At 56.5% G+C, this 461,373-nt stretch carries 403 protein-coding genes, 10 tRNA genes, 3 rRNA genes, 7 pseudogenes, 1 riboswitch and 1 other annotated feature (2 of these 425 running past the window's edge); of the genes and pseudogenes, 181 read left to right on the top strand and 242 right to left on the bottom strand.

Features of this window, described 5'->3' with window-relative positions:
- Window positions 1-445, top strand: partial view of a DUF2076 domain-containing protein gene (locus AC6I8I_RS04170; RefSeq protein ID WP_497819681.1) — the 3' portion only. 230 nt of this gene lie to the left of the window's left edge; 445 of the gene's 675 nt are visible here — the last part of the coding sequence; its start codon lies off the left edge, out of view; the stop codon is at window positions 443-445.
- Window positions 446-447: 2 nt separating this feature from the next.
- On the opposite strand, the gene AC6I8I_RS04165 is transcribed toward AC6I8I_RS04170, so the two are convergent.
- Window positions 448-897: a YaiI/YqxD family protein gene (locus AC6I8I_RS04165; RefSeq protein ID WP_031377593.1), complete on the bottom strand. Its 450-nt coding sequence runs from the start codon at window positions 895-897 to the stop codon at window positions 448-450.
- A gap of 168 nt (window positions 898-1,065) precedes the next feature.
- Between AC6I8I_RS04165 and proC the strand changes: the two genes are divergently transcribed.
- The gene (gene proC, locus AC6I8I_RS04160; RefSeq protein ID WP_312056855.1) at window positions 1,066-1,878 is read left to right on the top strand and encodes a pyrroline-5-carboxylate reductase; all 813 of its coding nucleotides are present in this window, start codon (window positions 1,066-1,068) and stop codon (window positions 1,876-1,878) included.
- Between the two features lie 66 nt (window positions 1,879-1,944).
- Here the strand turns inward: proC and AC6I8I_RS04155 are convergent, their stop codons facing one another.
- From AC6I8I_RS04155 to AC6I8I_RS04140, 4 genes are all read right to left on the bottom strand, one after another.
- Window positions 1,945-3,471 carry an FAD-dependent oxidoreductase gene (locus AC6I8I_RS04155; protein WP_497828353.1) on the bottom strand — a complete coding sequence of 509 codons (1,527 nt, stop codon included), beginning with the start codon at window positions 3,469-3,471 and terminating at the stop codon, window positions 1,945-1,947.
- A 204-nt stretch (window positions 3,472-3,675) separates the two neighbouring features.
- Window positions 3,676-3,978, bottom strand: coding sequence for a PsiF family protein (locus AC6I8I_RS04150; protein WP_312056859.1), 303 nt, complete (start codon window positions 3,976-3,978; stop codon window positions 3,676-3,678).
- 114 nt (window positions 3,979-4,092) lie between these two features.
- Window positions 4,093-4,344, bottom strand: coding sequence for an anti-adapter protein IraP (gene iraP / locus AC6I8I_RS04145; RefSeq protein WP_312056860.1), 252 nt, complete (start codon window positions 4,342-4,344; stop codon window positions 4,093-4,095).
- A 206-nt stretch (window positions 4,345-4,550) separates the two neighbouring features.
- Window positions 4,551-4,697, bottom strand: coding sequence for a hypothetical protein (locus AC6I8I_RS04140; RefSeq protein WP_312056862.1), 147 nt, complete (start codon window positions 4,695-4,697; stop codon window positions 4,551-4,553).
- Window positions 4,698-4,960: 263 nt separating this feature from the next.
- On the opposite strand from AC6I8I_RS04140, the gene AC6I8I_RS04135 reads away from it, so the two are divergent.
- Entirely contained in the window at window positions 4,961-8,092 is a 3,132-nt protein-coding gene (locus AC6I8I_RS04135; RefSeq protein ID WP_497828352.1) for a beta-galactosidase, read from the top strand.
- On the opposite strand, the gene AC6I8I_RS04130 is transcribed toward AC6I8I_RS04135, so the two are convergent.
- A complete protein-coding gene (locus AC6I8I_RS04130) occupies window positions 7,974-9,248 on the bottom strand; it encodes a multidrug efflux MFS transporter (protein WP_312056866.1) in 1,275 nt (424 codons plus the stop codon). The two genes, AC6I8I_RS04135 and AC6I8I_RS04130, sit on opposite strands and share 119 nt — an antisense overlap.
- Window positions 9,249-9,670: 422 nt before the next feature.
- On the opposite strand from AC6I8I_RS04130, the gene AC6I8I_RS04125 reads away from it, so the two are divergent.
- Window positions 9,671-9,922 carry a biofilm development regulator YmgB/AriR family protein gene (locus AC6I8I_RS04125; RefSeq protein WP_031377837.1) on the top strand — a complete coding sequence of 84 codons (252 nt, stop codon included), beginning with the start codon at window positions 9,671-9,673 and terminating at the stop codon, window positions 9,920-9,922.
- Window positions 9,923-9,926: 4 nt separating this feature from the next.
- Here the strand turns inward: AC6I8I_RS04125 and AC6I8I_RS04120 are convergent, their stop codons facing one another.
- The 3 genes from AC6I8I_RS04120 to AC6I8I_RS04110 form a co-directional block, all read right to left on the bottom strand.
- Window positions 9,927-10,247, bottom strand: a complete 321-nt coding sequence (locus AC6I8I_RS04120; protein WP_312758333.1) for a hypothetical protein — start codon at window positions 10,245-10,247, stop codon at window positions 9,927-9,929.
- A 162-nt stretch (window positions 10,248-10,409) separates the two neighbouring features.
- Window positions 10,410-10,706 carry an I78 family peptidase inhibitor gene (locus tag AC6I8I_RS04115; RefSeq protein WP_312758335.1) on the bottom strand — a complete coding sequence of 99 codons (297 nt, stop codon included), beginning with the start codon at window positions 10,704-10,706 and terminating at the stop codon, window positions 10,410-10,412.
- Window positions 10,707-10,984: 278 nt separating this feature from the next.
- On the bottom strand, window positions 10,985-13,588 hold the full coding sequence (locus tag AC6I8I_RS04110) for a bifunctional diguanylate cyclase/phosphodiesterase (protein ID WP_312056872.1): 2,604 nt from the start codon (window positions 13,586-13,588) through the stop codon (window positions 10,985-10,987).
- 218 nt (window positions 13,589-13,806) lie between these two features.
- Here AC6I8I_RS04110 and AC6I8I_RS04105 point away from each other — a divergent pair, with 218 nt between their 5' ends.
- The 3 genes from AC6I8I_RS04105 (at window position 13,807) to AC6I8I_RS04095 (ending at window position 15,130) form a co-directional block, all read left to right on the top strand.
- Window positions 13,807-14,457 carry a CPBP family intramembrane glutamic endopeptidase gene (locus tag AC6I8I_RS04105; protein WP_312056874.1) on the top strand — a complete coding sequence of 217 codons (651 nt, stop codon included), beginning with the start codon at window positions 13,807-13,809 and terminating at the stop codon, window positions 14,455-14,457.
- Between the two features lie 173 nt (window positions 14,458-14,630).
- Window positions 14,631-14,801: a hypothetical protein gene (locus AC6I8I_RS04100; RefSeq protein ID WP_089562355.1), complete on the top strand. Its 171-nt coding sequence runs from the start codon at window positions 14,631-14,633 to the stop codon at window positions 14,799-14,801.
- A gap of 98 nt (window positions 14,802-14,899) precedes the next feature.
- Window positions 14,900-15,130, top strand: a complete 231-nt coding sequence (locus AC6I8I_RS04095) for a hypothetical protein (protein ID WP_312056877.1) — start codon at window positions 14,900-14,902, stop codon at window positions 15,128-15,130.
- 194 nt (window positions 15,131-15,324) lie between these two features.
- Here the strand turns inward: AC6I8I_RS04095 and yniD are convergent, their stop codons facing one another.
- The 6 genes from yniD to AC6I8I_RS04065 form a co-directional block, all read right to left on the bottom strand.
- Entirely contained in the window at window positions 15,325-15,432 is a 108-nt protein-coding gene (gene yniD / locus AC6I8I_RS04090) for a small membrane protein YniD (protein WP_236566394.1), read from the bottom strand.
- A 122-nt stretch (window positions 15,433-15,554) separates the two neighbouring features.
- Complete coding sequence (locus AC6I8I_RS04085; protein WP_031377843.1) at window positions 15,555-15,983, bottom strand: OsmC family protein; 429 nt, start codon at window positions 15,981-15,983, stop codon at window positions 15,555-15,557.
- Window positions 15,984-16,040: 57 nt separating this feature from the next.
- Window positions 16,041-17,228 carry an FMN-dependent L-lactate dehydrogenase LldD gene (lldD, locus tag AC6I8I_RS04080; protein WP_046288496.1) on the bottom strand — a complete coding sequence of 396 codons (1,188 nt, stop codon included), beginning with the start codon at window positions 17,226-17,228 and terminating at the stop codon, window positions 16,041-16,043.
- Window positions 17,228-18,001: a transcriptional regulator LldR gene (gene lldR / locus AC6I8I_RS04075; protein ID WP_497828351.1), complete on the bottom strand. Its 774-nt coding sequence runs from the start codon at window positions 17,999-18,001 to the stop codon at window positions 17,228-17,230. The genes lldD and lldR overlap by 1 nt, the downstream gene beginning before the upstream one ends.
- The gene (lldP, locus tag AC6I8I_RS04070; RefSeq protein WP_497828350.1) at window positions 17,998-19,653 is read right to left on the bottom strand and encodes an L-lactate permease; all 1,656 of its coding nucleotides are present in this window, start codon (window positions 19,651-19,653) and stop codon (window positions 17,998-18,000) included. The genes lldR and lldP overlap by 4 nt, the downstream gene beginning before the upstream one ends.
- Before the next feature lie 217 nt (window positions 19,654-19,870).
- Complete coding sequence (locus tag AC6I8I_RS04065; RefSeq protein ID WP_497828349.1) at window positions 19,871-21,040, bottom strand: cyanate transporter; 1,170 nt, start codon at window positions 21,038-21,040, stop codon at window positions 19,871-19,873.
- 87 nt (window positions 21,041-21,127) lie between these two features.
- On the opposite strand from AC6I8I_RS04065, the gene AC6I8I_RS04060 reads away from it, so the two are divergent.
- On the top strand, window positions 21,128-21,988 hold the full coding sequence (locus AC6I8I_RS04060) for a LysR family transcriptional regulator (RefSeq protein WP_312056886.1): 861 nt from the start codon (window positions 21,128-21,130) through the stop codon (window positions 21,986-21,988).
- 90 nt (window positions 21,989-22,078) lie between these two features.
- On the top strand, window positions 22,079-23,461 hold the full coding sequence (locus tag AC6I8I_RS04055) for an amidohydrolase (protein WP_312056888.1): 1,383 nt from the start codon (window positions 22,079-22,081) through the stop codon (window positions 23,459-23,461).
- Between the two features lie 54 nt (window positions 23,462-23,515).
- Here AC6I8I_RS04055 and AC6I8I_RS04050 read toward each other — a convergent pair whose 3' ends face one another.
- Complete coding sequence (locus AC6I8I_RS04050; RefSeq protein WP_031375001.1) at window positions 23,516-23,734, bottom strand: hypothetical protein; 219 nt, start codon at window positions 23,732-23,734, stop codon at window positions 23,516-23,518.
- Window positions 23,735-24,147: 413 nt separating this feature from the next.
- On the opposite strand from AC6I8I_RS04050, the gene dbpA reads away from it, so the two are divergent.
- Entirely contained in the window at window positions 24,148-25,530 is a 1,383-nt protein-coding gene (gene dbpA / locus AC6I8I_RS04045) for an ATP-dependent RNA helicase DbpA (RefSeq protein WP_312056890.1), read from the top strand.
- A gap of 36 nt (window positions 25,531-25,566) precedes the next feature.
- Here the strand turns inward: dbpA and AC6I8I_RS04040 are convergent, their stop codons facing one another.
- Window positions 25,567-25,959: a YgiW/YdeI family stress tolerance OB fold protein gene (locus tag AC6I8I_RS04040; RefSeq protein WP_312056892.1), complete on the bottom strand. Its 393-nt coding sequence runs from the start codon at window positions 25,957-25,959 to the stop codon at window positions 25,567-25,569.
- A gap of 167 nt (window positions 25,960-26,126) precedes the next feature.
- Between AC6I8I_RS04040 and AC6I8I_RS04035 the strand changes: the two genes are divergently transcribed.
- From AC6I8I_RS04035 to AC6I8I_RS04025, 3 genes are all read left to right on the top strand, one after another.
- On the top strand, window positions 26,127-27,089 hold the full coding sequence (locus tag AC6I8I_RS04035; RefSeq protein ID WP_312056894.1) for a chemotaxis protein: 963 nt from the start codon (window positions 26,127-26,129) through the stop codon (window positions 27,087-27,089).
- An 88-nt stretch (window positions 27,090-27,177) separates the two neighbouring features.
- Window positions 27,178-27,309, top strand: a complete 132-nt coding sequence (locus tag AC6I8I_RS04030; RefSeq protein ID WP_312056896.1) for a hypothetical protein — start codon at window positions 27,178-27,180, stop codon at window positions 27,307-27,309.
- 307 nt (window positions 27,310-27,616) lie between these two features.
- Window positions 27,617-29,197, top strand: coding sequence for a methyl-accepting chemotaxis protein (locus AC6I8I_RS04025; RefSeq protein ID WP_312758348.1), 1,581 nt, complete (start codon window positions 27,617-27,619; stop codon window positions 29,195-29,197).
- Between the two features lie 349 nt (window positions 29,198-29,546).
- Here the strand turns inward: AC6I8I_RS04025 and ymcF are convergent, their stop codons facing one another.
- From ymcF to proB, 11 genes are all read right to left on the bottom strand, one after another.
- Window positions 29,547-29,717 carry a cold shock small protein YmcF gene (gene ymcF, locus AC6I8I_RS04020; RefSeq protein ID WP_122983606.1) on the bottom strand — a complete coding sequence of 57 codons (171 nt, stop codon included), beginning with the start codon at window positions 29,715-29,717 and terminating at the stop codon, window positions 29,547-29,549.
- 3 nt (window positions 29,718-29,720) lie between these two features.
- Window positions 29,721-29,933 (bottom strand): transcription antiterminator/RNA stability regulator CspE, encoded by a 213-nt coding sequence (cspE, locus tag AC6I8I_RS04015; protein ID WP_009091867.1) that lies wholly within the window; start codon window positions 29,931-29,933, stop codon window positions 29,721-29,723.
- A 382-nt stretch (window positions 29,934-30,315) separates the two neighbouring features.
- A tRNA-Thr gene (locus tag AC6I8I_RS04010) sits at window positions 30,316-30,391 on the bottom strand.
- Between the two features lie 169 nt (window positions 30,392-30,560).
- Window positions 30,561-32,306: a putative phage tail protein gene (locus AC6I8I_RS04005; protein ID WP_312057656.1), complete on the bottom strand. Its 1,746-nt coding sequence runs from the start codon at window positions 32,304-32,306 to the stop codon at window positions 30,561-30,563.
- Between the two features lie 204 nt (window positions 32,307-32,510).
- Window positions 32,511-32,804 carry a hypothetical protein gene (locus AC6I8I_RS04000; RefSeq protein ID WP_031374995.1) on the bottom strand — a complete coding sequence of 98 codons (294 nt, stop codon included), beginning with the start codon at window positions 32,802-32,804 and terminating at the stop codon, window positions 32,511-32,513.
- A complete protein-coding gene (locus AC6I8I_RS03995; protein ID WP_031374994.1) occupies window positions 32,801-33,148 on the bottom strand; it encodes a DUF7940 domain-containing protein in 348 nt (115 codons plus the stop codon). The genes AC6I8I_RS04000 and AC6I8I_RS03995 overlap by 4 nt, the downstream gene beginning before the upstream one ends.
- Window positions 33,145-33,612, bottom strand: coding sequence for a lysozyme family protein (locus AC6I8I_RS03990; protein WP_312057652.1), 468 nt, complete (start codon window positions 33,610-33,612; stop codon window positions 33,145-33,147). The genes AC6I8I_RS03995 and AC6I8I_RS03990 overlap by 4 nt, the downstream gene beginning before the upstream one ends.
- A gap of 204 nt (window positions 33,613-33,816) precedes the next feature.
- Window positions 33,817-34,095, bottom strand: a complete 279-nt coding sequence (locus AC6I8I_RS03985; protein WP_031374992.1) for a transcriptional antitermination N peptide — start codon at window positions 34,093-34,095, stop codon at window positions 33,817-33,819.
- Window positions 34,096-34,517: 422 nt separating this feature from the next.
- A complete protein-coding gene (locus tag AC6I8I_RS03980; protein WP_497828348.1) occupies window positions 34,518-35,249 on the bottom strand; it encodes a S24 family peptidase in 732 nt (243 codons plus the stop codon).
- Between the two features lie 361 nt (window positions 35,250-35,610).
- Window positions 35,611-36,864: a glutamate-5-semialdehyde dehydrogenase gene (proA, locus tag AC6I8I_RS03975; protein ID WP_312057695.1), complete on the bottom strand. Its 1,254-nt coding sequence runs from the start codon at window positions 36,862-36,864 to the stop codon at window positions 35,611-35,613.
- 10 nt (window positions 36,865-36,874) lie between these two features.
- Entirely contained in the window at window positions 36,875-37,978 is a 1,104-nt protein-coding gene (gene proB, locus AC6I8I_RS03970) for a glutamate 5-kinase (protein WP_312057532.1), read from the bottom strand.
- 238 nt (window positions 37,979-38,216) lie between these two features.
- Here proB and ompC point away from each other — a divergent pair, with 238 nt between their 5' ends.
- Complete coding sequence (ompC, locus tag AC6I8I_RS03965) at window positions 38,217-39,329, top strand: porin OmpC (RefSeq protein WP_497828347.1); 1,113 nt, start codon at window positions 38,217-38,219, stop codon at window positions 39,327-39,329.
- A 138-nt stretch (window positions 39,330-39,467) separates the two neighbouring features.
- Here ompC and crl read toward each other — a convergent pair whose 3' ends face one another.
- From crl to gpt, 3 genes are all read right to left on the bottom strand, one after another.
- Window positions 39,468-39,869 carry a sigma factor-binding protein Crl gene (gene crl / locus AC6I8I_RS03960; protein WP_031374988.1) on the bottom strand — a complete coding sequence of 134 codons (402 nt, stop codon included), beginning with the start codon at window positions 39,867-39,869 and terminating at the stop codon, window positions 39,468-39,470.
- A gap of 167 nt (window positions 39,870-40,036) precedes the next feature.
- The gene (gene frsA / locus AC6I8I_RS03955; protein ID WP_312057536.1) at window positions 40,037-41,284 is read right to left on the bottom strand and encodes an esterase FrsA; all 1,248 of its coding nucleotides are present in this window, start codon (window positions 41,282-41,284) and stop codon (window positions 40,037-40,039) included.
- 117 nt (window positions 41,285-41,401) lie between these two features.
- Window positions 41,402-41,860 (bottom strand): xanthine phosphoribosyltransferase, encoded by a 459-nt coding sequence (gene gpt, locus AC6I8I_RS03950; RefSeq protein WP_312057538.1) that lies wholly within the window; start codon window positions 41,858-41,860, stop codon window positions 41,402-41,404.
- A gap of 253 nt (window positions 41,861-42,113) precedes the next feature.
- Between gpt and pepD the strand changes: the two genes are divergently transcribed.
- The 4 genes from pepD to AC6I8I_RS03930 all read left to right on the top strand — a co-directional run bounded on the left by pepD (window position 42,114) and on the right by AC6I8I_RS03930 (window position 47,427).
- On the top strand, window positions 42,114-43,571 hold the full coding sequence (gene pepD, locus AC6I8I_RS03945; RefSeq protein WP_031374986.1) for a beta-Ala-His dipeptidase: 1,458 nt from the start codon (window positions 42,114-42,116) through the stop codon (window positions 43,569-43,571).
- Between the two features lie 259 nt (window positions 43,572-43,830).
- Complete coding sequence (locus AC6I8I_RS03940; RefSeq protein ID WP_497828346.1) at window positions 43,831-45,336, top strand: sugar ABC transporter ATP-binding protein; 1,506 nt, start codon at window positions 43,831-43,833, stop codon at window positions 45,334-45,336.
- Complete coding sequence (locus AC6I8I_RS03935; protein ID WP_312057541.1) at window positions 45,333-46,334, top strand: ABC transporter permease; 1,002 nt, start codon at window positions 45,333-45,335, stop codon at window positions 46,332-46,334. Before AC6I8I_RS03940 ends, AC6I8I_RS03935 begins: the two co-directional genes overlap by 4 nt.
- A gap of 25 nt (window positions 46,335-46,359) precedes the next feature.
- On the top strand, window positions 46,360-47,427 hold the full coding sequence (locus AC6I8I_RS03930) for a sugar ABC transporter substrate-binding protein (protein ID WP_312057542.1): 1,068 nt from the start codon (window positions 46,360-46,362) through the stop codon (window positions 47,425-47,427).
- A gap of 52 nt (window positions 47,428-47,479) precedes the next feature.
- Here the strand turns inward: AC6I8I_RS03930 and dinB are convergent, their stop codons facing one another.
- Entirely contained in the window at window positions 47,480-48,535 is a 1,056-nt protein-coding gene (gene dinB, locus AC6I8I_RS03925) for a DNA polymerase IV (protein ID WP_312057544.1), read from the bottom strand.
- Window positions 48,536-48,780: 245 nt separating this feature from the next.
- Between dinB and dpaA the strand changes: the two genes are divergently transcribed.
- Entirely contained in the window at window positions 48,781-49,521 is a 741-nt protein-coding gene (dpaA, locus tag AC6I8I_RS03920) for a peptidoglycan meso-diaminopimelic acid protein amidase (RefSeq protein WP_031374982.1), read from the top strand.
- On the opposite strand, the gene AC6I8I_RS03915 is transcribed toward dpaA, so the two are convergent.
- Together AC6I8I_RS03915 and lpcA are read right to left on the bottom strand one after the other, a co-directional pair.
- The gene (locus AC6I8I_RS03915; RefSeq protein WP_031374981.1) at window positions 49,492-50,259 is read right to left on the bottom strand and encodes a class II glutamine amidotransferase; all 768 of its coding nucleotides are present in this window, start codon (window positions 50,257-50,259) and stop codon (window positions 49,492-49,494) included. The two genes, dpaA and AC6I8I_RS03915, sit on opposite strands and share 30 nt — an antisense overlap.
- Before the next feature lie 50 nt (window positions 50,260-50,309).
- The gene (lpcA, locus tag AC6I8I_RS03910; RefSeq protein ID WP_031374980.1) at window positions 50,310-50,888 is read right to left on the bottom strand and encodes a D-sedoheptulose 7-phosphate isomerase; all 579 of its coding nucleotides are present in this window, start codon (window positions 50,886-50,888) and stop codon (window positions 50,310-50,312) included.
- Between the two features lie 253 nt (window positions 50,889-51,141).
- On the opposite strand from lpcA, the gene fadE reads away from it, so the two are divergent.
- On the top strand, window positions 51,142-53,595 hold the full coding sequence (gene fadE / locus AC6I8I_RS03905; RefSeq protein ID WP_312057072.1) for an acyl-CoA dehydrogenase FadE: 2,454 nt from the start codon (window positions 51,142-51,144) through the stop codon (window positions 53,593-53,595).
- A 191-nt stretch (window positions 53,596-53,786) separates the two neighbouring features.
- Here the strand turns inward: fadE and mtnK are convergent, their stop codons facing one another.
- Window positions 53,787-54,986 (bottom strand): S-methyl-5-thioribose kinase, encoded by a 1,200-nt coding sequence (gene mtnK / locus AC6I8I_RS03900; protein ID WP_312057074.1) that lies wholly within the window; start codon window positions 54,984-54,986, stop codon window positions 53,787-53,789.
- Between the two features lie 122 nt (window positions 54,987-55,108).
- Between mtnK and mtnA the strand changes: the two genes are divergently transcribed.
- A complete protein-coding gene (mtnA, locus tag AC6I8I_RS03895; RefSeq protein WP_497828345.1) occupies window positions 55,109-56,131 on the top strand; it encodes an S-methyl-5-thioribose-1-phosphate isomerase in 1,023 nt (340 codons plus the stop codon).
- Window positions 56,132-56,184: 53 nt separating this feature from the next.
- On the opposite strand, the gene AC6I8I_RS03890 is transcribed toward mtnA, so the two are convergent.
- The 3 genes from AC6I8I_RS03890 to AC6I8I_RS03880 are packed head-to-tail and all read right to left on the bottom strand — an operon-like array spanning window position 56,185 to window position 58,023.
- Complete coding sequence (locus AC6I8I_RS03890; RefSeq protein WP_046288502.1) at window positions 56,185-56,727, bottom strand: 1,2-dihydroxy-3-keto-5-methylthiopentene dioxygenase; 543 nt, start codon at window positions 56,725-56,727, stop codon at window positions 56,185-56,187.
- Between the two features lies 1 nt (window position 56,728).
- On the bottom strand, window positions 56,729-57,412 hold the full coding sequence (mtnC, locus tag AC6I8I_RS03885) for an acireductone synthase (RefSeq protein ID WP_497828344.1): 684 nt from the start codon (window positions 57,410-57,412) through the stop codon (window positions 56,729-56,731).
- Entirely contained in the window at window positions 57,409-58,023 is a 615-nt protein-coding gene (locus AC6I8I_RS03880) for a methylthioribulose 1-phosphate dehydratase (protein ID WP_312057083.1), read from the bottom strand. Before AC6I8I_RS03880 ends, mtnC begins: the two co-directional genes overlap by 4 nt.
- 734 nt (window positions 58,024-58,757) lie before the next feature.
- On the opposite strand from AC6I8I_RS03880, the gene AC6I8I_RS03875 reads away from it, so the two are divergent.
- A complete protein-coding gene (locus AC6I8I_RS03875; RefSeq protein WP_497828343.1) occupies window positions 58,758-59,918 on the top strand; it encodes a pyridoxal phosphate-dependent aminotransferase in 1,161 nt (386 codons plus the stop codon).
- A complete protein-coding gene (locus AC6I8I_RS03870) occupies window positions 59,906-60,673 on the top strand; it encodes an amidohydrolase (protein ID WP_089562370.1) in 768 nt (255 codons plus the stop codon). The genes AC6I8I_RS03875 and AC6I8I_RS03870 overlap by 13 nt, the downstream gene beginning before the upstream one ends.
- 28 nt (window positions 60,674-60,701) lie before the next feature.
- Here AC6I8I_RS03870 and uraH read toward each other — a convergent pair whose 3' ends face one another.
- The 9 genes from uraH to hpxU form a co-directional block, all read right to left on the bottom strand.
- On the bottom strand, window positions 60,702-61,037 hold the full coding sequence (gene uraH / locus AC6I8I_RS03865) for a hydroxyisourate hydrolase (RefSeq protein ID WP_031374972.1): 336 nt from the start codon (window positions 61,035-61,037) through the stop codon (window positions 60,702-60,704).
- Window positions 61,034-61,528: a 2-oxo-4-hydroxy-4-carboxy-5-ureidoimidazoline decarboxylase gene (uraD, locus tag AC6I8I_RS03860; protein WP_031374971.1), complete on the bottom strand. Its 495-nt coding sequence runs from the start codon at window positions 61,526-61,528 to the stop codon at window positions 61,034-61,036. Before uraD ends, uraH begins: the two co-directional genes overlap by 4 nt.
- Before the next feature lie 2 nt (window positions 61,529-61,530).
- The gene (gene hpxK / locus AC6I8I_RS03855; protein WP_497828342.1) at window positions 61,531-62,784 is read right to left on the bottom strand and encodes an allantoate amidohydrolase; all 1,254 of its coding nucleotides are present in this window, start codon (window positions 62,782-62,784) and stop codon (window positions 61,531-61,533) included.
- The gene (locus AC6I8I_RS03850) at window positions 62,781-64,016 is read right to left on the bottom strand and encodes a pyridoxal-phosphate-dependent aminotransferase family protein (protein WP_497828341.1); all 1,236 of its coding nucleotides are present in this window, start codon (window positions 64,014-64,016) and stop codon (window positions 62,781-62,783) included. The genes hpxK and AC6I8I_RS03850 overlap by 4 nt, the downstream gene beginning before the upstream one ends.
- A 21-nt stretch (window positions 64,017-64,037) precedes the next feature.
- Window positions 64,038-64,769, bottom strand: coding sequence for an amino acid ABC transporter ATP-binding protein (locus AC6I8I_RS03845; protein WP_312057096.1), 732 nt, complete (start codon window positions 64,767-64,769; stop codon window positions 64,038-64,040).
- Window positions 64,750-65,406 (bottom strand): amino acid ABC transporter permease, encoded by a 657-nt coding sequence (locus AC6I8I_RS03840; protein WP_312057116.1) that lies wholly within the window; start codon window positions 65,404-65,406, stop codon window positions 64,750-64,752. Before AC6I8I_RS03840 ends, AC6I8I_RS03845 begins: the two co-directional genes overlap by 20 nt.
- Window positions 65,406-66,071, bottom strand: coding sequence for an amino acid ABC transporter permease (locus tag AC6I8I_RS03835; RefSeq protein ID WP_497828340.1), 666 nt, complete (start codon window positions 66,069-66,071; stop codon window positions 65,406-65,408). Before AC6I8I_RS03835 ends, AC6I8I_RS03840 begins: the two co-directional genes overlap by 1 nt.
- Window positions 66,072-66,081: 10 nt before the next feature.
- The gene (locus AC6I8I_RS03830) at window positions 66,082-66,867 is read right to left on the bottom strand and encodes a transporter substrate-binding domain-containing protein (RefSeq protein WP_497828339.1); all 786 of its coding nucleotides are present in this window, start codon (window positions 66,865-66,867) and stop codon (window positions 66,082-66,084) included.
- Window positions 66,868-67,059: 192 nt separating this feature from the next.
- Window positions 67,060-67,899: a MurR/RpiR family transcriptional regulator HpxU gene (gene hpxU, locus AC6I8I_RS03825; RefSeq protein WP_031374964.1), complete on the bottom strand. Its 840-nt coding sequence runs from the start codon at window positions 67,897-67,899 to the stop codon at window positions 67,060-67,062.
- 143 nt (window positions 67,900-68,042) lie between these two features.
- Here hpxU and AC6I8I_RS03820 point away from each other — a divergent pair, with 143 nt between their 5' ends.
- The 4 genes from AC6I8I_RS03820 to hpxZ are packed head-to-tail and all read left to right on the top strand — an operon-like array spanning window position 68,043 to window position 71,601.
- The gene (locus AC6I8I_RS03820) at window positions 68,043-69,629 is read left to right on the top strand and encodes a gamma-glutamyltransferase family protein (RefSeq protein WP_497828338.1); all 1,587 of its coding nucleotides are present in this window, start codon (window positions 68,043-68,045) and stop codon (window positions 69,627-69,629) included.
- Between the two features lie 12 nt (window positions 69,630-69,641).
- Window positions 69,642-69,824, top strand: coding sequence for an oxalurate catabolism protein HpxX (gene hpxX, locus AC6I8I_RS03815; RefSeq protein WP_312057103.1), 183 nt, complete (start codon window positions 69,642-69,644; stop codon window positions 69,822-69,824).
- On the top strand, window positions 69,821-71,218 hold the full coding sequence (locus AC6I8I_RS03810) for an AtzE family amidohydrolase (protein WP_497828337.1): 1,398 nt from the start codon (window positions 69,821-69,823) through the stop codon (window positions 71,216-71,218). The genes hpxX and AC6I8I_RS03810 overlap by 4 nt, the downstream gene beginning before the upstream one ends.
- Window positions 71,218-71,601, top strand: a complete 384-nt coding sequence (hpxZ, locus tag AC6I8I_RS03805) for an oxalurate catabolism protein HpxZ (protein WP_497828336.1) — start codon at window positions 71,218-71,220, stop codon at window positions 71,599-71,601. The genes AC6I8I_RS03810 and hpxZ overlap by 1 nt, the downstream gene beginning before the upstream one ends.
- A 61-nt stretch (window positions 71,602-71,662) precedes the next feature.
- Here the strand turns inward: hpxZ and puuE are convergent, their stop codons facing one another.
- The 3 genes from puuE to AC6I8I_RS03790 are packed head-to-tail and all read right to left on the bottom strand — an operon-like array spanning window position 71,663 to window position 74,110.
- The gene (puuE, locus tag AC6I8I_RS03800; protein ID WP_312057108.1) at window positions 71,663-72,625 is read right to left on the bottom strand and encodes an allantoinase PuuE; all 963 of its coding nucleotides are present in this window, start codon (window positions 72,623-72,625) and stop codon (window positions 71,663-71,665) included.
- 34 nt (window positions 72,626-72,659) lie between these two features.
- Entirely contained in the window at window positions 72,660-73,391 is a 732-nt protein-coding gene (hpxA, locus tag AC6I8I_RS03795) for an allantoin racemase (protein WP_312758388.1), read from the bottom strand.
- Window positions 73,388-74,110, bottom strand: a complete 723-nt coding sequence (locus AC6I8I_RS03790) for a GntR family transcriptional regulator (protein WP_312057112.1) — start codon at window positions 74,108-74,110, stop codon at window positions 73,388-73,390. Before AC6I8I_RS03790 ends, hpxA begins: the two co-directional genes overlap by 4 nt.
- 144 nt (window positions 74,111-74,254) lie before the next feature.
- On the opposite strand from AC6I8I_RS03790, the gene AC6I8I_RS03785 reads away from it, so the two are divergent.
- A complete protein-coding gene (locus tag AC6I8I_RS03785; protein ID WP_312057114.1) occupies window positions 74,255-75,748 on the top strand; it encodes an NCS1 family nucleobase:cation symporter-1 in 1,494 nt (497 codons plus the stop codon).
- Window positions 75,749-75,820: 72 nt separating this feature from the next.
- Here AC6I8I_RS03785 and AC6I8I_RS03780 read toward each other — a convergent pair.
- Window positions 75,821-75,897 (bottom strand) — tRNA-Asp (locus AC6I8I_RS03780).
- Window positions 75,898-76,031: 134 nt separating this feature from the next.
- Window positions 76,032-76,712, bottom strand: coding sequence for a DNA polymerase III subunit epsilon (dnaQ, locus tag AC6I8I_RS03775; RefSeq protein WP_353848065.1), 681 nt, complete (start codon window positions 76,710-76,712; stop codon window positions 76,032-76,034).
- Between dnaQ and AC6I8I_RS03770 the strand changes: the two are divergent.
- Together AC6I8I_RS03770 and rnhA are read left to right on the top strand one after the other, a co-directional pair.
- Window positions 76,703-76,765, top strand: a pseudogene (locus tag AC6I8I_RS03770) (hypothetical protein); the annotation flags it as partial. The gene dnaQ and the pseudogene AC6I8I_RS03770 sit on opposite strands and share 10 nt — an antisense overlap.
- 49 nt (window positions 76,766-76,814) lie before the next feature.
- Window positions 76,815-77,282 (top strand): ribonuclease HI, encoded by a 468-nt coding sequence (gene rnhA / locus AC6I8I_RS03765; protein ID WP_031377455.1) that lies wholly within the window; start codon window positions 76,815-76,817, stop codon window positions 77,280-77,282.
- Here rnhA and AC6I8I_RS03760 read toward each other — a convergent pair.
- The gene (locus AC6I8I_RS03760; RefSeq protein ID WP_031377454.1) at window positions 77,264-78,001 is read right to left on the bottom strand and encodes a class I SAM-dependent methyltransferase; all 738 of its coding nucleotides are present in this window, start codon (window positions 77,999-78,001) and stop codon (window positions 77,264-77,266) included. The genes rnhA and AC6I8I_RS03760 overlap by 19 nt on opposite strands.
- Window positions 78,002-78,043: 42 nt before the next feature.
- On the opposite strand from AC6I8I_RS03760, the gene gloB reads away from it, so the two are divergent.
- Window positions 78,044-78,799: a hydroxyacylglutathione hydrolase gene (gloB, locus tag AC6I8I_RS03755; protein WP_312057642.1), complete on the top strand. Its 756-nt coding sequence runs from the start codon at window positions 78,044-78,046 to the stop codon at window positions 78,797-78,799.
- A 71-nt stretch (window positions 78,800-78,870) separates the two neighbouring features.
- The gene (gene mltD, locus AC6I8I_RS03750; protein WP_089562377.1) at window positions 78,871-80,247 is read left to right on the top strand and encodes a murein transglycosylase D; all 1,377 of its coding nucleotides are present in this window, start codon (window positions 78,871-78,873) and stop codon (window positions 80,245-80,247) included.
- A gap of 101 nt (window positions 80,248-80,348) precedes the next feature.
- Here mltD and AC6I8I_RS03745 read toward each other — a convergent pair whose 3' ends face one another.
- Window positions 80,349-81,140, bottom strand: a complete 792-nt coding sequence (locus AC6I8I_RS03745) for an endonuclease/exonuclease/phosphatase family protein (protein WP_312057639.1) — start codon at window positions 81,138-81,140, stop codon at window positions 80,349-80,351.
- 72 nt (window positions 81,141-81,212) lie between these two features.
- Between AC6I8I_RS03745 and AC6I8I_RS03740 the strand changes: the two genes are divergently transcribed.
- A complete protein-coding gene (locus AC6I8I_RS03740) occupies window positions 81,213-81,446 on the top strand; it encodes a hypothetical protein (protein ID WP_497819667.1) in 234 nt (77 codons plus the stop codon).
- Window positions 81,421-82,350 (top strand): DNA-binding transcriptional regulator YafC, encoded by a 930-nt coding sequence (gene yafC / locus AC6I8I_RS03735; RefSeq protein WP_497828335.1) that lies wholly within the window; start codon window positions 81,421-81,423, stop codon window positions 82,348-82,350. Before AC6I8I_RS03740 ends, yafC begins: the two co-directional genes overlap by 26 nt.
- Before the next feature lie 115 nt (window positions 82,351-82,465).
- Here yafC and AC6I8I_RS03730 read toward each other — a convergent pair.
- The 6 genes from AC6I8I_RS03730 to gmhB form a co-directional block, all read right to left on the bottom strand.
- Window positions 82,466-82,542, bottom strand: a tRNA-Asp gene (locus AC6I8I_RS03730).
- An 87-nt stretch (window positions 82,543-82,629) separates the two neighbouring features.
- Window positions 82,630-82,745, bottom strand: a 5S ribosomal RNA gene (rrf, locus tag AC6I8I_RS03725).
- A 129-nt stretch (window positions 82,746-82,874) separates the two neighbouring features.
- Window positions 82,875-85,780 (bottom strand): 23S ribosomal RNA (locus AC6I8I_RS03720).
- A gap of 230 nt (window positions 85,781-86,010) precedes the next feature.
- Window positions 86,011-86,085 (bottom strand) — tRNA-Glu (locus AC6I8I_RS03715).
- A gap of 88 nt (window positions 86,086-86,173) precedes the next feature.
- A 16S ribosomal RNA gene (locus AC6I8I_RS03710) occupies window positions 86,174-87,715 on the bottom strand.
- Together the 16S, 23S and 5S rRNA genes with 2 tRNA genes alongside form the textbook arrangement of a ribosomal RNA operon.
- 406 nt (window positions 87,716-88,121) lie before the next feature.
- A complete protein-coding gene (gene gmhB / locus AC6I8I_RS03705) occupies window positions 88,122-88,682 on the bottom strand; it encodes a D-glycero-beta-D-manno-heptose 1,7-bisphosphate 7-phosphatase (RefSeq protein ID WP_312759288.1) in 561 nt (186 codons plus the stop codon).
- 188 nt (window positions 88,683-88,870) lie between these two features.
- Here gmhB and metN point away from each other — a divergent pair, with 188 nt between their 5' ends.
- The 6 genes from metN to proS all read left to right on the top strand — a co-directional run bounded on the left by metN (window position 88,871) and on the right by proS (window position 94,432).
- Entirely contained in the window at window positions 88,871-89,902 is a 1,032-nt protein-coding gene (gene metN, locus AC6I8I_RS03700; protein ID WP_312056782.1) for a methionine ABC transporter ATP-binding protein MetN, read from the top strand.
- Entirely contained in the window at window positions 89,895-90,548 is a 654-nt protein-coding gene (locus AC6I8I_RS03695; RefSeq protein WP_031375299.1) for a methionine ABC transporter permease MetI, read from the top strand. The genes metN and AC6I8I_RS03695 overlap by 8 nt, the downstream gene beginning before the upstream one ends.
- A gap of 29 nt (window positions 90,549-90,577) precedes the next feature.
- A complete protein-coding gene (locus tag AC6I8I_RS03690; protein WP_031375298.1) occupies window positions 90,578-91,393 on the top strand; it encodes a MetQ/NlpA family lipoprotein in 816 nt (271 codons plus the stop codon).
- A gap of 128 nt (window positions 91,394-91,521) precedes the next feature.
- Window positions 91,522-91,920: an envelope stress sensor lipoprotein RcsF gene (gene rcsF / locus AC6I8I_RS03685; RefSeq protein WP_312056780.1), complete on the top strand. Its 399-nt coding sequence runs from the start codon at window positions 91,522-91,524 to the stop codon at window positions 91,918-91,920.
- Window positions 91,917-92,624, top strand: a complete 708-nt coding sequence (gene tsaA / locus AC6I8I_RS03680; protein WP_312056778.1) for a tRNA (N6-threonylcarbamoyladenosine(37)-N6)-methyltransferase TrmO — start codon at window positions 91,917-91,919, stop codon at window positions 92,622-92,624. The genes rcsF and tsaA overlap by 4 nt, the downstream gene beginning before the upstream one ends.
- 89 nt (window positions 92,625-92,713) lie before the next feature.
- Window positions 92,714-94,432 carry a proline--tRNA ligase gene (gene proS / locus AC6I8I_RS03675; RefSeq protein WP_312056776.1) on the top strand — a complete coding sequence of 573 codons (1,719 nt, stop codon included), beginning with the start codon at window positions 92,714-92,716 and terminating at the stop codon, window positions 94,430-94,432.
- A gap of 32 nt (window positions 94,433-94,464) precedes the next feature.
- On the opposite strand, the gene arfB is transcribed toward proS, so the two are convergent.
- A complete protein-coding gene (gene arfB / locus AC6I8I_RS03670) occupies window positions 94,465-94,875 on the bottom strand; it encodes an alternative ribosome rescue aminoacyl-tRNA hydrolase ArfB (RefSeq protein ID WP_312056774.1) in 411 nt (136 codons plus the stop codon).
- 217 nt (window positions 94,876-95,092) lie between these two features.
- Here arfB and AC6I8I_RS03665 point away from each other — a divergent pair, with 217 nt between their 5' ends.
- Window positions 95,093-95,293, top strand: a complete 201-nt coding sequence (locus AC6I8I_RS03665; RefSeq protein ID WP_312056773.1) for a YaeP family protein — start codon at window positions 95,093-95,095, stop codon at window positions 95,291-95,293.
- Entirely contained in the window at window positions 95,280-95,540 is a 261-nt protein-coding gene (gene rof / locus AC6I8I_RS03660; protein WP_312056772.1) for a Rho-binding antiterminator, read from the top strand. The genes AC6I8I_RS03665 and rof overlap by 14 nt, the downstream gene beginning before the upstream one ends.
- Window positions 95,541-95,579: 39 nt before the next feature.
- On the opposite strand, the gene AC6I8I_RS03655 is transcribed toward rof, so the two are convergent.
- From AC6I8I_RS03655 to rpsB, 21 genes are all read right to left on the bottom strand, one after another.
- The gene (locus AC6I8I_RS03655; protein ID WP_312056785.1) at window positions 95,580-95,888 is read right to left on the bottom strand and encodes a c-type cytochrome; all 309 of its coding nucleotides are present in this window, start codon (window positions 95,886-95,888) and stop codon (window positions 95,580-95,582) included.
- A gap of 18 nt (window positions 95,889-95,906) precedes the next feature.
- The gene (gene tilS, locus AC6I8I_RS03650; protein ID WP_497828334.1) at window positions 95,907-97,208 is read right to left on the bottom strand and encodes a tRNA lysidine(34) synthetase TilS; all 1,302 of its coding nucleotides are present in this window, start codon (window positions 97,206-97,208) and stop codon (window positions 95,907-95,909) included.
- A gap of 52 nt (window positions 97,209-97,260) precedes the next feature.
- The gene (locus AC6I8I_RS03645) at window positions 97,261-97,650 is read right to left on the bottom strand and encodes a VOC family protein (RefSeq protein ID WP_312759301.1); all 390 of its coding nucleotides are present in this window, start codon (window positions 97,648-97,650) and stop codon (window positions 97,261-97,263) included.
- A gap of 70 nt (window positions 97,651-97,720) precedes the next feature.
- On the bottom strand, window positions 97,721-99,871 hold the full coding sequence (locus AC6I8I_RS03640) for a lysine decarboxylase LdcC (RefSeq protein ID WP_312056769.1): 2,151 nt from the start codon (window positions 99,869-99,871) through the stop codon (window positions 97,721-97,723).
- Between the two features lie 182 nt (window positions 99,872-100,053).
- Window positions 100,054-101,010, bottom strand: coding sequence for an acetyl-CoA carboxylase carboxyl transferase subunit alpha (gene accA, locus AC6I8I_RS03635; protein WP_312056767.1), 957 nt, complete (start codon window positions 101,008-101,010; stop codon window positions 100,054-100,056).
- 12 nt (window positions 101,011-101,022) lie between these two features.
- Window positions 101,023-104,505 carry a DNA polymerase III subunit alpha gene (gene dnaE / locus AC6I8I_RS03630; RefSeq protein ID WP_046289208.1) on the bottom strand — a complete coding sequence of 1,161 codons (3,483 nt, stop codon included), beginning with the start codon at window positions 104,503-104,505 and terminating at the stop codon, window positions 101,023-101,025.
- Window positions 104,506-104,536: 31 nt separating this feature from the next.
- Window positions 104,537-105,163 (bottom strand): ribonuclease HII, encoded by a 627-nt coding sequence (gene rnhB, locus AC6I8I_RS03625; RefSeq protein ID WP_312056766.1) that lies wholly within the window; start codon window positions 105,161-105,163, stop codon window positions 104,537-104,539.
- Complete coding sequence (gene lpxB, locus AC6I8I_RS03620; protein WP_312056764.1) at window positions 105,156-106,304, bottom strand: lipid-A-disaccharide synthase; 1,149 nt, start codon at window positions 106,302-106,304, stop codon at window positions 105,156-105,158. The genes rnhB and lpxB overlap by 8 nt, the downstream gene beginning before the upstream one ends.
- 3 nt (window positions 106,305-106,307) lie before the next feature.
- Window positions 106,308-107,096 carry an acyl-ACP--UDP-N-acetylglucosamine O-acyltransferase gene (gene lpxA, locus AC6I8I_RS03615; RefSeq protein ID WP_312056763.1) on the bottom strand — a complete coding sequence of 263 codons (789 nt, stop codon included), beginning with the start codon at window positions 107,094-107,096 and terminating at the stop codon, window positions 106,308-106,310.
- A gap of 3 nt (window positions 107,097-107,099) precedes the next feature.
- Window positions 107,100-107,555: a 3-hydroxyacyl-ACP dehydratase FabZ gene (fabZ, locus tag AC6I8I_RS03610; protein WP_031375286.1), complete on the bottom strand. Its 456-nt coding sequence runs from the start codon at window positions 107,553-107,555 to the stop codon at window positions 107,100-107,102.
- Window positions 107,556-107,707: 152 nt separating this feature from the next.
- A complete protein-coding gene (gene lpxD, locus AC6I8I_RS03605; RefSeq protein ID WP_031375285.1) occupies window positions 107,708-108,733 on the bottom strand; it encodes a UDP-3-O-(3-hydroxymyristoyl)glucosamine N-acyltransferase in 1,026 nt (341 codons plus the stop codon).
- Between the two features lie 3 nt (window positions 108,734-108,736).
- A complete protein-coding gene (skp, locus tag AC6I8I_RS03600) occupies window positions 108,737-109,234 on the bottom strand; it encodes a molecular chaperone Skp (protein ID WP_003852644.1) in 498 nt (165 codons plus the stop codon).
- A 109-nt stretch (window positions 109,235-109,343) separates the two neighbouring features.
- Window positions 109,344-111,755, bottom strand: a complete 2,412-nt coding sequence (gene bamA, locus AC6I8I_RS03595) for an outer membrane protein assembly factor BamA (RefSeq protein WP_312056760.1) — start codon at window positions 111,753-111,755, stop codon at window positions 109,344-109,346.
- Window positions 111,756-111,806: 51 nt separating this feature from the next.
- Window positions 111,807-113,156 carry a sigma E protease regulator RseP gene (gene rseP / locus AC6I8I_RS03590; protein WP_312056759.1) on the bottom strand — a complete coding sequence of 450 codons (1,350 nt, stop codon included), beginning with the start codon at window positions 113,154-113,156 and terminating at the stop codon, window positions 111,807-111,809.
- A 12-nt stretch (window positions 113,157-113,168) separates the two neighbouring features.
- Window positions 113,169-114,026 carry a phosphatidate cytidylyltransferase gene (gene cdsA, locus AC6I8I_RS03585; RefSeq protein ID WP_312056758.1) on the bottom strand — a complete coding sequence of 286 codons (858 nt, stop codon included), beginning with the start codon at window positions 114,024-114,026 and terminating at the stop codon, window positions 113,169-113,171.
- Between the two features lie 18 nt (window positions 114,027-114,044).
- Window positions 114,045-114,797, bottom strand: coding sequence for a (2E,6E)-farnesyl-diphosphate-specific ditrans,polycis-undecaprenyl-diphosphate synthase (gene ispU / locus AC6I8I_RS03580; protein WP_312056756.1), 753 nt, complete (start codon window positions 114,795-114,797; stop codon window positions 114,045-114,047).
- A gap of 177 nt (window positions 114,798-114,974) precedes the next feature.
- Window positions 114,975-116,171, bottom strand: coding sequence for a 1-deoxy-D-xylulose-5-phosphate reductoisomerase (gene ispC / locus AC6I8I_RS03575; RefSeq protein ID WP_312056755.1), 1,197 nt, complete (start codon window positions 116,169-116,171; stop codon window positions 114,975-114,977).
- A 115-nt stretch (window positions 116,172-116,286) separates the two neighbouring features.
- Window positions 116,287-116,844, bottom strand: a complete 558-nt coding sequence (gene frr, locus AC6I8I_RS03570; RefSeq protein WP_031375279.1) for a ribosome recycling factor — start codon at window positions 116,842-116,844, stop codon at window positions 116,287-116,289.
- 143 nt (window positions 116,845-116,987) lie between these two features.
- Window positions 116,988-117,713 carry a UMP kinase gene (gene pyrH / locus AC6I8I_RS03565; protein WP_031375278.1) on the bottom strand — a complete coding sequence of 242 codons (726 nt, stop codon included), beginning with the start codon at window positions 117,711-117,713 and terminating at the stop codon, window positions 116,988-116,990.
- A 157-nt stretch (window positions 117,714-117,870) separates the two neighbouring features.
- A complete protein-coding gene (tsf, locus tag AC6I8I_RS03560; RefSeq protein ID WP_031375277.1) occupies window positions 117,871-118,722 on the bottom strand; it encodes a translation elongation factor Ts in 852 nt (283 codons plus the stop codon).
- Between the two features lie 181 nt (window positions 118,723-118,903).
- The gene (rpsB, locus tag AC6I8I_RS03555; RefSeq protein WP_031375276.1) at window positions 118,904-119,629 is read right to left on the bottom strand and encodes a 30S ribosomal protein S2; all 726 of its coding nucleotides are present in this window, start codon (window positions 119,627-119,629) and stop codon (window positions 118,904-118,906) included.
- 316 nt (window positions 119,630-119,945) lie between these two features.
- Between rpsB and map the strand changes: the two genes are divergently transcribed.
- The 4 genes from map (at window position 119,946) to AC6I8I_RS03535 (ending at window position 124,988) form a co-directional block, all read left to right on the top strand.
- On the top strand, window positions 119,946-120,740 hold the full coding sequence (gene map / locus AC6I8I_RS03550) for a type I methionyl aminopeptidase (protein WP_312056752.1): 795 nt from the start codon (window positions 119,946-119,948) through the stop codon (window positions 120,738-120,740).
- A 67-nt stretch (window positions 120,741-120,807) separates the two neighbouring features.
- On the top strand, window positions 120,808-123,462 hold the full coding sequence (gene glnD / locus AC6I8I_RS03545) for a bifunctional uridylyltransferase/uridylyl-removing protein GlnD (RefSeq protein ID WP_497828333.1): 2,655 nt from the start codon (window positions 120,808-120,810) through the stop codon (window positions 123,460-123,462).
- 83 nt (window positions 123,463-123,545) lie between these two features.
- A complete protein-coding gene (dapD, locus tag AC6I8I_RS03540; protein ID WP_031375273.1) occupies window positions 123,546-124,370 on the top strand; it encodes a 2,3,4,5-tetrahydropyridine-2,6-dicarboxylate N-succinyltransferase in 825 nt (274 codons plus the stop codon).
- Between the two features lie 225 nt (window positions 124,371-124,595).
- Complete coding sequence (locus AC6I8I_RS03535) at window positions 124,596-124,988, top strand: DUF3461 family protein (protein ID WP_010254085.1); 393 nt, start codon at window positions 124,596-124,598, stop codon at window positions 124,986-124,988.
- A gap of 64 nt (window positions 124,989-125,052) precedes the next feature.
- Here AC6I8I_RS03535 and AC6I8I_RS03530 read toward each other — a convergent pair whose 3' ends face one another.
- The 3 genes from AC6I8I_RS03530 to dgt all read right to left on the bottom strand — a co-directional run bounded on the left by AC6I8I_RS03530 (window position 125,053) and on the right by dgt (window position 129,457).
- The gene (locus tag AC6I8I_RS03530) at window positions 125,053-126,210 is read right to left on the bottom strand and encodes a CdaR family transcriptional regulator (protein WP_312056748.1); all 1,158 of its coding nucleotides are present in this window, start codon (window positions 126,208-126,210) and stop codon (window positions 125,053-125,055) included.
- A gap of 184 nt (window positions 126,211-126,394) precedes the next feature.
- On the bottom strand, window positions 126,395-127,834 hold the full coding sequence (gene degP / locus AC6I8I_RS03525) for a serine endoprotease DegP (RefSeq protein WP_312056746.1): 1,440 nt from the start codon (window positions 127,832-127,834) through the stop codon (window positions 126,395-126,397).
- A 132-nt stretch (window positions 127,835-127,966) separates the two neighbouring features.
- Window positions 127,967-129,457, bottom strand: coding sequence for a dGTPase (gene dgt / locus AC6I8I_RS03520; RefSeq protein WP_312056745.1), 1,491 nt, complete (start codon window positions 129,455-129,457; stop codon window positions 127,967-127,969).
- A gap of 92 nt (window positions 129,458-129,549) precedes the next feature.
- On the opposite strand from dgt, the gene mtnN reads away from it, so the two are divergent.
- The 3 genes from mtnN to AC6I8I_RS03505 all read left to right on the top strand — a co-directional run bounded on the left by mtnN (window position 129,550) and on the right by AC6I8I_RS03505 (window position 131,411).
- Window positions 129,550-130,248, top strand: coding sequence for a 5'-methylthioadenosine/S-adenosylhomocysteine nucleosidase (gene mtnN, locus AC6I8I_RS03515; RefSeq protein ID WP_312056744.1), 699 nt, complete (start codon window positions 129,550-129,552; stop codon window positions 130,246-130,248).
- Window positions 130,241-131,044, top strand: a complete 804-nt coding sequence (gene btuF, locus AC6I8I_RS03510) for a vitamin B12 ABC transporter substrate-binding protein BtuF (RefSeq protein WP_497828332.1) — start codon at window positions 130,241-130,243, stop codon at window positions 131,042-131,044. The genes mtnN and btuF overlap by 8 nt, the downstream gene beginning before the upstream one ends.
- Before the next feature lie 115 nt (window positions 131,045-131,159).
- Window positions 131,160-131,411, top strand: a complete 252-nt coding sequence (locus AC6I8I_RS03505) for a hypothetical protein (RefSeq protein ID WP_312056741.1) — start codon at window positions 131,160-131,162, stop codon at window positions 131,409-131,411.
- A 40-nt stretch (window positions 131,412-131,451) separates the two neighbouring features.
- Here the strand turns inward: AC6I8I_RS03505 and erpA are convergent, their stop codons facing one another.
- Window positions 131,452-131,799 carry an iron-sulfur cluster insertion protein ErpA gene (erpA, locus tag AC6I8I_RS03500; protein WP_031375266.1) on the bottom strand — a complete coding sequence of 116 codons (348 nt, stop codon included), beginning with the start codon at window positions 131,797-131,799 and terminating at the stop codon, window positions 131,452-131,454.
- Between the two features lie 204 nt (window positions 131,800-132,003).
- Between erpA and hemL the strand changes: the two genes are divergently transcribed.
- The gene (gene hemL, locus AC6I8I_RS03495) at window positions 132,004-133,284 is read left to right on the top strand and encodes a glutamate-1-semialdehyde 2,1-aminomutase (RefSeq protein WP_312759318.1); all 1,281 of its coding nucleotides are present in this window, start codon (window positions 132,004-132,006) and stop codon (window positions 133,282-133,284) included.
- Between the two features lie 33 nt (window positions 133,285-133,317).
- Here the strand turns inward: hemL and fhuB are convergent, their stop codons facing one another.
- From fhuB to hrpB, 6 genes are all read right to left on the bottom strand, one after another.
- On the bottom strand, window positions 133,318-135,297 hold the full coding sequence (fhuB, locus tag AC6I8I_RS03490; RefSeq protein WP_497828331.1) for a Fe(3+)-hydroxamate ABC transporter permease FhuB: 1,980 nt from the start codon (window positions 135,295-135,297) through the stop codon (window positions 133,318-133,320).
- A complete protein-coding gene (gene fhuD / locus AC6I8I_RS03485) occupies window positions 135,297-136,175 on the bottom strand; it encodes a Fe(3+)-hydroxamate ABC transporter substrate-binding protein FhuD (protein WP_497828330.1) in 879 nt (292 codons plus the stop codon). The genes fhuB and fhuD overlap by 1 nt, the downstream gene beginning before the upstream one ends.
- Before the next feature lie 10 nt (window positions 136,176-136,185).
- Complete coding sequence (fhuC, locus tag AC6I8I_RS03480; protein WP_312057482.1) at window positions 136,186-136,980, bottom strand: Fe3+-hydroxamate ABC transporter ATP-binding protein FhuC; 795 nt, start codon at window positions 136,978-136,980, stop codon at window positions 136,186-136,188.
- Window positions 136,981-137,019: 39 nt separating this feature from the next.
- Window positions 137,020-139,239: a ferrichrome porin FhuA gene (fhuA, locus tag AC6I8I_RS03475; RefSeq protein ID WP_497819660.1), complete on the bottom strand. Its 2,220-nt coding sequence runs from the start codon at window positions 139,237-139,239 to the stop codon at window positions 137,020-137,022.
- 200 nt (window positions 139,240-139,439) lie between these two features.
- Window positions 139,440-141,977, bottom strand: coding sequence for a bifunctional glycosyl transferase/transpeptidase (gene mrcB / locus AC6I8I_RS03470; RefSeq protein ID WP_316553872.1), 2,538 nt, complete (start codon window positions 141,975-141,977; stop codon window positions 139,440-139,442).
- Between the two features lie 98 nt (window positions 141,978-142,075).
- Window positions 142,076-144,559 carry an ATP-dependent helicase HrpB gene (gene hrpB / locus AC6I8I_RS03465; protein ID WP_497828329.1) on the bottom strand — a complete coding sequence of 828 codons (2,484 nt, stop codon included), beginning with the start codon at window positions 144,557-144,559 and terminating at the stop codon, window positions 142,076-142,078.
- Between the two features lie 36 nt (window positions 144,560-144,595).
- On the opposite strand from hrpB, the gene thpR reads away from it, so the two are divergent.
- From thpR to panD, 9 genes are all read left to right on the top strand, one after another.
- Window positions 144,596-145,123 (top strand): RNA 2',3'-cyclic phosphodiesterase, encoded by a 528-nt coding sequence (gene thpR, locus AC6I8I_RS03460; RefSeq protein ID WP_409519792.1) that lies wholly within the window; start codon window positions 144,596-144,598, stop codon window positions 145,121-145,123.
- A gap of 11 nt (window positions 145,124-145,134) precedes the next feature.
- Window positions 145,135-145,839 (top strand): DNA/RNA nuclease SfsA, encoded by a 705-nt coding sequence (gene sfsA, locus AC6I8I_RS03455; RefSeq protein WP_497828328.1) that lies wholly within the window; start codon window positions 145,135-145,137, stop codon window positions 145,837-145,839.
- Window positions 145,840-146,087: 248 nt separating this feature from the next.
- The gene (gene dksA / locus AC6I8I_RS03450) at window positions 146,088-146,543 is read left to right on the top strand and encodes an RNA polymerase-binding protein DksA (RefSeq protein ID WP_031375735.1); all 456 of its coding nucleotides are present in this window, start codon (window positions 146,088-146,090) and stop codon (window positions 146,541-146,543) included.
- A gap of 73 nt (window positions 146,544-146,616) precedes the next feature.
- Window positions 146,617-147,543: a tRNA glutamyl-Q(34) synthetase GluQRS gene (gene gluQRS / locus AC6I8I_RS03445; RefSeq protein ID WP_312057485.1), complete on the top strand. Its 927-nt coding sequence runs from the start codon at window positions 146,617-146,619 to the stop codon at window positions 147,541-147,543.
- Between the two features lie 39 nt (window positions 147,544-147,582).
- Complete coding sequence (gene pcnB, locus AC6I8I_RS03440) at window positions 147,583-149,001, top strand: polynucleotide adenylyltransferase PcnB (RefSeq protein ID WP_312759446.1); 1,419 nt, start codon at window positions 147,583-147,585, stop codon at window positions 148,999-149,001.
- Window positions 148,998-149,483, top strand: coding sequence for a 2-amino-4-hydroxy-6-hydroxymethyldihydropteridine diphosphokinase (gene folK, locus AC6I8I_RS03435; protein ID WP_312057486.1), 486 nt, complete (start codon window positions 148,998-149,000; stop codon window positions 149,481-149,483). Before pcnB ends, folK begins: the two co-directional genes overlap by 4 nt.
- 83 nt (window positions 149,484-149,566) lie before the next feature.
- Window positions 149,567-150,361, top strand: a complete 795-nt coding sequence (gene panB / locus AC6I8I_RS03430; RefSeq protein WP_312057487.1) for a 3-methyl-2-oxobutanoate hydroxymethyltransferase — start codon at window positions 149,567-149,569, stop codon at window positions 150,359-150,361.
- A 15-nt stretch (window positions 150,362-150,376) separates the two neighbouring features.
- Window positions 150,377-151,231 carry a pantoate--beta-alanine ligase gene (panC, locus tag AC6I8I_RS03425; protein WP_497828327.1) on the top strand — a complete coding sequence of 285 codons (855 nt, stop codon included), beginning with the start codon at window positions 150,377-150,379 and terminating at the stop codon, window positions 151,229-151,231.
- Between the two features lie 51 nt (window positions 151,232-151,282).
- Window positions 151,283-151,663 carry an aspartate 1-decarboxylase gene (gene panD, locus AC6I8I_RS03420; protein WP_031375740.1) on the top strand — a complete coding sequence of 127 codons (381 nt, stop codon included), beginning with the start codon at window positions 151,283-151,285 and terminating at the stop codon, window positions 151,661-151,663.
- Between the two features lie 58 nt (window positions 151,664-151,721).
- Here panD and AC6I8I_RS03415 read toward each other — a convergent pair whose 3' ends face one another.
- From AC6I8I_RS03415 to AC6I8I_RS03405, 3 genes are all read right to left on the bottom strand, one after another.
- Window positions 151,722-152,735, bottom strand: coding sequence for an acyltransferase family protein (locus AC6I8I_RS03415; protein WP_312057489.1), 1,014 nt, complete (start codon window positions 152,733-152,735; stop codon window positions 151,722-151,724).
- A 435-nt stretch (window positions 152,736-153,170) separates the two neighbouring features.
- A complete protein-coding gene (locus AC6I8I_RS03410; RefSeq protein WP_312057491.1) occupies window positions 153,171-153,941 on the bottom strand; it encodes an ABC transporter permease in 771 nt (256 codons plus the stop codon).
- Window positions 153,938-154,864 carry an ABC transporter ATP-binding protein gene (locus tag AC6I8I_RS03405; RefSeq protein ID WP_031375742.1) on the bottom strand — a complete coding sequence of 309 codons (927 nt, stop codon included), beginning with the start codon at window positions 154,862-154,864 and terminating at the stop codon, window positions 153,938-153,940. The genes AC6I8I_RS03410 and AC6I8I_RS03405 overlap by 4 nt, the downstream gene beginning before the upstream one ends.
- 108 nt (window positions 154,865-154,972) lie before the next feature.
- Here AC6I8I_RS03405 and can point away from each other — a divergent pair, with 108 nt between their 5' ends.
- Window positions 154,973-155,626 carry a carbonate dehydratase gene (gene can, locus AC6I8I_RS03400; RefSeq protein ID WP_031375743.1) on the top strand — a complete coding sequence of 218 codons (654 nt, stop codon included), beginning with the start codon at window positions 154,973-154,975 and terminating at the stop codon, window positions 155,624-155,626.
- A 73-nt stretch (window positions 155,627-155,699) separates the two neighbouring features.
- On the opposite strand, the gene hpt is transcribed toward can, so the two are convergent.
- On the bottom strand, window positions 155,700-156,236 hold the full coding sequence (gene hpt, locus AC6I8I_RS03395) for a hypoxanthine phosphoribosyltransferase (RefSeq protein ID WP_046289198.1): 537 nt from the start codon (window positions 156,234-156,236) through the stop codon (window positions 155,700-155,702).
- A gap of 235 nt (window positions 156,237-156,471) precedes the next feature.
- On the opposite strand from hpt, the gene AC6I8I_RS03390 reads away from it, so the two are divergent.
- Entirely contained in the window at window positions 156,472-157,755 is a 1,284-nt protein-coding gene (locus AC6I8I_RS03390; RefSeq protein ID WP_312057492.1) for a cystathionine gamma-synthase family protein, read from the top strand.
- 1 nt (window position 157,756) lies between these two features.
- On the opposite strand, the gene cueO is transcribed toward AC6I8I_RS03390, so the two are convergent.
- Window positions 157,757-159,343, bottom strand: coding sequence for a multicopper oxidase CueO (cueO, locus tag AC6I8I_RS03385; protein WP_312057493.1), 1,587 nt, complete (start codon window positions 159,341-159,343; stop codon window positions 157,757-157,759).
- A gap of 180 nt (window positions 159,344-159,523) precedes the next feature.
- Here cueO and AC6I8I_RS03380 point away from each other — a divergent pair, with 180 nt between their 5' ends.
- The 3 genes from AC6I8I_RS03380 (at window position 159,524) to speD (ending at window position 161,680) form a co-directional block, all read left to right on the top strand.
- A complete protein-coding gene (locus AC6I8I_RS03380) occupies window positions 159,524-159,871 on the top strand; it encodes a YacC family pilotin-like protein (protein ID WP_009092068.1) in 348 nt (115 codons plus the stop codon).
- A 107-nt stretch (window positions 159,872-159,978) separates the two neighbouring features.
- Window positions 159,979-160,842: a polyamine aminopropyltransferase gene (speE, locus tag AC6I8I_RS03375; protein ID WP_312055409.1), complete on the top strand. Its 864-nt coding sequence runs from the start codon at window positions 159,979-159,981 to the stop codon at window positions 160,840-160,842.
- A gap of 28 nt (window positions 160,843-160,870) precedes the next feature.
- Window positions 160,871-161,680: an adenosylmethionine decarboxylase gene (speD, locus tag AC6I8I_RS03370; RefSeq protein ID WP_312055408.1), complete on the top strand. Its 810-nt coding sequence runs from the start codon at window positions 160,871-160,873 to the stop codon at window positions 161,678-161,680.
- Window positions 161,681-161,739: 59 nt separating this feature from the next.
- Here speD and AC6I8I_RS03365 read toward each other — a convergent pair whose 3' ends face one another.
- From AC6I8I_RS03365 to dtnK, 3 genes are read right to left on the bottom strand one after another with little or no spacing between them, the layout of a single operon-like run.
- The gene (locus AC6I8I_RS03365) at window positions 161,740-162,501 is read right to left on the bottom strand and encodes a DeoR/GlpR family DNA-binding transcription regulator (RefSeq protein ID WP_312055407.1); all 762 of its coding nucleotides are present in this window, start codon (window positions 162,499-162,501) and stop codon (window positions 161,740-161,742) included.
- A 6-nt stretch (window positions 162,502-162,507) separates the two neighbouring features.
- A complete protein-coding gene (locus AC6I8I_RS03360) occupies window positions 162,508-163,488 on the bottom strand; it encodes a D-threonate 4-phosphate dehydrogenase (RefSeq protein WP_497828326.1) in 981 nt (326 codons plus the stop codon).
- Window positions 163,481-164,803, bottom strand: a complete 1,323-nt coding sequence (gene dtnK / locus AC6I8I_RS03355) for a D-threonate kinase (RefSeq protein WP_312055405.1) — start codon at window positions 164,801-164,803, stop codon at window positions 163,481-163,483. Before dtnK ends, AC6I8I_RS03360 begins: the two co-directional genes overlap by 8 nt.
- 186 nt (window positions 164,804-164,989) lie before the next feature.
- Between dtnK and AC6I8I_RS03350 the strand changes: the two genes are divergently transcribed.
- From AC6I8I_RS03350 to AC6I8I_RS03330, 5 genes are all read left to right on the top strand, one after another.
- The gene (locus tag AC6I8I_RS03350) at window positions 164,990-166,141 is read left to right on the top strand and encodes an iron-containing alcohol dehydrogenase (RefSeq protein ID WP_312055404.1); all 1,152 of its coding nucleotides are present in this window, start codon (window positions 164,990-164,992) and stop codon (window positions 166,139-166,141) included.
- Window positions 166,142-166,149: 8 nt separating this feature from the next.
- The gene (locus AC6I8I_RS03345) at window positions 166,150-167,034 is read left to right on the top strand and encodes a dihydrodipicolinate synthase family protein (protein ID WP_312055403.1); all 885 of its coding nucleotides are present in this window, start codon (window positions 166,150-166,152) and stop codon (window positions 167,032-167,034) included.
- 213 nt (window positions 167,035-167,247) lie between these two features.
- Window positions 167,248-168,663 carry a sodium:solute symporter family protein gene (locus AC6I8I_RS03340; protein ID WP_312055415.1) on the top strand — a complete coding sequence of 472 codons (1,416 nt, stop codon included), beginning with the start codon at window positions 167,248-167,250 and terminating at the stop codon, window positions 168,661-168,663.
- A 1-nt stretch (window position 168,664) separates the two neighbouring features.
- Window positions 168,665-169,855, top strand: a complete 1,191-nt coding sequence (locus AC6I8I_RS03335; RefSeq protein ID WP_312055402.1) for a sialidase family protein — start codon at window positions 168,665-168,667, stop codon at window positions 169,853-169,855.
- Between the two features lie 8 nt (window positions 169,856-169,863).
- Window positions 169,864-170,535 carry an SDR family NAD(P)-dependent oxidoreductase gene (locus tag AC6I8I_RS03330; protein WP_409455990.1) on the top strand — a complete coding sequence of 224 codons (672 nt, stop codon included), beginning with the start codon at window positions 169,864-169,866 and terminating at the stop codon, window positions 170,533-170,535.
- 13 nt (window positions 170,536-170,548) lie between these two features.
- Here the strand turns inward: AC6I8I_RS03330 and yacL are convergent, their stop codons facing one another.
- From yacL to AC6I8I_RS03315, 3 genes are all read right to left on the bottom strand, one after another.
- On the bottom strand, window positions 170,549-170,932 hold the full coding sequence (gene yacL / locus AC6I8I_RS03325; RefSeq protein WP_031376684.1) for a protein YacL: 384 nt from the start codon (window positions 170,930-170,932) through the stop codon (window positions 170,549-170,551).
- A 186-nt stretch (window positions 170,933-171,118) separates the two neighbouring features.
- Window positions 171,119-173,716 carry a bifunctional aconitate hydratase 2/2-methylisocitrate dehydratase gene (gene acnB, locus AC6I8I_RS03320; RefSeq protein ID WP_312055400.1) on the bottom strand — a complete coding sequence of 866 codons (2,598 nt, stop codon included), beginning with the start codon at window positions 173,714-173,716 and terminating at the stop codon, window positions 171,119-171,121.
- Between the two features lie 461 nt (window positions 173,717-174,177).
- Window positions 174,178-174,690, bottom strand: a complete 513-nt coding sequence (locus AC6I8I_RS03315; protein WP_497820648.1) for a phenolic acid decarboxylase — start codon at window positions 174,688-174,690, stop codon at window positions 174,178-174,180.
- Between the two features lie 102 nt (window positions 174,691-174,792).
- Here AC6I8I_RS03315 and AC6I8I_RS03310 point away from each other — a divergent pair, with 102 nt between their 5' ends.
- Window positions 174,793-175,689 (top strand): LysR family transcriptional regulator, encoded by an 897-nt coding sequence (locus AC6I8I_RS03310; protein ID WP_497828325.1) that lies wholly within the window; start codon window positions 174,793-174,795, stop codon window positions 175,687-175,689.
- 264 nt (window positions 175,690-175,953) lie between these two features.
- Here the strand turns inward: AC6I8I_RS03310 and AC6I8I_RS03305 are convergent.
- From AC6I8I_RS03305 to pdhR, 6 genes and pseudogenes are all read right to left on the bottom strand, one after another.
- Window positions 175,954-176,052: pseudogene (locus AC6I8I_RS03305) on the bottom strand (nucleotidyl transferase AbiEii/AbiGii toxin family protein); the annotation flags it as partial.
- A 47-nt stretch (window positions 176,053-176,099) separates the two neighbouring features.
- Window positions 176,100-176,633: a type IV toxin-antitoxin system AbiEi family antitoxin gene (abiEi, locus tag AC6I8I_RS03300; RefSeq protein ID WP_312055398.1), complete on the bottom strand. Its 534-nt coding sequence runs from the start codon at window positions 176,631-176,633 to the stop codon at window positions 176,100-176,102.
- Between the two features lie 528 nt (window positions 176,634-177,161).
- Window positions 177,162-178,586, bottom strand: a complete 1,425-nt coding sequence (gene lpdA, locus AC6I8I_RS03295; protein WP_031376687.1) for a dihydrolipoyl dehydrogenase — start codon at window positions 178,584-178,586, stop codon at window positions 177,162-177,164.
- A 160-nt stretch (window positions 178,587-178,746) separates the two neighbouring features.
- Complete coding sequence (gene aceF / locus AC6I8I_RS03290) at window positions 178,747-180,651, bottom strand: pyruvate dehydrogenase complex dihydrolipoyllysine-residue acetyltransferase (RefSeq protein ID WP_312055397.1); 1,905 nt, start codon at window positions 180,649-180,651, stop codon at window positions 178,747-178,749.
- Between the two features lie 14 nt (window positions 180,652-180,665).
- Window positions 180,666-183,332, bottom strand: coding sequence for a pyruvate dehydrogenase (acetyl-transferring), homodimeric type (gene aceE / locus AC6I8I_RS03285; RefSeq protein ID WP_031376688.1), 2,667 nt, complete (start codon window positions 183,330-183,332; stop codon window positions 180,666-180,668).
- 103 nt (window positions 183,333-183,435) lie between these two features.
- The gene (gene pdhR / locus AC6I8I_RS03280) at window positions 183,436-184,200 is read right to left on the bottom strand and encodes a pyruvate dehydrogenase complex transcriptional repressor PdhR (RefSeq protein ID WP_031376689.1); all 765 of its coding nucleotides are present in this window, start codon (window positions 184,198-184,200) and stop codon (window positions 183,436-183,438) included.
- Window positions 184,201-184,382: 182 nt separating this feature from the next.
- Here pdhR and AC6I8I_RS03275 point away from each other — a divergent pair, with 182 nt between their 5' ends.
- From AC6I8I_RS03275 to AC6I8I_RS03260, 4 genes are all read left to right on the top strand, one after another.
- On the top strand, window positions 184,383-184,658 hold the full coding sequence (locus tag AC6I8I_RS03275) for a hypothetical protein (RefSeq protein WP_312055396.1): 276 nt from the start codon (window positions 184,383-184,385) through the stop codon (window positions 184,656-184,658).
- Window positions 184,659-184,716: 58 nt separating this feature from the next.
- Entirely contained in the window at window positions 184,717-186,072 is a 1,356-nt protein-coding gene (gene aroP / locus AC6I8I_RS03270; protein ID WP_031376690.1) for an aromatic amino acid transporter AroP, read from the top strand.
- A 199-nt stretch (window positions 186,073-186,271) separates the two neighbouring features.
- Window positions 186,272-187,684: a glycoside-pentoside-hexuronide (GPH):cation symporter gene (locus tag AC6I8I_RS03265; protein WP_312055395.1), complete on the top strand. Its 1,413-nt coding sequence runs from the start codon at window positions 186,272-186,274 to the stop codon at window positions 187,682-187,684.
- Window positions 187,681-188,640: a glycoside hydrolase family 43 protein gene (locus AC6I8I_RS03260; RefSeq protein ID WP_312055394.1), complete on the top strand. Its 960-nt coding sequence runs from the start codon at window positions 187,681-187,683 to the stop codon at window positions 188,638-188,640. Before AC6I8I_RS03265 ends, AC6I8I_RS03260 begins: the two co-directional genes overlap by 4 nt.
- Here AC6I8I_RS03260 and ampE read toward each other — a convergent pair.
- Window positions 188,622-189,476 carry a beta-lactamase regulator AmpE gene (ampE, locus tag AC6I8I_RS03255; RefSeq protein ID WP_312055393.1) on the bottom strand — a complete coding sequence of 285 codons (855 nt, stop codon included), beginning with the start codon at window positions 189,474-189,476 and terminating at the stop codon, window positions 188,622-188,624. The genes AC6I8I_RS03260 and ampE overlap by 19 nt on opposite strands.
- A 16-nt stretch (window positions 189,477-189,492) precedes the next feature.
- Window positions 189,493-190,044, bottom strand: coding sequence for a 1,6-anhydro-N-acetylmuramyl-L-alanine amidase AmpD (ampD, locus tag AC6I8I_RS03250; RefSeq protein ID WP_312055392.1), 552 nt, complete (start codon window positions 190,042-190,044; stop codon window positions 189,493-189,495).
- 199 nt (window positions 190,045-190,243) lie between these two features.
- Here ampD and nadC point away from each other — a divergent pair, with 199 nt between their 5' ends.
- From nadC to hofC, 4 genes are all read left to right on the top strand, one after another.
- Window positions 190,244-191,140 carry a carboxylating nicotinate-nucleotide diphosphorylase gene (gene nadC, locus AC6I8I_RS03245; protein WP_312055391.1) on the top strand — a complete coding sequence of 299 codons (897 nt, stop codon included), beginning with the start codon at window positions 190,244-190,246 and terminating at the stop codon, window positions 191,138-191,140.
- Window positions 191,141-191,315: 175 nt separating this feature from the next.
- A complete protein-coding gene (gene ppdD, locus AC6I8I_RS03240; protein WP_312055390.1) occupies window positions 191,316-191,771 on the top strand; it encodes a prepilin peptidase-dependent pilin in 456 nt (151 codons plus the stop codon).
- Window positions 191,758-193,143 (top strand): type II secretion system protein GspE, encoded by a 1,386-nt coding sequence (gspE, locus tag AC6I8I_RS03235; RefSeq protein ID WP_312055413.1) that lies wholly within the window; start codon window positions 191,758-191,760, stop codon window positions 193,141-193,143. Before ppdD ends, gspE begins: the two co-directional genes overlap by 14 nt.
- Window positions 193,136-194,335: a protein transport protein HofC gene (gene hofC / locus AC6I8I_RS03230; RefSeq protein ID WP_312055389.1), complete on the top strand. Its 1,200-nt coding sequence runs from the start codon at window positions 193,136-193,138 to the stop codon at window positions 194,333-194,335. Before gspE ends, hofC begins: the two co-directional genes overlap by 8 nt.
- Window positions 194,336-194,548: 213 nt before the next feature.
- Here hofC and AC6I8I_RS03225 read toward each other — a convergent pair whose 3' ends face one another.
- The gene (locus AC6I8I_RS03225; RefSeq protein WP_312055388.1) at window positions 194,549-195,589 is read right to left on the bottom strand and encodes a GMP reductase; all 1,041 of its coding nucleotides are present in this window, start codon (window positions 195,587-195,589) and stop codon (window positions 194,549-194,551) included.
- Between the two features lie 225 nt (window positions 195,590-195,814).
- On the opposite strand from AC6I8I_RS03225, the gene coaE reads away from it, so the two are divergent.
- From coaE to yacG, 3 genes are read left to right on the top strand one after another with little or no spacing between them, the layout of a single operon-like run.
- Entirely contained in the window at window positions 195,815-196,432 is a 618-nt protein-coding gene (gene coaE / locus AC6I8I_RS03220; protein WP_312055387.1) for a dephospho-CoA kinase, read from the top strand.
- A gap of 4 nt (window positions 196,433-196,436) precedes the next feature.
- Window positions 196,437-197,180, top strand: coding sequence for a cell division protein ZapD (zapD, locus tag AC6I8I_RS03215; RefSeq protein ID WP_312055386.1), 744 nt, complete (start codon window positions 196,437-196,439; stop codon window positions 197,178-197,180).
- An 8-nt stretch (window positions 197,181-197,188) separates the two neighbouring features.
- Entirely contained in the window at window positions 197,189-197,386 is a 198-nt protein-coding gene (yacG, locus tag AC6I8I_RS03210; protein ID WP_031376700.1) for a DNA gyrase inhibitor YacG, read from the top strand.
- 30 nt (window positions 197,387-197,416) lie between these two features.
- Here yacG and mutT read toward each other — a convergent pair whose 3' ends face one another.
- The 22 genes from mutT to ilvI form a co-directional block, all read right to left on the bottom strand.
- Window positions 197,417-197,812 carry an 8-oxo-dGTP diphosphatase MutT gene (gene mutT / locus AC6I8I_RS03205; protein WP_069728429.1) on the bottom strand — a complete coding sequence of 132 codons (396 nt, stop codon included), beginning with the start codon at window positions 197,810-197,812 and terminating at the stop codon, window positions 197,417-197,419.
- Window positions 197,813-197,977: 165 nt separating this feature from the next.
- Window positions 197,978-200,683, bottom strand: a complete 2,706-nt coding sequence (gene secA / locus AC6I8I_RS03200; protein ID WP_031376702.1) for a preprotein translocase subunit SecA — start codon at window positions 200,681-200,683, stop codon at window positions 197,978-197,980.
- Between the two features lie 74 nt (window positions 200,684-200,757).
- Window positions 200,758-201,264, bottom strand: a complete 507-nt coding sequence (secM, locus tag AC6I8I_RS03195; RefSeq protein WP_409455989.1) for a secA translation cis-regulator SecM — start codon at window positions 201,262-201,264, stop codon at window positions 200,758-200,760.
- Window positions 201,265-201,562: 298 nt separating this feature from the next.
- Window positions 201,563-202,480 carry a UDP-3-O-acyl-N-acetylglucosamine deacetylase gene (gene lpxC / locus AC6I8I_RS03190; RefSeq protein ID WP_031376704.1) on the bottom strand — a complete coding sequence of 306 codons (918 nt, stop codon included), beginning with the start codon at window positions 202,478-202,480 and terminating at the stop codon, window positions 201,563-201,565.
- Between the two features lie 101 nt (window positions 202,481-202,581).
- On the bottom strand, window positions 202,582-203,736 hold the full coding sequence (gene ftsZ, locus AC6I8I_RS03185) for a cell division protein FtsZ (protein WP_009092127.1): 1,155 nt from the start codon (window positions 203,734-203,736) through the stop codon (window positions 202,582-202,584).
- 71 nt (window positions 203,737-203,807) lie between these two features.
- The gene (ftsA, locus tag AC6I8I_RS03180; protein ID WP_003854739.1) at window positions 203,808-205,064 is read right to left on the bottom strand and encodes a cell division protein FtsA; all 1,257 of its coding nucleotides are present in this window, start codon (window positions 205,062-205,064) and stop codon (window positions 203,808-203,810) included.
- Window positions 205,061-205,900 carry a cell division protein FtsQ gene (gene ftsQ, locus AC6I8I_RS03175; RefSeq protein WP_031375972.1) on the bottom strand — a complete coding sequence of 280 codons (840 nt, stop codon included), beginning with the start codon at window positions 205,898-205,900 and terminating at the stop codon, window positions 205,061-205,063. The genes ftsA and ftsQ overlap by 4 nt, the downstream gene beginning before the upstream one ends.
- 1 nt (window position 205,901) lies before the next feature.
- Window positions 205,902-206,822, bottom strand: coding sequence for a D-alanine--D-alanine ligase (locus tag AC6I8I_RS03170; RefSeq protein ID WP_312055384.1), 921 nt, complete (start codon window positions 206,820-206,822; stop codon window positions 205,902-205,904).
- Window positions 206,815-208,290, bottom strand: coding sequence for a UDP-N-acetylmuramate--L-alanine ligase (gene murC / locus AC6I8I_RS03165; protein ID WP_312055383.1), 1,476 nt, complete (start codon window positions 208,288-208,290; stop codon window positions 206,815-206,817). The genes AC6I8I_RS03170 and murC overlap by 8 nt, the downstream gene beginning before the upstream one ends.
- Window positions 208,291-208,360: 70 nt before the next feature.
- Window positions 208,361-209,419: an undecaprenyldiphospho-muramoylpentapeptide beta-N-acetylglucosaminyltransferase gene (gene murG, locus AC6I8I_RS03160; RefSeq protein WP_312055382.1), complete on the bottom strand. Its 1,059-nt coding sequence runs from the start codon at window positions 209,417-209,419 to the stop codon at window positions 208,361-208,363.
- Entirely contained in the window at window positions 209,416-210,630 is a 1,215-nt protein-coding gene (ftsW, locus tag AC6I8I_RS03155) for a cell division protein FtsW (protein ID WP_312055381.1), read from the bottom strand. Before ftsW ends, murG begins: the two co-directional genes overlap by 4 nt.
- On the bottom strand, window positions 210,630-211,946 hold the full coding sequence (gene murD / locus AC6I8I_RS03150; protein ID WP_312055380.1) for a UDP-N-acetylmuramoyl-L-alanine--D-glutamate ligase: 1,317 nt from the start codon (window positions 211,944-211,946) through the stop codon (window positions 210,630-210,632). The genes ftsW and murD overlap by 1 nt, the downstream gene beginning before the upstream one ends.
- Window positions 211,947-211,948: 2 nt before the next feature.
- Window positions 211,949-213,031 (bottom strand): phospho-N-acetylmuramoyl-pentapeptide-transferase, encoded by a 1,083-nt coding sequence (gene mraY, locus AC6I8I_RS03145; RefSeq protein WP_031375978.1) that lies wholly within the window; start codon window positions 213,029-213,031, stop codon window positions 211,949-211,951.
- Entirely contained in the window at window positions 213,025-214,383 is a 1,359-nt protein-coding gene (gene murF / locus AC6I8I_RS03140) for a UDP-N-acetylmuramoyl-tripeptide--D-alanyl-D-alanine ligase (protein ID WP_312759373.1), read from the bottom strand. Before murF ends, mraY begins: the two co-directional genes overlap by 7 nt.
- The gene (murE, locus tag AC6I8I_RS03135) at window positions 214,380-215,867 is read right to left on the bottom strand and encodes a UDP-N-acetylmuramoyl-L-alanyl-D-glutamate--2,6-diaminopimelate ligase (RefSeq protein WP_312055378.1); all 1,488 of its coding nucleotides are present in this window, start codon (window positions 215,865-215,867) and stop codon (window positions 214,380-214,382) included. The genes murF and murE overlap by 4 nt, the downstream gene beginning before the upstream one ends.
- Window positions 215,854-217,620 (bottom strand): peptidoglycan glycosyltransferase FtsI, encoded by a 1,767-nt coding sequence (locus AC6I8I_RS03130; RefSeq protein ID WP_312055377.1) that lies wholly within the window; start codon window positions 217,618-217,620, stop codon window positions 215,854-215,856. The genes murE and AC6I8I_RS03130 overlap by 14 nt, the downstream gene beginning before the upstream one ends.
- Window positions 217,621-217,636: 16 nt before the next feature.
- Window positions 217,637-217,957 carry a cell division protein FtsL gene (gene ftsL, locus AC6I8I_RS03125; protein ID WP_031375982.1) on the bottom strand — a complete coding sequence of 107 codons (321 nt, stop codon included), beginning with the start codon at window positions 217,955-217,957 and terminating at the stop codon, window positions 217,637-217,639.
- Window positions 217,954-218,895 (bottom strand): 16S rRNA (cytosine(1402)-N(4))-methyltransferase RsmH, encoded by a 942-nt coding sequence (gene rsmH / locus AC6I8I_RS03120; protein WP_312759377.1) that lies wholly within the window; start codon window positions 218,893-218,895, stop codon window positions 217,954-217,956. Before rsmH ends, ftsL begins: the two co-directional genes overlap by 4 nt.
- Window positions 218,896-218,897: 2 nt before the next feature.
- Entirely contained in the window at window positions 218,898-219,356 is a 459-nt protein-coding gene (gene mraZ / locus AC6I8I_RS03115) for a division/cell wall cluster transcriptional repressor MraZ (RefSeq protein ID WP_069728434.1), read from the bottom strand.
- Window positions 219,357-219,854: 498 nt separating this feature from the next.
- Window positions 219,855-220,865, bottom strand: coding sequence for a catabolite repressor/activator (cra, locus tag AC6I8I_RS03110; protein WP_312055375.1), 1,011 nt, complete (start codon window positions 220,863-220,865; stop codon window positions 219,855-219,857).
- Between the two features lie 198 nt (window positions 220,866-221,063).
- Window positions 221,064-221,555, bottom strand: coding sequence for an acetolactate synthase small subunit (ilvN, locus tag AC6I8I_RS03105; RefSeq protein ID WP_312055374.1), 492 nt, complete (start codon window positions 221,553-221,555; stop codon window positions 221,064-221,066).
- Window positions 221,556-221,557: 2 nt separating this feature from the next.
- Window positions 221,558-223,282, bottom strand: coding sequence for an acetolactate synthase 3 large subunit (gene ilvI / locus AC6I8I_RS03100; protein ID WP_312055373.1), 1,725 nt, complete (start codon window positions 223,280-223,282; stop codon window positions 221,558-221,560).
- A gap of 717 nt (window positions 223,283-223,999) precedes the next feature.
- Between ilvI and leuL the strand changes: the two genes are divergently transcribed.
- From leuL to leuD, 5 genes are all read left to right on the top strand, one after another.
- A complete protein-coding gene (gene leuL / locus AC6I8I_RS03095; RefSeq protein ID WP_193387671.1) occupies window positions 224,000-224,098 on the top strand; it encodes a leu operon leader peptide in 99 nt (32 codons plus the stop codon).
- 88 nt (window positions 224,099-224,186) lie between these two features.
- Window positions 224,187-225,749 (top strand): 2-isopropylmalate synthase, encoded by a 1,563-nt coding sequence (gene leuA, locus AC6I8I_RS03090; RefSeq protein ID WP_312055372.1) that lies wholly within the window; start codon window positions 224,187-224,189, stop codon window positions 225,747-225,749.
- Window positions 225,750-225,751: 2 nt separating this feature from the next.
- Complete coding sequence (leuB, locus tag AC6I8I_RS03085; protein WP_312055371.1) at window positions 225,752-226,843, top strand: 3-isopropylmalate dehydrogenase; 1,092 nt, start codon at window positions 225,752-225,754, stop codon at window positions 226,841-226,843.
- 4 nt (window positions 226,844-226,847) lie between these two features.
- The gene (gene leuC, locus AC6I8I_RS03080; RefSeq protein ID WP_312055370.1) at window positions 226,848-228,254 is read left to right on the top strand and encodes a 3-isopropylmalate dehydratase large subunit; all 1,407 of its coding nucleotides are present in this window, start codon (window positions 226,848-226,850) and stop codon (window positions 228,252-228,254) included.
- A 3-nt stretch (window positions 228,255-228,257) separates the two neighbouring features.
- Window positions 228,258-228,863: a 3-isopropylmalate dehydratase small subunit gene (gene leuD / locus AC6I8I_RS03075; protein ID WP_069728437.1), complete on the top strand. Its 606-nt coding sequence runs from the start codon at window positions 228,258-228,260 to the stop codon at window positions 228,861-228,863.
- Between the two features lie 39 nt (window positions 228,864-228,902).
- Here leuD and AC6I8I_RS03070 read toward each other — a convergent pair whose 3' ends face one another.
- The gene (locus AC6I8I_RS03070; RefSeq protein ID WP_312055369.1) at window positions 228,903-230,081 is read right to left on the bottom strand and encodes an MFS transporter; all 1,179 of its coding nucleotides are present in this window, start codon (window positions 230,079-230,081) and stop codon (window positions 228,903-228,905) included.
- Between the two features lie 253 nt (window positions 230,082-230,334).
- Between AC6I8I_RS03070 and sgrR the strand changes: the two genes are divergently transcribed.
- The 4 genes from sgrR (at window position 230,335) to thiQ (ending at window position 235,437) form a co-directional block, all read left to right on the top strand.
- Window positions 230,335-231,996, top strand: coding sequence for an HTH-type transcriptional regulator SgrR (gene sgrR, locus AC6I8I_RS03065; RefSeq protein WP_312055368.1), 1,662 nt, complete (start codon window positions 230,335-230,337; stop codon window positions 231,994-231,996).
- 35 nt (window positions 231,997-232,031) lie between these two features.
- Window positions 232,032-232,134: riboswitch (TPP riboswitch) on the top strand.
- A 45-nt stretch (window positions 232,135-232,179) separates the two neighbouring features.
- Complete coding sequence (thiB, locus tag AC6I8I_RS03060; RefSeq protein WP_312055367.1) at window positions 232,180-233,166, top strand: thiamine ABC transporter substrate binding subunit; 987 nt, start codon at window positions 232,180-232,182, stop codon at window positions 233,164-233,166.
- On the top strand, window positions 233,142-234,752 hold the full coding sequence (gene thiP, locus AC6I8I_RS03055) for a thiamine/thiamine pyrophosphate ABC transporter permease ThiP (RefSeq protein WP_497819638.1): 1,611 nt from the start codon (window positions 233,142-233,144) through the stop codon (window positions 234,750-234,752). The genes thiB and thiP overlap by 25 nt, the downstream gene beginning before the upstream one ends.
- A complete protein-coding gene (gene thiQ, locus AC6I8I_RS03050; RefSeq protein ID WP_497828324.1) occupies window positions 234,736-235,437 on the top strand; it encodes a thiamine ABC transporter ATP-binding protein ThiQ in 702 nt (233 codons plus the stop codon). Before thiP ends, thiQ begins: the two co-directional genes overlap by 17 nt.
- Before the next feature lie 7 nt (window positions 235,438-235,444).
- On the opposite strand, the gene AC6I8I_RS03045 is transcribed toward thiQ, so the two are convergent.
- The gene (locus AC6I8I_RS03045) at window positions 235,445-236,209 is read right to left on the bottom strand and encodes a DedA family protein (protein ID WP_497828323.1); all 765 of its coding nucleotides are present in this window, start codon (window positions 236,207-236,209) and stop codon (window positions 235,445-235,447) included.
- Window positions 236,210-236,380: 171 nt separating this feature from the next.
- Here AC6I8I_RS03045 and polB point away from each other — a divergent pair, with 171 nt between their 5' ends.
- The 3 genes from polB (at window position 236,381) to rluA (ending at window position 242,680) form a co-directional block, all read left to right on the top strand.
- Entirely contained in the window at window positions 236,381-238,741 is a 2,361-nt protein-coding gene (gene polB, locus AC6I8I_RS03040) for a DNA polymerase II (RefSeq protein ID WP_312759388.1), read from the top strand.
- 156 nt (window positions 238,742-238,897) lie between these two features.
- Window positions 238,898-241,804, top strand: a complete 2,907-nt coding sequence (rapA, locus tag AC6I8I_RS03035; RefSeq protein ID WP_497828322.1) for an RNA polymerase-associated protein RapA — start codon at window positions 238,898-238,900, stop codon at window positions 241,802-241,804.
- Between the two features lie 222 nt (window positions 241,805-242,026).
- Window positions 242,027-242,680, top strand: a complete 654-nt coding sequence (rluA, locus tag AC6I8I_RS03030; protein ID WP_312759390.1) for a bifunctional tRNA pseudouridine(32) synthase/23S rRNA pseudouridine(746) synthase RluA — start codon at window positions 242,027-242,029, stop codon at window positions 242,678-242,680.
- A 63-nt stretch (window positions 242,681-242,743) separates the two neighbouring features.
- On the opposite strand, the gene djlA is transcribed toward rluA, so the two are convergent.
- Entirely contained in the window at window positions 242,744-243,553 is an 810-nt protein-coding gene (djlA, locus tag AC6I8I_RS03025) for a co-chaperone DjlA (protein ID WP_069728441.1), read from the bottom strand.
- A gap of 182 nt (window positions 243,554-243,735) precedes the next feature.
- On the opposite strand from djlA, the gene lptD reads away from it, so the two are divergent.
- The 6 genes from lptD to apaH are packed head-to-tail and all read left to right on the top strand — an operon-like array spanning window position 243,736 to window position 250,548.
- Entirely contained in the window at window positions 243,736-246,108 is a 2,373-nt protein-coding gene (gene lptD / locus AC6I8I_RS03020) for an LPS assembly protein LptD (RefSeq protein WP_497819637.1), read from the top strand.
- Between the two features lie 54 nt (window positions 246,109-246,162).
- Complete coding sequence (gene surA / locus AC6I8I_RS03015) at window positions 246,163-247,458, top strand: peptidylprolyl isomerase SurA (RefSeq protein WP_312055359.1); 1,296 nt, start codon at window positions 246,163-246,165, stop codon at window positions 247,456-247,458.
- Window positions 247,448-248,440, top strand: coding sequence for a 4-hydroxythreonine-4-phosphate dehydrogenase PdxA (gene pdxA / locus AC6I8I_RS03010; RefSeq protein ID WP_497828321.1), 993 nt, complete (start codon window positions 247,448-247,450; stop codon window positions 248,438-248,440). Before surA ends, pdxA begins: the two co-directional genes overlap by 11 nt.
- Entirely contained in the window at window positions 248,433-249,254 is an 822-nt protein-coding gene (gene rsmA / locus AC6I8I_RS03005; protein WP_031376000.1) for a 16S rRNA (adenine(1518)-N(6)/adenine(1519)-N(6))-dimethyltransferase RsmA, read from the top strand. The genes pdxA and rsmA overlap by 8 nt, the downstream gene beginning before the upstream one ends.
- 3 nt (window positions 249,255-249,257) lie before the next feature.
- Window positions 249,258-249,635 (top strand): Co2+/Mg2+ efflux facilitator ApaG/CorD, encoded by a 378-nt coding sequence (gene apaG, locus AC6I8I_RS03000; RefSeq protein WP_312055357.1) that lies wholly within the window; start codon window positions 249,258-249,260, stop codon window positions 249,633-249,635.
- A 55-nt stretch (window positions 249,636-249,690) separates the two neighbouring features.
- Window positions 249,691-250,548 carry a bis(5'-nucleosyl)-tetraphosphatase (symmetrical) ApaH gene (gene apaH / locus AC6I8I_RS02995; RefSeq protein WP_312055356.1) on the top strand — a complete coding sequence of 286 codons (858 nt, stop codon included), beginning with the start codon at window positions 249,691-249,693 and terminating at the stop codon, window positions 250,546-250,548.
- 55 nt (window positions 250,549-250,603) lie between these two features.
- Here the strand turns inward: apaH and folA are convergent, their stop codons facing one another.
- From folA to carA, 4 genes are all read right to left on the bottom strand, one after another.
- The gene (folA, locus tag AC6I8I_RS02990) at window positions 250,604-251,086 is read right to left on the bottom strand and encodes a type 3 dihydrofolate reductase (RefSeq protein ID WP_312055355.1); all 483 of its coding nucleotides are present in this window, start codon (window positions 251,084-251,086) and stop codon (window positions 250,604-250,606) included.
- 235 nt (window positions 251,087-251,321) lie between these two features.
- The gene (locus tag AC6I8I_RS02985; RefSeq protein WP_497820646.1) at window positions 251,322-252,455 is read right to left on the bottom strand and encodes a porin; all 1,134 of its coding nucleotides are present in this window, start codon (window positions 252,453-252,455) and stop codon (window positions 251,322-251,324) included.
- A gap of 237 nt (window positions 252,456-252,692) precedes the next feature.
- Entirely contained in the window at window positions 252,693-255,920 is a 3,228-nt protein-coding gene (carB, locus tag AC6I8I_RS02980) for a carbamoyl-phosphate synthase large subunit (protein ID WP_031376005.1), read from the bottom strand.
- Between the two features lie 13 nt (window positions 255,921-255,933).
- Complete coding sequence (carA, locus tag AC6I8I_RS02975) at window positions 255,934-257,082, bottom strand: glutamine-hydrolyzing carbamoyl-phosphate synthase small subunit (protein ID WP_312055353.1); 1,149 nt, start codon at window positions 257,080-257,082, stop codon at window positions 255,934-255,936.
- Window positions 257,083-257,197: 115 nt separating this feature from the next.
- On the opposite strand from carA, the gene AC6I8I_RS02970 reads away from it, so the two are divergent.
- Window positions 257,198-257,365 (top strand): hypothetical protein, encoded by a 168-nt coding sequence (locus tag AC6I8I_RS02970; protein ID WP_497828320.1) that lies wholly within the window; start codon window positions 257,198-257,200, stop codon window positions 257,363-257,365.
- A 185-nt stretch (window positions 257,366-257,550) separates the two neighbouring features.
- On the opposite strand, the gene dapB is transcribed toward AC6I8I_RS02970, so the two are convergent.
- The 6 genes from dapB to ribF form a co-directional block, all read right to left on the bottom strand.
- Window positions 257,551-258,366: a 4-hydroxy-tetrahydrodipicolinate reductase gene (dapB, locus tag AC6I8I_RS02965; protein WP_312759406.1), complete on the bottom strand. Its 816-nt coding sequence runs from the start codon at window positions 258,364-258,366 to the stop codon at window positions 257,551-257,553.
- A 223-nt stretch (window positions 258,367-258,589) separates the two neighbouring features.
- Window positions 258,590-259,543, bottom strand: a complete 954-nt coding sequence (gene ispH, locus AC6I8I_RS02960; RefSeq protein ID WP_312055351.1) for a 4-hydroxy-3-methylbut-2-enyl diphosphate reductase — start codon at window positions 259,541-259,543, stop codon at window positions 258,590-258,592.
- On the bottom strand, window positions 259,524-259,994 hold the full coding sequence (fkpB, locus tag AC6I8I_RS02955; RefSeq protein ID WP_312055350.1) for an FKBP-type peptidyl-prolyl cis-trans isomerase: 471 nt from the start codon (window positions 259,992-259,994) through the stop codon (window positions 259,524-259,526). The genes ispH and fkpB overlap by 20 nt, the downstream gene beginning before the upstream one ends.
- Window positions 259,995-259,997: 3 nt before the next feature.
- Window positions 259,998-260,504 carry a signal peptidase II gene (gene lspA / locus AC6I8I_RS02950; protein ID WP_312055349.1) on the bottom strand — a complete coding sequence of 169 codons (507 nt, stop codon included), beginning with the start codon at window positions 260,502-260,504 and terminating at the stop codon, window positions 259,998-260,000.
- Complete coding sequence (gene ileS / locus AC6I8I_RS02945; protein ID WP_497828319.1) at window positions 260,504-263,320, bottom strand: isoleucine--tRNA ligase; 2,817 nt, start codon at window positions 263,318-263,320, stop codon at window positions 260,504-260,506. The genes lspA and ileS overlap by 1 nt, the downstream gene beginning before the upstream one ends.
- 29 nt (window positions 263,321-263,349) lie before the next feature.
- Window positions 263,350-264,276: a bifunctional riboflavin kinase/FAD synthetase gene (gene ribF / locus AC6I8I_RS02940; RefSeq protein ID WP_312759409.1), complete on the bottom strand. Its 927-nt coding sequence runs from the start codon at window positions 264,274-264,276 to the stop codon at window positions 263,350-263,352.
- Between the two features lie 306 nt (window positions 264,277-264,582).
- Between ribF and rpsT the strand changes: the two genes are divergently transcribed.
- Entirely contained in the window at window positions 264,583-264,846 is a 264-nt protein-coding gene (gene rpsT, locus AC6I8I_RS02935) for a 30S ribosomal protein S20 (protein ID WP_006117633.1), read from the top strand.
- A 38-nt stretch (window positions 264,847-264,884) separates the two neighbouring features.
- Here rpsT and nhaR read toward each other — a convergent pair whose 3' ends face one another.
- The 4 genes from nhaR to dnaK form a co-directional block, all read right to left on the bottom strand.
- Complete coding sequence (gene nhaR, locus AC6I8I_RS02930) at window positions 264,885-265,802, bottom strand: transcriptional activator NhaR (protein WP_312055412.1); 918 nt, start codon at window positions 265,800-265,802, stop codon at window positions 264,885-264,887.
- 20 nt (window positions 265,803-265,822) lie between these two features.
- Window positions 265,823-266,995 carry a Na+/H+ antiporter NhaA gene (gene nhaA / locus AC6I8I_RS02925; RefSeq protein WP_312055346.1) on the bottom strand — a complete coding sequence of 391 codons (1,173 nt, stop codon included), beginning with the start codon at window positions 266,993-266,995 and terminating at the stop codon, window positions 265,823-265,825.
- A 163-nt stretch (window positions 266,996-267,158) separates the two neighbouring features.
- The gene (gene dnaJ, locus AC6I8I_RS02920) at window positions 267,159-268,304 is read right to left on the bottom strand and encodes a molecular chaperone DnaJ (RefSeq protein ID WP_312055345.1); all 1,146 of its coding nucleotides are present in this window, start codon (window positions 268,302-268,304) and stop codon (window positions 267,159-267,161) included.
- Between the two features lie 104 nt (window positions 268,305-268,408).
- Window positions 268,409-270,319 (bottom strand): molecular chaperone DnaK, encoded by a 1,911-nt coding sequence (dnaK, locus tag AC6I8I_RS02915; protein ID WP_031376016.1) that lies wholly within the window; start codon window positions 270,317-270,319, stop codon window positions 268,409-268,411.
- A gap of 303 nt (window positions 270,320-270,622) precedes the next feature.
- Between dnaK and satP the strand changes: the two genes are divergently transcribed.
- Window positions 270,623-271,192, top strand: a complete 570-nt coding sequence (gene satP / locus AC6I8I_RS02910; protein ID WP_312055344.1) for an acetate uptake transporter — start codon at window positions 270,623-270,625, stop codon at window positions 271,190-271,192.
- Between the two features lie 37 nt (window positions 271,193-271,229).
- On the opposite strand, the gene AC6I8I_RS02905 is transcribed toward satP, so the two are convergent.
- From AC6I8I_RS02905 to tal, 3 genes are all read right to left on the bottom strand, one after another.
- Entirely contained in the window at window positions 271,230-272,537 is a 1,308-nt protein-coding gene (locus AC6I8I_RS02905) for an MFS transporter (RefSeq protein WP_497828318.1), read from the bottom strand.
- A gap of 105 nt (window positions 272,538-272,642) precedes the next feature.
- Window positions 272,643-273,230: a molybdopterin adenylyltransferase gene (gene mog / locus AC6I8I_RS02900; RefSeq protein WP_312055342.1), complete on the bottom strand. Its 588-nt coding sequence runs from the start codon at window positions 273,228-273,230 to the stop codon at window positions 272,643-272,645.
- A 123-nt stretch (window positions 273,231-273,353) separates the two neighbouring features.
- Window positions 273,354-274,307, bottom strand: coding sequence for a transaldolase (gene tal / locus AC6I8I_RS02895; protein WP_069728450.1), 954 nt, complete (start codon window positions 274,305-274,307; stop codon window positions 273,354-273,356).
- Window positions 274,308-274,516: 209 nt separating this feature from the next.
- On the opposite strand from tal, the gene yaaA reads away from it, so the two are divergent.
- On the top strand, window positions 274,517-275,290 hold the full coding sequence (yaaA, locus tag AC6I8I_RS02890) for a peroxide stress protein YaaA (protein WP_312055341.1): 774 nt from the start codon (window positions 274,517-274,519) through the stop codon (window positions 275,288-275,290).
- Between the two features lie 59 nt (window positions 275,291-275,349).
- Here the strand turns inward: yaaA and thrC are convergent, their stop codons facing one another.
- The 5 genes from thrC to AC6I8I_RS02865 all read right to left on the bottom strand — a co-directional run bounded on the left by thrC (window position 275,350) and on the right by AC6I8I_RS02865 (window position 281,075).
- Window positions 275,350-276,633 carry a threonine synthase gene (thrC, locus tag AC6I8I_RS02885; RefSeq protein ID WP_312055340.1) on the bottom strand — a complete coding sequence of 428 codons (1,284 nt, stop codon included), beginning with the start codon at window positions 276,631-276,633 and terminating at the stop codon, window positions 275,350-275,352.
- A gap of 3 nt (window positions 276,634-276,636) precedes the next feature.
- The gene (gene thrB, locus AC6I8I_RS02880) at window positions 276,637-277,566 is read right to left on the bottom strand and encodes a homoserine kinase (RefSeq protein WP_031376023.1); all 930 of its coding nucleotides are present in this window, start codon (window positions 277,564-277,566) and stop codon (window positions 276,637-276,639) included.
- Between the two features lie 2 nt (window positions 277,567-277,568).
- Window positions 277,569-280,031 carry a bifunctional aspartate kinase/homoserine dehydrogenase I gene (gene thrA, locus AC6I8I_RS02875; RefSeq protein WP_497828317.1) on the bottom strand — a complete coding sequence of 821 codons (2,463 nt, stop codon included), beginning with the start codon at window positions 280,029-280,031 and terminating at the stop codon, window positions 277,569-277,571.
- 26 nt (window positions 280,032-280,057) lie between these two features.
- Window positions 280,058-280,176 (bottom strand) — a sequence feature (Thr leader region).
- Window positions 280,115-280,183: a thr operon leader peptide gene (gene thrL / locus AC6I8I_RS02870; protein WP_071591720.1), complete on the bottom strand. Its 69-nt coding sequence runs from the start codon at window positions 280,181-280,183 to the stop codon at window positions 280,115-280,117. (Overlaps the previous feature by 62 nt.)
- A 187-nt stretch (window positions 280,184-280,370) precedes the next feature.
- Complete coding sequence (locus AC6I8I_RS02865) at window positions 280,371-281,075, bottom strand: tRNA/rRNA methyltransferase (RefSeq protein ID WP_312055338.1); 705 nt, start codon at window positions 281,073-281,075, stop codon at window positions 280,371-280,373.
- Window positions 281,076-281,675: 600 nt separating this feature from the next.
- On the opposite strand from AC6I8I_RS02865, the gene arcA reads away from it, so the two are divergent.
- Window positions 281,676-282,392, top strand: coding sequence for a two-component system response regulator ArcA (gene arcA / locus AC6I8I_RS02860; protein ID WP_046289182.1), 717 nt, complete (start codon window positions 281,676-281,678; stop codon window positions 282,390-282,392).
- Between the two features lie 45 nt (window positions 282,393-282,437).
- On the opposite strand, the gene creA is transcribed toward arcA, so the two are convergent.
- The gene (creA, locus tag AC6I8I_RS02855) at window positions 282,438-282,911 is read right to left on the bottom strand and encodes a protein CreA (RefSeq protein WP_312055337.1); all 474 of its coding nucleotides are present in this window, start codon (window positions 282,909-282,911) and stop codon (window positions 282,438-282,440) included.
- A 195-nt stretch (window positions 282,912-283,106) separates the two neighbouring features.
- Here creA and robA point away from each other — a divergent pair, with 195 nt between their 5' ends.
- Window positions 283,107-283,988 carry an MDR efflux pump AcrAB transcriptional activator RobA gene (gene robA / locus AC6I8I_RS02850; protein WP_497819629.1) on the top strand — a complete coding sequence of 294 codons (882 nt, stop codon included), beginning with the start codon at window positions 283,107-283,109 and terminating at the stop codon, window positions 283,986-283,988.
- Window positions 283,989-284,031: 43 nt separating this feature from the next.
- Here robA and gpmB read toward each other — a convergent pair whose 3' ends face one another.
- Window positions 284,032-284,679: a 2,3-diphosphoglycerate-dependent phosphoglycerate mutase GpmB gene (gpmB, locus tag AC6I8I_RS02845; RefSeq protein ID WP_497828316.1), complete on the bottom strand. Its 648-nt coding sequence runs from the start codon at window positions 284,677-284,679 to the stop codon at window positions 284,032-284,034.
- A gap of 208 nt (window positions 284,680-284,887) precedes the next feature.
- Here gpmB and yjjX point away from each other — a divergent pair, with 208 nt between their 5' ends.
- Entirely contained in the window at window positions 284,888-285,406 is a 519-nt protein-coding gene (gene yjjX / locus AC6I8I_RS02840; RefSeq protein WP_312055334.1) for an inosine/xanthosine triphosphatase, read from the top strand.
- On the opposite strand, the gene trpR is transcribed toward yjjX, so the two are convergent.
- Window positions 285,407-285,712, bottom strand: coding sequence for a trp operon repressor (gene trpR, locus AC6I8I_RS02835; RefSeq protein ID WP_312055333.1), 306 nt, complete (start codon window positions 285,710-285,712; stop codon window positions 285,407-285,409).
- 45 nt (window positions 285,713-285,757) lie between these two features.
- Window positions 285,758-287,677 (bottom strand): murein transglycosylase, encoded by a 1,920-nt coding sequence (gene sltY / locus AC6I8I_RS02830; protein WP_312055332.1) that lies wholly within the window; start codon window positions 287,675-287,677, stop codon window positions 285,758-285,760.
- 269 nt (window positions 287,678-287,946) lie between these two features.
- Here sltY and atzF point away from each other — a divergent pair, with 269 nt between their 5' ends.
- The 8 genes from atzF to urtE all read left to right on the top strand — a co-directional run bounded on the left by atzF (window position 287,947) and on the right by urtE (window position 299,618).
- Complete coding sequence (gene atzF / locus AC6I8I_RS02825; RefSeq protein ID WP_497828315.1) at window positions 287,947-289,743, top strand: allophanate hydrolase; 1,797 nt, start codon at window positions 287,947-287,949, stop codon at window positions 289,741-289,743.
- Window positions 289,744-289,745: 2 nt separating this feature from the next.
- Entirely contained in the window at window positions 289,746-293,363 is a 3,618-nt protein-coding gene (uca, locus tag AC6I8I_RS02820) for an urea carboxylase (protein WP_497828314.1), read from the top strand.
- Window positions 293,364-293,372: 9 nt separating this feature from the next.
- Complete coding sequence (locus AC6I8I_RS02815) at window positions 293,373-294,074, top strand: GntR family transcriptional regulator (protein WP_497828313.1); 702 nt, start codon at window positions 293,373-293,375, stop codon at window positions 294,072-294,074.
- A 29-nt stretch (window positions 294,075-294,103) separates the two neighbouring features.
- The gene (urtA, locus tag AC6I8I_RS02810; protein WP_497828312.1) at window positions 294,104-295,372 is read left to right on the top strand and encodes an urea ABC transporter substrate-binding protein; all 1,269 of its coding nucleotides are present in this window, start codon (window positions 294,104-294,106) and stop codon (window positions 295,370-295,372) included.
- A 120-nt stretch (window positions 295,373-295,492) separates the two neighbouring features.
- Entirely contained in the window at window positions 295,493-297,058 is a 1,566-nt protein-coding gene (urtB, locus tag AC6I8I_RS02805; protein WP_312055329.1) for an urea ABC transporter permease subunit UrtB, read from the top strand.
- Entirely contained in the window at window positions 297,058-298,134 is a 1,077-nt protein-coding gene (urtC, locus tag AC6I8I_RS02800) for an urea ABC transporter permease subunit UrtC (protein WP_497828311.1), read from the top strand. Before urtB ends, urtC begins: the two co-directional genes overlap by 1 nt.
- A complete protein-coding gene (gene urtD / locus AC6I8I_RS02795) occupies window positions 298,127-298,918 on the top strand; it encodes an urea ABC transporter ATP-binding protein UrtD (RefSeq protein ID WP_497828310.1) in 792 nt (263 codons plus the stop codon). The genes urtC and urtD overlap by 8 nt, the downstream gene beginning before the upstream one ends.
- A gap of 1 nt (window position 298,919) precedes the next feature.
- Window positions 298,920-299,618, top strand: a complete 699-nt coding sequence (gene urtE / locus AC6I8I_RS02790; RefSeq protein WP_497820645.1) for an urea ABC transporter ATP-binding subunit UrtE — start codon at window positions 298,920-298,922, stop codon at window positions 299,616-299,618.
- 14 nt (window positions 299,619-299,632) lie between these two features.
- On the opposite strand, the gene AC6I8I_RS02785 is transcribed toward urtE, so the two are convergent.
- From AC6I8I_RS02785 to rbsK, 3 genes are read right to left on the bottom strand one after another with little or no spacing between them, the layout of a single operon-like run.
- Window positions 299,633-300,646 carry an aldose 1-epimerase family protein gene (locus AC6I8I_RS02785; RefSeq protein WP_312055325.1) on the bottom strand — a complete coding sequence of 338 codons (1,014 nt, stop codon included), beginning with the start codon at window positions 300,644-300,646 and terminating at the stop codon, window positions 299,633-299,635.
- On the bottom strand, window positions 300,643-301,968 hold the full coding sequence (fucP, locus tag AC6I8I_RS02780) for an L-fucose:H+ symporter permease (protein ID WP_312055324.1): 1,326 nt from the start codon (window positions 301,966-301,968) through the stop codon (window positions 300,643-300,645). The genes AC6I8I_RS02785 and fucP overlap by 4 nt, the downstream gene beginning before the upstream one ends.
- A gap of 9 nt (window positions 301,969-301,977) precedes the next feature.
- Window positions 301,978-302,895 (bottom strand): ribokinase, encoded by a 918-nt coding sequence (gene rbsK, locus AC6I8I_RS02775; protein WP_312055323.1) that lies wholly within the window; start codon window positions 302,893-302,895, stop codon window positions 301,978-301,980.
- Between the two features lie 386 nt (window positions 302,896-303,281).
- On the opposite strand from rbsK, the gene deoR reads away from it, so the two are divergent.
- Window positions 303,282-304,046 carry a DNA-binding transcriptional repressor DeoR gene (deoR, locus tag AC6I8I_RS02770; RefSeq protein ID WP_312055411.1) on the top strand — a complete coding sequence of 255 codons (765 nt, stop codon included), beginning with the start codon at window positions 303,282-303,284 and terminating at the stop codon, window positions 304,044-304,046.
- A 2-nt stretch (window positions 304,047-304,048) separates the two neighbouring features.
- Here the strand turns inward: deoR and AC6I8I_RS02765 are convergent, their stop codons facing one another.
- Window positions 304,049-304,996, bottom strand: coding sequence for a 2-hydroxyacid dehydrogenase (locus AC6I8I_RS02765; RefSeq protein WP_312055322.1), 948 nt, complete (start codon window positions 304,994-304,996; stop codon window positions 304,049-304,051).
- Between the two features lie 186 nt (window positions 304,997-305,182).
- On the opposite strand from AC6I8I_RS02765, the gene ettA reads away from it, so the two are divergent.
- Window positions 305,183-306,850 carry an energy-dependent translational throttle protein EttA gene (gene ettA, locus AC6I8I_RS02760; protein ID WP_072051008.1) on the top strand — a complete coding sequence of 556 codons (1,668 nt, stop codon included), beginning with the start codon at window positions 305,183-305,185 and terminating at the stop codon, window positions 306,848-306,850.
- 48 nt (window positions 306,851-306,898) lie between these two features.
- Here ettA and AC6I8I_RS02755 read toward each other — a convergent pair whose 3' ends face one another.
- The gene (locus tag AC6I8I_RS02755; RefSeq protein ID WP_312055321.1) at window positions 306,899-307,795 is read right to left on the bottom strand and encodes a LysR family transcriptional regulator; all 897 of its coding nucleotides are present in this window, start codon (window positions 307,793-307,795) and stop codon (window positions 306,899-306,901) included.
- Window positions 307,796-307,890: 95 nt separating this feature from the next.
- On the opposite strand from AC6I8I_RS02755, the gene AC6I8I_RS02750 reads away from it, so the two are divergent.
- Complete coding sequence (locus AC6I8I_RS02750; protein WP_497828309.1) at window positions 307,891-308,892, top strand: zinc-binding alcohol dehydrogenase family protein; 1,002 nt, start codon at window positions 307,891-307,893, stop codon at window positions 308,890-308,892.
- A gap of 40 nt (window positions 308,893-308,932) precedes the next feature.
- Here the strand turns inward: AC6I8I_RS02750 and nadR are convergent, their stop codons facing one another.
- The 3 genes from nadR to serB all read right to left on the bottom strand — a co-directional run bounded on the left by nadR (window position 308,933) and on the right by serB (window position 312,633).
- Window positions 308,933-310,174 (bottom strand): multifunctional transcriptional regulator/nicotinamide-nucleotide adenylyltransferase/ribosylnicotinamide kinase NadR, encoded by a 1,242-nt coding sequence (gene nadR / locus AC6I8I_RS02745; RefSeq protein WP_312055319.1) that lies wholly within the window; start codon window positions 310,172-310,174, stop codon window positions 308,933-308,935.
- 85 nt (window positions 310,175-310,259) lie between these two features.
- Entirely contained in the window at window positions 310,260-311,642 is a 1,383-nt protein-coding gene (gene radA, locus AC6I8I_RS02740; protein ID WP_031376046.1) for a DNA repair protein RadA, read from the bottom strand.
- Between the two features lie 13 nt (window positions 311,643-311,655).
- Window positions 311,656-312,633, bottom strand: a complete 978-nt coding sequence (gene serB / locus AC6I8I_RS02735) for a phosphoserine phosphatase (RefSeq protein ID WP_312055318.1) — start codon at window positions 312,631-312,633, stop codon at window positions 311,656-311,658.
- Window positions 312,634-312,740: 107 nt separating this feature from the next.
- Between serB and AC6I8I_RS02730 the strand changes: the two genes are divergently transcribed.
- A complete protein-coding gene (locus AC6I8I_RS02730; RefSeq protein WP_312055317.1) occupies window positions 312,741-313,391 on the top strand; it encodes a YtjB family periplasmic protein in 651 nt (216 codons plus the stop codon).
- A 99-nt stretch (window positions 313,392-313,490) separates the two neighbouring features.
- Here the strand turns inward: AC6I8I_RS02730 and yjjG are convergent, their stop codons facing one another.
- From yjjG to AC6I8I_RS02715, 3 genes are read right to left on the bottom strand one after another with little or no spacing between them, the layout of a single operon-like run.
- On the bottom strand, window positions 313,491-314,171 hold the full coding sequence (gene yjjG / locus AC6I8I_RS02725; RefSeq protein ID WP_497828308.1) for a pyrimidine 5'-nucleotidase: 681 nt from the start codon (window positions 314,169-314,171) through the stop codon (window positions 313,491-313,493).
- Window positions 314,172-314,189: 18 nt separating this feature from the next.
- Window positions 314,190-314,630: a ribosomal protein S18-alanine N-acetyltransferase gene (gene rimI, locus AC6I8I_RS02720; protein ID WP_497828307.1), complete on the bottom strand. Its 441-nt coding sequence runs from the start codon at window positions 314,628-314,630 to the stop codon at window positions 314,190-314,192.
- Window positions 314,602-315,012: a DNA polymerase III subunit psi gene (locus tag AC6I8I_RS02715; protein ID WP_497828306.1), complete on the bottom strand. Its 411-nt coding sequence runs from the start codon at window positions 315,010-315,012 to the stop codon at window positions 314,602-314,604. Before AC6I8I_RS02715 ends, rimI begins: the two co-directional genes overlap by 29 nt.
- A gap of 106 nt (window positions 315,013-315,118) precedes the next feature.
- On the opposite strand from AC6I8I_RS02715, the gene rsmC reads away from it, so the two are divergent.
- The 4 genes from rsmC to AC6I8I_RS02695 all read left to right on the top strand — a co-directional run bounded on the left by rsmC (window position 315,119) and on the right by AC6I8I_RS02695 (window position 316,620).
- Window positions 315,119-316,150, top strand: a complete 1,032-nt coding sequence (gene rsmC / locus AC6I8I_RS02710; RefSeq protein WP_497828305.1) for a 16S rRNA (guanine(1207)-N(2))-methyltransferase RsmC — start codon at window positions 315,119-315,121, stop codon at window positions 316,148-316,150.
- Window positions 316,151-316,301: 151 nt separating this feature from the next.
- Window positions 316,302-316,388: transfer RNA gene (locus tag AC6I8I_RS02705), tRNA-Leu, on the top strand.
- 30 nt (window positions 316,389-316,418) lie between these two features.
- Window positions 316,419-316,505: transfer RNA gene (locus AC6I8I_RS02700), tRNA-Leu, on the top strand.
- A gap of 28 nt (window positions 316,506-316,533) precedes the next feature.
- Window positions 316,534-316,620, top strand: a tRNA-Leu gene (locus AC6I8I_RS02695).
- A gap of 92 nt (window positions 316,621-316,712) precedes the next feature.
- On the opposite strand, the gene AC6I8I_RS02690 is transcribed toward AC6I8I_RS02695, so the two are convergent.
- On the bottom strand, window positions 316,713-316,997 hold the full coding sequence (locus AC6I8I_RS02690; RefSeq protein WP_497819620.1) for a DUF1435 domain-containing protein: 285 nt from the start codon (window positions 316,995-316,997) through the stop codon (window positions 316,713-316,715).
- Window positions 316,998-317,219: 222 nt separating this feature from the next.
- On the opposite strand from AC6I8I_RS02690, the gene AC6I8I_RS02685 reads away from it, so the two are divergent.
- The 3 genes from AC6I8I_RS02685 to AC6I8I_RS02675 all read left to right on the top strand — a co-directional run bounded on the left by AC6I8I_RS02685 (window position 317,220) and on the right by AC6I8I_RS02675 (window position 319,850).
- Entirely contained in the window at window positions 317,220-318,308 is a 1,089-nt protein-coding gene (locus tag AC6I8I_RS02685; RefSeq protein WP_312057228.1) for a GGDEF domain-containing protein, read from the top strand.
- A 189-nt stretch (window positions 318,309-318,497) separates the two neighbouring features.
- Window positions 318,498-319,289 carry a siderophore-iron reductase FhuF gene (gene fhuF, locus AC6I8I_RS02680; protein ID WP_497828304.1) on the top strand — a complete coding sequence of 264 codons (792 nt, stop codon included), beginning with the start codon at window positions 318,498-318,500 and terminating at the stop codon, window positions 319,287-319,289.
- Between the two features lie 96 nt (window positions 319,290-319,385).
- On the top strand, window positions 319,386-319,850 hold the full coding sequence (locus AC6I8I_RS02675; RefSeq protein ID WP_312759716.1) for a YbaK/EbsC family protein: 465 nt from the start codon (window positions 319,386-319,388) through the stop codon (window positions 319,848-319,850).
- Here the strand turns inward: AC6I8I_RS02675 and AC6I8I_RS02670 are convergent.
- The 4 genes from AC6I8I_RS02670 to AC6I8I_RS02655 all read right to left on the bottom strand — a co-directional run bounded on the left by AC6I8I_RS02670 (window position 319,847) and on the right by AC6I8I_RS02655 (window position 324,789).
- Entirely contained in the window at window positions 319,847-321,067 is a 1,221-nt protein-coding gene (locus tag AC6I8I_RS02670) for an MFS transporter (RefSeq protein WP_497828303.1), read from the bottom strand. The genes AC6I8I_RS02675 and AC6I8I_RS02670 overlap by 4 nt on opposite strands.
- A gap of 215 nt (window positions 321,068-321,282) precedes the next feature.
- On the bottom strand, window positions 321,283-322,296 hold the full coding sequence (locus tag AC6I8I_RS02665) for a nucleoside hydrolase (protein WP_497819618.1): 1,014 nt from the start codon (window positions 322,294-322,296) through the stop codon (window positions 321,283-321,285).
- 12 nt (window positions 322,297-322,308) lie between these two features.
- Entirely contained in the window at window positions 322,309-323,331 is a 1,023-nt protein-coding gene (locus AC6I8I_RS02660) for a LacI family DNA-binding transcriptional regulator (protein ID WP_497828302.1), read from the bottom strand.
- A gap of 66 nt (window positions 323,332-323,397) precedes the next feature.
- A complete protein-coding gene (locus tag AC6I8I_RS02655; protein WP_497828301.1) occupies window positions 323,398-324,789 on the bottom strand; it encodes an MFS transporter in 1,392 nt (463 codons plus the stop codon).
- Window positions 324,790-325,378: 589 nt separating this feature from the next.
- Between AC6I8I_RS02655 and AC6I8I_RS02650 the strand changes: the two genes are divergently transcribed.
- Window positions 325,379-325,933 carry a histidine phosphatase family protein gene (locus AC6I8I_RS02650; RefSeq protein ID WP_312057219.1) on the top strand — a complete coding sequence of 185 codons (555 nt, stop codon included), beginning with the start codon at window positions 325,379-325,381 and terminating at the stop codon, window positions 325,931-325,933.
- Here the strand turns inward: AC6I8I_RS02650 and AC6I8I_RS02645 are convergent.
- Window positions 325,915-326,880, bottom strand: coding sequence for a beta-propeller fold lactonase family protein (locus AC6I8I_RS02645; protein ID WP_312057218.1), 966 nt, complete (start codon window positions 326,878-326,880; stop codon window positions 325,915-325,917). The genes AC6I8I_RS02650 and AC6I8I_RS02645 overlap by 19 nt on opposite strands.
- 504 nt (window positions 326,881-327,384) lie before the next feature.
- Between AC6I8I_RS02645 and AC6I8I_RS02640 the strand changes: the two genes are divergently transcribed.
- Complete coding sequence (locus AC6I8I_RS02640; RefSeq protein WP_497828300.1) at window positions 327,385-328,398, top strand: glycosyltransferase family 32 protein; 1,014 nt, start codon at window positions 327,385-327,387, stop codon at window positions 328,396-328,398.
- On the opposite strand, the gene AC6I8I_RS02635 is transcribed toward AC6I8I_RS02640, so the two are convergent.
- Window positions 328,375-329,292 (bottom strand): LysR family transcriptional regulator, encoded by a 918-nt coding sequence (locus AC6I8I_RS02635; RefSeq protein ID WP_497828635.1) that lies wholly within the window; start codon window positions 329,290-329,292, stop codon window positions 328,375-328,377. The two genes, AC6I8I_RS02640 and AC6I8I_RS02635, sit on opposite strands and share 24 nt — an antisense overlap.
- A 112-nt stretch (window positions 329,293-329,404) precedes the next feature.
- Here AC6I8I_RS02635 and AC6I8I_RS02630 point away from each other — a divergent pair, with 112 nt between their 5' ends.
- From AC6I8I_RS02630 to AC6I8I_RS02620, 3 genes are all read left to right on the top strand, one after another.
- Window positions 329,405-329,794 (top strand): tautomerase family protein, encoded by a 390-nt coding sequence (locus AC6I8I_RS02630; RefSeq protein WP_312057233.1) that lies wholly within the window; start codon window positions 329,405-329,407, stop codon window positions 329,792-329,794.
- Between the two features lie 223 nt (window positions 329,795-330,017).
- A complete protein-coding gene (opgB, locus tag AC6I8I_RS02625; protein ID WP_069728472.1) occupies window positions 330,018-332,309 on the top strand; it encodes a phosphatidylglycerol--membrane-oligosaccharide glycerophosphotransferase in 2,292 nt (763 codons plus the stop codon).
- Between the two features lie 229 nt (window positions 332,310-332,538).
- Window positions 332,539-333,396 carry a tropomyosin gene (locus AC6I8I_RS02620; protein ID WP_497828299.1) on the top strand — a complete coding sequence of 286 codons (858 nt, stop codon included), beginning with the start codon at window positions 332,539-332,541 and terminating at the stop codon, window positions 333,394-333,396.
- A gap of 15 nt (window positions 333,397-333,411) precedes the next feature.
- Here the strand turns inward: AC6I8I_RS02620 and AC6I8I_RS02615 are convergent, their stop codons facing one another.
- Complete coding sequence (locus AC6I8I_RS02615; protein ID WP_312759727.1) at window positions 333,412-334,125, bottom strand: GNAT family N-acetyltransferase; 714 nt, start codon at window positions 334,123-334,125, stop codon at window positions 333,412-333,414.
- Window positions 334,126-334,225: 100 nt separating this feature from the next.
- On the opposite strand from AC6I8I_RS02615, the gene pdxR reads away from it, so the two are divergent.
- Window positions 334,226-335,674, top strand: coding sequence for a MocR-like pyridoxine biosynthesis transcription factor PdxR (gene pdxR / locus AC6I8I_RS02610; RefSeq protein WP_497828298.1), 1,449 nt, complete (start codon window positions 334,226-334,228; stop codon window positions 335,672-335,674).
- Here pdxR and AC6I8I_RS02605 read toward each other — a convergent pair.
- On the bottom strand, window positions 335,671-336,765 hold the full coding sequence (locus tag AC6I8I_RS02605; protein ID WP_497828297.1) for a LacI family DNA-binding transcriptional regulator: 1,095 nt from the start codon (window positions 336,763-336,765) through the stop codon (window positions 335,671-335,673). The two genes, pdxR and AC6I8I_RS02605, sit on opposite strands and share 4 nt — an antisense overlap.
- 229 nt (window positions 336,766-336,994) lie before the next feature.
- Between AC6I8I_RS02605 and AC6I8I_RS02600 the strand changes: the two genes are divergently transcribed.
- The 4 genes from AC6I8I_RS02600 to AC6I8I_RS02585 all read left to right on the top strand — a co-directional run bounded on the left by AC6I8I_RS02600 (window position 336,995) and on the right by AC6I8I_RS02585 (window position 340,555).
- The gene (locus AC6I8I_RS02600) at window positions 336,995-337,807 is read left to right on the top strand and encodes an ABC transporter substrate-binding protein (RefSeq protein WP_497828634.1); all 813 of its coding nucleotides are present in this window, start codon (window positions 336,995-336,997) and stop codon (window positions 337,805-337,807) included.
- 61 nt (window positions 337,808-337,868) lie between these two features.
- A complete protein-coding gene (locus AC6I8I_RS02595) occupies window positions 337,869-338,675 on the top strand; it encodes an amino acid ABC transporter permease (protein ID WP_497828296.1) in 807 nt (268 codons plus the stop codon).
- Window positions 338,668-339,423 (top strand): amino acid ABC transporter ATP-binding protein, encoded by a 756-nt coding sequence (locus tag AC6I8I_RS02590; protein ID WP_069728477.1) that lies wholly within the window; start codon window positions 338,668-338,670, stop codon window positions 339,421-339,423. The genes AC6I8I_RS02595 and AC6I8I_RS02590 overlap by 8 nt, the downstream gene beginning before the upstream one ends.
- 19 nt (window positions 339,424-339,442) lie before the next feature.
- Entirely contained in the window at window positions 339,443-340,555 is a 1,113-nt protein-coding gene (locus AC6I8I_RS02585) for an NAD(P)/FAD-dependent oxidoreductase (RefSeq protein ID WP_312057207.1), read from the top strand.
- Window positions 340,556-341,177: 622 nt separating this feature from the next.
- On the opposite strand, the gene AC6I8I_RS02580 is transcribed toward AC6I8I_RS02585, so the two are convergent.
- Together AC6I8I_RS02580 and AC6I8I_RS02575 are read right to left on the bottom strand one after the other, a co-directional pair.
- Window positions 341,178-341,717, bottom strand: coding sequence for an RcnB family protein (locus tag AC6I8I_RS02580; RefSeq protein ID WP_497828295.1), 540 nt, complete (start codon window positions 341,715-341,717; stop codon window positions 341,178-341,180).
- 131 nt (window positions 341,718-341,848) lie between these two features.
- Window positions 341,849-342,124: pseudogene (locus AC6I8I_RS02575) on the bottom strand (serine hydrolase domain-containing protein); the annotation flags it as partial.
- Window positions 342,125-342,560: 436 nt separating this feature from the next.
- On the opposite strand from AC6I8I_RS02575, the gene AC6I8I_RS02570 reads away from it, so the two are divergent.
- The 8 genes and pseudogenes from AC6I8I_RS02570 to AC6I8I_RS02535 all read left to right on the top strand — a co-directional run bounded on the left by AC6I8I_RS02570 (window position 342,561) and on the right by AC6I8I_RS02535 (window position 349,904).
- On the top strand, window positions 342,561-343,229 hold the full coding sequence (locus AC6I8I_RS02570; RefSeq protein ID WP_312055207.1) for a YecA/YgfB family protein: 669 nt from the start codon (window positions 342,561-342,563) through the stop codon (window positions 343,227-343,229).
- 223 nt (window positions 343,230-343,452) lie between these two features.
- Window positions 343,453-344,424: a hypothetical protein gene (locus tag AC6I8I_RS02565; RefSeq protein ID WP_312055208.1), complete on the top strand. Its 972-nt coding sequence runs from the start codon at window positions 343,453-343,455 to the stop codon at window positions 344,422-344,424.
- A 113-nt stretch (window positions 344,425-344,537) separates the two neighbouring features.
- Window positions 344,538-344,741: pseudogene (gene uhpT / locus AC6I8I_RS02560) on the top strand (hexose-6-phosphate:phosphate antiporter); the annotation flags it as partial.
- Window positions 344,742-345,127: 386 nt separating this feature from the next.
- Window positions 345,128-346,369, top strand: coding sequence for an MFS transporter (locus tag AC6I8I_RS02555; RefSeq protein WP_244175125.1), 1,242 nt, complete (start codon window positions 345,128-345,130; stop codon window positions 346,367-346,369).
- A gap of 17 nt (window positions 346,370-346,386) precedes the next feature.
- On the top strand, window positions 346,387-347,550 hold the full coding sequence (locus tag AC6I8I_RS02550; RefSeq protein ID WP_312055209.1) for a mandelate racemase/muconate lactonizing enzyme family protein: 1,164 nt from the start codon (window positions 346,387-346,389) through the stop codon (window positions 347,548-347,550).
- On the top strand, window positions 347,544-348,440 hold the full coding sequence (locus AC6I8I_RS02545; protein ID WP_497828294.1) for a dihydrodipicolinate synthase family protein: 897 nt from the start codon (window positions 347,544-347,546) through the stop codon (window positions 348,438-348,440). The genes AC6I8I_RS02550 and AC6I8I_RS02545 overlap by 7 nt, the downstream gene beginning before the upstream one ends.
- On the top strand, window positions 348,437-349,330 hold the full coding sequence (locus AC6I8I_RS02540) for a 2-dehydro-3-deoxygalactonokinase (protein WP_497828293.1): 894 nt from the start codon (window positions 348,437-348,439) through the stop codon (window positions 349,328-349,330). The genes AC6I8I_RS02545 and AC6I8I_RS02540 overlap by 4 nt, the downstream gene beginning before the upstream one ends.
- Window positions 349,320-349,904 carry a beta/alpha barrel domain-containing protein gene (locus AC6I8I_RS02535; protein ID WP_497828292.1) on the top strand — a complete coding sequence of 195 codons (585 nt, stop codon included), beginning with the start codon at window positions 349,320-349,322 and terminating at the stop codon, window positions 349,902-349,904. The genes AC6I8I_RS02540 and AC6I8I_RS02535 overlap by 11 nt, the downstream gene beginning before the upstream one ends.
- Here the strand turns inward: AC6I8I_RS02535 and AC6I8I_RS02530 are convergent.
- A complete protein-coding gene (locus tag AC6I8I_RS02530) occupies window positions 349,893-350,588 on the bottom strand; it encodes a helix-turn-helix domain-containing protein (protein ID WP_279810109.1) in 696 nt (231 codons plus the stop codon). The genes AC6I8I_RS02535 and AC6I8I_RS02530 overlap by 12 nt on opposite strands.
- A gap of 935 nt (window positions 350,589-351,523) precedes the next feature.
- Here AC6I8I_RS02530 and AC6I8I_RS02525 point away from each other — a divergent pair.
- Both AC6I8I_RS02525 and AC6I8I_RS02520 read left to right on the top strand, forming a co-directional pair.
- Entirely contained in the window at window positions 351,524-353,254 is a 1,731-nt protein-coding gene (locus AC6I8I_RS02525) for a sulfatase family protein (RefSeq protein WP_312055216.1), read from the top strand.
- A gap of 142 nt (window positions 353,255-353,396) precedes the next feature.
- Entirely contained in the window at window positions 353,397-354,620 is a 1,224-nt protein-coding gene (locus AC6I8I_RS02520; RefSeq protein WP_497828291.1) for an anaerobic sulfatase maturase, read from the top strand.
- A 261-nt stretch (window positions 354,621-354,881) separates the two neighbouring features.
- Here AC6I8I_RS02520 and AC6I8I_RS02515 read toward each other — a convergent pair whose 3' ends face one another.
- The 4 genes and pseudogenes from AC6I8I_RS02515 to AC6I8I_RS02500 all read right to left on the bottom strand — a co-directional run.
- Complete coding sequence (locus AC6I8I_RS02515) at window positions 354,882-355,073, bottom strand: hypothetical protein (RefSeq protein ID WP_497828677.1); 192 nt, start codon at window positions 355,071-355,073, stop codon at window positions 354,882-354,884.
- Entirely contained in the window at window positions 355,042-355,203 is a 162-nt protein-coding gene (locus AC6I8I_RS02510) for a hypothetical protein (protein ID WP_497828290.1), read from the bottom strand. Before AC6I8I_RS02510 ends, AC6I8I_RS02515 begins: the two co-directional genes overlap by 32 nt.
- A gap of 101 nt (window positions 355,204-355,304) precedes the next feature.
- A complete protein-coding gene (gene symE, locus AC6I8I_RS02505) occupies window positions 355,305-355,634 on the bottom strand; it encodes an endoribonuclease SymE (RefSeq protein ID WP_497828289.1) in 330 nt (109 codons plus the stop codon).
- A gap of 493 nt (window positions 355,635-356,127) precedes the next feature.
- Window positions 356,128-356,271 (bottom strand): annotated as a pseudogene (locus tag AC6I8I_RS02500) (helix-turn-helix domain-containing protein); the annotation flags it as partial.
- A gap of 53 nt (window positions 356,272-356,324) precedes the next feature.
- Between AC6I8I_RS02500 and AC6I8I_RS02495 the strand changes: the two are divergent.
- From AC6I8I_RS02495 to AC6I8I_RS02480, 4 genes are all read left to right on the top strand, one after another.
- On the top strand, window positions 356,325-356,729 hold the full coding sequence (locus AC6I8I_RS02495; protein WP_497828288.1) for a hypothetical protein: 405 nt from the start codon (window positions 356,325-356,327) through the stop codon (window positions 356,727-356,729).
- A gap of 129 nt (window positions 356,730-356,858) precedes the next feature.
- Window positions 356,859-360,272, top strand: coding sequence for a DEAD/DEAH box helicase family protein (locus tag AC6I8I_RS02490; RefSeq protein WP_497828287.1), 3,414 nt, complete (start codon window positions 356,859-356,861; stop codon window positions 360,270-360,272).
- Between the two features lie 63 nt (window positions 360,273-360,335).
- Entirely contained in the window at window positions 360,336-361,970 is a 1,635-nt protein-coding gene (locus AC6I8I_RS02485) for a type I restriction-modification system subunit M (protein ID WP_497828286.1), read from the top strand.
- Entirely contained in the window at window positions 361,967-363,067 is a 1,101-nt protein-coding gene (locus tag AC6I8I_RS02480) for a restriction endonuclease subunit S (protein ID WP_497828285.1), read from the top strand. Before AC6I8I_RS02485 ends, AC6I8I_RS02480 begins: the two co-directional genes overlap by 4 nt.
- Window positions 363,068-363,356: 289 nt before the next feature.
- Here the strand turns inward: AC6I8I_RS02480 and AC6I8I_RS02475 are convergent.
- The 6 genes and pseudogenes from AC6I8I_RS02475 to sid form a co-directional block, all read right to left on the bottom strand.
- Window positions 363,357-364,517 (bottom strand): annotated as a pseudogene (locus AC6I8I_RS02475) (IS3 family transposase).
- Window positions 364,518-364,583: 66 nt separating this feature from the next.
- Window positions 364,584-365,078, bottom strand: a pseudogene (locus AC6I8I_RS02470) (integrase arm-type DNA-binding domain-containing protein); the annotation flags it as partial.
- Between the two features lie 362 nt (window positions 365,079-365,440).
- Window positions 365,441-367,558: a DEAD/DEAH box helicase gene (locus tag AC6I8I_RS02465; RefSeq protein ID WP_497828284.1), complete on the bottom strand. Its 2,118-nt coding sequence runs from the start codon at window positions 367,556-367,558 to the stop codon at window positions 365,441-365,443.
- Entirely contained in the window at window positions 367,551-369,188 is a 1,638-nt protein-coding gene (locus AC6I8I_RS02460) for a dsDNA nuclease domain-containing protein (protein WP_497828283.1), read from the bottom strand. Before AC6I8I_RS02460 ends, AC6I8I_RS02465 begins: the two co-directional genes overlap by 8 nt.
- Before the next feature lie 426 nt (window positions 369,189-369,614).
- Window positions 369,615-369,866, bottom strand: a complete 252-nt coding sequence (locus AC6I8I_RS02455) for an ogr/Delta-like zinc finger family protein (protein WP_058957585.1) — start codon at window positions 369,864-369,866, stop codon at window positions 369,615-369,617.
- Window positions 369,863-370,579: a capsid size-determining scaffold Sid gene (sid, locus tag AC6I8I_RS02450; RefSeq protein WP_497828282.1), complete on the bottom strand. Its 717-nt coding sequence runs from the start codon at window positions 370,577-370,579 to the stop codon at window positions 369,863-369,865. The genes AC6I8I_RS02455 and sid overlap by 4 nt, the downstream gene beginning before the upstream one ends.
- Window positions 370,580-371,090: 511 nt before the next feature.
- Between sid and AC6I8I_RS02445 the strand changes: the two genes are divergently transcribed.
- The 5 genes from AC6I8I_RS02445 (at window position 371,091) to AC6I8I_RS02425 (ending at window position 375,042) form a co-directional block, all read left to right on the top strand.
- Window positions 371,091-371,348 (top strand): helix-turn-helix transcriptional regulator, encoded by a 258-nt coding sequence (locus AC6I8I_RS02445; RefSeq protein WP_425000382.1) that lies wholly within the window; start codon window positions 371,091-371,093, stop codon window positions 371,346-371,348.
- A 245-nt stretch (window positions 371,349-371,593) separates the two neighbouring features.
- Window positions 371,594-372,121, top strand: a complete 528-nt coding sequence (locus tag AC6I8I_RS02440; RefSeq protein ID WP_497828281.1) for a host cell division inhibitor Icd-like protein — start codon at window positions 371,594-371,596, stop codon at window positions 372,119-372,121.
- Complete coding sequence (locus AC6I8I_RS02435) at window positions 372,118-372,384, top strand: hypothetical protein (RefSeq protein ID WP_019106103.1); 267 nt, start codon at window positions 372,118-372,120, stop codon at window positions 372,382-372,384. The genes AC6I8I_RS02440 and AC6I8I_RS02435 overlap by 4 nt, the downstream gene beginning before the upstream one ends.
- Window positions 372,371-372,712, top strand: coding sequence for a DUF5375 family protein (locus AC6I8I_RS02430; RefSeq protein ID WP_285720155.1), 342 nt, complete (start codon window positions 372,371-372,373; stop codon window positions 372,710-372,712). The genes AC6I8I_RS02435 and AC6I8I_RS02430 overlap by 14 nt, the downstream gene beginning before the upstream one ends.
- A 14-nt stretch (window positions 372,713-372,726) precedes the next feature.
- Window positions 372,727-375,042 carry a primase-like DNA-binding domain-containing protein gene (locus AC6I8I_RS02425; RefSeq protein WP_497828633.1) on the top strand — a complete coding sequence of 772 codons (2,316 nt, stop codon included), beginning with the start codon at window positions 372,727-372,729 and terminating at the stop codon, window positions 375,040-375,042.
- Window positions 375,043-375,216: 174 nt separating this feature from the next.
- Here AC6I8I_RS02425 and AC6I8I_RS02420 read toward each other — a convergent pair whose 3' ends face one another.
- The 5 genes from AC6I8I_RS02420 to AC6I8I_RS02400 all read right to left on the bottom strand — a co-directional run bounded on the left by AC6I8I_RS02420 (window position 375,217) and on the right by AC6I8I_RS02400 (window position 380,910).
- A complete protein-coding gene (locus AC6I8I_RS02420) occupies window positions 375,217-376,476 on the bottom strand; it encodes a tyrosine-type recombinase/integrase (protein WP_497828280.1) in 1,260 nt (419 codons plus the stop codon).
- Between the two features lie 165 nt (window positions 376,477-376,641).
- Window positions 376,642-376,726, bottom strand: a tRNA-Leu gene (locus tag AC6I8I_RS02415).
- 537 nt (window positions 376,727-377,263) lie between these two features.
- A complete protein-coding gene (locus AC6I8I_RS02410; RefSeq protein WP_497828279.1) occupies window positions 377,264-378,862 on the bottom strand; it encodes a hypothetical protein in 1,599 nt (532 codons plus the stop codon).
- Window positions 378,863-378,884: 22 nt separating this feature from the next.
- On the bottom strand, window positions 378,885-379,682 hold the full coding sequence (locus AC6I8I_RS02405) for a nucleotidyltransferase domain-containing protein (RefSeq protein WP_312055232.1): 798 nt from the start codon (window positions 379,680-379,682) through the stop codon (window positions 378,885-378,887).
- A 4-nt stretch (window positions 379,683-379,686) separates the two neighbouring features.
- Entirely contained in the window at window positions 379,687-380,910 is a 1,224-nt protein-coding gene (locus tag AC6I8I_RS02400) for an RtcB family protein (protein ID WP_312759778.1), read from the bottom strand.
- 185 nt (window positions 380,911-381,095) lie between these two features.
- On the opposite strand from AC6I8I_RS02400, the gene rtcR reads away from it, so the two are divergent.
- On the top strand, window positions 381,096-382,676 hold the full coding sequence (gene rtcR, locus AC6I8I_RS02395; protein ID WP_497828278.1) for an RNA repair transcriptional activator RtcR: 1,581 nt from the start codon (window positions 381,096-381,098) through the stop codon (window positions 382,674-382,676).
- Window positions 382,677-382,681: 5 nt separating this feature from the next.
- Here the strand turns inward: rtcR and AC6I8I_RS02390 are convergent, their stop codons facing one another.
- Window positions 382,682-384,400, bottom strand: coding sequence for a DUF4153 domain-containing protein (locus AC6I8I_RS02390; RefSeq protein WP_497828277.1), 1,719 nt, complete (start codon window positions 384,398-384,400; stop codon window positions 382,682-382,684).
- Between the two features lie 94 nt (window positions 384,401-384,494).
- Window positions 384,495-384,737 carry a hypothetical protein gene (locus tag AC6I8I_RS02385; RefSeq protein ID WP_497828276.1) on the bottom strand — a complete coding sequence of 81 codons (243 nt, stop codon included), beginning with the start codon at window positions 384,735-384,737 and terminating at the stop codon, window positions 384,495-384,497.
- Between the two features lie 575 nt (window positions 384,738-385,312).
- Between AC6I8I_RS02385 and AC6I8I_RS02380 the strand changes: the two genes are divergently transcribed.
- Entirely contained in the window at window positions 385,313-386,326 is a 1,014-nt protein-coding gene (locus tag AC6I8I_RS02380; RefSeq protein WP_497828275.1) for an HNH endonuclease family protein, read from the top strand.
- The gene (locus tag AC6I8I_RS02375; RefSeq protein ID WP_497828632.1) at window positions 386,326-387,000 is read left to right on the top strand and encodes a class I SAM-dependent methyltransferase; all 675 of its coding nucleotides are present in this window, start codon (window positions 386,326-386,328) and stop codon (window positions 386,998-387,000) included. Before AC6I8I_RS02380 ends, AC6I8I_RS02375 begins: the two co-directional genes overlap by 1 nt.
- 383 nt (window positions 387,001-387,383) lie before the next feature.
- Here AC6I8I_RS02375 and AC6I8I_RS02370 read toward each other — a convergent pair whose 3' ends face one another.
- Both AC6I8I_RS02370 and AC6I8I_RS02365 read right to left on the bottom strand, forming a co-directional pair.
- Window positions 387,384-388,412: a YsnF/AvaK domain-containing protein gene (locus AC6I8I_RS02370; RefSeq protein WP_497828274.1), complete on the bottom strand. Its 1,029-nt coding sequence runs from the start codon at window positions 388,410-388,412 to the stop codon at window positions 387,384-387,386.
- 28 nt (window positions 388,413-388,440) lie between these two features.
- Entirely contained in the window at window positions 388,441-388,836 is a 396-nt protein-coding gene (locus AC6I8I_RS02365; protein ID WP_497828273.1) for a DUF2382 domain-containing protein, read from the bottom strand.
- Between the two features lie 561 nt (window positions 388,837-389,397).
- On the opposite strand from AC6I8I_RS02365, the gene AC6I8I_RS02360 reads away from it, so the two are divergent.
- The 3 genes from AC6I8I_RS02360 to AC6I8I_RS02350 all read left to right on the top strand — a co-directional run bounded on the left by AC6I8I_RS02360 (window position 389,398) and on the right by AC6I8I_RS02350 (window position 391,401).
- Window positions 389,398-389,919 carry a YjjA family protein gene (locus tag AC6I8I_RS02360; RefSeq protein ID WP_094121321.1) on the top strand — a complete coding sequence of 174 codons (522 nt, stop codon included), beginning with the start codon at window positions 389,398-389,400 and terminating at the stop codon, window positions 389,917-389,919.
- A gap of 156 nt (window positions 389,920-390,075) precedes the next feature.
- A complete protein-coding gene (locus tag AC6I8I_RS02355; RefSeq protein WP_312055239.1) occupies window positions 390,076-390,711 on the top strand; it encodes a hypothetical protein in 636 nt (211 codons plus the stop codon).
- 21 nt (window positions 390,712-390,732) lie between these two features.
- The gene (locus AC6I8I_RS02350) at window positions 390,733-391,401 is read left to right on the top strand and encodes a MarC family NAAT transporter (protein WP_312055240.1); all 669 of its coding nucleotides are present in this window, start codon (window positions 390,733-390,735) and stop codon (window positions 391,399-391,401) included.
- A gap of 56 nt (window positions 391,402-391,457) precedes the next feature.
- Here AC6I8I_RS02350 and AC6I8I_RS02345 read toward each other — a convergent pair whose 3' ends face one another.
- The 3 genes from AC6I8I_RS02345 to AC6I8I_RS02335 are packed head-to-tail and all read right to left on the bottom strand — an operon-like array spanning window position 391,458 to window position 395,260.
- Window positions 391,458-392,720, bottom strand: coding sequence for a c-type cytochrome (locus AC6I8I_RS02345; RefSeq protein WP_497828272.1), 1,263 nt, complete (start codon window positions 392,718-392,720; stop codon window positions 391,458-391,460).
- Window positions 392,721-392,724: 4 nt separating this feature from the next.
- On the bottom strand, window positions 392,725-394,494 hold the full coding sequence (locus tag AC6I8I_RS02340; protein ID WP_031375811.1) for a GMC family oxidoreductase: 1,770 nt from the start codon (window positions 394,492-394,494) through the stop codon (window positions 392,725-392,727).
- A gap of 37 nt (window positions 394,495-394,531) precedes the next feature.
- Entirely contained in the window at window positions 394,532-395,260 is a 729-nt protein-coding gene (locus tag AC6I8I_RS02335) for a gluconate 2-dehydrogenase subunit 3 family protein (protein WP_279809674.1), read from the bottom strand.
- A 703-nt stretch (window positions 395,261-395,963) separates the two neighbouring features.
- Between AC6I8I_RS02335 and AC6I8I_RS02330 the strand changes: the two genes are divergently transcribed.
- From AC6I8I_RS02330 to AC6I8I_RS02320, 3 genes are all read left to right on the top strand, one after another.
- A complete protein-coding gene (locus tag AC6I8I_RS02330) occupies window positions 395,964-397,535 on the top strand; it encodes an ABC transporter substrate-binding protein (RefSeq protein WP_497828271.1) in 1,572 nt (523 codons plus the stop codon).
- 114 nt (window positions 397,536-397,649) lie between these two features.
- Entirely contained in the window at window positions 397,650-399,152 is a 1,503-nt protein-coding gene (locus tag AC6I8I_RS02325; protein ID WP_497819586.1) for a helicase HerA-like C-terminal domain-containing protein, read from the top strand.
- 25 nt (window positions 399,153-399,177) lie between these two features.
- Window positions 399,178-400,476 (top strand): DUF445 domain-containing protein, encoded by a 1,299-nt coding sequence (locus AC6I8I_RS02320; protein WP_312055244.1) that lies wholly within the window; start codon window positions 399,178-399,180, stop codon window positions 400,474-400,476.
- Between the two features lie 129 nt (window positions 400,477-400,605).
- Here AC6I8I_RS02320 and lptG read toward each other — a convergent pair whose 3' ends face one another.
- A complete protein-coding gene (gene lptG, locus AC6I8I_RS02315) occupies window positions 400,606-401,682 on the bottom strand; it encodes an LPS export ABC transporter permease LptG (protein ID WP_312055245.1) in 1,077 nt (358 codons plus the stop codon).
- The gene (gene lptF, locus AC6I8I_RS02310; RefSeq protein ID WP_312055246.1) at window positions 401,682-402,782 is read right to left on the bottom strand and encodes an LPS export ABC transporter permease LptF; all 1,101 of its coding nucleotides are present in this window, start codon (window positions 402,780-402,782) and stop codon (window positions 401,682-401,684) included. The genes lptG and lptF overlap by 1 nt, the downstream gene beginning before the upstream one ends.
- 268 nt (window positions 402,783-403,050) lie before the next feature.
- Between lptF and pepA the strand changes: the two genes are divergently transcribed.
- From pepA to AC6I8I_RS02290, 4 genes are all read left to right on the top strand, one after another.
- On the top strand, window positions 403,051-404,562 hold the full coding sequence (gene pepA / locus AC6I8I_RS02305; protein ID WP_031375817.1) for a leucyl aminopeptidase: 1,512 nt from the start codon (window positions 403,051-403,053) through the stop codon (window positions 404,560-404,562).
- 64 nt (window positions 404,563-404,626) lie between these two features.
- Window positions 404,627-405,085 carry a DNA polymerase III subunit chi gene (locus tag AC6I8I_RS02300; RefSeq protein WP_031375818.1) on the top strand — a complete coding sequence of 153 codons (459 nt, stop codon included), beginning with the start codon at window positions 404,627-404,629 and terminating at the stop codon, window positions 405,083-405,085.
- Window positions 405,086-405,090: 5 nt separating this feature from the next.
- The gene (locus AC6I8I_RS02295; protein ID WP_497828270.1) at window positions 405,091-407,946 is read left to right on the top strand and encodes a valine--tRNA ligase; all 2,856 of its coding nucleotides are present in this window, start codon (window positions 405,091-405,093) and stop codon (window positions 407,944-407,946) included.
- A 76-nt stretch (window positions 407,947-408,022) separates the two neighbouring features.
- On the top strand, window positions 408,023-408,535 hold the full coding sequence (locus AC6I8I_RS02290) for a GNAT family N-acetyltransferase (RefSeq protein WP_409455986.1): 513 nt from the start codon (window positions 408,023-408,025) through the stop codon (window positions 408,533-408,535).
- Here AC6I8I_RS02290 and AC6I8I_RS02285 read toward each other — a convergent pair.
- From AC6I8I_RS02285 to rraB, 4 genes are all read right to left on the bottom strand, one after another.
- Window positions 408,530-409,318, bottom strand: coding sequence for a histidine phosphatase family protein (locus tag AC6I8I_RS02285; RefSeq protein WP_312055248.1), 789 nt, complete (start codon window positions 409,316-409,318; stop codon window positions 408,530-408,532). The two genes, AC6I8I_RS02290 and AC6I8I_RS02285, sit on opposite strands and share 6 nt — an antisense overlap.
- A 7-nt stretch (window positions 409,319-409,325) precedes the next feature.
- Window positions 409,326-410,648 (bottom strand): OprD family porin, encoded by a 1,323-nt coding sequence (locus AC6I8I_RS02280; protein WP_497828269.1) that lies wholly within the window; start codon window positions 410,646-410,648, stop codon window positions 409,326-409,328.
- 370 nt (window positions 410,649-411,018) lie between these two features.
- Window positions 411,019-411,780 (bottom strand): tRNA isopentenyl-2-thiomethyl-A-37 hydroxylase MiaE, encoded by a 762-nt coding sequence (miaE, locus tag AC6I8I_RS02275; RefSeq protein ID WP_497828268.1) that lies wholly within the window; start codon window positions 411,778-411,780, stop codon window positions 411,019-411,021.
- Between the two features lie 57 nt (window positions 411,781-411,837).
- Window positions 411,838-412,257 (bottom strand): ribonuclease E inhibitor RraB, encoded by a 420-nt coding sequence (gene rraB / locus AC6I8I_RS02270; RefSeq protein ID WP_069728807.1) that lies wholly within the window; start codon window positions 412,255-412,257, stop codon window positions 411,838-411,840.
- A 161-nt stretch (window positions 412,258-412,418) separates the two neighbouring features.
- Here rraB and argF point away from each other — a divergent pair, with 161 nt between their 5' ends.
- The 4 genes from argF to ridA all read left to right on the top strand — a co-directional run bounded on the left by argF (window position 412,419) and on the right by ridA (window position 415,600).
- Complete coding sequence (gene argF / locus AC6I8I_RS02265) at window positions 412,419-413,426, top strand: ornithine carbamoyltransferase (protein ID WP_312759813.1); 1,008 nt, start codon at window positions 412,419-412,421, stop codon at window positions 413,424-413,426.
- 302 nt (window positions 413,427-413,728) lie between these two features.
- Entirely contained in the window at window positions 413,729-414,664 is a 936-nt protein-coding gene (gene pyrB / locus AC6I8I_RS02260; RefSeq protein WP_497828267.1) for an aspartate carbamoyltransferase, read from the top strand.
- A gap of 12 nt (window positions 414,665-414,676) precedes the next feature.
- On the top strand, window positions 414,677-415,141 hold the full coding sequence (gene pyrI, locus AC6I8I_RS02255) for an aspartate carbamoyltransferase regulatory subunit (RefSeq protein ID WP_031375827.1): 465 nt from the start codon (window positions 414,677-414,679) through the stop codon (window positions 415,139-415,141).
- 72 nt (window positions 415,142-415,213) lie between these two features.
- Window positions 415,214-415,600: a 2-iminobutanoate/2-iminopropanoate deaminase gene (gene ridA, locus AC6I8I_RS02250; RefSeq protein WP_031375828.1), complete on the top strand. Its 387-nt coding sequence runs from the start codon at window positions 415,214-415,216 to the stop codon at window positions 415,598-415,600.
- A 58-nt stretch (window positions 415,601-415,658) separates the two neighbouring features.
- Here ridA and lplT read toward each other — a convergent pair whose 3' ends face one another.
- From lplT to AC6I8I_RS02220, 6 genes are all read right to left on the bottom strand, one after another.
- A complete protein-coding gene (lplT, locus tag AC6I8I_RS02245) occupies window positions 415,659-416,849 on the bottom strand; it encodes a lysophospholipid transporter LplT (RefSeq protein ID WP_312759817.1) in 1,191 nt (396 codons plus the stop codon).
- On the bottom strand, window positions 416,846-418,996 hold the full coding sequence (aas, locus tag AC6I8I_RS02240; RefSeq protein ID WP_497828266.1) for a bifunctional acyl-ACP--phospholipid O-acyltransferase/long-chain-fatty-acid--ACP ligase: 2,151 nt from the start codon (window positions 418,994-418,996) through the stop codon (window positions 416,846-416,848). The genes lplT and aas overlap by 4 nt, the downstream gene beginning before the upstream one ends.
- 81 nt (window positions 418,997-419,077) lie before the next feature.
- On the bottom strand, window positions 419,078-420,466 hold the full coding sequence (locus tag AC6I8I_RS02235; RefSeq protein ID WP_497828265.1) for an efflux transporter outer membrane subunit: 1,389 nt from the start codon (window positions 420,464-420,466) through the stop codon (window positions 419,078-419,080).
- A 3-nt stretch (window positions 420,467-420,469) separates the two neighbouring features.
- Window positions 420,470-423,571, bottom strand: coding sequence for a multidrug efflux RND transporter permease subunit (locus tag AC6I8I_RS02230; RefSeq protein ID WP_497828264.1), 3,102 nt, complete (start codon window positions 423,569-423,571; stop codon window positions 420,470-420,472).
- A complete protein-coding gene (locus AC6I8I_RS02225; RefSeq protein WP_497828263.1) occupies window positions 423,568-426,768 on the bottom strand; it encodes an efflux RND transporter permease subunit in 3,201 nt (1,066 codons plus the stop codon). The genes AC6I8I_RS02230 and AC6I8I_RS02225 overlap by 4 nt, the downstream gene beginning before the upstream one ends.
- Window positions 426,765-427,979, bottom strand: a complete 1,215-nt coding sequence (locus tag AC6I8I_RS02220; protein WP_497828262.1) for an efflux RND transporter periplasmic adaptor subunit — start codon at window positions 427,977-427,979, stop codon at window positions 426,765-426,767. Before AC6I8I_RS02220 ends, AC6I8I_RS02225 begins: the two co-directional genes overlap by 4 nt.
- Window positions 427,980-428,077: 98 nt before the next feature.
- On the opposite strand from AC6I8I_RS02220, the gene AC6I8I_RS02215 reads away from it, so the two are divergent.
- Window positions 428,078-428,275: a hypothetical protein gene (locus AC6I8I_RS02215; RefSeq protein WP_497828261.1), complete on the top strand. Its 198-nt coding sequence runs from the start codon at window positions 428,078-428,080 to the stop codon at window positions 428,273-428,275.
- A gap of 180 nt (window positions 428,276-428,455) precedes the next feature.
- On the opposite strand, the gene AC6I8I_RS02210 is transcribed toward AC6I8I_RS02215, so the two are convergent.
- On the bottom strand, window positions 428,456-430,183 hold the full coding sequence (locus AC6I8I_RS02210; protein WP_312055260.1) for a penicillin-binding transpeptidase domain-containing protein: 1,728 nt from the start codon (window positions 430,181-430,183) through the stop codon (window positions 428,456-428,458).
- Window positions 430,184-430,462: 279 nt separating this feature from the next.
- Window positions 430,463-432,736: a molybdopterin guanine dinucleotide-containing S/N-oxide reductase gene (locus AC6I8I_RS02205; RefSeq protein ID WP_497828260.1), complete on the bottom strand. Its 2,274-nt coding sequence runs from the start codon at window positions 432,734-432,736 to the stop codon at window positions 430,463-430,465.
- A 192-nt stretch (window positions 432,737-432,928) separates the two neighbouring features.
- On the opposite strand from AC6I8I_RS02205, the gene galR reads away from it, so the two are divergent.
- Window positions 432,929-433,933: an HTH-type transcriptional regulator GalR gene (gene galR / locus AC6I8I_RS02200; RefSeq protein WP_312055262.1), complete on the top strand. Its 1,005-nt coding sequence runs from the start codon at window positions 432,929-432,931 to the stop codon at window positions 433,931-433,933.
- Window positions 433,934-433,963: 30 nt separating this feature from the next.
- On the opposite strand, the gene AC6I8I_RS02195 is transcribed toward galR, so the two are convergent.
- The gene (locus AC6I8I_RS02195) at window positions 433,964-436,369 is read right to left on the bottom strand and encodes a beta-N-acetylhexosaminidase (RefSeq protein WP_497828259.1); all 2,406 of its coding nucleotides are present in this window, start codon (window positions 436,367-436,369) and stop codon (window positions 433,964-433,966) included.
- 249 nt (window positions 436,370-436,618) lie between these two features.
- Between AC6I8I_RS02195 and nrdD the strand changes: the two genes are divergently transcribed.
- Together nrdD and nrdG are read left to right on the top strand one after the other, a co-directional pair.
- Window positions 436,619-438,754: an anaerobic ribonucleoside-triphosphate reductase gene (nrdD, locus tag AC6I8I_RS02190; protein WP_312055264.1), complete on the top strand. Its 2,136-nt coding sequence runs from the start codon at window positions 436,619-436,621 to the stop codon at window positions 438,752-438,754.
- Window positions 438,751-439,218, top strand: coding sequence for an anaerobic ribonucleoside-triphosphate reductase-activating protein (gene nrdG, locus AC6I8I_RS02185; protein ID WP_312055265.1), 468 nt, complete (start codon window positions 438,751-438,753; stop codon window positions 439,216-439,218). Before nrdD ends, nrdG begins: the two co-directional genes overlap by 4 nt.
- Here the strand turns inward: nrdG and AC6I8I_RS02180 are convergent.
- A complete protein-coding gene (locus AC6I8I_RS02180; RefSeq protein ID WP_312055266.1) occupies window positions 439,210-439,845 on the bottom strand; it encodes an NAD-dependent epimerase/dehydratase family protein in 636 nt (211 codons plus the stop codon). The genes nrdG and AC6I8I_RS02180 overlap by 9 nt on opposite strands.
- Before the next feature lie 144 nt (window positions 439,846-439,989).
- Here AC6I8I_RS02180 and AC6I8I_RS02175 point away from each other — a divergent pair, with 144 nt between their 5' ends.
- Window positions 439,990-440,511, top strand: a complete 522-nt coding sequence (locus tag AC6I8I_RS02175) for a type 1 glutamine amidotransferase domain-containing protein (RefSeq protein ID WP_312055267.1) — start codon at window positions 439,990-439,992, stop codon at window positions 440,509-440,511.
- 34 nt (window positions 440,512-440,545) lie between these two features.
- Here the strand turns inward: AC6I8I_RS02175 and AC6I8I_RS02170 are convergent, their stop codons facing one another.
- A complete protein-coding gene (locus tag AC6I8I_RS02170) occupies window positions 440,546-440,986 on the bottom strand; it encodes a YhbP family protein (RefSeq protein WP_312759913.1) in 441 nt (146 codons plus the stop codon).
- 85 nt (window positions 440,987-441,071) lie between these two features.
- Here AC6I8I_RS02170 and AC6I8I_RS02165 point away from each other — a divergent pair, with 85 nt between their 5' ends.
- Window positions 441,072-441,371: a GIY-YIG nuclease family protein gene (locus AC6I8I_RS02165; RefSeq protein WP_312055314.1), complete on the top strand. Its 300-nt coding sequence runs from the start codon at window positions 441,072-441,074 to the stop codon at window positions 441,369-441,371.
- Here AC6I8I_RS02165 and AC6I8I_RS02160 read toward each other — a convergent pair.
- Together AC6I8I_RS02160 and ubiT are read right to left on the bottom strand one after the other, a co-directional pair.
- The gene (locus AC6I8I_RS02160) at window positions 441,355-441,861 is read right to left on the bottom strand and encodes a GNAT family N-acetyltransferase (protein ID WP_312055268.1); all 507 of its coding nucleotides are present in this window, start codon (window positions 441,859-441,861) and stop codon (window positions 441,355-441,357) included. The two genes, AC6I8I_RS02165 and AC6I8I_RS02160, sit on opposite strands and share 17 nt — an antisense overlap.
- Window positions 441,855-442,379: a ubiquinone anaerobic biosynthesis accessory factor UbiT gene (gene ubiT / locus AC6I8I_RS02155; RefSeq protein WP_312055315.1), complete on the bottom strand. Its 525-nt coding sequence runs from the start codon at window positions 442,377-442,379 to the stop codon at window positions 441,855-441,857. The genes AC6I8I_RS02160 and ubiT overlap by 7 nt, the downstream gene beginning before the upstream one ends.
- A 204-nt stretch (window positions 442,380-442,583) precedes the next feature.
- Between ubiT and ubiU the strand changes: the two genes are divergently transcribed.
- The 3 genes from ubiU (at window position 442,584) to AC6I8I_RS02140 (ending at window position 445,593) form a co-directional block, all read left to right on the top strand.
- Complete coding sequence (gene ubiU, locus AC6I8I_RS02150; protein ID WP_312055269.1) at window positions 442,584-443,579, top strand: ubiquinone anaerobic biosynthesis protein UbiU; 996 nt, start codon at window positions 442,584-442,586, stop codon at window positions 443,577-443,579.
- A 9-nt stretch (window positions 443,580-443,588) separates the two neighbouring features.
- Complete coding sequence (locus AC6I8I_RS02145; RefSeq protein WP_497828631.1) at window positions 443,589-444,467, top strand: U32 family peptidase; 879 nt, start codon at window positions 443,589-443,591, stop codon at window positions 444,465-444,467.
- A gap of 115 nt (window positions 444,468-444,582) precedes the next feature.
- A complete protein-coding gene (locus tag AC6I8I_RS02140; protein WP_312055270.1) occupies window positions 444,583-445,593 on the top strand; it encodes a luciferase-like monooxygenase in 1,011 nt (336 codons plus the stop codon).
- Here the strand turns inward: AC6I8I_RS02140 and AC6I8I_RS02135 are convergent.
- Complete coding sequence (locus AC6I8I_RS02135) at window positions 445,555-446,514, bottom strand: AraC family transcriptional regulator (protein ID WP_497828258.1); 960 nt, start codon at window positions 446,512-446,514, stop codon at window positions 445,555-445,557. The two genes, AC6I8I_RS02140 and AC6I8I_RS02135, sit on opposite strands and share 39 nt — an antisense overlap.
- Before the next feature lie 186 nt (window positions 446,515-446,700).
- Between AC6I8I_RS02135 and AC6I8I_RS02130 the strand changes: the two genes are divergently transcribed.
- Complete coding sequence (locus AC6I8I_RS02130) at window positions 446,701-447,447, top strand: SDR family NAD(P)-dependent oxidoreductase (RefSeq protein WP_312055272.1); 747 nt, start codon at window positions 446,701-446,703, stop codon at window positions 447,445-447,447.
- A 57-nt stretch (window positions 447,448-447,504) separates the two neighbouring features.
- On the opposite strand, the gene AC6I8I_RS02125 is transcribed toward AC6I8I_RS02130, so the two are convergent.
- The 14 genes from AC6I8I_RS02125 to glmM all read right to left on the bottom strand — a co-directional run.
- Entirely contained in the window at window positions 447,505-449,418 is a 1,914-nt protein-coding gene (locus AC6I8I_RS02125; protein WP_312055273.1) for a DEAD/DEAH family ATP-dependent RNA helicase, read from the bottom strand.
- A gap of 16 nt (window positions 449,419-449,434) precedes the next feature.
- Window positions 449,435-449,485, bottom strand: a complete 51-nt coding sequence (gene yrbN / locus AC6I8I_RS02120; protein ID WP_152689941.1) for a protein YrbN — start codon at window positions 449,483-449,485, stop codon at window positions 449,435-449,437.
- Between the two features lie 111 nt (window positions 449,486-449,596).
- Window positions 449,597-450,481: a lipoprotein NlpI gene (nlpI, locus tag AC6I8I_RS02115; RefSeq protein WP_031375407.1), complete on the bottom strand. Its 885-nt coding sequence runs from the start codon at window positions 450,479-450,481 to the stop codon at window positions 449,597-449,599.
- 129 nt (window positions 450,482-450,610) lie between these two features.
- On the bottom strand, window positions 450,611-452,746 hold the full coding sequence (gene pnp / locus AC6I8I_RS02110; protein ID WP_069728795.1) for a polyribonucleotide nucleotidyltransferase: 2,136 nt from the start codon (window positions 452,744-452,746) through the stop codon (window positions 450,611-450,613).
- A 311-nt stretch (window positions 452,747-453,057) separates the two neighbouring features.
- On the bottom strand, window positions 453,058-453,327 hold the full coding sequence (gene rpsO / locus AC6I8I_RS02105) for a 30S ribosomal protein S15 (protein WP_003851063.1): 270 nt from the start codon (window positions 453,325-453,327) through the stop codon (window positions 453,058-453,060).
- 131 nt (window positions 453,328-453,458) lie between these two features.
- Window positions 453,459-454,403 carry a tRNA pseudouridine(55) synthase TruB gene (gene truB / locus AC6I8I_RS02100; RefSeq protein WP_312759838.1) on the bottom strand — a complete coding sequence of 315 codons (945 nt, stop codon included), beginning with the start codon at window positions 454,401-454,403 and terminating at the stop codon, window positions 453,459-453,461.
- A complete protein-coding gene (gene rbfA, locus AC6I8I_RS02095) occupies window positions 454,403-454,810 on the bottom strand; it encodes a 30S ribosome-binding factor RbfA (protein ID WP_031375410.1) in 408 nt (135 codons plus the stop codon). The genes truB and rbfA overlap by 1 nt, the downstream gene beginning before the upstream one ends.
- A 65-nt stretch (window positions 454,811-454,875) precedes the next feature.
- Window positions 454,876-457,569 (bottom strand): translation initiation factor IF-2, encoded by a 2,694-nt coding sequence (infB, locus tag AC6I8I_RS02090; protein WP_233985456.1) that lies wholly within the window; start codon window positions 457,567-457,569, stop codon window positions 454,876-454,878.
- A 17-nt stretch (window positions 457,570-457,586) separates the two neighbouring features.
- Window positions 457,587-459,074 carry a transcription termination factor NusA gene (gene nusA / locus AC6I8I_RS02085; RefSeq protein ID WP_031375412.1) on the bottom strand — a complete coding sequence of 496 codons (1,488 nt, stop codon included), beginning with the start codon at window positions 459,072-459,074 and terminating at the stop codon, window positions 457,587-457,589.
- A gap of 24 nt (window positions 459,075-459,098) precedes the next feature.
- Window positions 459,099-459,551, bottom strand: a complete 453-nt coding sequence (rimP, locus tag AC6I8I_RS02080; protein ID WP_031375413.1) for a ribosome maturation factor RimP — start codon at window positions 459,549-459,551, stop codon at window positions 459,099-459,101.
- 211 nt (window positions 459,552-459,762) lie between these two features.
- Window positions 459,763-459,839, bottom strand: a tRNA-Met gene (locus AC6I8I_RS02075).
- 59 nt (window positions 459,840-459,898) lie between these two features.
- Window positions 459,899-459,985, bottom strand: a tRNA-Leu gene (locus AC6I8I_RS02070).
- 37 nt (window positions 459,986-460,022) lie between these two features.
- Complete coding sequence (secG, locus tag AC6I8I_RS02065) at window positions 460,023-460,361, bottom strand: preprotein translocase subunit SecG (RefSeq protein WP_159860389.1); 339 nt, start codon at window positions 460,359-460,361, stop codon at window positions 460,023-460,025.
- 217 nt (window positions 460,362-460,578) lie between these two features.
- Window positions 460,579-461,373, bottom strand: partial view of a phosphoglucosamine mutase gene (gene glmM, locus AC6I8I_RS02060; protein WP_312055276.1) — the 3' portion only. Its footprint extends 540 nt past the window's final position; 795 of the gene's 1,335 nt are visible here — the last part of the coding sequence; its start codon lies off the right edge, out of view; its stop codon occupies window positions 460,579-460,581.

Raw genomic sequence — 461,373 nt, 5'->3', positions numbered from 1 at the left:
GCAGCAGCAGCCAGCGCAGAGCAGCGGTGGATTTCTGTCGGGCTTATTTGGCAGCGGATCGCGCCAGCAGCCGCCTGCTCAGCAGCAGCCGGCGTGGAACAGTGCGCCTCAGCAGCCTGCCCAGCCACCGCAGTATGCTAATGCCCCGGCCCCACGCGGCACGGGCTTCCTTGGCGGTGCGCTGCAAACCGCAGTGGGCGTCGCGGGCGGTGTGGTGATGGCGGATATGCTGACCAGCATGTTCCATCATTCCCAGCCGGAAGAGATTGTGAACATCATTAATGAGCCACCGCTACCGGAGGTGAATGACAACCTCAACACCTTTAACGGCGGTGATGACAACAGCTTCCTCGATCAGAACGCCGGCTGGGATAACGGCTTCGCCGACAACGGCGATCTCAACGATTTTGGCGGCAACGATTATGACGACGACAGCTTCGTCTGATTTTAGCGTTTCTGCTGCCTGAGCCAGCTGTCCAGCTCATTAGCAAATTGCTGGCGGTCACGCGGATTCATCGCCGCGGGGCCGCCGGTCTGCACCCCACTAGCCCGCAGGGTATCCATAAAATCGCGCATCGTCAGCCGTTCACGAATGGTGGCCGGTGAGTAGCGTTCGCCGCGTGGATTAAGCGCCGCCGCCCCCTTTTCAATCACTTCCGCCGCCAGCGGGATATCCGCCGTGATCACCAGATCGCCCGGCTGTGCCCGTCGGACAATTTCATTATCCGCCACGTCAAACCCCGCCGGCACCTGCAGCGTGCGCAGATAGGGCGAAGACGGCACGCGCAGAAACTGGTTCGCGACAAAGGTCACGGTGGTCGCCGTGCGGTCCGCAGCGCGGTACAGCACCTCTTTGATCACATTCGGACAGGCGTCAGCATCGACCCAGATAGCCATCATGATTCCTTCTTATCGGAGATAAGCCCCGATCTTGCCGCACTCCTGCGCAATGGCAAATTTTATTTGCAGCTCGCTGACCGGCCTGAACGCGGCTGACTTGTTATTCAGGCTGGCTGAAGTAAGCTAACCCGCACAGAACAGCGAACAATGACTAAGGAGACGGCGATGCTGGCAAAGAAAATTGGATTTATCGGCGGTGGCAACATGGCAAAGGCCATTATTGGCGGACTGGTCAACAGTGGCAAAATCGCGCCGTCTGATATCTCGGTTTTCGATCGTAAACCCGAGACTAACCAGGCGCTGGCTGAGCAGTACGGCATTAACGCCGCCGAGAGCGCAGAGGCGATGGCACGCGAGGTCGATATCCTGTTTGGCGCGGTGAAACCCAACGTCATCCTCAAAATTCTCAAGGATCTGACCGGCAGCCTGAAAAAAGAGGCGCTGGTGGTTTCCATTGCCGCCGGAGTGACGCTGGATTCACTCTCGTCGGTGCTGGGTTACGATCGTAAAATTATCCGGGCGATGCCGAATACTCCGTCGCTGGTGAGTGAAGGCATGACCTCTGTCACCCCTAACGCGCTGGTTGAACAGAGTGAAACCGATGAGGTGGTGGCGATTTTTGAAAGCTTCGGCAAAGCCGCCGTGGTGGAAGAATACCTGATCCATTCGGTGGTCGGCGTCAGCGGTTCTGCCCCCGCCTACGTGTTTATGTTTATTGAAGCGATGGCCGATGCCGCAGTGGCCGGCGGGATGCCGCGTGCCCAGGCGTACCAGTTTGCGGCTCAGGCAGTGAAAGGTGCCGCGCAGATGGTGCTGACTACAGGTAAACATCCAGCTGAGCTGAAAGATATGGTCTGCTCGCCTGGCGGGACCACGATTGAAGCGGTAAAGGTGCTGGAAGAGAAAGGACTGCGCTCGGCGGTTATCGAAGCGATGCAGCAGTGCATGGCGAAATCAGAAAAGCTCAGCCGCAGTTAAGGCCGTAAGTTAACGCCATACCAACAGAGCAGGCCAGCGCCTGCTCTGCTCTTTTCGCACCTCAGATCACTTCTGCTGCGCCTGATAAAGCGCCACCGCCTGCGCCACCGTCATCGGCTGCTGCATACGTTCGATCAGTTCCGCGGTCAGGGTGTAGAGACCGCATGAGCAGACCGCGGCCAGTTGCCCCTGCTGCCCATAAAACGCGATAAACGTTTTATCCGCCGGCGAGCCAAGCAGTTGGTACTCATCCCATTCGGCGGCATGGCCCAGATATTCATAGCGCGTGCCATATTGGGTGGTCCAGAAGAACGGCACACGGTCATAGTGCACCGCCTGATCCAGCATATTGCGCGCCGCCGTCTGTCCCTGCTGGTGCGCCACACGGTAGTGCTCAATGCGTAACGGTCCCTGCGCGGCGGGCCAGGTGGCGATATCACCGGCAACCCAGATGTTTTCTGCCACCCGCAGCTGAGTATCCGCCTGCAGGCTGCCATCCTCAGCGAGCGGTAAGTCATGGATAAACGGCGTAGCCGGTTTTACGCCGGTGGCAAACAACACCACATCAGCCGCCAGCTGTTGCCCCCCTTTCAGCCGCACCGCGGTGACATGTTTGTCGCCCTGCAACGCCTCGATCTCGCCGTGAACCCATTTGACGCCATTTTCCTGATGTAGCTGTAAAAAATAGCGGCCAATCTGTTCACCGAACTGTTTCACAAACGGCAGCGGCTGGCGGGCAATCACCGTGACGTCGATATTTCGATTACGCAGCGCCGAAGCCATTTCGGTGCCGATGAAGCTGTTGCCGACGATCACGATTTGCTGGCTGGCATCCACCGCTTTCAATAGTGCGTCGGTCTGATCTTTACTGCGCAGCAAATATACGCCAGCCAGATCGCTGCCTGGCAGGTCAGGAAGCACCGGCGTCGCCCCGCTGGCGATCAATAATTTGTCGAACGACAGTGACTCGCCATTGTCGAAAATCAGCCGCTGCTGCTGGCTGTCGAGCCGGGTGACGGTGGCGGTGATGCGCTCAACGTGATCCATCACATCCTCTTTCAGCAGCTGCGGCACCTCGCTGATATCCATCTTGCCGGAGGGCACAAATTTGGTCAGCGCCGTCCGGTCGTATGGGGCATCCTGCTCGCGTTCGACCAGAACCAGCCGGCCCTTAAAGCCCTCATGACGCAGCCGCCACAGCGCGGCACTGCCGGCCGCCCCGCCGCCCAGCACCACGAAAACCGGCGCGCTTGCCCCGCTGCCAATCGGCGCAGCAGGCGACATCGCTTTAGGGTTCACCAGCACGTTGCCGTTTTCAATCCGCAGCGGATACTGCTTCAGATCGGCCAGCGCCAGCGGTTCACACATTCTGCCATCCGCCAGATCGAACGCCGCTTTATGCCACGGGCAGACCAGCCGATCGCCGCAGATAGCGCCCTGCTCAAGCGGTGCGCCAGCATGGGGACATTTCGCCTGGTAAGCACGCACACTCTCTCCGTCCCGGATCAGCAATATCTCCACCTCACCCAGTTTTTTTTTAACCGGCTGACGCTGTGGCAACTCGTTCAGGGCAACGGTAAATTGATAGTTCACGACATGGCTCCTTTTGCGTTCTGGTTATCGGATGCGCAGCAAAATATCCGCTGCTGCACAAACCCCTACAAACAGTAAGTGTGGCAAAGGAATCGCACGGCTCATGTCGGAATGTTAACGAGGCGGTTATCGAACTGATTTATCAGGAAATTTAATCACCGAAGGCGGCAAGCAAAAGGCGGCCACCCGGGTGGCCGGCAGGCGTCAGCTTTTTTTCAGGCACTGACTCATAAAGGTCTTTCGGGCATCGCCCGCAAGCTGTTTATTTCCGGCTTCGCTGTTGCAGGTTTTCATTTTCATCTGCTGAGGCGACATGCCCGACAGCTTGCTGTCTTTCTTCAGACAGTCACTCATAAAGCTTTTACGGGCATCGCCTTTGAGGTTTTGTGAGCTGGCATGCTGATTACACATCGACATCTTCTCCTGCTGCGGCGTTTTATCCGCCGCGCTGGCAACACCGCTGACCAGCAGGCCCGCCATCACCATCGCCGTTAAACCGATTTTCATCGCTTCTTCTCCATTGTGAGTTCGCCATTCTGATTCTGGCAGTGATTAAGCAAAGCGGGGGAATTTCAGGCGGAACTGCTGCCAGGATCGCAAATCAGGCCAGCGCACACGCAATCAGACGCGCGGGTGCCTGAGCAGCCTGTCAATGTGATTACGCAGCAGCACGGCGTTTTCATCACTGGCGTCGGCAGCATTGTCCATTGCCGTTTCAATGCTGGAGGTAATAGCCTGATGCTGCTGCGGATCCAGCTTGCGCACCAGCGCGGTGACCACGATTTCCAGCGCCTCAATCTGAGCGACCTGTTCTTTTGACGCCTCTTCTTTTTCAGCCAGTTTAACCAGTAGTTCAGCAATCAGGTTTTTCATGCTGCGATCTCAGCAGAGAAGAAAAGCAGAAATTAGCATTGGTGAAATAAAAAAAACAGAGGGTAATCCCTCTTTTGTCAGGCAGTTAACCTATGGCACGTGGCGTGCGCATTTCCCGTTGCGGGCTGTTGATGCAGGCGAAACGTTTTGCCAGCGAAAAGTGCCGTCGCGTAACGTTTCGCCCGCCTGAAACTGCCCGTTATGGGTTAACGCGGATCGACAAAACCGCGGCCTGGTCCACCGCCGTGTCCACCCCAGCCACCACCCCCACCGCCGCCCGGAGGAGGGAAAATACATCCGCTCAGCGCGGTAACCAATGCCACAACGGCAGTCAGCTTAATCAGTCGTACCATATCAACCTCAGGATGAAGAAACCGGGCTGAGTGTAGGGAGACGCCAACAGGCCGACAAGTGAGAATCCTCCGTATCGGGCGGCTATTCATCTTTGCTGACCAGGCTTAACGCTTTACAGCCAGTACGACGTCACAATCTCAACATCTGCCGGCCTTTCGGGCGCAGGGCGATCGGCTTATTTTGTTCAAAACGTTAAGGCGGACGCTTTACAGTCTGAAGATTTTTGCGCATTGTGAGCGCATTACAATTTAAGGAACTCATCATGTCCCAGGCTGCTTTTAATGACATTCTTTCCCGACGTGACTGGGAAAATCCGGTGATCACCGCGCTGCACCGGCTGGATGCGCATCCGCCGTTCGCCAGCTGGCGCGACGAGACCGCCGCGCGCGACGATTGCCCCTCGCCCTCACTAAAAAGCCTCAACGGGCAGTGGAATTTTAGCTATTTCACCCAGCCTGAAGCGGTTCCGGCCAGCTGGCTGCTGTCGGATCTGCCAGATGCCGCCACTCTTCCGGTACCGGCCAACTGGCAGATGCACGGCTACGACGCGCCGGTCTATACCAACGTGCAATACCCGATTCCGGTCAATCCACCCTATGTTCCGCAGGAAAATCCGACCGGCTGTTACTCGCTCACATTCATTACCGACGCGCAGTGGCAGGCAAGCGGCCAGACTCGCATTATCTTCGATGGGGTCAACTCGGCCTTTCATCTTTGGTGTAACGGCCAGTGGGTCGGCTACTCGCAGGATAGCCGTCTGCCGGCCGAATTCGATTTAACCGCCTGCCTGCGGCCCGGCAATAACCGGCTGGCGGTAATGGTGCTGCGCTGGAGTGATGGCAGCTATCTGGAAGATCAGGATATGTGGCGGATGAGCGGCATCTTCCGCGATGTCACCCTGCTGCATAAACCGACGGTCCAGCTGGCCGACGTTCAGCTGGAAACCCGGCTCAGCCCGGAATTTTCCAGCGCTGAGCTGCGGGCAGAGGTGAAGATAGCCTGGCCCGCCGCTGCCTGCGCCGATGTTCAGCTGCGCCTGACGCTGTGGCAGGGAGAGCAGCAGATAGCGCAGTGCCTGCAGGCCCCCGGCAGCGAGATTATTGACGAGCGCGGCCACTATCCGGAACGCGCCCTGCTGCGTTTGCGGGTGGAACAGCCCCAATTGTGGAGCGCCGAAACGCCGCATCTGTATCGCGCCACGCTGGCGCTGCTGGATAAGAATCAGCAGGTCATCGAAGTGGAAGCCTATGACGTTGGCTTCCGTCAGGTCACGATTGATAATGGCCTGCTGTGCCTGAACGGCAAACCGCTGTTAATCCGCGGCACCAACCGTCATGAGCACCATCCTGAGCGCGGTCAGGTGATGGATGAGGAGACGATGCGTCGCGATATTACGCTGATGAAACAGCACAATTTCAACGCCGTGCGCTGCTCGCACTACCCGAATCATCCGTTGTGGTACCGGCTGTGCGATCGCTACGGTCTGTATGTGGTGGATGAAGCCAATATTGAAACCCACGGCATGCAGCCGATGAACCGGCTTTCAGACGATCCGCGCTGGTTTGCTGCTTACAGCGAACGCGTCACCCGCATGGTGCAGCGCGATCGTAACCACTGCAGCATCATCATCTGGTCGCTGGGCAACGAGTCGGGACACGGCAGCACCCATGACGCGCTCTATCGCTGGGTAAAAAGCGCCGATCCGAGCCGCCCGGTCCAGTATGAAGGCGGCGGTGCCGACACCGCGGCCACCGACATTATTTGTCCGATGTACGCCCGGGTCGATCAGGATCAACCCTTCCCCGCCGTGCCGAAATGGTCGCTGAAGCAGTGGATTAGCCTGCCGGGTGAAACCCGTCCGCTGATCCTGTGTGAATACGCGCATGCGATGGGCAACAGCTTTGGTGGTTTCGCTAAATACTGGCAGGCCTTTCGTCAGTTTCCCCGCTTACAGGGCGGCTTTGTCTGGGACTGGGTCGATCAAAGCCTGACCCGCTATGACCAGCAGGGCCAGCCGTGGCAGGCTTACGGCGGCGATTTTGGTGATAAGCCTAACGACCGCCAGTTCTGTATGAACGGACTGGTGTTTGCCGATCGCACTCCGCACCCGGCACTGTTTGAAGCGCAGCGCGCTCAGCAGTTTTATCAGTTCGGGGCCGATGCGGCCGATCCGTTCAGCGTGACCGTCAGCAGTGAATACCTGTTCCGGCACAGCGACAATGAAGTGCTGCGCTGGTGCATTGAGCAGGCAGGCGAGCGGGTGGCGGAAGGTGAAGTGCGGCTGGACCTGGCGGCGCAGGGACGGCAACGCATTACGCTGCCGTCGCCCGCCGGGTTGCAGGGAGAATGCTGGCTCAATCTGGCGGTCCATCAGATTGAAGCCACTGACTGGAGCCCGGCAGACTGGTGCGTCGCCTGGCATCAATGGCCGCTGCCGTCGACGCTGGAGCTGCCATCACCGCCTGAAGTGGGTAATGCGCCGCGACTGCATGAGGAGGATGGCGACATTCACGTCACCCATCAGCAGCAGCGCTGGTGCTTTTCACGCCACAGCGGTGAACTGACGCAGTGGTACGTTAATCAGCAACCGTCGCTGCTGTCACCGCTGCGTGACTGCTTTATTCGGGCGCCGCTGGATAATGACATCGGCACCAGCGAAGCTGAGCGGGTCGATCCCAATGCCTGGGCAGAGCGCTGGAAAGCCGCCGGTTATGACCAGATGACCTGCAGCCTGGTGTCCATCGAAGCCAGCAGCCTGCCGCAGTCGGTGCAAATCGACACGCTGCACGGCTGGTACGCCAACGGCCAGCTGGCCTTTATCAGCCGCAAACGCTACCAGATTAGCGCCGGGGGCGAGATGCAGATCAGCCTGTCCGTTGAGCAGTCACGTGGCCTGCCGCCGCCCGCGCGTATCGGCCTGCGCTGTCAGCTGGTTACGATACCGCAGCAGGTCAGCTGGCTCGGACTGGGCCCACATGAAAACTACCCCGATCGCCAACTGGCTGCCCGGTTCTCACGCTGGCAACAGCCGTTGCAGCAGTTGACGACACCCTATGTTTTTCCGAGTGAAAACGGGTTGCGAGGCGGCACCCGCCAGCTCGACAGCGGCAGCTGGCAGGTCAGCGGAGATTTTGCCTTTTCGCTCAGCCGTTTCAGTCTGGAGCAGTTACGCGACACCTCACATCGCCATCTGTTGCAGCCCGAAGCGGGCTGCTGGCTGCATCTGGATCTGCATCATATGGGCGTGGGCGGCGATGATTCCTGGAGTCCGAGCGTCAGTCCTGAGTTTTTGCTGACTCAGCAGCGCTGGCAGGCGACGCTGACGATTTGCCAGCCGACGCCGGCAGAGACGTTTTCGGACGCCGATAAAAGCGCTTCAGAAACACCACGTTAATCAGCACCACCACGGCGGTGGCGAAGAAGACCCAGCGGAAGCCCGCCACCGCCGACACCGCTGCGCCGAGCAGCGGACCGGCGACGTTGCCCAGATACATGAACGACTGGTTATAGCCAAAGATACGGCCGGTGATGTTGTCGCGTGAATGGCGCACCAGCAGCGTCTGCACCGCCGGCATCATAGCGCCATCGGCAAATCCCAGCAGGAAACGCAGCACTCCAAGCTGAGTTGCGCTGGTGACAAATGACATGGCGACAAACAGCAGCAGCGAGATCACCATAGTGGCCAGCAGAATTCGCTGGGTACCGATGCGATCGCCTAACCGCCCCAGCCGGGGCGCGGCGAGCAGGGCTGACACGCCCGGCAACGCCGCGATTACGCCGCTGAGAAAGGCGATATTCTCTGCGGTGGGTGCCAGTTCACGCACAAACAGCGTCAGGATCGGGTTCACCGATCCGTTGCACATCTGAATCACCATGGTGGTGAAAAACAGACAGATCATCAGCTTCGGGTTATCCAGCGAACGGAACACCTCGCGCCCGCTGAGCTTATCTTTTTTGCTGACCGGGATGTAACCGGTCTCTTTAATCAGGAACAGCGTGACCAGGAAGCTGACCATCAGCAGCACCGCGGTGACGATAAACACGGTGCGTAATCCGACCCAGTCCGCCAGCAGGCCGCCCAGCATCGGGCCGAGGATCACCCCGCCAATCTGACCGGTGGAGACGCAGCTCAGCGCCCAGCCGCTGCGTTCACGCGGCACCTGCGCCGCCACCAGCGCCATGGCATTGGGAATATAGCCGGAGGTCAGCCCCATCAGCGCACGCAGCAACAGCAGTTGCCACGCCTCGGTGACAAACGCCTGCAGCAGGATCACCACCCCCATGCCAAAGGCGGCACGCAGCAGCATCAGTTTGCGGCCTTTTCGATCCGCCAGGCTGCCCCACAGCGGCGCGACGGCCGCCGAAATGACAAAGGTGATGCTGAAGGTCAGCCCCGACCACAGGCTGAGCGACTCGCCGCCGCTGACGCCAAGCTGTTCCAGGTAGAGCGGCAGAAACGGAATGATCTGGCTGATCGCCAGGCCGGTGAAAAAGCAGCCAAACCAGACCGAAATCAGGTTAATTTTCCAGGGTTCAATTACGCGTGGCATCAGCAGAAGGTTTGCAGCAAAGGGAAGCTTAAGTTTACCGCGCGCCTGACTTTGCCAACTGACAAAACATGGCACAGACGGTAAAACGCTGTTTTCCGCTTTGATTCAGCATACTGCCTGGCACAAATTTTCCTTCTGCCAGGATTTACAGCAGCTTCCGGTGGCAAAACCGGCCTGTAGCGCATCGGGCAATAATCAGTATGAAAAAATATTTCAGCCTGTTACTGACAATTATCCCCCCCGGTTCTATGTTTAAAAAACCGCCAGTCTGGTGCGGTGCGTCGATCATTCTGACTGACGCAGTAGCCTCACAATGATGGTGCCCGCCGTCAGTAAGATCTGAGGTGACCTGATTCAATGGAGAGAAACCCAGCCCTTGTGCCACGGCGTAAGGGGCGTTGTTGTTTTAGCGGAGGTAGGGAATGAGAGTGCAACCTAACAGCGCCAGCCGAGCTATCACCGACTATTTCAATAGCCCGGACTGGCGGATACCGCCTGAGTCTGACCTGCTGGCGGTCATACTGCGTGAACTGATGGAGGCGGGACAGCCCGCCACCAATAAGACCATCGTCGCGCGGGTGATCGACAAACTCGAGGTCGAAGGCGATGAGACGCGGCTACAGAATTACCGCACCCTGCTGGCGCAGCTGATGGAAACGCGGCCGGAAGAGTAGTCGTTTATTTCACCCAACGCAGCCGATCGGCTTCACTGACGCTGGCGCGCCCGCTGCTGCGCTGGAACAGACAAAGCTCCCGCCCACGCTTATTCCGCAGCTGTGGCTGCGGATAGCGGCCTTCCAGCAGCAGTACGCTGTATCCCACGCTATCGTCATAATCGATAATTTCGCCGAGGACTCTGGCCTTGCTCAGCGTGCTGGCGTTGATACAGGCCTGCGTCATCACCTGATGACTCTGCTGCCAGGCAGTGTCGGTTGAGGCGTAAGCCAGTGACGAACCGAGGAGTAACACGGGCAGGAACGCCCCGATGATCCGCTGCATTTTTGCTCCTTTATCGCACCGATGGCGATAAAAAAATTCCCGCCGGAGCGGTAATAAACAAGACGAGCATTGTCTATGGAGAGTGACGAGGAAGTCTCTTAAACGCCTCTCTATCTTCGCCTGCCGTTATGACAAGGCTATGACAAAACGCCCGATTCAGGCTTAACCGCAATAAACCTGGCTGATATTGCCGCTCTTATCGGCCAGGAAGTTCAGCCGGCTGAGGTTGAAATCCATGGTGACGGCAGAATTATACGGGATAGCCCGCACCTTCTGGTCAAAATGCTGCCCCTGCAGTGAGGTTAACGGTTTTCCGACATAATGCTGATACTGCGAGGCACCGCAGCGGTCCGCTTCCGGATCCTGCGGCGCGCTGGTGGTGTCGGGTTTGCTGGCAGATTGACAGGCCGCTAATGTAAACAAACCCACTACCAGCAGCGCTTTTCCATAATGTTTCACGTGTGATCTCCTGTTGGACGTGTAAAACCCTGCCCCAAGAGTAGCAAAGCGCGCCCGCTGAGCTGAACCCTAAAAAAGTAAAGTTATCCCCGCTGACGCCTCTTTCGCCAGGCTATCAGCGTTAATTTTTAAGATTAATCGCACTAACTGTGCAAAAAGACGGCAGTCAGCGGCTAAAATACTTAAGAATATTCTGAGGTCCAGAGAGGTGAAATCATGGAACTTATCATTTTTATCGTCTGTGCCATGCTGATGACCGCCGTGGCCGTTAAAGTCCGCTAAGTCTGCTCTGGCGGGCTTTGCGTGGTTCTTTCCAGAAGCGTGCTGAATGCGGCCAGCGGCATCGGTCGACCGAGGAAGTAGCCTTGCCCCTCTTCGCACGACAGCAGCTTAAGCTGATTCAGTTGCGCTTCTGTCTCAATTCCTTCTGCGGTAATGGTTAACGCAAAGGCGCGCGCCAGCGCAATAATCCCTGCCACCACCGACTGCGCCTGTTGCGACTCCGGAAAATCTTTCATCCATGAACGATCGATCTTCAGACCGTTGAACGGGAAGGTTTTCAGGTAACCCAGCGCAGCATAGCCAGTGCCAAAATCGTCAACCGTCAGCCGCACGCCCAGCGAACGCAAGCCCTGCATCACTTCCAGCGCGTGCTGGGGATGTTCAAAGGTGACATTTTCGGTAATTTCCAGCTCCAGCCGCGTCGCGGGCAGACCGGTTAGCGCCAGCGTATTCGCCACCCGCTGAACCAGGTCGCTGGTACGAAACTCCATCGGGGAAATATTGACCGACACGTAGCGATCGCCTCCCCACCCCAGCGCATCTTCACAGGCGCGCATCAGGACCCAGTCGCTGATGGTGGCTATCAGCCCACTCTCTTCCGCCAGCGGAATAAAACGATCCGGCGTGATCCATTGATCAGGGGCGATTTGCCAGCGGATCAACGCTTCTGCGCCGGCCAGTTGTCCGCTCAGCAGCTGATAGCGCGGCTGATAGTGCAGCCGGAATTCGTTGTTCTTTAGCGCTTTCTCAATACGCTGTGCCATGTCGCGCTTACTGTTGCGCTGGCTGGCCATCTCGTTGGCGTACCAGACCCACTGATTGCGTCCGGCTTCGCGCGCCTCATTCAGCGCAATGTCGGCCATCCGCAGCAGCGCTTCCGGGTGACTGGCATCCTGCGGGGCACAGGCGATACCGAGGCTGGCGGTGAGGTAGTGAACATGCTGGCCGGTGGTGATCGGCTGCTGAACGTCGTGTACCAGCTGGGCGCAGCGTTCATCAACCTTGTCACGACTGCCTTCACGCAGCACCAGCACAAACTCATCGCCGCCCAGCCGCGCCGCCAGCTCATGCGGCCCGATACAACTTTTCAGGCGCTGTGCCATCTGATTCAGCACGCCATCGCCCGCCGCATGGCCCCAGGTTTCGTTGATTGGCCGGAATTGATCGAGATCGAGGCTGATAATCATCAGCGGACTGGTTTCGTCGGCCAGTTCAAGATGGTGCGTCAGGAACTCCTGCAGCTGCACGCGGTTGGGCAAGCCGGTTAATACATCATGACGCGACAGGAACTGAATACGCGCTTCGGCCTCCATGCCCTGGGTAATGTCTGACACCGTACCGCGAAAACCGATGCAGCGCCGATCGTGCCAGACGGTTTTCGCCACCAGCTGACCAATTCGCCGCTCACCGTGCGCCGACATAAACTGGCAGCGCAGCGGCATCGGTTGCGGCTCCTGCTCCTGGCGCAGTAGCCAGGTGACCAGCGAATGGCTGGGGTGGGTCAGTAAGTGATCGATATGACGTCCCAGCCAGTGCGAGATTTCATGGCCGGTTACGGTGTGGAAACGCGCCGACAGGTAGATCAGGCGGCCCTGTTCATCGGTCTCCCAGATCCAGTCCGATGCGGCTTCAGCCAGATCGCGGAAGCGGGCCTCGCTGTTTGCCAGTTCCTGCTGACTGATGGCCAGCATAGCAAAGCGTCGATCGGAGAGTATGGCGTTGTACAGCGCGTGTCGGCTGACGCGACGGGTAATCATTCCGATAATAATCGCCATCATCACCAGCAGCGGCAGCAGGAACCAGATCAGCCCCATGCCCGGCATTTTCGGCGTCCAGCGCAGCACCATCGGCGGGCTGCCTGCAATCGGCTGCAGCATCCTCGGTTCGCGTTCAGCATCCATCGCGCTGCTGGCCAGCCGCGGTCCGCGCACGTCCAGCGCCGCACCCAGTTCGTTCAGCTTGGCGGGGGTAAACAGATTCACGAACACCATGACCGACGGCGGTCCCGATTTCAGCGGCAGCGCAACGACTTTACCGCGGCTGATCGGCGCGGCGACCACGATGGCTGCCTGGCGGTTAATGATGGCATTACGCACCAGAGCAGCGTTATTGAGCTGACGTGCCGCCGCAATCATCGCGCGGCTCTGACTGCCGAGCCAGGCCTCCAGCGGCGTATCAGAGAGCTGGCCATTAATCACGGCGTAGCGGGTGCGTCCGTCACCGTCGACCACGAACACGCCCTCGTAGTGATACTCCTCATACAGGCCCGGTCCAAAGTTCTCTTCGTCGTAGGCCCAGACGGTATTCACCGTCAGGTGCAGATTACGCCAGGCTTCGCTCCAGAACGCATAGTCGCGGATATCAGTGATCATCGCGTCCTGACGACTTTTCCACGCCTGCTGCATCAGCAACTGGTCGCGCGCCATCGACGCGCTATTCTGCCGCTGGGCGATGGTCAGCACCATCAGCATCGACAGTATCAGCACACCGAACAGCAGCAGCGAAAGCGTGCGCAGGCTGCGCCGCGTAAAGCGGACAGTGCGATCTTCCGATGCGTGCGCAAAGGAGGGTGACGGCGGTGCCGGAGGGTCAAAAGTCATTAAAAGTACTCACTACACGACATAAAGTCCGTTGGGGATATCAGGCCCGCCCGGTGAAGCGCCGAGCTGACACGATTTGTTTCCTCAGTTATCGGCCCATGCCGTCGGGTGTTTAGTCTGCGATTAAAATTTAGCGCTTAAATATTGTGTCATTGGCTGACTCGACAGCGATCAGGCGCATTGCTACTATGCGCTAACCTTCGCTGGCTGGGTCGCCTATGAATACCAATTCCGACAGAGTGACACTGACGCTGTTCTACGTCGGCAGCTTTGTGGTCTATTACCTTGTCACCATGCTGATCACGCTGTTCCCTAATTACGGCGTGCTGCGTAATGACGGTCTGCTGGTGCCGGTGCTCTGTTTGTTTGAATTTGCGGTGATCTATCCGCTCTACCGCTTTTACTGTCAGCGCCGCACCGATTTGCCGCTGGGTGAACTGCGTGCGCTGCAGACGCTGCTGTTTACCGGCGCGCTGTTTGTGCTGATGGCGGCACAGATGCAGTTTATGCAGCCGGAAGGCTGGCTGGTGATGCAGGCGCAGCAGGGACGTAACTCGTTGCTGATTCTGCTGCTGACGGCGGTGCTGCTGGCCCCGGTATTTGAAGAGGTGCTGTTTCGCGGTTTTCTGTTGCAGGCTTTCCTGCTGTGGGCACCCCGCAGTCGCTTCGCCTGTATGTTGCTCACCTCGCTGCTGTTCGCGGTGATGCATACCCAATACGTTCACTGGCAGACGATTATCGCACTGACGCTGTTTTCGCTGCTGCTGTGCTACGCGCGCTTACGCAGTAATAGCCTGGCGCTGCCGATTTTCCTCCACACCCTCAACAACCTGATCGCCCTGCTGCCTGCCTGGTATTTCGCGGGCTGAGGGTGCCCGGTTCTTTCGCCTGCCGTCCTGTATCGCTGTCAGCCTTCCGGCCTGCGGCTGGCTATAGCTCGGGCGGGTAATGCTGCCCCCGACGCGTTTGACTATACTGGATCAAAAAAAGGGATAAAAAGCACCACAGTCCGGACCACCAGACCGTGCAAAGGAGTCGATCTATGTTAATTGGATTTGTGTTATTAGTGAGCGCGTGCGGCTACGATGCCTGTGAGGCTTTGCCGGTTTCGGAGCACATCTTTCCGACCAAAAGCGCCTGTGAAACCATGGCGAACCGTATTCATAAAGTCAGGCCCAACGTGGTCCTGCTGTGCGGTGAAGTGCATCGTTAAAACAGGACCAACTGCAATAAACCGGCCTGTAACGTTGCAAGCTGACGCTTTAGCGTACAAAATATGAGCTGTTGTTGACTATTACCGTAGTGAATCCCATGAAAACATCACGTCCCCGTCGTCCAAACGGACGCTGGGTTTATTACATTTTGTATGATGGCATTCTGTGGCCCTGCCCGGTTCGCTGGGAATGGGAGAGCGGCTTCGGCGGCTGGTTGCCGTTTTACTATACGCCAACCTTTGAGTTTGTGGTCGGCGACCCACGCAAGGCGTATCGCATTGCGCGCAGCGACGTGCGTGCCCGGCGGCGGGAAGACGCCTGCGTTTAATCGGAATAGTTAGCGGTGTGGAAAAGCCTATCTTCAGGCGACAACATTGCCACCGCAGCGTGAAAAGGCTTACGCTCCTGCCAGGCTATTGCCACGGCAGCCAGGAGGCGGTCAGCAGGAAGTGAATCGCTTCAAGTACCAGTATCACCATCAATAATATGCCCAGCTTATGGCGGCAGATCCTGTTCATCCGGTCAGGCCCAAATCATCGCAGCCCAGCGTATCAGCAATAGCGCGCCACAGATGCAAAACAGAACCAGCACCATTTTCCAGTGCTTTTTTGCCGCCCGATACTTCGTCACATCGGTTTCCTCCCTGTCAGAAAGCGAAGATGCGCCACAAGGCGCATCTGATTCGGTCAGCTGCAGGACCGGTACTGCGTAGCATAACGCCCCGGCCGCAAAAAGGCGACCGGTGGACAGCATCAGTTATTCAGGGTGTAATCCAGCGTGATTTCCGCATTCAGCACCTGAGAAACCGGGCAACCCGCTTTGGCTTTATTGATGATTTCATCGAAAGTCGATTCATCAATGCCTGGCAGCGAAATAGTGCTGGTCAGCGCTATTTTGGTAATGGCGAAGCCGTCACCTTTCTTATCCAGCGAGACGTCCGCAGTGGTGTCGATACTTTCTGGCGGATGACCCGCCTGGCCCAGCATCAGCGATAACGCCATGGAGAAACAGGCCGCATGCGCCGCACCAATCAGCTCTTCCGGGTTGGTGCCCTTCTCGCCTTCAAAGCGGGTGTTGAAACCATAAGGTTGCTGGCTCAGCACGCCACTTTCGGTGCTGACGGTACCTTTGCCCTTGATATCGCCTTCCCAGTGCGCCGAACCTTTCTTATGAATGGTCATGTTATTCCTCCTGTTGGTAAAGAAGCTAAGTATAGACAACGCCTGCGTTTTCGCCGGTTAACTTACTGCGCGCGGCCGTGGCGGGGTGCTCTGCGGGTTCAGCACCGCCTCGGCCTGCACCAGCGACTCACGGGTGATCTCGCTGATTGACTTCGCCCCGGTCAGGGTCATCGCGACCCGCATCTCTTTCTCAATCAGATTGAGCAGGTTTTCCACGCCACGCTGGCCGTGGGTCGCCAGCGCATAGATAAAGGCCCGTCCCAGCAGGACGCTGTCTGCACCGAGCGCAATCATCCGCACCACATCCAGACCGTTGCGGATACCGCTGTCGGCCAGAATGGTGATATCGCCTTTCACCGCATCAGCAATGGCCGGCAGCGCACGTGCGGACGACAGCACGCCATCCAGCTGGCGTCCGCCATGATTGGAGACCACGATACCGTCAGCGCCAAAACGCACCGCATCACGCGCATCCTCCGGATCGAGGATCCCTTTGATCACCATCGGGCCATCCCAGAATTCACGGATCCACTCCAGGTCTTTCCAGCTGATCGAAGGATCGAAGTTGTTCGCCAGCCAGCCGATGTAATCTTCCAGCCCGGTCGGTTTACCCAGATAGGTTGAAATATTGCCCAGATCGTGTGGCCGTCCCTGCAATCCGACATCCAGCGCCCACTGCGGATGGGTGACCGCCTGCCAGTAGCGGCGCAGCGCCGCATGGTTACCGCTCATGCCAGAGTGCGCGTCACGGTAACGCGCCCCTGGCGTCGGCATATCAACGGTAAACACCAGCGTCGAGCAGCCGGCGGCTTTGGCGCGCTCCAGCGCATTACGCATAAACCCGCGGTCGCGCAGCACGTAGAGCTGGAACCACATCGGCCGGTTAATCTGCGGTGCGACCTCTTCAATCGGGCAGACGGATACCGTCGAGAGAGTAAACGGAATCCCTTTCAGCGCCGCCGCTCGCGCCGCCTGCACTTCACCCCGACGGGCATACATACCGCACAGGCCGACCGGTGCCAGCGCCACCGGCATTGACAGCGTCTCATTGAATAATTTCGTTTCCAGGCTCAGCTCTGACATGTTCTTCAGAATGCGCTGGCGCAGCGCCACGTCAGAGAGATCCTCGACATTCCGGCGCAGGGTGTGCTCGGCATATGCGCCGCCATCAAGATAGTGGAACAGGAAAGGCGGCAGGATGCGTTGCGCGGCGGCGCGATAGTCACTGGCAGCAGAGATAATCATCAATCAGATTCCTTACGGTTACGTAATTCAGTGTCCGGTAAGCGGGTGATGCGCGCCTGGCGCGCTTCATCCTCATGCAGATTTTTCATCGTGGTGTGTACAAACCCGAGGTGCTGCATCGCCGCCTGGCGTGCGCCCTCGGCATCCCCGGCGAGAATGGCGTCGAGCAGCGCCTGATGTTGCTCCGTCAGCCGGGCGAATATCGCCGGCTGGGTGTACATCCGCTGGCGGCTTTGCATCACCGAGGATTGCAGCAGTTCGAAGAAACCGCGCATGGTTTGCAGCAGCACCAGATTATGAGAGGCCTCGGCAATCGCCAGGTGAAAGCGTACGTCAGCCTGGGCGGCAAGGTCAGGATCGTCACTCTCTTTCAGCTTCAGCGTAGCGTCGAAGGCGTACTGCAGCCGCTCGCGATCCGCTTCGGTGGCGCGCAGCGCTGCGTGCCAGGCGGTGCTGGCTTCAATCGCATGTCGTGCCTCGAGAATGTCGTAACGATAGTCAGGATCGTCGCGTAACAACTGGCGAATCGGTTCAACGATGCGCTGTTCCGACCAGGGTTCCAGCTGTTGCCGCACCCAGGTGCCGCCGCCGCGCCGGCTGATCAGCATCCCGCTGCTGATCAGCTGCTGTAACGCTTCACGCAGCGATGAGCGCGACACCCCGAGTTCGGCCGAGAGTTGTCGCTCAGCAGGCAGACGCATGCCTGGTGTCAGTTGATGTTCAGTGATGTACGCCCGGAGGCGCGTCACCAGCGGCTCGGAAACATTATTCATGGAATCATCCACGGGAAGACGTAGGCCTGCAGCGTGGTAATCACGCCGACCATGCAGGTAAAAATCAGGCTGTGTTTAACAGTAAAGCGGAACAGGTCAGACTCTTTGCCAACCAGTCCGACCGCCGCACAGGCGATGGCGATCGACTGCGGCGAGATCATCTTGCCGGTGACGCCGCCGGTGGTGTTGGCCGCCACCAGCAGCACGTCCGACACGCCAATCTGCTGCGCGGTGGTGGCCTGCAGCGCGGCGAACAGCGCATTTGACGAGGTATCTGAGCCGGTCAGAAACACCCCGAGCCAGCCGAGGAACGGCGAGAAAAAGGTAAAAGCGTGACCGGTATGCGCCAGCGCTAACGCCAGCGTGGCTGACAGGCCGGAGTAGTTAGAGATAAAAGCAAAGGCCAGCACCATGCCAATCGAGTAGATCGGCAGCGCCAGCTCTTTCAGGGTTTCACCAAAGGTCTGCAGCGCAGCCCTGGGCTTCATCTTCAGGTAGAACACCGCGACGACCGCCGCAATTAAAATCGCGGTGCCGGTGGCGGAAAAGAGATCGAACTTAAAGATGGCCGGATAAGGGGTGGCGCTGCTTACCACCGGCGGCATGCGCGCGACGCCCTGGTGCAGCAACGGCACCGGCAGGTTCAGCACCCAGTCAGCCAGCGCGCCGCCTTTGGCGAACAGCGCTTTAAACGGTGGAATGCTCCACAGCGTGACGGTGGCGGTCAGAAACAGGAACGGCATCCAGGCGCGCACCACCTGCCCGAGCCGGTATTTTTGCTGCGGAACGGATGAGTCAACCGGTGATGCATCGCCATTCTCAAAGCGGAAAATACGCACCGGCTTCCAGACGCGCAGAAACAGCGTCAGCGAAATCAGCGAGGCCAGAGACGAGATGATATCCGGCAGTTCCGGCCCGAGGAAGTTGGAGCTGAGAAACTGGGCGATAGCAAACGAGCCGCCGGCCACCAGCACCGCCGGCCAGGTCTCTTTAACGCCGCGCCAGCCATCCATGATCGCCATTATCCAGAACAGCACGATCAGCGTCAGCAGCGGCAACTGCCGCCCGGCCATCTGCCCGATGGCGAAGCTGTCGAGTCCGGTCACCTGCCCGGCCACAATAATCGGAATGCCCATCGCGCCAAAGGCGACCGGCGCGGTATTCACAATCAGGCACAGCCCGGCAGCGTACAGCGGATTAAAACCCAGCCCGACCAGCAGCGCGGCGGTGATCGCCACCGGCGCACCAAAGCCGGCGGCTCCTTCAAGGAATGCGCCAAACGAGAAACCAACGATCAGCATCTGCAGACGTTGGTCAGGGGTAATCGACAGGATTGAGGCGCGGATAATATCGAACTGGCCGGTTTTGACCGAAATTTTGTAGACGAACACCGCCGCCACAATGATCCAGGCGATTGGCCACAGGCCATAGAGAAAGCCGTAAACCACCGACGCCAGCGCCTGCGCCACCGGCATCTGATAGAGAAACAGCGCCACCAGCAGCGCCAGCCCCACGGTGATGCTGGCGGCGAGGTAGCCTTTCAGCCTGAGCTTGATCAGCGCGAAGAAGAAAAACAGAATCGGAATCAGCGCCACCAGGCTTGAAAGCCAGATATTGCCCAACGGATCGTAGTTTTGTTGCCACAGCTGCATGCCGCTATCTCCAGAGGAAGAGGAAACGTGGTACGCGTACAGCAGCCTGCCGCGCACCATCAGCCCGATGCGATATTTGGTCTGACCAAAAATCACATCCTCAGGCCTTATGGCAACAGATAGTTAATGCATTGTTAATTCAAGGCAACAAAAGCGGCGTAAATTTTCCCGATGTGTGAAGCACAGAAAAATTTTGCCGCAATTGGTAGGACCAAAATCAGTGATGCTGCTCGGGAAAGGCCTGCGGATAGCTGCGCGGATGAAACCGCAGGTTAAGCACGATCAGCACCAGCGTGACTGTCGCCTGTAACAGCCAGACGCTGCTGAAATCATCGGTCAGCGTCCGCAGCTGGCCAGCGATAAACGGCATGCTGCCGGCAATCATAAAACCGATGCCCTGCATAAACGCCACCAGCCGCGCACCCGCCTGTGGCTGTGCCAGATGATCCAGCGCCAGAACCAGCGCCAGCGGGAACGCGCCGCCGAGCCCGACACCCGCGATCCCGGCCCAGAGCCACGGTGCCGCCTGCGGTGCCAGCAGAAAACCGAGCATGCCGCAAAGCTGCAGCGTCAGGGTCAGCAGCAGCAGCGGCCGGCGATCGTTACCGCGTGCCAGCAGCGGCAGCAGCAGTGCGCCTGTTACCTGACAACCAATCATCATGCCCAGCAGCGAGCCACCGGCCTGTGCGCTCCAGCCCAGCTGATGATAGAAGTCCGGCAGCCAGGCGACGCAGATAGCATAACCGCCGTTTACCAGCCCGAAGCTCAACGCCAGCGTCCAGGCACGGGTTTTTCGCCACAGTGCGGGCAGCGCGACCGTCGCCGCTTTTGCTGGCGCTGCGGTCGGAATAAACAGCCACAGCAGTAGCGCCAGCACCACCGGCAGCGTCCAGCTGCTCAGCGCGCCCGGCCAGCCGAAATGCGCATTCAGCCACGGTGTTAGCGCCGCGCCTATTCCGCCGCCCCCCATCAGCGCGCCTGCCCACAGGCCGGTCACCGGCGCGCTGCGACGGCTAAAGCGCTGACGAATCAGCCCAGGCATCGCCATCTGCACCACACCAATTCCCGCGCCGCCCGGTATCGTGCTCAGCACCAGCCAGCGTCCGTCGCTGATAAACAGCCGGCTCACCAGCGTCAGTAGTAACAGAAACAAGCCGCCCAGCAGCAGCTTACGTACTGAAAAGCGCTGCATCAGTCGGGCGCTGGTCAGGGCGATCGCTCCCATCATCATCATCGGCACGGCGGGCAGCAGCGACGCCGCCAGTGGCGTCAGGCCAATACTCTGTCGCAACTGTTCCAGCAGCGGACTGACCGAAGTCATCAGGGGGCGCATATTCAGCCCGGCCAGCACCAGTGCCGCCAGCAGCAGCTTATTTTCTCTGTTCATCGTAGGTCCGCAGATTTAAAAGTTGTCAGCCTGACAGCAGCCGGTACTATTTGGAAATAAAATATTACTCTGCCAGGTAGTGGAAAAATGAATCGTCAGCCGATGTTTACGCCACAGCAACTACTTAGCTTTGTGGCGGTGTGTGAAACGGCCAGCTTTACCCGCGCCGCTGACCGGGTGCACCTGTCGCAGTCAACCGTCAGTCAGCAGGTACGGCGGCTGGAGGAGATGGTGGGTAAAGATCTGCTGGTGCGCTCGTCGCATCAGGTTCAGATCACCGAAGAGGGCGAAAAATTGCTGGGCTACGCACGCCGGATTATCGCCCTCAACGGCGAAGCGCACGACGTGCTGAGCGATCAATGGCGCGATGGCGTGCTGCGTCTCGGCGTACCGGAAGATTTCGCCGCACCCACAGCGGGCCTGCTGGCCGATTTTAGTCGCGATCATCCACAGCTGCGACTGGATGTGATGAGCGGTATGCAGGTCGAGCTACGCCGGGCATGGCAGCGTGAAGAACTCGATATCATGCTGATCAAGCAGACCTATGGCGAGCGTCCGCTGGCGTCGCGGCCGGAACCGCTGCTGTGGCTCGACAGCGCGGCGTCGCCCTGTTTTGAACAGACGCCGGTGCCGCTGGTGCTGTTTCCGCAGCTGGGATTGTATCGTGATGAGGTCTGCCAGACGCTTGATACGCTGGGCCGCAGCTGGCGTATCAGCTACAGCAGCGCCAGTCTGGTGGCGCTTGCTGCCGCCAGTGCCGAGGGGCTGGGTTTGACCTTGCTGCCCGCCAGTTGCCGACTGCCGCAGCATCGGGTACTCGGCCGCGAACAGGGACTGCCGGTAATTGATAGCTTCGAGCTGGCGCTGTTCTGCCGTCAGCCACAGGAGCCGTTGCAGCGTGAGCTGGCTGAGGCGCTGGTGGCATTTGGTCAGTTACGCTGGCAGTGAAATTTCCACTAGCCAGCAGTGGAAAATAACGCAGCAAAGCAGCTGGCCATTTGTCAGATTAACCGCTTGCCCACTTTGCAGGAGTCTCTGATGCCTACTTCCCCTTCGCCAGGCCGGCGTGACTTTCTCAGCCAGAGCGTGCGCTGGACCGCGGCAGGCGGTCTGCTGGCCGCCGGCTTTAGCCAGGCCAGCGTTGCAGCCAGCGCCCCTTCAACAGCCACCGGGCAGCCGACCGCCCTGCCGCATCAGGATCGCTATCTGCTGCGCAACGTGCGGCTGGAAGAGGAATTTGAGCGCGAGGGCGACGAGATTATTGCCACCCGCACCGCGCTTTACGACCTCAGCGTGCGTGACGGAAAAATTGATCGACTGCAACCGGCAGGCCAGGGCGACCCTTCGCTGCCGGCATGGGATGCTCAGGGAGCGCTGCTGCTGCCCTCGACCCAGGATATGCATATCCACCTGGATAAGACCTTTTATGGTGGCCCGTGGCAGGCACCGCGCCCGCGTCAGGGCAAAACCATTATGGATATGATCGCCCGGGAACAGGTACTGATCCCGCAGCTGCTGCCGCATTCTCAGGCGCGGGCCGAAGGATTGATCGCGCTGCTGAACGCCAAAGGCACCACCCGCGCCCGCAGCCATTGCAATATCGATCCGGTCAGCGGCCTGCAAAGCCTCGATCACCTGCAGGCGGCACTGGCCAATCATCCCGCGTTCCCCTGTGAAATCGTAGCCTTTCCGCAGCACGGCCTGCTGCATTCTCAGGTTGATGGCCTGATGCGCGAGGCGATGCAGCGCGGCGTCCAGTACGTTGGCGGGCTCGATCCGACCAACGTGGATGGCGCGATGGAAAAATCACTGGATGCGATGTTCCGGATTGCGCTCGACTATCAGCGCGGGGTTGATATTCATCTGCATGAAACCTCAGCGGCTGGCGTGGCGGCGATTCAGTACATGATCGATACCGTGGCCAGCAACCCCGCCCTGAAAGGCAAAGTCACCCTGAGCCACGGCTTTGCGCTGGCGACGCTGGAGGGCAGCGCGCTGGAGAGGATGATTGAGGGGCTGGCGGAGCAGCAGTTCAGCGTCGCCTCTACTCTGCCGATCGGTAAACTCACCATGCCGATTCCGCAGTTACAGGCGGCCGGCATTAACGTAATGACCGGTACCGACAGCGTTATCGATCACTGGTCGCCGTTTGGCACCGGCAGCATGCTGGAAAAAGCCAATCTGTATGCGCAGCTTTATCGGGGATCGGATGAGTTTTCGCTGTCGCGGGCGCTGGCGATTGCTACCGGTAATCAGCTACCGCTGTCGGCCGAAGGCGAGCGTCAGTGGCCGAAATCGGGCGATGAAGCCAGTATGATGTTGGTGGCGGCGAGCTGTTCTGCAGAAGCGGTGGCGCGTATTTCACCGGTGGTGGCGACCTTTTCGCGCGGTAAAGCGGTATTTGCGCTGGCCTCCGCCTGAAATAACAGAGCCTCCGGTTCGGAGGCTCTGCATTTACCTGAATGGACTCACCTGTCAGGCGGTTTTAGCCCATTTATCATTCGACATCAATTCCATTGCCAGCGCATATAAGCGACGATCTTCCTGATCACAGGGCTCATCTTCCGCATAACAGCCGATCATTGAAGCGATCTTATCGGCTGATAAGCTCTCTCCATGAACGTGCAGTGTCAGTACGGCGCGGCCTACTATTTTAAGCACATTCTCATGTGGTCCCTGGATGCTATTACTCAATGAAAATACCCTCTACCGGTCGTTGTACCAGGAATATGGCGCGCTAAATATAAAGCAATTAGCGCCCGATTTTTATCGGCATTAAGGGTGATATTTTTTAATGATTAATTCTTTTACTGGAGTTATTTTTAAGGATTTATCTGATTAACAATCAAATAATTTTTTAAAAACGGCAGGTTATAAACTAATGACTGGTCTTGATGAATAAACGTAGCGGCAGTATTTTCTTTAACCACCGCTGAAGGATTAAAAAAAAACACCAATTCTGACTCTTCTTCGGTTAATTCTTATCCGATCTGCACCGAATTGTTTCATACTGCTAACCTCAAGGTTCCCGTTGCCGTCAGGCCGGCTTTCTGCCAGACTTGCGCGCGCAATAATGCCCTCCACTTTCAGCCTCAGAGGCCGCGCCCGTGACCGCTTTTTCAACCCTCAATACGCTTCCCGACAGCCAGCTCGATAACCTGCGCGAGATGGGCTATACCAGCATGACGCCGGTTCAGGCCGCCACGCTGCCCGCCATTCTGCAGGGTCGTGACGTGCGCGCGCAGGCGAAAACCGGCAGCGGCAAAACCGCCGCGTTTGGTATTGGCTTACTGCAACATATCGACAGTGCCCGGTTTCAGACCCAGGCGCTGATTCTCTGCCCGACCCGCGAACTGGCCGATCAGGTCGGTAACGTGCTGCGTCAGCTGGCACGCTTCACCCGCAATATTAAAGTTCTGACCCTGTGTGGCGGACAGCCGATGAGCGCCCAGCGTGATTCGCTGGTGCATCCACCGCATATCGTGGTCGGTACCCCGGGTCGTATTCTGGATCACATCAAACGCGAAAACCTGAAGCTGGAAAACCTGCGTACGCTGGTGCTGGATGAAGCTGACCGGATGCTGGAAATGGGCTTCCGGGACGATATGGAAACCATCATTGAGGCCACCCCCGCTTCACGCCAGACGCTGCTGTTCTCCGCCACCTGGCCAGAAGGCATTGCCGCCATCAGCAGCCGCTTTCAGCGTGATGCGCTGAGCGTGGTGACGGAAGAGGTCAGCGAACTGCCGTCGATTGAGCAGCAGTTTATTGAAGCCGGCCACGGTGAAAAGCTGTCACTGCTGATAGCCCTGCTGAGCGAACGCCAGCCTGCGTCATGCGTCGTGTTCTGTAACACCCGTCGTGAATGCGATGAGATTGCCGCGGCGCTGAACGCGCGTGATATCAGCGCACTGCCGCTGCATGGCGACCTTGAGCAGCGCGATCGTGAGCGGGTACTGATCCGCTTTGCCAACGGCAGTGGCCGGGTGCTGGTTGCCACCGATGTGGCGGCCCGTGGACTCGACATCAAATCGCTGGCAATGGTGGTGAACTATCAGCTGGCATGGGACCCGGAAGTGCATCTGCACCGTATTGGCCGCACCGCACGCGCCGGTGAGCACGGCGTCGCAGTCAGCCTGGTGGCGGCCGATGAAATGGCGCGCGCCCATGCGCTGGAAGATTTTCTGCAGCAGAAGCTGCCGTGGATTTCCGCCAGCACGCTGAAAAAAGGCAGCAGTAAACCGTTGCCAGCCGCGATGATGACCTTGTGCATTGATGGTGGCCGCAAAGCCAAAATCCGTCCGGGCGATATTCTCGGCGCACTGACCGGGGAAGCGGGTTATCGCGCCGACCAGATTGGCAAGATTGTGCTGACACCGACCCACGCTTACGTCGCGATTGACGCCGCCCAGGCGAAAGGGGCGCTGGTGAAACTGAAGCAGGGAAAAATCAAAGGCAAAGCGTGCCGGGCGATTTTGCTGAAGGATTAAATCACCACGGGCGAGGCTGAAGCCTCGCCCTGCTTATTACGGTTCGTCAATCTGGGTGACATGCAGCGTGGTTTGTTGCCCTTTGCCATGTACCTTGCCGCTGACGCGCACTTTGTCCTCAGCCGAGTAGGTTTTACCATCAAAGGTTTTCTGCGGCGCAATGATCGGTAAGGTGCCGGTATTATCGCGGAACTGGTAGGTATCGCCCTGCTCTTTCTTCACGATATAGCCTTCAAGCGTCACGTATCCGCCCTGACGGAAATCGCGAATCTGGTCGATGTGAGTCTGACCGGTATCTTCCGATCCTTTATAGCCTGCATCCTGCTTGTGCTGCGGCGGCGGCGCTTCACCGCCCTTGTATCCTCCCTCATCGGCATACACGCCAGCACTCATTACCACCAACAGCGACGCTAAAATTACTTTTTTCATTTCACACTCCTGTATTGGAAAGGTGTCCATGTCGAACCTTCACCGATAAGCCTGGCACAATAATTGGCGTCTGTTTTATTTCACCCTTCTGTTCTCACCTTTTTCCTTTTGCTGCCGATAACCTGTTCACACCCTATTTCACCAGCTGCGTTAATGCAGAGGCAACGATGGATAATTTTCAAAAAGAGATTGATGAGAGAGCGAATCTCGCGTTATCGAATAAATTCGAACTGCTGCTGTTTCGCTTAGGTTCCGATCAGCTGAAAGGCAAGTCAGAACTGTTTGGCATTAACGTGTTCAAGCTGCGTGAAATCGTACCGATGCCAGCCATTACCAAAGCTGCGGGCATGCGCTCACCGCTGCTGGGTATGGCAAGTATTCGCGGCCAGTTCATCCCGGTTATCGACCTGCCGGCGGTAGCAGGTTGCGTGCCGGAAACCGGCCTGAATCTGCTGCTGGTAACCGAATATGCGCGCAACACCCAGGCGTTCGCCGTCGAATCGGTGGAAAACATTGTGCGTCTCGACTGGAGCCAGGTGCACACCGCAGAAGCCGGTATCGGTGGCCGCAACATTACCAGCATCGCCTGTCTGGACAGTGACAAACAGAGCAACGAACTGGCGATGGTGCTGGACGTTGAGCAAATTCTGTATGACATCATTCCTTCAGTTCGCGGTGTGGAGCCTGAAGCCACCAAAGCGCGTGAATTCAACTATCGTCCTGGAGCCGTCGCCATTGTGGCGGAAGACTCCAAAGTAGCGCGCCAGCTGCTGGAACAGGGTCTGAAGAGCATGGGGATTCCATCGCTGATGTTTAATACCGGCCTGGAAGCGTGGGAAAAACTTAAGCTGATGAGCCAGCAGGCGCAGGCGGCAGGCGAGTCGATTCACGACAAAATCGCCTTTGTCCTCACTGACCTGGAAATGCCGGAGATGGATGGTTTTACCCTGACCCGCAACATCAAGCGTGACGAAATACTGAAACGTCTGCCGGTGGTGATCCACTCTTCACTGTCAGGCAGCGCCAATGAAGATCACGTCCGCAAAGTGGGTGCCGACGGTTATGTCGCCAAGTTCGAGTTAAACGAACTCTCCGACGTGATTTTTAACGTTCTCGAAGCAGCCCGCTAAGCGAATGCAGGCCGGCGCGCTGCCGTTCGGTCTGCCGCTCTGGCCTGTTTCGCACTGCGTCTTTACTCTTTAGCCAGGAATTTTACCCATGCACAGCGAAACCTTACCTGTTACTTCCCGTCAAAACGTGCTGCGTGGCCGTTTACGTCAGCTTGCCTGGATTAGCGCCCTGACCCTTAGCATCCTGTTCTGGGTGGGCCTCTACTTCCTGGTTTTCTGATCCCTTTCATTTCTGACGATTCAGGCTGCCAGCTTTGTGGCTGCCAGCCCAACCGATCTCCTTCGGCCTTGCTCTTTTATCCAGGCAGTTTTGTTAAACACGATTAATCCATGCGGTTAATGGTGCGCTTTCCCCTGCCTGTTACTTCAAAAATATTAAAGGTAAAGCTTAACGCTCCGATAACAGTGTGCGCGAGATCACCCTTTTTCGGCGGCACGACGCCGGGCACAGCAGGTGAATCGCGCACAGCAGCAAGGAACCTGATTGCTGATAACACAGTGATAAATAATAAAACGGGGAAAAAAGCATGGTCAGTATCAAGAATATGAAGGTGGGTATGCGGCTCGCCGCAGCCTTCGGTATTGTTGTGGCGTTACTGATTGTCATTGGTGTGACATCCATAACGAAAATTAACAGCATCAACAGCGCGATCGCCTCGATCGTGGACGATCGTTACGTAAAAGTGCGACTGGCATTTGATGTGCGCGATGGTGTCAACGATCAGATCAAATACCTGCGCGGCATCGTGATCGACACTAACCGGCCTGAAATGAACGTGAAACGTTACGGTCAGCTGGACGAAGCGACCCAGCGTACTAACGCCGCCATGAAAAAGATCGCCGACATTCAGGTTACGGCAGTCGGTAAGAAAAAAATTGCCGGTCTGCTGGCATCGGCCGAAGCCTTTGAGAAGGTGAAAACGGAGTTGGTTACGCTGGTGAAAAGCGGCAATTTCGATGCTGCCAGCACCTATGTGCTGAAGTCGATGACCGCCACCCAGAACAAGTTCCTTGATGATGCTGTCGCATTTGCTAACTCTCAGGATTCGCAACTGCGCGGCGAAGGACAGAGTATCGTGGCCAATGGTCAGTCAGCAATTAACATCACGTTGATTTTCTCTGCGCTGGCGATTCTGGCCTCAATTATGCTGGGCCTTTTCCTGACGCGTTCGATCGTGCGCCCGCTGGTGGCCGCGGTTGATGTTGCCGAGCGCGTTGCCGCCGGCGATCTGAGCTCAAAAATTCAGGTGACGTCACGCGATGAGACCGGCGTACTGATGCAGGCGCTGCAACGGATGAACGATAATCTGCTCTCCATCGTCACCGAGGTGCGTACCGGTTCCGATACCATTGCGGTGGCTTCAAACCAGATCTCCAGCGGCAACCTTGATCTCTCTACCCGTACCGAGCAGCAGGCCAGCTCGCTGGAAGAGACCGCCTCTGCGATGGAGCAGATGACCTCTACGGTTAAACACAACGCGGACAACGCCCGCGAAGCCAACCAGCTGGTCGCCAGCACCTCCAGCGTGGCACGCGAAGGCGGTGTGGTAATGGAGCAGGTGATTGAGAAGATGGAGGCGATCGCCCTGTCGTCGAAGAAGATTGTCGACATTATCAGCGTTATTGATTCCATTGCGTTTCAGACCAACATTCTGTCGCTGAACGCAGCCGTTGAAGCCGCACGTGCCGGTGAACAGGGACGCGGCTTTGCGGTGGTCGCTTCTGAAGTGCGTAATCTGGCCCAGCGCTCAGCGTCGGCTGCCAAAGAGATCAAAGTGCTGATTGAAGATTCGGTCGCGAAGGTGGACGAAGGCAGTAAGCTGGTTACCCATGCCGGTTCTACCATTGGCGAAGTGGTCAACAGCGTACAGAGCGTGGCAAACATCATGAGTGAAATCACCATCGCCAGCAGCGAGCAAAGCAGCGGCATCAGTGAGATCAACATGGCGATTACCCAGATGGAAGCGGTGACGCAGCAGAACGCCGCACTGGTGCAGGAAGCGTCCGCAGCTTCACAAGCCCTGCAGGATCAGGCTGAACGGATGGCGCAGGCGATGAGCGTGTTTAAGGTTGGGCAGCTCTCACTGAATGCAGCGCACAGTGCCTGATATCGTGGCTGATAAGTAGCGAAGTTTGTTTGTTCCAGCGGCCTGCTCCGGCGGGCCGTAACGTCGTTGTTCCAACAGTGTATGGCCGGATCAGCGCCTGAACCTGGCGTTAATTTCTGTTGAACAGGGAAGCGATGACGTCAGGCCGTGCGCCAGCAACAGGCGGAGCCAGGGATAAGCAACAGAATAGCGGAAACATCAGCGCAAGCTGAGACTCAGACAGAAGCAGAAGCAGAAGCAGAAGCAGAAGCAGAAGCAGAAGCAGAATGACAGAAACAAAAAAGGCTGCCAGTGGCAGCCTTTAATTACAGTAAATGCAACAACGCTATAAAGCTCAGTTAGCCTTTAATCAGAGAGCGCGAGGCTGGCTCTGAAGTGCAATCCTCGCCGCGTTCACCTGAACAACGACAGATTTGCAGAAAATGCATTTCGCTCCATGCGGATTGGCTCTTGTAACATCAAAGTGTGATGTACGAAACTGTGAGCCATTACAGTGAGGACATTTAAATGTAATTTTCAGTCCTTAGAGACCAACAACGTTCGCAGCAGCTGGGCCTTTGGCGCCATTTTCTACTGTAAACTCAACTTGTTGACCTTCATCTAATGAACGGAAATCAGTGCCCTGGATTGCAGAGAAGTGTACGAATACATCTTTGCTGCCGTCCTGAGGAGAGATGAAACCGAAGCCTTTCTCTGCGTTAAACCACTTAACGGTACCGCGAATTTTGTTAGACATGCTTAAATCCTTAATATATCGAGCCTTCCGGCATAATGGCCTGAGAACAGATTTTAATCAGAACGTAAGAGAAGACTCAAAAAGAAGGGATGTCTCGCGACAAACTTAGAGATGAGAACTGCTTTGGATACTTACTTTGATAGTGTCTGTTAATCAAACCGACGATTCATTAAGCCACACTTCTTTAAGTGATGCAAGCGGCAATTGAAATTAATCGTCACAAGCTGGTTTGCGTGGGTCGCGCGCCTCCTCTACTGAACTGGAAAGAGATTGGCACCACGCGCGTTAGCGATGTCGCCCTGAACTGTTATCGGTGAGCGCGGCAAAGGTGAACCAGCCAAACAGACGTAATAGAAGAAGAGAATCTGATAAAGAGAAAAACTGGTGCCGGTAAGAGGAGTCGAACCTCCGACCTTCGCATTACGAATGCGCTGCTCTGCCAACTGAGCTATACCGGCAAACGGGTAGGATTAGCGGGGAAATACGTTAGGAAAAAAGCGGAAATACGTCAAGAGAGGCGGTGCTTAACTGCGGATTTTCGCAGCAGATCATCTGACACCCCTGCCCGCGGCGCAGACGTAAGACAAAAAAAAGCGAGGCCGCAGCCTCGCCCAAAAGTGGTGATCATCAATCGTAGTAAGGGACCTTACGGTCAACGCCGTTGATATTGATCAGCACAAAACCGGTCGGCGCGGTTTTATTGGCCGGGGTTCCCGCCGCCGTTGCGAGTGTCACCACCCCTTTTTCATTGGCACCAATGCCGGCCAGTCCGTTATGCATGCCGAAGCGTGCGGCCGGTTTCAGCGTCCCTACTTTGGTAATGTCAGTCACCACCGACATATCAGACTGGAACAGCGAGCAGGAACCGGTATCGAAACGGGTCGGACCGGTGGTCTTCAGGTTGAACATGGTTTCGCCGCTGTTGGCCCGCAACTTGACCCAGACCACCGCATAGGTGGTCCCTACCCGGTTATAACGGATATCGAGCACTGAGGATTGACCCATGTGATGCGCATCCGCCCACACCGTCTCCAGGCGCTGCAGATTAATCAGCGTTCTGCCGGTCCCCGGCAGGTTGACCGGCGACCCCGCCGTGCCGGAGGGCGTAGTGGCATCCGCTTTCCCGATCAGTTCCATCACCCACGCCTGGTTAGGCGCCGGGAAGTAGAGCTGACCCAGTCGGTACCAGTTGTCGGTATCGGTGTTGTTCACCACCTTATATCCGCTGAAATAGCCAACGCGCATCGAACCGGTTGAATAGCTGCCGTGGTTTTCATCACGACGGTAACCATATTCAAAGGTCGATAACCACTTCCCGGCGGCCAGATCGTTAGTAATTTTCGCCCCAGCCTGCAGGTTAATCTGACGCATGATGACGCGGGCATTGTTGAGGTTGAGCGGCGTCCCGCAGTCTTCAATGTTCAGCGTATCAATGGTCCAGCCACCGTCCGACAGATCGCCCGGATTGCGGGTATGCTCAATCCAGACGTTACGCAGGATCCCCTGAGTCATACGCGGCATATAGAGCGTGGCGTCACCATAACCGGACTGGAAGTTGGCATTGCTTAACTCAATGGCAGTCGAGTGGTCCCAGACGCCATTGGGTGAGTTCGACCAGCCGACGTCAAACACCCGTGAAAAGGTGCTGGTGGTGTAGATCTGGTCGAACTTACTGTCGAGCGTATCCTGCAGCTTAAACACCGTGCCGCCAGTGCTTTGCGCCCGGAAGCAGCTGATATTGACGGTTTGCCCTTCGATACAGGTGTTTTCGAAGAACGGCTGATTGTTGCTGCACTGTTCGGGTAAAATAGTGACTTTGGCGCTGGTATCGGCGCTGGCCTGCCCGTTCCAGACGATGCCTTTGATGGCAGTACGGCGCGCCTTTACTTTAAACACCGTATTGGCGCTTTTATCGGAAATAATCGTGGTGCGCGGCAGTGAGCCGAGTTCCAGATCGTCCCCTAACAGGCCGAAGAACGGGATTTCGGTATCGCTGAGATCGATAGGCGAAATCAGGAAGCGGCCACCGGGAAAACGAACCGGCAGCGCTTTCACGTAGGTGTTATAGGTCTGCGTCCACGCCAGCATCCGCTTAAACGCGTCGGTATCATCAGTTACGCCATCCCCTTTCGCGCCAAAGTGCAGGATATTCACTTCAGTGGGATCGTTAATGGTGCGTTTCCAGTAAAAACCGTTGCCGATCGCAACCGTCCCGCCATCGTCTTTCAGTGGAGTCGTACTGAGGAAACCAACAAAGTCTGCGCCGCCACGGAAGCTCGAGTCTTTGTCGTAATAGCGTTTCAGGATCGCAACTTCACCTGATTTTGATGGGGGAGTCGTACGCAGCTCAGCAAAAGAGTTAACTTCGATCATAGTATCCTCCTCAGGATCACTTAGATAAATCGCTGATTATCAGCAGGTTACTTAGCAGAGGCCGGGTGGCCGCAGAGGGTGTCCCACATGTCGTTGTGGGTGTTAATAGCGCGCACGGTGCGAACGTCCATCTTTTGTGCGTCATCGCCGTAGGAATAAAGAGGGGAAAACAGAACGCAGGCTGAATCGGTTATCGCGACCGGCTCAGGGTTGGTGGTATTTCGACTGCTGCAGCTTGTCGCGAGCAGCAGCGTCATCAAGGTTGTGATTGTCAGTCGCCACACGGTTGGCCTCCTCACGGTTATGTTGTTGCTGCTGCGCGACCGCTTCGACGCGGGACGCCTGTTGTTGTGCGTTTTCGACGTCAGAGCGCGCTTTTTGCTGCACTTTGCCGATTTTTTTCCCGCCGAAATAGCTGGCCCCCAGCGCGGCAATGATGCCGGCCAGCGCCGCGATCCAGTGCCAGCCGCCGCCGAGTAACGTGGTTAACAGCGTCATGATTTGGTTACCTCCGCCCGCTGCTTCTCATTCAGCAGGTTTTTCTGACGAACAAATTGGGCAATCACCCCCATCGCCACCATGAAAGCGCCGACCAGCCCGAGGTAGTTGTGCGGCAGAATCGCTTTGACGTCTTCCGGCAGTACGCTCCAGGCATCGACGGCGGCGGAGGGAAAGGATTGCGCCCAGGCGCTGAGCATCGATCCCAGCGAGGCGAGCCAGACCGACCAGGTTTTGAATAACAGACGGGCGTGGGAGACAAATTGCAGGGTGGTAAAGCGCTGCAGCAGCAGCAGAATGATGATCGCCGTCAGCACGGCAATCAGGAACATCAGCCATCTCATAGCAGCCCCCTGTACACCGCATAGGTGCCGCTACGCATCACTTCAGCATGACGCCGGGCGCGGCCTGGCGTTTGCCGCGCCCACAGACTGTTCATCATCGCGTCCGCGGCTTCGTTGAAGTTCTCACTGACAATGGCGCTGAGCATGTTTTTAAACTGCATCACACCATCAACCCCCAGCTGATAGGCCATGCTCAGCAGTACGTCGGTGCGGGCGTCGTTGCACTTCGCCAGCGCATTACGCAGCAGCTCCCGACTCTGCATGTCCTGCACCTTGCCTTCCAGAATGCATTGCTTCCATACATCCCCGACGCGTCGCGGAACACGGAACGCATAGTTACTCAGCGATGCGCCTTTCGGACCGATACGGATCCCTCCCGCGACCGTCGGAAAGCCGAGCGTGTCGAGATAAGGCACGTCGGCATAGCCTTCTTCAAAATTCAGCATTGCAATTATCTGGCTCATAACGATTCCTCAATGACGGGTCAGAGCAACTCACCCTGTGAAAAAATACATAACGTTCGCTGATCAATACTCCTCACGCCGCCAGCCGCAGGCAGGGGTGAACCTCCAGTTAAACTGAACAGTAAATAACCGGATTGCGGCCAGTGAAAAATGGAGGTGACTGGAATTGAACAGGGAGTAAGAACGGGAGATTTCTGACGCTAATCAGCGCACTGCATAGAGATGCACGTGCGGCAGACAGCAATTGTCGAAGCTGGGCGTTTCCTGATTTTTGGCGCGTGGCGCGGTTATCGCACGATCAACACGCGGGGTGACCTGACGCTGGCAGATTTGCTCTGCACGTCGCAGGGTGGGTGTTTCGGGTGGGAAGTTCAGTGCCTGGTCGATGCTCTGTTTCAGGCTGCTGAGAGGTTGGCGCCGCCGATGGCGACGAGTACGTGCGTTGCCCATAAAAACGCTTTTGCCATAGTGAATTATCGCCATAACTCCTCCTGTGAATGAGTCTTTGGCGATGGGGTGGCAGGCGCGAGCTTTCGGCGAACCGAACGGGCCCGAATGTCGCGATTCACGCTCGCACACTCACCGCCCGGCTGCGTGAGCAGCCAGGTGGAAAGTAGGCGAAGGGGAATAAACGGCATCTGACGACGCTGCATTTTGCGCATCCACCCCATCCCAAAGTTCACTGACTTTTGGGTGGTTTGATTCGCGCTTGTGCAGCGCCTCAATTGTTTAAGAGCGGGTCATCCCTGAAAGAACTGCTTCGTTCATCCATGTTCAAATTATTAACAGGTTCTTATGCTTTATCAAACACTGTTGGTTAATTTTTTATTTACCGCTGGTTAAATTTTTGAATTTATGTCGATTATTTTTTTGCAGGCTGACGGTCTCGCCCGCTGACAGCGCGCTTAACCGAGGATCTGATAGTGTCGTGCCTGGCTCATGATGACTTTCGCCAGCACCTTCAGGCTGGCCACATCATCGTGGTTGAGATACCAGGTTTCATAGCGTTTATTGTCTGATATTACAGCGATTTTCTTGTGCTGTAGCTGCAGGCGCTTCAGGTAGAGCTGCTCATCGAGGGTGAAAATGTAGATGCCGTCACCGTCAAACATCCGCACGCTGATGTCGACAAACAGCTGGTCGCGCGGCGCAAAGGTGTCGGCCATCGAATCGCTGTTGATGGCGATCAGGCGGATATTTTCTGCCGGACGGCCGTTGAAAAGCACCCGCGCCTCATCCTGACCGTACTCGATGGCCTGGATGGTTTCGACAAACTCATCGCGCGCAGGCAGACCCGCCGCACTTTTCTGGCCTATATCGAGGCTATCAACGCGAAAAGCGTTTTTATGGCTGGTCAGTGCGCTTAACGTCACCGGTTCAGCAGGATGCTCCATTCCGTACTGCAGCCACTCTACCCTGACGCCAAGCAGCTGACTGAGGGCCAGCAGATTGCCGCCATCGGGCACTGACTGGGCGTTGAACCACTTCCACACTCCCGGCGTTGAAATCTTACAGCCCTGCTGTTGCAGGGCCTTAGCAACCTGTTTGTTTCGTCCATGTCCGACAATGCCGGCACTCTCACAGGCCGCAATCAGCCTGGCGGTGAAAGCTTGTCTTGTACTTTCTTTTTTAACCATTAGTTAATAATCAGCCATAGAGGAGGTACTGGATGTTATTTTCATTATTGCTACCAGTTCATTTTATATTACCGTCCGTTTACTACCTAACCGCTTTATCAAGCATTTCTAATTATCATTATCCCTTGCCGTTTGCAGCTGAACAAAAAATATTGCCTCAGGCCGCGCACAGCCCCGGCTTTCAGGAATCTTCCGTAACGAATTGCGTGAAATTCAGCCAGCTTTTTTAGCTGAAACGACCCGGCAGTGACGAAAAATTAACTTACAGGCGAGAAACTCCAGATTTAACTGGACCGAAACAGGTGGCTAAAAAAAAACGGGAGTCTGTAAAAGACTCCCGTTTTGTTAAAAAAAGGGGGGATTATGGCCGCAGCGTGTCGTCGCCCCAGGCAATCCATTTGTAGGTGGTTAGCGCCTCTAATCCCATCGGCCCGCGAGCGTGCAGCTTCTGGGTACTGACGGCGACTTCCGCCCCCAGACCGAACTGTCCGCCGTCGGTAAAACGGGTGCTGGCGTTAACGTAGACCGCAGACGAGTCAACCTGACGAACAAAGCGCGTGGCATTGCGGGTGCTGCGGGTCAGAATGGCATCGGAATGCTGGGTGCCGTGCGTCCGGATATGATCAATCGCCTGATCCATATCCGCCACTAGCTTCACGTTAAGATCGAGCGACAGCCATTCATCATCGTACTGCGGCAGACTGACTGGCATCACCTGCGCCGGACCCGCCTGCAGCTGCGCCAGCACGTTGCTGTCAGCATGCAGCACAATATTTTCCTGCGCCATTCGGGCGCTGAAGGCTGGCAGGAAGCGGTCGGCAATCGCCTGATCTACCAGCAGCGTCTCCAGCGAATTACAAGCGCTGGGGCGCTGCTTCTTGGCATTGACGATCACCTCAAGCGCCGGTTCAATCTCCATGGTTTCATCGATATAGATGTGGCATACGCCGATTCCGCCGGTGATCACCGGAATGGTGGAGTTTTCGCGGCACAGCTTATGCAGCGCCGCGCCGCCGCGCGGAATCAGCATATCGACATAGCGATCCAGCTTCAGCAGCTGATTCACCAGTTCACGATCGGGATTCTCGATCGCCTGGATGATAGCCGTCGGCAGGCCGTGCTGCTGTAAGGCGTTCTGGATGACCCGCACCGTGGCGGCATTGGTGCGCCACGTCTCTTTACCGCCGCGCAGAATCGCCGCATTACCGGTTTTCAGACACAGGCTGGCGACATCTACCGTCACATTGGGACGCGCTTCATAAATCACCGCCACCACCCCGAGCGGCACACGGCGGCGTTCGATACGCAGCCCGCTGTCGAGCTGGCCGCCATCAATCAACTGCCCGACCGGATCGGCCAGCTGACAAACCTGACGAACGTCACTGGCGATGCCGCTCAGCCGCTGTGGATTCAGCGTCAGCCGATCTAACAGCGCCGCGCTCATGCCGTTCTGACGCGCCTCGGCCAGGTCCTGTTCATTGGCGGCCAGAATGTCGGCGCTTTCGGCTTCCAGACGATCGGCAATGGTCATCAGGACCTGATTTTTCTCTGCGGTCGACAGATCGGCCACGCGATAGGCTGCCGCGCGGGCCGCTTTTCCCATCTCTTCAAGCATTGTCTGCTCCTTAACTGACGATCATGTCGTCGCGGTGAACCGCCACCGGGCCATATTCATAGCCGAGGATTTCACTGATCTGCTGGCTGTGGTGGCCGGCAATCATTCGCATCGCATCGCTGTTGTAACGCGACACGCCGTGAGCGATATCGCGCCCCTGCAGGCTGCGAATACGGATCACTTCTCCGCGGGAGAAGTTGCCCTGAATCGCGCGGATCCCTTTCGGCAGCAATGAACTGCCACGTTCAATAATCGCAGCCAGCGCGCCATCATCCACGGTGAGTTCACCGGCTGGCGGCGCGCCGAAAATCCAGCGCTTACGGTTTTCCAGCGGCGACTGCTGAGCATGAAACAGCGTGCCGACCGGCTTGCCGTCGATCACATCGCCGATCACCCCGCTGCGGCTGCCTGAAGCGATGATCACCTCAATGCCGGCACGGCAGGCGACATCGGCCGCCTGAAGCTTGGTTGACATGCCGCCGGTGCCTAGCCCGGAAACGCTGCCGCCGGCTAATGAGCGTAACGCATCATCAATCACATGCACGTCGCTGATCAGCTCAGCGTCGGGATTATTACGCGGATCGGCGGTAAACAGCCCCGGTTGATCGGTCAGCAGCAGCAGCTTGTCGGCCCCGCCGAGCATCGCGGCCAGCGCCGATAGGTTGTCATTGTCGCCCACTTTAATCTCGGCGGTCGCCACCGCGTCGTTCTCATTGATCACCGGTACGATGTGGTTATCCAGCAGCGCGCGCAGCGTGTCGCGGGCATTCAGAAAACGCTCGCGATCTTCCATATCGGCGCGGGTCAGCAACATCTGACCGATGTGGATGCCGTAGATAGAGAATAACTGTTCCCACAGCTGGATCAGACGGCTTTGCCCCACCGCAGCCAGCAGCTGCTTTGAGGCGATGGTCGGCGGCAGTTCGGGGTAGCCCAGATGTTCGCGTCCGGCCGCCATCGCGCCAGAGGTCACAATCACAATGCGGTGGCCTGCAGCATGTTGCTGCGCACACTGGCGAACCAGCTCCACCATATGCGCCCGATTCAGCCGGCGTGAACCGCCGGTGAGAACGCTGGTACCCAATTTGACCACTAAGGTCTGACTGCCACTCATATTTCCTGCCGTAGTGAAAAATTTTTACGAAAGGACGTTTTAACAGGAGTCGATAAGGAAGCCAACAGCCAGCGGGGGAAAAGCACGATTTTACGCGGACAAGGGCGTAGACCAAAAGTTCACGATTAACAAGAAATCACGAAAAGCGTCATAAAAAGTTCATCACCGCCCGGTAAAAAGTCGGTGCTTTACAAAAACTTTCACAACTTTTTGACGTACACATTGGGATTGATAGCAAATGAAGAAAAGCACACTGGCAATGATCATCTCTGCTCTGGCGCTGGCGTCGACCGCACAGGCCGCCGAAGTCTATAACAAAGATGGCAACAAACTGGACTTTTACGGCAAAGTTAAAGCTGAGCACTACTTCAGCGATAATGCCGGCTCAGATGGCGACAAATCCTACGTGCGTATCGGCTTCAAAGGCCAGACGCAGATTAACGATCTGATGTCCGGTTACGGTCAGTGGGAATATCAGTACAACGTCAACAACTCCGAAGGCAGCGATGCCAACAACGGCAACAAAACCCGTCTCGGTTTTGCCGGCCTGAAATTCTCACAGTATGGCTCGGTCGATTACGGTCGTAACTACGGCGTGCTGTATGACGTGGAGTCATGGACCGACGTGTTCCCGGAATTTGGGGGTGACGGCACCGCGCGTTCTGATAACTTTATGACCCAGCGCGCCACCGGCGTCGCAACCTACCGCAACAATAACTTCTTCGGCCTGGTGGATGGTCTGAAATTTGCGCTGCAGTATCAGGGCAAAAATGACGCCAGCAGCACCAATAGCCGTACCGATATCAACCGCCAGAACGGCGATGGCTACGGTGCATCACTCGGTTATACGCTGGGCGACACCGGCGTGAGCCTGATGAGTGCCATCACCTCATCTGACCGCACCAACCAGCAGCAGGCCCGCGCTTACGGCGGCGGCGATCGCGCGGATTCCTGGGGCGCAGGCGTCAAATATGATGCGAACAGCGTTTACCTGGCGGCGATTTATACCGACACCCGTAACATGACGCCAATCAGCGGTACCAACCGCAACACCGGTGCCGCAGTGGCCGGTGCTGCCAACAAAGCGCAGAACATCGAGCTGGTGGCGCAGTATCAGTTTGATTTCGGCCTGCGTCCTTCTATCGGCTATGTGCAGACCAAAGGCAAAGATATTGAAAACGGGATCGGCGATGCGGATCTGGTGAAATATATCGATGTGGGTGCCACCTACTACTTCAACAAAAATATGTCCGCCTTTGTGGATTACAAAATTAACCAGCTGGATGACGACAACGCGCTGTCAATCAACAATGATGACGTGGTTGCCGTGGGCATGACCTACCAGTTCTGATATCTGTCGGGCCGGCGCCGTCCCTGTTGATTGCTGTGGCGGCGGCGGGTCCGCAGTGCGTTACCCTCAATGTGAATGTGTCTGATAAAAAAAGGGCGAGTTTTTCAACTCGCCCTTTCTTATTGCTGAACGCTGTAATCAGGCACTCAGTTTCACCGGTTTCTCATCGAAGTCGCTGGCCGGAATCAGATCAAGCTCAAATTCGTGCAGCATCGCTTTCAGACGGGTATGAAAGTTACGTAAGGTCTCTTCGACTCGCGCCGTATTCTCTTTGCCTTTAACCGTCGCCACAGACCAGTCGCCCTCTTTATCGAACAGACCGATATGGTAGACATAGGTAAAGTGATCGGCCTGCGCTTCCAGCTCCATCCACCAGCCCCAGAATTCACGCAGTTCCGGTGCCGGTTTCACATTGACGCAGGCAGCCAGGCAGTCGAAAAAGAAACGGGTTTCACCACATTTCCCATCGCGGATATACGGTCCCAGCTCAGTGAAGCGCTTAAGCAGGCGACTGCGGGGGTGACCACTCGGTAACGTCATGCTAATTCTCCATAGGTTTTGACCGATATCGATCCTCAATCATCCGGACTGTTGCCGCCCGCTTCACGCCACATCACCGGCATAACCGCCCGGAGTCAGCGAAGCGCGCTGCAACAGCCCGCAATAATTCAGGTAGTAGTTGTAGCAAATACTGTAAATTTTGCCAGTTACCTTTTTAAACGCTTCTCCAGCCAGTCGCAAATTTCATTTAGCGCCCGATCAAAACTGACCATCATCGGTTTCACCGGAATCAGCAGCGCTTTGCCCTCCGCCGAGGAGTTAGCGATCAGTTTGCTCTCCTCTTCCGGGCTGAACAAATCGTTCTGCCAGTAGCCTGACAGCATCGGCGTCGGGGTACGCCGGCCCAGCAGCCCCTGGGTCTTCAGCGAATAGCGGTTAAGCTCGGTACGCAGCGCGCTGTCAGACGAGGAGGCCATGCCGAGCCGGCTTGCCAGCATATCCATGTACATATCCGGGATCTCATCCTGCAGCGCAGTCTGGGTCAGTAGCGCATGCACAATCGGGCCGAGACAGGCGACCGCCCGCAGCCGTGGCGACTCAAGGTAAGCCAGCCGCACCGCCACGTTGGCACCAAAGCGATAGCCAAACGCCGCCACGCGGGTGTGATCGACCCACGGCACCGTTTCCAGCTGACGCAGTACCTGCTGATGCAAAAAGCTGGTGTCCTGATTCAGCGTCCACTTCACCGAGTTGCCGACCGACGGCACATCAATGGTCAGCATCGCGATGCCGCGCGGCGCAAGATAGTCATGAAACAGGCGGTAATGGTCGCTTTGCAGCGAGTCGAGTGCGCCACAGAACAGGACGGTCGGATAAGGAGCGTCGACGCCTGCCGGCATATGCAGGAAACCGCTGACCGGACTGCCGCCGCTGATAGCGAAAGTCAGCGGCTTCAGCTCACCCGGCAGACGCTGCGTCGCCTCTTCATAGGCGCGGTTAGCCAGCGTCTGGGCCTGGTCGGCCAGCTCATCGCCTTTGATGTAGGGATAGGCGGCTACGCTGTAAAGATGGGCAGCATGCAGCCAGTATTCGCCCGCTTCGCTGTCATCGCTGCACTCCAGCGCTTTCTGCTGCCAGAAGCCCGCCTGGCGGCACCATTCGAAATTCCAGTTGCCGCCGCGAAAACCGATCACGGTGTCCAGCAGCGTCTCATCGGTATGCTCAACGTCGCTGATGGCGATGCGCGCCAGCACTTCGCTAATCTCCTGCGGCGTCAGGCCGCGCCAGGTCCACATCAGCTTATTCAGCATGCGATACCAGCCGCGCTGGCTGTCGCCATCAAGGGCGGAGTGCACGTCCGGGGTCGCGTGATGCTGGCGACGCACTAAAGAAGAGGTTTCAGGATGTTTAAAGCGTGGTTTGAACAACTCTTCGCTGAGATTTTTGCTCGACATACTCACTTCTCCTGCGGCATAAAACGGCGATGGCTTAGTGTACTGTACGCCAAATCAGGGTGCGAGGTGCAGAAAGCACAACGCCCGGAAAACCGGGCGTTGTTGAGGCAGGATTAATCAGTTTTTTACAATCGGCGGAATGTAGACCACGCCCATATCCCACGGCTGTTCAATCCAGGTGTTCTGTGGAATGTCGACGATGTAATCATCGACCAGCTGGCGGCCAGCAGGCTTGGCAAAAATGGTGCAGAAGCGGGCTTTCGGGTACATCTCGCGGATCGCCTGCGCTGTTCCGCCGGTATCCACCAGGTCGTCAATCACGATGAAGCCTTCGCCATCGCCTTCGGCGCGCTTCAGCACTTTCATTTCGCGCTGATGATCGTGATCGTAGCTGGAGATGCAAACGGTATCGACATAGCGAATCCCCAGTTCACGCGCCAGCAGCGAAGCCGGTACCAGACCGCCGCGGCTGACCGCGATAATGCCTGTCCACTGTTCAACAGGAAGCAGGCGCTGAGCCAGTTTACGGGCATGAATCTGTAGCATGTCCCAGGTAACGACGTATTTTTCGCTCATAGAATAGGAATCCCAGCCAACCGGAGTGGCTTAAAAATGTGCAACGGGGAAAAGGTTGCGCGAGATTATAAGGAGTTGACGCGCTAAAAACCAGCGCCCGTGCGTCGGTTGCGGCTTTTTAGCGCGTCTGAGTGCGCACCCGGGGAAAAACAGTGATATTCTCAGGCCATCTCGCCAGATTCGCTGGCGGCGATCTTTCACTGGAAACTCGCGATGTCCGGCTGGTCCGGCGCACTGACACAGGAGACTTGTCGTGTCTGAATTGTCTCAACTCTCTCCACAGCCACTGTGGGATATTTTCGCTAAGATTTGCTCTATTCCTCATCCCTCTTTTCATGAAGAAGCGCTGGCCAGTTACATCGTCGGCTGGGCCAAAGAGCAAGGCTTCTGGTGTGAGCGCGATCAGGTCGGCAATATCCTGATTCGTAAACCCGCCACCGCCGGGATGGAAAACCGCAAGCCGGTCGCGCTGCAGGCGCACCTCGATATGGTGCCGCAGAAGAATAACGATACCGTACACGACTTCACCAAAGATCCGATTCAGCCGTGGATTGACGGCGAATGGGTCAAAGCGCGCGGCACCACCCTGGGCGCGGACAACGGCATCGGTATGGCATCAGCGCTGGCGGTACTGGCTGACAGCAGCCTGACCCACGGTCCGCTGGAAGTGCTGCTGACCATGACCGAAGAAACCGGCATGGATGGCGCTTTTGGTCTGCAACCCAACTGGCTGCAGGCTGAAATCCTGATCAACACCGACTCGGAAGAAGAAGGTGAGATCTACATGGGATGCGCGGGCGGTATCGACTTCGTTACCACCCTGCCACTGACCCGTGAAGCGGTGCCTGCCAGCTTTGAAACCCTGAAGCTGACGCTGAAAGGGCTGCGCGGCGGCCACTCCGGTGCCGACATTCATATGGGCCTCGGCAACGCCAACAAGCTGCTGGCGCGTTTCCTGGCGGCGCACGCTGCCGAACTGGATCTGCGTCTGCTGGCGTTCAGCGGCGGTACGCTGCGTAACGCCATTCCGCGTGAAGCCTTTGCAACCGTTGCAGTCGACAGCCACCAGGCCGATGCGCTGAAATCGGCTGCGGCGCATTTCCTGACCGCCATCCAGAACGAGCACGGCATTAAAGAGCCGAACATCGCGCTGGTCACCGAACCGCTGGCGCATCAGGGTGAAGCATTAACCGCCGACAGCCGCGATCGCTTCCTTAATCTGTTGAACAGCACGCCGAACGGCGTAATCCGTAACTCAGACGTCGCCAAAGGCGTGGTCGAAACCTCGCTGAATATCGGCGTGGTGACGATGGAAGCGGATAAAGCAGAAATTAACTGCCTGATCCGTTCACTGATCGACACCGGACGCGATTATGTGGTGCAGATGCTGACCTCGCTGGGCCAGCTGGCAGGCGCGCAGACCAAAGCGAAAGGCGGCTACCCAGGCTGGCAGCCAGACGCGGACTCGCCGATCATGGCGCTGACCCGTCAGACCTATATCGCGCTGTTCGACAAAACGCCAAACATTCAGGTGATTCACGCCGGTCTGGAGTGCGGTCTGTTCAAAAAACCGTATCCGCAGATGGATATGGTGTCGATCGGTCCGACCATTACCGGCCCGCACTCACCGGATGAGCAGGTACATATTGAAAGCGTCGGCCTTTACTGGAAATTGCTGACCACCTTGCTGAATGTGGTGCCAGAAAAGTAATCTCACCGCAAAAAGTTTAACCAGGCTTCGGCCTGGTTTTTTTATGCCCGCCGCGCCGTAACAGCATAATTCACCACCCCGAACGCCCTTCCCCACCTGAATACGCCACGCTTTCACGCTTCGCTGGTTTTAGCCGCCGTTATGTCCAGATGTCTGGATGGCTAATACCGTTTCGTGCTAGCTTATGCGCTTTCGGTCGTTGCCGCGCCTGAAGCTTCAGGAAAAAATGCGGCCAGTGATTCTTCAGGAGAATGGTGACATGGCTGCGTTAAACCGCCTCGAGATGCGTAACATCTCCATCGCTTTTGGCGGATTTGCCGCACTCTCATCGGTAGATTTCGTCAGTGAAGGCCACTCTGTTCACGCGCTGACCGGCGCGAATGGCGCAGGAAAATCGACCCTGATGGCGGTGCTGTCCGGCGCTCACAGTCACTACAGCGGCGAGATCCTGCTGGATGGCGTTCCGGTCACCCTCCGCAGCCCGCGCGATGCGAAGCAGCTGGGGATTCATCTGGTGCAGCAGGAGGTTGATGTGGCGCTGGTGCAACAGCTTAGCGTGGCGGAAAACATTCTGCTGGATCGGCTGGCGGAACCGGGTCACCGCTACCGCTGGGGTGAGATACGTCGTCAGGCGCGAACCTTACTGGCGCAGCTGGAGGTGACGCTGGACGTCAATCGGCTGGTCGAGCGCTGCACCCTGGCTGAAAAGCAACAGATCCTGCTGGCGCGTGCGCTGTCGCATCATTGCCGCTTTCTGATTCTGGATGAACCCACCGCCCCGCTCGACCAGCATGAGAGCGAGCGGCTGTTCACCGTGGTGCGTCGCCTGCAGGCCAGCGGTATCGGGGTGATATTTATCTCTCACCGGATTCACGAACTGAAAGCGATTTGCGATCGCCTGACGGTGCTGCGCGACGGCCGGCTGATTGAGAGTGGCCCGATGGCAGCGCTAAGCGGCGAGCAGATTGTGGAAAAAATGCTTGGGCATCAGCTCACCGACATCTATCCCGCCCGGCGTGAACCACAGCCACAGCCGCTGCTGCTGGCGGTCGACGGACTGCATGATGAACACCTGTTGCAGGATATCTCGCTGCGGCTGCATCAGGGCGAAATTCTCGGCATCGCCGGACTGGCCGGTGCCGGCAAGACTGAACTGTGCAAAGCGCTGTTTGGTGCCAGTAAAAGCCGCGTCAGTCGGGGAGAGCTGCACGGCCAGCCGTGGCAGCCACGCTCCCCGCACGATTCGGTCAGCCGGCGCATGGCGCTTGTGCCGGAAGAGCGGCGTAAAGAGGGCATCTTTATTGATGAGTCGGTGGCGATGAATCTGAGCGTCAGCGCGGACGACAGTTTCTCGCGCTGGAGCCTGTTCGGCCATCGCCAGGCGTGGCGCTGGGCAGAGGACATCATTCAGCGACTTCAGGTGCGGACCACCGGTCCGGCCCAACCACTGCGCCGCCTCTCCGGGGGGAATCAGCAAAAAGTGGCGATTGGCAAATGGCTGCGTAACAACGCCGACGTGCTGATTTTCGATGAGCCGACCAAAGGCGTCGATATCAAAGCCAAAACCGAACTGTTCACTCTGATCGACGGTCTGGCGCGCGAAGGCAAAGGCATTATCTACGCGTCAGGTGAATTTTCTGAACTGGTCGGCTTATGCGACCGGATTTGTGTGCTCTGGGATGGACGCATTGTGGCTGAACTGGCCGCGCGCGATGTCACTGAAGAGACGCTTTTGCTTTATTCCACCGGAGGAACCCCTGCGTGAGCAGCAAAGAAACCAGCCTGAATCTGCCGTCATCTTCATGGCGTCATCAACTGTTCGACTTCCTCTATAAATGGGGCATGTTACTGACGGTGGTGATCCTGATCGCCGCCTTTGGCATGGCCTCAGACAGTTTTCTCGAACCCAACAACATCATCAATATTCTGCGATCGATTGCGATTGTTACGGTCATCGCGGTCGGCGTATCGATCTCACTGACCGTCGGCGGCTTCGATCTGTCGGTCGGCTCGACCGCTTCGCTGGCCAACGCGCTGGTGATTTCGCTGTTTGTCTGGTACGGCCTCGACACCACCGAAGCGATCGTGATTACCCTGGCGCTCTGCAGCCTGGTCGGGCTGTTTAACGCCTTTCTGATTGTCATCCTGCGGATCCCCGACATGCTGGCCACGCTGGCGACGCTGTTTGTGATTCAGGGCGTGGCGATGACCTACAGCTTTGGCGGCTCGATCACGGAAAACATGGTGTTGCCGAGCGGCGATATGGCGGAAGGCACAATCCCGGCGGCGTTTGGCCTGCTGGGTCAGGTGCCAACCATCGTCATCATTATGCTGGTGGTAACGGTCGTGGCTCAGCTGGCGCTGTCGCTGACCAAACATGGCCGCCGGATGTATGCCCTCGGCGGCAATCCCGAAGCGGCGCGCCTCTCCGGTATCCGCACTACCCGCTATCGCGTGCTGGCCTATGTGATCGCCTCGCTGCTGGCCGGGCTGGGCGGCATTCTGCTGGCCTCGCGTATTGGTTCATCACAGGTTAACGCCGGTAGCGGCTACCTGATGGATGCGGTGGCGGCGGCTTGGATTGGCTTCTCGCTGGCGGGATCGGGCAAACCGAATGCGCTCGGCACGCTGGTCGGCGCGGTGATCCTCGGGGTATTGCAGAACGGCCTGGTGATGCTCTCCGTCCCCTATTACGCCATGGACATTATTAAAGGGCTGGTGCTGGCTTTGGCACTGGCAATCACCTATATCCAGCGCCGCTGAGGCGCACTGACCGGAGTTGCTACTAATGCAAAAAATAACGCTCTCGCTGCTGGCCCTGAGCCTGCTGAACGCCAGCGCCGCTTTCGCGGAGACCGTCACCCCGGTGCCCGCGGCGATCGCCAGCCACGACGGCCCGATCCGCATCGCGGTGATCCGTAACCTCGGTTCTGACGACAACACCACCCAGTTTGTCGCCGGTGCGATTCAGCAGGGCCGTCAGCTCGGCTTTAAGGTCAGCACTTTCCTCAGCAACGGCGACGACGCGCGTTTTCAGGATTTCGTTAACCAGGCGATCAGCCAGAAGTATGACGGCATCGTGCTATCACACGGTAAAGCGCCCTACGCCAGCGGTCTGGTCAAACGCATCGCCGAGGCCGGCATTAAGCTGTCGGTGTTTGATACCCCGGTTGATAGCCCGATTGAAGGCGTGACCGTGACGGCGCAGGATGACGCCTCGCTGGCGCAGCTGTCGCTGGGTCAGTTAATCAGCGATTTCAACGGCAAAGCCAACATCGTCAAACTGTGGGTAGCCGGCTTCCCGCCAATGGAACGCCGTCAGGTGGTGTACGAGAAACTGCTGAAGGAGAATCCTGGCATCCATCAGCTGGAGTCGATTGGCGCGGTTTCTACCGATGTACAGGGCGATACTGCGAACAAGATTGGCGCGATTCTGGCGAAATACCCGAAAGGCAAGATTGACGCCATCTGGGGCGCGTGGGACGCCTTCAGCCAGGGCGCCTATAAAGCGCTGCAGGAGAATGGCCGAACCGAAATCAAGCTCTACAGCATCGATGTCTCAAACCAGGATTTGCAGCTGATGCGTGAGAAGAACAGCCCGTGGGTGCAAACCGTGGCGGTGGATCCGAAAACCATTGGCGCGGTGAACATGCGTCTGGTAGCGAAAAAGATTGCCGGTGAAGCGACGCCAGCCACCTATCAGTTTAAGGCTGCCTCGATCTCTCAGCAGCAGCTCAACAGCCAGTCCGGCGCGGTGAACGTTGCCTCGCTGAATAAAATCGTCCCCGGCTGGGGCGGTAATGACGATTTCGTCGCGCCGTGGTTCGCCACCCTGGCAGCCAAAAATCACAAGTAAGTGACGGCGCGTCAGCGCTGGCAGGCTGACGCGCACTTATCACCAGACCGCGCTACAACCCCAGCAACAGCTGTCGTTCCAGCTGCGGATCGAGCAGGGTGACGTGCAGCCCCACCAGCCTGACGCCCCGCCCGACCCGACGCTCATCCCAGGTTTTTTTGGCAATCGCGATCATGTCCTCTTTATTCAGCACCGGCCAGATGTGCTCCTGCGTAGTCTGCTGAAAGTCGCTGAACTTCAGTTTCACGCCCTGCCGCGCCACCTGCTTATCGGGACGGATCTGGCTCAGCCGGCGATCCAGTTCGGCATAGAGAAAATCGATGATCTCCAGGCAGGCGTCCCAGTCGTGAATGTCCTCGGCCAGCGTACGCTCAACCCCAAGTGATTTACGTTCCCGCTCAACCACCACGCCGCGCTCGTCAATGCCGTTGCTGCGCTCCCACAACACCCGGCCAAACTTACCAAAGCGCTTCAGCAGCTGGGCTAAATCCGCCTTCTGCACATCCCCGCAGGTCACCAGGCCCATCTCCTCCAGCTTTTTTGCCGACACCTTGCCCACGCCCGGAATTTTCGCCAGCGGCAGCGTCAGTAAAAAACCGGACATCTCCGCCGGCGTGATAACAAACTGTCCATCCGGCTTATTCATGTCGGAGGCGATTTTCGCCAGAAACTTAATCGGTGCGATGCCGGCCGAGGCGGTCAGCTGCGTTTCACGCAGGATAGTCGCGCGAATGTGCTGGGCGATCAGGGTGGCGGAACCGTGGCAATGCGGACTGTCGGTCACGTCCAGATAGGCTTCATCCAGCGACAGCGGTTCAATCAGCGGAGTGTAGCGGGAGAAGATCTCGCGGATCTGCGCCGAGGCCTCTTTATAGGCGTCAAAGCGGCCTGGCAGCAGCCGCAAATGGGGACATAGCTTGAGCGCCATCCCGGTCGGCATGGCGCTGCGCACGCCATATTTGCGCGCCGGGTAGTTAGCGGTACTGATGACACCGCGACGTTCGCGGCTGCCGCCGATGGCAATCGGGATGTCACGCAACAGGGGATTATCGCGCATCTCCACCGCAGCATAGAAGCAGTCCATATCGACATGAATGATTTTACGCATACCCCCTCCAGCACTGGATAAGTATACAGTTGGCGAAGGTAACTGCAATATTTGTCGCGGCCGGCATTAAAGTTTACAAATTTCTGGCCGTATTCTGTTCAGGAAATCGCGAATTTCTGGCGTGCTGTCTTGCTAAAAAAACAGACAATGTTTAATGTTGCGCTGCGGTAGCGGATAGTTCCGATAATGCAAGCAGAGACGCACGATTCGCGTTATTGTTCTCTTCACCTCAAGGTACACACAGCATGGGCAAAATCGCACTCCTGTTTGCGATGATTTTACTGCCAGCCCTCAGCATGGCAATGACCCCAGAACCCGCTCAGCAAGCGGCACCGGTCAGTAAAGAATTAAAGAAACAGTTACTCGGCACGCCGGTTTATATTCAGATTTTCAAGGAAGAGCGTACCCTCGAACTGTACGGCAAAATTGGTAACGAATACCGCCTGCTGGATACCTACCGCATCTGTAATTTTTCTGGCGGCCTCGGCCCGAAACGTCGTGAAGGCGATTTCAAAAGCCCGGAAGGATTTTATAACGTCAGGCTGAACCAGCTGAAACCGGATAGCCGGTTTTATCGCGCGATCAATATTGGCTTTCCGAATCAGTACGATCGCAATCAGGGCTACAGCGGTAACTACCTGATGATTCATGGCGACTGTAAGTCGATTGGCTGCTATGCCATGACGAACGCCTATATGGATGAGATCTTTACTTATGTGAATGCGGCGCTGCGTAACGGCCAGCAGGATATCAGCATCAGTATCTATCCGTTCCGCATGACCGACAGCAATATGCAGCGTCACCGTTACTCCACCTACGCCAGTTTCTGGCAGCAGTTGCAGCCGGGTTACGCTTATTTTGCGAAGTATCACCAGCCACCGACGGTTAACGTCGCCAGCGGAAAATATGTGATGAACAGCAGCCCGGTAGTGACCAATCCCGAAGCTGCTTCACGCTCATTCCTGGCGCTCTCCAAGGCAGAATAACGCCCACTCACCTGGCACAATCCGCTGCCAGGTTTCATTGGCCGTCAGCGGCTGCGTCGCAATCACCGTCACCACGTCATGCGGCGTGGTGTGCTGCTGAAAATCAACCTCTACATCCTGATCGAGCAGCTGCGCGCGGCCAAACGGCGCGCGCCGGGTGATCCAGAATAGGTTGGTGGAGCAGAAGGCCATCAGATAACGCCCGTCCGACAGTAGCATGTTAAACACCCCTTTCTGCCGCAGGCTGCCCGCCAGCTCGCCGATAAAGCGAAACACCGCTGGCCAGTTACCCGGCGTGCGGGGATAACGCGTCGCCAGCTGATGCAAAATCCAGCAGAACGCCTTTTCGCTGTCGGTCTCCCCGACCGGACGAAAGGTCCCGGTCTCCAGCTGCCGGTAGCCCTTTAGCTGCCCGTTATGGGCGTAGGTCCAGTTACGGCCCCACAGTTCGCGGGTAAACGGATGGGTGTTTTCCAGCGACACCTGACCGCGATTCGCCTGGCGGATGTGCGCCACCACCGAATGCGATTTGATCGGGTACTCCTGCACCAGCCGCGCTATTGGCGAATTGAAGCTCGGCAGGGGATCCTTAAAGGTGCGACAGCCTTTATCTTCGTAAAAGGTAATGCCCCAGCCATCTTTATGTGGGCCGGTTCCGCCACCACGCTGCACCAGGCCGGTAAAGCTGAAACAGATATCCGTGGGAACATTGGCGCTCATCCCGAGCAATTCGCACATAGTCACCACCTTAGCGTCAGACGCCTCCCGCCAGGCGAGAGGCCAGAGTGTTACTTCACCATCTCTTTTTCGATCAGCAACATCAGAATATGGATCACTTTAATGTGGATCTCCTGAATGCGATCGGCATAACCAAAGTGCGGCACCCGGATTTCAATGTCAGCACTGCCCGCCATCTTACCGCCATCTTTACCGGTCAGGGTGATCACTTTCATCCCCTGCGCCCGCGCCGCCTCAATCGCCTTAATGATGTTGGCCGAGTTGCCGGAGGTCGATAGCCCCAGCAGCACATCGCCCGGACGGCCTACCGCTTCAACATAACGCGAAAAGACGTAATCGTAGCCAAAGTCGTTACTGACGCAGGAGAGATGGCTGACGTCTGAAATGGCGATCGCCGGATAGCCAGGACGATTTTCACGATAGCGGCCGGTCAGCTCTTCGGCGAAATGCATCGCGTCGCAGTGTGACCCACCGTTGCCGCAGGAGAGCACCTTGCCGCCTGCCTTGAAACTGTCAGCCAGCAGCACCGCAGCCCGCTGGATCGCATGGATATTCGCGTCATCGCTGAGGAATTTATTCAGCGTATCGGCGGCTTCGTTGAGCTCAGAGCGGATGATGTCCTGGTACATAGGGAGGTCCTTTTTTAGCAGAGGTTAATCTGCAGCAAGTTTAACGGAATGCCTGAGCGGCGCAAAGCATCACGCCATTGCGGCCCGATCGCCGCTGGCATTATCTCTGCACAGCCGCCAGCGAAACGGGTCGGAAAATTGATTTTGTGAGTCAGGTTGTAATTGCGATGTAAACGAATTGATAAATAGAGCCAACTGCTCTAAACCTCTACTCAACAGGTCAGACCTCTTACTACTTACGGAGCGGTTCATTATGATGGTTGTTTCGATACTTGCCACGGTGGTGCTGATTGGCGCCCTGTTCTATCACCGCCTGTCGTTGCGGCTGAGCAGCCTGATTCTGCTGCTGTGGACCGCGGCGATGGCGGCCGCACACCTCTGGACGCCGTGGCTGCTGCTGCCACTGGCTATTATTCTGTTGCCGTTTAACCTGCCGTCGCTGCGCCGTAATCTGTTTTCAAAACCGATGCTGCAGCGTTTTCAGCAGGTGATGCCGCCCATGTCACGCACCGAGAAAGAAGCGATCGATGCCGGAACCACCTGGTGGGAGGGCGATCTGTTTCAGGGCAAACCGGACTGGCAGAAGCTGCATAACTATCCTCAGCCGCACCTGACGCCGGATGAGCAGGCCTTCCTGGAGGGGCCGGTTGAGGAAGCGTGCCGGCTGGCGAATGATTTCCAGATTACCCATGAAATGGCCGATCTGCCGCCGGAACTGTGGGCCTATCTGAAACAGCATCGCTTCTTCGCGATGATCATTAAAAAAGAGTATGGCGGGCTGGAGTTTTCCGCTTATGCCCAGGCGCGCGTGTTGCAGAAACTGGCTGGCGTATCGGGCATCCTGGCGATTACCGTCGGTGTACCGAACTCGCTCGGTCCGGGCGAACTGCTGCAGCATTACGGCACTGATGAACAGAAAAATCACTATTTACCGCGTCTGGCGCGTGGCGATGAGATCCCCTGCTTCGCCCTGACCAGCCCGGAAGCCGGCTCAGATGCCGGTGCGATTCCCGATACCGGCGTGGTGTGTATGGGTGAATGGCAGGGTCAGCAGGTGCTGGGTATGCGCCTGACCTGGAACAAACGCTACATCACGCTGGCGCCTATCGCGACCGTGCTGGGGCTGGCGTTTAAACTGTCCGATCCCGATCATCTGCTCAGCGATAACACCCATCCGGGCATTACCTGCGCGCTGATCCCGACCAACACCCCCGGCGTGGAAATCGGTCACCGTCACTTCCCACTTAACGTGCCGTTCCAGAACGGTCCGACCCGCGGTAAGGATATTTTCGTGCCGATCGATTACATCATCGGCGGACCGGAAATGGCCGGACAGGGCTGGCGTATGCTGGTCGAATGTCTGTCAGTGGGTCGCGGCATTACCCTGCCGTCCAATTCGACCGGCAGCCTGAAAAGCGTGGCGCTGGCAATTGGTGCCTATGCCCATATCCGCCGTCAGTTCAGGCTGTCGATCGGTAAAATGGAAGGGATTGAAGAGCCACTGGCACGCATTGCCGGTAACGCTTACGTGATGGATGCGGCAGCAACGCTAATCACCGCCGGTATTATGCAGGGTGAAAAACCGGCGGTGCTGTCGGCGATAGTGAAATATCACTGCACCCATCGCGGTCAGCGGGCGATCATTGACGCGATGGACATTGCCGGCGGTAAAGGCATTATGCTCGGTAACAGCAACTTCCTGGCGCGCGCCTATCAGGGAGCGCCGATCGCTATTACCGTTGAAGGGGCGAACATCTTAACCCGCAGCATGATCATCTTCGGCCAGGGGGCGATTCGTTGTCATCCTTATGTTCTGCAGGAGATGGCGGCCGCGGCCAGTAACGACGTTGACGCTTTTGATCGGGCGCTGTTCAGCCATATCGGCCACGTCGGCAGTAATCAGGTGCGCAGTCTGTGGCTCGGCCTGACCGGCGGACGCACCAGCGCCACCCCGACCCGTGATGCGACGCGTCGCTATTATCAGCATCTCAACCGCATCAGCGCCAACCTCGCGTTGCTGTCAGATGTCTCAATGGCGGTGCTGGGCGGCAGCCTGAAACGTCGTGAACGCATCTCGGCGCGACTGGGCGATGTCCTGAGCCAGCTTTATCTGGCCTCTGCTACGCTGAAGCGCTACGACGATGAAGGCCGTAACGAAGCCGATCTGCCACTGGTGCATTGGGGCGTTCAGGATGCGCTGCATCAGGCGGAAGTGGCTATCGATGAGCTGCTACGCAACTTCCCTAACCGGCTGGTGGCGGGCGCGTTACGGCTGGTGATTTTTGCCGGTGGCCATCACTGCCCGGCACCGTCCGATCGTCTTGATCATCAGCTGGCAAAAATGCTGCAACTGCCGTCGGCCACCCGCACACGTCTGGGACGCGGACAGTATCTGGCACCGGTTGATAACAATCCGGCCGGTCAGCTGGAACAGGCGTTGCAGGATGTAATGGCTGCGGAAGTGATTCACGACAGACTGAGCAAACAGAGCAAGCAGCACCTCTCCTTTACCCGGCTGGATGAGCTGGCAAAACGGGCGCTGGAGCAGGGCTGGATTGACGATAAAGAAGCCGAGGTATTGCGCCGCGCTGAAGCCAGTCGCCTGCGTTCTATCAATGTGGATGAGTTTGAAGCGGATGCACTGGCGGTACCGGTGCCAGAGAAAAAATCGCAATCCGCTTCGGCCCGCGCCAGCGAGGCGGCATAAGGCGGCGGGCCGATGTGATGTCGGCCCGTTAATTCAGCGCAGGTTCAGGGAACGTATGCCCTCCGTAAAGACACAACAACGCCATACATGGCTTTAGCATTTAATCTGACCGTGCTTCCTGCGCTGGCATCCCCCTCATCGCCAGCAAGATTTTTGTTTTATCCAGAGGCCGACATCACGTCGGCCTTTTTTTATCCGGCCTGTCGGATGCGGGCAATCAGCGCATCGACATCTTCAACGTGATCGGCTGCCAGTATCAGCGTGCGTCCGAGGTTTATCGCGTTACGGATGCAGTCGGTACGCATCGCCGGATCGGCAATCAGCTTCATATCCGCCACATGCGACATCCCTACCGTGCGCCGGATCAGTTCGGTTCCGCAGTAGCCGATGGTATCCGCCCATACTTTGCGCAGGAAGGCATCGACATAGCCGGGATAAGCCAGCGCCACGTCAGCGGTTTTCTCCGCCGCCAGCGCCTGGAAACGGCTGGAGAAGGTTGTCCAGACGCTATGCACATCGCTCAGGCGTTGCTCACGGGCATCGGCGGCTTCACGCGGCGGCAGCAGGCCGGGCAGGCCGCAATAGTTGATCAGCAGATTGCCGAGCGCAGTGCCGATATCAAAGCCCATCGGCCCGAAATAGCCAAATTCAGCATCAATCGCTTTCAGGCTACCGTCCGCGACAAAAATCGATCCGCTGTGGATATCGCCATGCAGCAAGGCTTCGGCGTGGGCAAAGAAGCGGTGCTTGAGACCAGCTACCGCAATACGCAGCGCATCATCGTGACGCAGGCTGGCCACTAACGGCTCCAGCGCCGCCGGATAGCTATTACGCGGATGATCGGTGTAGGGATCGTTAAAGAACAGATCTTCGGTGATCTCGCACATTTCCGGATTAATGAAGCGCGCCACTTCCGCTTTCTTCTGATGCGGATGCAGCACGAAATCGGAGGTGTTAAACAACGTCTGTGCCAGATACTCGCCCAGCTGCCGTGGTGCCTCAGGATAGTAAACGCCCTTCACCAGCTCGCTACGCCAGATACGGTGGCTGGAGAGATCTTCCATCACCATCACCGCCAGATCCGCGTCGTAATGGGTAATCTGCACCGTGTGCTGCGGACAATATTTGTAGTGCTCGACCAGCGTCTGCGCTTCAAGCCGCGCCCGATCCAGCGTCAGAGGCCATGACTCGCCGACGCAGCGCACATAAGGCAGCGCCTGCTTGACCACCACCCGGCTGTTGCCCTGATCGTCATAAATTTTAAACACCAGGTTAAGATTGCCGTCACCGATTTCTTCGGCACGGCTCAGGGCGGAAGGATTATCCAGACCGCCGAATTGTCGGGCATAGTCCACCGCATCAGCAGCGGTGAAGGTACGGTATTGCGACATTGCCTGTTCCTCATCATTCGAAGGCTGAATAAACCCGGTGCAAAAGCCGTTCAGACGTCTATACATCCGTCGAGCATGTTGGCACAATATCTGACATTAACGCAACAGGGATTTCACCCACCATGCAGACTCTCCAAACCACCAGCTTACAGGTTCGTGACAATCAGCTCTGGATCCTCGATCAGCAGGCGCTGCCGCAGCAAAAAAACTGGCTAGCGGCGCACAGCGTGGCGCAGCTGGTTGAACACATTCACGCGCTGCGGGTGCGCGGTGCGCCGCTGATTGGCCTTTCCGCCTCGTTATTGCTGGCGTTGCTGGCAGAACAGGGCCAGACGCAGAGGCAGCTGGCAGAGTCGCTGGCGATCCTGCGTGCCGCCCGCCCTACCGCAGTCAACCTGATGAATAACCTTGATCGGATGAAACAGGCGCTGGCGCAACCGGCGTTCGCTACCGCGCTGGCCGAGGAAGCCTGGCGACTGGTCGAAGAAGATAAACAGCTGTGTGAGGCAATTGCCAGCGCAGGCAGCGCGCTGGTAAAACCTGGCAGCCAGCTGCTGACCCACTGCAACACCGGCGGGCTGGCAACGGCGGGCGTCGGCACCGCGCTGGGGGTAATCATCCACGCTCATCAGCAGGGCCGGGTGAACAATGTCTGGGTCGATGAAACCCGTCCGCTGTTGCAGGGCGGCCGCTTAACGGCCTGGGAGCTGGGCGAACGGGCGGTTCCTTATACCCTGATTACCGACAGCATGGCCGCCAGCCTGATGGCCAGCAAACAGGTGGACGCGGTGTGGGTCGGCGCTGACCGGATTGCCGCCAACGGCGACGTCGCCAATAAGATTGGTACCTACAGCCTGGCGGTACTGGCACACTATCATCAGATCCCGTTTTATGTGGCCGCGCCGCACACCACGCTGGATCGCAGCTGCCCGAACGGTGCGGCGATTCCGATCGAGCAGCGCGCCGCCAGCGAAGTGACCGGCGTGGCCGGCAGTTTTGGCAGCGTGCAGTGGGCACCTGAAGCGGCGAACGTCTACAACCCGGCATTTGATGTGACGCCAGCCGACCTGATTAGCGGTTGGGTTCTGGATACCGGCGTGGTAACACCGGAGCAGGTCGCAGCGGGAATTTTCCAGCCGCAGTGAGTCAGACGGCCACCGCGTAATGTTCTGCGCGGTGGCCGAAGCGGCTCAGCCGATTACGCCAGTCGTGGATAAGCGTCGGCAATCCTGTCGCCGGTAAAGTTAGCGATCCATCCTTCCTGATTATCAAAAATCCGAATCGCGGTGAAATGCGGCGACGATCCCATATCAAACCAGTGTGGCGTACCGGCCGGCACCGAGATCAGATCGTTCTTTTCGCACAGGATCTGCAGGATCTCGCCATCCAGATGCAGGCAGAACAAACCCGCGCCCTCAACAAAGAAACGCACTTCATCTTCGCCGTGGGTGTGTTCGGAAAGAAACTTTTCGCGCAGCACCGTTTTCTGCGGATTGTCCGCCCGCATGCTGATCACGTCCCAGCTCTGATAGCCCTTCTCCGCCACCAGCCGGTCAATCGCATGCTGATAGGCGGTGATAACCGCTGCTGCGTCCGGGTTTTCCCCCAAATCGCGATCGGCTTCCCAGCGTTCAAAGCGGACGCCTTTAGTATTCAGCCGCTCAGCGATCGCCTGCGGGTCGGTGCTGTGCCATATCGGCTGGCTGGCTTCGCTGTCGGTAAAAATAGTCAGTGCACTCATTCTAAATCGACTCCAGGTTAATCTCAGAAAAATCAGTGACCTGACGGTGGCGGCTTGCGCCATCCGCCTCACCACGTATCAGCTGCAGGGTATGCCAGCCAGCCTGGGCAGCCGCATCCAGCTCCTGATGAATATCCGACAGGAACAGCAGTTGCTCCGCTGGCAGGCCAATCTGTGCGGCAATGGTGTGATACGCCGCGACTTCACGTTTAGCGCCGACGTGCGTATCGAAGTAGCCGCTGAATAAGCCAGTAATATCACCTTCGTCGCTGTAGCCAAATAACAATTTCTGCGCCGCAACCGAGCCTGAGGAATATATATAGAGTTTACGGCCCTGCGCCTGCCAGGCGGTCAGGGCCGGGAGCACATCGGGATAAAGATGGCCGGTGAAACTGCCGTTGAGATAGCCATCACGCCAGATCATCCCCTGCAGCGCTTTCAGTCCGGTAGATTTACGATCCTGATCCATAAAGCTGAACAGGATCTGCGTCAGGGTCGGCAGATCGGCCTGCGGCTGATCGACCTCAGCCCGCACCGCCTCAAGCGCAGCCTGCACCTCTGGCTGATGCCGCTGGTCACGCAGGAACGTCGCCAGATGCTGGCGCGCGTAAGGAAACAGGATGTTATGGACAAAGCGGATATCGCTGGTAGTGCCTTCAATATCGGTAACAATGGCGCGGATCATGCGTTCTCCAGCAGGCGACGTTGACGTTCACATTCAAATAAAAATTCCAGTCCTTCCAGCTGGCGACGCGCTTCGCTGACATCGCGACCCCAGCAGGTTAAGCCGTGACCGCGCAGCAGGAAGCCATAGCGCAGCGGAAACCGGGCGGCGTAATCTTCAATTTCCGATGCCAGCGCCGCAATGTCCTGGCTGTTATCGAACAGCGGTATGGCGACGGTATCCAGATGATTATGCTGACCGGTGAGCGTTTTCTGCATCTCATAACCGTGCAGCAGCAGCGCCGCGCCCTGCTCGACCCGCGATAACACCGTCGCATTCACGGTATGGGTGTGCAGCACCGCACCCGCCTCAGGAAAGAGCCGATAGATCAGCGTGTGCAGGCCGGTTTCCGCCGACGGCTTGCGGCCGGAGAGCGCCTGGCTGGTAGCAATATCGACCTGGATAAAGTCATCACGCGTCAGCGTGCCTTTATCTTTACCAGATTCGCTCAGCAGACAGATCTGCGCATCCTGACGCACAGACATATTACCGCCGGTCGCGGGTGCCCAGCCCTTCGCACCAATCCAGTGACAGGCGGCGACCAGCTGATCTAACGGGTGAATATCCGACATAGGGTTTCCTTGCAGTGGAATGGGATGGCTGGTAACTCAGATAACGGTAACGGCCCTAAAAATACAACAGGTTAAGTTTGCTACTTTGCCGGCAAAGCTCACGATGTCTTTTCAATGATTCCTGTATCAGCAAAGCTCACGCCCCCTGCCAAATGATCCGTGTGTCAGCAAAGCTCATAACCCCTGCCAAATGATCCGTGTGTCAGCAAGGCGGTAAGCGCGCTTATCCCCGTGAGCTGACATCAGTCAGTGACCGGGGTAAGCAAACGCAACCAACGCCGCTGCCGCGCGGAGCATGAAGGCAGGCAAGGCGGCAAGTGCGCGCATCCCCGGGAGCTGACATCAGTCAGTGACCGGGGTAAGCAAACGCAACCAACGCCGCTGCCGCGCGGAGCATGAAGGCAGGCAAGGCGGCAAGTGCGCGCATCCCCGTGAGCTGACATCAGTCAGTGACCGGGGTAAGCAAACGCAACCAACGCCGCTGAGATGCGGAGCATGACGCATTGTAAATGCTAAATGATCCGCATTTCAGCAAGGCGGCAAGTGCGCGCATCCCCGGGAGCTTACAAGAGTAAGTGACCGGGGTAAGCAATCGTAGCCAACGCCGCTGAGGTGCGGAGCATGACGCATTTAGCCGTCTAAGCGTCTCGATTGCCAAATACTATCATCCTGTTTATAGTGGCACAAACACCGGGTGACTCCGCATCGACATTCGCGCTTAAGGCCAGAAAACCATGACGCAGCACAACCTGATTCCTGACAGCAAACTTCCGGCGCTTGGGACGACCATTTTTAGCCAGATGAGTGCGCTGGCACAGCAGCACAACGCTATTAACCTTTCTCAGGGCTTTCCCGATTTTAACGGGCCGGACTATTTGCAGCAGCGGCTGGCGTATCACGTTAGTCAGGGTGCGAATCAGTATGCCCCGATGACCGGCGCTTTGCCGTTACGCGAGGCGATTGCGGAGAAAACCGCTGAGCTTTATGACTATCGTCCGGACGTCGAGCGCGAGATTACGGTTACTGCCGGGGCGACTGAGGCACTGTACGCGGCAATTACCGCGCTGGTCAGGCCGGGCGATGAGGTGATCTGTTTTGATCCCAGCTACGACAGCTATGCGCCGGCAGTTGAACTGTCGGGTGGGGTGCTGAAGCGCATCGCCCTGCAGCCACCGGCCTTTCACGTTGACTGGTCGGCCTTTGGCGCGCTGCTGAGTGAGAAAACCCGGCTGGTGATCCTGAATACTCCGCACAATCCGTCGGCCACCGTCTGGCGGCGCGAGGATTATGCCGCGCTGTGGCAGGCGATTGCCGGGCTACCGGTGTATGTGCTGAGCGACGAAGTGTATGAACACATCTGCTTTGATCCGGCGGGTCATGCCAGCGTACTGGCCCATCCGGAACTGCGTCAACGCGCCATTGCCGTCTCTTCGTTTGGCAAAACCTTCCACATGACCGGCTGGAAAGTGGGCTACTGCATTGCACCGGCGGCGATCAGCGCTGAAGTACGCAAGGTACATCAGTATCTGACCTTTTCGGTCAATACCCCGGCGCAGCTGGCGATTGCCGATATGCTGCGTTACCAGCCGGAACATTATCGCGAGCTGCCGGCGTTTTATCAGGCGCGTCGCGACCAGCTGATTGCGGCCTTGCAGCATAGCCGCTTCAGGGTTCTGCCGTGCGAAGGCACCTATTTTTTACTGGTGGACTACAGCGCAATCTCCGATCTGGACGATGTCAGTTTCTGCCAGTGGCTGACCAAAGAAGCAGGCGTGGCGGCGATACCGCTGTCGGTGTTCTGCGCCGATCCCTTCCCTCATAAACTGATTCGCCTCTGTTTTGCTAAACAGCAAGCGACGTTAGATGCCGCCGCGGAGCGCTTATGTCAGCTTTAAACCTCACCGTATTGCAGGAGACCCTGAGCTGGATGGATGGCGAGGCGAATCTGCGCCATTTCGATCAGCAACTGGCTGGCATTACCGGACGCGATTTAATTCTGCTGCCGGAAATGTTTACCACCGGCTTTGCGATGGAGGCGGCAAAAAGCTCGTTGCCTCAGACGCAGGTGGTGGAATGGCTGCAACATCATGCCCGGCAGACTGACGCCCTGATCGGCGGCAGTGCGGCGATCCAGACCGAAAACGGCGCGGTAAACCGCTTTTTACTGGTCGAGCCGGACGGAACGCTGCATCAGTACGACAAGCGGCATCTGTTTCGTATGGCGGATGAGCATCATCACTATCTGCCCGGCGAGCAGCGTCAGATAGTTGAATGGCGCGGCTGGCGCATTCTGCCGCAAATCTGTTATGACCTGCGTTTCCCGGTTTTTTCACGTAACCGCAATGATTACGATCTGGCGCTGTACGTCGCCAACTGGCCTGCGCCGCGTGCGTTGCACTGGCAGGCGCTGCTGTTAGCGCGCGCGATTGAGAATCAGGCTTACGTGGCGGGCTGTAACCGGGTCGGCAGTGATGGCAACCAGCATCAGTACCGTGGCGACAGCCAGATTATTTCGCCGCAGGGTGAGATCCTGCAGGCGGCCGAGCCGTTCCAGCGCGCCCGGCTGGATGCCGCGCTGTCGCTGGAGGCGCTCAATGCTTATCGTGAACGCTTCCCGGCCTGGCAGGATGCGGATCGGTTTACGCTGTAGTCTGTCGCGCAAGCCTGGCCGACAGCAATCAGCTGCCGCGATAGGTTGACCACGACCACGGCGAGATCAGGAACGGCAGATGAAAATGGCTGCCCGCTTCGGCAATGACAAAATCGATCTGGGCGCTGACATAAAGCGCATCCCGACCGGCGGCGGCAAAATAGTCGCCAATCTCCGCAGTTAAGCGGTAGTGACCCGGCGTCAGCGGCTCCGGGGTCAGGGTTTTCAGTCGGCCATCGCTGTCGGTTTCGCCCTGAGACAGCGGGAACCACCCTTCCGGGCTGTTCTGCTCCAGCGAAATCGCCACGCCGCTGGCCGGTTTGCCGATTGCGGTATCAAGAATATGGGTCGTGACAGTACTCATTCTATGCTCTCCTCCAGCCGTAACAGGGTAATTTCACGCAGCTGATCCAGCGCTTCCTGCTGCTCAGCCTGCTGATCATTCTGGAGCCGACGCTGCAATTCCGCCAGCATCTGCTCTGCGCTGCGTCCTTTGGCTCGGATTAAAAATACCCGGCCAAAGCGCGCCTCATAAGTCTGATTGCCCTGTTGCATCGCCTGTTGTAGCGACCGATCGGCCTGCTGCATAGCAGACTGTTCGCCGCGCGACAGCGTCGCCTGTTTGTCGCTTCCGCTGGCCCGTTCGCCGATACGTGGATGGGCAGCCAGCGCCGCCTGTAAAGCATCGCCCTGCCACTGTCGCGCCAGTGCATCGCCGGTGGCGAGCAGTGCCGCCAACGATGCATAGGGACGCGCCGCCACCAGCGCCTGCTGCCAGTGCGGGATCGCCACACAGTGGGCAATCGCCGCCAGTGCCTGCTCTTCCGGCAACTGATTAAAGGTGGTTAATTGCATGCTCAGCTCCGTTCAGCAATCAGACAAACCGCCTGCAGGTAGGCCTGCAGTGCCGGGGCAACATCATTCACCGCTACCGACTCCGCCGGATGGTGGCTGATACCGCGATGATTACGCACAAACAGCATGCCGACCGGCCAGCGTTCGGCAATCGCAATCGCATCATGGCCCGCACCGCTCGGCAGCGACAGGCTGCGCCCCTGCACCGTTTCCACCGCATGACTCAACGCCTGTTGCAGCGCGGAATCACAGGCGGTGGCCCCGATGCGGTAATATTCGTTCGCCTCAAAGCGCAATCCGCGACGCAGCGCGATCGCCTCCGCCTGAGTTAACAGGCTGGAGAGCAGCGCCTCCAGCGGATTGTCCAGCGGGCCGCGCACGTCCAGCGACAGTGCGATCTCGCCAGGGATCACATTCACCGCGCCGGGCGCGCAGCTCAGAGTGCCGACCGTCGCCACCAGCTGTGGATCCTGCTCGCGGGTGGTCTGCTCGATAAACACCATCCATTCGGCAGCGGCAGCCAGCGCATCTTTACGGTGGGTCATTGGTACCGTACCGGCATGTCCGGCTTCGCCGGTGAAGCGGCAGTTCAGCCGGCGCGCACCGTTGATCGCCGTCACCACGCCCAGGGGCAGATCTGCCTGTTCAAGACACGGCCCCTGCTCAATGTGCAACTCAAGGTAACCGACAATATCTTCTACCCGGCGCGCGGCGGTGGCGATTTGGCTGCTGTCGAGCCCGACATCTGCCATCGCCTGCGCCACGGTAATGCCGTTGCCGTCAGGATGGGTTACCCAGCTCTGCGGCCAGCTGCCGGTAATCCCGCGGCTGCCGAGCAGCGTAATGCCAAAACGGGTGCCCTCTTCGTCGCCGAAACCGATCACCTCAATTGCCAGCGGCAAACGTTGCTGGTGCTGATGCAGCCACTGCACGGTTTCGATAGCGCTTAGCACGCCCAGCATGCCGTCATAGCGACCGGCGTTACGTACCGTGTCGAGATGCGAACCGAGCAGTAAGGCGGGCGCCCCCGGTTCGGCTGCTTCGTAGCGGCCACAAATGTTGCCGACCGCATCCTGCCACACCTGCATTCCGGCGGCCTGCATCCACTCTCCGACACAGGCGTTGGCGCGCAGGTGCTCCGGCGACAGGTAGACGCGCGTCAGTCCCTGCGCCGTTTCGCTGATCGCTGCCAGCGCATCACAGCGCGCCATGACGCGCTGTGATGCGGCGTGGGCTTCGCTGGCGTTCATCATCATGCCTGGCTCCCGTAGTAGTCCCAGGCCGCCTGCGCAGCCGCGCCCTGCGGCGTGCGATAGCCCAGATAGGTCAGCACCGTTTCCAGCGCCGCCAGCGTCTGCATGACACAATCCTTGCGGGCATTGAAGCCCATGGTGCCGATGCGCCACACCTTGCCGTGCAGCGGACCAAACGAGGTGCCAATTTCAATGCCGAAATCATTCAGCATCAGTTGCCGCACCAGATCGCCATTGATGCCCGGCGGGATCACCACGCCCAGCACGTTATTCATTTTGTGTTGCAGGTCGCCAAAGGTCTCCAGTCCCATGCCCTGAATGCCTTTCAGCAGCGCTTCACCGTGCAGTTTGTGGCGGGCAATGCCGTTATCCAGACCTTCCTGCAGGATCAGACGGGCGCATTCGCGGGCGCCAAACAGCGCGCTGGTCGCTTCAGTGTGGTGATTCAGACGCTCCGGTCCCCAGTAATCCATGATCATGCCGAGATCAAAATAGTTGGAGTAGATCATCTCCTCTTCCCCATCCTGATGCGCGGCGGTTCGGATCCCCTGTTCGACGCACTTACGCTTGCGGATCACCGCTTCCATCTGTTCGCTCAGGGTGATCGGCGAGGTGCCGGACGGACCGCCGAGGCATTTCTGCATCCCGGCAGAGACCGCATCCAGCCCCCAGGCATCGGTTTCCAGCGCATTACCGGCCAGCGACGCGGTGGCATCGGTGTAGAACAGCACGCCATACTGTTTGCAGATTGCCCCCAGCTGCGCCAGCGGTTGCAGCATGGTGGTGGAGGTGTCGCCCTGTACCGTCAGCAGCAGCCGTGGCCGCACTTTTTTGATCGCATCTTCGATCTGATCGGGAGTAAAGACTTCGCCCCACGGCACCTCTATGGTATGAACCTCAGCGCGGCAGCGACGGGCGATTTCACACAGCAGATGCCCAAAGCGGCCAAACACCGGCACCAGCACTTTGTCGCCGGGCCGGATGGCAGAGAGCAGGATTGCTTCAATCCCGGCGCGCGAGGTGCCATCAATCAGCAGGGTCCAGCGGTTTTCGGTACGAAATACGCCGCGATAGAGCGCCATCACCTCGTTCATGTAGTGGGTCATGGCGGGATCGTACTGGCCAAGCAGCTGGCTCGACATGGCGCGCAGGACGCGCGGATCGGCGTTGATCGGCCCAGGCCCCATCAGCAGACGTTGCGGTGGATTGAGTTGTGGGTAGCGAGTGATATCCATGATGAATTCCTTGTTGAAGACTTACAGGCGGACCGAAGAGATAAACTGTTTCAGTTCAGGCGATTGCGGCTGCGCAAATAACGTTTTGCTGTCGCCCTGCTCCCAGACGCGCCCCTGATGCATAAAGACCACGCGATCGCCCACGTCGCGGGCGAAGCTCATTTCATGAGTGACGAGGATCAGCGTCATTCCTTCGGCCGCCAGCTGCTCCAGCACTTTGAGCACTTCGCCGACCAGCTCAGGATCGAGCGCCGAGGTGATCTCGTCACAGAGTAAAACTTTCGGCGTCATCGCCAGCGCACGGGCGATTGCAACCCGCTGCTGCTGACCGCCGGAGAGGCTGGCTGGATAGTAATCGAGCCGTTCGCCCAGCCCGACTTTCTCCAGCATCTGCGTCGCCAGCGCCCGGCACTCCGCCTCGCCCTTTTTCAATACCCGACGCGGTGCCAGCATGACATTTTCCAGCGCAGTCATGTGCGGGAACAGGTTGAAGCTCTGAAACACCATGCCGATTGAACGGCTGATCTCGCGGGCCTGTGAATCGCGGTCGGTAATGGTCATGCCGCCAAGCTTGATGCTGCCTTCCTGATAGCCTTCCAGCCCGTTAATGCAGCGCAGCAGCGTGCTTTTACCCGATCCACTGCGACCGATAATCGAGATCACCTCGCCCATGTCGATATCCAGATCCACGCCTTTCAACACATGGTTGTCGCCGTAATATTTTTGCACCTGATTAATGGTGATGAGCGGCATTGAATTTTTTCTCCAGATACTGGCTGTAGCGAGACAGCGGATAACACATCAGGAAGTAACCGAGCGCCACCAGCCCAAAGACTTTGAACGGCTGGTAGGTCACGTTGTTCAGAATGGTGCCGGCTTTGGTCAGCTCGATAAAACCGATAATCGACGCCAGCGCAGTGCCTTTGATCACCTGTACCGCAAAGCCGACCGTCGGGGCGATGGCGATGCGAATCGCCTGCGGCGCAACCACCCGCGCCAGGGTCTGGCTGAAACTCAGGCCGAGACAGCGTGACGCTTCCCACTGCCCTTTCGGCAACGCGCGAATACTGCCGTACCAGATATCGACCAGAAAGGCGCTGGTGTAGAATGTCAGCGCCAGCGAGGCCGCCGTCCAGGGCGCGACGTCAATTCCGAACAGCCCGACGCCAAAGAAGGCGAGAAACAGCTGCATCAGCAGCGGCGTACCCTGGAACAGCGCGGTATAGCCGCGAACCCAGCGCGTCAGCCATTTACGCTGCAACAGTCGCATAAACAGCAGCGGCAGCGTCACCAGCGTGCCGCCGACAAACGCCACCAGAGAGAGCAGCAGGGTCCAGCGCGCCGCCAGCAGCAGGTTGCGCACGATGTCCCAGTCGGTGAAGGTTGTCATCATGCCTGCACTCCAAACCATTTACGGCCAATCGCCAGCAGCAGCTGACGTATCGCAATCGACAACGCCAGGTAGATCAACGTGGTCACCAGATAGACCTCAAAGCTTAAAAAGGTGCGCGACTGAATCAGGTTAGCGGAGAAAGTCAGCTCCTCGTAGGAGACCTGCGACACCACCGACGAGCCGAGCATCACGATAATGCACTGACTCACCAGCGCCGGATAAATACGCTGCAGCGCGGGCGGCAGCACCACCCGCAGAAACGTCTGGCTGCGGGTCAGGCCCAGCACCCGGCCCGCTTCCCACTGCCCTTTTGGCGTCACCTGAATACCGGCGCGGATGATCTCAGTGCTGTAGGCACCAAGGTTGATCAGCATCGCCAGCAGCGCTGCTTCACCGGCGGTGAGTTTCAGCCCCAGGTTAGGCAGGCCAAACACGATAAAGAACAGTTGCACCACGAACGGCGTATTGCGGATCAGCTCGACGTAGACGCCCCACAGACGGCTCATCCAGCCCGGTTTACCGCTGCGCAGCGCGGCGCCGACGATGCCGAGGCTGACGCCGCCGACGGTGGCCAGCAGCGTTAACTGGATGGTGACCCACAGGCCGGAGAGCAGCTCCGGCCAGTAGGGCCACAGGGCGGGAAAGTTAAGTTGCCCGATCATTATCCGTTCCTCAGGCGCCGAGGCTGGCGGGCAGCGGGGCTTTCAGCCACTGTTCTGACAGGCTGTTCAGGGTGCCATCTTTGATGCCCTGCTCAATCAGCGCATTGATCTTCTGTTTCAGTGCCGGCTGGTCTTTCTTCAGGCCAATGAAGCAGGGTGAATCTTTCAGCATAAACTGGGCAACCGGTGCTTTAGCCGGATTCTGACGGGCGATAGCCGCCACCACCAGGTTGCCGGTCGCGACATATTCCACCTGACCGGAGAGGTAGGCTGACAGCGTGGTGTTGTTATCTTCGTAACGTTTCACCTGAGCGTCCTTCGGCGCGACCTCACTCAGCACCATGTCCTCTACTGCGCCACGGGTGACGCCAATCGACTTGCCGCTCAGTGCCGCCGCCGATTTGATCTCTTCGCCTTTCGGCCCAAAGACGCCGAGGAAGAACGGCGCATAGGCGCGGGTGAAATCGATCACTTTTTCACGCTCCGCGTTTTTGCCCATGCTGGAGATCACCAGATCGACTTTGTCGGTTTGCAGATAAGGCACCCGGTTGGCGCTGCTGACCGGCACCAGCTGTAACTTAAGTTTCATCTGCTTCGCCAGGTACTTCGCCATGTCGATGTCGTAACCCTGGGGTTGCAGATCGGTGCCGACTGAACCAAACGGCGGGAAATCCTGCGGCACCGCCACCCGGATCACGCCACGCTGCTGGATATCCTGCAACTGATCGGCCAGCGCGCTGCCCGCCTGAGTCATCAGTAATGCCGCTGCCGCAACCGCCATCAAAACTTTTTTCATTATGCACCCCGGTGAGATTGTGTGAAACAAAAGATTCTTTAGCATGCATTCTGCAACTAATGTGCCAATCAGCGCAGCGGCAAAAAAAGAGTTAACTGGCAATGAGATTGGGAAAAGAGCGGCCTGATAAGCCGCGAAAGGCTGGTGGAACAGGCTGTACTAAAATAGGGCAAGGCACCAAAACGGTGCCTGTTAGCGGTGCTCCAGTTCGTCAAACTGCTGGTAAAGATCGGCGATCTGATGAATACGCTGACGGCCCTGCGCCAGCATTTCATGCAGCAGCGCGTTGGCGATCAGGTTGATCAGGCTCATTGCCGAGGCGTAGCTGTCGAAAGCCGAGACGCTGTCGAGCGGCGCGCAGAGCTGCCAGCGTGCCAGCGCAATCACTGTTTGCGCCTGCGGCTCACACAGCGCCAGCAGCGGGATGCCGGCGGTTTGTAGCTGTTGCATCAGCGGACGAATCATCCGGGTACGGCGGCGGAACGCCATTACCACGACCATGTCGTCCGGCGTGATATCCACCAGCTCTTCGGCCAGCGTCTGGCCTGGCTGCGGCAGAATATGCACCTGTGGCCGCGCCTGCATCAGCTGCTGACGCAGGTGCAGTGCCACCGGATAGGCATTACGCATGCCGATAATAAAAACACGTTTCGCCTGCGCCAGCTGCTGGATTACCTCACCGAAATGCTGCGCATCCAGACTATTAACCCACTGCGTCAGGTTAGCCATCTCCTGCTTGTAGTGCCGTGACAGTAAGGTGTTGCCCTGCACCGCATCGCGGTTATCGGTTAGCGGCATGCCGCTCTGACGCAGGGTGCGCAGCTCATCACGCATCTCTTTGTACTTCTCATAGCCCAGACGTTTGAACAACCGGCTGACGGTGGCTTTCGAAACGCCGCTGAGCCGCGCCAGCTCGGCGCTGTTGTAGCTGATCAGGTCGTCAAAATGGTCAAAAACAAAGTCGGCAATCCGTTGCTCCTGCGGTGAGAGCTGGGAATAGTGGCTTCTGAGTCGTTCATCAAGCTGTTGCATAACAGGTCCTGTAACTTTTGTTTCAGCTGAAGCTAGCATAATTTGCGCCAGGTTAACGCGGCTGCAACCGCGGCCGGAATGAAAACTGGAACAGCTCTTGCTTTGTATACCGTTCTGTCACCCGATAACAGAATGAGAAAAGCATGATTCAAAGCAATATGGCCCCACAGGGGATGGCGGTGACGCCGCACCATCTGGCCAGCGAAAGTGCGCTGGCGGTGCTGCGTGACGGCGGCAACGCCATTGAAGCGATGGTGGCGGCGGCATCAACTATCGCCGTGGTCTATCCACACATGAATGGCCTCGGTGGCGATGGCTTCTGGCTGATTATGCCGCCAGGCGGCGATCCTGTCGCGATTGATGCCAGCGGTGCAGCCGGATCGCTGGCCCACTTCGATTTCTACGGCGATCATCAACAGATCCCGCACCGCGGCCCGAAAGCGGCGTTAACCGTCGCCGGTACGGTCAGCGGCTGGCAGGAGGCGTTGCAGCTGGGCGCGGAACTGGGAACTGCCCCGCTGCCGCTGGCACGTCTGCTGCGCGATGCCATTCGCTATGCGGCCGATGGCATTCCGGTGACCGCTTCACAGGCGGCCGCCACGGCGACCTTCCGCAACGAGTTACAGCATCAGCCCGGCTTTGCCGCCACCTTTATGCCTGATGGCGATGTGCCGCAGCCGGGCAGCCGCTTTACCCAGCCGGCGCTGGCGCAAACGCTGTGTCAGCTGACGGAGCAGGGGCTTGACAGCTTTTATCGCGGCCCGCTGGCGCGCCATCTGGCCAGCGAGATGTCAGCGCTGGGCATGCCGATCACCCTGGAGGATCTGCAACAGCAGCGCGCCCGCCGCTGTACTCCGCTGCATCTTTCACACAGCGAAGGCGATATCTGGAATATGACGCCGCCGACTCAGGGCATGGTGTCGCTGGCGATCCTTGGCATCACCGACGCGCTGGATATGGCTGACGCCAGTGAAGCGCAGACCGTACACCGTATCGTGGAAGCCACCAAAAAAGCCTTCGCGCTGCGCGACAAACACATCACCGATCCGCGCCACGTTACCGAAGATTTACAGGCGCTGCTCGACAGCGATCATCTCGCCACGCTCGCCAGTCAGATCGACGATCGCCAGGCGGCCCCCTGGGGAAACGGGCGGGGTCCGGGCGATACCGTCTGGATGGGCGTGATGGACAGCAGCGGCCTGGCCGTGTCGTTTATCCAGAGTATTTATCACGAATTTGGCAGCGGCGTGGTGCTGCCGGGCACCGGCATTACCTGGCAGAACCGCGGTGCGGCATTCAGTCTCGATCCCGATCACCTGCTGGCGCTGGCCCCCGGCAAGCAGCCGTTTCATACCCTTAATCCCGCTGCCGCGCGCCTGAAAGATGGCCGTACCCTGGTCTATGGATCGATGGGCGGCGATGGCCAGCCGCAAACCCAGGCGGCGATTTTTACCCGTCATGTGATTCAGGGCCTGCCGCTGCAACAGGCGGTCAGCGCACCGCGCTGGCTGCTGGGCCGCACCTGGGGTCAGTCTTCTGACTCGCTCAAACTGGAGAGCCGTCTCGCACCGGAAACGGTGGAGCAGCTGCGGCAGTGGGGACATCAGGTCGAGCTGCTGCCGGCCTTCAGTGAATTTGTCGGCCATGCGGGCGCGATCGTGCGCCACAGCAATGGCATGTTTGAAGGTGCCAGCGATCCGCGCAGCAACGGCAGCGCCGCCGGTTTTTAACAGGAGCCAACCATGAATCAAGCTGACTGGACCCCCTATGTTGCTCACATGGAGCAGATGCTACAACTGGAGCTGGACGAAGCCCGACGCGCAGAGCTGTTAATCCAGCTGACGCGTATCGCGCAGATGGCCGCGCCGCTGATGGCCTTTCCGCTGGACGATCGACTGGAAGTTGCAGGAGTGTATCAGGCATGAAACTGAGCGACGTTTCGATTCAGACGCTGCGTCTGGCGATCCACAATGGCGAGATCAGCGCCAGAGAGGTGGCTGAAACCACCCTGCAGGCGATTGAGCAGCACAATCCGCAGCTCAATGCATGGACGGAAGTCACCGGGCAGCGGATGCTGAAAGAGGCAGAGAGTATCGATACCAAGCGGCAGCGCGGTGAAGATCTGCCGCCGCTGGCGGGCATTCCTTACGCGGTAAAAAATCTGTTTGACGTTGCCGGCTACAGCACGCTGGCCGGAGCCAGCCTGTTCAGCCAGCGGCCCGCCGCGCGTGCGGATGCATTTGCCATCGATCGGCTACGACAGGCGGGCGCAACGCTGTCGGGCATGCTGAATATGGATGCCTACGCCTACGGCTTTACTACCGAAAACAGCCACTACGGCGCGACCCATAATCCGCGCGACCTGAGCCGCGTGGCCGGTGGCTCCTCGGGCGGCTCAGCCGCGGCGGTGGCGGCCGGTCTGGTTCATTTTTCACTTGGCACGGACACCAACGGCTCGATTCGGGTTCCCGCCTCGCTGTGCGGTACGTTTGGCCTGAAGCCGACCTTTGGCCGCCTGTCGCGTAGCGGCAGCCATCCGTTTGTCGCCAGCCTCGACCACATTGGCCCTTTCGCCCGCCGGGTCGACGATCTGGCGCTGGTCTATGACCAGCTACAGGGCGCAGACAGCAGCGATGCGTTTCAGTCCAGCCGTCCCGCGGCTGCGACGCTGCCGACCTTGTCCCGCGGTGTGGAAGGGTTACGCTGCGGCGTGCTGGGCGGTTTTTTTAATGACTGGTGTGACGAAGAGGCACGGGCTGCGGTGGCGGTTGTCGCCGCCGCGCTCGACGCGCAGCAGCAGGTGGTGATGCCGGAAGCCGAGCTGGCGCGCTCTGCTGCCTTTATCATGACGGCGGCGGAAGGCGGTAACCATTATCTGCCTGCGTTACGTCAGGTGCCGGAGCAGTTTGAACCCAACTCCCGCGAGCGTTTACTGGCGGGTGCGATGATGCCCGCCGCCTGGTATCTGCAGGCGCAGCGTTTCCGTCGCCATTTCCAGCAGCAGGTGCTGCCGCTGTTCAGCCAGTTTGACCTGCTGATTGCACCGGCGACGCCGTGCAGCGCGATTACCATTGGCCAGCAAACTATCACGATTAATGGGGAAGAACTGCCCGCCAAAGCCAGCATGGGTATGCTGACGCAGCCGATCTCTTTCCTCGGATTGCCGGTCTGCACCGTGCCGCTGGCGACCCGCAGCGGTTTGCCGATTGGCCTGCAGTTAATCGCCCGTCCCTTTAATGAAGCGGCCGTGTTGCGTGCCGCCTGGGCACTGGAACAACAAGGTATCACACTGGCACAAATCAACATGGCAGGAGCCTGATGGACATTCAACAGATCAATTTACCGCAGATAGTCAGTGAAGTGACGACCCAGTTTTACCGCTACGAGCAGGCGCTGGTCGGCAATGATATTGCCGAGCTGGATGCGCTGTTCTGGCATGATGCCCGCACCGTGCGGCTGGGGGCCGGTGAGAACTTATACGGCATTGATGAGATACGCGCGTTCCGTGCTGCCCGCCCTTCTGCCGGGCTGGAGCGAACGCTACTGAACACCGTGATCACCACTTTTGGCGAAGACCTTGCGGTGTGCAGCACCGAATTCACCCGCGCCGGCAGCGATAAAATCGGCCGGCAACAGCAAACCTGGGTGCGGTTGCCGCACGGCTGGTGCATTGTTGCGGCCCAGGTGAGCCTGATGAGTTAAGCGCCTGAACAGCAGGCGTTTCGTCCGGCCCGGTGGCTGAATGAAACGCCTTGCGCTGACCTCAGGGTGCGTCCGGAGCCGGATGCGTTTTGATCCAGTGTTCGGCAATCTGCTGACGGCTGCAAATCCAGACGTCATCATGCTGCTGGATATGATCGAGGAAGTTCTGCAACGCACGGAATTTTCCGGGACGCCCCAGCAGGCGGCAATGCATGCCGACCGACATCATCTTCGGCGCCGTTTCGCCCTCTTCATACAGCACATCAAAGGTATCGCGCAGATAGGTGAAGAACTGTTCGGCGGTATTGAAGCCCTGTGGCGAGGCAAAACGCATGTCGTTGCACTCCAGAGTGTAAGGGATAATCAGGTGCGGTCTGACCGTGCCATCCTGACAGGTGACCTGGGTCCAGAACGGCAGATCGTCGCCATAATAATCGCTGTCGTAGCTGAAACCGCCCTGCTCCACCACCAGACGGCGGGTGTTCGGGCTGTCACGGCCGGTGTACCAGCCGGTCGGCGCTTTACCAAACAGGTCGAGCAGCACATCCACCGCCTGCTGCATATGCTGGCGTTCGGTTTTGGCGTCCATCCCCTGATAGTGGATCCAGCGCCAGCCGTGGCTCACTACGTCGTAGTCCGCCTGTTTAATCGCCTCAACAATCTCCGGATGACGAGCCAGCGCCATCGCTACACCAAACACGGTGAGCGGCAGACCGCGTTTCTGGAATTCATTATGGATGCGCCAGAAGCCAGCGCGTGAGCCGTACTCATACAGCGACTCCATCGACATATGGCGATCGGGATAACTGGCCGCGCCAATGATGTCGGAGAGAAATTGCTCCGAGCCGGCGTCGCCGTGCAGCACGCTATTTTCCGCTCCTTCTTCGTAATTAAGGACAAACTGCACCGCCACGCGGGCGTTGTTGGGCCAGGCGGCGTGCGGCGGATTGGCGCCATAACCGATTAAATCGCGCGGATAGTTTTTGTTAAAGCTGTACTCTTTCTTCTCTGCAGCGTCAGTCATTACTCGCTTCCTGTCATCAATCGGGAGAGTTCCGTTAGTTTAGATGCTGAAACGCACCTGAGAGAGGTTTCTGCAAAGGCCAGGCCAGATCGCCATGTTTGCTGGTGCCAAAGCCAAGCGCCACCAGCGACTCGACCATTTTTACCGCTGCGCCGACGCCATCAATCACCGGCAGGCCGAGTTCCTGCGTCAGGGAAGCGGCCAGTGTCGCCATCCCGCCGCAGCCCAGCACAATCGCTCCGCTGCCATCTTCACGCTTCGCCTGGATGCAGCGCTGGCGGACTTTCTCCTGCGCCAGTCCGCTGCCATCTTCCAGTGCCAGTACCGGCAGATCGATGGCGTGTAGCGCCGCGCAGTGATGACTGAAGCCATACTGCTGCAGCAGATGGCGCGCAATCACCAGCGTGCGCGGCAGCGTGGTGACAATTGAGAAACGCGTCGCCAGCAGCGTCGCGGTGTGCATCGCCGCTTCCGCGATTCCCACCACCGGACCGCTGGCCAGCTCCCGCGCCGCCAGCAGACCCGGATCGCCAAAGCAGGCAATCACATGGCCGCTGACGCCCTGCGCTTTACCCAGCTTGATCTGCTCCAGCACACCGATAGCGGCTATCGCTTCGTCGAAATGGCCTTCAATCGACGGCACGCCGTGCGCCGGGCAAACGGCCAGAATTTCGGTGCCCGGAGCCGCCACGGCGCGGGCTGCCTGACCGATGGTTTCGGTCATGGCCAGGCTGGTATTCGGGTTGATGACCTGAATCAGGCTCATGATGCGCTTCCTTTATCCGTGCCAAACAGCCGGGCGAAATCGGGCAGGGTTTCACCGCTGCGTTCAAAGTGCAGGCCGGAGACAATGTGTTCGAAGTGGTGCTGCAGCGCCTGCGTCAGCGGTGTCAGCGCACGCTCGCGCAGCAGGCTGAGCAGCGTAGTGTGATCGTCACAGCGACAGCCGTGCTGCCAGGGTGCGCCATAGGCGGCAATCACCAGCGAGGAGCGCTGCGTCAGGCGGGTCACCATCCCGGTCAGCACCTGGTTACCGGAGATCGCCTGCAGCTGAATATGAAACGCAGCCGACAGCCGAATCGCGGCCGCACCATCATGGTCGGCGTGCGCCTGATTCTCCTGCGCGATCAACTGCGCCAGCGCCGCCAGATGCGGTGGCTGCAGATGCGCCAGCACCGCGGGCAGGTTGGCGCACTCAATTAAGCTGCGGGTACGAAAGATATCGCGCGCTTCGTCAACGCCCGGGGTGGCAACCTGTGCACCGCGTTTGGGCGTCAGCGTCACCATTTGCACTGCCGCGAGGCGTTGCAGCACTTTACGGATCCCGGTGCGACTGACGCCAAATACCGCAGAAAGGGCCTCTTCCGGTAATTTACTGCCGGGTGGCAGCTGATGTTCAACGATCGCGTTCATCAACGCCTGATAGATAGCCTCATCTTTATCATGCCGTTCGGCGGCCGTGATCTGGCCTGTTTCACTCTTCATTACCCGCTCCGGTAGGTGATTGTGCGCAGCATATCGTATACGTGAAGATTAATTTTTGTATACAAGAAAACAAATCTGGCCTGAATCCTGCAATACGCTTTCACGCAATTATTCATTCCACTCTCGGGTAGAGGAGCAGGTTTCATGCCAAATCATTCAACGGTGGCCAGCAAGGCCTCTGAAGCCAACGCCAGCTACAGCCCACGGCTGTGTAACGACGACCTGGCACCGACCCGCAACCAGAACTGGTCGTGGTACAACATTTTTTCATTCTGGATGTCGGATGTGCACAGCATGGGCGGCTACGTGGTGGCCGCCAGCTTCTTTACGCTGGGATTAGCCAGCTGGCAGGTGCTGCTGTGTCTGCTGGTGGGCATCTGTATCGTGCAGATCTGCGCCAACCTGGTGGCGAAACCAAGCCAGATGGCGGGCGTGCCTTATGCGGTAATCTGCCGTCAGGCGTTTGGGGTGTTTGGCGCTAACATACCAGCGGTGATCCGCGGACTGATCGCCTTTGCGTGGTATGGCATTCAGACCTATCTGGCCGCCAACGCGCTGATGCTGGTGCTGCTGAAGTTTGCGCCGTCGCTGTCGTCGCTGACCGAAACCAGCTGGCTGGGTCTGTCGCTGCTGGGCTGGTGCTGCTTTGGTACCATGTGGCTGCTGCAGGCGATGGTGTTCTGGCACGGCATGAGCGCCATCAAGCGTTTTATTGATGTCGCCGGGCCGGCAGTCTATGTGGTGATGGTGGCGCTGGCCGGCTGGATTGTATACAAGACCGGTTTTGATGGTATCTCTTTCACTCTCGCCAGCAAGTCGCTGTCAGCCGGGGAGCAGACATGGCAGATGATTACCGCCACCGCGTTAGTGGTTTCCTACTTCTCCGGCCCGCTGCTGAACTTTGGTGATTTCTCACGTTACGGCAAAAGCATGGCGGAGATCCGTCGCGGTAACCGTTGGGGCCTGCCGTTCAACTTTCTGCTGTTTTCGATTGTGACGGTGGTGATTGTCTCTGGCACCCAGTCGCTGTTCGGTAAAATGATCACCGACCCCATTGAAACCGTGAGCCGGGTCGGTAATGACCTCGCGGTAGCGATTGGCCTGCTGACCATGATTATCGCCACCATCGGCATCAACATCGTGGCTAACTTTGTCTCACCGGCGTTCGACTTCTCTAACTGCTCGCCGCAGAAAATCAGCTTCCGGACAGGCGGAATGATCGCCGCCGTGGGTTCGGTGCTGTTAACGCCGTGGAATCTGTTCCAGTCACCGGAGCTGATTCACTATACCCTTGACGTGCTGGGTTCCTTTATCGGCCCGCTGTTCGGCATTCTGCTGACGGATTTTTATCTGATTAAGCGTGGCCGTATTGATGTGAACGACCTGTTCAATGACACCCCGGCGGGCCGTTACTGGTATCGCGGCGGCTTTAATCCGAAAGCGATTGGCGCACTGCTGCCTTCGGTCGCGATCTGCCTGGTGATCAGCTTTATTCCGTCACTGCATGAGGTCGCGAACTTTAGCTGGTTTATCGGTGCGGGTCTGGCGGCAGGCTGTTATCGCTTTATCGCCCGCGAGGATCGTGAAACCGAAGAGGTGAACAGCTGGCGCAGTAACGTCGCGGTGCAGAAGGATTAAACACGCTGGCAGTGAGTGACGCGCAGACAGCAAAAAGCCGATTCATTACTGAATCGGCTTCTTTAAAGAGATTGGCGGAACGGACGGGGCTCGAACCCGCGACCCCCTGCGTGACAGGCAGGTATTCTAACCAACTGAACTACCGCTCCGCGCTTTGTTCCCCGTCGAGAACGAGGCGAATATTAATGGCAGGCTCCCACCACGTCAACGCTTTTTCCGGAGGAAAAAACCGTTTGCTGGTTTTTTCACCTTCACGCTGATTTTTCCCGCAAAATCACTGACTTCAGCCGCGCCACAGGCAGCTGCCGCCCTTCTTCATCACCAGATCGAGACGTGATTCATGCGCGACGATCTCCTCATCGCTGGCGGTCACCACCCGTAAAGCGGATGCCGGACGCACAATGCGCTGAATGCTCTCCCCCTGCGCCTGACGGGCGCTTTCACTCTCCGATAAAAATGAGAGTGAGGTCTGTCCGCCGGTCATGGTCAGGAATACGTCAGCGAGGATCTCGGCATCGAGCAGTGCGCCGTGCAGAGTTCGTTTGCTGTTGTCGATCTCATAGCGTGAGCAGAGCGCATCAAGGCTGTTGCGCTTGCCGGGGAACATCCGGCGCGCCAGGGCCAGACTGTCGGTAATCTTGCAGAAGGTTTCCGTTTTTTCGATGCCGCGCTGCAGTTTGGCGAATTCGTAGTCCATAAAGCCGATATCAAACGGCGCGTTATGGATGACCAGCTCAGCGCCGCGAATATAGTCGAGAAACTCATCGGCAATTTCGCTGAACGTAGGCTTGTCGGCGAGGAACTCATCTGCAATGCCGTGCACGCCAAACGCCTCCGGATCCACCAGCCGATCGGGCTTCAGATACATATGAAAATTGTTACCGGTCAGGCGACGGTTAATCACTTCGACCGCACCAATCTCAATGATGCGGTGACCCTCATAATGTACCCCGATCATGTTCATGCCGGTGGTTTCAGTATCGAGTACGATCTGGCGGTTATTTGCAGTGCTCATAAGACCCGTTTTATGTCAGACTTGGCGTTTTTGAGAGGAAGTCTACCAGAGATGCGCAAACAGGTAGAAATATTCACCGATGGATCCTGTCTTGGAAATCCCGGCCCCGGCGGTTACGGTGCCATTTTACGTTACGGCCAGCATGAGAAAACCTTCAGCGCTGGCTATCACCTCACCACCAATAACCGGATGGAGCTGATGGCGGCGATTGTCTCGCTTGAAGCGCTGAAACAGCCGTGCGATGTGGTGCTCAGCACCGACAGTCAGTATGTCCGTCAGGGAATTACCAGCTGGATCCACAACTGGAAGAAACGCGGCTGGAAAACGGCCGATAAAAAACCGGTAAAGAATGTCGATCTCTGGCAGCGTCTCGATCTCGCGCTCAGCACCCACCAGATTCAGTGGGAGTGGGTAAAAGGCCACGCCGGACATCCGGAAAATGAGCGCTGTGATGAACTGGCGCGCAGCGCTGCTGAGAATCCCGCCTTCGATGACATCGGTTATAAAACCGAATCCTGATCCTCTTTCTGCCGGAACTGGCGCGTGGCGTTGACCGTCTGACGAATCTTACTGGTACTCAGGCTTTTCTTCGCCCGGGTCGGAATCAGCGGGAAGGTCCGCTTGCGCGCCACCACAATATTCAGACAGCCCAGCGCCGGCAGGTGGGCACTGATCACTTTCCCGCCCTGCCGATGCCACGGCAGCACCTGAAAGCGGGTACGGAACACCACTTCATAATTGAGCAGCCCCAGCCAGTCGAGTAATCGCATCTGGCTGAACATCCTGCCGCTCCACGGCGCCTTACGCGGTAAGCCCGGCACGATTTTACTGACGCCGAGCAGGCTGAAAGGATTAAAGCCACTGATGATCATCCAGCCGTCGTCAATTAAGACCCGATCGACTTCGCGTAATACCCGATGCGGATCCTGGCTCCACGCCAGGGTATGCGCCAGTAGACAGGCATCAATTGATTTCGATTCAAACGGCAGCTGCATCGGATTTGCCAGCACCTGTAACAGCTCGCCTTCACTGCCGACATTGACCTGATGTGAAATAGCACAGTTTTCCGTGTTGATTTCTGCGCTCAGGTTGCCAAGCTTAAGCATATGAAAGCCATAAAGCTTTCCAAGGTAAGGCTGCAACTGCTGCGTCAGCGCGTCACGAAAATAGTCTCCCCATGGCATATCGCGCCATGAGAGCGGCGCATTCAGAATCTGGCGTGTTTTAGCGGGCTTCATGCTTTACCATCTTCCTTTTTCTACGACCTGCGAGAGGTGATGATGAATCTTACCAGTATTCCTGCGTTGCAGGATAACTACATCTGGACACTGACAAATGATGAAGGGAAATGCCTGATTGTCGATCCGGGGGAAGCGCAACCGGTGCTGGAAAAAGTGGCCGCCAACGGCTGGCAACCGGTCGCCATCCTGTTAACCCATCACCATAACGATCACACCGGTGGGGTAAAAGCGCTGTGTGAGCAGTTCCCGCAGCTTGAGGTTTTCGGTCCACAGGAAACCGCCAGTAAAGGGGCGAAGACCCTGGTACATGAAGGCGATCGGGTCGAGGTGATGGGTTTGACTTTCAAAGTGATCGCGACACCCGGACACACTTTAGGACATATCTCATATTACAGCTCACCTTATCTTTTCTGTGGCGATACGCTTTTTTCAGGCGGCTGCGGACGTCTTTTTGAAGGGACCGCGGAGCAAATGTATGATTCTTTTCAAAAGCTTAATCAGCTACCAGGCGATACACTGGTCTGCTGCGCACATGAATATACTTTATCCAATTTGAAGTTTGCTGCGGCTATTCTGCCTCATGACCCACAAATAACGGCCGAATATCAGAAAATTAAGGACTTACGTGCCGAAAATGGCATTAGTTTGCCAACAAAACTGGCGCACGAACGGACAATAAATTTATTTCTTCGTACCCAAGATGCTGATTTACAAAGGGCTTTAAGGGTTAACACGGCTACAGGACCGGTATGGCAAACATTTGCCGTTCTACGCGAGAAGAAAGACGCTTTTTGATTTTTCGGGTTGTGTTGTGAAAACGCGTCACGTATAGTTGCTCGTCTTTTAAGCGAACTATTGACACACACATGAAGGCTAAAGCGATATTACTCGCCTCGGTCTTGCTGGTGGGATGTCAGGCATCAAGGAATGACGCCAATATCCCCGAACAGCATGCCCAGAGTCTGTCTTCAGCTGGTCAAGGTGAAAATGGAAAGTACGGAGACGAGTTTTTGTCGCCGCGTTGGCAGGAAGATGGAACTGGCCTCGCAGCAGACGCAGATCTCTGGAGTTTCATTAGTGACGAGTTGAAGATGGGGATTCCGGAAAACCCGCGAATCCGCGAACAAAAAAGTAAATTTTTAAAAAATAAGAGCTATCTCCACGATGTAACATTACGGGCAGAGCCGTACATGTACTGGATAGTCGAGCAGATACAGAAACGTAAAATGCCGATGGAACTGGTACTGCTACCCATAGTGGAGAGCGCTTTTGACCCCCGCGCAACCTCATCCGCCAATGCCGCTGGTATCTGGCAGATTGTTGCGGCAACGGGTCGAAACTATGGTTTGAAACAGAACCAATATTACGATGGGCGACGTGATGTCGTTGCATCCACCAAAGTTGCGCTGGATATGATGCAGCGTCTCAACACCATGTTCGACGGTGACTGGTTACTGACCATTGCCGCCTACAACAGTGGTGAAGGACGGGTGCTAAAAGCGATTAAGCAGAATAAGGCGCGCGGTAAGCCGACTGACTTCTGGCACTTATCGCTGCCACGCGAAACCACGGTGTATGTGCCGAAAATGTTAGCCCTGAGTGAGTTGCTCAAAAATAACAAGCGTTACGGTATCAAACTGCCGACGCCTAACGAAAGCCGTGCTCTGGCACGTGTGGAAGTGGGTCAGCAGATAAAACTGACGCAGGCCGCAGAAATGGCGGGTATGTCGCTCACTAAGTTGAAGAGCTTCAATACCGGCTACAAAGGCGGTGCGACAGCGCCAAACGGACCGCACTACATTATGGTGCCTAAGTCCAACGTCGCTAAGTTGCGTAACTCACTGGCTTCCGGTGACATCGCAGCGGTACAACCGACCCAGCTCGCGAAAGCCAGCGCCAGTGGCGGTTATAAAGTGCGACGGGGTGATACTCTGTCAGGTATTGCCTCAAAACTTGGCGTTAGCGTGAGTACACTGAAGCAGGATAACAACCTGCGCGGTGCGGATATCCGACCGGGTCAGACGCTGACTATCGGTTCGAATGGCACCCGCCTGGCTGATAACGGCAACAGCATCACCTATCGTGTTCGTAAGGGTGATTCTCTTGCCAGTATTGCACGGCATCACGGCGTCAATATTAAAGACGTGATGCGCTGGAACAGTGTGCTGGACAATGCGAAAGATATTCAGCCCGGCGATAATTTAACGCTGTTCGTGAATAATAACGCCAATCCTGATACCTGATACGTTGAAAAGGCTGACAATTGTCAGCCTTTTTCTTTGATCTACCCAGCTTCTCCCCTGCCCTTTACCGCCAGCCGGGTCAACTCACCCAACCGCATCGATTAGCCTCTCGGATTAAACTCCACCAGTAACGGATTGTGGTCAGACGCGCGCGTGACCAGCACCGAGGCTTCACTGACGGCCAGATCGCGATAAAATACGAAGTCCAGCGGGCGGCCAAACGCTTTACGACGATGATCGGCGGTAAACATCACTTCCTCCAGTTTCATCCGGTGGGCAAAGCGATAGAGCGCATTAATACGCTGGCGGCTCCAGGCATTGAAATCTCCTGCCATGATCACCGGACCGCGATGGTGCATGATCTGCTCGCCAATCGGCCCCAACTGCTTGCTGTAAACGTCTATGCCTAAACTGAAGTTCACCGCATGGATGTTGACTACCATCAGCATATCGCCGGTCGGTAATGGGTAGGCGGTAACCAGTGCCGATTTTGCCAGCCTGAGAAGCGGCTCACGCTCGCGCAACGGACAACAATAGACTGGGTGAGCTGAAGCCAGCGTCATCACGCCTGAGGGGTGCTGAGGCAGCACAAAGGCGGGCACCTGATCGGCGGCCAGATAATTACTGGTGGCGAACTCAACCAGTTCCGGTGTGGTCTGCGCCTCCTGCAACAGCACCAGGTGCGCATCTTTACCGAAACCTTCCAGCACAGACATCCAGTCGGCACGTTGCTGCTTAAAGATATTCCATACCAGTACTTTGAGGTTAGGATGAGCGGGCAATGGCACGCCGGGCGGCAGTCCCTGACCGAGATGTAGCATCGCGCCCGGCGGAAAAATCTGTTCCGCTGGTTGTCCCGCAACATATCGCATTGCATAAGTTTTTTTGCGCACTTTCCCGCCTGACTGATGGTTCAAAAAACAGATAACACAGATCTGTTATAGGGATTTTAGTCCGGGGTTTCAATGGATGCAGATCAATGTCGGAATCCAGCCCCCTTTTCAGCGAAAAATCTGCTGCTTTGTCGGCTTGAAGAAACTGGTCGGGAAACAGACATCGCATTGATCAAGCTAAGGCTGATCTCCCCCTATAATGATGATAAAAATTGCACCCTGGCACAATATACCAGCCGGGTGCCGCATTCCGGGTCAGGTAACAATACGGAGAGCAGTAATGAAGGCGTCTTCCGACGAGCTTAAAGTGTTTGTCAGTGTAGTAGAAAGTGGAAGCTTCAGTCGCGCAGCTGAACAGATGCGGATGGCGAACTCTGCCGTCAGCCGGACGATTAAAAAACTGGAGGGCAAGCTGGGCGTCGCGCTGCTGACCCGCACCACACGTCAGCTGGCGCTGACCCAGGAGGGCGAGCGCTATTTCCGCCACGTACAACGTTTCCTGCAGCAGATGACGACAGCTGAAAGCGAGTTGATCGAAACCCTGCAGGCCCCGAAGGGGTTGCTACGGGTTGATGCCGCCACACCGGTGATCCTGCATTTATTGATGCCGATGATCAAACCGTTTCGGGAGCGTTATCCCGACATCACGCTCTCATTGATCTCGTCGGAGAGTTTTATCAATCTTATTGAGCGTAAAGTCGACGTAGCGATACGTGCCGGCAACCTGACAGACTCGACGTTGCGCGCACGGCTGTTGTTTAACAGTTTCCGCAAGCTGGTTGCGTCGCCAGCCTATCTGGCAGAGTACGGCACGCCGAAAACGGTAGCGGATCTGGCACAGCATCAGTGTCTCGGCTTCGTCGATCCGTCACGTCTTAACCGCTGGCCGGTCGCCCTGGATAATGGTGAACTTTATGACATTACCTGGGAAATTTCGTCTAATAGCGGTGAAACAATCAAACAACTGAGCCTGACTGGTAACGGTATTGCCTGCCTGTCTGACTATATGATCGATCGTGAAATTGCCGAGGGGAAACTGATAGAGGTGCTGGCGGAACAGCGTTTGCCGGTTGAGATGCCCTTTAACGCGGTCTACTACAGTGACATTGGCCTGAGCCAGCGGGTGCGTGCCTTTATCGATTTTCTCAGTGAGTGGACTGCCGATCAACCCTGGCAGATCGAGGATCGTTCGTCGACAGAGTTACCTTAACCGATCCCGCTCTGCTCGCGCTGGCGGGTTACCGCTGCGCTGACGTCATCTACGCTGGCTTAATTCGATGCAATGGAAAAAGCCCTGACCGTTAAGTCAGGGCTTACCCATTAAGTGGCGGAACGGACGGGGCTCGAACCCGCGACCCCCTGCGTGACAGGCAGGTATTCTAACCAACTGAACTACCGCTCCACCGATTCTTTCACAGCTATCAGCTACTGGCTGATACCCGTCTGTTCCTGCTGCTTTCCTTGTCAGGGGAAAAGGAACAAATTTGATGCCTGGCAGTTCCCTACTCTCGCATGGGGAGACCCCACACTACCATCGGCGCTACGGCGTTTCACTTCTGAGTTCGGCATGGGGTCAGGTGGGACCACCGCGCTACAGCCGCCAGGCAAATCTTGGTGCACGGAACGAATCTTTTGCGTCATGACCGTGCGCCATGCCGCAGAATCCTTCGTTCCCGCTAATTTTTATCCGTCACAAGCTGAAAATCTGTCCCTCAAAAACGCCTCTGGCGTTGTAAGGTTAAGCCTCACGGGTCATTAGTACCGGTTAGCTCAACGCATCGCTGCGCTTACACATCCGGCCTATCAACGTCGTCGTCTTCAACGTCCCTTCAGGACCCTTAAAGGGTCAGGGAGAACTCATCTCGGGGCAAGTTTCGTGCTTAGATGCTTTCAGCACTTATCTTTTCCGCACTTAGCTACCGGGCAATGCCATTGGCATGACAACCCGAACACCAGTGGTGCGTTCACTCCGGTCCTCTCGTACTAGGAGCAACCCCCCTCAATTCTCCAGCGCCCACGGCAGATAGGGACCGAACTGTCTCACGACGTTCTAAACCCAGCTCGCGTACCACTTTAAACGGCGAACAGCCGTACCCTTGGGACCTACTTCAGCCCCAGGATGTGATGAGCCGACATCGAGGTGCCAAACACCGCCGTCGATATGAACTCTTGGGCGGTATCAGCCTGTTATCCCCGGAGTACCTTTTATCCGTTGAGCGATGGCCCTTCCATTCAGAACCACCGGATCACTATGACCTGCTTTCGCACCTGCTCGAGCCGTCACTCTCGCAGTCAAGCCAGCTTATGCCATTGCACTAACCTCACGATGTCCGACCGTGATTAGCTGACCTTCGTGCTCCTCCGTTACGCTTTAGGAGGAGACCGCCCCAGTCAAACTACCCACCAGACACTGTCCGCACCCCGGATCACGGGGCCACGTTAGAACATCAAACATTAAAGGGTGGTATTTCAAGGTTGGCTCCACGCGGACTGGCGTCCGCGCTTCAAAGCCTCCCACCTATCCTACACATCAAGGCTCAATGTTCAGTGTCAAGCTGTAGTAAAGGTTCACGGGGTCTTTCCGTCTTGCCGCGGGTACACTGCATCTTCACAGCGAGTTCAATTTCACTGAGTCTCGGGTGGAGACAGCCTGGCCATCATTACGCCATTCGTGCAGGTCGGAACTTACCCGACAAGGAATTTCGCTACCTTAGGACCGTTATAGTTACGGCCGCCGTTTACCGGGGCTTCGATCAAGAGCTTCTCCTTGCGGATAACCCCATCAATTAACCTTCCGGCACCGGGCAGGCGTCACACCGTATACGTCCACTTTCGTGTTTGCACAGTGCTGTGTTTTTAATAAACAGTTGCAGCCAGCTGGTATCTTCGACTGGCTTCGGCTCGGGGAGCAAGTCCCTCCACCTACGCGCCAGCGTGCCTTCTCCCGAAGTTACGGCACCATTTTGCCTAGTTCCTTCACCCGAGTTCTCTCAAGCGCCTTGGTATTCTCTACCTGACCACCTGTGTCGGTTTGGGGTACGATTTTGTGTTACCTGATGCTTAGAGGCTTTTCCTGGAAGCAGGGCATTTATCACTTCAGCACCGTAGTGCCTCGTCGTCACGCCTCAGTGTAAAGTGAACCGGATTTGCCTGGAACACACACCTACACGCTTAAACCGGGACAACCGTCGCCCGGCTGATATAGCCTTCTCCGTCCCCCCTTCGCAGTAACACCAAGTACAGGAATATTAACCTGTTTCCCATCGACTACGCCTTTCGGCCTCGCCTTAGGGGTCGACTCACCCTGCTCCGATTAACGTTGAACAGGAACCCTTGGTCTTCCGGCGAGCGGGCTTTTCACCCGCTTTATCGTTACTTATGTCAGCATTCGCACTTCTGATACCTCCAGCATGCCTCACAGCACACCTTCGACGGCTTACAGAACGCTCCCCTACCCAACAACACATAGTGTCGCTGCCGCAGCTTCGGTGCATGGTTTAGCCCCGTTACATCTTCCGCGCAGGCCGACTCGACCAGTGAGCTATTACGCTTTCTTTAAATGATGGCTGCTTCTAAGCCAACATCCTGGCTGTCTGTGCCTTCCCACATCGTTTCCCACTTAACCATGACTTTGGGACCTTAGCTGGCGGTCTGGGTTGTTTCCCTCTTCACGACGGACGTTAGCACCCGCCGTGTGTCTCCCGTGATAACATTCTTCGGTATTCGCAGTTTGCATCGGGTTGGTAAGCCGGGATGGCCCCCTAGCCGAAACAGTGCTCTACCCCCGAAGATGAGTTCACGAGGCGCTACCTAAATAGCTTTCGGGGAGAACCAGCTATCTCCCGGTTTGATTGGCCTTTCACCCCCAGCCACAGGTCATCCGCTAATTTTTCAACATTAGTCGGTTCGGTCCTCCAGTTAGTGTTACCCAACCTTCAACCTGCCCATGGCTAGATCACCGGGTTTCGGGTCTATACCCTGCAACTTAACGCCCAGTTAAGACTCGGTTTCCCTGCGGCTCCCCTATACGGTTAACCTTGCTACAGAATATAAGTCGCTGACCCATTATACAAAAGGTACGCAGTCACCCCCATAAAGAAGGCTCCCACTGCTTGTACGTACACGGTTTCAGGTTCTGTTTCACTCCCCTCGCCGGGGTTCTTTTCGCCTTTCCCTCACGGTACTGGTTCACTATCGGTCAGTCAGGAGTATTTAGCCTTGGAGGATGGTCCCCCCATATTCAGACAGGATACCACGTGTCCCGCCTTACTCATCGAGCTCACAGCCTGTGTGTTTTTGTGTACGGGAGTATCACCCTGTACCCTGCGACTTTCCAGACGCTTCCACTAACACACAAGCTGATTCAGGCTCTGGGCTGCTCCCCGTTCGCTCGCCGCTACTGGGGGAATCTCGGTTGATTTCTTTTCCTCGGGGTACTTAGATGTTTCAGTTCCCCCGGTTCGCCTTGCAGCACTATGTATTCATGCTGCAATGATGCACTGAGTGCACCGGGTTTCCCCATTCGGACATCGACGGCTGTAGCGGTTCATATCACCTTACCGTCGCTTTACGCAGATTAGCACGTCCTTCATCGCCTCTGACTGCCAGGGCATCCACCGTGTACGCTTAGTCGCTTAACCTCACAACCCACAGGCGTTTTTCAACGCTGCGTGCTGCAAGCATTTGAGAGACTCGAACATGTCGTGGCTTTCATTCTTATTACGGAGAATGAAAACGACATGTCGTTTCAATTTTCAGCTTGTTCCGGATTGTTAAAGAGCAAATATCTCAAACGCGGCTCGGCTGCTCACGCAACTGAATCGGTTTTGAGATACTTCGTGGAGACACCTTTCACCTGTCACCAAGCAAGTGGCGTCCCCTAGGGGATTCGAACCCCTGTTGCCGCCGTGAAAGGGCGGAGTCCTAACCGCTAGACGAAGGGGACACAAAGGTGTCACGACTTCGCAGCCGTCTTGCTCATTACTTTTTATCAGACAATCTGTGTGGACACTGCGCGGGAAGGTATCTTCAGGTAAGGAGGTGATCCAACCGCAGGTTCCCCTACGGTTACCTTGTTACGACTTCACCCCAGTCATGAATCACAAAGTGGTAAGCGCCCTCCCGAAGGTTAAGCTACCTACTTCTTTTGCAACCCACTCCCATGGTGTGACGGGCGGTGTGTACAAGGCCCGGGAACGTATTCACCGTGGCATTCTGATCCACGATTACTAGCGATTCCGACTTCACGGAGTCGAGTTGCAGACTCCGATCCGGACTACGACGCACTTTGTGAGGTCCGCTTGCTCTCGCGAGGTCGCTTCTCTTTGTATGCGCCATTGTAGCACGTGTGTAGCCCTACTCGTAAGGGCCATGATGACTTGACGTCATCCCCACCTTCCTCCGGTTTATCACCGGCAGTCTCCTTTGAGTTCCCGACCGAATCGCTGGCAACAAAGGATAAGGGTTGCGCTCGTTGCGGGACTTAACCCAACATTTCACAACACGAGCTGACGACAGCCATGCAGCACCTGTCTCAGCGTTCCCGAAGGCACCAATCCATCTCTGGAAAGTTCGCTGGATGTCAAGAGTAGGTAAGGTTCTTCGCGTTGCATCGAATTAAACCACATGCTCCACCGCTTGTGCGGGCCCCCGTCAATTCATTTGAGTTTTAACCTTGCGGCCGTACTCCCCAGGCGGTCGACTTAACGCGTTAGCTCCGGAAGCCACTCCTCAAGGGAACAACCTCCAAGTCGACATCGTTTACGGCGTGGACTACCAGGGTATCTAATCCTGTTTGCTCCCCACGCTTTCGCACCTGAGCGTCAGTCTTCGTCCAGGGGGCCGCCTTCGCCACCGGTATTCCTCCAGATCTCTACGCATTTCACCGCTACACCTGGAATTCTACCCCCCTCTACGAGACTCAAGCCTGCCAGTTTCAAATGCAGTTCCCAGGTTAAGCCCGGGGATTTCACATCTGACTTAACAGACCGCCTGCGTGCGCTTTACGCCCAGTAATTCCGATTAACGCTTGCACCCTCCGTATTACCGCGGCTGCTGGCACGGAGTTAGCCGGTGCTTCTTCTGCGGGTAACGTCAATCGACGCGGTTATTAACCACATCGCCTTCCTCCCCGCTGAAAGTACTTTACAACCCGAAGGCCTTCTTCATACACGCGGCATGGCTGCATCAGGCTTGCGCCCATTGTGCAATATTCCCCACTGCTGCCTCCCGTAGGAGTCTGGACCGTGTCTCAGTTCCAGTGTGGCTGGTCATCCTCTCAGACCAGCTAGGGATCGTCGCCTAGGTGGGCCATTACCCCGCCTACTAGCTAATCCCATCTGGGTTCATCCGATAGTGAGAGGCCCGAAGGTCCCCCTCTTTGGTCTTGCGACGTTATGCGGTATTAGCCACCGTTTCCAGTGGTTATCCCCCTCTATCGGGCAGATCCCCAGACATTACTCACCCGTCCGCCACTCGTCACCCAAGGAGCAAGCTCCTCTGTGCTACCGTCCGACTTGCATGTGTTAGGCCTGCCGCCAGCGTTCAATCTGAGCCATGATCAAACTCTTCAATTTAAGTTTGATTTGCTTAAACAAGTTAAGCGGTGCTCATCTGTAAAACGTCATAATGAATTTCATTATGTGTTCACTCGTGAGACTTGATATTTTTTACGTCCGGAGACGCTGATATCAATCCTGCGAGTGCCCACACAGATTGTCTGATAAATTGTTAAAGAGCAGTGCGAGCAGCGGGTTAACCGTCTGTCGCGAGGTGGCGTATATTACGCTTTCCTCCTTCAGAGTCAACTTCTTTTTCAGAAGCTTTTCTCCGGCGGCGCAGTCTCCTGTGCCTGCTGACCCGTCTCTCCGTAAGCCGGTGTTCCGTGTCAGTGGAGGCGCATTATAGGGAACGCTTCAGATAGCGCAAGTGCAAATTTAAACTTTTTTGCTGTTCGTCTGAAATTTGCACAAAAGCGCCATTTTAGCCCTGTTTGATACGCGCCGGCAGCGCGGCAAGGTTATCAATTACCCAGTCTGCTGCGGCTTCGCCTTCGGCGGTGACCGGCTTACCGCTCCGCACCAGCACTTTCTTACCGACGCCCGCAGCCTGCCCCGCCAGCATATCCTCCAGCTTATCGCCCACCATATAAGACGCTGCCATATCAATATGCAGCTCCTGCTGGGCAGTTAATAGCATGCCCGGCTGCGGTTTGCGGCAATCACACTCCTGGCGGAACTCTTCGACTACGGCCTCTGGATGATGCGGACAGAAATAGATGCCATCCAGATCCACATCGCGATCGGCTAATGACCAGTCCATCCATTCGGTCAGGCGCATAAAGGTATCTTCAGTAAACATGCCGCGCGCAATGCCAGACTGATTGGTCACCACCACCAGCGCAAAACCCATCTTCTTCAGTTGCTGCAGCGCCTCAATAGTGCCGTCAATGAACTGGAAATCATCAATTTCATGGACATAGCCATGGTCGACGTTAAGGGTGCCATCGCGATCAAGAAAAATGGCTGGGACTTTATTCGCCACGTAGAAACTCCTGCTGTAAAAATTGCCGATCAGTATCGCATGATTGCTATAAAAGGGAGAATGCCAGATTGAATCACTTTCATTGATTTAGACGTCTGGATGCCTTACCATCCATCCAGCTTTGACAGCATATCAGGCTTGACCGCCTGCCACACCACGGACAACGCAACACGATAATAAATAACGTAATGATTAAATTAGAAAATATCACCAAGGTGTTTCAGCAAGGCAACCGTACCATTCAGGCGTTATCTGACGTCAGTCTGCACGTGCCTGCCGGACAAATTTATGGCGTCATCGGGGCTTCCGGTGCCGGCAAAAGTACATTGATTCGTTGCGTTAACCTGCTTGAACGCCCTACTTCGGGCCGGGTACTGGTGGATGGCGCTGACCTGACCGCGCTTAACGAACGCCAGTTAACCCAGGCGCGTCGTCAGATTGGCATGATCTTTCAGCACTTTAACCTGATGAATTCCCGCACCGTCGCCGGCAACGTTTCGCTGCCGCTCGAGCTGGGTAACCTGTCACGCGAGCAGATTAAGGCGCGGGTCGCTGAACTGCTGGAGCTGGTCGGCCTGTCCGATAAGCATGATGCCTGGCCCGCCAACCTTTCCGGCGGCCAGAAGCAACGCGTCGCGATTGCCCGCGCCTTGGCCAGTAATCCTAAGGTGCTGCTGTGTGATGAAGCCACCAGCGCCCTCGATCCGGCCACTACCCGCTCGATTCTGGAGCTGCTGAAAGATATTAACCGTCGGCTCGGCCTGACCATTCTGTTGATCACCCATGAGATGGATGTGGTGAAACGCATCTGTGACCAGGTCGCCGTCATCAGTCAGGGTGAACTGATTGAGAAAGACAGCGTCAGCGAAGTCTTCTCACATCCGAAAACGCCGCTGGCGCAGCAGTTCATTCAGTCGACGCTGCATCTGGATATCCCGGATGACTATCAACAACGCCTATCAGCCGCTGCCAGCCACGATAATGTGCCGCTGCTGCGTCTGGAGTTCACCGGTAAGTCGGTCGATGCGCCGCTGCTGTCGGAAGCGGCCCGCCGTTACAACGTTAATAACAACATTATCAGTGCCCAAATGGATTATGCCGGCGGTGTGAAATTCGGCATTATGCTGGCCGAAATGCACGGCACAGAAAGCGATACCCGTCAGGCCATCGCCTGGCTGCAGGAGAATCACGTGAAAGTAGAGGTGTTAGGTTATGTCTGAGGCGATGATGTGGTTGCTGGGGCGCGGCGTATGGGAAACGCTGATGATGACCTTTGTCTCGGGCTTCTTTGGCTTTGTGCTGGGTCTGCCGGTCGGCGTGTTGCTGTATGTCACCCGTCCGGGACAGATTCTGCAGAATCAGGGGCTCTACCGCGTGCTCTCGGCGCTGGTGAATATCTTCCGTTCGATTCCTTTTATTATCCTGCTGGTCTGGATGATTCCATTCACCCGCGTCATCGTCGGTACGTCGATTGGCTTACAGGCCGCGATTGTGCCGTTAACCGTCGGCGCCGCACCTTTTATTGCACGTATGGTGGAGAATGCTCTGCTGGAACTGCCCACCGGACTGATTGAAGCGTCACGCGCGATGGGCGCCACGCCAATGCAGATTATCCGCAAGGTACTGTTACCTGAAGCGATGCCAGGCCTGGTCAACGCGGCGACCATCACCCTGATTACGCTGGTCGGTTACTCCGCCATGGGCGGCGCAGTCGGCGCAGGCGGTCTGGGTCAGATCGGTTATCAGTACGGTTATATCGGCTACAACGCCACGGTGATGAATACGGTGTTGGTGTTGTTAGTGGTTTTGGTGTATCTCATTCAATTCTGTGGTGACCGCATCGTACGTGCGGTGTCCCATAAGTAAGCCAGCAATATCACTATTAAGGAAAGGATATGTCTTTCAGATTTAAAAAAATTGCCGCTGTGGGTGCACTGATTGGCGCAATTGCGCTGGCAGGATGCGATCAAAAAGAGAAAGATCCCAACCATATTAAAGTGGGCGTGATTGTCGGTGCTGAGCAGCAGGTTGCTGAAGCAGCGCAGAAAGTCGCGAAAGAGAAGTATGGCCTCGACGTTGAACTGGTAACGTTTAACGATTACGTGCTGCCTAACGAAGCGCTGAGCAAAGGCGACATCGACGCCAATGCTTTCCAGCACAAGCCGTATCTGGATCAGCAGATCAAGGATCGTGGCTACAAGCTGGTATCAGTCGGTAACTCCTTCGTCTACCCTATCGCCGGCTACTCGAAAAAGATTAAGTCGCTGGATGAGTTGCAGGATGGCGCTCAGGTCGCGATTCCTAACGATCCGACCAACCTGGGCCGTACCCTGCTGCTGCTGCAGAAAGTGGGTCTGATCAAGCTGAAAGATGGCGTGGGTCTGCTGCCGACCTCACTGGATATCACCGAGAACCCAAAACATCTGAAAATTGTTGAGCTGGAAGCGCCACAGCTGCCGCGCTCACTCGACGATCAGCAGATTGCGCTGGCGGTAATCAACACCACCTACGCCAGCCAGATTGGCCTGACGCCGGCTAAAGATGGCATCTTTGTCGAAGATAAAGATTCTCCTTACGTGAACCTGATTGTGGCGCGTGAAGATAATAAAGATGCGGAAAACGTGAAGAAATTCGTTCAGGCCTACCAGTCTGACGAAGTCAACGAAGCCGCAAACAAAGTCTTCAACGGCGGTGCCGTTAAAGGCTGGTAATTCGGTTACTCTTCTTTTAAAGGGCGGCGCTATGCCGCCCTTTCTGTTTTTGGGTGCCCTGCCCGACTTGTTATTTATTCTGGTCCTTGTTTCAATAACGCCACTTTTTGAAACTTGAGGATGTTGCCATGCGTTTTTTACCGCTCTGCTTGTTAGCATTGATGCTGACCGGGTGTGTTCACGAATATCACCCGATAAGCAGCGCACCTTCTCGTCCGCAGCAATCCAGCGAACCGTCCCGTAAGCCGACGCCACGTCCTGCACCGGTTAAGCTCTATACCGATGCGGCTGATCTGGTCAGCAAACCGTTCCGCGATCTCGGTGAAGTCTCTGCTGAAGATTGTCAGATCAGTAATCAGAACTCACCCGCTAACATCGCCACTGCCCGTAAACGCCTGCAGATCCGCGCCTCACAGATGAAAGCCAATGCGGTACTGCTGCATAAATGTGAAATCGTAACCGGTACGCCAGGCTGCTATCGCCAGGCGGTGTGCCAGGGTTCGGCGCTGAAAGTCAGTAATCAATGAGTGAATTCACCTTTGCGCAAATTGGGGTAATCCGCTCACCGTGGAAAGAGAAGTTTGCCGTACCGCGCCAGCCTGGTCTGGTGCAGGATGGCGGCGGCGAGCTGCACCTGCTGGCACCTTATAACCAGCCGGAAGCGGTGCGCGGGCTGGAGGCCTTCAGTCATCTGTGGCTGCTGTTCGTGTTCCATCAGACCATGGCGGGTGGCTGGCGACCAACGGTACGTCCGCCCCGTCTCGGCGGCAATGCGCGCATCGGGGTTTTCGCGACCCGCTCAACCTTCCGGCCTAATCCGATTGGTATGTCACTGGTTGAGCTTAAGGGCATCCATATCGATAAACAGCAGGTCATCCTGCAGCTCGGCAGTCTGGATCTGGTCGACGGGACGCCGGTGGTTGATATCAAACCTTACCTGCCGTTTGCAGAAGCCTTACCGCACGCCGGGGCCGGTTTTGCCCAGGCAGCCCCGGCCGCTGATATGCCGGTCCGCTTCTCGGATCAGGCGCAACAGCAATTGCAGCAGCTGCAGGCGCGCTACCCGCATTTGGCGCGCTTTATCACTGAAGTCCTGGCGCAGGATCCCCGTCCGGCTTACCGTAAAGGCGAAGTGGAGCAGCGGGAATATGCCGCCTGGCTGATCGATTTTAATGTGCGCTGGCGGATCGACGCGGCCGGAACGGAAGTGATCGCCATCGACCCGCGTTAAAACCCGCTTTTGAGCCGGTGATCTCACTGGTACACTAGCCGCCAGCAAAATTCTGTCTGTGACTTTCCGATCAACTGGAATCGTAATCAATGCGTACTACTCAATATCTGCTCTCTACTCAGAAAGAGACGCCTTCCGACGCTGAAGTGATCAGCCACCAGCTGATGCTGCGCGCCGGTATGATCCGCAAACTGGCTTCTGGCTTGTATACCTGGTTACCGACCGGGGTGCGCGTGCTGAAAAAAGTCGAAAACATCGTGCGTGAAGAGATGAACAACGCCGGCGCGATTGAGATTTCAATGCCGGTCGTGCAGCCTGCCGATTTATGGCAAGAGAGCGGTCGCTGGGAAGAGTATGGCCCGGAACTGTTACGTATTGCGGATCGCCACGATCGTCCGTTCGTGCTTGGCCCGACGCACGAGGAAGTGGTCACTGACCTGATCCGTAACGAGCTGAGCTCATACAAGCAGCTGCCGCTGAATCTGTATCAGATTCAGACCAAATTCCGCGATGAAGTGCGCCCGCGTTTTGGCGTGATGCGTTCCCGTGAATTCATCATGAAGGATGCTTACTCATTCCACGTTTCCCAGCAGTCGCTGCAGGAGACGTACGAGGCGATGTACCGCGCTTACAGTCAGAGCTTCACCCGGATGGGGCTGGATTTTCGTGCGGTGCAGGCGGATACCGGTTCGATCGGCGGCAGCGCATCCCATGAGTTCCAGGTGCTGGCGCAGAGCGGTGAAGATGACGTGATCTTCTCTACTGAATCGGATTATGCGGCAAATATCGAGCTGGCCGAAGCGGTTGCGCCGGCCGGGGAACGCGCTCAGCCGACGCAGGAAATGCGCCTGGTTGATACGCCAGATGCCAAAACCATCGCCGAACTGGTAGAGCAATTCCAGCTGCCGATTGAGCAGACGGTGAAGACGCTGATCGTGAAAGGTGCTGAAGAGAGCGGCCATGCGCTGGTTGCCCTGCTGGTGCGCGGCGATCACCAGCTGAACGAGATCAAAGCGGAAAAAGCGGACATCGTGGCTGCACCACTGGTGTTCGCTACCGAAGAAGAGATCCGGGCTGCCGTAGGTGCTGGTCCAGGTTCTATCGGTCCGGTCGGCCTGAAGATGCCGATTATCGCCGATCGTACCGTGGCGAAGATGAGTGATTTCAGCGCTGGCGCAAACGTCGACGGTAAACATTACTTTGGCATCAACTGGGAGCGCGATCTGCCGCTGGCCAGCGTAGCGGATATCCGTAACGTGGTCGAAGGCGATCTCAGTCCGGATGGCAAAGGTACCTTGCAGATTAAACGCGGTATCGAAGTGGGTCACATCTTCCAGCTCGGCACCAAATATTCCGATGCGATGAAAGCCTCGGTGCAGGGTGAAGATGGCCGCAACCAGGTGATGAGCATGGGCTGCTACGGCATCGGTATCACCCGCGTAGTCGCGGCGGCGATTGAACAGAACCATGACGATCGCGGCATTATCTGGCCTGCGGCGCTGGCACCGTTCGAAGTCGCGATTCTGCCAATGAACATGCAGAAATCGTTCCGGGTGAAAGAGCTGGCGGAAGAGCTGTACGCGACGCTGCGTGCCAAAGGCGTGGATGTGATTCTGGATGACCGTAAAGAGCGCCCGGGCGTAATGTTCGCCGACATGGAACTGATTGGCGTGCCGCACACCATCGTGATTGGCGATCGCAATCTCGACAATCAGGAGATTGAATATAAAGCGCGCCGTGCCGGTGAGAAGCAGATGATCAAGCAGGATGAGATCGTCGACTTCCTGCTGAAAGCATTAAATAAGTAATCGTTTCAGACGCCCCGCTTGCGGGGCGTTTTTTATTGCACCTTACCGCGCATCGACTTGGTGGTACTGCGTCGGGCTTTCCCCTCCAGCCGTCGCTCTTTAGAGGCGCGGGTCGGCCGTGTGGCACGCCGGGCCTTTTCTACCGTACTCAGTTCCCGAATCAGATTAACCAGACGCTGCAGCGCCGCTTCGCGGTTCATCTCCTGACTGCGGTGTTCCTGCGACTTAATCACCACAATCCCTTCGCGCGTAATCAGATGGTGACTGGCAGCCAGCAGTCGCTGTTTATAAAAGAGTGGCAACGAGGATGCGGCAATATCAAACCGCAAATGTATCGCCGTACTGGCTTTATTGACATGTTGTCCCCCGTTGCCCTGCGCCCGAATCGCGGTCAGCTCAATTTCACTCTCCGGGATTTCAACACTGCGTGACAGCATAATCATCTGCCACCTTCCCGTACGCTTAGGGCGTTTACTGCCGATAACCTGTTCATCAACTTAACCTTTTGTGCTTTGACTCTTTCCGCGTCAGACAGCGGAATCTGTCACTTTAGCAGTGTTTTGCGTGCTGTTCCTGCTTTAAGCGGGCTGATTTCCTGCAAATGGCTGTGATATAGTCGCCAGTTAACCAGAGTATTGACGCTCTGCTGAGGAGGGCCACGTGCAAAATTATTGTGAGTTAGTTCGCCGAAAATATGCCGAAATCGGCAGCGGGGATTTAGGTTACATACCCGATGCGATTGGCTGCGCATTGAAGGCGCTTAATGATATTGCTGCAGATACTGCGCTAAACTCTTCTGTCAGGGAACAGGCGGCCTACGCCGCTGCTAACTTATTGGTGAGCGACTATGTTGATAAATGAAGCGTACCAACCCATCAATTGCGATGATTACGACAACCTGGAACTCGCCTGCCAAAATAACTGGATGCTGTCGCTGGAAATGAAAAATGGCGAGCAGCTCAGCGCAAAGGCCAGCGAGATTTTTTCACGCAAGAATGTGGAATATCTGGCCATCGATCTTGCCGGTGAAACCCGCGAGTTACGCCTCGACCATATCGCCAGCTTCAGTCATCCGGAGCTGGGAACGGTGGTTGTCAGCGCAGAATAATCCACGTTTTCCGGGCGGGACTTTCCCGCCCTTTCCCCTTCAGGGCTGTAGAGAACCGTAGTACGCCGCTAAATCTGCCATATCTGCATCACTTAATCCCGCGACGAACGCTTTCATCACCTCGGCCTGTCCCCCGCTGCGTTCACCTTTTTTATACGCCTGCAGGGCATGCTCAAGATAGGCCGGCTGTTGACCGGCCAGGTTAGGATAAAGCGGCACCGTGGCTTTTCCTTCTGCACCGTGACAGGCCATGCAGCTGGCTGCTTTCTGCGCCCCGCTCTGCGCATCACCCGCCGCCCAGGCCGGTAGCGCGGCGACCAGTAAACACGCCGCGATCCACGTTTTCATCATTGCTCTCCTGCGTTTTTATAGTGAATGCCAGACAGCCTGCCAGCCATGCTGGTCAATGGCCGCGCCCTCACGGGTAATGAAAAGATCCGGCGCGCAGACCAGCGTCTGATTGTAAAAAATTAATGGAATACGTTCGCGTTGCCACGGCGGAATGTGCAGCGCCTGCCATAGCTTCTTCATTTCCCGTCCGCCGCTGCGCCCCACCAGATGAACCTGACCGTGGGCATGAAACCGCACGCTGACCTGCTCATTCAGTCGGGGAAAACGTAACAGGTGTTGAGACTGGCTGGCCTGCAACGTGCCCAGATCGTCAGGCAACGCCAGCGGCTGGTGAAGATCGGGCCACGTCAGCTGGACATCACGTAACGAGCTGAGCCGCGGCAGCCAGTAGAGTTGCTGGCGATAGCGTCGCAGTTCAGCCTGACCAAACTGCAGCCGCGGCTGGGCATCTTCACGGCTCGCCATCACTTCATTACGGATGCGGTTCAGGGCATCCCGTGACGGCATCGCCCCGCCCTGACCGGCAATCCAGCGACGCAGTAGCGCATTGGCACGCACCTCACTCATCGTCAGTAAGGGCGAAAAGTGTAAGCTGCCGTCAGGCTGAATCAGCGCGCTGAGCTGTTCAGCCAGTAACTCATCCAGTAACTGTTCCTGCTCACTGCAGAGTGCCGCGCTACGGGCCGTCGCCTCGGCAAAATGGGGCCAGCGCTGACTGAGTTCAGGCAGCAGACGCTGGCGCAGAAAGTTACGGTCGTAGCGCAGATCCTGATTGCTCTCATCCTCAACCCACACCAGCTGATGCGTCCGGGCATACTGCTCCAGCGCCTGGCGGGAATGATTGAGCAACGGCCGTAACAGACGATGCGCGCCGAGTGAGCGCGATTGCGGCATCGCAGCTAAGCCGGCCGGGCCACTGCCACGCTTCAGCGCCAGTAATAAGGTTTCACATTGATCGTCGAGATGCTGGGCAGTCAGTAAGGTTTCGCCCGGCTGAAGCGCCGCGCTCAGCGCCTGATAGCGGGCGGTGCGGGCGGCGGCTTCAATGCCGCTGTCACGCCCATCGACCCTGACCCGCAACACCTCACACGCTAACTGCCATTGCTGACAGAGCGCCAGACAGTGCGCAGCCCAGCGATCGGCATTCGGGCTGAGTCCGTGATGAACGTGCAGTGCCCGCAGGCGGGATTGAGGAGAGTGCAGCTGCTGCCAGCGCCATGCCTGATGCAGCAGCACGGTTGAATCGAGTCCGCCGCTGAATGCCACCACCAGCGCGGCATCCGGTTGCAGCAGAGAATCAAGAGCAGACAAAGACATGGTGCAATCCAGACAATCGGGCCACCGGATGTGGCCCACCGAGCGCGCTATTTTACGCCTGATAAAGCTCCAGCGGCAAACCATCTGGATCGGCAAAGAAAGTGCACTGTTTGCCGGTCAGTTCATCGATGCGGATCGGCTCGCACACTACCCCTTTCTGCGCCAGGGTTGCGACCGCCGCTGCAACATCCGGCACGGTGAACGCCAGATGACGCAGGCCGCAGGCTTCAGGATGGCTGACCCGCGCCGGCGGCTGAGGGAAAGAGAACAGTTCGATAGTGTACTGACCCTGAAGCGCCAGATCCCCTTTCCATGAGTCGCGGGCTTCGCGGTAATATTCGCCCATCAGGCTGAAGCCGAGCACGTCACAGTAGAACGCTTTGCTGCGCTGATAATCTGACGCGATGATCGCAATGTGGTGGATAGCCGTTAACTGCAGCATTTCAATTCCTTAAGTTCAGACGAGTGCCTACCTTACGCAGGCACCCGCTGGCTGACAATCTACAAAGTTCTTAACCGGCGTCGTTTTTCAGCACCCGAACCCGATATTCACCCTCTTCTGTCAGCGTGGCACCATGAATATCGGTTTCAAAGCCCGGATAGTGACGGCCAATGCTGCACAGCATCAGCAGGAAATCGAGCACCGCACGGCTCTGTTCGGTGATCATCTCTCCCGGCATTACCAGCGGCACGCCCGGCGGATAGGGCAAAATCATGTTGGCTGAGATCCGCCCGACCAGCTGACTGATATCGACCGTTTCGATATTGCCTTTCACCTGCTGCTGGAATGCCTGATGCGGCGTCATCTTCATCTCCGGCAGCACATCAAACGCCTGCAGCATCAGCCGCGGCAGATCGTGATGGCGGATCAACTGATGGATGCCCTGCGCCAGCGTCTGGATCCGCATGTTGCGGTAGAAGTCGGGATCTTCCGCGTAGAGATCCGGCAACATATTTTTCACCCGCAGATTAAGATCGTAAGCGCGTTTGAACTCGGTCAGCCCGCGCAGCACGCTCATCGCCTTGGTTTTGTCGATGCCAATACTGAACAGGAACAGCAGGTTATAGGGACCGGTTTTCTCTACCACGATGCCGCGCTCATCGAGGAATTTAGCCACCAGCGCGGCCGGGATCCCCTCTTCAGCCATCTCACCCAGTTCGCTCATGCCCGGCGTCAGGATAGTGACCTTGATCGGATCGAGATACATATGATCGCGATCGGCCTGGGTAAAGCCGTGCCACGCCTCGTCGCCTGGCTGGATCGGCCAGCATTGCGCCTCATCAATCTGTTCCGGCTGCCAGATATCAAAGAACCAGCTGTCAGACTCTTCGCGCAGGCGCTGGATCTCGCGACGGAAATGCAGGGCGCGTTCCACCGAACGATTGATCAGTCGTTTGCCCGGATTACCGCGCAGCATCGCCGCCGCGGTTTCAATCGACGAGACAATGGCGTAGTTCGGCGAGGTCGTGGTATGCATCATGTAGGCTTCGTTAAAGGTCTGCTCATCATAGTCGCCTTTAATGTGAATCATCGATGCCTGTGAAAACGCCGCCAGCAGCTTGTGGGTTGACTGGGTTTCATACACCACTTTGCCCGGAATACGTTCGCCACTCATGCCGCTTTTGCCGGCATAAATCGGGTGGAAGTTGGTATAGGGAACCCAGGCGGAATCAAAGTGAATCGACGGCACATCCAGCGTCTCTTTGATGTACTGGGTGTTATACAGCAGGCCGTCATAGGTCGAGTTAGTGATCACCGCATGGACCGGCCAGCTGGCACGCTCGGTGGTCGCCACTTTTTGCGTGATGCTGGCGCGAGTGAATTCCTGTTTTGGAATACCACCAAGGATACCCAGCGCATTGCGGGTTGGCTTCAGCCAGATCGGGATCAGATCGCTCATCATCAGCAGATGGGTCAGCGACTTGTGGCAGTTACGGTCAATAAGCACCGTGCTGCCGGCGGACGCCGCGTACATCCCGACAATTTTATTGGAGGTCGAGGTGCCGTTGGTCACCATGTAACTCTGTTCAGCGCCAAAGGTGCGCGCCACATACTCTTCCGCTTCAAGATGCGGGCCGGTGTGATCGAGCAGCGAGCCGAGTTCCGTCACCGAAATTGAGATATCGGACTTCAGGGTGTTCGCGCCGAAGAAATCATAGAACAGGCAGCCGACCGGGCTTTTCTGAAAGGCGGTGCCCGCCATGTGACCGGGCGTACAGAAAGTGTACTTACCCTCTTTGACGTAGGTGAACAGCGCTTTGGTCAGCGGTGGCGTGATGTGGTCAATATAGTCATCGGTGTACTGACGGATATGCAGTGCAATATCGTCGGCTGCGTTGAGCGCATATTCAAAGAAGTGCAGCGGCATCCGCATCTCATTGACGCTGATATCCATCTGCGAGTGGGTGTTGATGAACGCATAGAGCGGCAGGTATTCATTAAGCTGATTGATCTCACCGCACAGTTCCGGGCTGTTATGCGCGTCCCAGTCAAAGATCACCCCGCTGATACGCGGATTGTGTTCAATCAGCTTGAGCAGATCGTCGCTGTTTCTTGGATAAAGTAGCTGAAAACCTTGCAGATTTAATGCCGCGTCGAGTTCACGCAACGGCTCATCTTTATAAAACACGCCGTGCGCGCCCATGATCGCCAGAATATTCAATGCTCACCTCCCTTGGTCGTGGCATCGGGTAAGCATATACGCTAACCGATTGAAGGTGTAGCCAGCAGGTCAGGCAGCCGCGAGCCGCGCAGGCGGCGAGGCAACCGGGATAACGGGCAGAGTCCGGCTGGCGGCATAAAAAAAGCGGACCGGAGTCCGCTTTGTTTTGACCATCAGCCCAATCAGGCGTAGCCGTAGCTCATCAGACGCTGATAACGACGATCCAACAGCTCTTCCGTGCTCAGACCGTCGAGATCGGCCAGGTCGGCCAGCAGTTGCTGTTTCAGCGACTGCGCCATATCGACCGGATGACGATGCGCCCCGCCTAACGGCTCAGGAATCACCGAGTCGATCAGCTTCAGCTCTTTCAGACGGTGAGCGGTGATACCCATCGCTTCGGCAGCCAGAGGCGCTTTATCGGCGCTCTTCCACAGAATCGAGGCACAGCCTTCCGGAGAAATCACCGAATAGGTGCTGTACTGCAGCATGTTAACTTTATCGCCCACGCCAATCGCCAGCGCACCACCGGAACCGCCTTCGCCGATCACCGTACAGATGACTGGCACTTTCAGTCCCGACATCTCACGCAGGTTGCGCGCAATGGCTTCTGACTGACCACGCTCTTCGGCGCCCACGCCCGGATAGGCGCCTGGGGTGTCGATGAAGGTGATGACCGGCATTTTAAACCGCTCAGCCATTTCCATCAGGCGCAGCGCTTTACGATATCCTTCTGGCGCTGGCATGCCAAAGTTACGGCGAATTTTCTCTTTGGTTTCACGGCCTTTCTGGTGGCCGATGATCATCACCGGACGGCCATCAAGACGCGCAATACCGCCGACAATGGCTTTGTCATCCGCATAAGCACGGTCACCCGCCAGCTCATCGAAATCGTCGAACGCGTTACGGACGTAGTCAAAGGTATAAGGACGCAAAGGATGGCGCGCCAGTTGAGCGATTTGCCATGCGCCTAAATCTGCAAAGATTTTACGGGTCAGCTCAACGCTTTTTTCGCGCAGGCGCTGAACTTCTTCATCCAGATTAACGTGTTTATCATCCTGACGACCAATCGACGTCAGCGAATCAATCTTCGCTTCCAGTTCGGCGATCGGCTGTTCAAAATCCAGGTAATTAAGACTCATAATGTTCCTGTTTTAGTCAAACTCCAGTTCCACCTGCTCCGATCCAATCAACGAGCGCAGATCGTTAAGTAAACGATCGCTGGGCGAAATTCGCCACGCTGCACCAAAGCGCAGCTTCGCTCGCGCGTCGGCTCTCTGATAGTAGAGATGCACCGGAATAGTCCCTGAGCGATGGGGTTCCAGGGACTGACGGAGTCGGTTTAATAGCTGGTCATCAATTTGCCTGTCCGTCAGCGATATAGCAAGTCCGCGCGCGTATTTTTCGCGCGCTTCGTCGATGTCCATGACTTCACGGGCGGTCATTTTAAGGCCGCCGCTGAAGTCATCAAAGCTGACCTGTCCGCTGACGATCAGGATACGGTCTTTCTCCAGCAACTGCTGGTATTTGTCTAACGCATCGGTAAATAACATCACCTCAAGACGGCCGGAACGGTCGTCCAGAGTACAGATACCAATTCGGTTGCCGCGTTTGGTCACCATTACGCGTGCAGCGATCACCAGACCGGCCGCGACGGTAATTTTACCGCGATCGGTCGGATGCATATCTTTCAGCCGCACCCCGCCGACGTAACGCTCAATTTCTTTCAGATACTGATTAATCGGGTGGCCGGTAAGGTATAACCCCAGCGTTTCCCGTTCGCCATCCAGCTGAACCTGCTCTGGCCACGGCGTGACGCTGGCGTAGGATTTTTCTACCTGCTCCGGCTCATCGGCCAGCACGCCAAACATGTCTGCCTGTCCAATCGCTTCCGCTTTAGCATGCTGATCGGCTGCTTTCAGCGCATCGCTGAGTGAACTCATCAGCGCGGCGCGGTGCGGTCCGAGGCGATCAAAGGCGCCGGACATGATCAATTTTTCCATTACCCGGCGGTTAATCTTTTTGGTATCGGTCCGGGCGCAGAGATCAAACAGTTCGCGGAAGTAGCCGCCTTCGTTACGGGCGTCGATGATCGCTTCGATCGGCCCTTCACCGACACCTTTGATGGCACCGATACCGTAGACGATCTCACCTGCCTCATTGACGTGGAACTGATACAGGCCGGAGTTGATGTCCGGCGGCAGGACCTTCAGCCCCATACGCCAGCATTCATCAACCAGGCCCACCACCTTCTCGGTGTTGTCCATATCAGCCGTCATTACCGCAGCCATAAACTCGGCCGGATAGTGGGCTTTCAGCCACAGCGTCTGATAAGAGACCAGCGCATACGCGGCGGAGTGGGACTTGTTAAAGCCGTAGCCAGCAAATTTTTCAACCAGATCGAAGATCTTCATCGACAGTTCGCCGTCGATGCCCATTCTTTCTGCACCGTCACGGAATACCGACCGCTGCTTGGCCATCTCTTCCGGTTTCTTTTTACCCATTGCACGGCGCAGCATGTCCGCCCCGCCGAGGGTATAGCCGGAGAGCACCTGGGCGATCTGCATCACCTGTTCCTGATAGAGAATAATGCCGTAGGTCGGTTCAAGCACCGGCTTCAGGCTCTCATGCTGCCACTGAATATCAGGATAAGAGATCGCTTCACGACCATGTTTACGGTCGATGAAGTTATCCACCATGCCGGACTGCAACGGGCCCGGACGGAACAGCGCCACCAGCGCGATCATATCTTCAAAGCAGTCGGGCTTCAGACGCTTGATCAGATCTTTCATGCCGCGCGATTCAAGCTGGAACACCGCCGTGGTTTCCGAGCGCTGCAGCATGTCGAAACTTTTTTTATCATCCAGCGGAATGGCGGCGATATCGATCGGCTCCAGTCCCTGCTTTTCCCGGCGCGGGTTGATCATCTTCAGCGCCCAGTCGATGATGGTCAGAGTACGCAGGCCGAGGAAGTCAAACTTCACCAGCCCGGCATATTCCACATCATTCTTGTCGAACTGCGTCACCGGGAACTGGCCGTTTTCGTCGCAGTAAAGCGGGGCAAAATCGGTAATTTTGGTCGGCGCGATCACCACGCCACCGGCATGTTTACCGGCGTTACGCGTGACGCCTTCCAGCTTACGCGCCATATCGATCAGCGCTTTAACCTCTTCGTCCGCGTCATACATGGCCGGCAGCTGCGGCTCAGCAATAAAGGCTTTTTCCAGCGTCATGCCGGGATCGGGCGGGATCAGCTTTGAAATACGATCGACGAAACCGTAAGGATGCCCCAGCACGCGGCCGACATCGCGGATGACAGCTTTCGCCGCCATGGTACCAAAGGTAATGATCTGCGAAACTGCTTCACGCCCGTACATATCCGCGACATGTTCAATCACCTGATCGCGCTTTTCCATACAGAAATCGACGTCGAAGTCGGGCATCGAAACACGTTCCGGGTTAAGAAAACGTTCGAACAGCAGATCAAATTCCAGCGGGTCGATATCGGTGATTTTCAGCGCATAGGCCACCAGCGAGCCTGCACCGGATCCACGGCCCGGCCCGACCGGCACGCCGTTATCCTTCGACCACTGGATAAACTCCATCACGATCAGGAAGTAGCCGGGGAAGCCCATCTGGTTGATAACGTTGAGCTCAATCTCAAGGCGTTCATCATATTCCGGGCGTTTTTCGGCGCGTTCGGCTTCGTCAGGGAACAGGAAAGCCAGACGCTCTTCCAGCCCTTCGCGCGATTTCACCACCAGATAATCTTCGGTGGTCATGTCACCGGTCGGGAATTGCGGCAGGAAGTACTCACCCAGCCGGACCGTGACGTTACAACGCTTAGCAATCTCTACGCTGTTTTCCAGCGCTTCCGGGATGTCCGAAAACAGCTCGCACATCTCCGCTTCGCTGCGCATATATTGCTGAGGACTGTAGTTGCGCGGACGTTTTGGATCGTCCAGCGTGTAGCCATCGTGAATCGCAACGCGAATTTCGTGAGCGTCGAAATCCTCTTCATTGATGAAGCAGACTTCGTTGGTGGCGACGACCGGCACACCTTCAGCGATCGCCAGTTCAACTGCCGCGTGCAGATAGCTCTCTTCATCCTGACGACCGGTGCGCACCAGTTCCAGGTAATACCGATCGGCAAAATGCTGCTGATAAAACGCCAGACACTGCGAAACCAATGCCGTATTGCCACGCAACAGGCTGCGACCGACATCGCCCCGACGTCCGCCCGATAGCAGAATGAGTCCCTCATTGAGTTCCAGCAGCCAGTCGCGATCGATGATCGGACCGGCCACGCCGTAGCCTCGCTGATAGGCGCGCGAAATCAACAGCGTCAGGTTCTGATAACCGGTGTTGTTGGCGGCCAGTACCGTCAGCTGGGTTAACTCATCCCCCATCAGCTCACTGGCCACGTTGAAGTCAGCACCAATGATCGGCTTGATCCCAGCGCTGTGCGCACCACCGTAAAACTTCACCAAACCACACAGGTTGGTGAAATCGGTAATCGCAATCGCGGGCATGCCAAGTGCAGCCGCCTTCTTGATCAGCGGCCCGGTTTTCGCCAGGCCATCAACCATCGAATAGTCGCTATGGACACGCAGATGTATAAAACGGGGTTCAGCCATATCAGTTTCCGGTTAAAACAGTGTCAGGCTATTAAAGCGTATGGGGCTGGCGGGCAGCCAGTACGTCAGCATCGATCAGCGCGTTGCGTACCGGAGCAAAACTGCGACGGTGGTGCGGCGTGGCACCATACTGCGTCAATTTTTCCATGTGCAGCGCCGTAGGATAGCCTTTATGTTGCGCAAAGCCATACTGCGGGAACAGCAGATCGAGTTCCGCCATTTCGCGGTCACGCGTCACTTTGGCAATGATGGAAGCCGCGCTTATTTCTGCCACCAGACTGTCCCCTTTAACCACCGCCTGCGACGGCATCGGCAGCGCCGGACAGCGGTTGCCATCAATCAGCACGTAGTCAGGCAGGATTTGCAAACCGGCGACCGCGCGCTGCATCGCCAGCATGGTGGCGTGCAGAATATTCAGCTGGTCAATCTCTTCCGGCTCGGCGCGGCCCAGGCTCCAGGCCAGTGCTTTCTCTTTGATTTCGTCATACAGCGCCAGGCGGCGTTTTTCTGACAATTTTTTCGAATCTGCCAGGCCGATAATCGGCTTTGCCGGATCGAGGATCACCGCGGCAGTGACAACCGCGCCGACCAGTGGCCCTCGCCCTACTTCGTCTACGCCGGCAATCAGCCCGACGGCAGGATAGATAAAATCAGGCATTCACCAGCTCCAGTACCGCATCCGCCGCTTGTTCGTCGGCGTTCCAGCGGATCTGTTGATGTAATTCATGAAACGTCTGTAGCAGAGTATCGCGCTCAGGTCCGGCGTGCAGCAGCGGATCTAACGCCGCCGCCAGCGCGTCTGGCTGGCATTCATCCTGCAGCAACTCGGTAACCAGCTCACGCCCGGCCAGCAGGTTCGGCAGCGAAACGTAGGGCGTTTTCACCAGCCGCTTCGCCAGCCAGAAAGTGGCGGGCTTCATCCGGTAACCCACTACCATCGGGCATTTTGCCAGCATGCATTCGAGTGCGGCAGTGCCTGACGCCAGTAATGCGGCGTCGCTCGCAATCATCGCCTCACGCCCATGGCCATCTAACAGATGCATCGGCAGTTCCGGTGCCACCTCGGCTTTAATTTTCTCGAACTGTTCGCGGCGGCGGGCGTTAACCAGCGGCACCACGATCTCCAGCGCCGGATAGTGACGACGCAGCAGGCGGGCCGTTTTGAGAAAATCACCGCTCAGCATTTCGACTTCCGCTCCGCGACTCCCCGGCAGCAGCGCCAGACAGAGCGCATCATCGGCAATCGCCAGATGGCGGCGCGCAGCCAGCTTATCGGGATGCAGCGGCATCGCATCTGCCATGGTATGGCCGATAAAGCGACAGGGAACGTTATAACGATCGTAAAAGGCTTTTTCAAACGGCAGAAACGCCAGCACCAGATCGGTGTTGCGGCCAATCTTGAACACGCGTTTTTGCCGCCATGCCCAGACTGACGGGCTGACGTAATGAATAGTGCGAATCCCCGCGCGCTTGAGGTTGCCTTCCAGCGTGATATTAAAATCGGGCGCATCGATACCGACGAACACATCGGGCCGCAGTTCGCTGAAGCGCTGAGTGAGATCGCGGCGAATCATCAGCAGACGTCGCAGTCGGCCCAGCACTTCGACGATGCCCATCACCGCCAGCTCTTCCATTTCGTACCAGGCTTCACACCCTTCCGCCTGCATCAACGGACCGGCTACGCCAACAAAGCGAGCCTCAGGATGGCGCGCTTTTAACGCACGGATCAGACCTGCACCAAGAATATCGCCGGAGGTTTCTCCGGCGACCAGGGCAATCGTTAAAGGACGCGCTGACATGGATTAACGAATTAATCCACGGGTTGAGCGGGCAAAGAAATCGTAGAAAGGCTGCACTTCGCTGTGCTGCTTCGCGATCGCTTCAATTTCAGGCTTCACTTCATCCAGCGTTCTGCCGCTGCGATAAAGTAATTTGTAAGCGTTGCGGATCGCGTGCAATGACTCTTTACTGAAGCCACGGCGTTTCAGACCTTCAATGTTGATCCCGAACGGCGTGGCGTGGTTGCCCTGGGCAATCACATAAGGTGGTACATCCTGCGCGACGCCAGAACAGCCGCCAACCATCACATGCGCGCCAATCGTGCACCACTGGTGCACCGCCGTCATGCCGCCAATAATGGCGAAATCATCGACCGTAACGTGACCACCCAGAGTGGCGTTGTTGGCGAAGATGCAGCGGTTGCCGATTACGCAGTCATGCGCAATGTGCGCATTCACCATCAGCAGATTATCGCTGCCGACCTGGGTGACATGGCCGCCCTGGATGGTGCCGCGATGAATCGTCACGCTTTCACGAATGCGGTTGCGATCGCCGATTTCAACACGCGTTGGTTCACCGGCATATTTCAAATCCTGATTCACTTCACCAATTGAGGCGAACTGATAGATCTGGTTATCTTTGCCGATACGCGTATGGCCATTAATCACGACGTGTGATTTCAGGACCGTTCCTTCACCGATCTCAACGTTGGCCCCAATAAAGCAGAACGGACCAATGTGAACGTTAGCGCCAATGATGGCACCTTCTTCGATGACAGAGCTGGCATGGATAGTGGCGGTTGGATCAATCACGAATTATGCCTCCCGGCTACGGGCACACATCATGGTCGCTTCACAAACGATTTTGCCATCGACGGTCGCCACGCCTTTAAAGCGGGTCAGACCACGGCGGGTTTTCTCGAAAGTGACTTCCATGATCATTTGATCGCCCGGCACAACCGGACGCTTGAAGCGAGCATCGTCGATGCCAGCAAAGTAGTAGAGTTCACCCGGCTCCAGTTTACCCACGCTTTTAAACGCCAGAATACCGGTGGCCTGCGCCATCGCTTCCAGGATCAGAACGCCAGGAAAAATCGGTTTACCAGGGAAGTGCCCCTGGAAAAACGGTTCATTAACAGAAACGTTCTTCACTGCGCGCAGGTATTTGTGCTCTTCAAATTCCAGCACGCGATCTACCAGCAGAAACGGATAGCGGTGCGGCAGCAGCTCTAAAATCTCTTCAATTTTCAGAGTATGAGTTTCAGTAGTCAAAATACTCTTCCTGTCCTAAAAATCTGATGACATCAATAACACGGCCTGCACAGATCAACATGATCTTCCGCAGGCCGCAAATAGGTTCTGTGGCGCCTGGCTTCCCTGCTTAACACTTTTATTATGAAAGCCGGTCAGTTTTGGGATGGCGGTCAGTCGTCTTTACCGACCTTGCGCTCGATGGCTTTTAAGCGTTTGCTCATGTCATCGATGTTCATCACCAGCGCTGCAGTTTTGCGCCAGGTTTTGTTGGGTTGTAGCGGAATGCCTGACGAGTATACACCAGGCTCTGTGATCGGACGCATGACCATGCCCATACCGGTCACGGTGACTTTGTCACAGATTTCCATATGTCCGTTAATGACGCTGGCACCGCCAATCATACAATAACGACCAATTTTTAAACTACCCGCCATGATCACACCGCCTGCAACCGCAGTATTGTCACCAATAACCACGTTGTGGGCGATCTGACACTGGTTGTCTATGATAACACCATTGCCGATCAGAGTGTTATCCAGCGCACCGCGATCGATGGTGGTACAGGCACCTATTTCCACGCGATCGCCGATAATCACTGCGCCTAACTGGGGGATTTTCACCCAGTTGCCGCGATCGTTGGCGTAACCAAAGCCATCAGAACCGATAACGGTGCCGGACTGAATCAGACAATCCTGGCCGATCTGAATCTCGTGATACACAGAGACATTGGCCCACAGACGCGTGCCGCTGCCGATGCGGGTCTTTTTGCCGACAAAACAGCCGGCGCCAATCACTACGTTGTCACCCAGTTCGACCTCTGCCTCAATCACCGCATTCGCGCCAATGGCCACGTTTGCGCCAAGGCGGGCGCTGGGATCAATGACGGCGCTGGGCGCAATGTTTTGTGCCGGTTGAGGCGTGGTATCGAGTATTTGCGCCATACGCGCATACGTCAGGTAAGGATTTTTCACCACCAACGCTGCGGTGTGGCACCACTCCAGATCCGCTTCCGTCAGCACCACGGCTGAGGCCTTAATCAGGGCGAGTTGCTCGCGGTAACGGCTGTTTGCAAGAAAAGTGATTTGGCCAGTTGTGGCGGATTGCATAGAAGCAATGCCGGAGATGACGATATCGCCATCTCCGTGCAATTCTGCATCCAACTGCTGGGCTAAATCAGCCAGTCGAATAGATGACATCAATTATTTAACCTGTTTCAGCACGTCAGCAGTGATGTCTTTTGCGTTTGACGCATAAGCCACCGCATTCGCGTCGATTACGACGTCGTAACCATCGCTGTCAGCGACTTTCTTCACGGCATCCTGAATACGGCTCAGCAGCTTGTTACGCTCTTCCATCTGACGACGACGGTTGTCCTGCTCGAAAGCCTGCGCTTTAGAGGAGAAAGCTTCACGCTGTGACATCACGTCTTTTTCCATGCGGCTGCGTTCGCTGGCCTTCATGGTAGAACCGTCACGCTGCAGACGCTGCATTTTGGTTTGCAGATCGCGTTCCTGGCTCTGCAGCTCAGTCGCACGGCCTTTGAACTCATTTTCCAGCTGTTTAGCAACAGTCGCACGTTGCGGTAACTGTTGGAAAATGCTGGACACGTTTACCACTGCAATTTTGTCAGCAGCCTGAACACCAGCGGAAACCGCTAAAGCAAGACCCAGACCTGCGGCACACAACAACTTTTTCACTATAAACTCCTTACCATCAACGTTTGTGTCAGCGACACAGTGTTTGCCCCGAACAGCCACTTGAGCTGCCCGGTGGCAATACTTCAGCTATGCATCCATGCGCAGAACATTACCAGGTTTTACCAATGTTAAACTGGAATTGCTCTGACTTGTCTCCCTCGATTTTCTTGATCGGCTGGGCGTAAGAGAACACCAGTGGGCCGAGCGGCGACATCCACTGCAGCGCAATACCGCTTGATACACGGATATTGTTTGGATCGCTGTAGTCAGGAATGCCGGCAGCACGCGTCTCCGCGGTATTTTCCCACTTGGTATCCCACACTGTACCGGCATCGACAAACACCGAGGTACGAACCGAGTTAGCATACTTCTCGCTCAGGAACGGCGTTGGCGTAATCAGCTCCAGGCTGGCAATCGCCATGGCGTTACCGCCCACCGCATCATCCGACTTACAGATACCGTTTGGATCGGCGATCCGGCAGTTGGACGAGTTGTTATTGTAGTACGCAGCCTTCGGACCAATGGTATTGGACTGGAAGCCACGCACGGTGCTGGAACCACCGGCATAGAAGTTCTCGTAGAACGGCATCTCTTTGCCGTCGAGACCATCGCCATAACCGACACGTCCACGGCCCAACAGCACCCAGGTACGATCCTGGTTAATCGGCACATATTGCTGTGTGTCCAGCGTGGCCTTATAGAAGCTGTTATCTGAGCCCGGAATCGTCACCTTACCGTTCAGGTTGGTGCGGTTACCGGAGGTCGGGAAGAATCCGCGGTCAAGGGTGTTGTAAGTCCAGCCGTAGTTAAAGGTGAAGTCATCTGCTGAGAAATCGCCTTCATCATTGAGCTGTTGTGGCTTGCCGACCGAATTAAGATAACGCCACATCGCAACCTGCGGCTGCATGTTTGACAGGTCATTATGGACATAGCCCAGACCGACACGCAGGGTGTTATTCTCGTTAATCGGGAAGCCAAGCGTACCGTCCAGACCATAACTTTTGTTGGTATAGTCAGAAAGATCGGCGTTATCCGCTTTAAAGTCGTTATAGAACAGGCGACCGCCCAGACTCACGCCGTCAACGGTGAAGTACGGGTCAGTCAGCGAGAACTCGGCATAGGTCTGGTAATCGTTTTTGGTGCCGCTGATACCAACGGTATTACCGGTTCCCAGCCAGTTATCCTGCGTTACGCCGACCTGGAAGCTGACGCCACTTTCGGTGCCGTAGCCGACGCCGAAGTTAAAGGTACCGGTGTTACGCTCTTTAACTTTATAGACCACGTCAACCTGGTCAGGTGAGCCTGGCACACGCTGCGTATCGACATCGACCGTTTCGAAGTAGCCGGTACGGTTCAGACGTTCTTTGCCCTGCTCTACCAGATCGCTGCCCAGCCATGCCCCTTCCATCTGACGCATTTCGCGACGCAGCACCGAATCTTTTGAGGTGTCGTTGCCTTCGAAACGGACATTACGGACGTAGTAGCGGTTGCCGGCATCGACGTTGATATGCAGTTTTACGGTTTTATCAGCATCGTTGATTTCCGGCTGGGTGACCACGCGCGGATAGGCATAACCATAGCGCCCCAGCAGCTTCTTGATCTCATCTTCCATCTTGGTGACTTTCGCGCCGTTATACAGCTCGCCGGCCGGAATCTTGGTCAGATGTTCAATTTCTGCTGAATGACCTGCCATGCTGCCGTTGACGATCACGCCAGCGATTTTGTACTGATCGCCTTCGGTGATGTTAACGGTAATGTAGATGCCCTTCTTATCCGGCGTCAGGCTGACCTGCGTGGAATCGATGTTGAAGCGGGCATAACCACGATCGAGATAGAAGCTGCGCAGGGTTTCAAGGTCACCCGCCAGTTTCTGTTTCTGGTATTTACGATCGCCGACCACGTTCCACCACGGCACTTCATCGCGCAGCTGGAAACGGGAAATCAATTCGTCAGAGCTAAAGGCTTTGTTACCGACGATGTTGATCTGCTGAATTTTGGCAGAGACACCTTCGGTGAACACCAGCTTCAGATCGACACGGTTACGCGGCAGCGGCGTAACCACAGCTTTCACGCTGGCAGTATATTTACCGACGCTGTAGTAGAAGTCCTCCAGTCCCTTCTCAATCGAAGAGATCATGGTACGGTCCAGCGCTTCGCCGACCCGTACGCCTGAGGCTTCCAGATTTTGTTTGAGCTGATCCTCTTTCACCGCTTTGTTACCGGTGAAGGTAATGCTGGCAATGGTAGGACGTTCTTTGACCTGGACAATCAGCGTTGTACCGTCTCGCAGGACCTGAACATCCTCAAAGTTGCCAGTAGCGAACAGCGAGCGAATGGTATTTCTGACATCATCGTCATTCACCGTATCGCCAACCCGTACTGGCATGCTCAGCAGAGCCGCGCCGACGGCGACTCGCTGCAGCCCTTCGAAATGAATATCCTTCACCACGAAATCGTCTGCACCGTAAACGGTGGCGCTGCTAAACAGCAGCGACGCTATGAGCAACTTTTTCATCGCCATCGTTATTATGCGTTTTCCTAACACATCCCTCGAATGTTCGCGTTCCCGCGATTACAGACGTGAGAAATCATTGAAAAGTGCAAGCCCCATTAACAGCACCAGTAAAATCGAACCGATGCGATAACTAAAGTCCTGAACTCGCTCGGACACCGGTCCCCCCTTGATCTTTTCGATCGCCAGGAAGAGCAAGTGCCCACCATCTAAAACCGGCAGAGGGAACAGATTGATGATGCCCAGGTTGACGCTAATCAACGCCAGAAACATCAGGTAGTAAATCAATCCATACTCTGCTGACAATCCTGCACCCTGCGCAATCGATATTGGCCCGCTCAGGTTGTTCAGCTTTACATCACCGGTTATTAACTTGCCCAGCATAGAGACGGTGAGCTTCATCAGTTGCCAGGTTTTTACACTGGCCTCGCCGATAGCCGCAAACGCGCCATACTGTCTTACCGTTTTATACTCTTCTGGCAGAGGAACAATTCGTGGGATAACTCCCGCAAATCCTTCCGCTTTATTGCCAGGTTTCGCTTCCGGCGTCATCGTCAGCGCGATTGAGTCACCGCCACGATCCACCTCAAGCGCCATGCTTTTGCCCGGGTTGTCCCGGACCTGGGCGACAAACGCCTGCCACTGCGATAATGGCTGACCATCGACTTTAACGATCCTGTCGCCTGCTTGCAAACCGGCTTCACTGGCGGGTGAATTCGCCTGAACTTCGGCCAGCGTGGTTTCTATCTGCGGACCGCGCGGACGAATTCCCAGTGCCACCACCGGATCCTGCTTATCAGGCTCAAACTGCCACTGACGCAAATCCAGCTGCTTCTGCTGCGTGGCATCTTCGCCGAAACGCGCCACGGTTAAGGTGGCATTGCTGTCGCCGATTTTGCCGACCAGCGCCATTCGCACAGCATCCCAGTCAGGCGTTTCGATACCATCGACCGCCTTAAGTTCCATGCCGGGCGTAATTTGCGCTTCCGCAGCTACCGAACCGTTTAAAATTTCGCCAATTACCGGACGTACGCCAGGTACGCCGTGAACGAACACAACCCAGTAGGCAAAGATGGCGAAAAGGAAGTTGGCGACAGGCCCGGCCGCAATAATCGCGGCGCGCTGCCAGATAGCTTTGTTGTTGAACGCCTGATGACGCAACTCGGCCGGTACGCTCTCAACCCGTTCGTCGAGCATTTTGACGTAGCCGCCGAGCGGGATCAGCGCGATAACAAATTCGGTACCGTGACGGTCGCGGCGTTGCCAGAGTGACTTACCGAAACCGATGGAGAAGCGCTCGACTTTGACGCCGCAGCGACGAGCGACCCAGAAGTGGCCAAACTCATGTACGGTAATCAGCACGCCCAGCGCGACGATAAAGGCGACAAAACTCCAGAGAATACTCAACATCGTTGCCTGTCCTTAAAGGGTGCGGAACACCAGCAGCAATAAACAGGCAAACACCGGCACCGCCGCAGTCAGACTATCGATGCGATCCAGAATGCCGCCGTGACCGGGGATCAGATGACCGCTGTCTTTAATGCCCGCTTCACGTTTGAACATGCTCTCGGTCAGGTCGCCCAGCACCGAGGCCAGGGTGGCGATAATGGCGCAGATCACCAGCGTGCCTGTTGAGACTGTCAGCGGGGCCAGCGAAGCGAACAGCAGCGCAATCAGCGCCGACGAGACCAGACCGCCGAGGAAACCTTCCCAGGTCTTGCCCGGTGAAACGCGCGGTGCCAGCTTGTGCTTGCCAAACATTTTGCCAAACATATATGCACCGGAATCCGCGCCCCACACCAGCAGCATCACGAACAGTAACCACCAGGCGCCGGCAAAATGATCGGTGTCGTAATGATACTGACGCAGCGCCATCATGCCCCAGAAGAAAGGCACCAGCGTTAACACGCCAAACAGTAATCGGAGCGGACGCGAATGGCGCCAGAACGAGGCTGACGCCGGATAAGAGAGCACCAACAGCAGCGCAACGACCCACCACACCAGCGACGCCCAAAGCGATGTCGCGACCTGCGGCAGATGCACATCATGTTGATAGGGTGGCAGGGTGAACAACATCAGCGCCAGCAGCAGCCCACAGAGCACGGCCAGCCAGATGCGTTGTTGACGGGACGCCATACCGGCCAGTTGCCCCCATTCCCAGGCAGCCAGCATGCAGATGACGATAGTTGTAATTGCAAAACCAACCGGCGGTAACCAGAACAGAGCAGCAATTACCAGCGGAATTAATATCAACGCGGTAATCAGACGAGACTTCAGCAAAGGTTACCCCCAGATTGCTCAGGCGCCGCCTGGTGCAGCGCCGCCAAAACGACGCTCCCGCAGAGAGAATGCATTCAGTGCACCTTCAAAAACGTGTTCATCGAAATCCGGCCAGAGCACATCGGTAAAATAGAATTCAGCATAGGCAATTTGCCACAGCAGGAAGTTGCTAATCCGATGCTCTCCCCCGGTCCTTATCACTAAATCCACTGGCGCCAGCTCCTGCATGCAGAGCTGCGACGTCAGGCTCTCTTCGGTAATCTGGTCAGGACGCAGTAAACCTTCCTGCACCTGTTCTGCCAGTTTTTTCACGCCTTCGATGATATCCCAACGGCCGCCATAATTAGCAGCGATGTTGAGCGTCAGGCCATCATTATTTTCAGTCAGCGCCTCAGAACGGCGAATCCGCTCCTGAATACGCGGACTGAACCGGCTGGTATCGCCGATGATGCGTAAACGAACATTGTGCTTGTGCAGACTCTTCACTTCACTGTCGAGTGCCCAGACAAACAGCTCCATTAATGCGGTCACTTCCTGCGCCGGACGGCTCCAGTTTTCGCTACTGAAGGCGTACAGCGTCAGGGCCTCAAGATTGTTACTGACGGCAAAGCTGACAGCGCGGCGTACCGATTTCACGCCCGCTTTATGGCCGGAAATACGCAGTTTTCCCTGATTTTTGGCCCAGCGACCGTTGCCATCCATGATGATAGCGACATGGCGCGGACCGGTTCCCTGCTGGTCATCAGTGTTGTTGTGATTGTTAGACGACATAACGCGTACTCTATTCCTTTCATCAGAAATGCTGTGGTTTCTGAATACATTGCGCCCGATCTAAATCCCGGCATCTTGTGCCAGGCTACACCGAATCCGGTGACAGACCGTGAAACGCGAGCCAGCGACTATACCATTTTCACCTGAAGCGAACAAATGGCCTCATAATGATCGGCTTCACGACGTGAAGCGCGACAACATTTCTGTCGCCAGCGCGCGTGCAGTGCGATCGATTTCAAGGACAGCGTCCACCGAATCCGGTTCCGGACACGCCTGCGCCGCCAGCACAGCGCTGTTTAGCGCGGCGATGTCGGTAAAGCGAATCTGGTGATTCAGGAAAGCCGCAACGGCAACCTCGTTGGCAGCATTGAGCGTGGTGGTCGCCGCCTGCCCTGCTTCGCAAGCGTCAATCGCCAGCTTCAGACAGGGATAGCGACCAAAATCAGGTTCTGCAAACGTCAGCGCCGACATGCGGGTGAAATCCAGCGGCGTTACGCCAGCGTGAATACGCGCCGGCCAGGCCATGCTGTGGGCAATCGGCGTACGCATATCAGGAGAACCCAACTGAGCCAGCACGCTGCCATCGCAGTATCGCACCATGGAGTGAATCACCGATTGTGGGTGCAGTATCACTTCCATCTGCGCTGCGCTGGCATTAAACAGCCAACGGGCTTCAATGTACTCAAGACCTTTATTCATCATGGTGGCCGAATCAACGGAGATTTTTCGTCCCATTGACCAGTTCGGATGTGCACAGGCCTGATCCGGCGACATGGCGCTGAGATCCGCTAAATCTGTGTCACGAAAAGGACCACCTGATCCCGTAAGGATAATCGACTCAATGCCGTTATCCCGCAGGTCAGCGTAACCTAACTGATGCTGGATGGTAGCCGGTAAACTCTGAAAAATGGCGTTATGCTCACTGTCGACCGGCAGTAAACGGGCATTATGATGACGCACCGCCTCCATAAACAAACGGCCGCAGGTGACAAGCGATTCTTTATTCGCCAGCAGCACGGTTTTGCCGGCGCGGATCGCCGCCAGCGTCGGCAGCAAACCTGACGCCCCGACAATCGCCGCCATCACCTGATCAACCTCATCCAGCGCCGCCAGCTCGCAGGCTGCCTGAACGCCGGACAGCACTTCAGTGTTTACCTTGAGTGCTCTCAGTCGCTCACGCAGGGCCGTGGCAGAGGCATCGTCGGCCATTGCGGCATAGCGCGGCTGGAAAGTGGCACACTGTTCGGCCATCAGCGCCACGTTGTGACCGGCAACCAGCGCGGTAACCTGGTAAAGCTCGGGATTGGCGCGAACCACCGCCAGGGTACTGGTGCCGATTGACCCGGTTGAGCCCAGCAGAGTTAATCGCTTCATGATGCTATCCATGTGAAGTCAACAGACGTGCCCGCAGACACAATGTAAAACGCCGCCAGATGTCGCATTCATACGAATACCTCTCTGTACGGCGTTTTTTCCGGCAGTGATGGGATTAGAAATCCATCAGCTCCGTCTCTTTTTCTGACAGTGCAGCATCAACTTTCTTGATGTGTGCATCGGTCATTTTCTGAATTTCATCCTGCGCACGACGCTCGTCGTCTTCGCTGATCTCTTTATCTTTCAGCAGCGCTTTGATTTTATCGTTGGCATCGCGACGGACGTTACGTACCGACACGCGGCCCTGCTCGGCTTCGCCGCGCACGATTTTGATCAGATCTTTACGACGCTCTTCCGTCAGCGCAGGCAGCGGAACACGAATATCCGTACCGGCTGAACTTGGGTTCAGGCCCAGATCGGACGTCATGATCGCCTTTTCGACTGCCGGACCGAGTGAGCGATCAAACACGTTGATTTTCAACGTGCGTGAATCTTCCACGGTCACGGAAGCAAGCTGACGCAGTGGCGTTGGCGTGCCGTAATATTCGACGACGATGCCGTCGAGCAGCGAAGGTGAAGCACGACCGGTGCGCACTTTGCTGATGGTGGTTTTGAATGCTTCGACGCATTTATCCATGCGCGTATCAGCATCTTTTTTGATGTCGTTAATCACGTTGAAACCCTTGGATTCGGTTTGACCTGGCCAGTTCCGGCATAACCGGAAGCGGGATCGATAATCATCGATAATCCTGACTGGTGCGCGATGCGTTATCATCGCGCTGACAGAATATACCTTATTTTATCTCGCCTCGGGTATTAATGCGTAATCAGAGTGCCTTCTTTTTCACCCATCACTACACGACGCAGTGCGCCAGGCTTATTCATGTTGAACACGCGGATCGGCAGTTTGTGGTCACGCGCCAGGGTAAAGGCCGCGAGATCCATCACTTTCAGCTCCTGATCCAGCACTTCGGCGTAGGTCAGTTGTTCATACAGCGTCGCGTCCGGGGTTTTCACCGGATCGGCAGAGTACACGCCATCAACCTTGGTCGCTTTCAGCACCACGTCGGCTTCAATCTCAATGCCGCGCAGACAGGCAGCAGAGTCAGTGGTGAAGAACGGGTTACCGGTACCGGCGGAGAAAATCACCACGCGGTTATTGCGCAGCAGGCTAATCGCTTCCGCCCAGCTGTAGTTGTCACAGACGCCATTCAATGGAATCGCCGACATCAGGCGCGCGTTCACATAGGCGCGGTGCAGTGCATCACGCATCGCCAGACCGTTCATCACGGTGGCCAGCATACCCATGTGGTCACCCACTACGCGGTTCATTCCCGCCTGCGCCAGGCCTGCGCCACGGAACAGGTTCCCCCCGCCAATCACAACGCCAACCTGGATGCCCAATTCAACCAGCTCTTTTACCTCTTGTGCCATACGGTCAAGCACACTCGCGTCGATACCAAAACCTTCAGCGCCTTGCAGTGCTTCGCCGCTCAGTTTTAGCAGGATACGTTGATAAACAGGTTTTGCGTTGGTCGCCATGGTCAGTTCTTCCTGGAAGATAGGGTGATAAGGAGAAGTAAAATCTGATCGATCATCCGCTTACCGCAATGAAATTGCTATTGGGATGAAACTGAAAACGTGTCTGTTGCGGTTCACAGACAAAAAAGAACCGCCTTCTGGCGGTTCTTTCAGAGCATTAAGACTGTTTGGACATGGCTGCAACTTCTGCAGCAAAGTCAGACTCAACTTTCTCGATGCCTTCACCCACTTCGAAGCGGATAAAGTTGATGACGTCAGCGCCCTGCTCTTTCAGAGCCTGGCCAACGGTTTTGCTTGGGTCGATAACGAAAGCCTGACCGGTCAGAGAGACTTCGCCGGTGAATTTCTTCATACGGCCTTCAACCATCTTCTCTGCAATCTCTTTCGGCTTGCCAGACTGCATCGCGATGTCCAGCTGAACCTGGTACTCTTTCTCTACCACGTCTGCAGACACGTCTTCTGGCTTAACGAATTCAGGCTTGCTCGCCGCAACGTGCATCGCGATCTGTTTGATCAGATCTTCGCTTGCGCCGGTGGTTGAAACCAGCACGCCGATACGTGCGCCGTGCAGGTAGCTGCCCAGCTCTGCGCCTTCCAGGATAGCAACGCGGCGGATGTTGATGTTCTCACCGATTTTAGCCACCAGCGCAACGCGCTCTTCTTCGAACTGCGCTTTCAGCACTTCAACGTCAGTGATGCGATCCGCTGCTGCTGCATCCAGAACTTTGTCTGCGAATGCCTGGAAACCACCATCTTTTGCGACGAAGTCAGTCTGGCAGTTCACTTCCAGAATCACACCGTAGTCACCAACGATTTTGGTTTTGATTACGCCATCAGCAGCAACGTTGCCTGCTTTTTTCGCTGCTTTGATTGCGCCAGACTTACGCATGTTCTCAATCGCCAGCTCAATGTCGCCGTTCGCTTCAGTCAGCGCTTTTTTGCAGTCCATCATGCCCGCGCCAGTACGTTCGCGCAGTTCTTTTACCAATGCAGCGGTAATGTCAGCCATTCCAGAATCCTCGGTTCGTGCCTGTGTACGTTTGCACCAGCAGACACTTATTTGCGGAAAATTTACTCTGTCCCGCCGTCCCGAAGGGAGCGTGACAGACTTAGATAAAATAAAGGGGCCAGTATAGGCCCCTTACAGATCACATCTGAATGCTAAGGGCTCTTATGCAGAGCAAACCTTATTAAGCGTTTTCTAAAGACGCTTCTTCAGCTTGCTCAGCCAGGTCCTGAGAGCGGCCTTCGCGAACGGTGGTCGCAACGGCGGTCAGGTACAGGTTTACAGCACGGATCGCATCGTCGTTACCTGGGATAACGAAATCAACGCCATCTGGATCAGAGTTGGTATCAACGATAGCAAATACCGGGATACCCAGGTTGTTTGCTTCTTTGATTGCGATGTGTTCGTGGTCAGCATCGACAACAAACAGTGCGTCTGGCAGACCGCCCATATCTTTGATACCGCCCAGGCTGTTTTCCAGCTTGGCCAGCTCACGCGCACGCATCAGCGCTTCTTTTTTGGTCAGTTTGTCGAAAGTACCATCCTGAGACTGAGTCTCCAGATCTTTCAGACGTTTGATTGACTGACGCACGGTTTTCCAGTTAGTCAGCATGCCACCCAACCAGCGGTGGTTTACGAAGAACTGGTCGCAGCTCAGTGCAGACTCTTTTACCGCTTCAGCAGCAGCGCGCTTAGTACCTACGATCAGGATCTTACCTTTACGGGAAGCGATCTTGTTCAGTTCAGCCAGAGCTTCGTTGAACATAGGAACAGTTTTTTCCAGGTTGATGATGTGAACCTTGTTACGAGCACCAAAGATGAATGGCTTCATTTTTGGGTTCCAGTAACGGGTCTGGTGACCGAAGTGAACACCAGCCTGGAGCATGTCGCGCATGGAAACAGTTGCCATGATAACCTCTAAAGTTTGATTGGGGTTGGGCCTCCATGTATCCCATACGACCGACCTTTTTCAAGGCACCCCGGCGTATGTGTCGATACATGTGTGTTTTAGTACACATAATGAGAGTTATGCGTTTCCTGCTGACCGAAACGGCCATACAGAGAATCGTCGGCGCGCTTTATACCACAATCAGCCCAGGGACGCCAATAAATGATCGCTGACCGCGGCCAGCGTGTTCTCGATTTGGCAGCCCATTTGCTGACTGCTAACATGACAGCACAAAGTTCATTATTGTCGAAAATTTCGACAAATGCGGATTAATTTAATGGCAATTTCAATTAAAACCCCTGAAGAAATCGAAAAAATGCGCGTCGCTGGTCGTCTGGCGGCCGAAGTACTGGAGATGATCGAGCCTCACGTTCAGCCGGGCGTCACCACCGGTGAGCTGGATCGCATCTGCCATGACTACATCACACAGCATCAACAGGCGATTTCGGCCTGTCTGGGCTATCACGGCTTTCCGAAATCGGTCTGCATTTCGGTCAATGAAGTGGTGTGCCACGGCATTCCCAGCGATGACCGCCAGTTAAAAGACGGCGACATTATCAATATTGATGTCACCGTGATTAAAGACGACTACCACGGCGACACCTCTAAGATGTTTATCGTTGGCAAGCCGACCATTCAGGGCGAACGCCTGTGCCGCGTCACCCAGGAGAGTCTCTATCTCTCATTGCGTCTGATTAAGCCCGGCATCCGCCTGCGTGAGCTGGGCCGCGCGATTCAGAAATATGTCGAAGCGAATGACTTCTCGGTGGTGCGTGAGTATTGCGGTCACGGCATCGGCAAGGGCTTCCACGAAGAGCCACAGGTGCTGCATTATGATGCGGATGATGGCGGCGTGGTGCTGCAGGCAGGCATGACGTTTACGGTGGAACCGATGGTGAATGCGGGCGATTACCGCATCCGCACTATGAAAGATGGCTGGACGGTAAAAACCAAAGATCGCAGCTTGTCCGCGCAGTATGAGCATACTATTGTGGTGACGGAAAACGGCTGTGAGATCTTAACCCTGCGCAAAGATGACACTCTGCCTGCGGTGCTGGTTGCTGAAGGGTAATCCCCCCACTACAGAATCAAGCCGGCGCTAAGCCGGCTTTTTTTTGGCTGAAGAAGAGAAAAGCTGCATGAGCGTGAGCCTGTCGGAAGAGGTACAAAACGGTCTGATCGATTCCCCGGCCGAATGGGATGACGATCAGCTCACCCGCGATATTCTGAAACAGCGACTGGAGCAGTTTCAGCACTATCTGTCTGCTGCTTTCGACGCCGGTGAAGCCGTCGAGCCGCTGATTGATGCCCGCACGCTGTTTATCGATCGCCTGCTGCGCCGCCTGTGGCGCTTTTTCGGCTTTGATCAGCTGAGCGCCATCGCGCTGGTGGCGGTTGGCGGCTATGGCCGTGCCGAGCTGCATCCGCTTTCAGACATAGACGTGCTGATCCTCAGCCGTCAGCCGCTGGATGAACAGACCGCACAGCGCACCAGCGAACTGCTGACCCTGATGTGGGACCTGAAGCTGGAAGTCGGCCACAGCGTGCGCACGCTGGAGGAGTGTCTGCTGGAGGGCTTATCGGATCTGACGGTAGCCACCAATCTGATTGAGTCGCGGATGCTGACCGGTGACGTGGCGCTGTTCCTTGAACTGCAGAAAAACGTTTTCAGCGACGGATTCTGGCCTTCGTCGTGCTTTTTCGCCGCCAAAATCGAAGAGCAGCAGGAGCGCCATAAGCGCTATCACGGCACCAGCTACAACCTTGAGCCAGACATTAAAAGCAGCCCCGGCGGCCTGCGCGATATTCATACCCTGCAATGGGTGGCGCGTCGTCATTTTGGCGCCACCACCCTCGATGAGATGGTCGGCTTCGGTTTCCTCACCGACGTGGAGCGCAGCGAGCTGAACGAGTGCCAGGAATTTCTCTGGCGGATTCGTTTTGCATTGCACCTTTCGCTGCCACGCTACGACAACCGGCTGCTGTTTGATCGCCAGCTCAGCGTGGCACAACGTCTTAATTATCAGGGCGAAGGCAACGAGCCGGTCGAGCGGATGATGAAAGACTTTTACCGGGTGACGCGCCGGATTGGCGAGTTGAACCAGATGCTGCTCCAGCTGTTCGATGAAGCGATCCTGGCGCTGCCTACCAGCGAGAAGCCCTGCCCGATCGACGATCATTTCCAGCTGCGTGGCGATCTGATTGACCTGCGCGATGAAACGCTGTTTGAGCGCGAGCCGCAGGCAATCCTGCGCATGTTCTACGTCATGGTGCGCAACGACAGCATTAAAGGTATCTACTCCACCACCCTGCGCCATCTGCGCCATGCGCGCCGCCATCTGAAACAGCCGCTGTGTCAGATACCGGAAGCGCGCCGCACCTTTATGTCTATTCTGCGTCATCCTGGCGCCGTCAGCCGGGCGCTGGTGCCGATGCACCGCCACAGCGTGCTGTGGGCTTACACCCCGCTGTGGGGCCATATTGTCGGCCAGATGCAGTTTGACCTGTTCCACGCCTACACCGTTGATGAGCACACCATTCGTGTGCTGCAGAAGCTGGAAAGCTTCTCCAGCGAATCCACCCGCTCGCAGCATCCGCTGTGCGTTGAACTCTGGCCGCGCCTGCCGCAGCAGGAGCTGTTGCTGATGGCCGCGCTGCTGCACGATATCGCTAAAGGGCGCGGTGGCGATCACTCGATTCTTGGTGCCCAGGACGCGCTCGACTTTGCTGAAATGCACGGCCTGAACTCGCGTGAAACGCAGCTGGTCGCCTGGCTGGTGCGCCATCATCTGCTGATGTCGGTCACCGCGCAGCGCCGCGATATTCAGGACCCGACGGTGATCCAGCAGTTCGCTGAGGTGATGCAGAATGAAAATCGCCTGCGCTATCTGGTCTGCCTCACGGTGGCGGATATCTGCGCCACCAACGAAAGCCTGTGGAACAGCTGGAAGCAGAGCCTGTTGCGCGAACTGTTTTTCGCCACCGAGAAACAGCTGCGACGCGGCATGGAGAACAGCCCGGACCTGCGCGAGCGGGTGCGTCACCATCGTCTGCAGGCGCTGGCGCTGCTGCGGATGGACAATATTGATGAAGAGCGGCTGCATCAGATCTGGAACCGCTGCCGCGCCGATTATTTCCTGCGGCATACGCCGAATCAGATCGCCTGGCATGCCCGTCATCTGATGGGGCACGATCTGAAAAAACCGCTGGTGCTGGTCAGCCCGCAGGCCACGCGCGGCGGAACTGAAATCTTTATCTGGAGCCCGGATCGACCGCACCTGTTTGCCGCCGTAGCGGGCGAGCTGGATCGGCGTAATCTCAGCGTGCACGATGCGCAAATTTTTACCAGCCGCGACGGCATGGCGATGGATACGTTTATCGTGCTGGAGCCCGATGGCAGCCCGCTGGCACCGGACCGCCATCCAATGATTATTCAGGCGCTGGAGCAGGCGATTACCCAGTCAGACTGGGTGCCGCCGCGAACCCGTCGTCCGTCGGCCAGGCTGAAGCACTTCAGCGTCGATACCGAAGTCAATTTTCTGCCAACCCATACCGACCGCCGCAGCTACCTCGAGCTGGTGGCCCTTGATCAGCCCGGCCTGCTGGCGCGGGTAGGCGAAGTGTTTGCCGATCTCGGCGTCTCGCTGCACGGCGCGCGCATCAGCACCATCGGCGAGCGGGTCGAGGATTTGTTTATTCTCGCCAACAGTGAACGTCAGGCGCTGGATGAAGAAATGCGTAAAGCGTTGCAACAACGGTTGACAGAAGCCCTTAATCCAAACGATAAAGTGTGACCAAAGTCGATTTGTGAACCTTAAACTTTTTACGTGTGTCGGGTGATTGCCCGGCACTGCACATGACAGATCAGGAAAAAAATATGCAACAGTTACAGAGCGTTATTGAATCTGCCTTCGAACGTCGTGCTGACATCACCCCAGCCAGCGTTGACAGTGAAACCCGCGATGCCATCAACCAGGTTATCTCTCTGCTGGACAGCGGTGCTCTGCGCGTTTCCGAAAAGATCGACGGCGAGTGGGTAACGCATCAGTGGCTGAAGAAAGCGGTACTGCTCTCTTTCCGCATCAACGACAACCAGGTGATGGAAGGTGCTGAAACCCGTTTTTATGACAAAGTGCCGATGAAATTTGCTGGCTGGGATGAAGCGCGTTTCAAAGAGGCCGGTTTCCGCGTGGTGCCGCCAGCGGCTGTGCGTCAGGGTGCCTATATCGCCCGTAACACGGTGTTGATGCCGTCTTACGTTAACATTGGCGCTTTCGTAGATGAAGGCACCATGGTGGATACCTGGGCAACAGTTGGCTCCTGTGCGCAGATTGGTAAAAACGTTCACCTCTCCGGCGGCGTAGGCATCGGCGGCGTGCTGGAACCGCTGCAGGCCAACCCGACCATCATCGAAGATAACTGCTTCATTGGCGCACGCTCTGAAATCGTCGAAGGCGTGATTGTTGAAGAAGGCTCAGTGATCTCAATGGGCGTTTACATCGGTCAGAGCACCAAAATCTATGACCGTGAGACCGGCGAAGTGCATTACGGCCGCGTGCCAGCCGGTTCGGTAGTGGTCTCAGGTAACCTGCCGTCTAAAGATGGCAGCTACAGCCTCTACTGTGCGGTGATCGTGAAGAAAGTCGATGCGAAAACGCTCGGTAAAACAGGTATCAACGAACTGCTGCGCACCATCGACTGATTTAAGTGACGGGCTGGAAACCGGCCCGTCATCTTTTCTTTACACTTCCCCGCCAGTATCCTGTTTTGCACCGCGAATTAACGGGTGCGTTTATTTTTTATTCAGGTCATAATCCGCGCCAGTTAAATCCCGTCGCGCAATGTTCATCCTGCTTATTTATGTCTACAGTTGTCAGACGTCATGAACAAGACTGCGCGCTTCTCACCTTTTGATGGAAACAACGCTATGTATGACAATCTGAAAAGCTTAGGTATCAGTAATCCGGATGATATTGATCGTTACAGCCTGCGTCAGGAAGCCAATAACGATATTCTGAAGATCTACTTCCGCAAAGATAAAGGCGAGTTTTTCGCGAAAAGCGTGAAATTCAAATACCCGCGTCAGCGTAAAACAGTGGTGGCCGATCACGCTACCCAGGGCTACAAAGAAGTACAGGAAATCAGCCCGAATCTGCGTTACGTGATTGACGAGCTGGACCAGATTTGCCAGCGCGACCAGGTTGAAGTGGATCTGAAACGTAAAATTCTTGATGATCTGCGCCATCTGGAAAGCGTCGTGTCACACAAGATTACCGAAATCGAATCTGACCTCGAAAAACTGACCCGCAACGGTCGTTAATCTGCTGTCAGTGTCGAAAAGGCCAGCGCTGCTGGCCTTTTTTATGCCGCCAGTATGGCCCCGATCATCCCTGCTCATCCAGCTGCAGCGCCACATAAAGCAGCAGCCGATCGTCAAAGTGACCGAGGTTCAGCCCGGTTAGCTCCGAAATCCGGTTCAGCCGATACTCCAGCGTATTACGATGAATAAACAGCGCACGTGCGGTCGCGCTCGGCTGCACATTATGGGTGAACCAGGCGATCAGCGTTCGCCGCAGCAAGCCGTTATTATCCATGCTCTTGAGTTTCGCCAGTGGCCGCGCCAGTTCATTGGCCTGCCAGCCGCCCCGCAGACTGTCGAGCAGCACCGGCAGCACCAGATCCTGATAAAAATAGCTGCGCACCTCAGGCATGCGCTGTTTGCCCACCATCATGGTGGTGCGGGCGGTACGATAGGAACGCGCAATACTGCCGGGGCCGGTGAAAAAGTTTCCCAGCGCAATCCGCATCCGTAAATGGCCGCTCTCCTTCATGCGTTGTAACAGCTGCTCGACCCGACGACGATGATCCTCCTGATCGTAACGGCCGTGTCCATTCAGCGCCGGCTTCAGCACCACCATTTCGGTTAGCGAAACAATGGCGATCAGGTTGTCCCGTTCCGGCGTAACCAACAACGTTTGCAGCTGCTGCAGCTCTGACATTGCACTATCGACCCCCAGCTGGCCGCTATCAACCTCCACTACGGCTACTACCCGTGGCTGATTAAGATCGATGCCGAGCCGCTGCGCCCATTCGGTCAGCTGCGGCGACAGGGTATCGCTGCGAATCAGGTTCAGCACCAGCTCTTCACGCAGTCGGCTGTCCTGCGCCAGCATATGCAGCAGTCGCGCCTGCTCCAGCATCATCTCGGCGGTCATACAGACCAGCTCCCCATAATGCCGCAGCGCCAGCGGCTCACCGGTCAGGCCGATTACCCCGACGATATCGCCGTCTATCCGCAGCGGCAGATTAATGCCGGGTCGTACCCCGTGCAGATGTTTCGCCACCGCTTCATCAATGTCCACCACCCGACCCTGAGAGAGCACCAGCAGTGCGCCTTCGTGCAATTCCCCAATGCGCTCGCGGTCGCCGCTGCCAATAATCCGGCCGCGCGCATCCATCACGTTGACATTGCTGTCAATAATTTTCATGGTGCGCGCCACGATATCCTGCGCCAGCCGGGCATCAAGATGATAGGTAGCCATCCATTACTCCTGAAAAAGAGGGGAAGAGATAGAATACGCATGCAGAGCGAGCAGAACATTGTGCAATTGCACAGAGCCAGGTGGGCATTTAGTAAATTTGCGGCCAGCATCACACTCTTACCGACGCGGATTGAAGCAATAAAAAAGGCGGACCGAAGTCCGCCTGATAGCCATAGCTTGCCGCTTACTGCATCAGCAGGTAGATGCTGCTGTCGCCGCGCTTGACGTTGAGCGCCAGCACCGACGGTTTGGCATCAAGGATCTTACGCAGTTCGCCGAGGTTGGTCACCGGCTGCTGGTTCACGCCCTGAATCACGTCGCCTTTTTTCAGGCCGATACGGGCGGCAGCGCTGCCCGCTTTGACGTTATCCACCCGAACCCCTTTATCACCGGTGTCGCTATTGCTGAGATCGGCCCCTTCAATGCCGGTGTAGATGGTGGCCGACTGGACTTTCGCCTGGCTGCTCTGCTGCAGCTGAACCGACACATCCAGCGGTTTGCCATCACGCAGCAGACCCAGTTTCAGGGTGGTGCCAATCGGCAGTGAACCGACTTCAGCACGCAGCGCAGCAAAACTGTTCAGTGGCTTGCCGTTCATCGAGACCACCACATCGCCGGCTTTGATACCGGCTTTCGCCGCCGCCGAACCAGGCAGTACCTGGCTGACAAAGGCCCCGCGCTGCGCATCAACCTTCATCGCTTTCGCCAGCTCAGAGTTAAGCTCGGTGCCTATCACACCCAGTTCACCGCGTTTAACCTGACCAAACTCCACCATCTGCGCCGTCAGGTTTTTCACCATGTTGCTCGGAATAGCAAAGCCGATACCGATGTTGCCGCCATCCGGTGCCAGAATCGCGGTGTTAATGCCGATCAGTTCGCCGTTAAGGTTAACCAGCGCGCCGCCGGAGTTACCCCGGTTAATCGCCGCATCGGTCTGGATAAAGTTCTCGTAGTTTTCCACATTCAGACCGCTACGGCCCAGCGCGGAAACGATACCTGAGGTCACCGTTTCACCCAGGCCATACGGGTTACCGATCGCCACGGTGTAGTCACCGACCCGCAGATTGTCAGAGTCGGCCAGTTTCACCGCCGTGAGGTTTTTTGCGTCCTGCAGCTGAATCAACGCAATGTCGGAGCTGGGATCTTTACCGATCACTTTGGCGTCATAGCGGCGGCCATCGCTCAGCTGGACCTGAATTTTGGTGGCGTTATTCACTACGTGGTTGTTGGTTACCACATAGCCTTTTTCAGCATTGATCACCACGCCAGATCCCAATGCGCGGAATTTTTCCTGTTGGGTATTCGGCACCGGGGCACCGCCATCAGAGCCGTCGCCGCTCTGGCACATCGGTGAACTCTGGAACGGTGAGCCGTCCTGACAGAAAGGCGAGTTATCGCCAAAGAACTGCTGGAACTGCTGTGGCATGCGCGGCGTTTTCACCGTGGTGGTGCCTTCAACGCTGATACTCACCACTGACGGCATCACCTTCTCCAGCATCGGTGCCAGGCTCGGCAGTTGCTGACTATCAGAAGAGGCGGTTTGCGCAGCGGAAACCGTGACGGGCGCCAGGGCCATACTCAGGCTCAGGGCCAGCGCACTTAGCATTAAACTCTTTTTTTTCATTTTTGGTTTCTCTTGAGGATAACTGTTCAGACCATTGCTGTGGTCGGTGTTGAGATAAATGTTTTAGCGCGAAGTTCCTTTTAAAGTTTCAAGCAAAGGTAAAAATTTATTCGCGCTCTTTACAATTGATGATTATTCGACAGCCATCAGCCGCCGGTACTCATCCCAGGCATAGAGATCGGTCATCCCGCTAATATAATCCTGAATCAGACGAAAACGATAATATCGCTCCCACAGCAGGCGCTCATATTTATGCTCCACTACCAGGGTGCGCATTTTATGCAGATAAGCTTTACGATGCTTGCCGGAAAGTTTATGAAAAAGCCGGGTTTCAATCGGATGGTGCCGCAGAAAGTCTTCATTTATCAGCGTAGTAAACGATTCATAATTGAGCAGCATTAGCGGCTGATAAATTTCCAGTAATCCCTTAATAACCCGATATCCCTGTAATTCCAGCTGTTCCACTTCGGAATGATTAAATACCTGCTGGCGCGCCACCGTTTTGAACAACTGCAATAAACGTCCCTCTTCGCCGTCATCTTCCAGTAAGGCATGATTGAAATTACCGGCAAAGATGGCGGGCAGATTATCAACAAAACGCTTCACTGCATAGGTCACCAGCACGCTCTGAACATTTACGCGTAATGACATAAAGAATTGATCGCTGCGGCTGCGGCGCTTTTTACTGCAGGCTTCACGCCAGGCTTCGCCGATGGTGCGGCTGAAGGCGTCATTATTTTTTACCGGCCCCCAGGCTTTATTGAGAAACTCATACAAACTCTCAACATTAAATATATCTTTTTCTACAGCGTCGTCCAAATCGGCAATGCAATAGGAGATATCGTCGGCGGCTTCCATTATATAAGTCAGCGGAAAGCGATGGTGCTCTGCCATATTGGTTGCGGCGCGCAGGTCACTAATATAGTCCTGCTCGGAGAGATAAAAGCCGGGCTTTTTCATTAACACGCTGAATTCGGCGGGCTTCTCGCCTTGCCACCAGGCGGGGGCGGTATATTTGAGAATGCAGGCAACCTGCGAGTAGCTGAGGTTGAGTTGCAGCAGCGTATGGACCATGCGAATCGCCTGCGCATTGCCTTCAAAATGGCACAAATCCTGTCGAATCATCGCGTTTAGCTGGTCGAAGGCGCGGCGTTGCGTCTCGCCTTCTACCCCGGCCACCAGCGGATCAACCAGTTCAGCCGGCAGATTATCTTCAAACCAGTCGTTGATCGCCGCCTCACCAAAATGCCCGAACGGGGGATTGCCGACGTCGTGCATCAGACAGGCCATCTCAATCAGGCTCTCAAACGCGCCTTCCAGTTCGTCCAGTCCATATTGCGCCAGCCCGCCCTGCATTTTCAGGGTCTGCAGGATCTCCTTGGTGATATAGCGTCCGGTCTGCTGCACCTCCAGCGAATGCGTCAGCCTTGAACGCACCGCGGCATTGCGCTCCAGCGGAAACACCTGGGTTTTTTGCTGCAATCGGCGAATCGCTGCGGAGTTAATAATCCGTCCGCGATCGCTCTCGAAGTGGCGGGTAATGTAATATTCCCCTTCCGGATCTTTTCGGCTGGTATAAGGGCGCGAGAAGCTGATCTTCTTCCTGAAATTGATCGCTGACATTCATTACCCCTTATTTTTTGGTGAATTAATCCCCTGTTAGCCATGGTAGACTATGCCTTAAATTATGACTTTTTACATTAGCGGGACTCACTATGAAAGCAGGCATTATTGGTGCGATGGAGCAGGAAGTTACCCTGCTGCGCGACAAAATCGAAAACCGTCAAACTTTATCGCTGGCTGGCTGTGAAATTTATACCGGTACCCTGAACGGCGTTGAGGTCGCCCTGTTGAAATCGGGCATTGGCAAAACCTCCGCCGCGCTGGGTACTACCCTGCTGCTGCAGCTGTGTAAGCCCGACGTGGTGATCAACACCGGTTCGGCTGGCGGCTTAGCGGCTTCGCTGAGCGTGGGCGATATCGTGGTATCGGAAGAAGTGCGCTATCACGATGCCGACGTCACGGCTTTTGGCTACCAGCCGGGTCAGATGGCAGGCTGCCCGCCAGCCTTTGTCGCCGACAGTGGTTTGATTGCAGCAGCCGAAGCCTGCATTAAGCAGCTCGATCTGAATGCGGTGCGCGGACTGGTGGTGAGCGGCGACGCCTTTATCAACGGCGCTGAGCCGCTGGCGCGTATTCGTCAGCAGTTTCCACAGGCTATCGCCGTGGAAATGGAGGCCGCAGCTATCGGTCACGTCTGCCACCAGTTCCAGGTGCCTTTCGTGGTGGTTCGTGCCATTTCTGACGTCGCTGATCAGGCCTCGCACCTGAGCTTTGATGAGTTCCTCAGCGTCGCGGCTAAGCAGTCGTCGCTGATGGTGGAGAACCTGCTGGCGCGTCTGGCGCGTGGCTAAAACTCTGCTGTTCTGCTGGCTGCTGCTGATCAGCGGCAGCCTGCTGGCTTCCCCTCCGCGCGTTATCACCCTCGCGCCCCATCTGACTGAACTCGCCTTCGCCGCCGGCATTACGCCGATTGCGGTCAGCGCCTGGTCCGACTATCCACCGCAGGCGAAAACGATTGAACAGGTGGCCAACTGGCAGGGGATTAACCTCGAGCGTATTCTGCAACTGAAGCCGGATCGGGTGTTAGCCTGGCGTGGCGGCAATCCGCAGCGACAGATCGACCAGCTGCAGCAGCTCGGCATAAAAATCGAATGGGTCGATCCGGTCTCGCTGGATCAGATGATTGCCACGCTGGATAAACTGGCGCAGTGGAGCCCGCATCCTGAACAGGCGGTTGAGGCTGCAGAGCAGTTACGTCAACAGCAGGCCGCGCTGCGTCAGCGCTACGCTCATCTGCCGGTGGTGCCGCTGTTTTTACAGTTTGGTCAGCAGCCGCTGTTTACCGCCGCAAAATCGACCTTACAGAATGAGATCATTGAACTGTGTGGCGGCAGGAATATCTTTGCCGACAGTCGGGTCAGCTGGCCACAGGTCAGCCGTGAACAGGTACTGATGCGACGCCCGCAGGCGATTGTGATCGGCGGCAGTGACCACCAGGCTGACAACATCCGGGCCTTCTGGCAGCCGCAGCTCAGCGTGCCGGTGATTGCGATAAATGATGACTGGATCAGCCGCCCTGGCCCACGCCTGTTACTGGCGGCAAAACAGCTGTGTGCTGCGCTGCATCCCGCACAAAAATCCAACTAATCGATTAAAGAAACAGCCTTTTTTGCCGTTAATCAAGGTATGAGACGCGCACGCCACGTATGCTCGCCGTCCTTTTTAGCGCTTAGCGCTTTTTAAACAACACCAGGAACCTTACATGACCAGAGCACTGCTACTGGCGATGGGGCTGCTGATCCCGGCGTACACGCTGGCAGGATCGGTCACCGGCTCTATTGGCGTCAGGCTTGTCATCTTTTCACGTTGTGAAATTCACCGCCCTGAGACGCCGGCTGTGCCGCAGATCGATTGCGGCAGACAGGCGAGCGCGCAGCCGCGGGTAACGCGTAGTGTTATTCCATCACAGGGGAATCAGAGACGAAACCATCAGCTGGTAACGATAGAGTGGTAAACGAGGCCGTCAGGGAGACGGCCTGCGTTATCAGAGATTGTCAGATACTGAAAGAAGAGCCACAGCCGCAGGTGGTTTTCGCGTTCGGGTTAGTAACGATAAAACGCGATCCTTCCAGCCCTTCGGTGTAGTCCACCGAGCCGCCCACCAGATACTGCAGGCTCATCGGATCGACCACCAGCGAGACGCCCTGCTTCTCAATGGTCATATCGCCGTCATTCATCTGGTCATCAAAAGTAAAACCGTACTGGAAGCCGCTGCAACCTCCGCCGGTGATATAAACGCGTAATTTCAGCGCCGGGTTCTCTTCGTCGGCAATCAGGTTCTTCACCTTGGTGGCTGCTGCGTCGGTAAACTGCAACGGCAGTGCTGCTACATCATCACTCATGTTTTACTCCGCTAAACGTCCAGGTCAGAAAACGACCTTAATACCGCTATTATCTGCCAGCACCTCAGCGCAATCAAGCTCTGCCCTTCGCACTCTGTGCCGCTTTCACTAAGGTTAAGTATAGCGGCTGGTGAAACCGGCTTTCGTCTGCTGCGCCTCTTCCGTAGAATGGCGCGATATTTTTATGAACCGCTGGAGCCGAAAATGAGTAAGTCCGAACAACTGTTTGCCGAGGCACAACGCCTGATTCCGGGTGGCGTAAACTCGCCGGTACGCGCATTTACCGGTGTGGGCGGCGTTCCGCTGTTTATCGAACACGCCAACGGTGCCTACCTGTATGACGCCGATGGCAAAGCCTACATTGATTATGTCGGATCGTGGGGCCCGATGGTGCTGGGGCACAATAACGCCGGGATTCGCAACGCGGTGATTGAGGCCGCTGAGCGCGGTCTGAGCTTTGGCGCGCCCACCGAGATGGAAGTCACCATGGCGCAGCTGGTGTGCGAACTGGTGCCGAGCATGGAGATGGTGCGGATGGTCAACTCCGGTACCGAAGCCACCATGAGCGCCATTCGTCTGGCGCGTGGCTTTACCGGCCGTGATAAAATCATCAAATTCGAAGGCTGCTATCACGGGCACGCCGATCATCTGCTGGTCAAAGCGGGCTCGGGCGCATTAACTCTCGGTCAGCCCAATTCGCCAGGCGTCCCGGCCGATTTCGCTAAGCATACCCTGACCTGCACCTACAACGATCTCGATTCGGTTCGCGCCGCCTTTGAACAGTATCCGGAGGCTATCGCCGCGATCATCGTTGAACCGGTAGCCGGCAACATGAACTGCATTCCACCGCAGCCAGAGTTCCTGCCGGGCCTGCGGGCGCTGTGTGATGAGTTTGGCGCGCTGTTGATTATTGATGAAGTGATGACCGGCTTCCGCGTGGCGCTGGGCGGCGCGCAGGAGTATTACAACGTCCGCCCTGACCTGACCTGCCTTGGTAAGATCATCGGTGGCGGTATGCCGGTTGGCGCGTTTGGCGGTCGTCGTGAGGTGATGGCGGCGCTGGCTCCGACCGGTCCGGTCTATCAGGCTGGCACGCTGTCGGGCAACCCGATCGCCATGGCGGCCGGTTATGCCTGTCTGACCCAGATCGCCCAGCCTGGCACCCATCAGACGCTGGATGCTCTGACCCGCAAACTGGCGACCGGCCTGCGTGAAGCGGCGCAGCAGCAAAACATTCCGCTGGTGGTCAACCACGTCGGCGGGATGTTTGGCCTGTTCTTCACCGATGCTGACAGCGTGACCTGTTACGCCGACGTGACCCGCTGTGATGTTGAGCGTTTCAAAACCTTCTTCCACCTGATGCTGGAAGAAGGTGTCTACTTTGCTCCGTCGGCCTTTGAAGCTGGTTTTATGTCGCTGGCCCACAGCGAAGAAGATATTCAGCGTACCATTGACGCCGCGCGTCGTTGCTTCGCGAAGCTGTAAAATGGGTATAAGACCGGCTGAGGCCGGTCTTTTCTAGCCTGAACGCCGCAGCAGCCAGATGAAGTAAGGCGCGCCGAGAAAGGTCGCCATCAGCCCGGCCGGAATCTGATCCGGAAACGCCAGCATCCGCCCGCACCAGTCCGCCAGCACCATCAATCCCGCCCCCAGCAAGCCTGACAGCAATAACTGCGGTAATGCCCGACGGAAGCCCAGCATCCGTGCCATATGCGGTGCCATCAATCCGACAAAACTCAGTGGCCCGATGGTCAGCGTGGCGCTGGCCGTCAGCGCGGCCGCCAGCAGTAGCAGGCTGAGCCGGGCCGGGGTTAACGCCATGCCCGCCGATCGTGCCGTGGCACTGCCGAGCGGCAGCAGCGTCAGCCAGCGGCTGGCCAGCGGAGCCAGCGCCACCAGCAGCAGCGCGCAGCCAGCGCTCTGTATCGCCTGGCTGCCACTGATGTTGTAGGTTGAGCCGGAGATCCAGCTCAGCAGGCCGCCCATGCGCGGATCGCCACTGGCCAGCAGCAGCATCAGCAGCGTGACAAAGGCGCTGTTCAGCGCCATCCCCGCCAGCAGCATCCGCTCCGGTGAAAAACCGCCACGGCTGGCCACCAGCATAATCACCATCAGAGTGAGCGCCGCGCCGATTGCGCCAGCAGGCAGCAGCCACATCAGCGCATCGCCGGGCACCAGAAACATCATCACCACCACACCACAGGCGGCACCGGAACTGATGCCAAGCACTTCCGGACTGGCCATCGGGTTGCCGGTCAGGCGCTGGATCAGGCTGCCCGCCACGCCCAGCATCAGGCCGGTCACCAGTGCAGCCAGTACCCGCGGCGCACGCCACGGCAGCAGCTGATGGAGCATATCGCCCGCAGACCAGATCCAGCCCTGGGCATTGCGGCCAAACGCCAGGCCGCCCCACGCCAGCAGCGCCAGCGCCAGCAGGCCGACCAGCACCCAGCGCAGCAGATGCTGGCGCTCGGCCGGAACGTTATCCCCCTGATCCAGCGCTGGCGGCACCGAACCGGTTCGCAGCCGCGGCAGCAGCCACAGCAGAATCGGCACACCCAGCAGCGCGGTAGCGGTGCCGGTCGGAATCTCGCGCCAGTGAACGCTTAACCACTGCACGCAGCCATCCGCCAGCCACAGCAGTAGCGCGCCGATCAGCGGTGCCAGCAGCATGCGGCTGAGTAACCGCCGGCCGCCCAGCAGCTTCGCCAGTAGCGGCGCAAACAGCCCGATAAAGCCGATAATACCGGCGGCATTAACCAGCTGTGCGCTGAGCAGAATCGCCAGAGCCAGGCCGCCGATTCGCGCCAGCGACAGCGCCAGTCCCAGATTTTTGGCTACGCCATCATCCAGTCCCATCAGCGTCAGCGGACGCAGCAGCGCCAGCGCCAGCAGCAGCGCCAGCAGCAGACGCGGCCAGAGTTGCAGCACGTTTTCCCAGCTCATCTGGTTCAGCGCGCCGGTGCTCCACAGAAACATGTTCTGCAACTGGTCATGATTAAAGATGGCGAAAATCTGGTTTACCGCGCCGCTGTAGAGACTCAGTACCAGACCGGCCAGAATCAGGGTGACCGGCGACAGACGTTTGCGCCACGCCACGCCAAATACCAGCACGCCAACCACTACCGCCCCGATCAGGGCAGCAAACTGCTGGGTCACGGCGCCGCCGGGCAACTGCCACAAGGTCGCCACGGTGATGCCGAGCTGTGCGCCAGAGGAGACGCCCAGCGTGGTTGGTTCGGCCAGCGGATTACGCAGCACCTGCTGAAACAGCAAGCCGGCTAATCCCAGCCCGGCACCCACCAGCAGTGCCAGCACCAGCCTTGGCAGCAGGCTGTAGTGAAATACCATCTGCGAGACGTTATCGCTGGCGGGCGACCACAACGCCTGTGACCACTGTGCCAGCGGTAACGCCTGCTGCAGGTTAACCAGCGTCAGGCCAAGCGCCAGCAGAAACAGCAGGCTGAGCAGCGCCGCCGGGAACAGAGCATGGCGCATCAGTGCGTCTCCAGCGCGCGTTCCAGCACGCGAACAAAGTGCAGCGCCGACAGCGTCGCGCCGTAATACCAGACCGCCGGAACGCGCTGAAAGCGTCCGGCACGCACAAACGGCAGCGACTGCCACAGCGGGCTGCGCATCAGCTGCTGCATATCCGCCTCGTTATCGTGATCAAAGCAGATGACATCCACATCGCCCAGCGGGGCCAGCTGTTCGATACCGACCACCGCACTGCCCCAGAAATTGGTTTCGCCCTGCCAGGCATTTTTCAAACCCAGCAGGGTCATGATTTCAAGAAACAGGCTGTTTTTACCGAAGGTAATGGCGTGGCGGCTGTCGAGCAGCGACATCAGCAGCAGCGTTCGCCCGGCGTAAGGTGCCAGACGCTGACGCGCTGCGGCCAGCTCGCTATCGACCGTGCGCAGATGCTGCTCTGCCCTGCTGCTCAGTCCCAGCTGCGCCGCCAGCTGACGTAACGAGGCGCGCGCGGTGCTGAAGGGTTTGCCGTCACCGCTGTTGAGGTCGAAGCCCATAATCGGCGCGATGCGCATCAGTTTCTCTTTTGACGGGCCGTAGCCATTGGAGCAGAGGATCAGCGACGGCTGCATCTGCGCCATCAGCTCAAGGTTCGGTTCGGTGCGCAGGCCAACGTCAACCACACCGGCGGGCAGTGACGGCTCACCGACCCAGATGTTGTAATTGTGGAGATCCGCGACCCCATAGGGCGTAACGCCAAGCGCCAGCAGCAGTTCGGTGGGTAACCACTCAAGGGCAATAATGCGCGACAGGTCGGGCGTGGCGGCCTGCAGCGGCAGGCTGCGGAACAACGGAGCCGCCGCCAGTGCCAGCATCAGCCGACGGCGTAACAGATCGGGCATGAAGCCATCCTTAGTAGACAAAACTGACCGGGGCACCGCCCTGCGGGTGCGGTAAAATGCCCATCGGGATACCATAAATCGTCCCGAGCACCTCAGCCTGCATCATCGCCTCTGGCCCGCCTTCGGCGATCAGCGCGCCCTGACGCAGCGCCACCAGATGATCGCAGTAGCGCGCCGCCATGTTGATATCGTGCAGCACCGCAATAACGGTCAGCCCGCGCTCACGGCTCAGCGTCTGAATCAGCGCCAGCACCTCGACCTGATGGGCGATATCCAGCGCGGAGGTCGGCTCATCCAGCAACAGACAGCGGCTGTTCTGCGCCACCATCATCGCCAGCCAGGCGCGCTGACGCTCGCCGCCCGACAGGCTGTCGACCAGGCGCCCGGCAAACGCGTTCAGTCCGACCCGTGCGATGGCGTCATCCACCCGATCGCGATCTTCCTGACCAAAGCGCCCCAGCGCACCGTGCCACGGATAACGACCAATCGCCACCAGCTCGCGAACCGTCATCCCTTCCGCGGCGGGCAGCTGCTGCGGCAGATAGGCGACCTGACGGGCAAAGGCCTTGCTGTTCCAGCGATCAACCGGCTGCTGGTTGAGCAGCACCTGTCCGGCGCTGGCGCGATGATGGCGACCCAGCATTTTCAGCAGCGTCGATTTGCCTGAGCCGTTATGGCCGATCAGCGCGGTGACCTTGCCTGGCGGAAAGGTCAGCGACAGCGGTTGAAGGAGGGAACGTCCCGGCAGCTGGAAGCTGGCGTTATCCAGGGTAAAGGTCACCTCTTCTGCGTGCGGATACGACATGGTAATCCCTGTGAACGGGCGCCGCAGCGCCCGGCTAAATCAAAATCTAAAGGTGGCGGTGCCGACAATCTGGCGTTCCGCGCCCCAGTAACAGGCGTAGTCACGATAGCAGCTGGCAACATAGTCGCGGTCAAACAGGTTGTTGACGTTGACGCCGACTGTCGAACCGGGCAAACCGAAGCGAGCGAGATCATATTTCAGCGCAGCGTCGACCGTGGTGTAACCGGCAACCTTAAAGTTCTGGTTCGAGAGTCCAGCCGCGGTATTATCTGGGGTCTCAGCATACAGTCCCTGGCTTTCACCGACGTAACGAACCCCGGCGCCGATTGTCACCCCTGACAGGGCGGTTTCGTGGAAGGTGTAATCACTCCACAAGGAGGCCATATGCTTCGGTACCTGTACCGGCGTTTTGCCTTTCAGCAGCGTGTCTTCGGTATATTCCGCATCGGTGTAGGTGTATGCCGCGGTCAGGTTGACGTTAGCACTGAGCGCCGCTTTGGCTTCCAGTTCGACACCGCGCGAGCGGATTTCCCCCCCCTGTACGCTGAAGGTGACATTACCGGGTTCAGCAGTCAGGTTTTTTGTCTTGGTTAACTGGTAAACCGCCGCCGTAACCACCAGAGGCCGATCTTTAGGAACATATTTCACGCCAGCTTCATACTGCTTTGCCCGTGAGGGATCAAACGGCTTTCCGCCGGAAGTGGTGCCGGTATTAGGAATGAATGATTCGCTATAGCTAAAGTAGGGAGCCACGCCGTTATCAAACACATAGTTCAGGCCACCGCGCCAGGTGAAGGCCTGATCGTGGTTTTTCACTTCGGTATTGCCGCTGCGGTTAAGCGCAGAGGTCATCGCGTAATCGTAACGGCTACCTAACGTCAGTACCCAGCGATCCCATTCCATCTGATCTTGTGCATAAAGGCCGGTTTGTTCTTGCTTGTTGAGATAGTGATAAGGGAATGGCGTACCGATTGCAGCATCATTACCATATTGCGGATTGATCGCATTAAGTGGCGCAGCACTGCCGAAAGCGGCATCAATATCGTTACGGGTCCGTTGATAATCCACTCCCAGCAACAGGGTGTGATCGAGCTGGCCGGTGGCGAATTTCGCCTGTGCCTGGGTATCGACCGCAAACTGGTTGAGCTTCTCTTCAGAGATAGCAGAACCGCGATTAATCTCCTGCGTTTCCGAATTGAAACTGCTGCCATAAATACTGCGGTAATCGGTACGCAGGTCGGCATAGCGCAGGTTCTGCCGCACCGTCCAGGTGTCGTTAAAGCTGTGCTCGGCGTTATAGCCGACCATTTTGGTGTTCCGCGAAATCTTATTGCTCTGTTCGCCTTCATCAAAATTGGTCGGCAGCTTGTACTCGCTGCCGTCGGCACGGGTAATCGGCACCACCGTGCCCTGACGCGGCAGCCAGCCGTAATAGCCGGTCTCAGGCTCGTTCTGGAAATAGGTCAGCAGATCGACGCGGGTGCGATCATCCGGACGCCAGCTGAATGCCGGGGCGAGGGTGTAACGTTTCTCTTTGTTCATCGCCTGCTGCGCATCCTGACTGCGCGCCTGGCCGGTCAGGCGGTAGCTGTAGACGCCGTCATCATCCAGCGCGCCACCAAAGTCAAAGCCGGTCGAGAACAGGTTATCGTTGCCCATCTGGAACTGCACTTCACGCAGCGTTTCCTGCACCGGCCGCTTGCTGACCAGCGCGACGACACCGCCGGGGTTGCTTTTGCCGTACAGCACCGAGACCGGCCCGCGCAGCAGCTCCGCGCGTTCCAGGAAGTAAGGATCGATAGCGAACTCAGAGTAGTTATCACCCTGCAGTTTCAGGCCATCCAGATACTGGTTGGTATTGGTTTCGCTAAAGCCGCGAATTGACAGCGCATCAATCACGTCTGAGCTGCCGCGGTTACCGGTCAGCACGCCAGGCGTATAGTTAAACGCCCCTTTGACGCTGGTGACGTTGCGCATCTCCATCTCTTCACGCGTCACTACCGAAACCGACTGCGGATTTTTTTCAATCGGCGTATCGGTTTTGGTGCCGGTGGCACTCTGTTTTGCCGCAATGGTCGGCGCAGGTCCCCATGCGCTCTCGCCCGCCACGCCAGCGCCGCCGTCTGCTGACACCACGAGGGTCTCTTCCGCGAACAGGTTGCTGCTCAGGCTGGCCAACGCCAGCGCAATCATGATCCCCAAAGGCTGGCGGTAAAAATGTTTCTTAGTACAACAAGCGGAAGTCGTTCGCGCATTCATAAAGGTGTCTCTTAGCTATGAAGGAGGTGCAGGCGAATCGAAACGATAATGATTATTATAACGGTCGAATAATATGCGAAACGACGTCGCGACTGCAAGGATAAATCCCAGGCGTGACGCCGTTTGCAGCGCGATTAACCGGTATTGATCAGGCACAAAAAAAGGGCGCCGAAGCGCCCTTTTTAACCAGTCTGGTGGAATTATTTACCAAACATATCTTTTATCCATCCCGCTACGCCGTCGCTCTCTTTCTGCTCCTGCGGTTGCTGGGAAGGTTGCTGCTGCTGTTGTTGTTGCTGCTGTTGCTGTTGATCAAACAGCTGTTGCTGCTGCTGAACCTGTTGTTGCTGTTGCTGACACAGCGCATTCGGGTCCAGCGCCCACACCGGCAGCGAACGCCAGGTGCTGCTGCCGGTGCCGCAGACAAAGTTACCGGCCGAGTCGATATTCATCAGCGACACATCTTCCGGTGGCGTCAGCTGCAGCGGCATAGGCGCCTGGTTGTCAAGGTAGCGACGATAGAGCTGCATCGCCCCGCTGGCACCGTACAGTTTGGTCGGCTGGTTGTTATCCCGTCCGACCCAGGTGATCGCCACTTCTTTACCATCGATACCGGCAAACCAGCTGTCGACCAGATCGTTGGTGGTACCGGTTTTGCCCGCCAGATGCGCATTCGGGAATCGCGCGCCCAGCGCACGGGCGGTACCGTGATCGGCCACCTGCTGCATGGTGTAGAGCGTCAGGTAAGCGGCCTGAGCCGGCTCAACGCGCTGCGCCTGCGGATAGCTCTGATACAGTACGCTGCCATCTTCAGCAATCACCGAGCGCACCGCCGACAGCGAGGCGCGGTTGCCGCCGCTGGCGATCGACTGGAACGCCTGTGCCACTTCAACCGGCGTCAGATTTAACGCCCCCAGCAGCATCGCGGGCACCGGGTGCAGCTGCTCTTTAGGCACGCCCAGCTTGTTCCAGGTATCGACAACCGCATCCAGACCCAGCGTCATCCCAAGGTTAACCGTAGGCACGTTCATCGAGTTGGTCAGCGCATCCACCAGCATCACTTTTCCGCTGAAGCGACGATCGTCGTTCATCGGTTTCCAGACGCTGCCGTTCGGCTGTTTCAGCGCGATGGGCTCATCGGCAATCCAGCTGTTAAGACGATAGCTGTTCGGCTGGCTCAGCGCGGTCAGATAGGTGGCCGGTTTTGCCAGCGAACCGATAGAACGACGCGCCTGCAGCGCACGGTTATAACCGGCATACTGCGGATCGGCACCGCCGACCATAGCGCGCACTTCGCCGCTGAAGCGGTCAACCACCACCATCGCGGTTTCCAGATCCTTCAGGCCGCGCTGTTTTTTCAGCGTCGGAATGCCGTCGATTACCGCTTTTTCTGCCGCATCCTGCGAGACCGGATCGAGGGTGGTGAAAATCTTCACGCCGGAGAGATCTTTCACCTTGTCACCGAGCTTCGCCTGCAGCTCATTACGCACCATCTGCATAAAGGCGGGCTGCGGGGTAATGACCCCACCTTTCGGCTGCACGCCCAGCGGACGCGCCGACAGCATGTCATACAGTTCCTGGTCGATCACTTTCTGCTGCTGTAACAGGCGCAGCACCAGATTGCGGCGTTCCAGCGCCAGTTTCGGGTTACGCCACGGGTTATAGAGCGAGGCGCCTTTCACCATGCCGACCAGCATCGCCTGCTGATCGAGGCTCAGCTCATCAACCGGGCGACCAAAGTAGTAGAGGCTGGCCAGCGGGAAACCGCGGATCTGATCGCTGCCGGCCTGACCGAGATAAACCTCGTTCAGATAGAGTTCCAGAATGCGATCTTTGCTGTAGCGCGCATCCATGATCACCGCCATATAGGCTTCACGCGCTTTACGCCACAGCGAACGCTCGTTAGTGAGGAACAGGTTTTTTACCAGCTGCTGGGTCAGCGTACTGCCGCCCTGCACCGCTTTACCGGCGGTAATGTTGGCAAGGAAGGCGCGACCAATCGAATAGGGGCTGATGCCGTCATGTTCGTAGAAGTGGCGATCTTCGGTGGCAATCAGCGTATCGACCAGCAGATCCGGGAAGCCGGCGCGCGGGACGAACAGACGCTGTTCGCCATTCGGCGACTGCAGCATGGTAATCAACCGCGGATCGAGGCGGAAGAAGCCAAAATCACGGCCGGTTTCGAGGTTTTTAATCTCGCTCAGCTCATCCTTGCTGAAACTCATGCGCGCGTGGATCTGCCCCTCTTTACTGTCGGGGAAATCGAACGGACGACGCAGCAAATCAATGGTGTTGCCTTTGACTGAAAACTCGCCAGGGCGGGTGATACGTGACACCTCGCGATACTGAGTACCTTCCAGCAGCGCCACCATTTCACTTTTGTTGTAGGCCATGCCCGGTTCCAGGCTGACCATACGGCCATAGACGGTGGCGGGCAGTTGCCACACTTTTCCGTCAATCCGGCTGCGAATTTCCGAGTCGAGGTAGACGCCCCATGCGGCCATCACCACCACAAACACCAGGAACAGTTTGATTAACCATCCCAGCCAACGGCGTTTGCCGCGCGGCGGTTTTCCACCTTTACCTTTACGTGGCACCGGCGCTTCCTCCTCGTCATCATTAAAATCATCCTGATCGATATCCTGTTCGATATCCCTGCGGCGTCCCCGGCGCGCACTGCTGCGCGGCGGCAACGGTTTACCTTTGCGCCCAATAGGTTCGCGATCGTTGCCAGACATTACTTTTATTCTCCAGGCATAGCTTACGGCTGCGCCGCTACTCTAACTGCTTTCTCGCGTTCCGCATGGCAGAACCCTCTGAATTCGATCCAGCGGTCTCAACCTTGCGGAGACATTTTTTTGGTGCGCCTTGTCGGCAAGGCGGTGGCCGGATCGTCTGGCCAGGGATGTTTAGGATAGCGCCCTTTCATCTCTTTGCGGACCTCCGGATACGCGCCGCGCCAGAAAGCCGCCAAATCGCGGGTAATCTGTAACGGGCGCTGCGCCGGCGATAACAGCTCCAGCACCAGCGGTACCCGGCCTTCCGCGACGGCGGGATTGGTGGCTTCGCCAAACATCTCCTGAATCCGCACCGCCAGTGCCGGGGGCTTGTCCGCGTGGTAGCGGATCGGCAGCCGGCTTCCGGTCGGCACAGTGTAATGAGTTGGCAGCGCACTATCCAGCCGCTGGCGTTGTGACCATGTGAGTAAATGTAATAGCGCGTTGACGAGGTCCACTGATTGCAGCGTTTTCAGATCGCGGACGGCGGACATCTGCGGCAGCAACCACTGTGGCAGGCTGTCGAGCAGCGCGGCATCATCGACCGCTGGCCACGGCTCTTCCGGCAACCACTGTGCGGCACACTGGATGCGCAGGCGCAGCTGCTCCGCCTGAGGCGTCCAGCCCAACACCGACAGCCCCTTTTCCGCCACCCAGCGCAGAATAGCCGCCTGCAGCACCGCCGGTTCCGGACGGGCCAGCGGCTGAGTTTTCAGCACCAGCGCGCCAATCTGCTCACGTCGCAGGGTGCGCAGAGTGCCCTTCTCCTCATCCCATTCGACTTCCGTCCGCCGCTCAATCAGCGCAGGCTGCTGCTGACACAGCGCCTCAATGTCGACCGGCAGCGCCAGCAACATCCGCGCATCCGGCGTGGCGCTGCCCTGTAACAACGCCGGGGCGATCAGCCACGCGTTGCGCGTCAGACCATCCTGCTGATCCAGCATCGCGCCCAGTCCATTGGCCAGCTGATAGCGGCCGCTCTCGTCACGCCGGCGCGCCAGCCGGTCACCGAAGCCCACCGCCAGCAAGGCGGCAAAACGGTCATCATCCACCCGGCCACCGCTGACCTTAAGCCGTCGCTGCCACTGCTGCGCCCGACGCAGCCACTGCGGTTGTGGCCGGTGCAGCGCATCGCGCAGATCGGCGCTGCCGCTGCGCGGGGGATCTTCCAGAATCGCCACCAGCAGCGCGGCAGTGGCGACCGCATCGGCATCCTGACCGGCGGCGCACAGCATGGCGGCCAGCCGGGGATCGCAGCCCAGCGCCGCCATCCGTCGTCCCAGCGTGTTGAGCAGTCCATGGCTATCCAGCGCGCCGAGACGGGTCAACTGCTGCTGCGCCGCCGCCAGATGTCTGGCCGGCGGCAGATCAAGCCACTGCAGCTGTTGCGGCTGGGTACAGCCCCATTGCAACAAATCGAGCCACAGCGATGACAAATCACTGTGCAGGATCTCCGCCTCGCTCTGTGCCGCCGCGCGTGACGCCTGCTCCTGTGGCAGCAGATGCAAACAGATGCCCGGCATTAAACGCCCGGCACGTCCGGCGCGCTGGGTCATCGAGGCCTGGCTGATGCGCTGGGTCTGCAGACGGGTCACGCCGCTGCGGGCATCAAACAGCGCACTGCGTTCCAGCGCGCTGTCGACCACCAGCCGGATCCCTTCTATCGTCAGGCTGGTCTCGGCAATATTGGTGGCCAGCACCACTTTCCGGCGTCCTTGCGACGCGGGAAGAATCGCCCGACGCTGCGCCGCCAGCGGCAGTGCGCCATACAGCGGCGTCAGGTCAACGTCATCGCTAATACGCGATTCCAGCTCGCGCCTGACCCGCTCGATTTCCGCTACGCCGGGCAAAAACAGCAGTAACGATCCCTGCTCATCGCGCAGCAGTTGCGCCACTTCACGCGCCACCGCCTCCTCGAAGCGCACGTTGGCGTTCAGCGACGCGTAGCGCCGTTCAACCGGATAGCTGCGCCCTTCCGACACGATCAGCGGCGCGTCTGGCAACAGCGCCGCCAGCCGCGCATTGTCCAGCGTGGCTGACATCAGCATGATCTTCAGATCGTCGCGCAGCCCCTGCTGGACATCCAGCAGCAGTGCCAGCGCCAGATCGGCCTGCAGGCTGCGCTCGTGGAACTCATCAAGGATCACCAGCGACACTCCGTCCAGCATCGGATCGTGCTGCAGCATCCGGGTCAGCATCCCCTCGGTGACCACTTCCAGCCGGGTCTGTGGCCCGACGCAGCTTTCGCCGCGCATCCGGAAACCGACTGTGGCCCCCGGCTGCTCACCCAGTTGCTCCGCCAGCCGTTGCGCCACGTTGCGCGCCGCCAGTCGACGCGGCTCCAGCATAATGATCCGGCCTGGCAGGTCCGCCTGCTGCAACAGCTGCAGCGGCAGCCAGGTGGATTTGCCCGCGCCGGTCGGCGCCGCCAGCAGGATTTGTGAGGCGCGGCTCAGTGCCGCCAGGATGTCAGGCAGCACCGCGCTGACCGGTAAATCGCTCACAGCAAACTCCGCTTCTGCCTGTGCTAAGATGGCGCGCATTGTAGCATCCATCCGTGAAATTTGCCGGAGAGCGCCATGTCGACCCAACGCTTATTTTTTGCCATCAGCCTGCCTGACGCGATGCAGCAACAGCTGGTGCGCTGGCGGGCCGATACCTTTCCCGCCGAGGCGGGCCGTCCGGTGGCCGCCGCCAATCTGCACCTGACGCTGGCGTTTCTTGGCGAGGTGACGCCAGAGACCGCACAGCGGCTGCAAACCCTGGCGTCGCGCATTGTGCAGCCAGCGTTTGATCTGGATCTGGATGACGCCGGTCACTGGCCGCGTCCCGGCGTGGTGTGGCTCGGTTGCCAGCGGGCGCCGCGCGGTCTGTTGCAACTGGCCAGCCTGCTACGGGCGCAGGCCGCCCGCCACGGCTGTCATCAAAGTCCGCAGCCGTTTCATCCGCACATCACCCTGCTGCGACAGGCGACACAGCCGGTTGCCCTGCCGCCGCGCGGCTTTCACTGGCGCTTTCGCGTCACGCAGTTTTCCCTGTTCGCCTCTGACTTTGCTCAGGGCCGGACCCGCTATCGTGCGCTGGCCAGCTGGCCGTTACAGCCTTAATCAGGACGCTTATGCATTTCTCTCCGCCGCTAAAACCCGCTCGCTTGATCGCCCGTTACAAGCGCTTTCTGGCCGATGTCGAAACCCCCTCCGGCGAGATCCTGACAATTCACTGCGCCAATACCGGTGCCATGACCGGCTGCGCCACGCCAGGCGACCGGGTCTGGTACTCCACCTCGGACAGCCTGACGCGAAAATACCCGCACAGCTGGGAGCTGACCGAGACACAACAGGGCCACTGGATCTGCGTCAATACTCTGCGCGCCAATCAGCTGGTGGCTGAAGCGCTCGATCAGCAACACCTGCCGGAACTGGCCGGTTATCAGCAGCGACAGGCAGAAGTGAGATATGGCAGTGAAAAAAGCAGAATTGATTTTCTGCTCAAGGCGCAGGACCGACGCAACTGCTATATTGAGGTGAAATCCGTAACCCTTTTACATGAAGGAAAAGGTTATTTTCCGGATGCGGTGACGGTTCGGGGACAGAAACATCTGCGCGAGCTGGCTATGGTCGCGGCAGAAGGTCATCGGGCCGTTTTGTTGTTTGCCGTTCTGCACTCGGGGATTGAGGACGTTTCCCCGGCGCGTCACATTGACGTGGCTTACGCAGAGCAACTGGTCCAGGCGCAGCGGGAAGGCGTGGAGGTTTTAGCGTATCAGGCGGACTTATCCGCGGCGGGCATGTTTCTTAAAACGCCGCTTATCGTAAGCTTGTAATATCTTTTGCAATTTTATGTGATAAGAATGCTCTGTGCTGAGGCCCAATTACGCTGTTCCTCACAGGCTTGTCAAGGTGCGTTCACGAATAATTGCCAACCCTGACTGCTTCTGTTATTTATAGCGGCCTGTTTTTTTCCCCAATGGGGGATCGATGTACCCCGTAGATGTCAAACAGCAGGCTAGCAGCAACGCACCTGCAAGACGAAAGTCGAAGGGTATAGTGCGTGTTATCCAGGAGAAACAACATGCAAGAAGGGCAAAACCGTAAAACATCGTCCCTGAGTATTCTCGCCATCGCTGGGGTGGAGCCTTATCAGGAGAAGCCGGGCGAAGAGTATATGAACGACGCGCAGCTGACCCATTTTCGCAAGATTCTGGAAGCCTGGCGTAATCAATTGCGGGACGAGGTCGATCGTACCGTATCGCACATGCAGGATGAAGCTGCTAACTTCCCGGACCCGGTTGACCGTGCCGCGCAGGAAGAGGAGTTCAGCCTGGAGCTGCGTAACCGCGATCGCGAACGTAAACTGATCAAAAAGATCGAGAAGACGCTGAAGAAAGTTGAAGATGACGACTTTGGCTATTGCGATTCCTGTGGCGTTGAGATCGGTATTCGCCGTCTCGAAGCGCGTCCAACGGCCGATCTCTGCATCGACTGTAAGACGTTAGCAGAAATTCGTGAGAAACAAATGGCCGGCTAATGCCGCGTCCAGCACGTTGCCACGCAGTGGAACACCTACCGGTTATTCCGCTGCGTGGTCACGTTTAACGCCTATGACCGCCTCCTGCATTGGCCGCTTCGCCCCCTCCCCGTCTGGTGAACTTCATTTCGGCTCGTTGATTGCTGCGTTAGGCAGCTACCTGAGCGCGCGTGCGCAGCAGGGTATCTGGCGGGTGCGGATTGAAGATATCGATCCGCCGCGTGAGGTGCCTGGCGCAGCCTCGCGCATTTTGCATCAGCTGGAACATTACGGCCTGACCTGGGATGGCGAGGTACTGTGGCAGTCACAGCGCCATCAGGCCTACCGCGACGCGCTGGCCTGGCTTCAGCAGCATCGTCAGAGTTATTTCTGTACCTGTTCCCGTCGTCGCATTCAGCAGATCGGGGGGTTCTATGATGGCTACTGCCGCGATCGGCAGCGCGGGCCGGAGAATGCCGCCCTGCGTTTGCGGCAGCATAATCCGGTGCTGGCGTTTGACGATCGGTTGCGCGGCAAGGTGCAGGCGGACCCGCGACTGGCGCAGGAAGATTTTATTATTCACCGCCGCGATGGCCTGTTTGCCTATAACCTGGCGGTGGTGGTCGACGATCATTTTCAGGGCGTCACCGAGGTGGTGCGCGGAGCGGATTTGATTGAGCCGACGGTGCGGCAGATTGCACTTTATCAGCAGTTTGGCTGGCCGCTGCCCGACTATCTGCATTTGCCACTGGCGCTGAATCACGACGGCAATAAGTTGTCGAAGCAGAATCATGCGCCGTCACTGCCGGATGGCGATGCCCGGCCGCTGTTAGTCGCGGCGTTACGCTTTCTCGGACAGCCGGTTTGCAGCGGCTGGCAGGACTTAACGCAGGACAAACTACTGTCTGACGCGGTGTCGCAGTGGAATATCGCTTTGATGCCCCAGGACAACGCCCTGAAACCGGATGCAGAGACAACAGCATTCTCAAATGGTTCTCAACAGGCTATGATTAGCCGCTGATTTTACCTACACCCTTTTACGCCACTGTCGAGGTGTCCCATTTTTACCCGAGTAGCTAATTTTTGCCGGAAAGTCCTGAAGCGTGATGAAGAGGAAGCCCCTGCAGAGGTTGAACCAGAGAGTCATATGACCATCATTCCTCGTGAAAGCCACACCATCTCACGCAAAGACATCAGCGAAAATGCCCTCAAAGTGCTCTATCGCCTGAATAAAGCCGGTTATGAAGCCTATCTGGTAGGCGGTGGCGTGCGCGATTTGCTGCTGGGGCAAAAACCCAAGGATTTCGATGTCACCACCAATGCCACGCCAGAGCAGATGCGCAAGCTGTTCCGCAACTGTCGCCTGGTTGGCCGTCGTTTTCGTCTGGCGCACGTGATGTTTGGTCCGGAAGTGATTGAGGTTGCTACCTTCCGTGGTCACCACCAGATGGAAGAGAGCGAAGACGATCGCAACAGTTCGCAGCGCGCCCAGAGCGGCATGCTGCTGCGCGACAACATTTTCGGCACCATCGAAGATGATGCCCAGCGCCGCGATCTCACCATCAACAGCCTTTACTACAGCGTCGCCGATTTCAGCGTCCGTGACTATGTTGGCGGTCTGCAGGATCTGCAACAGGGCATCATTCGTCTGATTGGCGATCCGGAAACCCGCTACCGCGAAGATCCGGTGCGGATGCTGCGCGTCGCGCGCTTTGCCGCCAAGCTCAACATGAGCATTGCGCCGGAAACGGCTGAGCCGATCCCGCGTCTGGCCTCGCTGCTGCGAGATATTCCGCCCGCGCGCCTGTTCGAAGAGTCGCTTAAGCTGCTGCAGGCAGGTTACGGCTATAGCACCTACCTCAAGCTGTGTGAATACCAGCTGTTCCAGCCGCTGTTCCCGACGCTGGCGCGCAACTTCACCGAACAGAGCGACAGCCTGATGGAGAAGATGCTGGCTCAGGTGCTGAAAAACACCGATAACCGCATCCACAACGACATGCGCGTCAATCCGGCCTTCCTGTTTGCGGCGATGTTCTGGTATCCACAGCTTGAAGCGGCCGAACGCATTGCGCAGGAAAGCGGCCTGACCTATTTCGAAGCCTTTGCGATGGCAATGAACGATACGCTGGATGAAGCCTGCCGCGCGCTGGCGATCCCGAAACGTATCACGTCGCTAATCCGTGATATCTGGCAGCTTCAGTTACGCATGTCGCGTCGCCACGGTAAACGCGCCTGGAAACTGATGGAGCATCCTAAGTTCCGCGCCGCGTATGACCTGCTGGCGTTGCGCGCTGAAGTGGAAAACAACCCGGAACTGCTGCGCCTGAGCCAGTGGTGGGGTGAATTCCAGGTGGCGGCACCGCCACACCAGAAAACCATGCTCAATAACCTGGGTGACGATCCGGCACCGCGGCATAAATCACGCCGTCCTCGCCGTCGTCCTTCGGCACCGCGTCGCGATAATCAAAACGCGTCATGACCCGGGTTTACCTCGCGTTAGGCAGTAATCTGGCTGATCCGCTGCATCAGGTTGATGCAGCGCTAAGCGCACTGGATGCGTTGCCGCAGACGCAACGCATCGCCACCTCGCCGTTCTATCGCACGCCGCCCTACGGCCCACCCGATCAGCCTGACTTTCTCAACGCCGCCGTGGCGCTGGAGACCGGACTGAGTGCCGAGGCGTTGCTGGATCATACCCAGCGGATTGAGCGAGAGCATGGCCGGGTGCGTAAAGCGGAGCGCTGGGGTCCACGCACGCTGGATATCGATGTGATGCTGTTTGGCGACGCGGTGATTAACAGCGATCGCCTGATCGTGCCACACTATGACTTGCTGAACCGCGCCTTTATGCTGGTGCCGCTGCTGGCCATCGCACCTGACGCCACGCTGCCGGATGGCCGGGCGCTCAGCGCCGTGCTTGCCACCCTCGACAGCGGCGCTATCCAACTCTGGCACGCCTGAGCACACAATCACACATCTTCGATTCCGCTCTTTCACGCTATCCAGTAAACTGCGCCCATCAGAATTTCTGAGTTGAGAGCGCCATGAAACCCACCACAATGTCACATCTGCGTCAGTGGAAAACCGACGGCAAAAAATTCGCCACGCTGACTGCCTACGATTTCAGTTTTGCCCGCCTGTTTGCCGACGAAGGTATCCAGGTGATGCTGGTTGGTGATTCCCTCGGCATGACGGTGCAGGGTCATGATTCCACCCTGCCGGTCACGGTCAGCGATATCGCCTACCACACTGCCGCCGTCCGGCGCGGTGCGCCACAGGCGCTGTTGCTCGCCGACCTGCCGTTCATGAGCTATGCCACACCACAACAAACCTTCGACAACGCCGCTCAGCTGATGCGTGCCGGTGCCAATATGGTGAAGCTGGAAGGCGGCAGCTGGCTGGCAGAGTCGGTACGGATGCTGACCGAGCGTGCGGTACCGGTCTGCGGGCACCTTGGTCTGACGCCACAGTCGGTCAATATCTTTGGCGGCTACAAGGTTCAGGGCCGGGATGAAGCAGGCGCAGAGCAGCTGATGACGGATGCGCTGGCGCTGGAAGCAGCAGGTGCACAGCTGATGGTGCTGGAGTGCGTACCGGTTGCGCTGGCTCAGCGCGTGACCGCTGCCCTCTCCATTCCGGTGATCGGCATTGGGGCCGGAAACGTAACTGATGGACAGATCCTGGTAATGCACGATGCGCTGGGCGTGACCGGCGGTCACATTCCCAAATTTGCTAAAAACTTCCTCGCCGCGACCGGCGATATCCGCGCCGCGATTCGCCACTATATCGCCGAAGTCGAAGCCGGCACCTACCCGGCGGCAGAGCACAGCTTCCAGTAACTCAGGAGAGTAACCGTGTTGATCATTGAAACGCTGCCGATGCTGCGCCGTGAAGTGCGCCGCTGGCGGCAACAAGGTAAGCGCATCGCGCTGGTGCCCACCATGGGCAATCTGCACGAAGGACATTTAACGCTGGTTGATGAAGCGCGATCGCGCGGCGACATCGTGATTGTCTCCGTCTTCGTCAACCCGATGCAGTTTGATCGCGCTGACGATCTGGCGCGCTATCCGCGTACCCTGCAGCAGGATTGCGAGAAGCTGAACCGCTATCAGGTTGATGTGGTGTTCGCCCCGTCATCGGCTGAAGTCTACCCGCATGGCCTGAAGAATCAGACCTTTGTTGAAGTGCCGGTGCTCTCTTCGCTGCTGGAAGGGGAAACCCGTCCCGGCCATTTTCGCGGCGTGGCGACCATTGTCAGCAAGCTGTTTAACCTGGTTCAGCCGGACATTGCCTGTTTCGGTGAAAAGGATTTTCAGCAGCTGGCGATCATTCGCAAGATGGTGGCTGACATGGGCTTCGACATTGAGATTGTCGGCGTGCCGACGGTGCGCGCCAAAGATGGCCTGGCGCTGAGTTCACGCAATGGCTACCTGACCGCTGATGAGCGTAAGCTGGCACCTGCGCTGAGTCAGGTCATGAATCAGATGGCGGCGCGGCTGGCCAACGGCGAGCGCCACATTGAAGAGATCATCGAGGCGGCCAGTCAGACGCTGCTGGAGCGGGGCTTACGTCCGGATGGCCTGGCCATTTGCGATGCGGAAACCCTGCAACCGCTGACGGTTGACAGCCAGCGCGCCGTGGTACTGATGGCGGCCTGGCTGGGTAATGCCCGCTTAATCGATAATCAAACTGTCGACCTGACGCAGTAAGCTGCATCCGCTGAAGGTCATTTTATTCCTCGTCTGACAAGGTTTCTGGCTATGATTCGCACTGTATTACAAGGCAAATTGCACCGCGTGAAGGTTACGCAGGCGGACCTCAACTATGAAGGCTCCTGTGCTATTGATCAGGACTTCCTTGATGCGTCCGGCATTCTGCAATATGAAGCGATTGATATTTACAACGTCACCAACGGCCAGCGCTTTTCGACCTACGCCATCGCCGCTGAACGTGGCTCCAAAATCATTTCCGTCAACGGGGCGGCGGCACGCTGCGCCTGTGAAGGCGACATTCTGATCATCTGTTCTTACGTGCAGGTTGAGGATGCGGAAGCACGCCAGTGGCAGCCTAAAGTGGCTTACTTTGAGGGCGACAACCAGATGAAGCGGCTGGCGAAAGCGGTCCCGGTGCAGGTTGCCTGATCGAAAAAGGGCCACCGATCGGCGATCGGCGGCCCTTTTTTTGCTGACCTGACCGCGCTTACACCGGTTTAGTCGCGAGCGATTTAGACGGTTTTTTCATGGTAAACAGGAAGTTGAACCAGCCACGCTTCCTCAGCAGACACAGCGTCCACGGCAGCGCCAGCGCCACCAGAAAAGCGGAGATAAACTTCAGATCGTTAACCCAGGCTGACGGACTTTCAAACTTCACCATCTTGCTGAAGAACTGAATCGCCAGATAATGCGATAGGTAAAAAACGATTGAGTTGACCCCGATATAGTAAACCAGATTCGACTTCAGCTTCAGCGCAATCCAGACAAAGAACGGCACCGACAACAGCGCCAGCGGCGACAGTAAAGCCGGCGAGTTGTTCTCCAGCACCAGGATATTTAAGCAGGAGAGCAGCACAAAGCTTAACAGTGAAATGATTAACGTCGGGCCATGCTGCACTTTATCCGCGATATCGACCTGTTTTCTTACCACGTAGTCACCGAGGTAGAAGAAAACGAACAGGTAAAACGACTTATTGACGTGGGTGTTATCGAAGCTGGCAAATACGCTGTCAGGATCGATCGCCGGAAGCCCCCAACTCAGTCCCATACAGACCGCGAACACCAGCAGGAATGGCAGGTGACGGGCAAAGATAATCACCACAAAGAAAATAAACAGCGACTGCAGGAACCATGTCATATCGCCCCCGCCCGTCAGGTGGGAGAGAATAATGTTCAACGGAGACTGCGGCGTATTGGCCATTGAGCTAAAGGCAATCTTTAACCCGCCATAAATAATCACCCAAACCACGAAAGGATAAAGGATGCTGCGGACCTTATTATTAAAAAAAGGACCCAGGCCTTTTCTTAATCCCGCATCGACAAATAAACCTGAAACGAAAAACATCAGTCCTAATCGAACTGGTGCAAGCATTTCATTTAACAGGCTACTGAAGGCGGTAAAGTGTCCGGCATTATTATGCACGGCGATGGTACTATGCAAAAAAATGATTGCGAGAATACTCAATCCCCGCAGATTATCGATCCACGTAATACGATTCATTTTTTCCTGCCTTTTAATTAAGATCGGCCCTGATTTACCGGGTACCTTTCTTATTGAACACTCAACATACCCCCTTTTTCGTCCATGTTCAGAGGAATAACCTTAATCTGGCGCTATTTTGATAACTCCGCTGCAATTAAACAACAGCCAGCCATTAATACAATTCCTAAAAATTTTTTAGCTGTGTCAAATCAGAACGATATAAAGGCAGAACGGGTTATTATCAGATAATGCTTAAGGTTATTTTATTGCCACTAGCGGTCAGGCGGGTATTAATGTCCGCGACTGAGGAAGAATAATGCGCCGCGGCTGGCTGATGATGTTATTAAAAGGTTAAATTTGACACCGGCCGCCAGCTTAAATCGGACAACCGTTATACGGACAAAAAAAAGCCACGCCGTAATAGCCGCGTGGCTTTTTTAGTGAGGGCAGCAATCAGGTCCGCAATCCACGTCCGCGCTGAATCAGGGTATACACCAGACCATAGAACACCACGATAAAGGCGATCAGCACCGACAGGGTAAATACCAGTGGCACGTCGTTAATACCGAGGAAGCCGAAACGGAAACCGCTGATCATATAAACGATCGGATTAAGTTTCGAGACCGCCTGCCAGAAAGGCGGCAGCAGCGTCAGGGAATAGAATACCCCGCCGAGATAGGTTAACGGCGTCAGCACAAAGGTCGGGATCAGGCTGATGTCATCAAAAGTCCGGGCAAACACCGCATTCAGCAGGCCGGCCAGCGAAAACAGCACCGCGGTCAGCAGCAGCGTCACCGCCACCATGCTCCAGGAGTGGACATGGAACGGCACAAAGAACAGCGAAATGGCGGTGACCAGAATGCCGACGCAGACGCCACGCGCTACCCCGCCGCCGACGTAACCGGCGATGATAATGTGGGTCGGCACCGGGGCGACCAGCAGCTCTTCAATGTTGCGCTGGAACTTGGCGCTGAAGAACGACGAGGCGACGTTGGCATAGGCGTTAGTGATTACCGCCATCATGATCAGACCCGGCACGATGAACTGCATATAGCTGAACCCGTGCATTTCACCAATCCGCGAGCCAATCAGGTTACCGAAGATGATGAAGTAGAGCGTCATGGTGATCACCGGCGGCACCAGCGTCTGGATCCAGATGCGGGCGAAACGGTTAATCTCTTTGGCCCAGATGCTCTTCAGCGCCACCCAGTACAAATGTGTCATGCTTTTGCTCCTGTTTTTCCCTGCGTCAGGCCGACGAACAGCTCTTCCAGACGGTTGGCTTTGTTACGCATGCTCAGCACCTGCACGCCCTGCGCGCTGAGCTGGCTGAACACGCTGTTCAGACCCTGCTCCCGCAACACTTCTACTTCCAGCGTCGAGGTATCCACCAGACGATACTGGAAGCCTTCCAGCGTTGGTAACGGACTGCGCGGCGCCAGATCGAGGATGAAGGTTTCCGATTTAAGCTTAGAGAGCAGCTCTTTCATTGAGGTGTTCTCGACCAGTTCCCCGCTCTGAATAATGCCGATATTGCGGCACAGCATTTCTGCCTCTTCCAGGTAGTGGGTGGTGAGAATAATGGTGGTGCCTTTGGCGTTGAGATCTTTCAGGAACACCCACATTGAGCGTCGCAGTTCGATATCAACCCCGGCGGTTGGCTCATCAAGGATCAGCAGCTTGGGTTCATGCATTAACGCCCGGGCGATCATCAGACGGCGCTTCATGCCGCCGGAGAGCATCCGCGCCCGTTCGCTGCGTTTTCCCCACAGATCGAGCTGCTTCAGGTACTTTTCCGCCCGCTCATTGGCTTCGCGACGTTCGACGCCATAGTAACCCGCTTGGTTAACCACGATTTGCATCACCGTCTCAAACGGGTTGAAGTTAAATTCCTGCGGCACCAGACCCAGCTGGCGTTTGGCATTGACCACATCTTTTTCCAGATCGTAGCCAAACACCCGGACGCTGCCGTCAGATTTGTTGACCAGCGAACTGATAATGCCAATGGTGGTTGATTTACCGGCGCCATTCGGTCCCAGCAGTGCATAAAAATCACCGGCTTCAACGTTAAGATCGATACCCTTCAGCGCCTGCACGCCGCCGGGATAGGTCTTGGTCAGCCGGGAAAGTTCCAGTGCATAAGTCATTCCGAATCCATACCCTGTTTTGATGGCAATGTAATGCCGTTTAAATTTGTGAAGCCTTCGCCTATAGTACGCGCACGCACTCTGCGCAGTAACCGGTCGCTCAACGCCATGACAGATATCGATACCCTGATCAGTAATAACCGCGAATGGTCCAAATTACTGGTCGAAGAAGATCCCGGCTTTTTTGAGCGGCTCGCCCAGGCCCAAAAACCGCGCTTCCTGTGGATTGGCTGCTCTGACAGCCGCGTCCCCGCCGAACGTCTGACCGGACTGGAACCGGGTGAACTGTTTGTCCACCGCAACGTCGCCAATCTGGTGATTCATACCGATCTCAACTGTCTTTCAGTGGTGCAGTACGCCATCGAAGTGCTGGAAGTTGAACACGTCATTGTCTGTGGTCATTACGGCTGCGGCGGCGTGCAGGCGGCGATGGATAACCCGGAACTGGGGTTGATCGACAACTGGCTGCTGCACATCCGTGACCTCTGGTACAAGCATAGCGTGTTGCTGGGGGAACTCCCGCCGGATAAACGCCTGGATAAACTGTGCGAAATCAACGTCGTTGAACAAGTTTATAACCTGGGACACTCAACCGTGCTGCAATCTGCCTGGAAACGCGGGCAGAATGTCTCACTGCATGGCTGGGTTTACGGCATTCAGGACGGCTGCCTGCGTAACCTTGATGTTACGGCAAACAGCCGCGAAATCCTTGAACAACGCTACCGTCACGGCATCGCTAATCTGTTGAATAGCGATAAATAAGCGGAGTCAGGCGCGACACAGCCTACACGAAGCAGGCGGTGCTGGCCTTGGAAGAATGTGCGGTGCGCTGCACTCAGGATTCGATCGGCACCACTTTGCCGATATACGGCAGATGGCGATAGTGCTGCGCATAGTCGATACCAAATCCAACCACGAACTCATCCGGGATGGCAAAGCCGACATACTCCACGTTGACCTCCACTTCACGGCGCTCCGGCTTATCCAGCAGGGTACAGATCGCCAGTGATTTTGGCTGACGCAGCTGCAGGATTTCGCGCACCTTACTCAGGGTGTTGCCGGAGTCGATAATATCTTCGACGATCAGCACATCTTTACCCCGGATATCTTCATCCAGATCCTTCAGGATTTTCACATCGCGGCTGCTGGACATACCGCTGCCGTAACTCGACGCGGTCATAAAGTCGACCTCATGCGGGACGTCAATCGCGCGGCACAGGTCGGCCATAAACATAAAAGAGCCACGCAGCAGCCCCACCAGCACCATATCGCTGCCGCTGTCACGGTAATGGTCGTTAATCTCTTTGCCCAGTTCAGCGATGCGCGCGGCGATTGCCTGTTCAGGGATCATCACTTCAACAGTGTGTTTCATTGCTTTCAGCCCGGTTACGTCAGAAAAGCCACGAAGTCTATCATAGAGAGGCGCACGTCGGCTGCGACAGGCGTAAAGCAAACGATACCGTGGTGAAAATTATTGCGTCCCGGCGAGCGGTGGTGCAAATGCGCATTACCTTAGAACTTTCTGGCATTTACCAGCATGATTCGCTGCGTGGTAGCCTTTATCCAACATATCGTTACTCCACTCGCGCCGCTGGCCGGAGATCTCAATGACTTCATCATCAAGCAAAAAAACCCACATCGGCGATCGCCCGCTGCATCCTGAAACCCAGATGCTGAATTACGGCTACGACCCTCGCCTCTCTGAAGGCGCGGTCAAGCCGCCGGTGTTTCTGACCTCAACCTTTGTGTTTGACAGCGCAGAAGAGGGACGGGATTTCTTTGATTATGTGTCAGGCCGGCGTGAGCCGCCAGCAGGCAAATCGGGTGGACTGGTCTATTCGCGGTTTAACCATCCCAACAGTGAAATCGTTGAGGATCGGCTGGCGGTCTATGAGCAGGCAGAAAGCTGTTCGCTGTTCTCGTCCGGTATGTCGGCGATCGCCACGACCCTGCTGACCTTTGCCCGGCCGGGCGAGGTGATTCTGCATTCCCAGCCGCTGTATGGCGGCACCGAAACGCTGCTAAGCAAGACGCTGCACAATCTGGAGATTAAGGCGGTCGGCTTTAGCGACGGCAATGATGAAACCAAAGTGCGGGAGGCGGCGCAGCAGGCGATGGCGCTGGGTCGGGTAGCGATTATCCTGATCGAGACGCCGGCCAACCCGACCAATAGCCTGGTGAACATCCGTCTGATGGCGCGGATCGCCGATGAGATCGACCAGCAGCAGGGTTCACGTCCGATTATCGCCTGCGACAACACCCTGCTCGGCCCGCTGTTTCAGCAGCCGCTGACGCTGGGCGCAGATCTCTCGCTCTACTCGCTGACCAAATACGTTGGCGGCCATTCCGACCTGATTGCCGGTGCCGCAATGGGCAGTAAAAAGCTGATGGGGCAGATTCGGGCGCTGCGCAGTGCGATCGGCACTCAGCTCGATCCGCACTCCAGCTGGATGATCAGCCGATCGCTGGAAACCCTGTCGCTACGAATGGAGAAAGCGTTTCACAATGCCGAAGCGGTGGCCGCCTTCCTGCGCGATCACCCTAAAGTGGCGAAGCTGCACTGGCTGCCTTATCTGGATGAAGCGAGTGCCGAAGGCAAAACCTACCGTGAGCAGTGCAGCGGAGCCGGGTCGACCTTCTCATTTGATATTGCGGGTGGCCAGCAGGCAGCCTTCCGTTTTCTTAACGCCCTGTCGCTGTTCAAGCAGGCGGTCAGCCTTGGCGGCACCGAGTCGCTCGCCAGCCATCCCGGCAGCACCACCCACTCCGGTGTGCCACAGGCGGTGCGTCAGCGTATCGGCATCACTGACGCCACGGTGCGGCTGTCGATTGGTATCGAGAACGCGGGTGACCTGATTGAAGATATCAGGCTGGCGCTGGATCAGGCCTGATTTAGCTGACGGTGAACCCGAGCATCATGCCGGTATCTTCATGCTCCAGCAGATGACAGTGGGCCATATAGGCATGTTCGGCGGCGGCGACGTAACTGAAGCGCACCAGCACTTCACTGCGCCAGCCGTCGACATTCACCATGTCTTTCCAGCCCTGACGATGCGGCGCCGGGGGTTTGCCGTTTTCTGACAGGATACGGAACTGGGTGCCGTGAATATGGAACGGATGCAGCATCGCGTCGCCCTCGCCGGAAATGGTCCACTTTTCCGTTTCATCCAGTTTTACCGCGAATGACGGCTGGGTCATATTGAACGCCTGGCCGTTAATCTTATTGCCATTACGGAAATCGTAACCGGCCGGTTGCGCCATGCCGTGCATGCTGTGATCCATCGACTGCTCGTGACTGGCCGCCGGTTTATCATGCGCCATCGGCATCGTATGGTGGCCACCTTTGCCCATCGCCTTGTCACCGTAGCGCTGCATCAGCGCCTGCATCCCCTGCTGATCCAGCTGAGGGTCCATCATCAGTTGCAGCCAGCGGCTGGTCAGCCCTTCGGTTTTCGGCAGCGGCGGCAGCGTTGCCAGCCGATCCGGCAGCGTGCCGCTGGCCATCACCCGCAGCGGTAAAATCTGCACCAGCGGCAGTGGTTGATCGAACGGTGCCAGCGTCATGCCCATCTGCCCGACCGGCAGAGTCACCAGATCAAAAGCCTTACCATCCCCGGTATCGATCATCACTTCAAAGCGCTCGCCCGGCAGCATCGGCAGGGATTCCAGCTTCACCGGCTCGGCCAGCAGTCCGCCATCACTGGCGATGACATAGAGTGGACGCCGATCGCTGGCGGCGATATCCAGCGAGCGGGCATTGCAGCCGTTGAGTAAGCGCAACCGCAGCCAGCCGCGCGGTACCGCTTGCTGGGGATACTGCACGCCATTGGTCAGCATCATGTCGCCAAACCAGCCGACCGCAGCGCGCATCACGTCCAGCTGGTAATCGATGCGGCTGCCATCCTGAGTCAGCTGTTTATCCTGGAAGATCAGCGGCACATCATCCGCGCCCCACTGGGTCGGCAGCCGCAGTTTGCCGATCTCGTTATCTTCCAGCAGGATCAGCCCCGCCAGCCCCTGCGCCACCTGATGGCCGGTTTTCCCGTGCAGATGCGGATGATACCAGCAGGTTGCTGCCGGTTGATCGGGGGTGAAAGAGACCTGACGGGAGTCGCCGGCGGCGATGCTGGCCTGCGGTCCGCCGTCAACCGCGCCAGGGATCTCCAGGCCGTGCCAGTGCAGCGTAGTTGCTTCGTTCAGCCGGTTATGGATGTTCACCGTGGCCGGCTTGCCGCTTTGCAGCCGGATCGCCGGTCCGAGCAAGTTGCCGTTATAGCCCCAGGTCGGCACCGCTTTGCCATTCCATTGACTGGTGCCCTGCATCGCGGTCAGCGTGTACTGGCCGTTAGCATCCGGCGTCAGCAGCGAGGGAACAGGCAACAGCGGGCGACTGGCGGCCATCAGCGAGCGGCTCCAGAGCGGCAGCGCCCCGGCGGCACTCAGGGCGGCGGTGAGTTTCAGAAAGTGGCGACGTTGCATGGTGATCATCCTTGTGGCATGAGAGCAGACAGCCTAAACCCTGACCTTATGGGAAGGTCAAGTGTTACCCGCCAGAATCAGCCGAAAAAAGCTGGCGAGCCGCACGGCGCGGCAAATTAATCGAAAACCTGATAGCAACTGTGCTAACGTCATTAACAATATCCATTGAAGAGAACGATTATGAAGCAAAGCATTAAGATCCTGCTGCTGACGGGACTCCTTGGCTTCTCCTCCACCAGTTTTGCCCTGAGCGAATCCGAAGCGGAAGATCTGGCCGATCTGACGGCGGTGTTCGTCTATCTGAAGAATGATTGCGGCTACCAGGATCTGCCGGATGCGCAGATTCGTAAAGCGCTGGTGTTTTTTGCTCAGCAGAACCGCTGGGATTTAAGCAACTACAGCAATTACAATATGAAGGCGCTGGGTGAAGAGAGCTATCGTGACCTGAGCGGCATCGCCATCACTAACGATAAAAAATGCAAGTCACTGGCGCGTGATTCACTGAGTCTGCTGGCCTACGTCAGGTAATCCTCTCCCCGCTCTGCTGCTGGACATTTGACCGTGCAACCACGGTCAGAGTTAGCTATGATGTGCCGCCCATTTTCATGGCGATGTCATCAGAGGAGAGCCCCACCATGGCCCAAAATGAAATGTGGTATGAAACCCTTCATGCCGGTTTTGGCCAGTATTTCACGATTGATAAACAACTCTATCGTGAGAAAACTGCGCATCAGGATTTAATCATTTTCGAAAATGCCGCGATGGGTCGCGTGATGGCGCTCGACGGTGTGGTACAGACCACCGAGCGCGACGAATTTATCTATCATGAAATGATGACCCACGTTCCTCTGCTGGCGCACGGTGCGGCGAAAAGCGTGCTGATTATCGGCGGCGGCGATGGCGCGATGCTGCGCGAAGTGTCACGTCATCCGCAGATCGAAAAGATCACCATGGTGGAGATTGACGCGGGCGTGGTGACGTTCTGTCGTCAGTATCTGCCGAATCACAGCGCCGGTGCCTATGACGATCCGCGCTTTACTCTGGTGATCGACGACGGGGTTAACTTTGTTAACCAGACCCGCGAAAAATTTGATGTCATCATCTCGGACTGCACCGATCCGATCGGTCCCGGCGAAAGTCTGTTTACCTCAGAATTTTATGCCGGCTGCAAAGCGGCCCTTAATGAAAATGGCATCTTTGTGGCACAGAATGGCGTCTGCTTCCTGCAGCAGGACGAAGCGGTCAACAGCCATCGTAAACTGGGTCACTATTTTGCCGATGTCAGTTTCTATCAGGCGGCGATTCCGACCTATTATGGCGGCATCATGACTTTCGCCTGGGCCAGTGACAATCCGGCGCTGCGCCAGCTCGATAGCGCGACGTTACAGGCGCGTTTCGAAGCCGCTGGCCTGACCTGCCGTTACTACACACCGGCAATCCATACCGGCAGTTTTGCCCTGCCGCAATATCTATTGAATGCGTTATCTGCCGCGCGCTGATGGCACATTTCTAAGGGGGTGAGTAAAATTGCAAAAGCTAAAACTACATGGCTTCAACAACCTGACTAAGAGCCTGAGTTTTTGTATTTACGATATTTGCTATGCGAATACTGAAGCTGAACGCGATGGTTATATTGCCTATATTGATGAGCAATATAACGCCAACCGTCTGACCGAAATTCTGACCGAGACCTGCTCGATCATTGGTGCCAACGTGCTGAACATTGCGCGCCAGGATTATGAGCCGCAGGGCGCAAGCGTCACCATTCTGGTCAGCGAAGAACCGATCGATCCGAAAGATATCGATAACTCGGAACACCCTGGCCCGTTGCCGAATTCGGTGGTGGCCCATCTGGATAAGAGTCACATCTGCGTACACACCTATCCGGAAAGTCATCCGGAAGGCGGACTGTGTACCTTCCGCGCCGATATTGAAGTCTCTACCTGCGGCGTGATTTCACCGCTCAAAGCGCTGAACTACCTGATTCACCAGCTGGAATCTGACATTGTCACGGTCGATTACCGGGTGCGTGGGTTTACCCGTGATGTGAAGGGAATGAAGCACTTTATCGATCACGAAATTAATTCGATCCAGAACTTCATGTCGGACGATATGAAAGCAATGTATGACATGGTGGACGTGAACGTTTATCAGGAAAATATCTTTCATACCAAAATGTTGCTGAAAGAGTTCGATCTGAAGCACTACCTGTTCAACACCAAACCCGAAGATCTTAGCCCGCAGGAGCATAAACGGATTACCGACCTGCTGTGGAAAGAGATGCGTGAAATTTATTACGGCAGAAATATCCCGTCGGTGGGTCTGAAAACGCTGTAATCCTTCCCGGCGGCGCGCTGTGTCTGGCAGCCGCCGCTGACTGTTCTTACCGCCGTTGCTCAGGCGGTCAGCAACAAGCCAATCCCACGCTCTCGCAGCCCATGCCGGGCAGCCTCTTCCAGCCGTTCATCGGTCACAATGTCGGTCAGGCTCTCCAGCGGTGCGGCGCAAAACAGTGACCAGGAACCATATTTGCTGCTGTCAGCCAGCAACACCCGTCGGCCGGCATTGGCCAGCAGATCGTGCTTCAGCCCGGCTTTCTCCTCGGTCGGAGTAGTAATGCCGCGCTCAAGGCTCCACGAATTACAACTGACAAAGGCGATATCCGGATTGATGCTGCGCAACAGTCGACGGCCATGTTCGCCAATACAGGACTGGCTGGAGTCGTCGATGCGGCCACCGATAATCGTTACCTCTATCTGCCTGAACTCCGATAAAAACAGCGCAATGTGCAGATCGGCGGTAATCACCCGCAGCGGCAGATGAGTAAGCTGCCGCGCCAGCTCCAGCATGGTGGTACCGGCATCCAGCACCACCGCATCGCCCGCCTGAACAAAGCTGGCGGCACAGGCGGCTATCGCCTGCTTTTCTGCCAGATTACGCTGCATCTTTTCCAGCGTGGTCGGCTGCGCAGGTATGAACCGGTTAAGGGTGACGCCGCCATGACTGCGGCTGATCACCCCTTCTTTATCCAGCTTAATCAAATCACGTCGAATCGTGGCCGGCGAGGCGGATATCGCACTGACCAGTTGCTCAACAGTCACCAGATTATGGCTTTTCAGGTAATCCATAATCTGGTCAAGACGGCTCTGTCCCTTCATATTTCCCTATGCGAGCTGCATCGCGAGTTTGATAGAGATCGCCATGCTCTCAGACTTCGCTTTACCTGTCCAGGCGATATCAAACGCCGTGCCGTGGTCCGCCGAGGTGCGGATAAACGGCAGGCCCGCAGTGATGTTCACTCCGTCGTAGAATCCCAGCAGCTTCAGCGGAATGTGTCCCTGATCGTGGTACATCGCCACCACCATATCGTACTGCCCTTCCTGACATTGCAGGAATACCGTATCCGGTGGACAGGGGCCCGACACCGTGATGCCCAGTGCTTTCATCGCCGCAATCGCCGGCGCAACCGTAGTGATCTCCTCATCGCCAAACAGGCCGTTTTCCCCAGCGTGCGGATTAACGCCCGCCACGGCGATGCGCGGCTGGGTGAAGCCGACCCGACGCAGGAAGGTATCCGCCATGCCGATCACCGTCTCTATGCGAGCACGGCTCAGGGTATCGAGGAATTTACGCAGCGCAATATGAGTGGTGACGTGGATCACCTTCAGCTTATCGGTATAGAGCACCATGGCGTAATCCTGGGTGCCGGTCAGGTGCGCCAGCAGTTCGGTGTGACCCGGATAGAGATGACCCGCCGCGTGCAGCGCCTCTTTATTCAATGGTGCAGTGGCGATAGCCTGCACCTCGCCCGCCAGCGCCAGTTCAGTGGCGCGTTTCACGCAGCGCCATGCCAGATCGCCCGCCTGTTTCTGCACCACGCCGGGCTTCAGCGCCTCAGGATCGGCTAACGGTTCATCAATCACGTTAATGATGCCGGGCGCAAAGTGGGCCGATGCCACCCGATCCACGATCCGCAGTTCCGCCTGTGGCGTAATGTTCATCGCCATAATCCGCCGCAGCGTTGCGGCACAGCCGACCACCACCGCCGGCACGCCATTTAATTCGCCTTCCGACAGCGACTTGATAATGATTTCCGGGCTGATGCCCGCCGGATCGCCCATGGTGACCGCAATAATTTTACTCACTCGACTTCTCCTCAATAAAACCAATGGCTGCTACCAGGGTGTTTTCATCACCAAAGCCACCGGCTTTGGTCATCACCGGCAGGGTAAATTCACTGTTAAGCAGAACCCCGTGCGGCACACAGCCCGCCACCAGGCCCTGAATCTGAAATCCGCTGGCACCTAACGCCTGAGCGACGGCAATCGCCACGTCGCCGCCAGACAGATAGAGCGCATGCGGCAGCTGGCTGTTACACAGCGTGCGGGTTATCTCGCCCAACAGCTGACAGATCGCCTCGCCCAACTGCTGGCGCGTCAGCTGAAACTGCTGGCAGAGCGTCTCAACCTCATGCCGCTGTGAGGCATGCTGACAGGTGCGGATCACCGTATGTCGTCCCTGACGCAGCGCCGTCGTGGCTTGTCCCAGCCAGTCCGCCGCATCGGGCCAGGTGGGCTGGCAGAACAGCTGACGGATATCAACATCCACCACCGTCACCTGCCGCTGGGTCGCCAGCGTGGCGATCTGCTGCTGTGCGCGGCTGCTCATCGAGCCGATAACCGCCAGTACCGGTCGTGCTGCGTGGACACCTGCGTCAGCCGCCGTACCGCTAACTCTCTTTTCCGCCGATGACGACGGCACAGGCCGGGCGGCGAGATGGCGGCCCAGGGCCTCGCTTAAGCCTGCCGCCCCCACCAGCAGCGGCTTTTCACTCAGCCGTGCCGCTGCTGCCATCAGGCGGGCCAGATCAGCGTCATTTTCAGCATCGACCACCAGCACGCCGCGGGCCGCCGTTAAGCGCTGATCGAGCCGATCGCTGCGCAGGGTGGCGAGATCGATCCGATCTCCCTCAATATGCAGCTGCTGCAGCACGCTGGCGCTGACAATCGGGGTTTTGGGATCGCTGGCAAATTCGGTATCCGTCAGCAAACGATCGCCAAGCCAGACCTGACCGGCACGCGTGGTGCGACCGAGGTGCGGAACGGCCGGCGCCACCAGCGCCAGACGTTTACCGCTGGCTGCCAGCGCCGCCCGCAGTTCGGCTGCGACGTTGCCCCGCAGCGTGGAGTCGATCTTTTTAAACAGCCAGCCCTGCGCAATCTGTGGGCCGTAGTGGCCCACCGCCTGAGTGACCCGCTCTGCCGCCAGTGCCGGCGTGACTGCCCGGCTGTCGGTGCTGATTACCCAGACATCCGCCACCTCACTGCCCGCCGGCGTCGTCGGGCTGAACAGCACCTGCACCCGGGCACCAGCCTGCGCCAGCCCACTGCCTGCATCATTGGCCCCGGTAAAGTCATCGGCGATGACCACTACCGGGGTTTTCCACCATGACGAATTCATCGTCTCTCCTGTCAGGCTATTGCCGCTGCAATTGATTATATTCAATCATGATTGATTATATGTGAGCAAGATCAAATTAATCGAAATCGATATGCCCTATAAAATGAGCCACAGGAAGGGGATTACGTCAGCATTACTCTGAGCGATATCAATCATTGCTTCAGACATTACCAACAAGGGTGTGAAATGAATATCAACAGCACGGTGATCAGCGGCTACCAGGCGTTGAACGACATGCGCTATCTGCTGGACGGCATCACGACAGCGTTAGTGGTAACCGATAACAACATTGAGGCCATTCCCGCCGTGCAGGCGCTGGTGGGGCAGCTCCGGCAGCAGTTCCCCGGCCTCAGCGTGGTGAACAGCGTTCCGCCAGAGCCGAGCCAGCATGATGTGGCGGCGATTGTCAGCGCGCTGCCGCCGCAACAGGTTGAACTGGTGATTGGCATCGGCGGCGGCAGCGTGCTGGATGTCGCGAAGCTGCTATCAGTGCTGTGCGCTGGCGATGCACCGTCACTGGATGCGCTGCTGGCAGGCGAGAAACCGCAGCGCCGCGTCCGCTCGCTGTTGATTCCGACCACCGCCGGCACCGGCTCGGAAGCTACGCCGAATGCGATTCTGGCGATTCCAGAGAAACAGACCAAAATCGGCATTATTTCACCGGTGATGCTGCCCGACTGGGTCGCGCTGGTGCCGGAACTCACCACCAGCATGCCGCCGCATATTGCTTCATCCACCGGGATTGATGCGCTGTGCCATCTGATTGAGTGTTTCACCGCCACGGTCGCCAATCCGGTAAGCGATAACTATGCGCTGATCGGCTTGAAGAAGCTGTTTGCCAGCCTCGAAACCACGCTACGTGAACCGCACAATTTAGCGGCGCGACTGGAGATGCTGTGGGCCTCTTATTACGGCGGAGCGTCGATTGCTCACGCCGGGACGCACCTGGTCCACGCCATGTCCTACCCGCTCGGCGGCAAATATCATCTGCCGCACGGCGTCGCCAATGCCATTCTGCTGGCCCCCTGCATGCGCTTTGTCCGGCCCGCGGCGGTGAGCAAATTTGCTCAGGCTTACGATCTGCTGCCCGAGGCTGATACCGGATTAAGCGAGGAGCAGAAATCTCATGCGCTGGTCGATTATTTCAGCGCGCTGGTTCAGCGCCTGCAGCTGCCGGCCAGCCTGGAAGCGCTGGGCATCAGCCCGGATCACCTGCCCTATTTAGTCGATGCGGCGCTCGACGTGCAGCGCCTGATGAAAAACGTGCCGATGGCCGTGACGGCGGACGATGTCCGTGCGGTCTACCTGACGCTGTTTCCTTCTCACCCGGCGCAATGAGGATTGTCATGAACAAAAAAATAACCGGCGTCCTGACCGCCATCGTTACCACTTTTGATCGCGACGGTGAGTTTAATCCGGCTGCCCAGCGTGAGCAGGTGCGACGCCAGCTCGACGCCGGTAACGGCATTTTCTGCGGCGGCACCAACGGAGAGTTCTTTGTGCTGAACCAGCAGGAAAAAATCGCGGTCACTGAAACCTGCGTCGATGAAGTCAACGGCCGCGCGCCGGTGGTGGCGCACATTGGCGAGATATCAACCCGTGAAACCATCCGCCTGGGTAAGCAGATCGCCAGGCTGGGCATCGATGCCGTCTCGGTGATTACCCCCTGGTTCGTACCGTTAAAGCAGCAGGAGCTGATCGCGCATTATCACGCCGTTGCGGACGCGCTTGAGGTGCCGCTGTTCCTTTACAACATCCCGGCGCGTACCGGCAATACTCTGCAGCCTGACACCGTCAGGACGCTGGCAGCACATCCGAACATCATCGGTATCAAAGATTCAGCCGGCAGCTACCAGAGCCTGAGCGGCTTCCTGCAGGCTGCCGACGGCATCGATCATTTCGATGTGCTGAATGGTCCCGACTCGCTGATTCATCAGGGTTTCGTCGATGGCTGCTCCGCCTGCATTTCCGGGCTGGCAAACGTGGCACCTCAGGCGATCAACGCCATCTGGGCGCAGTTTAACGCTGGCGATATTGCCGGTTCGTATCAGGCACAGGAGCGCGTCACCGGTTTACGCACCGATCTCTATAGCATTGGCTTCTCCCCTGCCGCGGTGAAAAAGGCGGTCAGCCTGCTGGGCTTTGACGTCGGTGACAGCCGCTATGCGGTGCAGTTCAGCGCCGATGAGCAGCAGCAGATCCGCCAGATCGTCAATCAGTACCTGCAGTAATCGCCAGCAGGGCGGATGCCCTGCGTCTTCGGCAGGACCGGGGTGAGGTCCTGAAACGACACCGCGAACCGCTTGCGGCTGGCACCAATGACCGATCACCTTTTGGCGTGTCGTCAGCCTGCCCTGCCGGGGAACGACCATCATCTTTGTATCCTACCGGTCAGATGAGAACGAACCTGATGGTCGCCATCTGCCAGAACAATCGAGGTCATGATGAAAGCATTTTCAACTGAGAGCACCCTGCTGATCGTCGGCATGGTGCTCGCCTATATCCTGTTTACCACCTGGCTGACCTGGCGGCTGCGCAGCAAAAGCAGCGGTGACTTTATGGAAGGGTCACGCGCGATGCCGGCGTTTATCGTCGGCGTGATGCTGATGTCTGAATATATCGGCGCGAAGTCGACCATTGGCACCGCCCAGGCAGCCTTTGAGGATGGCTTTGCCGCCTCGTGGTCAGTGATTGGCGCGGCGATCGGCTTCCCGCTGTTTGGCCTTATCCTGGTGAAACGCATCTATAACACCGGTAAAATCACCATTTCGGGCGCGATTGCCGAGAAATATGGCACCTCGACCAAAAATATCATCTCTCTGATCATGATCTATGCGCTGCTGCTGGTGAACGTCGGCAACTACATCAGCGGCGCAGCGGCCATTTCAACCGTGCTGAAAATCGACCTGACGCAGGCGGCCTTTATTACTGCGGTGGTCAGCACCTTCTATTTTGCCTTCGGCGGAATGAAAGGGGTCGCCTGGGTCACCCTGCTGCACAGCGCGCTCAAGTATGCCGGGATCCTGATAATCCTGTTCGTGGCGCTGAAGATGACCGGCGGTGTAGCACCCATGATTGAAAAAATGCCGGCGTTCTACTGGACGTGGGATGGTCACGTCGGGGCCAGCACCATTGTGGCGTGGCTGATCGGGACGGTCGGTTCGATCTTCTGTACCCAGTTTGTGATCCAGGCGATATCTTCAACCAAAGATGTGAAGTCCGCGAAGCGTGCCACCTGGGTCGCCTTCTTCTTCTGCCTGCCGATTGGTCTGGCGATGGCGCTGATTGGCGTGGCGGCGAAATTTGCCCATCCGGATATCAACAGCTTGTATGCGCTGCCGGTGTTTCTGCAGGATATGTCACCGTGGCTGGCGGGCATTGTCACCACCTCACTGGTGGCGTCGATCTTCGTCAGCGTTGGCACCGTGGCGCTGGCGATCGCCTCGCTGGTGGTGAAAGACTTTTACGTGCCCTACCGCAATCCGACCCCGGAGCGTGAATTTAAGATGACACGCTGGATCTCGATCGCCATCGGCTTCTTCCCGCTGCTGTTCGTGCTGTTCTTCCCGGAAGTGCTGAAGCTGTCATTCTTTACCCGCGCCATTCGTCTGTCGATTACCGTGGTGGCGATCATGGCGTTTTACCTGCCGTGGTTTAAAAGCACCCGCGGCGCCAATGCCGGTTTGATCGGCGCCTGTCTGGCGACCTCAGTGTGGTTTATCCTCGGTAACCCCTTCGGCATCGATAATATGTACGTGGCGCTGGCGACGCCGGCGATCATCATGGTGATTGACCGCTGCATTCCGTCACGCCAGCCTCAGCCCAATACGCAACGCAATGCACAAAACAGTGGAGCCTAATATGACTCAGGAAACCGTCACCGTCGAACGCACCGGCCAGCTGGCGCCGCATCCGCAGGATAGCGCGCAACAGGTGGCGATGCTGCCATCGCCCTGCCCGCAAAATCATGCTGCCAATCTGCTGCCGCTGCCCAATGGCGACCTGCTCTGCGTCTGGTTTGGCGGCACCCAGGAAGGTATCGCCGATATCTCGATCTGGTGTTCGCGGCTGGCAGAAGGTAGCTCTCGCTGGAGCGAGGCGCAGAAACTGTCAGACGATCCGGGCCGTTCAGAACAAAACCCGGTGCTGTTCCTCGATCCGGATCAGGTGCTGTGGCTACTGTGGACCGCGCAAAAATCGGGTAATCAGGACACCGCGATTGTGCGCTATCGCCAGTCGCACGATCTGGGCCGCAGCTGGGGCGCTATCGGCACGCTGCTGGATAAGCCAGGCACCTTTATCCGCCAGCCGGTGGTGGTGCTGCCCAACGGTAACTGGCTGCTGCCGGTGTTTTACTGCCTGACCCGGCCGGGTGAAAAGTGGGTCGGCAGTTATGATATCAGTGCGGTAAAAATCTCTGAGGACAAGGGGCAGAGCTGGCGTGATGTTGCGGTCCCGGACAGCACCGGCTGCGTTCACATGAACGTTACGCTGCTGGATGACGGCACGCTGCTGGCGCTCTATCGCAGCCGCTGGGCCGATCATATTTACCAGAGCCGCTCCGTCGATCAGGGCGAAAGCTGGAGTGCCCCGCAGCCGCTGTCGCTGCCTAACAATAACTCGTCGATTCAGGTCACCACGCTGCGCAATGGTCATCTGGCGCTGGTGTTTAATGCGATGAGCGCGGAAGGCGCGAGCGAGCGGCGGCTGTCGCTGTATGACGAAATTGAAGATGAGGATGATGAGGTGGCTGTCGCCGCCCAGCCAGTGGCACACGGCGCGCGAACGGCCTTCTGGGGTGCTCCGCGCGCGCCCATGACGCTGGCGATTTCGCCTGACGGCGGCAAAAGCTGGCCGCTGCAGCGTAATCTGGATGAAGGCGATGGCTACTGCATGACCAACAATTCACAGCAGAAGCTGAACCGTGAATTCTCTTATCCGAGCATTAAACAGGGGGCCGGTGGCGAACTGCATATTGCCTACACCTTTTACCGTCAGGCGATCAAGTATGTACGCGTTGAAGAGTCGTGGGTGGCGGGAGGTCGCGCGTGATAGACAATATGGCGCTGATCACCGGTGCCAGTTCAGGCATCGGTCAGGCGATTGTCGACCGCTTGCTGGTGGAGGGCTGGCAGGTAATCGGCCTGAGTCGCTCGGCGCTGACGCGGCAGCATCCGGCCCTGCAGAGCTATCAGGTGGATATCAGCGATGCCGCCGCCCTGCAAGAGGTGTTAGCTCAGCTGCCGGTGCCCCAGGCGCTGGTGCATGCGGCGGGCATGATGCAGGCTGCGCCGCTGGGTGAACTCGATCTCAACGCCAGCGCACGCTTATGGCAGCTGCATGTCGCAGCGGCGGAGCAGCTGGCTAATCACTGCGCGCCACGGATGACCAGTGGCGGCAGAATTGTGCTGCTGGGCAGCCGCACCTCAGGCGGAGCGGCAGGACGCAGTCAGTATGTGGCGACTAAAGCCGCGATGATCGGGATGGTGCGCAGCTGGGCGGCAGAACTGGCACCGCGCGGCATTACCGCCAATATTGTGGCGCCTGGCGCAACCGACACGCCGATGCTGCAACAGCCGGGTCGGGCCAGCTCACCGCCGAGGCTGCCGCCAATTGGCCGTTTTATTCAGCCGCAGGAAGTGGCCGGGCTGGTGCATTTTCTGCTCACCCCTGCCGCGGCGGCGATGACCGGACAGCAGCTGGTGCTGTGTGGCGGGGCATCTCTCAGTTAACCGGCCGGGCGGCTCAGGTCGCCCGGCTTTTATTGCCGTACTGATTCACAAACTGGCGATAAGCCGCGATCACCAGCAGAAAATCTTCAATGCCGCAGAATGAGAGGCTCTCTTCGTCGTAGTAGTTCATCCCCTCCTCCATGCCGTCATCTTCCAGCGCCAGCAGGTTAGCGCGGATCATCACCTCTTCCTCGTCCAGCAGGATAGTGTATTCGCTGCCGACGCGCTGCCATTGCCGCACGCTGCCTTTCACATCTTCAATCGCCGCTTCGACTTCATCCAGCAGGCCGGGATCGTCCCTGACTTCTTCATTGAACCAGTGGCCGACCGCTTCATGATCCATCGACATGCGCACCTTAATCTGGCCGGTCACATCGCGTAAAAATTCATATTCCATCGCCCGTTCCTCTCAACATCATCGCGTCACCTTGTCAGTGTCAGCGCTGCCTTAACGGCAAAGTGTGACAAGTGGCGCATTATTGCAGGCTGTCCGGCGAAATCCAGCTTTTCATCGCACCGGTTACCGTCGTACAGACGAAAAAAAGGGGCGAATCATCGCCCCTTTTTGCTGCTGGTCAGTGCATCAGACCGCAGTCTGGAAAATCACGCCGTCAGCTTTATCGGTGTACTGGGTCAGCTGGTCGAAGTTGAGATAGCGATAAGTGTCGCTGGCGGTTTTATCCACCTGCGCCATAAATTGCTGATACTCATCCGGCGTTGGCAGACGACCTAACAGTGAGGCCACCGCCGCCAGCTCGGCTGACGCCAGGTAGACGTTAGCGCCGGTACCCAGACGGTTCGGGAAGTTACGGGTTGAGGTGGAGACCACCGTCGCACCGTCCGCCACACGCGCCTGGTTACCCATGCAGAGTGAACAGCCTGGGATCTCGATACGCGCGCCGCTCTTACCAAATACGCTGTAGTAACCTTCTTCGGTCAGCTGCGCCGCATCCATCTTGGTTGGCGGAGCCACCCACAGACGGGTCGGTAACTGGCCTTTATGGCTATCCAGCAGCTTACCGGCGGCACGGAAGTGACCGATGTTGGTCATGCACGATCCGATAAAGACTTCATCAATCTTCTCGCCCTGCACATCAGACAGCAGACGAGCATCGTCTGGATCGTTTGGTGCGCAAAGGATCGGCTCTTTAATATCCGCCAGATCGATCTCAATCACGGCGGCATATTCCGCATCCGCATCCGCTTCCAGCAGTTGTGGATCCGCCAGCCATTTCTCCATGCCTTCAACACGACGCTCCAGGGTACGGCGATCGCCATAGCCTTCAGCAATCATCCACTTCAGCAGAACGATGTTGGAGTTGAGGTATTCAATGATCGGGTCTTTATCCAGCTTGATGGTACAGCCGGCCGCGGAACGTTCAGCTGACGCATCTGACAGCTCAAACGCCTGCTCGACTTTCAGATCCGGCAGACCTTCAATCTCAAGAATGCGGCCAGAGAAGATGTTTTTCTTCCCTTTCTTCTCAACGGTCAGTAGACCCTGTTTGATGGCATACAGCGGAATGGCATGAACCAGATCGCGCAGCGTAATGCCCGGCTCCATTTTACCTTTGAAGCGCACCAGCACAGATTCCGGCATGTCGAGCGGCATAACACCGGTCGCTGCGGCAAACGCCACCAGGCCAGAACCCGCCGGGAAGGAGATGCCGATCGGGAAACGGGTATGTGAATCGCCGCCGGTGCCGACGGTATCCGGCAGCAGCATACGGTTCAGCCAGCTGTGGATAATGCCGTCACCCGGACGCAGCGACACACCGCCACGGTTCATGATGAAGTCAGGCAGCGTATGGTGCGTATTCACATCCACCGGCTTAGGATAAGCCGCGGTGTGACAGAACGACTGCATCACCAGATCGGTTGAGAAGCCGAGGCAGGCCAGATCTTTCAGTTCATCACGGGTCATCGGACCGGTAGTATCCTGCGATCCCACCGAGGTCATTTTCGGTTCGCAATAGGCGCCCGGACGAACACCCTCAACGCCACAGGCGCGGCCGACCATTTTCTGTGCCAGCGAGAAACCACGGGTGCTCTCCGCCACATCTTTCGCCTGACGGAATACGGTGCTGTGCGGCAGACCCAGCGACTCACGCGCTTTGGTGGTCAGTCCACGGCCGATGATCAGAGGAATACGGCCACCAGCGCGCACTTCGTCAATCAGCACTTCGGTTTTCAGTTCGAAGCTGGCCAGCAATTCGTTGGTCTGGTGGTTACGCACTTCGCCTTTGAATGGATAGATGTCGATGACATCGCCCATGTTCAGGTTGTTCACGTCGACTTCGATCGGCAGTGCACCGGCATCTTCCATGGTGTTGAAGAAGATCGGCGCAATTTTGCTGCCCAGCACCACACCGCCGCCTTTTTTATTCGGCACGTTCGGGATGTCGTCTCCCATAAACCACAGCACCGAGTTGGTGGCGGATTTGCGTGAGGAACCGGTACCGACCACGTCACCGACGTAAGCCAGCGGGAAGCCTTTTTCCTGCAGCGCTTTGATCTGTTTGATCGGGCCGACGTTACCTGGCTCATCCGGCTCAATGCCTTCACGGGCATTTTTCAGCATCGCTAAAGCGTGCAGTGGGATGTCAGGACGTGACCAGGCATCCGGTGCCGGAGAGAGGTCGTCGGTGTTGGTTTCGCCGGTGACTTTGAACACGGTGACGGTAATCTTTTCCGCCAGTTCTGGTCGTGACAGATACCATTCCGCATCTGCCCACGACTGCATCACCTGCTTCGCGTAGTCGTTGCCCGCTTTGGCTTTCTCTTCTACATCGTAGAAGCTGTCGAACATCAGCAGAGTGTGTGACAGGGCTTTGGCCGCGATTGGGGCCAGTTTTTGGTCGTCCAGCGCCTCGATCAGCGGATGAATATTGTAACCGCCCTGCATGGTGCCGAGCAGTTCAACCGCTTTTTCAGGAGAGATCAGAGGAGAGGTGGCTTCGCCTTTGGCGACAGCGGCCAGGAAACCCGCTTTAACGTACGCCGCTTCATCGACGCCGGGTGGAACACGGTTGACCAACAGATCGGTCAGAAATTCTTCTTCACCCGCAGGTGGATTTTTTAGCAGTTCAACCAGCGCGGCCATTTGGGAAGCATCTAAAGGCTTAGGTACGATCCCTTCGGCGGCACGCTCGGCAACGTGCTTACGGTATTCTTCTAGCACGACGTTATCCTCGCTCTCATTATGTAGGGCTTTCCGACCACCTTGCTCACTTATGGAGAACAACCTTGCCTTATGATGTCCAGGTTGAGGTGCCCGGTTTCGCGGAGGGCAGAATAGCAGGATTTCGGGTGTTTGTTAATCTGTTTACAAAAATACAACATTAAATGCATAACCGATCGCGCCGGTTTCATGTCGCCAGCCATCGCCCCTGCGGACAGCAAACCAGCCCGCAAAGCGCGCCATCGCGCCGCTGAAATACATTAGCCAGATCTGACCTGCTGGTCAGGATTTACTCTGCAATGATTTATCTGAAATGTATAACGGCGAGGAATAGAACGCCGGCCTGAAGATAATTTTTGGCGAGTTGCTGGCAATTTCAGCTGCTGTTTCGCAGCAGACGGCAGAAGGTGTTCGTGGGTCAGAGAAGCAGAAGAGCCCGGCATGGGCTCTTCTGAACGAGGTTAGTTTTTCAGGTTGGCAGGAAAATCGGCGGGCAGTTCGCTGGCCGGACAGTCAATCACGCTGTCGTTGTTTTCGCCGGCATCGCGGATAAAGGTCAGCGTAGCGAACTCATCAATCACTTCAGTCGGATAAGCCGGACCTGTCTCGCGATATTGCGCCATCTCTTCCAGATGTTCGTTCTGGAAGCAGACAGTTTTTTCCGGATTGTTCATCACCCAGCGTGGGAAGAAGATGGTGCCGTGGAAAATTTTATCGGTCAGGTTAACTGCCAGGCTGACATCGGTGCCGGTTGGTTCGGTCCATGAGATTTTATAGACATCCTGTGCCAGACGGACGATATAAGCGTGCTGATTTTTCACCCAGCGGTTCCCCACCATCCCGCTGTGAATACGGTAATCAACGGTGTTGGCGTTTTTTATATAGAGCTCGTAGTTCCAGCCGTTGTCATAGGTATAAACCAGGTGTTTGCCGACCAGACCAGACAGGTTGTTTTTATCGAATGTGCTCATGATGTTTTCCTCATTTATTTGCCTTGAGGAGATTATTGCGCGTTACAAAACCGATTAATAACGCTATTTTTAGCACCTATCCATTCAAATTTTAGATAGATTGCCATGCATAAAACGACGCTCGAACAGTGGTTTCTTCTCGACTCGGTGGTTAAACAGGGAAGCTTTGCGCTGGCGGCAGAGAAAAATAACCGCAGCCAGTCCTCGGTCAGTTATCAAATTGGTCTGCTGCAGCAGCGGCTGGGCGTAGCGCTACTGCAACAGGAAGGACGCCGGGCGGTTCTGACGGCGGAGGGCCAGCAGCTACTGGCGCAGGCGCGGCCGCTGCTGACCGGTTTTAGCGAGCTGGAAGCGCAGGCGGCGGCATTGCAGCGCGGCGAGCCGTCTCGTGTTGACCTGATGGTCGACGCCATCGCGCCCAAACCGCTGCTGTTTAAGGTGTTACACCAGTTTCAGCAGCGTTATCCGCACGTCCGCGTCTGGTTCAGTGAAATCGTCCGCAGCGAAACGCCGCTCAGGCTGGCGGAACAGCAGGCCGATCTCTGGCTGGTGGCACACAGCGACGACCAGCCATTGGCAGGTGAGAGTCTGATGAGCGTCGATTTTATTGCCGTCGCCCATCGCGATCATCCCCTGCACAGCGAACCGGCTCCGCTCAGTGCGACGACGCTGGCGCGCTGGCCCTGCATTACCATCCTCGATCGGCAGCAACAGCAGCAGTCAGAAGTCAGTGGCGAGCAGGCAGAGAACTGGTCATTCACTACCCTGTCGGCGGCTATTGAGGCGGTGCAGCATCAGCTGGGCTATGGCTGGTTGCCGGAGAAGAACATTGCCGCCTTGCTGGAGAGCGGCGAGCTGCGCCCGCTTCCGCTGCTGCAGGGACGTCGACGTTCAACCTCGCTGAAGCTGCGCATTAATGAAGAGAGATTACCGGGCAATGCGGCGATTGCGGTACTGGCGCAGATGTTTATCGACCAGGTGGCGGTTGATCGGCGGGTGTGATGGTACGTGTTTCGTTCGTGGGAGAGGATGAGTGCGGGTTGCATGCAGAGGCGGTTTATCCTCTGACGCAAGCAATACAGTCCACTATCCAGCGAAGCCATTGCTCCTGCCGGCTTGTTCCCGCTAAGGTGAGGAATACTTCCGGGTTGGAGCTTTTACTCTACGACATCCGGCGTTATGGCCGTTCAATAAGTAGAGTGTCACATCAGTGACACAACTATACCCATCAGGCAACACGGTATAATTACGCACTAACTGCCCTCAGGCATGGGTATAAGCAGGAATATTAGCAATCTCAATTTTGATGATACGTTGCCTGGGGAGATCTTTACGCTCCAGAGCTGTCGTCACTGAAGTTTGCCAGCCCCTGGCGAATAGCTTCTTCAACCAGTGCATAAAATTCCATTTGTTTAGACATTTTCCAGTTCCCGAGTATCAATTAAATGTGTATTTCGGCCTACCCGACGAAGATCACGCAGTGCAGTCTCTTTTTTTGCGGATTTAATAGGTGATTTTGTTTCTACCGTACTGCTGAGGATATCGCTTACGGGTCGTTGTGTATGGGTTAATTCAATAACTCCCCAGGGCGTTTTGAATTCCCCTCCTCTGCCGGTGGTCATCACCTTTAATCTGTCTATTGGGATCTGCGATATCACGCCATACTGTGAGAGTGCTGATTCAAGGCTGACATAGTTATATTCACCCCGACGGACCGTTTTAACGATATGTTCAAGAATAAAACTGTCTTTTGGCGCTCGATTGTAGACGTAGACACCCTGAACTGCGCGGGTCAGGATGTCCGTATCCACCAGCCGCTTGAGAGATGCCTTCAGGGCTCGCTCTGATTCACCGAAAAACATGTTTTTCAGATCGTTTAGATGAAATACATAGCGTCCCTGAAGACTGAACTTATCAAGGGTATTTATCGCGGCCAGTTTATCCATGGTGTTATCTCTACCGAAAAGACACTTATAAGTGGTCTTAGTGTGCACATAAAGAGTTGATTTTGCTCATATCAATAATAGAGAGTTTTTAAATTAGCTTTTCTGTAGGGATGTAATTTTTTAGTCGTTCCAGCTTTTAATGCGTACTTATTGATCGCATCTCTATGATATGCCACGGGCATCAGTCACTTCCCAGACGGCACGCGAATCTTTGCAACAACGATTTATCCCCGCTCACGCGGGGAACAGAGCAACAAGCAACCACATTCGCTGGCGGTTGCCGGTTTCCCCGCTCGCGCGGGGAACACGCAGCAATAAAACGCTGGCAAAGCTGGTCCCTCGGTTTATCCCCGCTCGCGCGGGGAACACCCTAAAATTATCTGATTGATTACTAAATTCTTTTTCAAGCCTGATAATTCTACCGAATTCTACACCCAGGCTTAAGCCAGATGCACACTTAATCACCAGCACAAAATTCAGGCAAAAAAAAGCCCCCTTATCGGGAGCTTTTCTATCAGTCAGAGCGACTTATTTCTTTTTCGCTTTCGCGTTAGGCAGATCGGTGATGCTGCCTTCAAAGATTTCCGCCGCCAGACCCACTGACTCATGCAGGGTCGGGTGAGCATGGATGGTCAGCGCGATATCTTCCGCATCACAACCCATCTCGATCGCCAGACCGATTTCACCCAGCAGCTCGCCGCCGTTGGTGCCGACAATCGCGCCACCGATAACCCGGTGCGTTTCTTTGTCGAAAATCAGTTTGGTAATGCCGTCTGCACAGTCAGAAGCGATAGCACGGCCAGAGGCTGCCCACGGGAAGGTGGCGGTCTCGTAGCTGATGCCTTTCTCTTTCGCTTCTTTCTCGGTCAGGCCGACCCAGGCAACTTCTGGCTCGGTATAAGCGATGGATGGGATCACTTTAGGATCGAAGTAGTGCTTCAGACCCGAGATCACTTCCGCCGCAACGTGGCCTTCGTGCACACCTTTGTGCGCCAGCATTGGCTGACCGACGATGTCGCCGATAGCGTAGATGTGCGGCACGTTAGTGCGCATCTGCTTATCGACACGAATGAAGCCGCGATCGTCCACTTCCACGCCCGCTTTGCCCGCATCCAGACCTTTACCATTCGGCACACGACCGATAGCAACCAGCACTGCATCGTAACGCTGTGCTTCGCCTGGCGCTTTTTTACCTTCCATCGAAACGTAAATGCCATCGTCTTTTGCTTCAACGGCGGTCACTTTGGTTTCCAGCATCAGGTTAAATTTCTTGCTGATTTTCTTGGTGAAGACTTTCACCACGTCTTTATCCGCAGCCGGGATGACCTGATCGAACATCTCGACCACATCAATCTCTGAACCCAGCGCATGATAAACCGTCGCCATTTCCAGACCGATGATACCGCCACCCATAACCAGCAGACGCTTCGGTACTTCTTTCAGTTCCAGTGCATCGGTTGAGTCCCAGACGCGTGGATCTTCATGTGGAATAAACGGCAGTTCGATTGGGCGTGAACCCGCAGCGATGATAGCGTTATCGAAGTTGATGGTGGTCGCGCCGCCTTCTCCTTCAACCACCAGGGTGTTAGCACCGGTGAATTTGCCCAGGCCATTAACCACTTTGACTTTACGGCCTTTTGCCATACCTGACAGGCCGCCAGTCAACTGGTTGATCACCTTCTCTTTCCAGCTGCGAATCTTGTTGATATCAGTCGATGGCTGACCAAACACAATGCCGTGCTCTTCAAGGGCTTTCGCCTCTTCAATCACTTTAGCAACGTGCAGCAGCGCTTTAGATGGGATACAACCGACGTTCAGACAAACACCACCAAGGGTGCTGTAACGCTCTACCAGTACGGTTTCCAGACCTAAATCCGCGCAACGGAAGGCTGCAGAGTATCCTGCAGGACCCGCCCCAAGTACGACGACCTGGGTTTTAATCTCTGTACTCATCATGACCTCTTATTTGATATCCGGCGGGTCAGACGTTCTTATGATGCCCTTGTTCCACCGGGACTTTCACCGCAAGAGTTTACAGAATTGTTAACAAACTGCCAACCGCGGTGCGACGAATCGTTACAGGAAGGCCGGCTTTCGCCGGCCTTCTTCACATTTACATAACTAAACGACGAATGTCGGACAGCATATTGCCGATCAAAGTGATGAAACGCGCACCATCAGCACCGTCGATAACCCGGTGATCGAAGGAAAGAGAAATTGGCATCATCAGACGCGGCGTAAACTCTTTACCGTTCCATACCGGCTCCATCGCCGATTTGGAGACGCCAAGGATTGCCACTTCCGGCGCGTTAACGATCGGCGCGAAGTGGGTGGTTCCCAGGCCGCCAAGGCTGGAGATGGTAAAGCATCCGCCCTGCATGTCCCCTGCCGTCAGCTTACCGTCACGCGCTTTCTTCGAAATCGCCATCAGTTCACGCGACAGCTCGGTGATGCCTTTTTTGTTCACGTCCTTGAAGACCGGAACCACCAGGCCATTCGGCGTATCAACCGCCACACCGATGTTGATGTATTTCTTCAGCGTCAGCTTCTGCGCATCTTCTGACAACGAGCTATTGAAGCGTGGCATCTGCTCAAGCGCCGCAGCAACCGCTTTCATGATGAACACCACCGGGGTGTACTTCACGTCCATCTTACGCTTCTCGGCTTCCGCGTTCTGCTGCTTACGGAATGCTTCCAGGTCGGTGATGTCGGTTTTGTCGAAATGCGTAACGTGCGGGATCATCACCCAGTTACGGCTCAGGTTAGCACCGGAAATTTTCTGGATGCGTCCCAGTTCGACTTCTTCGATTTCACCAAACTTACTGAAGTCCACTTTCGGCCATGGCAGCATGCCTGGCAGACCACCGCCGCTGGCAGCAGCAGGTGCCGCTTCAGCGCGTTTGACCGCCTCTTTCACGTAGCTCTGCACGTCTTCTTTCAGGATGCGACCTTTGCGGCCGGTGCCTTTGACTTTCGCCAGGTTGACACCGAACTCACGCGCCAGACGACGGATCACCGGGGTAGCGTGAACGTACGCATCGTTCTCGGCAAACTCACCTTTGCTCTCCGCTTTGGCTGCTGCCGGTGCTGCGGCAGGTTTCGCTTCGGCTTTTTCTGCCGGTGCGGCTGCATCCTGCTTCGCGGCTGCAGGTGCTGCGGCTGGCGCGGCACCTTCCACTTCAAACACCATGATCAGCGAGCCGGTGCTGACTTTGTCGCCGGTGGTCACTTTCAGCTCTTTCACGGTGCCCGCGAATGGCGCAGGCACTTCCATTGACGCTTTGTCGCCTTCCACTACGATCAGGGACTGCTCAGCCTCAACTTTGTCGCCGACTTTAACCAGCACTTCAGTGACTTCTACTTCGTCACCACCGATGTCCGGTACGTTAACCTCTTTTGCGCCCGCAGCCGCAGCCGGAGCCGTTGCCGCTTCTTCTTTCACTTCAGGTTTCGCGTCAGCGGCTGGCGCTGCGCCTTCCGCTTCAAACACCATGATGTGCGAACCGGTGCTCACTTTGTCGCCGGTGGCAATCTTGATCTCTTTCACGGTGCCGGCGAACGGAGCCGGGACTTCCATCGAGGCTTTGTCGCCTTCCACCACGATCAGCGACTGTTCTGCTTCAACTTTGTCGCCAACCTTCACCAGAATCTCAGTGACTTCAACTTCGTCACCGCCGATATCCGGCACATTGACATCTTTGCTGGCGGTAGCAGAGGCAGCCGCTGGCGCCGGGGCCGCGTCGGCTTTTTTCTCTGCGGCCGGTGCCGGGGCAGCTTCTGCCGCACCTTCTGCCTCAAACATCATGATCAGCGAGCCGGTTTCCACTTTGTCACCGGTGGCGATTTTGATCTCTTTGATCACGCCAGCCTGCGGCGAAGGCACTTCCATTGAGGCTTTGTCGCCTTCCACGGTGATCAGCGACTGTTCGGCTTCCACCTTGTCGCCAACTTTCACCAGAATCTCGGTGACTTCTACTTCGTCAGACCCGATATCCGGTACCTTAATTTCGATAGCCATTACTCTATTACCTCTTAAGCCAGACGCGGGTTAACTTTATCGGCATCGATATTGAATTTGGTGATCGCGTCAGCCACCACTTTCTTCTCAATCTCGCCACGTTTAGCCAGCTCACCCAGCGCGGCAACCACGACATAAGATGCATCCACTTCGAAGTGATGACGCAGATTTTCGCGGCTGTCAGAGCGACCAAAGCCATCGGTACCCAGCACGCGATAGTCGCTGGCTGGCACATAGCTACGAACCTGCTCAGCGAACAGCTTCATGTAGTCGGTTGAGGCGACGGCCGGTGCATCGTTCATCACCTGAGCAATGTAAGGCACGCGCGGTGCTTCTGTCGGATGCAGCATGTTCCAGCGCTCACAATCCTGTCCGTCACGCGCCAGTTCGGTGAACGAGGTCACGCTGTAGACGTCAGAGCCGATACCGTAGTCTTTCGCCAGGATCTGCGCGGCTTCACGTACGTGACGCAGGATAGAACCTGAACCCAGCAGCTGGACTTTACCTTTGCTGCCGTCGACCGTTTCCAGCTTGTAGATACCCTTACGGATACCCTCTTCCGCACCCTGCGGCATCGCCGGCATGTGGTAGTTTTCGTTCAGCGTGGTGATGTAGTAGTAGACGTTCTCTTGCGCTTCGCCATACATCCGCACCAGACCATCATGCATGATCACCGCGACTTCATACGCATATGAAGGATCGTAGGAGATACAGTTGGGAATGGTCAGCGACTGAATGTGGCTGTGACCATCTTCATGCTGCAAACCTTCGCCGTTCAGCGTGGTACGACCGGAGGTGCCGCCGACCAGGAAGCCGCGCGCCTGTTGGTCGCCCGCCAGCCACATCAGATCGCCGATGCGCTGGAAGCCGAACATCGAATAGTAGATGTAGAACGGGATCATCGGCAGGTTATTGGTGCTGTAAGAGGTCGCCGCCGCCAGCCAGGATGACCCTGCGCCCAGCTCGTTGATCCCTTCCTGCAGAATTTGACCTTTCTCGTCTTCTTTGTAGTAGGCAACCTGCTCACGGTCCTGCGGCGTGTACTGCTGGCCGTTCGGGCTGTAGATACCGATCTGACGGAACAGACCTTCCATACCAAAGGTACGCGCTTCGTCCGCCAGGATTGGAACCAGACGATCTTTGATCGACTTGTTCTTCAGCATCACGTTCAGGGCACGCACAAAGGCGATGGTGGTAGAGATCTCTTTGTTCTGCTCTTCCAGCAGCGCACCGAACTCTTCCAGCGCTGGCATTTCCAGCTTCTCGGTGAACTTCGGCTGACGCGTCGGCAGGTAGCCGCCCAACTTCTCACGCTGACCGTGCAGATAGTTGTACTCTTCAGAGCCTTTGTCGAAGGTCACGTACGGCAGTGATTCAATCTTGTCATCCGCTACCGGCACGTTGAAGCGATCACGGATATAGCGCACGCCATCCATGTTCATCTTCTTCACCTGGTGAGCAATGTTTTTGCCTTCCGCGGTGTCGCCCATACCATAACCTTTAATGGTATGCGCCAGGATCAGCACCGGCTTGCCTTTGGTGTCCTGTGCTTTTTTCAGTGCCGCGTAGATTTTCTTCGGATCGTGGCCGCCACGGTTCAGTGCCCAGATTTCATCATCGGACATATCTTTAACCAGCGCGGCGGTTTCCGGATATTTACCAAAGAAGTGCTCACGCACATAGGCGCCATCACGGGATTTAAAGGTCTGGTAGTCGCCGTCAACGGTTTCGTTCATCAGCTGAATCAGCTTGCCGCTGGTATCTTTGCGCAGCAGCTCATCCCAGCGACCGCCCCAGATGACTTTGATCACTTCCCAGCCAGCACCGGCAAAGATGCCTTCCAGCTCGTTGATGATCTTACCGTTACCGGTGACCGGGCCATCCAGACGCTGCAGGTTGCAGTTGATGATGAAGACCAGGTTATCCAGTTTTTCACGGGTGGCGATGGTGATTGCGCCTTTTGATTCCGGCTCATCCATCTCGCCATCGCCGAGGAAGGCGTACACGGTCTGCGCCGAGGTATCTTTCAGGCCACGGTGTTCCAGATATTTCAGGAACTTCGCCTGGTAGATAGCCGACAGCGGACCCAGACCCATAGAAACGGTCGGGAACTGCCAGAATTCCGGCATCAGTTTCGGGTGCGGATAAGAAGATAGGCCTTTACCGGCCACTTCCTGACGGAAGTTGTTCATCTGCTCTTCAGTCAGACGACCTTCAAGGAACGCACGGGCATAAATACCAGGGGAAATGTGGCCCTGGAAGTAAACCAGGTCGCCGCCATCCTTCTCACTGCGCGCGCGGAAGAAGTGGTTAAAGCACACTTCATAAATGGTGGCAGAAGACTGGAAGGAGGACATGTGGCCACCGAGTTCCAGGTCTTTCTTCGATGCGCGCAGCACCGACATGATGGCGTTCCAGCGGATCGCGGAACGGATACGACGTTCAAGAGAGGTGTTGCCCGGATAATCCGGTTCATCTTCAACGGCAATAGAGTTGATATAGTTGCTGATTGCAGAAGATCCTGCAGCAACGTTCACGCCGCCTTTGCGGGCTGCACCCAGTACCTGATCAATCAGATACTGCGCACGTTCAACACCTTCTTCACGGATGACCGATTCGATCGCCTGTAGCCAGTCACGAGTTTCAATCGGATCCACGTCATTGTGTAAACGTTCTGACATGGGTGTGTTCCTTATCTGTGTCTAATACGTTGAATAATCGGGAGCCTGTTTCAGCACATGCAGGCAGGCTCGTCGCACATGTCCGTACGATCTTTGTCGCACGTTATTCCTTACGTTGCTGTAAACGACGCAGGGAGCGTTCTCGACGGCTCTGCTCCCGACTTCTGTCCAGCAAGATTTCCTCAATGAACGCCAGGTGACGGTGTGAAGCCTCGCGCGCTTTTTCCGGCTCACGAGCCACAATCGCCTCAAAGATTCTGGCGCGGTGACCGCTCACTTTCGCCAGCATTTCCCGGCGCGAGTAGAGCAATTCAAAATTCTGACGGACGTTTCGTTCCAGCATAGGGCCCATAGAGCGTAGCAAATGCAAAAGCACAACATTGTGGGCTGCTTCTGTGACAGCGATCTGATACTGCATCACTGCGTCCGCTTCGGCGTCTAAGTCGCCGCTGTCCTGTGCCTGCTGGATCTGCAGATGGCAATCGCGAATCCGCAGCAGATCCTCTTCGGTGCCGCGCAGCGCCGCATAATAGGCGGCAATGCCTTCTAGGGCGTGGCGCGTTTCCAGCAGGTCAAATTGTGATTCCGGATGGTCGGCGAGAAGCTCTACGAGTGGATCGCTCATGCTTTGCCAGAGATGCTCCTGTACGAACGTTCCGCCACCCTGACGGCGTAGCAGTAATCCTTTGGCTTCTAAGCGCTGGATCGCTTCGCGGAGAGACGGACGTGAGACATCGAATTGTTTGGCGAGTTCGCGCTCGGGGAGCAGCTTCTCTCCCGGACGCAGCGTCCCTTCCATGATCAGGGATTCGAGCTGTTGCTCGATAGCGTCGGAGAGCTTGGGTTGGCGAATCTTACTGTAAGCCATCGTCCCTTCTTATTAAGCCAATCGTCCGGAGTAAATTGGTAATACCAATTGTCAAAAGGAGCCGGTAAAGTAACAAAGTATTCACCTTGTGTCTATACGGTGCAGATGACATTCCACCACGGCTAAAGCCAGTGCTGACGCTAACTTACGGTTAAAAAAATGAAAAATTACCGTGGAAGTAAATGTTAAATATTTTCACTTTTACCAAACCTTACACCCGCTTAGCCGTTAAACGCAGCGGCAGCCATAAGCGAAAGCTATTCGTCATCAGTAACATTTCATGGCAGAAATTCGGAAGACAGCGACGTGAGCCAGGCGCTGTTTTTTCAGTCAATGCCCAGCACAAAAAGCGAAAGCAGGTGCAAAGCGATTCGCTTATCACTATTCTTGTCGCCAGGGTAGCGCATGGCAGCAGACGGCAGGCCAGATACCGTAAAAAAATCAATACATTAATGTAACCACTTCATTACAGCGGTTTGCGCTGCGAACGAAGAATAAAAACATCACGAGGTTTGTATGGAACAACAGCAAGGCGAAGCGCTGAAACGTGGCCTGAAGAACCGCCATATTCAGCTCATCGCGCTGGGTGGTGCGGTGGGGACCGGCCTGTTTCTCGGCAGTGCATCGGTCATTGAGTCCGCCGGGCCGGCCGTTATTCTGGGGTATGCCATTGCCGGTTTTATTGCCTTTTTGATCATGCGCCAGTTAGGCGAGATGGTGGTGGAAGAGCCGGTTGCCGGCAGCTTTAGCCACTTCGCTTATAAGTACTGGGGCAACTTTGCTGGCTTCGCATCGGGCTGGAACTACTGGGTACTCTATGTACTGGTGGCGATGGCGGAGCTGACCGCAGTCGGCAAATATATCCAGTTCTGGTGGCCTGACTTTCCGACCTGGGCCTCAGCCGCCATCTTCTTTGTGATGATTAACGCCATCAACCTGACCAACGTGAAAGTGTTTGGCGAAATGGAATTCTGGTTCGCCATCATCAAAGTGGTCGCGGTGATTGGCATGATCCTGTTCGGCGGCTGGTTGCTGTTCAGCGGCAGCGGCGGCCCGCAGGCAACGGTGCGCAATCTGTGGGAACAGGGCGGATTTTTCCCTCACGGCCTCGGTGGGCTGGTGATGGTAATGGCGATCATTATGTTCTCGTTTGGCGGTCTGGAACTGGTGGGGATTACCGCCGCAGAAGCCGATAATCCGGAAACCAGCATTCCCAAAGCCACCAACCAGGTGCTGTGGCGCATCCTGATTTTCTATATCGGTTCGCTGGCGGTGCTGCTGTCACTGATGCCGTGGACCCGGGTTACCGCCGAAGTCAGCCCGTTCGTTTTCATCTTCCATGAGCTGGGTGATGCGATGGTGGCCAATGCGCTGAATGTGGTGATCCTGACTGCGGCGCTGTCGGTCTATAACAGCTGCGTTTACTGCAACAGTCGCATGCTGTTTGGCCTGGCGCAGCAAGGCAACGCGCCAAAAGCGCTGCTGAAAGTGGATCGCCGCGGCGTGCCGGTGCTGACCATTCTGGTCTCCGCCGTCGCGACTGCGCTGTGCGTATTGATTAACTACCTGATGCCGGGCGAGGCTTTCGGCCTGCTGATGTCTCTGGTGGTTTCTGCGCTGGTGATCAACTGGGCGATGATCAGCCTGGCCCACCTGAAATTCCGTCGTAAGAAAGATCAGCAAGGGGTCACCACCCGCTTTAAAGCGCTGCTCTATCCGGTGGGTAACTGGATTTGCCTGATCTTCCTGGCGGCGATTCTGGTCCTGATGGCAAACACGCCGGGCATGGCGATTTCCGTCTGGTTGATCCCGGTCTGGCTGGTCATCCTGGGCATCGGTTACTTCATTAAGAATCAGACGCAGAAAGCCTGATAAGCACTTTCCTGCTGCGACACCGAGAGCTGTCGCAGCAGGCTACTTTCCCCCGCCAGCTTAGGCTGCCAAAGACCGATCCAGCTCACACTTCTCCCCGCGCACCTGATTTGTCCATCTTCACGGCGATTTATTCCCAGTCATCTCTCTGATTTAGCGACAATAATTCCTGTTCACACCGGATGCGCAGGAGAGAACCATGAAAGGTGCAGCCCTCTCGTTTCGAGAAAAACTGGGTTATGGCATGGGCGATGCCGGATGCAACATGATTGGCGGTGCCATCATGCTGTTCCTTAACTACTTCTATACCGATGTTTTCGGTTTAGCCCCGGCGCTGGTCGGCACGCTGCTGCTGTCGGTGCGGGTACTGGATGCGGTAACCGATCCGATTATGGGCGCGATTGCCGATCGCACCCAGAGTCGCTGGGGTCGTTTCCGCCCGTGGCTGCTGTGGGTTTCCGTCCCGTATGTGCTGTTCAGCGTGCTGATGTTTACCACGCCGGACTGGACCTACCATAACAAGGTGATCTGGGCCTTCGTCACCTACTTCCTGATGTCGCTGACCTACACTGCCATCAACATTCCCTACTGCTCGCTGGGCGGCGTAATTACCAACGATCCCGGTGAGCGCGTCTCCTGTCAGTCTTACCGTTTCGTGATGGTCGGCATCGCAACGCTGATCCTGTCGATGTCGCTGCTGCCGATGGCGGAATGGTTTGGCGGCGAAGACAAGGCGCGGGGCTATCAGATGGCGATGACCGTGCTGGCAACCATCGGCCTGGCGATGTTCCTGTTCTGCTTTGCCACGGTGCGTGAGCGTATTCATCCTGCCGTCCCCAGCAATGACGATCTGAAGAAAGATCTGCGCGACGTCTGGAAAAACGACCAGTGGGTGCGCATTCTGCTGCTAACCTTCTGCAACGTTTGTCCCGGTTTTATCCGCATGGCCGCCACCATGTATTACGTGACCTGGGTAATGGGACAATCGACCCACTTCGCCACGCTGTTTATCAGCCTCGGCGTGATTGGCATGATGTTCGGCAGTACGCTGGCAAAAGTGCTGACCGACCGCTGGTGTAAGCTCAAGGTCTTCTTCTGGACCAACATTGCACTGGCGCTGTTCTCCAGCGCATTTTACTGGATCGATCCGCACGCCACGCTGATGGTGGTGATCGCCTACTTTGTGCTGAACATCCTGCATCAGATTCCGTCGCCGCTGCACTGGTCGCTGATGGCCGATGTAGATGACTATGGCGAATGGAAAACCGGCAAACGCATCACCGGTATCAGCTTCTCTGGTAACCTGTTCTTTCTCAAAGTGGGACTGGCGGTCGCCGGGGCGATGGTTGGCTTCCTGTTGTCGATCTACGGCTACAATGCCGGGGCGAAACAGCAGTCGCCGGAAGCGATCAACGGCATCATGCTGCTGTTTACTGTGATCCCTGGCGTTGGCTATCTGATTACTGCGGGTGTAGTGCGCCTGATGAAGGTCGACCGTAAAATGATGATCATTATCCAGCAGGATCTCGCGCTGCGCCGCGAAAATTTCCGAGACTTACAGACTACTCGCCCACGCGACGGCGTTGTCCCGCAAACCGGAGAAGTAAAATGACCACTACCTGGCCTAATCCCTTTATTGAACAGCGCGCCGACCCGTTTATCCTGCGTCATGATCAGCACTACTATTTTATCGCCTCGGTGCCGGAATATGACCGGCTGGAGATCCGGCGGGCCGATACGCTGGATGGCCTGCGCAGCGCCGAACCGGTGGTGGTCTGGCGCAAACCGGACAGCGGCCCCTGCAGCGAGCTGATCTGGGCGCCGGAACTGCACGTTATTGATGGCCAGTGGGTGATCTACTTCGCCGCGGCTCCGACGCGCGACATCAAAGATGGTCTGTTTCAGCATCGGATGTACGCGCTGGTGTGTGATGCAGCCGATCCGCTGCAGGGCGAATGGCTGCCCTGCCGCCGGGTATTCAGCCAGTTCGACAGCTTCTCACTTGATGCCACCCACTTCGTGCACCAGGGTAAGAACTGGTATCTGTGGGCGCAAAAAGATCCGGCTATTCCGGGTAACTCCAACCTCTATCTGGCAGAGTTGCTTAACCCCTGGACGCTGAAAGGCACGCCGGTGATGCTGAGCCGGCCGGAATATGAATGGGAATGTGCCGGGTTTAGCGTTAACGAAGGCGCGGCGGTGATCAGCCATGGCGATCGGCTGTTCGTAACCTACTCTGCCAGCGCCACCGATGAGAATTACTGTCTGGGTTTACTGTCGATTGCGATCGATGCCGATCCGCTCGACGTCACCGCCTGGCAGAAATCTGCGCGGCCGGTGTTTGTATCGAGCTGGGATAATCATCAGTATGGACCGGGTCACAACAGCTTTACCCAGGATGAGGCGGGACGCGACGTGCTGGTTTACCACGCGCGTAACTACACCGAAATTGAAGGCGATCCGTTATGGGATCCGAATCGCCATACCCGGCTGAAGTACTTTGACTGGCGGGCAGATGGCACACCTGACTTTGGCGTGCCGCCCGCCGATCACACCAGCGTGCCGTAGATCGTCAGCAACGCAACGGCCACCACCAGCACCAGCGACGTTCGTTTCGCTAACGCCACGGCAACCCGTGGCGTTTCCACTTTATCAGTGTGCGGATCGCGCGACAGCGAGAACTGGGCCAGGCTGGTCAGCACCTGATACTGCGAACGATGACGGTCGGTCAGCGAGGCAAACCATGCCGGCAACGCTTTCTCGCCGTGTCCCAGCAAGGCGTAGGCCACACCTGCCAGCCGCACCGGGATCCAGTCGAGCACATGCAGTATGCTATCCACGCCCGACTGCGCACGCGCCATCGGCGTGCCCTGTTTTGCCAGCCAGCCCTGCCAGGCGCGCAGGAATGCGTAACCCACCAGCAGCACCGGTCCCCATGCGCCGCCTGCCACCAGCCAGAACATCGGCGCGAGGTAGAAGCGGAAGTTAATCCAGATTAGCGCATTCTGCAGTTCGCGCAGGAATTCACGCTCGCTGCACTCAACCGGCACACCGTGGATCAGAGTCAGCTCTGCCGCCATCGCCTGATGGGCAGCGGCATCATCGTGGCTGGCCGCTTTCAGATAGGTGTGATAGTGCAGACGAACCGATCCCGCCCCGATACATAACAGCCCGATGACGATCCAGAACAGCAGTTGCAGCACGCCAAACAGCAACCCCTTCAGGCTCCAGACTACCAGTGCCGTCACGGCCATCACCAGCACCGTCATCAGCAGGGTGCGCATCATCGAGAAATGCTGGCGACGACGAAAAAACGGCTCCAGCCGATGTTCGAGCTGCCAGTGCTCGCCCAGCTTAAACAGGCGCTCCCAGCCTAAAACCAATAACAAGGTAAACAACGTCATACTGACTCCGCAAAAATCACGATTTTTGCTGCGTTAACAGCTGCTTATAGTAGTCCCAGTCAAATGCAGGTCCGGGATCGGTTTTGCGCACCGGCGCGATATCACTGTGTCCGGTAATGCGCGCAGGCGTGATGGGATAGTGCTGCAACAACACCTGTGTAACCTGTTGCAGCGCCCGGTATTGCGCCTCGGTATAGGGTTGGTTATCCGTCCCTTCCAGTTCAATGCCAATCGAGAAGTCGTTGCAGTTTTCCCGGCCGTCGAACTGTGACACGCCCGCATGCCAGGCGCGTTTATCAAACGGCACATACTGTACAATCTCACCTTGCCGGCGAATCAGGCAGTGCGCCGCCACGCGCAGGCTGGCGATATCCGCAAAATAGGGATGAGCATCCGGCGGCAGCGTACCGGTGAACAGTTTGTCGATCCACGGACCGCCAAATTCGCCCGGCGGCAGGCTGATATTGTGGATCACCAGCAGCGAAGGTGCCTCGTCGTCGGGTCGATCATTGCAATGCGGCGAGGGGACCTGACGCACCCCGGTCAGCCAGCCATCTTCAAGTTTCATGCTGCATTTCCTTGTTCAATCAGGCTGAGAATAGCATGAATAGTAAGGGTTTCTTGCGTCTTAATGCGTCATCAAACTGCGACCCGAACAGCTGTTGTTAAGGATACTAAACAAAATTCTGTTCATCTCTGGTACGCTGCGGCGGTTCAGGCTATTGTGAACGCCTCACTCATCATCCCTTTTTTGGAGTTGATCGCATATGTCTTCGCGTGGTTATGATCCGGACAGTCGCCGCCAGGCGCTGATTAGACGCATTGAAGGTGACATCCCTGAGGCTGTCGCGCGTGCTTTACAGGAAGATCTTGGCGGCGAAATTGACGCCGATCGTGATATCACTGCTCAGCTGTTACCTGCCGAAACGCAGGCCCACGCGCAGGTGATTACCCGTGAGGCGGGTGTTTTCTGTGGTAAACGCTGGGTCGAAGAGGTGTTTATTCAGCTTGGCTCGCACGCGACCCTGACCTGGCATGTGAAAGATGGCGACCGCATCGAGCCTGATCAGCCGCTGTTCGACATCGATGGCCCGGCGCGACTGCTGCTGACCGCTGAACGTACCGCGCTCAATTTTGTCCAGACGCTTTCTGGCGTTGCCACCGAGGTCAGCCGCTATGTAGCGCTGCTGGCGAATAGCCAGACGCAGCTGCTGGACACGCGAAAAACCCTGCCCGGGCTGCGTACCGCGCTGAAATATGCCGTACTGTGCGGTGGCGGCAGTAACCATCGCCTCGGCCTGTCCGATGCCTATCTGATTAAAGAGAACCACATTATTGCCAGCGGATCGATCCGTCAGGCAGTAGAAAAGGCGCAGTGGCTGCAGCCGGATGTGCCGGTAGAAGTTGAAGTCGAATCTCTGGAGGAGCTGGACCAGGCGCTGGACGCAGCGGCGGATATCGTCATGCTGGATAACTTCAGCCTGGATCAGATGCGGACCGCGGTGGAGCGTAATCAGGGGCGGGCGCTGCTGGAAGTCTCTGGCAACGTTACGGAAGCCACCTTGCCTCAGATTGCGCAGACCGGCGTCGATTATGTCTCCGTGGGCGCGCTGACCAAACATGTGCGGGCACTCGATTTATCGATGCGTTTTCAGCAACAGTAAGAGACCGCGCCGTGTTCCCGCACGGCGTTTTTTGCGATCCCCCTTCCATGACCTTTTCGGCTGCACTGCAAGCCATAAATATGTTCTCGCCCCCTTTTCCATTGTTTCACTCTGCGACTGTGATTCTGCTGCCCGCCTTTTTAGTCTGACGTTTTCTTAATCAGGAGGCGATGTGATGAATTATCAACGCGGATTTACGCTGGTTGAACTGATGATTGTGGTGGGTATCGTGGCGATCTTAAGCGCCATTGGCCTGCCCGCTTATCAAAACTATCTGCAGCGCGCGGCACTTACCGACATGCTGCAAACCATGGTGCCGTACAAAACTGCAGTTGAACTCTGCGCCATGGAGCGCGGCGATCCGGCGCAGTGTCAGGCTGGCGAGCACGGCATTCCTGCCGTCAGAAGCTCACGCTACGTTTCAGCGCTCAGCGTGACCAAAGGCATCATCACCCTGACCGGTCAGGAGAATCTGAAGGGCTTAAGCGTTGAGATGCTGCCGGTATGGGACAGCACGGAAGGCAGCATCAGCTGGCAACGGAGCTGTACCAGCAGCAACATCAGCCTGCGCGACAACTGCCTTGCCCAGTTCCGCTTTGCCGACAAAGGGGCAAATGATGAACAAGCCTGATGCGGCGATAGCGGCATTATGCCAGCGCTACCGCGCTCTGGTGCTGCAGCATGATGCCAGTCAGCTGCGGGTCGCCGTGGCGGAAAGCGTGCCGCACGGGCTGGCTGAAGCGCTTAATTTCGCCAGCCAGTGTCAGATTGAGATTGAGTGCTGGCCGCAGGCGCGTCTCGATCAGCTGCAGCACGCCGCAACGCCGCTGTCAGCCCGCGAAGATGCACCGGCAGAGTCAGCCGTTGAGGCAACACAGCAGATACTGCAACAGGCACTGGAACGTCGCGCGTCAGATATTCACATTGAGCCCTGGCGGGAGGGTCTGCGGGTCAGGCTGCGGATTGACGGCGTCCTGCATCCGCTCTCCTCGCTGCCCGCCACCCAGCCCGCGGCACTGCTGGCGCGCCTGAAAATCCTCGGCGGACTGGATATTGCCGAGCGTCGGTTACCGCAGGATGGTCAGTTCAGCCTGGAGATTGCGGGCAAACCGGCCTCGTTTCGCCTCGCTACCCTGCCGATCCATGGCGGTGAAAAGGCGGTGGTGCGGCTGCTGCAGAGCGAAAGCGCGGCGTTGTCGCTGGATAAGCTGGGGCTTCCCGCCGCACAGTTACGCCTGATGTGCTCGGCGCTGGCCCAGCCGCAGGGACTGATCCTGGTGACCGGGCCAACCGGCAGCGGCAAAACCTTCACGCTCTACAGCGCGCTGAGTGCGCTGAATACACCAGATAAAAATCTGTGCAGCGTCGAAGACCCGATTGAAATCCCGCTGCCCGGCATTAACCAGACCCAGATTCACGGTAAAACCGGGCTCGACTTCCATCGCGTACTGCGTGCGCTGTTGCGCCAGGACCCGGACGTGATTATGGTCGGCGAAATCCGCGATGCAGAAACCGCCGAGATTGCGGTTAAGGCCGCGCAGACCGGGCATCTGGTGCTCTCCACGCTACATACCAATTCAACTGCCGAGACCCTGACCCGCTTACGCCAGATGGGCATTGCTGGCTATCTGCTGGGATCGGCGCTACGGCTGATCGTCGCGCAGCGTCTGGTGCGAAGGCTCTGCCCGCATTGCCGTCAGCCGGCGCAGGCGGTGGCGCACTATCCTTCCGAACTCTGGCCCGGCACGCTGCAGACCTGGCGCGCGCCCGGCTGCGATCACTGTTTCTCGGGTTATTTTGGCCGGCTGGCGCTGTTTGAGCTGCTGCCGATGAACGCCAGACTGCAAAACGCCATTGCGGCAGAGATGCCGCTTGAGAATCTGCTCAGCCTGGCAAAGCAGCAGGGACTGCGTACTCTGCTTGCCTCCGGTCTCGAAGCTGTGAGCCGCGGCGATACCTCGCTGGAAGAGATGCAACGGGTTATCGGGCTGGAAGATGGCTAATCCGGCGCTGTTTCGCTGGCAGGCAGTTGACAGTCAGGGCGCGTTGCAAAGCGGCCAGCTGCTGGCTATCGACAGTGAGAATCTGCTGCTGATGCTGGCACAGCGCGATCTCCTGCCGGTCAGCTGGAAATGCGAAAAGGTCTGGCGACGTTCTGCCTGGACGTGGCAGCATAAAACCGATCTGATACGCCAGCTGGCAACCCTGCTTAAAGCGGGCTTACCGCTGGCGGAGGGGCTGGTTCTGCTGGCGGAGGGGCATCCGCACGCCGGCTGGCGGGCACTGATGCTGGCGCTGCATCATCGGGTATTGAGCGGTCAGCCTTTTTCACAGGCGCTGCGTGAGTGGCCGCAAATCTTTCCGCCGCTCTATCCGGCCCTGATGGAGGTCGGCGAGCTGACCGGCCAGCTGGATGTCTGCTGCAGCGAACTGGCACAACAGCAGACCCGGCAGCAACAGCTGTGGCAACAGGTGGTGAAGGCGCTGCGCTATCCGCTGTTCATTCTGCTGGTGGCCATAGCTGTCAGCTGTGGCATGCTGCTGTTTGTGCTGCCGGAATTCGTCACAGTGTATGCCTCGTTTGACGCACCGCTACCGGCGTTTACCGCCGCGGTGATGCAGCTCTCCGCTGTGTTGCAGCAGTGGGGACTGTGGTTAGCCAGCGTGCTGTTGCTGGTACTGGTGGGCTGGCAACAGCTGCGGCGACGTTCAGCCAGCTGGCAGCGGCGGGAGCAGCGTTTTTTTCTCCGCATCCCGCTGCTTGCCGGACTGTGGCGCGGTTCGCAGCTAACGCAGATTTATACCATCCTGCAGCTGACACAGCACGCCGGACTCACCCTGTTGCAGGGTCTTGCCGCTGTTGAGGTTACCCTCTCCTCCCTGCTGTGGCGGGAAGCGATTGCTGCGCTGCAACAGCATATCGCCGCAGGCAAACCGCTGCATCAGGCGCTGGCGCAGCATCCGCTGTTTACTGCACTTTGTGGCCAGCTGATTCGCGTCGGTGAAGAAGCAGGGGCGTTAGATCTGATGCTGGCCAGACTGGCTGAGTGGCATGAAGGAGAGACCCGGCAACGTGCTGACGCGCTGGCTGCCTCACTGGAGCCAATGATGATGGTAGTGATAGGCGGCATTGTCGGTACGCTGGTGATTGCGATGTACCTGCCGGTGTTCGGGCTGGGTGATGCGATGCATTAAAGGGCGCGTTATGCGCCCTTTACTGTGAAATCAGCTGAGTCACCGATGAAGTCTGTTGAACGACAGCAGGTTAATGGCTGTCGATGCGTGAACATCGATGGACTACTGCTGGTGCGCCAGTATCGGAAACCAGGATCGGTGCCTGACTGTATTAACCAACCATCAGCCACTGTCGATCACTCTCCGACGCTTAATCGCTGACAACCGAACAGACTATCGGTTAAACACCCGGTTTTCCTGCTCAGTCACCCGGATAAAAGTGGTGCGCTTGGTCAGTTCCTTCAGACGCTCTGCCCCGACGTAGGTACAGGCTGAACGCAGGCCACCCAGAATGTCGCGTGCCGTATCGGCTACTGGTCCGCGCAAAGGCAGCTTCACGGTTTTTCCTTCCGCCGCACGATACTCCGCAACGCCACCCACGTGACGCTTCATTGCCGACTCTGAACTCATGCCATAAAACAGCATGAAGCTTTCGCCATTCTCTTCGATGACCTTGCCTTCACATTCATCGTGTGCTGCCAGCATACCGCCCAGCATTACAAAGTCGGCACCGCCGCCAAAGGCTTTAGCAATATCACCCGGCACCGCACAGCCACCGTCACTGACAATCTGTCCACCCAGTCCGTGCGCCGCATCAGCGCACTCAATCACCGCCGAGAGCTGTGGGTAGCCCACGCCGGTCTTCACCCGCGTGGTGCAGACTGAGCCAGGGCCAATGCCCACTTTGACAATATCGGCACCAGACAGAATCAGCTCTTCCACCATTTCCCCGGTGACTACATTACCGGCACAGATGGTTTTGCCAGGAAACGCTTCGCGGGCACGCTGCAGAAAATCGACAAAATGCTGCGAGTAGCCGTTAGCCACATCAATGCAGATAAACTGCAATTTCTCTGACAAGGCCATAATGGCGTTCAGCTTAGTAAAGTCCGCTTCAGAGGTGCCGGTAGAGACCATTACCGCGTTCAGTACCGACGCGGGCACGCGCTGAATAAACGCTCGCCAGTCATCTACGCTGTAATGCTTATGCACCGCCGTCAGGATATTAAAGCTGGCCAGCGCTTCTGCCATCAGAAAGGTACCGACGGTATCCATATTGGCGGCGATGATCGGGACACCGCTCCAGCTCAGGCCGGAGTGCTTAAAGGTAAAACTGCGCTCCAGCTCAACCTGCGAGCGGCTTTTCAGCGTGGAACGTTTTGGGCGAATCAGAACGTCTTTAAAGCCCAGTTTCAAATCTTCTTCAATACGCATGTGTCATGTCCTGGTGAGTGGCAACGAACCGCAGTTCGCGAAGCCAGCACGGCTCCAGTGACCTTATGATACGCGCCTGCCGTCCGGCGACAAGACTGCGAATTTCACTTTATTTACGCTACAATCCGTAAAATTTAGCTGAGCATTATCGTTGTGATCTGGCCCGCATTTTTGCGTTACTGATCCAGACCATTAACATGAACCTGTGTCCAAAAGAGAAGTCAGATGGGAAATAGGCCCTACACCATAGCGCTGACAGGGGGAATCGGCAGCGGTAAAAGCTCGATTGCCAGACAGTTCGCTGCGCTCGGGGTCGACATTATCGATGCTGACCTGATTGCGCGCGAAGTGGTTGAGCCTGGGACGCCGGCTTTACAGGCGATAGAGGCACGATACGGTGCTGTGATCCTGACCGAACAGGGCACCCTGGATCGTGCACGGTTACGCGATATTATTTTTCAGACGCCGGAAGAGAAAAGCTGGTTAAACGCGCTGCTGCACCCGCTGATTAATGCCCGCACCCAACAGCTGATCGCCGCAGCCTCTTCACCTTACGTGCTGTGGGTGGTGCCGTTGCTGGTGGAAAATCAGTTACAGCACCAGGCTGACCGGGTACTGGTGATTGATGTCGACGAAGCGACACAAATAGCCCGCACTCAGCAACGCGACCAGCTTTCACTCGCTCAGGTGCAACGTATTCTTGCGGCACAGGCCACGCGGCAGCAACGCCTCGCCTGTGCCGATGACATTATTGATAACAGTGGCGAGCCTGAAGATGCATTGCCACAGGTTGCCGGACTCCATCAGCGCTACCTCAGGCTGGCGGCAACGAAACAGGATTAACACCATGAGCACACCCGTTCTGTTTGAACATCCTTTGAATGAAAAAATGCGAACCTGGTTACGGGTTGAGTTTCTGATTAACCAGCTGGATGAGACTACCCCGCTGGATAAAACTGTTAATGCCCTGACCTTTTTTCGTCTGATCGGCGAACTGCTCGATATTTTCGAGCGGGGCGATATGCGTACCGAGTTGTTGAAAGAGCTGGAGCGCCAGCAGCAGAAATTACGTGCCTGGGCTGATGTGCCCGGCGTGGATATGACGCTGGTGGATGCCCTGCGTGAAAAGTTAAAAATGCAGTCAACCCAGCTGATGAATGCGCCGCGGATGGGCCAACAACTGCGGGAAGATCGTCTGATTGCGCTGGTGCGTCAACGCCTGAGCATTCCTGGCGGCTGCTGCAGTTTTGATTTACCCGGCCTGCATATCTGGCTGCATTTACCCCAGGAGGCGCGTGATGCCCAGGTAGAAGCCTGGATGCAGACGCTGGTACCGCTGCATCACGCGCTGGCGATGATCCTCGACCTGATCCGTCAGTCCGGGGCATTTCGCAACCAGACCAGCCTGAATGGCTTTTATCAGGACAATGCTGAAGGCGCCGACCTGCTCCGCCTGCAGCTGTCGCTGGAGGATGCGCTCTATCCGCAGGTCTCCGGCCATAAAAGCCGTTATGCCATTCGTTTTATGCCGCTTGATAGTGAGCGTGGTGAAGTGCCGGCCCGACTCAACTTTCAACTGGCCTGTTGTTAGAGGTGAAGATGCAGCAAGAAGTTATGACCGTCGCCTGTCCTCAGTGCGGCAAAGATGTTATCTGGGATGAACTCAGCCCGTGGCGGCCGTTTTGCAGCAAGCGCTGCCAGCTGATTGATTTAGGTGAATGGGCCGCTGAAGAAAAACGTATTCCCAGCAGCGGCGATCTGAATGACAGCGATAACTGGAGCGAAGAAGACCATTAATTGCCGGATGGGGTGAGTTGCCCCATCCTGTCAGAACTCGCCAGCAATCAGGCGGGCAATCAGCTGATGATTCGCCGGAGGAAACTCTTCGGCGACCAGCGCCTGCTGATCAACCCAACGCTGCGGCTGTCCCTCTTTGCCCCACGGCTCACCCTTCCAGCCTTCGACCAGAAAGAAATGCAGCGTTACCCGCAGATCCTCATAACTATGGTCAGCCTGACCAATCGGACGCGCTTCGGTGACTTCAATGCCGGTCTCTTCCTGCAATTCGCGAATCAGACCCTGCTCGGCGCTCTCACCCGCTTCAATCTTGCCGCCGGGAAACTCCCATTTATTGGCCATATAGGACGTTGCCGCGCGCTGGGCAAGGAAAATCTGTTTATCGGCATTGCGGATAATACCAACCGCGACCTGCAGGTGCTTCATGAAGAATATCCCGGAATTGTTGGTGAATGAGCGGTGAGTTTAAAACAGGGTGTGGCGGAAGTTAACCGCTTTAACCTGCCGCAACCGCGAAACTCAGCTTCTGTCGCGGGCGTGCGGCAGCCAAAAAAAAGGAGCCAGAGGCCCCTTTTTCATCAGCGGTTAGTCTCAGGCCAGGCGGCCGTGACACTGTTTATATTTTTTACCTGAACCGCATGGGCAGGGATCGTTGCGTCCGACTTTGCGTTCGCCACTCTGCTGCGCCAGTGCTTCGGCCGCCAGCGTCTCTTCTTCAACGTGGCTCAGCTGCTGCTGCTGGGCCAGACGTTCAGCCTCTTCTCGACGCTGCTGCTCCATCGCTTCAACTTCTTCCGGCATCCGCACCTGGACCTTGCTCAGCGTACTGATCACTTCATATTTCAGTGATTCCAGCATGGCGGCAAACATGGCGAACGATTCCCGTTTGTACTCCTGCTTCGGATCCTTCTGCGCGTAGCCACGCAGATGGATGCCCTGACGCAGATAATCCATCGCCGCCAGATGCTCTTTCCACAGCGAATCCAGCGTCTGCAACATCACGCCTTTTTCGAAGTTACGCATCATCTCAGCACCCACCACCTCTTCTTTGGCGGCATAGTTTTCCATCGCATGGGTCATGATGCGCTCACGCAGCACCTCTTCATGCAGATCGGGCTCTTTGTCCAGCCATTCCGCAATCGGCAGGTTGAGATCGAAGTCAGTACGCAGGCGCTCTTCCAGCCCTGGCACATCCCACATCTCTTCCAGTGACTGCGGCGGAATGTAGGTATCGATGGTCGCTTTGTAGACGTCATGACGGATGCTGTTGATGGTTTCGCTCACGTCTGACACATCCAGCAGTTCGTTACGCTGACTGTAGATGGCACGGCGCTGATCGTTGGCCACATCGTCATATTCCAGCAGCTGCTTACGAATATCGAAGTTACGGCTCTCAACTTTGCGCTGTGCATTGGCAATCGCTTTGGTCACCCACGGGTGCTCAATCGCTTCACCCGGCTTCATCCCCAGTTTACGCATCATGTTAGAGACGCGATCCGAGGCGAAAATACGCATCAGCGCATCTTCCATCGACAGGTAGAAACGGGAAGAACCGGCGTCGCCCTGACGGCCTGCACGACCACGCAGCTGGTTATCGATACGACGCGACTCGTGGCGCTCAGTACCGACGATGTGTAAACCGCCGGACGCCAGTACCGCGTCATGGCGAATCTGCCATGCGGCTTTAATCTCTTCGATCTGTGCTTCGGTCGGGTTTTCCAGCTCGGCCACTTCGGCGTGCCAGCTGCCACCCAGCATGATGTCAGTACCACGACCGGCCATGTTGGTGGCGATGGTAACCGCGCCCGGCTGACCCGCCTGTGCCACGATTTCCGCTTCGCGGGCGTGGAATTTGGCGTTCAGGACGTTGTGTTTAATACCGGCACGTGTCAGTTCGTTAGAGACCACTTCCGATTTCTCAATCGAGATGGTCCCGACCAGCACCGGCTGGCCGTTGGCGGTACGTTCACGAATATCTTCGATGATCGCGTCGATCTTCTCTTTCTCGGTCATGTAGACCAGATCGGCCAGATCTTTACGCACCATTGGACGGTTAGTCGGTACCACAATGGTATCGAGCTTGTAGATAGAGCTGAATTCGAACGCTTCGGTATCCGCGGTCCCGGTCATACCGGCCAGCTTTTCGTAGATACGGAAGTAGTTCTGGAAAGTGATAGAGGCCAGCGTCTGGTTCTCGTTCTGGATCTCTACCCCTTCTTTGGCTTCAATCGCCTGATGCAGTCCGTCTGACCAGCGACGACCCTGCATGGTACGACCGGTGTGCTCATCAACAATCACCACTTCGCCATCTTTCACGATGTAATCCACATCGCGGGTAAACAGCGCATGGGCGCGCAGCGCCGCGGTAACGTGGTGCATCAGCATAATGTTGGTCGGTGAATAGAGTGATTCGCCGGCTTCCATAATGCCCTGGCTGACCAGCAGCTCTTCCACCTTAACCAGTCCGCGTTCAGACATGTGCGCCTGACGGGCTTTTTCATCCACCCAGAAGTCGCCTTCACCCTGATGGGTTTCAGTGTCTTCTTTATCCTGGCGAATCAGGTGCGGAATGATTTTGTTTACTTTGGTATAGAGCTCAGAGCTGTCTTCCGCTGGCCCCGAAATGATCAGCGGGGTACGCGCTTCATCGATCAGGATGGAGTCAACTTCATCCACCAGTGCGTAGTGCAGTTTACGCTGCACGCGCTCTTCCGGGCTGAAAGCCATATTGTCGCGCAGGTAATCGAAGCCATATTCGTTGTTGGTGCCGTAAGTAATATCAGCGGCGTAAGCTTCACGCTTCGCTACTGCTGGCAGACCCGACATATTGATGCCGACGGTCAGGCCGAGGAACTCAAACAACGGACGGTTATTCTCAGCATCACGCTGTGCCAGATAGTCGTTGACGGTAACCACGTGCACCCCTTTGCCGGAGAGCGCATTCAGATAAGCTGGCAGCGTGGCGGTCAGGGTTTTACCTTCACCGGTACGCATCTCGGCGATGCAGCGGTCATTCAGCACCATACCGCCGATCAGCTGGACGTCGAAGTGACGCATGCCGAACACGCGCTTACTCGCTTCACGCACGGTAGCAAAAGCTTCCGGGATCAGACTTTCCAGCGTCTCGCCTTTTTTCAGGCGCTCACGGAACAGTTCGGTTTTGCCTTTCAGTTCATCATCAGAGAGCTTTTCAAAGTCCGGCTCCATCTTGTTGATGACATCCACCACTTTACGCATGCGACGCAGAGTACGATCGTTACTGCTACCAAAAACCTTGGTTAACATTTTGATTAACATAATAAATATATTCTCAATTCAGCCGGATCATTCCGGTCTGCAAAATCTAAACAGAGTGAATAAAACCAAAAATATTAGCAGGACAATCGGGTGGGTCCGGCGCGGATGCCATGAACGCGGGCATGCCATTCAACCCATGAGCGGGTGACAGCCGTAAACAGCGGTGGAGTCGGGGTTGTCTGCGGCACAGCGCGCAACGCAGAGTGTGACGTCAGTAAGTCATGCAGCGAATCGATCAGCGCCAGCTTTTGTGCCGCCAGCGGCAGAGTTTGTTGTTCCGCCTGCGCCTGGGGGGTTAGCGTGAAAGAGAGATGACGAATAACGGTGCGGATGGCGTGCTGGTGCCAGTAATCCACATTGAAACTGGGGCGGCGTGCCGTTTCCTGCAGGCGAATCAGATGATCAAACCGCGCGGCGTTGCCCATGAACAGGCTACTGGCCGGCGATTCAGATGAAGCATTGAGTTCAGAACTTTGCGCACAGGCAGGTAAGCCGAGACTGGCCGCGACCATCCCTAACAGGAGATGAGGCCAGAAATAGCGTCTACCTAATTGTCGCCAGCGCAGAAGAATTCCGATCACAACCTTTCCATCGCGCATGCTCTGTTGCGCTTCCGTTTTCGTTCGCCCGCCGCGAGCGGCAGCGGTATTCAGCCTGTAAAAGCGCCAGAGATAGTATCACTAATGTGGGGCATCCACACCTGGGATTAAAGTGGCGGTGCGAGAAATTGCGCGCGATTGTTCAGCAATTCAGCAAAACAGGCGGCGCGGTACGAGCAGGCTCGACAGCAGCAGCAGGGGCGGGAACCATAAAAAAACGGCTGGCGCCGCTGACCGGAGAGGGTGTCAGCATAACCAGCCGTTTCACGTTCTGAGGTAATTAAGCCAGAACCAGATTCGGTGCTTTGAATGCCAGCGGCAGTTCAGCTTCGTCTTCGAAGGTTGCCCATTCCCAGGCTTCCTGCTTAGCCAGAACCGCTTGCAGCAGCTTGTTGTTCAGCGCATGGCCCGATTTGAACGCGGTGAAGGCGCCAATAATGTTATGACCACACATAAACAGGTCGCCGATAGCGTCCAGCATTTTGTGGCGGACAAACTCGTCCTCAAAACGCAGGCCTTCTTCATTCAGTACGCGGAAATCATCCAGACCTATCGCACAATCTAAGCTACCGCCCAGGCACAGGCCTTTAGACTGCAGATATTCGATTTCACGCATAAAGCCAAATGTACGCGCCCGGCTGATTTGACGAACAAAGGCGTCAGCAGAGAAGTTCATCGCATAACGCTGCGAGCTGGAATCGATCGCCGGGTGTTTGAAGTCAATGGTGAAGTCGAGCGAGAAACCGTTGTACGGTTTGATCTCAGCCCATTTGTCACCCTCTTCCACACGCACGGTCTGCTTAACGCGCACAAATTTCTTCGCGCTGTTGAGCTGCTCGATACCCGCATCCATCAGCAGATAGATAAACGGTGCTGCGCTGCCATCCATAATCGGGATTTCTGGTGCATCGACTTCAACAATAATGTTATCGATCCCCAGACCCGCTAGGGCGGCATTAAGGTGTTCGACCGTTGAAATACGCACGCCTTCATCATTCACCAGGCAGGTACTCAGCATGGTGTCGCGCACGTATTTTGCATCAGCCGGAAAATCTACCGGTGGATTCAAGTCGGTGCGACGATAGATGACCCCGGTATTAGCCGACGCAGGGCGTAATGTCAGTGTGACTTTCTTGCCGGTATGTAAACCGACACCAGTCGCCTGAACAATACGTTTTAGTGTCCTTTGTTTGATCATCGTATTATCTCGCAATATTACCTTTCCGACCGCTAGTATACTTTACCAGCGGGCAGACACTTTAGCACAAAGAGCGGGAGAACCCAATTATAGGGTTAATCCTAGTCGGCTTGCTTACGCAAAAACGCCGGAATATCAAGGTAGTCTGGCTCTTTGTTTGATTGCGCAGCCTGGTCGTTAACCACTTTAGCCGCCGGTTTCTGCTCCTGCGGCAGCGGTGACATACCGTGCTGCTGATAGCGATGATCCATAACCGGCTGGCTGGCTGGCTTATTGGTCACCAGGGTGATTTCCGGACGTTTGTCCATGCCGATACCGGTTGCCACCACGGTGACGCGCAGTTCGTCATTCATTTCTGGATCCAGTGAGGTACCGATCACCACTGTCGCGTTGTCAGAGGCGAAGGCGCGGATAGTGTTACCCACGGTTTCGAACTCATCCAGACGCAGGTCGAAGCCAGCCGTGATGTTGACCAGCACGCCGCGCGCGCCAGACAGGTCGATATCTTCCAGCAGTGGGCTGGAGATCGCCATTTCAGCCGCTTCTTCAGCGCGGTCTTCGCCACAGGCAACGCCTGAACCCATCATGGCGTAACCCATTTCAGACATCACGGTACGCACGTCAGCAAAGTCGACGTTCATCAGACCCGGACGGGTAATCAGTTCGGCGATACCCTGAACCGCGCCTTTCAGCACGTCGTTGGCTGCGCCAAAGGCGTCCAGCAGGGAGATGCCGCGACCCAGAACTTTCAGTAGCTTGTCGTTTGGAATAGTAATCAGTGAATCGACATGCTTAGAGAGTTCCGCGATCCCCTGCTCAGCAAACGCCATGCGTTTCTTGCCTTCGAAGTTGAACGGCTTGGTGACAACGGCTACGGTCAGGATACCCAGATCCTTCGCCACTTCCGCTACCACAGGCGCTGCACCGGTACCGGTACCGCCGCCCATGCCGGCTGCGATGAAGACCATGTCTGCCCCTTCCAGCGCAGAACGCAGTGCTTCGCGATCTTCTTCTGCAGAGTTACGGCCGACTTCCGGGTTCGCACCCGCACCCAGACCTTTGGTAATGTTATTACCGATCTGAATCGTCTGGCCGACAGCTGTTTTACGCAGCGCTTGCGCGTCGGTATTCACAGCAAAGAATTCCACACCTTCGATACGCTCGCGTACCATGTGCTCTACGGCGTTGCCACCGCCACCGCCGACGCCGATGACTTTAATCACCGCGTCATTGGTTAATTCCATAGGTTCAAACATGATTTCTCTCCGTTATGTGCCTGTCGCCTGGAGATCACTAAACAAAACAGCATGATCCCCTTTCACAAAAATTAAAACTCTTTTTTCAACCAACTATTGATGCGCTTGAACCAGTTGCCTACGGAAACCCGTTTTTCGGTCTCTGCATCGCCGTTCATGTGCGACTCTTTGCCGTAATGCAACAGTCCCACCGCGGTGGAGTAGTACGACTCCTGCGCATAGTCAGTTAAGCCGGTAATATTCAGCGGTTGTCCGATACGCACCTGCGTATGGAATACGCGTTGCGCACAGGCCGCCAGTCCTTCAATTTGCGCGGCACCCCCGGTCAGGACAATGCCTGCCGCAAGATGATGCTTCACGCCCTGCTGACGCAGTTGTTCCTGTAACTGCAGAATCTCGTCATTGACCAGATTCAAAAGCTCGGTGTAACGCGGCTCAATCACTTCGGCCAGCGTCTGACGCTGCAGGCTGCGCGGTGGACGTCCGCCCACGCTCGGCACTTCAACGTTCTCATCTTTGCCAACAATCGATCCCAGCGCGCAACCGTGACGTACTTTGATCGCTTCCGCATCGGTTGGCGGTGTGCCAAACGCATAGGCGATGTCGCTGGTGACCACGTTGCCTGCATAAGGAATAACCTTAGTGTGCCGTAAAGCACCGCCGGTATATACGGCAATGTCCATTGTACCGCCACCAATGTCGACAACACAGACGCCCAGCTCACGTTCGTCTTCGGTCAGGACGGCAAAACTGGATGCCAGGCCGGCAAAAATCAGTTGGTCAACTTTCAGGCCACATCGTTCAACGGCTTTGACAATATTTTTCGCCATATCGTTGTGGCAGGTGATCAGATGCACTTTTGCCTGCATCCGCACCCCGGAAAGACCAACCGGATTTTTGATGCCTTCCTGATAATCGATGGCGTATTCCTGAGGAATAACATGCAGGATGCGATGCTCGTCACGCACACGCACCGACTTAGCGGTATGTACGACGTTCTCTACATCATCCTGAGTCACTTCCTCTTCGGAAATCGGAACCATCCCGATTTCGTTCTGACAACTAATATGTTTGCCCGATAACGCAAGGTAGACGGAGGAAATCTGGCAATCTGCCATCAGCTCAGCCTGATCGATGGCGCGCTGTACGCATTTCACCACCGACTCAAGGTCATTCACGCCACCTTTATCCATACCGCGGGACGGGCAGCTGCCCACCCCAATAATATTGACCATACCATCGGGCAGAATTTCCCCAACCAGGGCGGCAACCTTCGCGGTGCCAATTTCGAGTCCAACTACCAATTTTCTGTCCGTTGCCTTGATCATTGTTGTTTAGCCTGTGCCTGGTTCTGTTGCTGATTACTGTCCTGTGGCTCCATCACGACCGGCGTCCAGCCAACAGAGGCGCCCGAGTCGTATCGTAAATCCACGTAGCTGATACGTTTGCTCTCGTTCTGACCTTGCTGTTGCAGTACCGGGTAGAGCTCAATAAAGCGGTTCAGACGCTTCATGGTGTCGCTGCGCCCCAGTTCGATGCGCACATCGTCACTGGTGACCAGCTGCCATGAACGCCGGGCCGTCATCGACGCGACCTTCAGGGTAAACTTTCTGGCCTTCAGTACATCGTCCATGCTGTGATAACCCGCCAGCACCTCTTTCTCACTGCCTTCCGGTCCATACAGCATCGGCAGGGTTTCTTTGCCGATATGGTTAGCCGGAACGCTGAAGGAGACGCCATCCGCGTCCACCATATGCAGATCGTTCCAGCGCGCCACCGGTGTATATTCCACCAGATGAATCTTTAGTTCGTCCGGCCACTGTTTACGCACGCTGACCTGCTTAATCCACGGCAGCCGCTCAATCTGCTGCTGCAGAATATCCACGTCCTGCGACATAAACGTGCCCGGCGCGCCAAGTGACAGAATCGCCTGGCGAATGTCATCGTGGGTGGTGTAATGGGTTTGCCCGGTCACCACCAGTTTCGATAACGGCAGGCGTGATGCATCGTTCATCCACTTCAGCACCACCAGCCCACCAGAAATCATAATGCCTATCACGATCAGCAAAAAAACGATGCCGAACAGTCGGGCTCCGTTACTGCGCCCGGTGCGTATACGCTCCTGCGGTTCACGGTTTCGAACTCTCATCGCCGCCTGTGACATATCAGTCGGCCAACTCCAGAATATGCGCAACCAGCTGCGCGAAACTCATGCCGGCCTGTTTCGCCGCCATCGGCACCAGGCTGTGGCTGGTCATGCCCGGTGAAGTATTGGCTTCAAGCAGCTGGAAATTGCCCGCACCATCGGCCATCACATCCACCCTGCCCCAGCCGCGACAGCCAAGCGCACGCCAGGCCGCCAGCACCAGTTGCTGCAACTCAGCTTCACGCGCCGGGCTCAGATCGGCCGGACAGATGTACTGAGTATCGTCAGAAATATATTTTGCTTCATAGTCATAGAACTCGCTGGCGCTCTTTATTTCGATAGAGGGCAGGATGCGATCGCCCACAATCGCCACCGTGTACTCCGCGCCACTGAGAAACGCCTCGACCAGTACGTTATCGTCGTGCTCAAAAGCGGTCGCCAGCGCGTCAGGTAAGGCGCTCAGCGCATTGACCCGGCTGATCCCCACGCTGGAACCTTCACAGGCGGGTTTGACGAATAACGGCAGCCCGAGCGCAGCAATGGCCGCTTCCGTCTCTGCATCCAGTCCGGCATCGAACTGCTGGCGCGTCAGCCAGACAAACTGCCCGGAAGGCAAACCGCGCCCCTGCCACAGCAGCTTGGTGCGTAGCTTGTCCATGGTGACCGCTGACGCCATCACGCCGCTGCCGGTGTAAGGCAACTGCAGGAATTCCAGCACCGCCTGTAGCGTGCCATCTTCGCCGCCACGGCCATGCAGAGCGATAAACGCTTTGGTAAAGCCCTGCTCTTTGAGCGTCAGTACCGAGACATCGCGGGTGTCGACAGCGTGCGCGTCGATACCGCTTTCACGCAGCCCGGCCAGCACCGCCTGACCAGACATCAGCGACACTTCGCGCTCGGCGGACGTCCCGCCCATCAATACGGCAACTTTGTCAGCCATGACGATCCTCCGCTTTACGTTCCGGCTGGAGCTTGCAATCCGCCAGCTTGCGGGCAACCTTGCCGACGTTGCCGGCCCCCTGCACCAGAATCAGATCGTTGCCAGACAGCAGCGGTGCCAGCATTTCTGGCAATGCGTCATGCTCAGGCACCAGAATCGGATCAACCTTGCCGCGATTGCGAATCGCACGGCACAGCGAGCGACTGTCAGCACCAGGAATCGCCGTCTCGCCGGCAGAGTAGACGTCCAGCATCAGCAGGACATCAACCTGTGACAGCACGTTAGCGAAGTCATCAAACAGGTCGCGGGTACGGGTGTAGCGATGCGGCTGAAACACCATCACCAGCTTTTTATCCGGCCAGCCGGCACGTGCCGCTTTAATTGTCGCATCCACTTCGGTCGGATGATGGCCATAATCGTCCACCAGCATCGCACTGCCCGCCTGACCGTTAACCGGTTCGGTCGGGAACTCACCCAACAGATCGAAACGGCGGCCGGTGCCCTGGAAACTCTCCAGCGCGGCCAGAATCGCATTGTCATCAATGCCCTCTTCGCTGGCCACCGCCACTGCTGCTGCCGCGTTAAGTGCGTTATGACGACCCGGCGCATTCAGGGTAATCTGCAGCAGCGGTTTGTCCTGACGGACCAGCGTAAAGTGGCCCTGTGAACCGCGCTGATGGTAATTTTCAATGCGGAAATCCGCATCATCACTGAAGCCATAAGTGGTGATTTGACGTCCCACCCGCGGGATCAGATCACGGATCACCACATCATCCACGCACATCACGGCACGGCCATAAAACGGCAGGTTGTGCAGGAAGTTAATAAAAGTCTGCTTCAGGTTCTCGAAGTCGCCCTGGTAGGTATCCATATGGTCGGCTTCGATGTTGGTGACAATTGCCACCATCGGCTGCAGATGCAGGAACGATGCATCGCTCTCATCGGCTTCCGCAATCAGGTAACGGCTGCTGCCCAGGCGCGCATGAGTGCCTGCCGCTTTCACCAGGCCGCCATTAACAAAGGTCGGATCAAGACCGCCCTCGGCATAAATACTCGACACCATCGCCGTGGTGGTGGTTTTGCCATGGGTACCCGCAACGGCGATGCCATGACGGAAACGCATCAGCTCAGCCAACATTTCGGCCCGACGGATCACCGGGATGCGCTGCTCGCGCGCAGCCACCAGCTCTGGGTTGTCCTGCGCAACGGCGCTGGAGACCACCACCACACTGGCGTCGGTCACATTCTCAGGGCGATGGTTGAAATAAATGGTGGCACCCAGCGCAATCAGGTTCTGGGTCACCGGGTTAGGGGCCAGATCTGAACCGCTGATATGGTAGCCTTCATTTGCTAACACTTCGGCAATACCGCCCATGCCAGCACCGCCGATGCCGACAAAGTGGATGTGCCGGACGCGTCGCATCTCGGGCACAATAGTTCGCAGTTTTGCCAATTGTTGTGTATTCATCGCTCTCAATTACCTGCTCTATCAGTTTGTGCTCAACCCGAGCACGGGTCAGACGCGCTGACCGGAATGATTACTTTGCGGCGCGAGCCACTTCCTGCGCGACCCGCTCGGTCGCATCGGGGATCGCAACCTGACGGGCCTGTTCGGCCATCGTCAGTAATGTCGGGCGATCCCAGTGGCGCAGCAGATCCGCTACCGCCTCCGCCGTAAACTGCGGCTGCTCAAAAATTCGGGCCGCGCCCGCTTTCTCCAGCGGCAGCGCGTTCCAGTACTGCTGGCGATCTTTGTGCTGAAACGGCACAAAAATCGCCGGTAAACCGGCAGCAGCCACTTCGCTCACCGTTAAGGCGCCGGAGCGACAAACCACCACATCAGCCCATGCATAGGCTGCGGCCATATCATCAATAAACTCGGTCACCTTGTGCTGGGTCTGGCCGACTTGCTGATAGGCTTTTTCAACTACCGGCAAACCGCCTTTCCCGGTCTGGTGCCACAGCGTGATCTGATCACCCAGTTCAGCGGCAACCTGCGGCAGCGTCTGGTTCAGCACCCGCGCGCCCTGACTGCCACCAACCACCAGCACCCGAATCGGGCCGCTGCGCTGGGCCAGCCGTTCAGCCGGCAGTGGCAGCGCCAGCACGTCGGTACGCACCGGATTGCCGACCACATCCGCCCGGGGGAACGCGCCGGGAAATGCCTGCAACACTTTGGTGGCGATCTTCGCCAGCCATTTGTTGGTCAGGCCGGCAATGCCATTCTGCTCATGCAGCACCACCGGGATACCGCAACTCCAGGCCGCTAAGCCGCCCGGTCCGGAGACATAACCGCCCATCCCCAGTACTACATCCGGTTGCCAGGCTTTCATGATGCGACGCGCCTGACGCCATGCGTTGAAGATGCGCAGCGGAGCCAGCAGTAACGCCTTAACGCCTTTGCCGCGCAGTCCGCTGATGCGAATGAAATCGATGTCGATACCGTGCTTCGGCACTAAATCCGCTTCCATACGGTCGGCAGTGCCTAACCAGCGGACCTGCCAGCCCTGCTCCATCAGATGATGGGCAACAGCCAGACCGGGAAAGACATGCCCACCGGTTCCGCCTGCCATCACCATCAATCGCTTACTGCTCATCGACCACCTCGGGTAAACGCCTGCGCTTTTGCCAGACGCGTTTCATAATCTATGCGTAACAAAAAGACGATGGCGGTCGACATAATAATCAGACTCGACCCACCGTAACTGATCAGCGGCAGGGTCAGACCTTTAGTCGGCAGCATACCGGCTGCCGCGCCGACGTTAACCAGGGCCTGAAAGCTAAACCAGACGCCAATTGAACAGGCCAGAAAGCCAGAAAAACGCTGATCCAGCTCCAGTGCACGGCGGCCAATCGACATCGCACGAAAAGCGACGAAGAATACCATTAACAGCGCCATAACCACACCGATGTAGCCGAGTTCTTCACCGATAATCGAGAAAATAAAGTCGGTGTGCGCTTCGGGCAGATATTCCAGTTTTTGCACCGAGTTACCCAGCCCCTGGCCCCAGAATTCACCGCGGCCAAATGCCATCAGCGACTGGGTCAGCTGGTAGCCGCTGCCGAACGGATCTTCCCACGGGTTCCAGAACGATGTGACGCGGCGCATACGGTACGGCTCGGCGATAATCAGCAGCACCACGGCAAAAATGCCGGAGCCGATGATGGCCAGGAACTGCCACAGTTTGGCACCGGCCAGGAAGAGCATGGCCAGCGTGGTGACGAACAGCACCACCACGGTACCGAGGTCCGGTTGCGCCAGCAGCAGCACCGCCAGCACCACCATCACGCCCATCGGCTTACAGAAGCCCCAGAAGTTGTTACGCACCTCTTCCACTTTGCGCACCAGATAGCTGGCGAGATAGCAGAACAGGGTCAGTTTGGATAATTCGGCGGGCTGAATACGCAGCGGGCCGAGGGCGATCCAGCGCGAGGCCCCGTTAACCGAACTGCCGACCACCAGCACAATCAGCAGCATGGCGACAGAGGCCATCAACATCACGTTGCTGTAGCGCTGCCAGAAATCCATCGGCACCCGCAGCGTGACCAGCGCCATGCCGACCGCCAGCGCGATATAAAACGCATCACGCTTGGCAAAATAGAACGGATCATCGTTGAGACGCTGACCGACCGGCATTGAGGCAGAAGTCACCATCACAAAACCAATCACTGCCAGACCTAAGGTCAGCCACAGTAGCGTGCGGTCATACAGCACCAGCGAGGTGTCATCACTCTCGCGCGACCCCATGACCCAATCTTTCAGGCGACCAGAGAAGAAACGCGCCAGACCCGCGCCAGGAATATGCATCAGCTCAGCTCCTTCGCCAGTTGCGCGAACTGTTCGCCACGCTGTTCAAAGTTGCGGAACTGATCAAGGCTGGCGCAGGCCGGTGACAGCAGCACCATATCGCCTGACTGCAGCTGCGGGACAATCTGTTCCAGCGCCTGACGCAGGGTTTCGGTGCGCACAGCTATTTCCGGACGCAGCGACGCCAGCGCATCGCCATCGCGGCCAAAGCAGTAGGTCCGCACCTTGTCGCCCTGCAGATAAGGCGTCAGCGGCGAGAAATCGGCAGATTTGCCGTCGCCGCCCAGCAGCAGCCACAGGGTGCCGCTGACCTGCAGGCCATTCAGCGCCGCTTCGGTGCTGCCGACGTTGGTGGCTTTAGAATCGTTGATCCAGCGCACGCCCTGATGCTCATGCACCAGCTGGAAGCGATGCGCCAGGCCATTAAACTGGGTTAATGCAGCCAGGCTGGAAGCGCGCGGCAGTCCTACCGCATCGGCCAGCGCCAGCGCCGCCAGCGCGTTGGTGTAGTTGTGTTGTCCCACCAGCTTCATTTCAGCGGTGTTCAGCACCTTCTCGCCTTTCACCCGCAGCCAGACATTGCCCTGCTGCTTATTGAGATGATAGTCACCGAAGTCAATGCCAAAGCTGACGCAACGCGCATCTGCGCCGCGTACCGGCATGGTCAGCGCATCATCGGCATTGACGACGCAGACCTTCGCATTTTCATAAATGCGCAGTTTGGCGGCACGATACTGCTGCATGCCCAGCGGATAGCGGTCCATATGATCTTCACTGACGTTAAGTACCGTCGCTGCCGCCGCTTTCAGACTGTGGGTGGTTTCCAGCTGGAAGCTGGAGAGTTCCAGCACATAAAGCTGTGCCGGTGACTGCAACAGGCTGAGCGCCGGTAAGCCGATATTGCCGCCCACGCCGACCTGCCAGCCGGCCGCTTTCGCCATCTCACCCACCAGCGTGGTCACGGTGCTTTTGCCGTTGGAGCCGGTAATCGCCACGATCGGTGCCTGGGCTTCACGGCAGAACAGCTCAATGTCACCGACGATTTCAATGCCGGCTTCTACCGCTTCGCTCAGAATCGGATGGGCCAGCGCGACGCCCGGGCTGGCGACAATCAGGTCGGCATCCAGCAGCCAGTCGCCGTTAATGCCACCCAGATGGCGTTCCACCTGCGCCGGCAATTTATCCAGCCCCGGCGGCGACACACGGGTGTCCATCACGCGAGGCGTTACGCCCTGCGCTAAAAAGAAATCAACACAGGAGAGACCGGTCAGGCCTAACCCGATGATGACCACTTTTCTTCCCCGATAGTCAGCCATGATTAACGCACCTTCAGCGTGGCCAGGCCAATCAGCACCAGCATTAACGAAATAATCCAGAAGCGCACAATGACGCGCGGTTCCGGCCAGCCCTTCAGTTCATAGTGGTGATGGATCGGCGCCATGCGGAAAATACGCTGGCCGCGCAACTTAAACGATCCCACCTGCAGGATCACCGACAGCGTTTCAACCACGAATACGCCCCCCATGATCACCAGTAAAAACTCCTGACGCAGCAGCACTGCAATGGTGCCCAGTGCGCCGCCTAACGCCAGCGAACCCACATCGCCCATAAAGACCTGAGCCGGATAGGTGTTGAACCACAGGAACCCCAGCCCTGCCCCGACGATGGCGGTACAGACAATCACCAGCTCACCGGCATGACGCAAATAAGGAATGTGCAGATACTCGGCAAACTTCACGTTCCCGGTTGCCCAGGCCACCAGCGCAAAGCCCGCCGCAACAAATACCGTTGGCATAATTGCCAGCCCATCAAGGCCATCGGTCAGGTTGACGGCGTTGCCGGTGCCGACAATCACAAAGTAGGCCAGCAGCACATAAAACAGCCCCAGCTGCGGCATGATGTCTTTGAAAAACGGCACCACCAGCTGCGTCGCGGGGGTATCTTTGCCGGCCACGTACAGGGCAAACGCCACGCCGAGCGAAATCACCGACATCCAGAAATATTTCCAGCGGGCGATCAGGCCTTTAGTATCTTTGCGCACCACTTTGCGGTAGTCGTCGACAAAACCGATGATGCCAAAGCCGATCAGCACCACCAGCACGCACCAGACATACGGATTTGACGGATAAGCCCACATCAGCACCGAAATGGTAATTGAGGTGAGGATCATGATGCCGCCCATGGTCGGGGTCCCGCGCTTGCTGAAGTGCGATTCCGGGCCATCGTTACGGACTACCTGTCCAATCTGCAATTTCTGCAGCCAGGCAATCAGGCGCGGTCCCATCCACAAAGAGATAAATAACGCGGTCAGCAGGCTGACAATGGCGCGAAACGTCAGATACGAAAAGACGTTAAAGCCCGAATAAAAAGCGACCAGATGCTCGGCCAGCCAAACTAACATGTTCCTTTCTCCTGTAAGCTCTGTACTACCTGCTCCATGGCGGCACTACGCGAGCCTTTAATCAATACAGTGATTTCTTTGTGTTCGGACAACAGCTGACGTAAACGTTCAGTCAGCGCGGTTTTATCGCTGAAATGTTCGCCAACGCCGCTGCTTTCGCTGATCAACTGGCTGACGCTTCCCACGCTCAGGACCTTATCGATACCGGCAGCACGCGCCGCCAGCCCGACTTCACGGTGACACTGTTCGGTCTCTTCACCCAGCTCCGCCATATCGCCGGTGACCATCACCCGATAACCCGGCATTTCTGACAGCACCTGCGCCGCAGCGGTCATCGATCCGACGTTGGCGTTATAGCTATCATCCAGCAGCAGCTGGTGGGCAGATAAACGTATCGGGAACAGGCGGCCCGGCACCGACTGCAGCGTTTTCAGCCCTTGCTGTATCGCACTCAGCGGAGCATCAACCGACAACGCCAGGGCCGCCGCCGCCAGCGCGTTGGCGACGTTATGCCGTCCCGGCAGCGGCAGCGTAATCGCCACCTCACCGCGCGGCGTCACCATCACAAAGTGGGTGCCATCATGCGCAATGCTGATATCACGGGCAGAGAAATCACATCCGGCCGCCTGCGGCGAAAAGCGCCACACCGTCTGGCCCTGCAGGTGCGCCTGCCAGTTCGGCCAGTCATTGCTATCCGCATTGAGGATCGCCGTGCCGTTGGCCGGCAATCCCATAAATATTTCGCCCTTGGCTTTAGCGACGCCTGCCAGCGAGCCAAACCCTTCCAGATGCGCCGCCGCCAGGTTGTTGACCAGCGCGCTCTCCGGCCGCACCAGTTCGGTGGTGTAAGCGATCTCGCCCTGATGATTAGCACCCAGCTCAATCACCGCGTACTGATGATCTTTGGTCAGACGCAGCAGCGTCATCGGGACGCCAAAATCGTTGTTGAGGTTACCGGCGGTATACAGGGTTTCACCGCACTGGCGCAGGATCGCTGCGGTCATTTCTTTGACCGAGGTTTTCCCGGATGAGCCGGTCAGTGCCACGACCCGGGCTGTCGCCTGCTGGCGTACCCATGCCGCCAGCTTGCCAAAGCCGAGTCGGGTATCCTCAACCACCACCTGCGGAACGGCGACAGGTAAATGCTGACTCACCAGCAGCGCCTGCGCGCCGTTAGCAATCGCATCACCCACAAAGTCATGGGCATCAAAACGTTCGCCGACCAGCGCGATAAACAGGCTGCCTGCCGTCACTTTACGGGTGTCGGTGGTGACGTCAGCAACGGTTAAATCACTGCCATACAGCGTGCCGCCGGTGATTTCAGCGAGCGTACGTAAGGAAACCGGGATCATGCCGCGCCTCCCAGCAGCGCCGCTACCGTGGCGCGATCGGAGTAATCCAGCCGGCGATTGCCGATGATCTGGTAGTCTTCGTGGCCTTTACCCGCCACCAGCACGATATCGTCCGGCTGCGCCTGCATGATGGTGTTGGTCACCGCCTGTGCGCGGCCTGAGACCACGCGGGCGCGACCCGGGTCCAGCAGGCCGGACAGAATATCTTTCACAATCGCCTGCGGATCTTCACTGCGCGGATTGTCATCGGTGATCACCACCACATCAGCGAATTGCTCAGCGATGGCGCCCATTAACGGACGTTTGCCTTTATCACGATCGCCGCCGCAGCCAAACAGGCACCACAGTTTTCCTGTGCAATGCAGGCGTGCGGCTTCCAGCGCTTTTTCCAGCGCATCCGGGGTGTGGGCATAATCAACCACTACCGTCGGTTTGCCGGCAGCACTAAATACTTCCATCCGGCCGTTGACCGGCTGCAATTTCGCTGCTGCGTTGATCAGGGCGTCAAGCGGATAGTCAAGCGCCAGCAGCGTCGCCAACGCCAGCAGTAAGTTGCTGACGTTGAATGCTCCCATCAGACGACTGTCGATCTCGCCTTCGCCCCAGCTGGAACTGAAGCGGATATGCGCGCCATTATCGTGATACTGCACCGCATCGGCTTTCAGCCAGCGCCCGCGGCAGCCAGGCTGTAAATTATTTTCCATCGTCACGGCAACCGCATCAGGCAGGCTGGCCAGCCAGCGACGACCGACTTCATCATCGGCGTTCAAAATCGCCTGACCAACCTGATGCTCAGAGAACAGCAGCCATTTGGCGGACTCATAGCGCTGCATATCGCCGTGATAATCGAGATGATCGCGGCTGAGATTGGTGAACACGGCGGCCGCAAACGGCAATGCCGCAACACGGTGCTGAACCAGCCCGTGGGAAGAAACCTCCATCGCGGTCAGCGTGGCACCTTGTTCCGCCAGATCGTACAGCAGATGCTGAACATCGACCGCCGAGCCGGTGGTGTTTTCCGCCGGCGTAAGCTGGCCGATCAATCCGTTACCCACCGTTCCCATCACTGCACTGGTTTCGCCCAGCAGGCTGGCCCACTGCGCCAGCAGCTGGGTGGTGGTGGTTTTTCCGTTGGTGCCGGTGACGCCGATCAGCGTCTGTTTTTCGCCCGGCTGCTGGTAGAAACGTCCGGCTAATGCCGAAAGACGCTGATGCAACTGCGTCAGATAGATAACCGGTACGCCGTGCATTTCGCGGATTTCACCGTCGGCCGCTTCTCCTTCGGCTTCGGCCACAACGGCGGCAACGCCTTGTGCAATCGCCTGCGGAATAAAACGGCGTCCATCAGCCTGATGGCCTGCAACAGCGACAAACAGATCGCCGGATGCCGCAGTACGGCTATCCAGTGTCATGTCACGCAGTGGACGCGCCGGCGCGCCTGGCACCCATGGGCCGAGTAAGTCGCGCAGGTTACGATCTGTCACTTGATTCCTCACTTCTGTTAGTCACCATCTCGTTCTTGTCATTGGTCGGTAAGGCATCCGGCTCGATGTTCATGGTGCGCAGTACGCCGCCCATGATGGCACCAAATACCGGCGCAGAAACCGCACCACCGTAGTACTTGCCGGCCTGGGGATCGTTGATCACCACCACCAGCGCGAATCGAGGATGACTGGCAGGCGCAACACCTGCGGTATAAGCAATGTATTTGTTGACGTAACGTCCATCCGGCCCGACCTTTTTGGCGGTACCGGTTTTGATGGCGATGCGATAGCCTTTAATCGCCGCTTTCACCCCACCGCCACCGGGCAGCGCCACGCTTTCCATCATGTGCATCACGGTTTTAACCAGTGACTCATCGAAAACGCGTTGTCCCGCGACAGGGGGATCGACCTTCGTGATCGACAGCGGACGGTTAATACCGTAGCTGCCAATGGTTGCGTAGACTCGCGCTAACTGTAACGGCGTTACCATTAGCCCGTAGCCGAAAGAGAAGGTGGCCCTCTCTATGTCAGACCACCGTTGTTTTTGAGGGTATAAGCCACTGCTTTCCCCGACCAGCCCCAAATTGGTCGGTTTGCCCAGCCCAAAGCGCGCGTAAGTATCTACCAGCGCTGAGGAAGGCATCGCTAACGCCAGACGTGAAACCCCGACGTTACTCGATTTCTGTAAGACCCCGGTCAGGGTCAGTTCGCTGTAGCGCGCCACGTCTTTGATCTCATGACCATTGACGCGGTACGGCACGGTATTCAGTACGCTGTTCTCTTTGACCACGCCGCGCTGCAGCGCGGTCATCACCACCATCGGCTTGACGGTAGAGCCCGGCTCGAAGATGTCGGTAATGGCGCGGTTACGCATCAGATCTTTCGGCGTGTTGCTGAGGTTATTCGGGTTGTAAGCCGGGCTGTTGGCCATTGCCAGCACTTCGCCGGTATTCACGTCCACCAGCACCGCAGTGCCCGATTCAGCTTTGTTAAAGGCGACGGCGTTATTCAGTTCGCGATAGACCAGCGCCTGTAAGCGCTCATCAATGCTCAGGGTCAGGTTATGCGCGGCGCGGCTATCAACCGAGGAGATATCTTCGATGACGCGACCAAAACGGTCTTTACGCACCGTTCGTTCGCCCGGCGCACCGGTCAGCCATTTATCAAAACTTTTCTCAATCCCTTCAATGCCCTGACCGTCGATATTGGTAAAACCAATCAGATGAGACGTGACCTGCCCCGCCGGGTAGTAACGGCGTGACTCTTCACGCAGATGGATACCGGGCAGTTTCAGTTTTTTGACGTACTCGCCGATGGCCGGATTAACCTGGCGCGCCAGATAGACAAAGCGGCCTTTGGGATTGGCATTAACCCGCGCGGCCAGCTGGTCGAGCGGAATCGAAAGCGCATCCGACAGCGCCTTCCAGCGGCTGTCCAGCGTGACGCCGCCGCCGGCATGCAGCTCTTTGGGATCGGCCCAGATAGCGTTAACCGGCACGCTCACCGCCAGCGGTCGTCCGGCGCGGTCGCTAATCATGCCGCGTGACGTCGGCACCGCCTGAACGCGCAGCGAGCGTAGATCGCCCTCTTTCACCAGCTTGTCAGGATTAATCACCTGCAGCCAGGCAACACGCGACAGTAATCCTCCCAGCGCCAGCAAAATACAGCCGCACAGCAACGCAAAACGCCAGCTTACAAAGCTGGCCTTATCTTCCGGTTTCTTCAACTTCAGCGTTCTGCCTGCGCCGCTCATTCGCTATCTGAGGTCCTTATTTCTGCACCACAATATTTTCTTGTGAAGGATCAACGTGCTGCAATTGCAGCTTCTCGGTTGCGATTCGTTCAACACGACTGTGATCGCCCAGGGCGTTTTCTTCGAGGATCAGGTTGCGCCATTCGATATCCAGCGCATCCCGCTCCAGTACCAGCTGTTCACGCTGCGCCGTCAGCAAGCGAGTTTTGTGCGTGGTGGTGACCACCAGTACCGCAGAAACCAGCACGGCGATCAGCAGCAACACTGGAATCTTGCCTTTTCGCAGCAGATCGCCGCCAATCACGCCAGGCAGGCTGTGGCGCTCATTGCCGATCATGCGTCGGTCTTCTCCGCGATACGTAACACCGAGCTACGGGCACGTGGGTTCTCAGCCACTTCAGCCTCGCCCGGCGACAGTTTGCCCAGCAGCTTCAGTTCTCGTCCGCCCAGCGCACGTAACTGCTGTTCCGTCATCGGCAAGCCGGCGGGGACCTGCGGCCCGCGACTCTGATCGCGCATAAAGCGCTTCACCAGCCGATCTTCCAGTGAGTGGAAGCTGATTACCGACAGACGTCCCTGCGGCGCCAGCACCTCAACCGCGCCTTTCAGCGCAATGTCGATCTCTTCCAGCTCACTGTTGATCCAGATACGAATCGCCTGGAAGCTGCGCGTCGCCGGATGCTTAAATTTATCTTTCACCGGCGTGGCGATGGCGATCACCTCAGCCAGCTCTTTGGTGCGGGTCATCGGCTGCTCGCGGTTGCGCTCAACAATGGCGCGGGCGATACGTTTAGCGAAACGCTCTTCACCATAGGTCTTCAGCACGAAGGCGATATCGGCCTCTTCGGCATGGAGCAACCACTCAGCGGCAGAATGGCCGCGCGACGGGTCCATTCGCATATCCAGTGGTCCGTCGCGCATAAAGGAGAAGCCGCGTTCAGCATCATCCAGCTGCGGCGACGACACGCCTAAATCCAGTAAAATGCCATCAATTTTGCCGACTAATCCCAGCTCAGAAACGTACTCCGCCAGCGCGGAAAAAGGACCATGAATAATCGAGAAACGCGGATCGGTGATCTCAGCGGCCGCGGCAATAGCTTGCGGGTCACGATCGATAGCGATGAGCTTTCCCTTCGCGCCAAGCTGCGAAAGAATTAAGCGCGAATGACCGCCACGACCGAATGTGCCGTCGATGTAAATCCCGTCTTCCCTGATATTGAGGCCGTTAACCGCCTCATCCAACAGCACGGTGGTATGTTTAAAATTTTCCTGCATAGCTATAGCGACAAGTCCTGCAACCGCTCAGACAAAGGTTCCTGAGCCGACTGTTCTGCGTCAATATCGTCCCTGACTTGTTGATACCAGGTCTGTTCATCCCACAGTTCAAACTTGTTGAACTGTCCAACCAGCATCACTTCTTTAGTTAATTTCGCGTGCTGGCGAAGCGTATTCGCCAGCAACAAGCGGCCTGCATTATCCATCTGACACTCACTGGCATGGCCCAGCAACAGGCGCTGCACGCGGCGCTCAAGCGGGTTCATACTGGATAAGCGGGCCAGCTTTTTTTCAATGATTTCCCATTCGGGCAGGGTATAAAGCAACAGGCATGGCTGGTGGAGGTCGATGGTACAGACCATCTGCCCCTGAGACTCACTGTTCAGTAAATCGCGATATCGCGTTGGTACTGCGAGCCGCCCTTTACTGTCGAGATTGACTAACGTTGCTCCGCGGAACATGCCAGCCTTACCCCCTGGTCACCCATTTACGCCACTTTATCCCACTTTTTACCACGAAACGAGTTTAAGGACCCGATGAAATCCTTGTCAAGCCGGAGCGGCAGCTCAATATCACTATTTGCAGGCCGCTGAATTAGCCTCTGGCGAGGATATATTCAAATAAAAGACAAAAATAAAAATTAAGCTGATGAATACCTGAATAAAAATAGCGGCACGGGGAAAAACGGCTAAAAATGAAACAATGTAAAGCGCAAAATATTTATCGCAGTTTCTGAGACAGCGGCGGCATTTTAGGGGATTTCCGAAAGGAAGCCCAGCGGCTTGAGGCGGGACGGGAAAAGAGGGTTTGCTGAAGTTGTAAACAATTAATAAAAAATAAAGCTTTTTGATTTGTTAGTTTCGGTGAGCAGAATTTACGCTTTTTTACCTCTAAGCGCTTTTATAATCGGCCAGAGGCGGCAATTTAAAACAGACGGGCAGCTTAATACTGCCCGTCACTCATTTAACTTTGCGGCTTAATTGGCCGCGACGGTATAAATTACGCCGGATGCGGGTTAAGCCCGGTTTTGGTTTTCTCGGTTCGTCTAAAGAGGCTAGAACTAATTCCAGCACCCGCTCGGCGACGTCACGATGGCGCTGCCCCACCGCCAGCACCGGACACTCAAGAAAGTCCAGTAATTCGTGGTCGCCAAAGGTGGCGATAGCCAGCTCGGTCGGGAGCCGCCCGTCACGTTTCAGCGTCACATCCATCACGCCCTGCAGCAGGCCAAATGAGGTGGTAAACAGCGCCTCCGGCATCGGGTGATCTTCAAGGTACTTTTCAAATTGCGCCGCCGCAGCGGTACGCTCAAAACTGTTGCAGTAGATGTAGTCAATCGGACGGTTGTCCTCTTTCCACGCATCGCGGAAGCCCATTTCACGCAGAAAACTGACTGAAAGCTCGGGCAGCGCGCCGAGAAACAGCACATTTTTAACCTCAAGCTGACGTAATTCCGCAGCCAGCATATAGGCATCATCCTGATCGGCACCCACCACGCTGGTGAAATGCTCACGATCGAGGGCGCGGTCTAAGGCGATGATCGGCAGGGGATCGTTGATCCAGCGCTGATAAAACGGGTGTTCTGGCGGTAATGAGGTAGAAACGATGATTGCATCGACCTGCCGTTGCAGCAGATGCTCAATGCAGCGCATCTCGTTATCCGGTTGATCTTCCGAACAGGCGATCAGCAACTGATAACCCCGCTGTCGTGCCTGACGCTCAAGATAATTCGCGATGCGGGTATAGCTGGTATTTTCCAGATCGGGAATCACTAAGCCAATGGAGCGCGTGCGCCCGGCACGCAGCCCCGCCGCCACCGCGTTAGGGTGGTAATTGTGCTCACGCACCACCGCCATTACTTTCTCAACGGTTTTGTCGCTGACACGATACTGCCGCGCTTTGCCGTTAATGACATAACTGGCCGTGGTACGCGACACGCCTGCCAGACGCGCAATTTCATCCAGTTTCACGATAACCCTCAATCGAAGCCGTTCATACGACAAAAAATAGCCGCAGTTAAGCTATGGACAACTCATGGTTATCATCTAACAGCAGAAAAGTGCGCGGAGCAAATGCTTTTCTGAATGTAGCTGGTCTGGCGCATAAAAAATAAAAAAAACCCGGCATTTCGCCGGGTTAGAGTCATCCTGAGTGATTACGCTGCGTGATTAACGCATGATGCGATCGCCGCGTGACACGCCGACGATTCCCGAGCGCGCCACTTCGACAATCTCCGCCACATCGCGCACGGTATTCAGGAATGCGTCCAGTTTGTCGCTGGTGCCGGCCAGCTGAACCGTATACAGCGTTGGGGTCACGTCGATAATCTGGCCACGGAAGATCTCCGCGTTGCGCTTCACCTCTTCCCGACCGTAGCCATTGGCCTGAATTTTCACCAGCATGATTTCACGCTCAACGTAGGCGCCCTGCCCCAGTTCGGTTACGCGCAGCACATCAACCAGCTTGTGCAGCTGCTTTTCGATCTGCTCCAGTACCTTCTGATCGCCGACGGTCTGAATCGTCATGCGCGACAGCGTCGGATCGTCCGTTGGCGCCACGGTCAGGCTTTCGATGTTATAGCCGCGCTGTGAGAACAGGCCGACCACGCGGGATAATGCGCCGGATTCGTTCTCCAGCAGAACCGATAAAATGCGACGCATAGTTATGTCCTCTCCGTTTTGCTTAACCACATCTCATCCATGCTGCCACCACGAATCTGCATCGGGTAAACGTGCTCGCTGCCATCGACGGTAACATCCACAAACACCAGCCGTCCCTGCGCCAGCGTTTCCAGCGCCAGCGTCAGCTTCTCTTCCAGCTCCGCCGGATGCTCAATGGCGATGCCGACATGCCCATAGGCTTCAGCCAGACGAACAAAATCAGGCAGCGATTCCATATAAGACTGGGAGTGACGGCCGGAGTAGATCATGTCCTGCCACTGCTTCACCATGCCAAGAACACGGTTATTCAGGCTCAGCACCAGCACCGGCAGATTGTACTGCAGCGCGGTCGACAACTCCTGAATGTTCATCTGGATACTGCCGTCGCCGGTGACGCAAATAACCGTCTCATCCGGCAGCGCCATTTTCACGCCGAGCGCAGCAGGCAGACCAAAGCCCATGGTGCCGAGACCGCCAGAGTTGATCCAGCGACGCGGCTTATCGAACGGGTAGTACAGCGCCGCGAACATCTGATGCTGGCCGACGTCAGAGGTAACATAGGCATCGCCTTTGGTCAGGCGGTAGATGGTTTCAATAACCGCCTGCGGCTTGATTTTCGCACTGCTGCGATCAAATTCCAGGCACTGACGGCTGCGCCAGCTTTCAATTGATTGCCACCAGTCTCGCAGGCTGTCGAGCGGCTGCTTGCTGTCAGTCTGGGCCAGCAACTCCAGCATCTGCTGCAGCACCTGGCGGGCATCGCCCACGATCGGAATATCGGCCGCCACCGTTTTCGAGATGGAGGTAGGATCGATATCGATGTGCATTACCGTGGCATCCGGGCAATATTTTGCCAGGTTGTTAGTGGTACGGTCATCAAAGCGAACCCCGACGCCAAAAATCAGGTCGGCATTGTGCATCGTCATGTTGGCTTCGTAGGTGCCGTGCATCCCCAGCATGCCGACGCATTGACGGTGAGTGCCAGGAAACGCGCCCAGCCCCATCAGCGAGGTAGTGACCGGGATATTCAGGCTCTCCGCCAGCTGCAGCAGTTCCGCCTCACAGCCTGCGGTAATCGCGCCGCCACCGACGTAGATCACCGGCTTATGAGCCGCCAGCAGCGTATTCAGGGCGCGTTTAATCTGCCCTTTATGCCCCTGAATCGTTGGATTATAAGAGCGCATGCTCACTTCATCCGGCCAGTGATAAGGCAGCTTATTTGCCGGATTAAGAATATCTTTTGGCAGATCGATCACCACCGGGCCCGGACGTCCGCTCGACGCCAGCCAGAACGCCTTTTTCAGCACGGTCGGGATCTCTTCGGTGTTTTTCACCAGGAAACTGTGTTTCACCACCGGACGCGAAATGCCGACCATGTCGCACTCCTGAAAGGCGTCATAGCCAATCAGCGACGAAGGCACCTGTCCCGACAGGATCACCAGCGGGATTGAGTCCATATATGCGGTGGCGATACCGGTAATCGCATTGGTGGCACCGGGCCCTGACGTCACCAGCACCACGCCGACTTCGCCGGTCGCGCGCGCCAGGCCATCAGCCATATGCACCGCGCCCTGTTCATGACGCACCAGTACGTGGTCGATTCCCCCGACCGTTTGCAGCGCGTCGTAAATATCCAACACCGCGCCACCCGGATAACCGAATACCTGCTTAACGCCCTGATCGATTAACGAACGGACGACCATTTCGGCTCCTGACAACATCTCCATCTTCTGCCTCCAGGCGTGAGGGCCAGGCTGCGTTAACGCGCGGGGTGCGTTACGTCATCCAGGCACCTGCTTTGCCAATGTAAGATCAAAACCTTATGTTTATGCCAGCAGGACGGAACGCGTTCCGCCCTGCAGATACAGAGAAATCTGTTGAGTTCATTGTTTTGAGAGTAGGACGTTTACCATAACCGCAGTTAACCTGGCAGGCAAACCGCAAACTCGCGCAAATTAAACGGCACCAACGTAAAGGCTCTGCGCGATAAGAAAGGGCTGCGCGGAATACACTAATTACGTCGCACAACCGCAGAGGAAAATGCTGGCGATGAAATTATTTTCAGCGTGATCTAAGAAATAGCGAAAAGTTATTGCCGCTTACCGCAGCCCACAATTTGCTGTGGCATTTCTTTTCTGGCGTAATTAACCTTAAAATCATTAAAGTTCACACGATTATGCTAAAGCAGCGAAAATAAATCCGGTCATTCAGACTGAGGGATTAATTTTAAAATACTTAAATATCAAATAATTAATCAAACATCAGTAGAGTCCCTTTCGTTACCAATCGCCCGTTTTAACCCGCGCTGCGTGCGCAGTTGTTCAATACGCTGGCTGACCGATATCTGACAGAATATTTTCCTTATTTACCCGCTGAAATAGCCCTTCATTGAAGGTTGACATCCCACAGGGATTCCAGTACCAATATGGGCAGCACAAAATTTTATGAGGTTTGAATCCATGTTTCGTTCTTCCCGCCTACTCGGTCTACTACTAAACGCATTCAGTTTGCGCGGTAGACTTGTGGGCGGAATCAAACACTGATTCAAACCTGCTGAAAGTTAAAAACCCGCGCCTGTCGCGGGTTTTTTTATGCTCGTTGCAAGGCAAGAAATGCATAAGGATGAATACGATGAGCCAGCAAGTCATTATTTTCGATACCACTCTGCGCGACGGTGAGCAGGCATTACAGGCCAGCCTGAGTGTGAAAGAAAAATTGCAGATTGCGTTAGCGCTGGAGCGCATGGGCGTGGACGTAATGGAAGTCGGTTTTCCGGTTTCCTCACCCGGTGATTTTGAATCTGTACAGACCATTGCGCGCACCATCAAAAACAGCCGGGTTTGCGGTCTGGCACGCTGTGTAGAAAAAGATATCGACGCCGCCTACGAATCACTGCGGGTTGCCGACGCCTTCCGTATTCATACCTTTATCGCCACTTCACCGATGCACATCGCCACCAAACTGCGCAGCACGCTGCCCGAGGTCATTGAGCGTGCAGTGAAGATGGTGAAACGCGCCCGTAACTACACCGACGACGTTGAGTTTTCCTGTGAAGACGGTGGCCGTACCCCAATTGACGACCTGTGCCGGATGGTCGAAGCGGCCATTAATGCCGGTGCCCGCACCATCAACATCCCGGACACGGTCGGCTATACCCTGCCGGGTGAATATGCCCACATCATCAGCCAGTTGATTCAGCGCGTGCCGAACATCGATAAAGCGATTCTGTCAGTGCATACCCATGATGACCTGGGCATGGCGACCGGTAATGCGCTGGCTGCGGTGCAGGCGGGCGCCCGCCAGGTTGAAGGCACGCTGAATGGATTGGGTGAACGTGCCGGTAACTGTGCGCTGGAAGAGGTGATCATGGCGATCAAAACCCGCCAGCAGATCATGAACGTCCACACCAATATCAATCATCAGGAAATCTACCGCACCAGCCAGATGGTCAGCCAGATCTGCAATATGCCGATCCCGGCCAACAAAGCGGTGGTTGGCTCCAACGCCTTTGCCCACTCCTCTGGTATTCACCAGGATGGCGTGCTGAAGAACCGCGAGAACTATGAAATTCTGACCCCTGAATCGATTGGCCTGCACAAAATCCAGCTCAACCTGACCTCACGTTCTGGCCGTGCGGCGGTTAAACACCGTATGGAAGAGATGGGCTATGCCGAGCACGATTACAATCTGGATACCCTGTACGACGCCTTCCTGAAGCTGGCTGATAAAAAAGGTCAGGTATTTGATTACGACCTGGAAGCGCTGGCCTTCATCAATAAACAGAATGAAGAGCCGGAATATTTCCAGCTGAACGAATTTAACGTCCAGACCGGTTCGAGCATCACCGCCACGGCCTCGGTCAATCTGGGCTGCGGCGAGAGTATCAAATCAGATGCCGCCACCGGCAATGGTCCGGTTGACGCGGTTTATCAGGCGATCAATCGCATCACCCAGCTGGATGCAGAACTGGTTAACTACAAACTGACCGCCAAGGGCCACGGCGAAAATGCGCTGGGTCAGGTAGATATCGTGGTGAGCTACAACAACCGTAAGTTCCACGGTGTCGGTCTGGCGACTGATATCGTCGAATCGTCCGCCAAAGCGATGGTTAACGCCCTGAATAACATCTGGCGTGCCAGACAGGTTGAACAAGAATTGCAGCGCAAATTTAAAGATCAGAAGGAAACGGTATAACTATGTCCAGCTCTTCCCATATTGCAGTTTTACCGGGTGACGGTATCGGCCCGGAAGTGATGGCGCAGGCAATGAAGGTGTTAGACGCGATTCGTCAACGCTTCGACATGCGCATCACTACCAGCGAATACGCGGTGGGTGGCATCGCCATCGATCAATACGGTGAGCCGTTACCGCCCGCCACCGTCGCAGGCTGTGAGCAGGCCGATGCTATTCTGTTCGGTTCGGTTGGCGGGCCAAAGTGGGAACACTTACCGCCGGCGTCTCAGCCTGAGCGCGGCGCGCTGTTGCCATTGCGTAAACACTTCCGTCTGTTCAGCAACCTGCGTCCGGCGGCACTCTACAGCGGACTGGAAGCTTTTTGCCCGCTGCGTAGCGACATCGCCGCCCGGGGCTTCGACATTCTGTGCGTACGTGAACTGACTGGCGGCATCTACTTCGGCCAGCCGAAGGGCCGTGAAGGCAGCGGTCCGCACGAGCGGGCATTCGATACCGAGGTTTACCACCGTTTCGAAATCGAACGCATCGCCCGCATCGCGTTTGAGTCGGCGCGCAAACGTCGTCATAAAGTGACCTCAATCGATAAAGCCAACGTGTTGCAGACCTCGGTAATGTGGCGCGAGATCGTCAACGAGGTGGCTAAAGATTATCCGGATGTCCAGCTGAGCCACATGTATATCGACAATGCCACCATGCAGCTGATCAAAGATCCGTCGCAGTTTGACGTGCTGCTCTGCTCTAACCTGTTCGGTGACATTCTCTCTGATGAGTGCGCGATGATCACCGGCTCAATGGGCATGCTGCCTTCCGCCAGCCTGAATGAAGAGGGTTTTGGTCTGTTTGAACCGGCCGGTGGCTCTGCACCAGACATTGCGGGTCAGAACATCGCCAACCCGGTGGCGCAGATCCTGTCACTGGCGTTGCTGTTACGTTACAGCCTGAATGCCGATGACGCCGCCGATAGCATTGAGCGCGCCATCAGCCGGGCGCTGGAAGAGGGCTACCGCACCAAAGATTTAGCCGGCGACGGCCCTGCGGTCAGCACCGATGAGATGGGCAGCATCATTGCCCGCTTTATCGCCGAGGAAAAATAAAATAATGAAAACCTTATACCAGAAGTTATTTGATGCACATGTCGTCCACGAAGCGCCAGATGAAACGCCATTACTCTATATCGATCGTCATCTGATCCATGAAGTGACCTCGCCACAGGCGTTTGATGGGCTGCGCGCACACGGACGTAAAGTCCGTCAGCCTGAAAAAACCTTCGCCACCATGGATCACAACGTTTCAACCCAGACCAAAGACATCAATGCGTCGGGTGAGATGGCGCGTATTCAGATGCAGGAGCTGATGAAAAACTGCGCTGAATTTGGCGTGCAGCTGTATGACCTGAATCACCCGTTCCAGGGCATCGTTCATGTTATCGGCCCTGAGCAGGGTATGACCCTGCCGGGCATGACCATCGTCTGCGGCGACTCACACACCGCCACGCACGGCGCGTTTGGCTCGCTGGCCTTTGGTATCGGCACCTCAGAAGTCGAGCATGTGTTTGCCACCCAGACGCTGAAACAGGGTCGGGCGAAAACCATGAAGATTGAAGTGCTGGGCGAAGCCGCGACCGGCATCACCGCCAAAGATATCGTGCTGGCAATCATCGGCAAAACCGGCAGCGCGGGCGGCACCGGTCACGTGGTTGAGTTCTGCGGTCCGGCGATTGAAGCGCTGAGCATGGAAGGCCGCATGACCCTGTGTAATATGGCGATTGAGATGGGTGCCAAAGCGGGCCTGGTTGCGCCGGATGAGACTACATTTAACTACCTGAAAGGCCGTCAGTTCTCGCCGAAGGGTGAGAAATGGGAACAGGCTGTAGCCTACTGGCGTACCCTGAAGTCCGATGAAGGGGCGAAATATGACGCGGTCGTCACGCTGCATGCCGAACAGATTGCACCGCAGGTCACCTGGGGCACCAACCCAGGCCAGGTGATCGCCGTTGATCAGGTCATTCCCAATCCGGCCTCGTTTGCCGATCCGGTCGAGCGCGCCTCGGCGGAGAAAGCCCTGGCCTACATGAACCTGCAGCCAGGCATTAAACTGACCGATGTGGCGATTGATAAGGTGTTTATCGGCTCGTGCACCAACTCACGCATTGAGGATCTGCGCGCTGCCGCCGCCATCGCCAAAGGCCGCAAAGTCGCGCCTGGCGTGATTGCCATGGTGGTGCCAGGTTCCGGTCCGGTCAAAGCTCAGGCTGAAGCCGAAGGTCTGGATAAAATCTTCCTCGACGCTGGTTTTGAATGGCGTCTGCCAGGCTGTTCAATGTGTCTGGCGATGAATAATGACCGTCTGAATCCAGGCGAGCGTTGCGCCTCAACCAGCAACCGTAATTTTGAAGGTCGTCAGGGCCGCGGTGGCCGGACCCATCTGGTCAGCCCGGCGATGGCAGCCGCTGCCGCCGTTTCCGGCCATTTTGCCGATATCCGTCAACTGACGACAGGAGCTTAACCGATGGCGAATAAATTTACCCAGCACACCGGTATCGTTGCGCCGCTGGATGCGGCTAACGTCGATACTGATGCCATTATCCCTAAGCAGTTTTTGCAGAAAGTAACCCGCACCGGTTTCGGCCAGCACCTGTTTCACGACTGGCGCTTTGAAGATGATGCCGGCACCGTGCCGACGCCCGGTTTTGTGCTCAACAAGCCGGAGTTCAAAGGCACCAGCATTCTGCTGGCGCGTGAAAACTTTGGCTGCGGCTCATCACGTGAGCATGCGCCCTGGGCGCTGACCGATTTCGGTTTTCACGTGGTGATTGCGCCGAGCTTCGCGGATATTTTTTACGGTAACAGCTTCAATAACCAGCTGTTGCCGGTGAAGTTAAGCGAACAGGAAGTGGATGAGATGTTTAAACTGGTGGCGGCGCAACCGGGCATTCGCTTTACGGTCGATCTGGAAGCGCAGACGGTGACTGCAGGGGATAAAGTCTATCCGTTCGAACTCGACAGCTTCCGCCGTCACTGCATGATTAACGGCCTTGACAGTATCGGCCTGACGCTGCAACACGAAGCGTCGATCTCGCAATATGAGCAGAACCAGCCCGCCTTCCTGCGCTGATAGAGTCAAAGCAGGGCGGCATCCCGTCGCCCTGCTGCTTTAAACGTCGCGTACCCGCGCTGACATAATAAAAGCCGCTATCGCCAGCACAAATGCCAGCCAGTAGACCGCTTCATGTCCCAGCCGCTCACTTAAGGTTCCCTGAATAACCCCGGCCAGAATCATGCCGGTCGAGATCGAATTGGTGAACATCGTTGTCGCAGCGCCGGGTCGCCCCGGCATTAAATCCTGAAACCACAACATCCCGATACCGGCGATAATCCCGACAAACACCGCATTAAACAGCTGTAAAACCATCAGTGAGGTGCGCGAGTTGAACAGCACCAGCCCAAGGTAAAACAGCACCCCTGCCGCCACCGCCAGCAGCATCAGCCGCCGCTTGCCGATACGCCGTGCGTAATGCCCGGCCAGCAGCATCACCGGAATCTCCAGCCCGGCCGCGGTCCCCATCAGCAAACCGGCCAGCTTTTCCGGCAATCCCAGCGTGGTACTGATATAGAGCGGCATGTCGATGATATACATGGTGTTGCAGGTCCACATGGTCACCGAGGCCAGAAACAGCAGCCGCACATCCCGGTCACGCCAGCCGCTTAACGGCAGGCCGCCGCTTTGCAGCAGTGGCTCAGCGCGCGGCACCGACGGCAGGGTAAACCACACCAGCACGATGCAGATAAGGAACAGCGCCGCCGCCACCATAAACAGCGTCACGAAACCGTAATTCAGCGCCAGAGCGAACGACAGTGGCGGTCCGATCACCCACGCCAGCGACAGCTGTGCCCGCATCACCGAACTGAACATCACCGCTTCCCGCGCTGACTGGTCGGCATATTCACGTGCCAGCGCGAACAGCTGCGGCATCGACACGCTGGCTAACGCCGAGAGCAGCACCCCAAGGGTAATCAGCGTCAGATAGTGGCGGGTAAAGGCAAACAGCAGCGCATTAACCAGCGCCATCAGGCAGCAGAACAGAATGATGTTGCGGCGATCGCCGACGCTGTCCGATCGCTTTGCCACCAGCATACTCACCACGATACCGGCCACCGCATTGATAGTGAAAAACAGCCCGACCCAGAATGGGCGGGCCTGCACCTCACGGGTTAAAAACAGGCTGAGGGTCGGTGCCTGCAATGCGCCCGCCACGCCCAGCATGAACGAGGCGACCATAAAAGCGAGGTAGACCGGATTGATGCGGCGCTGCCGCGTTAACAGCGATTTCATACCGAAATCCCTTACAGGATGAACAGGGGAAGAGAAGAAGGGTAGACGATACCGTGCAGCATGAAAAAAGCCAGCAGAGATCATCTGCTGGCGGTGTAATTGCACCCTACTCAGAAAAGCATCCCGCTGAACAGCGGCATGAGGGTCGAACGCCATTCATAGCTGAATGCCTCCCGCTCTTCCCATAGAGCAAAGTTTGCCCTTAAAATGCGGCAAGAAAAACAGAGCGCTTTTCACCGGGAGTTCCTCTTTTATGTCCTCATCTCGCCTGAAGCAGCAGTTCATACGCCTGTGGCAAAGCTGCCAGGGGCAGACGCAGGAGATCACCCTGAGCGAACTGGCTGACCTGCTGCACTGTTCACGCCGGCATATGCGCAACCTACTCAACCGGATGCAGGCGGCCGGCTGGTTAATCTGGCAGGCCGAAGCCGGACGCGGTAAGCGCTCACAACTAACCTTCTGCTACACCGGACTGGCGCTACAGCAGCAGCGCGCTGAGGATCTGCTGGATCAGGATCGCATCGATCAGCTGGTGCAGCTGGTCGGCGATAAGAATCAGGTCAGGCAGATGATTGGCGCTCACCTTGGCCGCAGTTTCCGTCAGGGAAAACACATTCTGCGGGTGCTTTACTACCGCCCGCTGCTGAATTTGCTGCCGGGCTCCGCCCTGCGCCGCTCCGAAACCCATATTGCCCGCCAGATTTTTAATGGCCTGACGCGCATAAATGAGGAAAATGGGGAAATAGAGGCCGATATTGCCCATCACTGGCAGCAGACTTCCCCGCTCCACTGGCGCTTTTTTCTGCGACCGGCGATTCGCTTTCATCATGGTCGCGAACTGGAGATGGCCGATGTTATCGCCACGCTGGAACGTCAGCGTCAGCAGCCGCTGTTTTCCCATATTCAACAGCTCGACTCGCCCGCTCCGTGGACGCTGGATATCACCTTAAGCCAGCCCGACGACTGGTTACCCTGGTTACTGGCCAGCGTCAGTGCGATGATCCTGCCGCGCGAGTGGCCCACGCAGCGCGACTTTGCCCGCCAGCCGATCGGCACCGGCCCTTACAGCGTGATCCGCAATCAGGAAAGTCAGCTGAAGATAGAAGCCTTTGATGATTATTTTGGCTTTCGCGCGCTGATTGATGACGTCTCTATCTGGGTACTGCCGGATATCAGCGATGAGCTGGTCTACGCAGGTGTGCGCCTGCAGGGCGACGGCGCGGATGAGATCCAGGAAGAGAGCCGGCTGGAAGAAGGCTGCTACTATTTGCTGTTTGATCAGCGTTCGGAAAAAGGCCGTGACGAGACGATACGGCGCTGGGTCAGCTATCTGTTCAATCCCATCGCCCTGCTCAACCACGCCGGCGTCGGCTATCAGCGTTACTGGTTTCCGGCCTATGGCCTGCTGCCGCGCTGGCATCACCGCCGCGATCTTACCCCGGTCGAAAAGCCGCCCGGCCTGACTCACCTGACGCTCACCTGGTACAGTCAGCACGTTGAGCACGAAGGCATTGCCAATGCGTTGCGTCCGCTGCTGGCGCAGCACGGCGTTACGCTGGAGACGCGTGAAGTCAGTTACGAATGCTGGCATCAGGGCGAGGCCGACAGCGATATCTGGCTCGGCAGCGTGAACTTCACGCTGCCACTGGCCTTTTCACTGTTTGCCCAGCTGTATGAGATCCCGCTGCTGCATCACTGTTTGCCGATCGACTGGCACGCTGATGCCGCCCGCTGGCGTGAAAAAGCGCTGCCGCTGGCCGAATGGAGCAAGCGGTTAGTGGAAGAGGCCGGTCTGCATCCGCTGTTCCACCACTGGCTGCTGCTTGAAGGTCAGCGCAGCATGCGCGGCGTGCGGATGAATACCCTCGGCTGGTTCGATTTTAAATCTGCCTGGTTTGCGCCGCCCGCGCTGTAACGCTTTCGCGCTGACGCTGAAATGACTAGAATGTGACGTTCTCAACGGGGTGCCGCCTGCTGACCGCAAACGGCTGAGAGAGACCCGTCGAACCTGATTCGGTTAATACCGACGTAGGGATTTGAGAGGCCTGCTGCTCAGATCCTTTGCGACTCATCCCCTATTCTCCTGAAGGAGCGCAAAGTGTTTAACAAAGTTCTGCCACTGCTGCTGTTACTTTCCACCCCGGTACTGGCTGCCAAACCGGTTCTGACGGTTTACACCTACGACTCCTTCTCCGCTGACTGGGGCCCCGGTCCGGCGGTCAAAAAAGCCTTTGAAGCGCAGTGCGATTGCGAACTGAAATTTGTCACGCTGGAAGATGGCGTGTCGCTGCTGAATCGCGTGCGAATGGAAGGCAAAAACAGCAAAGCGGATGTGGTGCTGGGACTGGATAACAACCTGCTGCAGGCGGCGCAAAAAACCGGTCTGTTTGCCGCCAGCAAGGTCGATACCGCGCAGCTGACGCTGCCGGGTGGCTGGCACGACAGCACCTTTGTTCCGTTTGATTATGGCTATTTCGCCTTCGTCTATGACAAAACCCGCCTGAAAAATCCGCCGAAAAGCCTGAAAGAGCTGGTAGAGAGCCCGGAAAAATGGCGGGTCATCTATGAAGATCCGCGTACCAGTACCCCGGGATTAGGTCTGCTGCTGTGGATGCAGAAAGTCTATGGCGATCAGGCCCCGCAGGCATGGCAAAAGCTGGCGCAGAAAACCGTGACGGTCACCAAGGGCTGGAGTGAAGCCTACGGTCTGTTCCTGAAAGGCGAAGGCGATCTGGTGCTGAGCTATACCACCTCGCCGGCCTATCACATCATCGAAGAGAAAAAAGAGAACTACGCCGCCGCACCGTTTGCCGAAGGCCACTATCTGCAGGTCGAGGTTGCTGCGCAGTTAGCCAGCAGTAAACAGCCGAAACTGGCGCAGCAGTTCATGCAGTTTATGGTCTCGCCGGCGTTCCAGAACACCATCCCGACCGGCAACTGGATGTATCCGGCGATCAAAACCACCCTGCCTGCTGGCTTCGCCACGCTGCAGGTGCCCGCCACCGCGCTGCACTATTCGCCGGAAGAGGTAGCCAGCCAGCGCTCTGGCTGGATTAGCCAGTGGCAACGCGCCGTCAGCCGCTAATGCCGCGCTGGCTGATCCCCGGGTCGCTCGCCACGCTGCTGTTAATCAGCGTGGCGCTGTTCGCCTTTATCTCGCTGTGGAATGCCGCGCCGGTCACCGACTGGCGTAGCGTGCTGCTGGATGAGTACCTGCAGCACGTTGTGGCGTTCTCCTTTGGTCAGGCGCTGCTCTCCGCCCTGCTGTCGTTGCTGCCTGCAGTGCCGCTGGCGCGCGCCCTCTATCGCCGCCGCTTTCCCGGTCGTCAGCTGTTGCTGCGTCTGTGTGCCATGACGCTGGTGCTGCCGGTGCTGGTGGCGGTGTTTGGCCTACTGACGGTCTATGGCCGCGTCGGCTGGCTGGCGCAGATGTGTCAGCTGCTGGGCATTGACTATCACTTCTCACCCTATGGGTTACAGGGCATTTTGCTGGCGCATGTTTTTTTTAACCTGCCGCTGGCGACGCGTCTGATGCTGCAGGCGCTGGAGAGTATTCCGGCCGAGCAGCGTCAACTGGCCGCACAGCTTGATCTGCGCGGCTGGCACCACTTTTGCCTGCTGGAGTGGCCATGGCTGCGTCGTCAGCTGCTGCCGACCGGCGCGCTCATCTTTATGCTCTGCTTCGCCAGCTTCGCCACCGTGCTGTCGCTGGGCGGTGGCCCCCAGGCCACCACCATTGAACTGGCGATCTTTCAGGCGCTCAGTTACGACTACGATCCCGGTCGAGCCGCCTTGCTGGCGCTGATTCAGCTCAGCTGCTGTCTGACGCTGGTGCTGCTCAGCCAGCGGTTCAGTAAAGCGCTCCCTGCCGGTACCAGCCAGCTGCACGGCTGGCGCGATCCACAGGATTCTCGTCTGGCTCAACTAACGGATGGGTTGCTGATTATGCTGGCGTTACTGCTGCTGCTGCCGCCGCTGGCGGCGGTAGTGGTGGATGGCTTGCACGGCGGGCTGCGCGGCGCGCTGGCCCAGCCAGCGCTGTGGCAGGCGACCCTGACCTCATTGCGCATCGCGGTCGGTGCCGGCCTGCTGTGCGTAATACTGACGCTGATGCTGCTGTGGAGCAGTCGCGAATTGCGTCTGCGTCAGCGCCCGCTCGCCGCACAGCTGATCGACACCAGCGGCATGCTGATTCTGGCAATGCCCGGCATTGTGCTGGCGACCGGCTTCTTTCTGCTGTTTAACGCCACCGTTGGCCTGCCGGCGTCGGCGGACGGGCTGGTGATCTTTACCAATGCGCTGATCGCCATTCCCTATGCGCTGAAAGTACTGGAAAACCCGATGCGTGATCTCGCCGAGCGCTACGGCAGGCTATGCGATTCACTGGATATCCACGGCTGGAACCGACTGCGGTTGATTGAACTGCGGGCGCTGAAACGTCCGCTGGCACAGGCGCTGGCGTTTGCCTGCGTGCTGTCGATCGGTGATTTTGGCGTGGTGGCGCTGTTTGGCAACGCCGACTTCCGCACCCTGCCGTTCTACCTTTATCAACAGATTGGTGCCTATCGTGGTGCCGACGGCGCAGTCACCGCTCTGCTGCTGCTGCTGCTCTGTTTGCTGCTGTTCACCCTGATGGAAAAATTACCGGGCCGCCATGCTGACACTGAATAATCTCACTTACCTTTATCAGCATCTGCCGATGCGCTTCAGCCTGCATGCCGAACGTGGCGAGCGGCTGGCGATCCTCGGGCCAAGCGGTGCCGGAAAAAGTACCTTACTCAGCCTGATCGCCGGTTTTCTGCCGATCCGCCAGGGCACGCTGATGATTGATGGCCAGGATCATAGCCACAGCGTGCCCGCCAGGCGGCCGGTATCGATGCTGTTTCAGGAGAACAACCTGTTTCCGCACCTCAGCGTGCAGCAGAACATGGCGCTGGGCCTGCACCCGGGACTGAAGCTCAACACAGAGCAGCGCCAGCAGCTGGCTGCGCTGGCCGATCAGGTGGGATTGGGCGGTCTGCTGGCGCGACTGCCGGGCGAGCTATCGGGGGGCCAGCGTCAGCGGGTGGCGCTGGCGCGTTGTCTGCTGCGCGATCGCCCGGTGCTGCTGCTGGATGAGCCCTTTTCGGCGCTGGATCCGGCGCTGCGCAGCGAAATGCTGCAGCTGGTGCGCTCGGTGTGCGAAGCCCGCAACATCACGCTGCTGATGGTGTCGCACAGTCTGGAAGATGCGCAACAGATCGCATCGCGCAGCGTGGTGATTGTTGATGGACGGGTTTACTGGGACGGCGCGACCCAACAGTTGCTGTCGGGCGAGACGCGGGAGGCTGATGTACTGGGCATCCCGCGCCGCTAACCGATGATTATTCGAAAAAGACCTGCCACAGCAGATGACGGAAAATCGGCATCATCGGATGGAACTGAATGCCGACAAAGGCGGCAGTGGCGATCACCAGCCCCAGCGGTCCCAGCCAGCGCAGTCGTTCCGGCGGCAGCCAGGCGGTCGCCCAATCCTGACTCTTGCCGCTACGCCACCAGCGCCAGCCTAACCAGCCGCCCAGCCACACCACTATCGCTGCCGTCAGCAGCAGCCACTTGAAGTTACCGCCCTGCGCCGCCTCAGGCACATCGACTGCCACGCCAGCCAGAATGCCGGGCAGCAGATAGAGCGGTGGCCACAGCAGGCAGCCAATCAGATTCGGCGGCAGGAATTTACGTACCGGCAATTCCAGCATACCGGCCGCCAGTGGGATCAGCGGGCGCGTCGGGCCGACAAAGCGTCCGACAAGAATGGTAAACATGCTGTGCTGATGCAGCGCGTGTTCGGTTTTATCCAGCAGCCCTTTGTACTTTTGCAGATACTTCCAGCGATGCAGCGGTCCCTGAAATTTCCAGCCGATGCCGTAAGAGACCCAGTCGCCAATCAGGCAACCGGCAAAACCAGCCGCCCAGGCCGGATAGAGGCCAATTTGTCCGCTGCCAACCAGCGCGCCCAGACTCGCCATCAGCACGGTTCCCGGCAGCAACAGCCCGACCAGCGCCAGAGATTCCAGAAAGGTCACCAGCGCAACCGCAAACAGCGCCCACTCCAGCGACTGCGTAAACAGGTGTTGAACCCAGGCTTCCATAAACTTCCTTAGAAAAAGCAGAAGGCTGGATTGTCCTGAGCCAGCCGCACAGCGTCAAGGCAAGAATTGTAGGACAATATTGACAAAACCCCGGCGCGGGAACTGTATAAATATCCATGTTATACTGAGCGGGTTTTATCACCGTTCAAAAATCCTGAGTCTGGAGACGATGTGAATAGGCCCCGCGCAGGTTTTCTGCTTACCCGCCACTGGCGCGACACGCCGCAAGGCAGTGAAATTGTGCTCTGGCTCGCCACCGATCAGGGCGCCCAGCGCGTGGTGCTGCCGGCTCAGGAGTCGGTCGCGTTTATTCCGCGTGAGTTTCAGTCTCAGGTCAGTGAGCTGCTGAAAGATGAGCGTCAGCTGCGTATCCAGCCGCTTGAACTGAAAGATTTCCGCCAGCGCCCGGTGGCCGGCATCTACTGCCGGCAGAATCGCCAGCTGCAACGCATCGAAAAGCTGCTGCGTGAACAGGGCATTCCGATCTATGAAGCGGATATCCGCCCGCCCGAGCGCTACCTGATGGAGCGCTTTATTACCGCGCCGGTCTGGTTTGACGGCGAGCCGCAGGGCGACAGCGTGGTAAATGCCCGGCTGAAACCGCATCCCGATTATCGGCCGCCACTGAAATGGGTTTCGCTGGACATTGAAACCACCCAGCACGGCGAGCTTTACTGCATCGGGCTGGAGGGTTGCGGCCAGCGCCAGGTCTATATGCTGGGCCCGCCCAACGGCGATGCCAGCGCGCTCGATTTTGAGCTGATCTATCTGGAGACGCGGCCGCAGCTGCTTGAGGCGCTGAACCAGTGGTTCGCGCAGCACGACCCCGATGTGATCATTGGCTGGAACGTGGTGCAGTTTGACCTGCGGGTATTGCAGAAACATGCCGATCGCTACGCTATTCCGCTGCGTCTGGGCCGTCAGCAGACGACGCTGGAGTGGCGTGAGCACGGCTTCAAGCCCGGCGTTTTTTTCGCCCAGCTCAGTGGCCGGTTGATCATTGACGGCATCGATGCGCTGAAATCCGCCTTCTGGGATTTCCCGTCATTCAGTCTGGAATCGGTGTCGCAGCAACTGTTGGGAGAAGGCAAGGCGATCGATAACCCGTGGCAGCGCATGGAGGAGATCAACTGGCGCTTCGCCAATGATAAACCGGCTCTGGCGCGCTATAACCTGAAAGACTGCGAGCTGGTCACCCGGATTTTCCACAAAACGGCGATTATGCCGTTTCTGCTGGAGCGTGCGGCGGTGAATGGCCTGGCGGTCGATCGTCACGGCGGCTCCGTCGCGGCATTCAGCCATCTCTATATTCCGCGGATGCACCGCAGCGGATTTGTCGCGCCGAACCTCGGCGATGTGGCCCCGGAAGCCAGTCCCGGCGGTTACGTGATGGATTCGCGTCCGGGACTCTACGACTCGGTGCTGGTGCTGGATTACAAAAGCCTCTATCCGTCGATTATCCGTACTTTTCTGATCGATCCGGTTGGCCTGGTGGAAGGGCTGGCGCATCCTGACGATGCTGATTCGGTGGCCGGCTTTCGCGAAGCGCGCTTTTCCCGTCATACCCACTGCCTGCCCGCCATCGTTGAGCAGATCTGGCTGGGCCGCGAAGCCGCCAAACAGCAGGGCAACCAGCCGCTGTCGCAGGCGTTAAAGATTATCATGAACGCCTTTTATGGCGTGCTCGGCACCAGCGCCTGCCGCTTTTTCGATCCACGACTCGCCTCTTCGATTACCCTGCGTGGCCATGCCATTATGCAGCAGACCCGCACGCTGATTGAGGAAGAAGGCTATGATGTGATTTACGGCGATACTGACTCGACCTTCGTCTGGCTGAAATCCGCCCACAGCGAGCAGGACGCCGCGGCGATTGGTCAGCAGCTAACGCAAAAAGTAAATGCCTGGTGGCGTGACCATCTGCAGCAGACTCAGGGGCTGACCAGCGCGCTGGAGCTGGAGTATGAAAACCACTTCTGCCGTTTTCTGATGCCCACCATCCGTGGCGCCGAACAGGGCAGTAAAAAACGCTATGCCGGACTGATCCGCGAAGCGGCGGGCGAACGCATGGTGTTTAAGGGACTGGAGTCGGTGCGCACCGACTGGACGCCGCTGGCGCAGCAGTTTCAGCAGCAGCTCTACAGCCGTATTTTTCGCCGTGAGCCGTGGCAGGACTATATTCGCACCACCGTGGCGCAGCTGCTGGCCGGTGAGCTCGACGATCGGCTGATTTACAAGAAACGTCTGCGCCGACCGCTGAAAGAGTATGAACGAAATGTGCCGCCGCACGTGCGCGCCGCCCGGCTGGCGGATGAGCAGAATCGCAAATTAAACCGGCCGTTGCAGTACCAGAACGGTGGCCGGATTCGCTACGTGATGGCGACGGCAGGCCCGGAGCCGCTGGAGGCTCGCACCACGCCACTGGATTACGATCATTACGTCAGTAAGCAGCTACAACCGGTTGCCGACGGCATTTTACCCTTCGTCGGAGGGGATTTTGCTACACTGATTACCGGGCAGTTGGGTCTTTTTTGACAGGTGACGAATGCCCTGCCATCCAGTACCATAGCGCCCTTCCTGAAACTCACCGCGCTAAGAGAGACTCTCCAGACCTTTTCGTTTGGATGAAATGCTATTGCCTGAGTATCCGGGAACCCCTTCAAAAACGTTAAAAATTCGAGCTAAAAATATATGGTTTTTACATTAGGTCAGCGCTGGATTAGTGATACGGAAAGTGAACTGGGACTGGGCACGGTGGTGGCGGTCGATACCCGCATGATCACCCTGCTGTTCCCGGCCACCGGGGAAAACCGCCTCTACGCCCGCAACGATTCGCCGGTTACCCGCGTCATCTTCAATCCGGGTGACACCATCACCAGTCATGAAGGCTGGCAGATGCGCGTCGATGAAGTACGCAACGAAAATGACCTGATGACCTATATCGGCACGCGTCTTGATACCGATGAAAGCGACGTGATGCTGCGCGAAGTGATGCTCGACAGCAAGCTGGTGTTCAGCAAGCCGCAGGATCGCCTGTTTGCCGGCCAGCTCGACCGGATGGATCGTTTCGCCCTGCGTTTCCGCGCCCGCAAATACCAGAGTGAGCAATATCGTCTGCCGATCAGCGGCTTGCGCGGTATGCGCACCAACCTGATCCCGCATCAGCTGCATATCGCCCATGATGTGGGCCGTCGCCACGCGCCACGCGTGCTGCTGGCGGATGAAGTCGGTCTCGGGAAAACCATTGAAGCCGGGATGATCATTCAGCAACAGCTGCTGGCTGGACGTGCCGACCGCGTGTTAATCGTGGTGCCGGAGACCCTGCAGCATCAGTGGCTGGTCGAGATGCTGCGCCGTTTCAACCTGCGTTTCGCGCTGTTTGATGACGATCGCTATACCGAAGCCCAGCACGACAGCGATAACCCGTTTGAAACCGAACAGTTAATTATCTGTTCACTCGACTTTGTGCGCCGTAACAAGCAGCGTCTTGAGCTGCTGGCCGATGCCGAGTGGGATCTGCTGGTGGTGGATGAAGCGCATCATCTGGCGTGGTCAGAAGGCCAGCCGAGCCGTGAATATCAGGTGATTGAACAGCTGGCGGAAAAAACCGCCGGGGTACTGCTGCTGACCGCGACCCCGGAACAGCTGGGCATGGAGAGTCACTTCGCCCGCCTGCGCCTGCTCGATCCTAACCGCTTCCACGACTTTGCCGCTTTTGTTGAAGAACAGCAGCATTTCCGCCCCATCGCCGATGCGGTGAGCTCGCTGCTGGCTGACCAGCCCATCTCACAGGATGAGATGAACCGGATTAACGATCTGGTCGGCGAACAGGACATTGAGCCGCTGCTGCAGGTTGCCAACAGCGATCGCGACGGCAAGCTGGACGCGCGCCAGGAGCTGATCTCAATGCTGATGGATCGCCACGGCACCAGCCGCGTGCTGTTCCGTAACACCCGTAACGGCGTCAAAGGCTTCCCGAAACGCGAACTGCACCAGATTCGTCTGCCGCTGCCGGCGCAGTATCAGACTGCGATTAAAGTCTCCGGCATTATGGGCGCCCGCAAAAGCGCAGAAGAACGTGCGCGTGACCTGCTCTACCCGGAACAGATTTATCAGGAATTTGAAGGCGACAGCGGCACCTGGTGGAACTTCGATCCGCGGGTCGAGTGGCTGATGGGTTACCTCACCAGCAACCGCAAAGAGAAAGTGCTGGTGATCTGCGCCAAAGCCGCCACCGCACTCCAGCTGGAGCAGGTGCTGCGTGAGCGCGAAGGTATCCGGGCGGCGGTATTCCATGAAGGTCTATCGATCATTGAACGTGACCGTGCCGCCGCGTGGTTCGCCTCAGAAGAGAACGGCGCTCAGGTGCTGCTGTGCTCGGAAATTGGTTCAGAAGGCCGTAACTTCCAGTTTGCCAGCCGTCTGGTGATGTTTGATCTGCCGTTCAATCCGGATCTGCTGGAGCAGCGTATCGGTCGTCTCGATCGTATCGGCCAGGCGCACGATATTCAGATTCTGGTGCCGTGGCTGGAGAAAACTGCGCAGGCGGTATTACTGCGCTGGTATCACGAAGGGCTGGACGCGTTTGAACACACCTGTCCGACCGGCCGCACCATTTATGACAGCGTGCATCCGCAGCTGATCGACTATCTGGCCGCGCCAGAAAACAGTGACGGCTTCGACGCCTTTATCACCGACTGCCGTAAGCAACATGATGCCCTGAAACTGCAGCTGGAACAGGGGCGCGATCGCCTGCTGGAGCTGAACTCCAACGGTGGTGACGCTGCCCAGGCGCTGGCTAACGCCATCGGCGAGCAGGACAACGATACCGGTCTGGTGAACTTCGCGCTCAACCTGTTTGATATCGTCGGTATCAATCAGGAAGATCGCAGCGATAACCTGATCGTGCTGACACCGTCCGATCACATGCTGGTGCCCGATTTCCCTGGCCTGCCGGAAGATGGCTGTACCATCACCTTTAACCGCGATCAGGCGCTGTCACGCGAAGATACCCAGTTCATTACCTGGGAACATCCGCTGATTCGTAACGGCCTCGACCTGATCCTGTCGGGCGACACCGGCAGCAGCGCTATCTCGCTGCTGAAGAACAAGGCGTTGCCGGTCGGCACGCTGCTGGTTGAACTGATCTACGTGGTCGAAGCGCAGGCGCCGAAGCATCTGCAGCTGACCCGCTTCCTGCCGCCGACGCCAATCCGTCTGCTGCTGGATCGTAACGGCACTAACCTGGCGGGCAAGGTGGAGTTCGAAAGCTTTAACCGTCAGCTGAATGCCGTCAATCGCCACACCGGCAGCAAGCTGGTTAACGCGGTACAGCAGGATGTGCATGCCATTCTGACCCAGGGTGAAGAGAAAGTGGTCAGCGAAGCACGCGCGGTGATTGATGCCGCCCGCGTCGAAGCGAACGAGAAGCTGGGAGCGGAACTGGCCCGTCTTGACGCGCTGAAAGCGGTCAATCCGAACATCCGTGAGGATGAAATTGAGGCGCTGGAAAGTAACCGTCAGCAGGTGCTGGAAAGTCTCGATCAGGCTAACTGGCGTCTCGACGCGCTGCGCCTGATTGTGGTGACTCACCAGTAAGCTCAGGGGCCGGGATGAATCTGGCCGCAACTGAGAAACTCAGGATGCAGAGAAGGAAAGCGTCCCGCGCCATCGACGGTGCGGGCCGGGCTGGTCAGGGATGACAGCTTTTGTCTCTTTCCGATCTGCCCGTGTTTCCTGCGCTGGCAGGCTATCACAGCTAATCGGGCCAGACTTTGTAAACAATCTCAGCCGCAGGGCCCCTTATTTTTGGAAAGAACCATGGAACCCTACAATCCACCGCGTGAACCCTGGCTGCACATCCTCTATCAGGATGCGCACATCATGGTGGTTAACAAGCCCAGCGGGCTGCTTTCGGTGCCCGGCCGGCTGGACGAACATAAAGATAGCGTGATGACGCGCATCCAGCGTGATTACCCGCAGGCGGAATCGGTGCATCGGCTGGACATGGCCACCAGCGGCGTGATTGTGGTGGCGTTGAACAAAGCCGCAGAACGCGAGCTGAAACGGCAGTTTCGTGAGCGTGAACCCGCAAAGGCCTATGTGGCCTGCGTCTGGGGCCATCCGGCCGCGGAGAAAGGGGTAGTTGATTTGCCGCTGATTTGTGACTGGCCAAACCGTCCTAAGCAAAAAGTCTGCTTCGAGACCGGCAAAGCCGCGCAGACCGAATATCAGGTGCTGGAGTACCGGGCTGATAACAGCGCACGCGTCTTGCTCAAACCGATCACCGGCCGTTCACACCAGCTGCGGGTACACATGCTGGCGCTGGGCCATCCGATTCTGGGCGACAATTTTTATGCTCATCCAGAGGCTAAAGCGATGGCGCCGCGCTTGTTGCTGCACGCCGGGTCACTGACAATTACCCATCCCGCATTTGGTAACGCCATGACCTTCCGTCAGCCCGCTGACTTTTAATCTCCGTCTGCCCTTGCGACCGTGACGTCTGCCTCCGGGGCAAGACGTCACGCTAAGCGGCAACTATTTAAAGCCTTTTTCTTTGCGGATCAGGTCGTAAGCGGCCTGAATTTCCTGCGCTTTCTGCTTGGCCATCTCCATCATTTCCGGCGGCAGGCCTTTCGCTACCAGCTTATCGGGATGGTGTTCACTCATCAGTTTACGGTAGGCGCGTTTGATGGTGGTGGCATCATCGCTGCTCTTTACGCCCAGCACGCTACAGGCATCTTCCAGCGTCGGTCCGCGTTGCGCCTGCTGAAAACCGCCCGCAGAACGCTGGCCGCCGCCAAATTGCTGACCGCCTTCCATCATCCGCAGGAACTGATCGAACTGACCGCGTGAAATCCCCAGCTCTTCCGCAATCACATACAGCACCTGGCGCTCATTAGGATGCAGCGAACCGTCCGCGAAGGCGGCCTGAATTTGAATCTCAAGGAACATCCGAATCAGATCAAAGCGGCCAAAACAGGCGCTGCGCAATTCACGCAGTTTGCTGCGCAGCGGATAATCGGCCTGTTTGCCCTCGCGGAACGCGCGCTGGGCAGCGGTTCGTGACTCACCGTGCAGCTGCATCCGCTCCATTAACAGCGAGGCAATCTGGATATCCGCTTCGGTGACGCGCCCTTTTGACTTGGTCAGATGGCCCATCACCTGAAAGGTGGTGCTGAAAAACAGCGTCTGTCGGGTTTGATTATTCGAGAAGTAAGCCTTGCCTTGTGCGCCGCGAACTTTGTCAATCATATGGCCAATGATCAAACCGATCACAATACCCCAAAAGCCTGCGCCGGAAAGTAATCCCAGCGCCAGACCCACAACTTTTCCCCAGTAGCGCATAAACTCCTCAATTCGCCATGCTTGCGGCTGAAAATTGCATTATCATACCTGTCATTTATCTCAGCGCCTAACGGCAACGCGGACAGAAAAGGATTAACACTGGCACAACGCCGGGCAGTAAGTTAGTCTCTGACCCGATTGTCGGCATGATGCCAGTTTTCATGGAATTCTCGATACCGCGTATGAAAAAACATATACCTACCCTGCTGGCCACTCTGATCGGCTCAGCCATTAGCCAGCAAGCCTTTGCCGACGATTTAATGTCGCAGTGTATGTTAGGCGTGCCGAGTTATAACCGCCCGCTGGTGAGTGGTGACACTAACCAGCTGCCGGTGACCATTCACTCCGACGCCGCAAAGGGAAATTACCCCAACGATGCGGTCTTCACCGGCAATGTGAACATTGAACAGGGCAACAGCCGGATGCAGGCTGATGAAGTGCAGCTTCATCAGCGTCAGCAGGAGGGCCAGACCACGCCGCTACGCACCGTCGATGCCCTCGGTAATGTGCACTACGACGACAATCAGGTCATCCTGAAAGGTCCGAAAGCCTGGTCAAACCTCAACAGCAAAGATACCAACGTCTGGAATGGCGACTACCAGATGGTGGATCGTCAGGGACGCGGCACCGCCGACCAGATGAAGCTGCGCGGTAACAACCGCTACACCATTCTGGAAAACGGCAGCTTCACCTCCTGCCTGCCAGGCTCGAACAGCTGGAGCGTGGTGGGATCGGAAGTGATCCAGGACCGGGAAGAAGAAGTGGCGGAAATCTGGAATGCCCGCTTCAAACTCGGTTCGGTACCGGTGTTCTATAGCCCTTATCTGCAGTTACCGATCGGCGATCGTCGTCGCTCCGGTTTCCTGATTCCGAATGCAAAATATGGCAGCAACAACGGCTTTGAGTTCATGTTGCCCTATTACTGGAACATTGCGCCACAGGCCGATGCCACCATTACGCCGCACTACATGAGCAAGCGCGGCATGCAGTTCGAAAACGAATTCCGTTACCTGACGGTGGCAGGCGCGGGCCTGGTTGAATTCGATTACCTCGGTTCGGACAAACAGTACGATAAAGACAAAGCGGTGCGTGGCATTGCCGACGACGACAGTTCTGACCGCTGGTTATTCTACTGGCGTCACGCCGGTGTGTATGACAAAAACTGGCGCTTCAGCGCGGATTACACCAAGGTCAGCGATAAGTACTACTTCAACGATCTCGACTCAAAGTATTACAGTTCGACCAACAACTACGCCACGCAGAAATTCAGCATCGGCTACGCGGAGTCCAACTGGGACGCCAAGCTCTCGACCAAAGATTTCCAGGTGTTTGGCGACACCACCAGCAACGTCTACCGTGCAATGCCGCAGCTGGACCTGAACTTCTATCAGAACGATATCGGTCCGTTTGACGGCCGCATCTATGCCCAGGCAGTGAAATTCACTAACGTCAGCGATCGCTATCCTGAAGCGACCCGTTTGCATGTTGAACCGACGCTCAACCTGCCGCTCTCCAACGGCTGGGCCAGCCTGGATACCGAAGCGAAGCTGCTGGCGACCCATTATCAGCAGACTAATGTCGATTTTTATAACAACCCCGCTAACAGATTACGCGGCAACAAAAGTGGCGCGCTCGATGAGTCAGTAAACCGTACCCTGCCGCAGTTTAAAGTCGACGGCCGGATGGTGTTTGACCGCAACATGAGTTCGGCAGCGGGCTATACCCAGACGCTGGAACCACGGGTGCAGTACCTCTATATTCCGTATCGCGACCAGAGCAATATCTATCCGTACGACTCAACCCAGCTGCAAACCGACTACACCGGTCTGTTCCGTGACCGTACTTATAGCGGCCTGGATCGCATCGCCTCGGCCAATGAAGTGGCCACCGGTGTGACCTCACGTATTTATGATAACGATCTGGTTGAACGTTTTAACGTTTCCGTGGGTCAAATCTACTCGTTTACCCCTTCACGCACTGGCGTCAATCAGACCAGTGAAGAAGATGATACCGGCAGCCTGATCTGGGCTGGCGATACATACTGGAAAGTCAGCGATCGTTGGGGCGTTCGGGGTGGTGTGCAGTACGACACCAAACTCGATAACGTCTCCCAGGGAAATGCCGTGCTGGAATACCGTCGTGACGCCGATCGTATGGTGCAGCTGAGCTATCGCTACAGCAGCCCGGAATACGTGGCGACCGCGCTGAATAATAGCGGATTGGTGGATAACCCCATCTATAAAAACGGGATTTCTCAGGTCGGCACTACCGCCAGCTGGCCAATCGCCGATGCATGGTCTGTGGTAGGCGCTTACTATTACGATACCCGCAACACGCGTCCGGCATCGCAACTGGTTGGCCTGCAATACAGTTCATGCTGTTACGCGATTCGCCTGGGCTACGAGCGCAAAATTAACGGTTGGGAAAATAACGACAGTAAGTACGACAACCAAATCTCATTCAACATTGAGCTGCGTGGTCTGAGTTCCAACTATGGCTTAGGCACCAATCAAATGCTGCGTCAGGGCATCATTCCTTACCAGCGCGCTTTCTGATGTTGTGATGTTTGACAGGCAATCCCGCAGTGCGGAACCAACAATGGATAAAGTATGAAGAACTGGAGAATGCTGATTCTTGGTGTGGCGATGAGTGCCAACACCGCGTTCGCAGCACCACAAGTGGTTGATAAAGTTGCAGCCGTGGTCAATAACGGCGTGGTTCTTGAGAGCGACGTGGACGGTATGATGAGCACCGTCAAATCTCAGGCCCAGCAGGCAGGTCAGCAGTTGCCAGATGACAAAACGTTGCGCCACCAGATTCTGGAACGTCAGATCATGGACAACATCATTCTGCAGATGGGCGAAAAAGCGGGTGTTGAGATCAGCGATCAGCAGCTGGATCAGGCTATTCAGAACATCGCTGCGCAGAACCGCATGAGCCTCGATCAGCTGCGTAGCCGTCTGGCGTACGACGGCATGAACTACAGCACCTACCGCTCGCAGATCCGCAAAGAGATGCTGATTGCGGAAGTGCGTAACAACGAAGTGCGCCGTCGCGTCACCATCCTGCCGCAGGAAGTGGATACGCTGTCAACGCAGATTGCCTCGCAGAACAGCCAGGGCACCGAGCTGAACGTCAGCCATATCCTGTTGCCACTGCCCGAAAACCCGACGCAACAGCAGGTCGATGAGCAGGAAACCCTGGCCAAACAGCTGGTGGGTGAACTGAAAAACGGCGCTGACTTCGGCAAAATGGCGGTCACCTACTCGGCTGACTCGCAGGCGCTGAAAGGCGGCAACATGGGCTGGGGCAAAATCGAAGAGTTACCGACCCTGTTTGCGCAGGCGCTGGCAACCGCGAAAAAAGGCGACATCGTCGGTCCGGTTCGTTCCGGTGTCGGTTTCCACATTCTGAAGGTGAACGATCTGCGCGGTGAGAGCAAAAACGTCTCGGTCACCGAAGTGCATGCCCGTCACATCCTGCTGAAGCCGTCGCCAATTATGACTGACAACCAGGCGCGCGCGCAGCTAGAGCAGATTGCTGCTGATATCCGCAGCGGGAAAACCACCTTCGCCGCCGCCGCCAAACAGTACTCTGACGATCCCGGCTCAGCCAACCAGGGCGGCGATCTCGGCTGGACCTCACCGGAAGCCTTTGATCCGGCATTCCGCGATGCGCTACTGCGCCTGCAAAAAGGCCAGACCAGCCAGCCGGTCCACTCCTCTTTCGGCTGGCATCTGATTCAGCTGATGGATACCCGTCAGGTGGATAAAACTGATGCGGCCCAGAAAGAGCGTGCCTATCGCATGTTGTTCAACCGCAAGTTTGCTGAAGAAGCGCAGACCTGGATGCAGGAACAACGCGCCAGCGCCTACGTGAAGATTCTGGATAACAATGCAAAGTAACACCCGCGTGGTGATCACGCCCGGCGAACCCGCCGGGATTGGTCCCGATCTGACGGTGCAACTGGCCCAGCAGGACTGGCCAGTTGAACTGGTGGTTTGCGCCTCACCGGCGTTACTGCAGCAGCGTGCAGCGCAGCTTGGCCTGCCGCTGTCGCTGCGGGCTTACCAGCCTGGTGTGGCGGCACAGCCGCAGCAGGCTGGTACGCTGACCATCCTGCCGGTCGATACCGCACAGCCGGTTACGCCAGGCGAACTCTGCGTGGCCAACAGCGACTATGTGCTGACCACGCTGGCGCGTGCCTGTGACGGCTGTCTGAGCGGTGAATTTTCCGCCCTGATTACCGGCCCGGTACACAAAGGCGTGATCAATGACGCCGGTATCGCCTTCACCGGCCATACTGAGTTCTTTGCCGATCGCGCCGGTGGTCATCGGGTGGTGATGATGCTGGCAACCGAAGCGCTGCGGGTGGCGCTGGCTACCACCCATCTGCCGCTGAAAGCCGTCTCTGAGGCGGTAACGCGCGAGTGCCTGCATGAAGTCATCACCATTCTGCACCACGATCTTCAGCATAAATTCGCTATCGCCGAGCCGCATATTTACGTCTGCGGGCTAAATCCCCACGCGGGCGAAAGCGGCCACATGGGTCGGGAAGAGATCGACGTTATCATCCCGGCGCTGAATGAACTGCGTCAGCAGGGTATTCAGTTAACCGGCCCGCTACCGGCGGATACGCTGTTCCAGCCCAAATATCTGCAACATGCCGATGCGGTGCTGGCGATGTATCACGATCAGGGCCTGCCGGTGCTAAAATTTCAGGGGTTTGGCCGGGCGGTAAATATCACCCTTGGCCTGCCCTTTATCCGGACTTCAGTTGACCACGGTACCGCGCTTGAACTCGCCGGACTGGGTCAGGCTGAGCCGGGCAGCTTCATCACGGCGCTTAACCTCGCCATCACTATGATCAAGAGCAGTAATGAATAATCGCGTCCATCAGGGGCACTACGCCCGTAAACGTTTCGGGCAGAACTTCCTGAACGATCAGTACATTATCGACAGCATTGTCTCCGCAATCCACCCGCAGCGCGATGAAGCGCTGGTGGAGATCGGTCCTGGCCTGGGTGCCTTAACCGAGCCGGTGGGCGAACGCCTCGACAGCTTAACGGTGGTGGAACTGGACCGCGATCTCGCTGCGCGCCTGCAAACCCACCCGTTCCTTGGACCCAAGCTGACCATTTTCCAGCAGGATGCCATGACCTTCGACTTCGCCGCGCTGGCGCAGGAAAGAGGCCAGCCGCTGCGCGTATTTGGCAACCTGCCGTACAACATTTCGACCCCGCTGATGTTTCATCTTTTCAGCTATACTGGTTCGATCAAAGACATGCACTTCATGCTGCAAAAAGAAGTGGTCAACCGTCTGGTCGCCGGTCCGGGTAGCAAAGCCTACGGCCGTTTGACGGTGATGGCGCAATATTACTGTCAGGTGATCCCGGTGCTGGAAGTTCCTCCGCACTCGTTCACGCCGCCGCCGAAAGTTGATTCTGCCGTGGTACGCCTGGTGCCGTTTGCCGAGCCGCCACATCCGGTCAGCGACGTGCGTATCCTGAGCCGCGTGACCACTGAAGCGTTTGGCCAGCGTCGTAAAACGCTGCGCAATAGCCTGAGTCACATGGTGACCGCCGGTGCGCTGGAAGAGTTGTCGATTGATCCAACCCTGCGGGCTGAAAATGTTTCGGTCGCGCAATATTGTCAGCTGGCAAACTGGCTGGCGAACCATCTGGGAAAATCGCAGGAGTAAGTGATGAGTGAAACGGCCCGCGTCTCGGTTCATGTGCAAAGCCAGTACGTCGCCTCGCAATCCTCACCGGATGACGAGCGTTACGTCTTCGCCTATACCATTACCATTCGCAACCTCGGCCGTTCACCGGTGCAACTGCTGGGACGCTACTGGCTGATTACCAATGGTAACGGCCGGGAAACCGAAGTTCAGGGCGAAGGCGTGGTCGGCGAACAGCCGCATATCGCCGCCGGCAATGAATTTCAGTACACCAGCGGGGCAGTGATTGAAACCCCGATGGGCACCATGCAGGGTCACTACGTGATGATCGACGAACAGGGTGAAACCTTTCACGTCGAGATCCCGGTTTTCCGCCTCGCAATTCAAACTCACATTCATTGATTTGCACGCCTGTTGCCCGCCTCGTCGGGCAAATTTTCATACTGGATAAGAGTCTATGAGCACATACCTGATTGGCGACGTTCACGGGTGCTACGACGAATTACGTGCGCTGCTGCAGCAGGTCGATTTCGATCCTCAGCAGGACACCCTGTGGCTGACCGGCGATCTGGTGGCGCGCGGCCCAGGTTCGCTTGAGGTGCTGCGTTACGTGAAATCACTGGGCGATGCGGTGCGGCTGGTGCTGGGCAATCACGATCTGCACCTGCTGGCGGTCTACGCGGGCATCAGCCGTAACAAGCCGAAAGATCGCCTGACGCCGCTGCTGGAAGCGGACGATGCGGATGAGCTGATCAACTGGCTGCGGCGTCAGCCGCTGTTACAGGTTGATGAAGAACACAAGCTGGTGATGGGCCATGCCGGTATTACGCCGCAATGGGATATCGAAACCGCGAAAAAGTGTGCGCGTGAAGTCGAATCGGTGCTCGCCAGTGACAGCTATCCGCTGTTCCTGGACGCGATGTATGGCGATATGCCGAACAACTGGAGCGAAGACCTTACCGGGCTGGCCCGCCTGCGCTTCAGCACCAACGCCCTCACCCGGATGCGCTACTGCTTCCCGAATGGTCAGCTGGATATGATCTGCAAAGATGCGCCGGAGTCGGCGCTGCCGCCGTTAAAGCCGTGGTTCAACATTGAGGGGCCGGTGGCGCGCGACTACACCATTGTGTTTGGTCACTGGGCCTCGCTGGAAGGCAAAGGAACGCCAGAAGGGATTATTGGTCTGGATACCGGCTGCTGCTGGGGCGGCACGCTGACCCTGCTGCATTGGGAAAGCCAGCGCTACTATGTGCAGCCTTCAAATCGTCAGCAACCGTTGCCGGATGAGGTTATCACCCAGCAATCCGCCAGCTAACCAGACAAACAAAAACGCCCTGCAATATGCAGGGCGTTTTTTATTGCGCGCCGGCTTAACGACGGCGATCGAGGATCTCAAAACAGTAGCTGTGCGAGTTCTGAGCATCAGCGTCATGGAATTCGCTAAAGGTCGACTGCCACTCATCCGGCTCGTAGTCCGGGAACTGAGTGTCACCTTCCACTTCTGCATCAATGTGGGTCAGATAGAGACGGTCGGCACGCGGCAGCATCTGCTCATAAATCCGGCCACCGCCTATCACCATCACCTCTTCAGCATCACCAGCGGCCTGCAATGCGGCATCCAGCGAAGTGACCCAGGTGACGCCTTCGGCGTTGCCCGGCTTGCTGCTGACCACGATGTTCAGCCGGCCCGGCAGCGGACGGCCAATAGATTCAAAGGTCAGCCGGCCCATAATCACCGGCTTTTTCAGCGTATTGCGCTTAAACCACGCCAAATCTGCAGGCAGGTCCCACGGCATGGCGTTCTCCATACCAATAATGCGATCTGCTGCTAATGCCGCGATAAGACTAATCATGTTAACCACTCACTGGAAAAAATTGGCGCCATCATACGTAAAGGCGAAACTTTCGTCGATAGCGAGAAAGGTCTATTTGAGTAAAGCTTTTTTGCCACCGCTTTTTCGCGCTGATGCAGAGTTTTTCACCGTGCAATGACGATGGCTGGCCGCAGCACGCCAGAGATCCGGCTTATGCTGGTAGAAAAGGAAGAGAGACAAATAAAAACGGCTCCCGCAGGAGCCGTCAGCATAATCAGAAGTCGTAGCGCAGACGCACCAGATTCATATCACCGAGGTTATCGGTGCTGGAGGTGAAGACGTGTTCGTAATCGACGCGGAAACCGTAGTCGAGGAACAGCGTCACGCCCAGTCCGTTATCGATGCGCTGGTAGTTACGGCCGTTAGCATATTCGATACGGTCACCCATCACGTAAGGCTGCACCGCTTTCAGACCATATTGCGCCACCGGGACTTTATAACCGGCAAAGTACTCAATGCCCCACGCGTCGCCAGCAAAGTAGTCATGCACATCTTTGCGCTTGGTGGTCATGAAGTTCTGATACCAGCCACCGCCTGCTGACAGGGTCCAGTTGCCTGGTGTCCAGCTCATTGCGGTACCCAGAATGTTCTGGTCATAGTCTTTGCTGTCGCCGTTGTCCGGGTTACGCATCGCCGCATGCGTATAGTTCCACGCCGTGCCCCAGCTCAGATCGTCGGTAATGTGATAATCCAGCCCCAGCGAGCCGCCGCCTTTGCGCTTGTAGCGCAGGCCGTTACCCGGCAGATATTCGTTATCCTCGAACAGATAAGAAGCGTAGAGATCGACATCGCCGAAGGTGTTTTTATACTTCAGCTGCTTACGCGAACGGTAAGATCCGTCATAGTCACCGTTGATTCCGTTGCCCGGTGCCTGGCCAATCATGTCGTAATCCCAGATATCGGTTTTCGCGCCGACCGTATCGTAATAAACGCTGTTCTGCTGGCCAAAGGTCAGCTGGCCCCAGGTCTTGCTTTTCAGGCCGGTGTAAAGCTGGCGACGGGTGGTGTTATTCGCGCCATCTGCGTAGTGGCGATCCCAGTCGAACACGGCGGGTACGTTGACGCCCAGCTCGTAGTAGCTGATCCAGCTGACATCATCAAACAGATAATAGTCAGCGCCAAAACGGAAACGGGTACCGCCGTCAAAGCCGTCGCGCTTGTAAGATTTGTCGTTCACGCCAGTCTGGTGATTAACCTGGGCACGAATACTGCCGCCCACGGTAAAGTTCAGCCGGCTAAGCGGATCGCCCGCCTGCGGGTCCTGTTTTAACAGGGTGATTTCCGCCTGGCTGGCGAAAGGAAGCATTGCCATCAGTGCAGCCACTGCACTCAGAGAAAAAGTACGCATTTTCATTTTATTTATGTCCTGAATCCGCTCTGGTAATGAGCGGCAGGCATAGTACTGATGAAAAATCTGAACAGGAAGGATTTCATTTATAAAAATGTGCGAAACGGTAATATTCGCACCGAAAGCTAAAATAATAAGTCAAATCAGTGACTTTAATTCAAATGCGTCTGTTTATGATAGGCATTTCAGGGCCAGCCTAAGCTAAAAAAACGGCTCCCGAAGGAGCCGTTACGACGATTATTTCGCTTTGATTTGCGCGTGCATTTCCTGCACCGAGATAACCTGCTCGGTCGGATCGGCATTCAGCGCCATCGCCGTGGCGAAACCGCCGTTCAGCGTGGTGTCATAGTGCACTTTATACTGCAGTGCGCTGCGGCGAATCAGCTTCGAATCTTCAATCGCCTGCCGTCCCGCGGTGGTGTTGACGATGTAGGTATATTCGCCATTCTTCAGGCGATCCTGAATGTGCGGACGCCCTTCATGCACCTTGTTGACCAGGCGCGGATTGATGCCCGCTTCACCCAGCACCACCGCCGTACCGTGGGTCGCATCCAGTTCGAAACCAAACTTCTGCAGCTTGGCCGCCAGGTCGACGATACGTTTCTTATCACCTTCACGCACCGACAGCAGCGCACGGCCTGACTTCTTCATGTTGCTCTGCGCCCCGAGCATCGCTTTGGCAAAGGCTTCAGCGAAGGTCCGGCCAACCCCCATCACTTCACCGGTGGAGCGCATTTCCGGACCAAGAATCGGGTCGACACCCTGGAACTTGTTGAACGGCAACACCACTTCTTTCACCGAGTAGTAAGGTGGGATCACCTCTTCGGTCACGCCCTGCTCGGCCAGCGTTTTGCCGGCCATCACGCGCGCCGCCACTTTTGCCAGTGGCACACCGGTCGCTTTGGAGACGAACGGCACGGTACGGGCCGCACGTGGGTTGACTTCAATCAGGTAAACTTCGTTGTCTTTGACCGCGAACTGCACGTTCATCAGACCGCGCACGTTGAGTTCAAACGCCAGTTTCTCAACCTGCTGACGCATCACGTTCTGAATCTCCTGATTCAGGGTGTAGGCGGGCAGCGAACAGGCGGAGTCGCCGGAATGCACGCCAGCCTGCTCAATGTGTTCCATGATGCCGCCAATCAGCACTCGCTCACCGTCGCAAATCGCATCGACATCTACTTCTACCGCGTCATCAAGGAAGCGATCCAGCAGGACCGGCGCATCGTTAGAGACCGAGACCGCCGTCTGGAAGTAGCGCTTGAGGTCGATTTCGTCGTAGACAATCTCCATCGCGCGACCGCCGAGCACATACGAAGGACGCACCACCAGCGGATAACCCAGACCGGCCGCTTTCTCAACCGCCTGCTCCAGCGTCGCTACCGTGGCGTTAGCTGGCTGCTTAAGGTTCAGGCGATCGACTGCCTGCTGGAAACGTTCACGGTCTTCAGCACGGTCAATCGAGTCCGGGCTGGTGCCGATAACCGGCACGCCGGCCGCTTCCAGTGCGCGTGCCAGTTTCAGCGGCGTCTGGCCGCCATACTGGACGATGACACCTTTCGGCTGCTCAATGCGCACAATCTCCAGCACATCTTCCAGCGTGACCGGTTCGAAGTAGAGGCGATCAGAGGTGTCGTAGTCGGTCGATACGGTTTCCGGGTTACAGTTGACCATAATGGTCTCGTAACCGTCTTCACGCAGCGCCAGCGCCGCGTGAACGCAGCAGTAGTCGAACTCGATGCCCTGGCCGATACGGTTAGGCCCGCCACCCAGCACCATGATTTTTTCACGGTCGCGGTTCGGATTCGCTTCGCACTCTTCTTCATAAGTGGAGTACATGTAGGCGGTATCAGTGGCGAATTCTGCGGCGCAGGTATCGACGCGCTTGTAAACCGGATGCAGGTTGAACTGCTGACGCAGCTTACGAATCTCACTTTCGGCCACACCGGCCAGCGTTGCCAGGCGTGCATCGGCAAAGCCTTTACGCTTCAGGGCGCGCAGGAAGGTATAGTCGAGGCTGTTCACCCCTTCACGTGCGACCTGCTCTTCCAGCCGCACCAGCTCTTCAATCTGCACCAGGAACCAGCGGTCGATGTTGGTCAGGTTGAACACGCCGTCGACGGACATGCCAGCACGGAATGCGTCAGCGATGTACCAGATGCGGTCGGAACCGGCATCTTTCAGTTCGCGACGGATGCGGGTCAGCGCTTCCGGATCGTCGAGATGAACTTTCGGGTCGAAGCCGTTGGCACCGACTTCCAGACCGCGCAGCGCTTTCTGCATCGACTCCTGGAAAGTGCGGCCAATCGCCATCACTTCACCCACCGATTTCATCTGGGTGGTCAGGCGATCGTTAGCGCCGGCAAATTTTTCGAAGTTGAAGCGTGGGATCTTGGTGACGACGTAGTCAATCGACGGCTCAAACGACGCCGGCGTTAAGCCACCGGTGATGTCGTTCATCAGCTCGTCGAGGGTAAAGCCGACCGCCAGTTTGGCCGCCACTTTGGCAATCGGGAAGCCGGTGGCTTTCGAAGCCAGCGCCGAAGAACGCGAGACGCGCGGGTTCATCTCGATCACAATCAGTCGGCCGTTTTTCGGGTTGACCGAGAACTGCACGTTGGAGCCACCGGTTTCGACGCCGATTTCACGCAACACCGCCAGCGAGGCGTTACGCATGATCTGGTACTCTTTATCGGTCAGCGTCTGGGCAGGTGCTACGGTGATCGAGTCACCGGTGTGGATGCCCATCGCATCAAAGTTTTCAATCGAGCAGACGATGATGCAGTTGTCATTCTTATCGCGCACCACTTCCATCTCATACTCTTTCCAGCCAATCAGCGACTCATCGATCAACAGCTCATTGGTTGGAGAGAGGTCGAGACCGCGTTCGCAAATCTCTTCAAACTCTTCGCGGTTATACGCGATACCGCCACCGGTGCCGCCCATGGTGAACGAAGGACGGATAATGCACGGGAAGCCGACATCTTCAGCCACTGCCAGCGCTTCTTCCATGGTGTGCGCGATGCCTGAACGGGCCGTATCCAGCCCGATGCTTTTCATCGCGACGTCAAAACGGCGACGGTCTTCGGCCTTATCAATCGCATCGGCAGTGGCACCAATCATGGTGACGCCAAACTCTGCCAGCACGCCCTGACGTTCCAGTTCCAGCGCACAGTTCAGCGCCGTCTGGCCGCCCATAGTCGGCAGTACCGCATCCGGACGCTCTTTTTCGATGATTTTACGCACCACTTCCCAGTGAATCGGCTCGATGTAGGTCGCATCGGCCATTTCCGGGTCAGTCATAATGGTCGCCGGGTTAGAGTTGACCAGAATGACGCGGTAACCCTCTTCACGCAGCGCTTTACACGCCTGCGCACCGGAATAGTCAAATTCGCAGGCCTGGCCGATCACAATCGGACCGGCGCCAAGAATCAGGATGGATTTTATGTCTGTACGTTTTGGCATGATTAGCTCCTGATTACTTCGCTTTCGAACGGAATGCGTCAATCAATTCAATAAAGTGGTCAAACAACGGCGCGGCATCGCCCGGTCCAGGACTGGCTTCAGGGTGGCCCTGGAAGCTGAAAGCCGGCTTGTCAGTGCGGTGAATGCCCTGCACGGTCTTGTCAAACAGCGAAATGTGGGTCACACGCAGGGTAGCGGGCAGATCGGTTTCATCAACTGCGAATCCGTGGTTCTGCGCAGTAATCATCACGCGGTTGTTATCGAGATCTTTCACCGGATGGTTACCGCCGTGGTGGCCCAGCTTCATCTTGACGGTCCTGGCACCGCTGGCCAGCGCCAGCAACTGGTGGCCGAGGCAGATACCAAACAGCGGGATATCGGTGTTCAGGAAGGCCTGAATGGCGGTGATCGCATAGTCACACGGCTCCGGGTCACCGGGACCGTTGGAGAGGAAAATGCCATCCGGATTCAGCTTCAGCACTTCTTCCGCAGGCGTCTGGGCCGGCACCACCGTCAGGCGACAGCCGCGATCCACCAGCATCCGCAGAATGTTGCGTTTGGCGCCGTAGTCGTAGGCGACCACGTGGTAAGGCAGCGCATCGGCTGATGACTGTTCTGGCAGTCCTCCTTCCAGCTGCCAGCTGCCCTGTTGCCAGCTGTAAGTTTCGGCCGTGCTGACTTCTTTCGCCAGATCCATGCCTTTCAGGCCAGGGAACGCCTGGGCTTTTTGCAGCGCCAGCGCCGCATCCGGGTTGTCACCGGCGATGATGCAGCCGTTTTGCGCCCCTTTCTCGCGCAGTAAGCGAGTCAGCTTACGGGTATCAATATCGGCAATCGCCACAATGTTATTGCGCTGCAGGTAGGCGGATAAGCCCTCTTCACTGCGGAAATTGCTGGCAATCAGCGGCAGGTCGCGAATAACCAGGCCCTGAGCGTGAATCTGACTGGATTCTTCGTCGGCGGCATTGGCACCGACATTGCCGATATGAGGATAAGTGAGAGTGACGATTTGGCGGGAATAGGAGGGATCAGTGAGGATTTCTTGATAACCGGTCATTGAGGTATTGAAAACGACTTCCCCCACTGCCGACCCTGTTGCCCCGATGGCCCGACCGTGGAATTGGGTTCCGTCTTCCAGAACCAAGAGCGCTGACTTAATCAAAACATCCTCCAGGGAATAAACAGTCACAATATCTGCATATTAATTCAAAATAGTGGCCTGAATCAATGCAAAAACCGCCTGAATTGTCGATTTTTGGCAAATTGCGCGCATTCTAATGATCGACCTGGTACTTGTCTACCCTGAGTCGGAATTTTTTCGCTATTATCTGCCTTCTGAACGTGAAACCGCGCATAAGCGGCAAAAAGAGAGGAAAACTCGGCGGAATAATCGTTTGCCAGACGGCAAAAAAGCGAAACAGCCAGCAGAAGACGGTTATTTTTGACCAAATGGTCAAAAATAGCGAAAGCGGCAGGAAAAGATCACAGAAAATAACAACAAATAACGATTACGGAAGGTATTTTATCACAGAGGCTTATTTTTGATAAAATTAAGGGCAATGAAAACATTGCCCCTTTTCAATCAAGTGATTACCGATTGAAATAACCACATCACGATGGTTCACAACACTCACAACATCGATAAATCCAGCACATCACGCATATCAAACAGGCCAGATTTCTTATCTTTCAACCAAAATGCCGACTTAACCGCGCCATTTGCAAAGGTCATCCGGCTTGAAGCCTTGTGCGTTATCTCTACCCGCTCGCCGATATCTGCAAACATTGCCGTATGCTCGCCGACGATATCCCCTGCCCGCACCGTGGCAAAGCCGATGGTCTGCGGCTGGCGTTCGCCGGTGTAGCCTTCACGGCTGTAAACCGCATGCTCATCCAGTTTCCACTGCATGGCATCGGCAATGGCTTCCCCCATCGCCAGCGCGGTGCCAGAGGGCGCGTCCACTTTATGACGATGGTGAGCTTCAATAATTTCGATATCCGCGTAGTCGCCCATCACTTTGGCGGCCTTTTCCAGCAGCTTCAGCACCAGGTTAACGCCAACGCTGAAGTTAGCGGCAAACACGATCGCAATCTCTTCTGCGGCCGCCCGGATCGCCGCTTTACCGGCTTCATCAAACCCGGTGGTGCCAATCACCATCGCTTTACCGTGCTCACGGCAGACAGCCAGATAATCCAGCGTACCTTCAGGACGGGTAAAGTCGATCAGCACATCGAAGTCATCGATCACCGTGCGTAAGTCGTCAGCGATGATGATGCCATTTTTACCAGTACCGGCTAATTCACCGGCATCGCTGCCGATCAGAGAGGAGCCAGGACGCGCCAGTGCCGCACCCAGTTCCACTGCTTCCGTCTGCTGCGTTGCCTGGATCAGATGACGGCCCATTCGCCCCGGTGCGCCGACAATGGCAATACGGATATTGTTCATATTTATTCATTCCTAAAACAAAACTATGCATCCAAAGCGTCATCAGGTTAACCACGAGTTAACAGGCACGCCACTATTAATCAGGGATAATAAGAATTTTATGCCAGCCGCGCGCGATTATCAGTAAAAGCAATCGCGACGGCGTAGAGTGCCGTGTTGTCCGCCGCCAAAAACAAAAAAGGCCGAACAGAGTCGGCCTTTATTTTTGAATCACATCAGCAGGTTACTGCACTTCACGCACATCGACCCGCAGCTCTTTCGGCACTTCGAAGACGATATTTTCTTCCCGGCCAATCAGCTCAATCGCCGCTTCGCCGCCCAGCTCACGCAAACGCTGGATCACCTGCTGCACCAGAATATCCGGCGCAGAGGCACCCGCAGTGACGCCGATGCACTCAACGCCTTTGACCCACTCTTCCTGAATATCATCTGCCGAGTCAATTAGCTTCGCCAGCTTACCGGCACGCTGTGCCAGTTCCGCCAGACGATTAGAGTTGGACGAGTTCTTCGAGCCGACCACCAGCACCACCTCTGCGTCACGCGCCAGAGTACGTACTGCTTCCTGGCGGTTGGTGGTGGCGTAGCAGATATCATCTTTGCGCGGCCCGATAATCGCCGGAAAGCGCTGACGCAGCGCGTCAATGATGTCAGAGGTATCATCCACCGACAGCGTGGTCTGGGTCATAAAGCTGAGATTGCTCTCGTCTTTAACCTTCAGCCTGAACACATCTTCCGGCGACTCGACCAGGTACATTCCACCGTTGGGGTTGTTGTACTGCCCCATGGTGCCTTCCACTTCCGGATGACCAGCGTGACCAATCAGAATCGCTTCCACACCCTTACGGCTGGCGCGGGCCACTTCCATATGCACTTTGGTCACCAGTGGACAGGTGGCGTCAAACAGCATGGTGAGGTTGCGCGCTTTGGCTTCTGCGCGCACCGCCTGAGAAACGCCATGTGCAGAGAAAATCAGAATCGCGTCATCCGGCACTTCGCTGATCTCTTCAATAAAGATCGCCCCGCGTTCACGCAGACTGTTAACCACGTAGCGATTGTGCACCACTTCATGACGCACGTAGATCGGCGCACCGTACATTTCCAGTGCGCGCTCGACAATACTGATTGCCCGATCAACGCCAGCGCAGAAACCGCGCGGATTAGCCAACAGGATTTGCATCGTTCGCCTCCAGCGCCGGATCAATGTCCAGCACCTCAATATCAAACTGCACGCGATGACCCGCCAGCGGATGGTTGAAATCGACGGTAATGGAATCGCCCGAGACTTCACGGATCACGCCTGGCATTTCGCTGCCGCCCATGCCGGTAAACAGCATAATGGCACCCACTTCCGGTTCGCCCGCATCGATAAAATCACGCCGGGAGAAGTACTGGATCAGATCAGGACTGACGCTACCGAACGCCTCTTCCGGCGCCAGGGTAAACTGTTTAGTTTCACCGGCTGTCAGCCCAAGCAACGCCTGTTCCAGCGCGGCCGACAGGCTGCCATCACCCAGACGAAACAGCGCCGGCTTACCGTTGGCACGGGTCGATTCCGCCGTCGAGCCATCTTCCAGCTTCAGCGTAAAATGCACCAACACCGCGCTGTCGCGCTGTACAGACTCACTCATCACTTACCCTTTCTGTTTTGCCTGTTTGCTGGCAGGGCTGAGAAAGCCCTCCAGCACCACCAACGCCGCACCAATACAGATGCCGCAGTCAGCGATATTAAATGTAGCGAAGTGCCAGTTACCGACGTAGAAATCGATAAAGTCGACCACAAAGCCGTGATATGAGCGATCGAACAGGTTGCCTATCGCCCCGCCGATGATCAACGCATAAGCGATGTTGGCGATCTTCTGACTGGCGCGGTTGCGATACATCATCACCACTAGCGAAACCACAATTGCCAGCGCGATGCCGGCAAAGAACCAGCGCTGCCAGCCACCTTTGTCCGCCAGGAAACTGAACGCCGCACCGTAGTTATGCGCGTAGAACAGGTTCAGGAACGGTATCAGCGGCCGCGTTTCGTGCAGCATCATGTTGTTCATCACCCACTGCTTACTGGCGAAGTCGACAACAATTACCACCAGCACCAGCCACAGCCAGCGCAATCCGGTTGAGAAAATAGGTTTACGCATCAGGCAAATTTACGCTCTTCACCGTCACCGGCTACGTTGGTGTAACAACGACCGCAGACCTCAGCATGCTCCGGGTTCTGACCGACGTCGGTAGTGTAATGCCAGCAGCGCTGACATTTCTCGCCTTCCGCTTTATGCAGGCCGATTTTCAGACCTTTCAGCAATTCGCTCTGCTGCGCTTCGTCGTTCGCCAGGGCGTAATCCGCCACCTGTGCGCCTGAGGTCAGCAGCACAAAGCGTAGCTCATTGCCCAGCGCCTGCAGTTTGGCTGCCAGCTCCGGCTCGGCATACAGCGTCACCGTTGCTTCCAGTGCACCACCGATGCGTTTGTCGGCACGCGCCTGCTCAATCACCTTGTTCACTTCGCCGCGCACTTGCAGCAGCTCAGCCCAGTAGGCGTCGTTCAGCGCTTCATTGTCCGCCAGGCCAAACAGGCCCTGGTACCACTCTTCGGTGAAGACGTACTGCGCGCGTTCGCCCGGCAGGTAGCCCCAGATCTCATCCGCAGTAAACGACATGATCGGTGCCATCCAGCGCACCAGCGCTTCAACGATGTGCCACAGCGCGGTCTGACAGCTGCGACGCGCAAGGCTGTCGCCTTTGGCGGTGTACTGACGGTCTTTGATGATGTCGAGATAGAAGCTGCCCATCTCCACCGAACAAAACTGCATCAGTCGCTGAATCACTTCATGGAAATCGTAGTTTTCGTAGGAGGCGGTGATATCGGCCTGCGCCGCCTGTGCACGACCGACTGCCCAGCGATCCACTATCACCATCTCTTCCGGCTGCACCAGATCGGTGGCCGGATTGAAACCGCTGAGGTTAGCCAGCAGGAAACGTGCGGTGTTGCGGATACGACGATAGGCATCGGCAGAGCGTTTCAGGATCTCATCCGAAACCGCCATTTCACCAGAGTAATCGGTAGAGGCGACCCACAGACGCAGAATGTCAGCGCCCAGTTTGTTCATCACATCCTGCGGCGACACGGTGTTGCCGATCGATTTCGACATCTTACGGCCCTGACCATCCACGGTGAAACCGTGCGTCAGTACCTGACGATAAGGCGCTTTGCCTTTCATCGCCGTCGAGATCATCAGTGAAGACATAAACCAGCCGCGATGCTGATCCGAGCCTTCCAGATACATATCCGGGGTGTGACCGCCAAATTCAGGACGCGCATCGACCACCGAATAGCTGGTTGAACCGGAGTCAAACCAGACGTCCAGCGTGTCAGGCACCTTAACGTAGTGATCGGCATCGTCGCCCATCAGGTCGCGCGGATCGAGATCCCACCACGCCTGAATGCCATCCTGCTCAACGCGCTGCGCCACTTTCTCCATCAGTGACAGGGTGTCCGGATGCAGCTGCTCGGTCTCTTTATGGACGAACAGCGCCATCGGCACGCCCCAGGTACGCTGACGCGAGATGCACCAGTCAGGACGGTTAGCCACCATCGATTCAATACGCGCCTGGCCCCAGTCCGGGATCCACTGCACGCCTTTGATCTCCTGCAGCGACTGCGCACGCAGGCCTTTCTGATCCATGCTGATGAACCATTGCGGCGTGGCACGGAAGATGATCGGTGTTTTGTGACGCCAGCAGTGCGGATAGCTGTGCAGCAGTTTCTCAACGTGCAGCAGCGCGCCTTTCTCTTTCAGCAGCTCAACGATCATGTCGTTGGCTTTAAATACGTTGACCCCATCCAGCGTCGGATAGGTGCCTGGCAGATAGCTGCCATCCGGACCGACCGGATTGGCGGTTTCGATGCCATATTTCTGGCCGATGACATAGTCATCCGGGCCGTGGCCAGGCGCGGTGTGTACCGCACCGGTACCGGCTTCCAGCGTCACGTGATCGCCCAGCACTACCAGCGACTGAATCGCCAGGAACGGATGCTGGAACTTCTGCAGCTCCAGCGCCGCGCCTTTGCATTCGCCCAGCACGCGCCATTCGCTGACGCCCGCGCGCTTCATCACGCTCTCGACCAGATCTTTCGCCAGGATCAGCGCGCGACCGTCGATCTGCAGCAACTGATAGTCAAATTCCGCGTTCAGCGAGATAGCGCGGTTAGCCGGCAGCGTCCACGGCGTAGTGGTCCAGATCACCAGTGAAATCGGGCCTTCAACCTGCGCAGCGCCAAAGGCCTGACGCACCGCGTCGGCATCAATGGCGTTGAACATCACGTCAATCGAAGGGGAAGTCTTGTCGTAGTATTCTACTTCCGCTTCTGCCAGCGCAGAACGGCAATCAAGGCACCAGTGCACCGGCTTGGCGCCTTTGTGCAGGTGGCCGTTGTCGATGATTTTACCCAGCGCGCGAATGATGTTGGCTTCGGTCGCAAAGTCCATCGTCAGGTAAGGACGATCCCAGTCGCCCAGCACGCCCAGCCGGATAAAGTCCGCTTTCTGACCTTCAACCTGTTCGGCGGCATATTTACGGCACGCTGCGCGGAACTCGGCGGCGCTGACCTTCTCGCCTGGCTTGCCGATCATCTGCTCAACTTTGTGTTCGATAGGCAGACCGTGGCAGTCCCAGCCCGGCACGTACGGCGAGTCATAGCCCGCCATGCCTTTCGACTTGACGATAATGTCTTTCAGAATCTTGTTTACAGAGTGACCAATATGAATGCTGCCGTTCGCATACGGAGGGCCATCATGCAGGATAAAGGTTTTTTTCCCTTTTTTGGCTTCGCGGATAATGCCGTACAGGTTGTCAGCATTCCAGCGTTGCAACATTCCCGGTTCGCGTTTGGCCAGATCGCCACGCATCGGGAATCCCGTTTCCGGCAAATTCAGGGTAGATTTATAGTCACTCATCAGATTCTCGATTCCGTTTTTCGCTCAGGTTAACGCCCGAAGAACTGCCGGGCCGTTACCACATCTTTCGCAATTTGTTCTTTCAACGCCTCCAGTGAGGCAAAGCGCTGCTCGTTTCGTAATTTCTGCTTCAGCACCACGTCAATGTGCCGGCCATATAGATTCATATTGATGTCAAGCAGGTGAACTTCAAGCTGCTGGCGTAAACCTTTTACCGTCGGACGGGTGCCAATGTTGGCCACGCCGGGGATCGGCTCAGGCGTCAGGCCATGAACCTCAACCGCATAAACGCCTTTCACCGGCGAAACGCTGCGGCGCAGAGGAAGGTTAGCGGTCGGAAAACCCAGCGTGCGTCCCAGTGCATCACCGTGCACCACACGACCTGAAATACTAAAAGGGTGGCCTAACAGTGATTGCGCCAGCGCTAAGTCATCCGCGGCCAGCGCCTGACGCACGGCGGTGCTGCTGATACGTTTGCCGCCGTCACAAAAGGTTTCGGTGCTGACGACATCAAAGCCATACTCCACACCGGCTTTCTGTAATAACAGGAAATCGCCCTGGCGACCAGCGCCGAAGCGGAAGTCATCACCCACCGCGAGATACTTCACGTCGAGTTTTTCGACTAATAATTCGCTGATAAAACTCTGCGCCGACAGCGCCGCAAAACGGCGATCAAAGCGAACGCACAGCACTTTATCAACACCGGCCTCAGCCAGATAGCGCAGTTTTTCACGCAGACGCGTCAGACGCGCCGGGGCTTTGTCGCCAGCAAACAGTTCCAGCGGTTGCGGTTCAAAAACCATCACCACCACCGGTAAATTACGCTTCCGTCCCTCTTCACACAGGCGGGACATCAGCGCCTGATGACCGCGGTGCACGCCATCGAAATTACCAATGGTCAGAACGCAGCCGCGATGCTGCTCGTTAAGATTATGAATACCGCGGATAAACTTCATGGCTGACTCAAACCGGTGGAAATCGGCGGATTATACCCTTGAAACCGGTTAAGGTTAACCCGTCAGCACGCCTTTCATGCTTAACGGTGCGCATTTACTGGCGTGGAGGCCGTGGATAAGAATTTTGTCGCGAAATACTGTATTCAGCGAGGCGAAGCTGGTAGAATCTTGCGCCATCAAATACGTAACCGAGTGCTGCTCATAGAGCGACGCTTATTTGCACAAATCCATTGACAAAATCAGGTTGGAAGGGCATAGTCCTCGGCCTTTGATTTGTCTCTATAGAACACATTTGGGAGTTGGACCTTGGCTAATATCAAATCAGCTAAGAAACGCGCCGTAACATCTGAGAAACGCCGTAAGCATAACGCTAGCCGCCGCTCTATGATGCGTACCTTCGTTAAGAAAGTATACGCGGCGATCGCTTCAGGCGACAAAGCTGCTGCGCAGAACGCATTCAATGAAATGCAACCAATCGTGGACCGTCAGGCTGCTAAAGGTCTGATCCACAAAAACAAAGCTGCACGTTATAAAGCAAACCTGACTGCACAGATCAACAAACTGGCTTAATCGCCGCTTGTTCATCGCTTTGTTGAAAGAACCGGCTTCTACGCCGGTTTTTTTTCGTCTGTAATTGGGCGAGGAAACAGCGCGCTAAAGTCGGCATGACAGATGCGCTGTACCGCCGGATGCTGAATCATTCGCTCAGCAAAGATGATGTGATACTCCTCTAATACCGTCTCCAGCCGCCCGACCTCTGCGATCACCTCACGCTGCCAGACATCCTGCCGGTCCAGCACCGGAGCGACAAAAATGGCGTTCTGCCCGGCCCCGAAGGCTTTCATTAATGCCGCGTCATCAAACTCGCCCAGAATCTCGACCTGCAATCCCTGACTGTTAATCCAGTTAAGAATTTTACGTCCCAGCATCGAACGGCGTCCTGGAATCAACAGCCGGCGCGTCTCCAGACAGGCGGGAAAAAGCGGCTCGGGCAGCGGCAGCGTTGACCAGAAACTGACCGGACACTCGCCAAGCTTGAGCGAAAACAGCCCCTCCTGCTGGGTCGAATCGATCGAACAGTCAGAGATAATCATATCCAGCTTGTGCTGGCTGAGCTGCTCCAGCAGCATTTCATGGGTCGACTCAAAGCAGCGCAGATGGATCTTCTCTTCGGCCACCACCGCCGTCTCCAGCACCTTGCTCACCAGTTGCTTAGACAGCGCGTCCGCCACGCCAACATCAAACAGCAGATGCGACTCTTTGCGATAGTTGACGATATCCAGCATCTCCTGGCCGAGCATGAACATCCGGTCCGCATAGCGGAACACCAGCTGCCCCAGCTCGGTCGGCACCAGCCCGCGTCCCTGCCGGCGGAACAGCTTGCCCTGCAGGCGCTCCTCGAGCGCCTTGATCTGTCCGGTGATGGTTTGCGGCGTCAGAGAGAGCGCCTCAGCGGCACCAACAATCGATCCGGTCCGGCAGACGTGCCAGAAGTAGTAGAGATGATTGTAGTTAATGTGCGACATCATTCCTCGCTACCCTCTGCTCAGCCAGCACGCTGTGCCAGACGCCGCCACAGAATCAGGTAGCCCAGCAGCGCCGAGAGAATCGATCCGATCAGAATACCCAGCTTCGCCAGGGTGATCAGTTCGGCGTTGGTGTCGCCATAAGCCAGCGAGCCGATGAAGATCGACATGGTAAAGCCGATGCCACACAACACCCCGACCGCTGCGATATCCTTGATGTGGGTATTTTCAGGCAGCCGGGCGAGGCCCATTTTTACCGCCAGCCAGCAGAACAGCGTGATACCCAGCGGCTTACCAATCAGCAGACCAGCAATGATGCCGAGCGGCAGCAGCGAGAACAGGCTGTCGAAGGAGACGCCGTCCAGCGAGACGCCGGCATTAGCGAAGGCAAACAGCGGCAGGATCAGCCAGCGCACCCACGGATGCAGCGCATGCTCCAGGTGGATTGCCGGTGAATGTCCCTCTTTCTTCGCCAGCGGGATCAGGAAGCCCACCACCACACCGGCCAGCGTGGCGTGTACGCCCGACTTAAGCACCGCGGTCCACAGCACCATGCCCACCAGCAGATAGAGGCCGGTATTACGCACGTTGAGCAGGTTCATCAGCGCCAGCACCCCAATCGCGGCGGCCGCGACACCCAGTGACGCGACTGAGAGATCGTGGGTATAGAAAAGCGCGATAATCACAATCGCCCCGAGATCGTCAATGATCGCCAGCGCCATCAGGAAGATCTTTAAGGCCGGTGGGACCCGGCTGCCTAACAGCGCCAGAATACCCAGCGCAAATGCGATATCGGTGGCGGTCGGGATCGCCCACCCGCTGCGCGTCTCAACATCAGCGCCGTTAAACAGCAGGAACAGTATTGCCGGGGCCACCATGCCGCCCAGCGCGGCAATTAAGGGGAAGACCGCCTGGTCACGTTTCGCCAGCGCACCCATCACCAGTTCGCGTTTAACCTCCAGTCCGACCATCAGGAAAAACAGCGCCATCAGCGCGTCATTAATCCACAGCAGCAGGTTTTTGCTGATATCGAGTTCGCCAAAGCGGAACTGCACCGGAATTGCCAGCAGATCGCGATAACCCTGCTGCGTTGCGCCATTATTGGCGAGGATCATCGCCAGCGCGGCGGCCAGGATCAGCACCACGCCTCCGGTAGCGTCACTATTCAGGATTTTTTTTAGTCTGATATTCACACGCAAAGTCCTTATCCAGAGATCAATCAAAGCGCTAAGAATACCGACAATGATAGCTCGAAAAAAACAGATTATTTAGCGGATATCACTCGGAAAAGACGAGTTATGGCAACAGGCAAAAAAAAGCCAGCGACGCAGCGCTGGCTTCATAGGGGGGATAAGCTTAACGGGTTAAGTCATCAAAGAATTTTTTCACGCCGTCGAAGAAGCTTTTGGAGCGCGGGCTGTTGTGTTCACCGCTCGGTCCGCCAAAGCTCTCTTCCAGTTCACGCAACAGCGCTTTCTGTTTCTCATTGAGGCTGACAGGGGTTTCCACCACCACCCGGCACAGCAGATCGCCGACCGCGCCGCCGCGTACCGACTTCACGCCGCGTCCGCGCATGCGGAACAGTTTGCCGGTCTGGGTTTCAGACGGCACTTTCAGCTTCACGCGACCATCCAGCGTTGGCACTTCAATCTCACCGCCCAGTGCCGCCATCGCAAAGTTGATCGGCACCTCACAGTAAAGGTTGTTATCTTCGCGTTCGAAGATCGGGTGTTTCTTCACCGATACCTGAACGTAGAGATCGCCGGCCGGTGCGCCCTGCTCACCCGCTTCACCTTCGCCACTCAGGCGAATGCGGTCACCGGTGTCGACCCCGGCAGGGATTTTCACTGACAGCGTTTTCGACTTCTCTACCCGGCCATGACCATGACAGGCATTGCACGGATCTTTAATCACCGAGCCGCGACCATGACAGGTCGGACAGGCTTGCTGTACGGTAAAGAAGCCCTGGCGCATCTGCACCTGGCCAGCACCGTGACAGGTCGAACAGGTCTGAGGCTGCGTGCCCGCTTTCGCGCCGCTGCCGTGGCAGACGTCACACTCTTCCAGCGTTGGAATGCGGATCTCTTTGGTCACGCCGCGTACCGCTTCTTCCAGCGACAGCTCCATGTTGTAGCGTAAATCGGCGCCACGGGCTGCGCGCTGACGGCGGCCACCACCAAAGATGTCACCGAAAACGTCGCCAAAGATATCGCTGAAATCTGCGCCGCCGCCACCAAAGCCGCCGCCGCCGAATCCACCGCCGCCCATGCCGCCCTGTTCAAAGGCTGCGTGGCCATATTGATCGTAAGCCGCCCGCTTCTGCGCGTCGGTCAGGATTTCGTAGGCTTCCTTAACCTCTTTGAATTTGGCTTCGGCCTCTTTGTCACCGGGATTACGGTCCGGGTGAAACTTCATTGCCAGGCGTTTGTAAGCCTTTTTGATTTCACGCTCGTCTGCGGATTTGGCGACGCCTAAAATCTCGTAGTAATCACTCTTCGCCATATTTATTTAGCCCTTAACATGATCGCACGGGCGTGGAGTGAACTCCTACGCCCGTGCTGGTTTCAACGGCTGTCAGGCCAACCGTCGCGCCCGGTCAGGGGCAATTATTTCTTGTTGTCTTTCACTTCTTCGAACTCAGCGTCGACAACGTCGTCATCTTTCTTCGCTGACGCATCGCCGGCATCCGCCGCACCCGCCTGAGACTGCTGTGCAGCTTCCATCAGTTTGCCGGACACTTCCATCAGCGCCTGCATTTTGGCGTCGATTTCCGCTTTATCTTCGCCTTTCAGCGCGGTTTCCAGTGCGGCCAGCGCAGCTTCGATAGGCGCTTTATCGTCCGCGGTCAGTTTGTCGCCCGCTTCATCCAGCTGCTTACGCGTGCTGTGGGCAATCTGGTCACCCTGGTTACGCGTCTGTACCAGCTCTTCGAACTTACGGTCAGATTCGGCGTTCGCTTCCGCGTCGCGCACCATTTTTTCGATCTCTTCATCGTTCAGACCAGAAGAGGCTTTAATGGTGATTTTCTGCTCTTTACCGCTGTTCTTATCTTTCGCTGACACGTGCAGGATACCGTCGGCATCGATGTCGAAGGTGACTTCGATCTGCGGCATACCGCGCGGTGCAGCCTGGATACCGTCGAGGTTGAACTGGCCCAGTGACTTGTTGTCATTGGCGCGCTTACGCTCACCCTGCAGCACGTGAATGGTCACGGCTGACTGGTTATCTTCAGCAGTTGAGAACACCTGGCTGTGCTTGGTCGGGATAGTGGTGTTCTTGCTGATCAGCGAGGTCATCACGCCACCCATGGTTTCGATACCCAGTGACAGTGGGGTAACGTCCAGCAGCAGCACGTCTTTCACGTCGCCGCCCAGAACACCACCCTGAACCGCTGCACCTACTGCAACCGCTTCATCCGGGTTGACGTCTTTACGTGGCTCTTTACCAAAGAACTCCGTTACTTTGGCCTGAACCAGTGGCATACGTGTCTGACCACCGACCAGGATAACGTCGTTGATATCAGAAACGGACAGACCCGCATCCTGCAGCGCAACTTTCAGCGGCGCGATAGAACGAGCAACCAGATCTTCTACCAGTGATTCCAGCTTCGCACGCGTCACTTTGATGTTCAGGTGCTTAGGACCGGTCGCATCAGCCGTGATGTACGGCAGGTTCACGTCGGTCTGCTGAGCAGAAGAAAGCTCGATTTTCGCTTTTTCTGCCGCTTCTTTCAGACGCTGCATCGCCAGCGGATCGTTGTGCAGATCGATACCCTGATCTTTCTTAAATTCAGCCACCAGGTAGTTGATCAGGCGGCTATCGAAGTCTTCACCACCGAGGTGAGTATCACCGTTGGTTGCCAGTACTTCGAAGGTTTTTTCGCCGTCAACTTCGTCGATCTCAATGATTGAGATATCGAAGGTACCGCCACCCAGGTCATAAACTGCGATGGTGCGGTTGCCCTGGCCTTTATCCAGACCATACGCCAGCGCCGCTGCCGTTGGTTCGTTGATGATACGCTTAACTTCCAGACCTGCGATACGGCCGGCATCTTTGGTCGCCTGACGCTGCGCATCGTTAAAGTAGGCCGGAACGGTAATCACCGCTTCAGTCACTGGCTCACCGAGGTAATCTTCGGCGGTTTTCTTCATTTTTTTCAGCACTTCAGCAGAGATCTGCGGCGGTGCCATTTTCTGACCTTTCACTTCCAGCCAGGCATCACCGTTGTCTGCATTGGTGATTTTGTACGGCATGATTTTAATGTCACGCTGCACTTCTTCGTCCTGGAAACGACGACCGATCAGACGCTTAATCGCGAACAGGGTGTTCTGCGGGTTGGTCACTGCCTGACGTTTAGCCGGTTGACCGACCAGAGTTTCGCCGTCCTGCGTGTAAGCAATAATTGAAGGCGTGGTGCGATCGCCCTCGGCATTCTCCAGCACGCGTGCTTTAGTGCCATCCATGATCGCAACACAAGAGTTGGTTGTACCCAGGTCAATACCAATAATCTTACCCATCTAAACATCTCCCACTTAAATTCGTTGCCAATTTGGGTTGTGAACCTTTTATGTGGGCGAGTTGTTTGCATTCAACCTGCCAGCACATGCTTTTTTTCCAACGTTCACAACGCTCGATGACAAGTAAATGGGGCCGCTTCGATGCGCATCAAGGGTTAAACCAAAAAAAATTTTTCAACATTGGCCCGGCTGGGATCAAAGACCGCAGGCTGGACACTGAATATGATGCGGCGCTCTGCTCACCTCCCGCAGCGGGAGTGAGACCTTTTTTATCATCAACGATCATTTTACCGCCGAGGAACTATGGCAAATTCAACACTGGCTAACCCTGCCCCACTGGGCTTAATGGGGTTTGGCATGACAACGATCCTGCTGAACCTGCACAACTCGGGCTTATTCGCCATGGATGTGGCAATTTTAGCCACCGGCATTTTTTTTGGTGGGATTGCCCAGGTGCTGGCCGGAATGCTTGAGTTCAAAAAGAACAATACCTTTGGCATGACCGCTTTTATCTCTTACGGCATGTTCTGGCTAAGCTTTGTGGCGATTCTGCTATTGCCGATCATGGGCCTGACAAAAGCCACCGACTCACGCTTCCTCGGTGCCTGGCTGGCTTTGTGGGGCTTCTTCACGCTCTTCATGTTCGTCGGGACGCTGAAGAGTGCGCGGATGCTGCAGTTTGTCTTTGCCTCGCTTACGGTGCTGTTTGCGCTGCTGGCGGTAGCGCATCTGATGCAGCTGCCGGCACTGGTGCCGTACGCTGGCTGGGTCGGTATCATCTGTGGTGCCAGTGCCTGTTATCTGGCGATGGGTGAAGTGCTGAACGAAACCTTTGCCCGTACCATTCTGCCGATTGGCGCAAAACCAGCCTGATCACTTAACACGCGGAGCCCGGCTCCGCGTGTTACCACTACGCGTGTTTCACCGCTTCATGCAGGCCAGTCTCATGGCTGATATCACGCCGCAGCCAGATCCCGGTAACCAGCCCTACCAGCGCCAGCGCCATCACATACCAGCAAGGTGCCATCGCTGAGACGTTCATCAGTAACGAAACACAAATCGGCGTCAGCCCGCCAAAGATCGCATAGGATAGATTGTAGGAAAAAGAGAGTCCGGTAAACCGCACTTCGGGCGGAAAAGCCCGCACCATCACGAACGGCACCACCCCGACTACCCCGACGCTCAGCCCGGCCAGCCCATACAGCAGGAACAGCTGCTGTGGATAGAGTGCGGTCAGGTGATAAAACTGCCAGCTGCAGAGCGCCAGCAGCAGACTGCCCACACACAGCGTACGGCTGGCACCAAAGCGGTCCGCCGCCATTCCGGCAATAATACAGCCGAAGCAGAGCATAATAGTGGCGATGCTGTTGGCCTGCAGGGTCAGCGCCGGCGCAATGCCCTGCTGCTTCTGCAGCCAGACCGGCGACATCAGGATTACCACCACAATGCAGGCCGAGAGCAGCCAGGTCAGCAGCATTGAGATCACAATCGATTTTTTATGATTCGCCAGCACGGTTTTCAGCGGCAGGGTTTCGGCCAGCGCTTTACGCTGTTGCATCTCAGTAAACACCGGCGTTTCATGCAGCCAGCGACGCAGGTACATTGCAGCCAGCCCAAACACGCCGCCGAGGAAGAACGGGATACGCCAGCCGCCATCATGAATCGCCTGCGGTGACATTGCGGTATTGATCAGCGTCGCCACTACCGAGCCCAGCAGAATACCGACCGTCAGTCCGGCCGTCAGCGTGCCGCAGGCGATGCCGATACGTTTATAGGGCACATGCTCAGCGACGAACACCCAGGCACCCGGCACTTCGCCGCCAATCGCGGCCCCCTGCAACATGCGCATCAGCAGCATCAGCAACGGCGCGGCGATACCAATTGTCTGATAAGTCGGTAATGCGCCCATCATCAGCGTCGGTAACGCCATCAGCAAAATGCTCAGGCTGAACATCTTCTTACGCCCGACCTTATCGCCAAAGTGCGCCATGATAATGCCGCCCAGCGGACGCGCCAGATAGCCTGCCGCAAAGATGCCAAAGGTCTGCAGCTGACGCAGCCATTCCGGTAGATCGGCCGGGAAAAACAGCTCGCCGATCACCGTGGCGAAGAAGACAAAAATAATGAAGTCGTAGAACTCCAGCGCGCCGCCCAGAGCGGCCAGCGCCAGCGTTTTGTAATCTTTGCCAGTCAGGCGCTGAACCGATGTCTTATTCATAATATTCCACAGGCAAAAGAAAAAGGTTGTAAAGCTGGGCTTACTATACCGTCAATCTTTTGCCACACCAGTCAGGCTGTAGCTTATGCCTGAAATGCGGAATATTTAGTTATTTATCTCACGTATCGCGCTTTTAGGCCGAAAAGCTGCTACCACGTCGGCGTGCGTTTCAACATATGGCCCTTCCAGTAACTGTAAACAATAAGGTACGGAGGCGAAGATGCCGTGCACCTTCACCTTGCCCTGTTCATCCTTTAATCCTTCCAGCGTCTCTTTGATCGACTTTGGCTGGCCAGGCAGATTAAGGATCAGTGACTGTTTACGAATTACCCCGACCTGACGCGACAGAATCGCGGTTGGCACAAACTGCAGGCTGATCTGGCGCATCTGCTCACCAAAACCGGGCATTTCACGGTCGGCGACGGCTAAGGTGGCGTCCGGCGTGACGTCACGTCGTGCCGGCCCGGTACCGCCGGTGGTCAGCACCAGATGGCAAAAACGTTCATCAACCAGTTCACAGATGGCCTGCTCAATCATCGGCTGCTCATCCGGCACCAGCCGTGATTCAATCTCAAACGGCGTACTGATGGCGCTGCTCAGCCAGCTTTCCAGCGCCGGAATACCCTGATCCTGATAAATGCCGTTGGCGGCGCGATCGGACACCGAGATCAGGCCTATGCGTAGTGTGTTCATGATTATGTTCGCTGTGATGTACCGCAGTGCGGCAGAAAAAAAGGGGAAGAACAGAAAGGATAATACAAAGCGAAAGTGACGGAAAAGGGAAACCGTGACGGACGGTGCCGTCACGGTGAGTCATTACAGCAGTTCTGCCAGCATTTTCTCAAGTTTGCCCTGATCAACGGCAAAATTGCGGATACCTTCGGCCAGTTTCGCCACCGCCATTGGGTCCTGGTTGTGCTGCCACAGGAACTCAGATTCGGTCATTTTGGCCGGACGCGCTTTCACTTCGCCGCTGTAGCTCAGTTTACGCTCCAGCGTGCCTTCGCTCTCTGCCAGCTCTTTCAGCAGCGCAGGGGAAATGGTCAGACGGTCACAGCCAGCCAGCTCGATGATCTCGCCGACGTTACGGAAGCTGGCGCCCATCACCACGGTTTCATAGCCGTGCTGCTTGTAGTAGTTGTAGATTTCAGAGACGGAAACCACGCCTGGATCTTCGTGTGCCGCGTACTCTTTCTTATCGGTGTTGGCTTTGTACCAGTCGAGGATACGGCCAACAAACGGTGAAATCAGGAACACGCCCGCTTCGGCACAGGCACGCGCCTGAGCGAAGGAGAACAGCAGCGTCAGGTTACAGTTGATGCCTTCTTTTTCCAGCTGTTCCGCCGCGCGGATACCCTGCCAGGTCGAAGCCAGTTTGATCAGGATGCGGTCGTTGCTGATGCCGGCATCGTTATACAGTTTGATCAGGCTGCGGGCTTTAGCGATGCTGCCTTCAGTGTCGTAAGAGAGACGGGCATCAACTTCAGTCGAGATGCGGCCCGGGATCAGCTTAAGAATTTCCAGACCAATGTTAACCGCCAGCTTGTCAGAAACCAGCTGCAACTGCTCTTCTTTGTTGCTGCTCTGCTCACGCGCCCAGCCGATCGCTTCATCGATCAGTTTGCGGTATTCAGGGATTTGTGCGGCGTTGAGAATCAGAGAAGGGTTGGTGGTAGCGTCTTGCGGCTGGTACAGCTTCATGGCTGCAATATCACCGGTGTCGGCTACCACGGTGGTGAGCTGACGCAGGGAAGTAAGTTTGTCCGTCATGTTCTTTTCTCTTAGTTAACTGTCAGGGTGAAAAAAGGCTGTTGCGATAATATCACGCGGCACCGGTGGCGCAAGGTCAGGGAATGCCGTTTACCCTTGCCTGCACAAATCGGTGTGATTCGTCATTCTTTACGCCTTTTTTGTTACACTGCGCGGCTATACCCACAGCCAATGTCCTGTAAAACCAGGTGTTAACCGAGGAAGCAACTATGTTGATGGTGATCTCGCCCGCCAAGACGCTGGATTATGAAAGTCCGCTGGCGACCCCACGCTTTACCCAGCCGGCCCTGTTAGAAAAGTCACAACAGCTGATTGAGATTGCGCGCGATCTGTCACCCGCCAACATCGCCTCGTTAATGGGGATCAGCGACAAACTGGCCCACCTCAACGCCGAGCGTTTCAACAGCTGGCAGCCTGATTTCACCCCGGACAACGCCCGTCAGGCAATTCTGGCCTTCAAAGGCGATGTGTATACCGGTTTACAGGCAGAGACCTTCAGCGATCAGGATTTCGACTTTGCTCAGCAGCATTTACGTATGCTGTCAGGCCTGTATGGCGTCCTGCGTCCACTCGATCTGATGCAGCCCTATCGGCTGGAGATGGGCATCCGGCTGGCCAATCCGGCGGGCAAAGATCTCTACAGCTTCTGGGGCGATTTACTGACTGAAGCGCTGAACGCGGCGCTGGCGGAACAGGGTGACGGGGTGCTGATTAACCTCGCGTCAGACGAGTACTTCAAAGCAGTTAAAGCGAAAAAGCTGCAGGCTCAGGTGATCAAGCCGGTGTTCCTCGATCAGAAGAACGGCAGTTATAAAGTGATTAGCTTCTACGCCAAGAAAGCGCGGGGATTGATGAGTCGCTATGTGATTCAGCAGCGCCTGACCCGACCGGAGCAGCTAAAGCAGTTTGATCTGGAGGGTTACCGTTTTGATGCCGCCAGCAGCAGCGAGACTGAGCTGGTATTTAAACGCGCAGAACAGTAAGCATCCGTAGCGCCTGTGGGTGCCAGCAACGGCAGCCACAGGCGGAAACGGGTTCGCACTTATTTCAGTAAAAACGCCCGCAGCGCGGCAAAATCGGCCTGCATCTGGTGTGACAGCAACGGCAATTCTGCCCGCTCGGCTAACTCTGGCGGCAGCGTCAGCGTCTGCTGCAGAATCTCTTCCACGCTCTCTCTGAATTTCGCCGGATGCGCGGTGCCAAGGAACAGGCCATACTCCCCTTCCTGCAGCTGATCGCGCAGCAGACGCCAGGCAATTGCAGCATGCGGTTCAGAGATATAGCCCATTTCGGCCAGTTCACGCATCGCGGCACGGGTGGTTTCATCTGAAACCGCTCCGTAGGCCAGATCGGTTAAGCGCCAGGTCTTACGGCGGAACAGCTCTTCGACTCGTGGCCAGTTGTTTGGCTGGCTGACATCCATCGCATTCGACAAGGTGGAGACCGTCAGATTAGGCTGCCATTCGCCGTTGCCGAGGAAGCGCGGCACCGTATCGTTGGCGTTAGTGGCGGCAATAAAGCGCTTGATCGGCAGTCCCAGCGATTTTGCCAGCAGGCCGGCGGTCAAATCACCAAAGTTGCCGCTCGGCACCGACACCACCAGCTGATTGCGCTTCTCTTGTGGCAGCTGAGCGACTGCTTCAAAGTAGTAACAGATCTGCGCCAGCAGACGGCTGATGTTGATCGAGTTTGCGGAGTTCAGGCCAATCGCCTGCTTCAGTTCGCTGTCGTCAAACGCCTGCTTCACCAGCGACTGGCAGGCATCAAAGTCGCCGTCAATGGCGATGGTTTCGATGTTGCCACCCAGGGTACAGAACAGTTTTTCCTGCAGCGGACTGATTTTGCCCTGCGGATAAAGGATCACTACCCGCACGTTTTTCATGCCATAAAAGGCGTGAGCCACCGCCGCGCCGGTATCACCGGAGGTGGCGGTTAAGATGGTGATTTGCTCATCTGAGCCGCTGACGTAAGCCAGCATCTGGGCCATAAAACGGCCACCGAAATCTTTGAACGCCAGCGTCGGACCGTGGAACAGCTCAAGGCAGGCGATATCTTCACTGACCGCTTTAACCGGTGCCGGGAAAGCAAAGGCGGCCTGGACGCGCTCGGCCAGCTGGTGAGGTGGAATTTCGTCACCAATATAGGCCGAGAGAATTTTGCTGCTGCGGCTGACAAAATCCATCTCCAGCATCGCGTCGATGTCGGTCAGTTCAAACTCTGGCAGCTCGAGCGGAAAAAACAGTCCCTGCTGCGAACCCAGACCCTGTTTCACCGCCTGGGCGAAGCTGACCTGCTCGTTGTGATCCTTAAGATTGTAGAGTTTCATGCGTTATCCCAATTGTCGTGCGCCAGCCGTGTCAAGACGGCAGATATGGACGAAGCCTTCATCATTCTGCAGATAGTGCTGGCTCAGCCAGTCAGCCATCCGCTGTGCCGTTTCCATCTGATTGCAAACGGCGAAAAGGGTCGGACCGGAGCCGGAAATACCGCAGGCCAGTGCGCCAATGTCCTGCGCAGCCTGGCGCGCTTCGGCAAAGCCGGGCAGCAGGCGGGTGCGATAAGGTTCGGCAATCACATCCTGCATAAGTTTAGCTGCCAGCTGCGGCTGGCGGGTATGGCAGGCATGAATGAAGCCCGCCAGCAGGCGACCGTGCTTGATGCAGTCCTCTTTGCGGTACTGCGCCGGCAGAATCGCTCGCGCTTCGGCAGTAGAGACTTTAATGCCAGGATAGGCCATCACCCACAGCCAGTCATCAAAGCCCGGCACCGGCTGGCTGATAATGCCATTCTCTTCCAGCATCAGCTGAATGCCGCCGAGGAAGCACGGCGCCACATTATCATAATGGACGCTGCCGGAAATCCGCCCTTCCAGCTCCCCCATCAGGCTCAGCAGCTGGCTGTCGCTGAGCGGTTTGCCGCAGAATTCATTCATCGCCATTAAGCCAGCAACCACCGAACAGGCGCTCGACCCCAGCCCGGAGCCGATCGGCATATTCTTCTCCAGCGTCATCGCCACCGGAATCTCTTTACCTACCGCCTCGCAGAACCGCTGCCAGCACTGATAAACAATATTCTCTTTGGGATCGGCCGGCAGCTTGCTGACAAAGCGGCCCGCGTTGGTCAGGGTGAAACGATCGGCCGCCTCGACCGAAACGCAGTCGCCCAGCAGTGAACCATCCACCGGCGAAACCGCCGCGCCCAGCACGTCAAAGCCGACGCTGACGTTGCCAATCGAGGCCGGTGCATAAATTTTTACCATTATTAAACTCCCAACTTCCACGACAGCGTACGCAGCAGATCAGCAAAAACACCGGCTGCCGTCACATCATTTCCTGCACCGTATCCGCGCAGTACCAGCGGAATCGGCTGATAGTAGCGGCTGTAAAATGCTAGGGCATTCTCACCGTTTTTCACTTTATACAGCGGATCGTTGCCGTCGACTGCGTCGATCTTCACTTTACAGACGCCGCCCTCTTCAATCACACCGACGTAGCGCAGCACTTTACCCTCATCGCGTGCCTGTGCCACTCGCGCGGCAAACGCATTATCCAGCTCGGGCAGGCGCTGCATAAACTGTTCGACATCCTGAATGGCGGTCAGACTGTCCGGCAGCAACGGCTCAATCTCAATGTCGCTCAGCTCCAGCTGATGACCCGCTTCACGCGCCAGAATCAGCAGCTTGCGCGCCACGTCGGTACCAGAGAGATCGTCACGCGGATCGGGCTCGGTGAAACCCATCTCCCGCGCCATGTTGGTCGCCTGCGACAGCGACACGCCCTCATCCAGCTTACCGAAGATAAACGACAGCGAGCCGGAGAGGATACCGGAGAAGCGCAGCAGCTCATCACCGGCATTCATCAGGTTCTGCAGGTTTTCGATCACCGGCAAACCCGCGCCGACGTTAGTGTCGTAGAGGAATTTACGCCGTGACTTCGCGGCCGCCGCGCGCATCTGCTGGTAGTAATTCCACGACGAGGTATTGGCCTTTTTGTTCGGCGTCACCACGTGGAAGCCCTCGCTGAGGAAATCCGCATACTGATCGGCCACCGCCTGGCTGGAGGTACAGTCGACGATCACCGGATTGAGCAGATGGTACTCTTTCACCAGTCGGGTCAGACGGCCGAGGTTGAACGGCTCTTTGGCTTCGCTCAGCGCCGCTTTCCAGTTGCTGAGATCGATGCCGTGTACGTGGGTCAACAGCGCGCGCGAGTTGGCAATGCCGCAGACCCGCAGATCGATATGTTTCTGCTTCAGCCACGTCTGCTGACGATGTAACTGATCCAGCAGCGCGCCGCCAACCCCGCCGACGCCGACGACAAACACCTCGATCACCTGATCGGTGGCGAACAGCATCTGGTGTACGACGCGTACCCCGGTGATCACCTCGTCATTGTTAACCACCACTGAGATTGAGCGCTCGGAAGAGCCCTGAGCAATCGCCACGATGTTGATGTTGGCGCGCGCCAGCGCCGAGAAGAATTTTGCCGAGATGCCGCGCAGGGTGCGCATGCCATCGCCGACCACCGAAATCACCGCCAGGTTTTCAATGATATCCAGCGGATCAAGCAGGCCATCTTTCAGTTCAAGATAGAACTCCTCTTCCAGCACCTGACGCGCCCGCGCCAGCTCATTTTGCGGCACGCAGAAGCTGATGCTGTATTCGGAAGAGGATTGGGTGATCAATACCACTGAGATGCCGGTGCGTGACATCGCGGCAAACACCCGGGCCGCCATGCCCACCATGCCTTTCATGCCAGGGCCGGAGACGTTCACCATCGCCATATTATTCAGGTTAGTGATGCCTTTGACCGGATTCTCATCCAGCTCGCCGTGGCCGCCGATCAGCGTACCGGGTGCCTGCGGATTGGCGGTATTTTTAATCAGGCAGGGGATCTGGAACTGGGCGATGGGGGCGATGGTACGCGGGTGCAGGACTTTGGCACCAAAATAAGAGAGCTCCATCGCCTCCTGGTAAGACATCGACTTCAGCAGACGCGCATCCGGCACCTGACGCGGATCGCAGGTATAGACGCCATCCACATCGGTCCAGATTTCACAGCAGTCGGCGCGCAGACAGGCTGCCAGCACCGCCGCTGAATAGTCTGAGCCGTTGCGCCCCAGCACTACCAGTTCACCACGCTCGTTACCGGCGGTGAAGCCGGCCATCAGGATCATGTTGTGCGCCGGAATCTGGCTGGCGGCGATGCGACGGGTCGATTCGGCGATATCCACGGTCGATTCGAGGTAGTGACCGACCGCCAGCAGTTTTTCTACCGGATCGATCACGCTGACGTCGTGACCCCGCGCCTGCAGCAGCGCTTCCATGATCGCAATCGAGAGTTTTTCACCACGGCAGATGATCGCCGCATTGACGCTGTCGGGACACTGCCCTAACAGGCTGATGCCATGCAGCACCTGTTTCAGTTGCGCAAACTCAAGATCAACGCGGGTTTTCAGGCGATCGTAGTCAAAGCCGGGCTGGGCGGCAGCCAGACCCGTCAGCAGCTCGCTGAAGATGCGTTCGGCATCGCTGATATTCGGCAAAGCATCCTGACCGCTGATGGTTTTTTCAATCATTGCCACCAGATGGTTAGTAATCTTTGCTGGCGCAGAGAGCACGGTTGCAACCTGTCCTTGTTGCGCATTATTTTCCAGAATGTCGGCGACGCGAAGAAACCGTTCCGCATTCGCCACCGAGGTCCCGCCGAATTTCAGCACTCGCATGTTATAAACTCTCCTGAATTTAAGCCGAAAAAAAAGCCCGCACTGTTTAGGTGCGGGCTTTTTTCTGTTTTTTCCTGTATGCGTCAGCCCGCACCGTTACCTGTGGTAATGGTGGTGGTAATAATTGTGGTGTTCAGGCTGATTTTACGCATTAGGATTTATTTTCTGTCTGTTTTTGTCTGTCCGTCTGGCTTTCAGAAGTAAAGCAAAGCGCACGTTAAGTCAACGAATTTGTCCGAAGCGCATATTTCCATCACTGCGCACAGCTGCCTGTGAAAGCGCAAAATGCTGTGCGATCGTTTGCCTTGCTAAAATTCTCTACGATCTGTTGCTATGGAATCAGCTTTTTGCCGAGGATTTATCTATAAGTTTTTTTTCTATGTCGTGCAGCAGGCGATGCAGCATCGCGCTGTCGCGCTGTTCCAGCAGGCCAATACGCTGATCGATCCAGTCGGCCATTTTCTCGTCATCACTGACTTCCAGCGTCTGCAGCAACTGGTGAAAACGCTGACGCAGCGCCTGCAGCTGTTGCCCATCGGCCACCGGTACCGCCGGTGCCGCAACCTGATTCAGCTTCGCCAGCTGGTAGCAGTAGACCATTACCGCCTGACCCAGATTCAGCGACGGATAGTCATTTGCCATCGGGATACCGGTCAGCAGATCAACCTGCTCCAGCTCCTCGTTAGTCAGCCCGCTGTCTTCGCGGCCAAACACCAGCGCCATGCTGTTTACCCACTGCCGTTTTTCCAGTAGCTGGGTTTCAACCTGTTCAGGCGTGGCGTAGTAGCGGAACTTTGCCCGGCTGCGTGCGGTGGTCGCCACGGAGAAATCAATGTCAGCTAACGCCTCGGCCAGCGTCGCGAAGGTCTGAAGGTTATCGAGAATATCACCGGCACCGTGAGCGACCCGGCGAGCAGCCGGATCCTGCCAGGCATCACTGGCGACAATCCGCAGCTGGCTAAAGCCCATGGTTTTCATGGCACGCGCCGCAGCGCCAATATTTTCAGCCCGGGCAGGCGAGACGAGAATCAGGGGGAAAAGCATGTTTATTCCATTGGTTTGCTGACATAACGCCATATTAACACGGCTGTTAATGATTAAGACGCCCACTGATAACAAGAAAACAGGATGTTAAAACTGGTTAAAATCATTGATCGGTGGCCGTTTCTGTCTCAAACATCCATTATTGACAAAGCTCGCATAAACTCTACTTAATTCAATAAGATAAAATATGATTTCCAGCCGGTTTTAGTTGGCGAATTGTCCGCCGTAAATGTAGCGAAAATGCTGCTTTTTGTGAGCTAAGCAGGCAATCTACGAGAAGTTTTTCACAAAAGTGTTAACGTGCTACAATTGCATTTGATATAAGTCAACGAAGCGTTGTTTTTATGCTTATCGGTTGTAGTTGGTGCTGTTAGGTTGCTGTTAATGCAGTTAGGATATGCGCCATTATTATTCTCTCACGGGGCATGCAATTTTCATCCTGACTGGCTGAGCTAATCCTGTTGTTGACGTTGATAGATGGCTTATCAAAATAGTATTCCATACAACGGTTCAGCACGGTCCGCCGCTCTCGATGATGAAGAACGCCATACCGCTGTACGCCCTGTTTTCAATTTGTTGGCAAATTTTAGGTAGCTAAACATGCAGACCCCGCACATTCTCATCGTTGAAGACGAACTGGTCACGCGTAATACCCTCAAAAGCATTTTTGAGGCAGAAGGTTATGTGGTGTATGAGGCGACTGATGGTGCAGAAATGCATCAGGTGCTGACCGACAATGACGTCAATCTGGTGATCATGGACATCAACCTGCCCGGTAAAAACGGCCTGTTACTGGCCCGTGAACTGCGCGAACAGGCTAACGTCGCCCTGATGTTCCTGACCGGCCGTGATAACGAAGTTGATAAAATTCTCGGTCTGGAAATTGGCGCTGATGACTACATCACTAAACCGTTTAACCCGCGTGAACTGACGATTCGTGCCCGTAACCTGCTGTCACGCACCATGAATCTGGCGCTGCCAAGCGAAGAGCGTCGTCAGGTTGAAAGCTATAAGTTCAACGGCTGGGAGCTGGATATCAACAGCCGCTCACTGATCAACCCGAACGGTGAGCACTACAAGCTGCCGCGCAGTGAATTCCGCGCCATGCTGCACTTCTGCGAGAATCCAGGCAAGATCCAGACCCGTGCAGACCTGCTGAAAAAAATGACCGGTCGCGACCTCAAGCCGCATGACCGTACCGTTGACGTCACCATCCGCCGGATCCGTAAGCATTTCGAATCGACGCCGGACACGCCAGAGATTATCGCCACCATTCATGGTGAAGGTTATCGCTTCTGCGGTGATCTGCAGGACTAACTGCTACGCCAAGAAAAAACGCCCTGACGGGCGTTTTTTTTTGCCTTAGTGCCAGGGCATAATCGGTACCGCGCTCAGCGCATTTTTAGGCGAGCCTTCCACCACTTTATCGGAGTAGGTCAGATAGACTAAGGCGTTGCGCTTTTTATCGAAGAAGCGTACAACCTGCAGCTTCTTAAAGATCAGCGAGGTGCGCTGGCGAAACACCACGTCGCCCTGCGCTTTGCCCTGCGCAATCTTGTCGCTCAACTCGACCGGACCGATCTGCTGGCAGGAGATTGCTGCATCAGAGGTATCTTCCGCCAGACCCAATCCGCCTTTAATACCGCCGGTTTTCGCCCGACTGATATAACAGGTTACATTTTTAACATCGGGGTCATCAAAGGCCTCAACGACAATCTTGTGGTCGGGCCCAAATATCTTGAACACCGTATCTACCGAGCCTATCTCCTCGGCGAGCAGCGGGCTTGAAAAGGTTAAGGCGGCAAATGCGGCGATCATAAGGCGAGATATTGTCATGGAGTTACCATTGCAAATTGAATAGATGAGACTGTAATGTACTGTCAATCGAGTTAATGACCAAACCAAAACGGGTTTAAGCCCGCACTTGATGTAGCACAATCTTCCCGAGAAAGCTGCCCACGCCTTTTGAGCATTTAGTGCTATTATTCGACGACTGCGTTTAGCTGCACCACCAGAGTATGAGGATGTTTTATGGACCAAGCCGGTATCATTCGCGATTTGCTTGTCTGGCTGGAGAGCCATCTGGATCAACCCCTTTCACTGGATAACGTTGCCCTGAAAGCCGGTTACTCTAAATGGCATTTACAAAGAATGTTCAAGGACGTCACCGGCCACGCGATAGGCGCTTATATTCGTGCGCGGCGTCTGTCAAAAGCCGCGGTCGCGCTTCGCCTGACCAGCCGTCCGATTCTGGACATCGCCCTGCAGTATCGTTTCGACTCGCAGCAGACCTTTACCCGTGCGTTTAAAAAGCAGTTTAACCAGACGCCGGCCTGGTATCGCCGCTCTTCGGAGTGGAACTCATTCGGTATTCGTCCGCCGATTCGCCTCAGCGATGAGAAGCAGCCTGAACCAACCTTCGTCACCTTGCCAGAAACGGTGCTGGTGGGGCAAACCCAGAACTATACCTGTACGCTGGAGCAGATCTCGAGTTACCGCGACGAAATGCGCATCCACTTCTGGAAGCAGTTCCTGCTGGAAACCGACACGGTGCCGCCGGTGCTGTATGGCCTGCATCAGGTGCGTGCCAGCCAGGACAAAGATGACGAGCAGGAAATTCTTTACACCACGGCGGTGCCGGCCGACAGCGCAATGAACCTGCACTCCGGTCAGAGCGTGATCCTCGAAGCGGGCGACTATGTGCAGTTCACCTACACCGGGCCACGCGTCGAGCTGCAGGAGTTTATCCTGCTGCTGTACGGCACCTGTATGCCAACGCTGGGACTGACCCGCCGTCAGGGACAGGATATTGAACGTTTCTACACCCACGGGGGCAAGAAACTCAGCGAGCCGCCAACCGAAATCCGGTGTGAATACCTGATTCCGATTCGTCGCCAGCCCGCCGGCAACTAAACGCTTCTGCCGTCATCACGACGGCAGAAGCGCTTCACCGTGGTTAGCGTTGCAGCTCATCAAGCGCAGGCGCATCCAGATGGGAAATATCCCCGGCGGTTTCCACCACCCAACCCTCTGCCAGCCAGGCGCTCTGCTGATGATCGACGCGTGAGATCGAGCAGTTGCGCAGCCGCAGGCGACGTTCCGCATGCGCTGGCAGGCCGAGGATGGTGCTGACCAGCACGCCCAGCGCCATGCCGTGGCTGACAATCAAAGGCCGGCTGCCGGCCGGCAGTTCGAGACAGGCGTTCAGCGCCTGATGCATCCGCGTCGCCATCTCAGTCATCGACTCCCCTTCCGGGATGCGTCCCCCTTCCGTGCCGTTAACCAGCGTAGCGCGCCACTGCTCTTCTTCGGCGGTTAACTCATCCAGCGGGCGCTTCTCCAGCACCCCCATGTTGAGTTCGCGCAGTCGGGGATCGAGCGTCACCACGCAATTACAGGCATCAGCGATGATCTCAGCAGTGCGGCGCGTACGCCCGAGATCGCTGGCGATGACGTGCGTAATGCCCAGATTTTTGACGCGTTCTCCCACCTGATGGGCTTGTTGCTCACCTTTTTCCGTCAGCGGACTGTCGGACTGACCCTGAATGCGGCGTTCCGCATTCCATACCGTTTCACCGTGACGAACAAGATAGACCTGTAGCATGCTTAGTTTCCGTTATACTGCGACAAAAATCGCCTTAGAGTCTCTCCCCATCAGGCGTCATTATTGCAGCCAGTCTGGACACCGACAGCGCGAAACAACCGGCGCGTACCCGCAGTACGTGAGGATTGTGAGCACTGCCCTGGGTCAGACTGACAAATAAAATAGCCCGATGGGATCGGCTCTTAATCACCTAAGGGTTCAATCAATTATGTACCATGTTGTCGCAGCCACCACCAACCCAGCGAAGATTCGCGCGATTGCGCAGGCATTCAACGACGTTTTCGGCGAGGGATCCTGCCATATTGAAGGGGTCGAGGTCGAGAGTGGCGTTGCAGCACAGCCGTTAACCCACCTTGAAACGCGAACTGGCGCACGCCAGCGCGTGATGAATGCACGACAGGTCCGACCTGAAGCGGCGTTCTGGGTGGCCATCGAGGCCGGCATTGAAGATGACTGCGCCTTCGCCTGGATGGTGGTGGAAAATCAGAAACAGCGGGGAGAATCCCGTTCGGCCAGCTTCACCCTACCGCCGGTGGTGCTGGCTGGGTTACGTGAAGGCCGCGAACTGGGCGAAGAGATGGCACGGTTAACCGGCATTGAGAATATTAAACAGCAAGGCGGCGCGATTGGTGCCTTTACTCAGGGTCTGCTCAGCCGCTCCAGCGTCTATCATCAGGCACTGATTCTGGCGCTCTGCCCGTTTGTTCATCCGCTTTATCAGCAGTAATCAGCCGCGACCCAGATGCGCCTCCAGCCAGCGTTTCAGCTCCGGCGGCGCCTCTTTCAAGCTGTTTGAGCCACGTGTAATGGTTGCGATGCCGACGCCAAGCTCGTTTTTCAGCTCGCGCTGGCTCATCTCGCCGTTCATCAGCTCTTCAATAATCCGCAGACGGGTGCCAAAGGCTTCGCGCTCATCAGGCGTCATCATCAGCTGCATCAGCGGCAGTGCATGGCCGTCTGCAAAGGCCTGCTGCATCAGCCCGACAAAGCGATGCCAGCTATCCTCGGTGGAGGGAGAATCAGGTTGGGTCATGAAGAGGCTTCCGTACTCGCTAAAGAGTACGGAAGCTTAGCACAGCTAGTAACGGCGATTCCACTCGCCATCTGACAGGATCTTGTCAGGCTGGCCCATGAAGTGACGATAGTAGGCGTCATACGCCAGCACGTTCTTCACGTAGCCGCGGGTTTCTGAGAACGGAATGGTCTCAATAAACGCCACTGCATCGAGATTACCGCCACTGGTTTTTTGCCAGCTACGCACCCGGCCAGGGCCGGCATTGTAAGCCGCCGAGGCGAAGATGCGGTTCTGACCAAACTGCTGGTAGACATATTCCAGATACTGGGTGCCGATCTGGATATTGGTCTCAGGGTCCAGCAGCTGACTGACGCTGGAATAGCCCGGCATGTTGTACATCTTGACGGTATGCGCCGCGGTGGCCGGCATAATCTGCATCAGGCCGCTGGCCCCGACCGGTGAACGCGCTTTCGGGTTCCACGCGCTCTCCTGACGTGAAATGGCCATCGCGTAGCTCGGCGGGATCTGCTTATCCTGAGTATTACGCTGATAAACGCTCTGCCACGCCAGCGGGAAGCGCTCTTTCAGGCTGTCCCACATTTTGGCGGTAATGGTGGCCTGCACGCTGAGATCCCACCAGTCCTGCTCGTTAGCATAACGCGCCAGCATCTGCTGCTGACTGTGCGGGCGGCTGGCAATCAGGTTGGCCCATTCGCTGCGCGCCAGGTTATCCAGTCCCCAGTACATCAGTTCACGCACCCGGGCCAGCTCTGCGCCCTGCACCGTTGCGCTATCGGGCTTCGGCGCTTCATCAATCTGCAACCGATAATCGACGCCTAACCGCTGCGCCGCCACCATCGGATAGAAACCGCGAGCCTGCATCAGCTTGCGCAGGATCTCTTCCGCTTCCTCTTTGCGATCTTTCTCAAACAGCAGATCGGCCTGCCAGTACTGCCATTCATCTTTCTGTTTGGCTTCCAGCGGCAGACGGGCGATCCAGGTATTCAGGCCGCGTCGATCGTGCTGGCTCAGGGCCAGCCGAACCCGACGTTCCACCAGCGCGGTCGATTCACTGCTCATTACCACCGCATCACGCCAGCGCGCCTGTTCCGACGTCAGATCGCTGCCCATCATGCGCCACACCACAATCTCTTTCAGCGCCTGCTCATCTTCCGGCCCCATCTTCTGCGCCCGCACCAGAATCGGGATCAGGCTGCGGGCATTTTCCATATCCTGACGGGCGACCCGTGTGAAGGCGTAGATCGTTGCCTGGCGGGTAAAGTCTGTTGGTCCGACGGCGCTGGCAAAGGTGCTGACCGTCAGCGGGTCCTGCTGCAGCGCCTGGATCGCGTCAGACATGGTCTGGTAATCAGCCGGCAGCGTTTTCGCCAGATAACTCACCAGACTGTCGTTACCGGCTTTCATTGCCAGCCGGATACGTTCCAGAATGGTGATCGGTGAGAGCTGGCCAGAGGATTGCCATACCGAGAAGAGTTTATCGCAGTCATTCGGCAGCGCCGTACCGCGCAGCCAGATCTGTTTGGCGCCGTCAAAGGCCGCCTGCTGCTGGCCGGTGGCCCATTTGGCGTAGTACCAGTTACAGCGCGCCTGCACCGGTTTCGGCTCGGTCGGGCTGAAATTAAGCACGCCCTGCCAGTCCTGACGATGCGCCAGCACGTTGATAAAACGGGTGCTGAGCGAGCGCGCCGGCGGCAACGTTGGATACTGGCGGATAAAGTTTTGTACTGCCAGGCTGGTCTCCTGATCGAGATCCTGCGCCAGCAGCCGATATTGCAAATAAGGATAGAGCGGATAATCCTGTAGCGTTGGCAACAGTTGATCCACCGTGGCCATCTGGTTGCTGTCCCAGGCCTGTTTAATTTGTTGATAACGCTGTCGTTGTTGATCAAGCGAATCGGCCCATGCGCTGCTGGCCGTGCCGACCAGGCAGATCCCTACCATCCAGTTACGCCACTTCACCACGTAAATCTCCTCTGTTGCTGGGCGCCGGCGAGTTGCCAGACTCCCTTCATGCTAACCAGGCCATCCGGCTCTTGCCATGTTCTTCACAAAATTTACGCACGGCAGGATTAAACGCACCGCTATCGCCCGCCCCTTGCGCCGCAATTGTGCAAATAATCATCACAAATTCTTATGACCAACCCTGATAACCCATTGAATCAGAGCGTTAAAAAATGGCACAGCCTTTGCTCTGTTGAACTCCATCTTGTATACCAGCTGGAATTCATCGTATGGCTTCGACCTTTGGCTTGACCCTTCACGACTGGCAGCAACGGCTGCAACTGGCCCCACAGCAGATCATTCCACTGCTAGAGGCCCATCTGGCGGCGCTGGATCCGCAGGATAACGCCTGGCTCTATCTTGCCACACCGGCGCAGCTGATGGCGCAGCTGGAACCGCTGCTGGCACAGTTTCAACGCGATCCGGCGTCGCTGCCGCTGTTTGGCGTCCCGTTCGCCGTCAAGGACAACACCGATGTCGCCGGCTGGCCGACCACCGCCGCCTGTCCGGCCTTCACCTACATCGCTGACAATGACGCGACGGTGGTCGCCCGGCTGAAAGCCGCCGGTGCGGTGGTGATCGGCAAAACCAACCTTGACCAGTTCGCCACCGGCCTGGTCGGCACCCGCTCGCCGTACGGCGCGGTCACTAACACCTTTGATGCCGACTACGTCAGTGGCGGCTCCAGCTCCGGTTCGGCTTCAGTACTGGCGCGCGGGCTGGTCGGCTTCTCTCTTGGTACCGACACCGCCGGATCGGGTCGGGTCCCGGCCGGGTTTAACAATATTGTCGGTCTGAAACCGACCAAAGGCTGGTTCTCAGCGCGCGGCGTGGTGCCGGCCTGCCGGCTGAATGACACCCTGTCGGTGTTCGCGCTGACGGTGGAAGACGCCTTTACCGTCGCCAGCCTCGCCGGGGGTTACGACGCCGGTGACGCCTATTCGCGCGTCAATCCGCATACGGCCCCGGCCAGCCTGCCCGCTCATCCACATTTTGCCGTACCGGCCAATCCCGAATTCTTTGATGATGCGGCGGCCGAAGCGGCCTGGGATCGGGCGCTGGAAGCGCTGCTGGTGGCGGGCGTGACGCTGCATCCGATTGATTTCACTCCGTTCCGCCAGCTGGCTGAGCAGCTCTATTCCGGTCCCTGGGTAGCCGAGCGCACCGCCGCAGTCAGCGAGATGCTGCAACGTCCGGCTGAGATGGACCCGGTGGTGCACGGCATCGTCGCCAGCGGCCTGAAATACAGCGCCGTTGAGGCTTATCAGGCGGAGTACCTGCGGGCCGAGCTGACGCGACAAATTCAGCAGACCCTGGCGCAGTTTGACGCGCTGGTGGTGCCGACCTCCCCCACCATCCACACGCTGGCGGAGATGGCTCAGGAGCCGGTGCACTACAACTCGCAGTTCGGCACCTATACCAACTTCACCAATCTGGCCGACCTCGCCGCGCTGGCGCTGCCCGGCCCGTTCCGCAATGACGATTTACCGGCGGGCATCACGCTGATCGCACCCGCCTGGCACGATCGCGCACTGGCTGAGTTCGGACTGCGCTGGCAGCAGCAACTGGCGCTGCCGCTTGGTGCCACCGGCCAGCCGCAGCCAACCCGATCGCGCGCGCTGCCGCCTTCACCCGATCACGTGCGCGTTGCGGTGGTCGGTGCCCACCTCACCGGTATGCCGCTCAACTTCCAGCTGACCAGCCGGGATGCGGTGTGGGTCGAGGAGACGCAAACCGCTGCTCACTATCGGCTGTTCGCCCTGCTGGACGGCGCGATCAAAAAACCGGGCCTGATGCGCGACGAACGGGGAGCCGCCATCACCGTCGAGCTATGGGATATTCCGCTGGCGCGCTTTGGCGAGTTCGTGGCAGAAATCCCGCCGCCGCTGGGTATCGGCAGCCTGACGCTGGCAGACGGTCGGGTAGTGAAAGGCTTTATCTGTGAAGGGTCGGCGCTGAACAAGGCGCTGGAAATTACCGAAACTGGCGGCTGGCGCAACTGGCTGGCGACACAAGGGAGTCTCTGACCATGTTCAGCACCGTATTAATTGCCAACCGCGGCGAAATTGCCTGTCGCGCCATCCGTACCCTGAAGCGCCTCGGCGTGAAAAGCGTGGCGGTTTACTCCGATGCCGACCGTAATGCGCAGCACGTTAAGCAGGCCGATGTGGCGATTGCGCTGGGCGGTGACAAAGCCAGCGACAGCTATCTGCGCATCGACAAAATTCTGGCAGCGGCACAGCAGAGCGGTGCTGACGCTATCTGGCCGGGCTACGGCTTTCTGTCCGAGAGCCTGCCGTTCGCCGAAGCCTGTGAGCAGGCGGGGATCGCCTTTGTCGGCCCGACGGCACAGCAGATCGGTGAGTTTGGCCTGAAGCACCGCGCCCGTGAACTGGCCGCGCGAGCCGGTGTACCAGTGACGCCCGGCACGCCGCTGCTGGATTCACTGGAGGCGGCGTTACAGGCCGCCGAACAGATCGGCTATCCGGTGATGCTGAAGAGTACCGCCGGCGGCGGTGGGATTGGTCTGACGCGCTGCGCCGATGCCGCCGCGTTAGCCAGCGCCTGGGAGAGCGTACGCCGTCTCGGCGAACAGTTTTTCAGTGACGCGGGCGTCTTTCTGGAGCGCTGCATCGATCGCGCGCGTCATGTTGAAGTGCAGATTTTCGGCGACGGCCGCGGCACCGTGGTGGCGCTGGGTGAGCGCGACTGCTCGCTGCAACGACGTAATCAAAAGGTGGTGGAAGAGACCCCGGCGCCGGGCCTGTCATCGGCCACGCGTGACGCGCTACTGGCCTCGGCGGTCCGGCTGGGCCAGCTGGTCAATTACCGCAGCGCCGGCACGGTGGAGTACATCTACGACGTCACTCAGGAAGCGTTTTACTTTCTCGAAGTGAATACCCGTCTGCAGGTTGAGCATCCGGTTACCGAATGCGTGACCGGGCTGGATCTGGTCGAGTGCATGCTAAAAGTGGCGGCGGGCGATGAGATTGACTGGCCGCGCCTGCAGCAGGCTCCCGAGGGTGCCGCCATTGAAGTGCGACTCTACGCGGAAGATCCGCTGAAAAACTTCCAGCCCAGCCCCGGCCGGTTAACCGGCGTCAGCTTTCCTGCTGGCGTACGCATCGACAGCGGCATTGAAACCGGCAGCGAAGTCTCCAGCTTCTACGATCCGATGGTGGCGAAGCTGATTGTACACGCCGACAGCCGCGAGGCGGCGCTGGCAAAGATGCAGCAGGCGCTGGATGCCACCCAGCTGCACGGCATCGCCACTAACCTCGACTACCTGCGCCAGATCGTGGCGACTGAGGCCTTTCACAGCGGCACGGTCTGGACACGCTTTCTCGACAGTTTCACCCCGGCCGCCCCGGTGATTGAAGTGCTGCAGCCGGGTACCTTCAGTTCGATTCAGGATTATCCGGGCCGCCTCGGCTACTGGGATATCGGCGTTCCGCCGTCCGGTCCGATGGATGATTTCGCCTTCCGTCTGGCGAACCGGATTGTCGGCAACGACGAATCGGCGGCTGGCCTCGAGTTTACCTTACAGGGCCCGACGCTGCGCTTCCACGCAGATGCGACGGTGGCGCTGACCGGTGCTGACTGCGCCGCCACGCTGGATGGCGAATCGGTCAGCAACTGGCAGCCGCTGACGGTGAAAGCGGGACAAACCCTGGCGCTGGGCCGCGCGCAGCAGGGTTGCCGCGGCTACCTCGCGGTACGCAACGGTTTCGACGTACCGGAATATCTCGGCAGCCGCAGCACCTTCTCGCTGGGTCAGTTTGGCGGCCATGCCGGACGGACGCTGCGGGTCGCGGATATGCTGCCGATCTCGCGGCCTGCGCTGGCAGCCTGCACCACTCCGCCGCCGGTCAGCGCCCCTCAGGCGCTCGATGCCGCATTGATTCCGCACTACGGCACCGAATGGCGCATCGGCGTGCTCTACGGGCCGCACGGCGCACCAGACTTCTTCACTCAGGCCGCCATCGACGAATTCTTTGCCAGCGACTGGCAGGTACATTACAACTCCAACCGTCTCGGCGTGCGGTTAGTCGGTCCGAAACCGAGCTGGACCCGCGCCAACGGCGGCGAGGCGGGCCTGCACCCTTCTAACGTTCACGACTGTGAATATGCCATTGGCGCCATCAATTTTACCGGTGACTTTCCGGTGATCCTGACGCACGACGGCCCGAGCCTCGGCGGATTCGTTTGCCCGGTGACCATCGCCAAAGCCGAACTGTGGAAAGTCGGTCAGGTTAAACCAGGCGATCGCATTCGTTTCCATCCGATCAGTGCCGATGACGCGCTGGCACGGGAAAAGGCGCAGCAGCAGATGATCGCCACCCTGCGTCCGCACCATGCGCCGACGTTTGCCGTGCCGTCGCTGGCTGAAACCGCCAGCGGCTCCGCGACCATCCTGGCAGCGATTGACGCCACCGCAACCACGCCGCAAGCGGTCTACCGTCAGGCCGGTGACAAATATGTGCTGATTGAATATGGCGACAACGTGCTGGATCTGGCGCTGCGACTGCGCGTTCACCTGCTGATGACGGCGCTGAGCGAACGGGCGGTGCCCGGCGTAGAAGAGCTGTCGCCCGGCGTGCGTTCACTGCAGGTGCGCTACGACAACTGCATCATCAGCCAGTCTGACCTGATGTCGCTGTTGCTGGGGCTGGAGGCGACGCTGGGCGATGTCAGCACGCTGAAAGTGCCGTCGCGGGTGGTGTGGATGCCAATGGCGTTTGAAGACAGCGCCACCCTCGGCGCGGTAGCACGCTACCAGGAAACAGTTCGCGACAGTGCTCCCTGGCTGCCGAACAACGTTGACTTTATTCAGCGCATCAACGGCTTAACCCAGCGTGAACAGGTGCGCGACACCCTGTTCAACGCCAGCTATCTGGTGCTCGGACTGGGCGACGTTTATCTTGGCGCGCCCTGTGCAGTGCCGATCGATCCGCGCCATCGTCTGCTGAGTTCCAAATACAGCCCGGCCCGCACCTTCACCGCCGAAGGCACGGTCGGCATCGGCGGCATGTACATGTGCATCTATGGCATGGACTCACCCGGCGGCTATCAGCTGGTCGGCCGGACGTTACCGATCTGGAACAGCTTCCTGAAAAATCCCCAGTTTGCCGCCGAACAGCCGTGGCTGCTGCGCTTCTTCGATCAGGTGCGTTTCTATCCGGTGAGTGAAGCCGAGCTGACGCAGCTGCGGGAAGATTTCCGCGAAGGCCGTGCCAGCCTGCGGATCGAAGAGACGCTGTTTGATTTTGCTGCCCACCAGCAGTTTCTGGCGGACAACGCTGATGATATCGCCGCATTCCGCCAGCGTCAGGCCGCCGCGTTTGAGCAGGAGGTGACGCTATGGGCGCAGGAAGAGCAGAGCGCGCCGCTGACGCTGGACCCGCCGGCCCCGGTCGCTGAGCAGGATGACAGCGCACTGGCGGTGCAGGCCGATATGAACGGCAACATCTGGAAAGTATTGGTGCAGCCAGGTGAAACGGTCAGCGCCGGTCAGACGCTGGTTATCGTCGAAGCGATGAAGATGGAGCTGGCGATTGTCGCTCCCCAGAGTGGTCAGGTGAAACGCATTGCCTGCCAGGCGGGCCGTCCGGTCAGTCCGGGCGAAACCCTGCTGTGGCTGGAGTAAGGAGTCAGCATGACGATGCAATCCCCCTCGCCGAAAGCCCGCCCGGAAGCGCTGGCAGAAAGGGTTTATCAGGCGCTGAAAGAGGAGATTTTCGCCTTTCGCCTGATGCCCGGCGATCGCTTCAGTGAAAGTGAAATTGCCGGGCGGATGGCGGTCAGCCGCACCCCGGTACGTCAGGCGCTGTTCCGGCTGGAACGCGAAGGCTTTGTTGAAGTCTGGTTCCGCAGCGGCTGGCAGATCAGAAACTTCGATTTTGCCTGGTTTGAAGCGCTGTATGACCTGCGAACCGTGCTGGAGTGTGAGGCGGTAAAGCGGCTGTGCGCCCTGCCGCCCGCCCAGTGCAGCGCCCTGTTAACCGGGCTGACGCGCTTCTGGTGCCAGGCGGAGCGGCTGACCGCCGGCCTGACGGTATCGCAGCACGATGAGGCGTTTCACATGACGCTGGTGGCCGCCGCGGGTAATCCGGAAATGGCGCGTATTCACGCCGAACTGACGGAGAAAATCCGCATTATCCGCCGTCTCGACTTCACCTCTGACGATCGGATAACCGCCACCTATCAGGAGCATGAACAGATTTTACAGGCAATTTTTCAGCAACAGACTGAGGAGGCACAACGCATCCTGACCGACCATATCGCCGTCAGCAAGGCGGAAGTCAGGAAAATCACCTTGCACCGACTCCAGCAGGCCCGGCTTCAACCCATTGAATAACAAACACAACATTGAGGGGTTTTAACACGATGAAAAGACGTTCATTGCTCAAGGCTTTTGCTCTCTCCGCTACCGTTGCCAGCATCGGTCTCGCCTGGGGCGCGCAGGCGGCTGACACCATTAAGGTCGGCATCATGCACTCCCTGTCCGGGACCATGGCGATTTCGGAAACGCCGCTCAAAGATGTGGCGCTGATGACCATTGATGAGATCAACGCCAAAGGCGGCGTGCTGGGGAAAAAGCTGGAGCCGGTGGTGGTCGATCCCGCCTCTAACTGGCCGCTGTTTGCCGAGAAGGCACGACAGCTGCTGACCCAGGATAAGGCAGCGGTGGTGTTTGGCTGCTGGACCTCGGTATCGCGCAAATCGGTGCTGCCGGTGTTTGAGGAGCTGAATGGACTGCTGTTCTACCCGGTGCAGTATGAGGGCGAAGAGATGTCGCCTAACGTGTTCTATACCGGCGCAGCGCCCAACCAGCAGGCGATCCCGGCGGTTGAATACCTGATGAGCGAGGATGGCGGCAGCGCTAAACGCTTCTTCCTGCTCGGCACCGATTATGTCTATCCCCGCACGACCAACAAGATCCTGCGTGCCTTCCTGCACAGTAAGGGCGTCCAGGATAAAGATATCGAAGAGGTCTACACCCCGTTTGGTTACAGCGATTACCAGACCATCGTCTCAAACATCAAAAAGTTTGCTGCCGGCGGCAAAACAGCGGTGGTCTCCACCATTAACGGCGACTCTAACGTTCCCTTCTATAAAGAGCTGGCTAATCAGGGCATTAAAGCCACCGATATTCCGGTCGTGGCCTTCTCGGTCGGGGAAGAAGAGCTGCGCGGTATCGATACCAAACCGCTGGTCGGTCAGTTAGCGGCGTGGAACTATTTTGAGTCAATCGATAACCCGACCAACGCTAAATTTGTCGCTGACTACCGTGCTTATGCCAAAGCCCACAATCTGCCGAACGCCGCCAGCGTGGTCACCAACGATCCGATGGAAGCGACCTATGTCGGCATTCATATGTGGGCGCAGGCGGTAGAAAAAGCCGGCACCACCGACGTGGATAAAATCCGGGCGGCGATGGCCGGTCAGACCTTCAAAGCACCAGACGGCTTTACCCTGACCATGGATCAGACCAACCACCATCTGCATAAGCCGGTAATGATCGGTGAAGTGGAAGAGAACGGTCAGTTCAACGTGGTGTGGCAGACCGATCAGCCGGTGCGCGCTCAGCCATGGAGCCCGTACATCGCCGGTAATGATAAGAAGCCCGACCACCCGGTGAAAGCCGCGCAGTAAGCGCGTGACGCGCCGGTCTGCGGCTCTGCCGGCCGGCGCCTGCTACGCACCTGCCCGTTGCGCTGATGGCGTACGGCAAATCAGGTCGTCCGCTGCCATCCATTTAACGAGGTCCTCTCTATGAACCTTTGCCGCTGCCTTTTCAGCCTGCTGCTGCTGTTGCCGCTGTTTGCCAGCGCCGGACCGGCGGCAGACTTCGCCGCTGCCAGCCGTAGCCAGCAGGCGACGCTGTTGCAACAGTGGGCCGCTGCGCCAGACAGCAGCCGGTTACCGCTGCTGGAAGCGCTGAACGCCGAAAGTGTGGTCATCGACCAGAATAAACAGCCGTTCAGCCAGCAGGGCAGCAGGCTGCTGCCGTTGGATGCCCAGCCACAGCCGAACGGCAAGCTGAAAAAACTGTTTATGAACAACCGTCTGCGGGTGCTGGTCAACGGCGCGCTGGCGGCGCATCAGCTGGTGAGCGACGATGCCGGACTGCGGCTGCACGCCGCCCGGCAGCTGCAAAATGACGGCGCGGCCGATCAGCTGTCGCTGATTGAGCAGCGGCTGGCCGCCGAAAAAGATAGCCGGGTGCATGCCGCACTGGCGATGGCGCTGGCCAACCTGCAGCTGGCAGATGGCCAGCCGATGGTGCGGCTGAAGGCAGTTAAGCTGCTGGGCGAATCCAGCGATCCGAATACGCAGGCCAGCCTGCAACGCTTAACCCAGCCGGCGAACGAACCGGATGCCACGGTGCGTGCCGCCGCCGCCGACAGCCTGCAACAGATTCAGAAACGCCTGATGTGGGGCGATCTGCTGGGTCAGGCGTTCAGCGGCCTGTCGCTGGGCTCGGTGTTGCTGCTGGCGGCGCTGGGACTGGCGATCACTTACGGCCTGCTGGGCGTAATCAATATGGCGCACGGTGAAATGCTGATGCTCGGTGCTTATGCCACCTGGTGGGTACAGAGCCTGTTCCAACAGTTTGCGCCGCACTACCTGGCCTGGTATCCGCTGCTGGCGCTGCCGGTGGCGTTTATGGTGACGGCCGCCATCGGAATGGCGCTGGAACGCACGGTGATCCGCCATCTTTACGGTCGTCCGCTGGAAACGCTGCTGGCGACCTGGGGAATCAGCCTGATGCTGATTCAGGCGGTGCGGATGCTGTTCGGGGCGCAAAACCTCGAAGTGGCAAATCCGCAGTGGCTGTCGGGCGGACTGCAGGTACTGCCTAACCTGGTGCTGCCGTGGAACCGCATCGCCGTGATTCTGTTTGTGATGTTTGTGCTGGCACTCACCTGGCTGCTGCTGAATCGCACCCGTCTTGGCATGAACGTGCGCGCCGTGACGCAGAATCGCGCCATGGCGGACTGCTGTGGCGTGCCGACCGGCCGGGTCGATATGCTGGCGTTTGGTCTGGGGTCTGGTATTGCCGGACTGGGCGGTGTGGCGCTGTCGCAACTCGGCAACGTCGGGCCAGAACTGGGACAGGGCTACATTATCGACTCGTTTCTGGTGGTGGTGCTGGGCGGCGTCGGTCAACTAGCGGGCACCGTGGTCGCCGCCTTCAGCCTCGGCATTCTTAATAAAGTGCTGGAACCGCAGATCGGCGCGGTGCTCGGCAAGATTCTGATTCTGGTGATTATCGTACTGTTTATCCAGAAACGTCCGCAGGGACTGTTTGCGGTAAAAGGAAGGGTGACTGACTGATGACGCAACCGATTACGCTCCGCGCCGCGCGCAAAGCGCCGCGCCTGACCCTCAGCATCGGCCTGCTGGTCACCCTGGCGCTGCTGGTGATGCCGTTTCTGGCGCTGCTGCCCGCCAGCCATCCGCTGGCGATCTCCACCTATACCCTGACGCTGATTGGCAAAATCCTCTGCTACGCGGTGGTGGCAGTGGCCCTCGACCTGGTGTGGGGTTACGCCGGATTACTGTCGCTGGGCCACGGCCTGTTTTTTGCTCTCGGTGGTTATGCGATGGGCATGTATCTGATGCGCCAGGCGGCAGGTGAAGGCTTACCGGCGTTTATGTCCTTTCTGTCGTGGCGTGAGCTGCCGTGGTTCTGGAGCGGAACCGGGCACTTCGCCTGGGCGCTGTGCCTCAGCGTAATGGCACCGGGATTGCTGGCGCTGGTATTTGGCTTTTTTGCCTTCCGTTCCCGCATCAAAGGCGTTTACTTCTCGATCATCACCCAGGCGCTGACCTACGCCGGTATGCTGCTGTTTTTCCGTAATGAAACCGGCTTTGGCGGCAACAACGGTTTCACCGGCTTTACCACCCTGCTCGGCTTTTCAGTGAGCGCGACCGGCACCCGCATCGGCCTGTTTATCGCCACGGTAGGATTGCTGTTGCTGAGCCTGGCGATCGGTTTCGCACTGGCACGCAGCAAGTTTGGCCGGGTGCTGACTGCGGTGCGCGACGCCGAAAACCGCCTGATGTTCTGCGGCTACGATCCGCGCGGCTTTAAGCTGTTTGTCTGGACCCTGTCGGCGATGCTGTGCGGACTGGCCGGGGCGCTTTACGTGCCGCAGGTCGGGATCATTAATCCCGGCGAGATGTCGCCAGCCAACTCGATTGAAGCCGCCATCTGGGTGGCGCTGGGGGGGCGTGGTACGCTGATCGGCCCACTGCTGGGTGCGGCGATTGTTAACGGCGCGCGCAGCTTTTTCACCGTCGCTTTCCCGGAATACTGGCTGTTTTTCCTCGGCCTGATGTTCATCCTGGTGACGCTGTTTCTGCCGCACGGCGTGATTGGTTTGCTGCGCCGGAGGAAACATGACTGACACACTGTTTACTCAACCTCATCCGGCGGATCGTCATCGGGCGCAGCGCGATCCGCTGCTGCAGCTGGAGAAGATCAGCGTCTCGTTCGATGGCTTCCGCGCCCTGACCGATCTCTCGTTACAGATCGGCGTCGGCGAACTGCGCTGCGTGATCGGCCCCAACGGCGCGGGCAAAACCACGCTGATGGATGTGATCACCGGCAAGACGCGGCCCGATTCCGGTCGGGTGATCTACGATCAGGACAGCGATCTTACCCGCCTGTCGCCGGTTGAGATCGCCCGTGCCGGCATCGGCCGTAAGTTCCAGAAACCGACGGTGTTTGAAGCGTTAACCGTGTTCGAGAATCTTGAGATCGCCCTGAAAGCCGAAAAAACGGTGTGGGCCAGTCTGCGCGCGCGCCTCAATGGCGAGCAGCAGGATCGGATCGATGAGGTGCTGAAGCTGCTGCGGCTCGGCGCAGAACGACAGCGTAGCGCGGGCCTGCTGTCGCACGGCCAGAAGCAGTTTCTGGAGATTGGCATGCTGCTGGTGCAGGAGCCGCACCTGCTGCTGCTGGATGAGCCAGCGGCGGGCATGACCGACGCTGAAACGGACTACACCGCCGAGCTGTTCCGCAACCTGGCGGGTAAACATTCGCTGATGGTGGTGGAGCACGATATGGGCTTTGTCGAAACCATTGCCGACCACGTGACGGTGCTGCATCAGGGTCAGGTACTGGCCGAAGGATCATTGCGTGAGGTGCAGGCCAATGAGCAGGTTATCGACGTTTATCTGGGGCGCTGAGATGTTACAGGTTACTGAACTGAATCAATATTATGGCGGCAGTCATATTCTGCGTGGCCTGTCGTTTGAGGTAAAAGTGGGTGAGATCACCTGCCTGCTGGGCCGCAACGGCGTGGGTAAAACCACGTTACTGAAATGCCTGATGGGGTTAATCCCGGCTAAATCCGGTGAGATCCACTGGCAGCAGCAGAAACTCAACGGCCGTAAACCGCACCAGCGGGTGCAGTCCGGCATTGCTTACGTGCCGCAGGGGCGGGAGATTTTTCCGCGGCTGACGGTGGAAGAGAACCTGCTGCTCGGCTTGTCCCGCTTTCCGGCTGCGCAGGCCCGCCAAGTGCCGGATGAGATCTACCAGCTGTTTCCGGTGCTGTTTGCCATGAAGTCGCGGCGCGGCGGCGATCTGTCCGGCGGCCAGCAACAGCAGCTGGCGATCGGCCGGGCGCTGGCCTGCCGGCCGCAGCTGTTGATCCTGGATGAGCCAACCGAAGGGATCCAGCCGTCGGTGATCAAAGAGATCGGCGCGGTGATCCGTCAGCTGGCGCAGCGCGGGGATATGGCGATCCTGCTGGTCGAGCAGTTTTATGACTTTGCGGCTGAACTGGCGGACAGCTATCTGGTGATGTCGCGCGGTGAAATCGTGCAGCGTGGCCGCGGCGACAGCATGGAAGCCGATGGCGTACGCGGCCTGGTGGCGATTTAGGCCGCGCATCGGGCTTACAGCAATCCGGTCTCGACGGAAAAGTGGCGTTGTTCGCCGCTGGCGAGGGTGATTAAGCTGCCCGCCTGCTGCGCCGCCAGAAACCCTTCCGGCCGACAGGTGGCCGGCAGGATATAGGCCGCGACCTGTTGGTCGGCATTGTGCAGCAGCCAGCGGGTGGCGTGCGGAAACTGGGCGGTAGAGAAGCGCGTCATCATGGCGTATCCCGCTGGCGCGTGCAGCTCAAACTGCACCTCATCGCCATACTGCGGCAGATCGTCGGCGAAAAAGACAATCTCCGGATCGCACAACTGCGGCAGATCGAGCTGCTGCAACGCCTGCGGATCCTGCGCCAGCCGGGCGGTGTAGTCGCGCCATGCCGGTGTTGGCCGCAGATGGGCCGGTATTGAGGTGCGCAGCCGGAAGGCCCGATCCGGGATCGACTGCCGGAAACGTCCCTGTGCAATCCAGCCGCTGTTGAGATGACACATATACTGCAACGGCATCGGCGCGCCGGCCAGATTGGTCACCGTCATCTCAATCTGTAGCCGCGGCCGATCGGCGTGAAGGCGTACCGCCGGTGCGGCCAGATAGTGATGGCCGAAGCCTTTGACATATTCACACTCCCCCTCCAGCGACAGCGTATCCGCGTCCAGCACCAGCCACGCGCTGTCCATCCGGGCGCAGGGCATTTCACCATGCAGCGGATGGTCGTCCTCGGGCGACGGACAGCCGTTAGCCAGCAGCCCCGAGTGGAAAGCGAAACAGCCGTAGGTGTCGATGATTGAATGACCGGGCAGCGGCTGCTTAAAGCTGTTGCCCATGGTCAGCGGATGCCCGTCAAACTGCGCATCCCAGATCATCTGACCAAAGAACGGCAGCACCGTTACCGATCCGCGCCGGTTATGGATCCGCACCGCTTCAATCCCCGCCGGATAACGGAACAGTTCCACCCGAAAGTCATCGCTCTGCAGCAGAACCTCAGGGGTAAAATGAAACTGCTCACGGCGCAACGGTAAACGGGTTTTCATGATGCATCCTCCACCAGACGACCGCCGGACACGGTCTGTTTCTTGTGGCGCAGCTCGCCATAGAAGTAACAGCCTACCCAGGCGAAGCAGAGCAGCGAGACGCCAAACGCCAGCTGCATTGAGCCAACCGCGTCAGAGACCAGCCCCTGCAGCGCGGGCACGAATGCTGCGCCGACAATCGCCATCACGATAAACGCCCCCGCCACTTCGGTATATTTATTATCGACCGTCGCCAGCGTTCCGGCATAAATGGTCGCCCAGCAGGGACCAAACAGCACGCTGACGAACACCGCGGCGTAAACGGCGGTAAAGTCAGGTACCAGCATCACATAAGCCAGCGTCAGCACCCCCAGCACCGAATAGGCGATCAGCACTTTTTCGGCGCGGAAACGGGTCATCAGGAAGTTCGCCACGAACTTGCCGATAAAGAAGCAGATAAAGCTGTAGATCATGAAGTTTGAGGCGTGACGTTCATTGGCTGCGCCCAGCGTCAGCGCCAGACGAATGGTGAACGACCAGACCGCTACCTGCATCCCGACATAGAGAAACTGCGTCACGATGCCGCGTTTAAAGTGACGGTTGGTCGCCAGATAGCGAAAGGTCTCCGCCAGTGAAGGCAGCGATGATTGGTTACTTTGCGGTTTGCAGCGCGGATAGCGGGTAAACATAAACAGCAGCATCACCACTATTAATACCATCACCAGATATTTGTAGGGTTCCAGCGTATGCTCCAGCATCGTCAGGCGAAACGCATGCGCCTGTTCGGCGGTCATGGTCGCCATCTGGCTCTGCAGGCTGTCTCCTTCCTGGAACACCAGATACTTACCCAGCACGATGCCCATCAGCGCGCCAATCGGATAGAACGTCTGGCTGATGTTGAGCCGCAGAGTGGCGTGGTCGCGGTGACCGATCATTGAGCTGTAGGTATTGGCCGCGGTCTCCAGAAAGCTCAGGCCGATGGCGATAGCAAAGATCGCCGCGAGAAACATGGTATAGGTCGCCATGTGCGAGGCGGGATAAAACGCCACGCAGCCGAGAATGTAGAGCGCCAGCCCGGTGAGGATCGCCAGCTTGTAGCTGGTTTTACGGATCACCAGCGACGCCGGGATCGCAATCAGAAAATAGCCGCCATAAAAGGCACTCTGTACCAGCGCGCTGGCAAAATCGCTTAATGCGAAGACGCTTTTGAACTGGGTAATCAGGATATCGTTAAGGCTGGCAGCGCAGCCCCACAGCGGAAACAGGCACGACAGCAGAATGAACTGAAAGCGCGGCGTTTTATTCAGGTAGCCATCGGATTGCTGAACTATTTTCTGTTGCATAGCATCACCTCACTGAAGATTAAGAAAGCGCTGAAAACTCTCTGCGTCGGGATAGGCGCGCTGCGTGCCGCGTCCGGTCACGCTGCAGGCGGCATAGGCCGAAGCCTGGGCCATGGCAGCCGCGATATCGCCGGTTTTAATCAGCAGCTGAGCAAAACAGCCGATAAAGGCATCGCCGGCACCGCTGGTGTCGACCGCCCGGACCGGCGTTGCCGCCACCCGGTGCACCGTATCGCCGCTCATCCATACCGAGCCGCGACTGCCCAGCGTGATAATCAGGTTTTTCAGACCGCGCTTCAGCAGCGATCGCCCGGCGGCGATTACGTCCTCATCGCTGGCAACCGGCAGTCCGGTGAGGATCTCCAGTTCGGTTTCGTTAGGCATAAAGAAGTCACACTTGCAGGCGTATTGGATGTCGAGATCGGCCACCGCCGGCGCGGGGTTCAGGATCACTTTGATCTGATGCTGACGGGCAAAATCGATGGCGTAATAGACCGTTTCCAGCGGGATCTCCAGCTGCAGGATGATCAGCTGGCAGCCTTTCAGCGCCTCAGCGGCGTCGTCAATATCGGCCGGCTTCAGCTGCTGGTTGGCACCTTTAATAATCAGGATGCGGTTCTGCGACCGATCGTCGACAAAGATCGGCGCCACGCCGCTTGAAGTACCCGCTGCCGTGGTGACGAAGCGGGTATCGACGCCCTGCTGTTGCAGATTCGCCACGGTATTGGGCGCAAACAGATCGTCGCCCACTTTGCTGACCATCATCACTTTCGCACCCATTCGGGCGGCAGCCACCGCCTGATTAGCCCCCTTGCCGCCACAGCCAAGGGCAAAATCGGGTGCTTCAAGGGTTTCGCCCGCTTTCGGCAGGCTGTTGGTATAGGTAATCAGGTCGACCATGTTTGAGCCGATGACCGCGATATCCATGACTGTTTTCTCCCGGATGTTTTTTAACCATCAAATGTTATTAAATTAACAATAACAATTATGAAAAGTTAAATATGTGATAAAAACCACATCCTGAAGGGATGAATTTCACCATATACGGCGAATAAAGGCCGATCGCCGTGTTACGATTGTAACAATCAGACATGGCACAGATTGGTGTAGCGGACGCCGCCTGGCCGGGGAGAAACCATCGCCGGACGGTAACGCGTGAGGTTTGCGGGGTTTAGCCGTTGCAGGTAAGATTGAAAACCAGCCTGCCGAAGAGGACGCAACGCCTTAAAATCTGTCAGGTTTGTCGCGATGATTACGCCGGTTTCCGGCCCCCTCAATCAGCCCAGCAGGAAACTGAACAGACAGAGATGACCATGGAAACCCGGCGCGACGAACGTATCCACAAGCTGGCTCAGGCGCTTAAACGCACCGATAAGCTGCATCTGAAAGACGCAGCCCAGCTGCTTGGCGTGTCAGAAATGACCATCCGCCGCGATCTGAGCGAGCCAGCCTCCAGCGTGGTGCTGCTGGGCGGCTACATCGTCAGCGACCCGAAGAGCCACGCCAGCCACTATTTTGTCACCGATCAGCACGGTCAGAATGCCGCCCGAAAACAGCGGCTGGCCCAGGCTGCGGCCAACCTGATCGGTGAAAATGACACGGTATTTTTCGACTGCGGCACTACCCTGCCTTATATCGTCGATGCGATCCCTGACAGCCTGCCGTTTACCGCAATCTGCTGCGCCATGAACACCTTCCTGGCGTTAAAGGAGAAACCGGCCTGCAATGTGATCCTCAGCGGCGGCGAGTTCCACGCGGATAATGCGCTGTTCACACCGATCGGCGGGCATTCGATCCTCGACGATCTCTGTCCGACACTGGCGTTTATCTCGGCGGCCGGGATCGACAAAGATCAGGGAGCGACCTGCTACAACACCAATGAGCTGGCGATGAAGCACCACGCGATGCTGCGGGCGCGCCAGTGCATTTTAGTGGCTGACAGCAGTAAATATGGCAAGGTGCTGCCGGCCCGCATTGCCGAACTGCGCCGCTTTGATCTGCTGGTCAGTGACGCAGCGCCCGATCAGGCGCTGCAGGACTGGCTGGCACAACAGGCGATTCCGCTGCGCCTGCCGTAAGTTCACGCCCAGCGGTTTACTACCGTTTCGCCGTCACGCAGGCGGCGCAGGTTGTCACACACTCCGGTCAGGTTGCCCGCCAGTGAGATATCGGTGACGCCGCCAATGTGTGGCGTGGCGATGACGTTATAGCGAAACAGCTCATCCTGCGGATCGGGCGGCTCCTGCCAGAATACATCCAGCCCGGCCCCGGCCAGCGACCGGTTTTTCAGCGCATTAAGAAAGGCCGCTTTGTCGATTAATCCACCCCGGCCAAGGTTGATCAGAAAGCTCTGCGGTTTCATCTGCTCCAGCGCCGTGGCGTCAATAATCTGGTGGGTCTGCGGATTATCCGGCAGGCTGAGCACCACAAAATCGGCCTGCTGCAACAGCTGCGGCAGCTGTGTCATCTCACCCAGCCACGCCAGGCCGTGCTGGTGAGCGAAAGCCGGATCGGCTTCACGCCTGACGCCGATCATCCGCATGCCAAACGGCCTGAGCCGCGCTGCCAGTGCTTTGCCGATGCCACCTAAACCGACCAGTCCGACCGTTTTGCCCTTCAATCCCAGGCCGACCGGCTGGCCCAGCTGCTGCTGCGCCAGGCAATCGGCGATTTCGTGATAGCGACGCGCCAGGCCAATCATCATCCAGATACCCAGTTCCGCCACCGAATCGGCATTGCCTGAGCTGTCGGACGGCACATTGGCGACCATGATGCCGCGCTGTTTCGCCGCCGCGATGTCGATCCCCTCCAGCCCGGTGCCCGCCTGCTGGATTAGCGCTAAGCGATCGGCGGTCGCCAGCAGCGCCGCGTCCACTTTGCACATGCCAGGGATCAGCGCATCAAAGCCGGCAAGGCTTTCGGCGGCGTGGCCTGCCGAGGCGACAAACTCCACGTCCGGCAGCCGCTGGCGAATAGCCGGAATCAATCCGCCCCAGGCGTGTTCATCCGCTGCGATCAATACTCTCATCGTCACTCTCCCGGTTTTTAAGGCAAAAAAGCAGCATAGTGCCGGGGTTGCGCGGAAATCAAACAGTTATCCCGAACTGCGGCACGCATCGGAATATTCGCCGCGCCCCGGCTGTGATTAGACGGTGAAAAAGGCTAAACTTCGACATCATCCAAATGACCAACAGACCCAGAGGCTCAATACAACGTGGCTCAATTCGTCTATAGCATGCACCGCGTCGGCAAAGTTGTTCCGCCGAAGCGACACATCCTGAAGAACATCTCCCTTAGCTTCTTCCCGGGCGCCAAAATCGGTGTACTCGGCCTGAACGGCGCGGGTAAATCCACCCTGCTGCGCATCATGGCCGGCATCGATAAAGATATCGAAGGGGAAGCGCGTCCGCAGCCAGGCATCAAGATTGGCTACCTGCCGCAGGAGCCGCAGCTTAACCTCGAACATACCGTGCGCGAGTCCGTTGAAGAGGCGCTGTCTGAAGTGGTTGGCGCGTTAAAACGCCTCGACGAAGTCTATGCGCTGTATGCCGAAGAGGGCGCGGACTTTGACAAACTGGCCGCTGAGCAGGGCCGTCTGGAAGAAATCATCCAGGCACATGATGGCCACAACCTGAATACCCAACTGGAGCGTGCGGCAGATGCGCTGCGCCTGCCAGACTGGGAGGCGAAAATCGCCACTCTCTCCGGCGGTGAACGTCGCCGCGTCGCACTGTGCCGCCTGCTGCTGGAAAAACCAGACATGCTGCTGCTCGACGAACCAACCAACCACCTGGACGCTGAATCTGTCGCCTGGCTGGAACGCTTCCTGCACGACTTCGAAGGCACCGTAGTGGCGATTACCCACGACCGTTACTTCCTTGATAACGTTGCCGGCTGGATTCTGGAACTGGACCGTGGCGAAGGCATCCCGTGGGAAGGTAACTACTCTTCCTGGCTGGAGCAGAAAGATGCGCGTCTGGCACAGGAAGCCTCTTCTGAAGCGGCCCGCCGCAAGTCAATTGAGAAAGAGCTGGAGTGGGTTCGTCAGGGCACTAAAGGCCGTCAGTCCAAGGGCAAAGCCCGTCTGGCGCGCTTCGAAGAGCTGAACAACACCGAATACCAGAAGCGTAACGAAACCAACGAACTGTTTATTCCGCCTGGCCCACGCCTGGGTGACAAAGTGCTGGAAGTCAGCAACCTGCGTAAATCCTACGGTGACCGCGTGCTGATCGACGACTTGTCGTTCTCGGTACCGAAAGGGGCAATTGTCGGCATCATCGGTCCGAACGGCGCCGGTAAATCGACGCTGTTCCGCATGATGTCCGGTCAGGAACAGCCTGATTCCGGCAGCATCGTGCTGGGCGATACCGTCAAACTGGCGTCAGTGGATCAGTTCCGTGACAGCATGGATAACTCCAAAACCGTGTGGGAAGAAGTTTCCGGCGGTCAGGACATCATGCGTATCGGCAATACCGAAATGCCAAGCCGCGCCTACGTCGGCCGCTTTAACTTCAAAGGCGTCGATCAGGGTAAACGCGTCGGTGAGCTGTCGGGCGGTGAGCGCGGTCGTCTGCACCTCGCCAAGCTGCTGCAGGTTGGTGGCAACATGTTGCTGCTCGATGAACCGACCAACGACCTGGACATCGAAACCCTGCGCGCGCTGGAAAACGCCCTGCTGGAGTTCCCAGGCTGCGCGATGGTGATCTCGCATGACCGCTGGTTCCTTGACCGCATCGCGACCCACATTCTGGACTACCAGGATGAAGGCAACATCGAATTCTTCGAAGGTAACTTCACCGAATACGAAGAGTACAAGAAGCGCACCCTCGGCGCCGAAGCGCTGGAGCCGAAGCGTATCAAGTACAAGCGTATAATTAAGTAACAGAACAGTGTTAAGGGCGGCAGCAATGCCGCCTTTTTTATTGCTCGATTAACGATAAAACTCCCTGAACACCGGCGAGTGCAGCGCGAACTCCACGAAGCGCGCCAGCGCCGGGGAATTGAGTTTACGTCCCGGATAGACCAGCCACAGCTCATTTCCTTCCATCTGCCAATCCGGCAACACCGGCACCAGCTGCGGGTCCGCCATAATGCCATCAGTGAGAAAACGCGGCAGCAGCGTGATACCGGCATCGCCGAGCGCCGACTCACGGGCATAGATCAGATTATCGGTCAGATGCGCGGGCGGCAGCAGCCAGCGATAAAATTCCTCATCCCGCTGTAATACCCATTCATTCCAGGCACGATGGGCGATGCAGCGATGGGCAGAAAGCTGTTGCGGATGAATAATGGGTGGATGCTGATCAAGATAGTGCTGCGAGGCCACCAGCAGCCGCTGGCAGTAACCGACCCGACGGCCAATCAGCGATGACTCCTGCGGCTGACCGGTGCGCAGCGCCACATCAAAGCCCTCCTGCACCAGATCGCGAATATCATCTGAGATCGAAATATCCAGCGTCACATCGGGATAGAGCCGTAAAAACTCCGCATTGCAGCGCGCCAGCAGGGTTGCGCCGATGCCCGCCGGGCTGGTGATGCGCAGCCGGCCGCTGGGGTTTTCACGCAGGCTGGCGATCGCCTGATCGGCACGTTCGCTGGCCTGCATCATCTCCTGGCAGTGCAGCAGATAGCGCTCACCGGCAAAGGTCAGGTTGAGCTGGCGGGTGGTGCGATTCAGCAGCCGGATGCCGAGTCGCTGCTCCAGCTGGCTGATGCGCTGGCTGACGCTCGATTTTGGCAAACCGGCGCGTTCCGCCGCGCCGGTAAAACTGCCGCACTCCGCCACCAGCGCGAAAAGCGCCATGTCCTGCCACTGACGAAACGCCATTGTTCACCTCAGACGAACACTCTATGAAAGATTGTCCATCTTATCACCGCTAAATCCAGGTTCTACACTTAGCGTAACAACACAGGAGATCCACTATGTCTATTCGCGCTATTGCTGTTAATCCAGAGAGTCCTGAGAACTTCATTGAAATCTTCCCCGAAACCCCGACGCCAGGCGAGTACGACCTGCGGGTTGAGGTCAAAGCCGCCTCGGTCAACCCGGTCGATACCAAAGTTCACAAAGGCGCAATCAAAAACGGGCTGCAGGCACCGCGTATTCTCGGCTGGGACGCCAGCGGCGTAGTGCTGGAAGTTGGCAGCAAGGTCAGCAACTTCAAGCCGGGCGATGAAGTCTACTATGCCGGCGATCTGACTCGTGCCGGCAGTAACAGCACCGGGCAGCTGGTCGATTCACGTATCACCGGCCACAAGCCGAAGAGCCTCGACTGGGCGCAATCGGCGGCGATCCCACTAACGGCACTGACGGCGTGGGAAGGATTGTTTGAGCGGCTGAATCTGAACGCCGCGACTGCGGATCAAACGCTGTTGATCGTCGGCGGCGCTGGCGGTGTCGGATCGCTGGCGATCCCTCTGGCGAAGCTGCACAGCAAGGTAAAAGTCATTGCCACAGCCTCCCGCGAAGATTCGGTGCAGTGGTGCCGCGATCGCGGTGCCGATCTGGTGATTAACTACAAAGATATGCCGGGTGAACTGGAGAAACAGGGGATTAAGCAGGTCGATTATATCTTCTGCCTCAACGATACCGACGGTCACTGGGAAACCATGGCGAAGCTGATTGCGCCGCAGGGCCACATCTGCACCATCGTTGAGAACGAGCATCCGCTGTCGATGGATCAGCTCAAGCTGAAAAGCGCTGCGCTGCACTTTGAGCTGATGTACACCCGCAGTATGTTTAACACGCCGGACATGGCGCGCCAGGGTGAAATTCTGGATGCCGTGGCCGCCTTGCTGGATGAAGGTAAGCTGCAAACCACGCTGAGTGAGACGCTGCAGGGCTTAAGCGTTGAAACGCTGCAAGCGGCCCATCAGCGGGTGCTGGAAGGCCATATGCGGGGCAAAGTCGTGATGGTCTATTAATCTGTCCGCCAGGGGGAACGCGCCGGTCCCCCTGGTTCGATCACGGCTGGGCGTTCTTCTCGCCCAGCATCGCTCTCACCAGTTCAATGCAGCGCAGGAAACGTGTGTCGTAATCATCTTCACGCACATGAACAAAATCGATATTGTTTTCACGCAGCATCGTCACCAGCATCGACTGGAATTCGCGACGATCGACTGAACTGCCCAGGCTGCGCAATCCATCCGCCACCCACGGCACATTGTTCTCAAGCAAAATGACTAAATCGAAGCGATATTCGTCGATCAGCGCCTGAACAAAGGGATGTTCGCGTCCTTCGTACTTCAGGCAGAACGCCTGAGTGGTCACGAAATCAGTGTCGATAAACGCCACCTTGTTGGCATATTTCACCGCGAAATCGATGTACTGCGCCTGACCGAGCGCGATTTTGTCGTAGTCCGAATATTGCAGCGCCATTTCATCGCCACCGAGGTGCGAAAAGACATAGTCGCGGCCATATTCCCAGGCACTGGTGGTGTTGAAAATATTGGCGAGCTTATTCACCAGCGTTGATTTGCCGCTCGATTCCCCACCCAGTATCGCCACGGTGCGAACAAAGAACGGCTTCACTTCGGTCGGGATATATTCCCAGAAGCGGAACGGATCCTGACGGATCTGCGCGCCGCTGATGCTCATGAAAGAGCGATCCGGATCGACCAGCACCGTGCGAACCCCCAGATGCTGCTGATACATCTCCGCATCGGGCGCTTCACTGGTGTAGATGCAATCCGGCGCAATGCCGTGCTCGCCGAGAAACGCGCTGACCCCTTGACTCCAGACGTCCCAGCCGTGCGGATACGGCTCAATCCCCTCCTCGTTAAAGGCATGGATACGGATGTTTTTCTGGTATTTAAAGGTCTGCAGCAACCAGCGCAGCCGGTCGCTGACCGTTGGCTGCTGCGACATGGCGCTGTTATCAAACAGTTCACGATCGCGCGGCTCGTCATAGCCCATGATGATGTGCAGTTCATCGACCTGGCTACAGGCGCGCTGAATCAGATAGATATGGCCGGTGTGCAACGGGTAAAACTTGCCGAACACCACGCCGACCGTTTTATCACGGCGCGGAAACTCCAGCCCGAGAAAGCGGTGCAGTGCTTCCAGTTTCTGCGCGCTGGGGCTTTTGATTTTGGCGTTGAGCAACTGGCTCAGGTAGCCTTTGGTCATGCCGCTGGCATCAGCAACCTGTTGCAGCGTGTGGCCCTGCTGGCGAATGGCCGTTTTCAGATAATCAAACGACGACATGTCGTGCCTCCTGCGTGAATGCGTATAAGGTTGAACCCGCCGCCCTCGCCCGCTGACGGCACGCCATCAGCGGACGCCAGCCGCATTACAGATCGTCGAGGATCGCCAGCGCGTCGGCCAGCTTCTTCGCGCTGAAAACCTGCATTCCATCGATCGGTTTTTTCGGCGCATTGCCAGCCGGCACAATGGCGCGTTTAAAGCCATGTTTTGCCGCTTCCGAAATCCGTTCCTGACCGCTGGGCACCGGACGAATTTCGCCTGCCAGCCCCACTTCCCCGAAGATCACCAGATCCTGCGGCAACGGGCGATCGCGCAGACTTGAGACCATCGACAGCATCAGCGCCAGATCGGCACTGGTTTCAGTCACCTTGACCCCGCCAACCACGTTGACAAACACATCCTGGTCCGCCATCTGCAGGCCGCCATGACGATGCAGCACCGCCAGCAGAATCGCCAGACGGTTCTGTTCCAGCCCGACCGCAACGCGACGCGGATTGCCCATCATCGAATGGTCCACCAGCGCCTGAATCTCTACCAGCAGCGGACGCGTCCCTTCCCACAGCACCATCACTGAGCTGCCGGACGTCACCTCTTCGCCGCGCGACAGGAAGATGGCCGACGGGTTGCTGACTTCACGCATTCCCTGCTCGGTCATGGCGAAAACGCCTAACTCGTTGACCGCGCCGAAGCGGTTTTTATGGCTGCGCAGGGTGCGGAAGCGGGAATCGGCATCGCCATCCAGCAGTACCGAACAGTCGATGCAGTGCTCCAGCACTTTCGGACCGGCCAGCGAGCCATCTTTAGTGACGTGACCGACCATAATGATCGCCACGCCGCGCGTTTTGGCGAAGCGCGTCAGGTAGGCGGCGGTTTCACGCACCTGCGCCACGCTGCCCGGCGAAGACTGGATCTCCGCCATGTGCATTACCTGGATCGAGTCGATTACCATCAGCTGCGGCTGCTCCTGCTCGGCGATCAGGCAGATCTGCTCGATGCTGGTTTCCGACAGCATATTGACATTTTCGGTAGGTAATCCCAGACGATGGGCGCGCATCGCAACCTGCTGCAGCGACTCTTCGCCGGTGACGTAGAGGGTTTTCATCCCTTCCGACAGGCGGCACATCACCTGCAATAGCAGAGTTGATTTACCGGCCCCTGGACTGCCGCCGATTAAAATGGCGCTGCCCGGCACCACGCCGCCGCCGAGCACCCGGTCAAACTCTTTAAAGCTGGTCGAGAAGCGCGGTAACGCCTCCAGACTGATTTCGGACAGCTTCTGTACCCGACTGGTACCGGCACTGCCCGCATAGCCGCTCAGACGCTCATTACGCGCCGCAGCAGGCGAGGCGGCAATCCGCACCTCGGTGATGGTGTTCCAGGCGTGACAGGCACTGCACTGCCCCTGCCAGCGTGGATAGTCTGCGCCGCATTCGTTACACACAAATGCGCGTTTTGCCGCTTTGGCCAAATCAATACCTCAGTTAACGCTCTTCATGGATCAGGCTACCGGTGAGGATGCAAAACACCCCCATCAAATCGGCATGGCGAATGGTGACCGCAGTCTGCTCATTCACCTTAGGTTTAGCATGGTAGGCAATGCCCAGCGCTGAGGCTTTAATCATCAGCAGGTCATTGGCCCCGTCGCCGACCGCGACGGTCTGTTCCGGCGCAATGTCAAAACGCTGCGCCAGCTTCTTCAGCGTATCGGCTTTATATTGTGCATCGACAATCGGACCCAGCAGGTTGCCGGTCAGTTTGCCGTCGCGAATTTCCAGTTCATTGGCTACTACCGCCGACAGATGCAACTTATCGCGCAGGTATTCGGCGTAATAGGTAAAGCCGCCCGAGGCAATCGCCACCTGCCAGCCCAGCGCCTGTAATTTTTGCGTCAGGGTAGTCAGGCCCGGCATCAGCGGTAGCGCATCGCGCACCTGCTTCAGAATATTAGCATCGGCCCCCTGCAGGGTCGCCACGCGCTGACGCAGGCTGGCAGTGAAGTCGAGTTCGCCGCGCATCGCGCGTTCGGTCACTTCTGCCACCAGCTCGCCACTGCCGGCCAGTTTAGCGATCTCGTCAATGCACTCGATCTGAATGGCGGTCGAGTCCATATCCATTACCAGCAGGCCCGGCGTTTTCAGGTGCGGGATTTTGCCAAGCGGCGCCACGTCCAGGCCGGCGTCGTGCGCCAGTCTGCTGGCGAACGGTGTCAGCGAGCCAGCCAGGCGAATCACCTGATATTCATCCACGTTCCAGGCACTGACGATCACCATGGCGGCACCCAGCCGGTGCTGGTAATCGGTCAGCCGTTGCTTATCCAGCCCGCGGCCATACAGCAGCCAGCCAGTCCGGCCAGCGCGATAATCCAGCGGCATCACTTCATCACCGCTAAGGGAAAGGGGCAAACCCGGCCAGAGGGAAACATCGGCGGGCAGATCGCACCAGGTTAAACGATTTGGCATCACAGCTCCTGTAGGGACAACAAAACCACGCAAGAGGCTACCTTGTCTGCGCCGCTTCTGGCAACATAATCTCCAGGCTTTCTGTTGTGACGTGACACGGATTATTGATGGCTAAAACCGCACTAAAATTTCGCTTACATCGCACGGTGATCGTTCTGATCTCAATGGCGCTGCTGGTGGCCCTGATGCAGGGTGCCTCCTGGTTCAGCCTCGGCCATCAAATGGCGCGTTCTGAACAGGTCGAAGAGCTGGCGCATACCCTGACCAGTCAGGTGGCGTTCAGCCTGAAACCGCTGATGGACAACAGCGAAAATAACCGCAACCAGATTGAAGCCATTCTCAATCAGATGACCGCTAACAGCCGCATCCTTGACGCCTCGGTGTATGACGGCGACGGCAGCTTAGTGGCGCACAGCGGTGAAAATATCAACGTGCGCGACCGGCTGGCGCTGGACGGCAAACGTGCCGGCAGCTACTTCAATCATCAGATTGTGCAGCCGCTGGCGGGCAACGATGGCCCGCTTGGCTTTTTGCGCGTTACGCTCGATACCCACGTGCTGGTCACCGAATCACGTCAGGTGGATAACACCACCAACATTCTGCGCCTGATGATGCTGCTGGCGCTGGCAATCGGCATTATTCTCTCCCGGACCCTGCTGCGCCATCGCCGTACCCGCTGGCAGCAATCGCCGTTTCTGCTCACCGCCAGTACGCCGGTGAAAGAAGATCGCGATGAGGATGAAGAGAAAAAAGAGTAGCACGCCATTTATCGCCTGGCAGCGCGATTATACAACTGAAAAGGCCCGTCAGACGGGCCTTTTTGCTGCTCAGCGTACGGATTTGCGAGGCGTGCCGGGTTAACCGGCCAGCAGCGTTTCCAGCTCGCTCAGCGATTTGACCTGCCAGGTCGGATGGATATGTGCCGGCAGCGGTCGGGTGCCGTGATCGATCCAGCAGGTTTTCAGGCCGGCATTGATCCCGCCGAGAATATCTGACTCCGGGGTATCCCCCACCATCAGTACCCGCTGACGATCCGGGTTGCCCATCTGCTTCAGCGCATAATCAAAAATCTTTGCGTCCGGTTTCGGCACACCGACCTGTTCTGAGATCACCAGCGCGGAAAAATAGTCACGAAAACCGGTACGTTCCAGCCGTATCTGCTGCAGCGCGGTAAAACCGTTGGTGATGATGCCCATCTTCACCCGGCCATGCAGCCGGTTCATCAGGCTGACCGCGCCCGGCAGCGGGGTACAGATCTCACCCATCGCGCTGAGAAAGCCGCTGTTGAGGATCTCCGGCGCTACGCTGAGCTTTTCGCTCCAGTGATTAAAACGCTGAGTCTGCAGCTGCAGCGCCGAAATGGTGCCGTTTTGATAATCAACCCACAGCGGTTTGTTAACCGCCTGGTAGTCGGCGTAATCCTGGTCGGTAAACTGCACGTCGTAGCCGGCGAACAGACGCTGTAAACCGGCATAGGCGTCGAAGTGAAAAAGGGTATCGTCGGCATCAAACAGGATGCAGTCCCAGTTATCTAACATCAAAGCTCCTTAACACTGCTACAGCGTCAGCGCCATGATGATGGCATCTTCGCGACCGCTGGCAGTGGGATAATAGTTGGGGCGACGACTGACCTGGTTGAATTCCAGCTGCTGGTAGAGCGCAATGGCAGGCAGATTCGAGGCCCGCACTTCCAGCCACAGCGTCAGCACGTCGCGTTTAATCAGTTCATCAATCAGATGCTGTAACAGCTGGCGGCCAAATCCCCGGCGCTGCCAGGCGGGATCGACCGCGATGTTGAACAGCGAGGCTTCATCCAGCACCACCTGGGTGATGGCGAAGGCGGCCATCTGACCGTCAACGTCGAGCCGCAAATTGAGAAAGCGTTCGCCCTGGTTTCTGGCAAAGGTCTGTTCACTCCACGGAAAGGCGTGACTACGACACTCAATAGCAAAGGCCTGCGCCCGATCGTCAAGGGTGAGAAAAGAGATGGCTGTCATGGTTACACATCTGTTGCCAGAGGGCGCGTTTGGCGGCGCCGCTGCTGATCAGTTCATTGAAGGAGGCGCTGGTTAAGGCCACGCCGTTAAAGGTTTGTTCGCTCTCAACGCCGAGCAGCCATCCTGCGCAATGCAGCGTCTCCGGCAGCATTTGCAGCTGGTCCGGCGTCACGCTCATCACCTGAGCAGGTTGCAGATTAAGCGTATGCAGCACGTCGCGCATCAGCGGTTCGTGCAGGCCGGGCGGCGTCTCAGCCACGATAATCAGCTGCGTCTCCGGTGCCAGCGTGACGGCGATTTCGCCCTGAAGCACGCGCGGGCGGCGCAGCTGATACTGCGTAATTCCCATTTGCTGTAAAAGCCAGTCGCGCCTGGACGTCATGGTGTTACCTGTTCTGCTGCCTGAATGCGACGCTATGCTAGCAAACCCATCGAACATGCGCCAACAAACCACTATAATCCCCGCTCAGATCTTACAGGAGCCCCACATGTCTGCTTTTACCCCGGCCAGCGAAGTCATTCTGCGCCACAGTGATGAATTTACCGCCCGCCATGTTTTATTTGCTGGCGATCTGCAGGATGACCTGCCCGCTCAGCTGGAAACCGCCTCTTCGCGGGTGCATACCCAGCAATATCATCACTGGCAAAACCTGAGCCACCGTATGGGCGAACAGGCGCGTTATGGACTGGTTGCGCAGGCAGAGGATGTGCAGGGCTGCGATACGCTGGTCTATTTCTGGACCAAGAACAAACCGGAAGTGCAGTTCCAGCTGCAAAACCTGCTGTCGCTGCTGCCGGTGGGCTGCGATGTGTTTGTGGTGGGTGAAAACCGCAGCGGCGTACGCAGCGCCGAAGCGATGCTGGAAGAGTGGGTCACGCTGGAGAAGATCGACAGCGCACGCCGCTGTGGCCTCTATCACGGCCGTCTTGATCGCCAGCCGGCCTTCGACGCCAGCGCTTTTGGTCATACCTATCAGCTGAACGATCTGACCGTGCATACCCTGCCGGGCGTGTTCAGCCGCGACGGCCTGGACAGCGGCAGCGCACTGTTGCTGTCGACCTTCACCGCACATACCAAAGGCAAGGTGCTGGATATCGGCTGTGGTGCGGGTGTGCTTGCCGCGTCGTTGCCGGCGCGTTCGCCAAAAGTCCGTCTGTGGCTGTGCGACGTACACGCTGCGGCGATTGAGGCGAGTAAAGCCACGCTGGCCGCTAACGGTCTGGAAGGCGACGTGTTCGCCAGTAACATCTTCTCTGACGTGACTGGTCGTTTCGACATGATTATCTCGAACCCGCCGTTCCATGAAGGCACCCAGACCAGTCTGGATGCGGCACAGACGCTGATCCGCGGCGCGGTGAAGCATCTCAACACCGGTGGCGAACTGCGCATCGTGGCTAACGCCTTCCTGCCCTATCCGCAGGTGCTGGATGAAACCTTTGGCAGTCACGAAGTGCTGGCGCAAACCGGCCGCTTCAAAGTTTATCGCGCCGTTTACGGCCGCGGTGCCAAAACGCGCTAAAGACTTTTCCCGCCGTTAACCGCTTTGCCGGGCTGAAAACGTTGCTTTTTACAGCGATCGTTTCAGCCCGACAAAATAGTTGTTGACGCATTGAGTAAAATCTCTAGAATGCGCCTCCGTGGTTGTAACATTCTCAAGGTGTTACGGGTATGCGAAGGTGGCGGAATTGGTAGACGCGCTAGCTTCAGGTGTTAGTGTCTTAACGGACGTGAGGGTTCAAGTCCCTCTCTTCGCACCAAAATCACAAGTTTCATATCGCGAGCACTGCGCGAAGGTGGCGGAATTGGTAGACGCGCTAGCTTCAGGTGTTAGTGTCTTAACGGACGTGAGGGTTCAAGTCCCTCTCTTCGCACCATTGCGGTGATATGAACAGACAACTCGATGCGAAGGTGGCGGAATTGGTAGACGCGCTAGCTTCAGGTGTTAGTGTCTTAACGGACGTGAGGGTTCAAGTCCCTCTCTTCGCACCAACGTTGTCATCTCCCTGCTTTACGCTTGCTTCCTCACCGTTTCGGTTATCGCCCCGCTTCTGAACGCTATTTCCTCTTGTTGTACGTCATATTTAATTCAGATGAAAATTCACCGACACCGCCGCCAGTCCACCTGCTAATGCCAGGCACGATGGCAGCAGCATATAGTGACGTAAGTGCTGATTAAACAGCATCACAAGGGTCAGCAGCAGCGCCACGATCATCACTCCGCGCCACTGGCTGAAGCTCGGTCCCCATAAGGCGAACAATGGCAGCGCGGCGCACGGCAGCAGAACGCCCCAGGCACTATCCAGTTTCTTCCCCATCATCCAGCTAAATCCCCACAGGCCGCAGGCGGCAAGAATGGCCATCCCCATGATTTAAACCTCAAATGATAAGCATTCCCATTATCATATGACAGTTTTGTGCCTTATGCAGCCTGTTTTTAACTGGCCCGGCCAGGAAGATGACAGACCAGTTGGAAAATGCTAGATTGCGGCCGATAACACTATTAATAACAGCAATAATTTGCTCACTGTCCGGTAAAGCGCTTTGCCGGTTTGCGCGCTGATATTTCAGGGCCGTAACGAGTATTTACAATGAAATTACAATCATATGAAGAACTGAAACACAGCAAATATCGGCTTTCGCTCATGCTTTTGTTGTTTCTTAACGTGGTTATTTCGCTATTTTGTCTGACTCCGATAAAAAAGAGCGAAATGACGTTACCGGTAATTATCGTTGCCATTTTTAGTAGCGCTATATTATGTCTTTGTTTAGTCCGCACTAAACTAAAATTACCGCTATTAAATCCGGTCGCTTTTATACTGGGTGCGCTGTGGGCCTGGCACATTAACTACCGGTTTCATCAGGTATTTTATTTTGATGGCGGCTTTCTGATTATCAGTTTACTGAGCGTCTTTTTTATCAGCGCCATCGCCCTGAGCGATCATCTGCTGGCCTTCTGCCTGCATATCACCCCGCCGGTGGTCACCGTGTTGCTGCTGGATAACGGTGAACACCTGCCGCTGATCCTGCTGAATATCGCCCTGCCGCTGATTGGCTTCTCGCTACAGCATCTGATGCGCCGTCGCGCCGATCACTTTACCCAGCGCCTGATGCGCCAGCTGTATCAGGAGAAAGAAGCCTTTAGCGACCTCAGCATGCTCGATCCGCTCACCGGCCTGTATAATCGCCGCGGACTGAAAAACCGGCTCGACAATATTCTGGAAAACCACGCCGGCAGCCACTATGTCCTGCTGCTGGATATCGATCATTTCAAAGCCTATAACGACAATTATGGTCATGCGATGGGTGATCAGGCGCTGGCGCGGGTTTCGGTGGCCATTCGCGATGCGGTCCGTTCACGGGATGTGGTGACCCGTTATGGCGGCGAAGAATTTCTGGTGCTGATGACCAACGTCAACAGTTCCATTGCAATGAAACTGGCGGAGCGCATTCGTCAGTATGTGGTCGATTTAGAAATTCCCCACCGCTTTAATGAAAAAGTTTCAACTCATGTAACGATTAGCGCCGGCATTGCGCCTATTTACGATAATGAATTTGATCAGGCGGTGGCGAACGCTGACCGCGCATTATATGTCGCTAAAAATCAGGGCAGAAATACCATTCTCGCCTGGGAAGATTTACCTAAAGCGCATCACCCGCCGTCCGGCGAACACGCGTAATTCCGGTTCCTGACCGACTATTATCATGCCGTGACGGCGTTATAGCGGTTTTTCATTCTATTAGTTCCTGTTCCTGACTTAATTCCTTTCTGCGGCCCGCGCCTGAACCTGCTGATGTTTTGTACGGCTTGAAGAGTGAATCAATAACGATTATCATTTGCTTTCTTATCTACTCTCTCGCGAGTCGACATGGCACCCGTAACCGCTCAGGAAAATCGCTTTAGCTCCCAGTCGATGATCTTCCGGCAAAACGACCGTCCGCTGGCGGAAAGTTTGCAGCAACGGCTATTGCAGCAGCCCGACTATCTGCAGCAGTCGATTAAGCTCGATCAGCCGGCCGCGCACGATTGCCTGACGCTCGCCGACTGGTCACAGCCCGCCGTGTTTACGCCGCTGATTCAGCGTTACAGCGACTATCTCTATCGCGATCATCCTGATGCCGTACGGGAAGCAAAACCGGTGCTGTCACTGTGGGCGCAGTGGTATTTTGGTCTGCTGCTGCCGCCGCTGATGATCGCCCTGCTGCAGGAGCCACGCGTGCTCGACTGCTCGCCAGAGCATATCCGGGTGGAGTTTCAGCACGGTCATCCCGCCGCGTTCTGGATTGCGGTGCAGGAGGATGAGGACGCGCACTATCTGAATGCGCAGCAGCGCCTCGATCGGCTGATACAGCAGCATCTGATCCCGGTGGTGAACAGCATTACCCGCCACGGCGATATCAATGCCCGACTGATCTGGAACAACATGGGCTTCTCATTTCAATGGTTCCTCGGCGAGTTAAAAAACGCGCTCGGGGACCTGCAGGTCGCTCAACTGGAGCAGGCGCTGTTCTTTAACCAGCAACTGCTGGATGGCAGCGATAATCCGCTCTACCGCACCATGATCCCCCGCAACGGTGAACTGGTTCGTCGCAGCTGCTGCCAGCGTTACCGCATCCCCGATGTAGCACAATGCGGCAACTGCACCTTAAGCAGCAGCTGATCGCGACGCCTTCTGCCACTAAATCTCCTTTTATCTCGTTTACAGGCTTCGAGGCTTGTGGCAATTTTTACGCCTTCGATCAGCCTGGAGAAAAAGATGAGCCTGGAGTCAGTACGCCAGTTCTTTGCCGAACACGCCCCTGAAATTGAGATTATTGAGTTGGCCGAAAGCACCGCAACGGTTGATATGGCCGCCCGCGCCCACGGCGTGATGCCGGGCCAGATCGCCAAAACCCTGTCGTTGAAAGTTAAAGATGAAGTGGTGCTGATCGTCACGCGTGGCGATGCCCGGCTGGATAATCGCAAGCTGAAAGCGGCGCTGGGGGCCAAAGCGCGAATGCTCAGCGTGGATGAAGTGATTAACTGGACCGGCCATCCGGTCGGCGGCGTCTGCCCTTTCGGGCTGGAAAATCCGCTGACCGTTTATTGCGACGTTTCGCTGCGCAGTTTCGACGAGGTGTTACCCGCGGCGGGCGCCATCCATAGCGCCGTGCGTATCAGCCCGCAACAGATGGCTGAGCTGACCGCTGCCCGCTGGGTCGACGTCTGCGAGGCGCGTTAATCAGTCTGCCTGGCCACCGCGCCGGAAATTTCGATGCCGCGCGTCTCGCGACCAAACGCCACCAACAGAGAGATCAGCACGGCGACCGTGCCCGCCACTATCGCCATGCCCAGTCCGTAATTGCCGCCGTGGGCTTCTGCAATACGTGATTGCAGCGTGGCGTTGACCGAAGCGATCAGATTCCCCAGCTGGTAGACAAAGCCCGGCAACACGGCGCGTGCGTTGGCCGGAACCAGCTCGGTCAGATAGGTTGGAACAACGCCCCACGCGCCCTGCACCATAAACTGCATCAGGAATGCGCCGATGCCGATCGCCCATGAGCCGCTGGAAAAAGCCCACAACGGCAAAATCGGCAGCGTCAGCAGGGACGCCAGAATAATCGCTTTTTTACGGCCGATACGCTCAGACAGCGAGCCAAAGCAGATGCCGCCCAGCATCGCCGCAATGTTGTAGCCGATGGCGATCAGGCTGACGGTATGGGCATCAAACTGGTGCTGCACTTTCAGGAAGGTGGGATAGAGATCCTGAGTACCGTGACTGAAGAAGTTAAAGCAGGCCATCAGCAGCACCATATAGAGACAGATTTTCCAGTGCTGACGAACGATCGGCATCAGCGCCGAGCTGGTTTTATGCTGGCGTGCCGCCAGCCAGACCGGGGATTCCGGGACCTTAAAATAGATAAACGGCAGCAGCAGAATCGGTACGGCGCCAATCAGGAACATGCCCCGCCAGCCAACCGTGGCAAACAACAGGCCAAAGACAATCGACGCCAGCAGATAACCGCACGGATAGCCCGCCTGGAAAATACCGGACATCAGCCCGCGTGAACGATCAGGAATGGTTTCCATCGCCAGCGACGAGGCCACGCCCCAGATGCCGCCCATCGCTACGCCGTAGATCACCCGGAACGCCAGAAACGCGCCAAAGGTTGGTGACCAGGCGGAGAGCAGTTCAAACAGCGAAAACAACACGATATTCAGCATCAGAATCGGTTTGCGGCCGTAGCGCTCCGCCAGACGACCAAACAGCAGCGCCCCGATCGGCCGCACCGCCAGCGTCAGCATAATCGCCAGCGAGACCTGCGAAACCGAAGAGTGAAAATAGTGCGCCAGATCGCTGAGCACAAAAACCAGAATGAAGAAGTCGAAAGCATCCAGCGTCCAGCTGGCAAAACTGGCAAACGCCACGTTTCGCTGGGTCGGAGTCCAGTTAAGCATGTCACTATCCTGTCTGAGCGGCTTCGGCACGGCGGCCGGAAAGAGGTTGGCGCAACCGGCAGAACGGTTGCAACTTTGTTAACCATTTGTATATATCATGTCGGAAAGGTTAGCGTGCTACGTAATTGTCAGCCGCTGCTTCAGGCTGTAAATAAGCGTGTCAGAGAGGAGTTTCAGGGAGGATACGGGGCGGGTTGCGCCCCGGTTTTCAGGCTTCAGGCTTCAGGCTTCAGGCTTCGTGCTTCAGGCTTCAGGCGACGGAAAGCCTGTTCGATGATCGACAACAGCCGGGCATTATCAACGCGATGCAATACGTGCACTAACGCGCCACACTCCTGCGCAATGCCGGTGGTAACGCGCAGCGGCTGACGATAACGCCAGCTTTTACCGCGCGTCGGCCCGGCCCGCAGTTCGATATCTACCCGGTAATCGATGCCGGATGCCACCCGCTGATTCAGCAGCCAGGCGATCACCAGCGCATCGTGGATCCAGCAGCCAGCCAGCTGGCGGGTCTGCATCGAATAGTCGATCCACGGCCGCAGGGTTTCGCGCACAAACTGCGTCAGCGGATGATCAACCGCGGTCAGTCGCGTTAGATCCTGCTGGGTCAGCAAGGTCTGGGTGGTGACATCCATCGGCACCAGCGTCAGCGTGGCACCACTGTGCAATACCTGATGCGCCGCTTCCGGATCGAGACCAAAATTGGTGTCTTTGATGTAATCATCCAGCGCGAATACGCCGCCCATGATCACAATCTCCGCCACCGCTTCCGCCATCGCCGGATAGCGCTGCATCGCCAGCGCCACATTGGTCAGCGGGCCAATCGCTACCAGCGTAATCTCACCCGGATTGTCGCAAATCAGCTTGCCGATGGCGTCTGCCGCCTCACCCGCATCCGCCGGTAAATCCGCGGGCTGGCGCACATCCTGCCATAGCGTGCTGAGTCCTGTCTGGTTCACCCGGTTATCCAGCGCCTCACGCCAGGGGATCGGATCTTCCTGAAGCGCCTGCTGCGCGCCCTGCACCACCGGAATGGCTAAGCCCAGCCGGGTCACCAGATCTTTGGCGACACGCGTTCCCAGCTCACAGGGTGTGTTGCCCGCCACGGTGGTAATTAACTCCAGCGACAATGCCGGAGACGCCAGGGCCAGCGCAATCGCCAGCCCGTCATCGGTGTTAGCACCGGCGATTCCGTTGCCCGGATCGCAATCAATAATTATTCTTTTCATGGTCTTATAAGATTAACTCTGCCGTTGCGGTTTACAGCCGCAGGATTCGCCGATTTCAAGATAGTGGGGAAACTCTTTCAACTGTGCTTCGTTCTGCCCCGCTTTCAGCATCTGAATAGCGCACCGCGCCATCTCACGCAGCGGCTGTCGCACGGTGGTTAAGGTCGGGACGTGAAAGGCGGCGTGTTCAGTGCCGTTAAAACAGACCAGCGCCACATCCTGCGGCACGCGAATCTGCTGTTCGGAGAAGGCGCGCAGCGCGCCAAGCGCCTGGCCTTCGTTACTGGCAAACAGCGCACGCGGCACACGACGCTGTGCCATCATGGTGCGGGCCGCCGTATAACCGCCTTCCCGGCTGTAACTGGCTGGAAAGATCAGCGACTCATCAACCGGCAGGCCATGCTCCTGCATCGCGTCACGCCAGCCCTGAATACGATCCTGGGCGTTGAGCATCTCTGTCGGACCGCTGATCATCCCAACCTGCTGATAACCGTGGCTCAGCAGGTGCGACGTTACCTGCCAGGCCGCCTGGCGCTCATTGACCCGCAGCATACTGACGCCCGGCTGCGGCTCGACCCGTTCCAGCATCACCAGCGGCGTCCCACTGGCTTTAATCATTTCGATGTAGGGATGGCGATCGACGCTGTTATAAAACAGTCCATCCACCTGCCGGTTCAGCAGCCCCTGAATCAACTCCAGCTCGCGCTTGCGATCGTCGCCAGCATCGCCCAGCAGCATCACGTGACCGTGATTCAGCGACTCCTGCAGCAGCACATGCGCCATTGAGGCGACAAACGGGTTGCTGATATTGGGCACCACCAGCCCAAAGGTTTTGGTATTACCGGAGGCCAGGGCGCGCGCCGCAGCGTTTGGCCGGTAACCGGTCGCCTGAATCGCTGCCAGCACCCGCTGACGTGTCGCATCGGCAACCGGACGTGGCCCGTTATTAATCACATAACTGACCACCGCCACCGAGGTGCCCGCCGCTTTCGCGACCTCACTGCGGGTGACTTTTCCTGTTAACGACTTAGCCACATCACTTTCCTCCATAAACAAAGCAGGCCGCATTACACGGCCTGCTGTACTTTTTTGCTTGTCCGGCTAGATGGCGTCATCCGGCAGGTTGAGATCCCGCCCTCGCGTCTCGGGGGCGACAAAGGTTGTCAGGAATCCGACGGTAGCCATTGCCGAGAAATAGACCGCAATCGGCCACCAGTGACCGCTGTAAGAGAGCATCGCCGCGGCGATCAGCGGCGCGGTGCCGCCAGAGAGAATGGATCCCAGCTCTTTGGCCACCGCCATTTTGGTGTAGCGGTGATGAACGCCGAACATCTCCACGCCCCACGCCGCCTGAACGCCAAAAATACCCAGCGATGCCAGCGCCATCCCCACGACAATCACCGGAATGACCAGCACCGGCTCACGGCTATCCAGCAGCGTAAAGGCCGGCCAGGCGTAGAACATCAGCAGCAGGCAGAACACGCGATAAACTATCTGGCGGCCAAAGCGGTCCGACAGCCAGCCCGCGCAAGGGATAATGACAAAGCCTAGCAGCGACGCCAGAAAAACGGCGGTGGTCGGCACCGATTTATCCACCATCAACACCTTAGCGACGTAACCGACAATAAATCCCTGCGCCAGATAAGAGGGGCCGTTCTCGCCGATACGCAAACCCACCATGGTCCAGAAGGCGCGGGTACGCTGAAAGAAAGGACGCGAATCGACCGCGGGCTGCGCCGCCAGTACGCCCGCACGTTCCGCTGCCATCTGCGCTTTTTTACGTTCAAATACCGGCGTTTCACGCAGGTGACGTCGAATCAATAAGGCGACCAGCGCAATCAGCGCACTGCTGAGGAACGGAATGCGCCAGCCCCATTCGAGCAGGCTCTGCTGATCCATCTGCACCACGATCAGCCAGACCAGCGAGGCCAGCAGCGTACCGCTGTTGGAACCAAGCGCGATCACCGAAGAGACCAAACCGCGTCGTTCCACCGGCGCATATTCGCCCAGCATCACCGTACCGCCCGACAGTTCAGCGCCGGCACCAAAGCCCTGGGTAAAGCGCAGCAGCACCAGACAAGCCGGTGCCCAGACGCCAATTGAGGCATAGCTGGGGATTAAACCGATAAAGGTGGTGGAGGCGCCCATCAGGATGATGGTGGCGATCATCACCACTTTTCGCCCTTTGCGGTCGCCGAGCCAGCCGAAGAACAGTGCGCCAATCGGGCGGGCAACAAAGCCGACCGACCAGGTCGCGAAGCTGGAGAGCAGTGCCATCGCCGGGGTCGATTCCGGGAAGAAAACGTCACCAAAAATAATGCCGGCGGCAAGGCCATAGAGCGCGAAATCCGCGTACTCCATAGCGGTACCTAACCAGCATGAGAAAGTGGCGCGCCAGAAATCTTTGCGGCCAGATGTGGTATTAAACCGCTCGTCGGCGGCTGAGGAGGAAGGCAGTGATGCCTGCTGCTTAACGGTGCTGTGTGCCGTCATAACCCTGTCCCTGAATGAGTATGCAGATCGATAAACGCCCGTCCATGGGTCGGTTCCCTGCGTGTAAGCGGAACATCCCGGTGGCAACGTTCAGTTGACTAACCATGATGAAAGGTTAATGGATTCCCTGGTGTTGGAATCTGACCCTTCGCTCGCTTTCGCCGATCTTTTTTGACCGGTCGCTTTAACGAAGCGAATGTAACTTCACAATCAATGGCGCCTGCTGTGCATCGTGCACCGTGAGCAATCACTGGAGACACAGTGTATCTACGCGCGTAGATAAATCAATAGATCTTCTGATGATTTGTTAGATAAACTTCATTATCACGTCAGGTCACCACAGCTTTTTATCGCAAATTCAGCGAGTTAACCGTGAATAATCGCGCATAAAAAATACACCACAGCGGGCAAAATAGCATTTTCTCTTAACATTAAGCTAAATCAAAATGCCGGCCCCTTTCATCGCGCCCCGTTATCGCACTGCACGGTTACCGTGGCATGACAGCCTGGTGATTCTCCGAAAAAAGAACCGGGGATTGGCAAATGCAGACAATGCTTTACCCTGAAGGGAAAGCGAGACAGGAGAGTTATGACGATTATTCTCATGCGGCACGGTAAGCCCAATCACCAGCCTGGCGGACGGCACAACGTGCAGGCGCTGGCGGACTGGTGCGAAGCTTACGATTTGTCACAGGTCAGCGACGGACCGCCGCCGCGTAGCCTGTCTATTGCGCGTCAGGCGACGGTGGTGGTGTGCAGCCCGCTGCCACGCGCGCGTTCTTCCTTGCACCAGCTCGGTTTACAGCCGCATGAGGTCGACGCGCTATTCAGCGAGGTGGCCGTGCCGCTGCTACCGGGCAGCCAGCTCCAGCTTCCCACGCTGATCTGGCTGGCGCTGCTGCGGCTGCTGTGGCTGTGCGGTTATGCCGGCCAGTCAGAGTCATTGCAGCATGCCCGCCATCGTGCTTCGCGGGCGGCCGATCGGTTAATTGAACATGCCCGCCACGGCACGGTGCTGCTGCTGGGACACGGCATCATGAACAAGATGATTGCCCGCGAGCTGCGCAAACGTGGCTGGCAGGCGGAAAAGCACGCCAGCAGCCGCCACTGGAGCTCGGCGATTTATCATCGTCCGTTTATCTGATCGCGCGCATAGTAGCTCAGTACTTCGCAACCGGTGCCGACTCGCGGCGTAGCAATCACTTTCCGCTGGGCCAGATCGATCACGCTCAGGGTGCCATCGCCCTGATTAGCGATCAGCAGCAACTGCTTGTCAGGGCTGAAGCAGCCATCCATCGGCAGGTTGCCGACCGCGATATCACCCAGCGGATTCAGCAGATCGTCAAACAGGGTCACAAGCGGCTCACCGTCCCCAATCGCCACCAGCTGTTCCCCATCCGCGCTAAAACGCACCACCTGACAAGGCTGCTGATGACCCGGCAGTGCCAGACGCTGGCGAATCCGATGGCTTTGCCGATCGATAACATACAGCAGCGGCGCGTCGGCGGCGCTGGCAACCAGGTACGGATGTTTTGGTGAGGCGGCGATGCCGGCAATCGGCCCCGGCAGCAGAATGGTATCGATGATCCGCCCTTCCGCTTCGCACAGATCGACGACCGTAATGGTGGCGTCCTCTTCGTTGTCGGTAAACAGCTTGCGGCCGCTGGGTGACAACGTCAGGCGATGTGCATTATGGGAAGGGATCGGAATCACTTTTTCTACCCGATCGGTGAGCGGGTCGATCACCGCCACCGCGGCACTCTGCTCACAGCAGAGATAGACTTTGCCATCGCGACCCAGCTGACCACTGTGCGGCGCCCGCAGGGGCGACAGATCGATAAAGCCGCTGATCTGCCGATGCTGTAAATCAATTATCGCCACTTTATGGCCCGGATGTGGATTGTCGCCGTGAACGCCATCGCCATAAATCGGCACATAGGCTTTGCCCCACGCCGTCAGCATCAGCAGTTCATGCGGTCGCGGTGGAAAGGCGTTCAATTCCCGCTCGACCGCAAAGGTCTCCGGGTTAAGAAACAGGACGCGATTGCCGCGTTTATCTACCGCCAGTAAACCGTGAGAATCATTCTGCATGCGCGCTCCTTTCTCAGTAAGATCCTCTTAAGCGTAGACAATCGTCAACGCGCGGCACGCTGTCAGCGATTGATGAGCCGGGCTAACGCGACAGTTTAAGCCCAATCCGCTGCCGAACATGCCATCAGGCCGCAGCAGCGGCGATGACTCCGATAGGTGATTCAGACTTTCCTTATACCGGCGAAAAAGAGTGATTAAATAAATAATACAGTCCGCTTAATCTATTATTTTCATCGGCTGCCCGAATTATTTCCGTATTATCCGAAAGTCAAAAAAAGAAATAGCTTATAAGTAAAGAATGTTTTATTAAAAAGGTGCAGTGCAATTTAAACAGCCGTGAGGAAACTATCGCGCGCTTTTTCACTGCGCCACCATCAGGGAAACCCTTTAATAATTCCCGCACTGATTGAGATTGCCGCCAGACTGCATCGCCCCGCCATCGCGTTAATTATGGGGCGCGCAGGGGCGGCAATATGACGGGAAAATAAAAACAACAGGTGCACCATGACTTTACATCGCCAACGACCTGCGCATAAGATCTGGCGTAACTGGAAAAGAATATCTTTCAGTAGCCAGATGTTATGGAATAAAAAACGACACAGCGTCTTTAGCGCACCGGAATATGATCCGGGGCAGGAAGAGAATGTGGTGTTGATATCGCAGCAGAAAAGCTTGCCGGAAATTCCGAAGATTGTCTGGATGTACTGGCATAACGATCAGCTGCCCACCTCAATGGTGCTGAATATCAGTAAAATCCGGCGGGATAATCCCGATCACCAGGTTTATCTGATTACTCAGCACACCCTGTCGCAGTGGCTGCCCGATCTTGACTTTATCTCTTCCGATCTGACGCTGGCGCATAAAAGTGAAATCATTCGTCTCGAACTGATTCACCGTTACGGCGGCATCGGCATAGATTGCAGTACCCTGTTATTTGAAGATCTCGCCTGGGTCCATCGCGTGCATCAGGAGCGGTCGATGGATCTAATCGGCTACTACCGCGAACAATCGACCCTGAATTTCCTCGCGCCGGTGATCGAAAGCTGGTTTGTCGCCGCTGCGCCGCAAAATCCGTTTATCCGCGAGTGGCTGAAACAGCTGGCGCCGGTGAAAAACGTCGGCGTTCAGAACTATTTTCAGGAGCTGAAAAAGCGCGATGATTTCCCGATGATCGTGCAGAACATTGACAATCCGTCACGCCAGCTGCTGTCACTGGCCCAACAGGTGGCGATGCGCGAATACCGGCGGGCCAATCTCTTCCTGCGTAAAGGGGAGGCTAACGCCTACTTCTATCAGCGCCTGCACGCCGACAGCAGCAGCGCCTTCGCCCATTCGGTGCTGTTTCAGCAACGGCCGCAAACGCCGCCGCCGATCATCAAGTTAACCGGAAACGAACGGCTGCATCTCGACTTTAACCTGCGGCTCGGTTTGTACAATCGCCGCAGCCTGATGGGTGAGATGATGCAGCAGACTGCACCAACGCTGGCACTGCCGCTAACCGTCAAAGCGCGCGCGTAGCCAGTGGGCGAAGGTGGTGACCGCGCGCGGCACCTGCGCCGCCCAGGGACGGACAATCCACAGGTGGGCGGCGAACGCGTCGACCGCCTGCCATTCAGACAGCACCTGTTGCAGTGAACCAGACTTCAGCGCCGCTCTGGCGCTGAAGTCCGGCAGCATCGCAATACCTAATCCCTGCAGCGCCGCATCGCGGATCGACTCACTGTTATTCGTGGCAAAACAGCCCTGAATCCGCACCTGGATGCGCTCATTATCGCCGGCGATCACAAAGCTCCAGCGCGGTGATTCCGCCCCGCGTGGATAGTAAAGGCAGTTATGCCGGGCCAGATCCTGCGGCATCAGCGGCGTACCCTGCGCCGCCAGATAGTCCGGTGACGCCACCAGCAGGGTGCGCGTCTCACACAGCGGCAACGCCACATGGGTTTCCGGCAGCGTGTCACTGTGGCGTATCGCCAGATCAAACCCTTCACTGCTGAGCGACACGATGCGGTCCGTTACGTCGAGCTGCAGGCGAACCTGCGGATAGTCACGCAGAAACTCACCAATGATTGGCACCAGCTGCTGACGGGCAAACGCCACCGGCGCGGTAATGCGCACCCGTCCCCGGACCGGACCGGCTGTATCACGCACGCTGAAAAAGCTCTGTTCGATGCGGGCAAACGGCTCGCGCAACTCCTCCACCAGCTTTTCACCCGCCGGGGTCAGACGCACGCTGCGGGTGGTGCGCTGTACCAGCAGCACGCCCGCCATCTGCTCCAGCTCTTTGATTTTCTGACTCATCGCCGCTTTGCTGACGTCAAGCCGCTCTGCGGCCCGGGTAAAACTGCCCTGCTCAGCCAGCACCGTCAGCCAGTGCAGGTGATCCCACAGCGCGTCGGTCTTCATCTCTTTCATCATAATTGTTCAATATAGTGAATAATCAGTTCAGGCTACGCGCTTTTTCGCGGCGGATAAAGCAGTCACTATGGACACAACAGATGATCACACTCACCGCGAGGACAAGCCGATGCCACTGCTGCAATTTGATGTTATTCAGGGTCGTTCAGAATCCGAACTGCGTACGCTGCTGGATGCAGCACACCGGGCCGTGCTCACCGCATTTCAGGTGCCGGAACGCGATCGTTACCAGATTGTTCAGGAAAACAAGCGCTACCAGATGGTGTTTCAGGATACCGGGCTGGGATTCAGCCGCAGCGATAATCTGGTGATGGTGCGGGTCTACACCAGCCCGCGCAGCAGCGAACAGAAACAGCGCTTCATGGCGGAGCTGGCGCGTGAGCTGCGCGAAAGCTGTGGCGTGCAGGGCAACGATTTAATGATCAGCTTTATCACCAATGACAAAGGCGACTGGAGCTTTGCTGATGGTGAGGCGCAATACCTGACCGGCAAACTCTGAAATTACAGTCTGCTCTGCTGTGCTGACGGTGTGCGCCAGCCGCCGTCAGGCCTGATAAACTCCCCTCTGATGCTCTCTGTCACCAATATGATCCTCACCGCACAAATCTGGCTGGATGTGTTGCAGCCGGGTTACAGCCAATATAGATTGTCGAAAAACCCTCCCCCCGCAGGTGGCCGGCAGTCTGAAGCGCCGCGTACTCATATCAACAGAGGATTTGCCGTTGTCCGAATTAGCGTCACTTGGGCTGTTTCTGGCCGCTATTGCTATCTATTCCTGTAAAGCCGGGCGCAACAAATTTTGGTTCTTTGTGGTGTTAATCCTGCTGGTGTTGTTTGTGGTGCTGAATGCAACGCTCTACGCCAGCAACTACTTCACCGGCGACGGCATCAACGATGCGGTGCTCTATACCCTGACCAACAGCCTGACCGGTGCCGGTATCAGTAAATATGTGGTGCCGGGCATAGGGCTGATCATCGTGCTGTTTCTGCTGTTCTGCCTGCTGTCGTGGATACTGCGGCGGCGTGAGCGGCCACATCATATCGGCTGGTCGCTGCTGGCGGCGGCCTGCGCGCTGGGTTCAGTGCAGACCACACCTGCGTTTCGTCAGGTGGCGTCCCTGATTGTGTCGCACACCCAGTTGGCCGATTCCGACTTCGATGCGTTCTACAAAGTGCCACGTAACCGCATTGCGCAGCCGCACCTCAACGTGGTCTATATCTACGGCGAAAGCCTGGAGCGCACCTATTTTGATCAGCACGCTTTTCCCGGCCTGGCACCGGAGCTCAGCCGCCTGAAAGAGCAAAGCATCGACTTCAGCCAGACTGAGCAGCTGCCGGGCACCGATTACACTATCGCTGGCATGGTCGCCTCAATGTGCGGCATTCCGCTGTTTGCGCCGTTTGACGGCAATGCCTCAGCCTCGCTCTCCAGCTTCTATCCGCAAAACGTCTGTCTGGGCGACATCCTGAAAAACTCCGGCTACGACAACTGGTTTATTCAGGGCGCTGATCTGCGCTTCGCCGGCAAAGATGTGTTCCTGAAATCACACGGCTTTGATCCGGCCAACCTTTACGGCGCGCAGGAGCTGAAAAGCCGCGTTGCCGATCCGACCTATCGCAACAACTGGGGTTATTACGACGATACGGTGATGGATGAGGTGTTTGAAAAATATCAGGAACTGTCAAAAGCCAACAAACCGTTTGCGCTGTTCACCCTGACGGTCGATACCCATCATCCCGATGGCTTTATCTCCCGCAGCTGTGAACGCAAGAGCTACAGCTTTGATGGCAAACCAAACCAGTCATTTAGCGCGGTGGCCTGTTCGCAGGAGCACGTCGCGCGCCTGATTGACCGGATTAAAGCCTCACCGTGGTTTAAACAGACGGTGATTGTGGTGACCTCCGATCATCTGGCGATGAATAACACCGCCCACCAGTACCTGATTAAGCAGCCACGCCACGATCTTTTTATGGTGATCCGCGGCGATAAACCGCAGGCAGAAGTGATTGATGCGCGCCGCAGCACACTGGATAACGGCGCGACGCTGCTGGATATTCTCGGCGGTGACAACGCGATTGGTCTGGGCCGCAGCAGCCTGAGCAGCGTTTCGCTATCGACGCAGTTTGAAGATATGAAAAGTAAGGTGATGAGCTGGAAGCCGGATATTATCCAGCTGTGGAATTTCCCGAAGATGATGGACAGCTTTACCGTCGATCAGGTGAAAAATACCTTTAGCTTCTCGGGTACCACCTTCCGGTTACCGATTCTGTTCCGCATCAGTGATAAGCATGTTGAGCCGATGCCGGAAGGGGAATATTCGGCACCGCTGCGCTATCAGCTGGCCGATTTCACCTCGACCGATAAGTTTCTGTGGGTCGATCGCTGTTTTAAAATGGCGCGACTCTGGCAGCCGTCGCTGGCGCTGTCCGGCGATCTCTGTGTGGCAATGGGCCAGCTCGGCGCAACGCCTGCGGTAACGCATATCGATCAGCCACAGTGGAAAGGTAAAGTGAAATTCCCGACCACACCGACCAGCGATGCGGCTTATCAGCGCAATCTGGCGCAGATCCGCATCGAAGATAACGACATTCGCTACAGCGCCGACAGCTTCCGGCTCGACGTGCCTGGCGCACCGCAGAGCATCAAGCGTTTTAGCGGCATTTCCCGACCGGAAAGCTGGGGTCGCTGGTCTAACGCTAATCTCGCGCCGGAAGTGAAGATAGAGTACGTCGATCCGCTACCGCCGAAGTTTGACCTGGTGATTACCGCTCGCGCTTATGGAGCTAACGTCCACCGCCAGATCCCGGTGCGGGTTGGCGATCAGCAGCAACTGCTGTCGCTGGGTGAAACCTTCTCTACCCATACGCTGCATTTTGACAACCCGACCGCCACGCACCAACTGACCATTGCGCCGCCGGAACCGCAGCTGAGTAATATCGGCAATATCACCGGTCAGGATCCACGTAAACTGGGCATCGGCATGGTGGAAATCAAGATCGTACCTCAGCCGTAACGCCTGCTTTTCTCTTCTCCTCTGCGGATTCACGCAGAGGAGATCTTCCCGCATCAGACGCCGAAGGCTGCGAGACCGCTCGCAATCTACTGCGCGTTACTTGTTGAACTAATTGATATTTTTCTGAAAGGCGCGCAAAGTACAACCGGCTTAGTGGTCCCCTTTGTGTGATCTGTCATCCTCTCGCTATCGCCGTATTGCCGGGAGAGAGGCAGACATGACAAGCACCATGATGAAGACCCACCAGGCCTTTAAAGCCCTGCAGCGGGCAGGGATCGATGAGCAGCAAGCGGAGGCGATGGTGGAGATCTTTACGGATATGCAGCAGGGAAAACCGGACCAGCCAGACGATAAGCAACTCAGCCGGGTTGAACAAAAAGTCGACCGGGTCGATGAGCGCGTCGGCCACGTTGAGCAAAAAGTCGATCAGGTCGAACAAAAAGTTGAACTGATCGATGAGCACGTTGGCAATGTTGAACGCAAAGTCGATCAGGTCGACCGAAAAGTTGAACAGACAGATGAGCGCGTTAGCAATGTTGAACGCAAAGTTGATCAGGTCGACCGAAAAGTTGAACAGATAGATGAGCGCGTTGGCAATGTTGAACGCAAAGTCGATCAGGTTGACCGAAAAGTCGAACAAATCGATGAGCGGGTTGGCAATGTTGAACGCAAAGTCGATCAGGTTGACCGAAAAGTTGAACAGATAGATGAGCGACTCGGCAATGTTGAACGCAAAGTCGATCAGGTTGACCGAAAAGTTGACCTGATGGATGAGCGACTTGGCAATGTGGAACGCAAAGTTGACCAGATCGATGAGCGACTCGGCAATGTGGAACGCAAAGTTGACCAGATCGATGAGCGTCTGGGGCACGTTGAAAGAAAAGTCGATAAGCTGGGTATCCGGCTTAACCAGGTTGAAATCAAAGTCGATAAGCTCGAGGCTGGCCTGATCAGCTTAACCCGAACGGTCGAGAATCTCAGAGATGAAGTGATGACAGTGAAAAACGACATGCGCTGGATTAAGCGACTGTTAATGGTGATGACCACCACCCTACTGGTGGCGGCCGTGAAAACCCTGTTTATCTGAATAAGCAGCGACCGGTCAGGGCAGCTCGCGCAATGTTTCCAGCTTTTCGCGCTGCTGGCCATCGGCAGTAAAGTTGTCGCTGGCCAGCCAGCGCTGCAGGCCCTTTTTCACCTGCGGCCATTCGCCATCAATGATCGACAGCCAGCTGGTATCGCGACTGCGGCCTTTGTAAACAATCGCCTGTCGGAAATCGCCTTCGTAGCGGAAACCAAGACGCTCTGCCGCCCGGCGTGATGGCGCGTTGCAGCTATCACACTTCCACTCATAGCGGCGATAACCCAGCGTCTCAAAGGCGTAACGCATCAGCAGGAAATGGGCTTCCGTCGCCATGCGGGTCCGCTTCAGATGAGGTGAAAACGCCACATGTCCAACTTCGATCACGCCATGTTCCGGCTGAATTCGCATCAACGCCAGGCTGCCTGCCGCCTGCCCGCTGGCAAGATCGATGACCGCAAAGTGCAGCGGGTCACGACTGGACTCCAGCTGCACCGCATGATCCTGCCACACCTGCCGGTTATCAAACGGCCCGACAAACATATAGGTCCAGTCGCGCCCATCTTGCGCCGCTGCGTAGGCATCGAACAGCGCCTCGCCATGGCGCGCCATGCTGAACGGCTCAAGCCGGCAAACTTCGCCAGTGAAAACCTGCGGCTGCGGAAAAGGACGGGGTTGCCAGTCCGGTAAATCGACCCCGACCGGCTGACCATACTGATTAGTGTGTTGTGACATATCGCCTCCAGGCTTCAGATGATGCCTGCAGATTGCCACTATCATGGTGGGTTAAAAAGTACCACAATGTTTGAAAATGATAGATCCACGGGAGCGCGCTATGAAGCCGGAGAGCCATCCTTTACTGCTGGCACCGTTAACGCCAGCCGCCGGAACCACGCTGCAGCAGCAGCTTTACCAGCGGATTAAACAGGGCATTTTGCAGGGCCAGCTGGCTGCCGGCGCGATGTTACCTGCCACCCGGCAACTGGCCGCTGAGCTACAGGTTTCACGTAATACGGTGCTTAACGTCTGGACTCAACTGCAGGCGGAGGGCTATCTGATGAGCGATCGACAGGGTAGCCGCGTCAGCCTGCTGGCGCTACCGACAGCCCGGCCAGATGACAACGGGTTGGCTCACTGGCCGCTGGCAAAACGGCTTGATGCCCTTCAGCTCAGCCAGCGTTTCGATACCGGAACGCTGCCGCTGCGCCCCGGCATTCCGGCGCTGAACCATTTTCCGTTAGCAGCCTGGCGTCGGGCGCTTAATCATGTGCTGAACCACACGCCACCGCGCCAGTTGGGTTATGGCGACCCGCTGGGGGATCCTGAACTGCGTGCCGCACTGGCGCAGCAGTTGCGTATCACGCGCGGTGTTCGGTGTGACGCCGGACAGATTGTGATTACCGAAGGAGCGCAGCAGGCGCTGATGCTGTGCGTCACTTTGCTGAGCGATCCGGGTGACCACGGCTGGATTGAAGATCCGGGCTATCGTGGGGCCAAAGCGGCCATGCAAGCCGGCGATCTGCGCGTGGTTCCGATTCCCATCGATCAGCAGGGCCTGGCTCCGCAGCCGCAACACTGGCAACAGTCCCCACCGCGCCTGATCTACACCACGCCAACCCATCAGTATCCGACTGGCGCGGTGATGAGCGCAGCCCGGCGGCTGGCGCTGATTTCGGCGGCGCAGCAGCAGCAGGCGTGGATCATCGAAGATGATTATGATGGCGACTTCCGGCACCACGGCGAGCCGATTGCCGCCATGCAGGGAATGACCGATAACGCGCCGGTGATCTATCTCGGCTCCTTCAGCAAGACGCTGTTCCCTGCCTTGCGTATCGGCTTTATGGTGCTGCCCGCGCCGCTGGTCAGCAATCTGCGACCGGCGCTGCATCAGCTGCTACGCGGCGGTAATCCGCTGGAGCAGCAGGCGCTGGCACGCTTTATTCTCTGCGGCGATTACAGCCGGCATTTGAGTAAAATGCGCCGTCTCTATCGTCAGCGTCAGGCCCTGCTGCGCAGTGAACTGCAGCAGGCCGCGGGCCAGCCGCTGCCCTTACTGGGCGGCGACAGCGGAATGCATCTGGTGCTGCCGATTGAGGCGCTTCAGGACGACGTGGCGATAGCCAACAGGCTGATTCAGGCTGGCTACGCGCCTGCGGCACTCTCGACCTTTTATCTGACTGAACCGGCACAGCGCGGCCTGGTGATTGGCTATGGCAACAGCAGCAGCACGCAGATCACCGCGGCGGTGCGACAGTTGCGCCGGGTGGTGGGCTGGCCGGATTAGCGTCTGGCGCGTGGCTTACTGTCGCTGGCTGGCGCAGCAATCGATTCCCGCAGCACCAGCCGGGCATCAAAGCGCGGCATCGGACCGGCCGCTTCGCCACGAATTTCGGCAATCAGTCGGCGTGCCGCTTCACGCCCCATCTGGTACACCGGTTGCGCCACTACCGTCAGCGGCGGCGTCACAATCTCGCTCCACGGAAAGTTGTCATACATCACAAAGGAGAGATCCGCCGGGATGCGCAGCCCGCGCTGCGTCACTTCACGCAGCAGCCACATCGCTACTACACTGTCAGAGGCCACCAGCGCACTGGGTGGCTGCGGGCGCTGCCACAGCTCAGCCACGATGCGGGCGATCTGCGCTTCATCCAGCGCATTCACTTTTACCAGCGCCGGATCAAATTCCACTCCCGCCGCGGCAAACGCCTGCATCATGCCACCAACGCGCTGGGCAACCGGCGTCAGGCCAAAATCAGCTGGCGCACGGTAGTCGCCGGCCAGCGCCATGCTGGTAACATAGGCGATATGACGGTGGCCAGCCTGCAGTAACCGGCTGGTGGCATCAGCCGCCACAGCGGTAAATTCACAGCAGATCGCTTCGACATCCAGGCCAGTAACTGCACGATCGAACAGTTTCAGCGCCCGACCCTCTTCCAGCACCTGCAGCAGATGGCTGTTTTGATCGCGCTCTGAACAACTGGGGGCCACGATAATGCCGTCGACCCGCTTCTCCAGCATCACCCGCACCGCATCCTGTTCAGCCGGCAGCTTTTCGTCGCTGTTGCTGAGCAGCAGATGGTAACCGGCGGTACGCGCCACATCCGCCATGCCGCGCAGGGCGAGGCCGAAGTGGGGATTTTCAATATCCCCGACAATCACACCGATGGTGTTAGAGCGCCCGGTATTCATGCTGCGCGCCAGTTCATTCGGACGGTAGCCCAGTGCGGCAGCGGCGCTGTTTACCCGCGCCTGCACCTCACCACTGACCGCGCCATAGCCCCCAAGCGCTCGCGCCGCCTGGGCCTTGGAAACCTTTGCCGCGCGCGCCACATCCGCCACGGTGGGTGCTTTAGAACGTAATTTCTTGCTGGTCATAATTATTTTGAATCACAGGTTGATGACAGGAAGATTGACGCCGAAAAAAGGCTGTGCTTAAACTCATTGTAACCCCTTGAGACCGGTCTCACAACGCCCACGTCCACAAGGTGTCACTTCCGTTGAGACCGGTCTCAAAAATAATCACCGGCTCAACAGTCTCTGATGTTTAAACCTGCAAAACGGATGAGCTATGAAATCGCAAACCCAATCGGGCAAACGGCCCGGCATGCTGTTCGGCACCGTGTTCAACAAGACGTTCAGCACCCTGCTCGCACTCTGTGCACTTTCGTTCTCTACGCTGGCTGCCAGCGATGACAATCCCTACGGCCTGATCGAACCGGGCCAGCTACGCGTCGTCAGCGTCGGCGATTCCAGACCCTATACCTTCACCGATGCCAGCGGTCAGTTCACCGGCTTTGACGTCGAATTCTTTAAAAATGTCGCCCATCGCATGGGAATCGATAAGGTCGATTTTGTCGGTCAGGACTTCTCCGCCATCATGCCGGCGGTCGCCAACGGTCAGTATGATGCGGCGGTCGCGGCGATCGGCATCACCCCGGCACGTGAAAAAACCGTCGATTTCTCTACTGGCTATCTGGCGGGTTTTCTCACCGTGCTGACCCGCAGCGACAGCGGCGTGAAGAATGTCGCCAGTCTGGCAAAACGGCGGCTTGGCGTCGTTCAGGGCACGCTGCAGGAGAACTACGCGGTGGAACACTTCACCCAGACCGACATCGTGCGCTTCCCTGATAACAACAGCGCGGTCTCGGCGCTCAATAATGGCACGCTCGACGCCATCTTCCTCGACTATGAGGCCGCCAAAAGCTACGCCGAACGCTTCAAGCTGGTCTCTGCTGCCGATATCCCCTCTTTTGATGCCCCGGCCGGTATCGCCATCGCCAAAGGCAAACCCGCCTTTAAGGCCGCACTGGACAGCGCCATTAAAGCGGCGATGCAGGACGGCACCTGGCAGCGGCTCTATCAGAAGTGGTTTCCCGGCTCGCCAATGCCCAAACAGTATCTGCCTGGCGGTCAGTAAAGCGGCGGACGTTCGCGTCCTGAGTTAACCGGGGAATGCCCCGCACTGCATGGAGACGGCGATGGACTTGCTCACGATTATTTCCCGCACCTTCTTTGATTTTTCCTCAATGAGGGAAGTGCTGCCGCAGATGCTGACCACCGGGCTGGTGAACACGGTGATTATCTCGCTGGCGGCCACCCTGACTGGCACGCTGTTTGGCCTGCTGCTGGCGCTGATGGGCATTTCGCCCTCGCGCTGGCTGCGCCTGCCCGCCCGGCTGTATACCGATCTGTTTCGCGGTCTGCCGTCGATTCTGACCATCCTGCTGATTGGTCAGGGCCTGGCGCGATTCAGCTATCAGCTGTTCGGTCCGACGCCCTACCCGCTGGGGATCTTCGCCCTCAGCCTGATTGCCAGCGCCTACATGGGCGAGATTTTCCGCGCCGGCATTCAGAGCGTTGAACGCGGCCAGATGGAAGCCTGTCGCGCGCTGGGGATGAGCTATGGCCGGGCGATGCGGCTGGTGGTGATCCCGCAGGGGATCCGCCGGGTGCTGCCCGCCATCGTCAATCAGTTCATCGCCATCATTAAAGACTCGTCGCTGGTCTACCTGCTGGGGCTGATGACCCACCAGCGTGAGCTGTTTCGCGTCGGCCAGGATGCGGCGGTGCTGACCGGCAATCTGTCGCCGCTGATGCTGGCCGGGCTGTTCTATCTGATCATCACCGTGCCGCTGACCCACATGGTCAACTACGTGGATGTGCGTTACCGCACCGGCCGCCGTCGCCTGACCACGCCGCAAAGTGGTTTAAAAGAGGTGGAGGAAGTCAGACGGCCCAACGGCGCGCTGGCCACTCACCCGCTGACCGGAGGCAACCATGAATAACCGCACAACCAGCGCCAGCTGGCACGGAGCCAGCCTGGAGCTGCGCGATCTGACCCTCGCCTATGGCCCGATTGAGGTGCTGCGTAACGTCTCGCTGCGGGTCGCGCCCGGCAGCACCACCTGCATTATCGGGCCATCCGGCTCGGGTAAATCGACCCTGCTGCGCGGCATTAACCGGCTGCATGAACCGAAATCGGGCGATGTGCTGCTGGCCGACCGCTCGGTGCTACGCGACAAACCGGACGCACTGCGACTGCGGATTGGCATGGTGTTTCAGCATTTCAATCTGTTTCCCGATCACAGCGCGCTGGAGAACGTGGCGCTGGCCCCGTGGCGCGTTAAAGGCTTGCCCAAAGCGCAGGCGATGGCGATTGCCCGTCAGCGGCTGGAAGAGGTTGGTCTGGGACCGCGCGCCGATCACCGGCCACGCGATCTCTCCGGCGGCCAGCAGCAGCGGGTGGCGATTGCCCGCGCGCTGGCGATGGATCCGGAGGTGATGCTGTTTGATGAGGCGACCTCGGCGCTCGATCCCGAACTGGTGAAAGGCGTGCTGACGCTGATGGCCGATCTCTGTCGTCGCGGCATGACGATGGTGGTGGTGACGCATGAAATGGGCTTTGCCCGCAAAGTGGCGGATCAGGTGGTGTTTATGGACGAAGGCGAGATTGTTGAAGCCGGGCCGCCAGCCGCTATTTTCGATGCGCCGCAGTCGCCGCGCCTGCAACGTTTTCTCTCTGAAGTGCTGTAACTGAGTAAGGAACCTGATAATGGCGGTAAAAACTGAAATGAAAGTGGTGGTGCTGGGCGGTGGCGTGCTGGGCGTATCAACGGCGCTGGAGCTGGCGAAACGCGGGGCAGCGGTAACCTTAGTGACCGAAGCCGCGCTCTGCTCCGGTGCCTCCGGACGCTCACTGTCGTGGCTCAACTCAGCGGGCGAGCGGTCGAAACCTTATCATGCGCTACGCATGGCCGGCATCGATCGCTATCGAACCCTGTTTGCCCGCCATCCGACACTCGACTGGCTGCGGTTTGACGGCGGGATCTGCTGGTCGGATAACGACGTTGCCACAACGGAGGCGCGTCACGCCTATGAAAAAGCCCACGGCTACGATTCTCAGCTGATCACGGCTGAAAACGTGGCGCAGGCGGATTCAGCGGTCGATCCCGATGCGCTGGCGGCCCAGGCAATATTTAATCCTGGTGAAGGCTGGGTCAGCCTGCCGCATCTGGTGGATTATCTGGTCAATCAGTTCCGCGCGCTGGGCGGCGAAGTGGTAGAGCACGCCGGAAAAGCCAGCGTGATCACCGATCGGGGCCGGGCCTGCGGCATTCGTAGTGATAAAGGCGAGCTGCACGCCGATGCGGTGCTGGTTGCCTGCGGCCCCTGGACGCCGGATGTGGTGGCACCGCTCGGTGTGACTATCCCTAACGGTTCGCCGGTTTCGATGCTGGTGATCACCGAACCGGCCACCCAGCCGTTGAAAGCGGTGCTGAACACCCCGCGCGCCGCGGTTCGCCCCAATCCCGGCAACCGTTTTGCGCTCGATCACGACTGGTATGAAGCTGATATCGAGCCGCTGGCCGACGGGGAATACCGGATTGATCAGCAGGTGGTGGCGCAGCTGGCGCAGGAAGCCAGCCGGTTACTGCGTGGCGATCGGCCGCTCAAAGCTGAGAGCTGGAAGATTGGCCTGAAGCCGATTCCGGGCGATGGCGATCCGGTGCTGGGTGAACTGCAAACGGTGCCGGGCTGTTACGTGGCGTTCAGCCACTCCGGAGCCACGCTGGCGCTGATTGTCGGGGAATTACTGGCGGACGAGATGGTCAGCGGCGAAAAACATCCAATGCTGGCAAGCTTTGGTGCTGAGCGTTTCAGCTAAAAAAAGCCGGTCGTGCTGACCGTAATGCCAGTCAGTTAAGCAGCAGGTGATAACGCAGTCTGGTGCCGCTCAGGGGCTGGCGGTCCTCGCGCCGCTGCGCGGTTCCTTCACTTCATTCGCCTGCCTGACGGACCGCCGGGGATGGCACATCCTGTGCAGCCCCGCCTTTCGCCCGCGTCCTGCGGGCTCTCCTGGCAGACTCATTCTGTTCAGCGCTGCGGATTGCCTGCCCCTGCCCGGCACCGGCCTGTTCTGAAACTTCAGTGTGTATTGTTAAAAAAGGGCACGAGAGTGGAGGCCTGAGCGTCTCTGCTGCTGAAAGGGCTATCCACAGCGCTGAGGCGTGACGGTGAGCCAGAAGTCCACGCCGGGAAGCGTGGGCAGTTCGGGGCCGGCCAGGGAGGGCCGATCCCCGAACGGTTCGTCGGCACGACGTCAAAGCCGAAGGTACCGCGCGAGCGGCGCGAGGACGGCCCGGCAGCAGCAGAGGTGCGCTGGCCCGCACTGCGGCTCGCTCGCCCGGGAAAAAAGCTGCCACGTTTGACCGTGACAGCCTTTTACAAATCTAATCTTAACTGACCAGCATTAGGTCGTGCTGACCGGCTATTTTTTTCCGCTTATTTTAACCGCGGAAGAAGATGTCACCCGATTTACCCATGACGATTTTGCCGGTGTCATTGGTGATCAGGATGTAATTGGCGTTGATATAGGCCCAGTGGGTATTCTCCTGCGGCGCAGGCAGATTACGTTTTTGCCACTCAACGATGGTGTAGGTTTTATCAGTGTACTTCTCTGGCACCGTGTCGCCGACTTTGTACTGTTTGTAGTCGATGATAATGGTATTGAGATCGTAGTTCGGCTGACCGCCCGTCGACGGCGACGGCGTGGTCGGCGTAATGCCATCGTTCGATTGTGAGCTGGACGGCGCCTCAGTCTGCGCGGCACCGGCATCCCGCTGAGTGTTAGCCGCGCCAGGCTGCGACTGGGCGTCAGGCTGCGACTGGGCGTCAGGCTGCGACTGGGCGTCAGGATTGGCAGGCTGAATCTGTGGCGGCGGCGGAACGGTATCCGTTGCTTCACCGGCGGCTTGCACAGCAGGGATCAGGCTCAGCGAGCCAACCAGTAATCCCATTGAGAAAAGTACACGTTGAGTCCTGCGCATAATGATTTCCACGTTAAATTGATTTTAGTGACGGTAGACAGGCTAAAGACAATCTTTATAGCGATACAGTTCCCCTCGCGTCAAAGCTAAGTGTAAGTAAAGACGACGCTATTGGTTTCACCACGCACCGGTTACTGTCCGACCACTCTATCCTGAGTTGCCGGATCGACCAACACCGCAATGCCTGAATAGTTGCTCCAGTTAAAGGCGTTTTGCAGCACCACCATCGCATTGCCACGGGCTTTATCGTAGCCGATAAAGCTGGCATAGCCGCCAATGTAGCCGACCTGATAGGTTATTTGCTCTCCCGCGACCGGATCGGTAACCCAGGCGACATTCTGTGTCTGGCTTCCCTGTTGATACCACGCCTGGTTCACCGCAGCAAAGGCCTGATCCAGCGATCGATCGCCGACCGGGGCCGGGGTCTGCGACAGAGTGCCGCAGCCGGTGAGGCTCAGGATGATGACAGGCCACAGCCGGGCTATGATTCTGAGTCCGCCTGAGGCGCGGCGGTGGAGATCCCGCCAGGTGCGTAGCGTCCTCAACCGGCCGGTGAAAAAACCTGTTCTCATTTTTTATTATAACAATCAGGTAATTAAGTTCATTGATGATGTAACAGACCCGCTGTCGCGCAAAAAGGTATCACCAGGCGACAGTCAGCTATAGCGCGCTGAACCGACTAAAAGGGGTGCCACCGGCGGAATGAGGGCCACAGCGCTGGTCACGGAAACCGCCTGCTCCGCCTGAGGTTAGCTGTGTTGCGGCGCGCAAGGGTGTACACTGCTGCGGCTTTATGGCTTGAACGCCGTGCTCACATTTTTGAAATGCCCGGGAGGCAACCGCATGAAAGAAGGCCCACTGTCCGAGAAAGAGCTGCAATGGCTGGAAGATATGCTGGAAAAATATGGCAGCGAAGCATCGATTCTGGATGTCTCCGAGCTGGACGGTCTGCTGACCGCCGTGCTGTCCGGACCGACCACCGTCGAACCGAGCAAATGGCTGGTGGCGCTGTGGGGCGGCGAGAAGCAGATCCCAAAATGGAGCAACGAACGTGAAATGACGCGTTTTATGGAGCTCTGTTTTCAGCACATGAATGATGTGGCTGACCGGCTGTCTGAATTCCCTGAGCAGTTCGAACCGCTGTTTGGCATCCGTGAGATGGAAGGTCTGGAATTTACCGTGGTTGAAGAGTGGTGCTTCGGCTACATGCGCGGCGTGTCGCTGACCGACTGGTCTGCCCTGCCGCAGGATCTGCAACCGGCGCTGGACGCCATCGCCTTACACGGCGTGGAAGAGAACCTCGAAAAACTGGATGCGATGACGCCGGACGAGATGGAAGCCAGCATTGAGGCAATCCGCCCTGCTGCGCTGGCGCTGCACGATCACTGGATCTCCCAGCCTGAAGCGGTGCCGGAGCCGCAGAAGCCGATCTCGGTTGAAAAGCTGCCAGGACGTAACGATCCCTGCCCGTGCGGCAGCGGTAAAAAATATAAGCAGTGCTGTCTGCATTAATAGTTCCAGGGCTGCGATAAGCGGCCCTTAACTGCTTAAAGCTGATGACGGCTGATTCGCTGCATTACGTTTTTATTACTATATTCTTACTCATCGGGCTTCACTTATCCTGCTGAATAACTGATATCCTCCGTCAAAAGATAATGAATTTTATCACTACCCCGTTTTCATCGTGCATTCTATAGAATATTATCTACCAGGGTTAAATTAACAGGGAAGTAATATGCCATTTTTGCGAGAACTAAAGCGAGTCACCCAGCAATACAGATTAGATCTGATTATCTTCTTTACTTTAGTCACTATCATAGGATCTTCCGGTCTTGAAAAAAACCTTAAGGAACTAGTGGGTTCAGCAGGCTTGATAATTATCATTTCATCGGTGATTTTTCTGCCTCACAGAGCATTAGCAATATTTCATACCTTTATTTTTAAATATGAGAATCGCACTCTGAAGAAAGTCGCCGGTACACTGTCGTTACTCTCGTGGTTAGTATTTGGGTTAACTTATATAGTGCTGCCGCTGGGCTTCGTTTTTACCGGCAGGTTTCTGTTTCTTACCTTCATTTTATTAACGCTTGCGGGCGGCATTCTGACTTTTTATGATTTAGAGAAAAATGGAAATCTTTCATTTCGAAAAATCAGGCTGACGCTCTGGTTTTTCTTACCGCTTTGTTTTATCTTAACTAATGCACTGGCATCGAGCTACTTTACCCAATTCAGCGCACTGAGTATTTCCTCTGTACCTTATACAGAATTCATCTGGAAGTTTGTTTTTTCAATTATGGCACTGGCATTGCTGCTCCAGCCGGTAAGCTACCTGATATTCATTACTCAGGCTGATAAAACCGAAGGTTATCAGACCGCAACGTTAATCGCTTTCTTCCTGGCTGTCTCACTGGTGCTTTTCGCGATTCCACATTGGGGAGCAAATATTCTCTCATCAGTTTTAGATCACGCAACCCGATTTGAATGGCGTGATGAGGCGAAGTGTGGAAAATTAATAATAAAAAGGGAGGATGAGCGGTACTTTGGCTTCAATAGCGACAAATACACGCTCTATTTCTCCAACCCTGGCTACTGGGGATTTTACGAATTAAATTGTACTAAAGATGAATATAATAACGACACGTTTCGTCTGACAGCCGTAGATATCGAAACCCGAAAACCCTGGTTTAAAAAAGATAGCATGCGTTAAGGACGTTTAGCTCGCTAAAAACGTGGCTGCCGGCCTATCGCGTTAAGCTCTCTAAGCAGGATAATGGGTGACTTTTCAGCGGGTGATTCCGCCAGACTGTTCAGCAACCTATTCTGATTGGCGACAGCTTCGCCAAACCCGGTCTGGGCATGATCGCCGACGGCACGCTGATTTTCGGTCTGACCGGCTGGGCTGGCACCTTTGCCGCGCTGGACGCCGCCGCTATCGCCTGTATCAGCCTGATGGCGATGGTGGCGGTAATGGAAGAGCGCAAAATCCGCCGCGAGAAACGGCTGCAGCGGCTGAAGATGGCGTGATGTCAGGTAATTGAAAAGTGGCCGCTGACATTGAATCGCAACGGCCAGCGTGGCGGAGAAAAGAGTCCTCTGCTGCGCTGGCCGCTTCTTTCATTAACAGGTTAGTTAACCGGGCTGAAGCCGGGCAGATACCCGCATTTAACCGGCCCACTGTTCATTGCTTCACTATGTGAAGCAAAAAAACGATTCAATCTTTGCTCCATCTCACGCAATCCTCGCCCGTTCCAGCATGCTCCGCCTAAAGCTCATACGCTCATTCCCACAGCCACCCGATGTGGTCATCGTTATTACCTTCAGGAGAGCGTATGGATCATTCAGCCCGCCAGTACGGTATTGAGGTCGCGCCGACGACAGTTAAACGTTCGCCCAGACGCACCGCCAAAATTATGATGTCTGCCGGGATAGGTCACTTTATCGAGTGGTTTGACTTTGGCTTGTACGGCACCCTGGCGGCCATTATCGCCAGCAACTTTTTTGTCAGCGCCGATCCGGCGACCGCGCTGTTAAAGTCTTTCGCCGTGTTCGGTTCCGGCTTTCTTATGCGTCCATTGGGCGGGCTGTTCTTTGGCTCAATGGGCGATCGTCTGGGCCGGCGCAAAGTGCTGGTCACGGTGATTGTGATTACCTCACTCTCAACCTTTGTGATGGGGATTTTGCCGACCTGGCACCAGGCAGGCATTATCGCTCCTATCCTGCTGGTGATAACCCGACTGGTGCAGGGCTTTGCTGCGGGCGGTGAAAGTTCCGGCGTCATCACTTACCTGGCCGAAAGCGCCGAACCGAACCGGCGGGCTACGCTCACCTGCTGGAGCGAAAACTTCAGCTTTATGGCCTTCGTGTGTGGCTCGGGGCTGGTACTGCTGCTGACCCATACGTTAGGCGACGCCGCAATGAACGACTGGGGATGGCGTATTCCCTTTCTGCTTGCCGCCCCGCTCGGCCTGGGTGGGCTGTACATGCGTCGCAATATGGAAGACTCGGCTGCGTTTCATAAACTGCAGGCCAGCGGAAAGATCGAGAAATCGCCGCTGCGCAAAACGCTCAGCTCATCCGGTCGCGCCCTGCTTTTCTGCGTTGGCTTTGTGGTGGTTAAAGCGGTCAGCAGCTGGGTGCTGCAATCCTTTATGCCGGGCTACCTCTCCACCCACCTGCATTACAGCCGCACCGACTCTTATCTCATCACCACGCTGGGATTGCTCAGTGTCGCTGTCTGTATGCCGCTTACCGGCTATCTTTCCGATCGCTGGGGACGCCGTCCGTTGATGCTGATGGGATGTGGCGGCTTCATCCTGCTGACCTATCCCGCCATGCTGCTGATGACGCAAGGCTCGGTGATGACGTCGATAGCGGCCATGAGCCTGCTGGGCGTATTTGTCGCCATGTTTAACGGCGGCTGCGGCGCAGCGATGGTGGAGCTGTTCCCCACTGCGATTCGCTACGGCGGCATTGCCGTCGCCTACAACCTGACGGTGGCGGTGTTTGGCGGCGTAACGCCTCTGGCCTCAGCCAGCCTGATTGCCTGGACCGGCGATCCGCTCTCTCCCGCCTGGTACGTGATGATCACTGCCCTCGTCTCTTTTATTGCGGTGTGGTTCGCCAAAGAGACCGCCGGCAAAATCCTTGATTAATCTGAACCGGAGTTAATATGCAAATCAGTCAGGTTGAGTGCTTTCCGCTGAAAATTGCCGCTGACCAGATCTATCTGGGCGGCAACGCCACTGGCGATGAAGCGGATTATTATTATCGCCCTGAATACCGCTGCGTCTATTCCCGCAAAATGGAAACCTGCCTGGTAAAGATTACCACCCGCGACGGCCACGTCGGCTGGGGCGAGGCGCTGGCACCGGTGGTGCCGCAGGTGATTGCTGAACTGATCAATCAGCTGTTCAGGCCGTTAATTATTGGTCGTTCGCCGTTCGATAGCGCCGTGCTGAATTCACGGATGTACGATGCGATGCGCGATCGCGGCCATATCACTGGCTACCATATTGATGCGCTGGCCGCCGTGGATATCGCACTGTGGGATCTTAAAGGCCAGATCCTCAATTTGCCGGTGTATCAACTGCTCGGGGGAGCCTACCGCGAGACCATTCCTTGCTATGTCTCCGGCTTGCCGGAACCGGATCTGGAATCCCGCGCGGTGCTGGCCAGACGCTGGCAGGAAAAGGGGTTCAGCGCCTTTAAGCTGGCATTGGGTTATGGCGTCAGCGAAGACATCCACAATGTAAAAGTTATCCGTGACGCGCTCGGCCCGGAAGCACAGCTGTTCGTTGATGCCCACTGGAATTACAGCGTTACCGAAGCGAGTGAGCTCGCACAGCGCCTGCATGCGCTTGGTGTTGGCTTCCTTGAAGCGCCGCTGCTGCCAGAAGATGTTGCCGGTCATCGTGAACTGCGCGCCAAAAGCCCGATAGCCATTGCGCTGGGTGAAACGGAACGCACCCGCTACCAGTTTAAGCCGCTGATTGAGCAACGCGCCGCAGACATCCTGCAACCTGATGTTGGCCGTACCGGTATCAGTGAACTGATGCATATCGCCGCGCTGGCGGAAACCTGGAACCTGCGTGTAGCACCTCATCTGAGCGTGGGTCAGGGGCCGTGTATCGCCGCCTCAATCCATGCCGCTGCCGCTATTCCTAATCTGTTCATGCTTGAGTTCCAGCCTCCGGTTTTCAATGTGGCTAATCAGTTACTTAAACAGCCGCTGGTCTGTGAACAAGGCGCATATCAGTTACCACAGGGCGCCGGACTGGGGATTGAAATCGATGAAGATGGTCTGCGCAAACATCTGACGGAGGCAACATGCTAAAAGGTAACGTACCTATTCTGGCCACCGCGTTTACTGAACAAGGCGAGCTGGATCTTGCCTCGGTTGAACGGCTGGTCCGCTTTCTGTTGCAGCAGGGTGTTGATGGCCTGGCGCTGTTTGGTAACGCCTCTGAAGGCTATGCCCTGACCCAGGATGAGAAGCAGGCGCTTTTTTACTGCGTCAAAAAACAGGTCGGCGATTTGCCGCTGGTGGCGGCGGCGGGCGGTGCCTCTTCAGCCGTCGCGATTGATGAGATCAACCGGGTACAGCGTTGGGGTGCCGATATCGCCATGGTTAATCCACCCGCCGTGGTTAAACCCGGTCCGGAAGAACTCTACCGCTTCTGGCGGGATATCAGTCAGGCGTGCAGCATTGATATCATGATTCAGGATGCGCCCCTGATGACCGGCGTGACCATGCCGGTGACAACGCTGGTCGGTGTTTGCAATGATTTCCCGACCATCAAGTACATCAAAGTTGAGCAGCCGCCGACGACGCTAAAAATCAGCGCACTGAAACAGGCATTAGGCGATCGGGTCGGCCTGTTTGGCGGACTGAATGCCGGCTTTCTGTTTGAAGAGCTCTGCCGGGGAATAACCGGCACGATGCCGGCCTGCGAATTCCCGGACGTGATTAATACCATTCTTCACTGCTGGCATCAGGATCGAAAAGCCGCCCAGAACCATTTTTACCGTTACCTGCCCTTTCTTCGCTACGGTGTCCAGCCCGGTATCGGCGTAGCTATTCATAAAACCGTGCTGCACCGGGCAGGGATTTTTAGCAGTGATTACGTCCGCGAACCGGCAAAAAGTCTGGATGAGATTACCCGTCAGGAGCTGAAAGAACTGACCGATGCGCTGCCGCTGGCGGTACTGGAGAGGCAGGCATGAACTATATCGCGGTCGACTGGGGCACCAGTAATTTTCGGGCGCTGAGCGTACGAGATGGCCGGGTTATCAAAACGGTCGAGGCGGACTGCGGCGTCGGTAAATGCCAGCGCGATGCGTTGCCGTTAATATTGCAGCAGCAGCTGTTACGGCTCAGCGAGGCTTACGATGAACAGCTGCCGGTTATATTGTGCGGCATGATTGGCAGCAATATCGGCCTCGCTGACGCGGGCTATCTCAGTTTACCGCTTAGCTTCAACGCGCTTTTCGGTAAAGGCCAGCCGCTGCCGGGGATCATCCCGAACCCGCTGAGTCTGCGCCCGGGTATCTGTGACCGACGGGTGAATGAAATCTGCCGCGGGGAAGAGATGCAGCTGGCCGGCGGGTTGATGCTTTCGGCTGCGCAGAACTTTGCCGCTGTCGGCACCCACAGCAAGTGGCTCCGAGTCGATCGTCATCAGCAGCAGGTGACCCGATTACAGACGCTGATGACCGGTGAGCTGTATGCGCTATTGCTTAACCACTCGGTGCTGGGCAAGGGATTGCCCGAGCAATGCTGGTCAGGTCAAGCATTTCTAAGCGGTATTGAAACGGCGCAGAGTATTCAGCATCAGCAAACCGATCTGGTTAGCGAGCTTTTCCGCTGTCGCGGGCGTTATATCCTTAAGGCCCTCGCGGCAGAGGCGGCTGCGGCATGGCTATCCGGGTTACTGATTGGCCATGAACTTTTATCCGGGGCGACTGACCCGGAGACGATCTGTTTTATCGGCAGTGAAAGCCTGTTAGCGCATTACCGGCTGGCCTGTGAGGCGCTAAATCAGCCGGCAGAATTTCTGCCGGCGGAAACCGCCTTAATAGCCGGACTGAATGAGGTATTCCGTCATGGCTATTAGCTCACAGGTTATCGCTATATTGCGCGGCATTCGTCCTGAAGAGGTTAATCAACATATCCGCTGCCTGCTGGATAATGACATCAGCCAGGTAGAAATCACCACTAACTCGCCTGACTGGCAATCCAGTATTCAGGGAGCGGTTAAGCACTTCGGTCCTCACCTGAATATTGGTGCAGGAACGGTGGTTACCAGCCGCCAGGTCGATGAAAGCCTTGCCGCCGGAGCCCGGTTTATTCTCACACCCAATCTTAATCCGCAGCTGATAGCCGAAGCGAAAAAGCAGGGATTAACGATTTATGCCGGAGTGTTTAGCGCCAGTGAAATTTTCCTTGCTGCCGGACTGGGCGTGGAGGTGATGAAAATATTTCCGGCCTGCTCATTGCCGGTTAATTATCCGCAACTGATCAAAGGCCCGCTTTCTCAGCCGGTACGGTTTTCAGCGGTCGGCGGGATAACGGTCGATAATGCGCCTGACTATCTGGTTCACTATGACAGCGTCGGGATAGGTTCGTCGTTGTACAGGCCCGGGCAGTCGGTTGCCGAAACGGCGAAGCGCTGTAAATTATTGATTTAACATAGTCAGTGGTTCGCCACTGATTTTTTTTGCGGCTGATATCAGGTACAAACTTAACATCTCAACGTCCATCTTTTCACTGTTGATATTGGATAAGGCGATGGCCGCTGGCATGCCGGGGATATTACATGCCAGTCGGTAATCATGCTGACCATAGGCTTTGGCGAACACCTGATGGCGGCGTGCCTGTTCGATATCGTTTTTCAGTAGCCGATAATCATGAATACCGATTTGGCTGATAATTTCCTCATTACTCATCGCTGATAATAATTTGATGCCAATCACCGAGTCATGCACCGGATAGGATTGATAATTCCCGATAGCACGGGCAATACTTTCTCCCCCGCGTGTATGGATGATATAGACCACATTGGTGCCGCTCAGGACGCCGATAACAATAGAAATAGCCGGGTTGCCGCTCTCTTCCAGAATGCCGATTACCGCATTATAAAACGCTGAATTATGGATAGCGTAGGCCGAGAGGCGATGGATACCGATGCCGAGGCTGTATTTGCGCCGCGCATCGCGATGCACCATATCCAGCGCCAGCAGCGTTTTCATCAGGCGCGTTATTTTGGCCGAGTCGAGCGCCAGTTCACGTCCCATTTCACGAATGCCCTGCGGCCGGGCCGCTGAAGCGAGCAGCTCCAGGCAGCGGAAAGCGTCATAGACGGTACTGTTCATGATGAACTCCGGGTGCGGGCGTGGGTCATGCCGTTATTCTCCAGCCTTTGCTGATGCAAGCAACCCGCAATGGTCAGATCTGGAACCTGTTTCAAAGGCTGAGAGGAATGGGCTTTTCAAAGCCGGTTCTGTGAGGAGCGGGTCAGCACCTGAATGATTGGTAAATCTGCTGCGGTTGAGAGATCAGCGTTTCCGCTGCTAATGAGTACAGGAAGTTCAGGACACCGAAATGAGTTAAACCGCCTACAACCCGCTGGAGCTGATACAATCGGCATACAGAGTGTCAGAGAACACGACCAGATATGCTTTTGTAACAGGCATTGGCCCTGCCAGATACACTATTATTGCTCCAGGCAGGCGGCTGAAAATGAAGTTGAGCGTGCTTCAAAACATGATCAACAGCAGAGCTTACAACCACATTCTGAATACGATGGAAGCAATATAAAAAGTAACGTCTTTGCTTAATTAAATCTTTTACCAATAGTAAAGTCGGGATTACGACGTTTTTCCCGGCATGAAATATTGATAGCATGTTGAAATACTTCTCAGCAGCTCCCCCGTTAACTTACAATATAAAAGGCACGCGTTATTTATTTTGAAAAGAGAGCTAAATTAGCTGGACGTAAATGTGATAAGAAACACAGCCCTATCTTTATCGCCTTTCGTTAAGTGATATTGTTCTCAAAATATAATATTAAGCATTGATAATATTTTTATCTGTCAGTAGTGTCGAAAACGATCGTTACCGAACCTATCGGGCGAAACCTGATTTATCGTTTCTTGTTATACGAAGAACGATAAATCAGGTTTTTTTTTTGCACTTTTCCAGCAATTTATCAGGTGATTACCGTTGATGTCAGACACTCACAATCGCGTTGTTACAGCTAATAAGACGGTATTGCGATAATAAAATTATGAATCACAAGGAGAGAACAGTGAAACCTCTGTTACTGGCTACCATGATTTCAGGCGTGCTCTTCCACCCCGCCGCCTCTGCGAATGAGCATGATTTCAGTGCGCAAATTAATAGCGTTCGACCAAACATCATTTTGATTCTCACCGAGGATATGAACCCGCGTCTTGGCGTTTACGGCGACAAAGTAGCGCGAACGCCGCATCTTGATGCGCTGGCGAAAGAGTCGGTACGCTTTACTCACGCATTTACCATGGCTGGCGTTTCTGCGCCTTCGCGGGCGGGGCTGATCACCGGTGCGTTCCCTAACACAATCGGCCTGCAGCATATGCGTACCGCAACCCGACCTGGAGGAGGCTATGTTGGCGTTCCGCCTTCGTGGATAAAGGGTTACCCGGAGTTACTGCGTCGTGCTGGATATTTTACCTATAACGATACCAAAACGGATTATCAATTTACCAAAGGGCACGCTGATACCGGCCCCTTTTCGCTCTGGAGCCAGCATGGTCAATACAGCAACATAAAGGACCTGTTAGTGCCGGCGGCGTGGCGTAATTATGATTTGCAGGGCAAGCCGTTTTTTATGAATTTCAACCCACAAATCACCCATGAATCGGCCTTATTTACCAAAGATAACGTGCCGAAAGGTTTTGAGTATATAACCAAAGTCTGGGACGAGGTTCGTTCACACTATCAGTACGCCGCCACCGATCCGGCCAGGGTGAATATAGAGCCATGGTATCAGGACACGCCGGAAACCCGCAAAGAGCTGGCAACCCTGTATGACAATATCCACGTGATGGACATGCAGGTGGGTAATCTGATTGATACGCTGAAGCAGGATAAGCTGTGGAATAACACCATCGTTATTTTTGCCGCAGATAATGGCGACGGTTTACCCAGGAAAAAGCGTGAAGGTTACGATTCCGGAACGCATGTACCGCTGATGATCCACATTCCTGAAAAATACCGCCCGGCTGGCTGGCCGGCTGCGGGTAGCGTCGACCAACGATTAATTTCATTTGAAGACCTGGCCCCGACCATTCTTGGCTACGCCAGCGCTGACGTGCCGGACTATATGAAGGGCATTGATTTATCCAAAAGCCATGCTCCGGCCCGTCAGTTTGTTTACGGTGTTCGTGGACGTATGGATAACGTCAACATGCGTTCGCTGTTTATTCGCGATAAGCATTATCAGTATGTTCGCAACATGGATAATACCCCCGGCGCGGTCAGCATTCCCTTCCGCGATGTACAAATGACCATGCGCGCGCTGGTGAAAGCCGAACAAGCGCATCAGCTGACGAAAGCGCAGCAAAGCTGGTTTGCACCCCGCCCGGCAGAAGAGTTTTACGATCTGCAACGCGATCCGTGGCAGCTTAGTAATCTCGCGCAGGACCCCGACTATCAGCAGCAGCTCACCGCGTTTCGCCAGGCGATGGATAACTGGCGCGATGGCAGTAACGACATGAATCTGGTGAAAGAAGATCTGATGGTCAGTGACCTTCTCAACGCTCAGGGTGAACAGCAAATTACTTTACCGCCGGTTGCCACGCAGGATGCGGTTAATAACAAAATTTACCTCACCAACCGGACAGAAAATGCCTCTATTGGCTATAGCTGGGACGGCAAAACATGGCTGCTGTACACCAAAGCACTAACGCCACCTGCTGGTAAACCCAGCCTGCAGTTTAAGGCGGTGCGTTATGGCTGGCAGGAGAGTCCGTTACAGGCTCTGTCGACGGTTCAATGAGATAAGTAACCTACCGGACAGTGGGAAAAGGCCCTGACACAACCCTGGGCCGGTTGACACCGTGATGCACGGCTAAACCAGTGCAGTAAAGCTGTCGGGTGGGATCACTAATAACGCGTTAACACCCGCCTGAGGAAGCACCATGAACCGCCCTTTTACCACTTTTCAGCTGATTGCTAAACCGTCCGGATCGGTATGCAACATTGACTGTAGCTACTGCTTCTATCTGGAAAAGGAACAGCTATACCCGGAGAGAAAAAGTCACTGGAAGATGGATGACGACACACTCGAACGCTATATCCGTCAGCATCTGGCTGCACAGCAGGCGGAGGTGGTGGATTTCATCTGGCAGGGAGGTGAACCCACGCTGATGGGGATAGATTATTTTGAAAGAGCGATGGCGCTACAGACGCGCTACCGTGGCAACAAGCGGATTAATAACTTTCTGCAAACCAATGGAACGCGGCTGGACGAGGAATGGGCGCGTTTTCTGAAACAGCATAATTTTCTGGTCGGCGTTTCGCTGGATGGCGATCGACGCAGTAATGATGCGCACCGACTCACCCGTGCCGGAAGCAGTACGTATGATCAGGTCATTAAAGGGATGGCGTTGTTAAAACGCTATGAGGTCGAATTTAACACTCTGACGGTGGTCAACGCTGAAAATGTCAAACGTCCGCTTGATGTTTACAATGCCCTGAAGCGTGCCGGCAGCCGGTATATGCAATTCATCCCTCTGGTTGAGAGGCAAGCCAGTGTTGCCGGGCCGGATGGCCTGACGCTAATCGCTCCTGATTTCAGCGGCCAGTGCCGGGTTACTGAATGGTCGGTGCCGCCCAATGCGTATGGCGGTTTTCTCAATAAAATATTCGACCACTGGCTGCGGCATGACCTCGGTGAGGTATTTGTGATGAATTTCGAGCAGACGCTGACGCAATTAACCGGTGGCATCGGCTCCTGTGTTAGCGCTGAAAAATGTGGTGGCAACGTAGTGCTGGAAGCGAATGGCGATCTGTTCTCTTGCGATCACTTTGTCTATCCGCAGCACAAACTGGGCAATATTCATCAAACAGATATTGCCGATTTGGTCAATTCACCGCAGAACGTCACCTTCGGCAGCGACAAGCTGAATAACATAAGCGTTGAATGTCTGACCTGCTCAGTGCGCTCCATGTGCCATGGCGGCTGTCCGAAACATCGATTTGAGATCTCCCTGAATGGACTGCCAAACAAGAATTACTTCTGCGGCGATTATAAAAAATATTTTACGCATACCTTACCTGCAATGAATACCCTCATTGAATTAATGCAGGCAGGGAAAACCCCAGGCCGGATAAGAAGGTATTTCAGGACACAGCAGAGGTGATAGGGATCATTTTTTTCTGGTTTGATTTGATTTGATTTGATTTGATTAGCTGAGTAATTCGGAGATATATCAGAATTACATCTGACGTTGTTCCAGACTGGAATGTATCGCTTTAATTCCAGCCTTTAAGGTTTCCCCACAGCATACTATTGACGCATCATATCTATCATTAATTCACTCCTTAAAAACTCATTTATTAGCGTTAAGTTTCTTCTAAATAACTCTTACTATGATCTGATAACCTATGAGAGTTACCATTGTTCAAATCACTAATAGTTCAATCCCCACAAAACCCCCGATATCGCGTTGATTAAATAGCCCTTCTAACCCTACCCAAAAATGCTGTTGTCCTTCTGTCGATGGATCTGACGGCCTTACCACAAGAAAAGTCATTACGAAAAAGGACACTGCAATAAGGATTCTAAATCCCGTTGGAACACGTTTTGCTTCCATTTAAAACCACCTCAATTGTTCCAGACGAGATTAGCCCATTACTTAATTTCACTTGCGATGTAGAGAGCAATGCTTGTCGAATAGCTATGAAATCAGTTCTGTGTTGCAAAGTTATGCAGCCTAAAGACACACCAAGAGGTCCGCGAGGATGAAGTCTGAAATTTCCTCGTTCTACATTACGCGTCCTGATATTTAACCGCTCCCGATGCGATGTCGGGAGCAGTTTTTCATTCAGACGACTTTCTGTTTACCGGCAATAACCTGAATGAACTCATGCACCTGCTTTTGTTTCCGCGCCGACAACTTGCATACCTGGCGCAGAGACTGCATCAATTCGCTCTCCTGCCGGGCGGTGAGCACAATACAACCTTCCATTACCTTTACATCTACTGCTGTGCCCGTGGCAAAACCGGCTGCTTCCAGCCATTGTCCTTTCATGATGATGGCGGGTATCCGGCTGTAATCCGGATAGCGGCTTGCATAGCTAACAGTTAATTGCCTGTTATTTGCAAGAGAGACTTCTGGTTCAGACGGTTGTGCAATAGAATGGGCGTCAGTCATGATTACTATTCTCCATAAATAGTAGTTGTGATTAGCGGCGCGGGTGTGTTGGCGCACATCCGCACCGCGCTAAATACCTGTATATATCATCAGTAAATAGAAGAAAAGTCCAGCTAAAAACAGCTTGGAATAAGGCAGTTATGAAAGCATTTTAATATAAAGCGCTAGGTTTACCTGGCAGTAAATAATAAGGAGCGCACCAGAAAAACATCTCAAAAATTTAGTCATGGATATCAAGAAATCACCAACAGCTATTCGTCTTGACTCAATAAATTTAGAGTCATCAGGCAGAGCTTTACTTTCTTCCTCATTGTATTCTCCTCACGTGTCTGCACTAATCCTTACAATCCCATATTGTTGCTCATAAGGTGGTGTTTCAATACATTTAAGACTTTCCCCGGACTCAATTTTTCACTGTATGACTTAAAGCCGATTTCTCCCGTATCTCGAGGTTAAAATTTTTCTTTCTGCTCCAGCAGCCAGTACAACTAACTCAAACCAACACCTTCAACCCATGCTTCTGCACTAAGGTAAGCAGTTTCAGCAATAATCCACTCGGACGTTTTACGCCGCTTTCCCATTTCTGCACCGTTGACACACTGGTGTTAAGGTAACTGGAAAAAACGGGCTGGCTGAATCGCCACGGGTTTAACAGACACTTCAGAGTCATTTAAAATGACCTGAAGAGAGGTGTCCAGGAGCGGTAAACGTTATCCCGAAGAGTTTAAAATTGAAGCAGTCAAACAGGTTGTTATCGCGATCATTCTGTTTGCAGCGCTGCAACACGTCCCGATACTTTTTACCCATGGAGGTATTAAAGATGTATTACTTCGCGAGTGTGTCAGGCGCAAGCAACGCTCACTTGCCAATAAATTGATAAGCCTGCTTCAGCAGTTCCATAATGTGGTGTATCGCCATAAGCTTGTTTGGCTTTTCTGGAATGACCGTATGCTCGGAGCCTTCCTGGACGACTGGCTGGAGAACCTCAAGGAAATGAATGATGAGGAATTCTGCTTTTGGCTGGTGCAGCGCCGGGAAGAAAACGCAGAGTTAACCCATTCAATGGGTGAATATGTGAACTTTACGAACTACTGAAGTGATCCTGCCCCGCACTAAGAGTTCATTTTCGATGCTCTTAAGATTTCCAAGCTCACTTTGTCTGCCAAATTAGTGTGATATTCTTTCCATAAATCCTGTTGTATCCACGACATAAGGCGATGATTGATGGAGCAGTCTCTCAATTTTGAAATGTTGCGTAGCCAGTGGCCGGAACTGGCGGAACTCGCGTGTATGGCGGAACGCTATGTTCACTCTGACCCGGAAAGTTGTCTGGTTAAGCTGCGCAACTACACTGAATTGATGGTGCGCTGGTTGTATCGTCAGGAGCGGTTGCCAGAAGGCATCAAGGCGAATCTGTACGATTTAATGAACGCCGATGTGTTTACCAGCATGATGCCGGAAGCCATCATCATGAAAATGGATGCGCTGCGTATCCACGGCAACCGCGCCGCGCACGGTGGACGTATCAAAGCCAAAGATACCTACTGGCTGCTTAAGGAAGCGTATTTATTAGGGGTCTGGCTGTATGTTCGCTACGCCCACGGTAATGTTGAAAACTGCCCCAAATTTTCTCTTCCTCCGTTAACACAATCTTCAGGCCGTGCAGATGAAAAACGTCTGGAAGATGCAATCAGGGCTCAAGATGAAAGCCGCGAGCGCGAACTGGCGCTACAACGCGCACTACAGCAAGAGCAGGAAAAGGCCGAACACCTTACTCAACGTCTGAACGAAGCCAGAGCTCGCAACCAGCATGTTGCAGATATCCTCTCTATTGATGAAGCGGAAACCCGCCGTCGCCTGATTGACTCTCGCCTGCTTGCCGCCGACTGGAATGTAGGTGAAGAGCTTAATAATACCGATCAGGTTACGCAGGAACATCCCGTTAAAGAACAACCTACTGCAACCGGTGACGGTTATGCGGATTATGTCTTGTGGGATGAAGCGCATAAACCGCTGGCGGTGGTGGAAGCAAAAAAAACCAGCGTCAATGCCGAGCAAGGACGAATTCAGGCCCGACTGTATGCCGACTGGTTGGAAAAAGAATATGGTCAGCGTCCGGTCATCTTCTACACCAACGGCTACGATATCTGGCTGTGGGACGACCATAAAACTCATGGTTATCCCCCGCGTCAAGTATTTGGTTTCTACAGCAAGGAAAGCCTGCAATATCTTATTCAACAGCGTGAAACCCGTCTGCCACTGAACAGTGTGCCGCATGTAAAAGACAACGAAGGCAAGGCCGTTGCTGGACGTTTGTATCAGCTTGAAACCATTGCCCGCGTCAGCGAACGGTTTACTAACAAGTACCGACAATCGTTAATTGTTCAGGCTACAGGTACAGGCAAAACCCGCGTGGCAATTGCACTAAGCAAACTGATGATTGATGCTCGCTGGGTAAAACGCGTCCTGTTTCTTTGCGACCGTAAAGAGCTGCGTAAACAGGCGGCGAATGCCTTCAATCAGTTCACCAATGAGCCGCTGTATGTGGTCGGGAAATCGAAGAAAGCAGACAGGCAGAATGCCAGGATCTACATCGCCACCTATCCCGGCATGATGAAAATCATGGACCATTTTGATGTTGGTTATTTCGATTTGATTATCGCCGATGAATCCCACCGCTCTATCTACAACGTCTACGGCGACCTGTTTAAGTATTTTGATGCCCTCCAGATTGGCCTGACGGCCACGCCGATCGACATGGTGAGTAAAACCACTTTCGGCCTGTTTGGTTGTGAAGGACGTATCCCTACCGCCAACTACAGCCTGGAAGATGCCATCGCCGATAACAATCTGGTTCCCTATGAGGTTGTTACGCACACCACGGAATTCCTGCGCGAAGGCATCAAACGGGAGAAATTAAGCGACGCACAAATCCGCGAACTTGAAGAACAGGGTATCGATCCTAATACGCTGGAATTTGATGGCAAGGCGCTGGATGAGGCAATTTATAACAAAGACACCAACCGCTATATCTTGCGTAACTTGATGGAAAACGGCCTGAAAGATCAGGACGGCCAACTACCTGGTAAAACCATTATTTTCGCCCGTAACCATAAACACGCGCTGTTGCTGAATGAGTTGTTCGACGACATGTACCCGCAGTTTGCCGGACGCTTCTGCCAGGTCATCGACAACTACGATCCCCGCGCCGAGCAACTGATTGACGATTTTAAAGGGCTGGATGAAAGCACCAACAAAGAGCTGACCATCGCTATCTCTGTAGATATGCTCGACACTGGTATTGATGTCCCGGAGATTGTGAATCTGGTCTTTGCCAAACCAGTCAAATCGAAAGTGAAGTTCTGGCAAATGATTGGCCGTGGCACGCGCCTCTGTTCGGGACTCTACGGCTACGATGAAAACGGCAAACCGCTGGATAAACAGAAATTCCGCATCTTCGATCACTGGGGAAACTTTGAGTATCACGAGCTGCATACCGAAGAGGCCGAAGTCACAGCTACTAAATCGCTGGCGCAAAAACGCTTCGAAGCGTGGGTTATGCTGGGGGCCGCTGCGCAGCGTAAGTTCGACAAACAGGCGGTGGATTTAGTCGCTCACCAGCTCCGCGAGCAAATCAACGCGCTGGATGAAAAGTCGATTGCTGTGCAGGAAAAGTGGCAGCAAAAAGCGCAGTACAGCGATGAAAAAGTGCTGCGCCAGCTTTCCCCGAAAACACAGCAGGATCTGCTATCTGTCCTGGCCCCTCTGATGCAGTGGCTGGACGTGCGCGGACAAAGCGATGCCATGCGCTTTGATATGGATATTCTGGCGGCGCAAACTGCCCGTTATACCAACCCGGAAGAGCTGGATGTGCTCTGGCCGGTCATCATCGAGAAAGTGGAACGTCTGCCGCCGCATCTGACTCAGGTGCAGCAACAGGGACAACGGATTAATCAACTTCGTGATTTAGGCTGGTGGAAGCAAGCCAGCCTGGAAGAGCTGGAGGATATCCGCATTCATCTGCGCGGTATAATGCACCTGATGGAGAAAGATGCGACGCCAAAATTTGGTTCGATACAGGTGGATATTACCGAAGATGCGAACCTAATCCAGACGGAAACCCGCAAAACCAACATCCGCTCAATTGATTTCAAACTGTATCGTCAGCAGGTTCAGGGAGCGCTGGAGCCGCTGTTCCAGCAAAATCCGGTGCTGAAGAAAATCCGCAACGGCGAGCCGGCGACGCAAAGCGAGCTGGATGAACTGGCTAAGCTGGTGCTGATCCAGAACCCTAACGTTGATATCCGGGCGCTGAAAGAGTTCTACCCGCAGGCGACCGTCAGCCTGGATAAACTTTTGCGTACCATCATCGGAATGGACAGCGACGCGGTGGAAGTACGCTTTGCTCAGTTCGCAGCAGACAACAGCCTGACCAGCCAGCAACTGCGTTTCCTGTCACTGCTGAAAAACCACATCCGCGATTACGGCACCATTGAAATGCGGCAACTCTTTGAACAGCCGTATACGCATATCCACAACGAAGGCGTTACTGGCGTATTCCCGGATATAGAGCAGATCGCCCGGCTGCAAAAGATAGTCGAAGAGTTAGGTGTTGTGACCGACGCAGCGACGGTATAATACACACATGACAAGCCCCGGCAGCGGGGCTTTTGTATTTATAACAGGTTATAGACATTAACAATGATCACCGGTGACTTAAAAAGTAAAATCGACGGACTGTGGGAAGATTTCTGGGTGGGTGGTATCACAAACCCGCTGACCGTTATCGAACAGATCACCTACCTGATGTACTCCAGGATGCTGGATACCCAGGAACAGCGGGACGAGAAGCGTAAACAAATCGCGGGTATTGATTTTAAACCGCGCTTTGCTCCTGAGCAGCAGGAGTTCCGTTTCAGCCACTACAGCAACCTTGGCTCGGACGAAATGATGGAAGTGGTGCGCGATGGCGTCTTCCAGCATTTCCGTCAGCTCGGCCAGGCCGATGATTCGAAGGTAACGCTGCTGGGCAACTTTATGAAAGATGCTCGTCTTGAGATCGTCAAACCCTCGTTATTGACTAAAGCCGTGGAGGTGATCAAAAACCTGCCACTGGATCGTGGTGACACCAAAGGCGATCTCTACGAATACCTGTTAAGCAAGCTAACCACCGCCGGGATCAACGGTCAGTTCCGCACGCCGCGCCACATTATCCGCACAATGGTTGAAATGATGGAGCCAAACCCGGCACGTGGTGAAACGATCTGTGATCCGGCCTGTGGTACCGGTGGTTTTCTGGCAACTAGTTATGAGTACCTGCTGGAGAAATACAGTTCACTAGAGTCCATTCATACCGAAATTGGCACCAACGAACGTGGCGAACTGGAAGAGCAGAAAATCTTTACAGGCGATATGCTCACGCCGTGGCGTGACCATGTGGATAATAACATGTTCCACGGTTACGACTTTGATACCACCATGCTGCGTATTGCCGCCATGAACCTGATTATGCACGGAGTTGAAGAGCCGGATATTCATTATCAGGACACCATGAGCCAGAGTTTTAGTACCAACTTCCCGCAGGCCAGTAAAAACGCATTCAACCTGATTCTGGCGAACCCGCCGTTTACTGGTTCTCTGGATGAGGAAGATATCGACTCTACGCTGTCAGCGATGGTGAAAACCAAGAAAACCGAGCTGCTGTTCCTGGCGCGTATTCTGCAAATGTTAAAAGTGGGCGGGCGCAGTGCCACTATCGTGCCGCAGGGCGTATTGTTTGGTTCCAGCAAAGCGCACCAGTCGCTGCGTAAAACGCTGGTGGAAGATAACCAACTGGAAGCGGTGATCAACCTGCCTTCCGGCGTATTTAAACCTTACGCGGGTGTAGCGACGGCGATCCTGATCTTTACCAAAGGCGGCCAAACGGATGAGGTCTGGTTCTACGATCTACAAAACGACGGCTACAGCTTGGATGACAAGCGTAACCCAATAAAATACAACGATTTGCCGCATTTATTAGCAAGCTGGAAGCATTACCGTATTTTGCGAGGGCTACCGGTTGATAATTTTATGGGCGAGAGATCAGCCTCGTTGCTAAAGCAGCAATATCCGGAAGGGGTGGATGCTGGTGTTGATTTTAAAGATCGCACTCAGGCGGCGTTTGTAGTACCAAAAGAGGATATTGCGGCGCAGAAATACGATCTCTCTATTAATCGTTATAAAGAGGTGGTATATCAGGCGGAGGAATATGAAGATCCGAAAGTGATACTGAAACGGTTAAAAGATCTGGAAAATGAGATTCTGGCGGATCTGAATGAGCTGGAGGGGATGCTGTGATTGACAGTAATTTAGTAGGATTTGTCGAGAAAGATTTTTGTAGTGTTGTAAAAGACCTTACTTCAGGAAATCCTAAGGTAGCAAGTAAAGATTACCTTATGGAAGGAAGGTATCCAATTATTGATCAAGGAAGCAACTTTTGCAGTGGTTATACAGACTCTAAAGAGCTTTTATGTAATATCGAGCTACCATGTATCATTTTTGGCGATCATACCAGAGTATTAAAGTATGTTGATACCCCATTTGCTCTTGGAGCTGATGGGGTAAAAGTTCTTAAGCCAATAAAGGGGTTAAGTGAAAAATATCTTTTTTATTTTTTAAAAAATTTAGATATTCCGTCAGCGGGATATAGTAGGCACTTTAAATTCCTGAAAGAAAAAAATATTAAGTATCCGTTACAGTTAAGTGAGCAAAAACGCATCGTAGCTATTCTTGATAAAGCCGATGGTATACGCCAAAAACGCGAGCAAGCTATCAAATTGGCTGATGATTTTTTGCGTGCTACGTTTTTGGAGATGTTTGGCGATCCTGTTGAAAACCCTAAAGAATGGCAGAGGATGAAATTTTCCGAAGTCGGAACAATGGACCGAGGAAAGTCAAAACATAGACCAAGGAATGCCCCCGAATTATTAGGCGGTATTCACCCATTGATTCAAACTGGAGATGTTGCAAACTCTGGTGGCTATATCACTGAGTATTTTAGCACATATTCAGATATTGGATTAGCACAAAGTAAAATGTGGAAAAAGGGCACTCTATGTATAACAATAGCGGCCAATATCGCCAAAACTGGAATATTAACGTTTGATGCTTGTTTTCCAGACAGTGTTGTTGGCTTTCAGCCTAACCAACACGTCGAAGTAGAATTTATTCAGCATTGGTTAGGTTTCTTGCAAAAACAATTAGAGGAAACAGCACCAGAAGTGGCACAAAAAAATATTAATTTAGCAATATTAAGAGATTTAGATGTAATAGTTCCCGATAAAGCATTACAGATGAAATTTAAAGGTGTTGTTAAAAAAGTGAGAGAATTAAAAGAAAAGCATCATAATTTTCCAGACATACAGTCGGCATTGTCAAGCTTTCATTTATCTTAATTTTATTTGGAGGTAAGCCTTCAAATAAATAATTATTCACACAAGTGAAAGAGTTAAACAATGGAAAACATTAAGTTAAAAATCCTTGTGCTCTGTATTATAGCTATAATACCATTAGCCCCTTATCTTCTTGTATTTCAAAATGGATTTTCACATCTTTCAGATGATTGGGGTAACTTTGGATCTTACATAAGTGGTATTACAGCTCCATTACTTTCGGTTATTAGTATTATTCTTGTATTGCACACTATAGAACTAATGATCCTACCCACGTAATGTAGACACGGTCCTAAGCGAGATTCAGAGTTTCAAATTGTTCCGGGCTGAGTCCGCCACAGGCACTGTGGCGACGCCACCGATTGTAATCACACTCGATATAATTAAACACCGTCGTCCGCATCATTTCCCGGCTGATAAAGCGTTCACCGTGGATACATTCGACTTTCAGTGAGTGGAAGAAGCTTTCTGCACAGACATTATCGTAACAACAACCCTTTGCACTTATGCTACCGCGCAGGTTATGCCGCTTCAGTAGCGCCTGATAATCCGCTGAGCAGTACTGCCCACCACGATCGGTGTGAACGATGACATTTTCCGGGCGCTTACGTCGCCACGACGCCATCTGTAGCGCATCGCAGGCCAGCTGTGCCGTCATCCGCGATGACATTGACCAGCCGATAACAGCACGTGACCACAGATCGATGACGACAGCCAGATATAGCCAGCCTTCATCAGTACGTAAGTAGGTGATGTCACCCGACCATTTCTGGTTTGGACCGCTGGCGTAAAAATCCTGCTTCAGCAGGTTCTCCGACACCGGCAGGTCATGCTCGCGGTAACTGACCGGGCTGAACTTCCGTGAAGCTTTCGCCCGAAGCCCCTGACGACGCAGGCTGGCTGCCACGGTTTTCACGCTGAAGCGGTAACCCTGAGCATGCAGTTCATCGGTCAGGCGCGGTGCGTCTTAGCGCTGTTTTGCCCGGTGAAAAGCCTCGTGCACGGCGCTGTCACAACTCAGACGGAACTGCTGGCGTGAGTTTAGCCTCGCACGCCGCTGAGCCCACGCATACCAGCCGCTGCGGGCCACCCGGAGGACGCGACACATGGCTTTGATGCTGAACTCAGCCTGATGTTTTTCAATAAAGACATACTTCATTTCAGGCGCTTCGCGAAGTATGTCGTGGCCTTTTGGGGAATGGCAGCTCCTCGTCTCAAACGCCAGCTGGCGTTTGAGACGAGCATTTTCAGCAGCGAGTTCATTTTCACGCTCAGAGGATGAGAGCTGTTGCTGCTGTTTACTGCGCCAGTTATAAAGTTGCGATTCATACAGGCTGAGTTCACGGGCAGCGGCAGCAACACCGATGCATTCAGCCAGTTTCAGGGCTTCACTGCGAAATTCAGGGGAATGCTGTTTACGGGGCTTTTTGCTGGTTGATACTGTTTTTGTCATGTGAGTCACCTCTGGTTGAGAGTTTCCTCACTTAGTCTCGTGTCCACTATTCGAGGGTAGGATCAGAAGACGGGAGGCCACTTCAAGACGGCCAGATGTCTCGACGGCTTTAATGGGAATTAACAGATAGCGGGTACCCAATTCAGCAATATTGCGAGCACCAATTGCCGGGAAGATATTGTCCTCTAAACTCTTTTTTACGCGATTAGCATGATTTTCCGACCATTTTTGGTTGGTCACGAGCCACTCTCTGGCAACCTTCTCGAAAGTAATAATCTCTTTCGCCTGCTCTTCTTTCACAGCACGTTTATGCTCACGAGGATCGATACCAGCAGCTACCAACCTTCTGGCCTCTTCCCTTTTCTTCCTGGCATCCGCCAGTGAAATTTCAGGATAGACACCGAACGCCATCAAATGCTGTTTACCGCCAAAACGGAAACGAAATCGCCAATACTTGGAACCGTTAGGTTTTACAAGTAAAAACATGCCGTCACCGTCAACAAGTAAATACTCTTTCTCCTCCGGTTTTGCAGAACGAACTTTAGTATCCGTTAGGGCCATAATGGTCCTCCTTCCATTGGTATTTCGTGAGTATACAAGCAATATCGAATCGGCAAATATACTCATTAGTATACTCACAAGCTGGTTGATGTGGATTGAGTTAGGTTGACTTCAGTTGAGGAGAAAATCGTGGAAAGCCTTGTGTGGCGCGGATTTCAGGCACAAAAAAAGCCACCCTTGGGTGACTTGATTGCATAATTGGTGCGAAGGCCGGACTCGCCAAACAAATTCAACTTACTGATAAATAGGGGTTATGTAAAGATTGAAAAATACAAAGACCCCTAAACTGACCCTTATGGCTGAGGCTTTGTTGCAGGATCCCATAGGTTAAAGCCCGCAACAAAGCTCCCATAAAAAGAAATCTATTCTAAAGCCTTAATCAAGAAATCACGCTCAAATTCAGTTAGTACTTTAGGTATACGATTGTTTTTTATACTTGAATATATCTCTTCAAAACTTAAATCCGCATCATAATGGCTACTAATCTTATCTAGAATTTGTATAGGAACTCCCATCTCTTCAAATATGGAGAGATTTGGGTGAAGATGCATATTTTCAAATATTGATATAAGATAACTATACCCTGCAGGACTTAAGTTATTAGTTTCTATGCATCTGTATTCAACAATATCCCATAATAATGATAAGAATTTAGGTATTGTATATTTATATAGTACCCTCACTATCTTCAACTCATTGCTAACACCATCAGACACTTCATCATAATTTTCATTTACCCACAATAGCTGCCTTTTCAAGTACTCAGTAAAGCTTCCTGACATAATATAGCTTGAAAGTCGCCCTTTGAGCGCTTCCTCATCATCTCTGATAGAACAGCTCCTAAGAGAGGCACTCTCAACAGATATTAAAGCTCTGCATATTAATAACATACCTTTAGAACTTGGTATTCTATTAAAAATAAGCTCTCTGAAATAATCTTCTCTCAATGTCATTATAGCATTATAAAGCGTCAATATCTTTTCATAACTATAAGTTACATGTTTTCTTAAAATATCTAAAGGAACGATATTACCATTAATAAAATCTGTTAACCTTTTTGTAGACTCTTCGCTAAGGTGCTCAGCCTGCATACCAAGTAAAAGATTAAGTGAAGACCCTGAGTTCTGAATTCCAATAGGAACTTCGACTGTTTGGGAACTTATATTTTCAGCAGGGACGCTTTCAAGACAAAAAACATTCCCTACGAAATGAGAGCGCATCCTTCCTGCACGACCTTTGATATTATTATGCGTAAATTTATCGATGGACATGCTTCCGTTTCTATTATCATATATAATAACATTTTCGGCAGTGGTATTGACACCCTCTATAATAGTTGAGGTGCATATAATTATATTTAGAAAACCATTATTAAACAAGTCTATCGTTTTTTGCTGAATTGCCCTAGGTAAATTACCATGGTGTATACCAATACTATTGCTAATAGCTATTGAATAATCCCATTCTGGTAAGTACTCATCCTTTATCCATTTTGAATAAGGATTCTCAGCTGTATTACCAATGCCTGCTGAGATTAACTCATTAACGATTCTTTTAGCACTAACTGAAGATCGACAATATATAATTGTCTGCCCTTTATATTTTCTCAAAATTTCAATAAGAGTTTTATTTTTATTATCCTTATCATTCGCACTTATATTATACTCATGAACATTTACAGCAACTGTGCTAAAGTTCGTTGATATGAAATAATATTCAGGAGTTATTGTCCCTATGCCTCTAACTTCATCAATAGATGGGCCTATCATATAAAACTGTTTCGAAATTTTCAGAAGCCTGCTTAATGCAACGTTTAAAGCTATAACGCGCTCATCTTCAGTATCTTTCTTAAAAGAAAGTTTATAGAACTCGTCTATTACAAAAAGATCTAAATCCTTGACATCCTCTCTTTCATTGAATCTTTCCTGAGTTAAGATGTATATTATCTTTTCTTTAGTTGCAACCTGAATACTATGATGAATTACCTCATAATCAGATGAAAATTTTTTTTGAATTCTTTTTCTGGTTTCATCAATTAAGGCTATTGTGGGAACAATTATTAAAATTTTGTTGAATTTTCCTGAATAAATTAAAGCATCTACAATAGCACTTTTCCCCATGCTTGTAGGTGCACTCAAAATTATATTCTTCCCTTTTATTAAGAGATCATATATTTTGTATTGCATGGAATGAAAAACATACTCATCCTGATTAATCGGTTTAAAAAATTCAATAGCAATTTTATCTCCGTAGTCTAATGACTCAAACTCACTTTTTAAGTAAGGTAATAACCCACTTTTTCTAACCAATTGCTTTAATATATTATCAAAGTTCTCAAATTCACTTCTTCTATCGAGCGCTCTGACAACCATGTCCCGCCCTTCGTTCACTGTTGAGGTATCATTTAGAAGATTGTTAGCCTCCTTTAGATATAAGAAAGCCTTATTATTTCTTTCTGGACCGGTTACAATATCATTCATGGCTATCAACCTTATAAATGCCAGACTTTATATTACTTATCATAGTGTCAACACATGGAGCCGGGAAAACAAATAGATTAGCATTGATATTGTTTAAAAACTTCTCTTTTTGCATTACTGCTGACATGTTTAAAATATGATTTTTTACCTCCTCCATCATATTTTCTATGTAGCTTTGGTCCCTACTGGCATCATAAACTAAGGGTTGAGCAGCCGTCTTGTACCCAAAAAATAAAACAATATTTATCCTCCCCATCAAGCTATCAAAAGTTTCGCTAGAATTTAAAATCTCATTGATGTCGTGTTTTAGAAGATAAGGATCTTTTTTTGCATTCAATATTACTTTCTTATGTATGGCAAAGTCATCAATGAAATTCAATAATAAAGACAAAGAACCTTCAAATGCCGCCATTATGTTATCATCTCTTATAATACAATTGAAGCCAATCCATAACTCATCTGGTTCATGATTCTTTATGACAATATGTACATTGTCATAAATATTACGAGCCGAGTAAATCTCAGCTGAAATTATTGGCTGACTATGTTTTTTTGTTCTTATAATTGAATGCAGCATGGTTCGTGCAGTAAGCGAGTCTAATTCTTTATCTTCAAAATCAATTTTACTTGAAAACCTCTGGAAAGTTTCATAAAAGGAAAATCCATTTATGGTATCTAACTCATCTGGAGATAATAAAACCTCCGGTAACCAGTTATATATACTATTAGCAATATGCTTGAAGTTATAATTCCCCCTATTATAAGTTTGATAAAACAACTTACCCTGCAATAGTTTCATTTTATCACAATAATATGTCTCCTCCATTTCTTGCAATATAGAAAAAGTATTGTCGAATTTAGTTGGATATATTTTCTTATACGATCTACCATCAGCCGGTACAAATTTTAATTCATCTTCAAACCATGTTATAAAATCCTCTCGGGAATATGATTTATCATCTATAGTTTTTAATTTTCTAGATACTGCACTCTTTTTATTTAATGTATACACCATTGAGCACATGATCTGAAACTCTTCGCGTGGGTTCAAATAAACGTTTCTATCAATTGCAGACCTCCTTATATTTGAAAGCAAAAGAAGCTCTAATTCTTTCTCTGAACCTATAATTTCCCACCAAAAATTATCCACCCAATATTCAGCAGCATTACCATTAGCACTAGTATATTTCTTTAATTTTTTTTGTATAGATAAAATAATGTCATCTCGTCCACTTTTATCTTCTCTTTTATGCCTTTCTATACTTAAAAAACATAATTTAGCATTCACTCCTCTTGGTGTTAGGATCCTAAAGCGAGATAATAAGTTTGCGGTTTTATCGCATTCTAGTGATTTATGTAATATTGAATCTTGTTTATTTTTTTCTGATTCTTTTGATAACTCATCTAAAGTCCAAGACTTTTCACTCTTTGTCGTTTTAACTTGTACAAATTCTGTATACTCTTCATATACTAAATCGATATCATCTGTCACCTCACAGCGTATTTTTTTTAATTTTTTATCAAATAGCATCTGAGATAAGTATAAGGCCGCAGCTAAATCTTGGTATAAAAAACCTTTTTTAGCGCCAACTCCTCCACCATCGCTTTCATCCATTTTTTCTTGAGTCATGTCACCTTACCTGTACATATAAACAGTTAAAAAAAATTAAACTATTACATTTATACAATAAGAATTGACTGAAAAGATAGATTTTAAGCATTTATCAACATGATTTTTTTGCCCTCAGGCTAACGATTTATGGTGATTGCCTTTTCCTTTGATAAGGCACGCATTTTGCCAAAAGATATTTAGCGCGCAATGCTATCCCCGCCACGCCTGCCCGCTTTATGCATCGCTTTTCATGCAGGTGAATACTAAGGGCCGGGCCGCGCTCTGTATGGCCTGAACGGGGGAAAGTGGTACATGATTTCGTATGCAGATCCATGCACGCTATGTATGCACTGCTCTTAAGAAGGCGGCTGGCCAGAAAAAGGGCATAAGAAAGACAAAGCATAGACACAAAAAAGCCGCTGGTTGGGCAGCGGCTGTGCGGCACTAATGAACCTGGCGGAATGCTGAGCCGTAACGGCCCAGCGTCTGACGTTCTTTTGCTGGTTCCGGTGGTGGCGCCGGTACCTTTTCCGGCTGTGGCGGTGCGGTGATCACCTTTGTAATGCTCTCATTCGTCTTGAAGGTGCAGGAACAGTCCAGATTAGTGCACTGGTGATACCGCTCTTTCACCTGCTCTGACATATAGCGGCTCGATTTGGTATGTGCCGCGCTTTTGCAGTATGGACAGTGCATCATTTCTGGCTGCCCTCCTGAAGCTTTGCACGCTGCATTCGGATTGATTCAGCCAGCTTCTGGCGGCGCATAGGATGGCGGTAAAGCTCCATATCAATACCAGTAAGTGGCGGGCGATACAGACCAATATTCTCCAGCAGCGGAGCCTCATTTAGTATGCTGTCTGGCAGAGCAGCCGCCGCCCGCGTCAGCGCTTCTCCGACCAGATAAGCCACGTCCTTAATACTATCCCGGTCGTCTCCGGCAAACGTAGGGGAAAGTTCTTCACAGTGGATACGCAGCTTAATGGCCCAAAGCAGCGACGGACTTACGTTACGCAGGGCTGACTGCCAGTGCGCATCCGCGAACCCGGTAAAAGCCTCTAGGTGCGATTCAACATACTCTTTACCACTGCCGCAGCATTTCAGCATCGCCTCCTGCTTATCCAGCGCCAGCTCTTTAAGCAGCCCGCCGAACTCATCGGCCAGTTCACGGCTGGCGATGCGCTGAGAATGTTCGGCGCGCAGCTCGTCGGTGAGATTGCCTCGCAGGTTGCGAAAGCTCGTGCGCCAGTTGCTCTCGGCTTCTTTCCCTGCCTCGATGGCTGCCTGCTGTTCTTTTTCACAGCGGGCGATATCGGCGCAGATGCAGTTATAGGCTTTCATCCTTTCGGTATGTTCAGCACGGGCATTCTCAAAGCGTTCCAGTGATGCAGGTTTCTGTTCCGGGGTGGTCATGATTGTCTCTCATCGTCTGTAAAGGATGAGGCCATTCTGTCGTATACCACAGGACAGTGCATTTCATTGCTTTCCGCCTGTCGATGAACAAACAAGGGCATAACCGGTGCAGGTTAGCCCCCTAACTGATGATATTTCTTATATAACTGTTCACTGGTATTCACTGAGATAAAAAAGATAATTAATACAGTCATTAAGGCAGTGAATACTTTTAAGTTAAGTCATCACTGAGTATTCACAGGTGTGCACACAGTCTCAGATAAAAGCTTTTTTCTGGCGAGCCTTTTTCAGATTTTAATTCTATTAATAAAAGCTTTTTAATCGCTGAAAGCTCTTAAAAGGCAAACGTTGGCAAACAAAGGCAAACAGGAGGTAAGAGAAGTGCTTTTTGCTCATTTTTCAGCAGTCAGGGGGTTGTTTACTTCACCAGAAATATAACCAGAATAGGGGGTTACCTGAAGACACCACCGGAACCGGACAGCACCGGCCGGACTCATAATGAGGTAACACCATGCACGCAGTTTCATCCGTACCAGCCCCTGCCATTCCCGTAATCCGCGATGCCGTTTACCCGCGCGACCGCTTTATGCGACTGCCGGAAGTCATCAGCACGTGCGGCCTCTCACGCTCGACCATTTACGACTTAATCAGCCGTGAGCAGTTCCCGTCGCAGATTTCCCTCGGCGGTAAAAACGTCGCCTGGCTGGCGTCAGAGATTGACGGCTGGATGCAGGCCCGCATCGCACAGCGCGCCGGAGGTACAGCATGATTACGCTGAATGTCGGCACGAAAACCTGTCCGCTCACTCGCGAAAAAGCCGCCTTTGTCGCAGAAAGCCTGACGGCAGCCCAGTAACCGCAACGCCCTTTACCAGCGGAATACGCGGTCACATTTCCGTTATGGGTAAAAAAGCGAAGCCTGCCAGACAGCGGGGGGAGAAAGAGAACGGGCAATTCCGATCAAATCCGCCGCAATCCGATCACGTCCTGACCGGTTGCTGAGGAAATCGCCCCGATGTGTGAAAAAAGGCTTTTCTCTGGCGAGCGGCCGTTATACAGTTTTTGTGCTGCCGCAAAATCGGCAGCCGGGCGTAGGAACCCGTGTTACTCAATGGCGACACCAGACGCGCCATGCGTCTTTTTTTGTGTCTATGCCTCAGTGCACCCATTATCCGGGCAACGGTTCTTTCGCCGTTGCGCCGTCTGCGTAATGGTGGCCCGGGCGGGGCAGCCTTCGGGCTGGCCGGTATCCATTGAGGCCGGTATTCCTACCCCCGTCCGGGCTACCACCCATGAGCGTAGGAACTCCGGTGGTAGCAGTAACCGCTACTCGATGGAGATTGTCCTCATGACAACGGTCCTTACTGCCGCTCACTCTCAATTCACCTTTATTTTTGCCGCCGTGCGCCGCACTGATGCCGCTGGCCGTCCCTGCATGCTGCGTACTGTAGCAGGCGATGAGCGCAGCGCCCGCGCCAGCCTCGTCCGCGATTACGTGCTGTCCTTTGCCGGTCGCCTGCCGGTTAAGGTGGTGGCGGCATGAACACCCTTTCTCAACACCTGAATAACCATGACACCTACCCCATCCCCCACGCTGACTATCTGCGTCTGCTGCACGCGCACACGGTCGGCGTGACCGTGCTCGATATGTTCGACTCGGTGAACTGCCTGAGCGCGCGCGGCTGCGTCCCGGACGGCGCGGCGCTTGCCTCGGTCGTCGCCCTGCTCACCGACCAGCTCGGTAAAGTTGTTGAAACCTGTGAATCCCGCATGTTAGCCACGGAGGCCCGCCATGATGACCGTTAATCACTCCTGCCTGCCTGTTGAGGTACGCACCGCCGTTTACCGCCGCGCGCTGGCGCAGGGCTACCTGAATGCCTGCAAAAACCTCGGCATCACCGTGTCAGCGACGCTCGATGAGCTTCAGATGACCATCGCCCTTGAGCTGGAAGGCTTCTATGTGCGCCGTCACGGCCCTGATGCAGGCATGGAAATGGCCTGCACCATGCTGGGCGATATGGTTGAACCGGACCTGCTGACCGCACCGCCGCGCCTGACGCAGCTCGGCGTCACCATGATGGATGAACTTTTCCGCAGCCAGCTTGCGGCCGCAAGCCGCATCACGCTGCACTAAGGGAGAACATGCAGATGAAACATATCGTCTCTGACACCGTAAAGGCGGCCACCGGATTCTGGCCGCAGCTTCTGCCTGCCCTCGGTATCAGCGTGCTCGACGGAGGGCGGCACGGAGCCTGCCCGGCGTGCGGCGGCAAAGACCGCTTTCGTTTTGACAATCAGAACGGGCGCGGAACGTGGCTCTGTAACCAGTGCGGGGCCGGTGACGGCCTTAACCTGGTGGAAAAGGCGCTCAGTCTCAGCGCTAAAGAGGCCGCCATGAAGGTGGCCGGAATGCTCGGCACGCTGCCGGAGTCAGCCCCGGTTATGCATGATGAAGCCGCAAACAAAAACCGCGCGCAGGCAGACGCAGCCGCACGGGCGCAGGCGCTTATCACCGCCGCCGTCAGCCGCACGGACAACGCCTACCTTTCATCAAAAGGGCTGCACGGTATACAGGCGCTCACACTTGCTGATGCGCTGCGCTGTGGTGGCATCAGCTTTGCCACCGGGGATGTGCTCATCCCGCTGACCGGCGAAAACGGTACGGCCGTAAACGTGCAGCTCATCAGCGCCGCAGGCGACAAGCGCACCCTGCCCGGCGGACAGGTGAAAGGCACATACTGGCTGGCAGGCGAGCCGGATGGCAAAACGCTGTGGCTCACTGAAGGATACGCAACCGGCCTGACCGTGTACCGGCTGACCGGCCAGGCGGTATACGTGGCGCTGAGCGCCAATAACCTGCCCTCACTGGCAAAGCGGCTGCGTGAGTCACACCCTGATGCGATGATGCTGATTGCCGCCGACCGTGACGACAACGGAACCGGCCAGTTAAAGGCAGAGGAAGCGGCGAAAGCCTGCGGCGGGAGAGCCGCACTGCCGCCGGTTACAGGTGACTGGAACGACGTGTGGCAGGCACAGGGCGATTTCGCCACGCTGGCGCAGCTCACCGACTTCACGCAGCCGCAGCCGCTCAGCCCGTTTGAATCCGTCAGCGAGGCCGACCTGAAGGCCATGAGCGCCAGCCAGAAGGCGGAACTGCTGGTCGCCCATTACGGGGAGGCGCTGGCCGTGCCGCCGGTCGGGGAGGAAATCTGCCGCTATGAGAACGGCGCATGGCATGTCATGGAGGCGAAGACGCTTCGCCGGGAAATCGCCGCGCTGTTTCAGAAGGTGCGAGCACCATTCTCGGCCGCCGGTATCGGCAGCGTGCTGGACACGCTCAAGCTGATGGTGCCGCAGATGGGCGAACCGTCCCGCCGCCTGATCGGCTTCAGTAACGGCGTGTTTGATACCGCTACCGGCACGTTCAGTCCGCACCGCCGCGAGCACTGGCTGCGCACCGTTAACAGCGTGGACTATACCGCCCCGCGTCCGGGTGAAAACCTCGCAGACCACGCCCCGACTTTCTGGCGCTGGTTAACGCGGGCCGCCGGGCATAATCACGACAAGCAGGAGCGCATTCTCGCGGCGTTATTTATGGTGCTGGCAAACCGCTATGACTGGCAAATGTTTCTCGAAGTCACCGGCCCCGGCGGCAGTGGTAAAAGCGTCATGGCCTCGATAGCCACTCTGCTGGCCGGAAAAGACAACACCACGTCCGCCACTATCGACACGCTGGAATCATCGCGCGAACGCGCCAGCGTGGTGGGTTTCTCGCTGATTATTCTTCCTGACCAGGAAAAGTGGAGCGGCGACGGCGCGGGCATAAAGGCGATTACCGGCGGCGATGCGGTGGCAATCGATCCGAAATACCGTGACGCCTATTCAACTCACATCCCGGCGGTGATTCTGGCAGTAAACAACAACCCAATGCGCTTCAGCGATCGCAGCGGCGGCGTGTCGCGCCGCCGGGTAATTCTGACGTTCCCGGAAGTGATACCGGCAAAAGAGCGTGACCCGCAGTTGCTGGACAAAATCAGCACCGAGCTGGCCGTCATCGTACGCCACCTGATGCAGCGTTTTAGTCAGCCAGAGGAAGCCCGCACGCTGCTACAGGCGCAGCAGACTTCCGGTGAGGCGCTGGATATCAAACGACAGGCCGATCCGCTGGTTGATTTCTGTGGATACCTGATGCCGCTGAGCACGCCAAACGGGCTGTTTATTGGTAACGCCAATATTCGCCCGCTGAACCCGAAGCGCTATCTCTATCATGCCTACCTGTCATTCATGGAGTCGCGCGGTCATCAGCACCCGCTCAGCCTGACGGCTTTCGGCCAGGCGGTGCCGCAGACGCTGAAAGAGTATGAGCGTGTACTGCTAAAGCGCCGGACGAATAACGGCATACAAACTAATCTCACGCTGCATGAGGACAGTGAGGCCGACTGGCTTCCTGCATGCAGTAAATAACCTCCCGCAGCAAACGAACCGGCTCAGGCCGGTTTTTTTACGACCCAACCCGGAATGATCGCTCCACATGAACACCCGTGTACACGCAGCCTACAACCGATCACCACCTAACAAGCCGATTTTAAAAAGCTATAATGCAAGGTGAACAGTGTGAACACTTGTCATTAAAACTTTTTATTTTGTAAAGCGCTTTGCGAACTCATATGGGGTTACATGTGATCCACTGTTGCTATCTAGATAATCTGCCCACCATTGCACCATAAGACGACGCTCTTCAAGGTGCTCAGCTTTATGGATATACGCAGCTCGCACACCATTTCTTTCCTGATGGCTCATTTGCCTTTCAACCGCGTCGCGTGACCAAAGCCCCGACTCAACTAAAGCGCTACACGACATGGCCCGGAAACCATGGCCGCATATTTCCGTTTTAGTGTCGTAACCCATTACTCGCAAAGCATTATTAATAGTGTTTTCGCTCATGGGCTTTGTCGGACGGTGATCACCTGGAAAGATAAGGTCTCTATTGCCGCTCAATTCTTTGATTTCTTCCAATAGCGCCAGAGCTTGCCGCGAAAGCGGAACAAGATGGACGGTACGCATCTTAGAGCCTCGATGAGAGTGTTTAACCCCTTCAATAGCTTCACGCTCGGCAGGAATAGTCCAAAGTGCTTTTTTAAAATCAACTTCTCCCCACCGCGCAAACCGAAGTTCACTGGAGCGGATAAATACATACAGGCTGAGTTTCAGGGCCAACCTGGTAAGTAAGCGCCCCCTGCTGGCTTCAACACGCTGAAGAAATTCAGGCAGGCGTTCCAGTGATAAAGCTGGGCGATGAGTCGCTTTTCTGGTTGCGATTGCTCCAGCAAGGTCTTGAGCTGGATTTCTTTCAATCAGACCGCTTTGAACGGCATAACGCATTATGCCTGTAACACGCTGCTGTAGACGCGAGGCTACATCCAACCGACCGCTTTGCTCTACTTCACGCAAGGGGTGCAGTAGATCACGTGTCGTTAAGTCGGCGATGTTCCGCATTCCGATGGCTGGAAGTATGTTGCGCTCCATATCACGCCATACTCTTGCTGCATGGCCATCCGACCAGCGTTTGTTACTCGCATGCCAGTCACGAGCTACCTTCTCAAAAGTGTTAAGCGCAGCCTGCTCTTGTTGTTTAATTTCTTCTTTTTTGGCATTAGGGCTGATGCCATCAGCAAGTAGAAGGCGAATTTCATCGCGTTTTTCGCGCGCTTTAGCCAGCGTGATCAGAGGATATGCGCCGAGTGCAGCTCTGCTCTCTTTGCCTTCATAGCGATATTTAAGATACCAGCGTTTGGATCCGCTTGGTTTGATAAGAAGGTATAGCCCATGGCCATCCGTGAGCTTGTATTCTTTTTCGCGAGGCTTTGCGGTACGGGCCGCAACGTCAGTTATAGGCATGATTTGGGGGTCAAAAGTTTATCGAAGCGAAGTGACCCCTATCTTGACCCCCAACTATGTTGGATGTCAACGGATGTGCCCGGACGGATTTGGACCAAAAAAAAAGCCTTTCGGCTTTAATTTCAGGGAATTATGGACTATCCCGGACGTTCTCGTATATCTCAATGGTGCCGAAGGCCGGACTCGAACCGGCACATCTTTCGATGGTTGATTTTGAATCAACTGCGTCTACCGATTTCGCCACTTCGGCACTGAAGAGGATGCGGAAAACGTTGTGGATTATACCGTTACCCCCTGGTTCCGCAACCCTTATCCGCAGGCTAAGATGCAACTGCTGAAAAAAACGTCTCCTGGGTTCTCAGCGACACATCTTTGCCAGATATCGTTCACTTATCCTTGCCGGCTGTAAACCAGAGGCTTCAGCTCCTATGTTGCACCGGCCTTGGCGATTATATCCAACACATGCGCAATGAAGCTGATGTCCTCAAAGGTAATATCAAGCAAATGTTCTACCCTGAGTGACTTAAGTATCTAACCCGAAAAAGGCTTCACGTCCGTTACCAGCGTGGGCAGATCCCTGCTGCCGCCCGCATTGATATAACGACACGCCGGTCATGGCGTCCCGGCTTTTGCGAAAAACCTGACCGTCTCATAACCAGCTTTCCTGGCTCATACGGTCCCCGATACCCTGGCCTTTCTGCACACGGCTAATCACGCACTGTTCATAATTCGATCTGGCAAGCGCTGGCCCCATCTCATACGGCTTTCATAAGCGAAAGCGCAGAAGCTAACCCTTTCCCGCCAGCTGCCCGAGCAGCTGCGCCAGCCTTTCCTGAAGATCCTCTTCCGGTTCCCTGCTTTTCGCCTCTGCCAGTATTGCAACGGCGTCCACCGGCAGCAAAGCCTGCGGCCAGGCTTCCAGCGCATTCAGCGCCTTATGGCGGCTAAACGTCATCGGGCTTTGTAAGCCAGTCCTGATCAGCGTCCAGCCCTGTCCGGGAAAACGGTTTAAATCCTGCAGGATAAAACTGAGCGCCGAATGCTGCTGATATAGCGGTCCCATCCCCTGGGATTTCTGCGGCCCGCAGCTGATGGCGGCCAGATACAGCTCACTTTCCACCAGCGCGATAACCTGGGCGATATAATCCGGGTTATCGGTCTGCATCAGCTGATACCAGAGGACGCTTTCCGACTTTTCACGGTACCGCTGATAAATGGCCAGCCACGGATCGCCGCCCTGCGCTCTGCAAAGCTGAAGCGCAGTATGAAAAATCATACCGTCATCATCATCCAGCCCAGCTTTAATCAGCGCAGGCCACTCGGGTAAGGCACGGATCCGCTCGCACAGCGCTGCCAGCCGTTGCCGCGCCGCCTCGTCAGCAAACTCCTCTTCACCAGCCAGCCTGCCGATTTCGCCTGCAATCTGATAATGCAGCAGGTCGGCCGCGGTGCCGGGCTGGATATGCGCGAGGTAGCGCTCGCAGGCCTGCGCGGCATAGCTGTATTTATCGATACCGGGACCGGGCTCACCGCTGATCATGCCGCGCAGGATTTCAGCGGCTCCCTTAAGCAGCTCCGCATCAACCTCGCCCTCCAGCGCTTCGTGCAACCGTCCATGCTCGGCGCAGTGCCAGGCGGTATATTCCACCATCACGTCATTGTTATAGCCTTCCCTTAACAGCCACTGACGAACGGCAGTATCCAGCGCGTCCGGTAGCCGCTCGATCAGCTGGATACGCCCCCAGCCTGCCGTGCGTTTTGCCAGCGCCAGCCACGCCAGTGCGAACTCATCCGGCGGCAGGATTGCCCGCATCGCCACCACTGCATAAAGGGTGAATTCATCGTGGCTGCCTAACGTCTGCAGAAGATCAACACTTTGCTGATACGGGAAAAAAGCCAGCAGCGCCATAGCTAATTTCACCACCTGACGATCAGGTGCCTGCGTCGCGAGGAACACCACCAGCACCCGTAGGCGGCGGGCATCAATGGCCTGAGAAGCCCCCATCATCTTCAACAGATCGTCGATAAAATTCAGCGGCGTATCCTGCTTTGCCAGCTGATAAAGCGCCTGCATGTTTTTACTGCTGCTGCGCCGCAGCACGCGGATTATCGCCTGCATCACCTGAGTCGCTTGTTCCTCATTGTCGCCGCGCGCGACATGATGACCGAAGGCCCCGTCCAGCGCACCGGGCGCCCAGCGTAGCGTTTCCTCATCTTCCTGCGGTGAAAACTCATCCGGCAACGTCTGCGCCGCTTCAGGCAGTACGCCTGTTTCTTCTGACCACTGTGCCAGCCAGTCATAAATAGCGCGCTGCTCTGTGGGCCACACTACCGGAAAACGCTGTTTGTCAGGCTGACGGAAGATGTTGGCGATCCACTCTTTCATTTTTTATTCCCTTATTTGTCAGTTACGCCATGCTCAGCACGGTTTTCATCAGCAACGCATCCAGATCACTGCTATCGCGTCGCTCGCTATCCGGCAGATCTTCGCTGACGCGGTTCTCATCGAGTTGCTGGTGGATAAATGCATGGATGCGATCCAGACGCTCACCGTATTCCGCTTCGCCTGCGCGCTGCTTGCGCGCCAGCAGCTGTTCGATTTCGGCCAGCAGCAGGGGATCCGTTACCGTCCCTGCCAGCAGATCTTCAAAACGCATCGGCGGTACGCCTTTTCCGGCCTCGATCCACTGCACCGCCAGCAGCGGACGCAGCACGTAGAAGTACTTTTTCAGCCGCACACTATCGCCCTGCAGATAACCGCGAAAGTTCTTTTTCGCCATTGAGAGATAGTGCCAGCGCGCCCGCAGCGGCGAAAACCAGTCCGGTATTCTTTCCCGTAAGTCGGCGACGATGGCCGCTTCCTGCTGATAGATGACCGGCGAATCCAGCCATTCGATCAGCGTCGGGTTAGCTCGCTTTAACAAACCCAGCGCTTTTCGCCACTCCCAGCCGCAAACGTCCAGCGTATCGTCGATCGGCAGCTCGATAACGTCGCGCGGCGGCTCGATACGCAGATACCACTCCGGTTTATGCACATAGAGAAAGCGCACGTCGTAATCGCTGTCCGGCGAGGCAAAACCCCAGCCGCGGCTGCCCGACTCGCAGGCATACAGCACTTTTACTCCGTGCTTTTCTTCTAGCTGGCGCAGCACGCCACGGACGCGCTCGCGCATTGCGCTATCCACGCCATGCAATCCTGTTCTCATTTTTTTATCCTTTTACGCAAACTACCTGTGACAATGTGTGCACCACTTCCACCAGCGAAGACTGAGCGGCCATTACGGCATCAATGTCTTTGTAAGCCATCGGGATTTCGTCGATGACCGCTGTATCTTTTCGGCACTCCACGTGCGCCGTAGCACGTCGCTGATCTTCCACGGTGAAGCGGGCTTTTGCCGCCGTGCGGCTCATGGTGCGCCCCGCGCCGTGGCTACAGGAGCAGAAACTCTCTTCGTTACCCAGGCCGCGCACGATAAAGCTCTTCGCACCCATCGAACCGGGGATAATCCCCATCTGCCCTTTTTGCGCCGAGACCGCGCCTTTGCGCGTCACCAGCACCGACTCGCCAAAGTGTGTTTCCCGCTCCACGTAGTTGTGGTGGCAATTCACCGCTTCCAGATGCGTAGTAAATGGTTTGCTGATAACGCGCGACATCGCCGCCAGCACGCGTTCCATCATGGCTTCGCGATTATGGCGAGCGTAATCCTGCGCCCAGCTCACCGCTTCCACATAGTCGTTAAAGTGCCTGCTGCCCTCTTCAAAATAAGCGAGGTTACGATCCGGCAGATTAGCGATATGCCGCTGCATATCCTGTTGCGCCAGCGCGATAAACATATTGCCGATGGCGTTGCCTACGCCGCGCGATCCGCTGTGCAGCATCACCCAGACCTGCTGGCGTTCGTCCAGGCAGACTTCAATAAAGTGATTGCCGGTCCCCAACGTTCCCAGATGCTGATAGTTGTTGGTTTTAAACAGCGATGGATGCTTTTGCGTCAGCGTCTTAAAGCGCGGTGCCAGTTCGGCCCAGTGGCGATCCACCTCCTGCGGCGGCGTTTGCCAGGCACCCTTATCGCGACCGGAACGGGTATTGGTACGGCCGTGCGGCACCGCCTGTTCGATGGCGCTGCGCACGCCCGACAGATTGTCCGGCAGATCGCTGGCCATCAGCGAGGTGCGCACCGCAATCATGCCGCAGCCGATATCCACGCCGACCGCCGCCGGGATAATCGCGCCTTTGGTCGGGATCACGCTGCCGATGGTGGAGCCTTTGCCCAGATGCACGTCCGGCATCACCGCCAGATGGCGAAAGATAAACGGCATTTTCGCCGTGTTCAGCAGCTGCTCGCGTGCTTCTGGCTCAACCGGCACCCCGTTGGTCCACATTTTTATCGGCACGCTCTTTTCCTGCTGGAGGGTCTGATAGCTATTTTTCATGTTCGTTTTCCTCGTTGCTGTGGCTTTGATATTGCGAATGCCGTGCCAGAAGCCCGCCAGTCTGGATAATAAATCTTATCGTGCTGATTATTAACAATATTTATTGTCGTGCTGTGCATGCGGATTGCCATTACATGAGCAGGAACTTATCTTATTGGATAAGTTATTTATCTTATGGGATAAGCATGAAAGCTAACGTTGTGATTGGCGTACTGGGCACGGTGTTGGATAAACGCGGCAAGCGGACAAATCGCTGGAGCAAATGGCGACCAACCGTCGCGCTTTGCCAGCAGGAAGGTCTGTGGATCGATCGGCTGGAGCTGCTCCATCAGCCACGTGATATCAGTATGGCGCAGCATGTAGCGGAAGATATCGCTCAGGCGTCGCCTGCCACCGAAGTGGTGCTTCACAGCGTTAAGCTGGAGGATCCCTGGGACTTTGAAGAGGTCTACGGTAGCTTGCTCGATTTTGTCAGTCGCTACCCTTTTAATACCGACACCGAAGAGTATCTGGTACATATCACTACCGGCACGCACGTGGCGCAAATCTGCTGGTTTTTGCTGACCGAAGCCCGCTATCTGCCCGCACGTATTTTGCAGACTTCCCCGGCCAGCAAGGGGTCGGAAACGCCAACCGCGCTCGGCCACTACTCTATTATCGATCTTGATCTGAACCGTTACGCCACGCTGACCAGCCGTTTTCAGCGCGAACAGCAGAAATCCACCTCGTTTTTAAAATCCGGCATCGAGACCCGCAACCCGACCTTTAATAGCCTGATCGAGCAGATTGAACGCGTGGCGCTGCGCTCGGCCGCCCCGCTGCTGCTGACCGGCCCAACCGGCGCGGGTAAATCTTTCCTGGCGGAGCGCATCTACCAGCTGCGTCATGCCCGCCACCGGCTGGCCGGTAAATTTGTGGCGGTCAACTGCGCCACACTGCGCGGCGACAATGCAATGTCCACGCTGTTCGGCCACGTTAAGGGCGCTTTTACCGGTGCACAGCAGGCGCGCAGCGGGTTGCTGCGGGAAGCCGACGGCGGCATGCTGTTTCTGGATGAGATCGCCGAACTGGGGCTGGATGAGCAGGCGATGCTGCTTCGCGCTATTGAGGAGAAACGCTTCTTCCCTTATGGCTCAGATAAAGAGGTCAGCAGCGATTTTCAGCTGATTGCCGGCACGCACCGGGATATGCAGCAGTGGGTGGCCGAAGGCCGCTTTCGCGAAGATCTGTTTGCCCGCATCAACATGTGGACGTTCCAGTTGCCGGGACTGGCCGAACGCCGCGAGGATATCGAACCCAACCTCGACTTTGAGCTGGCGCGTTACGCCCGGGAGCAGCAGACGCAGGTACGCTTTGATAAAGAAGCGAGAAAGCATTTTTTGCGTTTCGCCTGCTCGACAGAAGCCAGCTGGCGAGGCAATTTCCGCGAGCTGAGCGCTTCCGTCACGCGGATGGCAACGCTGGCGGAACAGGGAAGGATTTCGCTGGAACTGGCGGAAGAAGAGATCGCCCGGCTGCGTGCCAACTGGCGCACTGCGGCTCCGCAGGCTGTCCAGTCCGATCCTCCTTCAGCGCAATACGATCTGTTTGATCAGTGTCAGCTACAGACGGTGCTAAGCGTCTGCCGCACGGCGGATTCTCTTTCCGAAGCGGGACGACGCCTGTTTGCCGTCTCCCGCCAGGGGAAAAAGCAGCCCAACGACGCCGATCGCCTGCGTAAGTATCTGGCACGGTTTGGGCTGAACTGGGAGGAGGTTAAAGGGTAAAACGGCTATTGGCCTTCATGGTTATAGTACTGCACCGGATAACGCTGACCGTTGATGTCCAGATCGCGCCAGGGCTTGATCGCCGTTTTTGGCATAGCTTCACGGAGAGTCTTATCCATATTTTCCGGCAGCGTTACGTTACCAATCTGTTGCCAGTCAATTCCCTGTCGGGCATAGATCGCGATCTCTGGCTGATTACGGCTATAGAGCAGGACTTCAGGCGAGCCGTCGTTATTGAGATCCTGCATCCAGGCCAGGCAGGAATCGCTATCCACCAGGCAGATGCTGATGGATGGCGCGACATTCCTCGCCAGCGACTGCCACCAGCTTTGTGGCGGCGCTTCGCTGCCGGCTCGCAGCGGGATGCTGCGCTGAAGGTCGCTAATGGTTGGGTTAGCATTACTGGCGTCGCGCTCTGCCAGCAGTTGCATCAGCAAGGCTTTTTGCCGGACAGGCTCGCGCAGCCACTGCGGATGACCGCTTACCTTCTGCAAGGCTTGTTTCCCCCGCCGTCCTGCATCACTGAATAAATAGAGATCCATGATATCCACTGTTGCTTTACCCTGCTCAAAGCGCGCCAGCTGATTTTTCACCACAATGCGCCACGGATCGGCTATCGGCGTATGCAGTAAAAACCAGCAGCTGGCCGTCAGAGTCAGCATCTGCGGGATAAAAGCGTTGATACTGCCCGCACCCTGTGACCAGCCACGGCGCTGGGACCATAACAGCAGCAGCGAGCCCGTCACCGCAAGCAGTGCAATCATAGCGGCGTAGATCCGCTCCACTGTCCAGCCATATTCCGCGACGCGCAGCCACAGCGCCCAGACCGCCAGCCCGGCCAACAGCGGAGTCAGAGCCTGCGCAACCAGCACCATCCGCGCAATAGTACGCTGCCCGCGCGACAGGTCAGACGCGCTTTCGCCAGCGATGGCGCTGAACGCCAGCATCAGCAGCGTCATGGTCAACAACAGCGTGGTCGCTGAAAACGCTTTGGGGATGATAGCCAGCCCGGTAAAGGGTAAGCAGGCCAGAAACAGCAATAAGGCGACCGCGTGCAAAGGCAGCAGTACGTTTACAGCCCGCGTCATCAGCTGCCGGTACAAACCAGCGGCACCCGGCAGGCGTCGGCACAACACAATGCCCGCAGCGATTACCGCGCCGGTCGCTATCGGCGGGAAAAAACGGTTATCAAAGAAAATCTGCTCAAACAGCGTGATGCCAATGATGCTGAAGAGATTGCTCCACAGCATCAATACCAGCCAGAACAATCCGGTCATCACACTGGTGACCGCCAGGGTAAAGGTGTTACGCCACAGCGCTTCGGTGACAGCTCTGCTCCACGCTGTTCCGCCTTGCTGCTGCGATTTATTGCACAAGGCGACCAGCATTGGCATAACCAGACTGAGCATAAATATCACTGCGCAGATATTTTTAAAGTGAAATTCGCCCAGCGGCAGCGTGGGGAAATTCCAGCGATACCATCCCGTCATTAAGGCAGTAACCGGCAATGTCAGCAAGGCGCAGAGCCAGGGCTTAAGGTCGCGCAGGCGATAAAGCGTGAAGGCCAGTATGCTGGCCATCGTCAGCGAGAGCGGCGGCAGGTACAATGAATAACGATGGTGCAGGTTAAAACCATCCGGCAAAGCCCAAAGCAACCCGGCGATCATGCCGATAACGATAATGGCCCATTTTGTACGCTGCGGAAAAACGTCCTTTTGTAGCATAGCTATTCCTTGCTGTTGAGTTAGGGTGAAATAATTCAGAAAGTCGTATCACGATACGACATTATTGATTAAAAATACCGCTAACTGGCCGCGGTTATTTGGCCGATTGTCTTTTTCCCGCCCTGATGCTGGCTTTTTCCTCACGCGTACGTGCCTTGAGAATTTTTCGCAGGCGGAAGCCAGTTTCATCAGGCGCAGCTCGGTGCTGAGAAGCATGGAGCCTGACAGCCAGGATACTGATTAATACCTGGGATCTATCCTGTCCGAATAACAGGACCAGAGCCAATACAACATGTAGGGCAACAATACTGCTGATTTTAGTGCTGTCTTCTGCCATTAGCGTAATGGCTGCCGGCAAATCACTAAAGCTGTTAAATCCGGATGATAGATCTTTTTACGATCTGTATATTTCTCTGAAAGACAAAGTAATCTTTAGGGGCACAGTTATTAGTGACTATTTTTTAGCGAATAACCGCTTTATTCCCTCATCGGTTCATACTCTTTAAAGCCGCTGCTTTGCATAGATTACTCATCCGACTGACAGCGGGATAATAGTGGCTACGAGCAATTGAAACCAGTTGAATTTGATAACATCTGGCATGACTTATTGCTTATAAGCTCGTCGCATAAATGAAATCGCTAATAATCAGACAGAGAAACGGCAACCCTTTTTCCTGTAGTTTCTTCCTCTGTTTTTCTCTTAGGCTATTAATGTCTGGATCGCCGTTCTGCGCATCCCTGCCCTAATCCAGCGTGAAGACTATTTCGCGATCGTGGCCGCTGCTGACGATAAACATTTTGCCGTTGAGAAGGATCGGCCACCTGTCGAGCTTTACGGTTTACATTCAGCTGCATTTGTTATGTGATCCTGTTACGTGATTTTTCGAGCTGTCTCACAAAACAGGATGCTGCATGCGCTTTTACCAGGCCGATCCCCGCCTTGAAAACTACTGGCGCGGCGTTATTCTTTTTGGCAAAAACGTCGCCTCGTATAAATTTGCCCTTGCCCATGCGCTGTACGACCTGAAGCAGCCGGACAACGATTTGATTACGCTGGAAGCGCTGGCCGTGCCTTATGTACGGCATTTATGCGCCCATTTGCGCCATGCACCAAAGCAGATCACCAGCAAAAGCAGCGAGTTTCTCGAGGCCTGCAGACAATTCAACGCAGGCGAAATCAGCAAAGAACAGTTGAATGCCATTACCGTTAAGCGCGGTTTTGCTAACGTAATCGATGCTTTTCATAATGTGAATTACGCCGGGATCGACAAACGATTTTTCCTGGATGAACGCCGAGGTCATAAAGGCATTCGGCTTACCGATAACTTTTATCAGCTGACTGAAACCCAACAGTTTGCCAGCCTGGTAGAGGAAACGGATGCAAGATGGCGGCTGGTTGAAGAAGCCTGGGCGATGAACGTTTCACGCAACCTGATTGCCGTTGATTATGATGATAATGATAAGATGCTTTTTAGCCGCCAAAGCGGTCGCCGCGTCACTATTACCAGCTGCCGCAGCAGCCTGAACGGCTACCAGAAAGGGCTGTGCTTTTATTGTTTCCGGCCAGTTAGCGTCACTGGCGGCGAGGAGAACCTGGCTGATGTCGATCACTTTCTGCCGCTGATGCTCAGCGAGCAAATCGGCAACCTTAACGGCGTCTGGAATCTGGTGCTGGCCTGCCAGACCTGTAATCGTGGCGCTCAGGGCAAGTTTGCGCGTATCCCTTCGATATCGCTGCTTCAGCGCCTGCACGATCGGAACGAATACTTTATTAATAGCCATCTGCCATTGCGAGAAACGTTAATCCGCCAGACCGGCAGTACTCCGCAGCAGCGGCACAGTTTCCTGCAAAATACCTGGAGTACGGCAAAATTTACCCTGCTCCACGAGTGGCAGCCAGCGGCACAGGGAGACAGCCTATTTTGATAAACGAAGATTATTATCGCCAGAACGCACAGCGGTTTTTTACCGATACGGTAAATGTGGATATGTCTGCTCTTTACCCACCTTTTATCGACTGTCTGCCGCCGGGCGCGTGCATTCTTGATGCAGGCTGCGGTTCAGGTCGTGATGTCAACGCCTTTAGAGAAATGGGTTTTAACGTCGAAGCCTTTGATGCCTCGGCGGAGCTGGTTGCGCTGGCCCGTCAATTAGCTGGCAACCCTGTAGAGCAGATGCGCTTTCAGGATGTTGATGCTGTCGAAAAATATCACGGTATCTGGTGCTGCGCATCGCTGCTGCATGTTTCCGAAGCGGAACTACCTGACGTTATGACAAAAATGGCCATAGCGCTGAAGCCTGGCGGCGTATGGTATCTCTCTTTTAAATATGGCTGCGGCGAACGGGAAAAGGACGGGCGCAGATTTACTGATATCAATCAGGCGGGGTTACAGAAACTGGTAGATAGGGTTAATGATGTCAGCGATAAAATTTTGGCTAACAATAAGTCGCCGATAAAAAATGAGGCTGGCTTAGAGGACGCAACGGGAAAAAAAATCGTTCTTGAAACTGAAAAAATCTGGCAGACCGGCGATTTACGTGTTGGACGCGGCAATGAACTCTGGCTAAATGCCATTCTCAGGAAAAAATGTATTGAGTAAGGTGCTCTCTGGCCTATAAAAGCCCTGATTAAAAACCTGAATATTAAAACCGCCTACTGACACTAAGTAAATCCACTGAATTCCCTGAGTCATAGTCGGCACGTGCCTGTAGGCTGACTTACTCGCCAGCATAATGCTCACCCTGAATAATGGACATTGATGGCGCGCGTTGCTGCCGGTAAAACGGCTGAAACTTCACCAGCCAGCCTGAACGCGTTTACCGTCTGGCTGCTTTATGCTGAGACTCAGTATCCCGGTCTTTAAACACCGTACTCATTAATACCCAAAATAAAAAAGCCAACCTCGCGGTTGGCCCCTTTTGCATGCTCAGCATTGGGCATCAGCGATACCCGTTAGCACTCATTGTTGACAGGATGAGCACCTCAATGCGAATGGTCGTAATCACGCTGTTTCAGCTTGTTCTCAACCTTGTCTTTCGCTTCGCTGGCTTTCTCACTCACCTTCTCAGTCAGGCCAGCTTTGTGGTCGCGCTCAGTGGCTACGCCGGGTGACTGCGTGCCCACACCTGCGGCGGTAGCGGGTTTAGCCCCTGCTGCACCGGTTGGTGATAGTTCGTTATCCAGTCCGGCTCGCGCATGGTCGATGTCCACTTCCTGACGACGCACTGTGTCATTAATGGTCTCGGTACGTTCGCTACCGTCAGTACGCACCACCACTTCTTCTTTCACGTGGGTCGTTTTGTTGATCACCGGCTGCTCATGGGTTTCAGCCACTTCGACGGTTTTCTCGGACCAGTCCACTTCGCCTGCCAGTGCCGGTTCATTCACCGAACGACGGAAGATGTCAGCATGCTGCTCGTGCAGCGAGATATCTTCAGAGACCTGATCCGTCACGGTATAGCGGCGTACCCGGGTTGAACCTTCACTCACCAGACGCTTACCGACTTCAATCTGTTCTTCCGCCAGACGCAGAATATCTTCTTCGCTCTCATCACCGGTCAGTGAGGTGCGTCGTGGCTCAGCCTGTCGATCGCTAACCAAACGATCATTGGTCTCTCCGGCAAACTGCTTACCGGCGGTCGGATTAATACCTGCTGCCGGTGCGCCGTTCTCAACGGTGCTTTGCATCCGCGATGGTACATCCACCGAGTCATGCGAGTGCAGAATAGTCATGGCACGCGCCAGTTTCTCTTCTTCAGTACGCAGCGTCAGTACCACGCCGCCTTTGTCCATCGCTCTGGTGTAAACATCCGCCTGCTCTTTATCGACGGTGTGACCAAACAGGCGCTGCCAGATGCTCGGGTGCTTAATTGACTGGCCTTCCTGCTGCAAACGTTCTCCACTGATAAGACTGATGTCCCGATCAGAAAAGCCTGCTTTCACGAGATTTCTTTTCGCGGCCTCTGCCTGAATTGCAGAATCGAACAGTGTTACGATTTTTTCTTGTGCCATGATAGATTCCTCTCTTGTTAGCTGTTTATTACCGATCGTCGTCTCTCTCTACTTTCACCTGCTGCTCACGTCGGGTAACCACTTCCTGAAAAGGAACGCTCTCCTGCACTTTTCGGATGTGAATCTCCTCTTTAAGCACCAGTTTTCTGACTACTTCAATCTCTTCTTCAACTATCGGGACAATCAGTACGCCGTTCTCTTCCCTGATTTCGGGCATCGTCTCGACGCGTTGTGCTTTCGCTACATGCTCAACCTCAACCTTCTCCCGGTTAAGCAGCGTACTGATCACCTCGTCATGCTCGGTTGTGGAACGGGTTACGCGGACATGTCCATCGACAACGGTTTGCTTTGTCAGCGCTATCTGCTCTTCCGCGAGCTTCAGCGTTACCTCAGCATCATTATTGTGTTCTGGCTGCCCCGCCATATATTCACTCCCGTTAACTCAAGACTTTTAAATAATCGCCACAACTGCCTGACACAGTGATTAAGCATGAACACTCTCACGGATTTCGCAAGGCGGAATAAAACAGACATTGCAAAAAAAGTGATGATAATGGCGTGCTTATCGGGTTATTTAACCGCATTCCTTGCCAGTCTCTGACATCAGATAAAAGCTAAAAAAAACTATAAAAACAGGATGTTGCCTGCAATCAGCCTTCACCAAAAACAATAACCCAGCAAAAGCATTCAGCGTAAATATAAATATTTAAGCCCAGCGGTAAAATTTACGTTAACCAGGAATAATCCGGCGAAAGATAACAGCAATATAAATAGATATTAAAAAATATTACAGAGCGTGAAATCATATTATCCAGGCCAGCAAAACTGGCAGATAAATAACCCATTCCTGTGCGAAACTTCTATTTACCCAGCAATTACAGAATATTCCCAAAGGCCTTATTAATGGATAAATTCAGGAACTTTCTCCTCGCCAGCGGCTCTTAGCAAGGCTGAAGAAGCCATACAATTACAGACAGAGGTTGAGATGAAACAAGCACAACGCAGTGCGTGGGGATGGGGATTAGCGGCACTTCTGGTGGCGGGCAGTGCATCAGCCGCCAGCTGGCAGGATCAACTGAGCAGTGCAGCATCGCAGCTCAGCCAGCAGAACAACGGTAACACCTCTGGCACCACCACCGGCACCACCCAGCAGAATGGCGGTCTGTCACTCTCTTCCCTGACCGGGTTGCTGAACGGTGGCGACAAAGCGGTCAGCGCTAACAGCATGACCAACGCGGCGGGCGTGATGCAGTATTGCGTCGAGCACAACGTGGTGAAAAACAATGTGCAGTCGGTTAAAGATCAGGTGCTGAGCAAACTCGGCCTGAACACCACCACCGCGCAGGAACAGAAGACTGACTACACCCAGGGTGTGGCGGGTCTGCTGAATACCGGCAACGGCCAGCAGCTCAACCTGCAGAGCCTGAGCAGCTCGCCGATGGGCGAGAAGCTGAAAACCAAAGCCTGTGACGTGGTCTTAAAACAGGGCAAAAACTTTATCTCCTGATAAAGCCGCAGCGCCGCTGTCTCCCCGCTTAAATCGACAAAGTGGGGAGCATTGGCCGGTCCACTCCTCTCTGCGCTTCACGCTGTGAACCCCGACACTCCCTTATCCGCACGTTGAGCGCTATAGTGTTGTTTTGATTTCTACAGGACAGCACGCATGAAAGGCATCAACATCGCACTTTACTTCGACCCCGATCGGATTCAGGCCTGCGTTCACGACCAGGACGACAGCTATTTCACCAAAAAATTCGAGTATGACGATGGCGTGATTGAAGAGATCTACCAGTGGCTGGATCAGTACGAGCCAAACCGCACTCATATCTGTCTGATTGAAAATGAAACCGCAGAACTGCTGGCCGATGAGCTGGTCGACAGCGGCTTCCGCGTCCACCAGATCACCATGCACCAGCTGCTGAGCTGGTTTGCCGCCGAGCCACCGGCCACGCCAGACGGCACCCCGATGCGCGCCATGCTGCGCTTCCTCGAAGATGAACATCCGCGTGAATATGAGTCACGCACGCCGCAAACCGAAGCGCTGATGGAGATGTTTGACGAGCTGGATGCGCTGGAGATGATCGACGATGCGGATGATGAAGATTCGCTGCCGTCTGATCTGCTGCGCGCGATGAAGAAACACAAAATCACCGCCAGCGCCGCCGCCCAGCGCCTGCTGCCGGACGTCAACGAACGTATCCGCGAACATCTGATGCAGTACCCGGAACTGATGACGCCGGAAATTTTGCAGGATTTCTTCCCGGAATTAATCGAAGCGCTGGAGCGCCCGAAACACTAATCACTCACGGATGGCTTTAACATGCTGGAGTTAATCAAAGCGGTCAGTCTGGGGCTGGTGGTGCTGTTGCCGCTCGCCAATCCGCTCACCACCGTGGCGCTGTTTCTTGGCCTGGCGGGTGAGATGAACTTTGAGGAGCGCAACCGCCAGTCCAGACAGGCCTCAATCTACGTCTTCGCCATCATGATGGTGGCGTGGTATGCCGGCAACGCGGTGCTGGATACCTTCGGCATCTCGATCCCTGGCCTGCGGATTGCCGGCGGGTTAATCGTGGCGTTTATTGGTTTTCGGATGCTGTTCCCGGTGAAACCGGCCGGTCAGTCGGTGGAAGCAAAGCAGAAGCAGGATGAGCTGGATCACGCCAAAGAGCCGGTAAACATCGCTTTTGTGCCGCTGGCCATGCCGAGCACTGCCGGACCGGGCACCATTGCGATGATCATCTCTTCCGCCTCGACGGTGAGAAGCGGCATCGATTTTCCGGTCTGGGTGGTGAATACCGCGCCGGTGCTGACCTTTCTGCTGGTGAGCCTGATTTTATGGGTTTCGCTGCGCAGTTCCGGGGCGATCATGAGAATCGTCGGCAAAAGCGGCATTGAGGCGATTTCGCGGTTGATGGGATTTTTGCTGGTCTGCATGGGCGTGCAGTTCGTGATTAATGGCGTGCTGGAAGTGGTACGCACTTTCCACTGAACAACAATAAAGGGTGCCCGTTGCGGGGCACCCTTTTCATTTTAACTTCAGCGTTTTTACTTCAGCGTTTTCCGCACTTCAGCGACCTGATCTTTGCTCACTGCTGGCGCATTGTTGCTCCAGCCCTGACGGATAAAGGTTGCCAGCTGCGCCACCTCATCATCACTCAGACGCTGACCAAAGCCTGGCATCGCCAGTTTCGACGGCGCTTTCGTGGTCGAAGGCTGCTGCGCACCGGCCAGGATGGTGTGGATCAATCCGGTTGGATCTTTAGCATTCACAATCGTCGCCTGATCCAGCTCCGGGAAGATCCCTGCTGCGCCCTTGCCGGTAACAAAGTGGCAGGCGCCACAGTTGTCCAGATAGAGACGCTCGCCTTCGCTCAGGTTCTTCGCCGCGGTCAGCTTCGCTTCTGTTGCCTGCTGGGCCTTAACGTCGTAGGCCTGCAGCGGCGGGTTGCCGCCGAGGAATTTCAGGTAGGCGGCAATCGCTTTCAGATCGGCGTCGGTCATGTGCGAACTGCTGTGCTCAACCACCGAAGTCATCTCACCGCCGACCGCGGCTTTATCGTTGCGGCCGGTCTGCAGGTAATCCACCACTTCCTGCTCGCTCCAGCGCGGCAGACCGCGCAGTGACGGCACATCCCAGTTATTCAGGCTACCGCCCGCCAGGAATTTATCGTCACCGCTATCCAGCGCTTTCTCGTTCATGCCCAGACCGCGCGGCGTATGGCAGCTGCCGCAGTGGCCCAGACTTTCGACGATGTAAGCACCACGATTGATCTCGGCAGAGGCACCGCCAATCGGCTGGAACGGTTTGTCCGAGGTGAACGCCCAGTTCCAGAAGCGCATGCCCCAGCGCTGGCTGAACGGGAAGCTCAGTTTGGTTTCCGGCGGCTGTTCCGCGCTCGGCTGGACGCCTTTCATAAAGTAGACATACAGCGCGTGCATATCGGCATCGCTGATTTTGGCGTAATCCGGGTATGGCATTGCCGGATAGAGCCGCGATCCGTCCGGTAATACCCCTTTACGCACTGCATCAGAGAACTGCTGTTCGCTGTAGTTGCCAATGCCGTGGGTTTTATCCGGCGTGATGTTGGTGGAGAAGATGGTGCCGAGATTCGACTCAATCGCCAGCCCGCCCGAATAGTCCGGTTTGCCAGGTAACGAGTGACACGCCATGCAATCGCCCAGCCGGGAGAGATATTCACCCTGCTTGATCAGTTGCGCCTCATCTTCAGCGTGCGCTGGCAGGGCAAAACCGCTGGCCAACAGCACTGCGTTGGCGAATAAAAAGGATGTCAGTTTCAGCTTATTCATGCGCTTATGCCTGTACCAGTGGGCCGGGATTTTTCAGATACTGATCTTTGATCGCCTGTGCCGCCATCAGCGTAATGGCGCCGATGGTATCGGTCGGGTTCGCCTGGAAGTTCTGCGGGAAGGCGTTGCCGCCCGGCACAAACACGTTATGCACGTCCCAGCTCTGCAGGTACTTGTTCAGTGCCGAGGTTTTCGGGTTATCGCCCATCACCGCGCCGCCCACGTTGTGGGTAGAGACATATTTGGTCAGGTCGAAATCCGCGCCCATCGGCAGGAAGCTCATGCTCATGCTGTCCGGGTTCAGCTCTTTGGCGATGTTGCCGACAATGCCTTTCAGATGCTGCTGCAGCTTCAACTCATTCTCTTTCCAGTTGAAGGTCATGCGCAGCAGCGGCAGGCCACGGTGATCGTTGTAGTTCGGATCGAGATCCAGATAGATATCGCGGTAAGACTGACAGGTGGTGGTGATGCTGATCTTCATCGAATGACCGTACCACTCTTCCAGCCCCTCTTTGTAACCCAGGCCCCAGGTTGGCGTGCCTTTTGGCAGCGCGGTGCTGATCGGGGTGCCGGTCGCCTGTGAGCTGTGGATCTTCGCGCCACCAAGGAAGCCGAGCGAAGGACCATCAAAGTTGCCTGGCGAGATATCGTTAAACATCTGGCCGGTCGCGCCTGCGGTGGCGTACGGGTTGAAGTTTTTATCTTTGAAGAACAGGGTCGCGCCGCCGTTCGACAGGAAGGCGTAGTTACGCCCTACCACACCTTCTTCGGTGATTGGGTTGTACGGTTTGCCAATGCCGGACAGCAGCATCAGGCGCACGTTGTAGAGCTGGAAGCTGCTCAGCACCACAATTTTGGCCGGCTGGAAGCACTCGTTGCCCTGTGCATCGATGTAGATCACCCCTTTGGCGGTTTTCTTATCATCGTTCAGCACTACCTTGATCACTTCCGCGTTCACTTCGTAAGAGAAATTCGGCATACGCTTCAGCGAATCCATCACCGCGGTTTGTGGCGAGGCTTTGGAGTAGTTGAGGCACGGATATTTACTGCAGTAGCCGCAGTAGTTGCACGGCGCGATCTGGTTGCCGTACGGGTTTTTCCACGCGCGTGACACGCAGGCTGACGGGTTCGGGAACGGATGGTAACCGAGCTTTTTCGCCGCTTCTTTAAACATCACGTTGTTCAGCGTGTCATCCAGCGCCGGCAGCGGGTAAGGCTCCGAACGCGGACCTTCAAACGGATCGCCGCCTTCGAGGATCTGGCCGCGCAGGTTGCCGGTATTGCCCGACTGGCCGCAAATCAGTTCGAACTTGTAGTAGTAAGGCTCGATCTCTTCCCAGCTGAACGGGAAGTCCATCACCCGCATATCATCCTGCAGAATGCCCGGCTTGTAAGCCTCATCGACATAGGTCTTCAGTTTGATATCGGTCGGAGTCGGACGGATCAGCACTGCCGTCCAGTGCAGGCCGGAACCGCCAACGCCGGTGCCGGGTGCAAACGCGCCCCATTTACGGGTTGGCAGCGCCGTCTGGCTGCTGTTGTAGCGGACGGTAACCGCCACTTCTGCCGGGGTAGCGAACACTTTGTTGCGCACCGCGTAGGCGTATTCATCCGCCGGTTTTGGATAGGCGAACTCGTCGTAATCACGATCGCCGCCGCGCTCCAGTGCGCGCACTTCAAGTCCAGCCAGTGCCAGTTCGATGCTCATCAGCGAGCCGGCCCAGCCGAGGCCGCAGACGACGACGTCGACTTCTTTTTTAGTAACCTGTGCCATGATAATCCTGTTTCAAAACCCTGATTCGGAATGCGTCTTACGCGCGCTCGCCTTTAACACTGACCGGACCCAGCGGATACGGAACGTTGTGCTGTTTCACCCATTCGGTGAAGCTGGCACGCGCGCCCGGGAAGCCGATGGCGATCCAGGCTTTCATGCCTTTATTGCCGCCGTACATCGGGTCCGCGAGGTAGCCGTGCTTGGTATCGGAAAGCAGCTGGCTGAAGAACTGAGACGCCTTCAGGTTGGGTTCGCCCAGTGCCGCAAAGTCGATGCCGTTTTTATTAACCTGGGTCAGCACCGCATCTTTCTCTTCCAGCGTCAGCGCATGGAAGGCTTTCTGGTGAGTGCTCTGCGACCACTGATTAATCAGCCGGATACTGGTCTGATACATCTGTTGCGGACGGAACGGGATCTGATAGCCCATGGTGGCGGGAGCCTCGGTGTTGAACGGGCCCTGCAGGTAGATTTCGCTGCCAAACTCTTCGCTGTGCAGCTGCTGATCGATAAAGATCGGCACGTTGGTTTCCAGCGCGCCAGGCGCTTTACCTTTGCCGCCCGCCGGAATCAAACGATCGGTGGCCGCAAGGATAAACTGCCACTCATCGGCAGAGAAAAAGATCGGTTTATAGTCAGCTAATTCCGGGGCGGCCATCTCTGCGGCCTGCGCAGCAGTAATGCCTTTAAAGACCAGCTCACTTAATGGCAGCGCCAGTAATGAGCCCAGCAAAAATTTACGCCTGGTGGTGGGTTTTTGTAACAGCATATCCGCACGACTCTCATCTGCTAAATACCCGACTGATACGCCATGCAACAGAAAGGCTGGCAGCGTGAGCGGCTGGCAGATTACCAGTCACTTCAGAGAATCAACGCGCACAGCACAGACGCCTGCAGAACCTACGAGGAGGGTATAATAATTTTTATGTGAATAACGGAACATATCGGTTAATAACCTGGCAATCTTAGGGATATAAATGTGTCTGAATGTAAAAATTGAATTTAAGATGTGTTTTAGTGAATATTTATCATGGTGTTGCGTTGAGGTTACAGGCAGGTAAAAGTTTTAGATCGAGGAAATTTATACTAAAACCACACAATCGTCGGGTAATCGATGGTTTTTACCGTGTAACGACCGGCTATTATTTTCGGTCAGTCATCATCACGCAAAATAACCGATAAAAAAATATCATACTTCCATACAAGAGAATTATTCTCATTGGCAACATTATATTTACTTTCATTGCCAGACAATCAGCGCATGCGCAAATTGTGATCGGCAGCGCGTAACCCGGATGATTTAAATAATGGACAAAATTCCGCCACAATAATCACGGCGGGTCATGATCTTTATTTGGTCATATGCCCGAGCTGGCGTGGCAATAATTGTGCAAAGCTCAGAACAAACCGGCATTTTGCGTTTTTACTGCGCCAGATAGAGTAGGTGAATCAACGACTCAGGATAACTCTTTATGCGCAAAACGCTCCTGTCACTGCTGACCGCAGTGGCGCTGGTTCACCCGGTGCACGCCGCCACGCCCGCCGATACGCTGGTGATTGCGGTGCCGCTCGATGGCGTTATCAGCTTTGACCCGGCCGAAAGTTTCGAAACCATCAGCACCAGCAGCCTGCGTAACATTTATCAAACACTGCTGGAACCGAATCATCAGGATCCGCAGCAGTTATCTCCGCTGGCGGCCAGTCGCTGGCAGCCGGGCAAAACCCCGCACAGCCTGGTATTCGATCTCAATCCGCAGGCCCGTTTCGCCAGCGGCAATCCGCTGACTGCCCAGGATGTGGTGTTTTCGTTAACCCGCGCGGTGAAGCTGAATAAAGCGCCCTCGTTTATTCTGGGCGAGTTTGGCTGGACGCCGGACAATATCGACCAGCAGTTTACGGTGATTAACGACCACCAGCTTGAGCTGCGCTGGCCAGCACAAATCGGCAGCGATCTGGCGCTGCGGCTGCTCACCGCGCCGGTGGCGTCACTGGTCGACAGCAAACTGGCGCAACAGCATGCCGCCAACAACGACTACGGCAACGGCTGGCTGAAAACGCATTCCGCCGGCAGTGCCGCCTATGCCATTAAACAGTTTGTGCCGCTGCAGGCGCTGGTGCTGGAAGCCAATCAGTACAGTACGCAACAGCCGCATCTGAAGCGGGTGCTGCTGAAAGGCGTCGCCGAACCGGGCACCCGCCGCCTGCTGATCCAGCAGGGGGATGTGGATGTCGCCTACCAGCTCGGGCCGGATCAGATCGCTGCGGTGAAAGGCGTGAAGGATGTCCGGGTCGATGCCTTCCCCTCCAGCCTGATTTACTACCTCGGCTTTAATACCCAAAGCCCGCAGCAGCCAGCGCTGGCCAATCCGGCGTTATGGCAGGCAGCACGCTGGCTGGTCGATTATGACAGTCTGGCGAATCAGCTGTTAAAGGGGCAATACCGCATTCATCAGAGCTTCCTGCCGGAGGGCTTTGATGGCGCGATTACCCGCACGCCGTTCCATTACGATCTGAACAAAGCCCGGTCGATTCTGCAACAGGCCGGCATCAAGCCTGGCACCCACATTGCCCTGACGGTGGTCAATCAACCGCCGTATATCGACGTGGCGCAGGCGTTGCAGGCCAGCTTCGCGAAGGCGGAGGTGAATCTGGATATCCAGCCGGTGGCGGAATCCGAGCTGTGGAGCAAAATGCGCAGCCGTGACTTCCAGGCGATCTTCTCTTACTGGGGCGCGGACTACGTCGATCCTAATACCAACGCCAGCACCTTTGCCTATAACGTGCCGGGCGGCGGCAAAACGCTGGCGTGGCGCGTCGGCTGGACCATTCCTGAACTGAGCGCGGCCACCCGCGCCGCAGCCGGTGAGAGCGATGCGGCAAAACGCCGTAGCCGCTACCAGCAGTTACAGACTCAGGTGCAGCAGCAGTCGCCGTTTGTGGTGATGTTGCAGGGCGCCACTCAGGTGGCGGTGCGCAGCAACATCCGCAACCTGCAGCAGGGCATCGGCGTCAGCCTGCTCAATTTCGAAGAAGTGCAGAAGTAACCGGCTCCGTTGCTCTGCGGAGCAACGGGCTGCTTTTCGGTGAAATCTTCTCCGCTTTTCCCCGCCCCGCTTGCTATTCTTCAGGCATAACCCGTTGCCTGAGAGTGGAAAATCATGACTTCGCCCCTGTTGATTGCCCGGACGCCCGACGTTCAGCTCAATCTGTTACCGCAAATGGCCAATCGCCACGGACTGATAACCGGCGCGACCGGTACCGGTAAAACCGTCACCCTGCAAAAGCTGGCAGAATCGTTCTCGTCGATTGGCGTGCCGGTATTTATGGCCGATGTGAAAGGCGATTTGACCGGTGTCGCGATGGCAGGCGAGTCGGGTGAAAAGTTACAGCAGCGACTGGCGAAAATTGGCGTTACCGACTGGCAGCCTCAGGCCAATCCGGTGGTGCTGTGGGATATCTTCGGTGAAAAAGGCCACCCGGTGCGGGCGACCGTCTCCGATCTCGGCCCGCTGCTGCTGGCGCGGCTGCTGAACCTCAATGAAGTACAGAGCGGCGTATTGCAGATTATTTTCCGCATCGCCGACGATCAGGGCTTACTGCTGCTGGATTTCAAAGATCTACGCGCCATGACGCAGTACATCGGTGACAACGCTAAAAGCTTCCAGACGCAATACGGCAACATTAACAGCGCCTCGGTCGGGGCGATTCAGCGCGGACTGCTGACGCTGGAGCAACAGGGCGCGGAGCACTTCTTCGGTGAACCGATGCTGGATATCGCCGACTGGATGCGGGTCGACGCTCAGGGTAAAGGCTTCATCAATATTCTGTCGGCAGAGAAGCTCTACCAGATGCCGAAGCTCTACGCCACCAGTCTGCTGTGGCTGCTGTCTGAGCTGTATGAACATCTGCCGGAAGCCGGTGACCTCGATCAGCCGAAGCTGGTGTTCTTCTTCGATGAAGCACATCTGCTGTTTAACGACGCGCCGCCGGTGCTGCTGGAAAAAATCGAACAGGTGATGCGGCTGATTCGCTCCAAAGGCGTCGGCGTCTGGTTTGTCACCCAGAACCCGGCGGATATTCCGGATCGGGTACTGGGACAGCTCGGTAACCGGGTGCAGCACGCCCTGCGCGCCTTCACGCCGAAAGATCAGAAAGCGGTTAAAACGGCGGCCGACACCCTGCGCGCCAACCCGGCATTCAGCAGCGTGGAAGCGATTCAGGCGCTGGGCACCGGCGAAGCGCTGATCTCTTTTCTCGATGCCAAAGGCAGCCCGTCGGTGGTAGAGCGGGCGATGGTGATTGCGCCCGGCTCGCGCATGGGACCGGTGACCGCCGATGAACGCAACGGGCTGATCAACCACTCACCGCTGTACGGCAAATATGACAGCGACGTCGATCGTGAATCAGCGTTTGAACGGCTGCAACAGGGCTTTCAGGCCAGCAGCGAACAGCGCAACGCACCGCCTGCCAAAGGCAGCAGCGTGGCGGTCGACGAGGGAATTCTTGGTGGACTGAAAGAGATTCTGTTTGGCCGCACCGGACCACGCGGCGGTAAGCACGATGGCGTGGTGCAGACCATGGCGAAAAGCGCGACCCGACAGATTACCCAACAGATCATCCGCGGCGTGCTCGGCAGCCTGCTGGGTGGCCGTCGCCGCTGATAACGCGCTCTGCTAAGATCAGGATATGGATAAACAACACGAACTGAAACGGACTAAACGTCTGGCGCTGCTGCTGCTGTTACTGGCCGCCGCGACCTTCATCATCACCCTGTTTCTGCCGCCCGGCTTTTGGGTCAGCGGCGTGAAAGCGATAGCGGAAGCGGCAATGGTCGGTGCGCTGGCCGACTGGTTCGCGGTAGTGGCGCTGTTTCGCCGGGTGCCGGTGCCCTTTATCTCGCGTCATACCGCGATTATCCCGCGTAACAAAGATCGTATCGGTGAGAATCTCGGCCGCTTCGTGCAGGAGAAGTTTCTCGATACCGATTCGCTGCTCAGCCTGATACGCCGTCACGATCCGTCGCACCTGCTGGCGCAGTGGCTGAATGCGCCCGGCAATGCTGACCGAATCGGCCGACATCTGCTGCAGGTGATGCGCGGCTTCCTCGATCTGACCGATGACACGCGTATTCAGAACTTCATGCGCCGCGCAGTGCATCGCGCCATCGATAAGGTCGATCTGACGCAGACCAGCGCGCTGATCCTGGAGAGCCTGACCAAAAACAATCGGCATCAGGCGCTGCTGGACGCGGCGATCGAACAGTTGCTGGCGCTGCTGCATAAGCCCTCAACCCGCGAGTTCATTGCGCAGCAACTGGTGCGCTGGCTGAAGCGTGAACATCCGATCAAAGCCAAAATGCTGCCGACCGAGTGGCTGGGCGAGCACAGTGCTGAACTGGTGGCGAACGCGGTCGACTCGCTGCTGGATGATGTGGCGCTGGATCAGGGCCACGAGCTGCGTCTCGGCTTTAACCGGGCGGTGGATCGGCTGATCGTCAAACTGCAAACCGACCCGGAGATGGCGGAGCGCGCCGAGGTGATCAAGAGCTGGCTGAAAGAGGATGCCACGCTCAATCGCTACATCGGCGAGCTGTGGAACGATATGCGTAACTGGCTGAAAGCGGACCTCAGCAGCGACGATTCGCGGGTGCAGGAGAAAGTGCGCGGCGCGGCGCTGTGGTTGGGCGAAACCCTGGCCGCCGATCCGGCGCTGCGCGACTCAATGAATCAGCACCTCGAACAGGCAGCGCGCAGCGTGGCACCGGAATTTGCTGGCTTCCTGACGCGCCACATCAGCGACACCGTGAAGAGCTGGGATGCTCGCGATATGTCGCAGCAGATCGAGCTGAATATCGGCAAAGACCTGCAGTTTATTCGCATCAACGGCACGCTGGTGGGCGGCACCATTGGCCTGATTCTCTATCTGCTGTCACAGCTGCCAGCAGCCCTGCCCGCGTTGTCAGGCTGGATAAATAGCGTGGCCTGAAGCCGCTTCCCGCCGCTGAGGCCGCTACTCCCGGAAAGATGCCAAACGTAAAGCGATGGCAGACATTCGCCTGCAGCTTAAAAAACAAAAAAGGCCGCAAACGCGGCCTTTTTCAGTTGCGGTGCTCGCTTAGCGCCGCTTGATCAGCATAAACAAGCTGATGGCGAAGAAGGCGAAGCTCGGCAGAATTGCCCCCATGATTGGCGGCAGACCGTAAACCAGGCTCAGCGGGCCAAAGATCTGGTCGAGCACGTAGAACAGAAAGCCAAAGCTGATGCCGGTAACCACCCGCACGCCCATCGACACACTGCGCAGCGGACCAAAGATAAACGACAGCGCCATCAGCATCATCACCGCCACCGACAGCGGTTGGAAGATTTTGCTCCACATGTTCAGCAGATAACGCCCGGACTCCTGGCCGCTCTGCTTCAGATACTTGCTGTAGTTATACAGGCCGCGAATCGAAAGCGCATCCGGGTCGAGCGCCACCACGCCCAGCTTGTCCGGCGTCAGGTTGGTTTTCCACTCGCCGCCGAGGCTCTGCGAACCGGTGATCTGCTTCGGATCGGTCAGGTTCGACTCATCCACCTGCGACAGCGCCCAGTGCTTTTTCGCCGCATCCCAGGTCGCGGTCGCGGCATAGCGCACGCTCTGCAGCCGACGCTGATCGTTAAAGCTGTAGATGCTGACGCCATCAATCTCATTGTCGCCTTTGATGCGCTCAATGTAGATGAAGTTGTTGCCATCTTTCGCCCACAGACCGTTTTGCGTCGACACCAGCGCCCCGCCATACAGCTGCTGCGCCCGGTAATTACGCGCCATCTGCTCGCCCGAGGGCGCAACAAATTCGCCAATCGCCATGGTCAGCAGCACCAGCGGAATCGCGGTTTTCATCACCGACAAGGCCACCTGCATGCGGGTGAAACCGGCGGCCTGCATCACCACCAGCTCACTGCGCTGTGCCAGCGTCCCCAGCCCCAGCAGCGCGCCCAGCAGCGCCGCCATCGGGAAGAAGATCTCAATATCTTTCGGCACGCTAAGCAGGGTGTAATAACCGGCCGAGAGCGCGCTATAGCTGCCCTGACCGGTTTTACGCAGCTGATCGACGAACTTGATGATGCCGGAAAGCGACACCAGCATGAACAGCGTCAGCATGATGGTATTGAAAATGGTTTTGCCGATATAGCGGTCAAGTACGCGAAACATCAGACCGATCCTCCGCGTGTAAAGCGGGCACGAACCCGACGCATCGGCACCGTATCCCACAGGTTAAGCAGCACCGCCAGCAGCAGATAGCTGATATTCACTACCCACATCCAGACGGCCGGATCGAGCCGCCCTTTCGCTCCGCTCGACTTCAGCGAGCTTTGCAGCAGGAAGAAGATCAGATAGAGCAGCATCGCCGGCAGCATCGACAACACCCGGCCCTGACGTGGATTGACCACGCTGAGCGGCACCACCATCAGCGCCATCACCAGCACCGAAAACACCAGCGTCATACGCCAGTGCAGCTCGGCGCGGAAGGTCGGCGAGTCGTTACCGAACAGGCCGGTAAAGCTCGACTGCTCCGCATCGTTCGGGTCCAGCGTGGCCTCTTTATAGCCCACCAGCGCCTGATAATTGGTAAAGTCAGTGATGCGGAAGTCACGCAGCAGCGCGGTGCCCTCAAAACGGGTACCTTTATCCAGCGTCACCACCTGCGAACCGTCTTTATGCTGTTCCATATGACCGCTGTCAGCCAGCACCACCGAAGGCCGCGCGTTGCCTTTTGGCCGTAACTGCGCCAGGAACACGTTGCCGAACTGGTTGCCTTTGACATCCTCAAGGAACAGCACGGCGCTGCCATCGCTGGAAGTCTGGAACTGCCCGGCCGCCAGCGCCGCCGTGCCAGGGTTGGCTTTGGCGTTCTGGGTCACTTCATCCTGATAACGGGATGACCAGGGACCGAGCCAGATAACGTTCACCGCCGCCACCAGCGAGGTAAACAGCATCAGCACCATCGCCGCCTTGACCAGCACCGCTTTACTCAGGCCGCAGGCGTGCATGACGGTAATTTCACTTTCCGTATAGAGTCGTCCCAGCGTCATCAGGATCGCCAGAAACAGACTTAAGGGCAGTATAAGTTGTGCCATTTCAGGCACGCCGAGTCCTAACAGTGTCAGAACGAGGTTTGTCGGCACTTCGCCATCCACCGCGGCTCCTAAAATCCTGACTAACTTCTGGCAAAAGAAGATCAATAGCAGGATGAAGAGGATAGCCAGCTGGCTTTTGAGCGTTTCCCGAACCAGATATCTAATGATGATCACGCTTAGTACGCCTGTGAAAACTTGTCTTTTTGCAGGAAAATCGCTAGTTTCAACGCTTATTTGCCATTTTTCTTCATCAATGGCCGTCATCGTAGCTAAAATTGTATGACAAACGCGCTTGGGTGGTGGAAAAACAACATCTTGTCACCCTGATTCATTATGACCTCCAGCGGCAGAATGTCATGCTGCCGTGATGAATAAATGGGTCATGAGCGCGCTACATTCTAGCGGCAGCAGCGGCCGTTGTCTTTAAGATTCAGGAGAGTGCATGGAGTTCAGTGTAAAAAGCGGAAGCCCGGAAAAACAGCGCAGTGCCTGCATTGTCGTTGGCGTTTTCGAACCGCGTCGTCTGTCACCGATTGCCGAACAGCTGGATAAAATCAGCGACGGCTATATCAGCGCCCTGCTGCGCCGCGGCGAGCTGGAAGGAAAAGTGGGCCAGACACTGCTGCTGCATCATGTGCCAAACATCCTGTCTGAGCGTATTCTGCTGATTGGCTGCGGCAAAGAGCGCGAGCTGGACGAGCGTCAGTACAAGCAGGTGATTCAGAAAACCATCAACACGCTGAACGATACCGGCTCAATGGAAGCGGTCTGCTTCCTGACTGAACTGCACGTCAAAGGCCGTAACACCTACTGGAAAGTGCGTCAGGCGGTCGAAACCTCAAAAGAGGCGCTGTATAACTTCGATCAGCTGAAAAGCAACAAGGCCGAGCCGCGCCGTCCGCTGCGTAAGCTGGTGTTTAACGTGCCGACCCGCCGTGAACTGACCAGCGGTGAACGCGCGATTCAGCATGGCCTGGCGGTGGCTGCCGGCATGAAAGCGGCGAAAGATCTGGGCAATATGCCGCCAAACATCTGTAACGCCGCCTATCTGGCCTCACAGGCGCGTCAGCTGGCGGATGCCTTTAGCAAAAATGTCACCACCCGCGTCATCGGCGAACAGCAGATGAAAGAGCTGGGTATGAACGCCTATCTGGCGGTGGGTGCCGGTTCGCAAAACGAATCGCTGATGTCGGTGATTGAGTACAAAGGCAATCCGGATGCTGACGCGCGGCCGATTGTGCTGGTCGGTAAAGGCCTGACCTTCGACTCCGGCGGCATCTCGATTAAGCCGTCCGACAGCATGGACGAAATGAAATATGACATGTGCGGCGCGGCCTCGGTGTATGGCGTGATGCGCATGGTCGCCGAGCTTAACCTGCCGCTCAACGTGGTCGGCGTGCTGGCCGGCTGTGAAAACATGCCGGATGGCCGGGCGATGCGTCCGGGCGACGTGCTGACCACCATGTCTGGCCAGACGGTGGAAGTGCTGAATACCGATGCTGAAGGCCGGCTGGTGCTGTGCGATGCGCTGACCTACGTTGAACGCTTCGATCCGGAAGTGGTGATTGACGTCGCGACCCTGACCGGTGCCTGCGTGATTGCGCTGGGCCACCACGTCAGCGGTCTGCTGTCGAACCACAATCCGCTGGCGCATGAGCTGATCAGCGCCTCTGAGCAGTCGGGCGACCGCGCCTGGCGCCTGCCGATGGCGGACGAGTATCAGGAGCAGCTGGAGTCCAACTTTGCCGACATGGCCAACATTGGCGGCCGGCCGGGCGGAGCGATTACCGCCGCCTGCTTCCTGGCGCGCTTTGCCCGCAAATATAACTGGGCGCACCTCGACATCGCCGGTACGGCCTGGCGTTCAGGCAAAGCCAAAGGCGCCACCGGGCGTCCGGTGCCGATGCTGTCGCAGTTTCTGTTGAATCGGGCAGGATTGAACGGCGACGACTGATCGCCGCAATGCTGACTACAAGGGCGGATGAGATTCCGCCCTTGATCTTCTGACGAGCAAACTGATGAAAAACGCAACCTTCTACGTGCTGGAAACCGATGCACCGAGCGACGGCCTGAGCGCCATCGAAGCGCTGGTGTGCAATCTGGCGGAAACACGCTGGCGGGCCGGAAAGCGGGTGTTGATCGCCTGTGAAGATGAGCAGCAGGCGATTCGTCTCGACGAAGCGCTGTGGCAACGTCCGGCGAACGCCTTCGTGCCGCATAACCTCGCCGGTGAAGGCCCGCGCTACGGCGCGCCGGTTGAACTGGCCTGGCCGCAGCGTCGCGGCAGTTCGCCACGCGACCTGTTAATTAGCCTGCTGCCACAGTTCGCAGATTTTGCTACTGCTTTCCATGAAGTGATAGACTTCGTTCCTTACGAAGAATCTCTCAAACAGCTGGCGCGCGACCGCTATAAAGCGTACCGCAGCGTTGGTTTCCAATTGAATACGGCAACGCCGCCACAGCCGCAAACGACATAGCAGAAATGGAAAAGACATATAACCCGCAAGATATCGAGCAGCCGCTTTACGAGCATTGGGAAAAGCAGGGCTACTTCAAACCGAATGGCGATACCAGCCAGGAAAGCTTTTGCATCATGATCCCGCCGCCGAACGTCACCGGTAGCTTGCACATGGGTCACGCCTTCCAGCAAACCATCATGGATACCATGATTCGCTACCAGCGCATGCAGGGCAAAAATACCCTGTGGCAGGCCGGTACCGACCACGCGGGCATCGCCACGCAGATGGTGGTTGAGCGCAAGATTGCGGCTGAAGAGGGCAAAACGCGCCAGGACTACGGCCGTGATGCGTTCATTGACAAAATCTGGCAGTGGAAGGCGGAATCCGGCGGCACCATCACCCGTCAGATGCGCCGTCTCGGCAACTCCGTTGACTGGGAGCGCGAGCGTTTCACCATGGACGAAGGTCTGTCCAACGCGGTGAAAGAGGTGTTCGTCCGCCTGTACAAAGAGAACCTGATTTACCGTGGCAAACGCCTGGTGAACTGGGATCCGAAGCTGCGCACCGCCATCTCTGACCTGGAAGTGGAAAACCGCGAGAGCAAAGGCTCAATGTGGCACATCCGCTATCCGCTGGCCGACGGCGCGAAAACGGCTGACGGTAAAGATTATCTGGTGGTCGCCACCACTCGTCCGGAAACCCTGCTGGGCGATACCGGCGTGGCGGTCAATCCGGAAGATCCGCGCTACAAAGATCTGATTGGCAAATTTGTCATGCTGCCGCTGGTTGGCCGTCTGATCCCGATTGTTGGCGATGAACATGCTGACATGGAAAAAGGCACCGGCTGCGTCAAGATCACCCCGGCACATGACTTTAACGACTACGAAGTTGGTCGTCGTCACAAGCTGCCGATGATCAACATCCTGACCTTTGACGGCGATATCCGCGAGCGCGCCCAGGTGTATGACACCAACGGCGAAGTCAGCGATGCCTGCTCAGATGAGATCCCGGCCGCGTTCCAGAAGATGGAGCGTTTTGCGGCACGTAAAGCGATCGTCGCTGCTGTCGATCAGCTTGGCCTGCTCGAAGAGATCAAACCGCACGACCTGACCGTACCTTATGGCGATCGGGGTGGCGTGGTGATTGAACCGATGCTGACTGACCAGTGGTACGTGCGCACTGCCCCGCTGGCGAAAGTGGCGGTCGAAGCGGTTGAAAACGGTGACATTCAGTTTGTACCGAAGCAGTACGAAAACATGTATTTCTCCTGGATGCGTGATATCCAGGACTGGTGTATCTCTCGTCAGCTGTGGTGGGGTCACCGTATCCCGGCCTGGTACGACAACGACGGTCACGTCTATGTTGGCCGCACCGAAGAAGAAGTTCGCGCTGAAAACAACCTGGCCGCCGATGTGGCGCTGCGTCAGGATGATGACGTGCTGGACACCTGGTTCTCCTCTGGCCTGTGGACGTTCTCTACCCTCGGCTGGCCGGAAAACACCGAAGCGCTGCGCACCTTCCACCCGACCAGCGTGCTGGTGAGCGGCTTCGACATCATCTTCTTCTGGATTGCCCGCATGATCATGCTGACCATGCACTTCATCAAAGATGAAAATGGCAAACCGCAGGTGCCGTTTAAAACCGTTTACATGACCGGTCTGATTCGTGATGAAGAAGGCCAGAAGATGTCAAAATCCAAGGGCAACGTGATTGACCCGCTGGATATGGTTGACGGCATTTCGCTGGAAGCGCTGCTGGAAAAACGCACCGGTAACATGATGCAGCCGCAGCTGGCCGAGAAGATCCGCAAACGCACCGAGAAGCAGTTCCCGAACGGCATTGAGCCGTCAGGCACCGATGCGCTGCGTTTCACCCTTGCCGCCCTCGCCTCAACCGGTCGCGACATCAACTGGGACATGAAGCGCCTGGAAGGTTATCGCAACTTCTGTAACAAGCTGTGGAACGCCAGCCGCTTTGTGCTGATGAACACCGAAGATCAGGATTGCGGCCAGAACGGCGGCGAAATGGCGCTGTCGCTGGCGGATCGCTGGATCCTCACCGAGTTCAACAGCACGGTGAAAGCTTACCGTGACGCGCTCGATAGCTACCGTTTCGATATCGCCGCTAACCTGCTGTATGACTTCACCTGGAACCAGTTCTGTGACTGGTACCTGGAGCTGACCAAGCCGGTGATGAACAGCGGTAACGAAGCGGAACTGCGCGGCACCCGCCATACGCTGGTGAACGTGCTGGAAGGCTTGCTGCGTCTGGCCCACCCGATTATTCCGTTTATCACTGAAACCATCTGGCAGCGCGTGAAGGGACTGAAAAACATCAGCGACGACACCATCATGCTGCAACCTTTCCCGCAGTTTGAAGCGGCGAAAGAGGATGCCGAAGCGAAAGCGGATATTGAGTGGATGAAACAAGCGATTGTGGCGGTGCGTAATATTCGTGCCGAAATGAACATCGCGCTGAGCAAACCGCTGGATGTGCTGCTGCGTGACTGCTCACCGGCGGCACTGCGTCGGGTAGAAGCGAACCGCAACTTCCTGTCGCGCCTGGCGCGTCTGGAAAGCCTGACCATTCTGCCAGCGGGCGAGAAAGGCCCGGTCTCGGTGACCAAAATCGTTGAAGGCGCTGAGCTGCTGATCCCGATGGCCGACCTGGTGGATAAAACGGCCGAACTGGAGCGACTGGCGAAAGAGCTGGTTAAACTGGATGTCGAAATCGACAAGATTCAGGTCAAGCTGGCCAACGAAGGCTTTGTCTCCCGCGCCCCGGAAGCGGTGGTGGTAAAAGAGCGTGAACGCGTCGCCGAACTGCAACAATCAAAAGCAAAACTGATTGAACAGCAGGCGGTAATTGCGGCATTGTAAGCGTCGTAGCTGACAGCTTATTCATAAAGCCGGGCTTGCCCGGCTTTTTTATTGACCTCGTACAAATCCGGAAGAGATGATGACGACACCCACCACCACGCGCCTTGATCTGCAGGTGCGGCCGATTACTGCCGCCGACAATCCGCATATCGCCCAGGTTATCCGCGACGTTTCAGCGGAGTTCGGCCTGACTGCTGACAAGGGATACACCGTATCCGACCCGCAGCTCGACCATTTGTTTGAGTTGTACAGTGCTGAACAGAGCGCCTACTGGGTGGTGGAGTATCAGGGCAAGGTGGTCGGCGGTGGCGGCGTGGCGCCGCTCGCCTGTAGTGCCCCCGATATCTGCGAACTGCAGAAGATGTATTTCCTGCCCGCCGTGCGTGGACAGGGACTGGCGCGTGACCTGGCGCTGCGGGCGCTGGAGCATGCGCGTCAACAGGGTTTCCGCCGCTGCTACCTCGAAACCACCGCCAGCCTGACCAGAGCGATCAAGCTGTATGAATCGCTGGGCTTTAGCCACATCGACGGCGCTATGGGCTGCACCGGCCACGTGGACTGTGAAGTGCGCATGCTGCGAATGTTATGAGCCGCGCTCGACGTAACTCATGTCGTTGATGGATTCAATCACGAACTCGCCGCTGTCGGTATAGCGCAGCCGGGTCACGCTCGCATTGTGCAGCTGCTCGTTCAACGAGGTATCGCCAAGCGCCATCAGTAACGAAGTAATCGCCAGGCCGTGCGACACCACCAGAACGTTACCGCCCCCCTGCTTCTGGGCCTGCTGCGCTATCTCGGTCAGGCTATCCACCATGCGCTTCGACACCTGCTGATAGCTTTCGGCCATCCCTGATGACTTAACGCCTTTAAGCGCTGGCGTACCGGACGCTTCCGCCTGGCGGATAGCGTCTATTATACGATCGGCGCGAATTGTGCCTTCGCCAGATGCTTTCATCAGCGCCGCCTCAGAGGCAAAGCCGAGCAGATGGGCGGCATCGGTCAGCATATTCTCATCCAGATCGCCCTCATACAGCCCAAAGCCCACTTCCCGTAATTCTTTGCGCTCGTTCAGCGGCAGCGGCCTTTCCCATGCCTGCATGACAAGCTGCGCGGTTTGTCTCGCCCTGCCAGAATCGCTGGACCAGACGGCGATAAACGGCAGCGTCTTCAGGCCACGTCCCAGCTGTTCAGCCACCTCCACGCCCGCTGGCGTCAGCGGTGTATCTGACCACCCCTGCGCACGATGAACCGTGTTAAACATGGTTTTGCCATGCCGCGTAAGATAGATTGTCACATCGGCAGCGAAGGATTCGCTTGCGCCAGCGCCAACCGCCACAAGCATCAGCAATGCTTTCAATATATTGTTCATCATATTTTCCTTATTTTAACAGGTCTAATTTATACTCAACCGCGATCGCCGCAGACAGGTTGGGAGAGCGCCGGTATTTTCCCTGCGTATTTAAAACCGGTGTTTCTTTGCTGTTTTTGTATGACCAGCCATAACCGAACAGCGAAGAAATCGACAAGTTTTTCAGGGCGGGATGGGGTTCGATGAAGCGGTTGATGAGCACAATTTCCCCGGAGCGTATACGCGTATCCCGGTAATTAAACTGTCCATAGTTAATCTGAAAGCCGCTAAATACGCCTTTTAAAATTTCATATTCCGTTTGCGACACCAGTGCCAGTTCTTTATCACGGGTATAATCTTTGCCGACAGCGGTCAGCGCGTTAAAACGCCCGCGGGTATTTTTTGTTAAAGGACGCGCATAATATCCCACCGCATTCTTTTTAGGTGCCGAGGTCCAGCCAGCGGCGAATTTTTGTGTCCATCCATTGTTGATCCAGTCTGCTTCGCCGACATAATGCCAGGCGTGGTCATCGAACGATCTTTTGCTGGCGGCCATGCTTTTATAATTTGCCAGCGCCTGACTGCCATAAATTTGTGAGGAGAGACGCCAGTGTGGCGAGAGGGTGTAACTCGCTTCGATAACATGACGCCGCTGGTAGGCTTCCGCTTCGCCAAAAGCGTAGGCGAGCCGTCCGCGATCGGTTTTATAGCTCAGGGCGCCGGTATAGATTGCCGCAATGGTCCGCTGGTCCTGGGTTTGCAGCGCCAGGCTGTCCGGTGAATCATGGCGAAGAGCTTTGGTGACGTAAGCCAAATCCAGCCGCAGATTTTGCCCGTTCAGCGCGCCGCTATAGCCTGAATAGCTGTTACGCGACAAACGATTAGTGTTGGTCAGCACGCCAAAATCGTTGAACGTTTGCCAGCCCGCTTTCGCCTCGAATCCCGCCTGCTCGTCGCCCAGCTTTACTTTCAGATAGCGTTGGCCAAACTTGCTAAAGCCGTGTGCGTCAGCTTTTTGCCGGTTGCCGCCGCTGTCGTACAGCACACCGCGCGAGGCAAAGTTGTCGCTGGCACCCAGCCTGATCGCACGCGTGTAGGTGGCATCAAAGCCCAGCCAGTCCCACAGATAGCCGGAACGAAAATCCAGACTTGCCGCCTGTCCCCAGGCGTTATGAACCGCGATCGGTTGCGCTTCGTTTTCCTTAAGATACTTCCAGTAATTGCGCAGCCTGAGATCGAGTTGCGAATCGTGCAGGAAAGCATTATCAGAGAGCGATAGCGCGCTGAAATTGTCCGCCAGCGCAGGCTGAAATAACAGTGGAATAAATAACAGAATACAGGTCCTTACCCTCATTTTATGACTCCTTCCATTTAAAGCTGGTTAGCAAAATCGGCAGTCCGGAATAAGGTATCTGACCTGTTTACCGGCTGTGCCCGGTGCAAAAAAAAACCTGATTCACAACCCCTCTTTGGCAAAGAGAAATCATGAATCAGGTTTTGCTTAAAATAATAACAACCCTAATTCGGCAAGGGCAATATACGTATTCAGGGGGGAAAGATCAGAAGAGAAAAAACATTCTGTGAGGGATGACTCAAATAATATTCAGCGGACGTAACGGAACCGTATTAACTTAATAATTAACGTTTGAAGTTCTATTATTAATGAAATCAACCCGGTTAAATTAAAAAATAAACGGCCGTCGTAACAGCGCCGTTTACTCTTATCAGAACGCCGGTACCCCGCTATGAAAACGTAACTCGCTGTCCGGTTCGCTGATTAACCGAGCTTCGGTTGCTCCAATAGCCTGTACCCGTGGGGTAATATCCCGCGCGGATATGCGGGCCGCCAGGGCTAAATAGTCCTGATAGTGGCGCGCTTCCGACCGTAGCAGTGAGATATAAAAGCTCTCCAGCTCCGCATCCAGCCACGGTGCCAGACTGGCAAAACGCTCGCAGGATCGCGCTTCAATATAGGCACCGCAGATCAGCTTATCGACCAGCGTTTCCGGCTCATGAGTGGTAACCTCACGCAGCAGCGATTTCGCGTAGCGGCTGGAGGTGATCTTCTGATAGACCAGCCCGCGCGACTGCATAATTTCCCACACCTGATAAAAGTGATGCAGCTCTTCTTTAATCAGCAGCACCATCTTTTCCACCAGCTCATCCGCCCACGGCAGTTCATTGCGAACAATAATGCGTTTGGTGAGGTTTTTATGGGCGTTGATAAAGTCGCTGTCGCCATCTTCGCGGAAGATAAAATCTTCATACGGTTTCAGCCAGCCGAGAACCGCCTCCCCGCTGGGTTTGTCAGCCACATATTTGCGGATCAACCAGACTGCGGTCTGCGCGGCTTTTAGCTCACACACCAGGTGATCGGTTAATAACAGGGTCAGATTTTCGGGTTTACGCGCCTCATCAATCCAGGCTTGTGGCGTACGGCAGTGCAGAAACTGATAAATCGGTTCAAGTAACGGTGCGTAGTTCATGGTGTTAAAACGAGGCTGGAAAAGAAGAGAGGCGGAGAATTCCCCGCCCTGCGCGACTTAGTGGCGAATGCCGTTATCATCTTCATCGTCGATAGCGTCTTCGTCATCTTCATCTTCGGCGTCCGGATCTTCGAAGTAGGTGCCCCAGCCGTCGTAGTCGACATTGTATTTACCGATCAGGTTCACCAGCTGCTCAACCTGCACATCAATCAGCTCTGGCTTCAGCGCCGATTCACTGATGATGTCAACGCACATTACGGTGGTGCCATCTTCCAGTTCCAGCTCTTCCGGCTCGGTCACTTCATAACCCAGCTTAAAGGCGTCAACCGCCGCCTTTTCCAGTGAATCGAAGTTGTTGCACGAGAGATGGTGCTCGATGGTATAAAGCGCATCGGGATCGCTGCCATCCTCCAGCAGCTCTTCAATGATCAGGCGCGTCTCTTCACGCTGCTCTTCCAATAATGCTTCATATGCCATGACGATGTCCTCTCTGAGTTCGGCAATAAACAATTATTTTCCCACACTGCCTGTCGCGCCACTACACAAAACGAAAAGTTTATTCTCACCGGGCTTGAAAATGCATATTCATACGGTTAGATTGAATTTTAATTCACTTTATATGGTTACCGGAGTGTTGTATGAGTCAGCTATATCAGCGCCATTTCCTCAGGCTACTGGATTTTACCCCGGCCGAAATAGATTATCTGCTTAGCCTTGCGGCTGAATTAAAACGCGCTAAAAAGAGTGGCAGTGAAGTCCCCTCCCTGAAAGGCAAAAACATCGCGCTCATCTTCGAAAAAGACTCGACCCGTACCCGATGCTCTTTCGAAGTTGCCGCTTACGATCAGGGTGCTAACGTTACCTATCTCGGCCCAAGCGGCAGCCAGATTGGCCATAAAGAGTCGATGCGCGATACCGCGCGGGTGCTGGGCCGGATGTACGATGGCATTCAGTATCGCGGTTACGGCCAGGCGCTGGTGGAAACCCTGGCTGAGCACGCTGGCGTGCCGGTGTGGAACGGCCTGACCACGGAATTTCATCCCACCCAGCTGCTAGCCGATCTGCTGACAATGCAGGAGCATCTGCCGGGTAAAAAGCTCAGCCAGATGACGCTGGTCTACGTCGGCGATGCGCGCAATAACATGGGCAACACCATGCTGGAAGCGGCGGCGCTGGTCGGGCTGGATTTGCGGCTAGTGGCACCGCAAAGCTGCTGGCCAGAAACCGCGCTGGTAGAACAGTGTCGCAAAGTCGCGCAGCAGACCGGCGGTAAAATTACCCTCACCGATAACATTGCCGACGGCGTCAACGGCGCTGACTTCATCTACACCGACGTCTGGGTTTCGATGGGCGAAGCCAAAGCGGTGTGGCAAGAGCGCATCGCCCTGCTGCGTGATTATCAGGTCAACCGGGCGATGCTCGATCTGACCCACAATCCTGAGGTGAAGTTCCTGCACTGTCTGCCCGCTTTCCATGACGATCAGACCACGCTGGGCCGGCAGATGGCGGAACAGTACGATCTGCATAATGGGATGGAAGTAAGCAACGAAGTTTTTGAATCGCCGCACAGCATCGTGTTCGATCAGGCGGAAAACCGTATGCACACCATCAAAGCGGTGATGGTGGCGACGCTCGGTCAGCGCTGACAGCTGCGCCAGATTGCCGGCCTGCATCCGCGCCGGTCAGAGGGGCCGGGCAGGCCGTGCTGGTGGTGCCGCAAACGATTTCCTCGCGCACGATTTTTCCTTGCTGCCCGGCCGCGAATCGGTATAATTCGCCACAATTTGCCGGAGGAAATATGCTACAGCGCAGCGGACAATTTGACGCTCAATCACGCCTGACCGCAGGCGGCGCCGCTGTTTCTTTCGGTCATCGACCCGATCATAAAAAAGCCCCTTAAGCAGGGGCTTTTTTTTGTCCGCAATCCGGCCGCGCAGAGGAGAAAGCTATGGCTAACCCGCTATATCGCAAGCACATTATTTCGATCAACGACCTCAGCCGTGACGAGCTGGAACTGGTGCTGCATACCGCTGCACAGCTCAAAGCGCATCCGCAGCCGGAACTGCTGAAGCACAACGTGATCGCCAGTTGCTTCTTTGAAGCCTCGACCCGCACCCGCTTGTCGTTTGAAACGGCGATTCATCGGCTCGGCGCATCGGCGGTAGGTTTTGCCGACGGCAGCAACACCTCGCTGGGGAAAAAGGGCGAAACTCTGGCCGACACCATTTCGGTGATCAGCACCTATGTCGATGCGATTGTGATGCGTCATCCGCAGGAGGGTGCCGCGCGCCTGGCGACCGAGTTCTCCGGCGGCGTGCCGATTCTCAACGCCGGTGACGGTGCCAACCAGCATCCGACCCAGACGCTGCTCGATCTCTTCACCATTCAGGAGACCCAGAGTCGCCTGAACCAGCTGAATGTGGCGATGGTCGGCGACCTGAAATATGGCCGCACCGTCCATTCCCTGACCCAGGCGCTGGCGAAGTTTGACGGCAACCGCTTCTTCTTTATCGCCCCTGATGCGCTGGCAATGCCGGCTTACATCACCGATATGCTGGATGAGAAAAACATTGTCTGGTCACGGCACGACAGCTTTGAAGAGGTGATGCCGCAGCTCGACATTCTCTACATGACGCGGGTGCAGAAAGAGCGTCTCGATCCGTCGGAATATGCCAACGTCAAAGCGCAGTTTATTCTGCGGGCTGCCGACCTGGCGACGGCACGCGACAACATGAAAGTGCTGCATCCGCTGCCGCGCATCGACGAAATTACTACCGATGTCGATAAAACCCCTTACGCCTGGTATTTCCAGCAGGCCGGGAACGGCATCTACGCCCGTCAGGCTCTGCTGGCGTTGGTATTAAACAGCGAACTCGCCCTGTAAGGAGATCCTCAGATGACACACGACAACAAATTGCAGGTCGAAGCGATCAAGCGCGGCACGGTCATCGACCATATCCCGGCGCAGGTCGGCTTTAAGTTGCTCTCCCTGTTTCGCCTGACCGAAACCGATCAGCGCATCACCATCGGCCTGAATCTGCCGTCAGGTGAGATGGGGCGAAAAGATCTGATCAAGATTGAGAACACCTTTCTGACCGACGATCAGGTCAATCAGCTGGCGGTCTATGCGCCGCATGCCACGGTCAATCGCATCGACGACTATGAAGTGGTGGCGAAGATCGCCCCGACGCTGCCGGAGCACGTTGAGCGGGTGCTGACCTGCCCGAACAGCAACTGCATCAGCCGCAGCGAGCCGGTCTTCTCCAGTTTTGCGGTCAAGCAGCGCGCCGATGATGTCCACCTGAAGTGCAAATATTGTGAAAAAGAGTTCGCGCGCCATGTGGTGCTGGGTCACTGGTAATCGTTCCGGCCAACCCTATAATGGTCAGCACCGGCGGGCTCACCGCCCTACTGTCTTATTCAAGGAGCAATAATGTCTCGTGAAATCAGTACCGAAAAAGCCCCTGCCGCTATCGGCCCTTATGTTCAGGGTGTCGATCTCGGCAGCATGATCATCACCTCCGGCCAGATTCCGGTCGATCCCGCCACTGGCCTGGTGGCCGATGATGTGACCGCCCAGGCGCGTCAGTCACTGGACAACGTAAAAGCGATTGTTGAAGCGGCTGGCCTGCAGGTCGGAGATATCGTGAAAACCACGGTTTTCGTCAAGGATCTGAATGATTTCGCTACGGTGAATGCGGCCTATGAAGCGTTCTTCACCGAGCATCAGGCGGCGTTCCCGGCCCGGTCCTGTGTCGAAGTAGCGCGTCTGCCGAAAGATGTGAAGATTGAAATTGAAGCCATTGCCGTTCGTCGCTAACTGACAACGGCGACGTAGCCGCCTCTCTACCTGCTCACGGCGAGAGGCGGCCAGCGGATTAGCGCTTAGCCGGTCGCCATAGCCACAACAGCGCGATGGCCAGCGCAAACAGCACGCCAAAACCGATACCGGTTGCCACCGCCGGCGCACCGGCTTTAATCGCCAGCGTATAGAGCCCCAGCATCAGCAGCATCGCGCTGTTCTCCCCGAGATTCTGCACCGCAATCGCATTTCCCGAGCCGACGCTCTCTTTACCGCGTGCCTGCAATAGCGCATTCAGCGGCACCACAAAGAAGCCCCCCAGCGCGCCAATCACCATCAGCAGCAGATAGGCATTCAGCAGGGTATGCTGCAGCGAGAAGACCACTACCATGACGCCAATCAGCACCCCGGCAGGCATACAGCGGCGCACCGTCTCCAGCGTCACCAGTTTTGCGGCCGCGGCCGCACCCAGCACGATACCGATCGCCACCATCGCATTCAGGGTGGTCGGCGTGGTGTTGTCGTTGATGCCCAATGCCACCGGCACCCACAGCACCAGCAGGAAACGCAGCGTGACGCCCGCGCCCCAGAACAGGCTGGTGCCGAGCAGGGAAAAACGCGTTTCGGCGTCACGCCATAGCACCGCTGCCGCACGGAAAAAGCTGCGCAGCATGGCGGCGATCTGCCAGCTTTGCCCCGGACGCGCCGCCTGCAGTTTCGGGATAAACAGGTTGGCCACCACCGCGACGCCGTAGGTGACGGCGCAGAGTCCCAGCGCGGCCAGCAGGTGCCAGTCAGCCAGCATACCGCCCGCCACCGAGCCGAGCAGAATGGCGGCGATGGTTGAACCTTCCATCAGCCCGTTGGCTTTCACCAGCTTTCCGCCGTGGGTGATTTCACCGAGGATGCCATATTTCGCCGGTGAGTAGGCCGCAGCGCCGACTCCCACCAGGGTATAGCCGAGGAACGGGTTGAAGCCGAAGCAGATCGCCAGCGCGCCCAGCAGTTTCAGGCTGTTGGCGATCATCATCACCCGCCCTTTCGCCATGCTATCGGCCACCTGCCCGACAAACGGCGCCAGCAGAATGTAGGCCGCGACAAACAGCATCTGCAACACCGGCTGGCTCCAGTCGGGATAGAACTGGCTTTTCAGCACCGCCAGCGTGGCAAACAGCAGCGCGTTATCGCCAAAGGCCGAAAAGAACTGGGCGACGATCACCGCGATCATGCCGCGCGACATCAGCGGCGCATCCCGTTCGATGTTCATGCCTGCTCCTCTTCAGCCAGTTTTTTCAGCGTCACGTAATCCGGTTTGCCGCTGCCGAGCTGTGGCAACTGCTTCATCACCCGGATATCACGCGGCAATGCCAGCTCCGGCGCACCCAGCTCACGGGCGGCTTTTTGCAGGCCATCACGCGCCAGTTCGCTGTCGGTGGTAAACAGCACCAGCGCCTCGCCACGCTGACCATCCGGCCGCAGCGAGGCGGCATGTTGTTTGTCCGGCGACGCTTTCAGGGCGATCTGCTCGACGATCTCCAGCGACACCATCTCGCCAGCGATCTTGGCGAAGCGTTTGGCGCGTCCCTGAATCTGGCAGAAGCCCGCCTCATCAAAGCTGACGATATCGCCGGTGTCATACCAGCCCGCTTCCTGATTGCCTTCGCCATCGTCGGCGACCGGCACTTCCAGCACGCCGGGATTTTCAACCCGCAGGTAGCCTTTCATCACGTTCGGGCCGCGCAGCTGCAGCCGTCCGCCCTGCTCAATGCCCGGCACCGACATCAGTCGCGAATCCATCCCCGGCAGAATCCGTCCCACGGTGTGCGCTTTCGCCGCCATCGGCACGTTAATCGCCACCACTGGCGCGCATTCGGTTACCCCATAGCCTTCGAGGATGCGAATGCCATATTTTTCCATGTAGAGCTGGCGGGTGTTTTCCTGCAGCTTCTCGGCTCCGGCCACCACATAGCGCAGGCGGGCAAAGTCGTAAGGGGCAGCAAAGCGGGCATAGTTGCCAAGGAAGGTCGAAGTACCAAACAGTACGGTGCAGTTTCGGTCATAGACCAGCTCCGGCACGATGCGGTAGTGCAGCGGGCTGGGATAGAGAAACACCTGCGCGCCGGTCATCAGCGGCGTAAACAGGCCGACGGTCAGGCCAAAGGCGTGGAACAGCGGCAGCGCCGACATAAAGCGGTCACGCGGGGTAAAGTCGGCCACGGTGCGAATCTGTTCGACGTTCGCCAGCAGGCTTTTATGCGAATGCACCACCCCTTTAGGGTTGCCTTCTGAGCCAGAGGTGAACAGCACCATCGCCGCGTCTTCCGGCTGCTGGGGCAGCTGAGCGCGATGAGGCATCAGCAGATGGCCGACAATCCACAGTTTGTCCTGTAGCGTCACCGTATCTTTCAGATCTTCCAGATAGATCCACTGCACCTCGTCGAGTCCCTGCGGCAGATGCCACAAATTACCTTTGTCGAGGAACTGACGCGAGGTGAAGACGGTTTTAATCTGCGCCGCAGTCAGGGCAGCCCGCATGCCGTTGACGCCCGCGGTGTAGTTGAGCATCGCCGGTACCCGGCCACGCAGCGAGGCACCGAAAATCGCCGCCGCGGTGACGGTGGTGTTTGGCAGCAGCAACCCGACCACTTCGCGCGGCTGGCTGTAGCGTTCAAGAATACGGCCGACGCCGAGCGATTTCTTCAGCAAGCCGTTATAGCTGTCGGGCTTGATATTGACATCTTCGATGCAGCGCCTGAAGGCACCGTAGCGTGAACGGGCCGCGAGAAAGGCTTCAAACAGAGTTTCACGCGGGCGTACCGCCATGCGGGCTTCCATCATCACATGATGCAGATGTTCGCCCGCCAGTATCCGCCGATCGCGGGCGCGTTTCGCTTCCGGCATCGGGATACGGGTCGCCGGCAGAATGCTGAGGGTGATGCGCGGAAACAGGCGGCGTTTGAATACACCCGCCAGTCGGCCAAACGGCGTAAACTCCGCCCCTTCAATCCGCATCGGTACCACGTTAGCGCCAGATCGCGCCGCGACAAATCCGGCCCCGCTGTAGATTTTCATCAGCGATCCGGTCACGGTGATCCGTCCTTCCGGGAAGATCACCACCGGGCGGCCGCTGTCGATCAGCCGCACCAGCTGTTTCAGCGCCATCGGCTTAGTGGGATCGAGCGGCACATAGTCGATAAAGGGTTTAACCAGCCGCATAAACCAGCTTTCGCTGATGGTTGAATAGACCGCGTAAACCGGCTTAATCGGCAAAAATAACGCCAGCAATATGCCGTCGAGAAACGACATATGGTTCGGCGTGATCAATACCTTCTGCTTATGCAGTTCGGCGACGTCGCCGCGCAGTTCGACCCGCCATAACAGGCGGAATACCAGACGCAATAATGTGAATACCATGCCTGCTCCTTAGCATCGTGAAAAATAGCCCCTCACGATGCAGGATTTGACGCAGTTCGACAACAGAATTATCCGCCGCGATCAGGGTGTCTGCCAGCCACCGCCCAGCGCGGCAATCAGCGCCACGCTGCTGACCCACTGGCTGCTTTGCAGCGTCAGTAAACTCTGTTGCTCGGTCAGGCTGCTGTTTTCGGTGGTGGCCACGTCGAGATAGTCGATCATCCCGGCCTCATACTGATTGCGCGTCACCCGCGCTGATGTCTGAGCCGCCACGGCTGCGCGCTGCTGGGCCGCAATCTCGCCCTGCAGGGTGTTGAGTTCCACCAGCTGATCTTCCACCTCCTGTAACGCTGCTAATACCGTCTGACGATAGCTGGCGACGCTGGCATCCCAGCTGGCACGTGCCTGATCAACCTGCGCCGGGGTGGCACCAAAGTCGAGCAGCGTGCCGCTTAGCGCCGGCCCCAGCGACCAGACGCGGTTGGGCAATGAGAACAGCGAATGCAGCGCCGATGAACTGACGCCGCCGCTGGCGCTGAGGGTGAGATCCGGATAGTAACCAGCCACCGCCACGCCAACCGCGGCGTTAGCGGCCGCCATGTTACGTTCGGCATAGGCGATATCAGGACGGCGTTGCAACAGCTGGCTCGGCAGCCCGGCCGGCACCGTGGGCAGCGTGGCGTGCAACGGCGCGGCAGGCAGGCTGAAGTCCGCCGGCGCTTTGCCCACCAGCAGCGCGATGGCGTGTTCCATCTGGGCACGCTGCCACTGATAATCCTGCGCCGAGGCGCTGGCGCTCTCCAGCTGCATCTGCGCCTGTGCCTGGGTAGCGAGCGACGCCGTGCCAGCCTGATACTGGTTAGTGATCACCTTTAGGTAGCGCTGGTAGGCCGCCACGCTCTGCTGATAGAGCGCAATTTTCTGGTCGATAAAACGCAGCTGGAAATAGTCCTGCGCCAGTTCAGACTGGGCGCTAAGGGTGATATTGGCCAGTTCCGCCGCGCTGGCCGCCGCGCTGGCGCGATTCTCTTCCAGCGTGCGACGCAGTTTGCCCCACAGATCCAGCTCCCAGCTGGCACTCAGTTCGGCCTGATGGCTGCTGCTGGTGGTGCGGGCGCTGCTGCTGGTGGCGTGGCTGCCGCTGCGCGTCACGCTGCTGTCATAACCCAGTGACGGAAACAGCGCGGCGCGTGACTCGCTCGCCAGCGCCTGCGCCTGACGGTACTGCGCCGCATAATTGGCGACGTTCTGGTTCGAGATACTCACCTGGCTAAGCAGGCCGCTCAGGGTGGCGTCGTGATAAACCGCCCACCATTCGCCTTTGCCCTGCTGATCGCGCGGCGTCGCCTGCTGCCAGCCTTTGGCCTCTTTATAGTGAATCGGTATCGCCATCGCGGGGCGCTGGTAGTCGGGACCAACAGTACAGCCGCTCAGCAGCAGCATCAGAACAAGCGGGATAACGGGTTTCATCAATCAGGATTCCGCATGGCGCAGACGACGCCATTGACGTTGAGTGGCACGGCTCAGACGATCGAGCCACAGATAAATAACCGGGGTGGTGAACAGCGTCAGCAGCTGGCTGAGCGCCAGACCACCCGCGATGGCGATCCCGAGCGGACTGCGCAGATCGGCATCGCCGCCGCTGCCAAGTGACAGCGGTAAGGCACCAAAAAAGGCCGCCAGCGTGGTCATCATGATCGGCCGGAAGCGCATCAGACAGGCCTGGGTAATCGCCTGCTGCGGCGTCATGCCCTGCTCTCTTTCGGCGCTGATGGCGAAGTCGATCATCATGATGGCGTTCTTTTTGACGATGCCGATCAGCAGAATGATGCCAATCAGCGCGATCACCGTCAGCTGGGTGTTAGTCAGCAGCAGCAGTAACAGCGCGCCGACGCCCGCTGACGGCAGGGTCGACAGAATGGTCAGCGGATGGATATAGCTCTCATACAGCACGCCGAGCACGATATAGACCGCCGCCAGCGCCGCCAGAATCAGCCACGGCATGGTGGCCGTGAGCTGAGAAAAGGCGGCGGCCGTCCCGGCAAAACCGGCCTGGATGGTGGCGGGCAGGCCCAGCTTCGCCATCGCCTGCTTGATCAACCCCTGCGCCTGCTCGAGCGAGACGCCATCATTGAGGTTAAAAGCCACGGTGCTGGTGGCGGACTGGCCCTGATGCGTCACGGCCAGCGGGGCGTTGCCGCCGCTGAAGCGGGTAAAGGCCGACAGCGGAATACGATCGCCGCTGTCGTTAATCACATACAGCTGTTGCAGCATCGCCGGATTGGCGGTGTCGCTATCCTGCAACGACATCACCACGTGATACTGATTCAGGGTGTGATAGAGCGTGGCGATCTGCCGCTGGCTGAAGGCATTATTCAGCAGCGTATCCAGCATCTGCACGTTGACCCCAAGCCGGGTGGCGCGATCACGATCGATGGTCAGTTCCACTTCCTGGCCGCCGGTCTGCGAATCCGAATCAACGCTGTTGAGCTGGGGGATCGCCGCCAGCGCCGCCTGCACTTTCGGCGTCCAGCTGCGCAGCAGATCGAGATCGTCAGCCTGTAAGCTGTACTGATAAGTGGCGTTGGCGCTGCGTCCGCCAATGTGCAGGTCCTGCGCCGCCATCAGGAACATCTGTGCGCCAGCCAGCTGGCTGGTTTTACGGCTCAGCCGGTTCGCCACTTCGGTGGCGGTGGCATCACGCTGATCGAAATCTTTCAGCCGGACAAAGAAGTTGGCGCTGTTGCGCGCGCCGAACATCCCGCTGCCCATCGACGACATGACGCTCTCTACCGCCGGATCGGCCTCGATGATTTTGGTAAACATCTGCATCTTCGGCTTCATCGCCTGGAATGAAATGTTCTGGTCGGCGCGCAGTGCGCCCATCAACAGCCCGGTATCCTGATTCGGAAAGAAGCCCTTCTGTACCACCGAATAGAGAAACAGGTTGAGCAGCACGGTCAGCAGCAGGCTGAGCAGCGTCAGTTTCTGATGACGCATCACCCACGCCAGCCCGCGCGCGTAGGCGGCCAGCAGGCGATTCAGCAGGTTCTCAATCGCCTGGTAGAGCGGGTGCGGCCGCTGGCTGAGCGGCGGTTTCGGCTTCAGCAGCCGGGCACAGAGCATCGGGGTCAGGCTGAGTGAGACAAATAGCGAGATCAGCAGCGACACGGTGAGGGTAACGGCGAATTCGCGGAACAGTCGTCCGACGATGCTGCCCATCAGCAGGATCGGAATAAACACCGCGATCAGTGAGATGGTCATCGACAGTACGGTGAAACTCACCTCCTGCGCCCCGCGCAACGCCGCCCGCAGCGGACTCAACCCGCGCTCAATGTGGCGGGTAATGTTCTCCAGCACCACGATCGCATCGTCAACCACGAAACCGGTGGCGATAATCAGCGCCATCAGCGACAGGTTATCGAGGCTGTAGCCAAGCAGATACATCACCGCGCAGGTGCCGATCAGCGATACCGGCAAGGCCAGCGCCGGAATGATCACCGCCTGCAGATTGCGCAGAAAAACAAACACCACCGCGATCACCAGCAATACCGCAATCAGCAGCGTCTCTTCGGTGTCATACAGCGAGGCGCGCACGCCGGGCGAGCGGTCGACGACGATGCGCAGTTGCGTATCCGCCGGCAGATCTTTTTCCAGCTGCGGCAACTGCGCTTTTATGGCGTCGATGGTGTCGAGCATGTTGGCGCCTGCCTGACGCTTGATGCCGATCATCACCGAGGGCGTGGCATTGAGAAAACCGGCCTGATAGCGATCTTCCACCGAGTCGTAAACCGTGGCGACATCGTGCAGCCGCACCGCTTTGCCCTGCTGATAGCTGACGATCAGATCGCGATAGCTGGCCGCCTTATCCAGTTGACCATTGCTGTCGACCAGCCATGACTGCCCGCTGCCCTGCAGCACGCCTTTGGGCAGATTGGTGGTGCTGTTCGCCACCGCGCTGCGCACCGTATCCAGCGAAATACCATAGTGGGTCAGCTTCAGCGGTTGCAGATCAATCCGCACCGCCGGCAGGGCACTGCCCATCAGCGAGACTTCGCCCACGCCGTTAACCTGGCCCATCGCCTGTTCGATTTTGCTCTCGGCCAGATCGTAGAGTTCACCGGGCGTGCGGGTGGCAGAGGTCAGCGCCAGCATCACAATCGGCGCATCGGACGGATTGGCTTTGCGGTAGGTCGGCAATGACGCCATCGCACTCGGCAGCAGGCTGCGCGCCGCGTTGATCGCCGCCTGCACGTCACGCGCCGCGCCGTTGATATCGCGATCCAGTTCAAACTGCAGAATGATGCTGCTGGAACCCTGCGAGCTGCTGGAGGTCATCTCGGTGATACCGGCAATCTGTCCGAGTGAACGCTCCAGCGGCGTGGCGACGGTCGCCGCCATGGTTTCCGGACTGGCACCGGCCAGGCTGGCGCTGACCATGATGGTCGGGAAATCGACCTGCGGCAGCGGCGCGACCGGCAGCAGACGATAGCCGAGTACGCCGGCCAGCAGAATCGCCAGCGTCAGCAGCAGCGTCGCCACCGGGCGGAAGATAAACAGCCGGGTCAGATTCATTGTCCGCTCCGCGCCGGTTGCTGACGACGTTTCACCCAGCGCTTGCCGCGCTGTGCCAGCGCATCAAACCACAGGTAGATCACCGGCGTGGAGAACAGCGTCAGCACCTGACTGACGATCAGTCCGCCGACAATCACCAGCCCCAGCGGCTGACGCAGTTCTGCGCCGGACCCGGACGCCAGCATCAGCGGCAGTGCGCCGAGCAGCGCCGCCATGGTGGTCATCAGAATCGGCCGGAAGCGCAGCAGGCAGGCCTGGTGGATCGCCTCGCGAGGGCTGAGATGCTGCTGATGTTCCGCCTCCAGCGCAAAGTCGATCATCATAATCGCGTTCTTTTTGACGATGCCGATCAGCAGGATCACACCAATCAGCGCAATCAGGCTGAATTCGGTGCCGGCCAGCAGCAGCGTCAACAGCGCCCCGACCGCCGCCGACGGCAGCGTCGAGAGGATGGTGACCGGATGGATAAAGCTTTCATACAGAATGCCGAGCACCACATACATGGTGATCAGCGCCGCCAGAATCAGCCACAGCGTGTTGCTGGTGGCACTCTGGAACGCCGAGGTTTCGCCCTGATAGCGCAGCGTAATGCTCTGCGGCAGCGCAAGCTGCTGCCGCACTGCCGCGATCGCCTGTTGCCCCTGCTCCAGCGAATAGCCGGGATTGAGGTTGAAGGAGATCATCACCGCCGGGAACTGGTTCAGCCGCATGTGCATCAGCGCGCCGGTTCGCTGGTGAATCGTGGCAATTGAGGTCAGTTTTACCATCCCGCTGCTGGCCGTGGTGCTGGTGGTCGAAGCGGTGCTGCTGCCGGAGGTTGTCGTGCTGCTGTCCGAACTGTCCGAACTGTCCGAACTGTCCGTGCTGTCGGACGGTTGCAGATAGATATCATCAAACGATGCCGGACCCTGCTGCCAGGCGGGCGCGACTTCCAGCACCACCCGATATTGATTCGACTGGGTGAAGATGGTCGACACCAGCCGCTGACCGAAGGCGTTGTAAAGCGCAGTGTCCACGTCCGCCGCCGTGATGCCGTAGCGCGCCGCTTTGTCGCGGTTCAGCTCCACAAAGGCGACGCGTCCCTGATCCTGCAGGTTGCTCACTACACCGTTAAACTCTGGCCGCTGCTGCAGGGCCGCCACCAGCGCAGGTGACCATTTCACCAGGTTCTCGCTGTCGGCGTCGTCAAGTGTGAACTGATACTGGCTCGGTGAGACCTGATCGTTAACCGTCAGATCCTGCGCCGGTTGCAGATAGAGCTGAATCCCGGTCACGCCGGCGGTGGCCTGCTGCAGTTGTTTAATCACCTCATCCGCCTTGACGTCACGCGCGGCAAACGGCTTGAGGTTGATCTGCAGGCGGCCACTGTTAAGGCTGCTGTTGGTGCCATCAATGCCGATGATCGAGGAGACGCTTTCCACCGCCGGGTTTTTCATGATCAGCGCCGACAGCGCCTGCTGCCGGGTGGCCATCGCGCTGAAAGAGACATCCTGCGACGCGACGGTCACTCCCTGAATCAGACCGGTATCCTGAGTCGGGAAGAAGCCCTTCGGCACCACCAGATAGAGCAGTGCGGTCAGGGCTACCGTCGCCAGCGCCACCAGCAGCGTCAGTTTCTGGTGGTTCAGCACCACCGTCAGCAGCCGGTCATAGCCGCCAATCAGGCGATCAAACAGCACGCCGCCTTTGCGGGCAAAAGTGGACTGCCGCTCTGGTGGAATGTGGCGCAGCAGATAAGCACACAGCATCGGCGTCAGGGTCAGCGATACCACCATCGACACCAGAATCGCCACTGCCAGGGTGATGGCAAACTCGCGGAACAGCCGCCCGACCACGTCACCCATAAACAGCAGCGGGATCAGCACCGCAATCAGCGAAAAGGTCAGCGAGATGATGGTAAAACCAATCTGCTGTGATCCTTTCAGCGCCGCTTCCAGCGGGGATTCGCCCTGCTCCAGCCGCCGGGAGATGTTCTCGACCACCACAATCGCATCGTCGATGACAAAACCGGTGGCGATGGTCAGCGCCATCAGCGACAGATTGTTGAGGCTGAAGCCCGCCAGATACATCACGCCGAAGGTCCCAATCAGCGACAGCGGCACCGCCACGCTGGGGATCAGCGTCGCCGCCACGTTGCGCAGGAACAGGAACGTCACCATCACCACCAGCGCAATCGACAGCATCAGTTCAAACTGCACGTCGCTGATCGAGGCGCGAATGGTCTGGGTACGATCGGACAGGATAGTCATCTTCACCCCATCCGGCAGCGCCGCCTGCAGCACCGGCAGCTGCGCCTTGATGTTGTCCACCATCTGAATCACGTTCGCGCCGGGCTGACGCTGCACGTTGATCACAATCGCTGGCCGATTATTGGCCCACGCCGACTGAAAACTGTTCTCCGGCCCCTGCTCAATGAGGGCAATATCCTTCAGCCGCAGCGCCGCGCCATTCTCATAGCTGAGGATCAGGTTGCCGTACTCAGCGGCGGTGCGCAGCTGATCGTTGGCATCAATGGTTACCGAGTGATATTTGCCGTCAAAGCCGCCTTTGGAGCCGTTGACGTTGCTGTTGCCAATCAGCGTGTTGACCGCTTCCAGCGTCAGATGGTGGGCAGCGAGCGCTTTCGGGTTGATCCGGACCCGAATCGCCGGCTGTTGTCCGCCCGCCAGCGTCACCATCCCGACGCCAGAAATCTGCGACAGCCTGAGCGCCACCCGGGTATTTACCAGATCCTGCACCTGCGTCAGCGGCAGCGTGTCGGAACTGGCCGCCAGCGTAATCACCGCGCTGTCCGCCGGGTTAACCTTTTTATAGGTTGGCGGATTGGGCAGATCGTCAGGCAGCAGGCTATCGGCGGCATTAATCGCAGCCTGCACCTCCTGCTCGGCGACATCCAGTGACAGATCGAGGCTGAATTTCAGCGTAATCACCGACGAGCCGCTGGCGCTGGCGGAGGTCATCTGACTCAGTCCGGCCATCTGGCCCAGCTGGCGCTCAAGCGGCGCGGTCACCGACGACGCCATCACATCCGGACTGGCACCGGGATAGAGCGTGGTGACCTGAATGGTCGGATAGTCGACCTGCGGCAACGCCGAGGTGGAGAGAAACTTATAGGCAAAAATGCCGGCAATCAGCACGCCGACCATCAGCAGGATGGTGGCGACCGGACGCAGTATAAAAAGCCGTGACGGATTCATTTGGCCTCAGCGCTTGCCGGTGCAGGCGTCTCATCCGCCAGTGAAACCTTGCTGCCGTTAGTCAGCCGATCGATTCCTTCGGTGACCAGCCGATCGCCCGGCGCAACGCCGCTGAGGATCGCCTGATGATCGTCGTCAACCGCCGGACCGGTGGTGACCGCTTTACGCGTGACGCTGTTGTCCTGATTGATGACGAAGACAAAGCTGCCGTCGCTGCTTAACTGCAGTGCCTGAGCCGGGATCACCGTTACGCCTTTCAGCACCCGGGTCTGCAGCCGCAGATTGACGAACTGGTTGGCAAACAGCGACTCATCCTGGTTGGCGAACAGCGCTTTCAGTTCTACGGTACCGGTGGCGGTATCGATCTGGTTACTGATGTATTTCACCTCGCCGTTGGCGAGCAGATGCTGGTTATCCTGGTCAAACAGCGTAGCGGGCAGGCTCTGGCCCTGATGCAGGGCGCTCACCAGCGTCGGGATTTCGCTCTGCGGTACGCTAAAGGTGACCGCCGCCGGCTGCATCTGGGTGATGGTTACCAGGCCGGTGCTGCTGGAGGTCTGTACCATGTTGCCCGGGTCGACCTGACGCAGCCCGACCCGGCCAGCGATCGGCGCGGTGATGCGGGCATATTCGATACTCAGTCTGGCGCTGGCGATCTGCGCCTGATCGGCGGCGACTGCACCGCGATACTGCCCTACCGTGGCGATCTGGCTATCCAGATCCTGGCGCGACAGCGAGTCCTGCGCCGCCAGCTTGCGGTAGCGTGCCAGCGTCAGTTCGGCGCTTTTCAGCAGCGCCTGGTTCTGATTAAGTTCGCCCTGATACTGATTCAGCGTCGCCTGGTAGCTGCGCGGATCGATCTGCGCCAGCAGCTGACCAGCGCTGACCTTCTGCCCTTCGGTGAAGAACACCTGTTGCAGCTGACCATCGACCCGGCTGGTGACCGTCACGCTGGCGTTGGGGATCACCGTGCCGAGCGCATTCAGCCAGACCGGCACATCGGCACGGGTCGCGACGCCGCTGTGTACCAGGGTCGCGCCGCCGCCCATTCTGCCGGGCGCAGCGCGTCCGCCAGTCGGCATCGCCCCGCCCGGTGCTTTGCCGATGGGCAACAGACGCCAGGCCATGCCAGCGATGGTCGCCGCCACAATCAATAAAAGCAGCCATTTCAGCCAGCCGGAACGTGCGGAGCGTGAGTGGTGAGTCATCATCGAACTCTTCAGATAAACAGAAAATAACATCCCGGCGGGTGCGGAATATGAAGTGAGCCACCTGCAGTGGTTGATGGCGCTGCCGCGAATTCGCCAGCATGAAAAACACCAGCCGGGGCTTCACGGCGGGCATTATCGGCGAAATGTTACGCGCCGTTCTATCGGCAAACGGTAAGGGTTTCGTTAAGAACGATGATGATGTTGACGGCATGCTCAGGCGGGAGAAATTCAGGCGGCGCGTGCTGCCTGTCGCAGGCAAAAAAAAACCCACGCATCTGCGTGGGTTGGTGCAATAACAGGGTAATCACTGCCGAAGCGGTGTTGTTTTCACACCCATCAATACCTCTGGGACCTCTATCCTCGCACTGTTTCGTGCCGCCGCAACAGAGGGAAAACGCAACCGAATCCGGGGAAATGCAACGAGGTGTGAATATCTGCCTCGCCGCACTTACACTCTGATTTTTCTCAGATTTATCTTAGTTGTTCGCCGCGGTCGCGCTGTAAATAGCGTCCGGCGCGATATTCATGTGCTTCAGTACCGGCCCCATGATGTTGCCGAATACCGGCGCAGCCACCGAGCCACCAAAGTGATCTCCGGCGGTCGGATGGTTAATCATCACCACCAGCGCCACTTCCGGATGACTGGCGGGCGCGATACCGGCGGTATAGTTGACGTAACCGCCATCATATTTGCCGCTGTTGCCCATCTTCTCAGCGGTACCGGTTTTGGTCGCCAGACGATAGCCCGGCACTGCGGCTTTCACCCCGGTTCCGCCCGGCAACACGTCACTCTCCAGCATATGTACCACCTCTTTCACCGTTTCCGGATTCGCCACCTGCTTGCCCAGCACCGGCGGGGTGACCCGGGTAATCGACAGCGGGCGGTAGACGCCGTAAGAGCCGAGAGTGGCGTATTCACGCGCAATCTGCAGCGGCGTGACGCGCAGGCCGTAACCAAACGAGAAGGTGGCTCGTTCGATGTCCGCCCAGCGGGTGCGGTGCAGCGGGAAGTAACCGACGCTCTCGCCGGTTAAGCCCAGGCCGGTCGGTTTACCGAGACCAAACGCATGATAGGTATTCACCAGCGCTTCCGCCGGCATCGCCAGCGCAATATGGGACACGCCGATGTCGCTCGACTTCTGCAGGATGCCGGTCATGGTCAGGCGCGGCCAGTGGCCAACGTCGCGGATCAGGTGGCCGTTGACCCGGTAGGGCGTGGTATCAATCACCGAGTCCGGCCGCACCAGATGACGCTCCAGCCCTTCCATCACCACCAGCGGCTTTACCGTCGAGCCGGGTTCGTAACTGTCGTTAATCGCCGCGTTACGCATCTGGGCCGGCGTGGCGCCATCGTAGTTATTCGGGTTGAACGACGGATAGGAGGCCATCGCCAGAATCTCGCCGGTGTCGATCTTCACCAGCACCGCTGCGCCCGAGTCCGCCTTATTCAGCAGCACGCCGTCGCGCAGTTTACTGTAGAGAGTGTATTGATCGTATTTGTCGATGCTGAGCTGCACCGTCGGCGGCTGCGTCGGCGGCTGATAGTTGATCATCGCGATGATATTGCCGGCGGCGTCCTGGCGATAAACTTCTTTACCCGGCTCGCCCTGCAACACCTTATCAAAGCCCTTCTCCAGCCCGTTCAGGCCGACATTATCCGCCCCGACGATGCCAATCAGCGGCGCAGACGCTTCACTCATCGGATAGAAACGGCTGTCGTCGTAGACCTCACTGATGCCTTTCAGCTTCAGCTCTTTAATATCTTTGGCGATACCCAGTTCGATTTTACGTCCCAGATAGAGGAAACGGCGTTTTGGATTGGCGGTGATCTGCGCCGCCAGTACCTCCGGTCGGGTATTCAGGGCGGCAGCCAGATAGGCCCACTTGGCACTGGTGAAGTCGGGATTGCTCTCCAGCACGCGTAACGGATCGGCGATCACATCGCGTGACGGTACGCTGAGCGCCAGCGCTTCGCCGTTGCGATCCAGCAGTGTGCCACGGCTGGTTGGCAGCGTGACGGTGCGCAGCGAGCGCTGATCGGCTTCGTGCTCCAGCATCGGCTGATTGAGGAACTGCAGGTCCGCGACGCGCGCCAGCAACACCACCATGCAGGCCAGCACACCAAGGCAGATAAGACGGAAGCGAAAAGGGTTAAACGGGGCTTTAATCTGGTCTTTTCCCAGTAGTTTTTTAATCCGGGGCATGGCAATCCGCTGCGCTAAAGAGATAAAAGAGGGCGTAATTGAGCAGTTATAAAGAAAGCGCTGACCGGTTAACAGGAAAACTGTGTATCAGTTCGTTATCAGCCGCTAAATGCCGGGCAAAAAAAACCTGCGCATCTGCGCAGGTTGGTGTAATCAAGAAAATCTATTGATGTTCACCCATCAATACCTCTGGGACCCTGACTGTAGCAAGCGGCATCGATCGGCTGCCATCGCTCAAACGCAACAGTTACCGGCAAAGTGTAACCAGCCATGAGATCCTTACGCTATTTTGCAATCCGGATGTTTTTTGATTTCGACCAGACAACTCATGGCGTTAGGTCCCTGGGTCAGCGACGAGGTGCCGATGTCGAGCGTCAGAACGTTGGGATTGCCGGCGCGATCGTAGGGCTGCCACGCCTGACCGAAGCCGGGATCAAACCAGGCACCGGTGGCGATGATCACCACGCCCTGGGTCAGCCCCTCGGTCAGCCGGACGCCGGCCAGCATTACGCCGCGCGCGTTGCTTACCTCGATTTCGTCACCGTCGACGATGTCACGCGCCGCCGCATCCAGCGGATGCATATACAGCGTTTCGTGACCGGCGGTTTTATTGCCCTGCACGGTGTCGGTGCCATCCAGCTGGCTGTGCAGCCGGTCAGCAGGCTGAATCGAGATCATATGCAGCGGATAGTCGCGGCCGATCGGCGCACCCAGCCACTCCTGCGGCTCGCGCCACTCCGGATGGCCGGCAAAATCGTCAAGCTGGTAGTCGGCAATCGTCTGGCTGAACAGCTCGATTTTGCCGCTGGCGGTGTTGATCGGGTTGGCCTGCGGATCGGCGCGGAAAGCATCCATAAACACGTAAGGTTTGCCGCCCTCGGGGATCTCCACAAAGCCGCGCTGCCAGAACGCCTCAAACTCAGGGAAGCTGATGCCTTTGCGCTGGTGCGCCACCGCACACTGCTGGTAGAGATGTTCAATCCACTGCATCTCGTTGCGCCCTTCAGTAAAGGTGTCGCGGTAGCCGAGACGCTCCGCCAGATCGGCAAAGATATCGAAGTCGTTGCGCGCCTGATGTTGCGGTTTGATCGCCTGATGCATCGCCAGCACAAAGCGGTCGCGTGACGATCCGCCAATGTCGTTGCGTTCCAGCGTCGTGGTGGCGGGCAGCACGATATCGGCCATCTGCGCCGCCGGAGTCCAGACAATGTCCTGCACCACCACGGTGTCAGGTCGCTGCCAGCCCGCCACCAGCCGGTTGAGCTGCTGATGGTGATGGAACGGATTCCCACCCGCCCAGTGCACCATATGGATGTCAGGATAGTGCAGCGTCTCGCCCTGGAAGGTGTAAGGCTGGCCGGGATTGAGCAGCATATCGCTGATACGCGCCACCGGAATCGACAGGCCAGACGGGTTGGGTCCGGTACTCATCATCGGTGCCGGGCCGTCCTGGCGCGGATTGCCGACGCTGTTCATCGACCCGTGACCAAAGGAGAAGCCCGCGCCCGGCAGGCCTGGCTGACCGAGCATCGATGACAGGGCGATCATCATCCAGTACGGCTGCTCACCGCGGTGGGCGCGCTGAACCGAATAAGAGCAGGTGATAAAGCTGCGTTTGCCGATCAGCTGCTGCGCCAGTTGTACGATGCGATCGGCCGGGATACCGGTGATGCGGCTGGCCCAGCCGGCGGTTTTCGCCACGCCGTCCGTTTCGCCCAGCAGGTAGGCGCGCAGTTGCGGCCAGCCGGTGCAGTGGCTGGCGAGAAACGCCTCGTCCACCGCGCCGCGCTGGGTAATCTCATAACCCAGCGCCAGCATCAGCGCCACGTCGGTATTCGGGCGAATCGGGACCCACTCGGCGTTGAGGAAGGCCGGGCAGTCATCGCGCATCGGGCTGATATTAATCACCGGCGTGCCTTTGGCCGCCAGCTGCTGCAGCGCCGGTTTCAGGCTGTGCTGCCCGGCTCCGCCCGACGCGACCTGGGCGTTCTTCAGCGCCAGTCCGCCAAAGGCGACAAAAATCTCTGCATGTTCCACCACTTCCGGCCAGTCGGTGACGCGACCGGTCAGCGGCATATAGGTGCCAATAACATACGGCAGGAAAAATTGCGCCGCGCCCCAGCTGTAGTTGCCCTGCTGGTCGACGCCGCCACCGCCCTGAAAGTAGAAGCGGCGGATCAGGGTGCGGGCATGGTTAACCCGTCCGGCTGATGACCAGCCGTATGAGCCATTGAAAATGCCCGATGCGCCGTAGCGCTCGCGGATACGGCGGTTTTCATCTGCTACCAGATCCAGCGCGGTGTCCCAGTCGACCGCCACAAAATCTTCCCGGCCCCGCAGCGTGCGATCGCTGTTTTCACGTGACTTCAGCCACGAGCGACGCACCATCGGCTGGCGGATACGCTTATCGGAGTAGACCAGTTCAGGAATGGTGTGGATCATCGGGGACGGATCGGCATCGGCGAAAAAAGGCTCGCAGCCAATCAGGCGATCGTTTTCAGTGACGGCGGTGAAGGCGCCCCAGTGCGCCAGGTGTGGCACTTTGGTTTTCATCGTTGTTTTTCACGGCAGAGATTTGGGGATAATCAGCATAGCATGGGGTACCGCTTCAGCAGAAGGCGTGCCGGATGGCCCGATTTCGCCCTCTTTTGCGACGACGCTGGCATTCTGCTGGCTTGATGTGGCGGCCCTTTTCCGTAACACTGATGCGATGTGTAAACGTTTTCCCCGGAAGCAGGTAAACGCATGGCTACCATAAAGGATGTTGCCCGACTGGCTGGCGTTTCTGTCGCCACAGTCTCCCGTGTAATCAATAATTCTCCCAAGGCCAGCGACAGCTCGCGCCAGGCCGTCGGCCAGGCGATGGAGCAACTTCAGTATCACCCAAACGCCAATGCGCGCGCGCTGGCGCAGCAGTCTACCGAAACCCTCGGGCTGATTGTCGGTGATGTGTCGGACCCGTTTTTTGGCGCGATGGTCAAAGCGGTCGATGAAGTCGCAGGAAAAACCGGCAACTTTTTGCTGATTGGTAACGGTTACCACAATGAGCAAAAAGAGCGGCAGGCGATTGAACAACTGATGCGCCACCGTTGCGCAGCGCTGGTGGTGCACGCCAAGAAAATTCCGGATGCAGAACTGGAACAGTTAATGAAACAGGTGCCGGGTATGGTGCTGCTTAACCGGCTGATCAAAGGCTTCGAGCAGCGCTGTATTGCGCTCGACGATCGCTACGGCGCCTGGCTGGCGACCCGCCATCTGATCCAGCTGGGTCACCAGAATATCGCCTTTATCTGCTCGACCCACACCATTTCCGATGCCGAAGATCGCCTGCAGGGTTACTACGATGCGCTGAAAGAGCATGGCCTGCCGTGCAGCGATCGGCTGGTGACCTGGGGTGAACCGGATGAGGTGGGCGGCGAAACGGCGATGACCGAACTGCTGGGACGCGGCAAAAATTTCACCGCGGTTGCCTGCTACAACGACTCGATGGCCGCCGGCGCACTGGCGGTGCTGAGCGATAACGGCGTCCGGGTGCCAGAAGAGATGTCACTGATTGGTTTCGACGATGTGCTGGTATCACGCTACGTGCGCCCGCGTCTCACCACCGTACGCTATCCCATCGTCACCATGGCGCAGCAGGCCGCCGAACTGGCCCTGGCGCTGGCCAATGACCAGCCACTGCCGGAAGTGACCCACATGTTCAGCCCGACGCTGGTGCGCCGTCATTCGGTCAGCGGTCCGGCATCATAATAGTGCGCGGCCGCTTCAGGCCGCGCCCGACTACTTAAAGGCGCGCAGCAGCGTTTCCAGCGGCCTGACCAGCGCAATCACCGTCTCATCCTGCACTTCCGCCGCCGCGTCCAGCGTGGCGTGCATCTGTGCCACTTCACTGGCCCCAAAGGCCTGGTTACGGGCCCAGGCGTTCACCAGCGAAATCCCCATCCGGCTCAACGCGTCCACCTGTTGCGCACTGGCTGCCAGCGGCTTCAGCAGGTAGTTAGCATTCAGCAGCGGCATCACCTGCGCGGTATTCGCCTGCCAGCGCTGGAGCTGATGTTGAATCGCCGCCGCCGCCGTCGGATCGGTGCGGTTGGCGATCAGCGCGGCGACCTGATGCTCCAGCTGGCGCGCCGCCTCACTCTCGGCGGGCAGCACATCCGCCAGCCGGTTTAACGGCTCATGGTAATCATAATGGCCGGCCTGAAACTTCAGGTGCTGTCGGGTGTAGTACTGCGCCGGTTCCAGCACCTCGGCCAGCACCTGCAGCGGCGCGATATCGCTGCGGTTGGCCAGCCGCATCATCTGACGTTCCGCCTGGGCGTGTTGCTGAGTGCCGACAGAGACGCTGCTCCAGCGATCCATCGCCGCCAGCCGCTGATACATCTCATCGCTATCGGTAACGTCCTGAGCGGACCACAAACGCTCGGCGACCACAAAGGCGCGCGGCCACAGTTTGGTATCAATAATCTGGCTGTTGATATTCTCGGCCCACAGCGCCGCCTCCCCGCCCAGCAGATTTTGCTGCATCTGCTGCGGTGTCGGCAGCGTGGGCGCAATCCCGGCCGGTGCCTGCGCCAGCTTTTTGCCGCTGACCGGATAACGCACGTTCCCCACCCGCACATAGCCGCTGAGCGCCTGCGTCTGCGGCTGCAGCGTCACCACCGGCTGCAACGGCCCCATCCAGCTGTCGACCTGAAAACGCACCTGCTGCGTCGATAGCCAGTCGATCTGGCTGACCATTCGCCGCGCTTTGCCGGCAAAGTCGATAAAGCCACGCCAGCCCTGCTGCCCCTCAATCAGGGTAAAACTGCCCTGCACCGGACTGCCTTTCAGACGCGGCAGGGTAAATGCCCAGCTTTGCGCCTGTTCACCCGGCTGCAGCTTATCCTGGCCGTTAAGTCCCTGCGGATAGATTTCGTTGCGGTAGTGATAGCTGGCGGGCTGCGGCTGATCGAGATAGAAGCCGGTAGAAAGGATGCCGCGCATGTTCTCTTTGGCGACCTCGCTCAGCGCATCCTGGCCCTGCCACGACTGGATCAGAATGCTGCGCGGCAGATCGGGATGGGCGATCTCATCCCAGCCGATCATCTGACGCTGGTGCTTCTCAAGGATCTTCTCAACCCGCTGATTGAACCAGGCCTGCACTGCGTGAGCATCTTTCAGCCCGCGATCGCGCATAAATTGCTGGATCTGCGGAGACTGGTTCCACTGAGTCGGATCGACCTCATCGCCGCCAATGTGCAGCCACGGATCGGGAAAGATCGCAGCCATTTCGCCAACCAGCGTGTCGATCACCTGATAGACCTGCTCATTGCTGGGATCCAGCAGCGGTTTAAACACTCCCCAGCCGCGCTCCATCTGATAGGGACCCGGCGCGCTGATCAGCTCCGGCATCGCCACCCCCAGCGCCGAGGCGTGGCCCGGCAGATCCAGCTCCGGCACCACCCGCACACCGCGATCGGCGGCATACTGCACCAGTTCACGCATCTGTTGCTGAGTGTAATAGCGGCCATCACTGGCTTTCTGCTGAAGCTGAGGATAGTGGCTGGAAGCAAAACGCCAGCCCTGATCGTCGGTCAGATGCCAGTGAAAGACGTTCATCCGGGCGGCGGCGATGCCATCAATTTGCCGCCGGAGGGTTTCAATTGGCATAAAGTGACGAGCGCTGTCGATCAGTATTCCGCGCCAGGGGAATCGCGGCTGGTCATCAATGGTCACATAAGGCAGCGTGGTGCCCCGATCGCCGTTCTGAATCAGCTGCAGCAGAGTTTCCATGCCGCGCATCGCGCCGAACCGGCTGGGGGCACGGAGCAGCACCCCGCTGCCATCAATTTGCAGGTGATAACGTTCATCACTGTCGGGCAGCTGCAGCGGATCGACTGTTTTATCAATCACGATACGGATGGTCGGCTGCGCCACCGGCTGACGGGCGGGCAACAGCGGCCAGCCGGTCTGATTAGCGATGCGTTCCAGCCAGCGCGCCTCGGCCCCCGCCAGATGATCGCCGCTAATCTGCAGTGTCAGCTGCGGCGTCAGGCTCAGCGTGCCGCCGCTGGCTGGCTGCTCAACCCGTTGCGGCCAGGGCATTAAGGGGAGCTTTTCAGCCAGCGCCGGAGAGACCAGCGCCACACTCATAACGCAACTTATCGCACTGCAACCAGCAATCAGAGAACGGCGTAACCACATTGGCGGGCATCCTTGTAGAGTCAATGACTTATCACGGGCAAACCCTGATTAAAGTTGTTTCGCGCGCTTAAGCAAGTTAATACATTAAGAAATTTGAACTGACGACGGAATAGTTAACATCCGGCGCTTTTTTCTGCCCGCTTCGCCGTTCCTTGTTTCAGGTCAAAATTCGGTGGAATAATTCGCAACAATCACTACATGTAGGTATTAGAATCCTGCAAACACCCATATGTAGTCTCTGGAGGGAGAATGGCGACGGTAGTGATTAAGCGTGATGGATGCCGGACAGGCTTTGATGCACAACGTATTCAGCAAGCCGTGGCCGCTGCCGCGCGTGCGGCAAATGTGGACGATGCGGCCTGGTGCGCGCAGGTGGCGCAGCGCGTCAGTACGCTGCTGGCAGAGCGTCAGGAAGTCGACATCCGCGAGATCCAGTGTGCGGTCGAAGAGACACTGATGGCCGGTCCCTATCCGCAGCTGGCCCGGACCTATATCGAATATCGCCACGATCGTGACGTCGCGCGCGATCGCCAGAGCCAGTTACATCACGCCATTCGCGGGCTGGTCGATCAGACCAACGCCGCCCTGCTGAACGAAAATGCCAATAAAGACAGCAAAGTGATCCCGACCCAGCGCGATCTGCTGGCCGGGATCGTGGCGAAGCACTATGCCCAACAGCAGATCCTGCCGCGTGATGTGGTGCTGGCCCACGAGCGCGGCGAGATCCACTATCACGATCTCGACTATTCGCCCTTCTTCCCGATGTTTAACTGCATGCTGATCGATCTGAAAGGGATGCTGACCAACGGCTTTAAAATGGGCAATGCCGAGATTGAGCCGCCTAAATCGATCGCCACCGCGACCGCCGTTACCGCCCAGATCATCGCCCAGGTCGCCAGCCATATCTACGGCGGTACCACCATCAACCGGATTGATGAGGTGCTCGCCCCGTTTGTTGAGCTGAGCTATCGCCGCCATCACGCCATCGCTGTGGAGTGGCAGATCGCTGAAGCGGAGCAATACGCGCAGCAGCGCACCGAAAAAGAGTGTTACGACGCCTTCCAGTCGCTGGAGTACGAGGTCAATACCCTGCATACCGCCAACGGTCAGACGCCGTTTGTCACCTTTGGCTTCGGGCTGGGCACGGACTGGGCGGCCCGGCTGATCCAGCAGTCGATTCTGCGTAACCGGCTGGCCGGTCTGGGCAAGAACCGCAAAACTGCGGTGTTCCCAAAACTGGTGTTCAGCATTCGTGAAGGGGTCAACCGGCGCGCAGGCGACATTAATTACGACATCAAGCAGCTGGCACTGGAGTGCGCCAGTAAGCGCATGTATCCCGATATTCTCAATTACGATCAGGTGGTGAAGGTCACCGGTTCCTTTAAGACGCCGATGGGCTGCCGCAGCTTCCTCGGGGTGTATGAAGAGAACGGCGAGCAGATCCATGAAGGCCGCAATAATATCGGGGTGATCAGCCTTAATCTGCCACGTATTGCGCTGGAGGCGGCGGGTGATGAAGCGCGCTTCTGGTCACTGCTGGATCAACGTCTGCTGCTGGCGAAGCGGGCATTAATGACCCGCGTGGCGCGCCTGGAGAAAACCAAAGCGCGGGTGGCGCCAATCCTCTATATGGAAGGGGCCTGTGGCGTTCGCCTGAACGCCGATGATGAGATCGGACCGATTTTCCGCAACGGCCGCGCCTCACTGTCGCTGGGTTATATCGGCCTGCATGAAACCCTGAACGCACTAAGCGGTGGCAAGCAGCATCCGTATGATGATGCGGCCCTGCGCGCTAAAGGGGTGGAGATTATCGCCCATCTGCGCGCCGCGACCGATCGCTGGAAAGACGAGACCGGTTACGGCTTCAGCCTCTACAGCACCCCAAGTGAAAATCTGTGCGATCGCTTCTGCCGGCTTGATGCAGCGGAATTTGGCGTGGTGCCCGGCGTCACCGACAAAGGCTACTACACCAACAGCTTCCATCTCGACGTTGAGAAGAAGGTGAATCCGTACGACAAAATTGACTTTGAAGCGCCCTATCCACCGCTGGCGAATGGCGGTTTCATCTGTTACGGCGAATACCCCAACATTCAGCACAACCTGAAGGCGCTGGAAGATGTCTGGGATTACAGCTACGACCGCGTGCCCTATTACGGCACCAACACCCCGATTGACGAGTGCTACGACTGCGGGTTCAACGGCGAGTTTACCTGCACCAGCCGCGGCTTTACCTGTCCGCAGTGCGGCAACCACGATCCGGCCCGCGTCTCGGTTACGCGGCGGGTCTGTGGCTATCTCGGCAGCCCGGATGCGCGACCGTTCAACGCCGGTAAACAGCAGGAAGTGCAGCGTCGGGTGAAACATCTCGAGGGCCCGCTGGGATGATGCGTATCCATCGCTATTACGATGTGGATATCGTGAACGGGCCGGGCACGCGCTGTACCCTGTTTGTCGCCGGCTGCGAACATCAGTGTCGCGGCTGCTACAACCAGAGTACCTGGCGGCTCGATTCGGGCGTTCCCTTTACCCTGGCGATGGAAGAGCAACTGCTGGCAGATTTGCAGGATACCCGCATCCCGCGTCAGGGACTGTCACTGAGCGGCGGCGATCCGCTGCATCCGCATAACGTGCCGCACATTCGCCGGCTGGTGAAACGGGTGCGGCAGACGTGCCCCGATAAAGATATCTGGCTGTGGACCGGTTACCAGATGCAGGAGCTGAATGGTGCCCAGCGCGAGGTGCTGGACTATCTCGACGTGCTGATTGATGGCCGCTTTGTCGAGGCGGAAAAAGATCTGCGGCTGCTGTGGCGCGGCAGCCGCAATCAGCGTATCTGGCAGCTACGCTGAGTGACGCGGAATATCTCCCGACTCAATGATGGTTACGCTGTCGCCACCCGGCGTAAAGGCCTGCTGATGCAGGCAGCGCGCCACGTCACGTGCGGTGACCGATCGCCAGTTGCCCGGCAGCAGGCCAAACAGCGGTGCCATCAGACTCTCTCCAGGGCGCGTCTGCGCCCGATCGCCCAGCAGTAACGAGGGCCGCACCAGCGTCAGGCGCGGCCAGCCCTGATGCCGTAGCGCATTTTCCATCTCACCTTTGACCCGATTATAAAAAAACGGCGAGTGACGGCTGGCACCGTGTGCACTGATCGCCAGCATCTGCTTCGCCCCTAAACGCAGTCCGCTCAGGCCGCTGTCGACCACCAGCGTGTAATCGACGTGGATAAAGGCCTGCTTGCTGCCTGCCTGCTTGCGGGTAGTGCCCAGACAGCAGAACACCGTATCCAGCGAGGTTTGCAATGGCCCAAGCACGTCGGTGAGATCCGCTTCAACCGGATTAACCACCTTGCGCATTGCGGGTAAGGCCCGCCGGGTCGGCGCAATAATTTCATCGACCCGCGGGTCCTCAATCAGCAAGCGCAGCAGATGCGATCCGACTAATCCGGTGGCCCCAGTCAGTAATACGCGATTCATTTCAGATTCGTCCTTATTTCACTGCTCACAGGTTAAAAGATAGCTGATCTACGCGGCCTGGCTTGCGTTCTGACATGGAGCGTCCAGGCTTAACAGGTTAATCAGGAAAGCGCATCCCGCGCTTCACCGTTTAAGGAGGAAAAGATGAGTAAGAAAGTTGCGGTTTTGATTACTGATGAATTTGAAGACTCAGAATTTACCTCACCGGCCGAAAGTTACAAAGGCGCTGGCTATGAGGTGATCACCATCGAGAAGCAAGCGGGTAACGTAGTCAAAGGGAAACAAGGCGAAGCGGAAGTGACTATCGATCGCAGTATTGATGACGTCAGCCCGGCCGAGTTTGATGCGTTGCTGCTGCCCGGCGGTCATTCACCGGATGCCCTGCGCGGCGACGATCGCTTTGTCGCATTTACCAAAGAATTTGTCGCCAGCGGCAAACCTATCTTTGCGATTTGCCATGGTCCACAGCTGCTGATCAGCGCCAATGGCGTGCGTGGCCGCAAGATGACCAGCGTGAAGGCGATTGCCATTGATCTGGTGAACGCGGGTGCTGACTTCCACGATAAAGAAGTGGTGGTTGACGACGATAAGCTGGTGACCAGCCGGACGCCTGACGATCTGCCGGCGTTTAATCGCGAATCCCTGCGGATCCTCGAAGCGATTTAACCCGCTGCGCCCCTTTCCTGCCGGAGAGGGGCCGCTAATCCTGCCTTACCTCTTGCCGTACCCAGGCAATTTTCTTGCCGAAGCCCAGCGCATTGTCGGTCATCTTCACTTCATCCAGTTGAATCTCCCACAGCGGCGCAGAGACTTTACGCGCAACCGGGAACCGCTTCTGGTAGGCGTTGCGTGCCACGCGCTCTGCCTCGTCGTTCAGCCGCACGATGTGGCCGCGATACTGCACCCCTTTGATCAGCAGCACGCTTCTGGGCTGGCCGTTGACCGTGCCCGCCACCTGCGGATTTTTCATCACCAGCAGTCCGTGACGGGTATCCGGCTCCGTCATGATCCAGAACGCCATGCGTGCTTCGTCGAAGACGTAATAACAGTTGGCGCACCACAGCTCATCATCGGCGGTACAGCAAAGGGAAAGGACGTGCTGTTTTCTGAGGTAGCGAACAAGATGGGCATGGTCGGACAAGGTGATCTCCTGACGGCGCACCGGATAGCGACAGGCGGCGAAGCGCGCTACACTGCCCGGCACTGTTTTTATGGAATCCATTACGATGAGTCAGCGCTGGCAACTCTATATCGTCCGTACGGCGAAAGGGAGCCTCTACACCGGCATCACCACCGACGTTCCGCGCCGGGTGGATCAGCATCAGCGTGGACGCGGTGCCCGGGCGCTGCGCGGCAAAGGCCCGCTGGATCTGGTTTTTCACTGTGAAGCGGGCGATCGCGCCAGCGCCTCCAGACTGGAGTATCAGGTGAAGCAACTGACCCGCCAGCAGAAATTGCTGTTGGTGGCGAGCCAGCCGGTCAGTCTGGAAAGCTGGCTGGAGACGCCGGTTAAGGCTGACGGTTAAAGGGTTCAGCGTATTCAATGCGGCCTTCGGCACCGTCGAAGGCGTTATCCGCCAGACGGTAGACCTGGAAAGCGGCTTCGCTGCCGGGCCAGCGGCAGTGCAGGCCGTAACGGGCGGCAGGCTCAAAGCCAAAGCGGTTAAACAGCGCCGGATCGCCCAGCACCACTACCGCGCTATAGCCGAACTCATTCAGCGTATCCAGCCCTTCATAAATCAGCTGTTTCGCAATGCCCTGACCGCGCAGGCTTTCGTCCACCGCCAGCGGGGCCAGTCCGACCCAGTTGCGATCGTCGCCCTGTACGCTAACCGGACTGAATGCAGCATAGCCCAGCACCTGTCCTTCCTCGTCGGTCGCCACCACGCCCAGCGTCAGCAGGCCATCTTCACGTAACGCCTGGGTCAGTTCAGCTTCGGCTGAGGTGCTGAAACAGCGCCTCAGCAAACTGTCGATGCCTGCGGCATCAACGCCAATCTCGGTACGTATTAACATGCAGCACCCGCGCGCGCCTGTGTGGCCTTCGCGTCCTGTTTCATTCCGGCTTCAACAAAATTCGCCATCTGCTGAATTGCCGTGCGTAATGCGGTGGGCATGGCGTCGAGTTCAATAGCATCCATTACGTTCTTCACCTCCAGTCCCAGCTCGGTGTCGCCTTCAATCGCCAGACGGCGCTGAAAGAACAGCATGTCGGGATCTGCTTTACGTGCTGCCACCAGCAACAAGTCATTGGCATTGCCCCGAAACCAGACATCCGCTTCGGCGTGCTGCAATACCGCCAGTCGGCCATCCTGCATCGTGGTTATCCATTGCAGACTGACATCCGCAATGTCGATCCCGAGCAGGCGTCCTTCGAGAAAGTCTAACTCACCTTCGGCCAAAGCATGGCGAAATTGCCAGTTTAGGAGTTGTTGCAAAAGCAACTTTTTAACCGGGAATGGGGTAAGCGATGCGGGTAAGCCTAAGATTTCTGGCGCCTTTTTCACAATATGGGCATGTAACCGCTCTAACACTTTCTTCACTCCCTTCAGAAAATTTTACGTATATTGCCACATCCTTTTCTGCGCGCCTCCTCTGAGATCAATAAAAACCACTGACGGCCGATTAAAAAAACATCATCGGCGATGATCAATTGGAATTTCACTGCCCCAAATCAACATTTGCCTGCCAGCAGATGCCTAGACTCGTTGCCCATCTGCATGTCGAGAGGATTACCGATGGAACTGCTCTGCCCGGCAGGAAATTTACCCGCAGTACGCACCGCCGTAGAGAACGGTGCCGATGCCGTGTATGTGGGACTGAAAGATGACACCAATGCGCGCCACTTTGCGGGCCTGAACTTCACCGATAAAAAGCTGGCTGAGGCCGCGCGCTATCTGCATCAGCATCAGCGTAAACTGCATGTGGCGATCAATACCTTTGCTCATCCGGATGGCATGGGACGCTGGCAGCGGGCGATTGACGTGGCGGCACAAAACGGCGCAGATGCGCTGATTCTGGCGGATATTGCCACACTGGAATATGCCGCGTCCCGCTACCCGCAGGTTGAACGCCATCTGTCGGTACAGGCCTCCGCCACCAATCTTGAGGCGGTCCGTTTTTACCATCGACATTTCAATTTACACCGCGTGGTGCTGCCGCGGGTGCTGTCGATTCATCAGGTCAAACAGCTCGCCCGCTCGACCCCGGTGCCGCTGGAAGTGTTCGCTTTCGGCAGCCTGTGCATTATGGCCGAAGGACGCTGCTACCTCTCTTCGTGGCTGACCGGTGAATCCCCTAACAGCGCCGGTGCCTGTTCGCCCGCGAAATTCGTGCGCTGGCAGCAGACACCGCAGGGCATGGAGTCACGTCTGAATGAGGTGCTGATCGATCGCTATGCACCTGACGAAAGCGCGGGCTACCCCACCTTATGCAAAGGTCGCTATCAGGTTAACGATCAGCGCTATCACGTGCTGGAAGAGCCCACCAGCCTCAATACGCTGGAGCTGCTGCCGGAGCTGCTGCGTGCCGGCATCGCCTCGGTGAAAATTGAAGGCCGCCAGCGCAGCCCGGCCTACGTGGCTGACGTGGCGCGCGTCTGGCGTCAGGCAATCGATCGCTGTAAAGCACAGCCGGAACATTTCGGCGTGACGCCAGAGTGGATGAAGACGCTGGGCGATCTGTCAGAAGGAACGCAGACCACGCTGGGTGCCTATCACCGCGAATGGCAATAAGGAGTCATGATGCAATATGCCCTCGGACCGGTGCTCTGGTACTGGCCAACTGAAACACTGGAAAACTTTTATCAGCAGGCGGCCCGCAGCAGCGCGGATATCATCTATCTCGGTGAAGCGGTGTGCAGCAAACGACGCGCCACCAGTTATGCCGACTGGATGACGCTGGCGCGCGAACTGGCCGCCAGTGGCAAACAGGTTGTGCTTAGCACCCTGGCGCTGCTGCAATCGCCGTCGGAACTGAAAGAGCTGAAGCGCTACGTTGAAAATGGCGAGTTTCTGATCGAAGCCAATGATATCGGCACGGTGAACATGGCCGCCGAGCGCCAGCTGCCGTTTGTTGCCGGGCCGACGCTGAATGTTTATAACGCCGAGACGCTGCAGCTGCTGGTGAAAGAAGGCATGACACGCTGGTGCATGCCGGTTGAGATGTCGCGCGACTGGCTGCTGCAGTTGCTGCAACAGTGCGAAGAACGGGGTATCCGGCAGCAGTTTCAGGTCGAAGTGCTGGGCTACGGCCATCTGCCGCTGGCGTTATCGGCGCGCTGCTTTACCGCGCGTTCAGAGAAGCGCGCCAAAGACGCCTGTGAAACCTGCTGCATCAAGTATCCGGAAGGGCGTCGTGTGCTGTCGCAGGAAGGTCAGCAGGTGTTCGTGCTCAACGGCATTCAGACCATGAGCGGCTACTGCTATAACCTCGGCAACGATTTGCCGGGCATGCATCGCTGGGTCGACTGCGTACGGTTCTCGCCGCAGGATAGCGGAACCCTGGCGGAGATCGATCGCTTCCGCGCCAATGAAAACGGTCAGGCACCGCTGATGGTGGCGAAAGGCAACGATTGTAATGGCTACTGGCGCAAACTGGCGGGCATGACGCTGGCATCCTGAGTAAAAGCACATACCGGCTATATTCCTGCTGAGGTTAGCAGTTTTAATATCAGGAATGATGCGTAATACTAAATGGTGCAGAATCTGACGTCTGCGCCATCTAACGGGAGTAGCCATGTCTGAGAAAAAACCTCTTCGTCTGTCCGTGCTGGATCTGGCGCCGATCCCCCAGGGCGCGACCGCACGTGAGGCGTTCCACACTTCGCTGGCGCTGGCGCGTCAGGCTGAAAAGCTGGGCTACCAGCGCTACTGGCTGGCTGAACATCACAATATGACGGGCATTGCCAGTGCCGCGACCTCGGTGCTGATTGGTTATCTGGCAGCGAATACCGACACGCTGCAGCTCGGCTCCGGCGGCATTATGCTGCCTAACCATGCGCCACTGGTGATTGCCGAGCAGTTTGGCACCCTGGCCTCGCTGTATCCCGGCCGTATCGATTTAGGCCTGGGCCGCGCGCCCGGTTCCGATCAGCGTACGATGATGGCGCTGCGTCGCCATCTCTCCAGCATGCACGCCGATACCTTCCCGGATGATGTGGCCGAACTGATCGGCTGGTTCGATGCCGAACCGGGCGAACAGCCGGCGGTACAACCGGTGCCCGGTCTGGGGCTGAAAATCCCGGTCTGGCTGCTTGGTTCCAGCCTTTACAGCGCCCAGCTGTCAGCCAAATTGGGTCTGCCGTTCGCCTTTGCTTCGCATTTCGCGCCCGACCAGCTGTTCCAGGCGCTGCACGTCTACCGTGAAAACTTCCAGCCGTCGGCGCGTCTCGAAAAACCGTACGCCATGGTCTGTATCAACGTGGTGGCTGCCGACAGCGAACGTGATGCGCGCTTCCTGTTTACCTCGCAGCAACAGCAGTTTATTAACCTGCGCCGCGGTAAGCCGGGCCCGTTACCCGCACCGGTTGAGAACATGGATAATCTCTGGTCACCGTCAGAACAGTATGGCGTGCAGCAGGCCTTGAGCATGTCGCTGGTCGGCGATAGCGACAAAGTGCGTCACGGTCTGGCTTCGCTGATGCGCGAAACTCAGGCTGACGAGATCATGGTCAACGGCCAGATTTTCGATACTGAGGCGCGTCTGCGTTCATTCGCTATTGCGATGGAAGCGGCCCGCAGTCTGTAATTCTGCCGGCGGTGGAGGCAAGCCATCGGCACCCACCGCCAGTTGCCGACTGTCACGCGCCGGCGATCGACCATAAAAGCGGCTGTACTCCCGGCTGAACTGCGAAGCGCTCTGATACCCTACCCGATAGCCCGCCGTCCCTGCATCCAGCTTTTCCACCCGCATCAGCCGTCTCGCCTCATTCAGCCTCAGCTGCTTCTGGTATTGCATCGGCGTCATCGCCGTCACCGCTTTGAAGTGATGATGCAGCGATGAGACGCTCATCCCGACGTTGCTGGCGAGCTGATCAATTTTCAGCGGTCGGTGGAAGTTTTCCCGTAGCCAGCGCGCCGCCTGTGCCACCCGGTTGCCGGGCCGCTCTGCCAGCGCCATATTCAGAATGCGCGGTCCTTCCGGCCCGGTCAGCAGTCGATAGAAGATCTCCTGTTCAATCAACGGCGCCAGCGCGGCGATATCCTGCGGATGATCGAGCAAGCGCACCAGCCGTATCACCGCATCGACCAGCAGCGGTGACATCTTATGCACCGTAATGCCCCGCTCGCTGCGTGCCTGCGACAGCGGCAGCACCGGCGGAAACTGCTCGAGGTAACGCATCAGCCGGGTTTCATTGATGGTGATGCCGATACCCAGATTGGGCTTTTCCGGCGTGGCTACGGTGACGCAGCCGCGGACCGGCATATCCAGCGTTACCAGCAGCAGATCGCCCGGCCCGTAATGCAGGATCTCATCGCCGATATGCAGCGCTTTACCGCCCTGCGCCACCAGCGCAAAGCTGGCCCATTGGGCAATGTGCACCGGCTCACTGGGGGCTGAACTACGGCCAAAAAACAGGCAGTCTATGGCGCTGCTGTGCCGGCCATCACTCGGCGCGTGACGATCGATCAGCTGCGCCAGCGTTTGCCACTCAGGGGCTTCTGTCATCACTCCTCCCGTCCCGGTCCACTCCGGATTCAGATGCGACAGATCTTAACGTAAGTTAATCCCGGCGCCTGCCTTGCGCGCTCATCTTTGCAGGATCGTGCAAAAAGCTTGCAGGATTGCGCTACCCACATCCGGCACCAGCGCGCATAGTCTACCGACGCAATCATTACGACAGAGAACAATATTATGAAAGCTCTGGAAAACAAAATAGCGCTGGTGACGGGCGCGTCAAAAGGCATTGGCGCGGCGATCGCCATCGCTTTTGCCACCGCTGGCGCGCGCGTGGTGGTCAACTATCGCCAGGACGAGCCGGGTGCGGCCGATGTGGTGAGCGATATCCTGTCGCTGGGCAGCGAGGCGGTGGCGGTACAGGCGGATATCTCACAACCGCGCGAGGTTGAGCGGCTGTTTGCCACCACCGTGGCGGAGTTCGGGGCACCGGATATCGTGGTCAACAATGCCGGCAGTTTCCATCACGGTGACTTTGCAGACCTGACGCTGGAGGCGATGCGCCAGCAGATCGACGTTAATCTGCTCGGCACCATGCTGGTGTGTCAGCAGGCGATTCACCACTTTCCGCCGCACGGTGGCAGCATCATTAACCTTAGCGCCCTCAACAGCAAAAACAGTACTCCTGGCTCGGTGCTGTGGGCCGCCACCAAAGGGGCTATAGATACCCTGACTCAGGGTCTGGCGCGGGAGCTGGGGGCGAAAAACATTCGGGTCAACGCATTAGCGCCGGGCATGATCCTGACCGAGGGTTTGCTGGCAGCCAAGAAAATCAGCCCGCAGCTCAAGGCGCAACTGCTGGCGGCGACCCCGCTGGGACGGTTTGGCCTGCCGGAAGATGTCGCCCAGGTGGCGCTGTTTCTCGCCTCTGAGGAGTCAGCCTACGTCAGCGGCGAGCGTGTGATGATCAGCGGCGGCGCCTGACAGGCATAAAAAAAGGGAAGCCCGAGGGCTTCCCTTTTTATCACGACTTAACGTCTGTTATGCGTCACGACGACGTGGTGCTGCGGCAGCGCCATCTTCACGACGTGGACCACGACCGCCTTCACGGTTGAAGCTGCGTCCGCCTTCACGACCACCTTCACGGCGTTCAGAAGAGAAGCGACGACCACCTTCACGGTTTGCGCCCGCGCCTGCACCAGCAGGACCACGACGCTCACCACCGGCTGGACGACGATCGCCACGGCCTTCGTTCGGCTGTGCATCACCCAGCAGCTGCATATTCATCGGCTTGTTCAGAATACGCGTACGGGTGAAGTGCTGCAGCACATCGCCTGGCATGCCTTTCGGCAGCTCGATGGTTGAGTGAGTGCCGAACAGCTTGATGTTACCGATGTAACGGCTGCTGATGTCGCCTTCGTTAGCAATCGCACCAACGATGTGACGAACTTCAACACCATCATCGCGACCCACTTCAATGCGATACAGCTGCATTTCGCCAACGTCACGACGTTCACGACGTGGACGGTCGCCATCACGGCTTTCACGTGGACCTCGTGAGTCACGCGCTTCGCGGCTGTCACGACGGCCATCACGCTCGTCACGATCGCGGTATTCGCGACGTGCCGGACGCGGTGCTTCTGGTGGCAGAATCAGAGGACGTTCGCCCTGTGCCATCTTCAGCAGTGCCGCTGCCAGCGTTTCCAGATCCATCTCTTCTTCTGGCTGCATTTTAGCCAGCAGCGCACGGTACTGATCCAGGTCGCTGCTTTCCAGCTGCTGCTGGACTTTAGCCGCAAATTTAGCCAGACGACGCTGACCCAGCAGTTCTGCGTTTGGCAGCTCTACTTCAGGAATAGTCAGCTTCATTGTGCGTTCGATGTTGCGCAGCAGACGACGCTCGCGGTTCTCAACGAACAGCAGGGCGCGACCCGCACGGCCCGCACGACCGGTACGGCCGATACGGTGAACGTAAGATTCTGCGTCCATCGGAATGTCGTAGTTAACTACCAGGCTGATACGCTCAACGTCAAGGCCACGGGCCGCAACGTCGGTCGCGATCAGGATGTCAAGACGACCATCTTTCAGGCGCTCCAGCGTCTGCTCACGCAGTGCCTGGTTCATGTCACCGTTCAGCGCGGCGCTGTTATAGCCACTACGCTCCAGTGCTTCCGCCACTTCCATGGTTGCGTTTTTGGTACGCACGAAGATGATGGCAGCATCAAAGTCTTCCGCTTCAAGGAAGCGAACCAGCGCGTCTGTTTTACGACCGTAAGCGGTCCAGTAGCTCTGGCTGATATCAGGACGCGTCGTCAGGCTTGACTGAATGCGCACTTCCTGTGGGTCTTTCATGAAACGCTTAGTGATGCGGCGAATCGCTTCCGGCATGGTTGCCGAGAACAGCGCGGTCTGATGATCGGCTGGGATCTGCGCCATGATGGTTTCAACGTCTTCGATGAAGCCCATGCGCAGCATTTCATCCGCTTCGTCCAGCACCAGGCCGCGCAGGTTAGACAGATCTAACGTGCCGCGTTTCAGGTGGTCAAGCAGACGACCAGGCGTACCTACCACAACCTGAGGTCCCTGACGCAGGGCGCGCAGCTGCACGTCATAACGCTGGCCGCCGTACAGGGCAACCACGTTCAGGCCACGCATATGTTTAGAGAATTCGGTAACTGCTTCAGCAACCTGTACCGCCAGTTCGCGGGTCGGTGCCAGCACCAGGATTTGTGGCGCTTTAACAGTAGGATCAATGTTGTGTAACAGCGGCAGAGAGAACGCCGCGGTTTTACCACTCCCGGTCTGCGCCATGCCTAACACGTCACGGCCCGCCAGCAGGTGAGGAATACACTCAGCCTGGATTGGGGATGGCTTAACGTAGCCCATGCCATTCAGTGATTCAAGGATGTCGGCGTTCAGGCCAAGGTCAGCAAAAGTGGTTTGAATATCAGTCATGTAGTACACGTGCCTCTTAGATTGCGGCGGCCAGTCTACATAACTCGTCGTGAAAACTTTCAGTCATTTTCATCAAAAAGTGTGAACCGGCTCAAATTAGAAGTTTTGACGAACAGAAAAGCCCTCATCCCTGAAGATGATGACTTGACAGGTTTTACAGGCAATTAAAGTTCGTCAGCTATTGCTGGTCAGATTCTGATAAATCGTCTTGTGCCTGGCCGAGTTGCGCCAGTTCCAACAATGCGTATCGGTGTTCAACAAAGTTATTGACGTTGTTGGCCACCGCCAGTTTGAACAACGCTTTCGCGTCGTCCTTCTCCCCCAGACTTAGGTAGTACTTACCTAAATAGAAGTTGGTTTCACTGAGATGTTCAGCGAGCGAGGTGTTATCCGTTGCGTCCGCCTGGAGACTTTCCATCAACGATTTTTCGCTGATGTCACCCAGGTAGAACTCGACAATATTCCATCCCCATTGGTCTCTGACCGCTTTGTCGTGACGCTGTTGAAGCGCGACTTTTGCCTTGTCGACATCCATCTCACGTTCAACGAGATAGAGCCACAGACTGCGGAAAGGATCGTTAGGATCGTCTTGATAAAACGCCAGCAGATCATCTTGCGCTAACTTGTATCGACCGCCGTAATAGAGGGCGATACCACGGTTTAAATGCGCATAGTTGTAAGTTGGATCAAGCTCAAGTACAGAATCAAACGCTTCATAGGCGGCATCAAAGTTGCCCGCCTGCGTTAAATATATGCCTAAGTAGTTAAACACTTCTGGCATATCTGGTCTTATAGACAGCGCTTGCGAAAAATCGTTCCGCGCTAATGCCCGCAGACCTAAACTATCATACAACACTCCGCGCTCATATAACAGCTGTGCGCGTTCATCATCGGTGAGGGCGCGACTGGCAAGAATTTGTTCCATGCGCGCCAGAATCACTTCCTGCTGCAGTGTGGGCTGTAAAGGTACTGCAAGAACTTCGTTCTTACGCCAATTGGAGTTGCTGCATCCTGCCAGCGTCAAAGCTGTCGCAACAAAACACCAGCGCAGAAAAGGCTTCATTTCCCACTCCCGAATACAAACATTGGGATAACCATCCTGTCATCCGCCTGCTGTGCACAAGGATTCCCGCCCTCGCGATGACACAAACGCCCCTCCCTGCCAGGCAAGGAGGGGCAAATCAGCAACGACTTATTCAGCGTCAGGTGTGCTCACCGCTGCAGCTTCTTCAGTCTGCGGCTTAGATTCTGTCGCTTCTTTGATGCTCAGACGGACGCGGCCCTGGCGATCAACTTCCATCACCTTAACCGGAACTTCCTGACCCATCTGCAGATAGTCGGTTACTTTCTCAACGCGCTTATCGGCGATTTGAGAAATGTGTACCAGACCTTCTTTACCACCGCCGATAGCGACGAAGGCGCCGAAGTCAACGATGCGGGTCACTTTACCACTGTAAATGCGGCCCACTTCGATTTCTGCGGTGATCTCTTCAATACGACGAATCGCTTCTTTCGCTTTCAGACCATCGGTCGCAGCAATTTTCACCGTGCCATCGTCTTCGATTTCAATCGTGGTGCCCGTCTCTTCGGTCAGTGCACGAATCACTGAGCCGCCTTTACCGATCACATCTTTGATCTTATCGGAGCTGATTTTGATGGTGTAAATGCGTGGTGCGAATTCAGAAATCTCAGTACGCGGAGTGCTGATAGCCTGTTCCATGACGCCCAGAATGTGCAGACGCGCACCCTTGGCCTGGTTCAGCGCTTCCTGCATGATTTCACGCGTGATGCCTTCGATTTTGATGTCCATCTGCAGCGCGGTGATACCTTCACGGCTACCGGCTACTTTGAAGTCCATGTCGCCCAGGTGATCTTCGTCGCCCAGGATGTCAGACAGAACCACAAACTTCTCGTTTTCTTTCACCAGACCCATCGCGATACCGGCAACAGCAGCCTTGATCGGTACGCCTGCATCCATCAGCGCCAGTGAGGCACCACAGACAGAAGCCATTGATGAAGAACCGTTGGATTCGGTGATTTCCGACACCACACGAACGGTGTACGGGAATTCTTCCGCTTTTGGCATCACGGCTAACACGCCGCGCTTCGCCAGACGACCGTGACCAATTTCACGACGCTTAGGCGAACCAACCATACCGGTTTCACCGACAGAGTACGGAGGGAAGTTATAGTGGAACAGGAAGCTGTCGGTACGTTCGCCCATCAGCTCATCCAGATTCTGCGCATCGCGGGTGGTGCCCAGCGTGGCGGTTACCAGCGCCTGCGTTTCACCACGGGTGAACAGCGAAGAGCCGTGAGTACGTGGCAGTACGCCAGTACGCACATCCAGCCCACGAATCATGTCTTTCTCACGACCGTCGATGCGCGGTTCACCGTTCAGGATGCGGGTACGAACCACATTCTTTTCAAGGCTGTGCACGATATCGCCAATTTCAGCGCTATCCAGCGTTTCATCTTCAGCCAGCAAGGCTGCGATGGTTTCGTCTTTGATCACGCCAACCTGGGTGTAACGCTCCTGCTTATCAGTGATGCGGTAAGCATCGCTGATGCGCGCTTCAGCCAGCGCAGCCACGCGAGAAATCAGCGCGGTATTTGCGGCTTCTGGCTGCCAGTCCCAGCGAGGTTTGCCCGCTTCAGCGACCAGCGCGTTGATGTTTTCGATAACAACCTGCTGCTGATCGTGGCCAAATACCACCGCACCCAACATCTGCTCTTCTGACAGGATCTCAGCTTCAGATTCCACCATCAGAACGGCATTCTGCGTACCGGCAACCACCAGATCCAGACGAGACTGTTTCAGCTCATCGGCCGTTGGGTTCAGCACGTATTGATCGTTAATGTAGCCGACGCGCGCGGAGCCGATTGGGCCGTTGAATGGCAGGCCTGAAAGCGCCAGCGCAGCAGAAGCACCAATCATCGCTACGATGTCCGGGTGAACCTGTGGGTTTACGGAAACCACGGTAGCAATAACCTGAACTTCGTTAACAAAGCCTTCCGGGAACAGCGGGCGAATCGGGCGGTCAATCAGACGCGCAATCAGGGTTTCGCCTTCGCTTGGGCGGCCTTCACGACGGAAGAAGCTGCCTGGGATACGACCAGCAGCGTAGGTACGCTCCTGATAGTTAACGGTCAGCGGGAAAAAGTCCTGACCTGGTTTCGCTTTTTTCTGGCCGACAACGGTAACGAACACTGCGGTATCGTCCATGCTCACCATCACAGCGGCAGTCGCCTGGCGAGCCATCATGCCGGTTTCCAGCGTGACGGTATGTTGACCATATTGGAATTTGCGTACGATCGGATTCAGCAAAATCAAAGTCCTTAACTTCGGGGCACGGCTATCTGTAGCCTGCCATTGATTACCGATCTTTAGTTGCATCCCTCGCGACTAATGACAACCCTTAACCGCCCCTGCGGTAAAGCCTCTCATTAGCCGCGCGAAACTCTGCAAACAAAGATCACACTAAGCAACAATACATGAGTTTGGTCCGGATTGCTGCCGATTGCTCGAAAAAAGGGGCCATAAAGGCCCCCTTTTCGCGAAACTCGCACAAATCCGATCGCAGGTCACGTACGGTGCAAAAACGCTGCATGACGCGCCGACGACCCGATTTTTCAGACTTAGCGACGCAGACCGAGGCTTTCGATCAGGCTGCTGTAGCGTGCAACGTCTTTACGCTTCAGGTAGTCCAGCAGCTTACGACGCTGAGATACCATGCGCAGCAGACCGCGGCGGCTGTGGTGGTCTTTTTTGTGCTCAGAGAAGTGACCCTGCAGATGAGTAATCTGCGCAGTCAACAGGGCAACCTGAACTTCGGTTGAACCGCTGTCGTTAGCACCACGGCCATATTTAGCAACGATCTCTGCTTTAGCTTCTACGCTTAGAGACATAATAAACTCCAGTAAAAAATGAATGTATGGGTGCCGATCTCTAATTCAGCATCCCGCTTTAAAGCCGCGCTATTCTACTCTTCGCCCGATAGCAACGCAATTGCACTATCAGCGAAAAAACGTCACGCCGCTTAATCCTGATACTCAACCACTAAACGCCGGGGCGCCACGCGGCCATCGTCGGCGATTTCCGCCATGCCGATAAATTTACGCGCTTCGCCTTCGGTGACCCGGACCAGTCCCTGCGCCGGCACGTTGCTGGCCTGCACCGGCTGTCCCTGTTTGAAGTACGCCGCGACGGCAGACAACAAATTCACTTCAGGGAAGTCTGCAGCGGGACTGTCCATCGGCAGCAGCAGCGGATCCAGCTGGGTTTCCAGCGGAATACCGGCTTCGGTCGCCTCAGTCAGTAAACTGTTGAGCTGTTCCAGCGTGACCATCCGCTCATACGGGTAGCGTGCAACCTGCACCCGACGCAGCATGATAACGTGCGCTCCGCAGCCGAGCTTCTCGCCCAGATCATCGATGATAGTGCGGATATAGGTCCCTTTGGAGCAGTGAATTTCCAGCTCCAGTTCATCCCCTTCCCAGCGAATAAATTGCAATTCGTAGACGGTGATCGGACGCGGCTCGCGCGCAATCTCAATGCCCTGACGCGCATATTCATACAGCGGACGGCCCTGATGCTTTAACGCAGAAAACATTGACGGCACCTGCAGCGTTTCGCCGCGGAAACTGTCCAGTGCCGTATCCAGGTCTGCCTGACTGAAACTCACCGGGCGCGTCTGCACCACGTTGCCATCGGCATCAGAGGTATCAGTGCGCTCGCCAAGGCGAGCAATCACCCGATAACGCTTATCGGAGTCCAGCAGATACTGTGAAAACTTGGTTGCTTCACCCAGGCAAATCGGCAGCATGCCGGTCGCCAGCGGATCAAGCGCGCCGGTATGTCCTGCACGGTTGGCGTTAAAAATACGCTTCACTTTCTGCAGCACATCATTCGACGAAACGCCTTGTGGCTTATCCAGCAACAACACGCCATGGACGTCGCGACCGCGACGACGCGGACGACTCATTACGCCTCCTCGTCTTCACCGGTGGCGTCAGGGCCACGGCGCTCAGCATCGTTTTTCACGACGCTGCTGACGAGGTTAGACATGCGCATCCCTTCGATCAACGAATTGTCGTAGAAGAAGGTCAGCTCCGGCACGATACGCAGGCGCATCGCTTTGCCGAGCAGAATGCGGATGTAACCTGAAGCTTCTTTCAGCGCTTTCAGGCCATTTTTTACCGCTTCTTCATCTTTATCATTCAGGAAGGTCACGAACACTTTGGCGTAGGCCAGGTCACGTGACACTTCAACACCGGAGACGGTGACCATCATGCCGAGACGCGGATCTTTGATCTCACGCTGCAGGATCATCGCAATCTCTTTTTGCAGCTCTTGTGAAACGCGCTGCGGGCGACCAAATTCTTTCGCCATCATTATTTCTCCCAAATAATTCGGGAGGCCAATGGCCTCCCAAATTGCATCACATCAGCAGTGACTTACGCGATGGTGCGTTTAACTTCAATCACTTCAAAGACTTCAATCATATCGCCGACACGGACGTCATTGTAGTTCTTCACGCCGATACCGCACTCCATGCCGTTACGCACTTCGTTGACGTCATCTTTAAAGCGACGCAGAGATTCCAGCTCGCCTTCGTAAATCACCACGTTGTCACGCAGGACGCGGATTGGATTGTGACGCTTGATGTTGCCTTCGGTCACCATACAACCTGCCACTGCACCGAATTTCGGTGATTTGAACACGTCGCGGACTTCAGCCAGACCAATGATCTGCTGTTTGTATTCCGGAGCCAGCATACCGCTCATCGCCGCTTTCACTTCGTCAATCAGGTTATAGATGACGGAGTAGTAACGCAGATCCAGGCTTTCTGCATCGATGACGCGACGCGCAGACGCATCGGCACGGACGTTAAAGCCGAGCAGGATGGCGTTAGATGCTGCAGCCAGCGTCGCATCGGTTTCGGTGATCCCGCCCACGCCTGAACCGACAATCTTCACCTTCACTTCGTCGGTGGAGAGTTTCAGCAGGGAGTCGGAGATCGCTTCCACAGAACCCTGAACGTCGGCTTTCAGCACAATGTTCAGTTCAGACACTTCGCCTTCGGTCATGTTAGCAAACATGTTCTCCAGCTTAGATTTCTGCTGGCGAGCCAGTTTAACTTCGCGGAATTTGCCCTGACGATAAAGTGCCACTTCACGCGCTTTCTTCTCGTCACGGACCACGGTCGCTTCATCACCGGCAGCCGGCACGCCAGACAGACCCAGAATCTCAACCGGGATAGACGGACCCGCTTCCATCACTTCGCGACCCAGTTCGTCACGCATTGCACGAACGCGGCCATACTCGAAGCCACACAGCACGATGTCGCCTTTGTTCAGCGTACCTTCACGTACCAGCACGGTCGCAACCGGACCACGACCTTTGTCGAGGAACGATTCGATTACCACGCCGCTCGCCATACCTTCACGGATAGCGGTCAGTTCCAGCACTTCCGCCTGCAGCAGGATAGCGTTAAGCAGATCGTCAATGCCGGTACCCGCTTTCGCAGACACGTTGACGAACATGTTTTCGCCGCCCCACTCTTCCGGAATGATACCGTACTGAGTCAGTTCGTTTTTAACGCGATCCGGATCGGCTTCAGGCTTGTCACACTTGTTCACCGCAACCACAACCGGCACTTTGGCCGCTTTGGCGTGCTGAATAGCTTCGACAGTCTGTGGCATCACGCCATCATCTGCTGCCACTACCAGGATAACGATGTCAGTCGCCTGCGCACCACGTGCACGCATCGCGGTAAACGCGGCGTGGCCTGGGGTGTCGAGGAAGGTGACCATACCGTTATCGGTTTCAACGTGGTATGCACCGATGTGCTGAGTAATGCCGCCCGCTTCGCCAGAGGCGATTTTGGTCGAGCGGATGTAGTCCAGCAGTGAGGTTTTACCGTGGTCGACGTGGCCCATGATGGTCACAACCGGTGCGCGAGATTCCTGCGCTGCATCGGTATCACGATCGTCCATTACCGCTTCTTCCAGCTCGTTTTCACGACGCAGGGTCACTTTGTGGCCCATTTCTTCGGCAACGAGTTGTGCAGTTTCCTGATCGATAACCTGGTTGATAGTCGCCATAGCGCCCATCTTCATCATCGCTTTGATGACCAGAGAACCTTTCACCGCCATTTTGTTAGCCAGTTCGGCTACGGTGATGGTTTCGCCAATCACCACATCGCGGTTAACCGCCTGGGCTGGCTTGTTAAAGCCCTGCTGCAAGGCGCTTGGTTTGCGATGCTTACCGCCTTTACCACCACGAATCTGCGCACGCGCTTCTTCACGGTCAGTTTTGGCTTCAGAATGTTTGTTGCCTTTTTTCGCCGGACGCGCAGCTTTAGCGGTAGTACGCGCACGCGCACGACCCGCTTCAACCTGACGGTCATTTTCGTCTTCAGCCTGGCGGGCATGGGTCGAAGTGGTGACGTGATAGTCGCCTTTATCCTCTTCTTCCGGTTTTTCCCATTCAGCTGACTTCTCTTCGGCCAGACGGCGGGCTTCTTCTGCTACGAGGCGGGCAGCCTCTTCAAGCTTACGGCGGGCTTCTTCTTCAGCTTTACGCTTCAGTTCGGCAGCTTCAGCTTCGCGACGGGCTTTATCGGACTGCGCAGCCTTGGTCACTTCGTCGGTAGGTTGATTTGTCACTTTCTCATTTTCCGCTGCTGCACGTTTGGCCTTGTCAGCGGCTTCGCGCTTGGCTTTCTCTTCGGCTTCACGTTGCGCTTTCTGTTCAGCTTCGCGACGGGCTTTTTCTTCAGCCTCGCGTTGCGCCTGCTCTTCCGCTTCACGCTGCGCCTCGGCTTCTGCTTCGGCCTGAGCTTGCTCAGACTCTGCATCACCTTTCACGTATGTGCGCTTTTTGCGGACTTCGATTTGCACCGACTTACTTTTACCCCCGGTGCCTGGAATATTCAAGGTGCTGCGCGTTTTACGCTGCAGCGTCAGCTTAGCTGAACCGACCTGACCGTGCTCACGATTCAGGTGAGACAATAAGGTTTCTTTCTCGTGCTGGGTCACTGCGTCATTTTCAGACTTAGGGATCCCCGCATCAGCAAATTGCTGTACCAGGCGATCGACCGGAGTCTGAATTTCTGCGGCCAGCGATTTTACGGTTACATCTGTCATGCTGTTCCTTCCTGTTATTACGCGTCATCGCCGAACCAGCAGATATTACGGGCGGCCATAATCAGCGCGCCGGCTTGCTCATCAGACATGCCTTCAATATCCGTCAGATCGTCAACACCTTGCTCAGCGAGATCTTCCAGCGTGCAAACGCCTTTCGACGCCAGGCGGAAAGCCAGAGCACGATCCAGACCTTCAAGATTCAGAAGATCTTCAGCGGGCTGCTGGTTACCAAGGCTCTCTTCTTTCGCCAGTGCCAGGGTGGTTAACGCATTTTTTGCTCGTTCACGCAGGGCTTCAATGGTCTCTTCGTCGAGGCCGTCAATTTCCAACAGCTCGTTGATTGGCACGTATGCCAGTTCTTCCAGCGAAGAGAAGCCCTCTTCCACCAGTACGGTGGCGAACTCTTCGTCGATGTCGAGATGTTTGGTGAACATATCGATTGCTGCGTGTGCTTCAGCCTGATGTTTGGCCTGCAGATCATCGACGGTCATTACGTTCAGCTCCCAGCCACTCAGCTGTGAAGCGAGACGCACGTTTTGGCCGTTACGGCCGATCGCCTGAGCCAGATTGCCAGCTTCTACAGCGATATCCATGGTGTGGTTATCTTCATCAACCACGATTGACGCCACATCAGCCGGAGCCATGGCGTTGATAACAAACTGCGCCGGGTTGTCGTCCCACAGCACGATATCGATACGCTCGCCGCCCAGTTCACTGGAAACCGCCTGAACACGCGCGCCACGCATGCCCACACAGGCACCCACCGGATCGATACGTTTGTCGTTGGTCTTGACTGCAATTTTAGCGCGCGAGCCCGGATCACGAGCAGCGGCTTTAATTTCAATCACTTCTTCGCCAATTTCTGGCACTTCAATGCGGAACAGTTCAATCAGCATTTCCGGTTTGGAACGCGTCACGAACAGTTGCGCGCCACGGGCTTCCGGGCGAACCGAATAGAGCACGCCGCGAATACGGTCGCCTGGGCGGAAATTCTCACGCGGCAGCATATCTTCGCGCAGGATAACCGCTTCGGCATTGCTGCCTAAATCGAGGGAAATATTGTCGCGGTTAACTTTCTTCACCACGCCAGTAATAATTTCGCCTTCCTGCTCACGGAACTGATCAACCACCATTGCGCGCTCAGCTTCGCGCACTTTTTGCACGATAACCTGCTTAGCGGTCTGGGTGGTGATACGGTCAAAGGTGACCGATTCAATCTGATCTTCGACATATTCGCCCAGATTGAATGCTTCATCTTCGAAGCGGGCCGCATCCAGCGTGATCTCGCGCGTCGGCTGCGTCACCTCTTCTACGATTTCCCAACGGCGGAAAGTATCGAAATCGCCACTTCGGCGATCAATGCTGACGCGTACGTCAATTTCTTGCTCGTACTTTTTCTTGGTCGCAGTCGCCAGCGCGCTCTCCAGCGCTTCGAAGATTTTCTCACGCGGCAGGGCTTTTTCGTTAGAAACGGCTTCTACAACAGCTAAGATCTCTTTGTTCATCCTGGTTAGCCTCAATCCGGACTTTTAAAAGTGGGGGACCAGGTTCGCTTTCTGAATATTACTCAGTGCGAACACTTCATCGTTACCCTCAACGTTCACCGTGATCATCTCGCCATCAACTGACTTGATGATTCCCTGCCATTTACGGCGGTTCTGAACGGCCATACGCAACACCAGACTCACTTCATCGCCCATAAAACGGACATAGTGTTCTGCGGTGAACAGAGGACGATCGAGTCCCGGTGAGGAGACTTCTAGGTTGTAAGGTACGGTAATGGGATCTTCGACATCCATTACGGCACTTACCTGGTGGCTGACATCGGCGCAATCATCGACATTGATGCCATCTTCACTATCAATATAGATGCGCAGGGTTGATGTGCGACCACGAACGAATTCAATTCCAACCAGTTCGTAGCCCAGCGCTTCTACCGGAGCCGATACCAACTCTGTCAATTTTTGCTCTAATGTGGACAAGCCCACCCCCAAGACATAAAAAAAGGGCCTATAGCCCAGTATTACGATTCGCTAATAACAAAAAACCCCGAATATTCGGGGCTTTTAATCACTGGACCCTGTACGCCGCATCGCGGCTCGGACTCCATCCAAAGAATTTTCTTTCAAAAATGAGCCGTGAATGCGTCCGTCGATGCACACAGTATATTTGAAAAAGAACTCAAAGGGAAAGTGGTTGCGGGGGCCGGATTTGAACCGACGACCTTCGGGTTATGAGCCCGACGAGCTACCAGGCTGCTCCACCCCGCGTCCGAAAACGTGGCGAATAATACGCCAAACCTGCATAAAATGCAAGTAATACTAAGATTTGGTACCGAGGACGGGACTTGAACCCGTAAGCCCAATCGGGCACTACCACCTCAAGGTAGCGTGTCTACCAATTCCACCACCACGGCACTACACTGACCACAACGATTCGTTGTGTTGACGAACTTACTTAGGAATATCGCTGCCCGGCGTGGCCGGTTGAGCTGGCTGTTCAGTCTGTTGAGAAGACTGCGCCGGCGCAGAAAGATTTTCCCACTCGCTTCCTTTCGAGGCTTTATTACTGTTCAGGTTACCGAGAACCAGGCTGATGATGAAGAACAGTGCCGCTAAGATGCCGGTTGTACGCGTCATAAAATTACCTGAACCCGTAGAACCAAACAGCGTACCGGATGCGCCTGCACCGAATGAGGCTCCCATATCAGCGCCTTTGCCTTGCTGCAGCATGATCATACCCACGAGGGCGATAGCTACAATAAGGAAAACAACTAAAAGAGCTTCGTACATATTCAACCTGTTCCTTGCACGATAATCGTACAGTTAAAGCTTCAACCAGTATTGATGGGGAGTCTCGTCATCACCCATCAGAAGCGGGTGTGAATACTAACCAAAGGCGGATACCTCTGCAAGCGCAATTTTCATCACCCCAACCGATTGCAGAAAAAAACGCCATCCCGGTGATTTTACAGGCGGTTCGGCAACCTGCCAACCGCCTGTCAGCTGATTAAAACGCCTTCACCTGATCGGCGATACGGTTTGCCAGTTCGGTTACCTGCGCCTCATTCTCGCCTTCCACCATCACCCGAATCAACGGCTCGGTTCCTGACTTGCGCAGTAGCACCCGGCCACGACCGGCCAGCGCTTTTTCCACCTCTGCCGTCACGGTTTTTACCGCGTCGCTCTGTAATGGATCGCTTGCGCCGGTGAAGCGGACGTTGACCAGCACCTGGGGCAGCATTTTCATGCCGCTGCACAGATCGTGCAGGCTCATATGGTTGCGTACCATTGCAGTAAGTACTTGCAAACTTGCCACGATGCCGTCGCCGGTGGTGGTTTTATCCAGCAGGATCACATGGCCCGAGTTTTCTGCCCCCAGCCGCCAGCCCTTCTCCTGCATCTTCTCCAGCACGTAGCGGTCACCCACTTTTGCCCGGGCAAACGGAATACCGAGCTGCTTAAGCGCCAGCTCCAGTCCCATATTGCTCATCAGCGTACCGACCACGCCGCCGCGCAGCTGGCCCTGACGCAGTCCTTCGCGCGCAATGATGTAGAGGATCTGGTCGCCATCCACCTTTTCGCCCAGATGGTCAATCATCATGATGCGATCGCCGTCACCATCGTAAGCCAGACCGATATCCGCTTTCTCTGCCAGCACCCGCTGTTGCAGCAGCTTCAAATCGGTAGCGCCGCACTCTTTGTTGATGTTCATCCCATCCGGCTGGGTGGCAATGGCAATCACCGTAGCGCCCAGCTCACGCAATACATTCGGTGCTATGTGGTAGGTGGCCCCGTTGGCGCA

It is taken from the genome of Pantoea sp. X-Soil-YNGN-775, from assembly GCF_059730575.1.
Note: the sequence above shows the minus strand (reverse complement) of the source record. Positions and strands in the feature narration are given on the sequence as shown.

Coding starts and splice junctions, on each gene's coding strand:
- AC6I8I_RS04165 (WP_031377593.1), bottom strand. CDS start 897: ATGGCTATCTGGGTCGATGCTGACGCCTGTCCGAATGTGATCAAAGAG.
- proC (WP_312056855.1), top strand. CDS start 1,066: ATGCTGGCAAAGAAAATTGGATTTATCGGCGGTGGCAACATGGCAAAG.
- AC6I8I_RS04150 (WP_312056859.1), bottom strand. CDS start 3,978: ATGAAAATCGGTTTAACGGCGATGGTGATGGCGGGCCTGCTGGTCAGC.
- iraP (WP_312056860.1), bottom strand. CDS start 4,344: ATGAAAAACCTGATTGCTGAACTACTGGTTAAACTGGCTGAAAAAGAA.
- AC6I8I_RS04140 (WP_312056862.1), bottom strand. CDS start 4,697: ATGGTACGACTGATTAAGCTGACTGCCGTTGTGGCATTGGTTACCGCG.
- AC6I8I_RS04135 (WP_497828352.1), top strand. CDS start 4,961: ATGTCCCAGGCTGCTTTTAATGACATTCTTTCCCGACGTGACTGGGAA.
- AC6I8I_RS04130 (WP_312056866.1), bottom strand. CDS start 9,248: ATGCCACGCGTAATTGAACCCTGGAAAATTAACCTGATTTCGGTCTGG.
- AC6I8I_RS04125 (WP_031377837.1), top strand. CDS start 9,671: ATGAGAGTGCAACCTAACAGCGCCAGCCGAGCTATCACCGACTATTTC.
- AC6I8I_RS04120 (WP_312758333.1), bottom strand. CDS start 10,247: ATGCAGCGGATCATCGGGGCGTTCCTGCCCGTGTTACTCCTCGGTTCG.
- AC6I8I_RS04110 (WP_312056872.1), bottom strand. CDS start 13,588: ATGACTTTTGACCCTCCGGCACCGCCGTCACCCTCCTTTGCGCACGCA.
- AC6I8I_RS04105 (WP_312056874.1), top strand. CDS start 13,807: ATGAATACCAATTCCGACAGAGTGACACTGACGCTGTTCTACGTCGGC.
- AC6I8I_RS04100 (WP_089562355.1), top strand. CDS start 14,631: ATGTTAATTGGATTTGTGTTATTAGTGAGCGCGTGCGGCTACGATGCC.
- AC6I8I_RS04095 (WP_312056877.1), top strand. CDS start 14,900: ATGAAAACATCACGTCCCCGTCGTCCAAACGGACGCTGGGTTTATTAC.
- AC6I8I_RS04085 (WP_031377843.1), bottom strand. CDS start 15,983: ATGACCATTCATAAGAAAGGTTCGGCGCACTGGGAAGGCGATATCAAG.
- lldD (WP_046288496.1), bottom strand. CDS start 17,228: ATGATTATCTCTGCTGCCAGTGACTATCGCGCCGCCGCGCAACGCATC.
- lldR (WP_497828351.1), bottom strand. CDS start 18,001: ATGAATAATGTTTCCGAGCCGCTGGTGACGCGCCTCCGGGCGTACATC.
- lldP (WP_497828350.1), bottom strand. CDS start 19,653: ATGCAGCTGTGGCAACAAAACTACGATCCGTTGGGCAATATCTGGCTT.
- AC6I8I_RS04065 (WP_497828349.1), bottom strand. CDS start 21,040: ATGAACAGAGAAAATAAGCTGCTGCTGGCGGCACTGGTGCTGGCCGGG.
- AC6I8I_RS04060 (WP_312056886.1), top strand. CDS start 21,128: ATGAATCGTCAGCCGATGTTTACGCCACAGCAACTACTTAGCTTTGTG.
- AC6I8I_RS04055 (WP_312056888.1), top strand. CDS start 22,079: ATGCCTACTTCCCCTTCGCCAGGCCGGCGTGACTTTCTCAGCCAGAGC.
- AC6I8I_RS04040 (WP_312056892.1), bottom strand. CDS start 25,959: ATGAAAAAAGTAATTTTAGCGTCGCTGTTGGTGGTAATGAGTGCTGGC.
- AC6I8I_RS04035 (WP_312056894.1), top strand. CDS start 26,127: ATGGATAATTTTCAAAAAGAGATTGATGAGAGAGCGAATCTCGCGTTA.
- AC6I8I_RS04030 (WP_312056896.1), top strand. CDS start 27,178: ATGCACAGCGAAACCTTACCTGTTACTTCCCGTCAAAACGTGCTGCGT.
- AC6I8I_RS04025 (WP_312758348.1), top strand. CDS start 27,617: ATGGTCAGTATCAAGAATATGAAGGTGGGTATGCGGCTCGCCGCAGCC.
- cspE (WP_009091867.1), bottom strand. CDS start 29,933: ATGTCTAACAAAATTCGCGGTACCGTTAAGTGGTTTAACGCAGAGAAA.
- AC6I8I_RS04005 (WP_312057656.1), bottom strand. CDS start 32,306: ATGATCGAAGTTAACTCTTTTGCTGAGCTGCGTACGACTCCCCCATCA.
- AC6I8I_RS04000 (WP_031374995.1), bottom strand. CDS start 32,804: ATGACGCTGTTAACCACGTTACTCGGCGGCGGCTGGCACTGGATCGCG.
- AC6I8I_RS03995 (WP_031374994.1), bottom strand. CDS start 33,148: ATGAGATGGCTGATGTTCCTGATTGCCGTGCTGACGGCGATCATCATT.
- AC6I8I_RS03990 (WP_312057652.1), bottom strand. CDS start 33,612: ATGAGCCAGATAATTGCAATGCTGAATTTTGAAGAAGGCTATGCCGAC.
- AC6I8I_RS03985 (WP_031374992.1), bottom strand. CDS start 34,095: ATGGCGATAATTCACTATGGCAAAAGCGTTTTTATGGGCAACGCACGT.
- AC6I8I_RS03980 (WP_497828348.1), bottom strand. CDS start 35,249: ATGGTTAAAAAAGAAAGTACAAGACAAGCTTTCACCGCCAGGCTGATT.
- proA (WP_312057695.1), bottom strand. CDS start 36,864: ATGCTTGAAGAGATGGGAAAAGCGGCCCGCGCGGCAGCCTATCGCGTG.
- proB (WP_312057532.1), bottom strand. CDS start 37,978: ATGAGTGGCAGTCAGACCTTAGTGGTCAAATTGGGTACCAGCGTTCTC.
- ompC (WP_497828347.1), top strand. CDS start 38,217: ATGAAGAAAAGCACACTGGCAATGATCATCTCTGCTCTGGCGCTGGCG.
- crl (WP_031374988.1), bottom strand. CDS start 39,869: ATGACGTTACCGAGTGGTCACCCCCGCAGTCGCCTGCTTAAGCGCTTC.
- frsA (WP_312057536.1), bottom strand. CDS start 41,284: ATGTCGAGCAAAAATCTCAGCGAAGAGTTGTTCAAACCACGCTTTAAA.
- gpt (WP_312057538.1), bottom strand. CDS start 41,860: ATGAGCGAAAAATACGTCGTTACCTGGGACATGCTACAGATTCATGCC.
- AC6I8I_RS03940 (WP_497828346.1), top strand. CDS start 43,831: ATGGCTGCGTTAAACCGCCTCGAGATGCGTAACATCTCCATCGCTTTT.
- AC6I8I_RS03930 (WP_312057542.1), top strand. CDS start 46,360: ATGCAAAAAATAACGCTCTCGCTGCTGGCCCTGAGCCTGCTGAACGCC.
- dinB (WP_312057544.1), bottom strand. CDS start 48,535: ATGCGTAAAATCATTCATGTCGATATGGACTGCTTCTATGCTGCGGTG.
- dpaA (WP_031374982.1), top strand. CDS start 48,781: ATGGGCAAAATCGCACTCCTGTTTGCGATGATTTTACTGCCAGCCCTC.
- AC6I8I_RS03915 (WP_031374981.1), bottom strand. CDS start 50,259: ATGTGCGAATTGCTCGGGATGAGCGCCAATGTTCCCACGGATATCTGT.
- lpcA (WP_031374980.1), bottom strand. CDS start 50,888: ATGTACCAGGACATCATCCGCTCTGAGCTCAACGAAGCCGCCGATACG.
- fadE (WP_312057072.1), top strand. CDS start 51,142: ATGATGGTTGTTTCGATACTTGCCACGGTGGTGCTGATTGGCGCCCTG.
- mtnK (WP_312057074.1), bottom strand. CDS start 54,986: ATGTCGCAATACCGTACCTTCACCGCTGCTGATGCGGTGGACTATGCC.
- mtnA (WP_497828345.1), top strand. CDS start 55,109: ATGCAGACTCTCCAAACCACCAGCTTACAGGTTCGTGACAATCAGCTC.
- AC6I8I_RS03890 (WP_046288502.1), bottom strand. CDS start 56,727: ATGAGTGCACTGACTATTTTTACCGACAGCGAAGCCAGCCAGCCGATA.
- mtnC (WP_497828344.1), bottom strand. CDS start 57,412: ATGATCCGCGCCATTGTTACCGATATTGAAGGCACTACCAGCGATATC.
- AC6I8I_RS03880 (WP_312057083.1), bottom strand. CDS start 58,023: ATGTCGGATATTCACCCGTTAGATCAGCTGGTCGCCGCCTGTCACTGG.
- AC6I8I_RS03875 (WP_497828343.1), top strand. CDS start 58,758: ATGACGCAGCACAACCTGATTCCTGACAGCAAACTTCCGGCGCTTGGG.
- AC6I8I_RS03870 (WP_089562370.1), top strand. CDS start 59,906: ATGTCAGCTTTAAACCTCACCGTATTGCAGGAGACCCTGAGCTGGATG.
- uraH (WP_031374972.1), bottom strand. CDS start 61,037: ATGAGTACTGTCACGACCCATATTCTTGATACCGCAATCGGCAAACCG.
- uraD (WP_031374971.1), bottom strand. CDS start 61,528: ATGCAATTAACCACCTTTAATCAGTTGCCGGAAGAGCAGGCACTGGCG.
- hpxK (WP_497828342.1), bottom strand. CDS start 62,784: ATGATGATGAACGCCAGCGAAGCCCACGCCGCATCACAGCGCGTCATG.
- AC6I8I_RS03850 (WP_497828341.1), bottom strand. CDS start 64,016: ATGGATATCACTCGCTACCCACAACTCAATCCACCGCAACGTCTGCTG.
- AC6I8I_RS03845 (WP_312057096.1), bottom strand. CDS start 64,769: ATGCCGCTCATCACCATTAATCAGGTGCAAAAATATTACGGCGACAAC.
- AC6I8I_RS03840 (WP_312057116.1), bottom strand. CDS start 65,406: ATGACAACCTTCACCGACTGGGACATCGTGCGCAACCTGCTGCTGGCG.
- AC6I8I_RS03835 (WP_497828340.1), bottom strand. CDS start 66,071: ATGATCGGGCAACTTAACTTTCCCGCCCTGTGGCCCTACTGGCCGGAG.
- AC6I8I_RS03830 (WP_497828339.1), bottom strand. CDS start 66,867: ATGAAAAAAGTTTTGATGGCGGTTGCGGCAGCGGCATTACTGATGACT.
- hpxU (WP_031374964.1), bottom strand. CDS start 67,899: ATGCAACAGCTTGATGAACGACTCAGAAGCCACTATTCCCAGCTCTCA.
- AC6I8I_RS03820 (WP_497828338.1), top strand. CDS start 68,043: ATGATTCAAAGCAATATGGCCCCACAGGGGATGGCGGTGACGCCGCAC.
- hpxX (WP_312057103.1), top strand. CDS start 69,642: ATGAATCAAGCTGACTGGACCCCCTATGTTGCTCACATGGAGCAGATG.
- AC6I8I_RS03810 (WP_497828337.1), top strand. CDS start 69,821: ATGAAACTGAGCGACGTTTCGATTCAGACGCTGCGTCTGGCGATCCAC.
- hpxZ (WP_497828336.1), top strand. CDS start 71,218: ATGGACATTCAACAGATCAATTTACCGCAGATAGTCAGTGAAGTGACG.
- puuE (WP_312057108.1), bottom strand. CDS start 72,625: ATGACTGACGCTGCAGAGAAGAAAGAGTACAGCTTTAACAAAAACTAT.
- hpxA (WP_312758388.1), bottom strand. CDS start 73,391: ATGAGCCTGATTCAGGTCATCAACCCGAATACCAGCCTGGCCATGACC.
- AC6I8I_RS03790 (WP_312057112.1), bottom strand. CDS start 74,110: ATGAAGAGTGAAACAGGCCAGATCACGGCCGCCGAACGGCATGATAAA.
- AC6I8I_RS03785 (WP_312057114.1), top strand. CDS start 74,255: ATGCCAAATCATTCAACGGTGGCCAGCAAGGCCTCTGAAGCCAACGCC.
- dnaQ (WP_353848065.1), bottom strand. CDS start 76,712: ATGAACATGATCGGGGTACATTATGAGGGTCACCGCATCATTGAGATT.
- rnhA (WP_031377455.1), top strand. CDS start 76,815: ATGCGCAAACAGGTAGAAATATTCACCGATGGATCCTGTCTTGGAAAT.
- AC6I8I_RS03760 (WP_031377454.1), bottom strand. CDS start 78,001: ATGAAGCCCGCTAAAACACGCCAGATTCTGAATGCGCCGCTCTCATGG.
- gloB (WP_312057642.1), top strand. CDS start 78,044: ATGAATCTTACCAGTATTCCTGCGTTGCAGGATAACTACATCTGGACA.
- mltD (WP_089562377.1), top strand. CDS start 78,871: ATGAAGGCTAAAGCGATATTACTCGCCTCGGTCTTGCTGGTGGGATGT.
- AC6I8I_RS03740 (WP_497819667.1), top strand. CDS start 81,213: ATGGATGCAGATCAATGTCGGAATCCAGCCCCCTTTTCAGCGAAAAAT.
- yafC (WP_497828335.1), top strand. CDS start 81,421: ATGAAGGCGTCTTCCGACGAGCTTAAAGTGTTTGTCAGTGTAGTAGAA.
- metN (WP_312056782.1), top strand. CDS start 88,871: ATGATTAAATTAGAAAATATCACCAAGGTGTTTCAGCAAGGCAACCGT.
- AC6I8I_RS03695 (WP_031375299.1), top strand. CDS start 89,895: ATGTCTGAGGCGATGATGTGGTTGCTGGGGCGCGGCGTATGGGAAACG.
- AC6I8I_RS03690 (WP_031375298.1), top strand. CDS start 90,578: ATGTCTTTCAGATTTAAAAAAATTGCCGCTGTGGGTGCACTGATTGGC.
- rcsF (WP_312056780.1), top strand. CDS start 91,522: ATGCGTTTTTTACCGCTCTGCTTGTTAGCATTGATGCTGACCGGGTGT.
- tsaA (WP_312056778.1), top strand. CDS start 91,917: ATGAGTGAATTCACCTTTGCGCAAATTGGGGTAATCCGCTCACCGTGG.
- proS (WP_312056776.1), top strand. CDS start 92,714: ATGCGTACTACTCAATATCTGCTCTCTACTCAGAAAGAGACGCCTTCC.
- arfB (WP_312056774.1), bottom strand. CDS start 94,875: ATGATTATGCTGTCACGCAGTGTTGAAATCCCGGAGAGTGAAATTGAG.
- rof (WP_312056772.1), top strand. CDS start 95,280: ATGTTGATAAATGAAGCGTACCAACCCATCAATTGCGATGATTACGAC.
- AC6I8I_RS03655 (WP_312056785.1), bottom strand. CDS start 95,888: ATGAAAACGTGGATCGCGGCGTGTTTACTGGTCGCCGCGCTACCGGCC.
- tilS (WP_497828334.1), bottom strand. CDS start 97,208: ATGTCTTTGTCTGCTCTTGATTCTCTGCTGCAACCGGATGCCGCGCTG.
- AC6I8I_RS03645 (WP_312759301.1), bottom strand. CDS start 97,650: ATGCTGCAGTTAACGGCTATCCACCACATTGCGATCATCGCGTCAGAT.
- accA (WP_312056767.1), bottom strand. CDS start 101,010: ATGAGTCTTAATTACCTGGATTTTGAACAGCCGATCGCCGAACTGGAA.
- dnaE (WP_046289208.1), bottom strand. CDS start 104,505: ATGGCTGAACCCCGTTTTATACATCTGCGTGTCCATAGCGACTATTCG.
- rnhB (WP_312056766.1), bottom strand. CDS start 105,163: ATGCCTGATTTTATCTATCCTGCCGTCGGGCTGATTGCCGGCGTAGAC.
- lpxB (WP_312056764.1), bottom strand. CDS start 106,304: ATGTCAGCGCGTCCTTTAACGATTGCCCTGGTCGCCGGAGAAACCTCC.
- lpxD (WP_031375285.1), bottom strand. CDS start 108,733: ATGTCATCTATTCGACTGGCTGATTTAGCCCAGCAGTTGGATGCAGAA.
- bamA (WP_312056760.1), bottom strand. CDS start 111,755: ATGGCGATGAAAAAGTTGCTCATAGCGTCGCTGCTGTTTAGCAGCGCC.
- rseP (WP_312056759.1), bottom strand. CDS start 113,156: ATGTTGAGTATTCTCTGGAGTTTTGTCGCCTTTATCGTCGCGCTGGGC.
- ispU (WP_312056756.1), bottom strand. CDS start 114,797: ATGTCGTCTAACAATCACAACAACACTGATGACCAGCAGGGAACCGGT.
- ispC (WP_312056755.1), bottom strand. CDS start 116,171: ATGAAGCGATTAACTCTGCTGGGCTCAACCGGGTCAATCGGCACCAGT.
- pyrH (WP_031375278.1), bottom strand. CDS start 117,713: ATGGCGACCAACGCAAAACCTGTTTATCAACGTATCCTGCTAAAACTG.
- tsf (WP_031375277.1), bottom strand. CDS start 118,722: ATGGCTGACATTACCGCTGCATTGGTAAAAGAACTGCGCGAACGTACT.
- rpsB (WP_031375276.1), bottom strand. CDS start 119,629: ATGGCAACTGTTTCCATGCGCGACATGCTCCAGGCTGGTGTTCACTTC.
- map (WP_312056752.1), top strand. CDS start 119,946: ATGGCAATTTCAATTAAAACCCCTGAAGAAATCGAAAAAATGCGCGTC.
- glnD (WP_497828333.1), top strand. CDS start 120,808: ATGAGCGTGAGCCTGTCGGAAGAGGTACAAAACGGTCTGATCGATTCC.
- dapD (WP_031375273.1), top strand. CDS start 123,546: ATGCAACAGTTACAGAGCGTTATTGAATCTGCCTTCGAACGTCGTGCT.
- AC6I8I_RS03535 (WP_010254085.1), top strand. CDS start 124,596: ATGTATGACAATCTGAAAAGCTTAGGTATCAGTAATCCGGATGATATT.
- AC6I8I_RS03530 (WP_312056748.1), bottom strand. CDS start 126,210: ATGGCTACCTATCATCTTGATGCCCGGCTGGCGCAGGATATCGTGGCG.
- degP (WP_312056746.1), bottom strand. CDS start 127,834: ATGAAAAAAAAGAGTTTAATGCTAAGTGCGCTGGCCCTGAGCCTGAGT.
- dgt (WP_312056745.1), bottom strand. CDS start 129,457: ATGTCAGCGATCAATTTCAGGAAGAAGATCAGCTTCTCGCGCCCTTAT.
- mtnN (WP_312056744.1), top strand. CDS start 129,550: ATGAAAGCAGGCATTATTGGTGCGATGGAGCAGGAAGTTACCCTGCTG.
- AC6I8I_RS03505 (WP_312056741.1), top strand. CDS start 131,160: ATGACCAGAGCACTGCTACTGGCGATGGGGCTGCTGATCCCGGCGTAC.
- erpA (WP_031375266.1), bottom strand. CDS start 131,799: ATGAGTGATGATGTAGCAGCACTGCCGTTGCAGTTTACCGACGCAGCA.
- hemL (WP_312759318.1), top strand. CDS start 132,004: ATGAGTAAGTCCGAACAACTGTTTGCCGAGGCACAACGCCTGATTCCG.
- fhuB (WP_497828331.1), bottom strand. CDS start 135,297: ATGCGCCATGCTCTGTTCCCGGCGGCGCTGCTCAGCCTGCTGTTTCTG.
- fhuD (WP_497828330.1), bottom strand. CDS start 136,175: ATGCCCGATCTGTTACGCCGTCGGCTGATGCTGGCACTGGCGGCGGCT.
- fhuC (WP_312057482.1), bottom strand. CDS start 136,980: ATGTCGTATCCGCACGCAGAAGAGGTGACCTTTACCCTGGATAACGCC.
- fhuA (WP_497819660.1), bottom strand. CDS start 139,239: ATGAATGCGCGAACGACTTCCGCTTGTTGTACTAAGAAACATTTTTAC.
- mrcB (WP_316553872.1), bottom strand. CDS start 141,977: ATGTCTGGCAACGATCGCGAACCTATTGGGCGCAAAGGTAAACCGTTG.
- hrpB (WP_497828329.1), bottom strand. CDS start 144,559: ATGCGCGCCATCTTAGCACAGGCAGAAGCGGAGTTTGCTGTGAGCGAT.
- thpR (WP_409519792.1), top strand. CDS start 144,596: ATGTCGACCCAACGCTTATTTTTTGCCATCAGCCTGCCTGACGCGATG.
- sfsA (WP_497828328.1), top strand. CDS start 145,135: ATGCATTTCTCTCCGCCGCTAAAACCCGCTCGCTTGATCGCCCGTTAC.
- dksA (WP_031375735.1), top strand. CDS start 146,088: ATGCAAGAAGGGCAAAACCGTAAAACATCGTCCCTGAGTATTCTCGCC.
- gluQRS (WP_312057485.1), top strand. CDS start 146,617: ATGACCGCCTCCTGCATTGGCCGCTTCGCCCCCTCCCCGTCTGGTGAA.
- folK (WP_312057486.1), top strand. CDS start 148,998: ATGACCCGGGTTTACCTCGCGTTAGGCAGTAATCTGGCTGATCCGCTG.
- panB (WP_312057487.1), top strand. CDS start 149,567: ATGAAACCCACCACAATGTCACATCTGCGTCAGTGGAAAACCGACGGC.
- panD (WP_031375740.1), top strand. CDS start 151,283: ATGATTCGCACTGTATTACAAGGCAAATTGCACCGCGTGAAGGTTACG.
- AC6I8I_RS03415 (WP_312057489.1), bottom strand. CDS start 152,735: ATGAATCGTATTACGTGGATCGATAATCTGCGGGGATTGAGTATTCTC.
- AC6I8I_RS03410 (WP_312057491.1), bottom strand. CDS start 153,941: ATGACACATTTGTACTGGGTGGCGCTGAAGAGCATCTGGGCCAAAGAG.
- AC6I8I_RS03405 (WP_031375742.1), bottom strand. CDS start 154,864: ATGACTTATGCACTGGAACTTTCCCGGCTGACCAAGACCTATCCCGGC.
- can (WP_031375743.1), top strand. CDS start 154,973: ATGACAGATATCGATACCCTGATCAGTAATAACCGCGAATGGTCCAAA.
- hpt (WP_046289198.1), bottom strand. CDS start 156,236: ATGAAACACACTGTTGAAGTGATGATCCCTGAACAGGCAATCGCCGCG.
- AC6I8I_RS03390 (WP_312057492.1), top strand. CDS start 156,472: ATGACTTCATCATCAAGCAAAAAAACCCACATCGGCGATCGCCCGCTG.
- cueO (WP_312057493.1), bottom strand. CDS start 159,343: ATGCAACGTCGCCACTTTCTGAAACTCACCGCCGCCCTGAGTGCCGCC.
- AC6I8I_RS03380 (WP_009092068.1), top strand. CDS start 159,524: ATGAAGCAAAGCATTAAGATCCTGCTGCTGACGGGACTCCTTGGCTTC.
- speE (WP_312055409.1), top strand. CDS start 159,979: ATGGCCCAAAATGAAATGTGGTATGAAACCCTTCATGCCGGTTTTGGC.
- AC6I8I_RS03365 (WP_312055407.1), bottom strand. CDS start 162,501: ATGAAGGGACAGAGCCGTCTTGACCAGATTATGGATTACCTGAAAAGC.
- dtnK (WP_312055405.1), bottom strand. CDS start 164,803: ATGAATTCGTCATGGTGGAAAACCCCGGTAGTGGTCATCGCCGATGAC.
- AC6I8I_RS03350 (WP_312055404.1), top strand. CDS start 164,990: ATGAATATCAACAGCACGGTGATCAGCGGCTACCAGGCGTTGAACGAC.
- AC6I8I_RS03345 (WP_312055403.1), top strand. CDS start 166,150: ATGAACAAAAAAATAACCGGCGTCCTGACCGCCATCGTTACCACTTTT.
- AC6I8I_RS03340 (WP_312055415.1), top strand. CDS start 167,248: ATGAAAGCATTTTCAACTGAGAGCACCCTGCTGATCGTCGGCATGGTG.
- AC6I8I_RS03335 (WP_312055402.1), top strand. CDS start 168,665: ATGACTCAGGAAACCGTCACCGTCGAACGCACCGGCCAGCTGGCGCCG.
- AC6I8I_RS03330 (WP_409455990.1), top strand. CDS start 169,864: ATGGCGCTGATCACCGGTGCCAGTTCAGGCATCGGTCAGGCGATTGTC.
- yacL (WP_031376684.1), bottom strand. CDS start 170,932: ATGGAATATGAATTTTTACGCGATGTGACCGGCCAGATTAAGGTGCGC.
- AC6I8I_RS03310 (WP_497828325.1), top strand. CDS start 174,793: ATGCATAAAACGACGCTCGAACAGTGGTTTCTTCTCGACTCGGTGGTT.
- abiEi (WP_312055398.1), bottom strand. CDS start 176,633: ATGGATAAACTGGCCGCGATAAATACCCTTGATAAGTTCAGTCTTCAG.
- lpdA (WP_031376687.1), bottom strand. CDS start 178,586: ATGAGTACAGAGATTAAAACCCAGGTCGTCGTACTTGGGGCGGGTCCT.
- aceF (WP_312055397.1), bottom strand. CDS start 180,651: ATGGCTATCGAAATTAAGGTACCGGATATCGGGTCTGACGAAGTAGAA.
- aceE (WP_031376688.1), bottom strand. CDS start 183,332: ATGTCAGAACGTTTACACAATGACGTGGATCCGATTGAAACTCGTGAC.
- pdhR (WP_031376689.1), bottom strand. CDS start 184,200: ATGGCTTACAGTAAGATTCGCCAACCCAAGCTCTCCGACGCTATCGAG.
- AC6I8I_RS03275 (WP_312055396.1), top strand. CDS start 184,383: ATGTTAAATATTTTCACTTTTACCAAACCTTACACCCGCTTAGCCGTT.
- aroP (WP_031376690.1), top strand. CDS start 184,717: ATGGAACAACAGCAAGGCGAAGCGCTGAAACGTGGCCTGAAGAACCGC.
- AC6I8I_RS03265 (WP_312055395.1), top strand. CDS start 186,272: ATGAAAGGTGCAGCCCTCTCGTTTCGAGAAAAACTGGGTTATGGCATG.
- AC6I8I_RS03260 (WP_312055394.1), top strand. CDS start 187,681: ATGACCACTACCTGGCCTAATCCCTTTATTGAACAGCGCGCCGACCCG.
- ampE (WP_312055393.1), bottom strand. CDS start 189,476: ATGACGTTGTTTACCTTGTTATTGGTTTTAGGCTGGGAGCGCCTGTTT.
- ampD (WP_312055392.1), bottom strand. CDS start 190,044: ATGAAACTTGAAGATGGCTGGCTGACCGGGGTGCGTCAGGTCCCCTCG.
- nadC (WP_312055391.1), top strand. CDS start 190,244: ATGTCTTCGCGTGGTTATGATCCGGACAGTCGCCGCCAGGCGCTGATT.
- ppdD (WP_312055390.1), top strand. CDS start 191,316: ATGAATTATCAACGCGGATTTACGCTGGTTGAACTGATGATTGTGGTG.
- gspE (WP_312055413.1), top strand. CDS start 191,758: ATGAACAAGCCTGATGCGGCGATAGCGGCATTATGCCAGCGCTACCGC.
- hofC (WP_312055389.1), top strand. CDS start 193,136: ATGGCTAATCCGGCGCTGTTTCGCTGGCAGGCAGTTGACAGTCAGGGC.
- AC6I8I_RS03225 (WP_312055388.1), bottom strand. CDS start 195,589: ATGCGTATTGAAGAAGATTTGAAACTGGGCTTTAAAGACGTTCTGATT.
- coaE (WP_312055387.1), top strand. CDS start 195,815: ATGGGAAATAGGCCCTACACCATAGCGCTGACAGGGGGAATCGGCAGC.
- zapD (WP_312055386.1), top strand. CDS start 196,437: ATGAGCACACCCGTTCTGTTTGAACATCCTTTGAATGAAAAAATGCGA.
- yacG (WP_031376700.1), top strand. CDS start 197,189: ATGCAGCAAGAAGTTATGACCGTCGCCTGTCCTCAGTGCGGCAAAGAT.
- mutT (WP_069728429.1), bottom strand. CDS start 197,812: ATGAAGCACCTGCAGGTCGCGGTTGGTATTATCCGCAATGCCGATAAA.
- secA (WP_031376702.1), bottom strand. CDS start 200,683: ATGTTAATCAAAATGTTAACCAAGGTTTTTGGTAGCAGTAACGATCGT.
- lpxC (WP_031376704.1), bottom strand. CDS start 202,480: ATGATCAAACAAAGGACACTAAAACGTATTGTTCAGGCGACTGGTGTC.
- ftsZ (WP_009092127.1), bottom strand. CDS start 203,736: ATGTTTGAACCTATGGAATTAACCAATGACGCGGTGATTAAAGTCATC.
- ftsA (WP_003854739.1), bottom strand. CDS start 205,064: ATGATCAAGGCAACGGACAGAAAATTGGTAGTTGGACTCGAAATTGGC.
- ftsQ (WP_031375972.1), bottom strand. CDS start 205,900: ATGTCACAGGCGGCGATGAGAGTTCGAAACCGTGAACCGCAGGAGCGT.
- AC6I8I_RS03170 (WP_312055384.1), bottom strand. CDS start 206,822: ATGGCTGACAAAGTTGCCGTATTGATGGGCGGGACGTCCGCCGAGCGC.
- murC (WP_312055383.1), bottom strand. CDS start 208,290: ATGAATACACAACAATTGGCAAAACTGCGAACTATTGTGCCCGAGATG.
- murG (WP_312055382.1), bottom strand. CDS start 209,419: ATGAGCAGTAAGCGATTGATGGTGATGGCAGGCGGAACCGGTGGGCAT.
- ftsW (WP_312055381.1), bottom strand. CDS start 210,630: ATGCATATTCCTGGCGCGGGTCTGGCGCGTTTCTTCTCTGGTCGCCTG.
- murD (WP_312055380.1), bottom strand. CDS start 211,946: ATGGCTGACTATCGGGGAAGAAAAGTGGTCATCATCGGGTTAGGCCTG.
- mraY (WP_031375978.1), bottom strand. CDS start 213,031: ATGTTAGTTTGGCTGGCCGAGCATCTGGTCGCTTTTTATTCGGGCTTT.
- murF (WP_312759373.1), bottom strand. CDS start 214,383: ATGATCCCGGTTTCCTTACGTACGCTCGCTGAAATCACCGGCGGCACG.
- AC6I8I_RS03130 (WP_312055377.1), bottom strand. CDS start 217,620: ATGAGCGGCGCAGGCAGAACGCTGAAGTTGAAGAAACCGGAAGATAAG.
- ftsL (WP_031375982.1), bottom strand. CDS start 217,957: ATGATCGGCAATGAGCGCCACAGCCTGCCTGGCGTGATTGGCGGCGAT.
- rsmH (WP_312759377.1), bottom strand. CDS start 218,895: ATGCAGGAAAATTTTAAACATACCACCGTGCTGTTGGATGAGGCGGTT.
- mraZ (WP_069728434.1), bottom strand. CDS start 219,356: ATGTTCCGCGGAGCAACGTTAGTCAATCTCGACAGTAAAGGGCGGCTC.
- ilvN (WP_312055374.1), bottom strand. CDS start 221,555: ATGCGTCGCATTTTATCGGTTCTGCTGGAGAACGAATCCGGCGCATTA.
- ilvI (WP_312055373.1), bottom strand. CDS start 223,282: ATGGAGATGTTGTCAGGAGCCGAAATGGTCGTCCGTTCGTTAATCGAT.
- leuL (WP_193387671.1), top strand. CDS start 224,000: ATGAGGTTTGAATCCATGTTTCGTTCTTCCCGCCTACTCGGTCTACTA.
- leuA (WP_312055372.1), top strand. CDS start 224,187: ATGAGCCAGCAAGTCATTATTTTCGATACCACTCTGCGCGACGGTGAG.
- leuB (WP_312055371.1), top strand. CDS start 225,752: ATGTCCAGCTCTTCCCATATTGCAGTTTTACCGGGTGACGGTATCGGC.
- leuC (WP_312055370.1), top strand. CDS start 226,848: ATGAAAACCTTATACCAGAAGTTATTTGATGCACATGTCGTCCACGAA.
- leuD (WP_069728437.1), top strand. CDS start 228,258: ATGGCGAATAAATTTACCCAGCACACCGGTATCGTTGCGCCGCTGGAT.
- AC6I8I_RS03070 (WP_312055369.1), bottom strand. CDS start 230,081: ATGAAATCGCTGTTAACGCGGCAGCGCCGCATCAATCCGGTCTACCTC.
- sgrR (WP_312055368.1), top strand. CDS start 230,335: ATGTCCTCATCTCGCCTGAAGCAGCAGTTCATACGCCTGTGGCAAAGC.
- thiQ (WP_497828324.1), top strand. CDS start 234,736: ATGCTGACACTGAATAATCTCACTTACCTTTATCAGCATCTGCCGATG.
- AC6I8I_RS03045 (WP_497828323.1), bottom strand. CDS start 236,209: ATGGAAGCCTGGGTTCAACACCTGTTTACGCAGTCGCTGGAGTGGGCG.
- rapA (WP_497828322.1), top strand. CDS start 238,898: ATGGTTTTTACATTAGGTCAGCGCTGGATTAGTGATACGGAAAGTGAA.
- rluA (WP_312759390.1), top strand. CDS start 242,027: ATGGAACCCTACAATCCACCGCGTGAACCCTGGCTGCACATCCTCTAT.
- djlA (WP_069728441.1), bottom strand. CDS start 243,553: ATGCGCTACTGGGGAAAAGTTGTGGGTCTGGCGCTGGGATTACTTTCC.
- lptD (WP_497819637.1), top strand. CDS start 243,736: ATGAAAAAACATATACCTACCCTGCTGGCCACTCTGATCGGCTCAGCC.
- surA (WP_312055359.1), top strand. CDS start 246,163: ATGAAGAACTGGAGAATGCTGATTCTTGGTGTGGCGATGAGTGCCAAC.
- pdxA (WP_497828321.1), top strand. CDS start 247,448: ATGCAAAGTAACACCCGCGTGGTGATCACGCCCGGCGAACCCGCCGGG.
- rsmA (WP_031376000.1), top strand. CDS start 248,433: ATGAATAATCGCGTCCATCAGGGGCACTACGCCCGTAAACGTTTCGGG.
- apaG (WP_312055357.1), top strand. CDS start 249,258: ATGAGTGAAACGGCCCGCGTCTCGGTTCATGTGCAAAGCCAGTACGTC.
- apaH (WP_312055356.1), top strand. CDS start 249,691: ATGAGCACATACCTGATTGGCGACGTTCACGGGTGCTACGACGAATTA.
- folA (WP_312055355.1), bottom strand. CDS start 251,086: ATGATTAGTCTTATCGCGGCATTAGCAGCAGATCGCATTATTGGTATG.
- AC6I8I_RS02985 (WP_497820646.1), bottom strand. CDS start 252,455: ATGCGTACTTTTTCTCTGAGTGCAGTGGCTGCACTGATGGCAATGCTT.
- carB (WP_031376005.1), bottom strand. CDS start 255,920: ATGCCAAAACGTACAGACATAAAATCCATCCTGATTCTTGGCGCCGGT.
- AC6I8I_RS02970 (WP_497828320.1), top strand. CDS start 257,198: ATGATCGACCTGGTACTTGTCTACCCTGAGTCGGAATTTTTTCGCTAT.
- dapB (WP_312759406.1), bottom strand. CDS start 258,366: ATGAACAATATCCGTATTGCCATTGTCGGCGCACCGGGGCGAATGGGC.
- ispH (WP_312055351.1), bottom strand. CDS start 259,543: ATGCAAATCCTGTTGGCTAATCCGCGCGGTTTCTGCGCTGGCGTTGAT.
- fkpB (WP_312055350.1), bottom strand. CDS start 259,994: ATGAGTGAGTCTGTACAGCGCGACAGCGCGGTGTTGGTGCATTTTACG.
- lspA (WP_312055349.1), bottom strand. CDS start 260,504: ATGCGTAAACCTATTTTCTCAACCGGATTGCGCTGGCTGTGGCTGGTG.
- ileS (WP_497828319.1), bottom strand. CDS start 263,320: ATGAGTGACTATAAATCTACCCTGAATTTGCCGGAAACGGGATTCCCG.
- ribF (WP_312759409.1), bottom strand. CDS start 264,276: ATGAAGTTTATCCGCGGTATTCATAATCTTAACGAGCAGCATCGCGGC.
- nhaR (WP_312055412.1), bottom strand. CDS start 265,802: ATGTCGCACATTAACTACAATCATCTCTACTACTTCTGGCACGTCTGC.
- dnaJ (WP_312055345.1), bottom strand. CDS start 268,304: ATGGCGAAGAGTGATTACTACGAGATTTTAGGCGTCGCCAAATCCGCA.
- dnaK (WP_031376016.1), bottom strand. CDS start 270,319: ATGGGTAAGATTATTGGTATTGACCTGGGTACAACCAACTCTTGTGTT.
- satP (WP_312055344.1), top strand. CDS start 270,623: ATGGCAAATTCAACACTGGCTAACCCTGCCCCACTGGGCTTAATGGGG.
- AC6I8I_RS02905 (WP_497828318.1), bottom strand. CDS start 272,537: ATGAATAAGACATCGGTTCAGCGCCTGACTGGCAAAGATTACAAAACG.
- mog (WP_312055342.1), bottom strand. CDS start 273,230: ATGAACACACTACGCATAGGCCTGATCTCGGTGTCCGATCGCGCCGCC.
- tal (WP_069728450.1), bottom strand. CDS start 274,307: ATGACGGACAAACTTACTTCCCTGCGTCAGCTCACCACCGTGGTAGCC.
- yaaA (WP_312055341.1), top strand. CDS start 274,517: ATGTTGATGGTGATCTCGCCCGCCAAGACGCTGGATTATGAAAGTCCG.
- thrC (WP_312055340.1), bottom strand. CDS start 276,633: ATGAAACTCTACAATCTTAAGGATCACAACGAGCAGGTCAGCTTCGCC.
- thrB (WP_031376023.1), bottom strand. CDS start 277,566: ATGGTAAAAATTTATGCACCGGCCTCGATTGGCAACGTCAGCGTCGGC.
- thrA (WP_497828317.1), bottom strand. CDS start 280,031: ATGCGAGTGCTGAAATTCGGCGGGACCTCGGTGGCGAATGCGGAACGG.
- AC6I8I_RS02865 (WP_312055338.1), bottom strand. CDS start 281,075: ATGCTTTTCCCCCTGATTCTCGTCTCGCCTGCCCGGGCTGAAAATATT.
- arcA (WP_046289182.1), top strand. CDS start 281,676: ATGCAGACCCCGCACATTCTCATCGTTGAAGACGAACTGGTCACGCGT.
- creA (WP_312055337.1), bottom strand. CDS start 282,911: ATGACAATATCTCGCCTTATGATCGCCGCATTTGCCGCCTTAACCTTT.
- robA (WP_497819629.1), top strand. CDS start 283,107: ATGGACCAAGCCGGTATCATTCGCGATTTGCTTGTCTGGCTGGAGAGC.
- gpmB (WP_497828316.1), bottom strand. CDS start 284,679: ATGCTACAGGTCTATCTTGTTCGTCACGGTGAAACGGTATGGAATGCG.
- yjjX (WP_312055334.1), top strand. CDS start 284,888: ATGTACCATGTTGTCGCAGCCACCACCAACCCAGCGAAGATTCGCGCG.
- trpR (WP_312055333.1), bottom strand. CDS start 285,712: ATGACCCAACCTGATTCTCCCTCCACCGAGGATAGCTGGCATCGCTTT.
- atzF (WP_497828315.1), top strand. CDS start 287,947: ATGGCTTCGACCTTTGGCTTGACCCTTCACGACTGGCAGCAACGGCTG.
- uca (WP_497828314.1), top strand. CDS start 289,746: ATGTTCAGCACCGTATTAATTGCCAACCGCGGCGAAATTGCCTGTCGC.
- AC6I8I_RS02815 (WP_497828313.1), top strand. CDS start 293,373: ATGACGATGCAATCCCCCTCGCCGAAAGCCCGCCCGGAAGCGCTGGCA.
- urtA (WP_497828312.1), top strand. CDS start 294,104: ATGAAAAGACGTTCATTGCTCAAGGCTTTTGCTCTCTCCGCTACCGTT.
- urtB (WP_312055329.1), top strand. CDS start 295,493: ATGAACCTTTGCCGCTGCCTTTTCAGCCTGCTGCTGCTGTTGCCGCTG.
- urtC (WP_497828311.1), top strand. CDS start 297,058: ATGACGCAACCGATTACGCTCCGCGCCGCGCGCAAAGCGCCGCGCCTG.
- urtD (WP_497828310.1), top strand. CDS start 298,127: ATGACTGACACACTGTTTACTCAACCTCATCCGGCGGATCGTCATCGG.
- urtE (WP_497820645.1), top strand. CDS start 298,920: ATGTTACAGGTTACTGAACTGAATCAATATTATGGCGGCAGTCATATT.
- AC6I8I_RS02785 (WP_312055325.1), bottom strand. CDS start 300,646: ATGAAAACCCGTTTACCGTTGCGCCGTGAGCAGTTTCATTTTACCCCT.
- fucP (WP_312055324.1), bottom strand. CDS start 301,968: ATGCAACAGAAAATAGTTCAGCAATCCGATGGCTACCTGAATAAAACG.
- rbsK (WP_312055323.1), bottom strand. CDS start 302,895: ATGGATATCGCGGTCATCGGCTCAAACATGGTCGACCTGATTACCTAT.
- deoR (WP_312055411.1), top strand. CDS start 303,282: ATGGAAACCCGGCGCGACGAACGTATCCACAAGCTGGCTCAGGCGCTT.
- AC6I8I_RS02765 (WP_312055322.1), bottom strand. CDS start 304,996: ATGAGAGTATTGATCGCAGCGGATGAACACGCCTGGGGCGGATTGATT.
- AC6I8I_RS02755 (WP_312055321.1), bottom strand. CDS start 307,795: ATGGCGTTTCGTCAGTGGCAGGACATGGCGCTTTTCGCGCTGGTGGCG.
- AC6I8I_RS02750 (WP_497828309.1), top strand. CDS start 307,891: ATGTCTATTCGCGCTATTGCTGTTAATCCAGAGAGTCCTGAGAACTTC.
- nadR (WP_312055319.1), bottom strand. CDS start 310,174: ATGTCGTCGTTTGATTATCTGAAAACGGCCATTCGCCAGCAGGGCCAC.
- serB (WP_312055318.1), bottom strand. CDS start 312,633: ATGCCAAATCGTTTAACCTGGTGCGATCTGCCCGCCGATGTTTCCCTC.
- AC6I8I_RS02730 (WP_312055317.1), top strand. CDS start 312,741: ATGGCTAAAACCGCACTAAAATTTCGCTTACATCGCACGGTGATCGTT.
- yjjG (WP_497828308.1), bottom strand. CDS start 314,171: ATGTTAGATAACTGGGACTGCATCCTGTTTGATGCCGACGATACCCTT.
- rimI (WP_497828307.1), bottom strand. CDS start 314,630: ATGACAGCCATCTCTTTTCTCACCCTTGACGATCGGGCGCAGGCCTTT.
- AC6I8I_RS02715 (WP_497828306.1), bottom strand. CDS start 315,012: ATGACGTCCAGGCGCGACTGGCTTTTACAGCAAATGGGAATTACGCAG.
- rsmC (WP_497828305.1), top strand. CDS start 315,119: ATGTCTGCTTTTACCCCGGCCAGCGAAGTCATTCTGCGCCACAGTGAT.
- AC6I8I_RS02690 (WP_497819620.1), bottom strand. CDS start 316,997: ATGGGGATGGCCATTCTTGCCGCCTGCGGCCTGTGGGGATTTAGCTGG.
- AC6I8I_RS02685 (WP_312057228.1), top strand. CDS start 317,220: ATGAAATTACAATCATATGAAGAACTGAAACACAGCAAATATCGGCTT.
- fhuF (WP_497828304.1), top strand. CDS start 318,498: ATGGCACCCGTAACCGCTCAGGAAAATCGCTTTAGCTCCCAGTCGATG.
- AC6I8I_RS02675 (WP_312759716.1), top strand. CDS start 319,386: ATGAGCCTGGAGTCAGTACGCCAGTTCTTTGCCGAACACGCCCCTGAA.
- AC6I8I_RS02670 (WP_497828303.1), bottom strand. CDS start 321,067: ATGCTTAACTGGACTCCGACCCAGCGAAACGTGGCGTTTGCCAGTTTT.
- AC6I8I_RS02665 (WP_497819618.1), bottom strand. CDS start 322,296: ATGAAAAGAATAATTATTGATTGCGATCCGGGCAACGGAATCGCCGGT.
- AC6I8I_RS02655 (WP_497828301.1), bottom strand. CDS start 324,789: ATGACGGCACACAGCACCGTTAAGCAGCAGGCATCACTGCCTTCCTCC.
- AC6I8I_RS02650 (WP_312057219.1), top strand. CDS start 325,379: ATGACGATTATTCTCATGCGGCACGGTAAGCCCAATCACCAGCCTGGC.
- AC6I8I_RS02645 (WP_312057218.1), bottom strand. CDS start 326,880: ATGCAGAATGATTCTCACGGTTTACTGGCGGTAGATAAACGCGGCAAT.
- AC6I8I_RS02640 (WP_497828300.1), top strand. CDS start 327,385: ATGACTTTACATCGCCAACGACCTGCGCATAAGATCTGGCGTAACTGG.
- AC6I8I_RS02635 (WP_497828635.1), bottom strand. CDS start 329,292: ATGAAAGAGATGAAGACCGACGCGCTGTGGGATCACCTGCACTGGCTG.
- AC6I8I_RS02630 (WP_312057233.1), top strand. CDS start 329,405: ATGCCACTGCTGCAATTTGATGTTATTCAGGGTCGTTCAGAATCCGAA.
- AC6I8I_RS02620 (WP_497828299.1), top strand. CDS start 332,539: ATGATGAAGACCCACCAGGCCTTTAAAGCCCTGCAGCGGGCAGGGATC.
- AC6I8I_RS02615 (WP_312759727.1), bottom strand. CDS start 334,125: ATGTCACAACACACTAATCAGTATGGTCAGCCGGTCGGGGTCGATTTA.
- pdxR (WP_497828298.1), top strand. CDS start 334,226: ATGAAGCCGGAGAGCCATCCTTTACTGCTGGCACCGTTAACGCCAGCC.
- AC6I8I_RS02605 (WP_497828297.1), bottom strand. CDS start 336,765: ATGACCAGCAAGAAATTACGTTCTAAAGCACCCACCGTGGCGGATGTG.
- AC6I8I_RS02600 (WP_497828634.1), top strand. CDS start 336,995: ATGCTGTTCGGCACCGTGTTCAACAAGACGTTCAGCACCCTGCTCGCA.
- AC6I8I_RS02595 (WP_497828296.1), top strand. CDS start 337,869: ATGGACTTGCTCACGATTATTTCCCGCACCTTCTTTGATTTTTCCTCA.
- AC6I8I_RS02590 (WP_069728477.1), top strand. CDS start 338,668: ATGAATAACCGCACAACCAGCGCCAGCTGGCACGGAGCCAGCCTGGAG.
- AC6I8I_RS02585 (WP_312057207.1), top strand. CDS start 339,443: ATGGCGGTAAAAACTGAAATGAAAGTGGTGGTGCTGGGCGGTGGCGTG.
- AC6I8I_RS02580 (WP_497828295.1), bottom strand. CDS start 341,717: ATGCGCAGGACTCAACGTGTACTTTTCTCAATGGGATTACTGGTTGGC.
- AC6I8I_RS02570 (WP_312055207.1), top strand. CDS start 342,561: ATGAAAGAAGGCCCACTGTCCGAGAAAGAGCTGCAATGGCTGGAAGAT.
- AC6I8I_RS02565 (WP_312055208.1), top strand. CDS start 343,453: ATGCCATTTTTGCGAGAACTAAAGCGAGTCACCCAGCAATACAGATTA.
- AC6I8I_RS02555 (WP_244175125.1), top strand. CDS start 345,128: ATGATGTCTGCCGGGATAGGTCACTTTATCGAGTGGTTTGACTTTGGC.
- AC6I8I_RS02550 (WP_312055209.1), top strand. CDS start 346,387: ATGCAAATCAGTCAGGTTGAGTGCTTTCCGCTGAAAATTGCCGCTGAC.
- AC6I8I_RS02545 (WP_497828294.1), top strand. CDS start 347,544: ATGCTAAAAGGTAACGTACCTATTCTGGCCACCGCGTTTACTGAACAA.
- AC6I8I_RS02540 (WP_497828293.1), top strand. CDS start 348,437: ATGAACTATATCGCGGTCGACTGGGGCACCAGTAATTTTCGGGCGCTG.
- AC6I8I_RS02535 (WP_497828292.1), top strand. CDS start 349,320: ATGGCTATTAGCTCACAGGTTATCGCTATATTGCGCGGCATTCGTCCT.
- AC6I8I_RS02530 (WP_279810109.1), bottom strand. CDS start 350,588: ATGAACAGTACCGTCTATGACGCTTTCCGCTGCCTGGAGCTGCTCGCT.
- AC6I8I_RS02520 (WP_497828291.1), top strand. CDS start 353,397: ATGAACCGCCCTTTTACCACTTTTCAGCTGATTGCTAAACCGTCCGGA.
- AC6I8I_RS02515 (WP_497828677.1), bottom strand. CDS start 355,073: ATGGAAGCAAAACGTGTTCCAACGGGATTTAGAATCCTTATTGCAGTG.
- symE (WP_497828289.1), bottom strand. CDS start 355,634: ATGACTGACGCCCATTCTATTGCACAACCGTCTGAACCAGAAGTCTCT.
- AC6I8I_RS02490 (WP_497828287.1), top strand. CDS start 356,859: ATGGAGCAGTCTCTCAATTTTGAAATGTTGCGTAGCCAGTGGCCGGAA.
- AC6I8I_RS02485 (WP_497828286.1), top strand. CDS start 360,336: ATGATCACCGGTGACTTAAAAAGTAAAATCGACGGACTGTGGGAAGAT.
- AC6I8I_RS02465 (WP_497828284.1), bottom strand. CDS start 367,558: ATGAATGATATTGTAACCGGTCCAGAAAGAAATAATAAGGCTTTCTTA.
- AC6I8I_RS02460 (WP_497828283.1), bottom strand. CDS start 369,188: ATGACTCAAGAAAAAATGGATGAAAGCGATGGTGGAGGAGTTGGCGCT.
- AC6I8I_RS02455 (WP_058957585.1), bottom strand. CDS start 369,866: ATGATGCACTGTCCATACTGCAAAAGCGCGGCACATACCAAATCGAGC.
- sid (WP_497828282.1), bottom strand. CDS start 370,579: ATGACCACCCCGGAACAGAAACCTGCATCACTGGAACGCTTTGAGAAT.
- AC6I8I_RS02445 (WP_425000382.1), top strand. CDS start 371,091: ATGCACGCAGTTTCATCCGTACCAGCCCCTGCCATTCCCGTAATCCGC.
- AC6I8I_RS02440 (WP_497828281.1), top strand. CDS start 371,594: ATGTGTGAAAAAAGGCTTTTCTCTGGCGAGCGGCCGTTATACAGTTTT.
- AC6I8I_RS02435 (WP_019106103.1), top strand. CDS start 372,118: ATGAACACCCTTTCTCAACACCTGAATAACCATGACACCTACCCCATC.
- AC6I8I_RS02430 (WP_285720155.1), top strand. CDS start 372,371: ATGATGACCGTTAATCACTCCTGCCTGCCTGTTGAGGTACGCACCGCC.
- AC6I8I_RS02425 (WP_497828633.1), top strand. CDS start 372,727: ATGAAACATATCGTCTCTGACACCGTAAAGGCGGCCACCGGATTCTGG.
- AC6I8I_RS02420 (WP_497828280.1), bottom strand. CDS start 376,476: ATGCCTATAACTGACGTTGCGGCCCGTACCGCAAAGCCTCGCGAAAAA.
- AC6I8I_RS02410 (WP_497828279.1), bottom strand. CDS start 378,862: ATGAAAGAGTGGATCGCCAACATCTTCCGTCAGCCTGACAAACAGCGT.
- AC6I8I_RS02405 (WP_312055232.1), bottom strand. CDS start 379,682: ATGAGAACAGGATTGCATGGCGTGGATAGCGCAATGCGCGAGCGCGTC.
- AC6I8I_RS02400 (WP_312759778.1), bottom strand. CDS start 380,910: ATGAAAAATAGCTATCAGACCCTCCAGCAGGAAAAGAGCGTGCCGATA.
- rtcR (WP_497828278.1), top strand. CDS start 381,096: ATGAAAGCTAACGTTGTGATTGGCGTACTGGGCACGGTGTTGGATAAA.
- AC6I8I_RS02390 (WP_497828277.1), bottom strand. CDS start 384,400: ATGCTACAAAAGGACGTTTTTCCGCAGCGTACAAAATGGGCCATTATC.
- AC6I8I_RS02385 (WP_497828276.1), bottom strand. CDS start 384,737: ATGGCAGAAGACAGCACTAAAATCAGCAGTATTGTTGCCCTACATGTT.
- AC6I8I_RS02380 (WP_497828275.1), top strand. CDS start 385,313: ATGCGCTTTTACCAGGCCGATCCCCGCCTTGAAAACTACTGGCGCGGC.
- AC6I8I_RS02370 (WP_497828274.1), bottom strand. CDS start 388,412: ATGGCACAAGAAAAAATCGTAACACTGTTCGATTCTGCAATTCAGGCA.
- AC6I8I_RS02365 (WP_497828273.1), bottom strand. CDS start 388,836: ATGGCGGGGCAGCCAGAACACAATAATGATGCTGAGGTAACGCTGAAG.
- AC6I8I_RS02360 (WP_094121321.1), top strand. CDS start 389,398: ATGAAACAAGCACAACGCAGTGCGTGGGGATGGGGATTAGCGGCACTT.
- AC6I8I_RS02355 (WP_312055239.1), top strand. CDS start 390,076: ATGAAAGGCATCAACATCGCACTTTACTTCGACCCCGATCGGATTCAG.
- AC6I8I_RS02350 (WP_312055240.1), top strand. CDS start 390,733: ATGCTGGAGTTAATCAAAGCGGTCAGTCTGGGGCTGGTGGTGCTGTTG.
- AC6I8I_RS02345 (WP_497828272.1), bottom strand. CDS start 392,720: ATGAATAAGCTGAAACTGACATCCTTTTTATTCGCCAACGCAGTGCTG.
- AC6I8I_RS02340 (WP_031375811.1), bottom strand. CDS start 394,494: ATGGCACAGGTTACTAAAAAAGAAGTCGACGTCGTCGTCTGCGGCCTC.
- AC6I8I_RS02335 (WP_279809674.1), bottom strand. CDS start 395,260: ATGCTGTTACAAAAACCCACCACCAGGCGTAAATTTTTGCTGGGCTCA.
- AC6I8I_RS02330 (WP_497828271.1), top strand. CDS start 395,964: ATGCGCAAAACGCTCCTGTCACTGCTGACCGCAGTGGCGCTGGTTCAC.
- AC6I8I_RS02325 (WP_497819586.1), top strand. CDS start 397,650: ATGACTTCGCCCCTGTTGATTGCCCGGACGCCCGACGTTCAGCTCAAT.
- AC6I8I_RS02320 (WP_312055244.1), top strand. CDS start 399,178: ATGGATAAACAACACGAACTGAAACGGACTAAACGTCTGGCGCTGCTG.
- lptG (WP_312055245.1), bottom strand. CDS start 401,682: ATGTTTCGCGTACTTGACCGCTATATCGGCAAAACCATTTTCAATACC.
- pepA (WP_031375817.1), top strand. CDS start 403,051: ATGGAGTTCAGTGTAAAAAGCGGAAGCCCGGAAAAACAGCGCAGTGCC.
- AC6I8I_RS02300 (WP_031375818.1), top strand. CDS start 404,627: ATGAAAAACGCAACCTTCTACGTGCTGGAAACCGATGCACCGAGCGAC.
- AC6I8I_RS02295 (WP_497828270.1), top strand. CDS start 405,091: ATGGAAAAGACATATAACCCGCAAGATATCGAGCAGCCGCTTTACGAG.
- AC6I8I_RS02290 (WP_409455986.1), top strand. CDS start 408,023: ATGATGACGACACCCACCACCACGCGCCTTGATCTGCAGGTGCGGCCG.
- AC6I8I_RS02285 (WP_312055248.1), bottom strand. CDS start 409,318: ATGATGAACAATATATTGAAAGCATTGCTGATGCTTGTGGCGGTTGGC.
- AC6I8I_RS02280 (WP_497828269.1), bottom strand. CDS start 410,648: ATGAGGGTAAGGACCTGTATTCTGTTATTTATTCCACTGTTATTTCAG.
- miaE (WP_497828268.1), bottom strand. CDS start 411,780: ATGAACTACGCACCGTTACTTGAACCGATTTATCAGTTTCTGCACTGC.
- rraB (WP_069728807.1), bottom strand. CDS start 412,257: ATGGCATATGAAGCATTATTGGAAGAGCAGCGTGAAGAGACGCGCCTG.
- argF (WP_312759813.1), top strand. CDS start 412,419: ATGAGTCAGCTATATCAGCGCCATTTCCTCAGGCTACTGGATTTTACC.
- pyrB (WP_497828267.1), top strand. CDS start 413,729: ATGGCTAACCCGCTATATCGCAAGCACATTATTTCGATCAACGACCTC.
- pyrI (WP_031375827.1), top strand. CDS start 414,677: ATGACACACGACAACAAATTGCAGGTCGAAGCGATCAAGCGCGGCACG.
- ridA (WP_031375828.1), top strand. CDS start 415,214: ATGTCTCGTGAAATCAGTACCGAAAAAGCCCCTGCCGCTATCGGCCCT.
- lplT (WP_312759817.1), bottom strand. CDS start 416,849: ATGAACATCGAACGGGATGCGCCGCTGATGTCGCGCGGCATGATCGCG.
- aas (WP_497828266.1), bottom strand. CDS start 418,996: ATGGTATTCACATTATTGCGTCTGGTATTCCGCCTGTTATGGCGGGTC.
- AC6I8I_RS02235 (WP_497828265.1), bottom strand. CDS start 420,466: ATGAAACCCGTTATCCCGCTTGTTCTGATGCTGCTGCTGAGCGGCTGT.
- AC6I8I_RS02230 (WP_497828264.1), bottom strand. CDS start 423,571: ATGAATCTGACCCGGCTGTTTATCTTCCGCCCGGTGGCGACGCTGCTG.
- AC6I8I_RS02225 (WP_497828263.1), bottom strand. CDS start 426,768: ATGAATCCGTCACGGCTTTTTATACTGCGTCCGGTCGCCACCATCCTG.
- AC6I8I_RS02220 (WP_497828262.1), bottom strand. CDS start 427,979: ATGATGACTCACCACTCACGCTCCGCACGTTCCGGCTGGCTGAAATGG.
- AC6I8I_RS02215 (WP_497828261.1), top strand. CDS start 428,078: ATGAAAAACACCAGCCGGGGCTTCACGGCGGGCATTATCGGCGAAATG.
- AC6I8I_RS02210 (WP_312055260.1), bottom strand. CDS start 430,183: ATGCCCCGGATTAAAAAACTACTGGGAAAAGACCAGATTAAAGCCCCG.
- AC6I8I_RS02205 (WP_497828260.1), bottom strand. CDS start 432,736: ATGAAAACCAAAGTGCCACACCTGGCGCACTGGGGCGCCTTCACCGCC.
- galR (WP_312055262.1), top strand. CDS start 432,929: ATGGCTACCATAAAGGATGTTGCCCGACTGGCTGGCGTTTCTGTCGCC.
- AC6I8I_RS02195 (WP_497828259.1), bottom strand. CDS start 436,369: ATGTGGTTACGCCGTTCTCTGATTGCTGGTTGCAGTGCGATAAGTTGC.
- nrdD (WP_312055264.1), top strand. CDS start 436,619: ATGGCGACGGTAGTGATTAAGCGTGATGGATGCCGGACAGGCTTTGAT.
- nrdG (WP_312055265.1), top strand. CDS start 438,751: ATGATGCGTATCCATCGCTATTACGATGTGGATATCGTGAACGGGCCG.
- AC6I8I_RS02180 (WP_312055266.1), bottom strand. CDS start 439,845: ATGAATCGCGTATTACTGACTGGGGCCACCGGATTAGTCGGATCGCAT.
- AC6I8I_RS02175 (WP_312055267.1), top strand. CDS start 439,990: ATGAGTAAGAAAGTTGCGGTTTTGATTACTGATGAATTTGAAGACTCA.
- AC6I8I_RS02165 (WP_312055314.1), top strand. CDS start 441,072: ATGAGTCAGCGCTGGCAACTCTATATCGTCCGTACGGCGAAAGGGAGC.
- AC6I8I_RS02160 (WP_312055268.1), bottom strand. CDS start 441,861: ATGTTAATACGTACCGAGATTGGCGTTGATGCCGCAGGCATCGACAGT.
- ubiU (WP_312055269.1), top strand. CDS start 442,584: ATGGAACTGCTCTGCCCGGCAGGAAATTTACCCGCAGTACGCACCGCC.
- AC6I8I_RS02145 (WP_497828631.1), top strand. CDS start 443,589: ATGCAATATGCCCTCGGACCGGTGCTCTGGTACTGGCCAACTGAAACA.
- AC6I8I_RS02140 (WP_312055270.1), top strand. CDS start 444,583: ATGTCTGAGAAAAAACCTCTTCGTCTGTCCGTGCTGGATCTGGCGCCG.
- AC6I8I_RS02135 (WP_497828258.1), bottom strand. CDS start 446,514: ATGACAGAAGCCCCTGAGTGGCAAACGCTGGCGCAGCTGATCGATCGT.
- AC6I8I_RS02130 (WP_312055272.1), top strand. CDS start 446,701: ATGAAAGCTCTGGAAAACAAAATAGCGCTGGTGACGGGCGCGTCAAAA.
- AC6I8I_RS02125 (WP_312055273.1), bottom strand. CDS start 449,418: ATGACTGATATTCAAACCACTTTTGCTGACCTTGGCCTGAACGCCGAC.
- nlpI (WP_031375407.1), bottom strand. CDS start 450,481: ATGAAGCCTTTTCTGCGCTGGTGTTTTGTTGCGACAGCTTTGACGCTG.
- rpsO (WP_003851063.1), bottom strand. CDS start 453,327: ATGTCTCTAAGCGTAGAAGCTAAAGCAGAGATCGTTGCTAAATATGGC.
- truB (WP_312759838.1), bottom strand. CDS start 454,403: ATGAGTCGTCCGCGTCGTCGCGGTCGCGACGTCCATGGCGTGTTGTTG.
- rbfA (WP_031375410.1), bottom strand. CDS start 454,810: ATGGCGAAAGAATTTGGTCGCCCGCAGCGCGTTTCACAAGAGCTGCAA.
- infB (WP_233985456.1), bottom strand. CDS start 457,569: ATGACAGATGTAACCGTAAAATCGCTGGCCGCAGAAATTCAGACTCCG.
- nusA (WP_031375412.1), bottom strand. CDS start 459,074: ATGAACAAAGAGATCTTAGCTGTTGTAGAAGCCGTTTCTAACGAAAAA.
- secG (WP_159860389.1), bottom strand. CDS start 460,361: ATGTACGAAGCTCTTTTAGTTGTTTTCCTTATTGTAGCTATCGCCCTC.